Source organism: Tenacibaculum sp. UWU-22 (assembly GCF_041021355.1).
Lineage (GTDB): Bacteria > Bacteroidota > Bacteroidia > Flavobacteriales > Flavobacteriaceae > Polaribacter.
In genome coordinates this window covers 634,386-1,095,758 of record NZ_JBFNGP010000001.1, presented here as the reverse complement: position 1 = coordinate 1,095,758, position 461,373 = coordinate 634,386, and the positions used below count along the sequence as shown (strand labels likewise).

General features: G+C 31.3%; 420 protein-coding genes, 8 tRNA genes, 1 other RNA gene, 3 pseudogenes and 1 riboswitch (2 of these 433 running past the window's edge). Of the genes and pseudogenes, 242 read left to right on the top strand and 190 right to left on the bottom strand.

Annotated features, from left to right (window positions below; all coding sequences use genetic code 11):
- Positions 1-458, bottom strand: partial view of a GLPGLI family protein gene (locus AB2B44_RS04900; protein ID WP_369048425.1) — the 5' portion only. 400 nt of this gene lie to the left of the window's left edge; only the first 458 of its 858 coding nucleotides appear in the window; its start codon is at positions 456-458; its stop codon lies beyond the left edge, outside the window.
- Positions 459-704: 246 nt separating this feature from the next.
- Here AB2B44_RS04900 and AB2B44_RS04895 point away from each other — a divergent pair, with 246 nt between their 5' ends.
- Entirely contained in the window at positions 705-1,319 is a 615-nt protein-coding gene (locus AB2B44_RS04895; protein WP_369048424.1) for a deoxynucleoside kinase, read from the top strand.
- On the opposite strand, the gene AB2B44_RS04890 is transcribed toward AB2B44_RS04895, so the two are convergent.
- Positions 1,316-2,041, bottom strand: a complete 726-nt coding sequence (locus AB2B44_RS04890) for a TrmH family RNA methyltransferase (protein ID WP_369048423.1) — start codon at positions 2,039-2,041, stop codon at positions 1,316-1,318. The two genes, AB2B44_RS04895 and AB2B44_RS04890, sit on opposite strands and share 4 nt — an antisense overlap.
- Positions 2,042-2,112: 71 nt before the next feature.
- Between AB2B44_RS04890 and AB2B44_RS04885 the strand changes: the two genes are divergently transcribed.
- The 6 genes from AB2B44_RS04885 to AB2B44_RS04860 all read left to right on the top strand — a co-directional run bounded on the left by AB2B44_RS04885 (position 2,113) and on the right by AB2B44_RS04860 (position 8,870).
- Positions 2,113-4,602, top strand: coding sequence for a BamA/TamA family outer membrane protein (locus tag AB2B44_RS04885; RefSeq protein ID WP_369048422.1), 2,490 nt, complete (start codon positions 2,113-2,115; stop codon positions 4,600-4,602).
- Positions 4,603-4,712: 110 nt separating this feature from the next.
- Positions 4,713-5,771: a class II fructose-bisphosphate aldolase gene (gene fbaA, locus AB2B44_RS04880; protein ID WP_369048421.1), complete on the top strand. Its 1,059-nt coding sequence runs from the start codon at positions 4,713-4,715 to the stop codon at positions 5,769-5,771.
- A 177-nt stretch (positions 5,772-5,948) separates the two neighbouring features.
- Complete coding sequence (gene accD / locus AB2B44_RS04875) at positions 5,949-6,806, top strand: acetyl-CoA carboxylase, carboxyltransferase subunit beta (RefSeq protein WP_369048420.1); 858 nt, start codon at positions 5,949-5,951, stop codon at positions 6,804-6,806.
- A 58-nt stretch (positions 6,807-6,864) separates the two neighbouring features.
- On the top strand, positions 6,865-7,203 hold the full coding sequence (locus AB2B44_RS04870; protein ID WP_369048419.1) for a Bor family protein: 339 nt from the start codon (positions 6,865-6,867) through the stop codon (positions 7,201-7,203).
- A gap of 751 nt (positions 7,204-7,954) precedes the next feature.
- Entirely contained in the window at positions 7,955-8,374 is a 420-nt protein-coding gene (locus AB2B44_RS04865) for a DUF3995 domain-containing protein (RefSeq protein ID WP_369048418.1), read from the top strand.
- 145 nt (positions 8,375-8,519) lie between these two features.
- Positions 8,520-8,870: a tRNA-binding protein gene (locus AB2B44_RS04860; protein ID WP_369048417.1), complete on the top strand. Its 351-nt coding sequence runs from the start codon at positions 8,520-8,522 to the stop codon at positions 8,868-8,870.
- Positions 8,871-9,005: 135 nt separating this feature from the next.
- Here the strand turns inward: AB2B44_RS04860 and AB2B44_RS04855 are convergent, their stop codons facing one another.
- From AB2B44_RS04855 to AB2B44_RS04840, 4 genes are all read right to left on the bottom strand, one after another.
- A complete protein-coding gene (locus AB2B44_RS04855; protein WP_369048416.1) occupies positions 9,006-11,375 on the bottom strand; it encodes a TonB-dependent receptor in 2,370 nt (789 codons plus the stop codon).
- Between the two features lie 285 nt (positions 11,376-11,660).
- Positions 11,661-12,065, bottom strand: coding sequence for an alternative ribosome rescue aminoacyl-tRNA hydrolase ArfB (arfB, locus tag AB2B44_RS04850; protein WP_369048415.1), 405 nt, complete (start codon positions 12,063-12,065; stop codon positions 11,661-11,663).
- Between the two features lie 5 nt (positions 12,066-12,070).
- The gene (locus tag AB2B44_RS04845) at positions 12,071-13,276 is read right to left on the bottom strand and encodes an NAD(P)-dependent oxidoreductase (protein ID WP_369048414.1); all 1,206 of its coding nucleotides are present in this window, start codon (positions 13,274-13,276) and stop codon (positions 12,071-12,073) included.
- A gap of 131 nt (positions 13,277-13,407) precedes the next feature.
- Complete coding sequence (locus tag AB2B44_RS04840) at positions 13,408-14,364, bottom strand: NAD-dependent epimerase/dehydratase family protein (protein ID WP_369048413.1); 957 nt, start codon at positions 14,362-14,364, stop codon at positions 13,408-13,410.
- A 174-nt stretch (positions 14,365-14,538) separates the two neighbouring features.
- Here AB2B44_RS04840 and AB2B44_RS04835 point away from each other — a divergent pair, with 174 nt between their 5' ends.
- Together AB2B44_RS04835 and AB2B44_RS04830 are read left to right on the top strand one after the other, a co-directional pair.
- Positions 14,539-15,135, top strand: coding sequence for a hypothetical protein (locus AB2B44_RS04835; protein ID WP_369048412.1), 597 nt, complete (start codon positions 14,539-14,541; stop codon positions 15,133-15,135).
- A 22-nt stretch (positions 15,136-15,157) separates the two neighbouring features.
- Positions 15,158-15,664 (top strand): nuclear transport factor 2 family protein, encoded by a 507-nt coding sequence (locus AB2B44_RS04830; protein ID WP_369048411.1) that lies wholly within the window; start codon positions 15,158-15,160, stop codon positions 15,662-15,664.
- On the opposite strand, the gene AB2B44_RS04825 is transcribed toward AB2B44_RS04830, so the two are convergent.
- The 14 genes from AB2B44_RS04825 to atpD form a co-directional block, all read right to left on the bottom strand.
- Positions 15,665-16,135 carry a regulatory protein RecX gene (locus AB2B44_RS04825; RefSeq protein WP_369048410.1) on the bottom strand — a complete coding sequence of 157 codons (471 nt, stop codon included), beginning with the start codon at positions 16,133-16,135 and terminating at the stop codon, positions 15,665-15,667.
- A gap of 18 nt (positions 16,136-16,153) precedes the next feature.
- The gene (mgtE, locus tag AB2B44_RS04820) at positions 16,154-17,509 is read right to left on the bottom strand and encodes a magnesium transporter (RefSeq protein ID WP_369048409.1); all 1,356 of its coding nucleotides are present in this window, start codon (positions 17,507-17,509) and stop codon (positions 16,154-16,156) included.
- Entirely contained in the window at positions 17,499-18,302 is an 804-nt protein-coding gene (rsmA, locus tag AB2B44_RS04815) for a 16S rRNA (adenine(1518)-N(6)/adenine(1519)-N(6))-dimethyltransferase RsmA (RefSeq protein WP_369048408.1), read from the bottom strand. Before rsmA ends, mgtE begins: the two co-directional genes overlap by 11 nt.
- Before the next feature lie 112 nt (positions 18,303-18,414).
- Complete coding sequence (locus AB2B44_RS04810) at positions 18,415-18,795, bottom strand: VOC family protein (protein ID WP_369048407.1); 381 nt, start codon at positions 18,793-18,795, stop codon at positions 18,415-18,417.
- A gap of 195 nt (positions 18,796-18,990) precedes the next feature.
- Entirely contained in the window at positions 18,991-19,317 is a 327-nt protein-coding gene (locus AB2B44_RS04805; RefSeq protein ID WP_369048406.1) for a DUF4286 family protein, read from the bottom strand.
- Positions 19,318-19,350: 33 nt separating this feature from the next.
- Entirely contained in the window at positions 19,351-21,117 is a 1,767-nt protein-coding gene (locus AB2B44_RS04800) for a tetratricopeptide repeat protein (protein ID WP_369048405.1), read from the bottom strand.
- A 207-nt stretch (positions 21,118-21,324) separates the two neighbouring features.
- Positions 21,325-22,599 (bottom strand): serine--tRNA ligase, encoded by a 1,275-nt coding sequence (gene serS / locus AB2B44_RS04795; protein WP_369048404.1) that lies wholly within the window; start codon positions 22,597-22,599, stop codon positions 21,325-21,327.
- Between the two features lie 217 nt (positions 22,600-22,816).
- On the bottom strand, positions 22,817-23,866 hold the full coding sequence (queA, locus tag AB2B44_RS04790) for a tRNA preQ1(34) S-adenosylmethionine ribosyltransferase-isomerase QueA (protein WP_369048403.1): 1,050 nt from the start codon (positions 23,864-23,866) through the stop codon (positions 22,817-22,819).
- 97 nt (positions 23,867-23,963) lie between these two features.
- Positions 23,964-25,205 (bottom strand): 3-phosphoshikimate 1-carboxyvinyltransferase, encoded by a 1,242-nt coding sequence (locus AB2B44_RS04785; RefSeq protein WP_369048402.1) that lies wholly within the window; start codon positions 25,203-25,205, stop codon positions 23,964-23,966.
- A gap of 2 nt (positions 25,206-25,207) precedes the next feature.
- Positions 25,208-25,534 carry a nucleotide pyrophosphohydrolase gene (locus AB2B44_RS04780; protein ID WP_369048401.1) on the bottom strand — a complete coding sequence of 109 codons (327 nt, stop codon included), beginning with the start codon at positions 25,532-25,534 and terminating at the stop codon, positions 25,208-25,210.
- A gap of 57 nt (positions 25,535-25,591) precedes the next feature.
- Positions 25,592-26,230, bottom strand: a complete 639-nt coding sequence (aat, locus tag AB2B44_RS04775; protein WP_369048400.1) for a leucyl/phenylalanyl-tRNA--protein transferase — start codon at positions 26,228-26,230, stop codon at positions 25,592-25,594.
- 46 nt (positions 26,231-26,276) lie between these two features.
- The gene (locus AB2B44_RS04770; RefSeq protein ID WP_369048399.1) at positions 26,277-26,663 is read right to left on the bottom strand and encodes a hypothetical protein; all 387 of its coding nucleotides are present in this window, start codon (positions 26,661-26,663) and stop codon (positions 26,277-26,279) included.
- A gap of 427 nt (positions 26,664-27,090) precedes the next feature.
- Positions 27,091-27,384, bottom strand: coding sequence for a F0F1 ATP synthase subunit epsilon (locus AB2B44_RS04765; RefSeq protein WP_369048531.1), 294 nt, complete (start codon positions 27,382-27,384; stop codon positions 27,091-27,093).
- A 76-nt stretch (positions 27,385-27,460) separates the two neighbouring features.
- Entirely contained in the window at positions 27,461-28,969 is a 1,509-nt protein-coding gene (gene atpD, locus AB2B44_RS04760; RefSeq protein WP_369048398.1) for a F0F1 ATP synthase subunit beta, read from the bottom strand.
- A gap of 284 nt (positions 28,970-29,253) precedes the next feature.
- Between atpD and AB2B44_RS04755 the strand changes: the two genes are divergently transcribed.
- Both AB2B44_RS04755 and AB2B44_RS04750 read left to right on the top strand, forming a co-directional pair.
- Positions 29,254-29,724, top strand: coding sequence for a CBS domain-containing protein (locus tag AB2B44_RS04755; protein ID WP_369048397.1), 471 nt, complete (start codon positions 29,254-29,256; stop codon positions 29,722-29,724).
- 39 nt (positions 29,725-29,763) lie between these two features.
- A complete protein-coding gene (locus AB2B44_RS04750; RefSeq protein ID WP_369048396.1) occupies positions 29,764-30,318 on the top strand; it encodes a hypothetical protein in 555 nt (184 codons plus the stop codon).
- A 110-nt stretch (positions 30,319-30,428) separates the two neighbouring features.
- On the opposite strand, the gene AB2B44_RS04745 is transcribed toward AB2B44_RS04750, so the two are convergent.
- On the bottom strand, positions 30,429-30,779 hold the full coding sequence (locus AB2B44_RS04745) for a hypothetical protein (RefSeq protein WP_369048395.1): 351 nt from the start codon (positions 30,777-30,779) through the stop codon (positions 30,429-30,431).
- Positions 30,769-31,311 carry a GNAT family N-acetyltransferase gene (locus tag AB2B44_RS04740; RefSeq protein WP_369048394.1) on the bottom strand — a complete coding sequence of 181 codons (543 nt, stop codon included), beginning with the start codon at positions 31,309-31,311 and terminating at the stop codon, positions 30,769-30,771. The genes AB2B44_RS04745 and AB2B44_RS04740 overlap by 11 nt, the downstream gene beginning before the upstream one ends.
- A gap of 161 nt (positions 31,312-31,472) precedes the next feature.
- Between AB2B44_RS04740 and AB2B44_RS04735 the strand changes: the two genes are divergently transcribed.
- Positions 31,473-31,808: a single-stranded DNA-binding protein gene (locus AB2B44_RS04735; RefSeq protein ID WP_369048393.1), complete on the top strand. Its 336-nt coding sequence runs from the start codon at positions 31,473-31,475 to the stop codon at positions 31,806-31,808.
- Positions 31,809-31,945: 137 nt separating this feature from the next.
- Here the strand turns inward: AB2B44_RS04735 and infB are convergent, their stop codons facing one another.
- From infB to AB2B44_RS04715, 4 genes are all read right to left on the bottom strand, one after another.
- Complete coding sequence (infB, locus tag AB2B44_RS04730; RefSeq protein WP_369048392.1) at positions 31,946-34,681, bottom strand: translation initiation factor IF-2; 2,736 nt, start codon at positions 34,679-34,681, stop codon at positions 31,946-31,948.
- Between the two features lie 136 nt (positions 34,682-34,817).
- Positions 34,818-36,074: a transcription termination factor NusA gene (gene nusA / locus AB2B44_RS04725; RefSeq protein ID WP_369048391.1), complete on the bottom strand. Its 1,257-nt coding sequence runs from the start codon at positions 36,072-36,074 to the stop codon at positions 34,818-34,820.
- A gap of 6 nt (positions 36,075-36,080) precedes the next feature.
- On the bottom strand, positions 36,081-36,542 hold the full coding sequence (gene rimP / locus AB2B44_RS04720; protein WP_369048390.1) for a ribosome assembly cofactor RimP: 462 nt from the start codon (positions 36,540-36,542) through the stop codon (positions 36,081-36,083).
- Between the two features lie 209 nt (positions 36,543-36,751).
- Positions 36,752-37,525 (bottom strand): TerB family tellurite resistance protein, encoded by a 774-nt coding sequence (locus AB2B44_RS04715; protein WP_369048389.1) that lies wholly within the window; start codon positions 37,523-37,525, stop codon positions 36,752-36,754.
- A 236-nt stretch (positions 37,526-37,761) separates the two neighbouring features.
- Here AB2B44_RS04715 and AB2B44_RS04710 point away from each other — a divergent pair, with 236 nt between their 5' ends.
- Both AB2B44_RS04710 and AB2B44_RS04705 read left to right on the top strand, forming a co-directional pair.
- Positions 37,762-38,172 (top strand): BrxA/BrxB family bacilliredoxin, encoded by a 411-nt coding sequence (locus AB2B44_RS04710; protein ID WP_369048530.1) that lies wholly within the window; start codon positions 37,762-37,764, stop codon positions 38,170-38,172.
- Between the two features lie 101 nt (positions 38,173-38,273).
- Entirely contained in the window at positions 38,274-38,522 is a 249-nt protein-coding gene (locus tag AB2B44_RS04705; protein ID WP_369048388.1) for a hypothetical protein, read from the top strand.
- A gap of 60 nt (positions 38,523-38,582) precedes the next feature.
- Here AB2B44_RS04705 and AB2B44_RS04700 read toward each other — a convergent pair whose 3' ends face one another.
- From AB2B44_RS04700 to AB2B44_RS04680, 5 genes are all read right to left on the bottom strand, one after another.
- Positions 38,583-39,329 carry a succinate dehydrogenase/fumarate reductase iron-sulfur subunit gene (locus AB2B44_RS04700; RefSeq protein WP_369048387.1) on the bottom strand — a complete coding sequence of 249 codons (747 nt, stop codon included), beginning with the start codon at positions 39,327-39,329 and terminating at the stop codon, positions 38,583-38,585.
- A gap of 85 nt (positions 39,330-39,414) precedes the next feature.
- Positions 39,415-41,430 (bottom strand): fumarate reductase/succinate dehydrogenase flavoprotein subunit, encoded by a 2,016-nt coding sequence (locus tag AB2B44_RS04695; protein ID WP_369048386.1) that lies wholly within the window; start codon positions 41,428-41,430, stop codon positions 39,415-39,417.
- Positions 41,431-41,442: 12 nt separating this feature from the next.
- Positions 41,443-42,120 carry a succinate dehydrogenase cytochrome b subunit gene (locus tag AB2B44_RS04690; RefSeq protein WP_369048385.1) on the bottom strand — a complete coding sequence of 226 codons (678 nt, stop codon included), beginning with the start codon at positions 42,118-42,120 and terminating at the stop codon, positions 41,443-41,445.
- 192 nt (positions 42,121-42,312) lie between these two features.
- Positions 42,313-42,888, bottom strand: coding sequence for a hypothetical protein (locus AB2B44_RS04685; protein ID WP_369048384.1), 576 nt, complete (start codon positions 42,886-42,888; stop codon positions 42,313-42,315).
- 23 nt (positions 42,889-42,911) lie between these two features.
- The gene (locus tag AB2B44_RS04680; RefSeq protein ID WP_369048383.1) at positions 42,912-43,850 is read right to left on the bottom strand and encodes an OmpA family protein; all 939 of its coding nucleotides are present in this window, start codon (positions 43,848-43,850) and stop codon (positions 42,912-42,914) included.
- A gap of 250 nt (positions 43,851-44,100) precedes the next feature.
- On the opposite strand from AB2B44_RS04680, the gene AB2B44_RS04675 reads away from it, so the two are divergent.
- Positions 44,101-44,171 (top strand) — tRNA-Gln (locus AB2B44_RS04675).
- A gap of 93 nt (positions 44,172-44,264) precedes the next feature.
- On the opposite strand, the gene AB2B44_RS04670 is transcribed toward AB2B44_RS04675, so the two are convergent.
- On the bottom strand, positions 44,265-46,649 hold the full coding sequence (locus tag AB2B44_RS04670; protein ID WP_369048382.1) for a hypothetical protein: 2,385 nt from the start codon (positions 46,647-46,649) through the stop codon (positions 44,265-44,267).
- A gap of 222 nt (positions 46,650-46,871) precedes the next feature.
- Positions 46,872-47,266: a transfer-messenger RNA gene (gene ssrA / locus AB2B44_RS04665) on the bottom strand.
- Positions 47,267-47,729: 463 nt separating this feature from the next.
- Here ssrA and AB2B44_RS04660 point away from each other — a divergent pair.
- Entirely contained in the window at positions 47,730-48,155 is a 426-nt protein-coding gene (locus tag AB2B44_RS04660; protein ID WP_369048381.1) for an OsmC family protein, read from the top strand.
- Between the two features lie 53 nt (positions 48,156-48,208).
- Complete coding sequence (recJ, locus tag AB2B44_RS04655; protein WP_369048380.1) at positions 48,209-49,891, top strand: single-stranded-DNA-specific exonuclease RecJ; 1,683 nt, start codon at positions 48,209-48,211, stop codon at positions 49,889-49,891.
- 21 nt (positions 49,892-49,912) lie between these two features.
- Here the strand turns inward: recJ and AB2B44_RS04650 are convergent, their stop codons facing one another.
- The 11 genes from AB2B44_RS04650 to trpS form a co-directional block, all read right to left on the bottom strand.
- Positions 49,913-51,490: a DHA2 family efflux MFS transporter permease subunit gene (locus AB2B44_RS04650; RefSeq protein WP_369048379.1), complete on the bottom strand. Its 1,578-nt coding sequence runs from the start codon at positions 51,488-51,490 to the stop codon at positions 49,913-49,915.
- A gap of 3 nt (positions 51,491-51,493) precedes the next feature.
- The gene (locus AB2B44_RS04645) at positions 51,494-52,576 is read right to left on the bottom strand and encodes an HlyD family secretion protein (RefSeq protein ID WP_369048378.1); all 1,083 of its coding nucleotides are present in this window, start codon (positions 52,574-52,576) and stop codon (positions 51,494-51,496) included.
- A gap of 11 nt (positions 52,577-52,587) precedes the next feature.
- Positions 52,588-53,892, bottom strand: a complete 1,305-nt coding sequence (locus tag AB2B44_RS04640; RefSeq protein WP_369048377.1) for a TolC family protein — start codon at positions 53,890-53,892, stop codon at positions 52,588-52,590.
- Positions 53,893-53,956: 64 nt separating this feature from the next.
- Entirely contained in the window at positions 53,957-54,580 is a 624-nt protein-coding gene (locus AB2B44_RS04635) for a TetR family transcriptional regulator (RefSeq protein WP_369048376.1), read from the bottom strand.
- 165 nt (positions 54,581-54,745) lie between these two features.
- Positions 54,746-57,772, bottom strand: coding sequence for an efflux RND transporter permease subunit (locus AB2B44_RS04630; RefSeq protein ID WP_369048375.1), 3,027 nt, complete (start codon positions 57,770-57,772; stop codon positions 54,746-54,748).
- Positions 57,773-57,774: 2 nt separating this feature from the next.
- Entirely contained in the window at positions 57,775-58,680 is a 906-nt protein-coding gene (locus tag AB2B44_RS04625; RefSeq protein ID WP_369048374.1) for an efflux RND transporter periplasmic adaptor subunit, read from the bottom strand.
- 10 nt (positions 58,681-58,690) lie between these two features.
- Positions 58,691-59,971, bottom strand: a complete 1,281-nt coding sequence (locus tag AB2B44_RS04620) for a TolC family protein (RefSeq protein WP_369048373.1) — start codon at positions 59,969-59,971, stop codon at positions 58,691-58,693.
- 66 nt (positions 59,972-60,037) lie between these two features.
- Positions 60,038-60,487: a PepSY-like domain-containing protein gene (locus AB2B44_RS04615; RefSeq protein ID WP_369048372.1), complete on the bottom strand. Its 450-nt coding sequence runs from the start codon at positions 60,485-60,487 to the stop codon at positions 60,038-60,040.
- Between the two features lie 67 nt (positions 60,488-60,554).
- A complete protein-coding gene (locus AB2B44_RS04610) occupies positions 60,555-61,823 on the bottom strand; it encodes a sensor histidine kinase (RefSeq protein ID WP_369048371.1) in 1,269 nt (422 codons plus the stop codon).
- Entirely contained in the window at positions 61,816-62,493 is a 678-nt protein-coding gene (locus tag AB2B44_RS04605) for a response regulator transcription factor (RefSeq protein ID WP_369048370.1), read from the bottom strand. Before AB2B44_RS04605 ends, AB2B44_RS04610 begins: the two co-directional genes overlap by 8 nt.
- 144 nt (positions 62,494-62,637) lie before the next feature.
- The gene (gene trpS, locus AB2B44_RS04600) at positions 62,638-63,609 is read right to left on the bottom strand and encodes a tryptophan--tRNA ligase (protein WP_369048369.1); all 972 of its coding nucleotides are present in this window, start codon (positions 63,607-63,609) and stop codon (positions 62,638-62,640) included.
- A gap of 118 nt (positions 63,610-63,727) precedes the next feature.
- On the opposite strand from trpS, the gene AB2B44_RS04595 reads away from it, so the two are divergent.
- Together AB2B44_RS04595 and AB2B44_RS04590 are read left to right on the top strand one after the other, a co-directional pair.
- Positions 63,728-64,462, top strand: coding sequence for a lysophospholipid acyltransferase family protein (locus AB2B44_RS04595; RefSeq protein WP_369048368.1), 735 nt, complete (start codon positions 63,728-63,730; stop codon positions 64,460-64,462).
- Positions 64,434-65,072, top strand: a complete 639-nt coding sequence (locus AB2B44_RS04590) for a hemolysin III family protein (RefSeq protein ID WP_369048367.1) — start codon at positions 64,434-64,436, stop codon at positions 65,070-65,072. The genes AB2B44_RS04595 and AB2B44_RS04590 overlap by 29 nt, the downstream gene beginning before the upstream one ends.
- Here the strand turns inward: AB2B44_RS04590 and AB2B44_RS04585 are convergent.
- A complete protein-coding gene (locus AB2B44_RS04585) occupies positions 65,067-65,576 on the bottom strand; it encodes a CYTH domain-containing protein (protein WP_369048366.1) in 510 nt (169 codons plus the stop codon). The genes AB2B44_RS04590 and AB2B44_RS04585 overlap by 6 nt on opposite strands.
- A 39-nt stretch (positions 65,577-65,615) precedes the next feature.
- Here AB2B44_RS04585 and AB2B44_RS04580 point away from each other — a divergent pair, with 39 nt between their 5' ends.
- Genes AB2B44_RS04580 through AB2B44_RS04570 form a run of 3 tightly spaced genes read left to right on the top strand, consistent with a single transcriptional unit; the run spans position 65,616 to position 71,143 of the window.
- The gene (locus AB2B44_RS04580; protein ID WP_369048365.1) at positions 65,616-67,946 is read left to right on the top strand and encodes a two-component regulator propeller domain-containing protein; all 2,331 of its coding nucleotides are present in this window, start codon (positions 65,616-65,618) and stop codon (positions 67,944-67,946) included.
- Positions 67,947-68,669: a DNA repair protein RecO gene (gene recO / locus AB2B44_RS04575; protein WP_369048364.1), complete on the top strand. Its 723-nt coding sequence runs from the start codon at positions 67,947-67,949 to the stop codon at positions 68,667-68,669.
- Positions 68,666-71,143, top strand: a complete 2,478-nt coding sequence (locus tag AB2B44_RS04570) for a TonB-dependent receptor plug domain-containing protein (protein WP_369048363.1) — start codon at positions 68,666-68,668, stop codon at positions 71,141-71,143. The genes recO and AB2B44_RS04570 overlap by 4 nt, the downstream gene beginning before the upstream one ends.
- Positions 71,144-71,145: 2 nt before the next feature.
- Here the strand turns inward: AB2B44_RS04570 and AB2B44_RS04565 are convergent, their stop codons facing one another.
- The 6 genes from AB2B44_RS04565 to AB2B44_RS04540 all read right to left on the bottom strand — a co-directional run bounded on the left by AB2B44_RS04565 (position 71,146) and on the right by AB2B44_RS04540 (position 79,118).
- On the bottom strand, positions 71,146-71,487 hold the full coding sequence (locus AB2B44_RS04565) for an SdpI family protein (RefSeq protein ID WP_369048362.1): 342 nt from the start codon (positions 71,485-71,487) through the stop codon (positions 71,146-71,148).
- A gap of 18 nt (positions 71,488-71,505) precedes the next feature.
- Entirely contained in the window at positions 71,506-72,372 is an 867-nt protein-coding gene (locus tag AB2B44_RS04560; RefSeq protein ID WP_369048361.1) for an acyl-CoA thioesterase, read from the bottom strand.
- Between the two features lie 3 nt (positions 72,373-72,375).
- Positions 72,376-73,560 (bottom strand): GNAT family N-acetyltransferase, encoded by a 1,185-nt coding sequence (locus tag AB2B44_RS04555; protein WP_369048360.1) that lies wholly within the window; start codon positions 73,558-73,560, stop codon positions 72,376-72,378.
- A gap of 63 nt (positions 73,561-73,623) precedes the next feature.
- On the bottom strand, positions 73,624-76,440 hold the full coding sequence (leuS, locus tag AB2B44_RS04550; protein WP_369048359.1) for a leucine--tRNA ligase: 2,817 nt from the start codon (positions 76,438-76,440) through the stop codon (positions 73,624-73,626).
- 336 nt (positions 76,441-76,776) lie between these two features.
- Entirely contained in the window at positions 76,777-78,891 is a 2,115-nt protein-coding gene (feoB, locus tag AB2B44_RS04545; protein WP_369048358.1) for a ferrous iron transport protein B, read from the bottom strand.
- A complete protein-coding gene (locus tag AB2B44_RS04540) occupies positions 78,888-79,118 on the bottom strand; it encodes a ferrous iron transport protein A (protein ID WP_369048357.1) in 231 nt (76 codons plus the stop codon). Before AB2B44_RS04540 ends, feoB begins: the two co-directional genes overlap by 4 nt.
- A gap of 133 nt (positions 79,119-79,251) precedes the next feature.
- Between AB2B44_RS04540 and AB2B44_RS04535 the strand changes: the two genes are divergently transcribed.
- From AB2B44_RS04535 to bioB, 5 genes are all read left to right on the top strand, one after another.
- The gene (locus AB2B44_RS04535; protein ID WP_369048356.1) at positions 79,252-80,382 is read left to right on the top strand and encodes an aminotransferase class I/II-fold pyridoxal phosphate-dependent enzyme; all 1,131 of its coding nucleotides are present in this window, start codon (positions 79,252-79,254) and stop codon (positions 80,380-80,382) included.
- A 79-nt stretch (positions 80,383-80,461) separates the two neighbouring features.
- Complete coding sequence (gene bioD / locus AB2B44_RS04530) at positions 80,462-81,079, top strand: dethiobiotin synthase (protein ID WP_369048355.1); 618 nt, start codon at positions 80,462-80,464, stop codon at positions 81,077-81,079.
- Between the two features lie 35 nt (positions 81,080-81,114).
- Positions 81,115-82,380, top strand: coding sequence for an adenosylmethionine--8-amino-7-oxononanoate transaminase (bioA, locus tag AB2B44_RS04525; RefSeq protein WP_369048354.1), 1,266 nt, complete (start codon positions 81,115-81,117; stop codon positions 82,378-82,380).
- 152 nt (positions 82,381-82,532) lie between these two features.
- Positions 82,533-83,687 carry a beta-ketoacyl synthase N-terminal-like domain-containing protein gene (locus AB2B44_RS04520; protein ID WP_369048353.1) on the top strand — a complete coding sequence of 385 codons (1,155 nt, stop codon included), beginning with the start codon at positions 82,533-82,535 and terminating at the stop codon, positions 83,685-83,687.
- A gap of 55 nt (positions 83,688-83,742) precedes the next feature.
- A complete protein-coding gene (gene bioB, locus AB2B44_RS04515; RefSeq protein ID WP_369048352.1) occupies positions 83,743-84,840 on the top strand; it encodes a biotin synthase BioB in 1,098 nt (365 codons plus the stop codon).
- 138 nt (positions 84,841-84,978) lie between these two features.
- Here the strand turns inward: bioB and nadB are convergent, their stop codons facing one another.
- The 3 genes from nadB to AB2B44_RS04500 all read right to left on the bottom strand — a co-directional run bounded on the left by nadB (position 84,979) and on the right by AB2B44_RS04500 (position 88,242).
- A complete protein-coding gene (gene nadB, locus AB2B44_RS04510; RefSeq protein ID WP_369048351.1) occupies positions 84,979-86,544 on the bottom strand; it encodes an L-aspartate oxidase in 1,566 nt (521 codons plus the stop codon).
- Between the two features lie 3 nt (positions 86,545-86,547).
- Entirely contained in the window at positions 86,548-87,546 is a 999-nt protein-coding gene (nadA, locus tag AB2B44_RS04505) for a quinolinate synthase NadA (protein ID WP_369048350.1), read from the bottom strand.
- A 105-nt stretch (positions 87,547-87,651) separates the two neighbouring features.
- Positions 87,652-88,242 (bottom strand): methyltransferase domain-containing protein, encoded by a 591-nt coding sequence (locus AB2B44_RS04500; protein WP_369048349.1) that lies wholly within the window; start codon positions 88,240-88,242, stop codon positions 87,652-87,654.
- A gap of 164 nt (positions 88,243-88,406) precedes the next feature.
- On the opposite strand from AB2B44_RS04500, the gene AB2B44_RS04495 reads away from it, so the two are divergent.
- The gene (locus tag AB2B44_RS04495) at positions 88,407-89,276 is read left to right on the top strand and encodes a cupin-like domain-containing protein (RefSeq protein WP_369048348.1); all 870 of its coding nucleotides are present in this window, start codon (positions 88,407-88,409) and stop codon (positions 89,274-89,276) included.
- 103 nt (positions 89,277-89,379) lie between these two features.
- Here AB2B44_RS04495 and AB2B44_RS04490 read toward each other — a convergent pair whose 3' ends face one another.
- Positions 89,380-90,387: an aspartate-semialdehyde dehydrogenase gene (locus AB2B44_RS04490; RefSeq protein ID WP_369048347.1), complete on the bottom strand. Its 1,008-nt coding sequence runs from the start codon at positions 90,385-90,387 to the stop codon at positions 89,380-89,382.
- Between the two features lie 290 nt (positions 90,388-90,677).
- Here AB2B44_RS04490 and AB2B44_RS04485 point away from each other — a divergent pair, with 290 nt between their 5' ends.
- From AB2B44_RS04485 to arsB, 6 genes are all read left to right on the top strand, one after another.
- Positions 90,678-91,925: a peptidase U32 family protein gene (locus AB2B44_RS04485; protein ID WP_369048346.1), complete on the top strand. Its 1,248-nt coding sequence runs from the start codon at positions 90,678-90,680 to the stop codon at positions 91,923-91,925.
- Positions 91,925-92,155, top strand: a complete 231-nt coding sequence (locus tag AB2B44_RS04480; protein ID WP_369048345.1) for a ferredoxin — start codon at positions 91,925-91,927, stop codon at positions 92,153-92,155. Before AB2B44_RS04485 ends, AB2B44_RS04480 begins: the two co-directional genes overlap by 1 nt.
- Positions 92,156-92,228: 73 nt before the next feature.
- Positions 92,229-92,558 carry an ArsR/SmtB family transcription factor gene (locus tag AB2B44_RS04475; protein WP_369048344.1) on the top strand — a complete coding sequence of 110 codons (330 nt, stop codon included), beginning with the start codon at positions 92,229-92,231 and terminating at the stop codon, positions 92,556-92,558.
- A 32-nt stretch (positions 92,559-92,590) separates the two neighbouring features.
- Entirely contained in the window at positions 92,591-93,061 is a 471-nt protein-coding gene (locus AB2B44_RS04470) for a DUF6428 family protein (RefSeq protein WP_369048343.1), read from the top strand.
- A 16-nt stretch (positions 93,062-93,077) separates the two neighbouring features.
- Positions 93,078-93,695, top strand: coding sequence for a protein-tyrosine-phosphatase (locus AB2B44_RS04465; RefSeq protein WP_369048342.1), 618 nt, complete (start codon positions 93,078-93,080; stop codon positions 93,693-93,695).
- Between the two features lie 3 nt (positions 93,696-93,698).
- Complete coding sequence (gene arsB, locus AB2B44_RS04460) at positions 93,699-94,745, top strand: ACR3 family arsenite efflux transporter (protein ID WP_369048341.1); 1,047 nt, start codon at positions 93,699-93,701, stop codon at positions 94,743-94,745.
- Here arsB and rsmG read toward each other — a convergent pair.
- Positions 94,738-95,361 carry a 16S rRNA (guanine(527)-N(7))-methyltransferase RsmG gene (rsmG, locus tag AB2B44_RS04455; RefSeq protein ID WP_369048340.1) on the bottom strand — a complete coding sequence of 208 codons (624 nt, stop codon included), beginning with the start codon at positions 95,359-95,361 and terminating at the stop codon, positions 94,738-94,740. The genes arsB and rsmG overlap by 8 nt on opposite strands.
- A 147-nt stretch (positions 95,362-95,508) precedes the next feature.
- Here rsmG and AB2B44_RS04450 point away from each other — a divergent pair, with 147 nt between their 5' ends.
- Entirely contained in the window at positions 95,509-96,606 is a 1,098-nt protein-coding gene (locus tag AB2B44_RS04450; RefSeq protein WP_369048339.1) for a fatty acid desaturase, read from the top strand.
- Positions 96,607-96,630: 24 nt separating this feature from the next.
- The gene (locus AB2B44_RS04445; protein ID WP_369048338.1) at positions 96,631-97,818 is read left to right on the top strand and encodes a pyridoxal phosphate-dependent aminotransferase; all 1,188 of its coding nucleotides are present in this window, start codon (positions 96,631-96,633) and stop codon (positions 97,816-97,818) included.
- A 146-nt stretch (positions 97,819-97,964) separates the two neighbouring features.
- Here AB2B44_RS04445 and AB2B44_RS04440 read toward each other — a convergent pair whose 3' ends face one another.
- The gene (locus AB2B44_RS04440) at positions 97,965-98,438 is read right to left on the bottom strand and encodes a retropepsin-like aspartic protease (protein WP_369048337.1); all 474 of its coding nucleotides are present in this window, start codon (positions 98,436-98,438) and stop codon (positions 97,965-97,967) included.
- 36 nt (positions 98,439-98,474) lie between these two features.
- Here AB2B44_RS04440 and AB2B44_RS04435 point away from each other — a divergent pair, with 36 nt between their 5' ends.
- From AB2B44_RS04435 to AB2B44_RS04420, 4 genes are read left to right on the top strand one after another with little or no spacing between them, the layout of a single operon-like run.
- Positions 98,475-99,239, top strand: a complete 765-nt coding sequence (locus AB2B44_RS04435; RefSeq protein WP_369048336.1) for a TatD family hydrolase — start codon at positions 98,475-98,477, stop codon at positions 99,237-99,239.
- Position 99,240: 1 nt separating this feature from the next.
- Positions 99,241-99,714: a methylated-DNA--[protein]-cysteine S-methyltransferase gene (locus AB2B44_RS04430; protein ID WP_369048529.1), complete on the top strand. Its 474-nt coding sequence runs from the start codon at positions 99,241-99,243 to the stop codon at positions 99,712-99,714.
- Positions 99,715-99,745: 31 nt separating this feature from the next.
- Positions 99,746-103,120 (top strand): hypothetical protein, encoded by a 3,375-nt coding sequence (locus tag AB2B44_RS04425; protein WP_369048335.1) that lies wholly within the window; start codon positions 99,746-99,748, stop codon positions 103,118-103,120.
- A gap of 33 nt (positions 103,121-103,153) precedes the next feature.
- On the top strand, positions 103,154-103,651 hold the full coding sequence (locus tag AB2B44_RS04420; protein WP_369048334.1) for a hypothetical protein: 498 nt from the start codon (positions 103,154-103,156) through the stop codon (positions 103,649-103,651).
- A gap of 272 nt (positions 103,652-103,923) precedes the next feature.
- On the opposite strand, the gene AB2B44_RS04415 is transcribed toward AB2B44_RS04420, so the two are convergent.
- On the bottom strand, positions 103,924-104,124 hold the full coding sequence (locus AB2B44_RS04415; protein WP_369048333.1) for a dodecin family protein: 201 nt from the start codon (positions 104,122-104,124) through the stop codon (positions 103,924-103,926).
- Between the two features lie 180 nt (positions 104,125-104,304).
- Between AB2B44_RS04415 and AB2B44_RS04410 the strand changes: the two genes are divergently transcribed.
- Positions 104,305-104,652 (top strand): toxin-antitoxin system YwqK family antitoxin, encoded by a 348-nt coding sequence (locus tag AB2B44_RS04410; RefSeq protein WP_369048332.1) that lies wholly within the window; start codon positions 104,305-104,307, stop codon positions 104,650-104,652.
- Positions 104,653-104,753: 101 nt separating this feature from the next.
- Here AB2B44_RS04410 and AB2B44_RS04405 read toward each other — a convergent pair whose 3' ends face one another.
- Together AB2B44_RS04405 and AB2B44_RS04400 are read right to left on the bottom strand one after the other, a co-directional pair.
- The gene (locus AB2B44_RS04405) at positions 104,754-105,947 is read right to left on the bottom strand and encodes a hypothetical protein (protein WP_369048331.1); all 1,194 of its coding nucleotides are present in this window, start codon (positions 105,945-105,947) and stop codon (positions 104,754-104,756) included.
- Between the two features lie 40 nt (positions 105,948-105,987).
- Positions 105,988-108,714, bottom strand: a complete 2,727-nt coding sequence (locus AB2B44_RS04400; RefSeq protein WP_369048330.1) for a TonB-dependent receptor — start codon at positions 108,712-108,714, stop codon at positions 105,988-105,990.
- 256 nt (positions 108,715-108,970) lie between these two features.
- On the opposite strand from AB2B44_RS04400, the gene AB2B44_RS04395 reads away from it, so the two are divergent.
- Both AB2B44_RS04395 and AB2B44_RS04390 read left to right on the top strand, forming a co-directional pair.
- Positions 108,971-110,182 (top strand): porin, encoded by a 1,212-nt coding sequence (locus AB2B44_RS04395; protein WP_369048329.1) that lies wholly within the window; start codon positions 108,971-108,973, stop codon positions 110,180-110,182.
- A gap of 69 nt (positions 110,183-110,251) precedes the next feature.
- Positions 110,252-112,510 carry an inorganic phosphate transporter gene (locus AB2B44_RS04390; protein WP_369048328.1) on the top strand — a complete coding sequence of 753 codons (2,259 nt, stop codon included), beginning with the start codon at positions 110,252-110,254 and terminating at the stop codon, positions 112,508-112,510.
- Here the strand turns inward: AB2B44_RS04390 and AB2B44_RS04385 are convergent.
- Positions 112,507-112,968 (bottom strand): Na(+)-translocating NADH-quinone reductase subunit F, encoded by a 462-nt coding sequence (locus AB2B44_RS04385; RefSeq protein ID WP_369048327.1) that lies wholly within the window; start codon positions 112,966-112,968, stop codon positions 112,507-112,509. The genes AB2B44_RS04390 and AB2B44_RS04385 overlap by 4 nt on opposite strands.
- A gap of 63 nt (positions 112,969-113,031) precedes the next feature.
- On the opposite strand from AB2B44_RS04385, the gene AB2B44_RS04380 reads away from it, so the two are divergent.
- Positions 113,032-114,381, top strand: a complete 1,350-nt coding sequence (locus tag AB2B44_RS04380) for a DEAD/DEAH box helicase (protein ID WP_369048326.1) — start codon at positions 113,032-113,034, stop codon at positions 114,379-114,381.
- 109 nt (positions 114,382-114,490) lie between these two features.
- Here AB2B44_RS04380 and greA read toward each other — a convergent pair whose 3' ends face one another.
- Positions 114,491-114,964, bottom strand: coding sequence for a transcription elongation factor GreA (gene greA, locus AB2B44_RS04375; RefSeq protein ID WP_369048325.1), 474 nt, complete (start codon positions 114,962-114,964; stop codon positions 114,491-114,493).
- A 228-nt stretch (positions 114,965-115,192) separates the two neighbouring features.
- Here greA and AB2B44_RS04370 point away from each other — a divergent pair, with 228 nt between their 5' ends.
- The 10 genes from AB2B44_RS04370 (at position 115,193) to AB2B44_RS04325 (ending at position 125,235) form a co-directional block, all read left to right on the top strand.
- Positions 115,193-115,621 (top strand): hypothetical protein, encoded by a 429-nt coding sequence (locus tag AB2B44_RS04370; RefSeq protein WP_369048324.1) that lies wholly within the window; start codon positions 115,193-115,195, stop codon positions 115,619-115,621.
- A gap of 63 nt (positions 115,622-115,684) precedes the next feature.
- Positions 115,685-116,842, top strand: coding sequence for a 5-(carboxyamino)imidazole ribonucleotide synthase (locus AB2B44_RS04365; protein WP_369048323.1), 1,158 nt, complete (start codon positions 115,685-115,687; stop codon positions 116,840-116,842).
- 2 nt (positions 116,843-116,844) lie between these two features.
- Positions 116,845-117,324, top strand: coding sequence for a 5-(carboxyamino)imidazole ribonucleotide mutase (purE, locus tag AB2B44_RS04360; protein WP_369048322.1), 480 nt, complete (start codon positions 116,845-116,847; stop codon positions 117,322-117,324).
- Between the two features lie 122 nt (positions 117,325-117,446).
- Positions 117,447-119,465 (top strand): M3 family metallopeptidase, encoded by a 2,019-nt coding sequence (locus AB2B44_RS04355; protein WP_369048321.1) that lies wholly within the window; start codon positions 117,447-117,449, stop codon positions 119,463-119,465.
- Positions 119,466-119,594: 129 nt separating this feature from the next.
- Positions 119,595-119,930: an arsenosugar biosynthesis-associated peroxidase-like protein gene (locus AB2B44_RS04350; protein WP_369048320.1), complete on the top strand. Its 336-nt coding sequence runs from the start codon at positions 119,595-119,597 to the stop codon at positions 119,928-119,930.
- A gap of 34 nt (positions 119,931-119,964) precedes the next feature.
- Positions 119,965-121,020 (top strand): arsenosugar biosynthesis radical SAM (seleno)protein ArsS, encoded by a 1,056-nt coding sequence (gene arsS, locus AB2B44_RS04345; protein ID WP_369048528.1) that lies wholly within the window; start codon positions 119,965-119,967, stop codon positions 121,018-121,020.
- Positions 121,021-121,085: 65 nt separating this feature from the next.
- Positions 121,086-121,685: a TIGR04282 family arsenosugar biosynthesis glycosyltransferase gene (locus AB2B44_RS04340; RefSeq protein ID WP_369048319.1), complete on the top strand. Its 600-nt coding sequence runs from the start codon at positions 121,086-121,088 to the stop codon at positions 121,683-121,685.
- 29 nt (positions 121,686-121,714) lie between these two features.
- Positions 121,715-122,530, top strand: coding sequence for a purine-nucleoside phosphorylase (locus AB2B44_RS04335; RefSeq protein ID WP_369048318.1), 816 nt, complete (start codon positions 121,715-121,717; stop codon positions 122,528-122,530).
- Positions 122,531-122,801: 271 nt separating this feature from the next.
- Entirely contained in the window at positions 122,802-124,058 is a 1,257-nt protein-coding gene (gene metK / locus AB2B44_RS04330) for a methionine adenosyltransferase (RefSeq protein WP_369048317.1), read from the top strand.
- A gap of 202 nt (positions 124,059-124,260) precedes the next feature.
- Entirely contained in the window at positions 124,261-125,235 is a 975-nt protein-coding gene (locus AB2B44_RS04325) for an acyl transferase (protein WP_369048316.1), read from the top strand.
- 60 nt (positions 125,236-125,295) lie between these two features.
- Here AB2B44_RS04325 and AB2B44_RS04320 read toward each other — a convergent pair whose 3' ends face one another.
- Both AB2B44_RS04320 and AB2B44_RS04315 read right to left on the bottom strand, forming a co-directional pair.
- Positions 125,296-125,688 (bottom strand): DUF6165 family protein, encoded by a 393-nt coding sequence (locus tag AB2B44_RS04320; protein ID WP_369048315.1) that lies wholly within the window; start codon positions 125,686-125,688, stop codon positions 125,296-125,298.
- Positions 125,689-125,723: 35 nt separating this feature from the next.
- A complete protein-coding gene (locus AB2B44_RS04315) occupies positions 125,724-126,467 on the bottom strand; it encodes a hypothetical protein (RefSeq protein WP_369048314.1) in 744 nt (247 codons plus the stop codon).
- A gap of 109 nt (positions 126,468-126,576) precedes the next feature.
- On the opposite strand from AB2B44_RS04315, the gene AB2B44_RS04310 reads away from it, so the two are divergent.
- Genes AB2B44_RS04310 through mscL form a run of 3 tightly spaced genes read left to right on the top strand, consistent with a single transcriptional unit; the run spans position 126,577 to position 128,738 of the window.
- A complete protein-coding gene (locus tag AB2B44_RS04310) occupies positions 126,577-127,197 on the top strand; it encodes a thymidine kinase (RefSeq protein ID WP_369048313.1) in 621 nt (206 codons plus the stop codon).
- A complete protein-coding gene (gene alr, locus AB2B44_RS04305; RefSeq protein ID WP_369048312.1) occupies positions 127,190-128,290 on the top strand; it encodes an alanine racemase in 1,101 nt (366 codons plus the stop codon). Before AB2B44_RS04310 ends, alr begins: the two co-directional genes overlap by 8 nt.
- Positions 128,291-128,336: 46 nt before the next feature.
- The gene (gene mscL, locus AB2B44_RS04300) at positions 128,337-128,738 is read left to right on the top strand and encodes a large conductance mechanosensitive channel protein MscL (RefSeq protein WP_369048311.1); all 402 of its coding nucleotides are present in this window, start codon (positions 128,337-128,339) and stop codon (positions 128,736-128,738) included.
- A gap of 87 nt (positions 128,739-128,825) precedes the next feature.
- On the opposite strand, the gene dnaE is transcribed toward mscL, so the two are convergent.
- Entirely contained in the window at positions 128,826-133,163 is a 4,338-nt protein-coding gene (gene dnaE, locus AB2B44_RS04295) for a DNA polymerase III subunit alpha (RefSeq protein ID WP_369048310.1), read from the bottom strand.
- A gap of 309 nt (positions 133,164-133,472) precedes the next feature.
- Here dnaE and AB2B44_RS04290 point away from each other — a divergent pair, with 309 nt between their 5' ends.
- The 3 genes from AB2B44_RS04290 to AB2B44_RS04280 all read left to right on the top strand — a co-directional run bounded on the left by AB2B44_RS04290 (position 133,473) and on the right by AB2B44_RS04280 (position 135,392).
- Entirely contained in the window at positions 133,473-133,979 is a 507-nt protein-coding gene (locus AB2B44_RS04290; protein ID WP_369048309.1) for a 30S ribosomal protein S16, read from the top strand.
- 15 nt (positions 133,980-133,994) lie between these two features.
- Positions 133,995-134,522, top strand: a complete 528-nt coding sequence (rimM, locus tag AB2B44_RS04285) for a ribosome maturation factor RimM (RefSeq protein ID WP_369048308.1) — start codon at positions 133,995-133,997, stop codon at positions 134,520-134,522.
- A 147-nt stretch (positions 134,523-134,669) separates the two neighbouring features.
- A complete protein-coding gene (locus AB2B44_RS04280) occupies positions 134,670-135,392 on the top strand; it encodes a tRNA1(Val) (adenine(37)-N6)-methyltransferase (RefSeq protein ID WP_369048527.1) in 723 nt (240 codons plus the stop codon).
- A 14-nt stretch (positions 135,393-135,406) separates the two neighbouring features.
- Here AB2B44_RS04280 and AB2B44_RS04275 read toward each other — a convergent pair whose 3' ends face one another.
- Together AB2B44_RS04275 and nhaA are read right to left on the bottom strand one after the other, a co-directional pair.
- Entirely contained in the window at positions 135,407-135,922 is a 516-nt protein-coding gene (locus tag AB2B44_RS04275) for a CvpA family protein (protein ID WP_369048307.1), read from the bottom strand.
- A 95-nt stretch (positions 135,923-136,017) separates the two neighbouring features.
- The gene (gene nhaA / locus AB2B44_RS04270) at positions 136,018-137,322 is read right to left on the bottom strand and encodes a Na+/H+ antiporter NhaA (RefSeq protein WP_369048306.1); all 1,305 of its coding nucleotides are present in this window, start codon (positions 137,320-137,322) and stop codon (positions 136,018-136,020) included.
- A gap of 324 nt (positions 137,323-137,646) precedes the next feature.
- Here nhaA and AB2B44_RS04265 point away from each other — a divergent pair, with 324 nt between their 5' ends.
- The 6 genes from AB2B44_RS04265 (at position 137,647) to AB2B44_RS04240 (ending at position 146,158) form a co-directional block, all read left to right on the top strand.
- A complete protein-coding gene (locus AB2B44_RS04265; RefSeq protein WP_369048305.1) occupies positions 137,647-138,006 on the top strand; it encodes a hypothetical protein in 360 nt (119 codons plus the stop codon).
- A gap of 67 nt (positions 138,007-138,073) precedes the next feature.
- The gene (locus AB2B44_RS04260; protein WP_369048304.1) at positions 138,074-138,469 is read left to right on the top strand and encodes a hypothetical protein; all 396 of its coding nucleotides are present in this window, start codon (positions 138,074-138,076) and stop codon (positions 138,467-138,469) included.
- A gap of 80 nt (positions 138,470-138,549) precedes the next feature.
- On the top strand, positions 138,550-142,875 hold the full coding sequence (locus AB2B44_RS04255; RefSeq protein ID WP_369048303.1) for a CusA/CzcA family heavy metal efflux RND transporter: 4,326 nt from the start codon (positions 138,550-138,552) through the stop codon (positions 142,873-142,875).
- A gap of 3 nt (positions 142,876-142,878) precedes the next feature.
- Positions 142,879-143,994 (top strand): efflux RND transporter periplasmic adaptor subunit, encoded by a 1,116-nt coding sequence (locus AB2B44_RS04250; RefSeq protein WP_369048302.1) that lies wholly within the window; start codon positions 142,879-142,881, stop codon positions 143,992-143,994.
- A gap of 235 nt (positions 143,995-144,229) precedes the next feature.
- Positions 144,230-145,633: a TlpA family protein disulfide reductase gene (locus AB2B44_RS04245; RefSeq protein WP_369048301.1), complete on the top strand. Its 1,404-nt coding sequence runs from the start codon at positions 144,230-144,232 to the stop codon at positions 145,631-145,633.
- A gap of 27 nt (positions 145,634-145,660) precedes the next feature.
- Entirely contained in the window at positions 145,661-146,158 is a 498-nt protein-coding gene (locus tag AB2B44_RS04240) for a TlpA family protein disulfide reductase (protein ID WP_369048300.1), read from the top strand.
- Positions 146,159-146,165: 7 nt separating this feature from the next.
- Here the strand turns inward: AB2B44_RS04240 and AB2B44_RS04235 are convergent, their stop codons facing one another.
- Together AB2B44_RS04235 and AB2B44_RS04230 are read right to left on the bottom strand one after the other, a co-directional pair.
- Positions 146,166-146,525, bottom strand: coding sequence for a YraN family protein (locus AB2B44_RS04235; protein WP_369048299.1), 360 nt, complete (start codon positions 146,523-146,525; stop codon positions 146,166-146,168).
- Positions 146,526-146,579: 54 nt separating this feature from the next.
- Positions 146,580-147,500, bottom strand: coding sequence for an LD-carboxypeptidase (locus AB2B44_RS04230; RefSeq protein WP_369048298.1), 921 nt, complete (start codon positions 147,498-147,500; stop codon positions 146,580-146,582).
- Positions 147,501-147,693: 193 nt separating this feature from the next.
- On the opposite strand from AB2B44_RS04230, the gene metG reads away from it, so the two are divergent.
- Both metG and AB2B44_RS04220 read left to right on the top strand, forming a co-directional pair.
- The gene (gene metG, locus AB2B44_RS04225) at positions 147,694-149,748 is read left to right on the top strand and encodes a methionine--tRNA ligase (RefSeq protein WP_369048297.1); all 2,055 of its coding nucleotides are present in this window, start codon (positions 147,694-147,696) and stop codon (positions 149,746-149,748) included.
- Positions 149,749-149,851: 103 nt separating this feature from the next.
- Complete coding sequence (locus AB2B44_RS04220) at positions 149,852-150,853, top strand: NAD(P)H-dependent glycerol-3-phosphate dehydrogenase (RefSeq protein WP_369048296.1); 1,002 nt, start codon at positions 149,852-149,854, stop codon at positions 150,851-150,853.
- Between the two features lie 89 nt (positions 150,854-150,942).
- Here the strand turns inward: AB2B44_RS04220 and AB2B44_RS04215 are convergent, their stop codons facing one another.
- From AB2B44_RS04215 to AB2B44_RS04205, 3 genes are all read right to left on the bottom strand, one after another.
- The gene (locus tag AB2B44_RS04215; RefSeq protein WP_369048295.1) at positions 150,943-151,557 is read right to left on the bottom strand and encodes a porin family protein; all 615 of its coding nucleotides are present in this window, start codon (positions 151,555-151,557) and stop codon (positions 150,943-150,945) included.
- 33 nt (positions 151,558-151,590) lie between these two features.
- Positions 151,591-152,370, bottom strand: coding sequence for a membrane metalloprotease (locus tag AB2B44_RS04210; RefSeq protein WP_369048294.1), 780 nt, complete (start codon positions 152,368-152,370; stop codon positions 151,591-151,593).
- 110 nt (positions 152,371-152,480) lie between these two features.
- Positions 152,481-153,533 carry a hypothetical protein gene (locus tag AB2B44_RS04205; protein ID WP_369048293.1) on the bottom strand — a complete coding sequence of 351 codons (1,053 nt, stop codon included), beginning with the start codon at positions 153,531-153,533 and terminating at the stop codon, positions 152,481-152,483.
- 202 nt (positions 153,534-153,735) lie between these two features.
- Between AB2B44_RS04205 and AB2B44_RS04200 the strand changes: the two genes are divergently transcribed.
- Genes AB2B44_RS04200 through AB2B44_RS04180 form a run of 5 tightly spaced genes read left to right on the top strand, consistent with a single transcriptional unit; the run spans position 153,736 to position 159,515 of the window.
- On the top strand, positions 153,736-154,245 hold the full coding sequence (locus AB2B44_RS04200) for an RNA polymerase sigma factor (protein WP_369048292.1): 510 nt from the start codon (positions 153,736-153,738) through the stop codon (positions 154,243-154,245).
- 59 nt (positions 154,246-154,304) lie between these two features.
- On the top strand, positions 154,305-155,219 hold the full coding sequence (locus AB2B44_RS04195; RefSeq protein ID WP_369048291.1) for a FecR family protein: 915 nt from the start codon (positions 154,305-154,307) through the stop codon (positions 155,217-155,219).
- The gene (locus AB2B44_RS04190) at positions 155,206-157,752 is read left to right on the top strand and encodes a carboxypeptidase-like regulatory domain-containing protein (protein ID WP_369048290.1); all 2,547 of its coding nucleotides are present in this window, start codon (positions 155,206-155,208) and stop codon (positions 157,750-157,752) included. Before AB2B44_RS04195 ends, AB2B44_RS04190 begins: the two co-directional genes overlap by 14 nt.
- 37 nt (positions 157,753-157,789) lie before the next feature.
- Positions 157,790-158,806: a DUF6588 family protein gene (locus tag AB2B44_RS04185; protein WP_369048289.1), complete on the top strand. Its 1,017-nt coding sequence runs from the start codon at positions 157,790-157,792 to the stop codon at positions 158,804-158,806.
- Positions 158,807-158,816: 10 nt separating this feature from the next.
- Complete coding sequence (locus AB2B44_RS04180; RefSeq protein WP_369048288.1) at positions 158,817-159,515, top strand: hypothetical protein; 699 nt, start codon at positions 158,817-158,819, stop codon at positions 159,513-159,515.
- Between the two features lie 60 nt (positions 159,516-159,575).
- On the opposite strand, the gene AB2B44_RS04175 is transcribed toward AB2B44_RS04180, so the two are convergent.
- A tRNA-Asn gene (locus tag AB2B44_RS04175) sits at positions 159,576-159,649 on the bottom strand.
- 121 nt (positions 159,650-159,770) lie between these two features.
- Here AB2B44_RS04175 and dprA point away from each other — a divergent pair.
- Both dprA and AB2B44_RS04165 read left to right on the top strand, forming a co-directional pair.
- Positions 159,771-160,871 carry a DNA-processing protein DprA gene (dprA, locus tag AB2B44_RS04170; RefSeq protein WP_369048287.1) on the top strand — a complete coding sequence of 367 codons (1,101 nt, stop codon included), beginning with the start codon at positions 159,771-159,773 and terminating at the stop codon, positions 160,869-160,871.
- 39 nt (positions 160,872-160,910) lie between these two features.
- A complete protein-coding gene (locus AB2B44_RS04165) occupies positions 160,911-161,978 on the top strand; it encodes a hypothetical protein (RefSeq protein WP_369048526.1) in 1,068 nt (355 codons plus the stop codon).
- Positions 161,979-162,054: 76 nt separating this feature from the next.
- Here AB2B44_RS04165 and mfd read toward each other — a convergent pair whose 3' ends face one another.
- On the bottom strand, positions 162,055-165,450 hold the full coding sequence (mfd, locus tag AB2B44_RS04160) for a transcription-repair coupling factor (RefSeq protein ID WP_369048286.1): 3,396 nt from the start codon (positions 165,448-165,450) through the stop codon (positions 162,055-162,057).
- A gap of 127 nt (positions 165,451-165,577) precedes the next feature.
- Between mfd and AB2B44_RS04155 the strand changes: the two genes are divergently transcribed.
- Positions 165,578-166,012, top strand: a complete 435-nt coding sequence (locus AB2B44_RS04155; RefSeq protein WP_369048285.1) for a TerB family tellurite resistance protein — start codon at positions 165,578-165,580, stop codon at positions 166,010-166,012.
- A 74-nt stretch (positions 166,013-166,086) separates the two neighbouring features.
- Positions 166,087-166,650, top strand: a complete 564-nt coding sequence (locus tag AB2B44_RS04150) for a hypothetical protein (protein WP_369048284.1) — start codon at positions 166,087-166,089, stop codon at positions 166,648-166,650.
- Between the two features lie 10 nt (positions 166,651-166,660).
- On the opposite strand, the gene gltX is transcribed toward AB2B44_RS04150, so the two are convergent.
- A complete protein-coding gene (gltX, locus tag AB2B44_RS04145) occupies positions 166,661-168,175 on the bottom strand; it encodes a glutamate--tRNA ligase (RefSeq protein WP_369048283.1) in 1,515 nt (504 codons plus the stop codon).
- A 111-nt stretch (positions 168,176-168,286) separates the two neighbouring features.
- Here gltX and AB2B44_RS04140 point away from each other — a divergent pair, with 111 nt between their 5' ends.
- The 4 genes from AB2B44_RS04140 (at position 168,287) to AB2B44_RS04125 (ending at position 175,008) form a co-directional block, all read left to right on the top strand.
- On the top strand, positions 168,287-171,580 hold the full coding sequence (locus AB2B44_RS04140) for a DUF4175 family protein (RefSeq protein ID WP_369048282.1): 3,294 nt from the start codon (positions 168,287-168,289) through the stop codon (positions 171,578-171,580).
- The gene (gene ybeY / locus AB2B44_RS04135; protein ID WP_369048281.1) at positions 171,577-171,990 is read left to right on the top strand and encodes an rRNA maturation RNase YbeY; all 414 of its coding nucleotides are present in this window, start codon (positions 171,577-171,579) and stop codon (positions 171,988-171,990) included. Before AB2B44_RS04140 ends, ybeY begins: the two co-directional genes overlap by 4 nt.
- A gap of 72 nt (positions 171,991-172,062) precedes the next feature.
- Positions 172,063-173,940 (top strand): tRNA uridine-5-carboxymethylaminomethyl(34) synthesis enzyme MnmG, encoded by a 1,878-nt coding sequence (gene mnmG, locus AB2B44_RS04130; protein ID WP_369048280.1) that lies wholly within the window; start codon positions 172,063-172,065, stop codon positions 173,938-173,940.
- A gap of 213 nt (positions 173,941-174,153) precedes the next feature.
- Complete coding sequence (locus AB2B44_RS04125; protein ID WP_369048279.1) at positions 174,154-175,008, top strand: class I SAM-dependent methyltransferase; 855 nt, start codon at positions 174,154-174,156, stop codon at positions 175,006-175,008.
- A gap of 142 nt (positions 175,009-175,150) precedes the next feature.
- Here AB2B44_RS04125 and AB2B44_RS04120 read toward each other — a convergent pair whose 3' ends face one another.
- Together AB2B44_RS04120 and AB2B44_RS04115 are read right to left on the bottom strand one after the other, a co-directional pair.
- A complete protein-coding gene (locus AB2B44_RS04120) occupies positions 175,151-175,549 on the bottom strand; it encodes a DoxX family membrane protein (protein WP_369048278.1) in 399 nt (132 codons plus the stop codon).
- A 21-nt stretch (positions 175,550-175,570) separates the two neighbouring features.
- Positions 175,571-176,239, bottom strand: a complete 669-nt coding sequence (locus AB2B44_RS04115) for a DUF4377 domain-containing protein (protein ID WP_369048277.1) — start codon at positions 176,237-176,239, stop codon at positions 175,571-175,573.
- A 218-nt stretch (positions 176,240-176,457) separates the two neighbouring features.
- Between AB2B44_RS04115 and AB2B44_RS04110 the strand changes: the two genes are divergently transcribed.
- Positions 176,458-177,372: an SPFH domain-containing protein gene (locus AB2B44_RS04110; RefSeq protein ID WP_369048276.1), complete on the top strand. Its 915-nt coding sequence runs from the start codon at positions 176,458-176,460 to the stop codon at positions 177,370-177,372.
- Positions 177,373-177,494: 122 nt separating this feature from the next.
- On the opposite strand, the gene AB2B44_RS04105 is transcribed toward AB2B44_RS04110, so the two are convergent.
- From AB2B44_RS04105 to rnr, 3 genes are all read right to left on the bottom strand, one after another.
- On the bottom strand, positions 177,495-177,683 hold the full coding sequence (locus tag AB2B44_RS04105; RefSeq protein WP_369048275.1) for a twin-arginine translocase TatA/TatE family subunit: 189 nt from the start codon (positions 177,681-177,683) through the stop codon (positions 177,495-177,497).
- Positions 177,684-177,717: 34 nt separating this feature from the next.
- The gene (locus AB2B44_RS04100; RefSeq protein ID WP_369048274.1) at positions 177,718-178,395 is read right to left on the bottom strand and encodes a head GIN domain-containing protein; all 678 of its coding nucleotides are present in this window, start codon (positions 178,393-178,395) and stop codon (positions 177,718-177,720) included.
- Positions 178,396-178,487: 92 nt separating this feature from the next.
- Positions 178,488-180,722 (bottom strand): ribonuclease R, encoded by a 2,235-nt coding sequence (rnr, locus tag AB2B44_RS04095; RefSeq protein WP_369048273.1) that lies wholly within the window; start codon positions 180,720-180,722, stop codon positions 178,488-178,490.
- Between the two features lie 914 nt (positions 180,723-181,636).
- Here rnr and rpiB point away from each other — a divergent pair.
- The 7 genes from rpiB to AB2B44_RS04060 all read left to right on the top strand — a co-directional run bounded on the left by rpiB (position 181,637) and on the right by AB2B44_RS04060 (position 186,234).
- Complete coding sequence (gene rpiB, locus AB2B44_RS04090; RefSeq protein WP_369048272.1) at positions 181,637-182,071, top strand: ribose 5-phosphate isomerase B; 435 nt, start codon at positions 181,637-181,639, stop codon at positions 182,069-182,071.
- A 22-nt stretch (positions 182,072-182,093) separates the two neighbouring features.
- On the top strand, positions 182,094-182,846 hold the full coding sequence (locus tag AB2B44_RS04085) for an SDR family NAD(P)-dependent oxidoreductase (protein WP_369048271.1): 753 nt from the start codon (positions 182,094-182,096) through the stop codon (positions 182,844-182,846).
- Positions 182,843-183,982 carry an ATP-binding protein gene (locus tag AB2B44_RS04080; RefSeq protein ID WP_369048270.1) on the top strand — a complete coding sequence of 380 codons (1,140 nt, stop codon included), beginning with the start codon at positions 182,843-182,845 and terminating at the stop codon, positions 183,980-183,982. Before AB2B44_RS04085 ends, AB2B44_RS04080 begins: the two co-directional genes overlap by 4 nt.
- A gap of 21 nt (positions 183,983-184,003) precedes the next feature.
- Positions 184,004-184,666 (top strand): hypothetical protein, encoded by a 663-nt coding sequence (locus AB2B44_RS04075; protein WP_369048269.1) that lies wholly within the window; start codon positions 184,004-184,006, stop codon positions 184,664-184,666.
- Positions 184,667-184,748: 82 nt separating this feature from the next.
- Complete coding sequence (locus AB2B44_RS04070) at positions 184,749-185,258, top strand: Crp/Fnr family transcriptional regulator (RefSeq protein ID WP_369048525.1); 510 nt, start codon at positions 184,749-184,751, stop codon at positions 185,256-185,258.
- A 118-nt stretch (positions 185,259-185,376) separates the two neighbouring features.
- Positions 185,377-185,721 (top strand): DoxX family protein, encoded by a 345-nt coding sequence (locus tag AB2B44_RS04065; RefSeq protein ID WP_369048268.1) that lies wholly within the window; start codon positions 185,377-185,379, stop codon positions 185,719-185,721.
- Between the two features lie 3 nt (positions 185,722-185,724).
- Entirely contained in the window at positions 185,725-186,234 is a 510-nt protein-coding gene (locus AB2B44_RS04060; protein ID WP_369048267.1) for an NADPH-dependent FMN reductase, read from the top strand.
- 141 nt (positions 186,235-186,375) lie between these two features.
- Here the strand turns inward: AB2B44_RS04060 and AB2B44_RS04055 are convergent, their stop codons facing one another.
- The 6 genes from AB2B44_RS04055 to AB2B44_RS04030 all read right to left on the bottom strand — a co-directional run bounded on the left by AB2B44_RS04055 (position 186,376) and on the right by AB2B44_RS04030 (position 192,890).
- Positions 186,376-187,740 carry an alanine/glycine:cation symporter family protein gene (locus AB2B44_RS04055; protein WP_369048266.1) on the bottom strand — a complete coding sequence of 455 codons (1,365 nt, stop codon included), beginning with the start codon at positions 187,738-187,740 and terminating at the stop codon, positions 186,376-186,378.
- A gap of 114 nt (positions 187,741-187,854) precedes the next feature.
- Positions 187,855-188,901 carry an AI-2E family transporter gene (locus AB2B44_RS04050; RefSeq protein WP_369048265.1) on the bottom strand — a complete coding sequence of 349 codons (1,047 nt, stop codon included), beginning with the start codon at positions 188,899-188,901 and terminating at the stop codon, positions 187,855-187,857.
- Positions 188,902-188,931: 30 nt separating this feature from the next.
- Positions 188,932-190,149, bottom strand: coding sequence for a murein hydrolase activator EnvC (locus tag AB2B44_RS04045; RefSeq protein WP_369048264.1), 1,218 nt, complete (start codon positions 190,147-190,149; stop codon positions 188,932-188,934).
- Positions 190,149-190,919 (bottom strand): DUF4292 domain-containing protein, encoded by a 771-nt coding sequence (locus AB2B44_RS04040; RefSeq protein ID WP_369048263.1) that lies wholly within the window; start codon positions 190,917-190,919, stop codon positions 190,149-190,151. Before AB2B44_RS04040 ends, AB2B44_RS04045 begins: the two co-directional genes overlap by 1 nt.
- Positions 190,916-191,896 carry a tetratricopeptide repeat protein gene (locus AB2B44_RS04035; RefSeq protein WP_369048262.1) on the bottom strand — a complete coding sequence of 327 codons (981 nt, stop codon included), beginning with the start codon at positions 191,894-191,896 and terminating at the stop codon, positions 190,916-190,918. The genes AB2B44_RS04040 and AB2B44_RS04035 overlap by 4 nt, the downstream gene beginning before the upstream one ends.
- Complete coding sequence (locus AB2B44_RS04030; protein ID WP_369048261.1) at positions 191,874-192,890, bottom strand: sugar phosphate nucleotidyltransferase; 1,017 nt, start codon at positions 192,888-192,890, stop codon at positions 191,874-191,876. The genes AB2B44_RS04035 and AB2B44_RS04030 overlap by 23 nt, the downstream gene beginning before the upstream one ends.
- Before the next feature lie 136 nt (positions 192,891-193,026).
- Between AB2B44_RS04030 and AB2B44_RS04025 the strand changes: the two genes are divergently transcribed.
- On the top strand, positions 193,027-194,886 hold the full coding sequence (locus AB2B44_RS04025) for an ABC-F family ATP-binding cassette domain-containing protein (RefSeq protein ID WP_369048260.1): 1,860 nt from the start codon (positions 193,027-193,029) through the stop codon (positions 194,884-194,886).
- A gap of 27 nt (positions 194,887-194,913) precedes the next feature.
- Here AB2B44_RS04025 and AB2B44_RS04020 read toward each other — a convergent pair whose 3' ends face one another.
- From AB2B44_RS04020 to AB2B44_RS04010, 3 genes are all read right to left on the bottom strand, one after another.
- On the bottom strand, positions 194,914-195,630 hold the full coding sequence (locus AB2B44_RS04020; RefSeq protein ID WP_369048259.1) for a 3'-5' exonuclease: 717 nt from the start codon (positions 195,628-195,630) through the stop codon (positions 194,914-194,916).
- 165 nt (positions 195,631-195,795) lie between these two features.
- Positions 195,796-197,694, bottom strand: a complete 1,899-nt coding sequence (locus AB2B44_RS04015) for an amidophosphoribosyltransferase (RefSeq protein WP_369048258.1) — start codon at positions 197,692-197,694, stop codon at positions 195,796-195,798.
- A 46-nt stretch (positions 197,695-197,740) separates the two neighbouring features.
- Entirely contained in the window at positions 197,741-198,667 is a 927-nt protein-coding gene (locus AB2B44_RS04010; RefSeq protein ID WP_369048257.1) for a PfkB family carbohydrate kinase, read from the bottom strand.
- A gap of 76 nt (positions 198,668-198,743) precedes the next feature.
- Between AB2B44_RS04010 and AB2B44_RS04005 the strand changes: the two genes are divergently transcribed.
- The 5 genes from AB2B44_RS04005 to AB2B44_RS03985 all read left to right on the top strand — a co-directional run bounded on the left by AB2B44_RS04005 (position 198,744) and on the right by AB2B44_RS03985 (position 202,432).
- Positions 198,744-199,169, top strand: a complete 426-nt coding sequence (locus AB2B44_RS04005; RefSeq protein WP_369048256.1) for a SufE family protein — start codon at positions 198,744-198,746, stop codon at positions 199,167-199,169.
- Positions 199,170-199,180: 11 nt separating this feature from the next.
- The gene (locus tag AB2B44_RS04000; protein WP_369048255.1) at positions 199,181-199,501 is read left to right on the top strand and encodes an SUF system Fe-S cluster assembly protein; all 321 of its coding nucleotides are present in this window, start codon (positions 199,181-199,183) and stop codon (positions 199,499-199,501) included.
- Positions 199,502-199,541: 40 nt separating this feature from the next.
- A complete protein-coding gene (locus AB2B44_RS03995) occupies positions 199,542-200,054 on the top strand; it encodes a DUF2480 family protein (protein WP_369048254.1) in 513 nt (170 codons plus the stop codon).
- Between the two features lie 253 nt (positions 200,055-200,307).
- Positions 200,308-201,252 (top strand): DUF3078 domain-containing protein, encoded by a 945-nt coding sequence (locus tag AB2B44_RS03990; protein WP_369048253.1) that lies wholly within the window; start codon positions 200,308-200,310, stop codon positions 201,250-201,252.
- 91 nt (positions 201,253-201,343) lie between these two features.
- Positions 201,344-202,432: a CNNM domain-containing protein gene (locus AB2B44_RS03985; protein ID WP_369048252.1), complete on the top strand. Its 1,089-nt coding sequence runs from the start codon at positions 201,344-201,346 to the stop codon at positions 202,430-202,432.
- 182 nt (positions 202,433-202,614) lie between these two features.
- Here AB2B44_RS03985 and AB2B44_RS03980 read toward each other — a convergent pair.
- The 7 genes from AB2B44_RS03980 to AB2B44_RS03950 all read right to left on the bottom strand — a co-directional run bounded on the left by AB2B44_RS03980 (position 202,615) and on the right by AB2B44_RS03950 (position 210,017).
- Positions 202,615-202,700, bottom strand: a tRNA-Leu gene (locus AB2B44_RS03980).
- 24 nt (positions 202,701-202,724) lie between these two features.
- Positions 202,725-202,796: transfer RNA gene (locus tag AB2B44_RS03975), tRNA-Gly, on the bottom strand.
- A gap of 258 nt (positions 202,797-203,054) precedes the next feature.
- A tRNA-Leu gene (locus AB2B44_RS03970) sits at positions 203,055-203,140 on the bottom strand.
- Positions 203,141-203,167: 27 nt separating this feature from the next.
- On the bottom strand, positions 203,168-206,806 hold the full coding sequence (locus AB2B44_RS03965; protein WP_369048251.1) for an efflux RND transporter permease subunit: 3,639 nt from the start codon (positions 206,804-206,806) through the stop codon (positions 203,168-203,170).
- The gene (locus tag AB2B44_RS03960; RefSeq protein WP_369048249.1) at positions 206,807-207,979 is read right to left on the bottom strand and encodes an efflux RND transporter periplasmic adaptor subunit; all 1,173 of its coding nucleotides are present in this window, start codon (positions 207,977-207,979) and stop codon (positions 206,807-206,809) included. It lies immediately after the preceding gene.
- An 8-nt stretch (positions 207,980-207,987) separates the two neighbouring features.
- Positions 207,988-209,334: a TolC family protein gene (locus tag AB2B44_RS03955; RefSeq protein WP_369048248.1), complete on the bottom strand. Its 1,347-nt coding sequence runs from the start codon at positions 209,332-209,334 to the stop codon at positions 207,988-207,990.
- Between the two features lie 53 nt (positions 209,335-209,387).
- Complete coding sequence (locus tag AB2B44_RS03950) at positions 209,388-210,017, bottom strand: TetR/AcrR family transcriptional regulator (protein ID WP_369048524.1); 630 nt, start codon at positions 210,015-210,017, stop codon at positions 209,388-209,390.
- A 135-nt stretch (positions 210,018-210,152) separates the two neighbouring features.
- Here AB2B44_RS03950 and AB2B44_RS03945 point away from each other — a divergent pair, with 135 nt between their 5' ends.
- The 8 genes and pseudogenes from AB2B44_RS03945 to AB2B44_RS03910 all read left to right on the top strand — a co-directional run bounded on the left by AB2B44_RS03945 (position 210,153) and on the right by AB2B44_RS03910 (position 217,986).
- A complete protein-coding gene (locus AB2B44_RS03945; RefSeq protein WP_369048247.1) occupies positions 210,153-211,124 on the top strand; it encodes a polyprenyl synthetase family protein in 972 nt (323 codons plus the stop codon).
- Positions 211,125-211,196: 72 nt separating this feature from the next.
- Positions 211,197-211,270: transfer RNA gene (locus AB2B44_RS03940), tRNA-Ile, on the top strand.
- A gap of 232 nt (positions 211,271-211,502) precedes the next feature.
- Positions 211,503-212,066: pseudogene (locus AB2B44_RS03935) on the top strand (IS3 family transposase); the annotation flags it as partial.
- Between the two features lie 291 nt (positions 212,067-212,357).
- Positions 212,358-212,792: an Rrf2 family transcriptional regulator gene (locus AB2B44_RS03930; protein ID WP_369048246.1), complete on the top strand. Its 435-nt coding sequence runs from the start codon at positions 212,358-212,360 to the stop codon at positions 212,790-212,792.
- Positions 212,793-212,854: 62 nt separating this feature from the next.
- On the top strand, positions 212,855-215,101 hold the full coding sequence (locus tag AB2B44_RS03925) for a nitric-oxide reductase large subunit (RefSeq protein ID WP_369048245.1): 2,247 nt from the start codon (positions 212,855-212,857) through the stop codon (positions 215,099-215,101).
- 8 nt (positions 215,102-215,109) lie between these two features.
- Positions 215,110-215,832, top strand: a complete 723-nt coding sequence (ric, locus tag AB2B44_RS03920) for an iron-sulfur cluster repair di-iron protein (RefSeq protein ID WP_369048244.1) — start codon at positions 215,110-215,112, stop codon at positions 215,830-215,832.
- Between the two features lie 83 nt (positions 215,833-215,915).
- Positions 215,916-217,103, top strand: coding sequence for a hypothetical protein (locus AB2B44_RS03915; RefSeq protein WP_369048243.1), 1,188 nt, complete (start codon positions 215,916-215,918; stop codon positions 217,101-217,103).
- Between the two features lie 754 nt (positions 217,104-217,857).
- Positions 217,858-217,986: a hypothetical protein gene (locus AB2B44_RS03910; protein WP_369048242.1), complete on the top strand. Its 129-nt coding sequence runs from the start codon at positions 217,858-217,860 to the stop codon at positions 217,984-217,986.
- Between the two features lie 379 nt (positions 217,987-218,365).
- Here the strand turns inward: AB2B44_RS03910 and AB2B44_RS03905 are convergent.
- A pseudogene (locus AB2B44_RS03905) lies at positions 218,366-218,470 on the bottom strand (transposase); the annotation flags it as partial.
- 853 nt (positions 218,471-219,323) lie between these two features.
- Here AB2B44_RS03905 and AB2B44_RS03900 point away from each other — a divergent pair.
- From AB2B44_RS03900 to AB2B44_RS03865, 8 genes are all read left to right on the top strand, one after another.
- Entirely contained in the window at positions 219,324-219,470 is a 147-nt protein-coding gene (locus AB2B44_RS03900) for a hypothetical protein (protein WP_369048241.1), read from the top strand.
- Between the two features lie 6 nt (positions 219,471-219,476).
- Positions 219,477-220,034 (top strand): hypothetical protein, encoded by a 558-nt coding sequence (locus AB2B44_RS03895; protein ID WP_369048240.1) that lies wholly within the window; start codon positions 219,477-219,479, stop codon positions 220,032-220,034.
- The gene (locus AB2B44_RS03890) at positions 220,034-221,716 is read left to right on the top strand and encodes an ATP-binding protein (RefSeq protein ID WP_369048239.1); all 1,683 of its coding nucleotides are present in this window, start codon (positions 220,034-220,036) and stop codon (positions 221,714-221,716) included. The genes AB2B44_RS03895 and AB2B44_RS03890 overlap by 1 nt, the downstream gene beginning before the upstream one ends.
- A 2-nt stretch (positions 221,717-221,718) precedes the next feature.
- On the top strand, positions 221,719-222,459 hold the full coding sequence (locus tag AB2B44_RS03885; protein ID WP_369048238.1) for a LytR/AlgR family response regulator transcription factor: 741 nt from the start codon (positions 221,719-221,721) through the stop codon (positions 222,457-222,459).
- A gap of 490 nt (positions 222,460-222,949) precedes the next feature.
- On the top strand, positions 222,950-223,192 hold the full coding sequence (locus AB2B44_RS03880; protein WP_369048237.1) for a hypothetical protein: 243 nt from the start codon (positions 222,950-222,952) through the stop codon (positions 223,190-223,192).
- A 17-nt stretch (positions 223,193-223,209) separates the two neighbouring features.
- Entirely contained in the window at positions 223,210-224,703 is a 1,494-nt protein-coding gene (locus AB2B44_RS03875; RefSeq protein ID WP_369048236.1) for a hypothetical protein, read from the top strand.
- Positions 224,704-224,816: 113 nt separating this feature from the next.
- Positions 224,817-225,359 (top strand): hypothetical protein, encoded by a 543-nt coding sequence (locus AB2B44_RS03870; protein WP_369048235.1) that lies wholly within the window; start codon positions 224,817-224,819, stop codon positions 225,357-225,359.
- Positions 225,360-225,365: 6 nt separating this feature from the next.
- Entirely contained in the window at positions 225,366-226,742 is a 1,377-nt protein-coding gene (locus AB2B44_RS03865) for a glycoside hydrolase family 25 protein (protein WP_369048234.1), read from the top strand.
- Between the two features lie 388 nt (positions 226,743-227,130).
- On the opposite strand, the pseudogene AB2B44_RS03860 reads toward AB2B44_RS03865, so the two are convergent.
- A pseudogene (locus AB2B44_RS03860) lies at positions 227,131-227,770 on the bottom strand (transposase); the annotation flags it as partial.
- A 382-nt stretch (positions 227,771-228,152) separates the two neighbouring features.
- Between AB2B44_RS03860 and AB2B44_RS03855 the strand changes: the two are divergent.
- The 5 genes from AB2B44_RS03855 (at position 228,153) to AB2B44_RS03835 (ending at position 234,499) form a co-directional block, all read left to right on the top strand.
- Positions 228,153-229,694: an aldehyde dehydrogenase family protein gene (locus tag AB2B44_RS03855; protein ID WP_369048233.1), complete on the top strand. Its 1,542-nt coding sequence runs from the start codon at positions 228,153-228,155 to the stop codon at positions 229,692-229,694.
- A 76-nt stretch (positions 229,695-229,770) separates the two neighbouring features.
- Complete coding sequence (locus tag AB2B44_RS03850) at positions 229,771-230,385, top strand: hypothetical protein (protein WP_369048232.1); 615 nt, start codon at positions 229,771-229,773, stop codon at positions 230,383-230,385.
- Positions 230,386-230,661: 276 nt separating this feature from the next.
- On the top strand, positions 230,662-231,993 hold the full coding sequence (locus AB2B44_RS03845; protein WP_369048231.1) for an autotransporter outer membrane beta-barrel domain-containing protein: 1,332 nt from the start codon (positions 230,662-230,664) through the stop codon (positions 231,991-231,993).
- Positions 231,994-232,017: 24 nt separating this feature from the next.
- A complete protein-coding gene (locus AB2B44_RS03840; RefSeq protein ID WP_369048230.1) occupies positions 232,018-233,085 on the top strand; it encodes an imelysin family protein in 1,068 nt (355 codons plus the stop codon).
- Positions 233,086-233,134: 49 nt separating this feature from the next.
- Positions 233,135-234,499 (top strand): di-heme oxidoredictase family protein, encoded by a 1,365-nt coding sequence (locus tag AB2B44_RS03835; protein WP_369048229.1) that lies wholly within the window; start codon positions 233,135-233,137, stop codon positions 234,497-234,499.
- Positions 234,500-234,537: 38 nt separating this feature from the next.
- Here AB2B44_RS03835 and AB2B44_RS03830 read toward each other — a convergent pair whose 3' ends face one another.
- Together AB2B44_RS03830 and AB2B44_RS03825 are read right to left on the bottom strand one after the other, a co-directional pair.
- Positions 234,538-235,050, bottom strand: a complete 513-nt coding sequence (locus tag AB2B44_RS03830) for an acyl-CoA thioesterase (RefSeq protein ID WP_369048228.1) — start codon at positions 235,048-235,050, stop codon at positions 234,538-234,540.
- Between the two features lie 130 nt (positions 235,051-235,180).
- On the bottom strand, positions 235,181-236,083 hold the full coding sequence (locus AB2B44_RS03825; protein ID WP_369048227.1) for an SPOR domain-containing protein: 903 nt from the start codon (positions 236,081-236,083) through the stop codon (positions 235,181-235,183).
- Positions 236,084-236,307: 224 nt separating this feature from the next.
- Between AB2B44_RS03825 and AB2B44_RS03820 the strand changes: the two genes are divergently transcribed.
- Both AB2B44_RS03820 and AB2B44_RS03815 read left to right on the top strand, forming a co-directional pair.
- Entirely contained in the window at positions 236,308-237,132 is an 825-nt protein-coding gene (locus AB2B44_RS03820; protein WP_369048226.1) for a universal stress protein, read from the top strand.
- Between the two features lie 133 nt (positions 237,133-237,265).
- A complete protein-coding gene (locus AB2B44_RS03815) occupies positions 237,266-238,285 on the top strand; it encodes a phenylalanine--tRNA ligase subunit alpha (RefSeq protein ID WP_369048225.1) in 1,020 nt (339 codons plus the stop codon).
- Positions 238,286-238,358: 73 nt separating this feature from the next.
- On the opposite strand, the gene AB2B44_RS03810 is transcribed toward AB2B44_RS03815, so the two are convergent.
- Both AB2B44_RS03810 and AB2B44_RS03805 read right to left on the bottom strand, forming a co-directional pair.
- Positions 238,359-238,742, bottom strand: a complete 384-nt coding sequence (locus AB2B44_RS03810; protein WP_369048224.1) for an ankyrin repeat domain-containing protein — start codon at positions 238,740-238,742, stop codon at positions 238,359-238,361.
- Positions 238,743-238,997: 255 nt separating this feature from the next.
- A complete protein-coding gene (locus AB2B44_RS03805) occupies positions 238,998-240,176 on the bottom strand; it encodes an acyl-CoA dehydrogenase family protein (RefSeq protein WP_369048223.1) in 1,179 nt (392 codons plus the stop codon).
- 88 nt (positions 240,177-240,264) lie between these two features.
- On the opposite strand from AB2B44_RS03805, the gene rnpA reads away from it, so the two are divergent.
- From rnpA to purD, 15 genes are all read left to right on the top strand, one after another.
- Positions 240,265-240,654, top strand: coding sequence for a ribonuclease P protein component (gene rnpA / locus AB2B44_RS03800; RefSeq protein ID WP_369048222.1), 390 nt, complete (start codon positions 240,265-240,267; stop codon positions 240,652-240,654).
- 51 nt (positions 240,655-240,705) lie between these two features.
- Positions 240,706-242,331: a S41 family peptidase gene (locus AB2B44_RS03795; RefSeq protein WP_369048221.1), complete on the top strand. Its 1,626-nt coding sequence runs from the start codon at positions 240,706-240,708 to the stop codon at positions 242,329-242,331.
- Positions 242,332-242,368: 37 nt separating this feature from the next.
- A complete protein-coding gene (locus AB2B44_RS03790; protein WP_369048220.1) occupies positions 242,369-244,045 on the top strand; it encodes a hypothetical protein in 1,677 nt (558 codons plus the stop codon).
- Positions 244,046-244,060: 15 nt separating this feature from the next.
- On the top strand, positions 244,061-245,101 hold the full coding sequence (locus AB2B44_RS03785; RefSeq protein ID WP_369048219.1) for a hypothetical protein: 1,041 nt from the start codon (positions 244,061-244,063) through the stop codon (positions 245,099-245,101).
- Between the two features lie 57 nt (positions 245,102-245,158).
- Positions 245,159-245,902 (top strand): hypothetical protein, encoded by a 744-nt coding sequence (locus AB2B44_RS03780; protein ID WP_369048218.1) that lies wholly within the window; start codon positions 245,159-245,161, stop codon positions 245,900-245,902.
- Positions 245,899-246,933, top strand: coding sequence for an N-acetylneuraminate synthase family protein (locus AB2B44_RS03775; protein WP_369048217.1), 1,035 nt, complete (start codon positions 245,899-245,901; stop codon positions 246,931-246,933). The genes AB2B44_RS03780 and AB2B44_RS03775 overlap by 4 nt, the downstream gene beginning before the upstream one ends.
- A gap of 1 nt (position 246,934) precedes the next feature.
- Positions 246,935-247,462 carry a KdsC family phosphatase gene (locus tag AB2B44_RS03770; protein WP_369048216.1) on the top strand — a complete coding sequence of 176 codons (528 nt, stop codon included), beginning with the start codon at positions 246,935-246,937 and terminating at the stop codon, positions 247,460-247,462.
- Between the two features lie 349 nt (positions 247,463-247,811).
- On the top strand, positions 247,812-248,702 hold the full coding sequence (locus AB2B44_RS03765; protein WP_369048215.1) for a polysaccharide biosynthesis C-terminal domain-containing protein: 891 nt from the start codon (positions 247,812-247,814) through the stop codon (positions 248,700-248,702).
- Complete coding sequence (locus AB2B44_RS03760) at positions 248,695-249,696, top strand: hypothetical protein (protein WP_369048214.1); 1,002 nt, start codon at positions 248,695-248,697, stop codon at positions 249,694-249,696. The genes AB2B44_RS03765 and AB2B44_RS03760 overlap by 8 nt, the downstream gene beginning before the upstream one ends.
- On the top strand, positions 249,693-250,952 hold the full coding sequence (locus AB2B44_RS03755; RefSeq protein ID WP_369048213.1) for a DUF6418 domain-containing protein: 1,260 nt from the start codon (positions 249,693-249,695) through the stop codon (positions 250,950-250,952). The genes AB2B44_RS03760 and AB2B44_RS03755 overlap by 4 nt, the downstream gene beginning before the upstream one ends.
- Positions 250,949-252,118: an O-antigen ligase family protein gene (locus AB2B44_RS03750; protein ID WP_369048212.1), complete on the top strand. Its 1,170-nt coding sequence runs from the start codon at positions 250,949-250,951 to the stop codon at positions 252,116-252,118. The genes AB2B44_RS03755 and AB2B44_RS03750 overlap by 4 nt, the downstream gene beginning before the upstream one ends.
- Positions 252,111-253,220 (top strand): glycosyltransferase, encoded by a 1,110-nt coding sequence (locus AB2B44_RS03745; RefSeq protein WP_369048211.1) that lies wholly within the window; start codon positions 252,111-252,113, stop codon positions 253,218-253,220. Before AB2B44_RS03750 ends, AB2B44_RS03745 begins: the two co-directional genes overlap by 8 nt.
- A 12-nt stretch (positions 253,221-253,232) precedes the next feature.
- Positions 253,233-254,591, top strand: a complete 1,359-nt coding sequence (locus AB2B44_RS03740; RefSeq protein WP_369048210.1) for an exopolysaccharide biosynthesis polyprenyl glycosylphosphotransferase — start codon at positions 253,233-253,235, stop codon at positions 254,589-254,591.
- A complete protein-coding gene (locus AB2B44_RS03735) occupies positions 254,592-255,347 on the top strand; it encodes a glycosyltransferase (RefSeq protein ID WP_369048209.1) in 756 nt (251 codons plus the stop codon).
- A gap of 49 nt (positions 255,348-255,396) precedes the next feature.
- Positions 255,397-256,671 (top strand): phosphoribosylamine--glycine ligase, encoded by a 1,275-nt coding sequence (gene purD, locus AB2B44_RS03730; RefSeq protein ID WP_369048208.1) that lies wholly within the window; start codon positions 255,397-255,399, stop codon positions 256,669-256,671.
- Positions 256,672-256,681: 10 nt separating this feature from the next.
- Here purD and AB2B44_RS03725 read toward each other — a convergent pair whose 3' ends face one another.
- On the bottom strand, positions 256,682-257,719 hold the full coding sequence (locus AB2B44_RS03725; protein ID WP_369048207.1) for a sensor histidine kinase: 1,038 nt from the start codon (positions 257,717-257,719) through the stop codon (positions 256,682-256,684).
- Positions 257,720-257,751: 32 nt separating this feature from the next.
- Positions 257,752-258,438 carry a response regulator transcription factor gene (locus AB2B44_RS03720; RefSeq protein ID WP_369048206.1) on the bottom strand — a complete coding sequence of 229 codons (687 nt, stop codon included), beginning with the start codon at positions 258,436-258,438 and terminating at the stop codon, positions 257,752-257,754.
- A 279-nt stretch (positions 258,439-258,717) separates the two neighbouring features.
- On the opposite strand from AB2B44_RS03720, the gene AB2B44_RS03715 reads away from it, so the two are divergent.
- On the top strand, positions 258,718-259,941 hold the full coding sequence (locus AB2B44_RS03715) for a metallophosphoesterase (protein WP_369048205.1): 1,224 nt from the start codon (positions 258,718-258,720) through the stop codon (positions 259,939-259,941).
- A gap of 87 nt (positions 259,942-260,028) precedes the next feature.
- Complete coding sequence (locus tag AB2B44_RS03710; RefSeq protein WP_369048204.1) at positions 260,029-260,322, top strand: thioredoxin family protein; 294 nt, start codon at positions 260,029-260,031, stop codon at positions 260,320-260,322.
- A gap of 87 nt (positions 260,323-260,409) precedes the next feature.
- Here AB2B44_RS03710 and AB2B44_RS03705 read toward each other — a convergent pair whose 3' ends face one another.
- The gene (locus AB2B44_RS03705; protein ID WP_369048203.1) at positions 260,410-263,526 is read right to left on the bottom strand and encodes a DUF2723 domain-containing protein; all 3,117 of its coding nucleotides are present in this window, start codon (positions 263,524-263,526) and stop codon (positions 260,410-260,412) included.
- Between the two features lie 280 nt (positions 263,527-263,806).
- Here AB2B44_RS03705 and AB2B44_RS03700 point away from each other — a divergent pair, with 280 nt between their 5' ends.
- Positions 263,807-265,498 carry a glutamine--tRNA ligase/YqeY domain fusion protein gene (locus tag AB2B44_RS03700; protein WP_369048202.1) on the top strand — a complete coding sequence of 564 codons (1,692 nt, stop codon included), beginning with the start codon at positions 263,807-263,809 and terminating at the stop codon, positions 265,496-265,498.
- Here the strand turns inward: AB2B44_RS03700 and AB2B44_RS03695 are convergent.
- Both AB2B44_RS03695 and AB2B44_RS03690 read right to left on the bottom strand, forming a co-directional pair.
- Positions 265,495-267,099, bottom strand: coding sequence for an Ig-like domain-containing protein (locus AB2B44_RS03695; protein ID WP_369048201.1), 1,605 nt, complete (start codon positions 267,097-267,099; stop codon positions 265,495-265,497). The genes AB2B44_RS03700 and AB2B44_RS03695 overlap by 4 nt on opposite strands.
- A gap of 127 nt (positions 267,100-267,226) precedes the next feature.
- Positions 267,227-267,919 carry a ComF family protein gene (locus AB2B44_RS03690; protein WP_369048200.1) on the bottom strand — a complete coding sequence of 231 codons (693 nt, stop codon included), beginning with the start codon at positions 267,917-267,919 and terminating at the stop codon, positions 267,227-267,229.
- A 49-nt stretch (positions 267,920-267,968) separates the two neighbouring features.
- On the opposite strand from AB2B44_RS03690, the gene AB2B44_RS03685 reads away from it, so the two are divergent.
- Entirely contained in the window at positions 267,969-268,532 is a 564-nt protein-coding gene (locus tag AB2B44_RS03685; RefSeq protein ID WP_369048199.1) for a class I SAM-dependent methyltransferase, read from the top strand.
- Between the two features lie 125 nt (positions 268,533-268,657).
- On the top strand, positions 268,658-270,199 hold the full coding sequence (locus tag AB2B44_RS03680; RefSeq protein ID WP_369048198.1) for a glycine--tRNA ligase: 1,542 nt from the start codon (positions 268,658-268,660) through the stop codon (positions 270,197-270,199).
- A gap of 13 nt (positions 270,200-270,212) precedes the next feature.
- Here the strand turns inward: AB2B44_RS03680 and AB2B44_RS03675 are convergent, their stop codons facing one another.
- A complete protein-coding gene (locus AB2B44_RS03675) occupies positions 270,213-270,566 on the bottom strand; it encodes an arsenate reductase family protein (protein ID WP_369048197.1) in 354 nt (117 codons plus the stop codon).
- A 40-nt stretch (positions 270,567-270,606) separates the two neighbouring features.
- Here AB2B44_RS03675 and AB2B44_RS03670 point away from each other — a divergent pair, with 40 nt between their 5' ends.
- The 7 genes from AB2B44_RS03670 (at position 270,607) to AB2B44_RS03640 (ending at position 277,385) form a co-directional block, all read left to right on the top strand.
- Positions 270,607-271,065, top strand: a complete 459-nt coding sequence (locus AB2B44_RS03670; protein WP_369048196.1) for a DinB family protein — start codon at positions 270,607-270,609, stop codon at positions 271,063-271,065.
- A gap of 39 nt (positions 271,066-271,104) precedes the next feature.
- Positions 271,105-272,253, top strand: a complete 1,149-nt coding sequence (locus AB2B44_RS03665) for a cystathionine gamma-synthase (protein ID WP_369048195.1) — start codon at positions 271,105-271,107, stop codon at positions 272,251-272,253.
- 41 nt (positions 272,254-272,294) lie between these two features.
- Positions 272,295-273,281, top strand: a complete 987-nt coding sequence (locus tag AB2B44_RS03660; RefSeq protein ID WP_369048194.1) for a DUF4062 domain-containing protein — start codon at positions 272,295-272,297, stop codon at positions 273,279-273,281.
- A gap of 177 nt (positions 273,282-273,458) precedes the next feature.
- Positions 273,459-273,980, top strand: coding sequence for a hypothetical protein (locus AB2B44_RS03655; protein ID WP_369048193.1), 522 nt, complete (start codon positions 273,459-273,461; stop codon positions 273,978-273,980).
- Positions 273,981-274,138: 158 nt separating this feature from the next.
- Positions 274,139-276,178 carry a thioredoxin domain-containing protein gene (locus AB2B44_RS03650; protein ID WP_369048192.1) on the top strand — a complete coding sequence of 680 codons (2,040 nt, stop codon included), beginning with the start codon at positions 274,139-274,141 and terminating at the stop codon, positions 276,176-276,178.
- Positions 276,175-276,528 carry a DUF1304 domain-containing protein gene (locus AB2B44_RS03645; RefSeq protein ID WP_369048191.1) on the top strand — a complete coding sequence of 118 codons (354 nt, stop codon included), beginning with the start codon at positions 276,175-276,177 and terminating at the stop codon, positions 276,526-276,528. The genes AB2B44_RS03650 and AB2B44_RS03645 overlap by 4 nt, the downstream gene beginning before the upstream one ends.
- 50 nt (positions 276,529-276,578) lie before the next feature.
- Positions 276,579-277,385, top strand: a complete 807-nt coding sequence (locus tag AB2B44_RS03640; RefSeq protein ID WP_369048190.1) for a mechanosensitive ion channel family protein — start codon at positions 276,579-276,581, stop codon at positions 277,383-277,385.
- On the opposite strand, the gene tsaB is transcribed toward AB2B44_RS03640, so the two are convergent.
- The 6 genes from tsaB to AB2B44_RS03610 form a co-directional block, all read right to left on the bottom strand.
- Entirely contained in the window at positions 277,382-278,056 is a 675-nt protein-coding gene (gene tsaB / locus AB2B44_RS03635; protein WP_369048189.1) for a tRNA (adenosine(37)-N6)-threonylcarbamoyltransferase complex dimerization subunit type 1 TsaB, read from the bottom strand. The two genes, AB2B44_RS03640 and tsaB, sit on opposite strands and share 4 nt — an antisense overlap.
- Before the next feature lie 133 nt (positions 278,057-278,189).
- Entirely contained in the window at positions 278,190-278,960 is a 771-nt protein-coding gene (locus AB2B44_RS03630) for a class I SAM-dependent methyltransferase (RefSeq protein ID WP_369048188.1), read from the bottom strand.
- Between the two features lie 76 nt (positions 278,961-279,036).
- The gene (gene map, locus AB2B44_RS03625; protein ID WP_369048187.1) at positions 279,037-279,840 is read right to left on the bottom strand and encodes a type I methionyl aminopeptidase; all 804 of its coding nucleotides are present in this window, start codon (positions 279,838-279,840) and stop codon (positions 279,037-279,039) included.
- A 43-nt stretch (positions 279,841-279,883) separates the two neighbouring features.
- Positions 279,884-280,417, bottom strand: coding sequence for a thioredoxin family protein (locus AB2B44_RS03620; protein ID WP_369048186.1), 534 nt, complete (start codon positions 280,415-280,417; stop codon positions 279,884-279,886).
- 5 nt (positions 280,418-280,422) lie between these two features.
- A complete protein-coding gene (gene gpmI / locus AB2B44_RS03615) occupies positions 280,423-281,940 on the bottom strand; it encodes a 2,3-bisphosphoglycerate-independent phosphoglycerate mutase (protein ID WP_369048185.1) in 1,518 nt (505 codons plus the stop codon).
- Positions 281,941-282,034: 94 nt separating this feature from the next.
- Entirely contained in the window at positions 282,035-282,823 is a 789-nt protein-coding gene (locus AB2B44_RS03610; protein WP_369048184.1) for a M48 family metalloprotease, read from the bottom strand.
- A 119-nt stretch (positions 282,824-282,942) separates the two neighbouring features.
- Between AB2B44_RS03610 and AB2B44_RS03605 the strand changes: the two genes are divergently transcribed.
- From AB2B44_RS03605 to AB2B44_RS03580, 6 genes are all read left to right on the top strand, one after another.
- The gene (locus tag AB2B44_RS03605) at positions 282,943-284,691 is read left to right on the top strand and encodes an aromatic amino acid hydroxylase (protein ID WP_369048183.1); all 1,749 of its coding nucleotides are present in this window, start codon (positions 282,943-282,945) and stop codon (positions 284,689-284,691) included.
- A 17-nt stretch (positions 284,692-284,708) separates the two neighbouring features.
- On the top strand, positions 284,709-285,020 hold the full coding sequence (locus AB2B44_RS03600) for a rhodanese-like domain-containing protein (protein WP_369048182.1): 312 nt from the start codon (positions 284,709-284,711) through the stop codon (positions 285,018-285,020).
- A 239-nt stretch (positions 285,021-285,259) separates the two neighbouring features.
- Positions 285,260-286,615 carry an NADP-specific glutamate dehydrogenase gene (gene gdhA, locus AB2B44_RS03595; protein ID WP_369048181.1) on the top strand — a complete coding sequence of 452 codons (1,356 nt, stop codon included), beginning with the start codon at positions 285,260-285,262 and terminating at the stop codon, positions 286,613-286,615.
- 87 nt (positions 286,616-286,702) lie between these two features.
- On the top strand, positions 286,703-287,785 hold the full coding sequence (gene dinB, locus AB2B44_RS03590; protein ID WP_369048180.1) for a DNA polymerase IV: 1,083 nt from the start codon (positions 286,703-286,705) through the stop codon (positions 287,783-287,785).
- A gap of 298 nt (positions 287,786-288,083) precedes the next feature.
- On the top strand, positions 288,084-289,055 hold the full coding sequence (locus tag AB2B44_RS03585) for a ribonucleotide-diphosphate reductase subunit beta (RefSeq protein WP_369048179.1): 972 nt from the start codon (positions 288,084-288,086) through the stop codon (positions 289,053-289,055).
- A 128-nt stretch (positions 289,056-289,183) separates the two neighbouring features.
- Positions 289,184-291,568, top strand: a complete 2,385-nt coding sequence (locus AB2B44_RS03580; protein ID WP_369048178.1) for a ribonucleoside-diphosphate reductase subunit alpha — start codon at positions 289,184-289,186, stop codon at positions 291,566-291,568.
- A 95-nt stretch (positions 291,569-291,663) separates the two neighbouring features.
- Here the strand turns inward: AB2B44_RS03580 and polA are convergent, their stop codons facing one another.
- From polA to der, 4 genes are all read right to left on the bottom strand, one after another.
- Positions 291,664-294,507, bottom strand: a complete 2,844-nt coding sequence (polA, locus tag AB2B44_RS03575; RefSeq protein WP_369048177.1) for a DNA polymerase I — start codon at positions 294,505-294,507, stop codon at positions 291,664-291,666.
- A gap of 320 nt (positions 294,508-294,827) precedes the next feature.
- Positions 294,828-295,436, bottom strand: a complete 609-nt coding sequence (locus AB2B44_RS03570; protein ID WP_369048176.1) for a superoxide dismutase — start codon at positions 295,434-295,436, stop codon at positions 294,828-294,830.
- A gap of 183 nt (positions 295,437-295,619) precedes the next feature.
- Positions 295,620-298,358, bottom strand: a complete 2,739-nt coding sequence (locus tag AB2B44_RS03565; RefSeq protein WP_369048175.1) for an outer membrane beta-barrel protein — start codon at positions 298,356-298,358, stop codon at positions 295,620-295,622.
- 85 nt (positions 298,359-298,443) lie between these two features.
- Positions 298,444-299,751, bottom strand: coding sequence for a ribosome biogenesis GTPase Der (gene der, locus AB2B44_RS03560; RefSeq protein WP_369048174.1), 1,308 nt, complete (start codon positions 299,749-299,751; stop codon positions 298,444-298,446).
- Between the two features lie 217 nt (positions 299,752-299,968).
- Between der and AB2B44_RS03555 the strand changes: the two genes are divergently transcribed.
- Positions 299,969-300,484 carry a GTP-binding protein gene (locus AB2B44_RS03555; RefSeq protein WP_369048173.1) on the top strand — a complete coding sequence of 172 codons (516 nt, stop codon included), beginning with the start codon at positions 299,969-299,971 and terminating at the stop codon, positions 300,482-300,484.
- On the opposite strand, the gene era is transcribed toward AB2B44_RS03555, so the two are convergent.
- On the bottom strand, positions 300,481-301,362 hold the full coding sequence (gene era / locus AB2B44_RS03550; RefSeq protein ID WP_369048172.1) for a GTPase Era: 882 nt from the start codon (positions 301,360-301,362) through the stop codon (positions 300,481-300,483). The two genes, AB2B44_RS03555 and era, sit on opposite strands and share 4 nt — an antisense overlap.
- 122 nt (positions 301,363-301,484) lie before the next feature.
- Here era and AB2B44_RS03545 point away from each other — a divergent pair.
- A tRNA-Met gene (locus AB2B44_RS03545) sits at positions 301,485-301,557 on the top strand.
- Between the two features lie 97 nt (positions 301,558-301,654).
- Positions 301,655-302,269, top strand: a complete 615-nt coding sequence (locus AB2B44_RS03540) for a flavin reductase family protein (RefSeq protein WP_369048171.1) — start codon at positions 301,655-301,657, stop codon at positions 302,267-302,269.
- A 50-nt stretch (positions 302,270-302,319) separates the two neighbouring features.
- On the opposite strand, the gene AB2B44_RS03535 is transcribed toward AB2B44_RS03540, so the two are convergent.
- The 10 genes from AB2B44_RS03535 to AB2B44_RS03490 form a co-directional block, all read right to left on the bottom strand.
- The gene (locus AB2B44_RS03535; RefSeq protein ID WP_369048170.1) at positions 302,320-302,724 is read right to left on the bottom strand and encodes an acyl-CoA thioesterase; all 405 of its coding nucleotides are present in this window, start codon (positions 302,722-302,724) and stop codon (positions 302,320-302,322) included.
- A 26-nt stretch (positions 302,725-302,750) separates the two neighbouring features.
- The gene (locus AB2B44_RS03530; protein ID WP_369048169.1) at positions 302,751-304,322 is read right to left on the bottom strand and encodes a phytoene desaturase family protein; all 1,572 of its coding nucleotides are present in this window, start codon (positions 304,320-304,322) and stop codon (positions 302,751-302,753) included.
- An 11-nt stretch (positions 304,323-304,333) separates the two neighbouring features.
- Positions 304,334-305,869: an indolepyruvate oxidoreductase subunit beta family protein gene (locus AB2B44_RS03525; protein ID WP_369048168.1), complete on the bottom strand. Its 1,536-nt coding sequence runs from the start codon at positions 305,867-305,869 to the stop codon at positions 304,334-304,336.
- Positions 305,870-308,023: a thiamine pyrophosphate-dependent enzyme gene (locus AB2B44_RS03520; protein ID WP_369048167.1), complete on the bottom strand. Its 2,154-nt coding sequence runs from the start codon at positions 308,021-308,023 to the stop codon at positions 305,870-305,872.
- A 111-nt stretch (positions 308,024-308,134) separates the two neighbouring features.
- On the bottom strand, positions 308,135-308,896 hold the full coding sequence (locus AB2B44_RS03515) for a cyclase family protein (RefSeq protein WP_369048166.1): 762 nt from the start codon (positions 308,894-308,896) through the stop codon (positions 308,135-308,137).
- Between the two features lie 65 nt (positions 308,897-308,961).
- Positions 308,962-311,271 (bottom strand): FAD-dependent monooxygenase, encoded by a 2,310-nt coding sequence (locus AB2B44_RS03510; RefSeq protein WP_369048165.1) that lies wholly within the window; start codon positions 311,269-311,271, stop codon positions 308,962-308,964.
- Positions 311,268-311,744, bottom strand: a complete 477-nt coding sequence (locus AB2B44_RS03505) for a flavin reductase family protein (RefSeq protein ID WP_369048164.1) — start codon at positions 311,742-311,744, stop codon at positions 311,268-311,270. Before AB2B44_RS03505 ends, AB2B44_RS03510 begins: the two co-directional genes overlap by 4 nt.
- A 10-nt stretch (positions 311,745-311,754) precedes the next feature.
- Positions 311,755-312,999, bottom strand: coding sequence for a styrene monooxygenase/indole monooxygenase family protein (locus tag AB2B44_RS03500; protein WP_369048163.1), 1,245 nt, complete (start codon positions 312,997-312,999; stop codon positions 311,755-311,757).
- Between the two features lie 148 nt (positions 313,000-313,147).
- Complete coding sequence (locus AB2B44_RS03495) at positions 313,148-313,300, bottom strand: VOC family protein (RefSeq protein WP_369048162.1); 153 nt, start codon at positions 313,298-313,300, stop codon at positions 313,148-313,150.
- 8 nt (positions 313,301-313,308) lie between these two features.
- Positions 313,309-314,094 (bottom strand): SDR family oxidoreductase, encoded by a 786-nt coding sequence (locus AB2B44_RS03490; protein ID WP_369048161.1) that lies wholly within the window; start codon positions 314,092-314,094, stop codon positions 313,309-313,311.
- 287 nt (positions 314,095-314,381) lie between these two features.
- On the opposite strand from AB2B44_RS03490, the gene AB2B44_RS03485 reads away from it, so the two are divergent.
- From AB2B44_RS03485 to AB2B44_RS03465, 5 genes are read left to right on the top strand one after another with little or no spacing between them, the layout of a single operon-like run.
- Entirely contained in the window at positions 314,382-315,344 is a 963-nt protein-coding gene (locus tag AB2B44_RS03485) for a carbon-nitrogen hydrolase family protein (RefSeq protein ID WP_369048160.1), read from the top strand.
- A 20-nt stretch (positions 315,345-315,364) separates the two neighbouring features.
- Positions 315,365-316,477, top strand: coding sequence for a cupin domain-containing protein (locus AB2B44_RS03480; protein WP_369048159.1), 1,113 nt, complete (start codon positions 315,365-315,367; stop codon positions 316,475-316,477).
- 13 nt (positions 316,478-316,490) lie between these two features.
- A complete protein-coding gene (locus tag AB2B44_RS03475) occupies positions 316,491-317,402 on the top strand; it encodes a fumarylacetoacetate hydrolase family protein (RefSeq protein ID WP_369048158.1) in 912 nt (303 codons plus the stop codon).
- Between the two features lie 2 nt (positions 317,403-317,404).
- Positions 317,405-318,163 (top strand): Asp/Glu racemase, encoded by a 759-nt coding sequence (locus tag AB2B44_RS03470; RefSeq protein WP_369048157.1) that lies wholly within the window; start codon positions 317,405-317,407, stop codon positions 318,161-318,163.
- Positions 318,164-318,189: 26 nt separating this feature from the next.
- Positions 318,190-318,975, top strand: a complete 786-nt coding sequence (locus tag AB2B44_RS03465) for an IclR family transcriptional regulator (protein ID WP_369048156.1) — start codon at positions 318,190-318,192, stop codon at positions 318,973-318,975.
- 32 nt (positions 318,976-319,007) lie between these two features.
- Here AB2B44_RS03465 and AB2B44_RS03460 read toward each other — a convergent pair whose 3' ends face one another.
- Positions 319,008-319,601 (bottom strand): riboflavin synthase, encoded by a 594-nt coding sequence (locus tag AB2B44_RS03460; protein ID WP_369048155.1) that lies wholly within the window; start codon positions 319,599-319,601, stop codon positions 319,008-319,010.
- A 59-nt stretch (positions 319,602-319,660) separates the two neighbouring features.
- Here AB2B44_RS03460 and pdxA point away from each other — a divergent pair, with 59 nt between their 5' ends.
- The 26 genes from pdxA to AB2B44_RS03330 all read left to right on the top strand — a co-directional run bounded on the left by pdxA (position 319,661) and on the right by AB2B44_RS03330 (position 347,842).
- Positions 319,661-320,704: a 4-hydroxythreonine-4-phosphate dehydrogenase PdxA gene (gene pdxA, locus AB2B44_RS03455; RefSeq protein WP_369048154.1), complete on the top strand. Its 1,044-nt coding sequence runs from the start codon at positions 319,661-319,663 to the stop codon at positions 320,702-320,704.
- A 74-nt stretch (positions 320,705-320,778) separates the two neighbouring features.
- Positions 320,779-321,318, top strand: coding sequence for a DUF177 domain-containing protein (locus tag AB2B44_RS03450; RefSeq protein WP_369048153.1), 540 nt, complete (start codon positions 320,779-320,781; stop codon positions 321,316-321,318).
- 1 nt (position 321,319) lies between these two features.
- Positions 321,320-321,514, top strand: coding sequence for a 50S ribosomal protein L32 (gene rpmF / locus AB2B44_RS03445; protein ID WP_369048152.1), 195 nt, complete (start codon positions 321,320-321,322; stop codon positions 321,512-321,514).
- A gap of 141 nt (positions 321,515-321,655) precedes the next feature.
- Positions 321,656-322,651, top strand: coding sequence for a beta-ketoacyl-ACP synthase III (locus tag AB2B44_RS03440; RefSeq protein WP_369048151.1), 996 nt, complete (start codon positions 321,656-321,658; stop codon positions 322,649-322,651).
- A gap of 21 nt (positions 322,652-322,672) precedes the next feature.
- Entirely contained in the window at positions 322,673-323,155 is a 483-nt protein-coding gene (accB, locus tag AB2B44_RS03435) for an acetyl-CoA carboxylase biotin carboxyl carrier protein (protein WP_369048150.1), read from the top strand.
- A 78-nt stretch (positions 323,156-323,233) separates the two neighbouring features.
- Positions 323,234-324,574 carry an acetyl-CoA carboxylase biotin carboxylase subunit gene (gene accC / locus AB2B44_RS03430; RefSeq protein ID WP_369048149.1) on the top strand — a complete coding sequence of 447 codons (1,341 nt, stop codon included), beginning with the start codon at positions 323,234-323,236 and terminating at the stop codon, positions 324,572-324,574.
- Between the two features lie 178 nt (positions 324,575-324,752).
- Complete coding sequence (locus AB2B44_RS03425; RefSeq protein WP_369048523.1) at positions 324,753-325,202, top strand: Lrp/AsnC ligand binding domain-containing protein; 450 nt, start codon at positions 324,753-324,755, stop codon at positions 325,200-325,202.
- Between the two features lie 18 nt (positions 325,203-325,220).
- The gene (locus AB2B44_RS03420; protein ID WP_369048148.1) at positions 325,221-325,802 is read left to right on the top strand and encodes a HupE/UreJ family protein; all 582 of its coding nucleotides are present in this window, start codon (positions 325,221-325,223) and stop codon (positions 325,800-325,802) included.
- Between the two features lie 43 nt (positions 325,803-325,845).
- Positions 325,846-326,274, top strand: coding sequence for a cytidine/deoxycytidylate deaminase family protein (locus tag AB2B44_RS03415; protein ID WP_369048147.1), 429 nt, complete (start codon positions 325,846-325,848; stop codon positions 326,272-326,274).
- Positions 326,261-327,826: a S41 family peptidase gene (locus AB2B44_RS03410; protein WP_369048146.1), complete on the top strand. Its 1,566-nt coding sequence runs from the start codon at positions 326,261-326,263 to the stop codon at positions 327,824-327,826. Before AB2B44_RS03415 ends, AB2B44_RS03410 begins: the two co-directional genes overlap by 14 nt.
- 19 nt (positions 327,827-327,845) lie before the next feature.
- A complete protein-coding gene (locus AB2B44_RS03405) occupies positions 327,846-328,610 on the top strand; it encodes a UDP-2,3-diacylglucosamine diphosphatase (protein WP_369048145.1) in 765 nt (254 codons plus the stop codon).
- A gap of 244 nt (positions 328,611-328,854) precedes the next feature.
- Positions 328,855-329,844: an AAA family ATPase gene (locus tag AB2B44_RS03400; protein ID WP_369048144.1), complete on the top strand. Its 990-nt coding sequence runs from the start codon at positions 328,855-328,857 to the stop codon at positions 329,842-329,844.
- Positions 329,845-329,903: 59 nt separating this feature from the next.
- Positions 329,904-330,770, top strand: a complete 867-nt coding sequence (locus tag AB2B44_RS03395; protein WP_369048143.1) for a DUF58 domain-containing protein — start codon at positions 329,904-329,906, stop codon at positions 330,768-330,770.
- Between the two features lie 14 nt (positions 330,771-330,784).
- A complete protein-coding gene (locus tag AB2B44_RS03390) occupies positions 330,785-331,870 on the top strand; it encodes a hypothetical protein (protein WP_369048142.1) in 1,086 nt (361 codons plus the stop codon).
- Complete coding sequence (locus AB2B44_RS03385) at positions 331,860-332,864, top strand: VWA domain-containing protein (RefSeq protein ID WP_369048141.1); 1,005 nt, start codon at positions 331,860-331,862, stop codon at positions 332,862-332,864. The genes AB2B44_RS03390 and AB2B44_RS03385 overlap by 11 nt, the downstream gene beginning before the upstream one ends.
- Before the next feature lie 22 nt (positions 332,865-332,886).
- The gene (locus AB2B44_RS03380) at positions 332,887-333,924 is read left to right on the top strand and encodes a VWA domain-containing protein (protein WP_369048140.1); all 1,038 of its coding nucleotides are present in this window, start codon (positions 332,887-332,889) and stop codon (positions 333,922-333,924) included.
- Between the two features lie 6 nt (positions 333,925-333,930).
- Entirely contained in the window at positions 333,931-334,767 is an 837-nt protein-coding gene (locus tag AB2B44_RS03375; RefSeq protein ID WP_369048139.1) for a tetratricopeptide repeat protein, read from the top strand.
- A 46-nt stretch (positions 334,768-334,813) separates the two neighbouring features.
- A complete protein-coding gene (locus AB2B44_RS03370; protein WP_369048138.1) occupies positions 334,814-336,577 on the top strand; it encodes a BatD family protein in 1,764 nt (587 codons plus the stop codon).
- Between the two features lies 1 nt (position 336,578).
- The gene (locus tag AB2B44_RS03365) at positions 336,579-337,331 is read left to right on the top strand and encodes a tetratricopeptide repeat protein (protein WP_369048137.1); all 753 of its coding nucleotides are present in this window, start codon (positions 336,579-336,581) and stop codon (positions 337,329-337,331) included.
- Positions 337,332-337,424: 93 nt separating this feature from the next.
- Positions 337,425-340,088, top strand: coding sequence for a TonB-dependent receptor (locus tag AB2B44_RS03360; protein WP_369048136.1), 2,664 nt, complete (start codon positions 337,425-337,427; stop codon positions 340,086-340,088).
- Between the two features lie 14 nt (positions 340,089-340,102).
- On the top strand, positions 340,103-341,731 hold the full coding sequence (locus tag AB2B44_RS03355; protein WP_369048135.1) for a G-D-S-L family lipolytic protein: 1,629 nt from the start codon (positions 340,103-340,105) through the stop codon (positions 341,729-341,731).
- 261 nt (positions 341,732-341,992) lie between these two features.
- On the top strand, positions 341,993-345,397 hold the full coding sequence (gene ileS, locus AB2B44_RS03350) for an isoleucine--tRNA ligase (RefSeq protein WP_369048134.1): 3,405 nt from the start codon (positions 341,993-341,995) through the stop codon (positions 345,395-345,397).
- A 4-nt stretch (positions 345,398-345,401) separates the two neighbouring features.
- Positions 345,402-345,782 carry a TraR/DksA family transcriptional regulator gene (locus tag AB2B44_RS03345; protein WP_369048133.1) on the top strand — a complete coding sequence of 127 codons (381 nt, stop codon included), beginning with the start codon at positions 345,402-345,404 and terminating at the stop codon, positions 345,780-345,782.
- Positions 345,783-345,909: 127 nt separating this feature from the next.
- A complete protein-coding gene (locus tag AB2B44_RS03340) occupies positions 345,910-346,557 on the top strand; it encodes a hypothetical protein (RefSeq protein ID WP_369048132.1) in 648 nt (215 codons plus the stop codon).
- A 67-nt stretch (positions 346,558-346,624) separates the two neighbouring features.
- A complete protein-coding gene (locus tag AB2B44_RS03335) occupies positions 346,625-347,233 on the top strand; it encodes a lipoprotein signal peptidase (protein ID WP_369048131.1) in 609 nt (202 codons plus the stop codon).
- 3 nt (positions 347,234-347,236) lie between these two features.
- Positions 347,237-347,842 (top strand): DUF4230 domain-containing protein, encoded by a 606-nt coding sequence (locus tag AB2B44_RS03330; protein ID WP_369048130.1) that lies wholly within the window; start codon positions 347,237-347,239, stop codon positions 347,840-347,842.
- Between the two features lie 7 nt (positions 347,843-347,849).
- On the opposite strand, the gene AB2B44_RS03325 is transcribed toward AB2B44_RS03330, so the two are convergent.
- The 6 genes from AB2B44_RS03325 to fbp all read right to left on the bottom strand — a co-directional run bounded on the left by AB2B44_RS03325 (position 347,850) and on the right by fbp (position 352,423).
- The gene (locus AB2B44_RS03325) at positions 347,850-348,263 is read right to left on the bottom strand and encodes a DUF6691 family protein (protein ID WP_369048129.1); all 414 of its coding nucleotides are present in this window, start codon (positions 348,261-348,263) and stop codon (positions 347,850-347,852) included.
- A gap of 41 nt (positions 348,264-348,304) precedes the next feature.
- On the bottom strand, positions 348,305-348,865 hold the full coding sequence (locus tag AB2B44_RS03320; protein WP_369048128.1) for a YeeE/YedE family protein: 561 nt from the start codon (positions 348,863-348,865) through the stop codon (positions 348,305-348,307).
- A gap of 2 nt (positions 348,866-348,867) precedes the next feature.
- The gene (locus tag AB2B44_RS03315) at positions 348,868-350,118 is read right to left on the bottom strand and encodes a 3-deoxy-D-manno-octulosonic acid transferase (protein WP_369048127.1); all 1,251 of its coding nucleotides are present in this window, start codon (positions 350,116-350,118) and stop codon (positions 348,868-348,870) included.
- A gap of 148 nt (positions 350,119-350,266) precedes the next feature.
- Positions 350,267-350,527, bottom strand: a complete 261-nt coding sequence (rpmA, locus tag AB2B44_RS03310) for a 50S ribosomal protein L27 (RefSeq protein WP_369048126.1) — start codon at positions 350,525-350,527, stop codon at positions 350,267-350,269.
- Positions 350,528-350,560: 33 nt separating this feature from the next.
- Entirely contained in the window at positions 350,561-351,226 is a 666-nt protein-coding gene (gene rplU / locus AB2B44_RS03305; protein WP_369048125.1) for a 50S ribosomal protein L21, read from the bottom strand.
- A 183-nt stretch (positions 351,227-351,409) separates the two neighbouring features.
- On the bottom strand, positions 351,410-352,423 hold the full coding sequence (gene fbp / locus AB2B44_RS03300; protein WP_369048124.1) for a class 1 fructose-bisphosphatase: 1,014 nt from the start codon (positions 352,421-352,423) through the stop codon (positions 351,410-351,412).
- A gap of 171 nt (positions 352,424-352,594) precedes the next feature.
- On the opposite strand from fbp, the gene AB2B44_RS03295 reads away from it, so the two are divergent.
- From AB2B44_RS03295 to AB2B44_RS03270, 6 genes are read left to right on the top strand one after another with little or no spacing between them, the layout of a single operon-like run.
- A complete protein-coding gene (locus AB2B44_RS03295; RefSeq protein WP_369048123.1) occupies positions 352,595-353,074 on the top strand; it encodes an N-acetyltransferase family protein in 480 nt (159 codons plus the stop codon).
- 2 nt (positions 353,075-353,076) lie between these two features.
- Positions 353,077-354,321, top strand: coding sequence for an aspartate kinase (locus AB2B44_RS03290; RefSeq protein WP_369048122.1), 1,245 nt, complete (start codon positions 353,077-353,079; stop codon positions 354,319-354,321).
- A 54-nt stretch (positions 354,322-354,375) separates the two neighbouring features.
- Positions 354,376-356,187, top strand: a complete 1,812-nt coding sequence (locus AB2B44_RS03285) for a GNAT family N-acyltransferase (protein WP_369048121.1) — start codon at positions 354,376-354,378, stop codon at positions 356,185-356,187.
- A 34-nt stretch (positions 356,188-356,221) separates the two neighbouring features.
- On the top strand, positions 356,222-356,665 hold the full coding sequence (gene msrB / locus AB2B44_RS03280; RefSeq protein WP_369048120.1) for a peptide-methionine (R)-S-oxide reductase MsrB: 444 nt from the start codon (positions 356,222-356,224) through the stop codon (positions 356,663-356,665).
- A gap of 10 nt (positions 356,666-356,675) precedes the next feature.
- Positions 356,676-357,212: a peptide-methionine (S)-S-oxide reductase MsrA gene (msrA, locus tag AB2B44_RS03275; RefSeq protein ID WP_369048119.1), complete on the top strand. Its 537-nt coding sequence runs from the start codon at positions 356,676-356,678 to the stop codon at positions 357,210-357,212.
- Between the two features lie 21 nt (positions 357,213-357,233).
- On the top strand, positions 357,234-357,422 hold the full coding sequence (locus AB2B44_RS03270; RefSeq protein WP_369048118.1) for a hypothetical protein: 189 nt from the start codon (positions 357,234-357,236) through the stop codon (positions 357,420-357,422).
- Positions 357,423-357,472: 50 nt separating this feature from the next.
- Here AB2B44_RS03270 and apaG read toward each other — a convergent pair whose 3' ends face one another.
- The gene (gene apaG, locus AB2B44_RS03265; protein WP_369048117.1) at positions 357,473-357,859 is read right to left on the bottom strand and encodes a Co2+/Mg2+ efflux protein ApaG; all 387 of its coding nucleotides are present in this window, start codon (positions 357,857-357,859) and stop codon (positions 357,473-357,475) included.
- Positions 357,860-358,187: 328 nt separating this feature from the next.
- On the opposite strand from apaG, the gene AB2B44_RS03260 reads away from it, so the two are divergent.
- The 9 genes from AB2B44_RS03260 (at position 358,188) to ygiD (ending at position 368,150) form a co-directional block, all read left to right on the top strand.
- Positions 358,188-359,477, top strand: coding sequence for a stage 0 sporulation family protein (locus AB2B44_RS03260; RefSeq protein ID WP_369048116.1), 1,290 nt, complete (start codon positions 358,188-358,190; stop codon positions 359,475-359,477).
- The gene (locus tag AB2B44_RS03255; protein ID WP_369048115.1) at positions 359,452-359,958 is read left to right on the top strand and encodes a gliding motility lipoprotein GldH; all 507 of its coding nucleotides are present in this window, start codon (positions 359,452-359,454) and stop codon (positions 359,956-359,958) included. Before AB2B44_RS03260 ends, AB2B44_RS03255 begins: the two co-directional genes overlap by 26 nt.
- A complete protein-coding gene (locus AB2B44_RS03250; RefSeq protein ID WP_369048114.1) occupies positions 359,955-362,267 on the top strand; it encodes a penicillin-binding protein 1A in 2,313 nt (770 codons plus the stop codon). Before AB2B44_RS03255 ends, AB2B44_RS03250 begins: the two co-directional genes overlap by 4 nt.
- A gap of 23 nt (positions 362,268-362,290) precedes the next feature.
- Positions 362,291-362,992, top strand: a complete 702-nt coding sequence (locus AB2B44_RS03245; protein WP_369048113.1) for a CoA transferase subunit A — start codon at positions 362,291-362,293, stop codon at positions 362,990-362,992.
- 14 nt (positions 362,993-363,006) lie between these two features.
- The gene (locus AB2B44_RS03240; RefSeq protein WP_369048112.1) at positions 363,007-363,660 is read left to right on the top strand and encodes a CoA transferase subunit B; all 654 of its coding nucleotides are present in this window, start codon (positions 363,007-363,009) and stop codon (positions 363,658-363,660) included.
- A 212-nt stretch (positions 363,661-363,872) separates the two neighbouring features.
- Positions 363,873-364,634 carry an exodeoxyribonuclease III gene (locus tag AB2B44_RS03235; RefSeq protein WP_369048111.1) on the top strand — a complete coding sequence of 254 codons (762 nt, stop codon included), beginning with the start codon at positions 363,873-363,875 and terminating at the stop codon, positions 364,632-364,634.
- Between the two features lie 70 nt (positions 364,635-364,704).
- A complete protein-coding gene (locus AB2B44_RS03230) occupies positions 364,705-366,078 on the top strand; it encodes a transglycosylase SLT domain-containing protein (RefSeq protein WP_369048110.1) in 1,374 nt (457 codons plus the stop codon).
- A 58-nt stretch (positions 366,079-366,136) separates the two neighbouring features.
- A complete protein-coding gene (locus tag AB2B44_RS03225; RefSeq protein WP_369048109.1) occupies positions 366,137-367,123 on the top strand; it encodes a DUF4837 family protein in 987 nt (328 codons plus the stop codon).
- Positions 367,124-367,316: 193 nt separating this feature from the next.
- Entirely contained in the window at positions 367,317-368,150 is an 834-nt protein-coding gene (ygiD, locus tag AB2B44_RS03220) for a 4,5-DOPA dioxygenase extradiol (RefSeq protein WP_369048522.1), read from the top strand.
- 91 nt (positions 368,151-368,241) lie between these two features.
- Here ygiD and rlmB read toward each other — a convergent pair whose 3' ends face one another.
- From rlmB to AB2B44_RS03135, 17 genes are all read right to left on the bottom strand, one after another.
- On the bottom strand, positions 368,242-368,982 hold the full coding sequence (rlmB, locus tag AB2B44_RS03215; protein ID WP_369048108.1) for a 23S rRNA (guanosine(2251)-2'-O)-methyltransferase RlmB: 741 nt from the start codon (positions 368,980-368,982) through the stop codon (positions 368,242-368,244).
- Positions 368,983-369,001: 19 nt separating this feature from the next.
- Positions 369,002-369,985: an acyl-ACP desaturase gene (locus AB2B44_RS03210; protein ID WP_369048107.1), complete on the bottom strand. Its 984-nt coding sequence runs from the start codon at positions 369,983-369,985 to the stop codon at positions 369,002-369,004.
- An 11-nt stretch (positions 369,986-369,996) separates the two neighbouring features.
- Positions 369,997-370,725: a lysophospholipid acyltransferase family protein gene (locus tag AB2B44_RS03205; protein WP_369048106.1), complete on the bottom strand. Its 729-nt coding sequence runs from the start codon at positions 370,723-370,725 to the stop codon at positions 369,997-369,999.
- Positions 370,726-370,741: 16 nt separating this feature from the next.
- Positions 370,742-371,170, bottom strand: coding sequence for a hypothetical protein (locus AB2B44_RS03200; RefSeq protein ID WP_369048105.1), 429 nt, complete (start codon positions 371,168-371,170; stop codon positions 370,742-370,744).
- Between the two features lie 114 nt (positions 371,171-371,284).
- Complete coding sequence (gene pgi, locus AB2B44_RS03195; protein ID WP_369048104.1) at positions 371,285-372,853, bottom strand: glucose-6-phosphate isomerase; 1,569 nt, start codon at positions 372,851-372,853, stop codon at positions 371,285-371,287.
- 4 nt (positions 372,854-372,857) lie between these two features.
- Positions 372,858-374,150 carry a peptidoglycan DD-metalloendopeptidase family protein gene (locus AB2B44_RS03190; RefSeq protein ID WP_369048103.1) on the bottom strand — a complete coding sequence of 431 codons (1,293 nt, stop codon included), beginning with the start codon at positions 374,148-374,150 and terminating at the stop codon, positions 372,858-372,860.
- A gap of 88 nt (positions 374,151-374,238) precedes the next feature.
- Complete coding sequence (locus tag AB2B44_RS03185) at positions 374,239-375,012, bottom strand: DUF3108 domain-containing protein (protein ID WP_369048102.1); 774 nt, start codon at positions 375,010-375,012, stop codon at positions 374,239-374,241.
- A 67-nt stretch (positions 375,013-375,079) separates the two neighbouring features.
- The gene (locus tag AB2B44_RS03180; RefSeq protein WP_369048101.1) at positions 375,080-375,997 is read right to left on the bottom strand and encodes a tryptophan 2,3-dioxygenase family protein; all 918 of its coding nucleotides are present in this window, start codon (positions 375,995-375,997) and stop codon (positions 375,080-375,082) included.
- Positions 375,998-376,087: 90 nt separating this feature from the next.
- Complete coding sequence (hppD, locus tag AB2B44_RS03175; protein WP_369048100.1) at positions 376,088-377,248, bottom strand: 4-hydroxyphenylpyruvate dioxygenase; 1,161 nt, start codon at positions 377,246-377,248, stop codon at positions 376,088-376,090.
- Positions 377,249-377,409: 161 nt separating this feature from the next.
- Positions 377,410-378,564, bottom strand: a complete 1,155-nt coding sequence (locus tag AB2B44_RS03170; RefSeq protein ID WP_369048099.1) for a homogentisate 1,2-dioxygenase — start codon at positions 378,562-378,564, stop codon at positions 377,410-377,412.
- A 218-nt stretch (positions 378,565-378,782) separates the two neighbouring features.
- Positions 378,783-379,175, bottom strand: coding sequence for a VOC family protein (locus tag AB2B44_RS03165; RefSeq protein WP_369048098.1), 393 nt, complete (start codon positions 379,173-379,175; stop codon positions 378,783-378,785).
- A gap of 9 nt (positions 379,176-379,184) precedes the next feature.
- The gene (locus AB2B44_RS03160) at positions 379,185-380,240 is read right to left on the bottom strand and encodes an NAD(P)/FAD-dependent oxidoreductase (RefSeq protein WP_369048097.1); all 1,056 of its coding nucleotides are present in this window, start codon (positions 380,238-380,240) and stop codon (positions 379,185-379,187) included.
- Between the two features lie 134 nt (positions 380,241-380,374).
- On the bottom strand, positions 380,375-380,611 hold the full coding sequence (locus tag AB2B44_RS03155; protein ID WP_369048096.1) for a NifU family protein: 237 nt from the start codon (positions 380,609-380,611) through the stop codon (positions 380,375-380,377).
- Between the two features lie 3 nt (positions 380,612-380,614).
- Complete coding sequence (locus AB2B44_RS03150) at positions 380,615-381,748, bottom strand: P-loop NTPase (protein ID WP_369048095.1); 1,134 nt, start codon at positions 381,746-381,748, stop codon at positions 380,615-380,617.
- Between the two features lie 143 nt (positions 381,749-381,891).
- A complete protein-coding gene (locus tag AB2B44_RS03145; protein ID WP_369048094.1) occupies positions 381,892-382,227 on the bottom strand; it encodes an MGMT family protein in 336 nt (111 codons plus the stop codon).
- Between the two features lie 109 nt (positions 382,228-382,336).
- Positions 382,337-383,008: a tRNA (guanosine(46)-N7)-methyltransferase TrmB gene (trmB, locus tag AB2B44_RS03140; RefSeq protein WP_369048093.1), complete on the bottom strand. Its 672-nt coding sequence runs from the start codon at positions 383,006-383,008 to the stop codon at positions 382,337-382,339.
- Positions 383,009-383,023: 15 nt separating this feature from the next.
- Complete coding sequence (locus tag AB2B44_RS03135) at positions 383,024-383,245, bottom strand: hypothetical protein (RefSeq protein ID WP_369048092.1); 222 nt, start codon at positions 383,243-383,245, stop codon at positions 383,024-383,026.
- A 42-nt stretch (positions 383,246-383,287) separates the two neighbouring features.
- Here AB2B44_RS03135 and AB2B44_RS03130 point away from each other — a divergent pair, with 42 nt between their 5' ends.
- The 3 genes from AB2B44_RS03130 (at position 383,288) to AB2B44_RS03120 (ending at position 385,204) form a co-directional block, all read left to right on the top strand.
- Complete coding sequence (locus tag AB2B44_RS03130) at positions 383,288-384,202, top strand: DUF6427 family protein (RefSeq protein WP_369048091.1); 915 nt, start codon at positions 383,288-383,290, stop codon at positions 384,200-384,202.
- Between the two features lie 209 nt (positions 384,203-384,411).
- Complete coding sequence (gene lysM / locus AB2B44_RS03125; RefSeq protein ID WP_369048090.1) at positions 384,412-384,876, top strand: peptidoglycan-binding protein LysM; 465 nt, start codon at positions 384,412-384,414, stop codon at positions 384,874-384,876.
- Positions 384,877-384,955: 79 nt separating this feature from the next.
- Positions 384,956-385,204, top strand: coding sequence for a hypothetical protein (locus tag AB2B44_RS03120; protein WP_369048089.1), 249 nt, complete (start codon positions 384,956-384,958; stop codon positions 385,202-385,204).
- 137 nt (positions 385,205-385,341) lie between these two features.
- On the opposite strand, the gene AB2B44_RS03115 is transcribed toward AB2B44_RS03120, so the two are convergent.
- The 3 genes from AB2B44_RS03115 to AB2B44_RS03105 form a co-directional block, all read right to left on the bottom strand.
- The gene (locus tag AB2B44_RS03115; RefSeq protein ID WP_369048088.1) at positions 385,342-385,881 is read right to left on the bottom strand and encodes a heavy-metal-associated domain-containing protein; all 540 of its coding nucleotides are present in this window, start codon (positions 385,879-385,881) and stop codon (positions 385,342-385,344) included.
- Between the two features lie 159 nt (positions 385,882-386,040).
- Positions 386,041-387,576, bottom strand: coding sequence for an Rne/Rng family ribonuclease (locus AB2B44_RS03110; protein ID WP_369048087.1), 1,536 nt, complete (start codon positions 387,574-387,576; stop codon positions 386,041-386,043).
- 329 nt (positions 387,577-387,905) lie between these two features.
- Entirely contained in the window at positions 387,906-388,196 is a 291-nt protein-coding gene (locus AB2B44_RS03105; RefSeq protein WP_369048086.1) for an HU family DNA-binding protein, read from the bottom strand.
- A gap of 135 nt (positions 388,197-388,331) precedes the next feature.
- Here AB2B44_RS03105 and mutY point away from each other — a divergent pair, with 135 nt between their 5' ends.
- From mutY to gldD, 4 genes are all read left to right on the top strand, one after another.
- Complete coding sequence (gene mutY / locus AB2B44_RS03100; protein WP_369048085.1) at positions 388,332-389,369, top strand: A/G-specific adenine glycosylase; 1,038 nt, start codon at positions 388,332-388,334, stop codon at positions 389,367-389,369.
- Between the two features lie 70 nt (positions 389,370-389,439).
- Entirely contained in the window at positions 389,440-389,874 is a 435-nt protein-coding gene (locus tag AB2B44_RS03095; RefSeq protein WP_369048084.1) for a single-stranded DNA-binding protein, read from the top strand.
- A gap of 19 nt (positions 389,875-389,893) precedes the next feature.
- The gene (gene gldE / locus AB2B44_RS03090; RefSeq protein ID WP_369048083.1) at positions 389,894-391,222 is read left to right on the top strand and encodes a gliding motility-associated protein GldE; all 1,329 of its coding nucleotides are present in this window, start codon (positions 389,894-389,896) and stop codon (positions 391,220-391,222) included.
- On the top strand, positions 391,215-391,763 hold the full coding sequence (gene gldD / locus AB2B44_RS03085) for a gliding motility lipoprotein GldD (RefSeq protein ID WP_369048082.1): 549 nt from the start codon (positions 391,215-391,217) through the stop codon (positions 391,761-391,763). The genes gldE and gldD overlap by 8 nt, the downstream gene beginning before the upstream one ends.
- A 28-nt stretch (positions 391,764-391,791) precedes the next feature.
- Here the strand turns inward: gldD and AB2B44_RS03080 are convergent, their stop codons facing one another.
- On the bottom strand, positions 391,792-392,820 hold the full coding sequence (locus AB2B44_RS03080) for a heme A synthase (RefSeq protein WP_369048081.1): 1,029 nt from the start codon (positions 392,818-392,820) through the stop codon (positions 391,792-391,794).
- Positions 392,821-393,130: 310 nt separating this feature from the next.
- On the opposite strand from AB2B44_RS03080, the gene AB2B44_RS03075 reads away from it, so the two are divergent.
- From AB2B44_RS03075 to dnaG, 4 genes are all read left to right on the top strand, one after another.
- Positions 393,131-393,472: a phage holin family protein gene (locus AB2B44_RS03075; protein WP_369048080.1), complete on the top strand. Its 342-nt coding sequence runs from the start codon at positions 393,131-393,133 to the stop codon at positions 393,470-393,472.
- A gap of 111 nt (positions 393,473-393,583) precedes the next feature.
- Positions 393,584-394,243, top strand: coding sequence for an ATP-dependent Clp endopeptidase proteolytic subunit ClpP (gene clpP, locus AB2B44_RS03070; protein WP_369048079.1), 660 nt, complete (start codon positions 393,584-393,586; stop codon positions 394,241-394,243).
- A gap of 42 nt (positions 394,244-394,285) precedes the next feature.
- Positions 394,286-395,524, top strand: coding sequence for an ATP-dependent Clp protease ATP-binding subunit ClpX (gene clpX, locus AB2B44_RS03065; RefSeq protein WP_369048078.1), 1,239 nt, complete (start codon positions 394,286-394,288; stop codon positions 395,522-395,524).
- A 54-nt stretch (positions 395,525-395,578) separates the two neighbouring features.
- Positions 395,579-397,522 carry a DNA primase gene (gene dnaG, locus AB2B44_RS03060; RefSeq protein ID WP_369048077.1) on the top strand — a complete coding sequence of 648 codons (1,944 nt, stop codon included), beginning with the start codon at positions 395,579-395,581 and terminating at the stop codon, positions 397,520-397,522.
- 388 nt (positions 397,523-397,910) lie between these two features.
- Here dnaG and glmS read toward each other — a convergent pair whose 3' ends face one another.
- The 3 genes from glmS to AB2B44_RS03045 are packed head-to-tail and all read right to left on the bottom strand — an operon-like array spanning position 397,911 to position 402,122.
- Positions 397,911-399,767, bottom strand: a complete 1,857-nt coding sequence (glmS, locus tag AB2B44_RS03055; protein WP_369048076.1) for a glutamine--fructose-6-phosphate transaminase (isomerizing) — start codon at positions 399,765-399,767, stop codon at positions 397,911-397,913.
- 11 nt (positions 399,768-399,778) lie between these two features.
- A complete protein-coding gene (locus tag AB2B44_RS03050; RefSeq protein ID WP_369048075.1) occupies positions 399,779-401,290 on the bottom strand; it encodes a DUF4270 family protein in 1,512 nt (503 codons plus the stop codon).
- A gap of 22 nt (positions 401,291-401,312) precedes the next feature.
- Positions 401,313-402,122 (bottom strand): glycogen/starch synthase, encoded by an 810-nt coding sequence (locus tag AB2B44_RS03045; protein WP_369048074.1) that lies wholly within the window; start codon positions 402,120-402,122, stop codon positions 401,313-401,315.
- Between the two features lie 201 nt (positions 402,123-402,323).
- A riboswitch (SAM riboswitch) is annotated at positions 402,324-402,437 on the top strand.
- Positions 402,438-402,566: 129 nt separating this feature from the next.
- On the opposite strand from AB2B44_RS03045, the gene AB2B44_RS03040 reads away from it, so the two are divergent.
- From AB2B44_RS03040 to AB2B44_RS03005, 8 genes are all read left to right on the top strand, one after another.
- Positions 402,567-403,859, top strand: a complete 1,293-nt coding sequence (locus AB2B44_RS03040; protein ID WP_369048073.1) for an O-acetylhomoserine aminocarboxypropyltransferase/cysteine synthase family protein — start codon at positions 402,567-402,569, stop codon at positions 403,857-403,859.
- 11 nt (positions 403,860-403,870) lie between these two features.
- Positions 403,871-407,269 carry a bifunctional aspartate kinase/homoserine dehydrogenase I gene (gene thrA / locus AB2B44_RS03035; RefSeq protein WP_369048072.1) on the top strand — a complete coding sequence of 1,133 codons (3,399 nt, stop codon included), beginning with the start codon at positions 403,871-403,873 and terminating at the stop codon, positions 407,267-407,269.
- Positions 407,270-407,347: 78 nt separating this feature from the next.
- On the top strand, positions 407,348-408,517 hold the full coding sequence (locus AB2B44_RS03030; protein WP_369048071.1) for a PLP-dependent aspartate aminotransferase family protein: 1,170 nt from the start codon (positions 407,348-407,350) through the stop codon (positions 408,515-408,517).
- A 67-nt stretch (positions 408,518-408,584) separates the two neighbouring features.
- Entirely contained in the window at positions 408,585-410,255 is a 1,671-nt protein-coding gene (locus AB2B44_RS03025; RefSeq protein WP_369048070.1) for a POTRA domain-containing protein, read from the top strand.
- A gap of 88 nt (positions 410,256-410,343) precedes the next feature.
- Positions 410,344-413,517 carry a SusC/RagA family TonB-linked outer membrane protein gene (locus AB2B44_RS03020; protein WP_369048069.1) on the top strand — a complete coding sequence of 1,058 codons (3,174 nt, stop codon included), beginning with the start codon at positions 410,344-410,346 and terminating at the stop codon, positions 413,515-413,517.
- 10 nt (positions 413,518-413,527) lie between these two features.
- Positions 413,528-414,976, top strand: a complete 1,449-nt coding sequence (locus tag AB2B44_RS03015) for a SusD/RagB family nutrient-binding outer membrane lipoprotein (protein WP_369048068.1) — start codon at positions 413,528-413,530, stop codon at positions 414,974-414,976.
- Positions 414,977-415,003: 27 nt separating this feature from the next.
- A complete protein-coding gene (locus tag AB2B44_RS03010; RefSeq protein ID WP_369048067.1) occupies positions 415,004-415,738 on the top strand; it encodes a BT_2262 family domain-containing protein in 735 nt (244 codons plus the stop codon).
- Between the two features lie 67 nt (positions 415,739-415,805).
- Entirely contained in the window at positions 415,806-416,270 is a 465-nt protein-coding gene (locus AB2B44_RS03005; protein ID WP_369048066.1) for a lipid-binding protein, read from the top strand.
- Positions 416,271-416,436: 166 nt separating this feature from the next.
- On the opposite strand, the gene AB2B44_RS03000 is transcribed toward AB2B44_RS03005, so the two are convergent.
- Positions 416,437-417,138: a rhomboid family intramembrane serine protease gene (locus tag AB2B44_RS03000; RefSeq protein ID WP_369048065.1), complete on the bottom strand. Its 702-nt coding sequence runs from the start codon at positions 417,136-417,138 to the stop codon at positions 416,437-416,439.
- A 75-nt stretch (positions 417,139-417,213) separates the two neighbouring features.
- Between AB2B44_RS03000 and AB2B44_RS02995 the strand changes: the two genes are divergently transcribed.
- Entirely contained in the window at positions 417,214-418,485 is a 1,272-nt protein-coding gene (locus tag AB2B44_RS02995) for a replication-associated recombination protein A (protein WP_369048064.1), read from the top strand.
- A 10-nt stretch (positions 418,486-418,495) separates the two neighbouring features.
- Here the strand turns inward: AB2B44_RS02995 and AB2B44_RS02990 are convergent, their stop codons facing one another.
- A complete protein-coding gene (locus AB2B44_RS02990) occupies positions 418,496-419,698 on the bottom strand; it encodes an aminotransferase class I/II-fold pyridoxal phosphate-dependent enzyme (protein ID WP_369048063.1) in 1,203 nt (400 codons plus the stop codon).
- A 151-nt stretch (positions 419,699-419,849) separates the two neighbouring features.
- Between AB2B44_RS02990 and AB2B44_RS02985 the strand changes: the two genes are divergently transcribed.
- Positions 419,850-420,314 (top strand): Lrp/AsnC family transcriptional regulator, encoded by a 465-nt coding sequence (locus AB2B44_RS02985; RefSeq protein ID WP_369048062.1) that lies wholly within the window; start codon positions 419,850-419,852, stop codon positions 420,312-420,314.
- Positions 420,315-420,359: 45 nt separating this feature from the next.
- On the opposite strand, the gene AB2B44_RS02980 is transcribed toward AB2B44_RS02985, so the two are convergent.
- The gene (locus AB2B44_RS02980; protein ID WP_369048061.1) at positions 420,360-420,995 is read right to left on the bottom strand and encodes a YceI family protein; all 636 of its coding nucleotides are present in this window, start codon (positions 420,993-420,995) and stop codon (positions 420,360-420,362) included.
- Between the two features lie 58 nt (positions 420,996-421,053).
- Positions 421,054-421,506 (bottom strand): D-aminoacyl-tRNA deacylase, encoded by a 453-nt coding sequence (dtd, locus tag AB2B44_RS02975; protein WP_369048060.1) that lies wholly within the window; start codon positions 421,504-421,506, stop codon positions 421,054-421,056.
- Positions 421,507-421,608: 102 nt separating this feature from the next.
- On the opposite strand from dtd, the gene nhaC reads away from it, so the two are divergent.
- The gene (nhaC, locus tag AB2B44_RS02970) at positions 421,609-423,078 is read left to right on the top strand and encodes a Na+/H+ antiporter NhaC (protein WP_369048059.1); all 1,470 of its coding nucleotides are present in this window, start codon (positions 421,609-421,611) and stop codon (positions 423,076-423,078) included.
- Positions 423,079-423,121: 43 nt separating this feature from the next.
- Here nhaC and AB2B44_RS02965 read toward each other — a convergent pair whose 3' ends face one another.
- Positions 423,122-425,089, bottom strand: a complete 1,968-nt coding sequence (locus AB2B44_RS02965) for a putative porin (RefSeq protein ID WP_369048058.1) — start codon at positions 425,087-425,089, stop codon at positions 423,122-423,124.
- A 71-nt stretch (positions 425,090-425,160) separates the two neighbouring features.
- Between AB2B44_RS02965 and AB2B44_RS02960 the strand changes: the two genes are divergently transcribed.
- Positions 425,161-425,760 (top strand): ribonuclease HII, encoded by a 600-nt coding sequence (locus AB2B44_RS02960; RefSeq protein WP_369048057.1) that lies wholly within the window; start codon positions 425,161-425,163, stop codon positions 425,758-425,760.
- Between the two features lie 3 nt (positions 425,761-425,763).
- Here the strand turns inward: AB2B44_RS02960 and AB2B44_RS02955 are convergent, their stop codons facing one another.
- Positions 425,764-427,134 (bottom strand): saccharopine dehydrogenase family protein, encoded by a 1,371-nt coding sequence (locus tag AB2B44_RS02955; protein ID WP_369048056.1) that lies wholly within the window; start codon positions 427,132-427,134, stop codon positions 425,764-425,766.
- An 83-nt stretch (positions 427,135-427,217) separates the two neighbouring features.
- Between AB2B44_RS02955 and AB2B44_RS02950 the strand changes: the two genes are divergently transcribed.
- The 6 genes from AB2B44_RS02950 to AB2B44_RS02925 all read left to right on the top strand — a co-directional run bounded on the left by AB2B44_RS02950 (position 427,218) and on the right by AB2B44_RS02925 (position 432,802).
- Positions 427,218-427,610 (top strand): DUF423 domain-containing protein, encoded by a 393-nt coding sequence (locus tag AB2B44_RS02950; protein WP_369048055.1) that lies wholly within the window; start codon positions 427,218-427,220, stop codon positions 427,608-427,610.
- A 63-nt stretch (positions 427,611-427,673) separates the two neighbouring features.
- Complete coding sequence (pckA, locus tag AB2B44_RS02945) at positions 427,674-429,284, top strand: phosphoenolpyruvate carboxykinase (ATP) (protein WP_369048054.1); 1,611 nt, start codon at positions 427,674-427,676, stop codon at positions 429,282-429,284.
- 113 nt (positions 429,285-429,397) lie between these two features.
- On the top strand, positions 429,398-429,988 hold the full coding sequence (locus AB2B44_RS02940; protein WP_369048053.1) for a PhnA domain-containing protein: 591 nt from the start codon (positions 429,398-429,400) through the stop codon (positions 429,986-429,988).
- A gap of 48 nt (positions 429,989-430,036) precedes the next feature.
- Positions 430,037-431,227, top strand: coding sequence for a molybdopterin molybdotransferase MoeA (locus AB2B44_RS02935; protein ID WP_369048052.1), 1,191 nt, complete (start codon positions 430,037-430,039; stop codon positions 431,225-431,227).
- Positions 431,227-431,703: a cyclic pyranopterin monophosphate synthase MoaC gene (moaC, locus tag AB2B44_RS02930; RefSeq protein WP_369048051.1), complete on the top strand. Its 477-nt coding sequence runs from the start codon at positions 431,227-431,229 to the stop codon at positions 431,701-431,703. Before AB2B44_RS02935 ends, moaC begins: the two co-directional genes overlap by 1 nt.
- Positions 431,696-432,802 (top strand): NTP transferase domain-containing protein, encoded by a 1,107-nt coding sequence (locus AB2B44_RS02925; RefSeq protein WP_369048050.1) that lies wholly within the window; start codon positions 431,696-431,698, stop codon positions 432,800-432,802. Before moaC ends, AB2B44_RS02925 begins: the two co-directional genes overlap by 8 nt.
- An 86-nt stretch (positions 432,803-432,888) precedes the next feature.
- On the opposite strand, the gene AB2B44_RS02920 is transcribed toward AB2B44_RS02925, so the two are convergent.
- From AB2B44_RS02920 to AB2B44_RS02885, 8 genes are all read right to left on the bottom strand, one after another.
- Complete coding sequence (locus AB2B44_RS02920) at positions 432,889-433,311, bottom strand: molybdenum cofactor biosynthesis protein MoaE (protein WP_369048049.1); 423 nt, start codon at positions 433,309-433,311, stop codon at positions 432,889-432,891.
- Positions 433,312-433,333: 22 nt separating this feature from the next.
- Positions 433,334-433,576 (bottom strand): molybdopterin converting factor subunit 1, encoded by a 243-nt coding sequence (moaD, locus tag AB2B44_RS02915; protein ID WP_369048048.1) that lies wholly within the window; start codon positions 433,574-433,576, stop codon positions 433,334-433,336.
- A gap of 174 nt (positions 433,577-433,750) precedes the next feature.
- Positions 433,751-434,140, bottom strand: a complete 390-nt coding sequence (locus tag AB2B44_RS02910) for a DUF6168 family protein (RefSeq protein ID WP_369048047.1) — start codon at positions 434,138-434,140, stop codon at positions 433,751-433,753.
- Positions 434,141-434,347: an AtpZ/AtpI family protein gene (locus AB2B44_RS02905; RefSeq protein WP_369048046.1), complete on the bottom strand. Its 207-nt coding sequence runs from the start codon at positions 434,345-434,347 to the stop codon at positions 434,141-434,143.
- Entirely contained in the window at positions 434,331-434,753 is a 423-nt protein-coding gene (locus AB2B44_RS02900; protein ID WP_369048045.1) for a polymer-forming cytoskeletal protein, read from the bottom strand. The genes AB2B44_RS02905 and AB2B44_RS02900 overlap by 17 nt, the downstream gene beginning before the upstream one ends.
- 23 nt (positions 434,754-434,776) lie before the next feature.
- On the bottom strand, positions 434,777-436,972 hold the full coding sequence (locus tag AB2B44_RS02895; protein ID WP_369048044.1) for a tetratricopeptide repeat protein: 2,196 nt from the start codon (positions 436,970-436,972) through the stop codon (positions 434,777-434,779).
- A 222-nt stretch (positions 436,973-437,194) separates the two neighbouring features.
- Positions 437,195-437,878: a hypothetical protein gene (locus AB2B44_RS02890; protein WP_369048043.1), complete on the bottom strand. Its 684-nt coding sequence runs from the start codon at positions 437,876-437,878 to the stop codon at positions 437,195-437,197.
- A gap of 33 nt (positions 437,879-437,911) precedes the next feature.
- Positions 437,912-438,250: a PadR family transcriptional regulator gene (locus AB2B44_RS02885; RefSeq protein WP_369048042.1), complete on the bottom strand. Its 339-nt coding sequence runs from the start codon at positions 438,248-438,250 to the stop codon at positions 437,912-437,914.
- 144 nt (positions 438,251-438,394) lie between these two features.
- On the opposite strand from AB2B44_RS02885, the gene AB2B44_RS02880 reads away from it, so the two are divergent.
- Both AB2B44_RS02880 and AB2B44_RS02875 read left to right on the top strand, forming a co-directional pair.
- Positions 438,395-439,486, top strand: coding sequence for a 2Fe-2S iron-sulfur cluster-binding protein (locus AB2B44_RS02880; RefSeq protein WP_369048041.1), 1,092 nt, complete (start codon positions 438,395-438,397; stop codon positions 439,484-439,486).
- A 19-nt stretch (positions 439,487-439,505) separates the two neighbouring features.
- Positions 439,506-440,177 (top strand): LysE family translocator, encoded by a 672-nt coding sequence (locus AB2B44_RS02875; protein ID WP_369048040.1) that lies wholly within the window; start codon positions 439,506-439,508, stop codon positions 440,175-440,177.
- 107 nt (positions 440,178-440,284) lie between these two features.
- Here the strand turns inward: AB2B44_RS02875 and AB2B44_RS02870 are convergent, their stop codons facing one another.
- Together AB2B44_RS02870 and AB2B44_RS02865 are read right to left on the bottom strand one after the other, a co-directional pair.
- Positions 440,285-441,031 carry a uroporphyrinogen-III synthase gene (locus AB2B44_RS02870; RefSeq protein WP_369048039.1) on the bottom strand — a complete coding sequence of 249 codons (747 nt, stop codon included), beginning with the start codon at positions 441,029-441,031 and terminating at the stop codon, positions 440,285-440,287.
- 11 nt (positions 441,032-441,042) lie between these two features.
- A complete protein-coding gene (locus AB2B44_RS02865) occupies positions 441,043-441,681 on the bottom strand; it encodes a DUF4271 domain-containing protein (RefSeq protein ID WP_369048038.1) in 639 nt (212 codons plus the stop codon).
- 87 nt (positions 441,682-441,768) lie between these two features.
- Between AB2B44_RS02865 and AB2B44_RS02860 the strand changes: the two genes are divergently transcribed.
- Genes AB2B44_RS02860 through AB2B44_RS02850 form a run of 3 tightly spaced genes read left to right on the top strand, consistent with a single transcriptional unit; the run spans position 441,769 to position 444,313 of the window.
- Positions 441,769-442,494 (top strand): polyprenol monophosphomannose synthase, encoded by a 726-nt coding sequence (locus AB2B44_RS02860; RefSeq protein ID WP_369048037.1) that lies wholly within the window; start codon positions 441,769-441,771, stop codon positions 442,492-442,494.
- The gene (locus AB2B44_RS02855; RefSeq protein WP_369048036.1) at positions 442,491-443,831 is read left to right on the top strand and encodes a dihydroorotase; all 1,341 of its coding nucleotides are present in this window, start codon (positions 442,491-442,493) and stop codon (positions 443,829-443,831) included. Before AB2B44_RS02860 ends, AB2B44_RS02855 begins: the two co-directional genes overlap by 4 nt.
- A gap of 38 nt (positions 443,832-443,869) precedes the next feature.
- Positions 443,870-444,313, top strand: coding sequence for a DUF4296 domain-containing protein (locus AB2B44_RS02850; protein ID WP_369048035.1), 444 nt, complete (start codon positions 443,870-443,872; stop codon positions 444,311-444,313).
- 20 nt (positions 444,314-444,333) lie between these two features.
- On the opposite strand, the gene AB2B44_RS02845 is transcribed toward AB2B44_RS02850, so the two are convergent.
- A complete protein-coding gene (locus AB2B44_RS02845; RefSeq protein WP_369048034.1) occupies positions 444,334-444,864 on the bottom strand; it encodes a TrmH family RNA methyltransferase in 531 nt (176 codons plus the stop codon).
- A 90-nt stretch (positions 444,865-444,954) separates the two neighbouring features.
- Between AB2B44_RS02845 and mutS the strand changes: the two genes are divergently transcribed.
- A complete protein-coding gene (gene mutS, locus AB2B44_RS02840; RefSeq protein ID WP_369048033.1) occupies positions 444,955-447,564 on the top strand; it encodes a DNA mismatch repair protein MutS in 2,610 nt (869 codons plus the stop codon).
- A 20-nt stretch (positions 447,565-447,584) separates the two neighbouring features.
- Here mutS and AB2B44_RS02835 read toward each other — a convergent pair whose 3' ends face one another.
- Complete coding sequence (locus AB2B44_RS02835; protein WP_369048032.1) at positions 447,585-448,832, bottom strand: D-alanyl-D-alanine carboxypeptidase/D-alanyl-D-alanine-endopeptidase; 1,248 nt, start codon at positions 448,830-448,832, stop codon at positions 447,585-447,587.
- 114 nt (positions 448,833-448,946) lie between these two features.
- Here AB2B44_RS02835 and AB2B44_RS02830 point away from each other — a divergent pair, with 114 nt between their 5' ends.
- Together AB2B44_RS02830 and AB2B44_RS02825 are read left to right on the top strand one after the other, a co-directional pair.
- On the top strand, positions 448,947-449,228 hold the full coding sequence (locus AB2B44_RS02830) for a twin-arginine translocase TatA/TatE family subunit (protein ID WP_369048031.1): 282 nt from the start codon (positions 448,947-448,949) through the stop codon (positions 449,226-449,228).
- A gap of 7 nt (positions 449,229-449,235) precedes the next feature.
- Positions 449,236-449,790: a phosphatase PAP2 family protein gene (locus AB2B44_RS02825; RefSeq protein WP_369048030.1), complete on the top strand. Its 555-nt coding sequence runs from the start codon at positions 449,236-449,238 to the stop codon at positions 449,788-449,790.
- Here the strand turns inward: AB2B44_RS02825 and AB2B44_RS02820 are convergent, their stop codons facing one another.
- Positions 449,791-450,432, bottom strand: a complete 642-nt coding sequence (locus AB2B44_RS02820; protein WP_369048029.1) for an O-methyltransferase — start codon at positions 450,430-450,432, stop codon at positions 449,791-449,793. It abuts the gene before it with no gap.
- A gap of 318 nt (positions 450,433-450,750) precedes the next feature.
- On the opposite strand from AB2B44_RS02820, the gene panB reads away from it, so the two are divergent.
- The 3 genes from panB to AB2B44_RS02805 all read left to right on the top strand — a co-directional run bounded on the left by panB (position 450,751) and on the right by AB2B44_RS02805 (position 452,912).
- Positions 450,751-451,569, top strand: coding sequence for a 3-methyl-2-oxobutanoate hydroxymethyltransferase (panB, locus tag AB2B44_RS02815; RefSeq protein ID WP_369048028.1), 819 nt, complete (start codon positions 450,751-450,753; stop codon positions 451,567-451,569).
- 4 nt (positions 451,570-451,573) lie between these two features.
- Entirely contained in the window at positions 451,574-452,512 is a 939-nt protein-coding gene (locus AB2B44_RS02810; RefSeq protein WP_369048521.1) for a 2-hydroxyacid dehydrogenase, read from the top strand.
- A gap of 109 nt (positions 452,513-452,621) precedes the next feature.
- On the top strand, positions 452,622-452,912 hold the full coding sequence (locus AB2B44_RS02805) for a hypothetical protein (RefSeq protein ID WP_369048027.1): 291 nt from the start codon (positions 452,622-452,624) through the stop codon (positions 452,910-452,912).
- Positions 452,913-452,991: 79 nt separating this feature from the next.
- Here AB2B44_RS02805 and AB2B44_RS02800 read toward each other — a convergent pair whose 3' ends face one another.
- Positions 452,992-453,468 carry an Hsp20/alpha crystallin family protein gene (locus AB2B44_RS02800; protein WP_369048026.1) on the bottom strand — a complete coding sequence of 159 codons (477 nt, stop codon included), beginning with the start codon at positions 453,466-453,468 and terminating at the stop codon, positions 452,992-452,994.
- 307 nt (positions 453,469-453,775) lie between these two features.
- Here AB2B44_RS02800 and AB2B44_RS02795 point away from each other — a divergent pair, with 307 nt between their 5' ends.
- Positions 453,776-454,735: a type IX secretion system membrane protein PorP/SprF gene (locus AB2B44_RS02795; RefSeq protein ID WP_369048025.1), complete on the top strand. Its 960-nt coding sequence runs from the start codon at positions 453,776-453,778 to the stop codon at positions 454,733-454,735.
- Here AB2B44_RS02795 and murI read toward each other — a convergent pair.
- Positions 454,732-455,526: a glutamate racemase gene (murI, locus tag AB2B44_RS02790; protein ID WP_369048024.1), complete on the bottom strand. Its 795-nt coding sequence runs from the start codon at positions 455,524-455,526 to the stop codon at positions 454,732-454,734. The genes AB2B44_RS02795 and murI overlap by 4 nt on opposite strands.
- Before the next feature lie 39 nt (positions 455,527-455,565).
- Positions 455,566-456,246 (bottom strand): SCO family protein, encoded by a 681-nt coding sequence (locus AB2B44_RS02785; protein WP_369048023.1) that lies wholly within the window; start codon positions 456,244-456,246, stop codon positions 455,566-455,568.
- A 224-nt stretch (positions 456,247-456,470) separates the two neighbouring features.
- Here AB2B44_RS02785 and rseP point away from each other — a divergent pair, with 224 nt between their 5' ends.
- A complete protein-coding gene (gene rseP / locus AB2B44_RS02780) occupies positions 456,471-457,817 on the top strand; it encodes an RIP metalloprotease RseP (RefSeq protein ID WP_369048022.1) in 1,347 nt (448 codons plus the stop codon).
- Between the two features lie 73 nt (positions 457,818-457,890).
- Here the strand turns inward: rseP and AB2B44_RS02775 are convergent, their stop codons facing one another.
- The 7 genes from AB2B44_RS02775 to sprA all read right to left on the bottom strand — a co-directional run.
- Positions 457,891-458,364, bottom strand: a complete 474-nt coding sequence (locus AB2B44_RS02775; protein ID WP_369048021.1) for a hypothetical protein — start codon at positions 458,362-458,364, stop codon at positions 457,891-457,893.
- Positions 458,365-458,546: 182 nt separating this feature from the next.
- Positions 458,547-458,628, bottom strand: a tRNA-Leu gene (locus AB2B44_RS02770).
- Between the two features lie 251 nt (positions 458,629-458,879).
- A complete protein-coding gene (locus tag AB2B44_RS02765; RefSeq protein ID WP_369048020.1) occupies positions 458,880-459,449 on the bottom strand; it encodes a DapH/DapD/GlmU-related protein in 570 nt (189 codons plus the stop codon).
- 194 nt (positions 459,450-459,643) lie between these two features.
- A complete protein-coding gene (locus AB2B44_RS02760; protein ID WP_369048019.1) occupies positions 459,644-460,372 on the bottom strand; it encodes an energy transducer TonB in 729 nt (242 codons plus the stop codon).
- A gap of 65 nt (positions 460,373-460,437) precedes the next feature.
- A complete protein-coding gene (locus AB2B44_RS02755; protein ID WP_369048018.1) occupies positions 460,438-460,824 on the bottom strand; it encodes a VanZ family protein in 387 nt (128 codons plus the stop codon).
- Complete coding sequence (gene gcvH / locus AB2B44_RS02750) at positions 460,790-461,170, bottom strand: glycine cleavage system protein GcvH (RefSeq protein ID WP_369048017.1); 381 nt, start codon at positions 461,168-461,170, stop codon at positions 460,790-460,792. Before gcvH ends, AB2B44_RS02755 begins: the two co-directional genes overlap by 35 nt.
- Before the next feature lie 32 nt (positions 461,171-461,202).
- Positions 461,203-461,373 carry the end of a cell surface protein SprA gene (sprA, locus tag AB2B44_RS02745; protein WP_369048016.1) on the bottom strand. It continues 6,891 nt past the right edge of the window, so 171 of the gene's 7,062 nt are visible here — the last part of the coding sequence; its start codon lies beyond the right edge, outside the window; the stop codon is at positions 461,203-461,205.

The following is a 461,373-nucleotide window of genomic DNA, read 5'->3' as shown; positions in this document are numbered from 1 at the left end:
GTCATCGTTGCTTTGTAACAAGTATACTGCCCAATTTGTTTAGTTTCACTTGTCAATTCCCAGTGTGGGGGTTCTGCTGTTTCGGAGATTAAAAAATTTTTTCCAAAAAACTCGGTAGACTCTATTAACTTGTTTTCTGAAATATTTTTATACTCTACGCCACCACCCGAAAGACCTCGAAAACGAAAACCTCGTTGTTGTTGCCCTGGTGTTTCTAATTTTTCTTCCTCTTTATATAGTGATGTGGTTTTATCGAAGTTTAAAATATAGGTTTTTTCTAACATCGATTTCATACGCTCCATGATTTCCTTTTTACGCTGTTCACTCATATCACCTCTACCAAAATTTGCCAAATCAATACTGGTTTTAGACTTATAAGTGGCTCTACCTTGAAAATTTTTTTGAGCAAAAACAGTAATACTAATGCATAGTAAAAAACTGGTAAGTAAATGTTTCATTGTGTCTGTTTTAATTATGTAGCTTTAATGGTGTTTAGACACTTCAAAAGCACAAAGGTTTAATAACAAATCAAAGTTTTTTAATTAAAAAACAAACAACTGTAAACCCCAAAAAAAGAAGGTATTCTTTATTTTTATTATCATATTGAACTATTAAACCTCTTATAAATTCGTTTTTTTATGTAATTTTACCATTCTTAAACTGGCAATGTTGGTCGGTAATCCTAAAAATTATTACACAAAACTATGCACATAGCAATTGCAGGAAATATTGGAGCTGGAAAAACAACGTTAACTAAACTATTAGCAAAACATTATGCATGGAAACCTCATTTTGAATCGGTAGACAAAAACCCTTATTTAGATGATTTTTATGCTGAAATGGAACGTTGGTCATTTAATTTACAAGTCTATTTTTTAAATAGTAGGTTTCGTCAAATTTTAGAATTACATAAATCTGAAAAAAACAGTATTCAAGACAGAACCATTTACGAAGATGCCTATATTTTTGCACCTAATTTACATGCTATGGGGTTATTGACAAATCGTGATTTTAACAACTACTCTTCGTTATTTGAATTAATGGAAAACTTAATATCACCACCTGATTTATTAATTTACTTACGTGCTAATATTTCTACATTGGTAAATCAAATTCACAAACGCGGTAGGGAGTACGAAAACTCAATAAGCATTGACTATTTAAGCCGGTTAAACGAACGCTACGAAGCTTGGATTAGCCAATATACTAAAGGAAAATTACTGATTATTGATGTAGATAATTTAAATTTTGTAGATAATCAAGAAGATTTAGGCTATGTAATTGACAGAATAGACGCTCAATTACACGGATTATTTTAACGCCGAAATTCACTTAATAAAATAGCCGTAGCAGTAGCTACATTTAAACTTTCGGTTTGTTGGATTTTTCCATATCTAGGTATAGAAATTTTATTTTTAGCTCGTTTTTTTATTGCGTCCGAAATTCCATTAGCCTCATTTCCCATAATTAAAACCCCTTCTTTTGGAAGCTCCGTTTTAAATACATTTTCACCATCCATATCTGCTACAAATGTAGGTTGTTTGGTGTTAGACAAAAAATCAACTAAATCTACATAATTTATTTGCACCCTAGTTAACGACCCCATAGAGGCTTGTACTACTTTAAAATTATAACAATCTACCGTTTCTTTAGAACATACCAATTGGGTAACCCCAAACCAATCGCAAAGCCGAATAATAGTACCCATATTACCCGGGTCGTTTATGGTATCTAAAGCCAAAACCAGTCCGTCTTCTTTTATAGGAAGTGTTTCTGCAATTTCAAACAAACCCAAAACTTTGTTTGGCGTTTTTAATTGACTTATTTTTTTTAACTCTGCTTCTGAAATTGTAACCTTTTTATCTGCCTCAACCGTCGGGAAAAAAATTTCGGTAACAAAAAGAGTGTGCAAAATAAAATTAGAATTTAATAATTCAGAAACCACTTTAACCCCTTCTGCAATAAATAATTTATGTTTTTGACGATACTTTTTTTGACCTAAACTAGTTATAAATTTATGTTGAGATTTAGATAAACCCATTAAATAATTTTTAATATTATTAAACCGCTAAAAAATAGTATTTTTGGTATTTGTAGCGAGGCGTAAAGTTAATGAAAAAACTTTTTTTTTACTTATTGTTCTTAATTGTATTAGGCTCTTGTAACTCTATAAAAAGAGTTGCCGATGGAGAGCAACTACTTGCAAAAAATATAGTATATGTTGATGGTAAAAAAGATGCCGACCCAAGTGCTTACGATTATATTATTCAACGCTCAAACGCCAAAGCTTTAGGGGTACCCCTATCATTATATTTTTATAACCTTGGCAACCCAAATAGTTCTAAAACGCCTACAGAGTGGGGCACTCGACATAAAAACACATATAACTTTTTTAAATCTATTTTTTCTGAAAAACAAAGTATTGGTGTTGCTAGATCGTTTATTAATCTTAATAATTGGTTTTTAAATAGTGGAGAAGCTCCTGTAATTATTGATAATAAAAAAATTAAACGAACAGTTGACAACTTAAAAACCTATTATCAAACACAAGGATACTTTAAAACCAAAGTTACCTCGAAAAGAGATTCAATTAGCGCAAAAAAAGGTATTGTATCTTACTACATAACTAAGGGTAACCCTGTATTTTTAGACACTATTACCAAAAAAATAGCCTCTCCTATTTTAGATTCGATTTATAATACAAGTACTGAAAATACCTTTTTAAAATCGGGCGACCAATATCAAGACCATAATTTTGAAAACGAAGCTGACAGGCTTACTAAATTATTTAGAAATAACGGTGTATACCACTTTAATTTAAATTCGATTGGATTTTATAATATTGATACCGCCAATGTGAATAATAAAACAAATGTTAGCCTAGAAATTTCAGACAGAATTGTAGAAAAAAAAGGCGACTATTTTACCAAACCATATAAAATTCAAACCATAAAAAAAGTTAATGTTTTTACTGATTATAGCTACAGCAGTAGAAAAGAAATAACAAAAAGAGATTCTACAACATATCAGGGAGTTAATTATATTGCTTTTGATAAACTCAGATACAACCCTAAATACTTATCACAATCTATATTTTTACAACCTAACCAAGTGTATTCTGATTCGCTTCGCAATTTAACTCGTATGCATTTACGCGGATTAAAAAACTTTAAAACAACCACTATTAAATTTAACGAATTAAATGATAATGAACTTGAAACTAATATTTTTTTAGTTCCGCTTGAAAAACACAGTTTAGGGTTTAGCAGCGAGTTATCACGCTCTAACATTAGAAACTTTGATATTTCTACTAAATTTTCTATTTTAAATAGAAATATGTTTAAAGGAGCCGAAATTTTTAACATCTCTTTTTTAGGCTCATATTTTAACTCAAACAATGGTCCTGGTTGGGAAATAGGAAGTGATTTATCGCTCGAAGTTCCGCGTTTCATGGCGCCTTTTGGTATTAATAAATATGTGCCAAAAAGAATGTTTCCTCGTACTAAGTTTTATACCGGTATTTCTATTCAAAAAAACATAGGACTGGATAAACAAAATTACAATTTAGGTATCGATTATAAATGGCAATATAACCGACATAAAACTATTCAGCTAGAAATATTAAACACACAATATGTTCGAAATTTAAATGTTAGCAATTACTTTAATGTATACGCATCAGAATATACAAAATTAGAAAAAGTTGTAGCTGCATACGATCCCTCAATAACACTACCCGCACCTAATAGCCCAGAAAATGCCTCTGAAATAGTTAAAACGATGCAAGAAATTTCGTCAAGTTCAAGTTTTGCCGCATCCAATCCTGTAGAATATCAAAATAATTTAAACATAAACAATCGGTATAATATAATCTCCTCTGATTTTTTAATTCCTGTAATAGCCTACACTTTTACCTACAACAATCAAAACAACTTTAACAATCAAAACTTTTCGTATTTTAGAATACGTATTTCTAATTCAGGAAATATAATTGGGGCTCTTTCTAAACGCACCAATAGTAGAGGACAAAAAACAGCTTTTAAAATACCCATAGCTCAATACTTTAAAACAGATATTGAATATAAAAAATTTTGGGAAACCAGTAAAATATCTGTTTTAGGATTCCGTACCTTTTTAGGAACCATTTTTCCGTATAACAACTCTGACATTCCTTTTTCAAAAAGTTATTTTGCAGGAGGGTCTAATGATATTAGAGCGTGGAGAACTTACGATTTAGGACCTGGAACACAAAGCCCTGGATTAGAGTACAACATTGGTAACTTAAAATTTTTAACCTCTTTAGAGTATCGATTCGATTTAATAGGTAGTTTTAAAAGTGCTTTATTTGTTGATGCGGGAAATATCTGGAATATGACAAAATCTTCTTATGTAGACAGCCCTTCTAAATTTAAAGGTCTATCTTCTTTAAAAGATATGGCTATTGGCTCTGGTTTTGGTTTACGCTACGATTTTAAACTTCTTGTAGCTAGGCTAGATATTGGATTTAAAGTTTATGAGCCCTATTTAAAAGATGATGGATGGTTAAAAGATTTTAATTTTGGTAACGCGGTTTATAATATTGGTATTAACTACCCTTTTTAAAGTTTATAATTTACGATAACCTTTTAGTAATCTGTAAGATTAAAAGTTTTTTTGCGTTATAAAAAAACGTAGTTTTGTTGCTTTTAAATTTAACTATAAACTTTAATAAAATGATAAAACCAGGAGTTGCCACAGGGAAAGAAGTTCAAGAAATTTTTAAACTAGCCAAACAAAAAGGCTTTGCTATGCCTGCGGTAAACGTAGTAGGTTCTAATACCATAAATACTGTTTTAGAAACAGCTAAAGAACTTAATTCGCCTGTAATTATACAATTTTCTAACGGAGGAGCACAATTTAATGCAGGAAAAGGATTATCAAACGAAAACCAAAAAGCAGCTATTGCAGGTGCTGTTGCTGGGGCAAAACATATTCATTTATTAGCCGAAGCTTACGAAATTCCTGTAATTTTACATACTGACCATGCGGCTAAAAAATTATTACCTTGGATTGACGGAATGTTAACCGCTAGTGAACAATTTTATAAAGAAACTGGTAAGCCTTTATTTAGTTCGCACATGATAGACCTATCAGAAGAACCTATAGAAGAAAATATAGAAATCTGTAAAAAATACTTAGCTCGAATGAGTAAAATGGGTATGACTTTAGAAATTGAGTTAGGTATAACTGGTGGTGAAGAAGATGGTATAGATAATAGTGATGTTGACGACTCAAAACTATACACCCAACCAGAAGAAGTTGCCTTTGCTTATGAAGAATTACTAAAGGTTAGCCCTCAATTTACTATTGCTGCAGCTTTTGGTAATGTTCATGGTGTGTATAAACCTGGTAATATAAAATTAACGCCAAAAATTTTAAAAAATTCGCAAGAATATATCTCTAAAAAATACAACGTTGCACCAAATACTATTGATTTTGTATTTCATGGAGGTTCTGGTTCTACACTAGAAGAAATTAGAGAAGCTATTGGCTACGGCGTTGTAAAAATGAATATTGACACCGATTTACAATATGCTTTTACCGAAGGTATTCGTGATTATATGATTACTAAAAAAGATTATTTGTTGAGCCAAATTGGAAATCCGGAAGGAGCCGATTTACCTAACAAAAAATATTACGACCCTCGAAAATGGTTAAGAGAAGGTGAATTAACATTTAAGGCTAGACTTAAAAAAGCTTTCGAAGATTTAAACAACGTTAATACTTTATAAAATAACGTATATCATTTTTAAAAAAGCATTTTGATTAAAACCAAAATGCTTTTTTTATTTTACCTATTATATTTTTTTAAGATAACCTTTTTTTGAAAAAAGAAAGTTCGTAAAAAAGTTTACATTTGTACTTCTCTTATATAGCAAGTAACATAAACATATTATATAAAGAATATTATGGATTGGTTTAAACGAAAAGATAAAGGAATACAAACTCCTACAGAAAATAAAAAAGACACCCCTAAAGGTTTATGGTATAAAACCCCTAGTGGTAAAATTATAGATACCGACGAATTAAAGAGAAACTTATATGTAAGCCCTGAAGACGGATACCATGTTCGAATTGGAAGCAAACAGTATTTTGAATTATTTTTTGATGACAATATATTTAAAGAACTTAATCCAAAACTAAGCGCTAAAGACCCCTTAAAATTTGTTGATACCAAAAAATACCCTGACCGTATAAAAGCCGCTCAAGAAAAAACAGGACTAAAAGATGCTGTTCGTACTGCCGTTGGTAAATCAAAAGGAAAAGATCTTGTAATTGCCTGTATGGATTTTGCATTTATTGGAGGTTCTATGGGTAGTGTTGTAGGCGAAAAAATAGCCCGAGCAATTGACCATTCAATTAAAAACAAAATTCCCTTTTTAATGATTTCAAAATCGGGTGGTGCCCGTATGATGGAAGCTTCGCTCTCGTTAATGCAATTGGTAAAAACCTCGGCAAAATTAGCCCAATTAGCCGAAGCTAAAATTCCATACATTTCGTTATGTACCGACCCAACCACTGGAGGCACAACAGCTTCATTTGCTATGTTAGGCGACATTAATATTGCCGAACCCAATGCTCTTATTGCTTTTGCAGGACCTAGAGTTGTAAAAGACACTACGGGTAAAGATTTGCCTGCTGGTTTTCAACGCTCAGAATTTGTACTAGAACACGGATTTTTAGACGCTATTTACGAACGAAAAGAGTTAAAAGACAAAGTAAATTTATATATCGATTTAATACAAAATTTACCAGTTAGAGCATAATATTTACACTTTTAAACTGAAGTTACCTCTAGCCCTACTTCTGAAAAATCTTTATAAAATGAAAAAGATTATCCTATTTTTAGGAATTATCATTTCTTCCAATCTGTTCGCTCAAAAAATTGATGTGCTAAATTTTGGAACTTTTCATATGCGTTATACCCCTTGCTATTCCTATACTAGTGTAGTAGGCGAAGGTGCTCAAGGAAACAAACAAACAACCAAATGGAATCACTACGTTGTTTACGGATTGGCTCCTGTTGGAGTTTCTGACTCAAAAAAAATGGCTGATGGAGCTAAAAATTACACTGTCCACACAAGACAAACTTTTGTTAACGGACTAGTTTCAGCCTTAACTTGGGGGCTTTATACACCAACTACAACTACAGTAACAAAATAAAATTGTGAAAGAGAGTTTATCCAAATTAACAAACTCTCTTTCTTTTTTATATTATGAAAAAAATTATATTTTTCATTTCAGCTGGAATTGCAATTATATTACTAATAAATATTATAAGTATTTTATTGATAGACTTAAATAGACTAACTAATTACGGTTACGGATATTTAGTTGGAAAAATAATATTGTTTTTAATTTTCATTAAAATTGCTTTTTTGACAAAAAAATAAAAAACACTATACACAAAAATAGCTACACTTAATTTTTTATTCTCTCTTACTTCTGAAAACCCTTACGGATTTTCAATTTGACAAATATTCAACACATCATTCACAGGTTCTATAATAGCTTTTTTCTTTTGTAATGATAACCTTTTAGCATGGCGAAATCAATAAAAAAGATTTCTAAACACATCTCTAAACTATGACGTTTTAAATTACGATATGATTTTAGGTGGAAAACAACTATAATGATCAATACTTCACTTTTGCTCATTTTTGATTTTATATGATATATTTTAATTGTTGAAGTCATAGAAAAACTAAAAATTACTTACAATAAAAACACTGCAAACAACATATGTTTATAACAAGATTGGCAACCCAAATTACGATTGTCGAGCAATAAAAAGAAAATTCAAAAAATATCACACCTACTTATATTGTTTAAATTTATTATCTTTAGATTACGCAAACGTAGTGCTAAGTTTAGTGCTTTAATTAATAAACAATTTAAACAATCAACTAAAAAAATGATTTTATCAATTTTATTAAGTATAGTATTCATCATACTTGGAATTATCCATTTTAACTGGGTAATTGGAGGAAAATTTGGGTTTTCAGAATCACTGCCAACCAAAGAAACCGGAGAAAGAGTAATGAACCCTAAAAAAATAGATAGTGCAATTGTTGGATTTGGACTAACGGTGTTTGGCCTATTCTACTTTCTAAAATCTGGATTAATAAACTTTAATCTCCCTCAACAAGTAATGAAATATGGAGGTTGGATTATTCCAGCCATTTTCTTGTTACGTGCAATTGGCGAGTTTAAATATATCGGATTTTTTAAAAAAATAAAAGAAACAGACTTTGGAAAATGGGATACAAAACTCTTTTCTCCGCTATGTTTGGTTATCGGAATAATTGGAATAATTATTCAAGTAATAAAATAAAAATTCACGCAACGATTCACTCAAATTGCTAGCGCCAATTATAACCCAAAATTTTATACTTATAAAACCGTGACTAGACGAATTATATTCATTCATTAGTGAAACACTATAAAAAAGAGTTCAGTACAAAAACAGAAATTTATAAATGACAAAAAGAAACGAAAAAAAACTGACTTGGCGTGAGTTTATGAATGTTGAAATGAGAGTAGGAACTGTTATTGCCGCCGAAGAATTTAAAGAAGCTCAAAACCCTGCATATAAATTGATAATAGATTTTGGTGAATATGGAACCCAAAAAACTTCTGCGCAAATAACCAAACTTTACGATGCTGAAAAGTTAATAGGCAAACAAATAATTGCAGTAGTTAACTTTCCGCCTAAACAAATTGCGAATATGATGAGTGAATGTTTGGTATTAGGAGCCGTCGGAGAAAATAAAGAAGTTACCTTAATAGAACCTGAAAGAAACGTAAAAAACGGAACTAGAATTGGATAAAATACAGATTAAATATCCCTTTACTCCCTATCTAAAAACGGAAAACACCACTAATCTATAACCACTTCGAGAGGGTTTCGGCATAGCCGAAACCCTCTCGAATTATGAATTATATGTACAAAAAGGTAAGTCTGGTTAAAACTTTAACGTAAGCCCTAATAAAAAGTTTCTAGTAGCTTGTGGGTAATAACCTTGTACTTCAAATGATTTTCCAGGGGTATCCCATGTGTTTAAATAGGTATAACCTCTATCTACATATTCTCTATTAAATAAATTGTTAACTAACCCCGTAAATACAATAGAATCAAATATTTTATTCATTTTTAAGGTGTAAACAGCATTAAAATCACTAATAAAATAACCTGTTAAACTCGATGCTTCGGTATTGGTATTACTTAAATACTGCTTATCAACAAATTTAGATAGTAACGACAGCTGCAAGTTATCAATAGGCATATAATTTAAAGCATTAGCCGTAATTAAATTAGGTGAAAAAGCAATATTAGTGGTGCCTATATTTTTTTGAATTCCATCACGATCTAAGATAAAGTTTTTGATTTTATTACTACTTAACGTAATATTTTGGTTAATTGTAAACCTTTTTGACACAACAATATTCGCATCTATTTCTAAACCTAATCGATAGCTGTCTTTTACATTTTCACGTAAATATGCTCCCACATCATTTAACCCACCTGTTTGAATTAATTGGTTGTTATACAACATATAATAAACATTCGTATTAAGTTGTAATAGTTCATTTTTTAACCTCCACCCTAATTCAAAATCGTTTAACGATTCGGGGGTTACATCGTTACCATTTTCAAAATCGTTTCTATTAGGCTCTCTATTTGCTCGAGCATACGATACATAAATATTATTTTTAGTGTTAACCTTATACGTTAACCCAAGTTTAGGATTAAAAAAGTTATACGATTTATCAATTGACAAATTATTTCTATCCGAAGTTAACCCTTGAGTAGTATAGGTAACAAAACGTCCTTGCACATCTATAAAAGCTTTTAATTGGTTTATAATATTAAATGAGGCTTTCGAAAAAACACTAAAATCGTTTTTTGTAGCATCACTAAAATAATACCGATCTCGAATATTAGCATCATCTGCAAATTTCTTTGCCCAAATAACTTCTCCAAAGTGATTACCTGTATAATGACTGTACGATGCCCCAGAAATAACTTCAATCGCTTTATTTTTATACTTAGCATTAAAATTAGCCACATAAAAATCATTATCTAACCAAGGGCGAACAATTAAATCGGTTGCAGGGTTACCGTACCAATCTTCACCTGTAGCCTCTACAATTCCGTTATAGTTAGAAACTGGACTGTCTTTTTTATATTGCTCGTAGTAGCCTTTTCCTTTAGTATAATTCAAGCCTACATTGGTAGCCCATTGGTTATTTATTTTTTGATTCCAATGTAACTGGTAATGATCTTGCCAATAATTATCTGTTTCATTATCATAAGTATACGGGTTTTGACGTCTGTTTTCTTTTAATTCTTCAGATGACAAACCGTACCAAGATTGATAGGTTTTTTCTTTTCCTCCAAAGGTTAATGCTTTAATTAATGTATTTTTATCTACATAACTGGCTTGTAAAAAGTACGATTTTAAATCGGTATAAGCCCTGTCAACATATCCATCAGAATAAACCTTAGATAAACGTCCTGCTAGTTCAAAATGGTCATTAAGTTTTCCTGTCGAAAATTTCACCGTATGTTTTCTTGTATTATACGACCCATAAGAATTGGCTATTTCTGCATTCGGATTTTCAGCAATAGCATCGGTTAAAATATTTAAACTTGCACCAAAAGCTCCTGAACCATTAGTAGAAGTACCTACACCACGCTGTAATTGTATGCTCTCTGCCGACGAAGCAAAATCGCCCAAATCAACCCAATATGTTCCTTGACTTTCACTATCGTTATACGGTATGCCATTAATGGTAACATTAACTCTAGAATCATCAGAACCACGAACGCGATAATACGTATAGCCAACTCCTGCACCAGCATCTGATGATGTTGTTACCGAAGGCAAATAATTTAATAATATAGGAATATCTTGCCCTAAATTACGTTTTTCTATTTGTTTTTTAGTTACATTAGAATAGGTTACTGGGGCATCTTTTTCAACCCGAACAGCCGAAACCAAAACCTCATCTAAAACTGTTTTATCAGTATGCAACTGAAAAGTAATTTGTTGATTGTTAACCAAATTTAGCCGTTGTGTAATGGTTTTAAACCCTACGTAAGAAACTTCAATTACATACACCCCTTGGTTTAATTTTAATTTAAAATTACCATTAAAATTGGTAGAAGTTCCTTGATTTTGAGGCTTAACAGTAATATTAGCTCCCTCTAAAGGTTTTAAATTACTATCCGTTACTGTACCCGACAAGGTTAATGTTTGTGCATTTGCCATTAAGGTTGCAAATAATACCCATAAAAAAGCTACTCTCTTCGCTTTTTTAACAAGAAACATCGGTCTCATTTGTATAAAATAAAATCGAATAAAAGAGGTAATTATTCTTTAATTAAATAATTATGTTTTGCTATTACAATATAGATTTATGGCAATTATGCCTTCCCTAAACAGCATTACCTGTTCTAGGTTCGTTGGGTATGATCTCAGCCTTAAAGGTTAAAAAAATATCCGTTTAACTGAATACTGATAACCAAAAAGCACCCCTTTTTGAGAACGCTACAAAAGTATACTTTCTAATAGTAAAAACAAATAGAAAATATTTTTGATTATACGTTTAGTGGGTTACTCTAAACGAGGTTTTTTACGAAATGCCTTTTTAAATGCTTGTTTTCGCTTTTGCTCTTCATTTTTTAAAACAGATGCTTTACTTGGTTTTGTTTGCTTTCTATCTATCGGTTTAACAAGGCTTGAAAATATTAAATCTAAAAAACGTTTAATAACTGCCTCTTTGTTCTTGTGTTGCGATCGACTTTTATCTGAAGATAAAATAAGCACACTTTCTTTAGTTATTTTGGTTGAAAGGTTTTGTAATAATAATTCTTTTTCTTCTTCTGATAACACTAAAGAGTCGGTAATATTAAACATTAATATAACCTTTGAAGATACCTTGTTAACATGTTGACCACCCGCACCCGAACTTTTAGCCGTTTTAAATGTTAGCTCTTTAATAAGGTTTTCTTTGTTCAAACTTTTTATTCTTTACCATTAACATAATTTTGCAAATAGGCAAAACGTGCAGTTAATTTACCATTTTCAGTAATTTTAGCTCGTTGTAAAATATGCTCTTTATCATTGTTATAAAAAGCTGGAATTACATTTTTTAAAAACATTTCTCCAAAACCCTCACTAGCGTCTTTTGGTAATTCGCAAGGTAAGTTGTCTACTGCCATTACCGTAATAGCATTTTTATTTTTAAAATCTACTTCTTTTTCGGTTTGAGGGTCGTAACCATAAATAGGGTCTGCTATTGTAGAGGCACGAATAGTAGAGGCAACTGGACCATCAATATCGCAAGATATATCAGCAACTACTTTAATATTAAAATCGTTAGATTTAGCATCGTTTCGAGTATATAAATAAGGGGCGCCGTTACCATAAAAATGACCCGCAATAAAGTAGTCTGTTTCTTTAGCGTAAGGCATAAAATTACTTTCGTAACCTGTTGGGTCTTTGTAAAACTCCCATTTATCACCCACCTTACCATCTTTTCGTTTGCTATATTCCATAACATCTACCATACAATATACTGGTTCGGTAAATTTTGAAGTTAAATATAGCGCGTCGTTTACTTCTTTTATTTGTAAATAATCTAAAATTTCTTTCGCTCCACTAGCTACTTTGCCTGTTCCAGATAGTAGTATTTTTATTGTTGGAACTGTAATTTTATCAAGTTCTGCCTTTACAGCGTCTAAATCTGGAAGCGTGCTAACTTTAGGCAAAGTAAATTGTTCTGTTTTTAAACCGAGCGCTCTAAACCCGTTATAAGCCCCTACTAAACCCGCATAACGCCCAAAACCAATTAACCGCATTGCATTTTCATCAATAATTGTTTCATGGTCTATAAGGGTAATATTTTTTTCTAAAACCGCTTTTAACAGTTTACGGTTATAGGGTTGTTTTTTTATGGTATGACTGAAAAAAAAATAGGTTTTATTGGGTATTAAAGCATCTACAGGCACTTCTTTAACGCCAATTAACACATCACAATCCGACACATCTTTTGTAACCTCAAAGCCTACTTTTTTATAGGCTTCATCTGGAAATATTCGAATGTCTGAACTTTCTACTTTTACAACTGCTTCAGGAAATAATTTTACTAGTTTTTGAAGTTCTTTAGGAGAAAACACAACCCGTTTATCAGGTGGGTTTTTACGCTCTTTTATTATTCCGAATTTCATATAGGCTAAATGTATAAGTATAGATAGGCTAATTTACAAGATTTAAAAAATTTGTACAAGCAACTATCTAACCTATTTTTTATTAAAAAAAATTGGCTTTTAAAACGTTTTGGTTTTGAATGCTTAATTTTTTAGCCTACTACTTTTTGTGCTTCTAAACTCGTAATTATATCTTTAGTCATCGCCGACAAATCAAATGTATGTCGCCAATTCCAATCTTCTCTGGCACTAGAATCGTCTATAATTTGAGGCCAACTTTCGGCTATTTGCTGTCTAAAATCAGGTTTATAGGTAATTTTAAAATTAGGAAGGTATTTTTTTATTTCATTCGCCAATTCTTCAGGAGTAAAACTCATTGCCGCTAAATTGTACGAAGTTCTAATTTTAATATTCTTGGCATCCGTTTCCATAATTTCTACAGTAGCGTTTATAGCGTCATCCATATACATCATAGGTAGTCTTGTATCGGCTTTTAAAAAACACTCATAGCTGCCTTTTTTAACAGCTTCGAAAAAAATATCAACGGCATAATCAGTTGTGCCTCCTCCTGGTTTTGTTTTCCAACTAATAATACCTGGGTATCGAATACTTCTTACATCTACCCCGTATTTTTGGTAGTAATAATTGCACCAATGCTCACCTGAAACTTTACTAATTCCGTATACTGTAGAAGGCTCCATAATGGTTTTTTGTGGGGTGTTTATCTTTGGTGATGTTGCTCCAAAAACAGCCATAGAACTCGCCCAATATACTTTTTCAATATGCTTTTCTTTAGCTAAATCTAATACCGCTAGTAATGACGTCATATTTAAATCCCATGCTTTCATCGGGTGTTTTTCTGCTACTGCAGAAAGCATAGCCGCCATTAAATAAACTTGTGTTATGTTGTATTGTTTAACTACTTCTAGTATTCTTTCTTTATTAGTTGCATCTATTATTTCAAATGCTCCAGCAGCCATCATCTCTTGATCTCCTTCTCTAATATCTGAGGCAATTACATTATCGTTGCCATAAATAGCTCGTAGTTTTTTGGTAAGTTCTATCCCAATTTGCCCACAAGCACCAAGTATAAGAATTTTTTGGTTCATTTATTTTTTTAATTTTTTGCAAAGTTACTTTATTTTGAGTATTTGTATAACTTTTTTTTAATAACGCATAAAAAAAATAATTCCTCGTGCATTACTCAAAAAAGTTGATTTTTTTACACCAAACTCAACCATTAAAATTTATGTATTTTTACAGCTGTAAAATTCAATTTTTAAATGAAAAATAGCTTCTGCTTTTTTATCCTTTTTTTAGTTGTTTTGGGATGCAAAGAGAAACCACAACCTGCTAAAAACAAAACAGTTACTAAAACCACCCAATTTAAACTTGCAACTCGACATAACGAATATGTAACCTTAGACACACTCGTTGCAAAAAAAATGACAAATTGGAAAGAATATACTATTTTAAATAATTTTATAGCACAATATAAATACATATCGCCTAACCAAGCTTTAAATAATGCTATAGAATTGAAAAATTTAATTAAAAACGCAAAAGATAGTATACGTCCTAAAATATTACAAACACCTGCATTTAAAGCACGAATTGATGTGCTTGAAAATGAAGGCTTACGACTAGTAGATATGACCTATATTCCAGCAATTACAGCCGATGAAGTAAATAATGAAGTTAGTAAAATTTTAAAAGTTTATAGTAGTGTAAATAAAAAAATAAATACTGTTTTTTCGCAAAAAGAATTAGAAAATTCGGTGGGTGTTAATGGTGATTTTTTCGGTATCGACACAACTACTACTGAAATAAAACCGAAAAAATTACTTCATGAAAAAAAATCAATAATCAGAAAAAAATAAGGTTTTAACCAAAGTTATTCGTGTGAAAAAAACAATAACCCTTACTCTAATTGTTATTTTAGCATTAAGCTGTAAAAAGCATACTTTTAATAAGCAAAAAGAAAAAAATACAATTAACACACTACTTAATAATTGGCATAGCAATGCAGCAAATGCAGATTACGACAATTATTTTTCTAAAATGGATAGTGATGCCGTTTTTATTGGTACTGACGCTTCTGAAAACTGGTCAAAAACTGAATTTGAAAAATTTAGCAAACCCTATTTTGATAAAAAGAAAACATGGCATTTTAAACCCCTAGAAAGAAATATTTATTTTAATACCACTAAAAAAATAGCTTGGTTCGACGAGTTATTAAAAACACACATGGGTATTTCTAGAGGTTCAGGAGTTTTAGAAAAAACCCATGATGTTTGGAAAATTAAACATTATGTTTTGTCAATTACAATTCCTAATGATAACGTAAAAGAAATAACTCAAATAAACCGAAAAAAAGATTCAATATTTTTACAAAATTTTAAAAAATAGTTACAGAAAAAACGCGGTTACTTTTTCTAATACCAACCCGCTTTCATACCCCTTGTAAATAAGATAATTAATGAGCTTTTTTTTACGTTTATAAAAATCAGTTTCTGAAAGCTGTTTGTTTTTAGTTTCAATTAAACGCTGTAGGGTTAAAATATATTCTTGATCGTCAATTTCTTTTAAGGCTATTTTTATATTTGGAAGCGATATATTTCGTTGTTTTAACTCGCATATAATACGCTGCTTACCCCATTTTTTTATTCTAAATTTTCCCCTAGCAAAACTCTGAGCAAAACGTTCTTCGTTTAAAAACCCATCTTGAATTAAGTCTATTAAAATATTGTTTTTGGCTTCTGGAATTAAGTGATAGGTTGCTAATTTTTTTTCTACTTCTTGATAACACCTGTCTTGATAAGCACAAAAAAACTCTAACTTTTTTTTAATTTCTGCAATCGAAAAATAAGGTTTATTCATTACAAAAAGGGCTAAAGTTTAAATGCCTAAGATTAATTTAGCAACACTAAAATAAATTAAAATACCAAAAATATCATTGCTCGTTGTTATAAAAGGACCTGTTGCTAATGCGGGGTCAATATTTCGATTATATAATATTAAGGGTACAAAAGTACCTATTAATGAAGCAATAATAACCACAACGATTAAAGAAACAGAAACCGCAATACTAAAATTAAATGGATAGCCTGCAATTTTACTAAAAACAATAATAATTAATGATAAAACAATACTGTTAATTAAGCTAATAGAAACTTCTTTAACCATACGATTCCACAGACTTCCTTTAATAATATTATTAGCTAAACCCTGGACAATAATAGCAGATGATTGCACCCCTACATTACCCGCTATTGCTGCTATTAAGGGCGTAAAAAAGAAAAGTGCCTTATATTTTGGATTAGACATAATATTTTGAAAATTTTGCATAATCATAACCGCACATAAGCTACCAAACAAGCCTAAAATTAGCCAAGGCAAACGCCCTTTTATCAAATCAAAAATACTATCGTCTGCTTCTACATCTTCTGTTAAACCTGCCGCTAATTGATAATCTCTATCGGCTTCTTCTTTAATAACGTCTACAATATCATCAATGGTAATTCTACCGACCAAAACATCTAATTCGTTTACTACAGGTATTGCTTCTAAATCGTATTTACGCATAATGTTAGCAACGTCTTCTGCCGAGTCGTTTACTCTTACAAAATCTACTTTAGGTATATATACATCTGCTATTTTTGCTTTTGTAGAAGCCATTAACAGATCTTTTAACGATAAGCGTCCTTTAAGTTTTCCATTATCATCTACAACATAAATAGAGTGCACTCTGCTAACGTGTTCAGCTTGTTGTCGCATCTCTTTAACGCAATGTAAAACATTCCAATTTTGGTTAACTTTAACCAATTCTTTCGCCATTAATCCCCCAGCCGAGTTTTCGTCGTAACGAAGTAAATCTACAATATCTTTAGCATGCTCTTCATCTTCAATTTGTTGAATAACTTTTTCTTGCCTTTCTTCGGGTAATTCGGCAATAATATCGGCAGCATCATCGGTATCTAATTCTTCTATTTCTTCAGCAATTTCTTTAGCCGATAACCGCTGTAATATTTTTTCTCGAACATCGTCATCAACATCAAGTAGTACTTCTGATGTGGTTTCGCTATCTAATAATTTAATAATATAAACAGCTTCATCAAACGATAACTCATTCAACACTTCTGCAATATCTGCATGGTGCATGTCTGCAAACAACTCAGAGAGTGCTCTGTCGTTTTGTTCTTTAATATACTGAGTTACTGTTTCAAGTAAATCTTTTGTAATTTCAAATGCCATCGTTTGCAATTTTATTTGTCAATTCAATAAATTTTTGCACCGATAATTGCTCGGGACGCATGGCAAAGATAGAGTCTTCTCTTAATTTATCCGAAATATTAAAGGGTTTTAAACTGCTACGCAGCATTTTTCTTCGTTGATTAAACGCTGTTTTAACTACATTAAAAAACAATTTTTCGTCAACTGGCAAAGTGTAATTTTCTTTTCTAATAAGCCTAATAACTCCCGAATCGACTTTAGGAGGTGGATTAAAAACCGTTGGCGGCACGGTAAATAAATATTCTACATCATAAAATGCTTGAGTTAAAACCGATAAAATTCCGTAGGTTTTTGACCCCTCTTTTTCGGCTATTCTTTCAGCTACTTCTTTTTGAAACATACCTGAAAATTCAGGAACAAAGGCTCTGTTTTCAATTGCTTTAAACACTATTTGACTTGAAATATTATACGGAAAATTGCCAATTATAGCAACTTGTTGTTGTTTAATAAGCGAGACAAAATTTTGTTTTAAAAAATCTCCTTCAATAATGGTGAGTTTTTTTGAGGCAGTAAGGTGTTTTTTATGTACCGTTAAAAAAACATTTTGTAAGTAATCTACCGATTCGGTATCAATTTCTAATACGGTAACATTTAAATTTTTTTGTATTAAAAATTGCGTTAAAACACCCATTCCTGGTCCAATTTCTAAAACCGTATCGTATCCTTTTTCAGTTAACGAATTTGCAATGTTTTTTGCAATGTTTTTATCGGTCAAAAAATGTTGCCCCAAGTGTTTTTTTGCTTTTACAACCATAATTTAAATATAAATTAAAAAAATAAACCCTAAAAACGGTGAAGAATAAGTGTAACGCAAAATTATAAAACTACCCTTTAACTATGCTAATTATATCTCTTCGCTTTTATATTTAGTTTTTTATTTTCCAAGGCGGATTTAATCTGTTTTCTCCACCATAAAACAATATTAATTGATTTCCATCAACATCTTTCAATTTTGCCTCTCTCCATAGCCATTTTTGGTCTACCGGTTCTTGATCAAATACAATGCCTTTTTCTTTTAAATTAGAAACCTGTTCATCTAAATTTTCACATTCAAAGTAAATACTTATTCCTGCTCTTTTGGGTAATTTTTTTGTTTGATGAATTGAAAAGGTAGAACTACCATTTGGACATTCAAATCTTGCATAATGAGGAAGTGATTTTACAATCAATTTCAATCCTAATTTTTCATAAAACGGAATTGATTTAGTTAAATCTAAAGATGGAATAGTAACTTGATTTAAATCCATTTTAATTCGTTTACATTAACACAACAAACAAGTTTATATAAGAATAATGAGGTTTGTATTCGATATTTTTTTTGAGTAAATTAGAACATAAACTCTTAATTTACCCCTTCAATACACATCTGCATAGCATTAATCTGTAAATAGTATTACCTGCCATTGTGCTTTTTACAACTAACTATGTTATTTAACGGTTACTTAATTATTTACAGCAATGGGGTAAAACTCATTAATCACCTTTAGTTCTGTTCTAAAAGCAATCATTTTATCGGCAAATTTTTTCAATGCATCGTTTCGTAATTTTTCTGCATGAGTATTATAATATTCATCTAAATCTTCACGAGAGGCTGCAGTGTATTGAACCGAATAGGTAACCCCGTCTACATCATCTACTAACACTTGTGTTAATTTTGCCGATGTAAATTTACCTGTATTTAGCACATCTTGTATGTGGGTTTCTATCCAATTTAACCATTCTTTACGAATACTATGATCAATATTTATAGTTACATTATATATATACATTGTTTTATAATTTGAAATTTTAATATTATTAAATTAAATATTGTCTCCTCTTAATTTTCTATATTTTTTACGGGCATCAACTAAATAAATACTTGACGGGTAATTAAAAATAATTTTTTGGTAACATTCTTTTGCTTTTTCAAAATCGTTTGTTTCACTATACAATTGAGCCATTTCGTAATACGCATCATCGTTTAAAATGCCTTCTTTATCTATAGCTACAACTTTAGAAAAAGCGGCTATTGCTTGGTCAAACTTTTTAAGTTTTACCAGTAATTTCCCTTCTTTAAAAAGAGCCTCGTCTTCAATAGGTTGCCCTTTAAAATCGGTTACAATATTTTGTAAAACCGCCAATGCTTCTGTATTTTTATTTTGATAGGCTAGTAAATCTGCTTTAGCATACTGCTTTAACCCTGTTGGTAAAGAATCGGTTGGCTGATTATTAGAAATTGTTAAAAATAAAGCTACTGCATCATTAGCTATAAGTTGGCTTGCGGCACTTTTTAGTATTTTTAACTGTGTTTTTGCCCAATCAAAATCGCCTTTAAAATAACTTGTTTGTGCCACTTTAAATCGAGCTTCTTGGGCTAACGAATTATTTTTTAATGCGGTTTGCACCAAAGAATAGGTAATTAATGCCTTATTAAAATTACCCGTAAACACCATTACATCGGCTAATTTAATTTCTAACCGTGCTTTATCAAATTTAGATTTCGAAAAAGGTATTGCTTGTTCTAAAACTTCTTTAGCTTTTTCAGGATTATTTTTATTAAACGTTAAATAATCAGCATACATTACTTGTAAAGGTATAGTAGTGCCATTTTTACCATATTTTTCAAAAAGTGCTTCAAATTTTTGCGCTATATCAGGTTCTTCATTATTAATAGCAATACGAATAATATAATAATGAGCATTTATTTTTTGATCGAGAGTCGTTGTTTGCTTTAATACAAAATCAAAACATTTTTTTGCTGTTTCATAATCGTTATTATCAAATGCCATTTCACCTAAATTGGTAATGCCCGATAAATCTTGTTGATTTCGAGCATACAACGCTTTTTCTTGAATAAATGCTTTGTCAAAATCTTTTTGTTGAATAAATAACCAACTTAATAAAAGATTCCAAACAGCTTTAGGATTACTTGCCGATTTTTTTAAAAGCGTTTTTTTAAATAATAGATTAAGGCTATCTTGACTGTCATCCGTTATATACTTGCTGGTATATCGTTGTACCATTTCAAGATAACGGTCGTCTTTATCAACCATATCAATAAACGATTCAAACATACTCACAAAATCACCTTTTTCACCATAAACTTGAGCAATTAAAAACAACGTGTTTGCTTTCGGATTTACTTCCATTGTTATTTTATAGGCCTGTATAGCATTATCTAACAAATTGTAGTTTTTAAATGTTGTGCCTACAATATAACCCATACCTGGATTTTCTTTGATTAAAGAAATCGCTTTTTTATAATAGGTTTTTGCTGTTTGCTCTTGTTGTTGACACTCGTAATTATAGCCTAAATAAACATATAAATGAGCCAATTTATTATTTTTAGCCAACTGACTAGTTATCAACTTTTCTGCCTCTGAAAAATTTTTAGTTTCTTGATAACAGCTAAGTAATCGCGTTAAATAAGAGGTGTTGTATGGACTTTTTTGGTATAGAATTTTATATAACTGAGTTGCTTTTTCAAACTCATTTTGACGATAATAGTTTTCTGCTAATAAAAACTCATTTTGAGAAAAAACAAACTGACAAAAAAACAGCAATATGATTAATAAAAATTTTTTCATACGAATAAATTTAAGTTAAACATTTGTTTTTTTAGTTTTTAATTATCGTAACCCAGCTATCAAATATACCGTACTATTTTGTTAATTTACTTATTAAAAATAAATTTATCACAAAAAATCAATACAATTTAGCTATTAAACTGTTTTATTACAGATATCCGTAACAAAACAAAATCTAGACACAAAGAATTGAAAGTAATTAATGCTTTAATTTATAATATCAAACCCACAATAAGGCACTAATACTTCTGGAATTTTTATACCTTCATCGGTTTGGTAATTTTCTAAAATTCCAGCTAATACTCTTGGCAATGCCAACGAACTACCATTTAATGTATGTACTAGCTGACTTTTTCCTTCTTTGTTTTTAAAGCGTAATTTTAATCGATTAGCTTGAAAAGTTTCACAATTTGAAGCCGAACTAATTTCTAACCATCTGTTTTGTGCAGTAGAATACAATTCAAAATCAAATGTAAGTGCCGAGGTAAACCCTGTATCGCCACCACACAAACGCAAAATACGATACGGTAATTTTAATTCGCGTAAAATTTGTTTAATATGTTCTACCATACCGTCTAAAGCTTTATACGAATTTTCAGGATATTCAATCCGTACAATTTCTACTTTATCAAACTGATGTAAACGATTTAATCCTCTAACATGAGCCCCATAACTACCTGCTTCTCTACGAAAACAAGGAGTATACCCTGTAAGGCTTATTGGTAAATCTGTTACTTTTAACAGCTCGTCTCTAAACAAATTGGTAATTGGTACTTCTGCTGTAGGAATTAAATATAAATTATCTTCGGTAACATGATACATTTGTCCTTCTTTATCTGGAAGTTGTCCCGTACCAAGACCTGATGCTTCGTTTATTAAATGTGGCACTTGCACTTCGGTATAACCTGCAGCTGTATTTTTATCTAAAAAATAACTAATTAATGCTCGCTGTAATTTGGCTCCTTTACCTTTATAAACGGGAAAACCTGCTCCAGTAATTTTAGCGCCTAAATCAAAATCAATAATATCATATTTTTTAGCTAGTTCCCAATGTGGTAGTGCGTTTTTACCTAAATCTGGAACAGTACCTTCAGTAAAAATTTCTTCATTATCTTCTTCGTTTTTTCCTGCTTTTACAGAGGCGTGTGGAATATTAGGAATTTGATATAATAACTCTTGTAGCTTTGTATTTTCAAGAGTTAATTTTTCTGATAATTCTTTAGATTCAGCTTTTAATTGCCCCGTTTTTTCTTTTAAAATATTGGCTTTTTGTGTTTCGCCAGTTTTAAAAAGCTGTCCAATTTCTTTTGATAACTTATTCGATTCTGCCAACACATTATCTAACAAAACTTGTGTTGCTCTACGTGTTTCGTCTAATGTTATTACTTGATTAACTATTGACTCTGCATTTGCAAAATTACGTTTTGCTAATCCTGTTAAAACAGCTTCTTGGTTTTCTCTGATAAACTGAACTTGTAACATTTTTTATTTTTTAAAAAAACAAAGATACATATTGATGTTGGAAGATAGCGGTTGATGCAATTGATTTTTTTAGCTCATTTTATTTTAAGCCTAAATAAGCTAATTATCAAAATTAAAACCCGTGTAAAGAAAGAAGTTTAAAAATAAAAGAGGTTGTTAAAAGCAACGTATTAGCTATTTAGAATACTGCAATTTACAACCTCTTTTATTCGTGAATTTATAAAATTAACATGGCATCGCCATACGAATAAAACTTATATTTTTCTTTTATAGCCTCTTTATAAGCTCTCATAATAAAGTCATGCCCTGCAAAAGCAGCGGTCATCATCAATAACGTTGATTTTGGTGTATGAAAGTTAGTAATCATACAATTAGCAATACTAAAATCGTAAGGTGGAAAAATAAATTTATTGGTCCATCCTTCATAAGGATTTAAGTGTTTATCGGCTGAAACAGACGATTCAATCGAACGCATAACAGTTGTACCTACCGCACAAACCTTTTTTTTATGGTCTATCGCATTATTTACAATTTTTGCGCTTTCTTCTGGAATAATAATTTGTTCCGAATCCATTTTATGTTTCGATAAATCTTCTACTTCAACTGGATTAAAAGTACCTAACCCAACATGTAAAGTAATTTCGGCAAAATCAACCCCTTTTATTTCTAAACGCTTCATTAAATGTTTAGAAAAATGCAACCCAGCTGTAGGTGCAGCAACTGCCCCTTCATGTTTAGCAAAAATGGTTTGATAACGCTCTTCGTCTTCGGGCTCAACAGTTCGTTTTATGTATTTAGGTAACGGTGTTTCACCTAACTCTAATAATTTTTTACGAAACTCTTCATAGCTACCATCAAACAAAAATCGTAAAGTTCGTCCTCGAGAAGTTGTATTATCTATAACTTCTGCTACTAAGGTATCATCATCGCCAAAAAACAACTTATTACCTATTCTAATTTTACGCGCAGGATCTACCAACACATCCCATAATCGATTTTCAGCATTTAATTCGCGTAATAAAAAAACTTCTATACGAGCACCTGTTTTTTCTTTGTTCCCATACATACGAGCAGGAAACACCTTCGTATTATTGAGCATCATTACATCACCTTCGTCAAAATAATTGATTAGGTCTTTAAATAATTTATGTTCAATTGTTTGTGTATCTCGATGTAAAACCATTAATCGAGCCTCATCTCTGTATTCTGAAGGGTATTCTGCTAATAATTCTTGAGGTAAATTAAACCCAAAGTTAGATAATTTCATAAACTGTGTTGTTTTTCAAGAGGGCAAATATACAATATGCTATTAGGGCTTGTCAAGCGTTTTACTGTTTATTTTCTTATAAATTTATTCTAAAAAATCATTTTTTATAAACGGCTGTATAAATACCTACTTTTTCAAAATCAGACCAAAATTTTTGATACGATTTAGTTACCACCTCAGCATCTAAAATTATTAATGGAATTTTTAATGCTAATGGCGCAAATGCCATTGCCATTCGGTGATCGTTATAAGTTTCTATAGCAATATTTTTATTATACGTTGTTGCTGCTTTTAAGTCTAAGCTATCATTAGTAACAGAAATTTGCGCCCCTAGTTTGGTTAATTCGTTTTTAAGGGCTTCTAACCGATCTGTTTCTTTAATTTTTAGTGTGTGCAAACCTGTTAGTTCACAAGCAACACCTAAGCCAAAACAAGTTACTGCAATAGTTTGTGCAATATCTGGAGCATTGCTTAGGTTAACCGAAAAAGGTACCGTATTGTGTTTGGCAGTTTTTGTTAGTGTAATTGAATTATGTTCAAAAACTGTGGTTACACCAAAGTTTTGGTATATCTCTGATAAACAACTATCACCTTGTAAGCTATTTTTTTTATACGATGTTAGCGTTACGGCATACCCTATTTTATTTAAGGCTACTAACGAATAAAAATAACTAGCTGAACTCCAATCAGATTCTACCACAACGGTTTGCTTTGGTATTTCTTTTATCGGATTAACACTAATAAAGTTGTCTTTAAATTGGGTTTCAATACCCAATTGATTTAACAAGCTTAATGTCATTTTTATATACGGAATTGAAGTAATTTTACCAATAAGTTCAATAGTTAATCCGTTTGTTAATTTTGGTGCAATTAAAAGCAACGATGAAATATATTGACTACTTACATTACCATTTATTTTAACGGTATTTTTAGTGATAACACCTCCTTTAATGGTTATAGGCGGATAACCTATTTTGTTTTTATAGGTAATATTAGCCCCTAAGTCTTTTAGTGCATTTACTAAAATTTCGATAGGTCTATTTTGCATTCTTTCAGACCCTGTTAAAGTAACCGTTCTACCGTTTTTTGTTGCAAAAAAAGATGTTAAAAATCGCATTGCAGTACCTGCATGACCAATATCTATAACCTCATTATTTGTACTTAATGCGTGTTGTAAATGTTTGGTATCATCAGAATCTGATAAATTTTCGATATTTATGGTAGCATATAATTGTTGTAAAATTAACAGCCTATTCGATTCACTTTTTGATCCTGAAATAGTTATTTTAACTTCGTCTTTTGTATTTTTAGACGTACTTGAAGTAAGTTGTAAATCCAAAATTATTTTAATTTTTCGTTGTTATGATGACGGTTATGGTCGCGTTTGGTTTTTAGGGCTAATTTTTTATCAAAAGCAGTTTGTAAATCTACCCCTGTTTGATTGGCTAAACATAAAACCACAAAAACAACATCGGCCAATTCTTCGCCTAAATCTTTATGCTTATCACTTTCTTTTTCACTTTGTTCTCCATACCTACGGGCAATAATTCGAGCCACTTCACCTACTTCTTCGGTTAGCTGTGCCATATTGGTTAATTCGTTAAAATAACGAACCCCATGTGTTTTTATCCAATCGTCAACTTGTTGTTGGGCGTTTTGTAAGTTCATTTTAAAGTATAAATAAGATAGGTATTTAAATTAAAAAGGTCAAAGATAAGAGTTATTTTATAACCATTTTAAAAATGTTTCTCTGGCAATTTCTCTAGCTCCTAAACTAGCTAAATGACTATTATAAACCTGACAATCAATAAGCTTATACAACTCACTTTGTGCTAAATAAATAAATGCTAATTTAGAGGTGTTGGCCATTTTAGAAAACATGCTTTCGCCACAAAAAACGCCATTTCCTAAATCTACACCGTACAACCCGCCTACTAATGTTTTTTTTTCTTCGCCATCTAAAAACCATACTTCAATAGATTTTGCCCATCCTTTTTTATAAAGTTTTATATAGGCTTTTTGCATACTATCGGTTATCCAGGTACCTAATTCTCCTTTACGAGGTATATTTTTACAATTAGCAATCACCTTTTCAAATGCTGTATTTTCGGTAATTAAAAATTTATTTTTTTTTATAATTTGTTTCATTGATTTCGAAATTTTTAATTCATCAGGAAACAATACCATGCGTGTAGGAGGGCAATACCATACAATGGGTTCTCCTTGTGAAAACCAAGGAAAAATTCCTTTTTTATAAGCGTATACCAACCTTTTAACCGACAAATCGCCTCCTAATGCTATAATTCCTTCTTCTGTAGCGGTTTCATAAGGCGGAAACGAAATGTCATCTGTAAGCCAAAGCATAAAAAAAATTGAAGTAAAAAAATTAGAATAACATTGTTTACCGTTTTTAGTCTTCTAAAATCGCTTTAATATTAGGCTTAAAGTAATTTGGCCCTTTTAATACCTTGCCATCTTCTCGGTATATTGGCTTGCCGTCTTCACCTAGCTTACTCATATTACTACGCTGAATTTCTTGAAAAACAGCTTCTATTTTATCTTGAAAACCATGTTCTATAATGGTACCACATAAAATGTAAAGCATATCGCCCAAAGCGTCGGCTATCTCTACTAAATCATTTTGTTTAGCCGCTTCTAAATATTCTTCATTTTCTTCTTTCATCAAATTATAGCGTAATCTAATTTTGTCTTTACCAATATCGGCTATGGGTTTATTTTGTATTCCTAATTTAAAAGCCGTATGAAATTCTTGTACAGCAGCTATTTTATTTTTCATTTTAAACGTATATAATTTTAATTATGATGTGTTTTACCTATTTAAATTTTCTAATTTTGTTTTTTATTTGAAAAGATATACTAAAAATACTTTTTTATGTTTACAACAGGTCGAATTGTTTTTGCTATTTTTTTTGTACTAGCTTTTATAACTCTTATGGTATACAGTTATAAAAAAGATGCCAAAAACCACCAAAAGTATTATAAAAATTCGGCTATATATGTAGCAATAGCTTTGTTGGTTGCTATTCTAATATTATTTACTACCAAATATATTTTTAAAGGTTAAAAATATCAAAATTTTAGTAGCGCTAAAATTATTGTAAAAATAAAGCGGTTTAAAAATGCTTATTAAGTTTATGAGACAAAACCTCAACAACTTTCTAAACAACACTTTTAAACCGCTTTACGTGTATATTTTCCGAGCTTTAATCGGCTAATATTATTGCTTTATTATCTTTAAACTCTAGAGTACCTGATTGTATTGTTAATACCAATATTTTATCGTCATCTGCATGAGTAGAAATATGTCCATTCAACTCATCAAACACTAAATGTTGTTTTGTATGTGTGTGTATTTTTATATTTCCTTCTTTTAAAATTGAAACAATAGGGGCGTGGTTATTTAACATTTGGAATTCACCCTCTATGCCTGGTACTGAAATAGAATCAACTTCTGACGAAAATAAAACGGCTTCTGGCGTTACAATTTCTAAATACATATTTCTTTTAGTTTGCAGTTTATAGCTTACTTTTTTCAAACCATAAAGGTTGAAAAAAGTTTACCACGAACCAATTTTATGCTTCTGCTAACATTTTTTCTCCAGCATCAATAGCATCTTGAATAGAACCTCTTAAGTTAAATGCCGCTTCTGGATATTTATCTAACTCACCATCCATAATCATATTAAATCCTTTAATGGTGTCTTTAATATCTACTAACACTCCTGGTATACCTGTAAATTGCTCAGCTACATGGAATGGTTGAGATAAGAAACGTTGTACTCTACGTGCTCTATGTACTACTAATTTATCTTCTTCAGATAATTCTTCCATTCCTAAAATGGCGATTATATCTTGTAACTCTTTATATCGTTGTAAAATTTCTTTTACTCTTTGTGCACAATTATAGTGTTCGTCTCCTAAAATATCAGCTGTTAATATTCGAGATGTAGAATCTAATGGGTCTACAGCTGGGTAAATACCTAACTCAGCAATTTTACGAGATAATACGGTAGTTGCATCTAAGTGAGCAAAAGTAGTTGCAGGGGCAGGGTCTGTTAAATCATCTGCAGGCACGTAAACCGCTTGTACAGAAGTAATTGATCCTTTTTTAGTTGACGTAATACGTTCTTGCATCGCACCCATTTCAGTAGCTAATGTAGGTTGGTATCCTACGGCAGATGGCATACGACCTAATAAAGCCGACACCTCTGAACCTGCTTGAGTAAAACGGAAAATATTATCAACAAAGAACAGTACATCTTTTCCTTGTGCTTCTCCAGCTCCATCACGGAAATATTCAGCAATGGTTAACCCTGATAAAGCTACACGTGCACGTGCCCCAGGAGGTTCGTTCATTTGACCAAAAACAAAAGTTGCTTTAGAATCTTTCATTCCTGATTTATCAACCTTTGCTAAGTCCCAACCACCTTCTTCCATAGAATGCATAAAATCATCTCCATATTTGATAATTCCTGATTCTAACATTTCGCGCAATAAATCATTTCCTTCACGTGTTCTCTCTCCAACTCCAGCAAATACAGATAATCCTCCGTGTCCTTTTGCAATGTTATTAATTAATTCTTGAATTAATACAGTTTTTCCAACTCCAGCACCTCCAAACAAACCAATTTTACCTCCTTTTGCATAAGGCTCAATTAAATCAATAACTTTTATACCAGTAAACAAAACTTCTGTAGAAGTTGATAATTCCTCAAATTTTGGAGCTTGACGGTGTATTGGCAGCCCTGATTTTCCTGTTTTAGGCAAATCACCTAAACCATCGATAGCATCACCTGTTACATTAAATAAACGCCCGTAAATATCATCTCCTATGGGCATTTGAATCGGATTTCCAGTGGAAGTAACTTCTGTACCTCTGCTTAATCCATCAGTCGCATCCATAGAAATGGTTCGAACAGTATCTTCACCAATGTGTTGTTGAACTTCTAAAACGAGTGTAGAACCATCTGCTTTTTTAATTTCTAACGAATCGTAAATCTTTGGCAATTCGTTTTCTGTATTGAATTCTACGTCAATTACGGGACCAATAATTTGAGAAACTTTACCTGTTATTGTTGACATTACTTTATGTAATTAAGTTATACTAATTTAATAAGTGATAATTACCTCACTTTTTTCGAGGTGCAAAGGTATCTTTTTTAAAGTACTTTTAAAAGGTTTTTCTCTTGTTTTTTACAGCTCAAAAATATGCTTTCATTTATTTGAGCCAAAAGGTAATTTTTTGGTTTGCTATCAATTAGTTTATTTAGAGTTATAATTCACAGAATAAACTTAGGCATAAGTATTTTAAAAAAACTAATAAAATTTAAGAAAAAAAACGGTATATTGCATAAAAAGCAACGATTATGGGTTTTAAAAATTTTCAAGGAAAAAGAACTAGCAGTTCTCAAAACAAGCAAAACGAACAGATTTTAGTTTCAGACTACATGACTACGAAGTTAATTACATTTAAGCCTAACCAGCCTATTGAGGATGTAATTGAAACATTAATTAAAAATAAAATTTCAGGGGGGCCTGTTGTAAATGAAAAAAGTGAATTAATTGGTATTATTTCGGAAGGAGATTGTATAAAACAATTATCAGAAAGTCGGTATTACAATATGCCGCTAGACGCTAAAAATACGGTTGAAAAAGCCATGGTTAAAGATGTTGAAACCATTGATGGCAATATGAATATTTTTGATGCCGCAAATAAATTTTTAGAATCTAAAAGACGTAGGTTTCCAATTGTAGAAAACGGCAAGATAGTTGGGCAAATTAGCCAAAAAGATATATTAAAAGCGGCTATGAAGTTAAAGGCAAATTCTTGGAAATAGTTTAAAACATCCTTTAATTTTTATCGCTGTAACACGCTTATGAGAAAAACGCTTGCATTAATACTAATTGTATTAACTTCAAATTTTGTTAAAGCACAATTTATAAAAGAAAAATCAATTAATGCTCAAATTGGATATGGAATAAGTACTCCCTTCAATAGTGTTAACAAAATTGCAGATGGTGGGTTTTTCGCGCAAGGAGAGTTGGCTCTTAAAGCAGCTTCATGGATTGAGTTTATACCTTATGCTGGTTTCGTTTTGACAAATTCAAACGGAAAAGACTTAAATGACAATCCAACTGATGAAAAAGCCGAATCGAAGGCACTTTTGCTTGGCGGAAAAGTTCGAGTTAAAGCACCTATACCTTGGGTAGCACCTTACGTTGAAATTGGAGTTGGAACTTCTATTGGAAAATTTGAAACATCAACCGCATTTGACAACATAGATAAAAGTGGAGTTATTTATCACATTCCATTCTCTTTTGGAGCAGAATTGGGAAAAAATAATGATGTTGATTTAGGATTTGTATATTATTTTCAACCCTCTGTAAAACAGTTTGTTGGAGCATTTGCTATAGGTGTCACATTTCTATGAATAATTAAAAACACAACTATTAATCTGAAAAAATAATTACTGACCTTTATCGTAACTAACAATTATACACATCTGTTGACTAACCATTCACCTAAAAAACAAATAACCTTTTAATCTTGTTTTACCAACAAATACAACTCGTTTTCTAACGCTAAATACCCTTGATTGTATACATAAAAATAGGTGTTTCCCTTTTTTGTAATATATAGTGATGTTATAAGTTGAAAATCAAAACCTTTATCAAACAAGGTACGCCTAGTTACTTTTGTTTTACCAGAAGTATTGAGCTCTGAAAGTATTTTGTAGTTTTTTCGCAAACGGTTGTTTGTGTTTCTAATCAAATTTTTACTCTCTTTATCAACCTTATTGTTATATGCATTTCGACAATAATCAGAACAAAACTTTTTATCAATTCGCCCAACCACTTTATCACCACATTCTAAACATTTTTTATCGCTCATTTTCGGTTTTTTTTAATTCATACCAATTTACTTTCATATTTTTATAAGTAAACTCATTTATAAAATACAATCCTATTTTTTGTAAAACTTTGTTTGAGGCAATGTTCTGCGTTTCGGCAGCACCATAAATAATATCGTAATTCATTTTATTAAAACCAAAATTTAAACATGCTAAAGCAGACTCTGAAGCATACCGTTTACCCCAATATTTTGGAATTAATCGATACCCTATATCTATAAAATTAACAAAACCATTAAGCGCCTCATTTTTACCTTGGTTATATTTTAATCCAGACCACCCTATAAATTTACCCGAAAACTTTTCTATACAGGCTAATCTTCCAATCCCCCTTTCTTTATACTGCTTTTGCACAAAAGCAATATTATCTGCTGCCTCTTTATAGGTAGTAATAGGCTTATTACCTAAATATTTATGCACTTGGGGGTCAGAGTCTAACTCAAAAATTGCTTCTACATCACTTTCTTGAAGTTCTCTTAAAATTAAACGAGGGGTTTCTAAATAAAATTTCATGTCTTGAAAATTTAATTTCAAATATATAAACGATTACATTCATTTACAAACGAAAACAAACGATTAATAAACAATTGTAGTAAAAATACGTTCTGATATTTGCAATGTCAATTCATTTTGAATGACAACGTCTTAACTGTTTAATTTAAAAATATAATATTATGAACGCACTTAAAAACAAGGTACAGTTGATTGGTAATCTAGGTAATACCCCTGAAATTATTACTTTAGATAGTGGTAAAAAATTAGCTAAATTTTCTATAGCTACAAATGAAAGCTATAAAAATACTGAAGGTGAAAAAGTAACTGAAACTCAGTGGCATCAAGTTATTGCTTGGAATAAAACCGCAGAAATTATAGAAAATTACCTGCAAAAAGGAAGCGAAGTTGCGCTAGAAGGAAAAATTACGTATCGAAGCTATGAAACTAAAGAGGGCGAAAAAAGATATGTTACCGAAATAGTGTGTAATGAATTGTTAATGATTGGAAACAAATAACATATTAAAGGCACTATCTAAAAAAAAATTGGGATAGTGTCTTTTATTTTGACACTATCCCAATAAATATTGTAAACTTATTTATCAAGGGTTTAGCTTATTTAAAACTGAAACCCTTTTAAGGTAAAATATTACCTTTATTTAAGTTTTTTCTTAACTGCCACTTCTTGGTAAGCTTCTATGATATCATCTACTTGTATATCATTATAACCTTTAATTTGAAGCCCACAATCATATCCCTTAGCCACTTCTTTTACATCGTCTTTAAAACGTTTTAACGAAGCTAAAACACCGTCGTGAACAACAATTCCATCTCGTATAATACGCACTTTAGAATCTCTATAAATTTTACCACTAATTACCATACAACCAGCAATGTTACCAATTTTAGAGATTTTATATACCTCTCTAATTTCTACATTACCCGTAATTTCTTCTTTCATTTCAGGCGACAACAAGCCTTCCATAGCATCTTTTAGGTCATTAATAGCATTATAAATAATAGAATAAAATCTAATATCTACTTCTTCTCTATCGGCTACGGCGCGTGCATTACCTTGAGGGCGTACGTTAAATCCAATAATAATAGCATCAGAGGCAGAAGCTAATAAAACATCACTTTCGGTAATCGCTCCAACACCTTTATGAATAATATTAACTTGGATTTCATCGGTCGATAGCTTTTGGAATGAATCTGTTAATGCCTCAACAGAACCGTCTACGTCTCCTTTTAAAATAATATTTAACTCTTTAAAGTCGCCTAATGCTATACGACGTCCAATTTCGTCTAAAGTAAGTGTTTTTTGTGTTCGTACAGATTGCTCTCTTTGTAACTGCGAACGTTTAGAGGCAATTTGTTTTGCTTCACGTTCATCATCAAACACATTAAATTTATCACCCGCTTGTGGTGCCCCATCTAATCCTAAAATAGAAACTGGTGTTGATGGTCCTGCTTGTTTAACCTTTTTACTTCGCTCATCAAACATTGCTCTAACTTTACCGCTATGTTTTCCTGCTAACAAATAATCACCAATACGCAAGGTTCCTGCTTGTACTAAAATGGTAGAAACATATCCTCTACCTTTATCTAACTGCGCTTCTACAACGGTTCCTACAGCATTTTTATCTGGATTTGCCTTTAATTCTAACACCTCTGCTTCTAATAATACTTTTTCTAATAATTCACTAATTCCTTCTCCCGTTTTTGCAGAAATATCTTGCGATTGTATATTTCCACCCCAATCTTCTACTAATAAATTCATTGTAGATAATTGCGTTTTTATGTTATCAGGATTAGCATTAGGCTTATCAATCTTATTAATAGCAAAAACTATTGGAACACCTGCTGCTTGGGCATGCGAAATTGCTTCTTTGGTTTGTGGCATTACATCATCATCTGCAGCAACCACAATAATAACTAAATCGGTTACTTGCGCTCCACGAGCACGCATTGCGGTAAAGGCTTCGTGCCCAGGGGTATCTAAAAATGTAATTTTTTGTCCGCTTTCTAGCCTTACTTGATAAGCCCCAATATGTTGGGTAATTCCTCCGCTTTCACCTGCAATTACATTTGCTTTACGTATATAATCCAATAATGATGTTTTACCATGGTCTACGTGCCCCATTACGGTAACTATTGGAGGTCGTGATTTTAAATCTTCTGGTTTATCTTCAACTTCTTCAATCGATTCTTCAACTTCTGCCCCTACAAATTCAACCTTATAATTAAATTCTTCTGCAACAATAGAAAGGGTTTCGGCATCTAATCGTTGGTTCATTGTTACCATCATTCCTAACATCATACAAGCAGAAATAATATCGGTAACAGGTTTATCCATCATTGTTGCTACTTCTGAAACCGTAACAAACTCAGTAACTTTTAATATTTTGCTTTCTGCTGCTGCTGCTTCTAATTCTGCTTCGTTTTGTTGACGATGTGCATCTCTTTTATCTCTACGGTATTTAGCCCCTTTACCTTTCTTAGATTTTCCTTGTAATTTTTCTAGCGTTTCTCGTACTTGCTTTTGTACTTCTGCTTCTGTAAGTTCTTCTTTTTGAACTATTGTGCGTCTACCTTTTTGCCCTCTATTATTACCTCTATGCTGCTGATTTTGAGTACTACTCTTTTCAACAGAAGGTTTACTAATTCTTCTACGGCGTTTTTTATCAGTATTTGTTTCGTTAGTTTTTTTGGCTTCTGGTTTTTTCTTTTTCGGCTTTTCAAATTGTTTTAAGTCGATTGTTTTTCCAGTAATTTTCGGGCCATCTAACTTTTTATACTTTGTTTCAATTTTTTCAGCATTTTCAGGAGTAACCTCAACATTAGCCTGTTCTTTTTCTTCTTTTTTAGATTTTGTTTCTTGAACTTTTTTAACTTCTTGAACGGGCTTCTCTTTTGGTTTTACTTGAACTGGTTTTTCTACAATAGGCTTCTCTTTTGGTTTTTCTGCCTCAACAGGTTTTTTCTCTTCAACAGGTTTCTCTTTTGGTTTTTCTACAACCAATTCTTTTTTAGCAACGGGCTTGTCAACATCTATTTTGCCTACTGTTTTTATTTCTAATTTTTCAGCTTTTGCTTTTAGAACTTCTTGCTTTTTAGCTTCTTCTTCTAATCGTTTTTTAGCCTCTAATTCTAACCTAAGCGCCTCTTTTTCTTTTCTTTTTTCTTCACTTACTTCTTTAGACGCAGCTCTTTTGCTTGCATCAGTTTCAAAACCGTCTAATAAAATTTGGTATTCGGCATCTGAAATTTTTGTAGTAGGACGAGCCTCTACCTCATAACCTTTTTTAGCCAAGTGTTCTACGGCTCTATCTAAAGAGATATTTAACTCTTTTAAAACTTTATTTAGCCTTAATTTTTTAACTTCAGACATATATTACTTTTTAGTCTTTATTTACAAAAAACACACTTTATACGCTAATTTGGTATAGTTATGATTTTTTTCTGTTTTACCTAATTTTATTGAGCAGTAGGCAACTGCTATTTTTAATATAAAAGCTTTTATAAGCTTAATCTTCAAATTCTTCTCGTAAAATTCGTTGCACCTCTAAAATGGTTTCTTCTTCTAAATCGGTTCTTTGTAAAAGCATTGAAACGTCTTTTTCTAAAACACTTTTAGCAGTTTCTAATCCTATTTTTTGAAACTCATCAATAACCCATGCTTCTATTTCGTCAGAAAATTCTGTTAATTCTACATCTTCTTCTTCAATACCTTCTCTTTGAACATCAATTTCATAACGGGTTAATTGGCTTGCTAAACGAATATTTACTCCGCCACGTCCAATTGCTTTTGATACTTCTTCAGGTTTAAGCAATACATTTACACGTCCTTTTTTACCATCTTTTTCCTCTTCAAAGTGTTCTATTTCCATTGAAGTCACCTTTGCAGGACTTAAAGCACGAGCGATGTATAATTGTTCGTTTTTAGTGTAATTGATAACATCTATATTTTCATTACCTAATTCTCTAACAATTCCATGAATACGAGACCCTTTTACCCCTACACAGGCTCCTACAGGATCAATTCTATCATCGTAAGAGTCTACCGCTACTTTAGCTTTTTCTCCTGGTATTCTTGCTACACCTTCAATGGTTATAAGGCCGTCAAAAACTTCTGGTATTTCTTGCTCAAACAACTTAGTTAAAAAACTAGGAGCGGTTCTAGATAAAATAATAGCTGGCTTATTTCCTCTTAGTTCTACCGATTTAATTACACCACGAACAGAATCTCCTTTTCTAAAAAAATCTGAACGAATTTGCTCGCTTTTTGGCAGTACAATTTCATTACCTTCATCATCTAATAAAATAACCGCATTATGTCGAATATGGTGCACCTCTGCACTATATAATTCTCCTTCTAAATCTTTAAATTGTTTAAACACGTTGGTGCTATCGTGTTCGTGAATTTTAGAAATCAAATTTTGACGTAAAGCTAAAATTGCTCTTCTACCTAAATCAATTAGCTTTACTTCTTCTGACACTTCTTCTCCAATTTCAAAATCTGGCTCTATTTTACGAGCTTCTGACAACTCTATTTCTTCATTATCATCTTCAGACATTCCATCGGCAACGACCACTCTGTTTCTCCAAATTTCTAAATCTCCTTTATCAGGATTTATAATAATATCAAAGTTATCGTCTGAGCCAAATTTACGTTTTAAAGCTGAACGAAAAACTTCTTCTAAAATAGACATTAGAGTTACTCTATCTATACTCTTATTGTCTTTAAAGTCTGAAAATGACTCAATTAATGCAATATTCTCCATATTCTTTTAAAATATAATCTTCACGGTTGCTTCTTTAATATCGTTATAAGCAATGGTTGCTGTTTTTTCTACAGTGTGTTTACCTTTTCCTATTGGTTTGGGTTCTCTTGTTTTCCACTGTATAACAATATAGTCTTCTGTTACTTTTGTTAATGCACCCTCATACTCTTGAGTAGCTGTTTTTACTTTAAGAATTTTATTAATATTCTTATGATACTGTCTTTGAACTTTTAAAGGTTTTGTAATGTCTGGAGAGGTTACTTCTAATGAAAAATCTTCTTCTTCTCTATCTAAATTATGTTCAATTTTTCTGCTAATTCGAACACATTCACTTAACGGAACCCCATTATCACCATCAACTACCACTTTAATTTTGTTATCTGCCGAAAAGGCTAAATCAATTAAAAACAACGAATCATTTTCGTTTAAGGCTGCACTTACTAATTCTTTAACTTTATCTTGGTTCATTTTTGGTATAAAAAGAGGGGACTTACGTCCCCTGCCTTTTTCTCCTGTATTTATTTCGGTGCAAATATAGTAAGTTGTAAGAAAACAAACAAATAATTAATAGGTTAATTTTGAGCGCATCAAGTCGCTTTTAGCAGAATAATCAATTAACTATTTTAAACTTTTTGCCTTTTTGTAAAAATTACTATTTTTTTAAGCATACTATATTTTTAACTAAACCTTCTTTCTGCTTTAATTTTTTCGTAGGCTTCTTGAATTTTTTGAAACTTTTTTTCTGCTTCTTTTATATACTCTTTTCCTAAACCTTGCAGCCTATCTGGATGATGTTTTTTCGCCATTTTTCTATACGCTTTTTTTACCTCATCATTACTAACCGTTTTTGTAATTTCAAGTATTTTGTAGGCGTTATCTGTTACATCAAAAAACATGGCTTTAATAGATTGGTAACTAGCCATATTAATATACAAATAGCCTGCAATTTTTTTAATTTCCTCTTCTTCAGATGCTGTTACATTTCCATCAGATTTTGCAATATTAAACAAAAAATGAACCAATTGTAACCTCGAAGCGTGAGCCATATTTTCTCGTATTTGTATACATACCTGACGTACCGATATATTCTTTTTTATAATTCCATTGAAAAGCTTAAAGGCATTATTGGCTTTTTGTTTACCATACATTTGCACAAAATATTGGCGCACATAGTCTAGCTCTCGTTGATCTATTTTTCCGTCGGCTTTTATAACTACAGAAGCTAGCACTAACAAACTAATTTCAAAATCTCCTGCCTGTGCTTGACCATACTGGCTTTGCCTTCTTGCTTGTTGTTGTCGACTTTTTTCATACTCTATTTGCCCTTGATTAAAACCATCAATTTTAAATCCATCAACAAAATTACCAATAGTAAAGCCTATAATAGCTCCTATTGGACCTCCTAAAGTAAAACCTAACCCTGCCCCAAGCCAACTTGCAAATTTTCCCATTTAGTTGTATTTTTTTAAAAAGGTAAAGTTACAAACTTTACTCTTTTTTAAAGAGTGTAAAGCAATGTTGTTTTCATTACTTTTTAATTTTAACGGTTGTTATGTAGTGTTTTTACCGTAATTTATTTTTTACACAACTGTAAATAATTTTAAACTGGCAACTTACAATGTATAAAGTTATCGTTACTTATACTTTGCAAAAATATAAGTATATTTGCACTTTAAATTTTACAAAAATGTACCCAGAAGAATTAGTAAAACCAATGCGCGATGAGTTAATTAACGCTGGTTTCGACGCATTATATACGGCTGAAGATGTAGAAAATGCTTTAGCAAAAAAAGGAACTACTTTAGTAATGGTTAATTCGGTTTGTGGTTGTGCTGCTGGAACAGCAAGACCTGGAGCAATAGCCTCTTTAAATAGCGATAAAAAACCAACTTACTTAACTACTGTTTTTGCAGGAGTTGAAAAAGAATCAACCGCTAAGGCTCGTGAGCATATGATACCCTTTCCGCCATCTTCGCCAGCAATTGCTTTGTTTAAAGACGGCCAATTAGTACACATGCTAGAGCGTCACCATATTGAAGGGCGTTCTGCTGAAATGATTGCTCAAAATTTAGCAGAAGCTTATAATGAGTTTTGTTAATTACCTTGTTAGTTAATTAACAAAAAACAAATTCTAAAATCTGCTTTAATAGGCAGATTTTTTATTTTTACGCAATTAATTAATTCGAAAAATTAAACCGAATGCCTAAAAAAAAACTTGCTTACTTTACTTCTAAAGAGCTAACTCAAACACTAAAACGCACAAAAGTGTTAACCATTATACAAACCATAATTGTTTTGATTATGATTGTTATGGCAATATTACTAACTGGAGTAAAAGGAATTTCTGTTTTTACTTTTTTACCTCTTTTTTTTATTCCAATGGTTGTTTTAGGTTTTATACAAATAAAGTCGCTTAAAAAGGAAATACAAAAAAGGAAAATAAAATAGCCTATTTTTAACTTAACAGTTAAAAATAGGCTATCATAAAAAGTTATTTATATTATTTACCTATCCTTTAAAACTTGCTTTTAAGAACTCTGAGTTCATACGCGCAATATTTTCTAACGAAATCCCCTTAGGACACTCTACCTCACAAGCTCCTGTATTGGTACAATTACCAAATCCTTCAGCATCCATTTGAGCAACCATATTTAGTACTCGATCGGTAGCTTCTATTTCTCCTTGAGGTAATAAAGCATACTGGCTTACTTTTGCGCCAACAAACAGCATTGCAGAAGAGTTTTTACACGTAGCAACACAAGCACCACAGCCAATACAAGTGGCTGCATCCATAGCTTTATCTGCTGCTTCTTTAGCAATAGGAATAGCATTGGCGTCTTGTGTATTACCTGAGGTATTTACAGATATATATCCACCCGCTTGTTGTATACGCTCAAAAGCACTTCTATCTACTACTAAATCTTTAATTACAGGAAAAGCTGTCGCTCGCCAAGGTTCGATAGTAATCGTATCACCATCATTAAACATACGCATATGTAATTGGCAGGTAGTAACACCTCGGTCTGGACCATGAGCCTCTCCATTAATATACATAGAGCACATGCCACAAATGCCTTCACGACAATCATGGTCAAAAGCAACAGGCTCTTCTCCTTTGTTTATTAACTGTTCGTTTAAGACGTCCATCATCTCTAAAAACGACATGTGTTCAGAAATATTGGTTACTTTATATTCAACCATTTTTCCTTTATCACTTGCGTTTTTTTGACGCCAAATTTTAAGTGTTAAATTCATGTTTCTAGATTTTAAGTATTGAGTATTGAGTGTTGAGTAGCATTAAATTGAAAAAACTTAATATCTCATATCTCAATACTAACATCTATTTATAACTACGTTGTTTCAATTCAATATCGTTAAACTCTAATTGCTCTTTATGCAAAACTGCATCGGCTGGCTCGCCTTTGTATTCCCAAGCAGCTACGTATGCAAAATTTACATCATCTCGTTTTGCCTCTCCCTTTTGCGGACCATCTAATTCAACAGATTCTTCTCTAAAGTGACCTCCACAAGATTCCGTTCTATTTAAAGCATCTTTAGCAAACAACTCTCCTAATTCTAAAAAATCAGCTACTCTACCCGCTTTTTCTAACTCAGGATTCATTTCATTAGCCGACCCAGTAACTTTTACGTTTTTCCAAAAATCTTCGCGTAAAACCTTAATTTCAGCCATTGCTTCTTTTAAGCCTTTTTCGTTACGTGCCATTCCGCATTTATCCCACATAATTTTTCCTAATTTCTTATGGTAATAATCTACAGAATGTTCTCCTTCATTATTAATGAAAAAGTCAATACGGTCTCTAACGGCTTTTTCAGCTTCGTCAAACTCTTTGGTGTCTGTTGAAATTTTTCCTGTACGAATATCGTCTGCTAAATAATCGCCAATAGTATATGGCAACACAAAATATCCGTCAGCTAAACCTTGCATTAATGCAGATGCCCCTAATCGGTTAGCACCATGGTCAGAAAAATTAGCTTCACCAATAGCATAACAACCTGGAATAGTTGTCATTAAGTTATAATCTACCCAAACTCCCCCCATAGTATAGTGAGTTGCAGGGTATATCATCATTGGCGTTTTATATGGATTATCGTCAACTATTTTCTCATACATTTGAAATAAATTTCCATATTTAGCCTCTACAATTGCTTCGCCTAATTCGGTGATTTTTTCTTTCGTAGGATTACTTATATGATGTAATTTTGCTTGTTCTTTTCCGTAACGTTCAATAGCCGATTTAAAATCTAAATATACGGCTTCACCCGTAGCATTAACCCCATAACCTGCATCGCAACGTTCTTTTGCTGCACGTGATGCTACATCGCGAGGTACTAAGTTACCGAAAGCAGGATAACGTCTTTCTAAATAATAATCTCTATCTTCTTCTGCTATTTGAGTAGGTTTTAACTTTCCTTCTCTAATGGCTACAACATCTTCCATTTTTTTAGGTACCCAAATTCGTCCATCGTTACGTAACGATTCTGACATTAGGGTTAATTTAGACTGATAGTCTCCAGAACGTGGAATACATGTTGGATGAATTTGTGTATAACAAGGGTTTGCAAAAAAGGCTCCTTTTTTATGTATTTTCCATGCTGCTGTTGCATTAGACCCCATCGCATTTGTAGATAAGAAATATACATTTCCATATCCGCCTGAAGCAATTACTACTGCATGCGCTGAATGTCTTTCTATTTCGCCTGTAATTAAATTACGTGCAATAATACCGCGAGCTTTTCCATCAACAATAACAACATCTAACATTTCATGTCTGTTAAACATTTCAATTTTACCACGTGCTATTTGTCTATTCATGGCTGAATAAGCACCTAATAATAATTGTTGCCCTGTTTGTCCTTTTGCATAGAATGTTCTCGAAACTAAAACTCCTCCAAATGATCTGTTGTCTAATAATCCACCATAATCGCGTGCAAAAGGAACCCCTTGTGCCACACATTGATCGATAATATTTGCCGATACTTCTGCTAAACGATATACGTTGGCTTCTCGTGAACGGTAATCGCCTCCTTTTACCGTATCATAAAATAATCGATAAAAAGAATCACCATCACCTTGATAATTTTTAGCTGCATTGATACCGCCTTGAGCTGCAATCGAGTGCGCTCTACGAGGCGAATCTTGATAAGCAAAAGCTTTTACATTATACCCTAACTCCGCCAAAGTTGCCGAAGCAGAACCGCCTGCTAAACCTGTGCCAACAACAATAATATCTATTAATCGTTTATTTGCAGGGTTAACTAAATTTATATGATCTTTATAAGATGTCCATTTATCTTTTAATGGCCCTTTTGGAACTTTTGAATTTAAAATCGCCATACTTATTGCGTATTAATGATTAAAATAGTGAAACATTGCTATAATAATAAACCCTAACGGAATTATTATTGCGAATAATTTACCAAAGGTTTTCAAGCCTCTAGTGTATTTATTGTTTACACCTATTGATTGAAATGCTGAACTAAACCCATGTAATAGGTGTAAAGCTAAAAATACAAATGCCAGTATGTAGGCACCTACTCTAAGCGGATTTGCAAATTTATGTTGCAATTCAATAAAATATCGAAATTCTTTATCGTGCATACCACTCCAATCGCCCTGAATAAATTTAGTGTTGATTTCGGGTATCCAAAAATCAATAAAATGCAATAACAAAAAGGCTAGTATAACTGCCCCGCTAATAAGCATATTTCTACTCATCCAAGTAGAATTGGCATTACCTTTATTTTGGGCATAGCTTATTTTTCTTGCTTTCCCATTCTTATACTCTAGCACAAAACCCATAACAAAATGGTACACTACACCAAAAATTAAAATAGGCTGCATTAAGTATTGTATTGCTGGATTTGTTCCCATAAAATGAGACATTTTATTAAATGTTGCTCCATTGTCAGGAAAAATGGAAGTAATATTAATAATAAAATGTTGCAGTAAAAACAGCATTAAAAAAAATGCAGAAAGTGCCATAGCAAACTTTCTTCCAATAGAAGATTTTAGTAATCCACTCATTATTTTTAATAATTTATATATAGAAAGCGCAAATTTAAGGCGAATGAATAAGTTGTACAAGCAATACGATTCGTTTTACTTTATATTTAGAACCGGTATAAATAGAATGCGATGTAAATAAAAAGTAGGATAAAAAGTGAAAAACACTTTTTATCCTACTTTTTAATTATTTGTTTATAAATGCTTTAAAAACTATCTACCACCATCTAACTCGTCTTGCCATTTTTTAAGCTCTTGCCATTTTCCTTTCGCAGCAAAATCTGCTTGTTTAGGCCATGTTTTAGGATTGTGCATTTTAAAAGCAGCTCCTCCGCTATCTAATACTTCTTGGCATTTCGCAATAGAACAAGCAGCTAATTCAGCCCAAGTTTTTACGCCAAAATTATGGAAAAGTGATTGAATTTTAGGACCAATTCCTTCCACTACTGTTAAATCATTTTCTTTAATATTTTTGCCATACGCCGCTTTTGCCGCACTTGCATCGTACTTAACAGTGGTTGTTGTTTTAGCCGCTGTAGCTGATAACGATGAGGCAATACCAGATGCAGCACCTGTTGTACCTGTAACTATATTTTTTTTAGCTTTATCTATTTCTAATTTTTCCGATTTACAAGCTGCTAAATCAGCTTCTAATTTAGCTACTTTATCTTTCCAAATAGCAATATCATTATCTTGACCTTTACCTTTACCTAAAAGTCTACCCAATAAATACCCCAATATAGCAGAAATCAACCCTACTAATATCGGTATTAATAAACATTTAAACATATTATTTTATTTTTAGTTTGTTCTTAGTTAATTGTTATGACTGTTCTTCTATTTTTTGCTCTTCCTTCTTGAGTTGAATTATCTGCAATAGGACTGCTTTCACCTTTAGAGGAAGTTTCAATATTTTCGCTCAAAATACCATTTTTAACAAGGTAGTTTTTAACAAATTCTGCTCTTTTTTTACCTAGTCTCATATTACTTTCTTTACTGGCTGTGTCGTCAGTATGACCAATTACTTGTATTTTTGAACCTAATTTATCTACACATTGAGAAATTATTGCCAATTTTTTACGTTGTTCAGACGTTAAAGTAATACTCGAATGTGCTGGTTTAAAATACAATACTATCGGGTTTTCTTTTAATGCAGCACATGCACTTTTTAAAGCATTGTCTGCCGCAGAATCATCACTACTATTATGCGTAACAATATTAAATGCCAAAGGCCCATTAAAAATGCCATTTTCATCAGCAACAATTTCATCATTTAATTTACCAAAAGTATTTATTGCCTTTGCTGGCACATCTTTAGAAACAAAATAGTTTTTAACTGAATTTGCTCTTGCTAATCCTAAATTTGGAAAAGCCGAATTATTCGTTTCTTCATTAGTATAATAACCCGTAATGTCAACTGTTTTTTGACTATTGGCATTTAAATAATCTTTAATTTTTAAAACACCATCATTAACACCAGAAGACACCGAATCTAAAATAGCAAAATTAGATTTGTTAAATCTAAAATTATCATCAATAGTAAATGCTAAATTTCCATTCGCATCATTAACACTAAAAGAATTTAAAGCTGCCTTTTTTTCGTCAGGCACAGCAACTACCTTGTTTTTTGTGTTCTCTTCTATATGTTTATTTTGTTTGTGGCAAGCCGAACAACAAAATTTCCAATACAAAAAAGCACCAATAACAATGGTTAGTAGTATCCCTAATAAATAACTTGATTTTTTACTCATTGGTTAGTGATTTATATTGTTGAATGTGAAAGTATTAATTTTAACTGAAAAAACAAATTTTTTTCAATAGTTTCCTGTTTTTTTGAAACAAAATTCAAAAAAAAGTCACTCTTATTACTCTTAAATGTAAAATAGTATACTATGGTTAACAGCGTGTTTTTTTATTAATTAAAATTACTTTAAAATAAAATAGTTAATTTTATTTGCAAAATAAAAAGTTTACTTTAAATTTGCACCCGCTATAATGCATTGGCCCATGGTGTAATGGTAACACACCGGTTTTTGGTGCCGTTATTCAAGGTTCGAGTCCTTGTGGGCCAACTAAAACGCTTCTTAATCATTAGATTTTGAAGCGTTTTTTATTTTTGCTAAAAACCATGGTAAAATGAGTCATCTAAAAAGTAACCCTAAGTTTTATGGAACAACCCTATTTTTAACCCTATAGTCAAACTCTTTTCTGCCTAAAATTCCATCTTGCCCCAAACCTTCTATAACACCTAAAAAGTGGGTGCTGATATCTGAGCAATAAAAGGTTACGGTCGCTTTTCCTTTCATATCGGTTATAACCGAAGGTTTCCATAGTAACGTCGTTCTATAGTCTGGAAATTCGTCTTCTTTTTTATCATAATTAGGTTGATAAAATTCTTTTTTACCATAATAACCTTTTAATTGCTCTAAATGAAATTTTTCTAAAAGAAACGCCTTCGATAATTTTTTATGATGATAGGTTACCCTCATCATTCTTCCTGTATCTATAGCTACTTCGTTAACAGATTGGTTTATATCAAAATAAGAATCTATCTTAAAAAGAGAGTCTACATCAGGAAGAGAGTCTATATCAAAAGAATCAATAATAGGATGGGTTTCAGGCGGACTTTCGCCAACCCATATAGGGTATTGCTGCCCTTCAACAGGTTTTTCTCCTGTCCCACAAATAACACAATCTAAAACACCGCAAACCCCAACATAATCTTGATTAATTTTTTGAGCTTCAGCAATACTATCTAAACGCTTCATGTATTTATCTTTAAACCCATCATCTTTTTTAGCGTTTATTTGCACTTCGTTAAGCGTTATACTACCTGCTGCTTGCCATCGTTGAATAGTGTCTATTTTTATAGTTGTGTCTGCCGCCGTTTCTATTAATGGGTAAATACGCTGTTTGGCTTTCATTATCTCATTTATTTGTTTAAACGGATCGTTTAACCTCACAATATATCTATCTTTTTTTGTAGGAAAAGATTTTAGATATAATCGCCTACCAAGAGTAAAATAGGGTTCGTCTAACTCAAACTTTCTTTGATCATCTAACTTTATCATTTGTTTTTTATTATTGGTTGAATTAAAAAGCATAAGCATTTTTTGAGTTGAACTATTTCGACTCTTATTTTCAACCTGTAGGTAGCCTCTTATTTTAGTTGGAACCACGAGTGGTAATCGCTCTCTTTGTTTTAAACTTGCTTCATCCCAAGTATACTTTCGCCAACCTTGCGTAAGCAATAACAAGTCTAGCGCCTCTAATCGATTTTTATTTTTTGGATTAAAATAATAATCTGGATTATATATACTACCTCGTATTTCAGAAGACAAGTAATAATGCGTTAAAATATTTTTTTCTCCCTTGCGGTTATAAACCTCATCAAAAACACTAATCGCTAATTCTGCAGGAACGGGATTTCCTTCTTTATCACTTGTTTGTATGTTTAACTTTACTTTTCCCCTAATTGGATACGAATCGTCTAAACCTGTTACCTTAATTTGTAACCCTCTATCTAAATTAACATATGCCAATCGCTCTGCCAATGGTTTTGCTTGGTCATTAAACAAAGTAACTTCTGTAATACCTTGAGGAAAATTATTTAACGGAAAATCAACATACAAGCTGTCTTTCAAGTTTCCAGAAGCTATAAATTGAACCATGCCTCGGGTTTGCGACCGTAAATAAACAACTTGATTGGGCAAATTTGATGTTTGACTTATTTTAAAGCGCATTTTATTTTTAGTTTGATATACTAAATGAAGTTGAACGCCTTCTTTTTTTATTGAAGGTAATTGATATACCGTATCTTTTTGCTGATCTAGTACAACATGGTATTGATTGTTTGCCTTGGGTACAAAATCAAGTTTCCCCATTCCTGAATGCTCGGTTTTAAAAGTAGTAATAGCCTTATTGTTTTCATACAAAACTCCCGAAACCGCTACGGGCCTACCTTTTGTGTTTACCGCTTTAAATGCCAAAACATTTGCAAGTCCCGACACAAGTTCTCCTCCTTCAGGAAATAATCCAAACTGAATTTTTGAATTATCAGTCACAGGAGGGGGTGTTTGATTATGTATTATTTTTCGCAGATCTGAAACAATTTCTATATCTCGACTGTTGTAAAAAGGAATTTGATTTTTATATAACGAATGTGCTGTATAAGCAGATAAACGATAAGCTCCTTCTGGCCATGAATTAGCCACATGCAAATAACCATTTACACTACCATTAATTATTTGGTATTTTTCTTCAAAAACAATACTATCGTTAGATTTTTTAGTCAATGTTACATAAAGCGTACGATCTAACACACTAAACAAATGTTGTTGACTATCTAACACCCAAGCTTTAAACCAAAAATCTTCATCGTATTCATAAATTGATTTACTTGTTTGTAGATAAATATTATTTGATGGTTTTAATACCCGATCTTGAATTTTGTTTGCTAAAATATGACTTATCGATGTAGGCGTTTGAGCATAAAGTAGCGTACCCGTTGTTAGAAACAACAATAAAGGCACTATTAAATATCGTTTCATATATCTATAAAAAATATTTTATTCTTAATATCTCTTTATATAAAAGCTCCTTTTTTCACACAACCATCAATTGTAGTAAAACCAAAAGACTTAAATTTTACCAAATTTAGTAATTTGTTAGTTGCATATTCTTAATTTAGAATATTTTTTTGTTCGCCTAACATTAATTAATTTAATTACAAAAAACAAAACCCTTGTAAATCTCTATTTACAAGGGTTTTGTTGTGGAGACGCCGAGAATCGAACTCGGGTCCAAACAAGTAGCCAAAAAGCTTTCTACATACTTAGTTCTTAATTAATTTTCGACCAAAAGCTGGGTAAGAACACCCTACCTTTAGTTTATCTTCTTAAACTTCAAAAATTTATCGAAGCACTAAATTTTCTATGTTTACTTTTACGATGCCCAAAAATGAAACGCCGTAAACCAAGGCTTTTCGTGGACATTTAGCTTGTGCACCTTGTGCACCGAGGCTCTATCTTACTTTAAATTCAGATTAAGCAGCTAAAGCGTAGTTATTTTCGCCGTTTATATGTTTGAAATAAGTTTAACGAGTATTATTTCAGTCCTCGATATGCTTACATTTCAACCGATCTTGCTGTCAAAACCAGTCGTCCCCAATAAATTATAGACAGCTTATTTTTATCAAAAAACATGCCGTGTGTTTCTACACTATAATTTAAGGATTACAAAGGTAAAAATATTTCTTTAGGTGATTATCGTAAATTTGTTTTTTGAATATCATTAAATTAAAAAAAACCTGAACAAACAATATTTATTCAGAGGTCGAGTATAACTAATTCTCAAAAACACATAACCTTACTCAAGTTAGCAGAATATTTCTGATTAAAATAGATACTCATTTATTTTTAATTTCTTTTGCCAATAACACTTATATTAAAACATTCGTTTGAATTGTCAATTTCTTTCCCTCTAATAAAAAATTCTTATAAACATTTAATTGTAAAAGTAAAAATACCACAATTAAAAAAGTTAGTTTTTTTGCTAAAAAAGTTGCACTAACCAAGCGAATCTAATACCTTAGATAAAAAAATAGAAAACACATTACAAACACCTTAAAAATGAAAAAAAATACGGTTACAACTGTTTGGAAAAAAGACATGGTATTTGAATCTGATAATCCGAATGGACATAAAATACAAATTGATGCCTCAGAAGAAAATGGAGGTACAGATAATGGGCTTAGCCCCAAAGCATTAATGTTATCATCACTTGCTGGATGTTCTGGCTTAGATGTTGTTTCACTACTCAAAAAAATGAGAGTTGAAATAGATAACTTTACTATTGAAATTACAGGAGAGTTAACCGAAGAACACCCCAAATATTATCACGCTGTTAAAGTTGATTATCATTTTTATGGGCACGAACTAGACGAAAAAAAAGTAGAAAAAGCAGTAACTTTATCGGTTAATAAATATTGTGGTGTTATGGAAATGTTTAGAAAATTTGCAACAATCGAGACCAATATTCACTACCATAATGTTTAAATAGATTTTGTGCGCCTTATAAATTTTAACCTCGCCTAAACATAAGCATATTTATGCGTTGGACATTAAAACCAATACCAAATTCTAATACTATAAACTCACTAGCTAAGGAATTATCAATCGACAAAACATTAGCTAAAATTTTGGTTCAAAGAGGAGTTTCTACCTTTAAAGAAGCTAAGGATTTTTTTCGTCCTTCGTTAAGCAATTTACATTCTCCTTTTTTAATGAAAGATATGGATATTGCTATTAATCGGATTGAAAAAGCGATAAAAAACCAAGAAAAAATTTTAATTTATGGCGATTATGATGTTGATGGCACTACCGCCGTTTCTTTAGTTTATTCGTACTTAAAAACAGTCTATACTAATATAGCAACCTATATACCCGACCGATACAATGAAGGTTACGGAATTTCATATCAGGGTATTGATTTTGCTGAAAATAATAATTTTTCACTAATAATTGCCTTAGATTGTGGCATAAAAGCACTTGAAAAAGTTACCTACGCTACAGAAAAAGGAATAGATTTTATTATCTGTGACCACCATACCCCTGGAAAAGAAATTCCAAAGGCAGCAGCTGTTTTAAACCCTAAACAAAAAGACTGTTCATACCCATACAAAGAGCTATGTGGTTGCGGAATTGGGTTTAAACTCATACAAGCAATTGCTTTAAAAAATAACCAAACAATTGCCGACTTAGTACCTTATCTAGATTTGGTAGCAACTGCTATTGCTGCTGATATTGTTCCAATTGATGGAGAAAACAGAGTTTTAGCTCATTTCGGCTTAAAAGTAATCAACTCAACCCCGAGAAATGGAATCAAGGCAATTATTCATCAATTAAAAAAACCATTAACCATAACCGATGTGGTTTTTGTTATTGCCCCTAGAATTAATGCCGCAGGCAGAATTAAGCACGGCAATTATGCTGTAAAACTACTAACCGAAATTGACCTTAATACCGCAATATCATTTGCTGACAAAATTGAAAAATTTAATACTGACAGAAAAGAACTAGACCGTCAAATAACCGAAGAAGCTCTTTTACAAATTAAACAAAACAAAATAGAAAACAATTATACAACTGTTGTTTTTAATAAAAATTGGCACAAAGGGGTAATCGGTATTGTTGCTTCTCGGTTAATTGAAACTTTTTACAAACCTACTATTGTATTTACAAAAAGTGGCGACAAACTCACCGCTTCTGCCCGATCAATTAAGGGGTTTGATATTTATGTTGCTCTAGAGGAGTGTTCAGAATTTATCGAACAATTTGGCGGACATAAATATGCTGCAGGATTAACTATTTTACCCGAACAATACAATAATTTTAAACAAAAATTTGAAGAAGTGGTTTCTAAATCAATTTCTAAAGAATTATTAACTCCTGAAATTAGTATTGACAGTGAATTAGAGCTATCACAAATTACCCCAAAATTTTATAGAATAATTTCGCAAATGGCTCCTTTTGGCCCTAAAAACATGAAGCCTATTTTTACAACCTCATCTGTAAGAGATAGTGGATATGCTAAACAAGTAGGAGCAGACAAAAGCCATTTAAAAGCAACTATTATTTCAAATACCAATAAAAAAACTTTTGACGCTATTGGCTTTGGACTAGGAAATAAATTATCCGTTTCTCAAAACAGTTTTGATATTGTTTACACCTTAGACCAAAATACTTGGAATGGAAACACCTCTATTCAGCTTTTACTAAAAGACATCAAATAAAGATTCTACTTTACAAACAAATTAATGCGCAGCACCAGCAACGATTTTCCCCGCTCCCTTTTTAATTAATAAAACAAACGGAATACAGCATAAAAATAAAACGCCTAAATACAAAAAGATGTCCATGTAAGAAAGTATTGTAGCTTGTTTTGTTATTGATACATCTATTAATTTATAAGCTTTTTGCAAAGCTTCATTAGCAGAAAATCCTTTACTCATAAAAAGGTTTTGCAACCCCTTAACCCGTTGCTGTACCGCTAACTGAGTAGCATCGATATTCGGAATTAAATCTACTCGATGTTGTTGAATTAATCTCGAAATCATTGTGGTAATAATGGCAATTCCAAACGAACCGCCTAACTGCCTTGTCATACCTGTAAATGCAGCACCATCAGCAATATCTTTACCTCTAAGAGTTGATAACGATAAGGTGGTAATAGGTACAAAAAGTAATCCAAGCCCTACACCTCGAACCACTAACGCCCAAAAGAAATGCTCTACACCCGTATCAGGTGTAATTACTAAATACATCCATACACTATAGATGAAAAATATAGCAAAGCCTGCCGTAACTAAATATTTTTGAGGAACTCCCTTTTCTAATAATTTTCCTATAATGGGCATCATTAATCCCGTTGTAATTGAACTTGGTATTAACAATAAACCTGCATCTGTTGCTGTAAATCCTAAAACAGATTGGGTGTAAATAGGAATAATAAAGGTCGATCCATAAAGACCAAAACCTAGAATAAAGGTCATAATAGTACCTATGCGCAAATTACTATCTTTTAAAACAGCTAAATTTACAATAGGATGCCGATAGGTTAACTCTCGCCAAATAAATAAAATTAACCCAAATAAAGAAGCTACACTCAGCGTGGTAATTAAAGAATCTGCAAACCAATCGTCTTGCTGACCATGTTCTAAAACAAATTGTAACGAACCAATAAAAAGAGCTAGTAAAAAAATGCCTATCCAATCAACTTGATTTGCTTTTAGTTTATTACCATATTTTGGACTTCTAACAAACATAATAGTTAGTATCGCCGCTAATATACCTATGGGTATATTAATATAAAAAATATAAGGCCACGAAAAGTTATCTACTAAATACCCACCTAAAGGAGGGCCTAACGTAGGACCTACAATAACCCCCATACCATAAATAGCTTGCGCCATCCCTCTTTTTTCTACCGGATAGCTCTCTGTAATAATGGTTTGAGCAGTCACCAATAAAGCCCCCCCACCAAGCCCTTGAATGAAACGGAAAAATACCAACTCCCATATATTAGACGCATTTCCGCACAAAAAAGAAGCTGTTGTAAAAATAATAATAGAGGCTGCAAAGTAATTTCGTCTTCCAAATTGCTTTGAAAGCCAACTCGTCATTGGAATAATAATAACATTCGCTATAGCATAGGCGGTAATTACCCAGGCAACATCGGTTAAGGTAGCGCCAAGGCTTCCTTTCATATCATTAAGCGCAACATTTACAATTGTTGTGTCTATAATTTCAAGTAATGCGCACAAAATGGCGGTAATGGTTATTATTACCCGTCTAAAGCCATATTCTACTAAATCGTCTTGTTGTACTTGCATAGATTATTTTAAATGAACATCAACTTCTACATTCATTCCTGAACGTAATTGGTTTAATTGATTTGAATCATTATCTTGAGTAAAGGTTATTTTTACGGGTAATCGTTGAATGGTCTTAACAAAATTACCCGTTGCGTTATCTGGTGGCAATAACGAAAATTTTGATCCAGTGGCTGGAGAAAACGTATCTATAACACCATTAAACACTAAATCAGGAAAAGCATCTACTTTAATTTGAACCTTTTGCCCTACCTTCATTTTGGTAAGTTGTGTTTCTTTAAAATTGGCAACTACCCATTTTTTATTAGTGTCAACTAAATAAAATAACGATTGTCCTGGCTGAACAAATTGCCCTTCTTGTAATTTTACACTCGACAACTGTCCGTCTATCGAAGCCCTTACCACGGTATACGATAAATTTAATTTAGCGGCATCGTAAAGCGCTTGTGCGCTTTCTACTTTTGCTTTTGCTACATCAATTTGTTTTTTCGAAATCTGCGTTTGCGAATTTGCCGCCATGTTTTGACTACTAGAAGTATTAACTTTGTTTTTAGCAATTTCTAATTGTTTTTCTGCCTGTTCTTTTGTTGCTAACGCTTGCTCGTATTGTTGGGTTGTTATAGAATGATTTTTATATAAATTTTCATACCTATCAAAATCTTGACTAGCGCGCCATAATTGTATTTTTGCTACTTCTACGGCGTTATCGGCAGTTTGTACTTGCGAACCTATTACTTTTTCATTTGCTTTATACGAACTAATACTTGCCTCAGCTACAATTAAACCACTTTCTGCAGTTGCTAAATTAGCCGCTGCCTGTTCTAACGCCACTAAATAATCTTTTTTATCTAGTGTAAATAATGTATCACCTTTTTTTACCCGATTATTGTCTTTAACATAAACTTTAACCACATAGCCTCCAACATGAGGAATAATAGGGCTTAAATGAGTTTCTATTTGGGCATCATCCGTTTCTTCGTGCGATAAAGAATGGATTATCTTATAAGCACCATAACTGCCTCCAATCAATATTATTACTGTTAAAATGGCAATAAATTTTTTGTTTATTTTTTTCTTCTGTTCCATTTTTAAATACTTTATAGTATGTTAGTTGTTAATTTTCCTTCTGCTTTTAATATATTATAATAGCTTTCTACAATATTAGCATTGGCATAAGCCACATTTATTTTTGCCTGTAATTGTTCTACATCCGCATCTAATAAATCGTTAGTATCTAGTAAGCCATTATTAAATTTATCTTTTACAATTCGATAGTTTTCTGTAGCCTGTTCTACAGATTTTAGATATACCTGTTTTGTTTTAATCGCCAAGTTATAAGCCTTAATAGCTTTATCTATTTCTATTTTAATTTGATTAATGTTATTGTTAATTGTATAATCAATAACTTCTATTTTGCTTTTTGCAAGATTTACTGCTTTTTTATTTTTAAAAATATCTGACAAATCATAAGACACCCCGAGCCCAACATTCATTGCATTAGTTACGGTAAGTGCATTTTTAGCATCTAATGCTATGTAGCCTGCTGAAATAGACAACGATGGATAATAATTACTCTTCGCCACTTTTAGTTCATTCTTTGCTGCTTTTTTCTGATATCGTAACGCCTCTAAATCACCTCTGGTTATATCTTTACTACTTGTTATTGTTGGTAGTTTTGTAAAAACAGATAGGGTTGTGTTAATGTTAGTTGTTTCTGGTAGTTTTAAAAGAATCGCTAACTGGTAATTTAAATTAGCTCGATTATTTTCTGCTTTTTCTAACGACACTTCTATCGTAGAAGCTTGTAATTTTGCTTTTAACAAATCGTTTTTAGCCAGTAAGCCATTTTGTTCTTTAGATAAAAAGTCGGTTACCCGTTGTTGTGCACTTTTTAAATTTTCTTTAATTAGCCCAACGGTTTCTGTTGCTTTATATAAATTAACATATTCTGTAATGATTTGAAAAGCAAGCTCTTCTTTATCATTTTTCGCGTTTTCTTTAGTGGCTTCTAAATTATTTTGACTTTCTTTTACTAAATTTTTTATTTTAAACCCTACAAAAACAGGCATAGAAACCGATGCTTGCCCTAACAATATTTGATTTACTGATGGTTGGGTATTGTTAGAGTTATTCGCATTATTAAGTAATGGCGAATTAATTGTAGGCTGATTTAAAAACATATACTCACCAGAAATTTTTGCTGTTGGATACACGGTGTTTTTAGTAACCGCCAACGCATTTTCTGCTATAGTTACTTTGCTTTTGATTATTTTAGAAACATCACTTTGTTTTAAACCTATTTTTATAGCCTCTGTAAGGCTTAGGCTTTTACCATTCTGTGCACTAGCTATAAATGAATAGTAAAGAAATGTGATTGTAATAAGTAAATACTTATTTTTCATAACTAATAAAGGGTTAAATTAAATATTTTAATTGCTGTTCGTTTTTTATTTATTAAAAATTTCGCTACAAACTTTTACATGTTAATACCGATTTTATAATTTGCTTAACATGCGTTAACAGCGTGTTATTTACGTATTGATCTACTGCTGTTTTATTTTCTAGTTGTAAAAGTGATTCGAAAAAACCTTGGTTATAGTAAAAATGAAAATAGGTACCTAAAATTGTTGTAATTAACAACTCGATTGTTACATTTTTATTAAATTCTCCAGCTTCTTGTCCCTGTTTTATAAATTTTGTAAAGGCTTTAAAATTTTCTTCTTTTAACTTGGTATAATTTTTAAAGCTGAGTTTACGAGAAACGTTAGAAAATTCGAAACTTACTATTTTATGTATATGTCTATTTTTATGTAACCGCTTAACAATTACGGTTATAATTTCATCTAGTTTTTCTGTATACGAATTCTTTTTACTTAATATTGATGTAATCTGCATTTGAAAACCAGATATTCGATATATAAACAAAGTTTCTAAAAGTTTATGCTTAGAGCCAAAATAATATGAAATCATCGCGATATTTATATTCGCTTCTTTGGCAATTTGGCGCACCGAAGTTCCATCAAAGCCCTTTTTTGCAAAAAGTTCTTCAGCTACAACTAATATTTGAATTTGCTTTTCGTTTAAATCCATCTTTAAAACTTCTGAATTGACGATGCAAATTTAAACAATTGTTTAAATTAAACAAACGTTTAATTAATTTTTATTAAAAAGCTAGGTAATGAGCAAAACTTGGTTTTTTTTTAAATATTTGCTCTAGCGGATTAAAAAAAGACAAAAACAGCTGCTCGAAGTTTGTTATTCTATAGTGTTTTGAGAACCAATTTTTACAAAATTATACATTAGTGTTGGCAACACAATTAACAATAAAGGTAAGCCAAGAATAAAACCACCAATAACAGCAATAGCAAGGGGCTGATGCATCTGTGCTCCCGTTCCAATACCTAACGCTAACGGCGTTAATGCTACAATGGCACTAATAGCGGTCATTAATTTGGGGCGCAGTCTTGCTGAAATAGAATGAATAATTGCTGTTTTATATGGCATTTTTGTTACATCGTTCAAAAACAAGTAAACCGTAAAAATAGAAGCTTCTCCGAGAATTCCTATAATCATTATAATTCCAGTATAACTACCTACATTTAAAGGGGTTTGCGTTAGATAGAGTGCTAAGGCACTACCAAAAACACCTAATATAGCTATAAGTATTACAATTATAGAAAGTAATATATTTCGAAACATAAACAATACAACGGTAAATACAAGCATACCTCCAAAAATTAATATCATTAATAATTCATTAAATGATTTTTGCTGTTCTGCATACGACCCTCCATATTCTATTTGGTATGATTGAGGTAAATTAATTTTCGATAATTCGGCTTTAATATCTGTCATTACACTTCCTAAATCTCTTTGATTTAACCGAGCAGTAACCACGCCCATTGTTTGTAAATTCTCTCGTTCAATTTCCGAAACACCTTGTTCTATTTTAAAATCGGCAAAAGTGGTTAGCGGAAAAAATTCGCCAGAAGGCGTATAAATTTTTAAATCTTTTATTTTTTCAATAGGTGTTTTATAATTTTCTGGAGATAATAGATTAATATCGGTCAATTGTTCTTTTTCAAGAATAGACCCCACAATAGTACCTTGCAAATAGGTTTGAACCTGACTTTGCAAATCATTATCTGATAAACCGTATTGTTTTAAAATCGTTTCTTTAGGATGAATCGTAAACATAGGGCCTGCAATTACAATTCCATCAAACACATCTGCTGTACCATCAATATCTTCTACTTTAGAAGCTACTTCTTTTGCTATTTGATTTAGTTTATGGTGGTCTGTACCAAAAATTTTTATTTCAATGGGCTGCACACTACTCATTAAATCGCCTAGCATATCGGCTATTACCTGACCAAAATCGACCGTTAGAGCAGGAACTGCCGACTCTACTTTTTCTCTAATAACATCCGCAACCTCTTCTGTAGAAAGGGCTCTGTTATCTTTTAATTCAATTAAATAATCACCTCTGTTAGGTTCGGTAATAAAAAATCCCATTTGAGTACCTGTTCTACGAGAATAGCTTTTTACTTCAGGCACATTTTCTAAAATTTTATCTACCTCATTTAACATTCTATTGGTTTCTTCTAAAGAAGTTCCAGGGGGGCTATCGTAATCTAATACAATTGAGCCTTCATCCATTTCAGGCAAAAAGCCTGTTTGTAATTTTGGAAAAATGATATAGATACCTATTACTATAATCAAAATAAAAATATAACTGATATAGGGTTTTTCAATAAAAAAGCGTACCCATTTTCGTTCTTGAACCGAATGTGCTTGTTTTACCTTGTTTTTTTTACCCGAAAACAATAAATAAATTACGGGTAGCCCAATCCAGGTTACAAAAAAGGAAACAACAAGAGTAAGAATCATTGTTTCTGTTAATATTTTGAAATATGCCCCTGCTATACCTGTCATCAATACAAAAGGAAGAAAAATTACAATTGTACTTAATGATGAACTAACCATGGCTGGAAATAAAAATCGAATTGCTTTTCCTACCAGTTTATTTGGCGATTCTTCAGGGTATTCTTCATGTGTTCTATGAATCTGTTCTATTACAATTACGGCATCATCAATAATTAATCCAATAGCCGCGGCAATAGCACCTATGGTCATTATATTTAAATCGTACCCCAACACTTGTATTAAAATAAAGGTGAGTGCTAAGGTTATAGGAATCGTTACAAATAAAACACTACTAGCTTTAAACGATTTTAAAAACAGAATAATCACAATCATGGCTAGTAAAAGACCAATCCAAAGTACATCAACAATACTTTTTAAGCTTTTACTTGCAAAATCGGCTTGATTATAATATTGCTTAAGCGTAACGCCTTTTGGAAGTGTTTTATTAAGCTCCGCTACACGTTGAGTAACTTGGTTAGCAATGTTTATCAAATTACTATTGGGTTGCTTTAACACCGCTATTAACGGAACATTTTTGCCGTCTGCCTTGATTTTTACAAACTCAGTTTTTTGAGCAATTTGCACTTTGGCAATATCGCGAAGAGTAATTTTTCTTTTAGCATCATTAAAAATAACTAGGTTTTCTAATGCCTCTTTGTTTTTAATCGTAGCATCGGTAACGGTTAAATAAAGCCTTCTATAGTCAATTACATAACCGTTTGATTTTATAAAATCGGTTTGTCGAATGGCATCAACAATTTGCTGCGGATTTAACTTGAGTAAACCCAATTTTTTTTGATCGAGAACAATTTGATATTCTTTTGATTTTCCGCCGATAACTTCAACCGCCGACACCCCTTCGATTCTTGATAAATAAGGCTTTACAATATACTCACCTATCATTTTTAATTCTACTTGATTTTTGGTGTCTGATTGTAGTGAATACCCCATAATTGGAAGTATCGAAGGATTCATTTTTTCTACAGTAATATTTACGTCAGGCGGCAGATTATTTTTTATTTGTGATAACCTAGACTCTATCTGTTGCTGACCAATATCAATATTACTGCCCCAATCCATAAAAGCTGAAATTTCACAGCTACCCATACTGGTGGTACTGCGAATTAATTTTAAGTTTTCAACTCGCTTAATTGCATTTTCTATTGGTTTGGTAACAGTAACCATCATTTTATTAACGGGTTGTTGTCCGTTTTCAGCAATAATCTTAATTTTTGGAAATGTTACATTCGGAAAAAGCGACGTATTTAAATTTTTATACGTAAAAGCTCCTGCAATTAGCACCAGTAGTAAAACAACGGCTAATGAACTTTTATATTTAGAAAAAAAATTATTCATCTTTAGTTCATTTTTACCTTTGTGCTATCAGGAAGCTCATAACCTCCCGACACCACGATATTATCTGATTCTTTTAGTGTAGAATCTAATACTTCTACTTGTCCTTTATTTTCAATTCCTTTTACAATAGGTACTTTTATAGCTAAAGAATCTTGGGTAACTTTCATCACCCAATACCGATCTTGTGTTTCATTTGTTAATATTGCCTCTTTGGGCAACAATAGGCTTTGTTCTTTTTCATTAACTACTAAAGAAATTACGACATTTAAATTTTCAGGTAAAACGGTTTTTTGGCTTAGTTTAAATATAACCTCTTGGGTTTGTGAAACAGGATCAACTATTGGAAATTTTTTATAAAAAATACCTTCGTATACTTCGTTATTTGGAAATTCAATTTTAATTTTTTTATTGTATTGTAAAAGTTTAATATACTCAAACGGCACAGATGCTTGAATCACTAAATCTGCGTTGTTTACTATAACAGCCATTGTATCTCCTTCTGTTATAAAAACATTAGACTCGGTTGTATTTAGCAAACGAATAAACCCTGAAACACTTGAAAAGACAGGAATAACCCCAAATTGGTCTGAGCTATCAATATTAGCATTTTGTAACGCTCTACTTTCTTTAGTTTGTATTTTAAATAAAAGTTTATTCTTTTTAACCCAATCTCCTATACGTGTATTTACCTTAGCAACATACCCTGAAACTGGAGCTGTAATAGTCGTTTTATTTAAATAAACTACTTGTCCATTTATTTGAACTTTTTCTTCAATACCTCCCCTTACAGGATGAATGGTGTTAACACTTGGAAACGATAGTTTATTGCTTGTTTCTTCTTTTGGTTTACACGATACCATAAGAACTAAAATAAAAAGCGATAGTTTGTATTTTAATGATATATTCATTTTTGAATTTTTACAGATTCCAATAATTATACGAGTTAATCAATATTTCTTTAGTCATTAGGGTATCTGTTTTTATTTGTTGTTTTACAGAAATTTCCCTGATGAGTGTTTTTAGCTCTAAAATAGAAATTAAGCCTTCTTTTATTTCTACTTTATAGAGTTTAAGAAGTTGGTTATATGCTGCCAATTGCTTATCAATTAACAAAAGCTGGTCGTCTAAATTAGCTATTTGGCTTAGTATGTTTTTCTTTCTAATATTGTTTTGATTTTCAAAGTATTTTCGATCGGTTTCAATATTAGCTATTTGAATAATTGATTTTTTATCATTGATTTTTTGCTGATGTCCATCAAACAAATCCCAAGTAAAAGAGAGCCCAACACTAAACCCAAATCGTTTAAAACTAGGTTGATATGTTGCATTTAACCCCGCATCGCCAAATACCCCAACTTGAGGTAAATATTTTAGCTTATAATTTTCTTGTTCGGCTTTTACCAATAAACTATCAAGTTTAAACTGAGAAGCAAATAAAGAAGTTGTTTGTGATGGTGAATTTAAAAGAATGTTTACTTCTTCTAACGAACTTAACGTTGAATCGTTTATACCACAAAGTAACTTAAGTGCATTAAAATTATCGAGAAACAAACCACTAAGTCGTTTTTCTTCAATTTGGTTATTCTCTAGTTCTATTTCGAGTAATTTTAAATCGATAAGCTTGTAAACTCCTGAACGAACAAGGGGTTGCATTTGTTGCAACTGCTCTATTAATACCTCAATAACATGTTGAATGTTTTCTTTTTGTTTTTGCGATTGAACACAAAGAATATACTGGTGAGTTACTGCCTGTTTTAACTCGGCTTTGGTGAGTTGCGTAATATTTGAGTTTTTTTCGTGTAATACGCTCGCTTTATTTTGCTGTGTTGTGATGTATTTATTTGTAAACAAAGGTTGATTAACAGAAACCAATGCTTGAAACTGTCCTCCATTTGTAGCACCCAAATCGTACCCCCAATAATTAGAGCTTTCTCTAGAAACCCATTCTATTTTTTTTGTATTTCCGTCAAGAGAAATTATTGGTGCGAACAGCACATTACCGCTTAAGCTTATTTTTGGCGATTTATAAACCGCATTAAACTGTTTTAAATCTAATGCAATTATTTTTTCATTGTTTTGCTGCTTCTGTAGCAACGGGCTGTTTTGTTCTGCCTTTTCGATATAATATTGTAAGCTTTTTTGAGAAAAAGCTGTTGTATAACAACAAATTAGGGCAATTAAAATAATACCTATCTTCATTTAAAAACACATAAATTTTTATAAAAAGGAGACCTGTTTCAGTCTCCTTTTATTGAGTTTTAAAAATTAATCATTATCTTCTTTCAATGGCTCTTGTTTAACTACTTTACCATCAGTATTAATAACGGCTTCTATTTCACTTTTACCTTTTTCTAATTCAACCTCATATAATTTTCCCTTACTAGTTTGAGAAATTTCTGCTTTTTCAATCTTATATCCTGAAAATTCGCTATCTAACGTTTGTTTTATCAATTCAGGAATTTGTGATTTTTTAATTCTATATTCAAACTCCAACCATTCTCCTTCAGAAGAGAAATTTGAAGAATATCTTTTACCATTCATTTTAAATTCTGCTTCCCACTCTTTTTCATTTTCTTGGCTCCATTTAACCTTTTTTACACCTGGGTATTTTTGTTGAAAAGCAGCTTTTGCTTTTTCAGGAACAGTTCTTTTTTGTGCATAAGCAGAAAAACCGAAAACTACCAAAGTTAGTAGTGTACAAATTACATTTTTCATGACATCAATTATTTAATTATTAAAAATTTTACACAAAAATGTAACACGATTTTGAATAAATTTTGAATTATAAAAATGCTACACAAAAAATATGCTTATTATCAGAAAAAGAATACGAAATACTCCAATTGTATAGGTCGCCTATTTTTTTTACAATTGATAAACCTAGTCCATTACCTTTTGAAGATGGATTTGTTTTTGAAAAACGACTGAATAATTTATCAGAAGATAATTTTTGTTCTTTACTTGTATTTGAAATAACAAATTTGTTTTCAAATAATAAAATGCTTATTTCTCCTTCAGGTATATTATGACTGATAGAATTAAGCAATAAATTATTTATCATTATTTGAGTTAACCCTTTATTTGCTTTTACTGTAATATCATTTTTAAATGAGGTTTTTACATCAATCCGTTTTTCTTTTGCCTGTTCAATAAAAAAACTGAGTGCTTCATTAATACATTCTTTAACTGAAAAAGTTTCAGACTCTTCTAATGTATATTTATCTAGTTTTGATAGCAGTAGTAAATTTTTATGCAATCGGTTTAGTCTTGAAATAGCATCGTTTAACGAAGAAAGTACTTTAGACTGCCCTTTTGTAATATCAGATCGCTGAATTAAGTCGTCAATTTTTGCCTTAAAAACAGCTACAGGTGTTTGTAATTCATGTGCAGCGTTTTCAACAAATTCTTGCTGGTTTTTGTAAATAACACTGTTTTTTTCGATTAAGTTTTCAATACTTTTATTTAGCTGATTAAATTCTTCAATCTCTGAATTAGGAAAATTAGGAACGTAATTTTTATCAATTTCGAAAGTTTTTATTTGCTCAAGGGTTTGATAAAAAGGTTTCCATAATTGGGCAGACAAGAGTTTATTAATAAGTAAAATGGCTATAAACAAAAGAAAAAATGCCAATATAAAAAGAAAAATAACCCCCAAAATTAACTCATCGGTTTCTAACAAACTTGTTTTAATAGAAAGTGTATAAGGTTGCCCGTTAATAGTAATATTTGTATTTAACTCTCTATAGGGTTCGTTTTCTTTTTCTAAAGAATTATAATAAAATATATTAAATAACGTGTCTTTAGCATGGTTGGTAGGGTATTGTATTTTAACGTTATCGTTAAACTTATTCCAAAGTAAAATGTCTTTAGTGCTTAATTTTGAAATCGAATTATTTAAAAACTGATACTTTGAAAAAACTAGCGCTTCATCTATTTCTTTAACGTAAAGTTTTTTTATAAAAAAATAAAATAGTGGAGCCGTAATTACAAAAAGAACAATCAAAATATAAAGATATGCTCTTTGTGTTTTATGTTGTAGTTTTTTATTCATTTTGCCATTTATATCCTAATCCGTATACTGTTTGAATATAGTTTTTGGCTCCAGCATCTTTTATTTTCTTTTTAAGATTTTTAATGTGGGCATAAACAAAGTCGTGATTATCAAGCATATCTGCCATATCTCCAGAGAGGTGTTCTGCTATTGCTGCTTTAGATAAAACTTGGTTTTTGTTTCCGATTAAAAACAGCAACAAATCGATTTCTTTTTTGGTTATTTCAATTTTTAGGTTGTTAATTTTTACCTCTTTAGACAGTGTATTTATTTCTATTTCATTAAAAATAACTTTATTATTTCCATCAAATTGTTTTCGCCTAATTAAAGCTTGTATTCTTACCAATAATTCTGATAAATGAAAGGGTTTTATAAGGTAATCATCGGCCCCAAGATTAAATCCATCTATTCTTGTTTGCAATGTTTCTTTTGCAGAAATAATAATAACGCCTTCTTTTTTATTTGCTTTTTTTAGTGTTTTAAGCAGGTTAAACCCATTGCCATCAGGCAGCATTAAATCAAGCAAAATACAATCATAGCTATAATTAGATATTTTATCCATTGCCAACAAAATATTATCGACCCATTCGCAAACAAAATCGTTTTTATTTAAATAATTTTGAATGCTTTTAGCCAATTCAATTTCGTCTTCAATGAGTAATAACTTCATGGTATAATGTAAATTTACTTCTCAATTTTGAATTAATTCTGAATTGTTCAACTAAACGCTATTAAAATTAAACAAAGGGTTCTTTAAAAAAATCCTTTTTTCAAATATTAAGCAGTATTTAATGCATCAATTATCGAGAAAAAATTACATAAATCCTATTTTTTTTCGAGTTCTATCTAATACTTTTTTAGCCACTTCTCTAGCTTTATTTGCACCAATACTCAACGCTTTGTCAATTTCATGACGATTATTCATGTAATAATTATATTTTTCTCTTTCGGCAGCAAACTTGGTAATAATAAGTTCAAACAACTCTTGTTTTGCATGACCATAACCATAATTTCCTGCTTCATATTTAGCCCGCATTGTAGCAATTTGTTCTTCAGAAGCCAATAGTTTATATAGCGCAAATACATTATCGGTGTCTGGATTTTTAGGCTCTTCTAAAGGTGTACTATCGGTTTGAATACCCATAATTTGCTTGCGTAATTTTTTATCCGCTAAAAAAATATCAATAAAATTATTTTTACTACTACTCATTTTAGAACCGTCAGTTCCTGGTACAATCATTACATTTTTTTCAATTTTAGCTTCTGGCAAAACAAAAGTTTCTCCCATTAAATTATTAAACCGAGAAGCAACATCTCTTGTTATTTCGATGTGTTGTAACTGATCTTTTCCAACCGGAATAACCTCTGCATCGTATAATAATATATCAGCAGCCATTAACATGGGGTAAGTAAACAACCCTGCATTTACGTCTGACAAACGGTCGGCTTTATCTTTAAAACTATGTGCCAACGTTAATCGTTGGTATGGAAAAAAACAACTTAAATACCAAGTTAATTCAGTAGTTTCAGGTACATCGCTTTGACGATAAAAAACACTTTTTTCTACATCTAACCCAAAAGCTAACCAAGTAGCAGCTGTACTATAGGTGTTTTCTCGCAATAAATTACCATCTTTTATTTGTGTTAACGAATGCATATCGGCAATAAACAAAAAAGAAGGCTCTTTTGCAGTATTCGCCATTTTTACAGCAGGCATAATGGCTCCTAATATATTTCCTAAATGCGGCACTCCGGTGCTTTGTACACCTGTTAAAATTCTTGACATAACTTTGGTTTTAGACAGCAAAAATAATCAAACAAAAGAAATTACTACATTCGCATATATGATTAAATATTTACTTTTTCCGATTCGGCTCATTTGGCGTATTTGGTTTTATGTGCTCATGCTTATTTCAGTACTTGTTATGGCTCCTTTTATGCTCATACTTACCTCACGCGAGAAATATTACCCTATTCTTTGGAAAGTTGTTCGTGCTTGGTCATTTTACCTAATTTACGGAATGGGATTTCAATTAAAAATAACAAAAGAAGAAAAATTAGACCGTAAAAAAAGTTATATGTTTTGTGCCAATCACGCATCATTATTAGACCCTTGGGTGTTAATTGCATTAAGTAAAAATCCGATTGTTTTTGTAGGAAAACAAGAGTTAATAAAACTGCCCATTTTCGGTTTTTTTTATAAAAAAGCAGTTATAACTGTTGATAGAAGCAATGCCGAAAGCAGAAAAAAAGTATATGAACAAGCAAAAAAGAAATTAAAAAATGGCACTAGTGTAGCTATTTTTCCTGAAGGTTTTGTACCAACAGAAAATGTAGTGCTTGCACCGTTTAAAGATGGGGCATTTAATTTAGCTATTGAATACCAAATACCTATAGTACCTCAAATTTATTATGATGGAAAACGCTTGTTTTCATGGAATTTTTTTAAAGGACATCCTGGAACTTTTAGAATTAAACAAGCTAAATTTATTAAAACAGAAGGATTAACCGCTAAAGATAAAGAAACCCTAAAAGAAAAAACATTTACCACAATATACAATGAATTAATTAACGATAAGTTATATATGAAAGATACTAACAGACCTAATAATGAACGAGAAATTAAATCACCATTATAGCGAAAAAGAAGAAAAACTAAATGTGCTAACCCACGCATTTGGCTTGCTGTTAAGTATAATTGCTTTTCCTTTTTTAATACAAAAATCGCTAAACTATCAAGGGTTTTTAAATATTGCTAGCTTTTGGATTTATGGGCTTAGCTTAATAATACTATATGCCGCCTCTACATTTTATCACGCCGCCAAAAACCCAAAACGAAGAAGACTATTAAATATTTTTGATCATGCAGCTATATACATACTTATTGCTGGTACATACACCCCTATTTGTTTAATCGGGTTACAATCAAAAATGGGATGGTATTTATTCCTCTTTGTTTGGGTTATTGCCTTTATAGGCGTAATCTTAAAATTATTTTTTACAGGAAAATATAATACGCTTTCAACCCTATTATATTTATTAATGGGGTGGCAAATTATTTTTATGATAAAGCCATTAATTAAAAATTTATCTTCAGAAGCTTTAGCTTATATTTTTCTTGGCGGCATTTTTTACACCATAGGAGCAATACTATATTCTTTAAAAAAACTACGCTATAACCATGCTATTTTTCATGTATTTGTAGTTTTAGGAAGCGTGTGTCATTTTATAGCAATAGAACTATTATAACCAGTTTTTATAGGGTTTTTTACTCAAATTAGAGTTATAATATTTTTTTTTACCCGTAACCTCTTTACCCAACCAATGTGGTTTTTTAAATAATTCTTGTTCGTTTTGTAATTCAATTTCTGCAACTACTAAGCCCAAATTATCTCCTAAAAACTCATCAACTTCGAAAACATGATTTCCGCTTTTTACCAGATAGCGATTTTTCTCTATAAGCGATTTTTCACATAATGCCAATAAATTTTCAGCATCGTTACAGGTTATCTCTTTTTCCCACTCAAAACGAGTAGTTCCATTAGCATTTGATTTTCCTTTAACCGTTAAAAATCCTTTACCATTTTGTATTCTAACCCTAACCACACGATTTTTATTAGAGTTTAAAAAACCTTGTTTTAAATATGCTTTTTGATAGCTTTCTTTTTGATAGTCACGACAAACCACTAAAAATTTACGTTCAATTTCAACAGCCATGTAATTTGGTTTTTCTACTTTACACGAAAGTATCATTTTTTTTGTTATTATTATTAGATATATTTGGCTTTAAATATGAAAAACAGACTATTTTTTATAGCCCTTTTTGTTGTTTTCTGTACACAAGCACAAACCGATTATAGTAATCAGTGGGAAGATTTTTTTTCGTATAACAACGTAAAAGATTTTATAAAGGTTGACCAAACGGTATATGCAATTGCCGATAATGCTGTTTTTAGTTATAATACAACAACTCACGAAACACAAAAATTATCTTCAGTTCAAGGCTTATCGGGCAAAACCACTAGCGCCCTTTACTATAGCTCCTTATTAAAAAGGCTTGTAATTGGTTATCAAAACGGGCTTATAGAGGTTGTTGACAAAAATGGAAAAATTACTATTTCAAAAAGCATCACCGATTTTAATCAATCTGGATTAAAACAAATTAACCATATTTTCGGTTATCAAAATAAATTGTATTTATCTACCCCTTTTGCTATTATCGTATACGATTTAGAAAAATTAGAATTTGGAGACACCTATTTTATTGGCGCTGCATCTAGCGATGTGTTTATAAATGAAATTCTAGTTTTTAACAACCAAATTTATGCCGCTACCAATAACGGAATTTATGTAGCTGATATTAATAATACAAACTTAACCGATTTTAATAATTGGACGTTACGTTATACGGGGAGTTTTCAAAATATTGTTTTATTTAACAATAAAATTTACGCTGCCACTACTAAAAAATTAATGCAAATTAATGCAAACAGTATCAGTGAAGTGCACGATTATGGCGAAAATATTATCAGTTTAAAAAGTAGCACAAACCACCTTACAGTTGTATTACAAAAAAAGGCTCTTTTTTACAATACATCATTATTACAAATAGGTGAAAGTAACCCAACTACAACTTTTAATTTTACCTTACATACTGCACAAGTTATTGATAATACCCTTTTTTTAGCAACAAATCAATTTGGTATTTTATCATCTCCGTTGAGCAATCTAGAAGCATTTAAAGAAATACATCCTGATGGTCCATTAAACAACAGCCCTTTTTCGATAGCATCAGCAAACGATAATTTATGGGTAGTGTATGGCGGTTACAATCGTACTTTTACCCCTTTATCTATAAAACAAGGGTATAGCCATTATACAAATAAACACTGGAAAAACACTTATTTTAATCCAGATTTTCCAATTAAAGATTTAAATTACGTAACCATTAATCCCAACAACAATAACCATGTTTTCATAAGTTCTATGGGAGCTACTAATAACCCTAATTCAGTAGAAACAGGAGGCTTATTAGAAATAAAAGACGATAAAGTGGTTAACTTTTACAATCAATTAAATAGTGATTTAGAAAGTATAAACCTAGTTAGTTTACCCCCAAATTATGTAACAATTAGAATAACAGGAACTTTATTTGACGCTCAAGGCAACTTATGGGTAAATAATATTGGTGTAGACAAGCGATTAAAAAAATTAAGTCCTTCAGGGCAATGGATCAATTACGATTTAAGCCAACTATTTGTTAATTTTTATTTTGGCGTAAGTGAAATAGTACAAGATAAAACCAATACTTTTTGGATTGCTACCCGACAAAACGGAGCTTATATTTTTAACGAAAAAGGCGAACGAAAACGAGCCCTAACCTCTGAAGCAACAAAAGGCAGCTTGCCTAGTTTAAATGTACGTACTATTGCTGTAGATAAAAACAATAAAATATGGTTAGGCACACTTAACGGACTCGTAGTTTTTAACAATGCTGCTCATATTTTTGATCTTGATGTGTACGACGCTAAGCCTATAATTATTGAAGACGATGGAATTCCAAAAAAATTACTTGGCGACGAAACTATTAACAGCATTGCCGTTGATGGAGCTAATAATAAATGGTTTGGCACCGAAAATGCAGGGGTACTCTACACCAATTCAAACGGACAAAAAACCTTGGCTAATTTTAATGAAAACAACTCGCCACTACCGTCAAATAAAATTTTAAAAATAAGTGTAGATGATAGTACTGGAAAGGTATATTTTGCAACCGACAAAGGCATTGTTGCTTACCACAGTAAAGTTGCCCCATTTGGCACGTCTTTAAGTCAAGTATATGCATATCCAAACCCGGCTCTAAGCAATCATAGTACGGTTACTATTGATGGTAGAAATGGCTCTCATTTACCTAAAGGAACCAATGTGAAAATTTTAGATGCTTCGGGTAATTTAGTATATGAAACCAATGTGGTTGAAGAGCAAGAGTTGTTTGGCGGAAAAGTAGTTTGGAATAAAAAAAACCTTGCTGGAAATAAAGTAGCTTCAGGAGTATATATTGTATTACTTTCTAACAGTGACACCTCAGAAACTGCGACCACTAAAATTGCTATTGTAAATTAAATGCCTACTATTAAAACAAAAGCTATTGTTTTTTCGTCTCTAAAATATGGAGATAGTAACCTAATTGTAAAATGTTTTACAGAAAAAGAAGGTTTAAAATCTTATTTTTTACGTGGGGTTTTAAAAACAAAAAAGGGAAAGCTAAAACCTGCTTATTTTCAACCTTTAACACAATTACAAATTGTTGCCAACCACAACAATAAAGAAAATTTAAATAGCCTAAAAGAAGTACAGGTTATATCGAATTATGAAACAATACCTAACAATATTATTAAACAAACTATTATTTTGTTTTTATCAGAGGTTTTATCAAACATTATTCGCGAAGAAGAACAAAATATTCAATTATTCAACTACCTAGAAACTACCTTAATTTGGTTAGATACTCATGATTCTATTGCTAATTTTCATTTATTGTTTTTACTCAATTTAAGTCGTTTTTTAGGTTTTTACCCAAACACATCGCAAAGCGAAAAACCAGTATTTAACCTACTTGAAGGAAATTTTACCGATAATTTAGATAAAAACGCAACCATTTCAGGAGACCAATTACTACAATTTAAAAAACTATTAGGCATAAATTTTGATGCTATTGAAAAAGTGTCTTTTAGTAAAAATCAACGCCAACAAGTGTTACAAATAATTATTCGTTATTTTGAACTACATTTGGAGGGGTTTAGGCATCCAAAATCACTAACTATTTTAAAAACTATTTTTTCATGATAAAAAATATCATCGTTCTTTTTTTTTGTCTTTTAAATTTTAAAGCAATAGCACAAACCGTTACCGTATTAGATAAAAAAACAAAAAAGCCAATACCCGAAGTTGTTTTATTTAATCTTGCAAAAACAGGCTCTATAATAACAAATAATAAAGGAATTGCTGATATTTCAATGTTTAAAACCAATGAAGTTATTGTTTTTTCACACGTATCATACCAATTACGTCAAATAAAAAAAAGAAACCTTGTAAAACATCATTACACCATTTATTTATCAAAACAAAATGCATATTTAGATGAGGTAGTTATTTCGGTGTTTAAAAAGGAAGAAAAAAGTAATCGAATTGCAGAACAAATTGCTGTAGTAAACACACAAGAAATACAAGAAATATCACCACAAACCTCAGCAGATTTATTAGCTGCTATTCCTGGAATTAAAGTACAAAAATCACAATTTGGTGGTGGAAGCCCCGTACTTCGTGGTATGGAGAGTAATCGCGTTTTATTAGTGGTTGATGGCGTTAGAATGAATAATGCTATTTATAGAAAAGGCCATCTACAAAACGCCATTACCGTATCGCCTAATTTACTTGATCGAACCGAAGTTATATTTGGGCCTTCATCGGTTATGTATGGTTCAGATGCCTTAGGTGGAGTAATTCATTACTATACCAAAACACCAAAATTGTCAAATAAAACAGCTGTAAAAAGCAATTTATTTTCTCGTTTTTCTAGTATAAATAGAGAAATCACTACCAATGTTTCTGCTGAATTACGTTTAAAAAAATGGGCAAGTTTTACAAGTGTTTCGTATAGCGATTTTAATGACTTAACCATGGGGAAAAACCGCTCACATGGGTTTGAAAACTGGGGAAAAGTAGCGTATTATTCAAAAAATAATACTGATAACTATAACGAAAAACCCACTTTAAATTCAGACCCAAATATTCAAAGAAATACAGGGTATCGACAAACCGATGTTTTGCAAAAATTTTATGTGCCCTTGTCTAAAAAAACAGATTTAAAACTCAACTTTCAATATTCAACATCAACAAATATTCCTCGTTTTGATAAATTAACTGAATTGAAAGATGATACCGACGCTTCTTCTTTAAAGTTTGCCGAATGGTATTATGGCCCTCAACAACGTTTATTAATATCGCCTCAATTAGAAATTAACCCCAATAAAAAATGGATAGAAAAAGGAACATTTACCTTTGCCTATCAAAATATTAAAGAAAGTCGAATTCAAAGAAAATTTGGTAGTTTAAAACGATCGTATCGTAAAGAAGGGGTAAATGTATTTAATGTAAATGGTGATTTTTCAGTTCCACTAGCAAAAAGCAGAAACCTTAGTTATGGTTTTGAGTTCTCATATAATGATGTTTCTTCAAATGCTTTTGGCAAAAAGCTTAGTATAGAAAACAATAAAGTGGTTGGTTTTTCTGGTGATTTTGCTGTGCAATCTCGTTATCCTGATGGTGGCAGTAATTATAGTAGCTCTGCCATATATGGTGATTATAGACAAGATATTAATGAAAAATCAACCTTAAACACGGGAGTTCGATTAACCAATACACAATTAGCTGCCACATGGAATGATAATACTTTTATAACCTTACCCAACAGTCATATTAAACTAAAAAACACCGCTGTTACTGCAACAATAGGTTATGTATATCGCCCCACAAAAAACTGGCAATTAAACGCAGTTTTATCTTCTGGATTTCGATCGCCTAATATTGACGATGTTGGTAAAGTGCGCGAAAAAAATGGCAAAGTTACCGTACCCAATATTAATTTAAAACCCGAATACGCTTACAACAGTGAAATAGGAATTCAAAAACACTTTAACAACAATCGTTTTAGAATAGGTATTAGCGCTTATTATACCCTATTACGAAAGTATATTTATAGAGATTATTTTACGTTAAACGGTAGCTCTACAATTATATACGATGATGAAGAAGGCAAAATTGTTGCCAATCAAAACAAAGGAAATGCTTATATAACAGGGTTTACCGCTAGTTATCAAGGCAATTTATTTGAAAATTGGAAAACCACAGGGTTTATTACCTATACAAAAGGAAAAACTTATGACAGTAAAGAACCTATGTCTTCAATACCTCCACTATTTGGTGATTTTAATCTCAATTATTCAAAAAATAAAATTGAAACAGGTATTAATATTCGATTTAATGCCCGTAAAAAAGTAAACCAATATAACACCACTGAAGGAATTGACAATATAGAACAAACACCTATTATAAACGCAAATGCAACAGAAGACACTTTAAAATATTACGGCTCGCCTAGTTGGGTAAGTGTGGGGTTAAACGGAAAATATTCAATTAACGAAATTTGGGCGGTTCAAGCTCAGCTAACTAACTTATTTGATCAACATTACAAAGAGTTTGCCTCTGGCATATCAGCCCCTGGTCGTAATTTATCGGTAAGTCTTTTAGTTGGTTTTTAAGTTTATTTTCGATTTCCTTCGTTATCAAAAACTTTCGTAATTGTTTGTTCGGTTTTAATTATAGATACCGCTAACGACAATAACATTAATGCCATGGGTTGCCAACTAATTTTAGGGTTTAAATACACGATAAATAATGCAGCTACTAATGAAATTGCTGAGTAAATTAAAAATTGTTTAGCAAAAAACGAGTTTGTAAACTGCCAAATATCTTGATTTAACATTGATTTGTAGGTTCTATAACCATAAATTGCATTTATTTTTTTAGGAGGAAAAAAATAAAAAATAACACTTAACACAAAAAGTAATCCGTTAATAGATAGTACGTAATAAAAAGGGTTCATTTTTTTCTGTTTTTTATATTATCGTTTAGGGCGCATTAACCCTTCTTGGGCTACCGAAGCTACTAGCGTACCATTACGCGTAAAAATATTTCCTTGTGCAAAACCTCGAGCACCAAAAGTATTGGGGCTATTTATAGAATACAATAACCAATCGCTAAAATCAAAATCGCGATAAAACCACATTGAATGATCTAAACTTGCCATTTGGGTATTACCAAAATTAGCTTTACTTGCATGCGGATTTAATGCTGCGGTTAAAATATTATAATCAGAAATGTAGGTTAAAATTTGCTGTTTTAGAGGTAAATCTATTGTTTTAGGCACCTCTCCTTTTAATTTAAACCAAACGTCAACATTAGGTGGTAAATCTTTTCTCTCCGTTATATTAGGTACATAAGTTGGTTTAAATTCAACCGGTCGTTCAATAGCTAAAAAACTTTTTAATGCTTTAGGTAAAACAGCACCATATTTTTCGAGCATTTCTGTCCAAGACATTAACACCTCAGGAGAAGGTATATTTTTTTTCATAGGGATTTGAAAATCATACCCTTCTTCGTTTTTATGAAAAGAAGCTGCTAAAATAAAGATAACCTTATCATTTTGTTTCGCTGTAACTCTTCTGGTTGAAAAACTACCCCCATCGCGTAAATTTTCAACTTCAAAAAAAATATTTTTATGCAAATCACCTGCACGTAAAAAATAAGCATGTAATGAGTGTACAAACCTTTTTTTAGGCACTGTTTTATATGCCGCATTTAATGCTTGCGCTAACACCTGACCGCCAAAAACATTTGGGCTGCCGATAGTTTTACTAACGCCGCTAAAGGTAGTTGGCGTAAGCTGTTCTAAATTTAAAATGTTAAGTAAATCATTACTATTTTTCATTACCTAAATTGTGGCTTTAAATGGAAATTTTTGATTAAATGGTGTAGGAGCTATTCGTTTTAAAAAAAGACGTAATATACGATTAGGTATTGATTTTTTATGTCGTAAGTAAATAGTTAAATCTTGTGGAACTGCTCCAACAGAGCTTTTTATTTCACTAGCCGTTCTACCAAAATTAAGTGTGGGTAATTTATGACTTAGCGCAATTTTTATGTAATCGTATAACATGCGTTGGTAAATAGCATATTGTTTATTTTCGGCATAATCTATCCCTACATAATGTGCATCTAAACATTGTTGATTAATCATACCCGATAAAAAACCTACTAATTTGGTATTTATCGAATAGGTTTTTAAAATATAATCATCTCCTAAATTTTGTTTTAGTGTTCTATAGGTATTTAAATTAAAGTCACCCAAATTAAAACTCGCCTTAGCAGAAACTTTTTTATATAAAGCCGTCATTTTAGGTAATAATTGATCAATATTATCTAACGTAACATCTTCAACATATAAGTCAGCGCTACTTTTTAGCGCCTTTTTAGCCTTTACCCGAAATTTTGTTTTCATAGCCGCCAAATAATCGTCAAATGTTTTCCATTGTTTGTCTAGATGAAGTATCATATTAGGATCTACATTAAACGAAGAATAACTATAATTGAGCAATTCATCTGTAATAGAAATAAATTCATTACAAAAATCTTTAAACATATAACCATCTATTTCTTTTTGCAAAACGGTATTTGTATTTACAAAATCTAACATAGCTTTAGCTATTTCTCTTAATAGCTTTTTTTCATCTTGATTTTTTTTGATGAAAGCGCCATGCATTCCACTAACAAAAACATTACCACAAGTAAGTATTTTAAATGGTTTTTCTGAAGATAACATTCGAGATTTTCGTCCTATACATTTAATTGATTCGATAATTGATTGTAAATTGTTTTTAACACTATTTAAATAAAAATCAACTATTTGCACAACAGCAAAAGCAATGGCTTGATTGTCTTTATCTGTTAAAACAATATAGCCAAACTGTATTTGCAAATTATTTTTTTCTAAGGCATCTAAATACTTTGGATTAAAATAATAGTTATCACTGCAATTTAATTGCTGCCAAATTTTACTCGGTATTTCGTTTACCGAAGAAAAATATAAAGCGGTATTTATTTGCGTATCAAAACTCAAACTATAAATCGTTAGATAGAATAGGCAACAAATTAGTAAAACTTTATTGAAGTTACCTAAAAATTACCCAACAATATTTACAATTTTTCCAGGAACAACAATTACTTTTTTAGGAACTCTGCCTTGTAATTGTTGTTGTGTTTTTTCATTTGCCATTACTGCTTTTTCAATTTCTTGCTTGTCCATATCTAAAGGCAACTCTATAGTAAAACGCATTTTACCATTAAATGAAATGGGATAATTTTTAGAACTTTCTACCAAATATTTTTCTTCAAATTTTGGAAAAGCAGCCGTTGAAATTGATTCGTTATGCCCTAACTGATTCCATAATTCTTCTGCTATATGTGGTGCATATGGAGAAATTAACACCAACAATGGCTCTAAAATAGCACGTTTGTTACATTGTAAAGCTGTTAACTCGTTTACAGCAATCATAAAAGTAGAAACCGAAGTATTAAACGAAAAGTTCTCGATATCTTCTTCTACCTTTTTAATGGTTTTATGCAGTGTTTTAAACTCATCTTTGGTTGGTTCAACATCTGAAACATTAATTCCGTTTTTACCAATATATAACCTCCATAGTTTTTTTAAAAACGAATACACTCCTGAAATTCCAGAGGTTTTCCATGGCTTTGTTTGTTCTAATGGCCCTAAAAACATTTCAAATAACCGAAGACTATCTGCCCCAAATTCTTCACAAATTAAATCTGGATTCACAACATTATATTTCGATTTCGACATTTTTTCAACCTCTCGAGAAACTCTAAACACTCCGTCTTCTTGAGTAATAAATTGAGCATTATTAAACTCTGGTCGCCAGTTTTTAAACGCTTCTATATCTAATTCGTCAGAGGCATTTACAAACGATACATCTGCATGAATAGGTTGTACTTTTTTGTTTTCTATTAATTCTTTAGAAACAAAAGTATTTGTGCCTTCAACTCGATAAACAAACGCACTTGTGCCTAAAATCATTCCTTGATTAATTAACTTTTTAGCAAACTCATCTACAGGAATTAACCCTTTATCAAATAAAAATTTTTGCCAAAAACGTGCATACAATAAGTGCCCTGTAGCGTGTTCAGAACCGCCAATATATAAATCAACTTCTTTCCAATAATTAACCGCTTGTTTACTTACAAATTGAGTGTCATTATTAGAATCCATATAACGGTTAAAATACCATGAGCTTCCTGCCCACCCTGGCATCGTATTTAATTCAATAGGAAAAACTGTTTCATTATCAATTAAATCGTTATTTACCACTTTATTATCGGTACTACTCCATGCCCATACCTCAGCATTTCCTAAGGGTGGTTTACCATCTTCCGTAGGCAAATACTTCTCTACTTGTGGTAATACAATTGGCAAATACTTTTCTTGAATCATTTGAGGCATTCCGTCTTTATAATAAACGGGAAAAGGTTCTCCCCAATAACGTTGACGGCTAAATACTGCGTCTCGTAAACGATAATTTATTTTTCCATACCCAACACCGCGTTTTTCTAATTCGTAAATCACGGTTTTCATTCCTTTTTTATAATTTAAACCATTTAAAAAATCTGAATGGGCTAAAACTGTCTTTTCTTTATCTGCAAAGGCTTCTTCTGAAATATCAACATCTGCAAAAATATTTGGAATTTCTATTCCAAAGTATTTTGCAAAATCATAATCACGCTGATCGCCACAAGGCACTGCCATTACAGCACCTGTGCCATAGCCTGCTAATACATAATCGCCTATCCAAATAGGCACTTGTTTTCCTGTGAATGGATGTAGTGCGTATGCTCCGGTAAACACTCCTGAAATGGTTTTTACATCTGCCATACGATCGCGTTCTGAACGTTTTGCTGTTGCTTCAATATACGCTTGAACAACTTGCTTTTGTTCTGGAGTTGTAATTTTTGCTACTAGCTCATGTTCTGGAGCCAAGGTCATAAAAGACACTCCAAAAATAGTATCAGGGCGCGTGGTAAATACATCAATTTTAGCGTCGTGCGCAGCCACATCAAAAGACACCATTGCCCCTTGACTTCTTCCTATCCAATTAATTTGGCTGTCTTTTAACGGTTGTGGCCAGTCAATGGTTTGTAATCCGTCTAATAGGCGTTGTGCATACGCTGAAATTCGCATAGACCATTGGGTCATTTTTTTGCGAACTACTGGGTGTCCTCCTCGTTCTGAAACACCATTTACAATTTCATCGTTTGCTAATACCGTACCTAAGGCAGGACACCAGTTTACTTCAGTGTCTGATAAATAGGTTAAACGATATTGTAATACTATTTCTTGTTGTTTTTTGTCTGAAAAATTTTTCCACTCATCTGCAGAAAAAATAGTAACATCTTCATCACAAACTGCATTTACACCTGCATTTCCTTCTGTTTTAAATTTGTCCAAAAGCGTTGTAATATCTTCTGCTTTATCGGTGTCTTTATTATACCAAGAATTAAATAGTTGAATAAAAATCCACTGTGTCCATTTATAATAATTTGGGTCTGAGGTGCGCACTTCGCGAGACCAATCGAAAGAAAAACCAATTTTATCTAACTGCTTACGATATGTTTTTATGTTTTCTTCGGTAGTTTTTGCAGGGTGTTGACCCGTTTGAATAGCATATTGCTCTGCTGGCAGCCCAAAACTATCATAGCCTTGTGGATGCAATACATTAAACCCTTTGTGACGCTTATAACGCGCATAAATATCAGAAGCAATATACCCTAATGGATGCCCAACATGCAACCCTGCTCCTGAAGGATAAGGAAACATATCTAACACATAATATTTAGGTTTATCAGCATTATTTTCAGCTTTAAACGTAGCCTTATTAGCCCAGTATTCTTGCCATTTTTTTTCTATTTCTAGATGATTGTATTGCATAGTGTGTGTTTATTCATAATTATAACGAAAACAAAAAACCTTATAATCTATATATAGATTACAACAATATATTTATCTCGTGATAATTAAGATTTAAAAGTGCAAATTTACAATTCTAGTTTGGAAGTAGAAAGCCTAAAAACAATACTTCAAAAGCTCTTTAATAATAATTCTTTTTATAGACTTTTTCTTTTTAAATTAATCGAAAAAACTAAATAATTTAAGAGCACCCACAGTCTTTATTACATCCCTTTTTATTTTTGGGTTTAAAGAAAAATTTCTTTACTAATAAGCCAATGGCTAAAACAAAAAAAATGTATACTAAAATCTGTTGCATTAATTTAAAATTTGATAGGTTATAAATGCGGATACATAAGCTAGAATACCCATACCAAACACTTGAATTAAGGGCCATTTCCAACTTTTGGTTTCTCTTTTAACAATTGCTAATGTTGCCATACATTGCATTGCAAATGCATAAAAAATTAATAGTGACATACCCGTTGCTAAATTAAACCGCTTTTCACCTGTTTTAGAATTTATTTCGGCTGCCATACGCTGTTTAATGGTGGCTGTGTTTTGCTGGTTGCTTTCAACACTGTAAATGGTAGCAACAGTACCTACAAATACTTCTCTAGCGGCAAAAGAGGCTATTAATCCAATACCAATTTTCCAGTCATAACCTAATGGTTTAACAATAGGTTCTACAAATTTTCCTGCAATTCCTATATAAGAATTTTCTAATTTTTTTGAGGCTATTTTTTGTTGCATTTCTTTTTCTGACAAATGCTTGTTTTCTATATTTTGTGTTACCGATTTTTCAACTTCTTTAAAAGATGCTGGCCCGTTAGAAGCTAAAAACCACAGTATTATTGAAATAGCAAAAATAATTTTACCCGCCTCATAAACAAAAGCTCTTGTTTTTTCCCATACCTGAATAAACACATTTTTTAACGAAGGCATTTTGTAATTAGGCATTTCTACCACAAAAAATGAATTCTTTTTTATTTTTAGTGTTTTATTTAAAATATAGGCTGCTCCAATCGCTGCTGTAAAACCTATAGTATATAAGGCTAACAAGGTTAATCCTTGTAAATTTAAAAATCCTAAAATTCTTTTATCAGGAATAACTAGTGCAATTAAAATAGCATAAACGGGTAATCGAGCAGAACAAGTGGTTAAAGGTGTTACTAAAATGGTTATTAAACGTTCTCGCCAACTCGAAATGGTTCTTGTTGCCATAATTGCAGGAATAGCACATGCGGTTCCTGAAATTAACGGAATAACACTTTTACCACTCATACCAAACCGTCGCATAATTTTATCCATTAAAAAAACCACCCGATTCATATAACCTGTTTCTTCTAAAATGGCAATAAACAAAAACAAAACAGTAATTTGAGGAATAAAAATAATTACACCTCCAATGCCTGGAATAATGCCATCTGTCAATAAATCGGTAAAAACACCTGGAGGTAATTGCGCTCTTGTTTGTTTAGAAAAATTTGCAAAAAAGCCATCAATTAAATCCATGGGTAACGAAGCCCAATCAAAAATAGATTGAAAAATTAACAGTAAAATGCCAAAAAAAATCACGTAGCCAAAAATTTTATGAGTGAAAATTTTGTCAAGCTTACTACGTATATCTTTAGCTTCTGCACTGTTAACTTTATACGTTTTTTTTAAAATTTCATTTATTTTTTGATATCTATATATGGTTTCTTTATGTTGATATCTTTTTAGCTTAGAAGTGTCTTGTTGAAAATCGAGTAATTTTTCTTTTTCTTCTTTAGTAATTGAATCTGGAAAATTATTTTGAGTAATCATCAACCACAATTCGTATAAAGAATATTTAGAGCTTACTTGTTTCAGTTTTTCAAAATAATCTGCGTCTACTTTATGATTTGCATTACACGACGATATATGCTTTGCTTGATTATAACAACGTATTATTGCTTCTTTTAGCTCTTTAATACCTTCGTTTTTTCTAGCACTAACCAAAACAACCTCGGTGTCTAATTCTTTTTTTAACGTTGGTAAATCTATCGAAATGCCTTTTTTTTCCATTTCATCTACCATGTTAATAACCAAAACCGTTGGAATATCTAAATCTTGTACCTGTGTAAAAAGTAATAAATTGCGTTTTAAATTTTCAACATCTGCTACTACTACTAATACATTTGGATAGTTTTCGTTTTGTTTGTCTTGAAGTGTTTTAAGTACAATACTTTCATCTATTGACGTAGCATTTATACTATAAGTTCCAGGCAAATCAGTAATTAAGGCTGCTTTTTTATTTGATAATTTACACGTTCCTTGTTTTTTATCAACAGTAACACCTGGGTAATTTCCTACTTTTTGATTCAATCCAGTGAGTTGATTAAATAAAGATGTTTTTCCTGTATTCGGATTACCAATTAATGAAACTTTTATGTGCGTACCTTCGTTCATTTACACATTTTATCTATCTTTATTTTTGATGCCGTTTCTTTACGAATTGCTAAATGACTACCGTTAACACAAATATAAAGAGGGTCTTTAAGCGGAGCCAGTTGTATTAATTCTACCTCTGCACCAGGATAACAGCCCATTTCTAATAATTTTAAAGGTATATTATCTAAGCTTTCTTCTAAAATAATACCTTTTTCGCCAATTTGTAATGATGTAATTGTATTCAATTGTTTTATTATATAAAAAGACATCTCCTCGAAATGGGAAAACAACTCTCGACAAAGATACTAAATTAGAACCATTCTAAAGAAGTGTTTTTTATATATATTTTAAGCGTTAATTTTTATTATTTTTGTTTTGATGAATTTTCCTGAAAAACTAGAACAAAAATTAACCCAGAGAAAAGAAACGCAAGCCTTACGAGAGCTTGGTGTTCAAAGCAATTGGGTTGATTTTTCATCAAACGACTACTTAGGTTTTGCAAAAATGGAAATTATTTTTGACAAAACACACCAATTTTTACTTGAAAATAAGTTAAAATTTAATGGCGCAACGGGCTCTCGATTACTAACAGGAAATAATCAACTATACACCAACATTGAAAAGCAATTAGCAACACTTCATCGTACAGAAGCCGCCCTTATTTTTAATTCTGGCTACGATGCTAATATTGGTTTTTTTGCCACTGTACCTCAACGAGGAGACGTTATTTTATACGACGAATTGATTCATGCTTCTATACGAGACGGCATTCAGCTTACCCATGCAAAATCGTTTAAATTTAAACACAACAACATACACGATTTAGAGGAAAAAATAATTCATTTTACCAAAGATAAAAATCAAGAAATATACGTAGTAACCGAATCTGTATTTTCTATGGATGGCGACTCACCTGATTTAGTTACTATGGCAAAAATATGCAAAAAAAACAATGCCTATTTTGTTGTTGATGAGGCACATGCCTTGGGTGTTTTTAATTTAGGATTAATACAAAAATTACAATTAGAAAACGCTGTTTTTGCCCGAATTATTACCTTTGGAAAAGCATTAGGTTGCCACGGAGCAGCTATTTTAACCAGCAAAAAACTACAGCAGTATTTAATTAATTTTGCTCGTAGTTTTATTTACACCACTGGGTTATCACCACATGCTTTAGCTACTATAAAAATTGCTTACAACGAATTGTTAACTCATAAAAACAAAGAAAAATTACAACAAAACATTCAACATTTTATAGCCGAATCAGCCCAATTACCACTCCCTTTTATTAAAAGTAATTCAGCTATTCATTGTTGTATTATTTCTGGTAACCAACAGGTAAAGCAAATAGCCTCAAAACTTCAACAAAAAGGATTTGACGTAAGAGCTATTTTATCACCAACGGTTCCTAAAAATCAAGAACGATTGCGCTTTTGTTTACACGCCTATAATTCTAAACAAGAAATTACTAATGTTTTAGCGCTTCTTACTACTTTTGTAACCTCGTAAAGGTTATAAACTAAGTAACCTTACTATATAAATCGGTATACTTTACAAATAACACAACGTTATAACAACAATTAAATAAATGAAACAACAAAAGTTTTTTATCACGGGTATTTCTACCGAAGTGGGTAAAACAATAGCTTCTTCAATTATAACTGAAGCCTTACAAGCCGATTATTGGAAACCTATTCAAGCAGGTGATTTAGACTATTCTGACACACATAAGGTTAAAAAACTCATTTCAAATTCAAAATCTGTTTTTCACCCAAATGCATATGCGCTACAAACACCTATGAGCCCACATGCATCGGCCGAAATTGATAAAATTACTATTGATATCAATAAAATTAAAGAACCCGCAACCAAAAATAATTTAGTAATTGAAGGAGCTGGCGGATTATTAGTCCCTCTAAACAACCAACACACTATTTTAGATATAATAAAACATGATTATAAAGTTATCGTGGTTTCGCGACATTATCTAGGAAGCATTAACCACACACTATTAACTGTAAATCTTCTAAAAGAAAAAGGGTATAATGTGTCATTAATTTTTTCTGGAAACGAACATAAAACCACTGAAACAATTATTAAAACAATGACTAACGTTCCTGTAATTGGACGTATTGAAGAAGAGCCTTATTTTGACGAAAACGTAATTAAAGAATATGCTGAAATGTTTAAAAAAAATATTTTATAAAAACATAAACGGCATCAACCCACAAACAATTTAGTATGACACTTCAACAACGCGATAAAAAGCACTTATGGCATCCATTAAAACAACACCAAACACATCCTGATAGTTTAGGAATTGTAAAAGCTAAAGGGTGCATACTAACCGATGAAAATGGTAATGAATACATCGACGCCATTTCTTCGTGGTACACTTGTGTTTTTGGGCATTGTAACGATTTTATCACTAGCCGCGTATACCATCAAATGCAAACACTAGACCAAATAATGTTTAGCGATTTTACACACGAACCAGCAGTAACGTTATCAGAAGAATTAATTAAAATTCTTCCAAAAAATCAAAATAGAATTTTTTTTAACGACAATGGCTCTACGGCTGTTGAAGCAGGTATTAAAATGGCTTTGCAATACTATTTTAATAAAGGCGAAAAACGCAATACGTTTATTGCTTTTGAAAACGGATTTCATGGTGATACTTTTGGAGCCATGTCTGTTTCTGGATTATCTGTTTATAATGGTCCTTTTGAAGATTTTTTAATGGACATTAAACGAATTCCTGTTCCGAATGGAAAAAACAACGATGCCATTTTAATTCAATTACAAGAAATTATAGCTAACAATAAAGTTGCTGGATTTATCTATGAGCCTTTAATACAAGGAGCCGCAGGAATGAAAATCTACAAAGCAGAAGACTTAGATATTATTTTACAAACTTGCAAAAACAATGCTATTTTAACCATTGCTGATGAGGTAATGACTGGGTTTGGAAAAACGGGCAATTATTTTGCTTCTGATGAAATATCTATTAAACCCGATATTATGTGTTTAAGTAAAGCCTTAACTGCTGGTTTAGTACCTATGTCAATTACTTCGTGTACTGAAGAAATTTATACCGCCTTTTTAAGTAACGATATTGCTAAAGGCTTTTTTCATTGCCATACCTATTCTGCTAACCCAATAGCATGTAGTGCCGCTCTAGCAAGTATTGAATTATTACAAACCCATAAAATTCAAGAAAATATTCAATTTATTGAAAATGCCAATAAATTATTTGCTCAAAAAATAGAAAGCCATCCAAAAGTGAGCTCAACAAGATATAAAGGGGTTGTTTTAGCCATCGATTTAAACACAAAATCGAATCGATACGGCACATTACGCGACCAACTTTTACAATCATTTATGAGTCAAGGTGTATTTTTACGCCCACTAGGAAACACCATTTACATTCAACCGCCTTATATTATTACGCAAGAACAACTTGATAAAATATACACGAGCATACAAAAGGTTCTCGACTCACTCTAAAATATTTTTATTGTCTAAATTTTATGAGAAGATAAACACTTTATTTTCTTCTAAATACCTAATTTACCTTTACTTTTGCCCTGTCAATCTTGAGTATATTTTAAGCTGTTCAACTAGCTAAAAAAGGCATCTCTATATAACGCGATCAAAAAATGCAACAACCTGTTTCTATAACCGCTTTTGCTTCTGTTTCTGCCTTAGGAAACAATTCAGAAAATAGTTGGAAAAACTACCTAAACAATTCTCATTTTTTAACCTTAAAACAGGTTAACAGCAATAAAGTGTGGGTTGGCGAATTAACAGAATATGATAAACAAGCCATTGAAAAAATTAAAAATTCAGATACTAAATACAAAAATTTAGACCCCACTGTTTTATATGCTCTTTATGTTGCCAGAAAAGCCATTAAACACACCCAATGGCAACCAACCGATAATTTTGGAATTAATATTGGTTCTTCTCGTGGAGCAACCACGTTATTCGAAAAATTTTACAAAGAATTTTTAAAAACAGGTAAATCGTCTACTTTAAGCTCTCCAACAACTACGTTAGGTAATATTTCATCTTGGATAGCACATGACTTGCAAACTAACGGGCCTGAAATTTCGCATTCTATTACCTGTTCAACAGGCTTACATTCATTATTAAACGGTGTTGCTTGGTTACAATCAGGAATGGCAAAAAAATTTATGGTTGGTGCTAGTGAAGCCCCATTAACCGATTTTACTATAGCTCAAATGCAAGCTTTGAAAGTGTATTCGAATGAAACGGATACCTATCCCTGTAAAGCATTTGATTTGAATAAAACCAAAAATACGATGGTTTTAGGTGAAGGTGCTGCCGTTTTTTGCTTAGAGCTTGGAAATCAAAAAAATGCTTTAGCTCTGATAAAAGGAATAGGATATGCTACCGAAGTATTAAAACACAACACCTCTGTAACTACAGATGCAGAATGTTTTCAAAAATCAATGAAAATGGCGTTAGGCTCTATTAATCCTGATGAAATTGATGCTGTTGTAATGCATGCTCCGGGCACGATTAAAGGTGATGAGTCAGAAATAAATGCAATTAACAAAGTTTTTAATAACAACCCTCCATTTTTAACAACTAATAAATGGAAACTGGGGCATACATTTGCCACCTCTGGCTTATTAAGCCTAGAGTTAGCAATCTATATGTTACAACATCAACAAGTAATTGAAGTGCCTTTTGCTAACAAACAACCTCATCCTAAACAATTAAAAAAAATCTTAGTAAATGCCGTTGGATTTGGCGGAAATGCCGTTTCTGTTTTAATAACAAAATAATTCGCAAATTACAATTGATTATTTTATTTTTACACCCGCAAACAAACACAAAATTATGGATGCCATTAGACACGATTGGACGAAAGAAGAAATTCTAGCAATACATAATAAACCTTTTATGGAGCTTCTATATGAGGCTGCTACAATGCATAGAAAATACCACGACCCTAATACAGTGCAAGTAAGCACCCTTATTTCTATAAAAACAGGTGGGTGTTCAGAAGATTGCGGTTATTGCCCGCAGGCAGCACGTTACCACACCAAAATTGAAGGAAATGATTTAATGACTGTAAATCAAGTAAAAGCGCATGCCTTACGAGCTAAAGAAGGTGGTTCGTCGAGAATTTGCATGGGTGCTGCTTGGAGAAATGTAAAAGATGGCGCTGATTTTGACCAAGTATTAGAAATGGTACGTACCATTAATAAGCTAGACATGGAGGTTTGCTGTACTTTAGGAATGGTTACCGAAAATCAAGCAAAACGCTTAGCTGAAGCTGGTTTGTATGCTTATAATCATAATATTGACACATCAGAAGATTATTACGACGATGTTATTTCAACACGTGCCTTTAAAGATAGAATTGACACTATTGAAAATGTGCGAAAAACCAATGTAACAGTTTGTTCTGGCGGAATTATTGGTATGGGAGAAACATTAGAAGACAGAGCTGGAATGCTAGAAACCTTAACGCGTTTTTCTCCACATCCAGAGTCAGTACCTATTAATGCATTAGTAGCTGTAGAAGGTACGCCTTTAGAAGACCAACCGCCCGTAAACATTTTTGAAATGGTACGTATGGTTGCCACAGCACGTATTGTACTTCCTGATTCGCAAGTGCGTTTATCGGCTGGTAGAACCCAAATGAGTAAAGAAGGGCAAGCTATGTGTTTCTTTGCTGGTGCAAATTCTATTTTTGCAGGCGATAAGTTATTAACCACTCCAAATCCTGATATTAATGAAGATATGGCGCTGTTTAAAAGCCTAGGGTTAAATACTCAAAAACCATTTTTTAAACACGAGCAAAGAGAGTCGGTTGAAGCTGAAAACTCTAAATACCAAGCTTTAGGCGAAAAACCAAAATGGACTCGACCTGATCATACAATTGAGCGTAACGAACAAAAAAAGCAAGAGGCTAAAGAGTTAGAATCTTAAAATAGTTATACTTTATTTTAATTGCATAGTAGTACGTTTATACTCAATTTTAATCTTACTACTAAGCTCTATTGGTATTGTTTTTATATATCTTTTGCCTGTAGTATCTTTATATTAAAATAAAAACCAAGTATGTTTTTAGTGGTTATCAACATTAAAAAAACCTCCAGCATTCTCTTTTCTTTTTATCGAAAATTGAGTTATTAAATATGCCACTGTAATTAAATTTCTAAGCTCACACAGGTTTTTAGAAATATTATAATTTTTATATAAAGACATACACTCTTCGTACAACACTTTAAGTTTTTTTTCGGCCCGTATTAAGCAATCATCAGATCTAACAATACCTACATAATCACTCATAATATTTTTAACATCTACTATTTCGTGAGTTATTAAAATATTTCTTTTATTTTTAAATGTATTTAAATCATCCCATTCTGGTATGCCCGTAACAGGTTTCAAATTATTAAATATATTTTTTATGTGTAAAAAACTTTTATGCGAGTAAACGATGGCTTCTAGTAGCGAATTAGATGCTAATCTATTAGCCCCATGTAATCCTGTGCTTGAGCACTCTCCGCAAGCATATAAATTATTTATTGAGGTTCTTCCTTTTTTATCTACCTTAATTCCTCCACACAAATAATGTGCGGCAGGTGTAACAGGAATTAAATCGTGCCTAACATCGATACCTACACTTAAACACTTTTCTAAAATATTTGGAAAGTGCTCGCGAAAACTTTTATATTCTAAGTGTCTACAATCTAAAAAAACATACGATTCTCCACTTAATTTAAGTTCTGCATCTATTGCTCTTGCAACAATATCTCTTGGGGCTAATTCTAAACGAGAATCGTATTTCGACATAAACCGAACCCCATCTTTATTTTTTAGATACGCACCAAAACCTCTAACGGCTTCAGAAATTAAAAAGGCGGGAGATTTTGGAGGCAATTCGTACAACGCTGTTGGATGAAACTGAATAAACTCCATATTTTCTAACTCTGCTTTTGCTCTATAAGCCATTGCTACGCCATCTCCAGTAGCAACCTCAGGGTTAGTTGTTGTTCTATATACTTGACCAATACCTCCTGCAGCAAGCATTGTTACTTTTGAGGTTATTGTTTTAATCTGTTTGTTTTTTTCATCAATGGCATATACTCCAAAACAATTTATTTTAGATTGTCTTTCAACTTTTTCGCCTTTATGATGTTCTGTAATTAGATCTATCGCAAAATGATTTTCTAATATTTCTAGATTAGAAAACTCTTTTGCTTTTTTTAATAGCGCTCTAATTATCTCATAGCCTGTAATATCTTTATAATGTAAAATTCTATTTTGGCTGTGCCCTCCTTCTTTTCCAAGATCAAATCTACCTTTTTCAGACTCGTCAAAACGAACGCCCCAATCAATCAATTCATCTAATAAAGCTGGCCCTTCTTTTATAACCATTTCAACAACCGCTTCATCACAAAGTCCATCACCTGCTATTAGGGTATCTTTTATATGTTGATCAAACGAATCTGTATCTAAATTATTAACTATTGCTATACCGCCTTGAGCATATTTAGTGTTTGATTCAAATTTATCTTCTTTTGTTATTATTGTAATTTTTGAATCTTTAAAATGCTCAGCAATTTTAAGAGAAAAAGAGAGGGCTGCTATTCCTGATCCAATTACCAAAAAATCTGTTTCATACATAATTTAAGAAGATAGGTTTAACATTTTTTCAATAGGCAATAATGCTTTTTTACTCAATTCTTCTTCAACTTCTATGTTTGGTATTTCGTGTTTAAGACACAGATATAGTTTTTTTAAAGTATTTAACTTCATATAGTGGCATTCACTACACGCACAAGTATTATCTTCTTTTGCAGGTGCTGGCAATAAAACTTTCTTTGGCACCTGTTGTTGCATTTTGTGTAAAATACCCGCTTCAGTTGCTACGATAAATTTATTTTTAGGACTATTTTTTACATAGTTTAACAATCCAGATGTAGAGCCGATATATGTAGCTGCTTTTAATATATGTCGAGGAGATTCAGGATGTGCTATAATTTCTGCATCAGGATGTTCTTTATATAAATCGATTAATTTTTCAATAGAAAAAGCCTCGTGTACCATACAAGCACCATCCCAAAGCAACATATCTCTTCCTGTTTGTTGATTTAAATACTCTCCTAAATTTTTATCTGGAGCAAATATTATTTTTTGATCTTTTGGAAAAGAGTTAATTATTTTTAAAGCATTTGATGACGTACAAACAACATCACTCAATGCTTTTATTTCTGCTGAACAATTGATATACGTTACCACCTTATGATCTGGATGCGACTCAACAAACTCTTTAAACTCTTGTGGAGGGCATGAGTCTGCCAATGAACAACCCGCATTTAAATCAGGTAATAATACTTTTTTATTCGGATTTAATATTTTTGCTGTTTCTGCCATAAAATGAACACCCGCAAATACAATAACATCAGCATCCGTTTTTGCTGCTTGCTGAGCTAATGCCAAACTATCTCCTACAAAATCTGCTATATCTTGAATAGCATCTTCTTGATAATAATGCGCAAGAATAATTGCATTCTTTTCTTTTCTAAGCTTTTGAATGCTTTCTAGTATATCTATGTTATCAGGAACATTTATATCCAAAAAACCATTTTTAAGTATTTCTTTTTTTGAAAATTCTGTCGAGTCCATGATCTATTTTAAAATAAAATACAAAAGTATACAATATTGCATTAACTCGTTTAGTTATAGGTGGTATTTTATAAAAACTCACGCTAGAAAAACAATATAAATTTTTTAAAATTCCTTTTTTATGAGTTTAATAAACAATTCTATTTCTTTTCTAGACTCTTCAGAATTATATGCACGTTCCATTTTTTCAATAGTAAAAAAGGGCGTAAACAATTCACGGTAAATCATGCTATTTCCTCCAAAAGGTGGGTGGTCATCATTTAATTTCGAATCAAAAAGAAGCCCCACTATTTTTCCTTTTTCAGCCAATAAATCATGTGCTTTTTTAACATATTGCAAGCGTAGTTTTGGATTAATTGCACAAAAAAAAGTTTGTTCAATAATTAAATCAAAAGAATTAGTTATGTCAAAAAAATTAGTGTGTAATAAATTTTTTGAAGGAAATTTAGGAACCCTTTTTTTTAAATTCTTAAGGGGCTCTTCGGCAATATCTGCGACAAAAACATTTTTAAATGCTTTATTGAATAAATATTCTGCCTCGTAAGAATTACCTCCTCCAGGAATTAAAATACGTAAATCTTTATTTGTAAGCTGGTCTATATATTCTTTAATCGGAGTAGAAACACTGCCTAAATCCCAACCTATATTTTTATTTTTATATCTATCGCTCCAAAACTCTTGGTTTAAGTCTATCATAATGGTGTGTTTTTGTGTTAATAAAATTAAGTTAATTTTTAATTCATTAAAAATTTTTGAAAGATTATTTCAATTTATCTAATACGTATAACAAAGAGGTTTTTCTGTATTAAATCCTATAAATTTTATTTTACAAATTCTTAACTTTGCCAAAAAAAATAGATATGGAATTAAATTTAACCAAAGTAGATCGGGTTGAAACAATTACCAAAAAAGATTTTATAAAAAATTATCTTAAACCACAAAAACCGGTGGTTATTGAACGTTTTATCGAAGATTGGCCTGCTTATTCTAAATGGTCGTTAGATTATATGAAAGAAATTGCTGGCGATAAAACAGTACCTTTATACGACGATAGACCTGTAGACTATAAAGATGGATTTAATGAGCCACATGCCTCTATGAAAATGAGTGAATATGTTGATTTATTAAAAAGTAAGCCAACAAAATATCGAATTTTTTTATGGAATATCTTAAAAGAAATTCCGCAATTACAAAACGATTTTACGTTTCCTGATTTTGGTATACGATTAATGAAAGGGTTACCTATGCTGTTTTTTGGAGGACGCGACTCATACACCTTTATGCATTACGATATTGATTTAGCTAATATTTTTCATTTTCATTTTGAAGGAAAAAAGAAGTGTATTTTATTTGATCAAAAACAAAATAAACATCTATATAAAATTCCACATTCACTAATTACTCGTGAAGATATTGATTTTAACAATCCTGATTTTAAAAAATGGCCTGCGCTTAAAAATGCCAAAGGTTATGTTGCCGATTTAGAACATGGCAATGTATTGTATATGCCTGAAGGATGGTGGCATTACATGCGATACGTAACCCCTGGTTTTTCAATGAGTTTAAGAGCTGTTGCCCGTAACCCTAAAAATTTAGGAAAAGCCATATACAATGTATTTATTATGCGTACCATAGATAACACCATGAGGCGCATTAAAGGGCAAAAATGGATAGATTGGAAAAATAACCAAGCTATTACTAGAACAAACAAAGCAAACCCTATATCATAACCAAATACGATTAAGTTTACTCAAAAGATAGTTTTACAAATAAAAAAGCCCGTAATAAAATCTCTCACAAGTTTATTACGGGCTTTTTATATGATGAAAAAAGTTAAATTGCTATTGATGTATTTACTAAATTATTAGCTACTAAATACTCTGCAATTTGTATGGTGTTTGTAGCAGCTCCTTTACGTAAGTTATCTGATACAATCCACATATTTAATGTATTTGGTTGTGATAAATCTCTACGAATTCTACCAACAAATACAGAATCTTTTCCTTCAGCATAAAAAGGCATTGGATAAATATTGTTATCAATATCGTCTTGAACAACAACACCGTCTGTTTCTGCTAAAATAGCACGAACATCATCTAATTCAAAGTTGTTTTCTAGCTCAATATTTACGGCCTCACTATGCCCGCCAACTACGGGAATTCTAACCGATGTAGCCGTAATACCAATACCTGGATCATTTAAAATTTTGTGTGTTTCACGCACTAATTTAAGCTCTTCTTTTGTATAACCTGCTTCTTCAAAAACATCGCAATGAGGTAAGGCATTTTTATGAATTTGATACGGATACGCTTTTTCGCCGTCAACACCATTCGATTCGTTTTCTAATTGCTTAACCGCTTTTACTCCTGTTCCTGTTATTGATTGATACGTTGAAATTACCAAACGTTTAATACCATATTTTTTATGTAATGGTGCTATTGCTAAAACCATTTGAATAGTAGAACAGTTTGGGTTTGCAATAATTTTATCTTCTTCTGTTAATACAGACGCATTAATTTCTGGTACAATCAATTTTTTTGTAGAATCCATTCTCCAAGCAGAAGAATTATCAATTACTGTAGTACCTACTTCTGCAAATTTTGGAGCCCACTCTAATGAAGTATCTCCTCCTGCCGAAAACAAAGCAATATCAGGATGCATTGACACTGCTGTTTGTAAATCAACTACCGAATAGTTAGTTCCTTTAAATTCAACTTGGTTTCCTACCGAACGTTCTGAAGCTACTGGAATTAATTCTGTAACTGGAAAATTACGTTCTGCTAATACTTGTAACATTACGTTACCTACCATTCCAGTTGCGCCTACTACTGCTACTCTCATTTTTTTCTATCTCTATTTTAAATTATTAATAATCAGCATTAAAAACGTTGCAAATATTTAAAAAAATAAATAAACTCTATTCTTTTTCGTTCAAAAAAGTAGTGTAAAGTTTAAAATATATCAAAAAAACAAAAAAAGATGTATTTTTAAACAGCCTAACTTAAAAAAAAGTTGATTTTTCATCTTTATATTTTATTAAAAAAAGCCCGTACTAAATATTCTGTAAAACAATAACATTTAAAAATCAGTACCTTTGCAAAAATTTTTTAGACGGTAAATTTTAAAGAATAATGCAAAAAATAGAGTTAATGGCGCCTGCAGGTAACTTCGAGTCGTTACAAGCAGCTTTAGATAATGGATGTGATTCGGTATATTTTGGTGTAGAACAACTAAATATGCGAGCTCGGGCATCTATTAATTTTACTTTAGATGATTTAAAAGAAATTTCTCGCCGATGTAGTGCTAAAAATGTTCGTACCTACCTTACTTTAAATACAATTATTTACGATCATGATTTATCTATTGTAAAAACACTAATTAAAAAAGCTAAAGAAGCTAATATTAGTGCCGTAATTGCTATGGATCAAGCCGTAATTAGTATGGCACGAGCTGAAGGAATGGAAGTGCATATTTCTACTCAAATTAATATAACCAATATCGAAACGGTGAAATTTTATGCCCTTTTTGCCGATACTATTGTATTAAGTAGAGAATTAAGTTTGCGTCAAGTAAAAAAAATTACTGAACAAATTGAAAAAGAAGAAATAAAAGGGCCCTCAGGACGTTTATTAGAAATTGAAATTTTTGGTCACGGTGCCTTATGTATGGCTGTTTCTGGCAAATGCTATATGAGTTTACATTCTCATAATTCTTCTGCAAACCGAGGCGCATGTAAACAAAATTGCAGAAAAAAATATACCGTAATTGATCAAGAATCTGGATTTGAAATGGAACTCGATAATGAGTATATTATGTCTCCTAAAGATTTGTGTACAATCGATTTTTTAGATCAAGTTGCCGATGCAGGTATTAAAGTATTAAAAATTGAAGGTCGAGGACGTGCGCCAGAATACGTTGCCAAGGTAATTAAATGTTATCGTAATGCAATTGATAGCTTGCATAACGGAACGTATGATAAAGAAAAAGTTATTTCTTGGATGCAAGAATTAGAAAAAGTATACAATAGAGGTTTTTGGAATGGCTATTATTTAGGTCAAAAATTAGGTGAATGGAGTAACGATCCTGGCTCGCATGCTACTCAAAAGAAAATATACTTGGGCAAAGGTGTGCATTACTTTCCGAAAGCAGCAATTGGTGAATTTAAAATTGAAGCCTACGATTTAGCTATTGGAGACACCATTTTAATAACAGGTCCAACAACAGGTGCACAACAAATGGAATTAAAAAGCATGTTTGTAAACGATAAAGTAGCACAAACAGCAACAAAGGGTGATGAGGTAACCATAAAATTAGACTTTAGAATTCGCCCATCAGACAAATTATACAAAATTGTTAAAACTGAATTTGCCAAAAACTGATGGTCGTAATTACTTTACAAAGAAAAAAATGTATTGGGTGTAATTATTGTGTCGAGTTGGCTCCGGCACAATTTCAAATGTCAAAAAAAGACGGAAAATCTGTTTTGTTACATGCCGTCGAAAAAAAAGGATTTTACACTTTAAAATCTAACGACGATACTATTTTTGACAACTCTTTGGAAGCCAAAAAAGCATGTCCTGTAAAAATTATTGATGTAAAACAAGTATAAAATATACCCTTATTTTAATTTAAAATTTTGTTAGCAACTATATTAATCGTAATATTGCAATTAAACAATAAAGATGGGTTTAGCTAAAACTGAAATATTTACCGATTTACAAAATGAAATAGCCCTTTTTGCTAAGGTTTTTTCACACCCTGCAAGAGTTGCTATTATTCAACATTTATTTAACCTTAATGCTTGTGTTTGTGGCGACTTGGTAAACGAAATTGGACTAGCACAACCAACTATTTCTCAACATTTAAAAGAATTAAAAAACTTAGGGTTAATTAAAGGAAACGTAGAAGGCACAAGTGTTTGCTACTGTATTGATGAAAATAATTGGATAAAAATGAAAACTTTGATGGGTAAATTTTTAAATCAAAACATTTCCAAAACTAATTGTTGTTAACGCTTTTAATAACAGCATATAACTACAATAATATGAAACTTTCAGAGATAAAAAATAAATTAAGCACATTAGAAACCATTTGTTTCGAATTACCAAACGGAAAATTAGTTCCCAGTCACTTTCACGTAACAGAAATTGGCAAAATCACAAAACATTTTATTGATTGTGGCGGAACCGTAAGAAATGAAGAAGTTGTGAGTTTTCAACTTTGGAATGCCAACGACTATAACCACAAACTATATCCTGAAAAATTACTCAAAATTATTGAGCTTTCTGAAAAAACCTTAAACATCAATGATAATTTAATTGTTGAAGTTGAATACCAAGGTAAAAGTATTGAAAAATACGGTATTGATTTTGACGAAAAAAAGTTTATTCTAACAACAAAACAAACCGACTGCTTAGCGAAAGACAAATGTGGTATTACAACAGAAAAACCAAAGGTTAAGCTATCTGATTTACAAAAGCAACCTTGCTGTTTACCTAATGAAAACTGTTGTTAAAACTTAATTATAATTAATGCCACTATACACAAACATCCAACACTTTATTTCTTTAATTGATATAACCTCAATTTCTGAAGAGCGAAAACAAATACTTCAACCTTTAATTGATTATATTCAAGAAAAAGTAAATTTGAAAAAAGAAATTCGTTTAAATTTTATTTGCACGCACAATTCTCGAAGAAGCCATTTAGCACAAGTTTGGGCACAAACCATGGCGTATTATTTTAAAATTGAAAACGTATTTTGCTATTCGGGTGGAACACAAGAAACAGCTTTGTTTTTTATGGTTGCCGAAACTTTAAAAAACACAGGCTTTAAAGTAAAAACACTTTCTAAAGAAAACAACCCTATTTATAGCATTAAGTACGCAGAAAACGAATATCCTATTATTGGATTTTCAAAAAAATTAGACGATGATTTTAATCCAAAATCAGAATTTTGTGCAATAATGACCTGTGATCAAGCAGATGAAGGGTGTCCGTTTATTGCAGGTACAAAAAAACGCGTTTCTATTACTTTTAAAGACCCAAAAGTATTTGACAACACACCTCAACAAACCCAAAAATACGAAGAGCGAAGTTTTCAAATTGCTACCGAAATGTTTTATATATTCTCAAAAATTGAATTGTAAACTATGACAACAAAAAAATTAAGTTTTTTAGATAAAAACCTAACTTTATGGATTTTTATAGCAATGGTATTAGGTGTTGCACTTGGCTATTTTTTTCCAAAATTTCCTAATTTTATTAACTCGCTTAACAAAGGAACAACAAATATTCCTATCGCAATAGGGCTTATTTTAATGATGTACCCACCTTTGGCAAAAGTAAAATATTCGTTGCTGCCAAAAGTTTTTAAAAACACCAAAATACTTTCTATTTCACTTGTTTTAAATTGGATAATTGGCCCTATTTTAATGTTTATATTGGCAATTACTTTTTTACGCGATTATCCAGAATATATGGTTGGGCTCATTTTAATTGGATTGGCTCGCTGCATTGCAATGGTTTTGGTTTGGAACGACCTTGCCGAGGGCAACAGCGAATACGGAGCTGGTTTAGTAGCATTAAACAGTATATTTCAAGTATTTGCATATAGCTTTTATGCTTGGCTATTTATTACAAAATTACCTCCTCTTTTTGGTTTTGAAGGTGCCATTGTAGCTATTTCAATTACAACTATTGCTGAAAGTGTTGCCATTTATCTTGGTATTCCATTTTTAATGGGAATTTTAAGCCGATTTATTTTAGTAAAACTAAAAGGCGAAGAATGGTATACTAAAACATTTATCCCTGCTATTTCACCAATAACCTTAATTGCATTGTTATTTACCATTGTAATAATGTTTTCTTTAAAAGGAAAATTAATTGTTCAAATACCCATGGATGTACTAATTATTGCTATTCCACTATTAATTTATTTTGCTTTAATGTTTTTTGTCGGATTTTTTGTAACCAAAGCCACAGGGGCAACTTATGACAAAACAACTTCGGTTGCTTTTACAGCCGCTGGTAATAATTTTGAATTGGCAATTGCCGTAGCTATTGCTATTTTCGGATTAAATTCTGGACAAGCTTTTGCAGGAGTTATCGGGCCATTAGTAGAAGTACCTGCTTTAATAATATTAGTTCGAGTAGCCTTTTGGTTAAAGAAAAAATATTTTACAATTATACCTAATTAATTACAGGTAAGTGAACTACTTTTTTAGTTTCAAAAAAATCTTCGGTAAAAAAATTAGATAACGGATAAAGTTTTGCTGTAGAAAAATCAGCAAGTTCTTCGGTTAAATCACCCCCTTTTAAATATAAAATTCCGTTTTTTAATTCATGGTTTTGCTTTGTGCTAACCTTATTTTTTACCCAACGATGAAACGTTTCCATTTGAGCTACAGCCCTACTTACAATAAAGTCGTATGTGTCATTTACTTCTTCTACTCGTCCGTGTGTAGCTTTAACATTGGTTAAACCCAAACCTGCCACTACTTCATTTACTACTTTTATTTTTTTTCCGATAGAATCAACTAAATGAAATTGCGTTTCTGGAAATAAGATTGCGAGCGGAATACCTGGAAACCCGCCACCAGTACCAACATCCATAACTTTTGCTCCCGAATTAAAGGATAATACTTTTGCTATTGCTAACGAATGTAAAACATGCCGTAAATACAACTCGTCAATATCTTTACGAGAAACCACATTAATTTTTAAATTCCAATCTTTATATAGCTCTGCTAGTTTAGCATACTGCATTTTTTGTTTTGCTGATATGTTGGTAAAATATTTAAAAACAATTTCCATAAACTATATTTTAGAAGTGCAAAAGTAAAAACAAATCATTAAAAATTATATTCTTAAACAATTCAAGAATTATTGTTAAAAAGTTTGATTATCAAAAACAAATGTAAGTTAAAAACCGTATTTTTGCGGCTTAATTTGTTACTTCTGATGAAAACAATACATTTTCGCAATATTGATAAGACTAAGTTTTTAAAAACGTTAAACAAACGAGTAAACGATTATTTTAAAGAAAATAACATAAAACGTACTGGAAATTGGAAATTATATTTAAAAGCCATTATAATGTTTACCCTATATATTGTGCCTTTTTTATTAATCTTAACCGTTGACATTTCTATTTGGGTGAAATTAATACTTACCGTTATTATTGGTATTGGCATGGCAGGGGTAGGAATGAATGTAATGCATGATGCAAACCACGAATCATTTTCGAAAAGAAAATGGGTTAATCAATTAATGGGGGGCAGTATGTATATTCTTGCTGGAAACGTTTATAATTGGAAAGTACAGCATAACGTGTTACACCACACCTATACCAACATAAAAAATTACGATGAAGATATTGATGCGGGTAGAATTATACGTTTTTCAGAACATACAAAATGGTTACGAATACATAAATTTCAAAAATATTATTCTATTTTCTTATACGGTTTGCTTACCATAAACTGGGCGATTACTACCGATATAAAACAAATGCGAAGTTATTTAAAACGTAAACTTTCGTATGGTAAATTTCCAAACCCTGCTGCTGAGTGGACTAAACTTGTAATTTCGAAAATAATCTATTATTTAATCTGGATTGCATTGCCTATGGCTGTTTTAGATATTCCTTGGTGGGGTATATTAATCGGTTTTTTTATTATGCATTATACTGCTGGAATTATTTTAAGCGTTGTTTTTCAGCTTGCACACGTAGTGCCGTCTACAGAAATGCCCGAACCCGATGAAAGCGGAAATATGGAGTATACTTGGGCAATACATCAATTACACACCACTGCTAATTTTGCCCCAAAAAACAAACTTGTAAAATTTTATACTGGAGGTTTAAATTACCAAGTAGAACATCATATTTTTCCACATATTTCGCATATTCATTATGATAAATTAGCTCAAATAGTTAAAAAAACCGCAAGCGAGTTTAATTTACCTTATAACGAATATAAAACTATGAGACGTGCTATTAAAGAACATTTTAAACAAATAGCAAAACTTGGCGAAAAACCTCAACCTCAATTAGCATAGAATATAAAAATTAAAAACACAACAATGTCGCACCCATTATCTAACAGAATTAAAAGTTTACCTACCTCACAAACATTAGCCATGGCTGCAAAAGCACGTGAGTTAAAAACCCAAGGTAAAGATATTATTAGCTTAAGTTTAGGTGAACCAGATTTTAATACCCCTGATTTTATTAAAGATGCAGCAATTGAAGCCATTAATCAAAATTATAATTCATACACTCCTGTTGATGGTTATGTAGAATTAAAAGAGGCTATTTGCACAAAATTTAAGCGCGATAATAACGTAGTATATAACCCAAACCAAATTGTAGTTTCTACAGGAGCAAAACAATCTATTGCCAACGTAGCTCAAGTACTTTTAAATCCTGGTGACGAAGTTATATTACCTGCACCGTATTGGGTTAGTTATTCGGCAATAGCTACATTATGCGAAGCAAAATTTATAGAAATTCCATCGTCTATAGATACCGATTTTAAAATTACTGCCGATCAATTAGAAGCTGCCATTACACCTAAAACAAAAATGGTTTTTTTTAATTCGCCGAATAACCCTAGTGGAAGTGTTTATAGCGAAGAAGAGTATAGAGCATTGGCAAAAGTATTAGAAAAACATCCAAATATATTTATTTTATCTGACGAGATATATGAACATATTAATTATGGCGTTACTCCTTTCAGCTTTGCCGCTATAGAAAGCATGTATGATAGAACCATTACCGTAAACGGACTTGCAAAAGCTTTTGCAATGACTGGGTGGCGAATTGGTTACATTGGCGCCCCTGAATGGATTGCTAAGGCCTGTACTAAAATGCAAGGACAAATTACCTCAGGCACAAACTGTATTGCACAACGAGCTGCTATTACTGCTGTATTGGCTTCTCCTAAAAAAATACAATACATGGTTGACGAATTTAAATCTCGTAGAGATATTGTGTTAGATTTATTAAGCACTATCGACGGATTTAAAATAAATATTCCTGAAGGTGCTTTTTACGTTTTTCCTGATATAAGTGCTTTTTTCGGAAAAACTATTCAAGGAGTAAAAATCAACAATGCTAACGACTTTTCTATGTTTTTACTAGAAAAAGCAAATGTGGCTACCGTTACTGGTGAAGCTTTTGGTGCTCCTGACTGTATCAGAATGTCTTATGCTGCTTCTGAATTACAATTGCGTGAGGCAATTAAAAGAATTAAAGAAGCATTGCAATAAGCCGTTTTTAAAAAAGAAACTCAAAATATGTTAAAAGGGGTTTTGTAATATTAATTACAAAACCCCTTTTTATTTAGTAAAACAATTCTTTTTCGGGTAAATCTAAAAAACAATTAACCCTAAGTTTATTGAAACTTTTTCAATCCCTAAACAACTATTTTTTTAAACTTCTTTTTTTTAACTTTTTTAAGGTATAATAATTTTTTATCATAATCAATAAATGCCTTACCACTTTGTAATATATCGGCACCTATAATACCTTGAACTTCTTTTGCATTATGTTGTAATAAAGCAGTGTTTACGTGTGTTAAATTAAATAAAACCAAATGACATTTAGTTGTTTTCCATTTACCTATTTCAAGAGTATTATTTTTTGATGTTTTTGTTTCCATATCAATAGCACCAGCCCCTGCAGCTTTAATTTCGCTTTCTTCAGAAATCAATTTAAACTGCTCTATCAAATCTATACCAACACACGAATTAGAGGCTCCTGTATCTAAAATAAATTTTCCTTTTATACCATTTATTTTAGCATTAAGCTCTAAATGGTTGGTTACCATTTTCTTTAATTTTATTTTAACGTATTTCTTTTTTTGTAATACTTTTTTCAAACTAGTCATTTCTTGTACTTTTGTGCTGTAAATATACTGTATTAAATGATTATCGACACCCATACCCATTTATATTCTAGTCAATTTAATAACGATAGAGATGAGGTAATACAACGAGCGAAAAACGTTGGTATTTCTCATTTTTTTCTTCCTGCAATTGATAGTTCGTACACGCAAAAAATGTTTGATTTAGAAAAAAAACATCCTGACAGTATGTTTTTAATGATGGGGTTACACCCTACCTCAGTAAAAGAAAATTACCAAGAAGAACTTGCTCATGTTAAAAAATGGATAGACAACCGAAAGTTTTATGCAATTGGAGAAATTGGTATTGATTTATATTGGGACAAAACTTTTTTAGTTCAACAACAAGAAGCTTTTCGTACACAAATACAATGGGCTAAAGAAAAAAAATTACCCATTGTAATTCATTGTCGCGATGCCTTTGATGAAATTTTTGAAATATTAGAAACTGAAAAAAGTGCTGACTTATATGGTATTTTTCATTGTTTTACTGGAAATTTAGAACAGGCTAAACGTGCTATTTCGTACAATATGAAGTTAGGTATTGGAGGTGTAGTAACATTTAAAAATGGTAAAATTGATCAATTTTTAAACCAAATAGATATAAAACATCTTGTTTTAGAAACCGATTCGCCTTATTTAGCACCAACCCCTTATCGAGGTAAACGAAACGAAAGTTCGTATCTTGTAAAGGTTATTGAAAAACTCGTTGATATTTATGGTATTTCATTTGAAAAAATTTCAGAAATAACAACACAAAATGCTTTAGCCGTTTTTAATGTATAGTATACAAACCACATACTATAACACCCCTATAGGAACCGTTAAAATTAGTGGAAGCGAAAAAGGTGTTCGGTCAGTTACTTTTTTAGAAAAAACCATTCAACCATCAAGTGTCATACCCGATTGTTTAAAAAATTGTGTCATACAATTAAACGAATATTTCACCAAACATCGAACAACTTTTAATCTAAAACTTGATTTACAAGGAACCGAATTTCAACAAAAAGTTTGGGGCGAATTATTACACATCTCCTACGGAAAAACAAAAACATATTTAGAACAAGCAAAAGCTCTTAAAAACGTTAAAGCTATTAGAGCAATTGCTTCTGCAAATGGTAAAAACCCTTTAGCAATAATTATTCCTTGTCATAGAGTTATTGGCTCTAATGGCTCATTAACTGGTTACGCTGGGGGCATTTGGCGTAAAAAATGGTTGTTAGAACACGAAAAAGCTTTAAATCAACAAACGTTATTTTAAACTAATTTTGTTTTCAATACGTTTATAAGGTATGATCAAAAAAACACTTTTCTTTTTCTGTTTATTTGCTGTATTATGTAGTAATGCACAAAAAAAATCAAGTGATTTTAGATCGAAAAAAATAGTAGTTACTAAAGATACCCTACAAATAGACAGCGTAAGTATCAACCCCAAAAATTTTAAGGTAATTATTGCAAATGGCGAAACACTTCCGCCAAAAAATTATGACATAAACTTTAGTAAAGCACAATTAATTGTTAACTCAAAAAAATACAATGTGCTTACTGTTGAATATTATCGCTACCCCAATTTTATAACAAAAACATACACCCCTTACAACAAAAACATAATTGCCCCAAATACAAATAACACGAAACAGTTATATAGTTTTACCTCTAATAAAAAAAGTGGCGAAAAAAAGCTTTTCGAAGGGTTAAAAACCCAAGGTTTTATTGCACGTAGAGTTACGGCTGGTAATAATCAAAATGCTGTAACCAATGCTTCGTTAGATTTAACCATATCTGGTAAATTATCAGATAACGTAAGTATTCGAGGAAATATTTTTGATACAAATATTCCGCTACAACAAAATGGTTATTCTCAAAATATTACTGATTTTAATCGTGTTTTTTTAGAATTATATACTAAAAATTGGCGTGTAAAGGCTGGAGATATTTCACTGACAAATAATGAAAGTTATTTTTTAAAATTCGACAAGCAAATTACAGGTTTATTAGCCTCTGCCAACATAAATAAAAAAACCAATGTAGCCGCCAGTGGTGCTATTGTTAGAGGGCGTTTTACAGCTAATGATTTTATCGGACTAGAGGGCAATCAAGGCCCCTATAAATTGCACGGACCGAATAATGAACCTGCTATAGTTATTGTGGCTGAAAGTGATAAGGTTTTTGTTAATGGTATGCTTCTTAAACGTGGTGAAACAAAAGATTATGTAATTGATTATAATTTAGGCGAAATTCGCTTTAATACAACTTACCCGATAACAAATGACATGCGAATTCGGGTAGAATTTCAATATGCCAATCAAAATTACACCCGATTTATTACCTATGAAAAAGCACACTATGCCTCTGATAATTTTTCTATATCTGGCTATTTTTATAACGAAAACGATGCTAAAAACCAGCCTTTACAACAAAGCTTAACAACTCAACAAAAACAAATCTTAGCCAATGCTGGTAACGATGCCTCTAAAATGGTTTCGCCTAGTGCTTATTTAGATACTTATAACCCTAATCGTATTCAATATAAAAAAAGCACTGTTAACGGAGTAACCATTTTTGAATATTCTACTGATGAAAACGACGAATTATATTCGGTAACTTTTACCAATGTTGGCACTAATCAAGGTGATTATGTAATTGATAAATCAACAACTATAGGAACTATTTTTAAATACGCTGGTAACCATACTGGAAATTATAGCCCAATTGTTCGGTTGGCTGCTCCATCGAGTCTACAAATAATGGATGTAAAAACACATTACCAACCCTCGAAAAAAACAATTGTTAATGCTGAATTAGCCCATAGTAACAATGATTTAAATTTATTTTCTGCTATTGACAACAACAAAAACAAACGTATTGCTACAAAAATAAATTGGCAACAAACCTTATTAGATGCCCATTGGAAATTAAAAAGTACGGTTGATTATAAATTTATTCAAAATAATTTCACAGCTGTACAGCGTTTTCAAAATGTTGAATTTAATAGAGATTGGAACTTAACAAATCCAACTGGAAATCAAAATCAAGTAGCAACAGGTCTTACGCTTAAAAACGAAAAAAACGACTGGATTATGTATCGTTACAATCATTTAAATTTTAACGATAATAATGGTAACAAACACCAGTTAACATCTAAATTAAACTTCAAGAACACTTATTTTTCGCTAAATAGCAGCTTACTTAACAACAGTTCTAATTCAGAAAAAGATGCTTTTTTTAGGCTACAATCTAAAGCTGAACATAGTTTTGGAAAATCGTGGATAGGTGCTTTAATAAATTTTGAAACAAACAAAAAGAAAGATAAGGTTACCGACCTATACCTCATTTCAAGCCACAAATTTAAAGATTACAAAACCTATTTTGGTATAGGAGACTCGAGTAAAGTTTTTGCAAAAATAGGTGTAAACTATAGGATTAACGACAGCATAAAAAGCAACTCTTTTACCCAAATTAACAACAGAAAAACAATATATGCTTCAAGTAAACTTATTCAAAATAAAACCACAAATTTATCGCTTTTTGCAAATTATAGGTTAACAAATAACAGCTTTACCGAAAATGAAAAATCGCTTAACTCAAAGGTATTATACAACCAACAATTTTTTAGCAACTTTTTAATTATAAACACATTATACGAAACCTCTTCAGGTAATCTAGCACAACAAGATTATGTTTATGTAGAAACTGAACCAGGGCATGGTTATTATACTTGGATAGATTATAACAACGACGGAGAAAAACAATTTAACGAATTTGAAGTAGCACAATTTCAAGATCAAGCTGATTATTTACGTGTTGCATTACCTAACCTACATTATTTACCTACACAAGAAGCAAAATTAAAACAAGCCGTAACTTTAAACCCTTCGCAATGGCAAACTAAAAGTGGGTTTAAAAAATTTATTTCACACTTTTACAACCAAACTTATTTACTAACAGAAAATGTGCAACAGCGATTAAAAAACTCGTTTCTTTTTAATCCTTTTAACTTTGACAAAAACAACGCATTAGAACTAATCTTTAACTTTAGAAACAGCCTTTATTTTAATCGAAATTTAAAAAACTATAGCCTTGTATATACATACGGTAAAACACGCGCCAAACAACAATACAGTATCGGTAGTCAAGAAAATAATTCGTTTATTCATCAATTAGAATTAACACATAAGCTTTCAAAATTTTGGGTTTTTGATCTTAAAACCATCTATTCTACAAATAACTTAAATACTGAAAATTTTACCAATAGAAACTATAAAATAACTTCAAACGAAATTAATCCTAAATTAACCTTTCTATACAATGAAAATCAATGGTTTTCTATTTTTTATCATTTTAAAAATAAAAAAAATAAGCTTCAAAATTTCGAGTCTTTACAGCAACAAAAAGTAGGGCTATCCTACTTTTTTATTAGCAAAAAACAAAACCAAATTAATGCCAATTTTAATATGTTTTTAAATAACTTTTCAGGAAATGCTAATTCGCCCATTGGTTATCAATTATTAGAAGGGTTACAAGCTGGAAATAATTATACTTGGGATATATTGTTTACACAAAAGTTAAATTCGTTTTTAAATTTAAACCTTAGCTATATGGGTAGAAAAAGTGAAAATTCAAAAATAATTCATACGGGTAGCATTCAAATAAAAGCAATTTTTTAAGTATGTTTGTAGCGTTAAAAAAAACATTTTTTTATGAAAAAAATTCTAGTAGCTTTTGCCTTATGTATTACCTCTTTTTTATATGCGCAAAATGAATTAAGTCTTGATTTAGGTGATGCATTAGTAATGAAAACATTAGAAGTATCTTACGAACGATATATAGAGAGTCAATCGTCTGTAGGAATTTCTGCCCTTTTTAATTTTGAAAAAACAACCGCCGATTTTAGGTACAACGAAAAAAGAATGTTTACCCCATTTTTTCGTCAATATTTTACCTCTGATAAAACTTTTAATTATTTTGGCGAATTATTTTTAGGATTTAATTCAGGCGAAAAAAAACAGACTGTAGATAACGTAACCAATTATATTAAGTATAACGATGGAATGTTAGGTATTTCTGCTGGAGCTAAATACACCTCTAACGGAGGATTTACAGCTAATATTTTGGCAGGCGCTGCACGCAATATGTTTAATTCTGACTCGCCCGCTATTGTACCTCGAGTTGGTATAAATGTTGGTTATCGATTTTAGATTAAAAAGAAATTCTTTGCAATAAACCTTTTATATGGCTGTGTTTTAATAAAACACAGTCTAAATTGGCGTTAACAAATTTAATAATACTACTTTCTTTTGCTTTTGATAATTTTGAAGAAATTTTAGGATTGGAAAAGCAGATAAAATCTCAATACAATTGCTTATAAAGCCTAGTGTTTTTTTTTAATTATTTAAACTAAAAAACCTCATAAATTTTTTGACATTAAAAAAGTAAAAAATCTATGAGGTATACCTTAATCTTTACAAAGTTATTCTACTTCAAAAGTTAGTTTTAGGTTTACTCTAAATTCGGTAACATCACTATCATCAACCACAGCACTTTGCGACTGAACAAAAACTGATCGAATATTTTTTACCGTTTTTGAAGCTTGTTTAACTGCTTTTTTAGTAGCATCTTCCCAACTTTTTTCAGAATTTGCCATTACTTCGATAACTTTTAAAATTGCCATATTATTTTTAGATTTTTTAATTAATATACAGGTAAATATACAACTTAATTTTTGTCTACTAAAAAGCACAAACACGATAAAAAACATCCTTCAATGTTAATTTAACGTTAAGTAATTGTTTTTTTATTGTAAATTTTATCTTATATTTGTGTATATCGCAGTAACTATAAACATTTTATTATGAAAAAATTATTCGGTTTAATCTGTATTTTATCCATTTCGTTTGTACAAGCTCAAAAGATTGAACCTACTTACGAGAAATCGCAAGATTTAGTAAAAGCAACTTATTATTATTCTAATAGAAATATAAGAGAGCAAGGTTTTTTCAAAAACAAAAAATTAACAGGCACATGGACATCTTTTGATGAAAAAGGAAATAAAACCGCTATTGCACACTATAAAGATGGCAAAAAAACAGGAAAATGGTTTCTTTGGCAAGGAAAAATGTTAAACGAAATTAACTATAAAAACAATACTATTGCTAGCGTGCAAATTTGGAAAGAAGGCTCAAAAATAACCCTTAAATAATTTTCTTACAAAAACAAAAAGCTTACCCAATTCGGTAAGCTTTTTGACTTTAAAAACCTTGTTATAAAATTTATATTTTAAAAGTTTGTTTGACCTTAAAATTAGTTACTCGCATTAACTATATCCCAAGAGGTAAGCCCAGTCCATCCTTTTGCCCAATCTGGAAGAGCTGTTCCATTTCCAGCCCCTGTTGCCGATGAATTTTCAGAGTACCAAGTAACCGAAGAACCGCTATAAGCCTTTAACTTTAAAGATGTGTTAACCTCTACAAAATTAACATTGGTAATTTTGTCGCCTGTGCCAAACCACTCGAATGACCTTGCCGTCTCTATATTAATTCCAACATCGAAATTGGCTAAAACTACATTGTCAAAAAATCCTTCTGTACCTGCCCTTAGTTTTAAGGCTTGCGACTCAGACCCTGCCTTATTTCCAATAACAGTTATATTAGAAATATGAGGTGTAGAAGCTCCATTTCCGTTTGTTGTTTCTGGGTCTGTATCTTGAGTATCACATTCAAAACCTCTGTTTCCTGGGTCAGAAGTGTCTTGGTATTGTTTATCTCTAGAGGCATAAACATAACTTGCTGTTCCACTAAAGCCTTCTGTCCAATCAAAAGAATCATCTTGATTGCCAATTAATACTAAATGATCGTATTTTGGTGAACCGCCAAATGATTCTATTGCGTCATCCGCTCCGTTAGCTACATACACATAAGATATCGTTGTTCCACTACCACAACCAAATAAAGAGAGTCCGTTAAATTCTTTTTCAGGGTTGTATTTAAACCCTGTATCTTTTATAACACAATATTTAATACTACCAGAACTATCGGCGCTATTTGTTCCGCCATAAGTTAAGTCGCCTAATTCAGAAGTAGACGTTCCGTTAGCACTTCGATTAGACGGCGCATTTCCTAAAATAACGATGCCCCCCCAGTACCCTTGCGTATGACTAGCGCCATCAAAAATAACAGGATTAGAAGCGGTTCCGTTTATATAAATTTTTGCATCTCGGTCTACAATAATATAGGTTGCTCCTTTTTCTCCAACAATATGCGTTCCTTCAGGAATATTAAGTGTTGCTCCTGCTTCAACTAACAACTTACCTGTTAAGTGATAGGTTTTAGAAGCATCTAGCGTAACGGTTCTTCCTGATTCGATAGTTCCTTGAAAATTAGCAGGGTCAATTGATGAAATTGTGCTATCATTACTGCTGTCGTCATTAGTACAAGACGTAGTTAATGCAATAATAATGCTTAAACAAGCGGCTATTTTTAAAACATTTTTTTTCATTTTTTAATTTTATTTTAATTGTTAAACTTGTTGATTTATCTTAAAATTTATAAGAAAGGCTAACGCCAATTTTTTCTCCTTTTTTATAGTTTTTGTATATAAAAGAACCTGCTTTGTTCTTTTGATTAATTTTAAATGCAGGATTAAGAAGATTCTTAGCAAAAACACCAATGCCAATATTGTTGAGTTTAAAATTTAAGTTTGCATCTAAAATGTTAATGGGTTGCTGATAAAAGTTTCCTGTATTATTGGTTCCAATAGCAAATAGCGTTTTTCCTGTATATGTATAAGAAACTACAAAATCGATTTGATTGTTTTGGCTATCGCCCCATTTGGCATTGTACCCTAAGTTAATATTGGCAAGAAAATCAGCAGCACCTTGTAGTTTTTCATAGGTTTGCCCACTAAATTCAATCGATTTATTATTTTCTTTAGACACTTTTTCTGGATTTAACTTTTGCTTGGTATTCATATATGTTCCGTTTAAAAAAGTGTATATTTTATGATTATCTACTTTATAAATATCTTTTCTAATTTCTGCCTCAACACCAAAAACAGTTCCATAATCGGCAATATTAAAGTAGGTCATATCGCTAGAAGAAGCCGAAGAAAAAGTAGATCTAGCAATAGGGTTTTTAATATATTTAGCAAACCCTGTTATTGAAAATACTTCTCCTCTTTTAGGGAAAAGTTCCCATTTTAAATCACCATTATAATTATCAGAAGGGTAAACATTTGAGTTTCCGTATGTGTTATTAGTTAAATCGTAATAAGAAACAGGGACTAGCTCTTTTGCTTGTGGCAGAGTATATGTTTTAGAAGCTGAAAACCGTATGTTCTGCTGACTATTAATTTCGTACTTTACATTAAGGGCAGGTAATATTTTATTGTATTTTTTATTACTTCTATCTATACCAAATTCAGCAGAATACCAATTGTTTTGAATGGATATGTTATCATATCTTGCGCCTATTTGTGCTATAAACTGCTCACTAATTTTATAATCTACATTTAAAAATGCAGCGTTGATAAGCTGTGTAAAGTTATAATAGAAAGGATCAAAAATACCATGCCCATACCCCTGCAATGTGTTGTAACTCCACATTGAATTGTTTGACGAATTAATTATTGCATCAATATCATCTGGATTAATGGTACTTGGGTTTTGTTTAAATTCTAGGCCAATAATGTTATAATTAAAATTTCTTTTTTTGTAATTACCATCGTATCCAAAATCAAATTTAAACTCTTTCCAATTTTTAGTTACTTTAAAATTTGCCACAAAATTATTATCCTTCATGTCGTCAAAATAGCGGCTGTTAAGAATAGAGCTTCCTGTTAAAAAATAGCGATGATTGGGGTCTGCATTATCAATGGTGTTTTGTAAAACATCTGGTCTTTTACTATTAAGGTAATTATATCCTACAGCCCAATTGGTTTGCCAATCAGAACCTAATTTGTGATTACCAAACAACTGATTTATCCAAGTGTCAGTTATTTTGTTATCGGTTTTTCTAACAACAACATCATCATAATTACCTACTTCTCTATAGTTTCCATTCACCATTCGTATAGCTTGCGAACTAGAATGAATATAATTTGACGTAAAATTTATTTTGTTATCGGCATTTTTCTTATAGGTTAAATTTAAAAACCCTGTAGTATTTGTTTTATACTCGTATCGATCAATATCATGCGAATTTTTTATCATCCCTCCAGTTGCATCATAAAACCCTTCTTCACCATTACTATATAAATAATCATTATCAAACCCTACATAGGCAAATAGATATAGGTTTTTATCCTTTTCAAAAGTAAACTTAGTAGCACTTTCTATATTAATGTTAAAATTAAATGTGTTAGCTGCGTTTTTAAAATTCCACCTTGTGGTAAAAGGATAGGTTTGGTAGGGGTTAACCTTGTTTTTAAAAGTACTGGTTTTAAAACCCAAAAAACCTGGCGCTCCATCTTGAAGCTTAAATTTATCTTTGGCAATGGTTTGTAGGTTTGCACTATTTCCTAAACCAACCTTTACATAAGGTTTTCCAATATATTCTTTAGAAACAATGTTAATGTGTGCCCCTCCAAAATCACCTGTATATAAAGGCGAATACACTTTGTCTAACGAAAGGTATTCAATCATAGAGGTTTTAAATATTCCTAAATCAATATTTTTATTTTCTGGATTATCGGACGGAATAGAGAGCCCATTTAATGTTGTTGTATTAAACCGATCGCCCAAACCTCTTACAAATATTACGCTAGAACCTTCTTGTTTTTGAGTTCCTGTTGCTTTAGTAACCGCTGTAGCAATATCTCCAATACCTTGATTTTTTAATTGTTCAGAGCCTACCCTTTCAACAACCTGCACCGATTTTTTTTGCGTACTTATAATACTGCTTGTCGATGCCTTACTCGCACTTCCTTTTATTTCAATTTCTTTTAACGCAACACCTTCATTAGCACTAATAATAACATTTAGTGTTGTTGTTGTTCCTGTTTTAATTTCTATCGGTTTTTCAATAGTTTGATAGCCTACAAAACTAAATACTATAATATGGTTACCCGGAGTAACAGATAAAGTATAGTTCCCATCCATATCGGTTGTTGTACCAATAGTTGTGTTTTTTATAAATACATTAGCAAAAGGTAAAGGAGCATTATCCATTTCTTTATCAGAAAGCAGTCCACTCACAATCCCTTTACCTTGTGAAAACATAAGTTCACAAACACTTAGTAAAATAAATAATACTATTTTTTTCATCATTACATTTAAGTCTTTTAAAAAATCACTGCAAAATTGCAATGATTTTACAAACCTTTTGTTACTGTTAAATTATGTTTGTTTTACTAAAATGTTACTTGAATAAAGAAAAGAGTGTTTTTCTTAACAATTCGATAAAGAACGTATTACATTAAAATTACATTAAAAAAATTCGTATTATTACACCTCTTAAATGTGTTTACCTTAAAAAAAACCTATTTTATTACCATTTTTTACCTATACCCAAAAAACAACACCATTGACAACAAAATTTAAAAAACTACTGTTAGTAATCTGTTTAATCGTATTTTACAAAACAAATGCACAAGAAATACATTCGCCAAAATTTGGAAAAGGAATTATTAATATTGTTGCTAAAGACAGTACCTTTTCTATGAAAGTTGGTGCGCGAATGCAATTATTAACTACCGCAAAATGGAACTACGACAACAACAGTTTGTTAAACAGCACATCATCAATGCTCGTAAGAAGAGCTCGTTTAAAATTTGATGGTTTTGCTTATTCTCCTAAATTAACCTACAAAATAGAACTAGGGCTTTCTAATAATGATATTGGAGGAAGTTCTGAGTACACAAATAATGCACCTAGAATAATTTTAGATGCTGTTTTAAAATGGAACTTTTATAAAAATTTATCGATTTGGTTTGGTCAGACTAAATTACCTGGTAATAGAGAACGCCTAATTTCATCTGCAAATTTAGAATTAGTAGATAGATCGCTTTTAAACAAAAATTTTAATATTGATAGAGATTTGGGGCTTCAACTTCATCACCATTTTAAATTGTTTGATGAATTTATTGTAAAAGAAGCCTTTTCTGTCGCGCAAGGAGAGGGTAGAAATATTACTAGTGAAAACCTTGGAGGATATCAATATACTGGTAAAATAGAATTTTTACCTTTCGGCAAATTTTTAGGTAAAGGCGATTATAGTGGCGGAGATTTAGAAAGACAAAAAAAGCATAAACTAGCCGTGGCAATAAGTTGTGATTTTAACAACAATGCTGTAAAAACGAAAAGCAATCAAGGTTCTTATATGACGACAACAGATGACGGATTTTACAAAACCAATATAACAACGTGGTTTATAGATGGTATGTATAAATACGACGGATTTTCTTTAATGGGCGAGTATGCCCATAGAAATGCTAAAGACCCTATAGCAAAAAATTCTGACGGAACATTAACAGGGCAAGTCGTACAAGTAGGTAGCGGTCTTAACCTACAAAGCGGTTATTTATTTTCTAAAAACTGGGAACTCACTGGGCGTTATACAAACATTATGTTTGATAAAAAGATTGTTAACAAAAGCTCTGAAAATCAATATACTTTAGGCATCTCTAAATATATTAATGGCCATAGCCTTAAAGTTCAAACCGACATAAGCTATCTAGATGCACAAAGTGCTAAAAATCAACTTATGACTCGTTTACAAGTAGAAATTCATTTTTAAAATGATAACGTAAACCTAACATTGGCATAAATTTATGTATGTAAATTTGCTTAAAATTTTTAAACTAAAATGGGAGATCCATATATTTTAATGCTCATCGCTTTAGCTGTATTAGCGGTAGTTGATTTAGTTGTAGGTGTTAGTAACGATGCGGTTAACTTTTTAAACTCAGCCATTGGCTCAAAAGCTATATCAATAAGAAATATTATGATAATAGCTAGTATCGGTGTATTTTTTGGTGCAGTTACATCAAGTGGTATGATGGAAGTTGCTCGAAAAGGTATTTTTAACCCAGGCATGTTTATGTTTCAAGACATCATGTTTATTTTTATGGCGGTTATGATTACTGATATTTTATTGTTAGATATCTTTAATTCTCTAGGAATGCCAACGTCTACCACCGTGTCTATTGTATTTGAATTATTAGGTGCTGCTGTTTGTATTTCATTAATTAAAATAGCCGACAATAATGCACAATCTATTGCAGACTTGTCAGGGTATATAAATCATAAAAAAGCTTTTGAAATTATTAGAGGTATATTGCTCTCGGTAGTCGTGGCTTTTTCAGTAGGGGCTATCGTCCAATTTTTTTCTAGATTAATTTATTCATTTAATTTTCAAAAAAGAGCAACTTATATAAATGCTTTATTTGGTGGTTTTGCTATCACAGCTATTACGTATTTTATTATTGTTAAAGGGTTAAAAGGAACCCCTTTTTACAGTAATATAAAACATCTTATAGAAGGTAATACACTATTAATAATTACAGGAAGTTTTCTGTTTTGGACCTCAATTGCATACCTGTTAATACGATTTTTTAAAGTTAATATCTTAAAAGTAATTATTGGTATCGGAACCTTTTCATTAGCCATTGCTTTTTCGGGTAATGATTTAGTGAATTTTATTGGTGTGCCAATAGCTGCGTGGAACTCATATGAAGCTTGGGTAGCCTCTGGTGTAACTGCTGATAAATTTTCAATGGAAATATTAAGCCAAAAAGTACCTTCAAATGTATGGTTTCTATTGATAGCTGGTACAATTATGGTTATTACCTTATGGACTTCAAGTAAGGCAAGAAATGTAATAAAAACAGGAATTGATTTATCGCGACAAGGCGACGGACACGAAAAGTTTAAACCAAATTTTTTATCGCGATTTGTTGTAAGAACATCAATGGTTATTAATCAAGGTATTAGCAGTGTTATTCCGAAAAAAACATTAACCTATATCGATTCAAGATTTCAAAAACCCGTTATAAAATTACCGAAAGATAAAACTTACGAATTACCCGCATTTGACCAAGTAAGAGCTTCTGTAAATTTAGTTGTAGCAGGTATTTTAATTTCAATAGGTACCTCTATGAAACTACCATTATCAACTACTTATGTAACTTTTATGGTGGCAATGGGTACTTCGTTGGCAGATAGAGCTTGGGGGCGCGAAAGTGCGGTATACCGAGTAGCAGGGGTTATTAACGTAATTGGAGGATGGTTTTTAACCGCTATTGTAGCCTTTTCTGCCGCTGCTGTAGTAGCATACCTAATTAGTTGGGACATGGTTATGATTCCTATTTTATTAGCTTCCGTTGCCTTTTTAATAGCAAGAAACACCCTGCTTTACAGAAAAAAAAGCAAAGAAGTAAAAAAACAACTATTTATAGAACGTTCAGAATTAATTACCATTAATGGGGTAATAGAAGAAAGTGCCGACCATATTGCAGAAGTAGCTTCACGAGTAAATAAATTATACACTTCTGTGGTAAACGACCTAGCAAAACACGATTTAAATAAATTGCGAAAAACCGAAAAATACGTTGCTAAACTTAATAACGAAATTGAAGAGTTAAAAGATAGTGTGTTTTATTTTATCAAATCGTTAGATGAAACATCTGTAGAAGCTAGTAGATTTTATATAATGGTGATTGGTTATTTACAAGATGTGGCACAATCTATTAGTTATATTTCTAAAGCAACATACAAACACGTTAACAATAATCATAAAACCCTAAAAAAAGGACAACTAAAAGACCTAAAAAAAATAGACAATCAATTGTCTACCTTGCTTAATGGTATCAGCCATATTTTTGAAACTCGCTCGTTTGATGATTTAACAACACTTATTAGTGATAAAAAGCGACTATTAAAAGACGTATCATCTTCTATCGAAAACCAAGTATCACGTATTCGTACAGACGAAACCAGCGCAAAAAACACCACGTTATACTTTAGTATTTTATTAGAAACGCAAGATTTAGTTACTGCATTAATGAACTTATTAGAAACTTACGAAGAGTTTCATATAAGCACTAAAAATGCACAATTAAGTTAGTTGTAAATAACATCAAATTTATAAACTGGATTGTGTTGTTCGTATTCAAAAATACGAGAATAGTTCATCACATCAGGTATATTATCTAATGCACATAGGTAGGTTACTACCGCACACAAACCGTTAAACAAAGCCTCTTTATTTCTAGGGTTTTGTGGTTTTGAATTGTAATGACAAAGAGGGGTTATAAAACCACAGGCCTCTAAAAATATTTTCTCTATGGTTAGTAACTCTAAAGGGGCATAGCCGTTAAATTTTCGCCCCATATTTTGGTGTATTTCACCAATGTAATTAAGCTGTAGAGAGCCGTGGTCATTTGATAAATATTTCCAACTATCTTTATTGTCTAAAATATTTCCAACAGCACATGCCGAACAACATTCAGGGTTTAATTCATCATTATGAAATGCATTGTACAACTTAATTAATGCCTGTTCTAATCTCTCTGGAATATTCATTTTAAAAAAATTAGTTTCCTAAATATACAAAATTTTGGTTGTATCTTTACATAAATTATTTCAATGGCAACTTTTCAAGAGCTAGATTTACAAAATCCGTTACTAAATGCAATTACCGATTTAGGTTTTGCACAATTAACTCCTATACAAGAAGAAGCTTTTCCAATTGTTCGATCTGGTAAAGATGTGGTTGGAATATCACAAACTGGAACAGGAAAAACTTTCGCTTACCTTTTGCCTATTCTTCGCGATTTAAAATTTTCAAAACAACAACATCCTAGAGTTTTAATTCTTGTTCCTACCCGAGAATTAGTGCTACAAATTGTTCAAGAAATAGAAAAATTAACCACTTATATAACCATACGTGTTTTGGGCGTTTTTGGTGGGGTAAATATTAACACTCATAAACAACAAGTGGTACAAGGGTTAGACATTATAGTAGCCACTCCTGGGCGCTTATACGACTTAAGTGTCAGTAACGTTTTAAAACTTAAGTCTATTCAAAAATTAGTAATCGACGAAGTTGATGTAATGTTAGATTTAGGTTTTCGTTTTCAACTGTTAAATATTTTTGATTTACTGCCTAAAAGTCGACAAAACATTATGTTTTCTGCTACAATGACCGAAGAAATTGCCACCTTAATTGATGAATTTTTTATTGCTCCTAAAAAAATATCAATTGCAGTAAGTGGTACGCCTTTAGAAAATATTGAACAAACTAGTTATAATGTTCCAAACTTTTACACTAAAGTAAATTTACTAAATCATTTATTAGACGATATAAATACATACAGTAAGGTATTAATTTTTACAGCCAATAAAAGAGAAGCCGATCGGTTATTAGATTGTTTAGAAGAAACATTTCCATCGCAAGTAGCTGTTATTCATTCAAACAAAACCCAAAACTACCGAATCCGTTCTATAGAAGAATTTAACACCAACAAAAAGCGAATTTTGATTGCTACTGATGTTATTGCTCGTGGACTAGATTTAAACGAAATTACCCAAGTTATAAATTTTAACACCCCTTATTTTCCTGAAAATTATATACACCGAATAGGTAGAACTGGTCGTGCTGAATATCATGGAAAATCAATTTTATTAACTACTGAAAAAGAACAAGAAGCTAAAAAGCGTATTGAAACGCTGATGCAATATACTATTCCAATAACCACACTGCCTATAGCGGTTGAAATAAGCAAGCAATTAACCGAAGAAGAACGCCCCAAAGAACGTCAAGAGAAGTCTAAAAACCGAACATCAAAAGATGTTCGCGGACCTGCTTTTCACGAAAAAAAAGAAAAAAATAAAAAAACCAATCAAGGAGGTTCTTACCGCAGAGAATTAGCAAAAAAATACAAAAAACCTAAAACAAGAGGAGATAAAAATTATAACAAAAAAAATAAAAAGTAGCTTTTTGGAACTTATTATTTTTATACTAATAAAAACTCAAATACTTTTTCAGTTAAGAAGTAATAACTATAAAAAATTTACTCAAGCCTACTTTAAATCTGTTTTTATTTTAGCGCGAAATATCTATAATTTCAAACTTCATAATACCATTAGGCACTTGTATTTCAGCAACTTCACCTACTTTTTTACCCAACAGCCCTTTTCCTATAGGAGAATTTACCGACAATTTACCATTTCTAACATCACTCTCGCTATCGGCAACTAAAGTATAGGTAAATTCCATATTATTGGTTGCGTTTTTTAATTTCACTACCGAATGGATAAGAATTTTAGACGTATCTAATTGACTTTCATCAATAATACGAGCATTTGCTACTACATTTTTAAGTTTTGCTATTTTTGTTTCCAAAAGCGATTGCTCTTCTTTAGCGGCATGATATTCTGCATTTTCACTTAAATCTCCTTTATCACGAGCATCTGCAATTTCTTGTGAAACACGAGGGCGCTCAACCTGTTCTAAATAAGCTAATTCATCTTTTAGCTTTTTAAGTCCTTCTCGTGAATAATATGATATTTTAGCCATTGTTTCTATGTTTAAAATTCTATTCCCTTTAATGCATTTTCTATTTAAACATAAGGGAGATAACCAATATAATTATAAATAAACTAAGGTTAATTAAATTAAAAATCTCATTACTGTTAGTAACAGAATGAGATTATATAGCAAATATACAAAATATTTATAACTTGCTGTCGTTTTACATTTATAGTAAATAAACACCCATAAACCGATAAAAATAAAATTATTTACGTGAAAAAAGTATTTGTTAGCTTATTGTTTTTTATGTTTTTAAGTTGTGGTAAAGAAGTTATTGAAAACAATTGTTTTCGAGGTATTACCTTAACCGAAACCATTTATTTAAAGAATGCTGAATTTATTAATCTTGAAACACCTGGTAGATCTGCCACTACCAATTTAGGCAACAGAAATATTGTTATTATTAATACGGGGTCTACCCCAAAATACAAGGCTTTCGATTTACAATGTCCTCAAAAAGATTGTTCTTCGCCCATGACCATTAATTATCCACGGTTAGAATGCCCTTGTAGCGACAAAAAATATAGTATGCTTTCTGGCTGCCCCATAAACAACAACGGAAACTGTATTAGAGATGGTTCGTGCTTTGCTCTCGAATATAATGTAATACAAACAGGTAATACCTTACAAATAAGTATATAAAACCCCGTAATAATTAAACTAGATTGTTATTTTTGTAGTAATCTTTACAATCGTATACAACTCGTGAAAAATTATTTTTCTTCAAACTTTAAATTAGGCGTTTTAGGAGGAGGTCAATTAGGAAGAATGTTACTTGCCGAAACGCAAAAGTTTGACATTTACACACTTATACTAGATGCTAATGCTAATGCCCCTTGCGCAAAAATCTGTGACGAATTTCATCAAGGAGATTTATTAGATTTTGATACTGTTTATAACTTTGGAAAGCAAGTAGATGTATTAACCATTGAAATAGAAAATATAAACATTGATGCCCTTGATAAACTACAAAAAGAAGGGGTAACCATTTACCCTAAACCAGCCAATTTAAGAATTATTCAAAACAAGGCGCATCAAAAAGTGTTTTATCATGACAATGAAATTCCAACTGCTGATTTTTCAAGATTTACTTCTTTAGAAGAACTAAAACATGCCATTAGCAACGATGCTGTTACCTATCCTTTTGTATGGAAATCGGCAAGGTTTGGTTACGACGGAAATGGGGTAAAAATAGTTCGTTCAGCAGCCGATTTAGAAAATTTACCTTTCGGAGAGTGTATTACCGAAAAACTAATTCCGTTTAAAAACGAATTAGCCGTTATTGTTGCCCGAAACACCAATAAAGAAACAAAAACCTATCCGGTTGTTGAGATGGAATTTCATCCAGAAGCCAATCAAGTAGAATACGTAATTTGCCCTGCTAGAATAGACCCTTCAGTAGCTAAAAAAGCCCAAGAAATAGCTTTAAAAGTAGCCAATACTTTTGACTTTGTTGGCTTACTAGCTGTAGAAATGTTTCAAACAGAAAACGATGAAATTTTAGTAAACGAGGTTGCTCCAAGAACTCATAATTCGGGTCATTATTCTATCGAAGCTAGCTATACCAATCAATTTGAGCAACATATCCGTAGCATTTTAAATCTTCCGTTAGGAAACACTAAAAGTAAAGTTGCTGGAATTATGGTAAATTTAGTCGGCGCTGAAGGATATACAGGTGATGTGATATATGAAAACATAGAAGAAATTTTAAAAATTGACGGGGTTACACCACACATTTACGGAAAAAAAATAACCAAACCTTTTCGTAAAATGGGTCATGTAACTATTGTTAATGAAGATATTAATAAAGCTCGAGAAATAGCTCAACAAGTAAAAGAAACAATTCGAGTAATAAGTAAATAATTATGGTAGGAATTATTATGGGAAGCGATTCAGATCTTCCAATTATGCAAGAAGCAATTGACATTTTAGAAAGTTTTGACATCGCTGTTGAAGTAGATATTGTTTCGGCACACCGAACACCCGAAAAATTATTTGATTATGCCAACAATGCTCACAAACGTGGCATTCAGGTAATTATTGCAGGGGCAGGCGGAGCAGCACACTTGCCTGGAATGGTAGCCAGCATGAGCCCATTACCCGTAATTGGGGTGCCTGTAAAAAGTAGAAACTCTATAGATGGTTGGGATTCTGTTTTATCAATTCTTCAAATGCCTGGAGGCGTCCCTGTAGCCACCGTAGCTTTAGATGGGGCAAAGAATGCCGGTATTTTAGCTGCTCAAATTATAGGCGCCTCAGATAAATGTGTCTTAGATAAAATTATTGCCTACAAACAAGGCTTAAAGCTAAAGGTTGAAAAAGCATCAGAAAAAGTGCGTAAATAAAATTTTACCAAATTCAAAATCAATAGCTCACCATATAAAACTATGATTTTGAAACAAAACCCTTTGCTTTTTCTAAAATTTACCGCTTCCAACAAAACTAGTTATTAAACTTACTAAAAAAAATGAATCCATTATTACAAGATTTTAATACGCCTCCTTTTTCTAAAATAACCGAGAACGATTATAAACCCGCCATAAAAAAAGCTATTGAATTAGCTAAAGAAGAAATTAATGCAATTGTAAAAAATACTGAATCGCCAACCTTTCAAAACACCACTGAAGCTTTAGATTATACTGGTGAAAAATTAGATCGTATTACCGCTATATTCTTTAACTTAAATAGTGCAGAAACCAATGCCGAAATTCAAAAAATTGCTCAAGAAGTTTCTCCTTGGCTAAGTGAATTTAAAAACGATATGATTTTAAATGAAGCATTGTTTAAAAAAGTACAGGCCGTTTACAATCAAAAAAAAGATTTAAAATTAACTCCTGAGCAGACAATGCTGCTAGACAAGCAATACAAAGGTTTTGTGCGTAACGGAGCAAATTTAAATGACAAAGAAAAAACAGAATTACGTAAAATTGACAGCGAATTAGCAAAATTATCATTACAATTTGGCGAACATGTATTGGCAGAAACCAATGCATTTGAAATGCATTTAACCAACGAAAAAGACCTCTCTGGCTTACCCGAAAGTGCCAAAGAAGCTGCCAAAGAAATAGCTAAATTAAAAGGAAAAGAGGGCTGGGTAATCACCTTAGACTACCCTAGCTATATACCTTTTGTAACATATGCTGACAACCGAGAATTACGCAAAAAACTCGTGATTGCTATGGGCAAAAAAGGGTTTCAAAAAAACGAGTTTAACAACGAACAGATTGTAAAAAACATTGTAACCCTACGCCATAAACGTGCCAATTTATTAGGCTACAAAACACATGCGCATTTTGTGTTAGAAGAGCGCATGGCAGAAACCCCAAAAAAAGTACTAGATTTTTTACATGATTTATTAGAAAAAGCAAAACCTGCTGCAGAACGTGAATTTAAAAATTTAGAAGATTACGCTAAAAAATTAGATGGTATTGACCAACTACAAAAATGGGATAGTGCTTATTATTCAGAAAAACTAAAAAAAGAGTTGTTTAACTTAGACCAAGAGTTATTAAAACCCTATTTTAAATTAGAAAATGTAATTGATGGTGTTTTTGAGGTAGCAAATAAATTATACGATTTAAATTTTAAAGAAGTATTTGATATTGACACCTATCACAAAGATGTTAAAGTATACCGTGTTACCGATTCGGAAAAAAATTTTATTTCGTATTTGTATACCGATTTTCATCCAAGAGCAGGAAAACGAGGTGGTGCTTGGATGACTTCATACAAGTCGCAACAAATTAAAAATGGCGTAAACGAACGCCCACAAGTTTCTATTGTTTGTAACTTTACTAAGCCTACCCAAACAAAGCCTTCTTTGTTGTCTTTTAACGAGGTTACTACACTTTTTCACGAATTTGGTCATGCACTACACGGAATGCTAGCCAATACCACATATAGCAGTTTATCAGGCACCTCCGTTTCTTGGGATTTTGTAGAACTGCCTAGTCAAGTTTTAGAAAACTGGTGTTACGAACAAGATGCTTTAGCATTATTTGCTAAACATTATAAAACAGATGCATTTATTCCAATGGAATATGTGCAAAAAATAAAAGAATCAGCAAGTTTTCACGAAGGCATGCAAACCTTACGTCAATTAAGCTTTGGTTTATTAGATATGTCTTGGCATTCAAACGAACTGCCTGAAAACATTTCTTCTGTAAAAGATTTTGAAAACAATGCTTTTCAAAGCACTCAATTATTTCCTGATGTAACAGAAAACTGTATGAGCACTGCTTTTTCTCATATTTTTCAAGGTGGATATTCAGCAGGGTATTACTCTTATAAATGGGCAGAAGTACTAGATGCAGATGCTTTTGAATATTTTAAAGAAAACGGTATTTTTAATAAAAATGTAGCTGATAAATTTAAAAACAACGTCTTATCAAAAGGAGGCACCGAAAAACCTATGGATTTATACATACGATTTAGAGGTAAAAAACCCAATTCAGATGCGTTGTTAAAACGAGCAGGACTTATTTAAACAACACGGCTTTATAAATAAAACGATTTTAATATATCCTAAGCATCAATACCTAAGTTTTCGTAATTTTAACTCGTATTATAGAAATACTGTTTTATTTAAAACTATGTTAACCTATTAAAATAAATCATGTCTAAAACATATTACGATTCAACCGATTTAAAAAAATTTGGAGACATAACTCAGTGGAGTGAAGAACTTGGCAACAAATTTTTTGACTATTATAAAAGTGTTTTTGAAGAGGGCGCACTTACCGCTCGTGAAAAAAGTTTAATTGCCTTAGCCGTTGCACACACCGAACAATGCCCTTATTGTATCGATGCTTATACAACAGATGGGTTACAACGCGGAATTACAAAACAAGAAATGATGGAAGCCATACATGTTGGAGCCGCAATAAAAAGTGGTGCAACCCTAGTACATGGAGTACAAATGATGAATAAAGTAAATAAGCTAGAAATGTAGGTTTTATAATCCAATACTACCCATAATTTATTTCATCATGAAAAAATCTCTTATTGCTAGAAATAACGACTTAGCAAATACCCAACGGCAATTAGAAATTTTATCGAACGGAATTTTCAATAACGGCAAACTACCCACTTTTGCCCAAAAAATAAAAGAAACAAATCAATTTCCTATTCGCCCTAAAAAACTAGAAGTTTTACAACTCAATTTAGGGTATATGTGTAATCAGGTTTGTGCACATTGTCATGTTGATGCTGGCCCAGACAGAAAAGAAATAATGACAAAACAAACCCTGTTACAATGTTTAGAGGTTATAAAAAAAACAAAACCCAACACGCTTGATTTAACAGGTGGAGCACCAGAATTAAACCCTAATTTTAGATGGTTTGTTCAAGAGGCTGCTAAAATAGGTATTAACGATTTTATTGTTCGGTCTAACCTAACTATTATTGTATCAAATAAAAAATATTACGATTTACCCCAGTTTTTTAAAAAATACAATATTCATGTGGTATCATCAATGCCTCATTACACAGAACAAAAAACAAACAAACAACGAGGCAATGGTGTTTTTAATAAATCTATACAAGCATTAAAAATGCTAAATGCTGTAGGATACGGAAAAGCGCAAACCAATTTAAAATTAGATTTAGTATACAATCCTTCAGGAGCTTTTTTGCCAGGAAACCAAAAAGCCTTAGAAAACGACTTTAAAAAAGCGCTAGAAAACAATTTTTCTATTTATTTTAATAATTTGCTTACCATTACCAATTTACCTATTAGTCGATTTTTAGATTATTTAATTGTTTCAGAAAATTATGAAGATTATATGTATACTTTAGTTGAAGCATATAATGCTAATACATTAAAAAATGTAATGTGTACAAACTCTATTTCGGTTAGTTGGAACGGGTATTTATACGATTGCGATTTTAACCAAATGCTAAACTTAAAAGTAGCAAGTACAGTGCAACATATTACTGATTATAATGAAAATTTGTTGCAAAATAGATCTATAAATATTCATCAACACTGCTACGGATGCACTGCTGGTTCTGGCAGCAGCTGTCAAGGAGCCGTAATTTAAACAATATGATTTTTACTGCTACTTAATACGTAAACTCTAGAGTGTTTGATAAAAGAAACCGATAAATGACCAAAAATTTTGTAATTATATTTGTTAGAAATCCAAAACTAGGAAAAGTAAAAACACGATTAGCAGCCTCTATAGGTGATCAAAAGGCTTTAGAGGTGTATCAAATTTTATTACATAAAACCAAAACTATTACCCAAAATTTAACCTGTGACAAAGCCGTTTATTATTCAAATAAAACTATAAAAAATGATATTTGGGACAATACTATTTACCAAAAACACCAACAAAAAGGTTCAAATTTAGGCATGCGAATGCAAAGTGCTTTTAAAAAAGCCTTTGATATGGGGTATAAAAAAGTATTGATAATTGGTAGTGATTTGTACGATTTAACACAAAGCCACATAAACAAAGCTTTTGAAAAATTAAACTCAAATGATGTAGTAATGGGGCCCGCAAAAGATGGTGGATATTACCTTTTAGCAATGAAAAAACTACATGCTAATATTTTTGAAAACAAAGCATGGGGCACAGCAACTGTTAAAACAGAAACGTTAAACGATTTAAAAGATAATCGCGTTTATTTACTAGACGAATTAAATGACATAGATGTCATTGAAGACCTTGAAAATCACGCTGCTTTTAAGTCATTTTTATAAAAATAAATCACGAACGTAAACTTATTTGTGTGAAACAAAAACAACTACTCGAAACAGCTGAATTATTAAAAAAATCAGGCTTTTTAAATCCTGAAATAGGAATTGTATTAGGTACTGGATTAGGAAAATTAGTAGACGAAATACTTATTGAAAAAGAAATTCTGTATACTGAAATTCCTCATTTTCCAGAAGCAACGGTACAATTTCATTCTGGCAAATTAATTTACGGCACCTTATCTGGAAAAAAAGTAGTGGTTATGTCAGGTCGGTTTCACCTCTATGAAGGATACAACTTATGGGAAGTTACCTACGGCATTAGAACAATGCATGCCCTAGGCATCAAAACATTACTTATTTCTAACGCTGCTGGAGCAATAAATTTAAATTATAAAAAAGGAGATGTAATGTTAATAAACGACCATTTAAATCTACAAGGCAACTCTCCTCTAGCTTTTAAAGAAGCGGCTAATTTTGGAAATATTTTTGTAGATATGTTTGAGCCTTATTCAGAAAAAATTAATTCAAAATTAAAAGAAATTGCAAAACATAATAATATACAATTACACCAAGGTGTATATGCTTGTGTTTTAGGCCCTCAATTAGAAACTAAAGCAGAATATAGAATACTACAAATTTTAGAAGCAGATGCCGTAGGCATGAGTACGGTACCTGAAGTTATTGTTGCTAAACAATTAAATATAGCTTGTGCAGCAATTTCTATACTAACTGACGAATGTAATCCATCAAACCTAAAACCTATAAATATTAAAGAAATTATTGAAATTGCTAGCAAAGCCGAACCTAAAATAATTACCCTTTTTAAAAGCTTAATTGCTGATTTGTAAAACCAATATATTGAGTATAAATACGGTTTTCTATAATTTTATCTAATTCAAAGCTATCTTGGGCTCTTTTTAACAAAAAGTTTTTTTAAAATATAAATTTAATCTATAACTTTGCCCCAGTTTTTGAGGAAAAATTTGAACTGATTGCGACCTCAATGAACATTTTGTTCAAAATAAAAATGCTAAAGCAGTACGTATCTACTTCTTTTAGCCGTTTAGCAATTTTTAAATTTTTTCTTTAAAGCACACTTAATTTAAAAAAAGAAAAAATATGTCGTATTTATTTACTTCAGAGAGTGTTTCAGAAGGGCATCCTGATAAAGTAGCCGATCAAATTTCAGATGCTTTAATTGATAATTTTTTAGCATTCGATTCTACTTCTAAGGTGGCATGCGAAACATTAGTTACTACAGGTCAAGTGGTTTTGGCTGGTGAAGTAAAATCTAAAACTTATTTAGATGTTCAAAAAATTGCACGCGATGTAATTAACAAAATTGGTTATACCAAAAGCGAATACATGTTCGAAGGCAACTCTTGTGGTGTTTTTTCGGCTATACACGAGCAATCACCCGATATTAACCAAGGGGTAGAAAAAACAAACCCTGAAGAACAAGGGGCTGGTGACCAAGGTATGATGTTTGGATATGCTACTGATGAAACCGAAAACTTTATGCCTTTAGCTTTAGAACTGTCGCATCGCTTGTTAAAAGAGTTGGCACTATTGCGTAAAGAAAATAAAGAAATTACCTATTTACGCCCCGATGCAAAAAGTCAAGTAACTATTGAATATTCTGACGATAATATACCGCAACGAATAGATGCAATTGTTATTTCTACACAACATGATGCTTTTGATAAAACCGATGAAGCCATGTTGGCAAAAATAAAATCAGACATCATCAATATATTAATTCCAAGAGTAGTAAATAAATTACCTGATAGTATTAAAGCTTTATTTAATGCCGATATTAAATACCATATTAATCCTACAGGTGTGTTTGTTATTGGTGGCCCTCATGGAGATACGGGCTTAACAGGCCGTAAAATTATTGTAGATACCTATGGCGGAAAGGGAGCTCACGGTGGTGGTGCTTTTTCAGGTAAAGACCCCTCAAAGGTAGACCGATCAGGAGCATATGCTACACGACACATTGCCAAAAACTTAGTTGCCGCTGGTGTTTGTAAAGAAGTATTGGTGCAAGTTTCATATGCTATTGGTGTAGCAAAACCTACTAGCATTAATGTTGAAACATTTGGCACATCAAATGTTAATTTAACCGATGGAGAAATCAGTAAAATTGTAGAGACAATTTTTGATATGCGCCCCTATTTTATTGAACAACGCTTAAAGCTACGCAATCCTATTTATTCTGACACAGCTGCCTATGGACACATGGGAAGAACGCCTATAAAAAAGACCGTGGTGTTTACCAGCCCTTATGGTGAAACGGTAACTAAAGAAGTAGAAACCTTTACTTGGGAAAAACTGGATTATGTAGACAAGGTAAAAGAAGCTTTTAGCTTGTAATATTCTTCTTAAAACAAAATCTCACAGAGTTATTTTATATGTAACTCTGTGAGAAAAAATAAACAACCCTTAATCATTAATTAAGGTTGCTTTCTTTTCAAACAACCAAATTGTTCGATTAATTTGTTAAGCAATTAATTTATTTTTTAAAGATTAAAAAAGGTAAAAGGTTGCGTTAAATACTCTTATTTTTGTAAAAATTATGTACAAGAAAATATTTAACATACAAACCGAAAATCAATTTAACGAAGTTGCCTTAGCTGTTTTTAAACATCAATTTACAAATAACAAAGTATATCGTTCTTTTTGTGATTTGTTGTATGTTCATCCTTCTAGTGTAAAATCTATCAAAGAAATTCCATTTTTACCTATCGAGTTTTTTAAAACTAAAAAAATACTTTCTTCAACAAATAGCGTTCAAAAAACATTTACAAGTTCGGGCACAACTGGAAATAAAACTAGCAAACACTACGTAACCGATACTAATTTATATAAAGAAAGTTTTACCAAAGGGTTTGACTATTTTTATAAAGATATTGAGCAATATACAATATTGGCATTACTACCTAATTACCTAGAACGTCAAGGCTCTTCATTAGTGTATATGGTTAACGATTTAATTGTAAAAACGAAAAACCTCGAAAGTGGTTTTTTTCTTAATAATATAGATGAATTAATAGAAAAGCTTAGTTATCTAGACCAAAACGGACAAAAAGTAATTTTAATTGGAGTTTCGTTTGCCCTATTAGATTTGGTTGAAAAACACTCGTTTAAACTAAAAAATACCATTATAATGGAAACGGGGGGTATGAAAGGGCAAAGAAAAGAACTGGTGCGCGATGAATTACATCAACGTCTTTGTAAAGGATTTGGGGTAACTAAAATTCATTCAGAATATGGTATGACAGAACTCTTAAGTCAAGCATATTCAAAAGGAAATGGCATTTTTAATTGTCCGCCATGGATGAAAGTTCTAATACGTGATACCGAAGACGCACTAACTATTCTAAGCTCGAAAAAAACAGGCGGTATTAATGTTATCGATTTAGCTAATTATAATTCATGTTCATTTATTGCTACGCAAGACCTAGGAAAAGTACAACCAGATAACTGTTTTGAAATTATTGGCCGCTTTGATAATTCTGATATTCGAGGTTGTAATTTAATGGTTTTGTAATCCGCTTATATATTTAGCCTATATTATATTCAAAATAAAATAACTTCTTTAGTGAACTGTTTATTTATAATCTTCGTACGATTTTTCTTCTACCAAGTCTGATCCTGTAAATACATTTATTTGTTTTTTAATATCTGCTCTAACATCATTTGTAAAATACACTGCTCTTGCCAACTCTATAAAAGTCTTTTCAAAATTTTTAGTGCGTTCACACATTCTAATATCATCTTCTATCTTCCATAGTTTTTTATTCACTTGTAGCAATGCTTCATGAAGTTTTTTTAATTCTTTTTTACTCTTCGCTTTTTCGTAAATATAATCTACAACAGGAGTTAAAACGCTATATTCATGTTCAACATTTACACGTTTAGTAGCATCTTTTATTTCTGTTCGTTTAATTTCTAAAATGGTGTATTTATCTATTATTTCTCCGTTCGATACTTCTATTTTCATTCAAATAAATTTAGTTTTTTAATTCTTTAATTTTTTTATAAAAATCTTCGTTCAATTATTTCTAAAAAACGATTTTCATACGTTTCTTTTTCACTCCAATTATAATCGGGCTTAATTATTTTAGTAATAAATTTTTTAGCCTCTTTTGCTGTTTTAAAGGTGTTTAATTGCGAAAGAACACGATTAAAATCTTCTTGACTATCGTCAAATAAATGTTTTACAAATGCAATTCTATCATTTAACCCTATTTCAATGGTGTTTTGTAATCGGTTATTCAAACTTGTTTGTGAGTTTTTCTTTTCAAATAAATCAACCATAGAATCGACCGAAATAGTACCTTGCAGTTCGTCTTCTAACGTTTGTGTTTTACGTTCACCAACGTCTCTAGCATCATTTTTTACATCATCATTTATCTCAAATAATTGCTGTATTTCATTCAAAGGCTGTTCAGTAAAATCATTTTTTAGAGTATCGTCTGGTTGCTTTATGTCTTTAGCTGAAGTATTTAATGCTTCTTTTTCAACCTCATCTAACAACTCCTTATTTTTTTCAACCACTTGTTCATTTTCAGACACTGCCGCTATCTTAGCCATTATATCTTCCTTAGAAATGGTTGTATTCGAAGTTGTGTTTATATACTCTTCAACAAATGCTAAAACCGATAGTTTTTCATAAACTTTATAAGCCATGTTTTTTAAAGCAAACACATCTTCTTTGTTTTTCATCTGTAAAATGCTATGGGCTAAACTGGTTAAATCTCCTGCTAATTTTTTGTGCATAAGTTGTCGGTTGAAATTTATATTTGCGCTAAAATTTTAATAAATTTGTTTTTACCTTATCTTCTTATTAAAGATAAAACATTAACATTTCAAGCCTTAAAATTACAAAATGTTTCTCGAAAATACCGTAAATCATACAGAACAATTTGGTTGGATTGAAGTAATTTGTGGCTCAATGTTTTCTGGAAAAACCGAAGAACTTATTCGCCGGTTAAAACGTGCGCAATTTGCCAAACAACGAGTAGAAATTTTTAAACCCGCTATTGACACGCGATATAATGACCATCAAGTGGTTTCGCATGACGACACTCGCATTCGATCAACTCCAGTACCTGCCTCTTCAAATATTCGATTATTAGCCAATAATGTAGATGTTGTAGGGATAGACGAAGCGCAATTTTTTGACAACGAAATTGTAGCCGTTTGTAACGATTTAGCAAATCGTGGAATTCGAGTAATTGTAGCGGGGTTAGACATGGATTTTAAAGGAAATCCTTTTGGTCCTATGCCTGCACTTATGGCAACTGCCGAATATGTAACTAAAGTACACGCCGTATGTACCCGTACAGGTAATTTAGCAAACTATAGTTTTAGAAAAGTAAAAAACGATAACTTAGTATTATTGGGCGAAGTAGAAGAATATGAACCGCTAAGCAGAGCCGCCTACTATAAAGCGATGCAAAAACAACAAAACGAAATAGACAATTCTGAAAAAAAAGACCATGAATAATCACGTTAGTGTTTTAGAAATTGATGCCAAAGCTGTAAAGCACAATTTAAATTTTTTTAAACAAAAATTACAACCCAACACTAAAATTTTAGTGGTTGTAAAAGCTTTTGGCTATGGAAGTGATGCCGTAGATATTGCTAAAATTGTTGAAAACGAAGTCGATTATTTTGCTGTTGCATACGCAAATGAAGGCATTACACTTCGAAAAGCAGGTATTAAAAAACCAATACTCGTATTACATCCTCAACTACCCAATATAGAGAGTCTTATTGACCACAGATTAGAACCAAATCTATACAACTTTAAAATTTTAGACGCCTTTCTTGCTTTAGCTGATAAAAAAGTTACTATGAATTACCCTATTCATATTAGTTTTAATACGGGTTTAAATCGATTAGGTTTTTGGCACACTGATATTGGTAATATTTTATCAGAAATAAAAAAATCGAACAACGTAAAAATAGCTTCTCTTTTTTCGCATCTCGCTGCAAGTGAAGACCCAGAAGAAGAAGAATTTACGGTAAATCAAATTAATAACTTTGCTTACATTGTTAAAGAAATTTATGAACATCTAGATTATGACCCTATTGTTCATATTTTAAACACTTCGGGTATTATAAACTATGAAGAAGCACAATTTGATATGGTTCGATTAGGCATTGGGTTATATGGTTTTGGCAATGATGATGCAATTACGGCGCAACTACAAAACACGCACAATTTAAAATCAATTATTTCACAAATAAACCTTATTAATCCTGGAGAAACGGTTGGTTACAATCGGGCATTTGTTGCAAAAGAGGTTACTAAAAGTGCAACCATACCTATTGGGCATGCCGATGGTATTTCTAGAAAATTAGGAAACGAAAACGGATTTGTTATTATTAACGGTCAAAAAGCCCCAATTATTGGTAATGTATGTATGGATATGCTTATGGTTGATGTAACAAAAATTGATTGTAAAGAAGGTGATGAAGTAATTATTTTTAACCATCAAAAATTAATTGAATATATGGCTTATAAAACCGAAACGATACCTTACGAAATAATTACTGCAATAAGTCAACGGATAAAGAGATTTGTAAAACAGTAATTTTTTATTACATTGCGTAAGATTTAATTATAAAAAACAATCAATCATGTTAAAAGAATTTAAAGAATTTATTACTGGCGGTAATGTAATTGAATTTGCTGTCGCTGTAATTATGGCTGGTGCTATTGGGCTTGTAGTTACCGGATTTGTTAACTTTATTGTAATGCCTTTTGTTGGGCACTTTACAGGAGGAATGGATTTTAAAGACATGAAGTATGTCTTAGATGCAGCTACTCTTGATGCTGCTGGAAAAGTTGTTTCTCCAGAAAACGCCATCATGTATGGTGAATGGATTAATACCATTATTAACTTATTGATCGTAGGATTTGTAATGTTTTTAATTGTAAAAGCTTATAACAAAGTAAAAAAGAAAGCTGATGAAGCTCCTGCTGGACCAACTCAAGAAGAGTTATTGTCTCAAATTAGAGATTTATTAGCTAAAAAATAATTTCACTATCGTAACGAATTAAAAAGCACTTCTTTAAAAAAGAAGTGCTTTTTTTATTTCCCCTATTTAAATTTACCTTATGCGTATTTAATTTAATTTGTAATCTATTTGTTGTTTTTCTAACGCATCTAAAAATTCATTATTAATAACTACCTTCGTGTTTCTACTAGGTATGTTTAGTTCTATTTCTTCTTCAATATCGTAAATTGTAAAATTGAGTGCTTGTTTTCCTTTATTAGACGCTAATAATTTTTTTAAATCTTTAATTGTATCATCAGTAATCAATTGTAACGGAATTTTTAATGTAATTTTTTTACACTCATTATCCATCACATCGTGTAATAATTTAAAATCGGCAAATTGAATTCTAGGTTCAGATTTAACCCCTTCACGATTAGTCCAACCCTCTTTAACAAAAACTTTTATATAAAGAAACGAGTTTAAAACTAAAAAATGTTTAAATTTTAAATACTCTTCTCCAAAAATTCTAAACTCATAACTATCGTTATAATCTTCAATAACAAAAGTAGCCCACCCTTTTCCTGTTTTAGAAACTCGATGTTGTACATTAGTTACGATACCACCAAAAACGCAATTTTTACCCACAAGCTCGTTTAAATCTGACTTAAATATGGCTAACGAACAATTGCAAAAACGTAACTGATACTTAAAATCGTCTAGCGGATGTGCAGAAATATACATCCCTATTACCTCTTTTTCTTTAGCTAGCAACTCCATAGTTCCCCAAGGGTCACAATCTGGAATTTTAGGTTCTTCAAACGATACTTCAGAAGCTTCTCCAAATAAAGATACTTGTGACGAATTTTGATTTTCTTGATATTTATTCCCAAATCGTAAAATACGCTCTATAAAAGTTTGTCCTTTATCATCTAATTTATAATACTGCGCTCTATGTGTATTTTTTAATGAATCAAACCCACCTGCTAAAATTAATCCTTCAAAAGCTTTTTTATTTGCAACGCGCAAGTCTACACGCTTGGCTACATCAAAAATAGATGAATAATTGCCGTTCTCTTTTCGCTCACTAATAATAGCCTTAACAGCCGTATTACCTACTCCTTTAATAGCCGCCATTCCAAAACGAATAGCCCCTTGTTTATTTACCGAAAATTTTAAATACGATTCGTTAATATCTGGTCCTAAAACCTGTAGCCCCATTCGGCGACATTCTTCTATAAAAAATGATACCGTTTTAATATCATTCATATTGTTAGATAAAACCGAAGCCATATATTCAGCAGGGTAATGTGCTTTTAAATATGCTGTTTGATAAGCAATCCACGCATAACAAGTAGAATGGCTTTTATTAAACGCATAACTAGCAAAGGCTTCCCAATCTTTCCATATTTTTTCTAACTTTTCTATTTCGTGCCCATTTGCCGATGCTTGTTCTATAAATTTAGGCTTCATTTTTTCCAAAACAGCAGCTTGTTTTTTACCCATTGCTTTTCGTAAAACATCTGCTTCTCCCTTAGTAAAATCGGCTAATTTTTGCGAGAGTAACATTACTTGCTCTTGGTATACTGTAATACCATAGGTTTCTGCCAAATACTCTTCCATTGCTGGCAAATCGTAAGTTATTTTTTCATCACCATGTTTACGATTAATAAAAGAAGGTATATATTCCATCGGTCCTGGGCGATATAATGCATTCATAGCAATTAAATCGCCAAAAACAGTAGGTTTTAACGAGCGCATATGTTTTTGCATACCGGGAGATTCGTATTGAAATATCCCTATGGTTTCACCTCTTTGAAACAATTCATATGTTTTTTGATCATCTAAAGGAAAATTTTCAGGATCAAGTTCAACCCCATGACGCGCCTTTACAATTTTTACAGTATCTTTAATAAGCGTTAATGTTTTTAACCCTAAAAAGTCCATTTTTAGTAATCCTGCGCTTTCTACCACCGAATTGTCAAATTGAGTGACATACATATCGGAATCTTTTGCGGTAGCAACAGGTACAAAGTTGGTAATATCATCAGGCGTAATAATTACACCACAGGCATGAATACCTGTGTTTCTTAAAGAACCCTCTAGTACCATTGCCTTATTAACCGTTTCAGAATCAACCCCATTGCCATTAGCAATTGAACGCAGCTCTTCAACCATTGCTTTTTCTTCGGTACGTAAGCCTGCTATTTTACTTTTGCTTTTATCATCGTTGCCAAAAATATTTTTTAACTTAACATTGGGAATTAGTTTTGCTATTCTATCGGCTTCAAATAATGGCAAATCAAGTACACGAGCCGTATCTCGAATAGATGATTTAGCCGCCATAGTACCATACGTTATAATTTGCGCTACTTGGTTTGACCCGTATTTGTTAATCACATAATCCATAACCTTTGCTCTTCCCTCATCATCAAAATCAATGTCTATATCAGGCATCGAAACACGTTCTGGATTTAAAAACCGCTCAAAAAGTAAGTCATATTTTATCGGATCAATATTGGTAATCCATAAACAGTAAGCCACTACTGAGCCCGCAGCAGAACCTCGACCAGGGCCTACAGAAACACCCATTTTTCTAGCCTCTCGAATAAAGTCTTCAACGATTAAAAAATACCCTGGATAACCTGTTTTAGCAATTACATCTAACTCAAAATCTAATCGTTCTTTTATGCTTTGATCAATCTCTCCATACCGCTTTTTAGCCCCTTGATAGGTTAAATGTTGTAAGTAATTGTTTTCTCCCCTTTTACCACCATCGGCAAGATCTTTTTCATCTTGAAATTCTTTAGGAATCTTAAATGCTGGTAGCAATACATTTCTCGCTAAATCAAATGGGGTTATTTTATCTACAATTTCTTGAATATTAAAAATGGCTTCGGGCAAATCAGCAAAAAGCGCTTTCATTTCTTGAGACGATTTAAAATAGTATTCATCATTAGGTAACCCATATCGGTAACCTCGTCCTCGTCCTTTAGGTGTTGCTTGCTTTTCGCCATCTTTTACACACAATAAAATATCGTGAGCATTAGCATCGTCTTTGTTTAAATAAAAGGTATTATTTGTAGCTACAACCTTTATCTGATGCTTTTTTGAAAATTTTAATAAGGTTTTATTTACTACCTTTTCATCTTCTTGGTTGTGCCGCATCAACTCAATATATAAATCGTCTTTGAATTGTTGTTTCCACCAAAGCAATGCTTCTTCTGCTTGCTTTTCTCCACTATTTAAAATTTTATTGGGTACTTCGCCATATAAATTACCCGTTAAAACAATAATATCTTCTTTATATTTTTCTACTATTTTTTTGTCAATTCGAGGCACATAGTAAAACCCATCAACAAAAGCAATTGACGACATTTTTGCTAAATTATGATAGCCTTTTTTATTTTTTGCCAAAAAAACGACCTGATAACCATTATCTTTTTTTGTTTTATCTAAATGGTTATCACAAACATATAATTCGCAACCAACAATAGGTTTTATTTTGTCTTCAGAGGTTTTGTTGTGCATTAACACTTCTTTTACAAAATGAAAAGAAGCCATCATATTACCCGTATCGGTAATGGCTACAGCCGACATATTGTTTTTAGCGGCAGCACTAACAATATTCGCTATTTGGGTGGTAGATTGTAATACCGAAAATTGGGTGTGATTGTGTAAATGCGCAAATTTAGCATTTGCCAGTTTTGCTAATTCTTCTGAAGTTGCTTGAGTAGTTTGAACTTCTTCGCTTTTTTGTAATGCTTTGCGAATTTTTTCACTTTCTTCTTTTAAATTAACATGTTTTAACCCAATTACAGGTATGGGGTCTGGATTTGCTTTTATAAAATTTGTAAAATAATCCGCTTCTACTTTTAGCTGTTTTTTCGTAAATTCTTTTCGTCTAATAAGCTCTAAAAAACAACGAGAAGTTGCTTCTACATCGGCAGTAGCATTATGTGCTTCGTTAAATGACGTGTTAAACAAATATTGATGTAGTTCGGTAAGTGTAGGCAGTTTAAATTTACCGCCACGACCGCCTGGAATTTGACAAAGCTGTGCCGTTTCTTCTGTACACGTATCTAACACAGGTAATTCTGTTAGGTTCGTTGTAACCCCCATACGATGAAATTCACAGCCCATAATATTGATATCAAAACCAACATTTTGCCCCACTACAAATTGTGTTTTTTGTAATGCTTCATTAAACAACGTTAACCCTTCTGTTAACGGAATACCTTGCTTTTCTGCTAATGCTGTAGAAATGCCATGAATACGTTCTGCGTCGTAAGGAATATTAAACTCCTTTGGCTGAATTAAAAAGTTGTTATGATCAACCAAATTACCCATTTCGTCGTGCAATTGCCATGCAATTTGAACGGCTCTTGGCCAGTTATCCGTATCGGTAATAGGTGCGTTCCAACTTTTAGGCAACCCCGTTGTTTCTGTGTCAAATATTAAATACATCAAATAAATTTAAGCGGTGTGTAAATTTACAATTTTAAACCGAATTTATTGTGTTCTGACACCCACAATTGTTACTTAAAAAACGAAGTGTTTCAGCAATTTTTAATAGTATTTGTACACTTTTACTTACCTTTTTTTTGTACAAAAAAAAGCAAATAATTAAAACCCTTACAAACACATAAAATATCCATTTAAAAATATTGAAAATTAAACAATTAGTTACAAATAATTTTGTAGATTTGCGCCCACTTTATCACGAGATGATAAAATTTTTAATAACCAAGGTCGCGAACCTTAAAAATTAACATTATGCCTGTAAAAATTAGATTACAAAGACATGGTAAAAAAGGGAAACCTTTTTATTGGGTAGTTGCTGCGGATAGTCGCGCAAAAAGAGATGGTCGTTTTTTAGAAAAACTAGGTACCTATAACCCAAACACAAATCCTGCAACTATTGATATCGATGTAGATGCTTCGGTAAAATGGTTACAAAATGGAGCACAGCCTACCGATACCGCTAAAGCAATATTATCGTACAAAGGTGCGTTATTAAAAAATCATTTAGCTGGAGGTGTGCGTAAAGGCGCTTTAACCGAAGAACAAGCTGAAGCTAAATTTACAGCTTGGTTAGAAGAAAAAGCTGGCAAAGTTTCTAATAAAGAAGCAAACTTAGCAAAAGTACAAGCCGAAGCAAAAGCAAAAGCTTTAGAAGCTGAAAAAGCGGTAAACGAAGCTAGAATAGCTGCTGCTGCACCAGCTGTAGAAAATGATAGTGAAGAAGTAGCTGCTACAGCTAGTGGTGATAGCGAAGAATAAAACAGCGTAGCGATAATGCGTAAAGAAGATTGTTTTTATTTAGGCAAAATCGTTAAAAAGCATAGTTTTAAAGGTGAGGTGGTAATTAAATTAGATACCGACGAGCCAGAGCTATATAAAAATATGGAATCAGTTTTTGTCGACATAGGCAATAACTTGATTCCTTTTTTTATTATAAAATCATCGCTTAGCAGAGACACTATGCTACGGGTAAAATTTCAAGATGTATCTTCAGAAGAAGATGCTGACAGCATTTTAGGTTCTGGTATTTATTTACCTTTAAATTTATTACCCAAACTTACGGGTAACAAATTTTATTATCATGAAGTAATTGGCTTTACTGTAATTGATAAAAATTACGGTACAGTAGGTTCTATTGTTGATATTAATGACAAAGCTGCACAACCTTTATTTGAAATTGAAAATGATGGAAAAACAATTTTTATTCCATTAATTGATGACTTTATCAATACCGTTGACAGGGCTAACAAAACCGTTGAAGTAGAAGTTCCTGAAGGGCTAATTGAATTATATTTAGGCTAATTTTTTAAATTTATAAATCCTAAGAAGAGGAAACGTCTAACTAGAACACATTATATAGCAACTGCGCCAAAGGTTCAAATGCCTTTCGCCTCTTCGAAATACCATAAAAAAGCCATAATAACCTTATTAATTTCTATTTTTTTTACGTTGTCTTATCCTTTTAAATTTAAAGCGTTTACCATACATCAAGATAAAACCGCTATGAAAGTAGGCACTGATGCTGTTTTATTAGGTGCCTGGTGTGCTATAAACAATGCTCAAGACACTATTTTAGATGTGGGATCGGGCACAGGAATTATTGCCCTAATGCTTGCACAACGGAGTAATGCAACAACTATTGATGCTGTAGAAATTGATAAAAATGCTTATGAACAAACCGTAGAAAATTTTGAACAATCGGACTGGGGCGATCGTTTATTTTGCTATCATGCTTCTTTTGAAGCATTTGCCAATGAATTTGCACAAGAAAATGAAACCTACGATTTAATTATTTCTAATCCGCCTTTTTATACCGATAATTTTGAAACCGAAAATCAGGCTAGAAATAAAGCTCGATTTACCTCATCGCTATCTTTTGACCATCTAATTACTGGAGTTTGTAAAATACTAGCTAAAAACGGCACTTTTTCAGTTATTATTCCAAAAAAGGAAGAAGAAAATTTTGTGGCTATTGCCGCTAAAAACAACTTATATGTTAATCGGGTTTGCCACGTAAAAGGAACGCCAAACTCAGAAATTAAACGTAGTTTACTCACTTTTTCTTTTCAAAAAAATACCATTAAAAAAGAAACCTTAACAATAGAAATATCTCGACATAATTATACAGAAGCGTATAAAGCCTTAACAAAAGATTTTTACTTAAAAATGTAATCTGTTACGAACTCTTAAACAGCTTGCTCTGTTGAAGTGTTTTCGGCTTCTCTCTTTAATATTGACGGAAAAATAATAGGTGCTATTTCTTTTACAGGTTTATATAAAACAGATTGTTCTAAAGTTTCTTGCTTAATAAAAGGAATCGTGTCATTCATTTTTCCAAAAAAAATAAAAATAACACTGAGTATTAATCCGATTTTTAAAACTCCAAAAACACCCCCAAGAAGTTTATTTAAAATACCTAATGAAGCAAAGTTTGCTAACTTGGTAAACAATTTTCCTAAAACAACAATTACCACCAAAATAACTACAAAAGTAATAGCAAAAGCTGCCAAAGCAATATACCTTTCGTCCCAAGAAACACTGTTTTTAAGCCAATTTCCAGCAAAATGCGAAAACCGAATTGCGCCAAAAACACCTGCAATTAAAGCAGCTAAAGAAGCAACTTCTACAAACAGCCCTTTCATTAAACCTCGTATAAACCCAAAAAGTAATAAAGCTGCAATTATAATATCAAAAGTATTCATTTTATTCTGTCAAATTTATCTAGTGCTGAAATATAGCTAAAACATTTATAAAAACACAATAGCAACCATAATATAAAAAATGTTAATCCCTTTCTTTATGAGTCTTCTAAAGTTGCTGCTTTTTGGCTTTTCGCAGTACTTAACAACACGAAATATCCTAAAACGCCACAAATAAAAGAAGCTAACAATATGGCAATTTTTGATTCTTCAATAATCATCGTGTCTGTAAAAGAAAGCGTTGTAACAAATAACGACATGGTAAAACCCATACCGCAAAGTAACCCAATACCCAACATTAACTTCCAAAGGTATTTACTCCTTGGCATATCTTTATAGAAAAAGGTTGTCAAAATCCATATTGCTAATAAAATACCTAAGGGCTTCCCTATTAATACTCCAAATATAATTCCCCAGGTTAATGGGGTATGAAAAATCTGACTCATAATTTGACTTTGAAACACAATCCCTGCATTTACAAATGCAAAAAGCGGCATAATAAAATGGTAAACTGGCCCATGAAGCTTACGTTCTAATCGTTTTAATGGAGATTCGATTTCAAGTAATGTTTTTTCAAGAAAATAACTCACCTTATCGGAATTATCAGCATCGTTTTTTTCAAGATATTCTAACCCTTTACGACCATAACGTTGAATTTTAGCTATTGACCATGTTCTGCGCAACGGTATTGTAAATGCTAAAATAACTCCTGCAATGGTAGCGTGTATACCTGATGCCAATATGCTCCACCATAAAATGAAACCAATTACAAGATAAGGTGTTAGTTTATTTACATTTTTATAATTCAAAATTAATAGAATTAATAACGATATACCAGCAATACCCAAAGCACTCCAAGTAATAGTATCTGTGTAAAAAAAAGCGATAACTAATATTGCAATAAGATCATCAACTACTGCAATTGTAGTAACAAATACCTTAACCCAAGTTGGAATTCTAGACCCTAAAATCGCAACAATACCTAAAACAAATGCAATATCTGTAGACATCGGTATCGCCCAACCGTGTATATATTTTGTATTATAATTTAAGGCAAAATAAATAATTGCTGGAAACAATGCCCCAAAAAGAGAGGATACACTAGGAAATATGGCTGACCTAAACGATTTTAACCTACCAAAACGTAGTTCGCTTTTTATTTCTAAACCTACCAAAAGAAAGAACAAAGCCATCAAACCATCATTAACCCAATGGTGAAGTGAAAATGTCAGGTTCAAATTTGGAAATCCAATGGTAAACGGAAATTTCATAAATTCAATATAATACTTATTTAAAAACGTATTAGCAACGATAAGAGCTAAAAGAGTAGCCATAACTAACAAAATACCTGTTGCCGATTCCTTTTTGAGAAATTTTCTGTATTTATTTAATAATTTTACCATATTCGTTGTGATGATAAATAATTGATAGTCTTATAGTAAACGATTTGCTTGACATACTACGTTAGCAATACAAACCAACATTTGTCTTTGGCGAATTGTCAACACCACAATTAAGTATAAGTCATAGCAAAAAGGGGGAGATTTAAATTATTTTTTAGCTCAAAATGCTATTGTAACCCTTCATGTGCTAATTTACGAAAAGGTAATGAATTTACCCTAGCTAATTTTAACGTTTGTAGAAAGCTTGCCTCGTATTTTTCTTAATTTAGATTAACAATTAGATATAAAAACTCATTTGTATATTTGTCATTTATAAAATTAAGAATGAATAAATCTGCTGAGTTAAAACAAAAATGGGAGTTCGTTGTTGATAAATTGTCGCAACAGTTTGCTGATGGAGAAAAACTAACTATCGATGGAATTATTTATTTGATTGGTGTACAAGAATTAGGTCAAGGTCATCGAAAATTTAAAAAAGATGAGAAAATAAATTTAATGCATATTGCTATTTGTAAGCTTTTAGAACCTTATGGATATTATGAATTTGATTTTTTTGATAATGACGGGTGGCCTCACTATAAAATACAAACCCAATTACCCAATCTAAAACCAGGAGAACAATCGGTTTTAATAAAAGAAGCTATTGTTTCATATTTTGAAACACTCGACTTTTTTAACCCATAAATGTCTTTAGCTATCTTGTTTTATGACCATACTCTTTATTTTAAAAAAAGCTATATTTGTAGGCTAAATGAAGATTTCAGCAATCATATTATCTTTTGTAATACTTGTTCAAAGTTTAGATATAACCTATAACGATATTTTAAACTTAAATGAGTTAGTAAAGCATGCTCAGTACCACAAGAAGATGTATGGCGATAATTTTATTACTTTTTTATCTAAACATTATGGCAAGTTAAAAAAAGAGCATCAAGAAAAGCATCAAGAAGAAAAAAAAGAGCATGAAAAACTTCCATGTCTATTTCATTATCAATTAGTCCCTTTTTACAAAGCTCCTTTTAATAACTTAGCTTCACTTTTACCTTCAACAATAAATTTTATACAAAAAAATTCTTTTTTTCATTACCAAAAACGCTATAATTCACCTGATACATTAGGTATATTTCAACCTCCTAGATATATATAATTCACAACCGTTACAAATTAAAATAACAACTTTTTTAAGTAGAAAAACAAAGAAATCTGTAATACTTAAATAAATGAATTATGCTATCAAAAATTATACAATTTTCTATAAAAAATAAATTTATAGTCCTCTTATTTACCGTTTTTTTAATCGGATTTGGCGTTTATTCTTTATCACAAATTCCAATTGGAGCAGTACCCGATGTAACGAATAATCAGGTACAAGTGATTACCACATCACGAAATCTTTCAACACAAGATATAGAACAATTTATTACCTATCCTGTAGAGCTAGAAATGGCAAATTTACCTGGGGTAAAAGAAATAAGATCTATCTCAAAATTTGGGTTATCAGTAGTAACCATTGTTTTTGAAGAATCTTTAGGCACCTACTTGCCCAGACAGCTTATCGCAGAAAAAATAAAAGCAGCCTCAGAAAAAATACCCGAAGGTTTTGGAACCCCCGAAATGGGGCCAATTACTACAGGTCTTGGTGAAATTTATCAATATATTTTAGATGTAAAACCCGAATACAAAAATAAATATACCGCTACTGATTTACGAACCATTCAAGACTGGATTGTAAAAAGACAACTTTCAGGTATTCCTGGAGTTGTTGAAGTAAACACTTGGGGCGGATATTTAAAACAATACGAAGTTGCTATTAACTCTCATAAATTAAATGCAATGAATATTTCTGCTAAAGAAGTATTTACCGCATTAGAAAACAACAACAATGTAGCAGGAGGTGGATATATAGAAAAAATAAATCAATCTTATTTTATACGAGGTGAAGGGTTGGTTAAAAACCTCGAAGACATTGAAGACATTGTGGTTGCTAATAAAAATGGCATGCCTATTTACATTAAAGATATTGCAAAAGTAGGTTATGGTAGTGCAACGCGATTTGGGGCTATTACCGCTAATGGAGAAGGCGAAAAAGTATTGGGGCAAGTAATGATGTTAAAAAATGCCAGCTCTAAAGATGTTATTGAAGCCGTAAAAAAACGAGTGGCAAGCATAGAAAAAACATTACCTGAAGGGGTCTTTATAAATCCTTTTTTAGAGCGGAGTGAACTTATTGGCAAAACCACATTTACCATTTCAGAAAACTTATTATTAGGTTGTTTAATTGTAATTTTTGTAGTGGTATTACTACTCGGCAACATCCGTTCTGGATTGGTTGTCGCTTCGGTAATTCCTCTATGTCTGTTATTTGCTTTATCGCTCATGTATATTTTTGGTATTGATGCTAATTTAATGAGTTTAGGTGCCATTGATTTTGGAATTATTATTGACGGGGCTGTAATAATTGTTGAATACATAACCTTTAAAATTACGCAACAAAAAGATACGTTTATTACACTAAACAAAAAAGAACAACAAGAGGCTAAAGACACGATTAGTAATAAAGGCGCATCAAAAATGATGGGGTCTGCGGTATTTGGTCAATTAATTATTCTCATCGTATTTATTCCTATTTTGTCTTTAAGTGGTGTTGAAGGAAAAATGTTTAAACCAATGGCCTTGGTGTTTAGTTTCGCACTCATTGGTGCCATTTTACTTTGTTTAACCTACGTTCCGGTAATGGCATCTATATTTTTAAAACCAACAAACATTACGGATAAAAATATTTCTGTAAAGCTGATAAAAAAGTTAAACCAATGGTATACGCCAGTAATTGATTGGGCTCTACATCGAAAAAAAGCAGTGTTAAGTATTGCTTTTTTAATGTTATTACTTTCTGTGTTTATTTACACAAAAATGGGAGGAGAGTTTGTGCCTACATTAGATGAAGGTGATTTTGTAATTCAACCTGTTTTAAAAACAGGAACAACATTAAGTAACACCATTGAAACAACCACTAAGATTGAAAAAATTTTAAAAGATAATTTCCCTGAAGTTAAACAAGTTGTTTCTCGTATTGGAGCTGCAGAAGTACCAACCGACCCAATGAGCATGGAAGAGAGTGATGTAATAATAACTTTACGTCCGAAAAGCGAATGGACCTCTGCCCAAAGTAAAGATGAGCTAGCGGATAAATTTAAAGAAGCGCTGGCTGTAATACCTGGAATGGAAGTAGAATTTACCCAACCTATCGAAATGCGCTTTAATGAATTAATTACAGGTGTAAGAGCCGATATTGCTATTAAAATTTTTGGAGAAGATTTATCTGTTTTAGCCAAAAAAGGAAATGAGATAAAAAAATTAGTTGAAAATGTAGAAGGGGCTTCTGACATTACCGTTGAAAAAATAGAAGGGCTACCTCAAATGAATGTAACCTATAACAGAGCAAAAATAGCACGATATGGCTTAAACATCAAAGAGGTAAACGAAATGGTATCTATGGCTTTTGGAGGAAGAACTGTAGGAAATGTTTTTGAAGGAGAAAAACGTTTCGACCTAGTCGTTAGACTTGATAAACTTAATCGAAAAGATATTAGCGATTTAAAACAATTATATATAGATGTACCCGACGGAGGTAAAGTTCCGCTAGATGAATTAGCAACCATTAGCTATCAAAAAGGAGCCGCTAAAATTTCTAGAGACGATACCAAACGCAGGTTGGTCGTAGGAATAAATGTTCGTAATAGAGATTTACAATCGGTAGTAGATGATGTTCAACAATTAATAAACAAAAACATTAAACTTCCAACAGGATATTCAATTACCTACGGAGGGCAATTTGAAAACTTACAAAGTGCCTCAAAACGGTTAATGATAGCTGTTCCTATTGCGCTAATTTTAATCTTCATTATGTTATATTTTGCCTTTAACTCGGTAAAAGAAGCCTTAATTATTTATTCAGCAATACCTTTTGCCGCTATTGGAGGTGTATTATTATTATGGATACGTGATTTGCCTTTTAGCATATCGGCAGGTGTTGGATTTATTGCTCTTTTTGGAATAGCCGTACTAAACGGAATTGTATTGATTGAACATTTTAAAGAATTAAAACAAAGCAATTTTTCTAGTACTGAAGAATTAGTAAAACAAGGAACTATAGATCGTTTAAGGGCAGTATTGTTAACAGCAGCAGCAGCGGCATTAGGTTTTTTACCAATGGCTATTTCAACCAATGCAGGCGCTGAAGTTCAACGCCCATTAGCAACAGTTGTTATTGGAGGGCTTGTAACCTCTACCCTATTAACATTAATTGTGTTACCCGTATTATATTCAATTTTTCACAAAATGAACCCATTAAAAATTAAGAAAAAAAGTACTCTTTTAAGTATTGTTATTCTTTTGGGTAGTCTTTCGGCAACCCAAGCTCAACAAACACCACAAGATTTACAAAACTTAATCGATTTAGCTCTGACAAATAATAAAGGGTTACAAGCTCAGCAATTACAAGTAAAAAAAGCAAAAACGGCTATAGGTGAAGCTTATACTTTTGATAAAACTGAGGTATACTATGGTCAAGATGAAACCAATACTGCAGCAGAACATCCTTTAAATATTTTTGGCATTCAACAAACCTTTGCCTTTCCAACAGTTTATAGAGCAAATAAAAACGTGCAAAAATCAGCCTATAAACTCGAGAGCAATCAATATGAAACTGCCAAAAAAAGATTAACAAAATCAGTTGTTAATGCATATTACACTTATCAATATACAAAAGCAAAAGAGCTTATTTACAAAAGTTTAGATAGCCTATATAATACGTTCTCATATGCAGCTAAACGACGTTTTGAGCTAGGAGAAACTAATTATTTAGAAAAAATAACGGCTCAAGCTAAGCAAAAGCAAATAAAAAACGATTATCGAAAAATAACTGTAGACTCTCGTATTGCTCTTGAAAAAATACAAGCCTTAGTTCAAACAAAAGACAGCTTAATTATTTTACAAAAAGCGGTTATTAAACCTTTACAGGTACAAAATATTAACCTAAATGAAATTACTGAAATTCAAGAATTTTACGAAAAAGAACAGTTGGCAAAAAAACAACTATCTCAAGAAAAGCAACAATTATTGCCCGATTTATCTCTAGAAGTATTTAGAGGAAGTAACCCGTATATCAATGAGCGATTTTACGGATATCAAGTAGGCATTACAATTCCGTTGTTTTTTCGAGGGGAGACCTCAAGAATAAAACAATCGAAAATAGCAAAAGATATTGCCGAATACGAAACCTTAAACTATAAAAAACAAGTAAAAACATACTACATAAATCTAAAAAATAAATTAGAAGAACAAAAAGCCTCTCTAGCGTATTATTTAGAAGAAGGTTTACCCTTAGCAAACGAAATTTTAAAAACAGCAAACGAAAGTTTTAAACACGGAGAAATAGATTTTTTTCAATACATACAAAGTGTTGAAAATGCTTATCAACTAAAATTAGCCTATGTTAATAGCACAGAGGCATATAACAATACCATAATAGACATCAACTATTTAACTTATTAAAAAATGAAATATTTACTATATAGTTTCCTATTTATAATCATAGGATGTAAATCGAACGAAACCAAAACAACCAAAAAAGATTCTGTTACCGACAATAGAATTTTTATAAGTAAAGAACAATGGAAAAAAAATACTATGAAATTAATTTCTCTAGAAAAAAAGGATTTTCCATCAACAATTAAAGTGGTAGGAAAAATAGATGTACCACCTGCAAATAAAGTGGTTGTAACTGCAAAAATGGGCGGGTTTATAAAAAACATTCCGCTATTGGTAGGAGATAACGTTACCAAAGGTCAGCGTTTAGTAACGATAGAAAATCAAGAGTTTATAGCAATGCAACAACAATACATAGAAACCAAACAACAAGTTGCCTTTTTAAAATCAGAATTTGAGCGACAAAAAGCATTGTTTGATGAAAAAATAACATCAGAAAAAAATTACTTAAAAGCAAAAATAGATTTTGATGTAGCACAAACAACCCTTGTAAGTTTGCAAAAACAATTGCAAATAATTAATATTCCAACAAACACGTTAAACAGTAGCTCAATAACCTCTATAATAGGTGTTTATGCTCCTATTTCTGGAAATATTACTAAAATAAAAGCCGTTACAGGTTCTCATATTTCTCCTTCTGATGAAATTTTAGAAATCATAAACAATAGCCACTTACATTTAGAGCTTTCTGTTTTTGAAAAAGATGCCCTAAAATTAAAAATAGGACAAGAAATTACCTTTACCATTCCTGAACTATCATCAAAAAAATATAAAGCACAAATTCATTTAATAGGTAAAAGTATTAACGAAAATAGAACCGTAGATGTTCATGCTCATATTGAAAACGAAGAGCAACAACAGTTTTTAGCAGGTATGTTTATCGGCGCCACAATACAAACAAATACTAAAAAAGCAAACTGTTTGCCCGAAACAGCCGTTTCAGAAGTAGACGGAGAAAACTTTGCATTACAATTAAATGAAAAAACAAACGAAGGTTACTTTTTTAAAAAAGAAAAAGTAACTTTAGGAAATACTTTTGAACATTTTGTTGAAATAAAAGATTCTGTACCTAACAAAGAAAAACAGTTCTTAGAAAAAGGAGTGTTTAATTTATTAGCCGAATAAAGCAAAATAAATAAACGGTTTGTTTTTTCGTTTAAATACCCCCTAAACAAGGTTTTCTATACATAACAATAGTCTAAAAAAGACATGTTTGTAATAAAATTAGCGGTAATACTTTTAATTTAATTAAGAAATAGTAATTTTGGTACACTTATTGAAAAAGCAATACTGTCTTACTTTTTTTAATTGAAAAAACTTGAAAAAGTATTTAAAATTAAGTTTAATAAAATTACATATAATGAAAAAACTATTTGTTTTATTTGTATTAACAACATCAATTATTCAAGCTCAATATACAATTAAGGGAATCATGAACCCTCCCGAAAAAAACGATTGGGTAATTTTATATAAAATTGAAGGTGCTGTACAACGTTTTATTGGTAACACAAACACAAAACATGACACTATTGATGTTGACGGTAAAAAACAAATTGTTGGCAGTTTTGAATTTACACTTCCTGCCGATGCAAAAGCGGGTCAATATCGAGCAATGTATCGATTAAAAGGTAGTGGATTTGTTGACTTTTTATTTAACAAAGAAGATGTTGAATTTACTTTTAATCCTGATTTTCCTGTAAAATCAATTACCTATACCAAATCAAAAGAAAACAAGCTGTATAACGAATACGAACAAGCTTTAGCATTAACCCAAAAAAAGCTCGATTCTTTACAGTTAATTTACATAAAAGATTCTTCTATTGTAGCCGCTAAAAAAGAATATACGAAAGCTTATAAAAGCTTAGTCGATGCACAAAAAATTTATACCGATAAATCTAAAGGAATGCTTGTTAGCAATTTTGTAAAAGCTTCTAAACGCTATAATGCACCTGAAATTACAGCAAACCCACAAAAATATTTTAACTCGGTTGTTAGTAAATTTTTTGACAATATTGATTTTAACAATAGTGTACTATATAATTCTTCTTTTTTAATTGATAGAATAACCGACTATGTGTTTTTACTTAACTACTCTTCTGATTATCAATATCAACAAAAGTTATATAAAACTTCGGTTGATACTGTTATGAATAAAATTTCAGACGACACTTTTAAAAAAGAAACCCTAGAGTACTTAATTACACAATTTACGAAAATGCAAAATGCAGAAATTGTTGATATGCTTTTTAATAAATACTACCTTCGTTTACCCGTTAATTTACAAAAATCAGATTTTAGAAATAAAACGCTAAGTAAACTACAAGCGGCTATTGGCAGGGTAGCACCTGATTTTACATGGAAAGAGAACGGAAAAACCAAAAGCCTTTCAAGTTTAAAAGATGGTGAAAATTACCTATTAGTTTTTTGGAGCACGAGCTGCTCTCACTGTATAAAAGAAATTCCGGAGCTTTATAAGTTTATGAAAACGCAACCCAAAACAAAAGTGGTTGCTTATGCTCTTGAAAAAGATGAGTTTGGGTGGAACGAATTTATCAAAAACCTTCACGGGTGGCATCATGCAGTTGGCATAAATGCAAAAAATAAATGGGACAATAAATTGGTAACAGATACCTACCGCGTATATGCAACACCATCGTACTTTATATTAGATGCTAATAAAAAAATTGTTGCAAAACCGTACGAGCTAAAAGATATTAAAAAGTATTTTGAAGAAAATAAATCGGTTGATAAGCAAAAAAAATAAAAAAGCGGTTAACTTAAATTTATTCGTGTGAAACGACTGTTTATTTTGGTTTGTTTCTTAGCATTTTCTTTTGCTATGAACAGTCAACAAAAAACCATTACAGTTGGCGATTCAGTGCCTAATTTTAAATTATGGTTTGTTGATGGTACAACCCTAACCCAAAACGATATTAAAAATAAAGTTGTTGTTCTTAAATTTTGGTTTACCTCGTGTTTGCCCTGTGTTTCTGATATTTCAACTTTAAATAAACTAGTAAATGAACTAAAAAACAGAAATGACATTTTGTTTATAGCACCCGCTTTAGACAGAAAAGATGTCATAAAAAAGTTTTTATATAATCATAAATTCGATTTTAAAATTGCCTATTCTGCTATAGAGGCAAGTCTAATTTTTAATGCAAAACAAATATACCCCTCATATTATGTAATCGATAAAAATGGCAGGTTTGTGTACGTAGATAACCAATCTAAAAAATCGCACTTTAGCCCCTTAAAAGAAGCTATTTTAACCTCTTTAAAAGAGTAAATTTAGATTAAAAATGCAAAAAAGCATCTTCGATATGTTCAATTTTATAATTATCTATTTGCTTTATAATAGCAATAATATCAAACCGAACAGATACGTCTAACTTTTTTTCAACAACATACTTATCTACTGCGGTAAGCAATAATTTTATTTTCTTGTTGTTTACAAAATCTTGCGGATTTCCAAAATAATTAGTAGAACGGGTTTTTACTTCAATTACAGCCAAAATATCATCTTTTTTAGCAATAATATCAACCTCGGCTTTTAAATAACGATAGTTTTTTTCAACAATTACATATCCCTTTTTTTGTAGGTATGCTATTGCCAATTGTTCTCCTTTTTTACCTAAATCGTTATGCTGTGCCATATTTTTTAACCATTAACTACTAGGTAACTATTAAAAATAGTTTGAACTACAAAATTACTCTTGTTTAAAGGTAATTGTGGCTTCTTTATTATCTACTTTTAATTTAATTTTTCGCCCTAATATTAACGCTCTATTATCATCTTCATGACCTGCTGGGAAATGAAATACAACGGGAATATTTTTTGGAACAATTGCTAAAATAAGCTCTTCAATAGTGCTTCCCCAAGGCGTAGAATTTTTCTTAATTCTAGAAATATCACCCACAATAATCCCTTTTACGTTATCAAAATATCCAGCGCGTTTTAAGCTATATAACATTCGATCGATACTATATTTATATTCGCCTACATCTTCAATAAACAAAATTTTACTATCCGTAGAAATTTGACTTCTAGACCCTAACATAGAAGCTAAAAGAGCTATGTTACCTCCAACTAACTCTCCTTTGGCTTTTCCCATTCTATTATACTTCGACGACGGTATTGTATAGCACAAATTTTCGCCAAATAATGCTTTTTTAAAAGAAGCAATTGTTTCTACAATTTTTTCAGGTTCTGCCGCCATACTCGTTCCCATCATTGCATGTAGTGTTTCTACATGTAACGTATTCATGTGGCAGTGAAATGCGGTAATATCAGAATAACCAATTATCCACTTAGGGTGTTTTAAAAATTTTGAATAATCTAATTTATCTAAAATTCTAACCGAGCCATAACCTCCTCTACCTGCCCATATCGCTTTTATGTTTGGGTTGTCTAATGCCTCTTGAAAATCATGAGCTCGCTGCTCGTCAGTACCAGCAAAATGGTAATTTTGACTAAACAAATTTTTACCATACACCACATGTAAACCCCAACTTTCTGCCAATTCTTTAGCCTTGTCTATCACTGGTTTTTTGTTTTTTAAAATCCCTGCAGGAGCAACAATAGCAATAGTATCTCCTTTTTGTAAATACGGTGGCGTAATTAATTTCATCGGTTTTGTTTGAGCTTGCAAACATAATGTTGCTAATAAAAAAAAGAGTATGGTATACTTGAAAGTTTTTAAATTAAAAACTTGATTTTTAAATAAGTACATCTTAAAATATATTTTAGGTAAATGTATTTATTTTTACTGAGTTTAAAAAATTGCTTTTTTGTACTTTTGCCTTTCAAAAAGTATAAACGCAATGAGTACCACTAAAAAATATACAATTACGGCTGCATTACCCTATACCAATGGACCCATTCATATAGGGCATTTAGCTGGGGTTTATGTTCCTGCTGATATTTACGCTCGTTTTTTGCGTTTAACGGGTAACGATGTTGCTTATATTTGTGGAAGCGACGAGCATGGTGTTGCCATTTCTATGCGAGCAAAAAAAGAAGGGGTATCACCCGAAGATATTATTAATAAATACCACAATATTATTAAAAAATCATTTCAAGATTTTGGTATTTCGTTTGATAATTATTCGCGTACTTCTGCAAAAATTCATTACAAAACAGCTTCTGATTTTTTTCTAAAACTATATAACAATAACAAATTTATAGAACAGGTTAGTGAACAGTTATATGATGAAAAAGCGCATCAATTCTTAGCCGACCGTTTTGTAATAGGTACTTGCCCAAAATGTGGTTACGAAGAAAGTTATGGTGATCAGTGTGAAAATTGTGGCACAAGCCATAACGCTACTGATTTAATTAATCCTAAATCGGCAATTACAGGAAATAGCCCTACCTTAAAAAAAACAAAACATTGGTTTTTACCACTAGAAAATTACGAAGGTTTTTTAAAAGAATGGATTTTAAAAGGACATAAAAATGATTGGAAGCCAAATGTATATGGACAAGTAAAATCTTGGATTGATGATGGCTTACGACCTAGAGCTGTAACTCGTGATTTAGATTGGGGAATTCCTGTGCCACTGAAAGATGCTAAAGGCAAAGTACTTTACGTATGGTTTGATGCGCCTATAGGTTATATTTCATCGACCAAAGAATGGGCTGCTAGAGAAGGAAAAGATTGGGAACCGTATTGGAAAGATGAAAACACAAAATTAGTGCATTTTATAGGAAAAGATAATATTGTCTTTCACTGTATTATTTTTCCTAGTATGCTAAAAGCGTATGGCGATTTTATTTTGCCCGATAACGTACCTGCAAACGAATTTTTAAATTTAGAAGGAAAAAAATTATCAACCTCTAAAAATTGGGCTGTTTGGTTACACGAATATTTAGAAGAATTTCCAAACCAGCAAGATGTATTGCGTTATACCCTTACTGCTAACGCACCCGAAACAAAAGATAACGACTTTACTTGGAAAGATTTTCAGGCAAGAAATAATAATGAACTCGTTGCCATTTTTGGTAATTTTATAAATAGGGTTGTTGTTTTAACAAACAAATATTATGGTGGTTGTGTGCCCAAACCTCATGATTTTTCTCAAACAGATCAAGATGTTTTAAATCAACTAAAAGAATTTCCAGATATAATTGCAAAATCTATTAACCGCTATCGTTTTAGAGAAGCCTTACAAGAGCTTATGAATTTAGCACGTTTAGGCAATAAATATCTTGCCGATGAAGAGCCTTGGAAAGTTATTAAAGTTGATGAAGAGCGCGTAAAAACGATTATGTATGTTTCATTGCAAATTGCCACGGCATTATCTGTTTTATGCGAACCCTTTTTACCTTTTACAGCTACCAAATTAAAATCAAATTTAAATTTAGATAATCCGTTATCTTGGCTTGATGTATCAACAAAAAAAGTTTTGCTGCCTGTAAGCCATCAAATTAATAAAGCAGAGTTGTTATTTAGTAAAATAGAAGACAAAGCTATTGACGAGCAATTAGCTAAATTAGAAGCTACTAAATTGGCAAATAAAGAAGCGTTAAATGTATTAGAGCCTCAAAAAAAGACTATTGATTTTGAAGATTTTACAAAACTTGATATTCGCATAGGCACCATTTTAGAAGCTCAAAAAATAGCTAAAACCAAAAAACTTTTACAACTAAAAGTCGATGTGGGAATTGATGTTAGAACCATTGTTTCAGGAATTGCCGAAAGTTACACTCCTGAAGAAATAATTGGGCAACAAGTAACAGTATTATGCAATTTAGCTCCTAAAAAAATAAAAGGCGTAGAAAGCAAAGGAATGATTTTAATGGTTAACAATACCCAAGAAAGTTTAGCTTTTGTAGAGCCTCAAAAACAGGCAAAAAACGGCGAACAAGTTTGTTAACCCAAATCATATTATTTAAAGTTTTAAAAATTACTTACCTTGCGGTGAATCTGATTAAAATTCTTTTTTAAAACCATAAATTTTAAAAAAATAGTGTATTCATATGAAACTTAAAGTAGGTGTAATAGGCGGTGGTTCGTGGGGAACTACTGTTGCCTCTATAATTGCAAAAAATACCGATACCATTTTATGGGCGCGTAGTCTAAAAACCGCCATTGAAATTAACGAACACCATACGAACCAACAATACTTACCCAACACCAAATTAACCCGTTCTTTAAAAGCATCGAATTCAATTAAAGAAACGGTAGAAAATTCAGATGTTGTTGTTATGGGTATTCCCGCCCAAAACTTTAGAGAGGTATTAAAAGAAGTAAAACCCCATATTCGCCCTTGGATACCTATTGTAAGTTTAGCCAAAGGATTAGAAATGGGAACTAAAATGCGAATGACCGAAGTAATTGAGCAAGAATTACCTGGACATCCTGCAGGTGTTTTAACCGGTCCAAATTTAGCTAAAGAAATTCATTCCGGTAAAGCTGCTGCTGCTGTAATTGCTATGGTTGATGATACAATTGCCGAAAAGCTACAAACTATTTTTAGTTCGGGCTTGTTTAGGGTTTATACCAATACCGATGTTATTGGCTGTGAGCTAGGTGGCGCATTAAAAAATGTTATGGCAATAGCAACAGGTATGGGCGACGGCGCAAATGCAGGAGACAATACCCGTGCTGCATTAATTACTCGTGGTTTGGCAGAATTAACTCGATTAGGCGTTGCTATGGGCGGTAAACGTAGAACTTTTGCTGGGTTAGCTGGTATGGGCGATTTGGTTGCCACTTGCTCTAGTACAAAAAGTAGAAACCACTATGTAGGTTTTCAACTTGGAAAAGGAAGAAAATTAGACGACATTGTTGAAGAAATGGATGAAGTTGCCGAAGGCGTAAAAACAACCAAAGTTGTAGTAGAATTAGCCAAAGATTATGGTGTAGAAATGCCTATAACTGAAGAGGTTTATAAGGTTTTATACGAAGGAAATACCTTACAAGATGCTTTTAAAGGATTGCTTAGAATTGAAATTGGTTCTGAAAAAGAACCTGGATAAAAAGAGAAGCTGCTTGAAAAACATTTTTTTCAAACAGCTTCTTAAATACTTCTTCTCTTTACTTTTTTATTTTCCTTTATTTTCTTCTTCTATAAATCAAAACCTAAATAGAATTGCCAAACTCTATTTTTAGGGCTGTTTTCATCATAAATATCGCCAAAACCTAAATGATAACGAGCCCCAATACTAACTCCCGAATTTGTTTTAAATCCTGCACCAAGGTCAAGTCCCCAATCAAATTTTTGAGGGTTAAATTCTCTTGATGTGTCAAAAAGGTTAAAATTGCTATCATATTCTTCTTTATGAGAAACCACCAACCCAACTTGAGGGCCAACTTCTAAAAAGAAATTTTCACTAGGGTACATTTTAAAAACCAAAGGCATATTAATATAATCTAATTTTTGGGTATATGTACCTCCGTCATCATGCAATTGATAGCCTTGTTGTGAGTATAATAATTCTATTTGTAACGCAACACTTTCTGTAAAAAAAGACTCGCCATAAAACCCTGCATGAAATCCGTTTCTTTGGTCTGTTTCGGCATCTCCATCAAAACTTACGGCTGATAAATTATACCCTACTTTTACCCCTACATTCGATTTTTCTGTTTTAAGATTATCTGATTTAGACGTATTTTTTTCTTGAGCATAAAAACTAGAAATAATACTTAGAGATAGTAATACTGAAAGAAATATTGTTTTCATTTTTTTTTATTTATTTTAATTATTATTTACTATTTATTTTCCACCATTAGCCTTTAAATCGGCAATACAATTTGCATCTAAATTAGGGGCACTACCCATTCCTACTAAATTTGAAATATTAGCCCCCGATTCTGAAGCCCAATACATTAAACAATCTTTATTATTACAATGCTTTGGATGATCTGTATCTTCATGATTTTGGTGCATGGTTGTTCCTAGGTTAGTAAGGCCTAAAAGATGCCCAAATTCATGGTTAATAACTGTAGTTTCTAATACCGCCCTTTTAGGCTCAAAAGAACTATCACTAAAACCTTGTACCGTTTTTTCAAAAACTACAAAAGACGTACTCCAATACGCGGTACCTAATACCGCAGTATTATCGCTTTCTGAATCTTTATCAGATTTACCATCAGAAAAATAAACCCAAAGAGCAATTTGATTATCTGTGTTATAATATCTTCTTTGTTTTTTTTCTATTTCGGCTATCTCATTAATAGTATACACTGTTTTTCCTGGAGACGAAATAGCCCTCTTTTTAAGAATAATTCCTTCTGGTTTATAGGTTCTTTCTTTAATAAATGAAATGAAATTATCAACAGCTTCTTTAGATGGTTCAAAGCCATCAACATAAACCAATTCAACAACCATACTAGTATAGGTGTTATCTGATAACAAATCATTTGCTGCAGCCCCTGTTGTTTGTCTATTAGCAAAGTTGGTTGGGTTTTGGTTTATTATAATTTGTTGATCTTGAGTACATGACCCAAATAACACAACTAACAAAAAAGCTATTATGATTTTAATATGTTTCACGAGAATTTAAACTTAAGTTATACTTGTTTTAAACCACTTTAATTCTATTTACAAACAGCTGCCTTTTTACAACAGCTGTTTGTTTGCATCAAAGAGTGTTCCAAATTATATTATATCTGAGTTAAAACTAGCTTTGTTGCTGCATCTGTTTTACTTTGTAAATATATTGTATTTTTAGAATAACTGGTTATTTGCCAATTGTTATTTAATAATTCAAATTTAGCATTTCCAGAAAAAGTTAAGTTAACAAACACTTCATATTCTGAGGTTACTGCAAACACACCCTTAACATCATCAATTGTAGTATCTACTGTGTTTTTTGCTGTAATTGTTAAATCATTAGCAAAATCTACCGTATAGTTAGCAAAATCGTTCGCCGTTTCTACCCCTGCTTTAACAAATGATTTTACTTTAAAAGTTCCCTCTACCAAAATGTTTGTTACTTCGTTCGCATTTTCTTCTGCTTGATCTTTTGTGTCTTCATCTTCTGTACACTGCGCTATTTGTTCTTGTAAATCTGCATCACTCGTAATTTCTATTTTAGAAGCACTTTCTCCGTTTGCTGTAGCACTTATTGGGTATTTAACAGCAAATAATTGATCGTTACCAAAATTAGTAATGTAAGCATATAAATCTTCTTTTGATTTAATCGAAACACTACCCGTTTGTTGTTGACTTAAGTCAAAGGTTAAAATAGTGATTGGAAAATCGATATTAAAACAGCTTACAGCGTCATCTGCTTCTGATTCACCTTTTTCACAAGCCTCAACCAAAGTGTCATATTCAGCTTGATTAGCAACCTTAACTTCTGTATAATCACTTAATTTAACGGTAAGCGGAAAGTGAAGTTGAATCGTGTCATCATCATCTGTATATTTTGCTAAAACATCTAAAACAGCTTGGTAATCAGCTTTAGTAATTATGTTAATATCTGTTCCATTAACTGTTGCTGTTACGGGTAATAAAATAGATGAACAAGAAATTCCGTCTAAAAAGTCATCAAAACTACCATCATACATTGATGTGCGTTTTAAATTTTCAGCAGTTTCTGAATTTTTTGAATTTGGATTTTGTCCATTTTCAATATTCTCTTCTTTTTGACAAGAAGTTAGGGTTAATAACGAAACAACTAAAATTGTAGTTATAAGTTTTAAAGTTTTCATAATTTTCATTTTTAAATTATAATCTGTTATTTTTTATAAGCGGTTTTTTTCGCCTTTCTGCATATAAGACTCTCACGATTAAGTTTACCCTACAAAAAAAAACAACTTTTTTTAAAATTTTAATTACCTTACTCATTTACAGTGGTTTAAAAATAATATTTTTTATTCTATTTTTGTTGCATAGTTATATATTCAAAAATTTATGAATAAACTTTGTGAAGAATCTTATTTTAATTCTTTTTATTTAGAGCACATACAGTCTGCCAGTAATTTTGCTTTTTATAAATGTGGTAATCAAGAAGCATCATTAGATTATGTACAAGAGGCTTTTAAAAAAATATGGGAAAACTGTGCTAAAATAGATTATAAAAAAGCAAAAACATATTTATTTACTACCATCACAAATTTGTTTTTAAATACCATTCGTCATGAAAAGGTTATTTTAAGTTACGCTAAAGAATCTCCTTATATTGATAAAACAAATTTAGACCCAGAATATTTATTAGAAGAAGAAGAATTTAAACAAAAATTATTATTTGTTATTAAAGATTTAACTCCCGAACAACGCGAGGTTTTTTTATTAAATAGAATAGAAGACAAAAAATATAGAGAAATTGCCGAAATACTTAATGTTTCGCAAAAAACAGTAGAAAAACGAATGTCAGCAGCATTAAAAATTTTACGCGAAAAAATAACAGAAATAAAAATTTAATTTTTTTTGTAGGGTAAACACCTTATAAAGTGTCTAATAAATAACAGAGGAATTTTGTAATGAATAAAGAACACGACATATTAAAATGGTTTGAAGGAGAGCTATCTTTGTCAGAGATAAAAAAACGATATCCGACAGAAGATTTTTCTACTTTAGAAAAACTACATTTTTATTCTAAACAAATAAATGTTCCTAAAATTAATGCCGAACAAGCACTAGAAAACTTTAAAAAACAGTCTTTAAAAAAGCAACCTACAAAAGTTATTTCGTTACGCTACAAAGCTATTTTAAAAGTTGCTGCAGTAGTGGCTATTTTATTAACCTCAGCATATTGGTTATTTTTTAACAATACCCAATCATATACCACGCATATAGCACAAAACCAAACGCTTACCCTGCCTGATAATTCTGAAGTTATTTTAAATGCCGAGTCAGAGTTAACCTATAACAAAAAGAAGTGGAATAAAAGTCGAAATTTAAACCTTGCTGGAGAGGCCTTTTTTAAGGTTACTAAAGGGAAAAAATTTACGGTACATACCCCTGCAGGAAATATTCAAGTTTTAGGAACACAATTTAATGTAAAACAACGAAATAATTATTTTGAAGTACAGTGTTATAAAGGTCGTGTTCAAGTTACCTATAAAGACCAAAAAGAGGTGTTAACTCCTGGTAAATTATTTAGAATGATAAATAATAAAGACGGAGTTGTTACCAGCTTTAAAGCAAAAAATCCGTCGTGGTTGTTTAACGAATCGAGTTTCAACAACGTGCCCTTATGGCAAGTTATAAACGAACTTGAAATTCAATACGATATTAAAATTGATGCCTCTAAAGTAGATACCGAACAGTTGTTTTCAGGAGCATTTACCCATGCAAATAAAAATATGGCGTTAGAATCGGTAACCATTCCTTTAAAGTTAAGTTATAAAATAAAAGGAAAAAGCGTAACGTTTTACAACTATGGCTCGAACTAATTATTTTTTATTGATTAGCCTATTGTGTTATTGTTATTCTTTTGGTTTTCAATCTAAAGATAAAACGCCCTTAACCCAAGTTATAACAGAGCTTGAAGCAAAATTTGAAGTTAAATTTTCTTATGCCGTAGAAGATGTAAAAAATGTATGGGTAAACTCTATAGACCAATCTGCATCTCTTAAACAAATTATAGCAACTTTAAACAACACAACCGCCTTACAATTTACATTTCTTAATAGTCGCTACATTACCATTTCTACCCTAAACAAAACAATTACTATTTGTGGTGTTTTAATTGATTATAAAAATAAAGAGCCTTTAGTAAATGCTTCAATTGTAATAGCCAATTCAATACAAGGCACGGTTACCGATAATCAAGGTAAATTTAAACTATCAAATGTGCCCGCAAACAAACGGGTAACCATTTCGTTTTTAGGATACAAGCCTGAACAATTTAAAGCTCGTTATTTTAAAGCTCGTGAAGGCTTATGTAAAACGGTAGAAATGACCGAACAAACCGAAGAACTTAATACAATTTTAATAACAAAATATTTAACTACTGGCTTACAAAAACGAATTGATGGAAGTACAACATTAAATACTGAAGAGTTTGGTATTTTACCGGGGCTTACCCAGCCTGATATATTACAATCTATACAAGCATTACCCGGTATTGAAAGTGTTAACGAAAGTGTTGCCAACATTAATGTAAGAGGCGGAACAAATGATCAAAATTTAATGCTTTGGGATGGAATTAAAATGTACCATTCTGGTCATTTTTTTGGTTTAATTTCTGCATACAACCCTTATTTAACAGACAAAGTTATTGTAACTAAAAATGGTACATCTAGTGAGTTTAGTGATGGCGTTTCAAGTACGATTAACATGAGCACCAAAAATAAAATAAACAAAAAAATTTCAGGAGGCGCTGTTGCCAATTTAATTTCTGCCAATGGTTTTTTAGAAATTCCTTTAAATAAAAAGCTTGCATTACATATTTCTGGAAGACGTTCTTTTACCGATTTGTTTGATACCCCAACATATAACCGTTACTTCGAGCGCAGTTTTCAAGATAGCGAACTTACCTCTGACAATAAAGATATTACCGAAAGTATTAAATCATCAAAATTTTTGTTTTACGATTACACTGCCAAATTACTTTATAACCTAAATAAAAATCATAAATTCAGAGCTACTGTAATTGGTATAAATAATCATCTAGAATACACCCAAACAAAACAAAATAAAGAAGGTATTACAGAATCTAAAACAAACAATTTACAACAAAAAAACCTTGGTTTAGGTGCCAATTGGAATGCTGTTTGGAATAAAAAATTAACAACCTCGGTAAACACTTTTTATTCGCATTATACAGTAGATGCTACTAATTATAAAATTGAAACCGATCAAGAACTTAAACAAGGTAATGAAGTATTAGAAACGGGTATTAAATTAACCGCAAAATATAAAGTTAACCCAACTATAAATCTTTTAAATGGGTACGAATTTAATGAAACAGGTATCTTAAATAAAACTATTGTTAACTCGCCATCGTATGAAAAAAGAAAAAAAGATGTACTGTTAAATCACGCCATTTTTAGCGAAATCGAGTACCATAAATTCAATACTTATATACGGTTAGGTGTTCGTGGTAATTATTTTCAAAAGTTTAATACTTTTATTATTGAACCTCGTTTATCGTTTAGACAAAAAATATCTAATCAATTTTCAGTAAATATACAAGGCGAATTTAAAAACCAATCGGCTAATCAAAAGATTGATTTTGAAAACAACTTTTTAGGTGTTGAAAACAGACGTTGGGTTTTGGCAAATAACAAAGACATTCCCATTTCTAAAAGCAAACAAATTTCTTTCGGTGTAGCATACAATCAAAATAATTGGCTAATAACCGTAACTCCTTTTTACAAATTAGTTAATGGTATAACAACCTCTAATCAAGGGTTTTACAACAACTTTCAATATACCGCAGCCATTGGAGATTATACGGCTAAAGGAACGGAATTATTACTAAATAAAACAGCAACCAATTATAGTGGTTGGTTAAGTTATACCTACAGCACTAACAATTATACCTTTAAAAGCTTTACTCCTTCTATATTTCCAAACAATGTAGATATACGACATTCGGTCTCTTTAGCCTTTAATTATAATATTGCCGATAATGTAAAAGTTTCTTTTGGCGGTATTTGGCGATCTGGGCAACCGTATACTCGACCTGTTAAAGGCAACGAAACTGTAAAAGACGGCACCACCATCAAAGTAAATTACGACACCCCAAACAATGAACGTTTAGCTAACTTTATTCGTTTAGACACCTCTTTAAATTATAATTTTAACGTTACAAAATCTGTTAAAGGAATGGTTAGAGCGGGAGTGTTAAATGTTTTAAATAAAAGAAACACAATTAATCGATATTATAAAGTAAACTCAGAAGATACTAATACTACTGTTCAAATAGACAATAAATCACTTGGCTTAACCCCAAACCTAAGTGTAAGAATAAAGTTTTAAAATCAATTAATTAAAATATTAACTTAAATTTATTTCCGTGAAAAAATTAATTTTATTTATAATATGCTGTATTTCAGCAATTTCATTACAAGCTCAAAATGATGTAGATGCACTTTTAGCCGCTGGTGTAAAAGATGCCCAACGTTTCACCAACGATTATTTAAAACCAGGAACAAATGGATTAATGCATAGCATAAATGCCAACTGGTTTAACACTGCCGAAGTAAAACCCTTAGGCGGTTTTGAAGTTTCTATTGTTGCCAATGCCTCGATAATAAACAACAAAAAGAAACAATTTTTGCTAAATACTAACGATTACAATAATGTAAAGTTTGTAGAAGGTTCCGATTCACAAATGGTTGCCACTGCCTTAGGAAAAAATGACCCAGACATACTCGTAGAAATTACCTACGACGACCCTATTTTTGGTAAACAAACCGAACAAATTACATTACCTTCTGGAATTGGTTCAAGTAGCGGTAATTTATTACCTACTGCATTTATTCAAGGAGGGGTAGGTGTTAGCAAAGGCATTGAATTAAAAGCCCGCTTTGTTCCTAAAATTAAAACCGATGAGGTTTCTATAGGTATGTATGGTGCGGGATTACAGGTTGAAATTACCAAATGGTTGCCAGTCGATAAACTATTACCCATTTCTATTGCTGGTTTAGTAGCCTATACGCATTTAGATGCTAGTTACGATTTAACAAAATCTTCAGGAATTAGTGGCGAAAATCAACATTTAAAAAACAATACAAATACATGGTTGGTTCAATTAATTGCTTCAACAAAATTACCCGTTATAAATTTCTATGGTGGTATTGGTTACATTAGCGGAAAATCAGGATCTGATTTATTAGGTACTTATCGCGTTTCTAACGGAGTCTTAACTTCTGAAACTATTAAAGACCCTTTTTCCGTTTCAAGTGAAGTATCTGCTATAAGAGGAACTTTAGGCGCTAAATTAAAATTAGGTTTTTTTAGATTAAATGCTGAATATCACATGTCTGATTTTGACGCTTTCTCTCTAGGACTTGCTTTTGGGTTTAAATAAAAAATAATTTATGAAAAGATTTATACTAAAAACAATCTTGATACTATTTGTTGTATTGTTATTTCAAAATTGTGCCACAGGCAATAAGTATTTAAGTTCAGAAACATCAATTAGTGACGTCTCAAATTTAGACTATTTTGAACCTTACTCGTATATTCAATTGATAAAAAAAGGAAACAAAGCTCAATTAAATGATAGCTTATCAATAGAAACAAAAAACAAATTAGATTCTATAATTACATTCAATAAAAACTTATACAAAATAAAAAAGAAACTTAATATTAACGACGCATTAGTAAATAAAAAAATTGAAAATGAATTATCTTCATTAATTCAAACAGCTATTCAAAAAAGAAAGTTGAAAGGAATAAAATTAACTCCCGTAATTGATTCAGTGCTTGAATCAAAAAATCAAAGGTTTGCTCTAGGAATTGTTGCTACTGGGTTTGGTAGAAGAAAAGGCAATTATACAGGGCAAAGTGCTAAAGCAGTAGCTGTTGGAGTGTTAACTTTAGGATTGTTTGCACCAATTCCTATAAAATCAAATCTTTCGCTATACTCAATAATTGTTGATTCAGAAAAAAATGAAATCACATTTTATAAAAACACATTGCCCGTCGAAAAATCACCAGACGACCCCAATGTGATAAAAAAACAACTCGATAAACTTTTTCAAGGGTATTTGACACAAAAAAATAAGGGTCAATAAAATACTATTTTAACCATAAAAAAAGACTTCATATTTCTATGAAGTCTTTTTTCAAATTTGCTCCCCCTCTTGGGCTCGAACCAAGGACCCTCTGATTAACAGTCAGATGCTCTAACCAACTGAGCTAAGGAGGAATCTAACTAAAAAATTAATTAGCGAGTGCAAATATATAACGGATTTTTAACTTTGCAAATATTTTTTTTAAAAAATAAAGATATATCTTGATGTTCTATTTTTAAATTTAATTTCTTTATCGTGCAAAAGGAAGAACTGCTTGCTGTACTACGGTTACAAAAATCTAAGACCATTGGAGATGTTATTGCTAAAAAATTAATTACCGCAATTGGTAGCGCAGCACAAATATTTAAAGAAAAACCTACCGTTTTAGAAAAAATTAATGGTATAGGCACCCACACGATAAAACATCTTTTAAATACTAAAAACATTGATTTAGCCGAACAAGAACTCAACTATATTACGCAACAAAACATTAAATATTCTTATTTTTTTTCTGAAGATTATCCTGCTAATTTAAAACATTGTATCGATGCGCCTATTTTATTTTTTAAAGATGGTGCTATTGATTTTACAAACTCAAAAATTATCTCAATTGTAGGCACAAGAAATAGCACCCCATACGGACGAGATTTTTGCAATGAATTTGTGCATAATTTAAAACCCCATAATCCTATTATTGTAAGTGGTTTTGCCTATGGCATTGATATTTGTGCCCATAAAGCAGCTCTAGAAAACAACTTACAAACTGTTGCCGTTTTAGCACATGGTTTTGAACATATTTACCCTAAAGTACATAAAAAATACGTACATCAAATTAATAAAAACGGCGGATTTATTACCGAGTTTTGGTATAATGAAGCCCCTTTGAGAGAAAATTTTTTAAAACGAAATAGAATTGTAGCAGGCATTTCACAAGCTACTATAATTATTGAAAGTGGAGAAAAAGGAGGGGCCTTAGTTACTGCCGATATCGCAAACTCATATAACCGAGAAGTATTTGCTCTTGCAGGAAGAAGTACAGATCTTTATAGCAAAGGTTGCAATAACTTAATAAAAAACAATCAAGCCCATTTATTAACCTCTGCTAACGATTTGGTAAATATGTTAAATTGGGATATCACAAAAAAAACAATAGCTAAACAACAAAAATTAACAATAAACCTAAATTCTACCGAACAAAAAATATATTCTTTTTTACAACAGCAGGGCAAACAATTACACGATGTTATAGCATTGCATTGTAACATACCCAGTTATCAACTATCTGCTGTTTTATTAGAAATGGAATTAAAAGGGGTGGTAAAACCGCTTCCAGGAAAACAATTTGAAATTGTATAATTATAATTCTTATTTTTGATTAAAACATTACAACTCACCATGTCTTCTGAAGAAAAATTAATGTCGAAAAAAAAACCTGCGTTTCCTGTTAGTGCGCAGTTAAATGATTATTTAATCGAATATAGCCGAAATATAAAAATTCCTATTTTTTACGAAGACTTACTTCGCTTTCAAGGGTCTGTTGTAGTGTATGATAAAAACGATAAAGACACACTTTGGATACGAACCTATTATTCTGAATACGACCGTGCTGATATTGACCTATGCTTAAAAAAAGTTTATACCATTTTACATTCTGACGGAAATGAAGAATCCATTCCTTTTTTAAGTATCGATGCTATTGACTACTGTACCTTTGGCAATTCAAAACCATTTCGAATAAAAGTTCGTAATGTTTTAAATGACAACTACACCTACTTTTACATTAAAAAAACCGATGCTTCTCGTATATATGGTCTAGAACTAGAACACATTTTATCGCCTTATAACCTTAACTTTTTAGTATATAAAGACACCTTAATTGAAGAGCATATTGCAGGCATACCCGGAGATGTTTTTATCAAAGAAAAATTACACGATTGCAACGAATCAGAAAAATCGCAAATAGCTAAAGAATTTGTAAAATTTAACGAGCGATGTATGATTCGTTTATTAGGCGATATGCGCTCGTATAATTATGTAATTGTTCCTGTACACGATTTTGACCATGTTGTGTATAAAATTAGAGCTATTGATTTTGATCAACAATCTTACGAAGGAAAATTTAAAGTGTATTATCCTCAGTTTTTTAAAGAAAATAACCCAATGGTATCTTTGGTAGGTAAAAAACTACAAAAAAGCTCTATAGAGCAGTATAAATTAGAAGAACGATCTATTGTAGCAAAACGTATTTTAAGTTCTTTAGACAGAATTACAGAGCTTATCGACTGTATGAAAAACGACACATTATCAATACCAGAAAACATAACGCTTTTAAAACATCAAATTTACGATTTTACTCGTGATGTTGAATTTAAAAGATGCCAAAATATGGGTGAAATTGTAGCTACAGCACTAGATTTTGTAAAACGAAATTACGAAACCGTAAACACCAAAAAACTTGCCTAACGGGTAACTTTTACAAAAGTACTTTAGTTAGTTATAGACTGCTTTTTAAATAATAAATCGAAAAAAGACGGTCTATTTATATACTTTGCAAGGTTTGTAAAGCCGTTTCTACCGAATCTATTTTTATAAATGTTATTAATAATCGCAATCCTTTTTTAGTTTGCTTTTCTTTTAACACACATGTTTTGGGGTGCTGTTGTACAAATTGTAGTACATTAGAAAACGCATTTGTCTGATAAAAATCACTTTGTTGGTCAGCGATAAAATAACCAATCATTCGTTTTCGTTTTAAAACCACTTTTTCTAAACCAAACTTTTTTGCTAACCATTTTATACGTACACTGTTTAAAAGATCTGTAACTTGAATGGGCAAATCTCCAAACCTATCAATAAGCTCATTTTTATACGTAACAAGTTCTTCTTCTGTATTTAAATCGGCTAATTTACTATACAATCGCAACCTTTCGGTTATTGAAGACACATACTGATCTGGAAAAAGAATTTCAAAATCAGTATCAATTTGAACATCTTTTACATATACTTTAGTAGTCGATTTTTGATTGGTATTATACAGCTCTTTAAACTCGTTTTCTTTTAATTCTTCAATGGTTTCTTGTAATATTTTTTGATACGTTTCAAACCCCATATCATTAATAAATCCACTTTGTTCACCTCCTAATAAATCTCCAGCTCCTCTAATTTCTAAATCTTTCATCGCAATGTTTAATCCACTACCTAAATCTGAAAACAACTCTAAAGCCTGTATGCGTTTTCGAGCATCTTCTGTCATCATATGGTAAGGAGGGGTAATAAAATAGCAAAAAGCTTTTTTATTAGAGCGTCCTACCCGCCCGCGTATTTGATGTAAATCAGACAAGCCAAAATTATTAGCATGGTTTACAAAAATAGTATTTGCATTAGGCACATCTAATCCACTTTCTACAATCGTGGTAGAAACCAACACATCAAATTCATTATTCATAAAGGCAAGCATTAATTTTTCTAGCTTTTTACCTTCCATTTGTCCATGACCAATTGCTATTTTTGCCGATGGAAGCAATCGTTGTAACAAGCCAGCAACCTCTTTTATATTTTCAATTCTGTTATGTATAAAAAACACTTGCCCGCCACGAGAAATTTCGTATGAAATAGCATCTCTAATAATTTCTTCAGAAAAACGAATTACATTTGTTTCAATTGGATGACGATTTGGCGGAGGGGTTTTTATAACTGATAAATCTCGAGCCGCCATTAAACTAAATTGTAACGTTCTTGGAATCGGTGTAGCGGTTAAGGTTAAAGTATCTACACTTTCTTTTATCGTTTTTAATTTATCTTTTACAGCTACGCCAAATTTTTGTTCTTCATCAATAATTAACAAGCCTAAATCTTTAAATGCAATGTTTTTATTGGTTAATTGATGCGTGCCTATTACAATATCGACTGTTCCGTTATCTAACCCTTCTAAAACCAATTTTCGCTCTTTTGCGGTTCTAAATCTATTTAGATAATCAACCGTTACCGGAAACTGTTTTAACCGCTCTGTAAAGGTTTTAAAGTGTTGAAAAGCCAAAATTGTAGTCGGCACTAAAACAGCAACCTGTTTACCATTTTCAACAGCTTTAAATGCGGCACGAATGGCTACCTCGGTTTTACCAAACCCCACATCGCCACATACCAAACGATCCATGGGTTGTTCTTTTTCCATGTCTGCTTTTACCTCTTGCGTGGCCGTAGATTGATCGGGAGTATCTTCGTATAAAAAACTAGCCTCTAACTCATATTGCATATAAGTATCTGGCGCAAATGAAAACCCTTTTTGCAGCTTTCTTTTTGCATATAATTGAATTAAGTCAAAAGCTATTTGTTTTACACGTGCTTTTGTTTTTTGTTTAATTTTTTTCCAAGCTCCTGAGCCTAATTTGTATATTTTAGGTGGTTTACCATCTTTATCATTATACTTAGAAATTTTATGTAACGAGTATATACTTACATATAAAATATCTCTATCGCCATATATTAATTTAATAGCCTCTTGTTTTTTTCCTTCAACAGCTATTTTTTGAAGCCCTCCAAATTTTCCAATCCCATGGTCTATATGTGTAACGTAATCGCCAATTTTTAGGGTGTTAAGCTCTTTTAAAGTAATGGCTTGTTTTTTAGCGTATCCGTTTTTTAATCGAAATTTATAATATCGCTCAAATATTTGATGATCTGTATAACAAACTATTTGTTGGTCTAAATCTATAAACCCTTGGTATAAAGGAAAAACAATTGTTTCGTAACAAACTGTAGCAGCAATATCATTAAATATATCGTGAAAGCGTTGTGCTTGTTGGTCGTTTGAACAAAAAATATAATTTTTATACCCGTTTTGATAATGTGTTTTTAAATCGTCTATTAATAAATCAAATTGTTTATTAAAAGAGGGTTGGGGTTTTATATTATACGAAATAACAGACTGTACAGGTTTTTCCTCTTGTATTTCTTGGTTTTGTTTGCTGCTAGATTTTTTGTTATCAAGATAAGCTAATGTAAAATTTTGTAACTGATTTTTAATAAGCTCTCCATTACAAAACAACGAAGAAGGTGTTGCGTGTTTTATTTCGGATGATAATTTGCTAAACGCTTCTTCAGCCTTGTTAAATAACTTATCTAAAATGTCTGTTAAAACATCTACATTTCTCATAAAAATAACCGTTTTAGAAGAAATATAGTTTAAAAAGTTTTCTCGATTTTTATCTTGTGTAAAAACAAAAGACTCTTGCTGCATTTTATTTTCCACATTCGGCATAATGGTTGCCTTTTTTAGCTTAGAAACTGAAAGTTGTGTTTCTACATCGAAAGTTCGAATACTATCAATTTCATCGCCAAAAAAATCTATTCGATAGGGTTCTTCATTAGAAAAAGAAAAAACATCAATAATACCTCCTCTAACTGAAAATTCGCCAGGTTCACTTACAAAATCTACTCGGTTAAATTGATAATCGAAAAGTGTTTTGTTAACAACATCAAGCGATAAATGCTCGCCTACAGCTAGTTTTAAAGTGCTTTTTTCAAGTTCTTTCTTAGTAACCACTTTTTCAAATAAAGCCGCGGCATAGGTTACAATAATGGCTGGTTTTTTTCTAGAATTTATTCGGTTTAAAACCTCTGAACGCAATAAAACATTTGCATTGTCTATTTCTTCTATTTGATAAGGTCTACGATACGACCCAGGATAAAAAAGCACATTATCTTGACCCAACAATTGTTCTAAATCATTTAAGTAATAGGCCGCTTGTTCTTTTTCATTAAAAATTAATAAATATGGCTTATCTGCTTTTTTAAAAGTTTCAGCAATAACAAAAGACAATGAAGACCCAACCAAATTTTCAATTTGAAAATGGTTTTTCTCTAATTGTAATTGCGCTAAAATTTGTTTAGTTTTATTTGATTTTTGGTAGTGGTCTACAATTGTTTGTTTACTCAACTTTACGGCTTTTCAGCAAAAGTAAAACAATAATTATTATCGTGTAAATTTTGTGACTTTTTTTAAAATTTTGCTTCAAAATATCGTAACTAATTTTATATTTACATTTCAACAAAACATAAAAACTATGTCAATATCAGATTTATATTCAAGCGGAAAACACAAACAAGAAATTGGTCATTTTGCCAGTATTGTAAAAATTGCTAAAAGCGATAATGTTATTACAGATGGAGAACAAAAATTATTAGAGAAAGCTGCAAAAAGATTAAATATAGGTCAAGAAGAGTATTCTAAAATTTTAGAAAAACCCGAAAATTTTCCTGTAAACCCTCCTGTAAGCTACGACGAAAGAATTGAGCGTTTATACTTGCTAACAAAAATGGTTTTTGCCGATGATAGTGTTACTAAAGAAGAGGTTGCTTTGTTAAGAAAAATAGCCATTGGCTTACATTTTTCTAACGATAATGTAGAAAAAGTTTGTGATGAGGCTATCCATTTAGTAATGAACGACAATGATTTAGATAGTTTTATTTCTGCAATAAAAAAAGTAGATAGTATATAAATTTTTGTATCATTATATAATAAAAAAACTAAATTTTAGTTATTTAGTACAAACCGTTTGTTAACGTATTATTTATGCAAAAAGCATTTTTAACCATCGGCATTCTCTTTATATCTTATTTTGTAAGTGCACAAAACAATAAAAATGTTTGGCAAATAGGAATGGGTATGGCTGCGGTTAAATTTGCTAAAAGTGATGTTTCATATATTGGCGACCAATACCTATTTCAAATACCACGATTTAATCTTACCGTACCTATTAATGAGCGTTTATCAGCAGATGCCGCGTTGTCTTTTAATACCATTAAAGATATTTTTTTAATAAGTAATAGTATTCGGTATTTTTCTGTGGACGCTTCTGTTCGTTATAATTTTAATGAGTTGAGCATGCAAAGTGGTTTTTTTCCTTTTGCATTTGTAGGGGGAAGTATTGTTGGTTCTGAACGAAAAATGAGCCCTACAATTAATTTTGGAGGGGGAATAACCTATTGGTTTAAAGAAAATTGGGGTGTTAGCTCTCAATTATATTATAAATATTCCCTAGAAAGCTATGAAAGTATGCGCTCGCATATTCAAGGTACTTTAGGGATTGTTTATAATTTAGATTTTGGAAGATCTAATCTTCCGTGCGACCATTAATCTTGCCTTTTTATAACGTCGCTATTGCTTGCTGTATTCTTTTAATGGTTTCTGGTTTACCTATCTGCTCCATAATATCAAATAAATGAGGTCCTTTCATGGCGCCTACTAAACTTAATCGAAGCGGCTGCATAACTTTACCAAAACCTATTTCTTTGTCATTAATCCACTGTTTTATAAGTGTTTCGGTATTACTAGATGAAAAATCTTGAATCGGTGTAATTACGTTTATCAATTCGGTCATCAATACACTCGTTTCTGGTTTCCAATTTTTACGCGCGGCTTTTTCATCGTAAGTATTCGGAGCTATGAAGAAAAAACTAGATAAATCCCAAAAATCAGCAACAAAAACAGCCCGTTCTTTAATTAACGACACCACTTTTTCAACATATGCTTTGTTGGTTAACACTTTTTTTTCTTCTAAAATAGGCAAATATAAATCCGCCAATTCATCATTTGGTTTCCGTTGTAAATACTGTTGATTAAACCATTTGGTTTTATCAGGACTAAATTTTGCACCCGATTTACTAACTCTTTTTAAGCTAAATGCTTGTATTAACTCTTCTAATGAAAAAAGCTCTTGCTCGGTTCCTGGATTCCACCCCAATAAGGCTAGCATATTTATAAATGCTTCAGGAAAATAACCGTCTTCTCGATAGCCTCTAGAAACCTCTCCCGTAACTTCATTGGTATATGACAACGGAAAAACAGGAAATCCTAATTTATCACCATCGCGTTTGCTTAATTTCCCTTTTCCAGCAGGTTTTAAAATTAAAGGAAGGTGGGCAAATTTGGGCGCTTGCCATTCAAAAGCACGATAGAGTAAAAGATGCAATGGCATTGAGGGCAACCACTCTTCGCCACGAATTACATGAGTAATTTTCATTAAATAATCGTCAACAATATTAGCTAAGTGGTAGGTAGGCATTCCGTCTGACTTAAATAATACTTTATCATCTAAAATATTTGTATCAATTTTAATTTCGCCTCTGATTTCATCGTGCATAAGCAAGGTTTCATTTTGAGGCGTTTTAAAACGAACTACATATTTTTCACCAGCATCAATTTTAGCCTGTACTTCATTTGCCGAAAGAGATAATGAATTGTTTAATTTTTCTCTATTATGCCAATTATAGATAAATGTTTTGCCTTTTTCTTCGTGGTTTTTTCTGTGTAAATCTAACGATTCGGCTGTATCAAAGGCATAATATGCCCAACCGCTTTTAATTAATTTATCGGCATATTTTTTATATAGTTCTTTACGTTCTGATTGTTTATACGGGCCATATTTTTCGTTTTTACCTGGACCTTCATCAAATAAAATGTTACACCATTGTAAAGCGTCAATAATATACTGTTCAGCATTAGCAACATAACGAGTTTGATCGGTATCTTCTATCCGAAGAATAAAGGTTCCTTTATGTTTTTTAGCAAATAAATAATTAAATAAAGCCGTTCTAACCCCACCGATGTGCAAAGGGCCTGTTGGGCTAGGAGCAAAACGAACGCGAACTGTATCTTCCATTATTTTAATTTTGAAGTGGCAAAGATAGTTTTTATCTATAAAAAGACCTTATCAATTTTTATGGTTCACTGTATTCTATTAATATGTTTTTGTATTTTTATTGTTTTATATATGGAACAATATCAAAAAATAAACGAAAAACTACATCAGTTTACGCGTAAATATTATACCAACGAACTAATAAAAGGCAGCATTTTATTTCTTTCATTAGGGTTGCTATATTTATTTTTTACCTTGTTTATCGAATATTTTTTATGGTTAAAACCAACGGCTAGAACCATACTTTTTTGGCTATTTATACTAACTGAACTTGGTTTATTAATTCGGTTTATTTGTTTTCCTATTTTTAAATTAATGGGTTTGCAAAAAGGAATTTCTTTAGAAGAATCTTCAAAAATTATTGGCAATCATTTTCCAGAGGTAAAAGACAAATTGTTAAATGTACTTCAACTAAAAAAAAATGCCAGTCAATCAGATTTATTATTGGCAAGTATTGCACAAAAATCAAGAGAGTTACAACCTATCCCTTTTACAAAAGCTGTTGATTTTAGTAAAAACAAAAAATATATTCCGTATATTCTAGTCCCTATTTTTATTTGGTTGCTCACCTTTTTTACTGGTAAAAATACAGCCCTAACTAAAAGTTTAGACCGTGTGGTACATTATCGAACCGCTTATACGCCTCCAGCTCCTTTTTCTTTTTTTTTAAAAGATGAAAATTTAACGGTTATTCAAGGTAAACCACTTACTGTTTTTATAGAAACTAAAGGAAACGTAATACCCGAAGAAGCAAAAATTTATTTTAATAATCAACACTACTATTTAAAAAATAACGGCGGCGGTTTGTTTTCATACACATTTGCCGAAGTAAACAACCCCATTAATTTTTATGTAGAAGCAAACGGAATTCAATCAAAAAATTATTTAGTAAACGTAATTAAAACACCAACTATTCAAGAGGTAAAAATGCGGTTACTATACCCCAAATATATTAACAAACCAAATGATTTAATACTTAGTACAGGCAATACAACCATTCCGCAAGGAACAAATATTGAATGGATTGTAAAAACAAAACAAACCGATTCGGTTGCATTTATTAATAAAGAAAAACGCTCTTTTTTTAATAAAAAAGAAGAAAACATATTTAATTACAGAAAAAAAATACTTCAAAACACAAACTATACTATTGCCTCATCGAACAAAAAGATAAAAGATTTTGAACAATTACAATACTCCATAAATGTAATACCCGATGAATACCCTAGTATTACCGTAAAATCTAATATAGATAGCATTTCTAGAGGGCCTGCACAATTTGCAGGGCAAATCGCTGATGATTATGGTATTGAAAAATTAGAGCTGGTATATTACAACGAAAATAGCCCACAGCTACAACAAACGTATAATTTACCTATACACAAAAAAAATATTCAATCTTTCTTTTATCAATTTCCAGACGGATTAAACTTACAAGAGGGTATTAATTACCAATTGTTTTTTCAAGTATATGATAACGATCGGGTTAATGGCAGTAAAAAAACAACAAGCAAAAAGTTTTCTTATCGCCAAAAAACAACACAAGAAATAGATGAAGAATTATTAAAAGAACAAAAAAATGTTATTAATGATTTGCAAAACTCACTTGAACAACAACAACAAAATAAAGAAAAATTAGAGAAAATTCAGTTTGATTTACAAAATAAAAAGAATGCTAATTGGACCGATCAAAAAAAAATTGAAAGCTTTATAAAACGTCAAGAACAATATAAAAACATGATGGAGCGTCAAACCGAAAAATTAAAAGAAAATTTTGACAAAAAAGACGACCCTACCGAAAAGTTAACGCAAAAAAAAGACGAGCTGAAAAACAGAATAGATGAACTTAAAAAAATTGAAAAACAAGAAAAGTTGTTAGACGAACTGCGTAAAATGGCTGAAAAATTAGACAAAGAAAATTTAATAAAAAAAGCCAAAGAGCTATCGCAACAAAACAAACAACAAGAACGAAGTTTAGAGCGAATATTAGAACTCACCAAGCGCTTTTACGTAGAGCAAAAAATGAACCAACTCGCCAATAAATTAGACGAATTGGCTAAAAAACAAGATGAGCTTGCCAAAAAAAACACCTCGTCTGAAGAGCAAGAAAAACTAAACAAAGAATTTGAAAAAACTAAAGAAGATTTTGAAAAATTAAAACAAGATAACGAAAAATTAAAAGAGCCTATGAATATTCCAGAAATGGAAGATTTACAAAAAGAAACGGAAGATGAGCTTAATAAAGCACAAGAAAATTTAGATCAACAAAACCAATCGCAAGCAAAAGAAAATCAAAAAAATGCTTCGAAAAAAATGAAGCAAATGAAGGGTAAAATGCAAATGGCAATGCAAATGATGAGCGCCCAAGAACAAGAAGAAAACATAGACGATTTAAGACAAATTTTAGAAAACCTTGTTACTTTTTCTTTTGATCAAGAAAATTTAATGACTGTTTTTAGCCACCTATCTGCATCTCATCCTAATTATGGTAAAAGCTTACAACAACAGCATATTTTAAAAACCTATTTTGAACACATCGATGATAGTTTGTTTGTTCTTTCGATGCGCTTGCCAAAAATTACCTCTAAAATTCAAGATCAATTAGCTATTGCGCATTATAATTTAGACCAATCGTTAGATAATTTTTCAGAAAATCTTTTCCCTAGTGGCATTTCTAACCAACGTTATGTAATGACTGCTGCCAATACACTTGCCAATATGTTAAGTAATACCTTAGATCAAATGCAAAATATGACAATGTCTAATTCGGGAAGTGGAAAAAAAGGGGAAAAAAAAGAGTTTAGTTTGCCTGATATTATTGAAAAACAAGGCGATTTGTTAAAACAAATGGAACAAGACCTAAAAAAAGGTAATGACGGTAAACCTAAAGAAGGAGAAGATGGTAAAAAAGAAGGAAAAAAAGGAGATAATAGCGAACAATCAAACGAAAAAACATACGAAATCTATAAAAAACAAGCCCAATTACGACAACAATTAGAAGATATTATAAAGCAAAATGAAGGAGGTACAAAAGAAGCTATAAAGGCTATAAAAGAGATGGAAGAATTGGAAAACCAAATCTTAGAAAAAGGACTTACCAAACAAATTGTTGAAAAAATGAAAAGGCTCAATTATCAATTATTAAAATTAGATAAAGCAGCCTTTGAACAAGGAGAAGAACAAAAGCGAAAATCGAATACCAATACCAAAAAATATCAAAAAAATACGGCTAAAGAGCTAATATTTAAAAAGTTGTTTTATAATGAAACAGAAATTTTAAACAGACAATCATTACCTTTGCGCCAAAATTATAAAAAAAAGGTGCAAGAATATTTTTCTGTACCTGAAGAACATAAAAAACAATGATACATTTTAATTACGAAATAGACTTTACGCTTTCTAATGAAGAAAACACTAAAACTTGGATTTCAAATTGTATCAAAAACAACCAATTCGAAATTGGTGAGATTAATTATATTTTTTGTGATGATGCTTATTTACACAAATTAAATGTTGAGTTTTTACAACACGATACCCTTACCGATATTATTAGTTTTGATTACACAATGGGTAAGCTTATTAGTGGTGATATTTATATTTCTGTTGAAAGGGTAGAAGAAAATGCTAGCCTTTTTAATGTTTCTTTTACCAATGAATTACACCGAGTAATCATTCATGGAATTTTACATTATATGGGTTTAAAAGACAAAACTGAAGCAGAAAAAAAGCAAATGAGAAATAAAGAAAACGAATGTTTAAGTTTTTTAAACATTTGATTTTCAACTACTTAAATAAAAGTTTCACGTGAAACATAAAATGCATTAATTATTTTTTAAAACCGTAGAAGAATGAGTTTGTTTACAACAATCTATGATGTTATAGTCGTTGGTGGCGGTCATGCAGGAAGTGAAGCTGCTGCTGCAAGTGCCAACATGGGGGCACAAACCTTATTAATTACAATGAATTTGCAAAATATTGCGCAAATGAGTTGTAATCCCGCTATGGGCGGAATAGCAAAAGGACAAATTGTTAGAGAAATTGATGCTCTTGGTGGTTATAGCGGTATAGTAACCGACAAAACAGCGATACAGTTTAAAATGCTTAATAAATCTAAAGGGCCTGCCATGTGGAGTCCAAGAGCGCAATCGGACAGAATGCAATTTGCCGAAACTTGGAGAAACCTATTAGAACAAACACCTAATTTAGACTTTTATCAAGACTCCGTAAACGGACTTCTTTTTGAAAAAAACAAAATAATTGGTGTAAAAACAAGCTTAGGATTAGAAATAAAAGCAAAAGCTGTAATTGTTACCGCAGGTACTTTTTTAAATGGATTAATACATATTGGCGAAAAAACATTTGGTGGGGGTAGAGCTGGTGAAAGAGCTTCAACAGGTATTACCGAAGATTTGGTTGCTAAAGGTTTTGAACATGGTCGAATGAAAACAGGTACACCACCAAGAGTAGATGGTAGATCGTTAGATTATAGTAAAATGACCGAACAGCCTGGAGATTCAAATCCAGAAAAATTTTCATATCTGCCGATAACTCAGCCGTTAGAAAAGCAACGCTCTTGTTATTTAACCTATACTAATAACGAAGTACACCGTTTACTACGCGAAGGTTTTGATAGATCGCCTATGTTTAACGGTAGAATACAATCTACCGGGCCTAGATATTGCCCTTCTATAGAAGATAAAATAGATCGTTTTGCCACTAAAGAACGCCATCAAATATTTGTAGAGCCAGAAGGTTGGAATACTGTAGAAACCTATGTAAACGGATTTTCAACGTCTTTACCTGAAGACATTCAAGACAAAGCTATTCGATTAATACCTGGTTTTGAAAACGTAAAATTCTTTAGATATGGTTATGCTATAGAATATGATTATTTTCCTCCCACTCAATTAAAACATAACTTAGAAACGAAATTAATTAATAACTTATTTTTTGCAGGACAAATAAATGGCACAACAGGTTATGAAGAAGCTGCTGCACAAGGATTAATGGCTGGTATAAATGCCGCATTAAAAGTTAACGAAAAAGATCCGTTTATATTAAAAAGAAGTGAAGCTTATATTGGTGTTTTAATAGATGATTTAATTACAAAAGGCACAGAAGAGCCTTATAGAATGTTTACCTCAAGGGCAGAATATAGAACGCTCTTACGTCAAGACAATGCCGATTTACGGTTAACTAAAAAAGCTTTTGCCCTTGGATTAGCATCAAAAGAACGTATGGATCTTGTTTTAGAAAAACAAGAAAAAACAGAAAAACTACTATCGTTTATTAAAAATTTAAGTGTAAGTAAAGAAGAGGTAAACCCTATTTTAGAAGCTAAAAATTTAGCCACAATAAACCAATCTATGAAGCTTATAAAAATTGCTTCAAGACCTCAATTAGCATTTATAGATTTTAGAGCAATTGACAAACTAGAGCAATTTATTTCTGAACACAAAATAAATAATGAAGTTATTGAACAGGCTGAAATTTATATAAAATATGCAGGATATATAGAAAAAGAAAAAAACAATGCCGATAAATTAAATCGCTTAGAAAACGTTCCAATACCATCAAATTTCAACTATTCAAAAGTAAAATCATTATCATATGAGGCTCGAGAAAAACTAAGCAAAATACAACCTGTGTCCATATCACAAGCAAGTAGAATAAGTGGTGTATCACCTAGTGATATTTCGGTTCTTTTAGTATATATGGGTAGATAAAGCAAAAATGTTCCTCGTGGAACACTGTTGTAAAAACATAAAAAACAAACAGTGTTCCACGAGGAACATTTTTATAAAAAAGAAACCACAACATAATAATACAGGTAAACTGTAAATATTTTTTTGAATTTATGCCTTCATAAAAAGTAAAATAAAAAATAAAAAACATTTATAAAAACGAATGTGTTTAATGTTTAAACCAACTATAAAAAAATGAATCACCCTAATTTTTATAAAAATCTTGAGCCCTATTTAAACATAAAAGATTACTCGGTTTCAAATGAAAATTTTGAGCTAAAAAAAAATACAGACATGGACATGTTGGTTACCTTGCCTGTACCTAAAAATTTAGCATCTTATTACGAAAGTGAAAATTATATTTCACATACTGACGGTAAAAAAAATTGGTTTGAAAAAATATACCAACTCGTAAAAAAATATACCCTACAAAAAAAACTAACGCTAATAAACTCATTAAAACCAAACACTAAAACTATTTTGGACATCGGTGCCGGAACAGGTGATTTTTTATTAACCTGTAAAAATAATAACTGGAATGTATCTGGGGTTGAACCTAACTTAAAAGCTCAAAAAGTTGCTTTGAAAAAAGGCATAGATTTAAAAGAATCGATAACAGAAATAACAGATCAAAAATTTGATGTTATAACAATGTGGCACGTACTAGAACACGTTGAAAATTTAGTAGAATATATTGAAAATTTAAAATTACTATTAAAAGAAAATGGTTGGCTAATTATTGCTGTACCCAATTACAAAAGTTACGATGCAAAATATTACAAAAATTTTTGGGCGGCATATGATGTACCCAGACATTTATGGCATTTTTCTAAAACCAGTATTAAAAAACTATTTTCTAATGAAACGATAAAACTGGTAAAAATAGTACCTATGAAATTTGATGCTTATTATGTTTCTCTTTTATCTGAAAAATATAAAACTGGCAAAATGAATATAATAAAAGGTTTTTGGATAGGTTTTTTTTCAAATTTAAAAGCAAACCACTCAAAAGAGTTTTCATCTCATATATATATATTAAAAAATAGCTAAAAAGCTTTTTTAAAAGCCTCTGTTTTAAAAATAAAAAGAAGTTAAAGCTTTGTGGTTATAAAAAATAAAAGTCGCTTAAAAACGGTGTTTTAAAGCAATTTGTAATAACAAATTTTTATTGTTTTAAATATTTATATCAATTTTATTTATTTAAAAGATATAAGCAAAAAATGGTAAGGATAAAATATACTGTCAAACTCATTGCGCCTACATAATCTTTTGCTAAGCGTTGACCTATTAATAAAAAAATTAAACATAACGCTGCCAATTCAACTCCCAACAAAGCATTATCTTTATTTCCAGTAATTGCTAAATTAAAAATTCCAACAAACATTAAAGCTCCTGCTAAAATTTCTATCACTAAAATAACAGCTAATAACAAAGACGTAAAATTTTTAATCGATGTATGTTTAAAATGATCTTTAACAAAAGATACGTTTCCTTTCCAATCTGTAACTTTATCAATACCTGATTGAAAAAAAGTAACAACTAAAAAAAGAAGCATTAAAATTTCAGTTATATGTGTTTGTAATAAAGGCATATTGTTTAAAGTTATATTAAATTAATCAACTTTTTTAAAACGTAAAACTTCCGTATTGTTTTCATCAAATAAATATAAGTTGTTATTTTCAATCTTATACGTTCTTACAACTCGAAAAGCATTATAAAATGCTATTTCAACATGCATATCTTTACACATCATTTTAGTAGAGCCAATTTGATCACTAAAAACTAATTGGGTGTCCGTAATTTTTTTAACCTTACCAAAAAATGAATTACATGAGGCCATACCAGATACATAGTTTTCTGCTATATTAATTTCTAAACGGGGTTGTCCATTTTTATTATTTAATTGAATTTTTTCTCCTTTAATATGCGTTAAAATCCAATTATCATTTAATCTAAATTTTAAATCTGATTTTTTAGACATCACTTTTATTAATTTATATTTTTTTGAAGAAGCATCGGCGGGCAACGTTTTAGTATCTAAATCTTCAACACTAACTTTTAACTTATAAATAATACCAGGAATATATGTAAACCCTTCTATATTGCCATTAAAAAGTTGCCATTTAGAGTCATCTAAATAATCTCCTTTTTGTACTAATAAACATTTAGTAGAGCCAACACCAGTACAAGGAGCTTTACTACTATTTACCCATAATATTTTTTGATTTGTTGCACATGAGCTTACAACTAATACCATTACTAAATAAGCTAACTTTTTCATAAAAATAAATGTATATAAGTTTAAATAAATAATAATTATTTATACAATTAGCATGCCTTTTTTATTAAAACATGAAATTATAACAAAAATACTAAGATTATAATAGTACATATAAATAATGAGAAAAAAAAAGAAAATAAACAAATTATATCTTCGAGCTCTTGTAAATCAGAACTCAATTAGTATCTTTAACAAATTAACTTTATAATTAAATTTCTATGGTCGTGTTTTTTCCAATCATTTTTTTAGCACTCGTTATTCTTTTAGCCTCTTTTTTTATAGTAAAACAGCAAACAGCTGCAATAGTAGAACGTTTTGGTCGCTTTCAAAGTATTCGTCATTCAGGGTTACAGCTTAAAATACCTGTAGCAGATAGAATAGCGGGAAAATTAAGTTTAAAAATACAACAATTAGATGTAATTGTAGAAACTAAAACTTTAGATGATGTTTTTGTAAAACTAAAAGTATCTGTACAATATAAGGTAATTAGAGACAAAGTATATGATGCTTTTTATAAATTAGATTATCCACACGAACAAATTACAAGTTATGTTTTTGATGTGGTTCGTGCTGAGGTTCCAAAAATGAAATTAGATGATGTTTTTGTTAAAAAAGATGATATTGCTATCGCTGTAAAATCAGAGCTAAATGATGCCATGATAGATTATGGTTACGATATTATTAAAACTTTAGTAACCGATATTGATCCTGATTCGCAAGTAAAAGCGGCTATGAACCGTATAAATGCTGCTGAACGAGAAAAGGTTGCTGCACAGTATGAGGGTGATGCACAACGTATTTTAATTGTTGAAAAAGCAAAAGCTGAAGCAGAAAGTAAACGTTTACAAGGTCAAGGTATTGCCGATCAACGTCGCGAAATTGCACGTGGATTAGAAGAAAGTGTAGAAGTATTAAACAAAGTAGGTATTAATAGCCAAGAAGCATCTGCTTTAATTGTAGTAACACAACATTACGATACATTACAATCTATTGGACAAGAAACCAACAGTAATTTAATACTATTGCCTAACTCACCTCAAGCTGGTAGTAATATGTTAAACGATATGGTGGCTAGTTTTACTGCTAGTAATCAAATAGGAGAGGCAATGAAAAAAAGAGGTAGTAAATCTTAATTTTTTAAAATTTAAGCTAAAAATAAAAAAGCCAAAAACAATTAAAATATTGTTTTTGGCTTTTTTACCAAGAATAACTAAGTATTTAAATAATACTTAATTAACTGCTTAATTAAGAAAAACTACTTGGTTTCGTCTTCTTTCGATTCTTTGTCTGATTTAGTGGCATCTTTAAATTCTTTGATACCAGTACCTAAACCACGCATCAATTCAGGAATTTTACGACCACCAAACATTAATAAAATCAAAGCTACAATTACAACAACCTGTGTTGGTCCTACAATTCCTAAAAATATTGTATTTGAAATCATTTTAATTTATTTTTACGCTACAAAGATATGAAATTTAACTACGCTGTTCTATAATACCTCCAATAACTTTTTTATTTTTTAACGATTTAGGTTCTCCTTTGTAATAAATTGAACCTCCAAAGGTTACCTTTAAATCTAATATATCACCTGCATTAATTTCTGCTTTGGCACCAGAACCAGCATTAACTATAGAGAGATCACGAGCTAAAAGTTTATACCCATGATAAACACCACCTAAATCTACATTAACTTCTTGATTTTTAGTTGTTCCTGAAAGTTTTAAAACACCTCCAGAAGATGCTTTAACTTTTAAATAATTGGTATTTACAACTAAGTTTATAAAGGCGCCTTCTTGTACTTTTACCTCTAGTTCTGGCTGATTCAAATCTTTACCCGTAATTGTAGCCCCTTCATTTCCATCAATAATAGCAATATTTTTATTATAATATAACCTTACCATTGCTTTATCACTAGCTAATGTTTCAGGTAATTTTAAAAGAATTTTTAATGTTTTTCCGTCATTTTTTATGGTAACTTTATCTGCTTTAGCACCAGAAATTTCAGCTTTTTGAACCGTTGATTTTATAAGTTCTACCTCAATACCATTGTAAACTTTAATTTCATTAAAGTCTCCTAAATTTTGACTAATAGTTGTTTGTCCTAACGTTTTTAAAACTATTAGAAACAAACATAAAAATGCTAATTTTTTCATAATAAAATCCATTAGTTAATTAAATCATAGTCAATAACTATACCAATTATAATAATAAATATCGATATTTAGTGTATAAAATACAAAATTATTTAGTGAGAAATTAAATCAAAATCTAAGTGTTTTCGCTCTAAATCGGTATGTTTTACCTTTACCATTACTTCATCACCTAACTGAATAATACTTTTAGTTGATTGACCAACAACAGCATATTGTTTTTCATCAAAAATATAATAATCGTCTTTTATATCTTTAATACGAACCATACCTTCGCACTTATTTGATTTAATTTCAACGTAAATTCCCCACTCAGTAACACCAGAAATCACCCCTTCAAATACTTCATCTTTATGGTTTTCCATATATTTTACTTGCATGTATTTTATAGAATCTCTTTCGGCTTTAGCTGCTAATTCTTCCATTTTTGAAGCATGCTTACATTTTACTTCATATTCTTCAGCTTTTGGTGATTTTCCACCATCTAAATAGTGTTGTAGTAACCGATGTGTCATTACATCTGGATATCTACGTATAGGTGAAGTAAAATGGCTATAATAATCAAAAGCTAATCCGTAATGACCAATATTTTGTGTAGTATATGCTGCTTTACTCATCGAACGAATAGCTAAGGTTTCTACCATATTAGCCTCTCCTTTACCATGTACATCAGCTAACAATTTATTTAAACTATTAGACGTTGTTTGACGCGTTTCGGTATTAATTTTATAACCAAATTTACTAATAACATTTTGCAATGATGCTAATTTTTCTACATCAGGTTCGTCATGTATACGATATATAAATGTTTTATTAGTAGGTCTACCTTTAAACAACCCTACAAATTCTGCTACTTTTTTATTAGCTAGTAACATAAACTCTTCTATAAGTTTATTAGCATCTTTAGCTTCTTTAAAATATACTCCTGTAGGATTAGCATTATTATCTAAATGAAATTTTACTTCAACCCTATCAAATGAAATAGCTCCTGATTGCATTCGTTTTTTACGCATCATTTTAGCTAATTCGTTTAATTTTAATGTAGCTTGTACAATATTTTTATCTACTTGATATTCTTTACCTGTTAACGAAACATTGGCAGGAACTACACATTTAAGTTTATTAACATCTTTTAAAGCAACATTTGTATCTTTATTTTGTTCTATTAACGCCTGAGCTTCTTCATAAGCAAAGCGTTTATCAGAATAAGTTACTGTTCTACCAAACCATTGGTTTATAACCTGTGCTTTTTCATTAATTTCGAATACTGCAGAAAAGGTAAGTTTTTCTTCATTAGGTCGTAATGAACATACTCCGTTACTTAACATTTCTGGTAGCATAGGTACTACTCTATCAACTAAATATACCGATGTGGCTCTATCGTAAGCTTCATTATCTAAAATAGTTTTAGGTTGTACATAATGCGATACATCGGCAATATGAATACCTATTTCATAGTTTCCGTTTTCTAATTGGGTAAATGATAATGCATCGTCAAAATCTTTTGCGTCTTTTGGATCGATAGTAAAAGTTAAATCACCTCTCATATCTCTACGTTTAGCTATTTCATCTTTAGTAATTTCAATAGGAAGTTTTTTTGCTTCTTTTTCTACTTCAGTAGGAAACTCATATGGCAAACCATATTCTAATAAAATAGAATGAATTTCAGTATTATGATCACCTGGTTTACCAAGAACCTGAGTTATTTTTCCAAATGGATTTTTAGAGTTTTCTGGCCAATCGGTAATTTTAACAACAACTTTATCTCCATGCTGTGCATTGTTTAATTTACTTTGCGAAACAAAGATATCTGCATACATTTTATTACTATCAGGTAATACAAATCCAAAATTTTTATGCATTTGTAATACACCTACAAACTCAGTTTTGGCTCTTTCTATTATTTCAACAACATCGGCTTCTAATTTATCACTTCTACGCTTTTTATATACATAAACACGTACAGTATCATCGTGTAACGCTTTTCCTAAATTAACAGACGGGACAAAAATATCATGCTCAAAATCATCAGAAATAAAATATGCATTTCCATTAGAAGTAACATCTAAAGTACCGATGTGATACTTTTTATTTTCATTTATTTGAAATTTACCTCTTTCAACTTCTTTTATTTTTTTATTAACCGCTAATTCTGTTAACTTATGTAGTATTTGTGTTTTTCCGTCAGTATCAGAAACACCCATTTTAACCGCTAATTGCTTATAATTGTATTGTTTATTGCTATCTTGATGAAGTATTTTTAAAATATTTTGGGTAAGATTTTTTATTACTTTTCCCTTTTTTTTATAGATTTTTTTCTTTCTAGACATTAATCTTTCAACTTATATTTTTTGCCAAAGTACAAATAAAATTAAAGCTAAAAGAATTAAATAAATGTTATGTTTTTTTAAAACGTTAAAAAAAACTTAATAAAAGTGTAACATTTGTTAAAATTATTCGTTTTTAATATACTAAGTTTAGTATATTGATGTGAAAAGTTTACGTAACATAATAGCTTTATTTATTTCTATTTTTATAGGTGGTATTATAATTACAGTAATACTAATAAATGCTACTTTAAAAACAAAAGATTTATCTGTTAAAAACCTAAACAAACAACAAGATTCTGTAGTATTGGTTAAAAATCAAAAAAAAGAATAAGCATATTAATTTATATGAATATTCTAAATTAATATTTCACATATTTATTTTTCAATTTTACTTATCAACAATATAAATTATAATCAAAATATTTAAATTTAAATTTTAAAAAATATGATGGTTATAATAGTGTGTGAATAACTACTATAAATTTTTTTATTTTTTGTTGTTTAATAGATTTATTAAAAATCATTAACAGTTTATTTGTTTTTTAAAGTGTTATAAATGAAACTTTAAATAGAGATATTAACAATTTTAAAAACAATAATTAACCTCGTTTTATTAATAAATAAATAGTTAATTTATGTAAATAAATAGTTGATTAAATATTGATAATTTTTTATCAAAAATCAATAAAAAAATTTGCATAAGTTATTTACAGTTTTGTATTGTTATTAATTTTAAAACTACCAAAAAAACTTTTATATTTTTTATAATAACTTCTTAACATTAAGATAAATCACTTAAAAACGTAATAATTAAAGAGTTATTAAAAATGTATAAATTTTAATTGTTTATAACTGTTGATAATGGTTAATTTCTATATTTTTGTGGTATATAAGTAAATAAAAATCAATTTAATATGACAATTGCTATAGGTAATGATCACGCAGGAACCGAATACAAATTTGAAATTATAAAACAATTAGAAAAAGACGGGCATACGGTTATAAATTTTGGTACTAATGATACCAATAGTATGGATTATCCAGACACAATACACCCAACAGCAGAAGCTGTAGAAACAGGGCAAGCAGATATGGGTATTATTTTATGTGGAAGTGGTAATGGAGCTCAAATGACAGCGAATAAACATCAAGGAATACGAGCGGCTTTGTGTTGGAATAATGAGTTGGTTCAACTCACTCGTCAGCATAATAATGCAAATGTGTTATCTATTCCTGCTCGTTTTGTATCGTTACAACAAGCCTTAGGTTTTGTAAAAATATTTTTAAATACTCCATTTGAGGGTGGACGCCATGCAAACCGAGTAGAAAAAATTGCTTGTTGTTTATAATTTTCAATTAAAAAATTAAGTTATGCAACAAACAGCTTTTATAACAGGGGCAACTTCTGGAATAGGCAAGGCTACTGCAGAAATATTTGCTGAAAATAACATAAACTTGGTGCTTTGTGGTAGGCGTGTTGATAAACTTAAAGCATTAGAACAACAACTGTCAAAAAAAACAAAAGTAACGACTTTACAATTTGATATTCGTTATAAAGAACAGGTTGAAAATGCAATTAACAGTTTACCTGAAAATTTTAAAAACATTGATATTTTAATTAACAATGCAGGTAATGCTCATGGATTGAGTTCTATACAAGACGGAAGTATTGATGATTGGGATGCAATGATAGATGGTAATGTTAAAGGACTATTGTATGTTTCAAAAGCCATTATTTCGAAAATGGTTAAAAATAATAGTGGATTTATTGTAAATATTGGTTCAATTGCTGCTAAACAAGTGTACCCCAATGGTAATGTATATTGTGCTTCTAAATATGCTGTTGATGCTTTAAATAAAGCTATGCGAATTGATTTAAACAAACACAATATACGGGTAAGTGCCATTCATCCAGGAGCTGTTGAAACCGAATTTTCTGAAGTCCGTTTTAAAGGTGATAAAGAACGAGCAAAACAAGTTTATGCCGGTTATAAACCCTTACAAGCAAAAGATATTGCAGATATAATTTATTTTGTAATTACACGACCTTATCATGTAAATATAGAAGATTTGGTTGTATACCCCACAGCACAAGCCAGTGCAACGATATTAAATAAACAATGATTAATAAACGCCTTTTGATTAAAAACTTATTATCTCATAATGATGAGAATAGTTTTTATGATAAAAAGCAACGGATATCACTCGATTCTAAAGAAGGAAAAGCAAAATTTTTAAAACATATTTGTGCTCTTTCTAATTCAAACCCAGTTAATAACTCGTATATAGTAATTGGTGTAGAAGATGAAGAAAATAAAATTATAGGAGTTGATTTTTTTGACGATAGTAAAATTCAAAATTTAGTAAATGCGTATTTAGAAAATCCTCCAAAAATAGAATACGAAAATGTACCTTTTCCGCGATTACCTCGTCATAAAGTGGTGGGTTTAGTAACCATATATCCAAACAATACTGTTACATCGTTGAAAAAGAATATATGGAAATATAAACAAAAAACAATTTTTTATCGTAGAGGAAGTAACTCTATGTCGGTTAATGGACCTTTTGAGCTTAAAAATACCAATCAAGCTATTGTTGAAGCAATTGAAAAAAATGCGAGTAGCAATATAAAATTAACATTAGATGGTGTTTTTGATTTTATTAATAGGCACAAACCAGAATACCACCCACAATACAAGGTTTTTAACGAACAATTTGTATTGTGTTGGGCAGGTAAAAAATCGATAATTAATAATAAAACATTTTATTCGCGAGTTGATATTGAATTAATAAACGAGCAAGTTCGTTTATTTTTTTCTTCATTAGATGAGGTACAAATAAAGTATAACGAGCAATCGTTTATAATTACCGAATATATTTTATTAGGTATTGATAAAAAAGAAATTCATCATCCGTTAGAAAAAACCATTATTAATTTTAAAGAAAATGGCAAACATGATATAAGTACCGAGTTTTTATTTGAACCGCCAAAATACAACCCAGTTATTATTGAACATATTTATAAAAATAACAATCGTATAATTTATAAAATTGAAAAAAAAGTGCCGCTTTCGGTAACAGAGCACGAAGATGTTTATCGTTTACCAAACACGTATTTAATTTGTTATCTTAATGGTTTTTTAGATGCCAAAAAAAAATTAGAAAAAGCAAAAGAATACATACGAAATTTAGAAGATAAAATAACCTATATAAAATATAAAGAAGCTATGCGGGTTATACGAAAAGTTAAGTATAGTTAAATGTTGGCTACAATTTAAAAAATGAGTGCTAAAATTACATTAGGAAAAATAATTGGAACTGAAAAAATTACTCATATTTCAATAGTTGAAAACGGATTGAAATGTAATTGTGAATGTGTCGAATGTGGAGAAAAATTAATTGCTGTTAATAATAAAAATAACAAAATAGAGATTCACTTCAGACACGAAATTGAATCTGATTGTAAAGGCGGAATTGAAACGGCTCTTCATCTTTTAGCAAAACAAATAGTTGCAGAAAACAATTCAATTAGACTATTTGATAATACATTTTTCAACTATTCCAAATCTGAAATTGAAGTTTCACTGACTGATTACAAACCTGATGTAATAATTGAAAATATTGAATTAAATCAAAAATGGCTAATTGAATTGGCTGTTACGAGTTTCATTGGAAACGAAAAATTAGAAAAAATTCAAAGAGATAATTTAAATTGCTTGGAAATCGACTTAAAGAAGGTAGATAGAAAAATTAGTCCAAATGAATTAAAAAATATAATTCTAAATGACCTTGAAGTTAGGTCTATAATAAATCGAGAAAATATAGGAATTGCAAAAGAAAAAAGGGAGGAAAACTATATAATGTACATAATTGGATTTATAGCCTTATTCTTTGGATTAAGAAAAATATTTAGAAGAAAAAAAACTATAGCCAACAATGTATAACTGCAATTCCGAGTGGATTTGGACGTAGTCAAATCCACTCGGAATTGCAAAAACCAGTTCTTAATCTAAAAAACAAACTAAAATCGAGAAACAAACTAGATATATTAAAAAAGGAACGGTTTTACAGGTTCAAGGGCAACAAAATTTAAATATTTATTTTGTAAAAAAGGGGTTATTACGTAGTTATACTATAGACTCAAAAGGTAAAGAACATATTTTTATGTTTGCTCCTGAAAAGTGGACAATTAACGATAATGTAGCTTTTATACAAAATAAGCCTGCCGAATTGTTTATCGACACGTTAGAAGACTCTGAAATTGAAATTATTAATTCCAATTTTTTTGATACTACCGAAAGTTGTTCGGTTGAATTTTATAAGACCGAATTTTATCGCTTATTAAAACGAACAAGTGTTTTACAAGAGCGAGTAATTATGTTAATGAGTACATCAGCTTTAACACGATATCAACACTTTATAAATACATATCCTCAATTGTTACAGCGTATTCCACAAAAAATGATTGCCTCTTATTTAGGTATAACTCCAGAAGCATTAAGTAAAATACGTAGTAATTGGACTAAAAAACAATAACTCAACTTTTTAAATAATTACAATTGTTTTATTTGTAAGCTTTTCTTAATCTACATTATTTATTGGGTAAAAATTCTAATGTAAATTTGTAGTATAATTAACTAAAAAAGTTTAAAAAATGACACGAAAAGTTCACATAATTACAAAAATATTATTGAGTTTACTAATGCTGTTTTCGGCAGGAATGTATATTTTTAACTATGCAGAAATTAGTCAATCAGTTCAAAATTTAGGTTATCCTACCTATATTATTTATCCGTTGGCAATATTAAAATTAGCAGGGGTAGCAACGATTTGGTTTTCAACAAATAAATCGTTAACAGAATGGGCTTATGCGGGATTTTTCTTTAATTTCATATTAGCAGTATCTGCTCATATCGTTGCTAATGATGGTGAATTTGCGCCAGCAGTTCTAGCTATTATTTTATGGGCAATAACCTATTATACTTATAAAAAACAATAATATATGAAAACAATAGCATTTGCTGGAAGTAATAGCTCTACCTCAATAAATCAACAACTAATAGAATATGCTGTAGAGCTAATTAACAATGTAGAGCTAATTAAATTAACCGATTACAAAACGGTAATATATAGTGAAGATACCGAAAAAGAAAGCGGTATTCCTGAAGCGATAAAACAATTAAATACCAAATTATCAGAGGCTGATAAATTGATTATTTCGGTAAACGAACACAATGGAAATATAAGTGCTTTTTTTAAAAATATATTAGATTGGTTATCAAGAAACAAAAGAAGTTTTTTAGCGGATAAAAAAGTATTGTTATTAAGCACTTCGCCAGGAGCTAATGGAGCAAAATCGGCATTAGCCATTGCCGAAAAAACGTTACCTTATTTTGGAGCAACCATTCTAAACACATTTAGTTTACCTAGTTTTTATGATAATTTTAAAGATGGAAAAATTGTTAATGAAGAAGCCAATCAACAACTTTTAAAAATGATTAAAAAATTTTAAAATAAACAAAAAATAGAGCCAAACAAAGACAAGAATTTGGTTGTTCAGATTTTCATATAAAACCAACTTTTCCAGGTATTAATTTAAACAAACCTATCATTATATTTTTCAACGTATTTTTAATGTATTTATTAATAAAAGTTAAAACGAGTTTGATTTTAGCTTATTAAAATAAATTTGAGCTGCTTTTTTAACCTTTGGGGCTAAAATTAAGGTAGAAACAATGGTAGGAATTGCCATTAATGCGTAAGCTCCATCAATTAAATTAATAACAAAATCTAATTTTATAATGGCAGCTAAAACAATTGAAATTACATATACATAATTGTATAGTTTACCTGTTTTAGAGTTGGTTAAAAAGCTTAAACACGTGTATCCATAAAACGAATAAGAAAACAGAGTAGAGAAAGCAAAAATTAAAACAGCGATACATAAAACAATACTTCCTAATTTATAAGGTAAAACGGCGTTAAAAGCAGCTAAAGTCATTGAAATACCATTTCCTTCAAACCCTTTCCAAACACCTGAAACTAAAATAGCTAAAGCCGTTAACGAACAAACTAATAGGGTGTCAATAGCGGGGCCTAACATGGCTACTAGCCCTTCTCTAATAGGTTCTTTTGTTTTTGCGGTTCCATGCATTATTGGGGCTGTACCTAATCCTGCTTCATTAGAAAAGGCAGCACGTTTTACCCCTGTAATAATTAAGGCACCTAAAGCGCCCCCTAAAACAGAGTTTCCTGTAAAAGCATCGGAAAAAATTAATGAAAAAACACTGGGAACACGATCTATTTTTACAATTAAAATGGTAAGCACGGTTAGTAAATAAATAAATACCATTACGGGAACCAATTTTCCAGCAACTTTTCCAATTCGTTTAATTCCACCAAAAATTACTAAAGAAACCATAATGGCAATAGCTATACCTAACAATAGCTTAGCCGTAAAAACGTTGTTTTGGTTTACTTCAAAAACATCAATTAATGTTTGGGTTAATTGGTTTGCTTGAAAAGCAGGTAAGGTACCTATTAAGCCAGCAGAGGCAAAAAATATAGCTAAGGGTTTCCATCGTTTTCCTAAGCCTTCTGTGATAACGTACATAGGCCCACCTTTTACATTTCCATCTTCATCTTTATCTCGATACATAATCGATAAGCTACAGGTAAAAAATTTAGTAGCCATACCCACAAAGGCACTAACCCACATCCAAAAAAGAGCTCCAGGACCACCTGTTGCAATAGCAATAGCAACCCCACTAATATTTCCCATACCAACAGTAGCTGCAACGGCAGATGATAAGGCTTCGTAATGCGATAATTCTCCTGGTGAATCGGGGTTGTCGTATTTTCCTCTTAAAACAGCAATGGCATGACCAAAATATCTAAACGGAACCAAACCTGAATAGATAAATAAATACAATCCGCCACCAATTAAAAGAATTAATAAAGGTATTCCCCAAATCCAAGAAGAAAATTCGGCAACTAAATTTTGAAGAGAAGAAAACATAAAATATTTTTTAACGAATGTACTAAAGTTTTTCGAAATCAATTTTTTGTACACTTATTAAGGAGCGTTAAACAAAAAATAACTTAACTAAAATTAGTAAACAAGCCGTTTTATTTATAGCTCTTTATTGGTAATTTCATTAATTTCTCCATTTTCTGAGAGCATAATAGCTATAGATTGGGTGTTTTTTATTTGTGAAAAAACAATCATCATAATCACGGTAATAGGCACAGATAAAATCATACCTGTAATACCCCATATTTTACCCCAAATAGCAAGTGATAAAATAGTTACTAAAGGGCTTAAATTTAACGATTTACCAAATAAACGGGGTTCAATAATGTTACCTACAATTATCTGTACAAAGCCAACAGCAATAAGTACAATTAAAAAGGGGGTAAACGCGCCAAATTGTATTAAACAAAACACAGCAGGGAAAATGGTAGCAACAAGCGAACCGATAGTGGGTATGTAGTTTAATAAAAAAATTAGAAAAGCCCAAAAAGGAGCTGCATCTACACCAACAAAGCGTAAAACAAAATAACTTAAAATACCTGTTAATAAGCTTACGTATGTTTTTAAGCGTAAATAATTAGAAATAGAAAATTCAATTTTTTTTAATGTGTTTTGTATGTTTTGGTAGTTTGCTTTTTCTGTAAAAATTTTATGGAGCTTTGAAATAAAACTATTTTCTTCAAGAAAAATAAACAAAGCGTATATTATAATCATAAATGTATTGCTTAGTAAAGCACTAATGCTATTCGCAATATTACCTAACCATAAACCGTAATTAAAATTACCAGCAATTGATTTTATCGATTTAGTAATATCAACATGAAAAAACGTACTAAATTCGCTAATAATTTTTTCAATATTGGGTTCGTATTTACTGTATGAGTTGGTTAAATTTGTAATACTTGAAGCAAGTATTTCTGAAATAAACCCAAAGGTTAGAATAACGATAGTAAATACTAATAAATTACTTAACCATTTTGGAATGTATTTTTTTGCAAAGGGTAGTTTATAAATGGCTTTTCGTATTTCACGAGTTAAAAACCAAAAAATAAGAGCAAAAACAAACGGAATTAAAATTCCTTTACCAATTACCAAAGTAGTAATAATAGCAACGGTTACAATACAAAAATTTGCAGCATTTTTCACATAGGTAAATTTACGTTAAAAATATAATTTTTACTGTTTTAAAATCCAGTCACTAGGGTTTAGTTTTTTGGTGTTTTTGTAAAGAGCAAAAATTAGGGTTGTTTTACCCGTTACTTTATCGGTAAAAATTTGACCAAGATCTTGTCCAGTACTAATTTTATCTCCTTTTTTCACATATATTTTTTCTAAATTATTATAAGCAGAAACATAACTACCATGTTGTACTAACACCGATTTTTTTCCTTCGGATAATAATTGTACACCCAATACTTTACCATTAAAAATACTTTGTGCATTTGATCCTTTTTCGGTAGCAATGTGCAAACCAGTACTGTTTATGGTAATTCCTCTAATCGTCGGGTGTTTTTGTATGCCAAATTTACGCGTTATTAATCCCTTTTTTACAGGCCAAGGAAGTTTTCCTTTATTCGATTCAAATTTAGTAGCTAATAATTTTGCTTCTGGGCTTAAAATAAAACCACTCGATTCTTTAACGCCTTTTTTTCTGTTTTTATTAGAGCTAGCAATAGCATCACGAATAATTTTATCAATTTTAGCAGTAATTATTTTTTCTTGATGTTGTTTTTTCTGAAGCTCTTGTTTGTACTTTTGTTCTTTTTTCTTTATCGAAGAAACTAAATTTTTCTGTTTTTTTTGATCAGCTTCTATTTTCTCTTTTTGTTCTTTTTCTATTAAAATTAAAGTATCTTTTGCCTGCTTTTTTAAAAATAAAGAGTCGTTTAAATGCTGTATTTTTTTTGTTTTTTCACCAATTTCTTCACCTTGTTTTTTTCTAAAAGCCGTGTATTGGTTCATATATTGTAAGCGCTTATAGGCTTGGTAAAAGTTACTAGAAGACAATAAAAACATTGTTTTACTTTGTTGCGATTTGCTTTTATACGATTTAAAAATCATATCAGCATAATCAGCCTTTAGCTTAGTAAGTTGTTTTTGTAATAAATCAAGTTGCTTTTTATTTGTGTTAATTTCTTTTTGTAAAGCGTTAGTTTCTAAGTTTATTGTTTTTATAAATTGTTCTCTAACAGATATTTTTTTGTTAAGATCATTTAAATCGTCTAAGGCATTACTTTTTTTCTTTTTAGTTTCAAAAAGTAGTTTATTAACTTTTGTTATTTCTGTTTTTAATTCTTTTCGTTTTTTTTCTAACTCTTTTCGCGTTTGTGTAAAGGCAGAAAACCCAACAAATAAAAAAATAAAAGTATAGGCTATGTGTGCTTTAAGTTTCATTAAAAGGTTAACTTTTTATATCCTGTCGGAATAGTAAAAGGCATGTTTAAATCAGTATCAAAAATAACCGATCGTACCGACATTTCAATATGGGTAAATTTTTCGCCTTTTTGTGCATTAATAACAATGTTTTTTGGAAATAATTCGTGTTCTTTTTCTAGATATTCAGGATATAAAATATCTAATTTTTGATTTTTTTCTAAACGGGTAAACGATTGTTTACTAAGTTTAAAATGCAAAGGATTTATATAGAAAAGAGACGTAAGCAAAGGGCTTTCAATTTTAGGTGTTAGCTCGTATAAATTATCTATTATTTTTGCGGGTTGTTTTTCTTGGTCTAGCTCAGCCATTGCTTGACCTAAAAGTAAATTTTGTAATTGATTAAAGTTAATGTCTACCCCTAATAAATTTTTTAACATCGAAAAATCACCTTCAAAATAATTTTTAGCATAGGGCGAATAATATTGCACACTATTGGGGGTTATTTTTGCTTTAAAAATAGAAATTACTTTAGAGCCTTTTAACCAAATTGTTTTGTCTTTTTCTATTTTTAATTGCAAAGAAAAAGATTGATTTTCTCGATTATTTTTAAAAACTACATTAAGCTTTGCATCGACTGTTTTTTTATTAAAATCAGCAGCAATGTGTTTTCTAGAAACTTTATTTGCATTCATTTTTTTTGCAATTACAGGGGCATTGATTTGATATTTTTTTGTTTTACAAGATGATATAACGACTGTTATAAACAAGAGATATTTTAAATATTTCATTTTTTTACTTTTCGTCTATATTTTTCGGCTTCTTTTGGGTTTCCGAGACCTTCATATGCATTTGCCATTTCAACATAAAAAAGATTTTGCATTTGCGGGTTTTCAATTACAAAATCGATACCGTTTTGTAATGCTTCGATAGCTTTTTTATATTGTTTTTGGTTATTTAAGGCTTTACCATTCATTAAATATACCAAGGGTTGTGCAGGAAACAAGTTTACCCCTTGTTGGCTATATTTTAATAAATCAGGCGATTTTTCGGTGTCTAATTTTGTTAGTAATTTTTGTAAGACAACAAATGATTTATCGTTTTCAAATTGCTTAACTAAATCAGTATGATTTTGTTTAAGGGGTTCTTTTATAACAAGTGCTTTAGCAGGTTTTGTTAACTTGTTTTTTATATTGCGTAGCCTTGGGGTTAACAATTTAGCATTTTCTAACTCTTGCAATGTTTTTTTTGCCGAGATATAATCTTCATTTTGTAGGTATAATAATACTAACTCTTGTTTTTTCTTTGGATGTTTTGCTGCAATTTTTTGTTGAATTTTTATGGCATCAGTATAGTTTTTATCATCTTTATAAATGGCAACTAAATGGGTTAAAATCCAAAGATTATCAGGGTCTTTCTCTAGAGCTTGATTGGCAAATAATATCGCTTCAAAATTTTTATGTAGGTAAAAGTAATTTTTTGATAGTTCAAAAAGTACGGCTTTATTGTTAGGTATTAATAGGTTACACTCTTCTAAATTTTCTATTGCTTTTTGATAATGATTAATTCCTTTTTCGGCCAAAGCTTTAAAAAAGTATTCTTGAAAAGCAGTATTATTTTTTTCTGAAAGAGAAACAGTATGCGGAATACTATCTTGCGCTAGATTGGTATATACAACGCAAAATAGTAGTAAAACAAAACAGATGGTTTTGTTACTATTTTTTAGCTTAAAGCTTTTTAAAGAGTTATATAAGTTCTGTATAATCACCTATGCTTACCGATGTATATTTACCATTATATTTAACATGATTGCCAATCATTGCATTATCTAGAGAGGCATTAGATATTTGCGTGTTTGTTTGAATTAATGAGTTGGTTATGGTAGTGTTTTTTACCACACTATTTTCACCAATCGAAACAAAAGGACCTATTGTAGTATTTTCGAGCACTACATTTTCACCAATATAACAAGGCGGTATAATTTTTGAATTTTCTAATACAACATCGTCTGACACTAAATTATTTCCTTTCGCATATTCAAACCCTAAAATTTGTTTATTTGTATCGATTGTTGGGTCTTTTTTTCCGCAATCCATCCAAACATCAACTTTACCAGGAACAAATTTTGTTCCTTTTTCTTTTAAAAACTCTAAAACATTTGTTAGTTGGTATTCGCCTTTTTCTTTAATGTTGTTGTTAAGTAAAAATTCAATTTCGTTACGAAGAGCATCTCCATTTTTGAAATAATAAATTCCTATAATAGCCAAGTTAGAAACAAATTCGGCAGGTTTTTCTACAAAATCAGTTATAATACCATCGTTTAATTTTACGACACCAAAAGCACTTGGGTCATCAACCTGTTTTACCCAAATGGTTCCATCTACATTAGGGTCTAAAGTAAAACTTGCTTTAAATAGGGTGTCAGCAAAAGCAACAATACAAGGACCAGTTAATGACTCTTTTGCACAATAAATAGCGTGTGCCGTACCTAAGGCTTCCTTTTGTACATATACTGAGCCTTTTGTACCTAAGTTTTTGGCAATACGTTCTAATTTTTCTTTCGTGTTTTCAGGAAACCCTTTAGAAGCAGGTCCAATAATAAAAGCAATTTCTTCTATAGGTTCATTTATTCCCACAGCAATATCTTCTACTAATCTTTGCGCTATTGATTTTCCAGCAATAACGGTTAAAGGTTTAGGAATTGTAAGCGTATGTGGGCGTAAACGTGAGCCTATACCAGCCATTGGTATAATTATTTTCATAAACTATCTTTGTTGTTTTTGATGATGCAATATACCACTTATTCTACGATAGAAAAAAAAGTAAAAATTCTTTAGAAATAGTAATAAAACGGTTTGATTTGTGAATTCAAAAAAATTCTTTAATTAACTTTGCTTTATGAATTACTTATCAGTAGAAAATATTGTAAAATCTTACGGAGAAAGGGTGTTGTTTGACCCCATTTCTTTTGGAATAAATAAAGATCAAAAAATAGCATTTGTAGCTAAAAACGGTAGTGGTAAAACCTCTATTTTAAACATTCTTGCGGGAAAAGATGTGCCTGATGAAGGTCAAGTTATTAGCCGAAAAGGAATTAATATTGCTTATTTAGCGCAAGAGAACATCTTAGATTCACACCTAACCATAGAAGAAACTATTTTTTCTACAGAAAATACAATTCTTCCTATTATTCGACAATATGAAGAGGCTTTGCAAAAACCCGAAGATGCTGAAGCGTATCAAAAAGCATTTGAATTGATGGAGCAACACAATGCTTGGGATTTTGAAACGCAGTACAAGCAAATATTATCAAAATTAAAATTAGATGATTTATCGCAAAAAGTAGCAACTCTTTCTGGAGGACAAAAAAAGCGATTATCATTGGCAATTATATTGATTAATAAGCCCGACTTATTAATTTTAGATGAGCCTACCAACCATTTAGATTTAGAAATGATTGAGTGGTTAGAGGCCTTTTTTGCTAAAGAAAAAATTACCTTGTTTATGGTAACACACGACCGTTATTTTTTAGAGCGTGTGTGTAATGAAATTATTGAATTAGATAACGGAAAACTATATAAATACAAAGGAAATTATTCTTATTATCTTCAAAATAAAGAAGAACGATTAGCCTTGGAAGCAACCAATTTAAGCAAAGCAAAAAGTTTATTTAAAAAAGAGCTAGACTGGATGCGCCGTCAACCCAAAGCGCGAACAACAAAGTCTAAATCGCGGATTGATGATTTTTTTGAAATTAAACAAAAGGCCCATCAACGAAGAAAAGAACACGAAGTTCAGTTAGAAATTAATATGGAACGGTTAGGCAGTAAAATAGTTGAGTTGCACAAGCTGAAAAAAAGCTTTAAAAACACAGTTGTTTTAGACGGTTTTGATTATGTTTTTAAGCGAGGAGAGCGTATTGGTATTATAGGAAAAAACGGCACAGGAAAATCGTCGTTTTTAAACATGTTAACAGGTAAAATAGACGTTGATGGAGGTAAAATTGTGGTTGGAGAAACTGTAAAGTTTGGCTATTATACTCAAAAAGGAATTCATGTAAAAGAAGGACAAAAAGTAATTGAAGTTATTAAAGAATATGGCGAATATATTCCGCTTACCAAAGGCAGAAAAATATCAGCAGCACAATTGTTAGAACGATTTTTATTTGATCGGAAAAAACAACATGATTTTGTTGAAAAATTAAGTGGTGGTGAGCAAAAACGGTTGTATTTATGTGCGGTTTTAATTCAAAATCCTAATTTTTTAATTTTAGACGAGCCCACCAACGATTTAGATGTGATTACTTTAAACGTACTCGAAAACTTTTTATTAGATTATCCAGGAAATTTATTAGTTGTATCGCATGACCGTTACTTTATGGATAAAATTGTAGACAGTCTATTTGTTTTTAAAGGAAATGGCATAGTTGAAAACTTTCCAGGAAACTATTCTGATTATCGTGTTTACGAAAACTCATTACCTACCGAGCCTAAAGACGAGAAAAAAACAGTTGTAAAAAAAGAAAAAACTTCGCAAAAACGAAAGCTGAGCTATCAAGAAAACAGAGAGTATGGGTTGCTTGAAAAAGATATTGAGAATCTTCAAAAGAAAAAAGAACAAATAGAGGCTCAATTTATTAATAACGAAGTTGCTATTGATGAGATTAACGAAAAATCACTCGAATTACAGCAAATTATAGAGCACTTAGAACAAAAAGAAGAACGGTGGTTTGAGCTTTCTATGAAGTTAGAAGAATAAGTGTTATATTGCTTTTAAGCACTGAAATTATACTTTAACAATATTAATTTCTTGAATTAACGGTTTATTTAAAAAACGCAGTAATAATTGGGCAACGGCTACGGTATCGCGTTCGCAATAACTAACTATACGAGGTAGATTTTTTTCTTGATAATATACTTTAGCAACTTCGCTACCATCAATGTCTTGTTTTGGCGAAGGAATGCCTAAAATAGCGGTTAGTAATTTTAACGAAGTGTAGTGTTTATAATCGCCAAATTTCCATAGTTCTAAAGTATCTAAATGAGGAACTTCCCATGGTTTTTTGCCAAATAAGTTAAGTTTATTAGGTAACTCAATTTGGTTAATAATCATTCGGCGAGCAATGTATGGAAAGTCAAATTCTTTACCATTATGGGCACATAGCAGGTGCTTTTTTTCGTTAAAATGAGTATTTAACAAGGTTTTAAAATGGCTTAACAGCGTGGCTTCATTATCATTGTAAAAAGAGGTTATTCGTAATTGATTTGTGCCTTCACGTTCTACAAAATAACCTACAGAAATACAGATAATTTTTCCGAATTCAGCCCAAATACCTGCTCGATGATAAAATTGTTCTACCGTAAACTCGTCTTTTCGTTGATATTGCGTTTTTTTAGCAAACATTTCTTGCATTTCAGGCGATAAATCGTCAAATAATGCTACCTCTGGCACCGTTTCAATATCTAAAAACAAGATGTTTTTTAGATGGAGTTTATCTAGCATTTTTATTTAATTAAAAAAGTATCTGTTGATATAACATGGTTTTTTTACAAGGCTGTTTTTTAACCTCGTTTTCACAATTTTGAAATATAATTTTCAAAATGAGTTCTTTTTTATAAAAATAGAAACATTTTATAAAAAAATCAAACAAAATTAAACCAAGAATATTTAGTAGGCTCTTTTGTTATTTCCTTCGTAAAAATTAATAAAGGCATCATTTACCACACGATGTCCGCCATCTGTAGGATAATCGCCTGTAAAGTACCAATCGCCTAAGTTATTTGGACAAGCTTTATGCAGGTTTTCAACAGATTGAAAAATTACTTCTACTTCTGCATTAATTTCATCTGTTTTTAGCATTGTTGCAATTTTAGCTGAAATTTCTTCATCTGTAAAAGGAGCATAAATTTCTTTTACAAAATTTACTAGATTTTTTTGATCGCCATTTTTTTGATTCTTACATTTTTCGTAAACTTGGTCAACAATATGGTATTGATCGGTGTCTTTTAATAAGGCTAAAGCCGCTTTAAAAGCAATAAAATCGCCAATTTTTGCCATATCTATTCCGTAGCAATCAGGATAACGAATTTGGGGTGCTGATGATACTACAACAATTTTACGGGGGTGTAATCGATCTAAAATTTTAATAATACTCTTTTTTAGGGTAGTACCTCGTACAATACTATCGTCTATAATTACTAAATTGTCGGTTGGTTTTACAACGCCATAAGTTACATCGTACACGTGAGCAACTAAATCGTCGCGAGAATTATCGTCTGCAATAAAAGTTCTAAGCTTAGCATCTTTAATTGCAATTTTTTCAAAACGAGGTCGTTCGGATAAAATTTCGGTTACCTTTTCAGTTGATAGTTTATTACCGCCATTTAAAATTTTTGCTGTTTTTTGGTTGTTTAACACATCTTCGGCAGCTTCTGTCATTCCGTAAAAAGAAGTTTCAGCGGTATTGGGTATATATGAAAAAACGGTGTTAGAAATATCGTTATTAATCGATTTTAACACTTTTGGGAAAACATATTTTCCTAAATTTTTTCGCTCTTTGTAAATATCAGCATCACTACCTCTAGAAAAATAAATACGTTCGAAAGAACAAGCCTTATTTTCTCTAGGTTCTAGCACTTTTTTAACGGCAGCAACGCCATTTTTTTTAATTATTAAAGCGTGTCCTCTTTCTAATTCTTGTATTTGGTCTATTGGGGCATTAAATACAGTTTGAATTGCGGGTCTTTCTGAAGCAACCACAACAACTTCTTCATCTTCATAAAAAAAGGCGGGTCTAATACCATTAGGGTCTCTTAAAACAAAGGCGTCTCCATGGCCAATTAAACCAGCCATAGCATAACCTCCATCCCAGTTTTTAGAAGATCGCTTTAATACCTTTTTAATATTTAAATGTTCTTCTATATAAGGGGATGCATCTTTTTTATTATATCCTTTCTTTTTTGCTTTTTGGTATAATTTAGACACTTCATCTTCTAAAAAGTGTCCTATTTTTTCCATAACAGTAACGGTGTCGGTAAATTCTTTTGGATGCTGACCTAATTCAACCAATTCGTCTAGTAGTTGTTTAGAATTGGTCATGTTAAAGTTACCCGCAACAATTAAATTTTGGTGTTTCCAATTACTTTGACGTAAAAAGGGGTGTACACTTTCTATCGAATTTTTTCCGAAAGTACCGTAACGAACATGCCCTAAAAAAACATTACCAACATAGGGCATATTTTGTTCTTGCCAAGCAACATCATCTTTTTTATCAGGGTTTTCTTTTAAAACACCATTTAATCGATCATTAATCTGCGCAAAAACATCTTGTATGGGTTGTGTTTTGTTAGAACGAATTCTGCTAATGTATCTTGTTCCAGGTTCTACGTTAAATTTTACGCTAGCAAAGCCAGCACCGTCTTGACCTCGATTATGTTGTTTTTCTAATAATAAATACATTTTATTTATTCCGTAAAAAACAGAACCGTATTTATCTTTATAAAACGATAAAGGTTTTTTTAATCTAATTAGTGCAATACCGCATTCGTGTTTAATGGCGTCACTCATTATATATTTTTTTATTTAAAAGCCCGTACTAAAAGCGGACTAAATTTTAGGTCAATTCTATATCAAACTGGGTTAATTCTTTAAACGCTTGCAAACGATTTTTTATTTCTTCTTGCTCAATTTGCTCCATACGTTGAGTACCAAACTTTTCTACACAAAAAGAAGCTAAACAAGAACCGTAAATAATGGCGCTTTTCATGTTTTTGAACGAAATGTCTTCCGATTGGGTTAAATACCCACAAAAACCACCAGCAAAAGTATCACCCGCACCTGTTGGGTCAAAAACAGAAGCTAAAGGCAATGCGGGGGCATAAAACATTTTTTCTTCGTTAAACAATAACGCTCCGTGTTCACCTTTTTTTATAACCACATATTTGGGGCCCATTTCGTGAATTTTTTTAGCGGCATTAACCAAAGCATATTCACCACTTAATTGTCGCGCTTCTTCATCGTTAATAGTAATAACATCGACACGTTTTAAAACGTTATGTAAATCGTTTAAGGCACTATCCATCCAAAAATTCATAGTATCCAATACTACTAATTTTGGTCTTTGGTTCATTTGATCTAAAACAGATGCTTGAGTTAGTGGATGTAAATTACCCAACATTACAATTGACGCATCTTTAAAAGAATCAGGAACAACAGGTTCAAAATCGGCTAATACATTTAGTTCAGTTACCAATGTATCTCGGGTATTCATATCATTATGATATTTACCGCTCCAAAAAAATGTTTTTCCTTTTTTTACGACTTCTATACCGTCAGTATTAATTCCCTTAGTATTCATTAAATCTAAGTAATCTTGCGGAAAATCGCCACCAACAACAGAAACAATACCTGTTTCTATATTAAATTGGTTTGCCGCTAACCCAACAAAAGTTCCAGACCCTCCTAAAATTTTACCTGTTTTTCCAAAAGGAGTTTCAATAGAATCAAAGGCAACTGTACCAACAACTAAAAGTTTGTTCATTTTTTAATAATTATACCTAATTTTGCACAATATTTGTAGAACATGTGCTTTGAAAGTGCAAAAATAAGTTTAAAAAATGACTATCAAAGAAATACAGGAAGAAATTATAGATGAGTTTTCGATGTTTGACGACTGGATGGAACGCTATGAGTATATTATTGAATTAGGAAAATCGTTGCCATTGATTACTGAGCAATATAAAAAAGACGAAAATTTGATAAAAGGATGCCAGTCAAAAGTATGGTTACATTCTGATTTAAAAGGAGATACTATCGAGTTTACTGCCGATAGTGATGCTATTTTAACAAAAGGAATTGTAGCTTTGTTATTAAGGGTGTTTTCAAATCAAACGCCAAAAGCAATTATTGATGCGGATACCAATTTTATTGATAAAATAGGATTAAAAGAACATTTAAGCCCTACTCGAGCAAACGGATTGGTTTCTATGATAAAACAAATAAAAATGGATGCTATTGCTCAACAAACCAAATTAGCAAATTAAAAAAAATAGAAATGACGGAGAACGAAATAGAAGTATTGGGAGATAAAATTGTAGCGGTATTAAAAACGATATACGACCCAGAAATTCCTGTAGACATATATGAATTGGGGTTAATATATGATGTGTTTGTTTCTGACCAAAGCGAAGCAAAAATTTTAATGACACTTACTTCACCTAATTGCCCCGTTGCAGAAAGCTTGCCTGTAGAGGTAGAAGAAAAAGTAAAAACATTAAAAGAAATTAATACTTGTGAGGTAGAAATTACATTCGACCCTCCTTGGTCACAAGATATGATGAGTGAAGAGGCAAAGTTAGAGTTGGGTATGCTTTAGTTGTTTGTGTTGGGTGTAGTATAATTTTTAAGCTAAAAAGATGTCAGACGAAATAATTAATAGAGTAGCTAACAGTAAGTTAGTTACTATTGACCTTGAAGATTTTTATGCTGATGGCAATCGGGTGATTGTTGATATAAAAGATTGGCTTTATCAGGCATTAATTTTAAAAGAAAAAGATTTTAGAGAGCAGGTAAACAATCACGATTGGTCTCAATATCAAAACAGTTATGTTGCGCTAAGCTGTTCTTCAGAAGCGATTATTCCTTCTTGGGCATATTTACTAATAACCACCAAACTTGCTAATTATGCTAAAAAAGTGGTGGTAGGAGATTTAACTTTGTTAGAAACGGTAATTTATCAAGAAATTATTGAGCAGTTAGATATGACTAATTACAAAAACAAATCGGTAATTATAAAAGGTTGCTCTAACAAACCAATTCCGATATCGGCATCTGTAATGTTGACTAAAAAATTGTTGCCTGTTGCTAAAGCAATATTGTATGGTGAAGCCTGTTCTACGGTGCCTCTTTTTAAGAAAAAAGAAGGATAAAATTAGCCAATATTTTCATTTTTTATACCACTAGTTTATTCTGATTAAATAAATCATTTTAGAGATTCGTTATTTCTCATTTTGCACAACAAAAAAACTCATAACACATTTTAAATCAGCATATTAAATTAAAAATAAAGACTTTCTTTTTTAGAAAAAGAGGCGAGTTTTTTATTTTAATAAAAATTTGTTGTCTCATAAAAAAGTGTACATTTGCAAGTACACAAAACAAAATAAACAAAAGATACAAAAAATGAAAAAATTAATTTTAACGTTTGCTTTGCTTTTTACAATTGTTGTGTTAAAAGCGCAAACAGTAGAACAACTTAAAAAAGAATTAGACACAAAAAAAGGAGAAATTACTAAATTACAAGGAGAAGCGGATGCCTTACAATCTCAAATAGATAAATTTCCAGGATGGAAATTTGGAGCATTTGGTACTTTAGGAGCAAATATTTCTGGTTTTAACAACTGGTATTCTAAAGGAGCGCCTAATACCTCTGCAGGTAACATTGGTATTATTGGTAATGGTTTTGCTAACTTAGATAGAGAAAAATATTTTTGGAAAAATTCAGCAAATGTTAACTTATCTTGGGTAAAAAACGATAATACTGATATTAGTACAGATAGTGATAAATTTGACGGAACAAATGATGTTTTTACTTTAAGCTCTTTATACGGATATAAATTATCTGACAAATTAGCTGTTTCTGCTTTAGGAGAGTATAGAACAACGCTTATCGACAATTTTAACAATCCAGGATACTTAGACTTAGGTACTGGTATTACATGGACACCAATACAAAATTTAGTAGTAGTGGTACACCCATTAAACTACAACTTTGTTTTTGCTGATAATGGCGATGCTTTTCAATCTTCTTTAGGGGCTAAAATTTATGCTGACTATACAAGAAATATTGGAGCAGTTAACTTTAAAACGAACTTATCTGCATTTCAAAGTTATAAAACAGGAGATTTATCTAACTGGACTTGGATTAACTCATTTGGTTATTCTTTCTGGAAAGGTGTTGGTTTAGGGTTTGAATTTGGTTTAAGACAAAACAAGCAAGAAGCGTTAAACAATGCTATTGAAGCAAATAATGCTTTAGCAACTCCAGTGTCACCTGGGCCAACTTTTTCAACTGTTGATAATAAATTACAATCATATTGGTTATTTGGTCTTAACTATTCTTTATAAGGCTATAAATAATTTAATTTTTATAAAACCTCAAACGTTATTCGTTTGAGGTTTTATTTTTTCCGTATTTTCGTCAAAAAAACAAATAGAAATGACCCTTTTATTACTTTACGCAACTCTTTCTATCTTTTTTTCGTTTTTATGTTCAATTTTAGAGGCGGTATTGTTGAGTGTAACCCCTACATTTATCAATATAAAAAAAGCAGAAGGTAAAGTTTATGCAAATGATTTAGAAAACCTTAAAAAAGATGTTGATAAACCGTTAATAGCCATTTTAACCTTAAATACTATAGCTCATACTGTGGGAGCAATTCTAGTGGGGGTTCAAGCCGAAAAATTGCCGTATAAATTTGAGTTTTTAGGCGTTAATATTGTTGGTGTTGTTTCGGCTATTATGACTATTTTAATATTGGTGGTTTCAGAAATTATACCCAAAACTATTGGGGCAACCTATTGGAAAAAACTAGCAAATTTTACCACAAAAGCATTAAAAGTTTTAATTTTTCCGTTACAATGGACAGGTATTTTATGGCTTTTACAACTAACAACAAAACTTATTGGGGGTAAAGGAGCTCATGGTAAAAGCGTTTTAAGTAGAGAAGATTTTTCTGCAATGACCGATATTGCCCATAAAGAAGGCGTTTTTCAAGAATCGGAAAGTACGGTTATAAAAAACTTATTAAATTTTAAAGACATAGAAGTCAAAGATATAATGACGCCTCGTACGGTTTTAAAAACAGCTAATGAAACACAGACGATTCAAGAGTTTTTTGATGAAAACCCAACCATTCGTTTTTCAAGAATACCTCTTTTTACAGACAATCCAGATACGATTACAGGATATTTTTTAAAAGATAATTTGTTGGAGTCAATTATAAAAGGAGATGGAAAAAAGCCGCTTACAACGATTAAACGAGCCATATTAATAACACAACCTAATTTACCCATTCCTAACTTATTCGAAAACCTAATAGAGAAACGCGAGCATATTGCTCTTGTTGTTGATCAATATGGGTCTGTAAATGGATTGGTTTCTCAAGAAGATGTTATAGAAACACTATTGGGTTTAGAAATTATGGATGAAAGTGATAGTGTTGCTGATTTACAGCAATTAGCTCGTAAATCTTGGGAACGACGCGCAAAAGAAATGGGTATTATTAAACAAGACCCAAAAGAATAATACGGAGTTTTTGGCTCGTATTATCGTCTTTTTTGAAAACTTTAGTATTTTCTACATATCCCAAAATTTACCAATATTAAACAATAAAGGTTTACATCGCTTTCAGATAAGTTAATTTGTGTTTTACAAAGCCTGTTTAAACAAAAAAAACCGCTGAAAATCAATGATTAACAACGGTTTTGTACTGAAGGCGGGACTTGAACCCGCACGAGCATTACGGCTCATTGGATTTTAAGTCCAACGTGTCTACCAATTCCACCACTTCAGCATAGTGTTTTTAGTATAGTAGTAGAGCGAAAGACGGGATTTGAACCCGCGACCCTCACCTTGGCAAGGTGATGCTCTACCCCTGAGCTACTTTCGCGTAGTTTTTTTTAAGAACTTTTGCTCAAAAAAATTACCGTTTATAAGTAAAAACTTGCTTTGAGCGGTGCAAATATATAAAGATTTAAATATTCTACAATAGTTTTTTTTAAATTTTATGTTTAATGCTTCTGTTGTGCTTAATTACAGGGTATATTATCATCTAAATAAACAAGGAATGTATAGAAGATATCGTTTTGCGAAGTTTGTTTTTAAAAACAAAAAACCATTGAAAATCGGATGATTAACAATGGTTTTGTACTGAAGGCGGGACTTGAACCCGCACGAGCATTACGGCTCATTGGATTTTAAGTCCAACGTGTCTACCAATTCCACCACTTCAGCAACGTGTTTTTGGTTATAATATAGTATTTAAACACTTCTAAAACGAATTTTCATTCGGTTTAATAAATAAAACATTACGGGTACAATTACTAGGGTTAAAAAGGTAGCAAATGTTAAACCATAAATAATGGTCCATGACATGGGCTCCCAAAAAACAGTATTATCGCCACCAAAATAAATTTTTGGATCAAATTGGGTAAATAAGCTAAAGAAATCGATGTTAAAACCTATAGCAAGCGGAATTAACCCAAAAACAGTTGTAATTGCTGTTAATAGCACAGGGCGTAGACGCGATTTACCGCCATCTACAATTGCTTGCATATAATCTTCTCTACTAAGCAGGTCTTGTTCGCTTAAACCTAATTCTTCTTTTTTTCGGTCTATTAGTAATTGGGTATAGTCAATAAGTACAATTGCGTTGTTTACTACAATTCCTGCCAGCGAAATAATACCCATCATAGTCATCATTACCACAAAATCATCACCAAAAATTACCATTCCAAATAAAACGCCAATAAAACTTAATAAAATGGCAACGAGTATAATTAGAGGCTTAGGAATAGAGTTAAATTGAGCTACAATAATTAATAAAATTAAAGCCATTGCAATAACTAATGCTTTTGATAAAAAAGCCATTTGTTTTGCTTGTTCTTCTTGTTCGCCAGTAAATTTAAAACTAACGTCTTTAGGCATTTTATAGCTTTTCATTGTTTTTTGAATTTTATTGACAATTTCGGTGCCATTGTACCCTTGTAATACATTAGAATATATTGTTATTACTCGTTTTAAGTTTTTTCTTTTTATAGCACTAAACGAAGCTTTATTTTTTTTAGAAACTACGGCAGAAATAGGTACGGTTACGAGTTTTCCTTGGTTATTTCTAAATGTAATTTTTTGATTAAATAAATCATTTTCGTTATATCGGTATGCGTTATCAAAACGCACATAAATGTCATAATCATCACCATCTTTTTTGTAGGTAGAAGCATCGATACCATAAATTGCTTGTCGTAATGCACTTCCTACCATTTGGGTACTTACCCCTAGCTCTCCAGCTTTTTTTCTATCTACATAAACTTCTAATTCTGGACGATTTTGATTGATATCAATTTTTAACCCTTCTATTCCAGGAATATTTTTAGCATTAATAAACGCTTTTATTTTTTCAGCTTGATTTAAAATTTCTTTATAATCGTCACCTTTTAATTCAATATTAATTGCATAACCTGCAGGAGGACCATTTTGATCTTTATCAACAATAACACTTACTCCAGGGTATCCTTGCACTTTTTTACGTAAATGCGAAAGCACCATATTACTACTAACTTTGTTTCCGTTAGCATCTACACGATATTTAAACTCTCTAAATAATACGGTAACTTTTCCTTTATGAGGCATTTCGTTTTGGCTACCGCCATCGGTTTGTGGGTTTCCAGCGCCTTCACCAACTTGTGAAACAATACTTTCTGCCATATAGTTATATGGCTTGCCATCTTTTTTATAAGTGTATTGAGAAAGCTCTTCAATAACTTTTTGTTCTATCTTTTTAGTAATATCATTGGTTTTTTCTATGTCGGTACCTTCAGGATATTCGATATATACAATAGCCTGGTTAGGTTCGTTATCAGGAAAAAACAAAACATTGGGCTTAGAAAAAGCAAATACAATAATTGATAAGATTAATAAAGCAAAAGTGCCAAAAACAAACTTATAAGCATTACTGCCTTTTAAAGCATAAATTAAAAATTGCTTGTATTTATTTTCTAAAGCGGGCAGCCATTTATTTTGAAAAGTATCGGATGCAGGAACTAAAAAATATTTTTGAATCCATAATAAAACAGCAAATAAAATAAATAAATTACCAAAACCAAATAGCGTTTTTGGATTGCCAACAAATCCAATAAATGAAAATAATGTTCCGATTGCTAATACACCTAAGCCTTGTTTTAGAAGAAGGGTTTTAGAGCGATTTTTCCATCCTATAAAAGACATAATTAAACCCGCTAATAAAACAATTAAGCCTAATATTTTAAAAATAATATGAGTTTTAAAAACACCAGATATTAACAGTAAAACACCTAATAAAGCAAGAGCAACACTAATTTTTATTAATGCTTTTCTGCTAATTTTATTTTCCTCTGTTTTCATAAAAACAGAGGTAAGCATTGAATTGATAATAAGAGCAATAAATAGCGAAGAGCCTAAAACAGTTGCTAGTGTTAGCGGAAAATAAATCATAAATTTACCCATCATTCCTGGCCAAAAACCAAGAGGTAAAAAGGCAGCTAAAGTGGTTGCTGTAGAGGCAATAATAGGCCATGCAATTTCGCCAACCCCTTGTTTTGCAGCTTCGATTCTAGATACTCCTTGATCCATTAAACGATATACGTTTTCGACGACAACTATTCCGTTGTCGACCAGCATTCCTAACCCCATAACGGTAGCAAATAATACCATTGTATTTAGGGTGATGTTCATGCCCAACAAATTACCAAAAAAGGGTAATATTAAAAAAGACATCATAATGGATAAAGGAATAGCAACCCCAACAAAAAGGGCGTTTCTAAATCCTAAGAAAAACATTAATACCGAAACAACGAGTAGTACCCCAAAAATAATACTGTTTTCTAATTCGGCAACTTGGGCTTCTGTTCGTACAGATTGATCACTAGTTATAGAGATATTTAATGAAGATGGTAAGTAGCTTTGTTGTGCTTTTTTAATTACTTCTCTAGTTTTATTTAAAGCACTAATCATGTTTTTACCTCCTTTTTTTAAGAGGTTAATCATTACTACAGGCTTTCCATATTCTCGAGCGTATGTAGTTTTGTCTTTTTCTCTGAATTTTACTTTAGCAACATCACGTAATAAAACCACGCCATTTTCTTTTTTAACAACAATGGTTTCTAGGTCTTTTGGATCGTTAATTTCACCGATAACTCTTACGTTTCTACGCATTCCGTTTTGAACAATATTACCTCCTGAAATAGTTAGGTTTTCGCTTTTTATAGCATTAATAATATTGCCAATACTCATATTAGCAGCAGCAAGTTTATATAAATCTACCGCCACTTCAACTTCTTTATCTTGAACGCCTAAAATTTTTGCTTCTTTAATTTCAGGGAGTTCTTCTATGTCGTCTTGTAAATCTTCGGCAAAACTTTTGAGCTGTTGTGAGGTAAAGTTTCCTGTTAAATTAATATTGGCTATGGGTTGTAGCTCAGAAATATTTAATTCGAAGGCATTGGGTTCTACAGAAGAACCATTATCTAAAGTGGGCCAATCGGGTTGAGCTTTTACTTCATCAACCTTGTCTTTTACTTTAATTTTTGCTTCTTCGGGTAATACATCATCTTCAAATTCTACTTGAATAGAAGAATATCCTTGTACGGTTGTCGAGGTAATTTTACTAACACCTGAAATATCATCGAATGATTCTTCTAGTGGTTTGGTTACTAATTTTTCAACATCTTCAGCAGAGTTGCCAGGGTAAAAAGTACTTACATAAATTTTGGAGTCTATAATTTCTGGAAAAGATTCTCTAGGTAAATTAATATATGACATTAATCCGCCAATAATAATAATCGCCATTATAACGAAAACGGTTTGTTTGTTTTCGATAGACCATGACGAAATGCCAAAATATTTTATTTTCTTATTTTCCATTTATTTGCTAATTTTTACTGTTAATCCGTCTCGTAAGGTAATTGCGCCATCTTTTACAATGGTTGTATTTGGCAGTAATCCGCTAACTACTTCAATATTGTTTTTATAGCTTAAGCCTGTTTGTATTAAGGTTTTGACTACAGTAGCTTCGTTTTCTTTTGTAGGATTAACAACATAAACAAATTTTTCTCCCTGTGCGTTTTCTTGAATAATATCGCTTGGAATTAATAGTGCATTTTCTTTATGATAATCTAAAATCTCTAGATTGGCAATTAAGTTTGGTTTTATAGTTTGGTCTTTATTAGGTACTGAAATTTCAATGCTAAAGGTTCTATTGTTGGGGTTTATAATATTTGATACTTGTCTAATTTTTCCTTTAATATTTTTACCTATTGAGGGGAGCGCTATTTTTACAGAGGCCCCTTTTTTGATACTGGGTAAATAGTTTTCAGGCACATCGGCTTTTACATACATGTTGCTTAGGTTTACAATACGAAATAATTGATTTTGTCCAGGAGCAACAATTTGTCCTTGCTCAGAAATTACATCGTCGATTATACCTGAAAAAGGTGCTGTTACTTCAGTTTTGTCTAGTTGTTTTTTTAATTGATTAACAGCATTGCTTTGTGCTTCGTAATTTGTTTTTGCTTGTAAAAATTGTATTTCAGAGCCAATTTTTTGATCCCATAATCTTTTTTGGCGCTCGTAAGTAGTTTTTGCTAAATTGGCTTGTACTTCTACTTGTGCCAATTGGTTGGCTAAGCCGCCATCGTCTATTTTTGCTAGTATTTGTCCTTTTTTTACATGTTGCCCCTCTTTTACATAAACTTTTGATAATAAGCCAGAAAACTCTGGGAAGATGACAATATTTTCTTTGGTAGCAACATCGCCTTGTAAATCAACAAAATGTTCAAAATTGGTTTGTTGGGTTTTTAAAACGGTAACAAGAGGTAATTTTTTATCTGGATTTAAATCGTTTAAGGCCGTTTCTATTTTACCTAAAATGGCAGCAACGCTATCATACGATTTTAAAACGGTTTCTCTTTTGGCTTTTATACCATTGATGTCTTTATTATTAATTAGGGTGTCTAAAGAATCATTAGTTGTTGATTGTTTTTTTTGACACGAAAAAAAGACAAAGGCTGCAATTAAAAAGATATATATGTTTTTCATAATTGGTGTTATTGTATTGGAATGTTTAGGGCGGTTTCTAGTTTGGCTTTATTTGCAATTACATTAAGGATTGCGTTAATATAGTTGTTTTGTTGTGTATATAGTTGATTTTGAGCTTGTGATAATTCGAAACTTGAAGAAACACCTTCAAAAAATTTTATTTGTTGTTTTTTTTCTATTCGTTCAGCAAGGTTTAGGTTTTTTTCGGCTGTTTGGTAATTTTCTATACTTAATTGATAATTGCTTCTAGCTGTTTGGGCGGCTAAATTTAAGCGTTCTACAGTTTCTTCTAATCTAACGTTTGCCGATTCTAATGCAATTTTAGCTTGTGCTGTTCGAGCGCTTCTACCCAAACTACTAAAAATGGGAACTTGTAAACTAACACCTAAAATAGATGATTGAAACCAATCTTGTTTATGATTAAAAAAATAAAATGAATTAGCATTGGCAGCAGTACCATAATTTAAAAAAGCACTTAATCTTGGTAGAGCTTTGCTTTTTTCTACTAACATTAATAATCGTTTACTTTCTAGGTCATTTTCGGCAATTTTAAAATCGATATGATTTTCTATTTTAAAAGGTTTTGTTAATAAACTTAAATTGGTATACTCATTTTTTAAACCATCTAATGTGTCGGTTAAATGTAATTTTGTGTTTATGGGGTTACCTAATGCTAAGTTTAGCATTTGATAAGCAATGTCTTTTAACCTAATGGTGTTTCTTAGTGCATTTTCAATGGTGCCTAATGTTACTTTTAATTGCTCTACATCTTCTTCTTCATTTAATCCATTTTCATAGATTTTTTCGGTGTCATTTAAATTTTTTTCTAAAACTTTTTTGTTGTTTTCTAATATTTCTACCGATTTTTCGCTTACCAATACATTGCCATAGGCATTTATGATTGCTTCTCGAGTAGCAATCTCGGTTTTTTCTTTTGATTGCTCAGAGATTTTTAAATAGGTTTTAGCTGCTTGTAAACCAACCAAATAAGACCCATCAAATAATAATTGACTTAAGGTAGCAGAAGCATTTATTGTTTGTTTTGTACCAAAAGTTACAGGTGTAAATGTACCAGGCTCACCTCCGGTAATTTCTGCGGGGAGTAATGAAACGGGTTGTTTTAGGCTATTGTTATAATCTATACTTCCATTAATTTGTGGTAGTCCAGTAGCTGTAGTTTCCCATTTTCGTTTTTTTGCAGCTTTAATGTCGTTTAATGCTACTTTATTGTTGTAGTTGTTTTTTATGGCATAATTAATTGCTTCTTGCATAGACAAACTCATTTCTTTTTGTTGTTGTGCCTTAACAAGTGTAACACTTAATAAAATACAAGTAATATATATTGCTTTTTTCACACGGATAAATTTAAATTTTATATCTCATACTTCTTAAAGTACTTTTTAGCACCTTAAATCTTTACAGAAGTAATGGGTTTTTCATTTTTATTTTTTAATTGATTTTTTAATTCGAGTATTCCTTTTTCCGAACAAATACCACGTAAATGATATTCTAAGTATAAGTCCATTAAAGTATTTATAGAAAATTGTTCAGGAGGAAATAAAGAACAATCTTTGATGCCTATCATTCCATTAAAATAAATATTTGTAATAAAATCGACATTAATATTATCTCTATAAAGCCCTAAATGAACGCCCCTGTGTAAATTTTTTTTTACACAGTTTTGCATATAATTAAATTGTTTGTTTTTAATGGTTTCGTATATTTTCGGATAATATTTTTGTAATTGATATTGCGACGAAGATTTTTCGTCATTTAAACACATTGATACATGTCGTTTTATGTCAAATATCTCTTTAATTGGGTTTTCTTGAGCTGTTAAAATGGTATTAATACCTTCTGTTATATTACAAAATACCCAGTCGGTTACTTGTAATATCAAGTCAGATTTATTTTTAAAAAGAGAGTATATCGTTTTTTTTGAAGCGCCTACCTCATTCGCAATATCATCCATTGTAACACTTTTAAAACCTAAGTTTAAAAATAATTCAGCCGATTTTTCTAAAATTTTATCTCTCATAATATTTCGCGCAAAGATAAGAACGGAAACTAAAAAAACAAATAAAGTTTCCATGGTTTTTGCGTTTTTAAAAAAGTTATTAAATAATCTGTTATAAAATAATGGCATTTATATCTTTGCTTAAAAATAAATACATTGGATATTCTACATTACCAGAAAACATTTTTAGATTATTTAAAACAGCAAAACTTTGTAAAAGAGCCTGTTAATCTATACGAGCCAATAGATTATATTTTACAGTTAGGCGGAAAAAGAATTCGACCCGTTTTAACCTTAATGGCATCTGATATTTTTTCTGATAGTTACCAAAAGGCTTTGCCCGCAGCATTAGCTATAGAGGTTTTTCATAATTTTACATTAGTACATGATGATATTATGGATGATGCGCCTTTGCGTAGAGGAAATAAAACAGTGCACGAAAAATGGAATATAAATACAGGAATACTTTCTGGAGATGCCATGTTAATTTTAGCGTATCAATATTTTGAAAATTATGAGCCTAAAATATTTCAAAAATTAGCACAATTATTTAGCAAAACAGCTTTAGAGGTGTGTGATGGACAACAATTAGATGTTGATTTTGAAACTAGAAATAATGTTACGCTTGCTGAGTATATAAAAATGATTTCATTAAAAACATCCGTTTTAATAGCGGCAGCGTTAAAAATGGGAGCCATTGTAGCAGAAGCAAGTGATCAACAGGCGTCTTATTTATATGATTACGGATTAAATTTAGGTATTGCTTTTCAGCTTCAAGATGATTATTTAGACACATTTGGAAACCCTGAAACTTTTGGTAAACAAGTGGGGGGCGATATTATTGAAAACAAAAAAACCTATTTGTTTTTAAAAGCTTTAGAGGTTGCTAACACAGAAGATACCGAAAAACTACAATTTTTATACTCTAATAAAGCTACCGAAAATGCAACTAAAATACGTGAAGTTACAACTATTTTTGAGCGATATAATATTCAAAAGCATGTTGAAGACCAAATAAAGTTTTATACCGATAAAGCATTTGATAATCTAACCGTTTTGTCTATATCAGAAGAAAATAAAGAAAAATTAAAACAATTTGGTTTGGGCTTAATGCATAGAAAAATTTAGAATTAGAAAATTTTCGCGCTTTTCTATTGATTATATAAAAAAAATAGTATTAAATTTGCAGTCGCAATAGCGGGTCCTATAGCTCAGTTGGTTAGAGCACCTGACTCATAATCAGGGGGTCCATGGTTCGAGCCCATGTGGGACCACTTTAAATAAAGTATAAAGCGTTGTAAATCAGTAAGATTTACAACGCTTTTTTTATATAAGCTCAAACATATGCTAAAACTTTTCTGAATTAATTGCATCTTAATTTTCTGTTCTATTGATGATTTTTGTTTAGAATTTGTCCCTTTTTGGTAAAAAAGCATTGGGTCATAGTTTGTTTACAGATTTGATAAAATAAGAATTTAACAGAAGTAAGCAGAGCAATTAAGACACAATTATTATTGTATATCCAGACGAAGAGTCTCTAAAATCATGAAAGAGAACAATTGGATTAGTAAGCACAAGAAGAAATTTAAGGTTACTACAAACTCGAACCATAAATATCCTATTTACAGGAATTTATTGGATAGAGACTTTAACCCTAGTAGATTAAATCAAATTTGGGTATCTGATATCTCTTATATCAAAGCTCAAAAAGGTTGGTTGTATTTAACCATAATTATTGATTTATATGACAGACAGGTAATAGGTTGGTCATTAAGTACAAGTTTACATGCAAACCAAACTATTATCACTATTTTGAAAATGGCAATATCAAAAAGAAAAATAACACAACCTTTACTTTTTCATTCTGACAGAGGCATACAATATGCTTCAAAAGAATTTAGAAAACTGTTAAAGTCTCATACTTTAATTACTCAAAGTATGAGTAGAAAAGCTAATTGTTGGGATAATGCGGTGGCAGAGTCATTCTTTAAAACATTAAGGATAGAACTCGTTTATGACAATTTATTTAAAACTGTTGAACAGGCTAAAACCAGTATTTTGAGTATATAAAATATGGTACATATAGAAAACGATTACCTTCTTCTTTGAAATATAAAAACGCCCTATGAAGTAGAACAAGAATTTTATCAAATTAAAAACGTGGCATAGGTCTTAGAAAAATTGTCTAACTTTTTGTTGCAAGTCCATTTTTTTGCTAATAACAAAAAATGTACAGATATGGAAGTTTGGTTTAATGATTTTGGGAATTCTGATGTTGAGAAAGCCAAAACTAAAATTTAAATAAGACTTTTTTGTCCTTAAAAGAAAAATCTTCTTATATTTGCACTAAAAATAGAAATCATGTTTTCAAAGGCTTGTGAATACGGTATTAGAGCCTCCATTTTTATAGCATTGTCTTCTTTCGAAGGTATGCGTGTAAGCACTAAAGAAATTGCTGCGAAAATTGACTCACCTACGGCCTTTACAGCTAAAATTTTGCAGTCTCTTGTGAAGCATAATGTTATAAACTCTGTAAAAGGTGTTTCTGGTGGGTTTGAGATTGATAAGAATAGAATTAAGGATGTTAAACTGTCTGATATCGTTGATGCTATTGATGGAGATAGCATTTACAAAGGTTGTGGCCTGGGGTTTAATGCCTGCGATGAGTACCGCCCCTGCCCAATGCATGATAGATTTAAGGTAGTAAGAGAAGAACTTAAAACAATGCTGGAATGTACAAATCTTGAAACCTTGGCCTTAGACATTAAGGAGGGAGACACATTTTTAAAGCGGTAAAAAAAATTATTTATAAAAAAGACAAATTTATCCTATTTAAAATTTAATTAAACAAATTATCCATGAAAAGAGAGAGGAAATTATGGCTGCTCTTCACAGTTGTTATTATTAGTTCGTTTAGCGTACTAGGTTATTATGGTTTCGAAATTTACCAGCAATCCCCGCCAATTCCAAAAGCCATAGTGAGTTCGAATGGCGATGTTATTTTTACAGAAGCAGATATAAAAGATGGTCAAAATATTTGGCAAAGTATAGGAGGACAGGAAATAGGCTCTATTTGGGGCCATGGTTCTTATGTGGCGCCAGATTGGACTGCCGATTGGTTGCATAAGGAAGCCGTTTATATTTTAAATATTTATGCCCAAAATGATTATGGTAAAAATTACGATGCAATTACAGAAGAACAGCAGGCATCTTTAAAGGTAAGGCTGCAAAACGATTTAAGGCCAAACACTTACAATGAGACAACCCAAATCATAACTATTTCAGAGAATAGAGTTGGGGCTATTAAGTATTTAAGCAACTATTATAGAGGGTTGTTTACCAATAGTCCAAAATTCGATAAGCTTAGGGCAGATTATGCGATTCCTAAAAACACCATTAAAGATGAGGCTAAAATGCATAAAATGAACGCCTTTTTCTTTTGGGCTACTTGGGCAACGGTAACCGAACGCCCCAAAAGTAACGTGAGTTATACCCATAACTGGCCTGCCGACGATTTAGTAGGCAACGTCCCCACAATGGATTTAATGGTTTGGTCTGGGATAAGCATCATTTTACTTATTTTATGTATTGGAGTTTTGGTATTTTACCATGTAAAATCTGGTGAAGACGACTCTCTTCCACCACCAGCTCAAGATCCCTTGTTAAAACAAGGCGTAACCCCAAGTATGCGCCTTGTGAAAAAATACTTTTGGATTGTAACTTTATTAATGGTTTTACAAATGCTTTTAGGTATTGTAACAGCGCATTATGGGGTAGAGGGCAATGGGTTTTATGGTTTTCCATTAGATCAAATATTACCATATTCTGTTAGTCGAACTTGGCATACCCAACTTGCTATTTTTTGGATAGCTACGGCTTGGTTAGCAACAGGACTTTATATAGCTCCAGCCGTTTCAGGAAAAGACCCTAAGTTTCAGAAATTTGGGGTAAACTTTTTGTTTATAGCACTTTTGATTATTGTGTTGGGATCAATGACTGGACAATGGTTTGGGGTAATGCAAAAATTAAATCTTGTTAATAATTTTTGGTTTGGGCACCAAGGGTACGAATATGTAGATCTTGGAAGATTTTGGCAGATTTTCTTATTGGTTGGCTTGTTTTTATGGTTGGCTTTAATGGTTAGACCGCTTCTACCTGTGTTAAAGCGTAAAACTGAGGAGAAAAACCTCATCATCATGTTTTTAATATCATGTAGTGCTATTGCTCTTTTTTATGCCTCTGGGTTAATGTGGGGCAGGCACACAAATTTAGCTATAGCAGAGTATTGGAGATGGTGGGTGGTACATTTATGGGTAGAAGGCTTCTTTGAAGTGTTTGCAACCGTAGTGATAGCCTTTTTGTTTGTGCGTTTGGGGTTGTTAAAAACAAAAACAGCGACTTTAAATGTGCTATTGGCTACTATTATTTTTATGTCTGGTGGTATTTTAGGAACGTTCCATCACTTATATTTTACAGGAACACCAAAGGCTGTAATGGCCTTAGGAGCTACTTTTAGTGCTCTAGAAATAGTACCGTTAACCTTGATAGGCTACGAAGCATACCATAATTACAAGCTATCTAAGGCTACAAAATGGTTAGAAGATTATAAATGGCCAATTTTCTTTATGATAGCAGTTGCTTTTTGGAATTTTTTAGGAGCAGGAATCTTTGGCTTTGTTATTAATCCACCAATAGCTTTATATTATGTTCAAGGCTTAAATACCACGCCATTGCATGGCCATACAGCATTATTTGGGGTATATGGTATGCTGGGTATAGGGTTGATGCTATTTGTTTTAAGAAGCATGTACCGAAATGTACAGTGGAACGATAAACTTTTAAAAATTTCATTTTGGTCGTTAAATTTAGGATTGTTGGGGATGGCTTTGTTAAGCTTATTGCCTATGGGGGTATGGCAGGCCATAGAAAGCATAGAGCATGGTATGTGGTATGCAAGATCATCAGAATTATTGCAGGATCCAACCATGATAACCCTTAAATGGCTAAGAACCATAGGAGATATCATTTTTGCAGTAGGCGTTGTGACCACCTGTTGGTTTGTATTCGATTTAACTTTAAAAAATAAAATAACAACAAATAAATAACAGATATTATGGATACAATAGCACAAAAACAAGTAGGTGCCTTCGTTGCTGAAGATTTTAGAACAGCAGCAGTTTTTACCCAATACGGCATCGATTTTTGTTGTAGAGGAAATAGAACGTTGGAGGAGGTCTGCGAAAAAAATGGCATAGAAACCAGTGAGCTGGTAGATAGTTTAGAGCGTGTTTTAGGCACCCAGTCTAACCAATCCATCGATTATAGATCTTGGCCCTTAGATTTACTTATAGACTATATAGAGAAGAAACATCATCGTTATGTTGAGGAGAAAACTCCAGTGATCAAACAATTTCTAGACAAATTATGTAAGGTCCATGGGGAAAGGCACCCCGAACTTTTTGAAGTGAATGAATTATTTACGGCATCGGCAGGAGAACTTGCCCAACACATGAAAAAAGAAGAGTTGGTTTTGTTCCCTTTCATAAAACAATTAGTGAAAGCAGAATTAACCAATACAGTAGTGGAAGCTCCAGGTTTTGGAACTGTTAAAAACCCTATAGCCATGATGATGCAGGAACACGACAACGAAGGGGTAAGATTTAGAAAGATAGCTGAAATAACAGCTAATTATACACCGCCAGCAGATGCTTGCAATACCTATAGGGTAACATTCGCAATGCTAGAGGAGTTTGAACAAGATTTGCATTTGCATATTCATTTGGAAAACAATATTCTTTTTCCAGCTGCAGAAAAATTGGAAAGTAAGTTTTGTTAAGAGTTGACCTTTAGTTACATATGTTATAATCCCATGGTGTTTATAAAAAAACACTATGGGATTTCTTATTTTCATTGAATTATATGAGAAGCATACCCAAAGAATATATTATTGTTTCCCTAACAAATTTTTTGATAGCGGCCATAATGGGGTTAACATTGCGTTTTTCTTTTGTGGGCCCTATAGGTTTAAATTATAGATTCTTAACCCACGCACATTCTCATATAGCTATGTTGGGATGGGTGTATTTAATGATATACGCCCTTATGGTACATTATTTTGTGCCCCAAAAAAAACCCATATACAGGCGTTTATTTTGGATGACCGAAATAGCCGTGATAGGTATGGCGTTAAGTTTTCCTTTTCAGGGGTATGCAATATTTTCAATCATCTTTTCAACGTTGCATATTTTCTGTTCGTATTATTTTGTGTACTTAATATGGAAAAACCACAGGATTCCTTTGTTAACAACTAGGTACTTACTAAAAGCCGCTTTGGTGTTTATGCTCTTCTCTACAGTAGGTGTTTGGTGTTTGGGGCCAGCGGTTGGGTTATTAGGCCAAGCATCTGCTTTCTACCAAATCGCAATTCAGTTTTTTCTTCATTTTCAGTTCAATGGATGGTTTTTAATGGCTGTTCTAGCAATATTTTTTTATGTTCTAAAAATCGAAAATTCTAAATTATTCCAGCGGTTTTACAAAGTTCTGGTAGTCTCAACGTTATTAACTTTTGCCTTACCAGTACAGTGGTTTTTGCCATATTCGGTTTTGGTTTATATAAATGTTTTGGGCATTATTTTTCAATTGATAGCATTATATATGTTTTTTAAACTGATAGGTGACAAGCTTAAAATCCAATTAAGAATACAACCTAAACTGGTAGGTTACATATACCATTTTAGTATTTCTTGTTTTGTCTTAAAAATTCTCTTGCAAACGTTTACCATAGTTCCCAAATTTTCTGAAGTGGTTTTCTTAAATAGAAATTTTGTTATCGGGTTTATTCATTTAGTTATGTTGGGCTTTATCACGGGTTTTCTGTTTGCGTTTTTAATGAGCAACAAAAAGACAAACGATTGGTTGTTGCGTTTCGGGATTTACAGTTTTCTTTCTGGTTTTATTTTAACAGAAATAATACTTCTGATTCAAGGATGTAGGTTTTACTTAGGACATGGTTTAATTACAAACTATTACCTATGGCTGTTTATTTTTAGTGTCTTATTGCCTTTAGGGGTTTTATCTATTTTGATTCATTTTTTGAAATCGAAATAGCGATGCTTTTTCTGTCAAACAACTTTTGATTATAAGCTGTTCAGTGTGAATATTGTTATGGCTGTTGAAATAATAGATGTGTTCATTTTGTTGGGGAATGTATTAAATTTGTGTTTGTAGACATTGTATGTAGAGTTTGTAATGGAAATATAAAGAAAAACGGATATTCATCAACAGGAAAACAGCATGGTCGCTGTACTAATTGTGGGAAATCTTCCCAAAAAATATATTTATAAAGCCTACTTACCTACGACAAATAATTTCGCCAGAAGTCTCAAAAAAAATGCGAGATATATTGAGAAACGTTTAAAGCAGAATGAAAAAACAGGGGTTAAATACAAGAAGAAAAGAATACAACTAGAACAAAAGCTAAAAAACAACGGTTAAAAAACGAATTTTGATTTACCAAAAAGAAAGCCGAAAAACGCTCTAAAAACAATAATGAACCTATACATCATAATTCTTTCTATCTGCATATTTAGGATATGCTCAAAAATATGTTGAAGGCACATTAGTATATGCTAACGGAACAGAAAAGGTAGCTCTAATTCATAAAAAGATAGAAGACTCAAGTGCTAAAATAAAAAATGAACAAGGTAAAACCACTAAAATTCCTAGTTCCCATTTAAAAAGAATCATTATTCCCACAGAAGATGAAAGCGGAGAAGTTTGGTATGAATATTTACGCACTATAAATCATAAAGGTAAAGTAAGTAAAAAACCTTTATGGCTTAACAAGATTGTAGATGGAGAAATGTCTCCCTATATTGAAAGCTTTGTATTTATTGGAAATCCTGCGGATAGTGGTAGTAGTTATTATTTTAAACACACCAATGAGAAAGAGGCTTTTTTATTAAGCCCATTACGTTTAAAAAACAACTAGGAGAATACTTTAAAGACAATCCTAAATTAGTAAAAAATACATCAAGAGAAGTTTACGACCCAAGAGAAATAGTGATACTATATAATCAGGAACTATAAGAGTTAATCTTAGTGTGGAAATTGTAATATTAATTGATGCTCAAACCTTTATACATCTTTATGAGCATATATTACTATTTGTAAAGAAAAACAAAATACTGAAACACGCTTTATTAGTGTATAGTACTCCACAATACTGTAACAAAAAACAAAACATGTGGGACCACTTTAAAAATCAAGCACTTACATATTATTTGTAGGTGCTTTTTTATTTTGGGTCAACCATAGGTCAACCATTTTTATAATTTATGATTAATTTGTATTATTCCTAAAAGTTGTTGTTAGGCAAAAATTTGAGTTAATCTATACAGGAAAAACTCTACATTTCTTATACCTCTAAATTGTGTTCTAAAAGCTTTTATCTTGGCGTTGAAAGATTCTGCTGCTGCATTTGTAAGAAACTAAATCTGGAAAATAATCCACTAAGTGTTTAGATACATAACCAATATAAAATTCCTTAAAAAATTCTATAGCCTGATAAATGAAACAGCACTTGAGTAGTCATCAATTCAGATAGACTCATTTTTGATACTCGAATGCGTTTTTTACCGTTAGATAACAGACTTTTTTGCCAAAAAGAGACAAATTCTAAACAAAAATCATTAATAGAACAGAAAATTTGTGTAATTTTAGAGGAAGAAAGTATAAGCAAAATAATTAGTTAAACAATTAAAAATAAGCACTTTAATTTTCTAAATATTTTGCTTTTTTCCTATGTAAAATCCATATCTCTTACGTCGAACTCACGTTAAATAATAATTAGTTTTTCATAATTACGACGAATAATTAGTTTTACTCATTCCGCCGTAAGTGAAGATTATCAATTTAAAAGAAGAAGGTGCGAAACTTAACCTATTCACTATAGAGGCATCGCTAAACACTTTGCACAAAAATAGGGAAGCCCACACCAGTATTGATGTGAGCGTTTCGCTATTACTTTTTGTGCTTGAAATTGGCGATTTCCTATACTAAAGCAACAAGCTAAACGCTTCTTTTATTTTCTTATGTCTGCGACAAATATTATGAAATAGTATTGACCCAGTTGTAATAAAAACAATTATATTTGAAAACGTAATGTCAAGAATTTAAAATTCTAATAATGGAATTGAGCACTATAATTAAAAATGCAAGAAAATCTAAGGGTTTATTGATGCGTGAATTAGCTACAAAAATTGAAATTGATATTACTCAGTAAGTAAGTTTAAAAAAGGAGATAGAAACCCTGCTATACCTTAAACATTGAAGTTAGCTAAAGTTTTAGATGTTAAACAACTATTAACACTATGGTTAAGAAATAGAATTGTGAATGAAGCTGAAGGAGAAGAGGTAGGTTTAAAAACCCTTAAGATGGCTGAAAAGAAAATCATAAACTTTAACCAAAACTAAATTCTTATGAAGGCAAACAAACAGATAGGAGGAATTATAATAAATTCAGCCTCAATCGAAATTTTAAGAAAAATCCCTTTTACAGAAAGGATTTTAGAACCAGTAGCTAATATTATTGAGGGTGATGGATATAATCAATATTGGGTTAATATATTTACAAATATCCCTACTCCTAATTCGTTGATAAAAATACAACCAGATAGTTCAATATTATTGCCTTATAGACCCCCTGAACCTGAAAATGACATAGCTTCAGAAGAAAAAACCAAAAAAAAAGAAATTGAAATAGTAGACTCTGTGTATCTAAAATATAATGGATTAATCGGAATTCCTACTTGGATCAATTCGAACAGAGGTAACCAAAGGGTTTATTGCAGAGATTTTGAAGTTCTTTTTAAAGCTGAAAACAATATTGAGGATTTTAATCTAGTCAGAATCTCATTTGATTACTCACTAAAAAATCCTGATTATAATGTTGAAGCTGAAGCAATTTTGGTAAGAAATGAAAATATAGATCCTAGAACATCAAGAGGAACGGTTACGACTGTCAGGAAAGAAAAATAATGAAATGTTTTTTTGTAATATTAGTTTCACTATCACTTTGTGCACAAAACAATATTAATGATAAGAAGCTGAAACATTCAATTGAACAGATATGCCAAGGTAAGTACCCTAATTTTCATAAGACACATTCATTTTATTTTAAGAAAGTAACAGATTCAGCTTATCTATATTGCAGTGAAGCTTCTTTATCTGATAATTCAAAAGATATAAATGATTATATAGATTTCATTTACGGAGTAACTGCTTATAAAAAAGGATTTTATTCCATTGCCAAAAAGAAGTTTAATAAAATAAGCACTGATTTTCCATATATGCATTTAGTATATTATAATCTTGGTGGTATTGCTTTAGAAACAAATAACTTTAATGAAGCTTTGTACTTTTATGATAAGGCAACTGAATCTCAAAAAATAAAAAGCAACACAAAACTTAAAATAATTTATCATAATAGAGGAGTGATTTATTTACATTTAGAACAATTCGACAAGGCTGAAGAATTTTTAAAAAAAGAGAAAGAAATCAACATACAAGAAAAAGATACAATAGGTATTATATACTCTAAACTTGATATTGGAAACATATATTACGAGCAATATAAAGATGATATTGCTATTAGTTATTTTAAGGATGCATATAATTTAGCTCAATTAATTTCTGACTTTAATGTTAAACAAACTACTTCAGAAAATTTGGCCATTGTTGAAAAAAATAGAAGAAATTTTGAGAGTAGTATGGCTTATTTTGAGGAGAGTATGATGTGGAAAGACTCTATTTGGAACAGAGACAAAGTTTCTCTTTTAGTTGAAAGAGATAAACAAAACATAATTACATTAAAGCAAAAAGAAGTTGAGCTAGAAAAACTTAAAACAGAAACTCAAAGAGAACAGCGAAATTGGTTTATAATTGGAACAGCAATTTTTCTATTGCTATCTGGAGTTTTATTTTTTGTTTACAGAATTTCTATAAAACAGAAAAAACAACTCATTAAGCTTAACCACCTAAAAGATTTTTTGTTTTCAGTAGTTTCTCATGATTTAAGGTCTCCACTAAATCTTTTAGAAGTTAAAAACAAAGAAATAATAGATGATTTGGAAAACAATAACTTGGAGTCAGCAATTTTGCGTTCAAAAGAAAATAAGAAGATTTCTGAGAATACAATTCATCTATTAAATAATGTACTTAATTGGACATTACAAGAAAATAATCAACTTCAATTTTACCCTGAAAGTCACACTTTAAAAATTTTAATAAGCAGCTGGCTTATAGATTTTAAATCTCGTAGTCAAAACAAAAAAATTATAATAAATAATTCGGTTAATGAGAATTGTTTTGTCCTTATAGATAAAGAGTTAATAAAAATTGCTTTCAGAAATCTAATAGATAACGCCATAAAATATATTCCTAATCAAGGGGTAATTGATATTAATAGTAAAGAATACGATTCATATTGTGAAATTATTATAAGTGATAATGGACCAGGTATTTCTGAAAATATTCTGAAAGAATTAAAAGAAAATGAAGATTTATCTATAGAAAAGGTTAATCGTTCCAAAGGAATTGGACTAGGGCTTATACTATGCAAAAAACTTGTTAAACTAAATAAGGGTTCAATAACTTTTATGAACAAACCCAATAATTCAGGGTTAAAAACAATTATTAAATTACCAATTGCTAAAGTTTAGTTATGCAAACTCTTAATATTTTACTTCTTGAAGATAATAAAGAAGATGCTCAAAAAGTTCAAGAAGCTCTTAAAGATGATTATAGTGTTTTTATATCCTATGATGTTAAGAGTGCTAAAGAAATGATTAGTGAAATTATATTTGATGTTGCAATAATAGATATTAGTTTAGAAGAAAAAACCAGTGGTATTGAATTTGCAAAATTTTTAGATAAAAATAAACTTTCATTTCCCTTTATCTTTCTTACCGCAATGCATGGAAGGGCTATTTTTGAAAAAGCTAAACTAACTAATCCATATACATATTTATTAAAACCTTTTAATAATTTTGAATTACAATACACCATAGAACTTATTATTAAAAAATATCATCATCAAGAAGACGCTTTTTTACCTAAAAAATCTGAAGCGATCCTTAATACTAATTATTTCTTTGTTAAAAACCAAAGTAGAATCTTAAAAATAAATATAGATGATATTGAATACTTCTCTGTAGATGATATATACAGTACAATACAGACCAATTCTAAAAAACACCTGATACGTTTATCGCTAAAAAAGATTAAAGAGATTCTTAACTCCAAAGATTTTGAACATATACACAGGAAATATCTGGTAAATAGTAATAAGATTAAAGAATTTAATCTAACAGAGAATACACTATATCTTGAATCTGGGAAGCAACTCCCTATAAGCGATCGTTATAAAAGGGCATTATCTAATTGGCGACATATACTTAAATAAAAGAGCACCCGTTGTGTATTTTAATACTAACTGTAAATGACTGATAATAAACATTTTAAGTTTTTACTTAAATATTGAATTTAATGCTTTTCACAAATTTAAAAAGAAGTCAAGCTGAAATTTGATTCATATTCTCATATGCCAAAAACAATATTATTTATAAAGTGTTGATTTTTAATATCAAATAAAAAATAAAAATGCACAATGGGTAAAAGAGTTTCTTTTATTACTTCTCAAACTTCTCTTTGGTGAATTGTACGTTTACTATACTCTAATGTACGCTTACCTACTTTTCTGATTTTTCCTTCAATTATTTCTTCAACTTTGTTTCATAATTAATCTAATCAAAATAAGAAATAATGATTTCAGAAAACACTATAAACAATCTTATAACCCTTGTTCAATCATATATCAATCAACATTCTTAAAAAGAAAAAGCGGAATCCGAAAAGCTTAAAATAGAGTAGGAATAATTATAAATTTTAATTAATTGATTTTTAATATTTTAAAAGCATCGTATGGCTCAGAAGACAGAGCTAAACATATAGATGTTACAAGCATTGTGCAACAACTAGTAAATAAGTCGCCTGTTATTACCGTAACTAATCAAACCATGGATGGCGACCCAAATTTTGGAACACACAAATATTTCTCTGCAATAGTATCTATCAATGGTGGAATGCCAAAAACATTTGAATGCCATGAAGGAGAAACAATAGACTTTTCTAAATAACTTTTAAATTTAATATTATGCCTTCTACAATTCCTTACGATCCATCGTTAATACTTGGGAATATTGTCCCAATGGAAAAACTGCAAAATGCGATTCAAATATCAAATTTGCAAGCTCCTGCAGATGCTGCAGAAAGTAACTTAAATTCATTAATTACACTCAAAAGAAGCATGGATATGACAATCCAAGAGATGATTAATATGGGCGTTGACACTACAGACCTCATTAAAGAGTCTCAAGATATAAACAGTCAAATTCAGCAAGCTGCAGTAGATTATGGAAAAGCAAAAATTGCTGCTCAAAAAGCTATTCAACCTTTAAAGAGCAAGGTAAGTACTGTAAATGATTCTTTTGAGAGCCCAATAGATTATAACAAAAGTAAAATTACACAAATGCCAATTTCGTCAGATTCATTGCAAATGAATTGCCAGTATTTTTCTTTTGACCAAAATTCACAAAGCTCCCAAAGCCATGCTTCAACTGTAGCTTCTTACGTTAGTGAATCTCTAAGTATATTTGGAGAAGGACAATCCTCACAAGCAAGTGCAAGTGCACAGGCGCAAATGAACAGCCAACATTCACGTCATAGCATTGCAGGAACTTTGGTGGTTGCAATAACTTGTACACATAAGAATGCACAAGTATTTGCACCCTATATTCTAGATGTCGATAAAGCAGTAAGAACATGGAATGCTATGTTTCCCGATGATATGATAAAAACAAATAGTCCTGAAAACATTGCAAAAATTGAAGCTAATTTAGACACTAAAAACGATAAGTCTTTCAATATCCTCTCTGGAGCTACTTATGGTTCAGCATTTGTGGGTATGGTACATATACTCAATACTACTGAAAGTCAATCTAGCCAAAGTATCGAGTCTATTGCTGCCTCAATGCAAGCAACCTTTGATATTGGGGGTTGGTTTGCTTCAGGTACTGGTGGATTTGGAGTAAGTGAGTCATTCTCTAATAGTGCTAAAAATTTGCTTAGTACCCAGAATGTAACATCACACTGTTCATTAATCACCATGGGCATTATTCCTTCTATTAAATCCAATCAGGTAAAAATGGCAGTAGACAGTTTTACGGACTTTAGCCCAGATAAGGCAATGGAAGAACTGGCTACATTGCAAGGTGCTACTGCTAGTGAAAATAATACGATAGGAGAAGCCGCTAGTGCAGCCCGAACAGGACAACAAATGATAAGTTTGAAAAACGCTACTATCCAGTCTACTCTTAGTGGCGTCTCTACGATTGATGATGCTCAGAATCAGATTATTGATACTAACTCTATGATGACTGCCCTCGAAGATTATGTAAACAGATGTGTAGAAGGTGGTCAAAACTTGGGAGTACCTATTAATTATTATCTTAAACCTATAACACAGGCCGAGATTGCCCGTGCTTGGATGTCCAAATACTACCCTAACAAATTCAACAAGGCGGGAAGTGCCGATGATACTAGTTCTGGTAGTACAAGTGGGGATAGCTCAGATGGAGGGGATTCTTAAAAATTGAATAACAAATCATTAAATAAGGAGTGGCAACTAAAGTCACTCCTTAAAAAAGGTGTATCCCGAAAAGCCTAATTTTAAATAGAGTAGGGGAATTTAAAATATATAAAATGAATTATACACTAAAAACAAATCAAAATTTTTTAGCAAATAATACATTCTACACATTTAGCTTTGAAAGGTATTCATTGGGAGCTACTGCTCATGATGCAATTAGAGCATTCAATACAAGTGCTAACCTTTCTTATCAAATTGACATCTATAAAGGAGATGGAAGAACTACAAATCCCTCTCAAGAATCGTCTTCTGCAATAATCACAGGTGGAGTTCATCTCAAAATGATTGATAGAAATAGACAAAATTTTATAAATAGATATGGTCAACCAACTGCTATTAATCAAACCGCCCATGTCTCACAAAATTTATTGTGGAAGAGCTCAGCATGTGTCTTTGCAAGATACTTAGATAGATATTGGGGGCATTATGATTTATTGTTTAATAATTGTAAAAATTTCTGTAATGAATTAATTCAAGTTCTTCAAGAAGGAGAAATTTCAATACCAGAAGGATTTATATTAAATGAAAATCCAATATCTATAGAAAATGACCCTCAAAGAGGAATGACGTATAATTGGAGTTTGTCTAAAAGCTAAAACCTAATGAATAGATTATTAGCACAGCATAATGATATTATTCAAAAAATTTCAAAGCAAAACAGAAGTTTTGAAATACAAACTATTTTGGAAGAAACATTTTTTACGAGTGCTAAAAATTGCGCTTTAATAATTCAAAATATAAATCGTTATGCTGTACTTTTTTGTGAAGATACTACCTACAATGAAGTAGAAAGGCATAACGCCTTTACAAGTAGTTTTTGGAGACTTGTTGCCTTAATAAAATATTTAAAGGATAATGAATATATATACTCTTTAGGCGGAACCCTAACCAATGAGAAATTGTGCGCTATCCATCCAGACTTTCATTATCCAAGAATACAAGGCGACCGAATAATTCTAAATGATAGAGGATGGTACTCTATGCATCCCGATTCTATTTTTGATAAAAATGGAGCTTTAGTTTTAAAAGGTGTTGTTTATAAAGATAGTTATTATGAATCAGCCTTGCAAAATCTTACAGGTGCATATATTTTATCTGAAAAGTTTAATGATTTATTAGCTGAAAATAAAGAAAAGCTAACGAATAGTAATATTGGAAATTCAAAAAATGAAAAAAATACTAGTAAGGTAAGCGATTATATTACAATTATTCACTTTTTATTGACTAGTCTGCTATTCATTATTCATTTGTGGCTTAATAGGCAAGCACAAAACTATATTGAAAAAAGAGACACTTATATATCTTCAACTGTAGAAAAACCAAAAAATGAAACTATAAACACAGATACGAATGAGGTGCACTATGGTATTGATCTATCTCATTATCAAGGAAGTTTATTAGATAAAGATTTCCCTGACTACATATCTTTTGTTATTTGTAAAGCAACTGAAGGAATAGGTTTTACAGACCCTGATTTTAGTACTAATTGGAAATATCTAAAGCAAAAGAAAATAGCTCGTGGAGCTTATCATTTTTACATAGTAGATGATAACCCAATAAGGCAAGCTAATTATTTTCTGCAGGCCTTAAAGGAGAATAACTACTTGAGTGATGATATACTTCCAGTTGTTGACATCGAAAAATTAAGTTTGCCAGAGGACTCTAATATTGATAAAGAAATCTTAAATAAAAACTTACTTATTTTCTTAAACCACATTGAAAATGAAATTTCAAAAAAACCTATTATATACACCAATACGAGTTTTGCTAATAAATATCTAATAGATAAAAAAATATCTGATTATTCCCTTTGGGTAGCCGATTATACAAAACTTAAACAACCAAACTTACCCATACTATGGAAAGATAAAGGCTATAAAATATGGCAAAAAACAAATAGGTATCATATAAAATCGAAAAGGATAGATTTAGATGAATATCATGGTTCTCTTAAAAGTTTAAAGCAGCTTCCTAACTAATATCATGTTAAATTATAGAGTGATTAATAACCATGAATAATTAATTGCTGTTTGACATAAGTTTAAACCTCTATATTTATGAAACTATTAAATGATGATATCATATTTTGATAACTACTATAAAATAACTGATAATGTAAGCTCCCCAAAAAATTTAATACAAACATAAAACGTAAGTTCAAGTTACAAGTACAACATTTGGGCTACTATCCTAATTTAACGCGAGTTCGACGTAAGAGCTATAGGTTTTATATAGGAAAGACATTATCCTAAAAAGTGTGTAAGTTAAAATAACTTGGGTTAGATTTTATTGACACTATCCAAAATTTTGTGTAAACGTATTAAGGCGGGTTTAACTTTTTTAGAGTTTCACCCGTTTTTCAAATATGGTTAATACAGGCATCCAAAAGGCTGCGGATTCATTTTTTCCTAACCGACGAACCTAACACTTCTTTTTTACCGTCTCTACGCAAGTCTACAGCAATGTAGATTGTCTTATTTATCACTTTAGAGTTCTCTTGAACTTTAAACACAATGCTATCCCTCCAAACAATTAAATAAACAGGTTCTAAAGGTCTGTTCTGCCACGTTACAATATCGTTTGTTATAGTATCCGTAATTCTTGATATGGTACTGCTAGACACATCAAAATTATAGACTTCGCGTATTTGTTGTTCAATATCACCATTACTTATTCCTTTTGCATAGAGCGATACTATGACATTCTCAATGCCATCTACCATACTCTTACGTTTTGGTACTAACATGGGGTTAAAACTAGCGTCTCTATCTAGGGGAACTTGTATATCTGATTCGCCAAAACTAGTTTTCACTTTCTTTTTAGTAAAACCATTACGTGTGTTATTAAAACTAGTTTGTTCGTGTTTAGAATAACCTAAATAGCTATCTAACTCGCCTTCTAGCATCTTTTCAATGCCTCGTTTTTGAAGTTGCTTCAAAAAATCTGTGAGTTCCTCGCCAGTTTTAAACTGCTTTAAAAACTCGTTGGTAAATAATTCGTCTTTTTTCCTATATAAAACCTATATCTCTTACGTCGAACTCACGTTATTTATAATACTAAAAGACCGCATATCTCTTGCCAATTATTAACGCCAGAGCAAATGCATAACCAACCTAAAATCAAAAGAAAAAACCTATAAAAAGAAAATCTCTCAACAAACGGCCGTTTGTTGAGAGATTTTTATAACTTTAATCCTAATTAAAACTGTAACGGTTTTTTAGGACTAGTCATTTATTTTATCAACATATTACCAGCGCTTTTTTTTGTAGTCTAAAAAATAAAATAAGCTTTAATTTTAAATAAAAACTCAAAAATTGTTTAACTTTTAATGTGTGATTTTATTTGTAGCTTTGTTTTTTAAGTTAAATAACTTTAAAGAATTCAGCAAAATGTCAAATTTTGAAATACAAGAAGTTTTACAGCAATTAGGAATACAAGACAATAATTTAGGCACATCAACAGGGGCTGATTGGTTTTCTAACGGAGCCGTAATTAAGAGCATTTCGCCAGTAGATGGCAATTTAATAGCAAGTGTAAAAACATCTACAAAAGACGATTATGAAAAGGTTGTAAACCAGGCAAGTGAAGCATTTTTATTTTGGAGAAAAGTTCCTGCGCCTAGACGTGGTGAAATAGTACGTCAGTTTGGTGAAAAATTAAGAGAAAAAAAAGAAGCTCTTGGTAAATTGGTTTCGTATGAAATGGGTAAAAGTTATCAAGAAGGATTAGGCGAAGTGCAAGAAATGATAGACATCTGTGACTTTGCTGTAGGCTTATCGCGGCAATTACATGGGTTTACCATGCATTCTGAACGACCTGGACATAGAATGTACGAGCAATATCACCCTTTAGGGATTGTAGGGATTATTTCGGCATTTAATTTTCCAGTTGCTGTTTGGTCTTGGAACATTGCTTTAGCTTGGGTTTGTGGTGATGTTTGTATTTGGAAGCCCTCAGAAAAAGTACCTTTATGTGGTATCGCTTGTCAAAATATAATTATCGAAGTACTCCAGAAAAATAATTTACCAGAAGGAATTTCGTGTTTAATAAATGGCGATTATAAGGTTGGCGAATACCTATCAAAAGACACACGCATCCCTTTAATATCTGCTACGGGATCAACTCGAATGGGAAAAATTGTAGGAAAAGAAGTGGCTGCTCGATTAGGAAAATCATTATTAGAGTTAGGGGGTAATAATGCTATTATTGTAACGCCAGAAGCGAATATAAAAATGACTGTAATAGGAGCTGTTTTTGGGGCAGTTGGCACCGCTGGTCAACGCTGCACCTCTACGCGACGTTTAATTATTCACGAGTCGGTTTATGAAACGGTTAAAGCATCACTAATAGATGCGTATAAGCAATTACGTATTGGCAACCCATTAGATGAAAATAATCATGTAGGGCCCTTAATTGATACGGAAGCTGTAAAAATGTATACAGCAGCTTTAACCCAAGCCGTTAATCAGGGAGGTAAAATTGTGGTTAAAGGAGCTGTTTTAGAAGGAAAAGGATACGAAAGCGGATGTTATGTAAAACCATCGATTGTTGAAGCAGAAAACCACTACGAAATTGTACAACATGAAACATTTGCTCCGATACTATACTTATTAAAATATTCAGGAAATATAGAAAATGCGATTACAATACAAAATAGTGTCGCACAAGGATTATCGTCTGCTATTATGACTAATAATTTACAAGAAGCAGAATTGTTTTTATCTCAATCGGGTTCCGATTGTGGTATTGCTAATGTAAATATTGGTACATCTGGAGCTGAAATTGGAGGGGCTTTTGGGGGTGAAAAAGAAACAGGTGGAGGTCGTGAAAGTGGTTCTGATGCTTGGAAAATTTATATGAGAAGGCAAACCAATACTATTAATTATACAAAAAGTTTACCTTTAGCACAAGGCATTAAATTTGATTTATAAATCTAAAAATTAGATAATAAATTATTATTAACGAATGCTTAGTGTCAATTAAAACAATTGATTCAAATTTATTTGAATGAAAAAAACATTTTTTACTTTTTGTTTATTAGTGTCTTTCTGCTGTTTTTCTCAAACCAATTGGCAACGATTTAAAAAACAGTCGTTCTCTACAAAAAAGTGGGTTATTTTTCATCCATTTAAAACAAAAAAAGCACTTATTATTTCAAATGAAGCAAATCGTGTTTCTGATTCTATAGCAAAAACATCATTATTAGATGGAGATAAAAATGGAGGGCAAGTAGATGCTTTTCGCCATGCTTATTGGATGGCTCGTTTGCGACAAGAAATTGGTAAAAATGCCGCTCAATCTTTAGGTAAAGCACATGAAAAAGATAATTATAGAACCTTTAAAAAGAAACGATTAGAAGAAGGAACAATTCCTGATAAAATTTCTTCGGATATGGATTTATATAATAATGAACAAGGATTAAAATTAACCGTTAAAGGTTCTAAATCACCCAAAAAAGGGCTTATTTTTAAAGTAATAAACAGCATTTTAGGCGGAAATATGAAAATTATTAAAAAAGATAACAAAAAGCGTTTCTTAACTTGTGATAATAAGATTATTCTGGCTAAAGATTTACAAGGAAAGTGGGAAAATAATAAATGCTTAATACAATCTAACAAATAAATTACTTTTTAAAACCCATTTTTTACAAACTCAAATAATTTTCAAAACAGTTATTTAATTAAAAAAATATTTTTTAGTTAAACATTTCATTATCTGATTGTTATTGGTTAAATGTAGTTTTTAATTCTCTAATTTTTATAATAATTATATCGTTTTTCGATTACGATTCTTATCAACGATAAATCGGTCTGCTAGAAAAATTAGCAAGAATATATTTGCTAATATTAAATAATTTTAGATTTTTGCACTTATTTTAAATAAATCTAAATAAGAATAATGATAAAGCATAGCATACTGTTTATTTTACTTTTTTTAGCGAGTATTTTATCCGCTCAAAACATAAATATAGATAGTTTAAAAACGGTTATAGTAAAAGAACTAACCCAACAAAAATTACATAAAGAACAACAACCATCGCAAAACCCTTTCTCTAAAATGAGACTTAATGGGTATGGGGTGGTTAATTATTACAATTATGGACAGTTCGATACAGACCCTGATATTAGAAATAAAATTGATGCAGAACGGTTAAACCTTTATTTTGATTACCTTTTTAATAATCGTATCACATTACATACCGAAATTGAATTTGAGCATGGCGGCACAGGTACCAACTTAGAATTAGACGTGCAAGAAGAGTTTGGAGAGTTTGAACAAGAAGTTGAGCAAGGAGGAGAAATAAATCTTGAGCAAATATACTTAGAGTATAACTACAGAGATTATTTAAATATAAAAGCAGGTAAGTTTAAACTGTATTTCAATTTAGCTCAAATTTTAGACGAACCCGACGAGTATTTTACCATACAACGACCTGAAATGGAAAATATAATACTTCCTTTAGGTTGGTACGAAACAGGGATAGAATTAAACGGTAAATTTTTAAATAAAAAACTCTCGTATCATTTAGCATTAGTAAATGCATTAGAATCTAGTGGTTTTAATTCTGCTAATTGGATTAAATTAGGCTATCAAACAAAGTTTGAAATGGTAAATGCCCAAAGTTTTGCGGTTTTTGCCAACCTTAATTACTTTTTTGGAAAAAGTAAACATACTATGGCTGGGCTATCATATTATTTTGGCGATACCAATAATAATAGACCCAAACCTGATATAAATGTAAACGGAAACTTAAATCTAATTGGAGCATATATTTCTGTTTTTGAAAAACCCATACGTTTTGCTTCTCAATTTATTTATGGTAATCTTCAAAATTCTGAACAAATTTCACTCCGTAATGCAAATCTCCCTGCTGCTCTAGGTATTAAAAAAACACCTGTTGGTAAAAATGCACTTGGATTTTCGGCTGAATTAGGATATGATATATTAACCCTTATAGATTCTAAAACTTCGATGAAATTATACCCCTTTGCTCGATATGATTTTTATAACACCATGCATAAAACATCAGGTAGCATTACTGCCAATAAACGATGGAAACGAAGCGTGGTTACTGCAGGATTAAATTGGTTTCCTTACAAACATATCGCAGTTAAGGCGCAATATACTGCTAGAACCTTAGGTTCAGATAAAATTAACACTACAACAGGAGCTGTAGAAGGAAAAGAAAAAGAACAGTTCTTGGGTTGTGGTATTGGCTTTCAATTTTAACATAAACAATAAACCATATATAAAATGAAAAAAATAAAAAACATAGCAATAGTCGTATTTATAATATCAATACTTTTTACCTCTTGTTCAGATGATGACGCTCCTGTAATACAAACAGATTACAGTAAATACTTATCAAGTATAACTTTAAACGTAATTTTAAAAAACTATGAAAACTTAGCCTTGGCTTCTACTAATATGGTAGTAAAAAGTGATGCCCTTACCATAGGAGATGATACTGCTCTAAAAGAAGCTCAAGATGCTTGGAGAAAAATGCGAGTGTATTGGGAAAATTCAGAGGCTGTTCTTTTTGGCCCTGCTGGTGATGAAGGCTTAGGAGTTGATGGTAATACTGATGCATGGCCGATAGATTTAGCCTTTGTAAATAATGTTTTAGGCGGAAGTGATCAAATTACAATTAATTTTATAGCACAACAAGATGCCAATGCTAAAGGATACCACGCCTTAGAATATTTACTTTGGGGTATAGAAGGCAACAAAAAAGCATCTGATTTAACAGCTAGAGAAATAGAATATGTTAAAGCAGCATCGGGTTATTTAAATCAACAAACAAAGGCTTTATACGACGCTTGGAACCCTTCTAAAACAAATTTTGCGGCAAATTTTACTAATGCTGAAAACGGACTTTACAGGTCGCAAATTGCTGCGTTAATACAACTTGTAGATGGTATGATAACCATTGCTGATGAAGTAGGTAACGGAAAGTTAAACGAACCCATGTATGGTAATAATGGAAGCTTTGCTTTAGAAAGTGAAGAATCGAGATTTAGCCATAACTCTAAAGCTGATTTTGCCGATAATATAAGAGGAATAAAATATATGTATTCTGGTGATTATCTAACTAATTTGGGAGTTGGTTTTTCTGAATTAGTAGCGATTAATAATTCAGCGTTAGATACTAAAATAAAAAACCAAATAGACCAAGCCATACAAAGTATAGAAGCTATTCCAGGAACCTTTACTTCGGCAGTACAAAACCATAGATCCGAAGTAGAAAAAGCAATTAAAGAAGTGTTAGATGTTTTTAATGTGTTATCATCTGAATTAAAACCCTACATACAAAATTTATAAAAATAAAAAGAGCTCTTTATCAAGGGGCTTTTTTCAACAAAAAGTACTTATGAGTAAAAAAACGGTATATTATTGTTTGTTAAGCATATTGTTGATTTTAACAGCCTGTTCAAAAGAAACTTCTTACACAAGTCTTATAAACACTGATAGAGCAAAATCTGGAGGTGAAACTACGATTTTTACAATGTCTAATATTGCGTACAGTTCTCCAGCTGAAAATTTAAGTCAAGAAACACTTGAAAAACATTTAAATGGCGATTTAGATTTTGAACGTATTTTTGTTACTGCTCCAGCAACACTTAACCCAGGCTTAGGAAGCGTGTATAATAATTCATCATGTATAAAGTGTCATCCATCTGATGGAAGAGGAAAGCTATTACCCAAAAACATTAATGGTTTTACAAGCTTATTATTACGAATAAGTACTCCTGGAAACGACAAACATAATGCCCCACTAGCAGCTCCAGGATATGGCACACAATTACAAAACCATGCACTTTCTGGTTTTTTACCTGAAGTAACGTATCAACTTTCTTTACAAGAACAAATAGAACTTTTAGCAGACGGAACCCAAGTAGTACTTAGAAAACCCATATTTAGTGTAACAGATTGGTATAAAGAAAAGCCGACTAATTACATGCTTTCGCCACGTATTGCTCCTCCTATATTTGGGTCAGGACTTTTAGAAGCTATACCAGAAGCAGATATTTTAAAGGCTACTGATGAAAATGATAGTGATAAAAACGGAATAAGCGGAAAAGCAAATTATGTGTGGAACCCTGTTACACAACAAACAGAATTAGGAAGATTTGGGTGGAAAGCCAATGTTTCAACATTGCAAGTTCAAGTTGCAGGGGCATATCATGGCGATATGGGTATTACTAACCCTGTTTTTACGAAAGAAGAATATGATGACGGTTTAGCAGATGACCCAGAAATTAGTGCTGAAATTTTAAACAATGTAGTTGTTTATTGCCAAACATTAGGTGTTCCTGCGGCAAGAGATGTAGATAATGAACAAGTAGATAATGGATACCAAATATTTCAAAATATACAATGTGCGGCTTGTCATACACCTCAACAGCGTACTTTACAAGCATCTGTAGAGGCACTTAGTAACCAAACTTTTTATCCGTTTACAGACATGTTATTGCACGATATGGGAGAAGGGCTAGCAGATAATCGCCCTGATTTTTTAGCTTCTGGTAAAGAGTGGCAAACACGACCACTTTGGGGTATTGGACTTCAAAAAATTGTGAATGGACATACTCAATTTTTACATGACGGACGTGCTAGAAACCTAACCGAAGCTATTTTATGGCATGGAGGCGAGGCAGAAGCAGCTAAAAATAATTTTAAAAAATTATCAACCAAAGAAAGAGAAGATCTTTTAGCATTTTTAAATTCTTTATAAAAACACAAAGGGTTAAATTTTGTTTTGCAATAAAAACCTTAGTTCATAAATAAAGATTTTAACTCTGTAGCCTCTTTAGGGTCTAATTTTTCGGCTAAAACTAAACTTAATTGTTTTCTGCGCAAAGCACCGTCGTATCGTTTTTTTTCCAGTGCCGTTTCAGGTTTAATAGGTGGAATTGGAACTGGTTTTCCAAATTCATCAACAGCAACAAAGGTATAAATGCCCTCATTTACCTTAGTTCTTTCTCCTGACTTTCGATCTTCTATCCAAACATCAACATAAGTTTCCATTGAAGATTTAAATGCACGTGAAACCTTTGCTTCAACCGTAACCACACTACCTACAGGAACCGATTTGGTAAAAGCAACATGATTTACCGAGGCGGTTACTACAATTTTTCGCGAATGCCGACGAGCAGCTATACTACAAGCTCTATCCATTCGGGCTAATAATTCGCCTCCGAAAAGATTATCTAAATAGTTGGTTTCTCCAGGCAATACTAAATCCGTAAGTACAGTTAACGATTGGCTAGGTGTTTTTGCTTCCATTAATGTGATTTTTTACAAAGATAGGCAAATCGCTAAAAAATAGACTTGCAAGAAATATATCAACTCTAGTTAAAGAGTCTGATATATACCCTACAACTTTAAGTATTTAAAACGTGCTGTTAGCAAATAATTATTTTTGTTGATTAACAAACAACCAAGCATCTTTAGAAGTTGTTTGTTTAATAATGCGCAATTGTTTTAATGCTTCTGCCTTATTTTCATAACAATTAAAAGCAACAGGAAACAAGCCCCATTTATTTTTATCTAAAACAATAGCATTATAGCCTTTATTTGTTAATTGGCGAGCTTTTTTATTTGCATTTTCGGCAAATTGAAAAGCCCCAGCAATAATTGCGTATTTTTTGGGAGTTTCAGTTTCTTTAGCTACATTTAAATTAATTGTAGGTAAAGGATTGTCAATTACGAAAGTAGCAGACTGTATTTTTTTTTCTATATGTTGTTGTTTCGCTAAAACTTGCTGTTGTTGATTATACTGATAACCTTTCCAACCAGCAACACCTAAGGTTAATAAAATAGCAGCGGTAGCCGCATATTTTATAAACAAAGGAATCACTTTTTTGTTTTCAGTTTTTGTTTGTATGTCAACAACAGTTTCTCTATTGATTGCTAATGAAGAAAACGAAGCTAAACCAAACGATTCTGTTAAAAAGTTAACTTGGTTATTCGGCTCAAAAACAATTTGTTTTTCACTGTTTAAAAATAAGTTGCCAACCGAAGAAATAGTAACCGATTTCGATTGCATTTGTTGTTGCCACAAAGCCACGGTATTTAAAATATTTTCTGTAGCTTTTTCAAATGAAATATTTTCTGTTTTAGCAATATAATTTGCCAACAACCCATCGTTATGCTTTAAATGCGAATTAAAACTAATTTGTTTGGTTGGCGCATAAAAAGTATGTGTATTACCATCAATTTGGGCACTAATGGTATTGGTTATAAATCCGCCAAGTTCTGGCACAATAACACAATTGTATCGGTATAGTAAATCGGAAATGTAGTCTGCTAAAATCATATAAACAAAGATATAAATTTCAAGGTTTTTTGTACTTTTAATATTTAAATTTTATTAACATATAATATTTAAGTATCTTTATATTGTTATAGGTCTTGCGTAAGAGTAAAAATTTTATTTTTATTAAACAGATTATGTGATAATTAAAAAAATATTGTTTTTCAAAGCAAGTAGAATTTTTTAAATTCTCACCTTTTTTATATAGGTGTAAAAAATTTAAGATTATGAAAAAAATTTTGGTTCCTGTAGATTTTTCTACTCCGTCTGAATATGCTGCAAAAACGGCAGCTAAAATTGCTAAAAAACTAAACAGTGAAGTGCATTTACTGCATATGATTGAATTGCCTAAAGGAATTATTGATATGGGGGCAGGAAGTAATTTTAGTATTCCAGAAAGCATGATTTATGTACAAAAAGTGCGAGATAAACTATTAGACTTTAAGCAAGAGTTTTTTTCTGAAAAAACGGTAGTTAAACATGCCATTCGATTTCAAAGACCTTATCAAGGTATTTTAGATTATGGAAAAAAGATAAAAGTAGATTTAATTGTTATGGGTTCTAGGGGGCATTCTGAATTTGAAGAAATGTTGATTGGTTCAAATACCGAAAAGGTTGTTCGTTCTTCAAAAACACCCGTTTTAGTAGTGAAAAGAGAAGATAAGTTTAAGACTAAAAATTTTGTTTTTGCTTCTAGCTTTAAAAGTAACAAAAAAGCTGCGTTCGAAAAATTTTTAGTTTTTGCCAACTTTTTTGATGTAAAAATTCATTTATTAAAGGTAAACACACCTCATAAATTTGAAAATACACATAGCTCTATCGAAAAAATTAAAGAGTTTATTAAAGATTATGATTTACCCAAATATACTATTGATGTGTATAACGACTCTTCTGTAGAAAGAGGTATTCTTAATTTTTCTAAAGATGTTGATGCCGATTTAATTGCGTTGAGAACACATGGACGAAGCGGATTATCACATATTTTTAATGGAAGTATTACCAAACACGTATCAAAAAAAGCACAAAAACCAATGCTAACCATTAATGTGTAATTTAATAGCAGGGTTAAATTTAATAAACAGGTTAAGTTAATTATAAATTGCACCTCGCCAAGCGATATTAAAAACTATAAAACTTAAAACTCTGTAAAAAAATAGTAAATTTGCGGTCTAATTTTTAGATAAAATGTTAGATAAAGTAAATGAATTGATTGATGAAGTAAATGCATTTTCTGCAGATACTAAAGAAGAAATAGAATTATTTAGAATTAAATATTTAGGTAGTAAAGGCTTTTTAAAACAGTTGTTTAGCGAATTTAAAAATGTTCCAAACAATCAAAAAAAAGAATTTGGACAAGCGATAAATAACCTTAAACAAGTAGCAGAAGAAAAAGTAGATTCATTAAAAGTAGCTCTTGATAATACTACTGAACAAAAGCGCATTTATGGTGATTTAACACGACCTTCTGAACCAATTGAGCTAGGTTCACGACATCCTATTTCATTGGTAAAAAATCAGATTATAGAAGTGTTTAATCGTATTGGGTTTACCGTTTCTGAAGGTCCAGAAATAGAAGATGATTGGCACAATTTTACAGCGTTAAATTTACCCGAATATCACCCTGCACGTGATATGCAGGATACTTTTTTTATTGAAAAAAATCCAGATATTTTATTAAGAACGCATACCTCTTCTGTACAAGTACGATATATGGAAAATCATCAACCACCCATACGTACTATTTCTCCAGGTAGAGTATATCGAAACGAAGATATTTCTGCTCGCTCACATTGTATTTTTCATCAGGTAGAAGGGTTGTATATCGACACAAATGTTTCTTTTGCTGATTTAAAACAAACCTTACTGTATTTTACAAAAGAAATGTTTGGTAAATCTAAGATACGGCTTCGACCATCATATTTTCCTTTTACTGAGCCAAGTGCTGAAGTAGATATTTATTGGGGATTAAAAACAGAAACCGATTATAAAATTACTAAAGGAACGGGGTGGTTAGAAATTATGGGATGTGGTATGGTAGACCCTAATGTGCTTACAAACTGTAATATCGATCCTACAAAATACTCTGGGTATGCCTTTGGAATGGGTATTGAGCGTATTGCTATGCTGTTATATCAAATACCTGATATTAGAATGTTTTACGAAAACGATAAACGTTTTTTAGAGCAGTTTAAATCGGTAATTTAATTTTTAGTTGAAAAAATTATAATAAACAACCCCAAGCTTTTAATGCTTGGGGTTGTTTATTTTTAGAAAATATTTATTTTTTCAATGCCTTTTTTAAAACAGCAAGAGCATCGTTGGCTTTAGACATTTTTGCATATTCAATGGCGGTATAACCATTATCTGATTTCACAGTTAATTTAGCGCCATTATCAATTAATAATTGTGCAATTTTTGCTCGGTTATATCTTGCAGCAAACATTAATGGGGTTAGTCCGGTTGATTTTTTATTAATATCAGTTCCGTTTTCAATCATTACTTTTACAACAGCGTAGTTTCCTGTAGTAATTAATTTACAAAAAACACTTACTCCTGATTTTTTTAGAGAGGTTGTTGCTTTAGTTAAATGCGGTTGGGTTGAAGCAGAAATACTTTCAAAAGACAATACAATAAGTAGAGTGGTAATAATCAATTTTTTCATAAAGTTAGGTTTATAGTTAGAAAAATAAGTTTGTATTTAAAAGACGCACCTAAGAAAAAATCGTTTCACTAAAAAGTTATTTTAACATTTATTTATATTTTTTAACAGATTAAAAAGTTAAAAAATAACTCGTAAATAGCTTATTATGAATGTGTAATGATTGAAAATTAAAATATCAGTGCTTATTATAAAACAAAAAAGCACACCCAATTAAGGGTAATTGATAAATTTGAATAAAAGATTTAGGCGTTGAATTTATTTAAAAGCATTTAGCCCTGTAATATCTAACCCAGTTATTAGTAAATGAATATCGTGAGTGCCCTCGTAAGTAATTACACTTTCTAAATTCATAGAATGACGCATAATAGAGTATTCCCCCGTAATCCCCATGCCGCCTAAAATTTGTCGTGCTTCACGAGCAATAGCTATTGCCATCGCTACATTATTTCGTTTTGCCATTGATATTTGAGCAGATGTAGCTCTACCTTCGTTACGTAAAACACCTAATCGCCAAGTTAAAAGTTGTGCTTTAGTAATTTCGGTAATCATTTCAGCTAATTTTTTTTGTTGTAATTGAAATTGTCCAATTGGTTTTCCAAACTGTGTTCTTTCTTTTGAGTATCGAAGAGCAATATCATAACAATCCATAGCAGCACCAATTGCACCCCAAGCAATTCCGTATCGAGCAGAATCTAAGCAGCCTAAGGGGGCTCCTAAACCTGATTTGTTGGGTAATAGATTTTCTTTAGGCACTTTTACATTATCAAAAATTAATTCGCCAGTTGCTGAGGCGCGTAAAGACCATTTGTTATGTGTTTCGGGTGTCGAAAACCCATCCATGCCTCGTTCTACTATTAAGCCATGAATTCTGCCTTCTTCATTTTTTGCCCAAACCACGGCTATTTGAGCAAAAGGAGCATTAGAAATCCACATTTTTGCACCATTTAACAAATAGTGGTCGCCCATGTCTTTATATTTGGTTTCCATACCACTTGGGTTTGAGCCATGGTTGGGTTCGGTTAAACCAAAGCACCCTATCCATTCACCCGAAGCTAATTTAGGCAGGTATTTTTTGCGCTGTTCTTCAGTGCCATATTTCCATATAGGGTACATCACAAGCGAAGATTGTACAGAGGCTGTTGAACGTATTCCGCTGTCGCCCCGTTCAATTTCTTGCATAATTAATCCATACGAAATTTGATCTAATCCTGCACCGCCATACTTTTCTGGAATATACGGACCAAAAGCACCAATTTCTGCTAAGCCATCAATAATTTGCATAGGAAATTCAGCTCGTTGAGCATGTTCTTCAATAATTGGTGAAACGCATCTTTTTACCCAATCTCTTGTTGCGTTACGAACAAGTTTGTGTTCATCGGTTAATAAATCGTCTATTTGGTAATAATCGGGTGCTTGAAATAAATCTTGTTTCATCAGAATGCCATTTTTGTAATGTAAAAATAGTAATTAAAATGAGTTTTTCTGTATGTTTGTAGTTAATGCAATATACTTTTTGTAATTAATGCGATATACTTTAGGAAAACAAGAGCGACTAAAAAGCCAAAAAATAATTGAAAAACTCTACCTCGAGGGTAAATCGATAAAAGTTTTTCCGTTACGAATGGTGTATTTACAAACCAGTCATACATCTGTTTTTCCTGCCCAAGTTGGGTTTTCGGTTCCAAAACGAAATTTTAAACGTGCAGTAGATAGAAATAGAATAAAACGGTTGCTAAGAGAAAGCTATAGAAAAGAAAAATATATTATTTATGATAACATTGATAAACCATATGTGTTTATGATTTCTTATCTTGCTAAAGAAGAATCAGAATACGTAGATGTTAAGTCTGCAATGAGTAAATTATTGTTGACATTCATGACGAAAATTAAAAAAGACGAATATTCTTGTTAATAGTTTTCTGGTTAGGTTAATTATGTTAAAAACAAATAAATAGATACACTTATGAAAAACAAAAAATATTTGCTTATTTTTTTTGTTGTAATAATTGCTGTTTCGTTTGCATTTAAACAATCTCCTTTTTTTGAAATTGCTAAACAGATAGAGATTTACAACAATTTGTTTAAAGAGCTTAACATTAATTATATAAACGAAATTAATCCAGGAGATTTAATGGATTTATCCATTAAAAACACCTTAAAAAACCTAGACCCATACACTAATTTTTATAACGAACAAGATGTTGAAGATGCTAAAATAAAAAGAGCAGGTGAATATGGTGGAATAGGAGTTTCAACCTATTACGATACTGGACAAATAACTATTGCTGAAGTTTATCAAGGGTTTGCCGCAGATAAGGCGGGGATAAAAGCAGGAGATGTTATTACAACAATTAATGGGCAAGATTTAAAAGGTTTAGAAAAAGAACAACTGTCTAGCTTGTTAAAAGGACTACCCAATAAATCGCTTTCACTAACAGTAAACCGCGGAAATCAGACATTAAATTTTAGTCTTAATTTAGATAAAGTTATTATAAACCCTGTTCCTTTTTTTGATATGATTGATGCAGAAACGGGTTATGTAGTATTAACTCGATTTAACGAAAAAGCCTCTTTTGAAGTTAAAGAAGCCATACAAGCGTTAAAAGAAAAAGGAATGAAAAAAATGGTGTTTGACTTAAGAGGAAACCCAGGAGGATCGTTATTTGAAAGTATAAATATTGTTAATTTTTTTGTGCCTGAAGGAAGTAAAATCGTTGAAACTCGAGGAAAAACAAACAATAATAGTCGTACTTATACAGGAAACAACCCTGCTTTAGATTTAGAAATGCCTATTGCCGTTTTAATTAATGGTCGTTCTGCCTCGGCATCTGAAATTGTTTCGGGTTCGTTACAAGATTATGATAGAGCCGTTATTATAGGTCAACGTTCTTTTGGTAAAGGTTTGGTGCAACGTTATTTTAAATTAAATTATGGCACACAATTAAAAGCAACAATTTCTAAATATTATACCCCTAGTGGTCGATGTATTCAAGAGTTAGATTATGCAAATCGTGACTCGAAAACAGGTAAAGTTCCTAAATTTTCTGATGGAAATATAAATTCGTTTACAACAAAAAACAATAGAGCGGTTTATGATGGAGGAGGCATTACTCCAGATGTAGAAATGGATTATAGCAAACCTACTGACGAAACTAAAGAATTATTGCAAACGAGAGCTATTTTTAATTTTGCAACTGATTTCTTGCGCAAGAAAAAGTCAATAGATCAAGATTTTGTGGTAAGTGATAATGTTTTTAATGAGTTTAAAAATTATTTGCAAACACAAGACACTTCTTTTGTGAGTAATCAAGAAAAAATGTTTAAAAAAGCCTACAAAGAAGTTAAAAGCAACAACAACATTGTAAAAGATTATCAAAATATAATGCGTCAGTTAAAAGTTGAAAAAATTAAAGATATAAGTAAAAATGAAGATATTTTAAAAGAAATGCTTCAAAACGAAATAGTTAAACAACAATATTATAAAAAGGGAATGTATAAAAATCATTTAAAGAATGATAAAACCATACAAAAAGCCGTTGAAATTTTGGCAGATACTCAAAAGTATAAGCAAATTTTAGCTCAAAAATAATGTTTTCAAGGTAAGGGTATTAGAAGTAAAAAAAGGTATGGCAAAAACTAAAAAAAGAACACGAGCTCAAGAGTCTACCAATGCTATTGAACGGTTATATATTTCGATGCGACATTTGTTTAGTCGCGGGTTTTATAAACCTATGGGGGTTTCGGGTGAAACGTTGCGTGAATCATTATTATTACTGCGTCCCGAAATTTATGGTTCCATAGCCGAAAACCGTATCGAATTAAACGGGTTAAATTATGTTATAGAGCGGTTACCTGAAGGTATTGAAGAGTGTCAATTTATTAATTTAACAGCAGATGAGGGGTATAAAAACTCACATTTTAAAGTAATTATTCCGCCTAAAAGAAGACGTAATTGCTATCGAATTGATAAAGATCAAATGAATATCGAAATTACCAGAGGGCGTTCAGAGATATATGATATTCTTACCCACCTTACTTTTTTATTTATTGAATCGCATAAAATAAAAAATAGGGTTTTGTTAGGCGAAGATGAAATTTGTATTCGTGAATGGAACAAATTAGAAGAAGTTGTACTATACAATAAAAAAATTACAGAAGAAGAAAGAGAAGTAACGATTGTACATTTAGGTAATATTTTAGGGCGAACATATCAAGAAGTTGTTGAATCATACAATAAATTTGCAACCGAAGAAAATCCAGAACGATTTTTTCAATTAATTTATTGGATGGGTAAGTTAGCCATTAATGAAACACTTGAAAATAAAAAATGTACAGTTACTTTTAGTTCGTTATTAATTCAAGAAATTGGTCACCATATTTATGGCGAAATATGGGCAGATAATATTAAAAAAACCTTGCATAAAAATAATTTATTGCGCAGACCCATTCATATTATTAGTGCAAATATGCATAGTGTTTTAAATGCTATTTATGCCAAAAATGCATTGCCAAAAGAAGCGAAAGAAAATAGTGGTTTTAAACTTTACGAACTATTAAGCAATAAAAATAGTAAACCGTTACAAAAAAAGGTAAAAAAATATGCCTCTGAAAACGGGTTGATTTATTTAGAAGATCAATCGGGAACGAATATTAATGTGCAAATTATTGACACCGATAAAATAGATTTTAATAATACGTCGTTTATAAAAAACCAAACAAAACCCAATCCAATTATACTAGTTATGGATTATGCCTTTGGAGAGCAGGCTTATGAAACAATGGACGAATTGTTAAAACCATACAAAATAAAAGGGAAAAATATTCACCTAGATGTGCAATCTATTTCTATTATGGGTAAAGCAGGAATTTTAGAAGGAGGCAAGGGCGATATTATGATACCTTCAGCACATATATTTGAAGGAACTGCTGATAATTACCCATTTAAAAATGAACTATCTAAAAGAGATTTAGAAGGTTTTGGTGTGCAGGTTTTTGACGGCTCTATGATTAGTGTGTTAGGAACCTCGCTTCAAAATAAAGATTTATTAACGTTTTTTCATAACTCAACATGGAATGTTATTGGGTTAGAAATGGAAGGAGCCCACTATCAAAAGGCTATTCAGGCAGCTTCAAAAATACGAGGTAATATTGCTGAAAATGTTAAGGTTCGTTATGCATATTATGCATCTGATAATCCTTTAGAAACAGGCGCAACCTTGGCTTCAGGAGGGTTAGGTATGAGTGGTGTAACCCCAACCTATGCAATTACTCAAAAAATATTAGAACAAATTTTTAAAAAATAAACCAATTATATAAAAATGGATAAAGAATCAACACCTAAAGATGAAGAAATAGAATTAGGATCACTATTTATTATTATAGGAAAAGGATTCTCAAATTTATTTCGATTTATTCAGAATATTTTTAGACAGATCTATCATCTTTTTATCACGTTATTATTGTTTTTAAAAAGAAATGCTGTTAAACTTATTATTGCAGCAATTGTTGGAGGTGTAATAGGTGCTTTTTTTGAGCTAAAAAAAGATGTAGTTTATGGTGCAGATATGTTGGTGTACCCCAATTTTAAAAGTACAAGACAATTATATAGTGATATAAATTATTACAATGACTTGGTAAAACAAAAAGACACAGTGGCTTTAGCAGAGACATTTCACATTTCAAAAGAAGATGCAGCAGCACTTAAAAAATTTGAAATTTACCCAATTAAAAATAACAATGATATTTTGAATTCGTACAATGAATTAGTTTTATCAGATACTCTGGTGGCAAAAAACTATTCTTTTAATGAGTTTAAAAATGAATTTACACAATACGATTATAAAGTTCATAACATTCATGTGATAGCTAAAAAGAATAATGTTTTTTCAAAATTAGATAAGCCTATTATATCATCTGTTGTAGAAAATAAATATTTTAATACAATAAAAAGCCTTTTTAATGCTAATTTAAATTTAACGGATTCGTTATTACGTAAAAACCTACATCAAATAGATTCTTTACGAAAAGTGTATATGAAAGTTTTATTAGAAGAGGCAAAAAAAAATAACTCAGGAACAAATATTGATTTGGGGAGTACAAAAAAAACAGTTAAAGAACTTGAACTTTTTAAAACTAATAGAGAAATAAGTAGAGAATTAAAAGATATTTCAGAGAGTAAATCAAAAAAAACAGAAGTACTTAATGTAATCTCAAAATTTCAACCTATAGGATATAAAATTAAAGGATTTAATCATAATTATATTTTTTTATTTGCAATATCTGGAGTTATAATAGTGTTATTATTTTTAATGGTTAAACATTTAAATAATTATTTAAATAACTACAAAAACAGTTTATAAAACATTTTTAACACATTAGGGTTTTAAAATTATATATTTACAAATAAGGAAAGATTAATGGAAAAGGGAGTGGGAATTATTATTCAGGCGAGATTGTCTTCTACAAGATTACCCAATAAAATAATTTTAGAAGTAGAAAAAGATAAAATCTCTTTTTTAGATGTTTTACTCCAAAGAATAATTCGATTACGAAACCTTTTCCCGATTATTTTGGCAACATCTACCGCAGAAAAAGATGATTTATTAGTGTCGTATGCAAAAAAATATAAAATAGGGTTTTTTAGGGGAGATGAAAATAATGTTTTAGAAAGGTTTATAAAATGTGCAGAAAAAAATAATATTAAGACAATTATAAGAATATGTTCTGATAATCCCTTTATAGATATAGATTCTATTATAGCTCTTTATACAGAATATAAGGGTGAAGATTATTTTTCTTATAAAGTGAATAATTTGCCGTCTATACTTACCCATTATGGTTTTTTCTCAGAAATAGTAAGTTTAAAAGGATTAAAAACTGTAAGCCAGCAAATGGGAGATGAATGTATAGAGCATGTAACTAACTGCATTTATAAATTTCCAAATAAGTTTACAGTTCGTTTTTTAGAGAATAATATTGTTAATACTGATATTAGATGTACATTAGATACGATAGAAGATTTTAATTTGTTAAAATATATATACACCTGTTTTGTAAAGCAAAACCCTGAGCTAGGTTATAAAGAGGTTATAAAATTTATTGAAACTCAGCCCAATCTTTTAAATCAAATGAAAAAATTAATTAGAAAAAATAAAAAATGACTTATATAATAGGTGAAATAGGTCAAAATCATAATGGCTCGGTAGATTTATGTAAATTGTTGGTTGATGTTGCTTCAAGACCAGTAAAAGATAAATTGTTTAACCAAAATCTACAATCAATAAATGCAATTAAACTAACTAAAAGAGATTTGAGTCAAGAGCTTTCTTCCAGTCAAATGAATGCTATTTATAATTCTCCAAATTCTTTTGGAAAAACCTATGGTGAACATAGGGCTTTTTTAGAATTAAATAACGAGCAACATTATGAGGTTTATAAGTATACAAAAGCTAAAGAGTTAGATTTTATTGAAACTTTTTGTGCTATAGGGTGTTTAAGTATGTTAAAATTATTTTCTCCTGACAAATTAAAAGTTGCATCAAGAGATTTAACCAACTTACCACTATTACATGCATTGGCAGAAACTAAAATTCCAATAATTTTATCTACAGGGATGTCAGGTAAAAAAGAATTAGATATTGCTATAGAAATAGTAAGTAAACAGCATAGTAATATTTCAATATTACATTGTGTGTCAGAATATCCAACGAAGTATCAAAATGTTAATTTAAAAACAATTAGCTATTTAAAAAAGATGTATCCAAAGTACACTATTGGATATTCAGATCATACAATAGGTATTTCTATTCCTGTTTCAGCTGTTGTTTTGGGAGCAGAAATTATTGAAAAACACATTACTTTAGATCGTGATATGAAAGGAACAGACCAAAAAGGTTCTTTAGCCATAGATGGTATATATAGGATGGTTAGAGATATAAGAAATGTAGAATTAGCTTTGGGAAAAGAAGAGATGCAAATTGTAAAGGCAGTAAAAACAACCAAAAATAAATTAGAAAGGTCAATAGCTTCAAACAAAGACATAAAAAAAGGTTCTGTTTTAACAGAAAAAGATATTCATTTACTTAGTCCAGGCGATGGCGTAAAATGGATAAACAAAAGTCTTATTTTAGGAAAAAAAGCAAAAAAAGATATTCCTGAAAATGAAATAATATACTTACAAGATATTGAATAATATGTTACCAAAATTAATTTTAACAGATATTGATGGAGTTTGGACAGATGGAGGTATGTACTATGATGAAACAAATGTTGAATTTAAAAAATTTAACACTTATGATAGTGCGGGACTTTTGTTTTGTAAATTGCTTGACATTCCTGTAGGAATTATTACGGGTGAAAATTCTAAATCTGTAGAAAGGAGAGCAAAAAAATTAAAGGTTGATTATTTGTTTTTAGGAGCTACTGATAAATTGCAAATAGTAAAAAAAATAACTCAAGAATTAAGTATTACTCTCAAACAGATAGCCTATATAGGTGATGATATTAATGATTATGAAGTTTTAAAAAATGTTGGTATAAGTGCAGTTCCTTCAAGTGCGCCAAAGTATATAAAAAAAATAGCGGGTATTCAATTAGAAAAAAAAGGCGGAGAAGGGGTTTTTAGAGAGTTTGTAGAGTATATTTTAGAATTAAATGAAATAGACATTGTTACTCTTCTTAAAAAAAATAATTTGATTAGAGGTTTTAACCAAAAAAAATAAAATAAGAGTGTTTAAATCTTTACCATTTTTAAAAGTTATAAATGTTTTTTTAAGAATTGGGGGTATTGGAAGTAAATTTGTAATAATTACTTTAATGTCTAAATATTTTAAGGCAGAGATATTTGGTGATTTTGGTTTAATAACATCTCTAATTACTATTTTAATTTTTGTCTTGGGTTTAGATTTTTATAATTTTAGTATAAGAAATATAATAACCCAGAATAGTAATCAAGAAATAGTTAATAAAGTATTTTCGTCTTTTGTTCTTTATATAGTAATCTATCTTTTTTTTATTACTGTTGGATATTTTTTTTTGAGAAATGTTTCATATATAAAACCATATGTTTTTTTGGTTATTGGATTGGGGATAACTGAGCATTTTTCTCAAGAAACATACAGATTATTAATTGGTTTTCAAAAAGTTTTACTAGCCAATGTTTTATTATTTATAAGAACTTTTGGTTGGAGTATTGTAATAATTTACAATTACTATAATAACATAGAAATTACAATAAGAAGCGTTTTAGAGGTCTGGTTGTTTTTTAATTCTATAACAATATTATACCTTATTTTATACACTTTTATAAAAAAACATAAAAATATAATTAAAATAAATGTCGATGTTAAGTGGATAAAACAAGGTGTGCAAATCGGGTTGATTTTTTTTGTGGCAACAATTTCTTTAAAACTAATTGAATATGCCAATAGGTTTATTGTAGATTATTTTATGGGGAAAAAATTGGCAGGTATTTTTTTGTTTTATTCTAATATTTCTATTTTAATAACGGTATATATTAACACAGTTGTTATTTCTTTTGAATTACCAGCGTTAATAACGTCAGCGAAATCACCCGCTGTTTTTCCTCTTTTAAAAAAATTCAAAAAATCGTTGGTTATTCATATTTTAATTTCTGCAGGGGTTATAATTTTAGCGATAGAGCCTTTATTAATTTGGCAAGGAAAAATAATGTTTAAACAATATTTATCGCTAATTTATTTTATGGTCGTTAGTATGGCTTTAATGAATTTTTCTTTGTTGTATCACTTTAAATTATATATCTTTCATAAAGATAAAACCCTGTTAAAAGTAATGGTTGTGTCTGCCTTTCTTAGTTTGATTTTAAGTATTTTGTTTACTTATTTCTTCGGGATTTATGGTACGGCATCTGCTTTTGTAATTTCTAGTTTAATATTGTGTTATTTCAGATTTATAGAAGCTAAAAGAATAAACTATGATTAATATTTATATTGGACTTTCTAAAAATCAAATATCTTCATATGAAAGAATTATTGAGATAAATAAAAGTTCAAAAAATATACTTATTTCTAATAAAACATTAAAAATAAACACGTTAAGTTGGGATGAGGTAATTTATGCAAATAATACTTTTAATAATCAATCAAACAATACCCTTTCTGCAATAAAAAACATTATTTTAAAAATAAAGCAGTATAAAAAAATTATAAAAAAACTTTCTAAATATAAAAATTGTAAGAAAGTAACGCTTTATTTTACTTATGTAGAAGATATTCTTACAAATTATTTATTATTGACGTTTAATAAAAATGTAAAAGGAATTGTTGTAGAAGATGGAACATTGAACTATTACTCACATACAATTAAATCGCTCTCAAAAAAGAAAGTTTTTTTAAAGTGGTTTTTAAGCAACTTTTATGGAGTTAGATTTAAGTTTTATAAAGGACATTCAAGCGGAATTGAATTATCAAATGTTACGAAACAGTATGTAAGAATGCCAAAGCTATCTTTATTTCCTGAAAAGTCAGAAAAACTACCTTTCCCTTCAAAATCAGTAAGGTTAACCAATTCTGCATTAATTATAGGGCAAGAAGGATACATAAATCAATATGGAGAAAAAAGATACTATAAAAGTTTAGAAGAGATGATTGATTTAATTAATTTTCATGCAACTAAAAAACCATTTGATAAAATTTATTATAAACCTCACAGAAATGGTAAAAGGGTTAATCTTGAGTGGCTAAATAAAAAAATACAAAACATAATTTATTTAGAATCAGATGTTAGTTTAGAGGATTTGTATTTTGACACATTAGGTTCAAAAGCCATTTATTCATTTGACTCTAGTGCTTTATTGAATATTTTTTTAGAATTAGAAGAAAAACAAAGAAACAAACTAACGTTTAATATTCTTTTAAGATATAATATTTTATTAGAACCTGTTTTTAGAAAATTTAAATTTAATATTTATCAATGACAATAGTATTTAATATACTAATAACACTAATAGTTATAATTATTTTGTTATACCTTGCAGAAAAAGACTTATCTCTTTTTCTACTTTCGTTATTGATATTTATCCAATATGTTTGGATGTTTTTTTCTATAATTGTTATAGAATCAGGAGTTTATATTGTAGAGCAAGGAAGAAATGGTTATTTTGTTTATAGTAGCTTTGTTCTTCTTCTGTTTTTTATTACAACAATTGTTTCTTTGGTTTTTTTTAAAAAAGTATTTAGCTATTTATTTAGAAATTTAAAGGCCACAAAAATTAAAATTGGAGGGGTTAAAGAAAAAAAATTGACACTTTACTTTCTGAGCTTCATTTTATTTACAGCCTTTTTTAATTTGTTTTCTTCAACAATTCCTCTTTTTTCAGATACAGTAACGAAATTTAATTTTTGGGAGTATGCTAAATACCCATTTTTAAAATCAATTATAGGAAATGTAATTGCTTATTGTGCTTTTGGTATAGCTCTTGTTTATAGTTATAATAAAAAAGCTTCAAAAATTTTATTTTTTCTTTATATCTCCTATTTAATTTTAATTGGTCAAAAATTTACTGGTTTTTTTATTGGAATAATTGGCGTTTTAATAGGAGCGTATTTTATTTCTGATAAAAAAATAAGATTTAAATTAAAATGGTTGTTTAATAAATATGTTTTGCTTTTTGTTGCAATGGTATTTAGTTTAGTTTTATACAAGTATACTACTAACCCTCCTTTTAAAAATCTAGGATTGACCCCTTTAGAATCTATTTTTTATAGAGCTTTCGGCTTACAAGCCCATGTGTTTTGGGGGGTAACAGAGCAGTATGTATATTTAAACAAACCCAATACATGGGATATAACAGAATTGTGGAAAGGGATGCATCATTTAATGTTCCAATTTTGGCCATGGAAATACCAAGATTTTGTGTCGGTAACATCAAGAGGGGTTAGTTGGACAAACGCTTATCCAGCAATTTTGTTGCGAATTTTTCCTCTGCCTTTAGCTTTGTTAGTTAATTTTTGTTTAATTTCTTTTCTTTCTTTAATACAAACTCTTTTGAGTGTTTTTATAGAAAGAAAATCATTACTAATAAGTATTGTTTTTTTTCAGCTTTTAATTTGGACAAGCTACTCATTCACTATGGCATATTTTAATAAACTACTCATTCCTATTTTGTTTATCTTAGGCTACTTTATTTATAAATACCTAGTTTTTTTAAATAAGAAAAAAGCAAAAGAATGAATCAGTTAATTATTAAAAAAGTATCAGCATATTCTTATTATTTTTTAATGCTGTTCTTACCAACATCTATGCTTTTTGCCAATATTTCTTTGGTAATATTATTTTTAAGTATTTTATTAAAAAAAGAAAAAAAGACATCATATAATTTAGTTGTTTTATCATTATTAATTTTCTTTATATATCTTGTTGCTAATAGTGTTTTTAATGCTTCTTTTTATGTTGAAAAACCACATTTTATAAAAGTAATACCATTAATAATAATTCCATATTCTATAATTAATATAGATAATCGTACTAAGAAAATAGGGCTTATGTTTCTTTTGGCAGGAATTTTAATTATTCAATTAAAAGCAATGTACGGTATTATAGACTATTATTATTTCTCTGACGCAAAAAAGTATTCGTTAAAAAATTATGCTAACGTTAATGCTATATTAAGATATGAAAGGCCTTATTTAGGCTATTTTTCGGCAATTAGTATTGCTATAGACTATTATTTTTTTAAACAAAAAAAAGCAAAATTTGTATTTATTTTCTTATCTATTTTCTCTTTTATAGTAACGGTAATAATAGGTGCTAGGTTGGCAATAATTATTATTTTGCTTGTAATATTAATTTTTGAATTAAAATATTTTAGAAAAAAAACCCTGATATTGTTATTAAGTATAATGGGGCTAATATTTTTTTTTAGTGCGCCAAATTTAAAAGATCGTTTTTTTGAAATTAAAAATGATGCAAGATTAATTATTTGGAAAGGGGCGTATAATATATTTGGAAAAGAAAAAAATTATTGGTTTGGGTCTGGTAGTTTAACAAAAACGAGAGAAAAACTTTATATCTATTATAAAGAATATAATAAATATCAAAGTATAGATGAAAAAAATAGATTTGTGTCAAAAAATTATAACACGCACAATCAATATATTAATGAACTATTAAGGGGTGGTTTTTTTGGACTATTATTATTTATTGTGCCGCAATTTATCCTGCTATTTTTTAGTATAAAACAACAAAACACGCTTTATTTTATTTTTTTAATTTCTATCTTTTGTTTTTGTTTTGTAGAAAATATTTTGGAAAGACAAATAGGTGTTTATTTATATGCTATATTATTAAGTTTTGCTGGCTTACAAGAAAATCAATATCTAAAAAATAGTTATGATTAAAATTTTACATATAGCCAGACCTATTGCTGGTGTTGGAACATATATTTCGTTATTAACTAGGCATATAGATAATAATAAATTTACAAACGTAATTATTTGTAATAAAAAAGATAATAATATTGAATTATTAGATGCGAATAAAGATAAAATAAAGTGTTATTATACCAATTTAGAGAGAGAAATAAACCTTTTAAAAGACTTATCTTGTTTAATAAAAATTATAAAAATCATAAAAAAAGAGAAACCAAATATTATACATTGTCATAGTGCAAAAGCTGGAATTTTAGGAAGAATTTCAGGGTTTTTTTTACAAATTTCAACATTTTATACACCGCATGCCTATTCTTATTTAAGTACAACATCAAAAACAAAAAAAATTACTTTTAAGATGATTGAATACTTTTTTGGTTTTTTACCAGCCACCACACTAGCATGCTCATTATCCGAACAACAAACGGCAATAAATGATTTAAAAATAAAAAAGACAAAAGTAAAAGTATGGACTAATTCGATAGAAAAAAACATACAATTTAAAAATAGTTTAGAACTAAAAAAACTACCCAATAAATTTCTTTGTTCAATAGGTAGATTGTCTTATCAAAAAAACCCCGAGTTGTTAATTCATACTGTTTCAGAAATAAAAAAGCAGATTCAAGAAATTCATCTAGTTATTTTAGGAGTAGGTTTTTTTTCGCCATTGCAAAAAAAAATAAAAAAGCAGATTCAAGAGCAATCGTTAGAAAAAAATATTACTTTAATTCCGTGGATTGATAGGTCGAAAGCAATGATGATATTAAAAAAGAGTCAGTTATATATTTCTACCTCTAGGTATGAAGGGTTGCCTTACTCTATTATAGAAGCTTTAAATTTGTCAAAACCATGTGTTGTAACAAATATTTCTGGAAATAATGATTTAATAAGTAGTAATTTTAATGGGTATTTAGTGTCAAATAATGCTAAAGAAATAGCAAAAAAAGTAGTCTATCTATTAGAAAACAACGAATTATATAAAAAATTGTCTTTTAATGCAAGAGTAGAATTTCTAAAAAAATATGATATGAAAAAGAATATTAAAAAATTAGAAAGAATTTATTTAAAATAACACGCTTTTGTAGTGAACAATAAACGATATTCACATTTAATAAGGCCTTTATCGGTATTAATCGATTTAATTTGCATTAATAGCGTTATTTTTTTTATTGCAGACAAAGAATATTTAGATGTTAGATTTTTAATCTATATTAATTTATTTTGGGTTATATCTTCTTTTCTAATCGGGTTTTACAATAGCTATCGGGGATCTAAGTATTTTAGACTTTTTACGTTACTTGTCACACAGTTTGCCGTTTTCTTTTTTGGATTTTTTGCTTATTTTACCTTGTTTAGAGAAGGTGTTGTTGTAAATAATCAAACTCTTGTTTTTGCGATTATTTTTTTAGTAGTAACAATTGTTAAATTGTTGTTTTTATATGCTTTAGAAAAATACAGATCTTCGGGTAAAAATTTTAGAAAAGTAGTTGTATTAGGTTCAGATGCTTCAACACAAAACCTTATAGAGTTATTTACTATAAAAAAAGAATTTGGATATGTTTTTGAAGGTTTTTTTTCTGATAAAATATCTAGAGACAAAAACTATAAAGGCATAATTAACGATTGTTTTAATTATGTTTTAACCCATAAAATTGATGAAATTTATTGCTCGTTGTCAGAATTATCAAAAAAAGAATTAAAACACATAACAATATTTGCTAGTCAACATAGTATTGTTTTAAAACTCATTCCAAATCCAAATCACATATACAGTAAAGACACAACAATAGAATATTATAACAGTTCGTTATTACTCTTAAAAGTAAAACCATTACCTTTCGAATCAAAATACAATCATTTTGTCAAGCGTTTGTTTGATGTGTTTTTTTCAATTTTTGTGTTGTTTTTTATACTTTCTTGGGTGGTGCCTATTTTATGGATTTTTATAAAGTTAGAAAGTAAAGGCCCTGTATTATTTAAGCAAATAAGAGAAGGTATTAACGGCAAGCCATTTATGTGTTATAAATTTAGGTCAATGCGATTAGATGCTGCGTCTAATAAAAATCATACTAAAAAAAATGACGATAGAGTTACTAAAGTTGGAGCCTTTTTAAGACGAACAAGTTTAGACGAGTTACCCCAATTTTATAATGTATTAAAAGGAGATATGAGTGTAGTAGGGCCTAGGCCACATGTAAAAAGTTTTTCGTTAATGTATCAAAAAACAGTTGATAATTATTTAGAAAGGCACATTATAAAACCAGGCATTACGGGTTTAGCTCAAGTTAACGGGTATCGAGGTGAAGTAAAATGTAAAGCAGATATTAAAAATAGAATTCGATTAGATATTTTTTATATCGAAAATTGGTCTATTTTTTTAGATATTAAAATAATTATACAAACCATTGTCAATATTATTAAAGGAGACGAAAAAGCCTATTAATTGACTACAAAAAACCACATAACTGCAAGTATTGTTTTATACAAAGAGCCTATTGATGCATTAAAAAAAGCGATTAATAGCTTTTTAAACACCCCCCTTAAAAAAAAGTTATATTTAATAGATAATTCGCCTACAAACACCTTAAAAGCAGTAGCTGTACACCCAGATATTGAATATATTTTTGTGGGTAAAAATATTGGCTTTAGTAAAGCGCATAACAGGATTATAAAATGGATTGAATCAGATTATCATTTAATTTTAAATCCAGATGTTGAGTTTGCACCCCAAGTAATTCCTAATTTAATTAGTCAATTAGAAACGAAAAATAATGTAGCAATGATAGCTCCAAAAGTTGTTTTTCCTAACGGATTGCTTCAGTATTCTTGTAGAAAATATCCTAGCCCCAGTGATTTAATTATAAGAAGACTCGGTATTTTTAAATCAAAAATTTACGACAAAGAGTATCGAAATCAAGATTTATCAAAACCTTTTTATCCTGATTCTATTTTAGGGTGTTTTATGCTTTTTAAAACCAAAGATTTTTTAGCTATAAAAGGTTTTGATGAACGGTATTTTTTATATTTAGAAGATATTGATATTTGTAAAAAAATAGACGCTCTACAAAAGAAAAAATATTACTATCCTCAAGAACAAATAACACACATATATCGACGTAATTCAGCAAAAGAAATATATTTGTTTATGGTCCATTTAATTTCTGCAGTAAAATATTTTAATAAGTGGCTGTTTTTATAAAAAAAATCAGTTACACAACGTATATTTGCAATCCAATAATTGAATTACAATGAATATTCTTATTTTAGGTTCTGGCGGAAGAGAACATGCCTTTGCTAAAAAATTAGCTGAAAGTAATAAAGTAACGCAACTTTTTGTAGCTCCAGGAAATGCAGGTACAGCAACAGTTGCAACTAATATTCCAGTAGACCTAGCCGATTTTAATGCCGTAAAAGAAATGGTGTTAAAAAACGATATTAAAATGGTAGTTGTGGGGCCAGAAGCACCTTTAGTAGATGGGGTGCATGATTTTTTTCTAGCAGATTCAATCTTAAAAAATATTCCTGTTATTGGACCTCAAAAACAAGGAGCTTTGTTAGAGGGAAGTAAAGATTTTTCTAAACAATTTATGGAAAAACATAACATTCCTACAGCAAAATACCAATCATTTACTAGCAAAACATTATCTCAAGGAAAAGCGTTTTTAGAAACGCTTGAGCCTCCTTATGTATTAAAAGCAGATGGTTTAGCGGCAGGTAAAGGCGTTTTAATATTAAATTCGTTAGCAGAAGCTAAATCTGAATTAGAAGACATGTTGTCGAACCAAAAGTTTGGTAGTGCTTCTTCAACGGTAGTTATTGAAGAGTTTTTACACGGTATAGAATTGTCTGTTTTTGTTTTAACGGATGGTAAAAACTATAAAATTTTACCTTCAGCAAAAGATTATAAACGTATTGGAGAGGGCGATAAAGGATTAAATACGGGAGGAATGGGTGCTATTTCTCCAGTTCCATTTGCTACAGAAGCCTTTTTGCAAAAAGTAGAAGAGCGCGTTGTAAAACCGACTATAGAAGGTCTGCAAGAAGATAAAATTGATTATCGTGGTTTTATTTTTGTGGGATTGATGAATGTTAATGGAAATCCATATGTAATTGAGTATAATGTGCGTATGGGAGACCCTGAAACAGAAGTAGTATTACACAGAATACAATCTGACTTGGTAGATTTATTTCAAGGGGTGGCTACACAAACACTTAACGAAAAATCGTTTCAAGTAACAAATCAAACAGCGGCTACAGTGATGCTAGTTTCTGGTGGATATCCAGAGGCATACGAAAAAAATAAAGTGATTACAGGATTAGATCAAGTAACAGCATCAACCGTTTATCACGCAGGAACTAAATTAGAAAATGGAGAGGTGCTTACAAACGGGGGGCGCGTTATGGCAATTACCTCATTAGGAAATACAATACCAGAAGCCTTAGAAAAAACGTATCAAAGTATTGATAAAATTAACTTTGATAAGATGAACTATCGTAGAGATATTGGATTTGATTTGGTGTAACCTTTGTTAATTAAATTGTTTTTTCGAGCGTAAACGAAAATTCAGAGCCTTTGCCAAAGGTACTTTTAAGTAAAATAGTTTCGTTGTGTGCTTCAATAATGTGTTTTACAATTGACAACCCAAGACCTGAACCACCTTGTTCTCTAGAGCGACTTTGGTCTACTCGATAAAAACGTTCAAACAATCGAGAAATGTGTTCTTTTTTAATTCCTTCACCATCATCAGCAATTTTTACAATAAATTTATTTTCATTATAGGTGTCTATTGAAACAGTTGTACACCCTCCTACTTTGCCATATTTAATAGAGTTTACGATTAAATTAATTAAAACTTGCTCTATTCGTTCTATATCGCCTTTAACATAAATAGGATATTCATATACCTTATCAAAACGCAGGGTAATGTTTCTTTTTTTTGCTTTTATTTCAAACAAATCAAATACATTTTGTACTAATTCTAGAATATTAAACACTTCAATATTCATTTTCATCCCGTCAATTTCTAGTCGGGCAATCATATCCAAATCATTAATAATAGAAGCGAGTCGTTCAACGCCTTTATTAGCTCTTTTTAAATATTTTTTTCGTATTTCTTTATCTGTTGCAGCGCCCTCTAATAAAGTTAAAATATAGCCTTGAACGGTAAATAAAGGTGTTTTTAGTTCATGGGCAACGTTTCCTAAAAAATCGCGACGAAATGAGTCTCTCTCGGTTAAATTTTTAATTTCTATTTGTTTTCCTTCAACAAATTCTTGTACGCTTTTGGTAAGGGTTTCCATATTGGTTGTTATCGATTTTCGCTGTAGTTTATCAGAGTCTAATAAAGAAAAATCAGCGTAAATTTTTTTCACCCTTCGGTAAATAAAATGTTCTACCCGATATTGAATAATAAAAAAAGAGATTATAAAAACAGAAAAACCAAGTATAAAAATAATGTAGAAATCGATACTTTTAAATAAGTAATAAGCTAAAAAAGCAATTATTAGTGAAAAAAGAGTAATGTAAATAGATGATTTAAAAGCAAAGATGTATGTTTTTTTTAAACTCATATTGATGAGAAAATAAAGTTATTTAACACTTGTTATAAAACAAATTTATAGCCCACTCCTTTAACCGTTTTAAAATAACTGTCTCCAATTTTTTCACGGAGTTTTCTAATATGTACATCTATAGTTCTACCGCCCACAACAACTTCATTGCCCCAAACTGTATCTAAAATGGTTTCACGCTTAAATACTTTGCCCGGTTTAGAAGTTAATAATGAAAGCAGTTCAAACTCTTTACGAGGAAGGGTTATTTTTTTATTGCCTTTGTACACTACGTATTCATCTCTATTAATAACAATATTACCTATTTTGGTAGTAGAGTTTGTTGTTTCTTCAGCCGTTTTTATTCTACGTAATAACGATTTTATTTTGCTAACTAAAACTTTTGGTTTTATCGGCTTAGTAATATAATCATCTGCACCCGCATCAAAACCAGCCACTTGTGAATAATCTTCACCACGAGCGGTTAAAAAAGCAATAAGTACATCTTCTAAAGGTTTAATTTTTCTTATTTTTTCGCAGGCTTCAATACCATCCATCTCAGGCATCATAATGTCTAATAAAATTAAATGAGGACGTATTTTTTTTGCTGCTTTTACTCCTTCTTCACCATTTGAAGCGGTGAAAATTTGATAGCCTTCTTTTTTTAAATTGTATCCTACTATTTCTAAAATATCAGGTTCGTCATCTACCAATAAAATTTTTATATCGCTTGTGTTCATAAAATCGCTATCATTTAAGCAATCAAAAATAATGATTTATTGTTTAATAATTAACAAACAGACAATTACTTAACGTATATTTAATGTTGTTTTTACATAACGGTAGCATATTTATTTAGCTTAATTAGTTGTAAAATTAAAAATGAAAACTAGTTTTATATTAATTTTTTTTGCAGTTAAAAACATAGATTTATAACTAAACATGTAGTAATTAAATTTTATGTAGAATAATATGTAATATTTATCTATCTTTAAGAGATAAATTTTTAACAACAAAATATGCCTCGTCGAATTATTATAATTTTTTCAATTATAGGTGTATTAATTTTAGTTTCAGAATATTACACTTTTCAAGCACTTAAAATAGCTACAAAATTTAAATTTTTAAAGTGGGCTGTGTTGTTTGTAAGTGTACTGATGTATGCTAACTTTTTTTATACCGTGCTTTCTATGGATAGAGGGGGTGGGCAAACTATTCAATTTCAATGGGCTTTTGCTTGGTTGTTAATTGCGCTTGTACCTAAACTTGTTGTATTTGTTTTACTTTTTGGAGAAGATGTTGTTAGGGGAGTACAAAAAGGAGTGTCTTTTTTTTCTGCTAATAATATCCCGTTGAGGGGTAGGCGTAAATTTTTATCACAACTAGCATTAGTATTATCATCTATTCCTTTTTCGGGGTTGTTATATGGTATTATAAAAGGCCGGTACAATTATAAAGTAATTAAGTATAATGTAACGTTTGCCGATTTACCAGAAGCTTTTGATGGTTTTACAATTACGCATATTTCAGATATACATTCAGGAAGTTTTACCAATAAAAATAAAATTCAGTACGGAGTAGATTTAATTAATCAACAAAAGTCAGATGTAATATTATTTACGGGAGATGTTGTAAATAATTTTGCAAAAGAAATGGATTCTTGGATAACTGTTTTTAAACAATTAGAGGCGCCAATGGGTAAATTTTCTGTTTTAGGGAATCACGATTATGGAGATTATTCTGAGTGGAAATCACCTGAAGAAAAAGCGGCAAACTTTCAAGAGATAAAAAATATTCATCCTAAGATTGGATTTGATTTACTATTAAATGAACACCGATATCTTGAAAAAGACGGACAAAAAATAGCCCTTATAGGTGTTGAAAATTGGGGAAAAGGATTTAATAAAGCGGGCAATTTACAAAAAGCTTCGCAAGGTGTTGCTAAAGCAGACTTTAAAATTTTAATGACTCACGACCCTAGCCATTGGGAGTATAAAGTAAAAAAAGATGATTTTAATTACCACCTTTCTTTATGTGGGCATACACATGGCTTACAATTTGGTATAGAAATTCCAGGGTATATTAAATGGAGTCCAGCACAATATATTTATAAACAATGGGCTGGTTTATACGAACATTTAGGAAGATACGTTAATGTTAATAGAGGTTTTGGTTATCATGCGTTTCCTGGGCGTGTGGGTATTTGGCCAGAAATAACGGTTATAAAGCTTAAAAAAGCTTGATAATCAGCTTTTTTTTAAAAAGTATTATATTTGTAATTATAAAACTTTAAAAATACGTTAGGTATCTCTATAAAAATTTGAGAAAAAATGACAAAGTTTGGAGAATTAATTAGTATCGAAAAACCTGTTTTAATCGATTTTTTTGCCGATTGGGATGATGATACAAACAGCTTAGATATTTTACGTGATGTTGCGGCAGCTTTAGGCGATAAAGCGAAAGTAATAAAAATAGATATTGAAAAAAACGAAATACTTGCAGAGGCTTTGCGCGTAAAGGGAAATCCTACTTTTATGATTTATAAAAATGGGGAAATGAAATGGCGTCAAACTGGTGAGCAAGACGCCAATACACTTATTGGTTTAGTACAACAATATTTATAATTGTTACTTAATATTTAAAATCTTTGAGGGGTTAAGCCTCAAAGAAACACGTTTTAACTTTTAAAAACGGATGTGAGTGGTGCCGTTTTATTCTGGTTTTAGTTCTTTAATAGAATCCGTTTTTTCATCTTCAGGCACCAGTTGTTTAAACATTTCTACATTTTTTATAAAATCATCCTGTAATTTGGCAAGATAAACTTTGTCAGAATCGTATTTTTCAACTTGACGAACAACGTTTCGGTACATGTATAAATCGGTGTCTAAATCGTCAAAAACAATATTTATGTCTTTATCTGAAAAAGTATTATAATAGCGTAAATGTTGCTGAAAAATATCAATTAACGTTTCGGCTGTTTTACGCGCATTAGTAGTATCGCCAACTTTATAATATAACTCAGGATAACCTAAAGACATAGAGTAATGTTCAAAACTTCGAATAGGCATTTTTTCAATGGATAAATCTAATACTTCTTTAGCTTTTGCAGTATCACCTTCTTTTAAAAAGGCTTCTGATAAACGGATTAAACTATTTCGCATAGAAATAGAATTCTTTTTAGTTAGTTCGTCTAAATAGATTTTACCGTCGTTAATGTTTCTAAAATCCCATTTTTTTACGTTAGCATACATTTTTTCTGGGTCTATACGCCCCATATCAAACATTGTTTTATCTCCAATAGGTGTTTTTATCGGCACTAATTTAAATGCCATTCCATCTAATTGTAAATAATCTTTCATCCATATATATTCTTCGTCTGAATTTGACCCACCAGTAAAGTAAATAGGGCGTTTCCAATCAAAATTATTTAAAATATCAAGCATTAAAATACTATTTTTTCCAATAGCCCTATCAATTTTAATATCAATATGGTCTACCATTTTATCAGCATCTTTTTGAGCTACAATACCATATTTTAACGCATTTTCTTTATTTACAGGGATGCGAATAATTTGAGCAGGAAGTATTTTTTCTGGCACTCCATCATCTTCTAAATCATAGTAGGTACGGTTGTTTTTACTTTGAACCCAACGCATAAAATTATTTAAACTAATAACGGAATCTTTAGGTATGGCTGCTAATTCATTAAAATAGTAAGCAGCATCTAAGGTGCCATATTTATATTCGTCGTGCGTTAATTTTGAAGGTATTGGGGCAGCCTTATAGGTTTCTTTTTTCATTTGGTCGATATACCAATCGGTTTGAAAAAGACTTGTGTTAATTGTTTTTATATCGGTTCTAACCCCTTCAACTTCTTGCATATACCAAAGCGGAAAAGTGTCGTTATCACCAACGGTAAATAAAATAGCATTAGGGTCGCAACTTTCTAGGTAAGCCTGTGCATTTAAGCGAGTTGTGTATCGGTTAGAGCGATCATGATCATCCCAGTTTTGAAATCCCATTAATATCGGTACAGCAATAAGTGAAATTACCGAAACGGTTGCGGCAACTACTTTTTTATTCGCGTATTTTTTTAAATAATCATATAGTGCAAGTACTCCAAAACCAATCCAAATAGCAAAAACGTAAAAAGATCCTACTACAGCATAATCGCGCTCTCGAGGTTCAAAAGGTTTAGGGTTGGTGTAAAAAATAATAGCAAACCCAGTAAAAAGGAAGAAAATGCTTAAGGTATAAAAGTTTTTTTTGTCTTGTTTTAATTGGTATAACAAGCCAATAATTCCTAGAAGTAAGGGCAAAAAGAAATAGGTGTTTCTCCCTTTATTGTGCAGCATATCATCTGGCAATTGTTTTTGCGAACCTAATCGAAGTTCGTCTATAAAATTAATGCCACTAAGCCAATTTCCGTTTTCAGCATCTAAATGTCCTTGATTATCGTTTTGGCGCCCTACAAAATTCCACATAAAATAACGCCCGTACATATAGCCAAATTGATAATCAATCATAAACTTTATGTTTTCTAAAAAAGTAGGTCTTCGCTTGCTGTTTGCCGGGATACCTGCAATAGCTTTATACATTTTGTCAGAACCAGGGTCAACCATTCTTGGTATAAATCCTTTGTGCTTGCTCGACCAATTTGGCAGTGCATTTTTGTAATTATTTACAATTACATATTTGCCATTTTTTTTCTCATATTTGGGTTTATCATCTTTGTAAGGCTTCTCGGCATCTTGCTCTCTGTTATAACTAAACGAGTAATATTTGTCGTAAAAAACATTTGAGTCACCATATTGTTCACGATTGTAATAAGCTAATAATTCACGAGCACTAGACGGATTGTTTTCGTTAATCGTAGTATTTGCATTTGCACGAATAGGCAACATTAGCCATGAAGAAAAACCAATCATTATAAATAATATAGATAATATAAGGGTGTTGGCTGTAACAAGCTGTTTTTTACGGGTATATTTTAAGGCAAAGTAGAATGATAAAATTAAAACAATACCCGCAATAATAGTTCCCGAATTGTAGGGCAACCCTATTGAATTGATAAAAAATAATTCAGAAACGCTAAAAAACTTAAGGGTAAACGGAAATAAAAATTTAAATACAAACGCTAATATTAGCACAGAAATTACGGTTGCTATAGCAGTTGTTTTTACATTGATATTTTTATATGTTTTAAAAAAATAAATTAATACAATAGAAGGGATAACTAATAAAGATAGTATGTGTACCCCAAAAGATAATCCAGCTACAAAACTAATTAAAACAAGCCATTTGTTACCTCTAGGCTCGTTAATTTCACTTTCCCATTTAAGACCAAGCCAAAAAAGTATTGCCATTAAAAAAGATGATGTAGCGTATACTTCACCTTCTACAGCACTAAACCAAAAACTATCTGAAAAGGTATAGGCTAAAGCACCTACAAAACCGCTTCCTAAAACAGCAATCATTTCACTTTTACTAAACTTACCATTTCGAACAGCTACTCTTTTTGCTAAATTAGTTATCGTCCAAAATAAAAATAAAATAGTAAATGCGCTTGCTAAAGCAGACATAAAGTTAACCATTTTAGCTATTTCAGAGCTGTTGGTTGTAAACATTGCAAAAAAAGCACCAAGCATTTGAAAAAGAGGAGCCCCTGGTGGATGACCAACCTCTAATTTTATCGAAGTAGGAATATACTCGCCACAATCCCAAGCACTAACTGTTGGCTCTCTTGTTAAAGTGTAAGTAATTAAAGCAATGATAAACGCAACCCAGCCTAAGATAAGATTGTACTTTTTATAGTGTTCTTTTTTCACACGAATCAATTTAAGTTAACTATTTTATTAATTTACCTACCTTGGTTGATAGCTATACGATTTCTTAATACTCACTATAACCTTTTAGGTTAAATTTAATAACGTTGCGAATTTAGTAATTTTAACTAAATGGATAGAAATCATTTAGTTAAAAAGAGCTTAATTAAAATAAAAACAAATGTTACGTTTAGTAATTGAAAATAAGATATTAGCGAACACTTAAAAAAAGTGATTAACCTATTTATTTTCTGTAATTTTGTGGTTTCAATTTTATACGAAAATGACTGAAGAAAAGAAATCTCTTAATTTTATTGAACAAATTGTTGAAGAAGATTTAGCAAATGGTATAACGCAAAACAATTTACGGTTTCGTTTTCCGCCAGAACCTAACGGATATTTGCATATAGGGCATACTAAAGCTATTGGTATAAGCTTTGGTCTGGGCGAAAAATATAAGGCTCCAGTAAATTTGCGTTTTGACGATACAAACCCTGTTAAAGAAGAGCAAGAGTATGTAGATGCTATTAAACGCGATATACAATGGTTAGGGTATAAGTGGGATAAAGAACTTTATTCTTCAGATTATTTTCAACAATTATACGATTGGGCAGTTTTATTAATTAAAGATGGTAAAGCCTATGTAGATAGTCAAACCTCAGAAGAAATTGCAATACAAAAAGGCACACCAACTCAACCAGGAACAAATAGTCCGTACCGAAGTCGTTCAGTAGCTGAAAACATGACATTGTTTGAAAAAATGAAAAATGGCGAGTTTGCCGAAGGCGAACATGTTTTACGAGCAAAAATTGATATGCAATCACCCAATATGTTAATGCGTGATCCTATTATGTATCGTATATTATATAAAACACACCATCGAACAGGCGATTCTTGGAATATTTATCCGATGTACGACTGGACACATGGTGAGAGTGATTATATAGAACAAGTATCACATTCGTTATGTTCGTTAGAGTTTAAACCTCACCGAGAGTTATACAATTGGTTTCGTGATAATGTATATGAGTTTGGTAAAAAAGAATACCCGTTATTACCCAAACAACGAGAGTTTTCGCGCTTAAATTTAAGCTATACCATAATGAGTAAACGCAAATTGCTTAAGTTGGTAGATGAAAAAATTGTATCGGGGTGGGATGATCCTAGAATGCCTACTATTTCAGGCTTACGACGCAGAGGATATACGCCGCAATCGATTCGAAATTTTATCGAAACAGTAGGGGTATCTAAACGTGAAAATGTAATTGATGTAGCGTTGTTAGAGTTTAAAATAAGAGAAGATTTAAACAAAACAGCGAACCGTGTAATGGCCGTTTTAGATCCTGTAAAAGTTGTTATTACAAATTATCCAGAAGGCAAAGAAGAAATATTGGTTGCAGAGAATAATCCAGAAGATGAAAATGCAGGCAATCGAACGGTTCCGTTTTCGAGAGAATTATATATTGAAAGAGAAGATTTTAGAGAAGAAGCTAACAAAAAGTTTTTTAGATTAAAATTGGGTAAAGAGGTACGACTTAAAAATGCTTATATAATTAAGGCTGAAAGTTGTACTAAAGATGAAAATGGAGTAATTACCGAAATTCAATGTACGTATGACCCATTGAGTAAATCAGGTAGCGGAACACCTGAAAGTGTACGAAAAGTAAAAGGAACGTTACATTGGGTATCTATTAATCATGCGGTAAAAGCCGAGGTAAGAGTTTATGATCGGTTGTTTTTAGATGAAGCTCCAGATAGTCATAAAGACAAAGATTTTATGGAATTTTTAAATCCAAATTCTTTACAAGTAGTTACCGCTTTTGTTGAACCAAGTTTGCAAACAGCCAAAGTGGGTGACCGTTTTCAATTTCAACGATTAGGATATTTTAATGTTGATGATGATTCAACATCAGAAAAAATGGTGTACAACAAAACCGTAGGTTTACGCGACACATGGGCTAAAAAAGCGATTTAATTTATTAAAAAGTTTTCGGTTACAAACCAGTTAGCCCGAACATTTAATTCTTTTTCAAGATAAATGATTTCTTCGGGTTGTGTTTTGGTTAAAAAATTACCAGTATCCCATTTGTTGTTTTTGTTGCTATCAATAATAGCCCTAACCGTATATTTATTAGGTTCTAATAACGAAAAAGTTACTTTTTTAGAAGTATTTATAAATTGTTTTCTAAGCACTTCATTTCCCGTTGTTATTAACTCAATAATTAAAGGGTAGTTTTTTTGATTTTGAACATTTAAAATAACACTTCCGTAGTCATCAATATTTTTTGTGTTTAAACGATACGTAAGCGTATCATTACTGGTGTTATACAAATCGGTAATGGCTTTTGGTAATATTTTAAGTTCGTACTTTTCATTTGGGTTTTTATCAAATAAAACGGCAAGTTTATTAAACGATTTTTTTTGTAATTGGTGTAAAACAGGTAAGGTATCTTTTTTGTTGATTAGCAAAAACTTGCTAGAATCTATTTTTACAATCGGATTATTTGTAGTTAAAAATAATGTGTCGTTTAAAAGTAATGTTGAATTTCCGACCGATGAAATCATTAACGAATCTATTTTTTTCTTACGAAGAAAAACAGTTGTTGTATCTGTAAAATTTTGAGTTGTAATTTTAAAATTTAGCGAATCTGTCTCAAAAGGGGTAAACCAATATACTAAAGTGTCGCGGTCTTTTTGTAATTGAAAAAACGATTTAAAATTAGCAGGGGTTTTTGATAAAACCGATACTTTCATCGGGTTTTTTTCGCCTTCAAAACCAAATAGTATTTTTCCTTTGGCAATTTCTTTACCACTTCTAAATTTATAGGGTAAAATTTCTTTAAAAATTGTAATAGGTTTGGTAAGTACACTGTCGGCAGGTAAGGCAATAGTATCTGAATAAAAACCTATTTTATCGGTATTTGGCCGAAAAATATAATCGCTATTTTCTTCTTTTAAGGCAACTAATAAATATTTTCCTTTTTCAAGATTGCTAAACACAAAATTTGACGAATCTAATGTGCTAGTAACATATTTAGGTTTTTGTTTATAAACGATAGAGTCGTTATAAGTTGAATCTATTTTGTATAGTAATACATTAACATTTTTTTCAATTTCTTTTTTCAAGGCATTTTTGGTGGTCCCTTTTAAGGTTAACGAATCAATGTAAGAACCTGTTGAAAAAACATACTTAAAACTTTCTAATTTATTGTTTTCGTTATTGTCTTGTATGGCGCTACCAAAATTTAAAGTATAAGTTGTATTGGGTTTTAAGGTGTCTAAAATTTTTATAGAAAAACGTTTAGTGGGGGTACCTTGAGGGGTAATTAAAAGAGGTGTTTTTAAGGGAGGGGAAACAACAAGTTGTTTGTATAAATCTTTAAAAACAATATATTCATCAAAATAAATTTTTATCTCTTTTTTATTAAAATGAATGGTTTTATAAGGGGGGGTTGCAGTAACCATTATAGGTGCATCTTTATCCTTTGGCCCTCCTTCAGGGTTGCCTCTTCGAGCACAACTAGTTAATAAATAGGTGCTTATTGCAATAAAAAAAAGTCTAAAAAAAAGCTTCACTAAGAGTTGTTTTTACTAAAAAATTATAAAGTGCTAAAATACTTACTATCTGCAAGTTTAAAAAGTATATTGTAAAACATTCTTATTTTTTTATAAAAATACAACAACATTATTTGGGTGTCTTTATTTATAATTTCTCAGTATAAGCCATTGTTGCAATACTTATTTTAATGTTTGGTGTTTTTAAGAGCTCTTTGCAGCAAGCTTCTATAGTTGCCCCAGTAGTAATAACATCGTCGATTAATAATATGTGTTTATTATTAAAAACAGTGGTATTGGTAAGCGAAAATTTAGTGTTAGCATTTAAAAAACGCTCAAAACGATGCTTGTATGTTTGTGTTTGGGTATCTGAAACCCGAAATAAAACAGAAGGCATGTAAGTTACTTCAAGTTCATTGCTTAAGCATTCTCCAAATTTTGTAAGTTGATTATACCCTCTTTTTTTTAATTTTTTTGGATGTAATGGAACAGGCACTATATAGTCAATATCGTTAAATTGGTTACTATTTTTAAGTATTTTTCCGAACCAATTACCTATAAAAACCCCAATTTCTTCATTGTTTTTATATTTTAGTTCGTGTATTAGTGTTTTAGTTTTACTTATTTTTCTGAAAATTAAAAAAGCGGTAGCTTTTTCAACAGGTACTCGACCTTTAAAAATATTGATAATTTCATTTTCATATACATTTTTGTAACAAAGTATTGGTAGGTCATGTCTACAAAATGTACAGATTGTTTTTTCGTTTTCTAAAAGATTATTTTTACAAGTAACACATATTTTTGGGTAAAATAAATAGAGTATGTCTTTTAAAAATTGCATATTTGTGTAGCTATTTCACAAAAAATAAGATACAAAAAATTAAAACCTTTTGGGTAAAAAATTCAATTTTTTTAAAGAGGCCGTAAAAAATTATAAAACTTTGGGTACGGTTGTGCCTAGTTCTCGATATTTAGCAGAAAGAATGCTAAAAAGCATTGATTTTTCAAATGAAATTGTAATTGTAGAACTAGGACCAGGAAACGGAGCAATTACCCATAAAATTTTAAAAAACCTATCACCAAAATCAACTTTGATTTGTTTTGAAATTAATGATGTTTTTTATAATGAATTAGTAAAAATAAAAAACGAGCAACTCATTGTATTAAAAGCATCTGCAGAAAAAATTACTACAGAATTACAAAAATTAGGTATTGCCAAAACAAACTATGTTATATCTAGTTTACCATTAACCATTTTACCAAAAGAGCTTTCAACAACTATTTTAGAACAATGTTATAAAAGCTTAAAAGCAGATGGGTTATTTATACAATATCAATATAATTTAAGTTATTACCGTCGATTAAAATCGGTTTTTAAAACTGTTTTGCTAGATTTTGAACCCCTTAATTTTCCGCCTGCTTTTGTGTATCGATGTAAAAAACAAACAGATTAAATAGGTGTTGTATTTGTTTATTTTATAAAATTTATGCGACAATAGTATTTCTGTTTTTTATAGATAAACTCTTCGTTAATTTTCTGCTTGAAAACTTTTAGAATTCCTGTATATTTGCTCTCATTATGGCAAAACAAGAAGATCAGTTTAAAAAAGTAATTTCACACGCTAAAGAATACGGATATATTTTTCAATCATCTGAAATTTATGACGGATTAAGTGCGGTATACGATTATGCTCAAAATGGTGTTGAGTTAAAAAGAAATATTCGTGAATATTGGTGGAAAGCTATGGTGCAAATGCACGAAAATATTGTAGGCATAGATGCAGCTATACTAATGCATCCTACTACATGGAAAGCTTCAGGTCATGTTGATGCGTTTAACGACCCGTTAATTGACAATAAAGATTCGAAAAAACGATATCGTGCAGACGTATTAATTGAAGATTACTGTGCCAAAATTGAAGCTAAAATTGAAAAAGAAGTAGAAAAAGCGGCAAAACGTTTTGGCGAAGCTTTTGATAAAGAACAATTTTTAGCAACCAACCCAAGAGTTAAAGCAAATCAAGAAAAAATAAACACAATATTATCGCGTATGGGTAAATCTTTAGAAAAAGAAGATTTAGCCGATATAAAAGCGTTAATAGAAGAGTTAGAAATTGCTGACCCACTTACAGGAAGTAAAAATTGGACAGATGTAAAACAGTTTAATTTAATGTTTGGCACTCAAATAGGGGCTTCTGCCGAAAATGCTACCCAAGTATATTTACGTCCTGAAACAGCGCAAGGTATTTTTGTTAATTTTTTAAATGTGCAAAAAACAGGGCGAATGAAAATTCCGTTTGGTATTGCACAAATAGGAAAAGCTTTTAGAAATGAAATTGTTGCTCGTCAGTTTATTTTTAGAATGCGTGAGTTTGAACAAATGGAAATGCAATTTTTTATTAAACCCGGTACTCAAAAAAAATGGTATGAGCAGTGGAAGCAAACACGCTTACAATGGCATTTATCATTGGGTATGGGTAGAGATAATTATCGTTTTCATGACCATGAAAAACTAGCCCATTATGCTGATGCTGCTGCTGATATTGAATTTAAATTTCCGTTCGGATTTAAAGAATTAGAAGGAATTCATTCACGTACCGATTTTGATTTAAGTCAACACGAACAATTTTCAGGTAAAAAATTACAATATTTTGATGCTGAAGAGCAAAAAAGTTATGTGCCTTATGTGGTAGAAACATCGATAGGTTTAGATCGAATGTTTTTAGCTGTTTTTGCTAATTCGTTACAAGAAGAAACATTAGAAAACGGAAATACCCGAACAGTGTTAAAAATACCAGCGGTATTAGCACCTACTAAAGCTGCAGTTTTACCGTTAGTTAAAAAAGATGGATTGCCTGATATTGCTCGTAAAATTGTTGATGAATTAAAGTGGAATTTTTCAGTTACTTATGATGAAAAAGACGCTGTTGGACGACGGTATCGCCGTCAAGACGCAGCAGGCACACCGTTTTGTATTACTGTTGATCACGATACGTTAACCGATAATACGGTAACAATTCGTTACAGAGATACAATGGAACAAAAACGGGTAAAAATAGAAGACTTAAATAGTATTATTGAACAAGAAGTGGCAATGAAAAATTGGCTAAAAGACCAGTAAAACTAAAATTTTTTTAGATTGTTTTCATGGTTTCTTTTAACTGAGATATTACTTTTTTACTGTTTCCAATAAAAATTTTGTCATCAATAATAATTACAGGACGTTTTAAAAAAGTATATTCATCTAAAATTAATTGGCGATAATCTGCTTCAGAAACAGCCTGATTTTTTAAATCCATTGCTGTATACAATTTAGCTCTTTTGTTAAATAAACTCTCATAACTATCAGTCAAGTTTCGCATTTCTGTTAGTTGAGAAACCGTAATAGCATTTGTTTTTATTTCTTGTAGTTCAAAACCACGAGTATCTATTTCTTTTAAAATTTTTCTACAGGTACTACAGGTTTGTAAAAAATAGATTTTCTTCATTGTTATTATCAGTATATTTGATGCTAAAATAAACAGAAAAATGACAACAGAAATCTCGGTTTTAAAAAAATCTCGCGAACTTATTTTAAACGCAATTGATGGTTTAACCCTAGAACAAATACATAAAATACCAAGCTCATTTAATAATAATATTGCGTGGAATGTGGGTCATATAGTAGTAACCCAACAATTATTGCATTATAAGCTATCAAATTTATCTTGTTTAATACCAGATAACTTAATTGAAAAATATAAAAAAGGAACGAAGCCTAATAACGAAACTTTTACACAAGTTGAGTTTGACGAAATTAAAGAGCTATTAATAGGTTTACCCGATACGTTAGAAGAAGATTATAATGCGCAAATATTTAAAGAATATGATGAATATAAAACCAGTACAGGGTTTGTTTTAGACTCAATTGAATCGGCAATTGCGTTTAATAATTTTCATGAAGGCATTCATTACGGAGCTATATTAGCCTTAAAAAAAGTGGTTTAACAACTACCATTTTTTAAACCGTTATAAACAGATAAAAAAATGAAATTTAATACCAAAACCATACACGGGGGTCAAGAACATGAAAAAGCCACAGGAGCCGTTATGCCTCCTATTTTTCAAACCTCTACTTACGCACAATCAAGTCCGGGAGTTCATAAAGGATACGAATATTCTAGAGGCGCAAACCCTACTAGAACAGCATTAGAAAACAGTTTAGCGGCTATAGAAAACGGCACTCATGGTTTTGCTTTTTCGTCAGGCTTATCAGCAATAGATTGTGTTTTAAGGCTATTAAAACCAGGTGATGAGGTAATTACGGGCGATGATTTATACGGGGGGTCGTATAGAATGTTTACAAAATTATTTGAAAAATATGGCTTGAAATTTCATTTTGTAAATATGGATTTGGTTACAAATATTACCCAAAAAATAAATAAAAACACCAAGTTAGTTTGGTTAGAAACCCCTACCAATCCGTTAATGAAAATAGCGGATATACAAGCCATTTCTACGGCGGTAAAAAATAATAATTCATCTATTTTAGTTGCGGTAGATAATACTTTTGCCACCCCTTATATACAACAGCCACTAGATTTAGGTGCCGATATAGTTATGCATTCAGCTACTAAATATATTGGAGGTCATTCTGATTTGGTAATGGGTGCCTTAGTGGTAAAAGACAAAAAATTAGCAGAAGCACTTCATTTTATTCAGTTTGCAGCAGGGGCTATTGCAGGACCGATGGATTCTTTTTTAGCTCTTAGAGGAATTAAAACATTACACATAAGAATGCAGCGTCATTGCGAAAACGGAAAAGCTATTGCTGAGTTTTTAAATAACCATTCTAAAGTTGATCAAGTCTATTATCCAGGGTTAAAAAATCATCCAAATTATGCAATTGCTAAAACGCAAATGAAAGATTTTGGAGGAATGGTTTCTTTTAGATTAAAAGATAAAAGTAAAAAAGCGGCATTTACCGTTTTAGAAAACACTAAAATTTTTACGTTGGCAGAATCTTTAGGTGGCGTAGAGAGCTTGGCAAATCACCCTGTAACTATGACCCACGCTTCGATACCCGAAAAAGAACGGTTAAAAAATGGAATTACCGACTCATTAATTCGATTAAGCGTAGGTATTGAAGATATTACCGATTTAATAGCAGATTTAGAACAGGCATTGTCGGTTTAATTAAAAGTTTTGGGTATAATTGAAATAGGTATATATAATTAATGGAAAAAAGATTTCAAGTTTTTATTAGTTCTACATATGCAGATTTAAAAGATGAAAGAGCTAAAGTAATTCAAACGATAATGGAAATGGATTGTATTCCTGCAGTAATGGAAATTTTTCCTGCAATAGATGAAGAACAATTTAATTTTATTAAAAGAGTAATCGATGACTGTGATTATTATATATTAATTATTGGAGGCAGATACGGTTCTTTATCAGATGATGGTTTAAGTTATACGGAAAAAGAATTTGATTATGCCAATAAAAAGGGAATTAAAATTATAGTATTTATTCATTCAAACCCTAACAAACTATCTGTTGAAAAATCTGACATAGCCCCAGCTATAAAAGAAAAATTAGATGCTTTTAGAAAAAAAGCTTCGACAGGAAGATTAGTTAAGTATTGGGAAAAACCAGAGGAGTTGCCAAGTTTAGTTGCTTTAAGTTTACAAAAAACAATAAAAATTTATCCCGCAGTTGGATGGGTAAGGTCTAATAAAATTGGAAATTCAGAATTATTAATTGAACTAAATGATTTAAGAAAAGAAAACTCAATTCTCAAAGAAAAAATACAAGAAGAAACATCGAGAGATAAACCTATAACAGAGGAAGAATTAGCTGGATTAAACGACAAATATATTTTTAAGGGTTCTTATAGTGATAGACACTATGTTTTTCAAAATTGGAAAATAGAAATAACTTGGAAAGAACTATTCTATATTCTATCGCCTTTTTTAATGAAAACACCTTCTGATGATAAGGTAAATAAGTATTTAGCCCTACAACTTATCAAAAAGCTTAATCTTTCTGGAACTTTTCCGATAATGGAAGAAGAAGTTTATCAAACATTAAAAATTCATCTAGAAGTTATGAATTTAATTCAAGTTACTCATAACAAATCAATTAACGGAGGAATAGCTCTGTTTTGGAAGTTGACTGATGAAGGTAGAAGAATTATGAAAAAAATTAGAAGTGTAAAAAAATAATTATGTCTGACAATGGTTATAAGTAATAGCTTCTACTTGCCTACTTCTAAAAAATCTCATGTGCTTTCAGTTTGGTATGTACTTGTATATTTTGTATCTTAACCACACATGGTCGAAACCGTATAGATATTGACGGGGTTTCCTTTACATATCCCAGAATTAGTTAAAAAAACAAAAATGAATAGATTACAATTAATAGTAATAGTATTTTTTATTACTAGTTTTACTGCTTTTGGGCAAACCAATATTTGGAATTTGTTAAACGAAAAAGACTATTCTATTCAATATCCTAAAAAGTGGCAATTGAATAAATCGGGTATAATGGGCAGTCGTTTTATTTTATTGAGCCAATTAACTTCTGATACAGATAAATTTAAAGAAAATGTAAATTTGATTATTCAAGATTTGACAGGATATAATATTGATTTAGATAAGTATGTCGAAATATCTGAAGGTCAAATAAAAACAATGATAATTGACGGAAATATTATCTCGAGTAACCGAATTAAGAATGAAAAAACCGAATTTCAGAGAGTAATATATACCGGAAAACAAGGAGCATTTAATTTAAAATTTGAACAATACTATTGGGTTCAAAATAACAAAGCATATGTGTTGACGTTGACTTGTGAGGCAAATCAATTCAATGATTTTAAAGACACAGGAGAAAAGATATTGAACAGTTTTAAAATAAAATAAAAACGAAGCGCAATAAAGATATAAAATTCATAAAAATATCTTTTCCTAAAATAGTTAGAAAATAATAAAAACATTGTACGTAACGTTTTGTGTATAATGTATATCTTTCGAAATACGTGCCAATTAAGAGACGTTTTTTTTAAAGCTCATAAATCTAAATGCAGAATTATACCAACGATTTAATACACGAAACAAGTCCGTATTTATTACAACATGCTCATAATCCTGTTCATTGGAAACCTTGGAATAAAACAACGTTAGCATTAGCAAAAAAAGAAAATAAATTACTTCTTATTTCGGTAGGCTATTCGGCTTGTCATTGGTGTCATGTTATGGAGCATGAAAGCTTTGAAGATACAGCTGTGGCGGCTATTATGAATAAAAATTTTATTTCCATTAAAGTAGATAGAGAAGAACGACCTGATGTTGATGGGGTGTATATGGAAGCGGTGCAGTTAATAACAGGTCAAGGCGGTTGGCCTTTAAATGTTATTGCGCTACCAGATGGTAGGCCTGTTTGGGGGGGCACTTATTTTACAAAAACCGCTTGGACAAATGCACTTCAAAAAATAGCAGAACTTTATCAAAAGAAACCGCAAAAAATAGAAGAATATGCTATTCATTTATCTCAAGGAATTCAAGGAGCCAATCAAATTCAAAAAAATAATAACGTTAAACAATTTACCAAACAACATTTAGATCAGGCTGTTTTAACTTGGCAAAAAAAGATAGATTTTGAGTTTGGAGGCACTCATCGCCCTCCAAAATTTCCATTGCCTAATAATTATGAATTTCTATGGCGTTACGCAGTACAAACTAATAATGTCGAAATGCTAAATTATGTAAACACAACCTTAACAAAAATGGCATTAGGTGGCATATTTGACCAAATTGGAGGAGGTTTTTCACGATATAGTGTAGATAAAAAATGGCATATTCCGCATTTTGAAAAAATGTTATATGATAATGGTCAGCTTGTAAGCCTATATAGTAATGTATACTCAGCTACTAAAAATATACTGTATAAAGAAACGGTTGAAAACATACTGCAATTTGTTGAACGTGAGTTAACAACAACTGAAGGGGCTTTTTATGCAGCTTTAGATGCCGACAGTAAAAATGAGCATAATCACTTAAAAGAGGGGGCTTTTTATGTGTGGCATATTACAACGTTAAAAGCATGCTTAAAAGACGAGTTTAATTTATTTTCTAAATACTACAATGTAAATGATTATGGTTACTGGGAAAACGATATGTATCATTTAATTCGTAAAGTAACCGATGCAACATTTGCCGCCCAAGAAAAAATATCAGAAAAAAAATTACGAGAAAAAGTAAAACTTTGGAAAGATATTCTTTTTAAAGAACGTTTAAAACGTAAACCGCCACGATTAGACGATAAGGTTTTAACAAGCTGGAATGCACTTATGCTTAAAGGATATATAGATGCATATCGCGTATTTAATAACTCACAGTATTTAGAAATAGCACTTAAAAATGCAACATTTATTAAACAAAAAATGCTTCAAAAAGAAGGCAATTTACTACACACGTATAAAAATGGCAAAAGTACTATTAATGCATATTTAGAAGATTATGCAACAACTATTGATGCTTTTATATCGCTATACGAGGTTACTTTAGATGAAAGTTGGCTAACAACCGCTAAAAAATTAGTAGAGTATGTATATCAGTATTTTTTTGATAAAAACAGTGGGTTATTCTTTTTTACTTCGAGCATAGATGATGCATTAATTACTAGAAAAATAGATGTTGATGATAATGTTATTCCATCATCAAACTCAATTATGGCTAGAAATTTATTTAAATTAAGCCATTATTATGCAAACCAAGAGTATTTGGCAACAGCCCAACAAATGTTACACACAGTTAAACCGAATATAAGTTTATACCCTTCAGCGTATTCTAATTGGTTACAATTAGAAGCAGATTTGGTAGGCACTTATTATGAAATAGCAATTTCGGGTAAAGATGCATTAACAAAAACAAAAGAAATTAATGCGCATTACCTACCTAATAAACTAATTGCTGGGAGTATTAAAAAAAGTACAATACCGTTAATGAAAGGTAGAGAAGCAGGTAATAAAACGCTTATTTATGTTTGTGTAAACAATACGTGTCAGTTACCTGAAAGTAATATCGATAAAGCATTACAATTTATAAATTTAAAGTTATGAGTACATTTCAACTTTTTTTTATCACAGTAGTTTTACTAATTCACGTATATATACTGCTATTAGAAATGTTTTTTTGGACGAAACCCAAAGGCATTAAAACATTTGGATTAGCATCTAAAGAATTTGCCGAAAAAACAAAAGTACTTGCAGCCAATCAAGGGTTGTATAATGGGTTTTTAGTTGCAGGTTTTGTTTGGGCAATTATTTCTGAAAAAAACGAAATTGCATTTTTTTTCTTGTCTTGTGTTTGTGTTGCAGGTATTTACGGGGCATATTCTACTAAAAAAACACGAATCTTTTTTATTCAATCTGTTCCAGCAATTTTAGGTTTAATTTCGTTTTGTTTTTAGCATAATTTTGATAATCTAATCCTATTTTTGCAACAGATTATACAATTTTTATGAAAGAATATATTAGTACATATAAAGAATTAGTGATTGATTATTTTCCTAAAATTATAATGGCATTAGTTATTTTAATTGTAGGCTTATATTTTATAAATCTTATAAGTAGAACGATTAAAAAACTTATGCAAAAACGAGGTTTAGATGTTACCTTACAAAGTTTTTTAGGCAGTTTAATTAATTGGACGTTAAAGATATTATTATTCGTAAGTGTAATTAGTAAACTGGGTATTCCAACCACTTCTTTTGCAACCATTATTGGGGCGGCTGGTTTAGCAATAGGTTTAGCATTACAGGGGTCGTTATCTAATTTTGCAGGAGGCACTTTAATTATAATTTTTAAACCGTTTAAAGTAGGTGATTATATAGAGGCTCAAGGCATTAAAGGAATTGTAAAAAGAATAGATATTTTTACAACTAAAGTTAGTACCCCTGAAAATAGATTAGCTATATTACCAAACGGAGCTTTATCTAACGGAAACATTATTAATTATTCTACAGAAGGCAAGTTACGTGTCGATTTAACTTTTGGCGTTTCGTACCATGCCGATATAAAACAAACCAAAGAAATACTTTTAAACGTTTTAAGCTCAAATGCTAAGGTTTTAAAAAATCCTGCTCCTACAGTAATGGTGTGCGAACTGGCTGATAGTTCGGTAAATTTTGCTGTTAGACCGTGGTGTAAAACTGATAATTATTGGGATGTGTATTTTGAAACTACTGAAAATGTAAAATTAGCTTTAGATAAAGCAGGTATTGAAATTCCTTATCCACATTCTGTAGAGATACAAAAAAAAGGTTAGCGTTTTTTTTCTGGAACAGCAACAAAATCTTTTAAATAAAAAGGCTCAAAATAGGCGACATCTTCGATGTCGTTTTTTTTATATTTTTCAAAACTTAATTTTGCCATTTCTTTAGCAGAGGGGTATTTATTAGAAACAAAAATAGCATTGTTGTGTGTAATGACATCTTTACATTTTTCGGCACCATCACCTAGAAAATATACTTTTTGATTGGGCAGGTATTCTTTGTACGAATTCTCGGTAATTATTTCTGCTTTAATTTCTCTTATTTGATTGTATTTGCAATCGTATATTGCTGAATATACTTCCATACGGCGGGCGTCTATCATAGGAATAATTATTCCGTCATCGGGTATAATTTTATGGGCTAAAGCGGTTAATGTTTCAATAGAAATTAAAGGAACCCCAAAAGCAAAACAGAGCCCTTTTGCTGCCGAAACACCAATACGTAATCCAGTATACGACCCAGGCCCCTTGCTTACCGCTACAGCGGTTATGTCACTAGGGTTAACGTTTGCTTCTTTTAATACCGCTACCATAAAAGGATGTAGCATTTCTGCATGCGAATAATTACCATTATTTAACTCTTTTAAAGCTAAAATGGTTCCGTTTTTTGCAAGGCTAACCGAACAGTTTTTAGTAGCCGTTTCTATATTTAAAATATATGCCAAAACACTGTATTTTTATGCAAAGATAAAAAAGAGTAATTAGAGATTCTTTACATATTTATTCTATTTATGTTAATAGAATTTTAGCGATGATTACAATTGATAAAAAGGGAGGTAGATTATAAAAAATATCAAGTTAACGTTTATGAGCTACAGGAATAATTTCGCCTTTAGTTAAACAATATTTTTGAATTTTATCTTCGGTAAGTTGTTGTGTGTAATTTACTTCATCTACTTTAAACCCAATAGAACGTAATTTATCGAAATAGTCACGCCCATATATCCGTACATGGTCGTACTGACCAAATATTTTTGTGCGTTTTTTGGGGTCGGTAATTGAGTTATCTTCAAAAGTGGTTTCTCGATTTAAATCTTGCGGAATTTGAAAAACACCAAATCCACCGACTTTCATTACGCGATATAATTCTTGCATTGCTTTGGTGTCATCAGTAATATGTTCTAATACATGATTGCAAAATACCACGTCGAAAGAATTATCTTTAAAAGGTAAATCACAAATATCAGCTTTTACATCAGCTATGGGCGATTCTAAGTCAGAGGTTATATAGTCTAAATTTTTTTGCTTTTTAAATCGATTTAAAAAACATTGTTCTGGCGCAATATGCAATACCTTTAATTTTTTGTTTGAGGTAAAAAAAGAGGTTTCATTTTGTAAAAAAAGCCAAAGTAAACGATGTCTTTCTAATGATAGTGTAGAAGGAGAAAGTACATTTTCTCGCTGTACATTATATCCGTAAGGTAAAAATTTCCGAAATGATTTTCCATCGATAGGGTCGGTAAAGGTATTGCCTTTTAACCACCAAGCAATAGCAGGACGAACCATATAACTAGCCTTAATTAAAACGGGTCTTGGAAGCGTGTTTAATATTTGTGATATTAATTTCACAGAGATTGTTTAATGGTTTTTTATGCTGTATGTTAAAATAAGTTGATTTTTAAAACACTATTATTTAGATTGGCAATTAGCGTCTAAATTCATCTTCTTCATTGCTTTCAATACCTAAAGCATCATAAATATACTTAAAGGTAGATAACAATTCAGGTTTACCATCAACAATAGCTACATCATGTTCAAAGTGGGCAGATGGTTTTTCATCTAATGTGGTAATGGTCCAACCATCGTTATGTTGACGAATTTTGTGTGTGCCCATATTGGTCATTGGCTCTATGGCAACAACCATGCCTTCGGCAAATTTTTTACCACGACCTCTGCGTCCGTAGTTTGGCATTTCAGGTTCTTCATGCATTTCGCGTCCTAAACCATGCCCTACGAGTTCACGTACTACTCCATATCCGTGTTTTTCGGTAAAATTTTGAATAGCAAAGCCTACGTCGCCTACGCGATTACCTACTTTAAATTCTCGAATACCCACGTATAAACTTTCTTTGGTAATATCTAATAATTTTTGCGTTTCAGCAGCAATTTCTCCTACAGGAAAAGTATAGGCGTGGTCACCATAAAAGCCATTTTTTAAAGCCCCGCAATCAATTGAAATAATATCACCCTCTTGTAAAGGGGTTTTGTTTGGAATACCGTGTACTACTTGTGAGTTCGGACTCATACATAACGTGTTAGGAAAGTTGTATAAACCCAAAAAACCAGGAATAGCTTGTTGGTCTCTAATAAATTCTTCTGCCAATGAATCTAGGTACAATGTAGTTACCCCAGGTTTTATTTCACTAGCTAGCATTCCTAAGGTTTTAGAAACGATTAAAGCACTTTCGCGCATTAACTCTATTTCTTCTCGTGTTTTTATCTTAATCATTCTAAAAAATTAAAATGCAAAGATACCGCATTTATACTAAAAATTATTTTTCGTACGAATGTTTATAGAGTTTGCCAGAAACTATTTTTAAAAAGTCTTTTTCAACTGTTTCACGAGGGTGTTCAACAAAACGACCAATTTCTTTTCCGTGTCTATAAAAAATAAAGGTAGGTACTCGTATAATATTTAAGCCTTCTTGTAGGTTGTCGGGTGTTTTTTTAGCGTAGTCTACGGCTACTAGTTCTATATTTTTTTCATTAAAATTAGCGTCTTCTAAAATTTTATAAAAAACAGGAACCTGTCTTTTGCTATCACCACACCAAGTGCCCATAAAGCCTTTTATCTTTACGCCTTTTAAATAGGGTTTTAATTCAGCGATTACTGAGGCATTAGGTTTGTAGGTTTCATAACCTTTGTTAAACCAAAGGCTGTAAGGTTTTTCGGTAAAAGAAGCTTTGTCGGTAATGCCAATTAGGTTACCAGAGTTGTCTTTTTTAGCTGTAGCAACTACGTTTTTTTGTGTGCTGCAAGAAAATGCAATTAGTATAAATGCGAACAAAACAATGTGTTTTTTCATTTTTATTAAATAAGTGAGTGTTGTGTCATTTCTTTAGGTTGCTCAAGCCCTATTAGTTTTATAATTGTAGGGGCAATATCGCCTAAAATACCATTTTTTATTGATTTTAAATCATGGTCAATTAAAATAACAGGTACAGGGTTAGTGGTATGTGATGTATGAGGGCTTCCGTCAGGGTTTATCATAATTTCACAGTTTCCGTGATCAGCAATTAAAATAGTTGTATAGTTGTTGTCTAAAGCCGTAGTTATTACGTCTTTTACGCAATCATCAACAGCTTCACATGCTTTTACTGCCGCATCAAAAACACCTGTGTGACCGACCATGTCTCCGTTAGCAAAGTTTAAGCATACAAAATCTACCTCTCCTTTTTTTAGTTCAGGTATAATTGCATCACGTATGTCGTAGGCACTCATTTCGGGTTTTAAATCGTAAGTAGCCACTTTTGGCGATGGGCATAACAACCGTTTTTCACCTTTAAACTCTTTTTCTCTTCCGCCAGAAAAGAAAAAAGTTACGTGTGGGTATTTTTCGGTTTCGGCAATTCTAATTTGTGTTTTTCCACTTTTTTCTAAAACTTCGCCTAATGTATTTTCAATATTTTTATTATCGTAAACTACATGAATATGCTTAAACGTGTCGTCGTAATTTGTTAGTGTAACAAAATATAATGACAGCTTTTTCATATTAAATTCTGGAAAATCTTTTTGACTTAAAGCCTCTGTTAATTGACGGCCTCTATCGGTTCTAAAGTTAAAAAAGATAACTACATCGTCGTTTTTTATGGTTGTTTTTGGGTTGTTATGTTCATCAACCATAATAATTGGTTTAATAAACTCATCAGTAACCCCTGCTTCATAGCTTTGTTTTATGCTAGCTGTAGCATTTGAAGAAATACTACCTTTTCCGTTCACTAATGCATCATAGGCAAGTTGTACGCGTTCCCAGCGATTGTCTCTATCCATAGCATAATACCGTCCTGTAATGGTAGCTAGTTCTCCTGTGGTTCGGTGCATATAATGTTCAATATCTTTTATAAAAGATTTACCTGATTTAGGATCGCAGTCGCGACCATCGGTAAAAGCATGTAGATAAACGTTTTTTACATTATTTTTGTTTGCCGCATCTAATAATCCTTTTAAGTGATTAATGTGCGAGTGTATTCCGCCATCAGAAACCAGTCCTAAAAAATGCACATTTTTGTTATTTTCTTTAGCATATGCAAAAGCATCTAGCAATGCTTGTTCTTGAGCTAAGGTGCCTTCTGCTACAGCTTTATTAATTCTTGCTAAATTTTGATAAACCACTCTACCAGCACCTAAGTTCATGTGGCCTACTTCTGAATTTCCCATTTGTCCTTCGGGTAACCCAACGTATTTACCATCGGTTCTTAATTCGGCGTGAGGAAAATCATCATATAACGAATCTATAAAAGGAGTATAAGCATTATATACAGCCGACACTTTTGGATTTAGGGTAACGCCCCAACCATCCAATATCATGAGTATAACTTTCTTGTTCATTTGTGCTAAAAATTAAGCAGTAAAGGTAAAAAACATTTTAAGGTTAATTGTACTTTTTAACGAAACCGTTTTCTAAAGAAACAAAACGGTTAAACTATTTTCGATATTTTCGAATGGCTTCTTTAATTTTTGCCATTCTATTTTCTGGGTTTGGGTGTGTACTTTGAAACTCAGGCACTCGGTTAGGGCCCGCCGCTTGTTTTAGAATTTCCATTACCCCAATCAAGGCTTCGGGGTTATAACCTGCGTCAATCATTAATTTTACGCCTAATTCATCACTTTCTAGTTCGTCTTCTCTACCATATTTCATGTTAATTACATTGGCAATGGCTGCAGCACCTTGTGCTGTGCTGGGGTCAAAACCAACTGCAGCACCAGATAATAACCCTTGGGTTAAATCTTGTTTAGCCATACGAGCGGCAGAATGACGACCAATTACATGCCCAATTTCGTGCCCTAATACCCCTGCTAACATATCTTGATTTAAGGTTCCGTCAGGGTTTGTTAACCTTGAAAACAAGGCATATGTAATAAAAACTTGTCCGCCAGGTAAGGCAAAAGCATTGATAACTCTATCATCTCGTAATAAATGAAATTCAAACGGATATCCTGATTGTTTTGCAATACTATTGTCTACTAATTTTTTTCCAATTAAATCGACTACCTGTTGGTAACGTGTGTCAGGGTATAAGCCTCCATGTTGTTGAGCCATAGCAGGCGCAGAACTTAAGCCTATAGCAACTTCTTCTTTTGGCGATATAGAAATATGTTGTTTTTTTCCAGTATATGGATTTGTAGTTGCACTAGAACAATATTTAGCAACTGCAAATAAGGCAATAGCTGCCCCAATAATTAATTTTATAGGTAACCCCCTGCGTCTCATATTTTTATATTTTTAGTATAACTCGGTTAAATATACAAAATAAGTATATTTTTATAATCAAAAGAGATTGTAAATTTTAAAATCCGTAATTTTAGGGCTATTAAAAATTCACTATTTTTATGAATACCCTCTTTGAGTTAAATGAAGTAACTAAAAAGTTGCCAAAACATTTACACAAGTTTGTGGTAAAGCAACCTTATGGTGAGTATACGGCTCAAAACCAGGCTGTTTGGCGTTATGTAATGCGCGCAAATGTTGATTATTTAAGTCGGGTGGCACATGAATCATATTTACAAGGATTAGAAAAAACAGGAATTTCTATTGATTCTATTCCAAAGATGGAAGGTATGAACCGTATTTTAAAAGAAATTGGTTGGGCTGCCGTTTCAGTAGATGGTTTTATTCCTCCGAATGCGTTTATGGAATTTCAGGCGTATAATGTACTTGTTATTGCTTCAGATATTCGCACAATAAATCACATACAATATACCCCAGCACCCGATATTATTCATGAAGCGGCAGGGCATGCGCCCATTATTGCTAATCCTGAATATGCCGAATATTTACGACGCTTTGGCGAAATAGGGAGCAAAGCAATATCGTCTGCAAAAGATTACGAATTGTATGAAGCCATTCGTTTGTTATCTATTTTAAAAGAAGACCCAAATTCGACCCCCAAAAACATTAATCAAGCCCAAGAAAGGGTAGAATGGCTGCAAAATAATATGGGAGAACTTTCTGAAATGGCTAAAATTCGTAATTTGCATTGGTGGACTGTTGAGTATGGATTAATTGGCGCTATCGATAATCCTAAAATTTACGGAGCAGGGTTATTATCTTCGATAGGCGAAAGTAAATGGTGTATGAAAAATACCGTACAAAAAGTACCTTACACTATTGAGGCGGCTAATGTGAGTTTTGATATTACCAAACCACAACCCCAACTGTTTGTAACGCCAGATTTTGCGCATTTAAGCATGGTTTTAGAAGAGTTTGCTAATAAAATGGCATTACGAAGAGGAGGAATAAAAGGAGTGCAAAAATTAATAGCATCTAAAAATTTAGGAACAATTGAATTGAGTACTGGAATTCAAATTTCAGGTGTTTTTACCAAAGTAATAACCGATGAAAAAAATAAGCCTATTTATGTGCAAACGACAGGTAATACGGCATTGGCAAATAGAGATAAAGAATTAATAGGTCATGGAGTTGAATATCATGCTGAAGGGTTTGGTAGCCCTATTGGAAAATTAAAAGGGATTAATATACCAATAGAAAACATGAGCCCGAGAGATTTAGAGGCTTATCAAATTTATGAAGGTAAAAGAACCGCGCTTGAGTTTGAAGGTGGTATAAAAGTTGATGGAGAGGTAATTACAGGAACAAGAGATTTGAGAGGTAGAATACAATTAATATCATTTAAAAACTGTACGGTTACGTATAGAAATACGGTATTGTTTCACCCTGATTGGGGAGTGTATGATATGGCAGTAGGTAAAGAAATTACAGCAGCCTATACGGGGCCAGCAGATGTTTTGTCGTTTGGTAACATTCAAAAAGTTTCTAAAACAAAAACACATAAATTAACATATTCTAACACCGAAAAAGAATTACATAAATTATATGATCAGGTTAGAGAAATGAGAGAAAATAGTACAATGACAGAAAAAAAAATACACACTATATTTGCTCTTTTAAAAACTAACTTTGCTAACGATTGGTTGTTGCCATTAGAATTATATGAACTTTCGTTAAAAAACAATTATAAAGTTCAATCAGAAATTCTAGCTTATTTAGAAACGTTAGAAAAAAATGAAACCTATAAAAATTTAATTAAAACAGGGTTAGATTTATTAAAAACAAATTAATTTAAAAATAAAATATAATGGGATTATTTGACATGTTTAGTAACAAAAATAAAGAAAACGAAATTAAAACGTATTTAGACAAAGGAGCACTTATTTTAGACGTTAGAACACTAGAAGAGTGGAACGAAGGGCACAGTAAAGGCGCCAAAAACATTGTGTTAACAACAATACCGTTAAACTTAGACGAAATAAAATCTTGGGGTAAACCTATTATAACAGTTTGTAGAAGTGGAGGTAGAAGTGGACAAGCAGCTCAGTTTTTAGCTAATAATGGGGTTGATGTAATTAACGGAGGTCCATGGCAAAATGTTGACCAGTACCTAAAATAAGGGTTTTTCCTAGAGATTTAAAAAATAAATTAAATAAAACCTATTTAAGTAATATTGCTTAAGTAGGTTTTTATTTTTTTATTAGGCTATTTTAGCGTTAATAGATTAGGTGAAATTTCAGCTATTTTATAGTTTAAAAATAAAATTAAAAAACATAAAATCATTTGATTGTTCGATAAAAAAGTAGTCCAAATTAGTTATCTTTGTCGAATTATTTTTTATTAAATTCATAAAAAAACATGACACAAATTGCAAAGTCAGAAATAAAAGAATTTATGGACGTGGTTAAAAAGAGAAATAATCACGAACCAGAATTTTTACAAGCCGTTCAAGAAGTTGCAGAAACGGTTATTCCATATGTCTTAGAAAATGACATATATAAAGGAAAAAAAATTCTATTAAGAATAGTAGAGCCAGAGCGTTTAATTTCGTTTCGCGTTTCTTGGGTAGACGATAATGGAGAAATTCAAGTAAACCGAGGTTATAGAATTCAAATGAATTCGGCAATTGGTCCTTACAAAGGCGGTTTGCGTTTTCATCCTACGGTAAACGCTAGTATTTTAAAATTTTTAGCTTTTGAGCAGGTTTTTAAAAATTCGTTAACCACTTTGCCAATGGGAGGTGGAAAAGGAGGTTCTGATTTTGATCCTAAAGGAAAATCGGATAATGAAATTATGCGTTTTTGCCATGCCTTTATGAGTGAATTGTTTAGACATATTGGAGCAAATACTGATGTTCCTGCTGGAGATATAGGTGTTGGTGGTCGTGAAATAGGATTTTTATTTGGCATGTATAAAAAGCTTAGAAATGAATTTACAGGAGTTTTAACAGGTAAAGGAATTTCTTGGGGAGGGTCGTTAATTAGACCTGAAGCAACGGGTTATGGTAATGTGTATTTTGCAGAAAATATGCTAAAACTTAAAAAAGATTCTTTCGCAGGAAAAACCGTAGTAATTTCTGGGTCGGGTAATGTAGCGCAATATGCTGCTGAAAAAGCAATTGAGCTAGGAGCTAAAGTAGTAACGCTTTCAGATTCTAGTGGTTATATATATGATGCTGACGGTATTGACGCAGAAAAGTTAAAACACGTTATGTATATTAAAAATGAAAAACGTGGTCGAATAGGTGAATATGTAAATAAATATTCATCAGCTAAATTTGTAGAAGGTGCTAGACCTTGGGCTGAAAAATGTGATATTGCTTTACCTTGTGCAACGCAAAATGAGTTAAATGGAGAAGAGGCAAAAACCTTAATTAAAAATGGTTGTGTTTGTGTTTCTGAAGGAGCCAATATGCCTTCTACTCCTGAGGCTATTCACGAGTTTCAAAAAGCTAAAATATTATTTGCGCCTGGTAAAGCAAGTAATGCTGGCGGGGTGGCAACTTCAGGCTTAGAGATGAGTCAAAACTCATTACGTTTAAGTTGGTCTCGTAAAGAAGTAGATAATCGTTTAAAAGATATTATGAAAGGCATTCATGATGCTTGTGTAGCATATGGAAAAAATAGCGATGGATCTATAGACTATATTAAAGGAGCTAATATTGCAGGCTTTGTAAAAGTTGCAGATGCTATGTTATCACAAGGAGTGGTATAATATATTTTTAAGAGTATAAAAGTAAAGCGCATCAATTTTTTTTGATGCGCTTTTTTTATTTTTGAACGATTACAAAGATTTTGTAAAATGGAATTACAACCTCCTTTTCGGAAAATTATTCATGTAGATATGGATGCATTTTACGCGTCGATAGAACAATTGGATAACCCTGAGTTAAAAGGTAAGCCTATTGCGGTAGGTGGAGGCGAAAAAAGAGGTGTAATTGCAGCAGCAAGTTACGAAGCCAGAGAATATGGAGTGTTTTCTGCCATGAGTGGCGTTTTAGCTAAAAAAAAATGCCCACAATTACTTTTTATAAAACCGCGGTTTGAACGCTACAAAGAAATTTCGCAAAAAATTAGGCATATATTTTATCAATATACCGATTTGGTTGAACCTCTTTCTTTAGACGAAGCCTATTTAGATGTTACTCAAAATAAAAAAGGAAACCCGTCAGCAAGTTTAATTGCGCAAGAAATACGACAACAAATTTGGAATGAATTACACTTGCGAGCTTCGGCGGGGATATCAATTAATAAATTTTTGGCAAAAGTAGCTTCTGATATTAACAAGCCCAATGGGCAAAAAACCATTAACCCAGAAGAGGTAATATCGTTTTTAGAAACACTTCCAGTAAATAAATTTTATGGTGTAGGTAAGGTAACGGCTGCAAAAATGCACAAATTAGGTATTTTTACAGGTTTAGATTTAAAGCAAAAACCGTTAGCAGAACTCACTAATCTTTTTGGCAAAAGCGGTGCTCACTATTACAATATTGTAAGAGGTGTTCATCATAGCGAAGTAAAGCCCAATCGAATACGTAAATCTATTGCAGCAGAGCGTACCTTTGTTGAAAATATAGCGTCAGAAGTTTTTATGTTGCAGCGGTTAGATAAAATTGCAGACGAACTAGAACAACGAATGGTAAAAGCCAACACTAAAGGAAAAACAATTACCTTAAAAATAAAATATAGTGATTTTACCCAACAAACCCGTAGTAAAACAGGGCATGAGTTTATGCAAAAAAAAGAAGAATTTATGTCTATTGTTAAAGGGTTGCTTTATCAAGAGAAATTAAAAAACTCGGTTCGTTTATTAGGTCTTTCTTTCACCAATTTAAATACTGAAAAAGAAACATTAGTTTGGGTACAATTGCAATTTAATTTTTAAGTCAAAGCAAAAAGAAAACAACTCAACTTTTTAATAGTAAAAACCAAAATTTGACGTTTTTTAAAAACCCTTTAAATACACTTGCTTGCTAAAATTATAGTTTTTATTTAGCTGTTTGTCAATAAATTATAATCACAAAAAAATAAATTTAAAAGACATAAAATTAGATTTTTGTTAAAAACTTCAAGGGATTTGTGAATAAAAATAGCTTCCTATTTCTATCTTTTTTTTTAATCTTTGTTTACGTTGTTTCTTAACAATATCTTAACATAAAAACTCTCTCTAAAACCTGTAACGAATGTCTGCTATAGAACCTATTTTACAACCAAATGAAAACCGTTTTGTTATTTTTCCAATTCAACATAATGATTTGTGGGAATGGTATAAAAAACAACAAGCTTGTTTTTGGACCGCTGAAGAAATTGATTTACATTCTGATTTAATTGATTGGAACACGAAGTTAACAGATGATGAAAGGTATTTTATTAAGCATATTTTAGCTTTTTTTGCAGCATCTGATGGTATTGTAAACGAAAATTTAGCAGAAAACTTTGTAAATGAAGTTCAGTATTCAGAGGCTAAGTTTTTTTATGGTTTTCAAATTATGATGGAAAACGTCCATTCTGAAACCTATTCGTTGTTAATAGACACCTATGTAAAAGACGAAGTTGAAAAAGACAGGCTTTTTAGAGCTATCGAAATATTTCCAGCGATAAGAAAAAAAGCTGAGTGGGCATTAAAATGGATAGAATCAGATTCGTTTTCAGAACGGTTAATTGCTTTTGCTGCTGTTGAAGGAATTTTCTTTTCTGGGGCTTTTTGTTCTATTTTTTGGTTAAAAAAACGAGGGTTGTTACCTGGGTTAACATTTTCTAACGAATTAATTTCTAGAGATGAAGGCATGCACTGCGATTTTGCCGTACATTTGCATAATAATCATTTGATAAATAAAGTGCCTAAAGAGCGAATTAGAGAAATAATTATTTCGGCATTAGATATAGAAAGAGAATTTATAACAGAATCGTTACCAGTTAGTCTTATTGGTATGAATTCTACTTTAATGACACAATACCTAGAATACGTTACAGATCGGTTATTAACCGAATTTGAATGTGAAAAAGAATATGGTTCTGAAAACCCGTTTGATTTTATGGAAATGATTTCATTGGAAGGAAAAACTAACTTTTTTGAAAAGCGAGTATCTGAATATCAAAAAGCGGGAGTAAAGTCTGGCGGAACAGGAAGCATTAGCTTTGACGCAGAATTTTAAATTTATTTCTTCTTCTCGTCTGTACTTAAAAGAATAGACTAAAGAACTCAAATAAAAATATTTTTTAATAAATGCATTTTCTATCTTTTTAAAAAAAAGGAGAAACGGCGTGTAAAATTACAATAGTTATGTATGTAGTAAAAAGAGACGGCAAAAAACAGCCGGTGATGTTCGATAAAATCACCGCTAGAGTAAAAAAAATGTGTTATGGACTAAACAACATTGTAGACCCAGTAAAGGTTGCAATGCGTGTAATAGAGGGGTTGTATGATGGCGTTACTACATCAGAATTAGATAATTTAGCCGCAGAAGTATCAGCAACAATGACTACTGCGCACCCAGATTATGCAAAATTGGCGGCTCGAATAGCCGTGTCTAATTTACATAAAAACACCAAAAAATCGTTTTCTGAAACGATGACCGATTTATACCAATACATTAATCCGCGAACAGGTAAAAAAGCACCTTTACTGGCAGATGATGTTTATAAAATTATTATGGATAATGCAGAAAAATTAGATTCTACCATTATCTATAGCCGTGATTTTAATTACGATTATTTTGGATTTAAAACCTTAGAGCGGTCTTACCTATTAAAATTAAACGGAAATATTGTTGAACGACCACAACAAATGTTAATGCGTGTTTCTATAGGAATTCATAAAGAAAATATAGAAGAAGCCCTTACTACATACGAATTAATGAGTAAAAAATATTTTACTCATGCCACCCCTACTTTATTTAATTCGGGTACACCTAAGCCACAAATGTCATCTTGTTTTTTATTACAAATGAAAGATGATAGTATTGATGGTATATATGACACGTTAAAACAAACTGCAAAAATTTCTCAATCTGCTGGCGGAATAGGTTTGTCTATTCATAATGTTCGTGCAACGGGTTCGTATATTCGAGGTACTAATGGTACATCAAACGGTATTGTGCCGATGTTACGTGTGTATAACGATACTGCACGTTATGTAGATCAAGGAGGCGGAAAAAGAAAAGGCTCGTTTGCTGTATATCTAGAACCGTGGCATGCCGATGTTTTTGAATTTTTAGATCTAAAGAAAAATCACGGAAAAGAAGAAATGCGTGCGCGTGATTTATTTTACGCAATGTGGATTCCAGATTTATTTATGAAACGGGTACAAGAAGATGGAAATTGGACATTAATGTGCCCCAACGAGTGCCCACATTTATACGATACTTACGGTGAAGAATTTGAGCGTTTATATGAAGGGTATGAGCAAGCGGATAAAGGTAGAAAAACCGTTAAGGCACGTGAATTATGGGAGAAAATTTTAGAATCGCAAATAGAAACAGGTACTCCTTATATGTTGTATAAAGATGCTGTAAACAGAAAATCTAATCACCAAAATTTAGGTACGATACGTTCGTCTAACTTGTGTACTGAGATTATGGAATATACTGCTGAAGACGAAGTAGCGGTGTGTAACTTAGCCTCGATAGCGATACCTATGTTTATAACTTTAGACGAAAATGGAAACAAATTTTTTGATCATAAAAAACTATTTACAGTTACTAAAAAGGTAATTAAAAATTTAGATACAGTAATTGATAGAAATTACTACCCAGTTAAAGAAGCCGAAAATTCGAATTTCCGCCACCGCCCTGTAGGACTAGGTATTCAAGGGCTTGCTGATGCTTTTATAATGTTGCGTTTACCTTTTACATCTGAAAAAGCCAAAAAACTAAATCAAGATATATTTGAAACATTATATTATGCAGCAGTAACTTCATCGATGGAAATTGCTAAAGCAAAAGAACCGTATTCTACATACAAAGGTTCTCCAATGTCAAAAGGAGAATTTCAATTTAATATGTGGGGGGTTTCAGAAGATGAGTTAAGTGGTAATTGGGATTGGAAAAAATTACGTAAAAGCGTACTAAAACACGGTGTTAGAAACTCGTTGTTATTAGCGCCTATGCCCACCGCTTCTACTTCTCAAATTTTAGGAAACAATGAAGCTTTTGAACCGTATACTTCAAATATTTATACGCGTAGAGTATTATCTGGAGAGTTTATTGTAGTGAACAAACATTTATTAGAAGATTTAGTAGAATTAAACCTTTGGGACAATAATATGAAAGAAGATATTATGCGTGCAAATGGGTCTATTCAACATATCGAAAGTATTCCGCAAGAGCTAAAAGAATTATATAAAACGGTTTGGGAAATGAGCATGAAAGATATTATAGACATGGCTCGTCATAGAGGTTATTTTATTGATCAATCACAATCGTTAAATTTATTTATGCAAGACCCTGATTTTGCTAAATTAACTTCAATGCATTTTTATGCGTGGAAATCGGGCTTAAAAACAGGAATGTATTATTTAAGAACCAAATCAGCAGTAAATGCCAAACAATTTACATTAAATGTAGAAAAGAAAGAGCAAGAAAAACCAATGACTGCTGAAGAGTTTAAAGCAATGGTTGAGGCCTCTAAAAATGCTGGCCCTGATGATTGTTTAATGTGCGGTTCTTAAATTAAAAAAATGTTTTTATAAGTGAATAAAAACAAGCATACTCATTAAAATTAGATAGTGTTTTCCCTTACATGTTTTTAGTTTGTAGTACATAACTAATGTGCTTCTAGCCAGTTGTTACCAACACCTAAATCAACATCTAAGGGAACACTTAATTTATAAGCGTTTTCCATTTCAAATTTAATGATTGGTTTTACAATTTCTAGTTCGGTTTTATGTACATCAAAAACCAATTCGTCATGAACCTGTAAAAGCATTTTCGATTTAAAATTTTGTTTTTCAAAATGCTTGTAAATATTAATCATGGCGAGTTTAATAATATCTGCTGCCGAACCTTGAATAGGTGCATTTACGGCATTTCGTTCTGCCCCTCCACGTACTACAGCGTTACGAGAATTAATATCTTTTAAATAACGGCGTCGTTTTAGTACAGTTTCTACATAACCATGTTCACGAGCAAAATCTATTTGTTTGCTTATATACGATTTTAAATTAGGGTAGGTTTGGTAATAGGTGTCTATCAGTTCTTTGGCCTCACTTCTTGTTAAATTAGTTTGATTGCTTAAACCAAAAGCAGAAACCCCATATATAATTCCAAAATTTACTGTTTTAGCGTTACTACGTTGTTCACGAGTAACGTTTTCAATAGACACATTAAATACTTTAGATGCTGTTGAGGCATGAATATCTTCTCCATTTTTAAAGGCATTAATCATATTTTTTTCTTCGCTTAACGCAGCTATAATACGTAGTTCAATTTGCGAATAATCTGCTGCAAGCAACACATAATTTTCATTACGAGGAATAAAGGCTTTTCGTACTTCTTGACCCCGTTTTGTACGGATAGGGATGTTTTGTAAATTCGGGTTATTAGAACTTAATCTACCCGTAGCGGCTACGGCTTGAGCATATACTGTATGCACTCTGCCTGTTTTAGGATTTATTTCGCTAGGTAAGGCATCTACATAAGTAGATTGTAATTTTTTGTACTGACGATATTCTTGAATATCTCGTATAATTTGATGGTCTTTAGCTAAGTAAGACAATACATCTTCTGCGGTTGAATATTGTCCTGTTTTTGTTTTTTTAGGTTTGTTAACTAGCTTCATTTTGTCAAACAAGATAACACCTAATTGTTTGGGTGATGAAATGTTAAACTCTTCTCCTGCTTGTTGATAGATGTCTTTTTCAAGGCGATTAATATCGTTGGTTAAAGCGACAGAAAGTTCTTTTAAAAAGGGGATATCAATATTAATTCCTTCAATTTCCATAGCGGTTAAAACCGATACTAAAGGTAACTCTACATCATTAAATAATTTAGTAAGGTTGCCGCTTTCTAGTTCCTTTTTAAAATGTTCTTTTAATTGTAGGGTAATATCGGCATCTTCTACGGCATATTCTGTTTGCTCTTCTATCGAAACTTCTCGCATTGATAATTGATTTTTTCCTTTTTTACCAATTAACTCGGTAATAGAAACAGGTTGGTAGTTTAAATAGGTTTCTGCCAACACATCCATATTATGACGCATATCTGGGTTTATAAGGTAATGGGCAATCATAGTATCAAATAATTTACCTTTTACAGGCATCTGATAGTTTGATAATACCTTGATGTCATACTTTATATTATGGCCTATTTTTTCAATGGTTTGCGATTCAAAAAAGGGTCGAAATTCTTCTAAAATAGCTTGTGTTTCTTTTTGGTTTTCAGGAAAAGAAACATAATATCCCTTATTTTTTTCAAACGAAAAAGCAATACCGACCAACTCAACTTCAAGAGCTTTTAAACCTGTAGTTTCGGTGTCAAAACAAACCGAATTTTGTTGCATTAATTTGCTTAATAATAACTTTCTGGCTAAAGGGCTATTAGCATGTTGATAAAAATGATTTGTATTAGCAATGGTTTTAAATTCAGAGGAGGCTTCGTTTTCAGATACATTACCACTACCAGGCGTAGCAAATAGATTAAATTGATTGCTATCAGCATCTATTTTTTTTGGTTTAGACTTCGGTTTTTGGTTACTACTATCTGTATTGATAGAAATATTTTCTTCGGATGGTGTAAATGTTTTTATAAAGTTGGTTAGTAAATTTCTAAATTCTAATTCGTTAAAAATATGGGTTACCTTGGCTATATTAGGTTGGTTTAATTCAAAATCTTTTTCGTCAAAGGTTACGGGAACATCTAACATTATAGTTGCTAGTTTTTTAGAAAGTAAACCTAGGTCTTTGTTTGTTTCTATTTTTTCTTTCATTTTTCCTTTTAACTGATCGGTATTTGCTAATAAGCCTTCCATTGAACCAAATTCAGCAATAAATTTTTTAGCTGTTTTTTCTCCAACACCAGGTAATCCAGGGATATTGTCGGCTGAATCGCCCATCATTCCTAAAAAGTCAATTACTTGTTTGGGTTGTTCAACAGCAAATTTTTCTTGCACTTCTTTAATTCCCCAAATATCATACCCCCCTCCAAAACGAGGTTTGTACATAAAAATATTGTCAGAAACCAATTGAGCAAAATCTTTATCGGGTGTAACCATATAGGTTTTATAACCTTGTTTTTCAGCTTGTTTAGAAAGTGTTCCAATAACGTCATCTGCCTCGTAACCTTCTTTTAGCATAATAGGAATATGCATTGCCTTTAAAATTTCTTCAATATAGGGCACGGCTACTTTTATGGCTTCAGGAGTTTCATCTCTATTGGCTTTATAAGCTTCAAAAATTTCTGTTCTATCGACACTACCACCTTTGTCAAAACAAACCGCTAAATGGTCGGGTCTTTCGCGTTTTATAACATCTAAAAGAGAATTCATAAACCCCATAATAGCAGAGGTATCTAACCCTTTAGAGTTGATTCTAGGGTTTTTTATAAAAGCATAATATCCTCTAAAAATTAATGCATAAGCATCTACTAAAAAAAGTTTTTTTGGTTCTGACATTGTAATTTATATTGTAGCATATAAAACTACAAAACTTAATTTGTCTGTTAAAATAGTATTGTAGTTTTTGGGGTTAAAAATGGGCTAATTAACATAACCGTGTATTATAAAGTACTTAATAAAGAAGCTATGTTTTTTAATATGAAAAAATAGAATAATTAAAAAAGCTGTTTAAAAAGAGTTTTTATGTTATTTGGCATAACTCTTTTTAAACAGCTTTTTATGTTTTTATAAACACGATTAGCTCTTAGTATAATTTAGAGTAAGGTAAGTTTATAAAATAAAAGTTGAACACTATAAAAAAGATAAGAACGTAATTCTTATTTATTTTGTGCGTAACGACGTTCTACTTCGTTCCAGTTAATTACATTAAAAAATGCTTCAATATAATCGGGTCTTCTATTTTGGTAGTTTAGGTAATAGGCATGTTCCCAAACATCGATTCCTAAAATAGGGGTTCCACCACAACCAATACCAGGCATTAAAGGGTTGTCTTGATTAGGTGTTGCGCAAATATCAACTTTGCCTCCTTTATGTACACATAACCATGCCCAACCTGAACCAAATTGAGTTGCAGCTGCTTTAGAAAAGGCTTGTTTAAAAGCATCAAAAGAACCAAAAGCTTCATCAATGGCATTTTTTAACTCTCCAGATAAACGCCCTTTATCTTCTGGACTTATTACTTTCCAGAATAAAGAGTGATTGTAAAAACCACCTCCGTTATTTCGTACAGCACCATTGCTCATATCTAAGTTTGTTAAAATATCTTCAATAGTTTTGTTTTCTAAAGCGGTTCCGGCAATAGCCTTGTTTAAGTTTGTAGTATAGCCATTATGGTGCTTACTATGATGTATTTCCATAGTTTTAGCGTCTATATAAGGTTCTAAAGCATCGTAAGCATATCCTAATTTTGGTAATTCAAAAGCCATAAATTTTATTTTTTTATTATTATGTAGTTTTTTATGCTTGTAAATTTACTATAAAAAAACAAGGCAACCAACTGGCTACTGTATTCAAAATTTATTCAGGTATAAATATTTTTTATTATTAAAATACAAGCGGTGTTTTTTATATTTGGGTTAACCGTTAAGGTTTTATAGTTAATAAGGGGTTTAAAAATGAAAACGATGTTTTCTAATTTCTCCTTTTTCACCTAGGGTGTTAAATTTCCAGCTAAAACCTAACATAAAATATTGTTGTAAAACTGTACTTTCAGAATCTTCAATATATGTTGAAGTAGCTCTACGTTGTGCATTGGTGTTTTGATTTAATAAATCGTATGCTTTTAAAGAAACAATACCTCTGTCTTTAAATAATGAATAAGTGAAGGATGCGTTCCAAAACCAAGACGATTTATTAAAGCCAATAATATTTGGGTTAAATGTATATTGTATATCATTTCTCCACTCTAACTTTTTTGGAAAAGTAGTTCTTGTGCGTATGCTTAATGAGTGTCTAGTAAAATCTTTATTTTGATTGGCATTAACATCGTACTTTGTTTTTGAAAACGATACTCTATAACGAGTTTCTAAAAAAGCGAGGTTATTCCAATCAAAAGTAATACCAATATCAGGAGATAAAGAGGTGGTTTTAGTTCCTTCTTTAACATCATTTAATATATTAAAATCTTTGTTGGTGTTTGCTCTAGCTCCTAACCTAAAGGTAATATTGGCAATAGAGTCTAATTTTACTTTTTTACCGTAGCCACCACCTCCTCGGTACGAGTAGCCTCCATCGATGTTTTCGTAAGTGTTTTTTCTAACTAAGTCGTCACCAATAGTGGTTTTAGATACAATTTGATTGTTATATAAAGAACTACTAATATAAAACCAAAATCCACTGCCTGCTTGCCAATTGTATTTATTAAAATTTGCGTATAAATGATGTTGTTGAGTTGGTTTTAAATCTGGATTACCTGTTTTTATATTTGAAGGATTGGTAACGTCTGTAAAAGGTTGTAGTTGATTTATACTAGGAACACTATTGTCTAAAGAATAATCAAAGTAAACAGAGGCTTTAGAATCAAATTGATAGCGAAAATCAGCATCTAAACCTAAATTATTGTATTCTTTTTTTAAGCTCGATTCAGGACGTAATTTGTCGTTATTTTCTAAGGTTCTATTTATAAGGGCAGATTCTAAACCTATTCGTGTTTTTTTAGTTCGATAACTAAGCTCTAATGAAGGTATTTTATTAATATTATTATACGTAAAATCTGAACTTAAATCGGTGTTAAAACCGTCGTATTGTTGTGTGGTTTTATTAAAATCGTAGGTGTTTTTTTTATTTTTTTGTTTTTGGCTATTGTACGAATATTTAGTATCTAAAAACATTTTTCCACTAATTAACGGATAACGATACATAATTCGGGTATAAAAATTAGTTGAGTTGTTATCTGTAAAGCTTTTTTGATCTCTAATTTCTTCGCTCGGGTTATCTCCAAATATTTCAATAGTTGATTTATTAAAACCATCGGCATTAGACGTATTAAACTGATTGGTTATCGATGCTTTAATAAATGCGCCTTTGCTATTTAGTTTTTTGGTAATATATAACCGATTTCTAAAATTATTAGCTTCTGATTTAGTACGTGAACTGCTATTATAACTATTGGTTAATTCTTTATTTTCGTTAAATGATTCTTGATTATTATCATTAACTCTTTCTCTTTTATTAAACGTAAAAGAGGGTCTTACATTAATTAATAAAGTAGAATCTATTTCGATGTCAAAATCGGCATTAATTTGATTGTTGTCGTTGTTACTGTCTGATTTAGAGGTAGAGGTAGTAAAATATTTTTTATTGGGTAAATTATATTCTCGATTGCTTTTTGAGGCGTTAGTGGTATTACTGCCAGAGAAAAAATAATTACCATTTACATCAAAACCTTTACCGTATTTATCGGCGTAAGTAACACCTGCTGTTTTAGATTTTACAATTCCTTGGTCGCTACTATTAAAAGAAACACCTCTAGAGCCACCAAACATTTTTTCAATTTCTCCAAAACTAAATCCTGGAGAATTAATATTATTGGCACTAGCTAATACGGTTATTCGTTGGTCATTGTCAAATCGATTTATCATTGTAGCACCTTCGTAATGTTTGTCTGTTCCAACCCCTGCAGACACCCTACCAAACCAGCCTTTATTGTTTTCTTTTTTTATGGTTAAGTTAATGGTTTTGTTGTTAACATCTCCCTTTTCACCAGTAAATGCTTCTGATTTTGTTTTGGTATCGGTTACTTGTATTTTTTCTATAATTTCTTTTGGTAAGTTTTTAGTAGTAATTGTTGGGTCATCTCCAAAAAAAGGTTTGCCATTTACTAAAACTTTGTTTACGGGTTTACCATTAATGGTTATATTACCATCTTTATCTACTTCTACCCCAGGTAATTTTTTTAATAAATCTTCAACACTTGCCTCTTTTTTTGTTTTAAATGATTTTACATTAAATTCTAAAGTGTCTTTTTTAATGGTAATAGGTGCTCTAGATTTAATAACTACCTCGTTAAGAACATTGTTTTCTTTTAAATGAATTTCGTTTAAATTAAAAACTGATTTTTCACCCAATGTTATAGGTTTAGAATAATCTGCCATTCCGACAAACGAAACAAATAATTTTAGGTCTTTAAAAAACGATTTTCCTTCTAATGAAAAATTTCCTTTTTCATTAGAAATGGTATATGAAACTACAGAACTGTCTTTAACTCTTTCTATGTGTATAGTGGCAGACTCTATGGGTTGTTTTTCGCTATCAGAAATAATTTTTCCTGTTATTTTAAATGGGTAAGATTGTGAAAAAATAAAGTTTGTAAATAGTAATACACTTGTGAGTAGAAGTTTTTTAATCATTGAGTTATTTGTTTCTTGGAAGCAACAAATAAAATCAAAAAAGAGAATTAAATGGTTAAGAAAATTGTTAAAGAGACTGTTAAATTTACTTTTGTCTAAAATAAATGGTAATGGGTACTCCTGTAAAATTATAGTGTTGTCGAAGTTGATTTTCTGTATAACGTTTGTAGGGGTCTTTTACATATTGTGGTAAATTAGCAAAAAAAACAAATTGAGGGGTTGGTGTAGGTAACTGCATACAGTATTTTATTTTGATAAATTTACCTTTGGTTGCCGGAGGTGGGTTTTGTTTAATTATTTCTAGCATGGTTTCGTTTAACTTGCTAGTTTGTACTTTTCGTTTTCGGTTTTCAAAAACTTCAACAGCAGTTTCTATAGCTTTAAAAATACGTTGTTTGGTTAATGCCGAAATAAAAATGATTGGCACATCTGTAAATGGAGCTATTTGTTGACGAATTTTTGCTTCAAAATCGCGCATAGTATTGGTTTGTTTTTCAACCAAATCCCACTTATTAATTAAAATAACAATTCCTTTTCTATTTTTTTCGGCTAACCAAAATATTTTTTCGTCTTGTCCTTCAAAACCACGAGTAGCATCGATTACCAAAACGGCTACGTCACAATTTTCAATGGTTCTAACAGCTCGCATTACCGAATAAAATTCTAAATCTTCTTTAACTTTTGATTTTTTTCGGATTCCAGCAGTATCTACTAAATTAAATTCAAAACCAAAGCGATTGTATTTTGTGTCGATAGCATCTCGAGTGGTACCCGCAATATCTGTTACAATATTTCTGTCTTCGCCAATTAACGCATTTATAAATGATGATTTGCCAGCATTAGGGCGCCCAACAATAGCAAAACGAGGTAATTCGTTTTCTTGTTCTTCATCGTCAAAAGGTTCGGGTATTTCGTTTGTAATGGCGTCTAACAATTCGCCTGTTCCGCTTCCGTTAATTGATGAAATGGTAAAATATTCGCCTAAACCAAGGTTAAAAAAATCTACAGCATCGGCAACCCTCATTGCATTGTCAACTTTGTTAACCGTTAAAAAAATAGGTTTTTTTACTTTTCTTAAAAGTTTTGCTACTTCGATATCTAAAGGTGTTACACCTTGTTCAACATCAACAACGAAAACAATAATATCGGCTTCTTCTAAAGCAAGTTGCACTTGTTTTCTAATTTCATCTTCAAAAACATCATCAGACCCAACAACATACCCTCCGGTATCAATTACCGAAAACTCTTTTCCATTCCAATCCGATTTTCCATAATGTCTATCACGAGTAACCCCACTAACACTATCTACAATTGCCTCACGACGTTTTACTAACCGATTAAAAAAAGTAGATTTTCCTACGTTTGGTCTACCAACTATTGCAACAATACTCATTTTAAAAAAATTTGTGGCAAAGATACAATTTACCTTAGTATTTTAGATGATTTCATGTTTTTTCGGTAAAACATAAAGTATTTTATTTTTTTTGTGTTGAGAAGGAAAGCTTTTTTAAGAGTTAAAAAATATTTTTTTAAGTTTACAACAGAAGTAGAAACATAAATAGCACCCTGTTTTTTACTACCTTTAAGTTTTATGATTTATTATTATAAATATGGATGACGCATTATATAATCAAATTTTTTTAAAGCCGAGATTTCAGTTTGACTTTGATATGAATTCTAAAATGCTTTTAAGCCGTATTAAAGAATATGGAACTCGTACAGCTACTTATTATAAAATAAAAGGAGTAGGTAATCATATTATAATTGATATTCCTGAAAAGGATTCACACTTTTGGTCTCCTCAATTACAAATAGAGATAGAAGAAATTTCTGAAAAAAAATCAAAAATAAAGGGGTTGTTTGGGCCTAAACCTCAGGTTTGGACCTTTTTTATGTTTCTACACTTTGTGGTAGGAACAGCTTTTGTAATTTTTGCAATATTAGCCTATAGCAATTGGTCGTTAAAAAACGCTCAAGCATTGCCTCTAATTATGGTGGCTGTTTTGCCAATAGTATGGGTTATTCTTTATTTTGTAGGTAGCTTAGGAAAGTTAACTGGGCAAAAACAAATGGACGGGCTAAAAAAATTTATGAAACAAACTTTACAAGAAATTAAAGGTTCTTAATCTTTATAGCCAAAACGTTTTAGTTGACGTTCGTTAGAGCGCCAATTTTTATTAACTTTTACATGTAAATCTAAAAACACTTTTTTATCAAAAAATTGTTGTAAATCTTTTCTAGCTTCTGTTCCTAATCGTTTTATAGCATTTCCTTTATGCCCAATAATAATTCCTTTTTGGGTGTCTCGTTCAACCATAATTACAGAGCGGATTTTAATAATGTTATTTTCTTCAATAAAACTTTCGGTTTCTACTTCTACTGAGTAGGGTATTTCTTTTTTATAGTGTTGTAGAATTTTTTCGCGAATTTTTTCGTTAACAAAAAACCGTTCAGGTTTATCGGTTAACTGATCTTTTGGGTAAAAAGGAGGCGCATCGGGTAACAGCTCTATAATTTTGTAAAAAACGGTTTCGACATTAAATTTTTCAAGAGCTGAAATAACATATACAAATGAGTTAGGCACTTTTTTTCGCCAATAGTTAATTTTAGTATCGACCTCTTCTTGAGATGATAAGTCTATTTTATTTAACAATAAAATTATAGGAATTTTACTGTGAATAATTTTATTAAAAAAAGTGTCGTCTTTAAGTTCTTTTTCGCCAACCTCTACCATATATATGAGCACATCAGCATCTTCAAAAGCTGATTTTACAAAATCCATCATCGATTCTTGTAATGCATAAGCGGGTTTAATAATTCCAGGAGTATCAGAAAAAATAATTTGATAATCTTCACCATTAACAATTCCTAAAATTCGGTGTCGAGTGGTTTGCGCTTTTGAGGTTACAATCGATAATTTTTCACCGACTAGCGCATTCATTAGTGTTGATTTTCCTACGTTCGGATTACCAATAATATTTACAAAGCCTGCTTTATGTGTCATATAAACAAAAGTAACTTTTTATTTGATGTTGCTATAAAAAAGTAACAAATAGTTTTTAAATAAAAAAAGTAGTTTAAAATTTGGTGTAAACTAATAAAATGCTGTATATTTGCAGTCCAAATCGCGAGGTAGAGCAGTAGGTAGCTCGTCGGGCTCATAACCCGAAGGTCACTGGTTCGAGTCCAGTCCTCGCTACAACGAAAAAACCGTAACTTTATACTTCGTGTAATAGTTGCGGTTTTTTGTTTTTGCTTATTCTCGAATAAGTAAGGTGTAAAATTAAATTAAAAGAATGTATTCATTAGATCCAAAAGAAATTAGCGAAAAAAAAACCTATGGTTACTTAACTTCGGCTATTGCACCAAGACCAATTGCATTAGCAAGTACAGTAGATGAAAATGGGAACCCGAATTTAGCACCGTTTAGTTTTTTTAATGTTTTTAGCGCAAACCCACCAATTCTAATTTTATCTCCTGTTTTAAATGTCGATGGTTCACAAAAACATACATTAGAAAACGCTATAGCAACTAAAGAAATAGTAATCAATGTTGTTGATTATAATATTACTCAAAAAACTTCAGACGCTAGTTTTAGTTTTGAAAAAGGGGTTAGTGAATTTGATGAAGTAGGTTTTACAAAACTAGCATCTGATATAGTAAAACCTTTTAGAGTTAAAGAGTCACCCGTACATTTTGAATGTAAAGTAAAAGAAGTTGTTCATTTAGGATATGGGAGTATTGCAGGAAATCTTATTATATGTGAAGTGATTAAAATGCATTTTTCTGAAACTGTTTTAGATGATAAAAGCAGAATAGACCAAACAAAAATAGATTTAGTAGCGAGAGCAGGAGGAGACTATTATACTAGAATGAAAGATGGTTTTTTTAAAGTTGAACGACCTAAATAATATTTTTAGAGTATAATTTATTAAGTATTTAGGTATTATAAAGATATTTTTTATCTCAAAAAAGGTTCCATTTTACTACGTAATTCACCCCAGTTTTTAGGCTTAATTCCTTTTGCTGTTAGATTTACAAAAACAATTGTTCCTTCTCCTTCTAACACAATACGCTCATCAACTTTAAAGTGATATTCATAAGTGCATGATGAGTCTCCTAATTTTTTAATCCATAATGATTTAGTTAGTATCTGTCCCATTTTTGCAGGAGACTTAAATTGTGTTTTAATATCTACTGTAGGTATACCGCTATTATTGTGCATTTCTTCAAACGGAAAGTTTAAAGATTCTCTAAACCAATCCTCGACCAAACCATTTAACATTGTAAAAAAACGAGGATAAAATACAATGCCAGCAGCATCGCAGTGTTCAAAACGTACTAATTGTTCTTTTGTGAAAAGCATTATTTATTTTTTATAAAATATAGTGTTTATTTTAAATGTTGTGCAATTAAAAAACCAGCACCTCCTCCTAGACCGGGTCCTGGATGCGTAGAAGCACCGCTGTGATATAGGTTTTTAATAGGTGTTGTATGATTTTTAGTTGATTTTAAAGGTCTAAATACAAGATATTGTTCTATTTCGCATAGTCCTCCATAAGGGTCACCATTTACTAAATTGATGTTTAACTGACTCAAATCTTTCGGTGAAATTACTTTACGGGCAATGGTTGCTGATTTTATATTACTAATATAGTCACTAATTCTATGAATGATTTTATCAGCGTAGGCTTCTCTTAATTCTTCAGTCCATTCACCTTTACACAAGTGCGATAACTCACCTGATGAATCTGCTTTTGGGAAATTTGGACATTCAGGTAATTGAATCCAAAGTACATGCTTGCCATCTGTAGCCCTGCTTGGGTCGGTTGCTGTAGGCTGCCCAATGGCAATAGTACATTTTGCTGGCAATTCTTGGTTTTTTGCTTGTGTGCAAGCTTCAGCAACATCGTTAATTCCGTCAGATAAATGTGCATAAGTTACTTTTGATAAATTTTTATCATACCATTTAGGAGCTTCATTCATTATTATATGAATTTGCATGTTTCCCATGCCATACTTGTAGTTATTGGCGTCTTCACTTACTTTTTTAGGAATCTTGGTTGAAAACTTTAACAATCGCCCATATAACTGTGTTGGGGTAATACTTGCGACTACATTTTTAGCATTGTATGTTTTTATACCTGTTTTTACACCAGAAACAGTTGCGTTTGTGTTGACTAATATTTCCTCTACATCTTGTTCAAGTTGTATTTCTCCTCCATTTTTTTCAATGATATTTTTAAAAGCCTCCACAATTTTATAACTTCCGCCTTTTACCATTGGCAAACCAACCAACTCTATAGTAAATGCTACAATTTTTGCCATTGTTGCCGAAAACGGACTATCAGGTGATAACCCTGTATGTAATACCCAAGGAGCTAAAGTAGCTTGTAATTCTTTTCCATTAAAGTGTTTTGGCAAATCGTTTCTAACATTTGATGTAAATGCACCCACTTTGTCAAGAGTGTCTTTTATACCTGTTTTCCAGACGTATTTAACTATGTATTTAGCCATTGAAAATGTTACTAGTTCTTTACCTAGAAATGAAAATAAAAAATCAGCATTTTGCTCAATAAATCCTATTTCATCTCTAAATTTATCACCATCTTTACTGCTTAAATTATTATAGTCTGCTCTATTTTTTTCTCTGTCTGTTTTTATGAGAGCATAACTTTTGTCTGATAAAATAGTACCAGTTGGTGTTTCTGTTGTGCAAAATTCAATACCTTCGGCATCTAGGTCTACTTTTAATTCGTTATAGGCAGGTGAGGTTACAAATAACGGATACGCAGTAGACAGGGTGTCGATTATACAGCCCTCAATTTCTTCACTACGAATACATCCTCCTAAAAATTTACTTCGTTCTATAATCAATACTTTTTTGCCAGATTTTGCTAATATAGTAGCGCAAACCAAATTATTGATTCCTCCCCCTATAAATATAGTGTGATATGTATTCATGTTTATTATTTTTAACCTAGTTCTTCTATCAGTTTTTTTGTTTCTGCGGTGTTGTGATTTTGCAAAGCATACGAAATAATATGACTTATATTTTCATCAATATTAGGTATGTTACTATTTTCAATAGCATATTTATTAATCATTGCAAATTTTGAATGTCCGCGTTCATAAGTATCACCATATCCTTTTTTAAGCCTATATGAATTTGCCAACTCAACAGCTAAATTATAATTTATAGTTACAACTTGTTTCATTCTTTCAATCCAACTATTTATGTTTTCCATTTCTTCATGATGGCGTAATGTTTTTAAACGCCAGCCGCGTAATCCTCCCATAGTATAGAGCATAATAAAGTTGAAAAAACGTGTTGAGTGCATTCGTCTATCTTTATCGAGATATTTGTTGTAACGGTTCCTCCATTTTTCGCTTTTTGCAAGTCGTTTTCCTAGTTTAACGGGTAAAAAGCCTGTTACTTCTTCAAAACCAGGATGCAAATAATCTAAGGTATTAACAATCTCATCATCTTTTGCTCCTACTTGCTGGTAAACTTCTTTTTGGCGAGATTTTCTAGTTTTTTCATCAGCTACAAATATTAAATCATCATAAGCCATACCAGTGGCTAAATATCTTGCTACTTGCTGACTTAATTTGTACCCTTTTTCAGGGGAGTCTACCTTAATAAAATCTTTTACTTTTTCTAGATAGTCTTTAGCGTATTTTAAACTCTGAAAATCGATTAAGTGATTTGCACCATACCAAGCAATATCTTGTACTTCTTTAGGGATCGTTTTTTTAATATCGAATATTATTTCATTTAATTTTTCTGATTCAGAGCTGTAGGGTATTTTCTCAAATTGAGCAGGCTGTAAATCGGCATTATAAGGTTTAGGTTGCGCAATAAAATCTGTTACATATTGATAGGCCTCATTAAAAGAATTAACGCTTTGTTTAATTCCTTTTCCTCCAGATTGAATAACTTTTATATAATCTTCTTTTTTAAACGGAAGGGTATTACTTGCTGCTAATGCTCCAAACAAACTTGAAGAAATAATACTACCATTTTTGGTGGCAATTAATTTTAGGTTTCCAAAAAGGCTCTTTTTAGCATATTTATCGGTCATTTCAAAGATTTTTTCACCATCGGCAATACCATCTCCTGCATTTTCTTTTTCACGAATAGCTAAATTTCTATTGGTAGAAAAAATCATAGTTGTTTTTTTAGAAACAAAGCCTCTTTGTATAGACCGACCTGCTTCCATTAATTCTGTGGCCATTAAAATATCAACATCTTGTGGCGCGGGCATTTGAGAAAGTATGGGTGTAGTTAATTTGCCATCTTTTTGTAGTTTTTTTAACGGAAATAATTCAATATAATAAACTGTTGCGCCAGTACGTTGTGCAACGCCTGCAATGTAAGTATATTGTGCCCAGTATCCATTATCTTCTGCTAGTTTGGTAATCCATCCGGTTAATACACCTCCACCATCACCGCCAACTGCTAGTAATGCTATTTTTATAGGTTCAGTTGGTTTATAAGTAATTTTCATTTATGCTAATTGTCTTTTGTGTTCTCTACGATTTTGTAAAAATGTAAATATTCTTTTTTTAATTTTATGTTTTATCTTTTCATAACTAGAAGGGTTTTTAACCACTTGCGCTTTGTAAAATGAAGGGCATAGTACAGCGGCTTCTGCTACTTCACCACAATTGCCACATGCAACACATGATTGATCAATGGTAGCAATTGGGTCTTCCCGCAAAGGGTTTTTACTATAGGTTAGAGTTAAAGAGGGACAGCCCGATAAGCGCATGCAGGCATGGTCGCCGGTACAAACTTTAGAATCAACCCCAAACTTCTCATTAACAACACGCTTTTTAGCTTCTAAATTTTTCTTTTTTTCTTTCTTATCTCTACGTTGCTTATTAAGCATACATTCTGATTGAGCAATAATAACCTTTGGGCCTTCTTCTTTTTTGGTTAATGCTTTGGTAATTGTTTTTACCATTTTATCGACATTATAGGTATTGTCAATAAAATCAATATGTTTTACTCCAACACCTCTTACAGCTGTTTCTATTGGGTTGTTAATTTTTCGTAAAATATTGTTGAATCGAGATGAAGGAACGTCTTGACCTCCTGTAGCAGCAGCATAGTTATTATCAACAATAATAGTTAATCCATCACTTTTATTAAATACAGCATTTGAAATACCAGAATTTAATCCGTTATGCCAAAAACCACCATCGCCCATAATTGAGATAACACGTTTTTGATCTTTATCGTTATTGTTGTTCATGTTAAATGCAGATGCAGATGCCGCACCTAAACCATATCCCATAGTAGTTGCACCTACGTTAAACGGAGGTAAAATGGAAAATAAATGACAACCAATGTCAGCTGAAATATGATAGTCTCCTAAATTTTCTTGAACCAATTTTAATGCAGCAAAAATAGGCCTTTCAGGACATCCTGTACAGAATCCAGCGGGACGAACAGGAACAGATTCAGCTAATTGCTTAGTATCTTCCTTTGTAATAGGAATTATTCCTTCGGGAGGTTGAAACTCAACTTTATTGTCGTATAAATTGAAGAATTTAGTTAAACCTTCTTCAATTTTTCCAATAGTATAGTCACCAGCTATTGGTAGTATATCTTTGCCGTGTAATTCAGTATTTGATTTGTTTTTAAATAATTGTAAACCAATGCTTTGTTCTATATAGTTTGGTTGTCCTTCTTCAATCATTAAAACAGCTCGTTTTCCAGAGCAAAACTTAATAACTTCATCTTCTACCACAGGGTAAGTAACATTCATTACATATATCGGTACTTTTACATTTCCTAAATGGTCAGATAACCCAAAACGTACTAACGCTCTGTTTAAATTATTAAATAATGCACCTTGTACAATAATGCCAATATCTTCACGCTCACCATTTAAAAATTCATTCATTTTATTGTCTTTAATGAATTTTATGGCGTTAGGCAAACGGCGATTTATTTTGTCTTGTTCTTGTTTAAATGACGCAGGTGGTAGTACAATTCTATCTACATCTCTAATAGGGTTGTTAAGTGCATCCGCTAAGGTGTATTTAGGTTTTTTATTGTCTTTTGCTACAAATTGACCATACATGTGGCAAGAACGTACACGTAATTCTAAAAATACGGGTGTATTACTAGCTTCAGAAAGCTCAAAAGCTAATTCGGTAAATTTTGCAATATTCTCTAAACTTGGTCGTGGGTCAATTAACCACATTTGTGATTTCATAGCAAATGCATGTGTACGCTCTTGCATAATACTAGAGCCTTCACCATAATCTTCACCAATAATAATAACCGTTCCACCTGTTACTCCAGATGAAGATAGGTTTGATAAAGCGTCTGAAGCTACATTTGTACCTACTGTTGATTTCCACGTTACAGCACCGCGAACAGGGTACATTACCGATGCTGATAACATTGCGGCTGCACCTGCTTCGGATGCACTATTTTCAAAATACACACCTAGTTCTTTTAAAAGGGGATCGGCATCTGCAAATACATCCATTAAATGAGAAATAGGAGAGCCTTGATAGCCACCAACATAACCAACACCACATTCTAATAGAGCTTTGGTAACGGCTAAAATACCTTCGCCATAAAATATTTCGCCTTTACCTATTCTTAATTTTTCTACTTCGTGTTTAAAACTTCTTTCTGCCATGATTTACTAAAAATAATATATTTTTATTTTTTTTCTAAGATTTTATTTTTTTGCCTTTTGAGAAAAATTGTGTTTTTACTCGGTAATTTTTTTACCTGTTTATTATTATGCTTAAGGTATCATTGCTAATACCCTAAGTGGGCTGCCAGAACCATGTTCAATCTTTAAGGGTGCTGCTATTATTACAGCTCCTTTGGCAGGTAATTTATCTAAATTCTTTAAACATTGTAGACCATATTTGCCAGCACCGTGCATTAGTGTATGGCAAGGTAATGGCATTTCCCATGTAAACGACATTCCAGAGTCGGTATTGATAGTCTCCACTCCAAATCCCATCACGTCTTTAGAAATTAGATATTCTACGGCTTCTTTAGAGGGTCCCGGGGTATGTGCTAATCCATCTTCTTGAATATTCATAAATTCAGAACCTAAGCCTCTTTTATACCAATCAGTTCGGAATAAAACCCATGAACCAGATTCAATCTCGCCATTTTCTTTTTCCCATTTTTGAATAAATTCGGGGGTTAAAACAAACTCAGGAGTCTTTGCTACTTCTTTAGAACAATCAATTACACATGCGGGTGCAATAAAATTGTCGACAGGTATAGTGTCTACTGAATTATTAGGATAATCTTTGCCCGTAACCCAGTGGGCAGGGGCATCAAAATGCGTACCTGTATGTTCGCAACAAGAGAAATTATTCCAATACCAAGCATTGCCCCCCGCTTCATCATATTCTGATATTTTAGTGATCTTAAATGGCGCACCTTGTCCAAATTCGGGAGGTAGCTGTAAGGTTGGGAATGATTCATTCAAGGTATGAGATAAATCAACGATTTTACTGCCTTTTAAGGCTTCTTGTATATTTACCATGATAATATAATTTTAAAATTAATTCTTCAACTTATCTACATTCATTATAGAATACTGCCTTTATGTTATTTATTTTGATGCGACTTTGGTTTTAGCTTTCGTTTCATATCTTCAAACTCCTCTCTATCCTTGCGCGATTTGATATAGTATAATTCAGCACCAGCCCAATAAGGTTGAGGAATTCCTGCCTGCTCCCAATTGCCAGTATTGTATTGTTCGTATGCCTTACTTTGCAACACAAAGTATGGGTTGATTAACAATGTTCTACCCAAGGCTACCAAATCAGCGCGGTGATTGAGAAGCACTGTATTTACTTGGTCTATGGTTTCTATTCTACCTGTGGTTATTACAGGTATATCTATACTATTTTTAATCCATTCAGAATAGGGTGTTTGCCACATTCTACCCATGCGAGGATTTTGATTAGGAACCGTGTTGCCTGTGTTGACATCAATCATGGCGACGCCTAATGCTTTTAATTGAAGGGATACATACTCTACATCTTCTTTGGTAATGCCGCCTTCGCTCCAGTCTTCAACATTCAGTTTAACAATCAGCGGTGTCTCTCCAATATTTTTAATAATATCGGTAACTACTTCTAATGGGTACTTAGCTCTATTTTCTATAGCTCCACCAAAATCATCTTTGCGTTGGTTGGTTAAAGGAGATAAGAACGATGCCAATAAAAATCCATTGTGCATTTGTAACTCAATCACATCAAAACCTGCCTTAACACCACGTTTGGCAGCATCTACAAATTGTGTTTTAATATTCTCCATATCCTTGACATCCATGGCTTTTGGTGTAGGAAAACCAGTCTTAAATGGAATGGCATCCGCCGATATTAGGTCCCATCCGCCAGATGTCAGGGGTTCATTAAATTGATAAGGCTTAACTGCACCCTTTCTACCTGCGTGACCAATTTCAATACCTATTTTTGAATCGGTATTGGCATGGATAAAATCAGTGATTTTCTTCCATTCTGCCACTTGGGCATCATTCCAAATACCATAATCTTTTGGGGTAAGGCGAGCTTCGGGCGATATGGCTGCCATACCTGTAAATAACAACCCTACACCGCCAACTGCTCGTGAAGAATAGTGTACCAAATCCCAATCGGATGGCATACCGTCTTCAGAATTGTATTGCCCCATTGAGCTCATTACAACTCTGTTTGGTAATGCTACATTTCCAATAGAATAAGGTGTAAATGCTGGTGGTGTGTTTAAATCTTTAGAACCTGCTTTTTTGTTGAAGTTTTTAATAATTCTATCGGCATAAGCTTTATCTCTACGGGCTTGATTTTCAATAGTAATTTTCTTACTACGCGACATAGTACTGAAACTGAAAGTGTCGAAATCTAATTTCATATGTCTATCTATGTTTTCAAACCATTGTAACGAAACATCGGCAGCATGTTGAATCATGTCAACAATATTTCGGCGTGTGTTTACATATTTATCAAATGCTTTTTGAATATTGTTTGGGTTTTCTACAACAGCGTCTGATAAGCCAATAGCACAATCCATGGCTAATTTTGTACCAGAACCAATAGAATAATGTGCTGTTGCTTTTGCATCACCTAATATAACAATATTTTTATAATGCCAATTTTTATTATAAACATGAGGAAAACTTCTCCACCAAGAACGATTGGTAATTAAATCGTGACCATCTAATTCTTCTTTAAAAAGTTCTTTCAATATTGCAACAGATGTTTCTTCGTTTTTTTCTTCAAAACCTGCTTTTTCGTAAGTTTCAGGAGAGCACTCAAAAATCCATGTGCTTTTACCTTTTTCATACTGATAAGTATGGGCGCAGAATGCACCGTATTTAGTATTCTTAAAAAAGTAAGTAAAAGCATCTAAAGGTCTTGTTGAGCCACACCAGATAAAACGATTTTTCATCATAGTGACTTCTGTGCCAAGCTCTTTTTCGTATTGTTTGCGTATACCTGAATTAATACCATCTGCAGCAACAATAATATCACTATTTGAAAATTGAGAGAGGTCATCAATTCGTGTTTCAAAATGAAGGTTAATGCCTTCTTCTTTGCAACGTTGTTGCAGTAATAATAATAGTGTTTTTCTTGAGCATCCACAGAAGCCATTACCTTCAATTCTAACTGCTTCGCCGTCTCTTACAACGTCTAAATCGTCCCAATATGCAAAACTATTTCTTATTAGTTCATAAGAGCGTTCATCGTATGATAAAAACTCACTTAATGTTTCGTCAGAAAACACCACGCCAAAACCAAAAGCATCATCGGGTTTGTTTTGCTCATAGATATCAATTTGAGCATTTGGTATTCGTTTTTTAGTTAGAATGGAAAAATATAAACCTCCAGGACCACCACCTATAACTGTAATTTTCATTGTTTATGATTGATTTTTTTATAATTTCCTTTATAAAATAATAAAGGGGTATTTTTATCATTAGTACCGTGCTCTAGCACTTCTCCTATAAAAATGGTGTGATCACCTTCTTTGTGTTTTGAAACCACTTTTGCCAAAAAATAGGCATGATTGTCAGTTAGGTATGGTATTCCGTTACTTTCACTAAATTCAATTTGAAGATCAGGATTATGTTTACCAGCAAAATGGTTACTAATATTTTCTTGGTTATGATCTAAAATACTCACTCCAAAAACATTTGACCGCATTATCGTTTCATGCATATTCTGTTTTAGACCTATAGAAACGGCAATGAGTGGTGGTTCTAATGATACTGACATAAAGCCATTTGCAGTCATACCCGAAATATTATCATTAAACTTTGAAGTTATTACTGTAATACCAGTTGCAAAGGCACCGCATGAATTTCTAAATTTTATTTTTTCTTCAGACATATTTATATATTTAACTAACTTGAGCTTTTTCTTTTATTAAATTATTAGCCTTTTCTTCATCTAACCACCAAGGGAAAAACTTAGTGGGGTCACTAAAGTTATCTGCGATGGTGTCAGCTAAAGAAGGTATCTGACCTGCAGCTCCTAACACATTTAATACGTATGGTGGTGGTGGACCTAATAGCGTATTGGTCCATAGCGTTACTAACTCGGCATACTTCCAATATTCATCAAATGTTTTTTGCATCCAAGTCTCGTCATATTCTTTGTCTTTGTTGGCGATGATAGAATCTAGGTATATTTTAGAACATTTTGATGCATTGTTAGATCCTTGTCCTGTGATAGGATCATTTACCACTACTACATCGGCTATACCTAATACTTTTCTTCCTGAAGGTAGTGTAGCTACAGGCTTTCTTACCGTAGGAGGAAATCTGCCTGCTAGTATACCGTTGTCGTCCGTAAGTTGAATATCTTTGATTCTATGAGCTTCCCATGGAGCAAAAGTTTCTACTATCCATTTACTTTTTGCAAGGTGTTCTTCAGGTGTTTTTACGTCTCCCCAACAATCCATTGGTCCACCTGGCACTCCTTCAAATACCATTATTTCACAATATCCTGTTGTAGTTAATGCTGGAAACACAAAGTATTCGCCTACGGTAGGTATCAGATTAAAACGCACCCCTGGGTTTTTGTTTGGTTTCATACCAGTTACATAGGTAAGTCCTAATGCACGCATAGGCTTATCATACATGCATTTTTCATCATCTCTTTCAAACATTCTTACAATATCTCCTTTACCTGCAGCAACGATGGTAAGATCATAATCTGCCGATAACTTATCTATATATTGAACATCAGCGTCATGAATGATAAGATTTCCGCCTAATTTTTCAAATTCTTTCATCCATCTTGGAAACTTCACACGTTGGTCTATCGATAGACCAATAGCTTTACCAGAGGTTAAATTACCTACCCAGTTTATAGCTGTCTCTGAGGGGTTTTCAGGATTGGCTACAGCTAATCCAACCGAATGACCTTGTAAATTTTCATCATCTCCCCAAAACTCAATACCTAAGTCACGCTCATTTTGTAAAGCCATATCAAACATATATTGACTAGATGAAATTCTGCCTTTTTCAACCTCTTCGGCAGTTCTATTTGTTACTATGGTTACATCAAAGCCAGCTTTGACTAAACCTATACCTGTTTGAAGGCCCGATTGTCCAGCCCCAATAATTAGTATTTTTTTCATTACTGTTATTTTAAATTATTAACTATTTTTTATTTAAGATTTAAACTATTATATCCATTTGGATAATGATCTGTTGGTTTTAGGCTTTTCTAAAACTTTCTGCCTCATCTATTCTTTTTCTATATTTATAAATTGAGGAAACCCTGAATTAAAGAATTGACCACCATGGGCTCAATCCATATAATTCTTCGGCACCAAATGCTTCACAATAGAATCTGCTTGCTTCATTTAAATTAGGAACGATTAATCCAGTGTGATCAATGTGCAGAAATATTGGTAACTCTGTTTGTGTTTTTTTCATGATCCTAATTATTTAGCTAATAATGGAAATAATGGGGTGTGCCCTTCGGGTCCCATTGCGCTATAACCTCCATCAACAACTGTTTCGCAGCCAGTCATGTAAGATGCAGCACTAGAAGCTACAAATGCTACAGTATTAGCTACCTCTTCGCCATCCGCAACTCTATTCATTAAATTATAAGGTTCAGATACTTTATTTGCGTGAGCTCTGTCGTCTCCTGTCAATCCTTCAAACGGATCAGACCAAATATGTCCTAAGCGTATCATGTTGACACGAATCTTATCTTGGGCATATTCTACAGCTTGTGTCTTGGTTAAATGCAGCATAGCTGCTTTAGAAACGGGATAGGCCCAGCGTTCTATATGTGGGAATACCCCTGATACAGAACCTATATTAATTATATTGCCTTTTGAAGCTTTTAGGTGTGGTCTTGCCATTTCACCTAATATAGCAACAGATACAGCATTTATATTTAAGGTTTGCAACCAAACTTCGCGTGTGGTTTTAGCACCCTCGTCTCCATATGAACATGCATTGTTTATAAGTACATCTATTTTGCCAAACGCTTCAATCGTTTTCTCGATTAAGTTTTTGCAATCTTCGTCTACACCAATGTCGGTTTTAATATATAGTGCATTTTTACCTAGTGATGCTTCTGCTTTTTTGCCTTTTTCGGGAGATCTAGCTGCAATTGCAACTTTACAGCCTAAATCGATTAGTTTTTTACTAATCTCCAAGCCAATAGAGGCTGCGCCACCTGTAATAATGCATACTTTATCTTTTAAGTGTATCATAGGTATAAAAGTTTTTAAGATTTTTAAATTGTATCTCTAATATTAATAAATATGACACGAATATATATATTATTTCAGTAATATTAAAATAAATTCATCAATAATGTAAAAAAAATATTTTTTATAACAGATAATTTATCACCTAAAAGCCATTTAAATATCTAATAAACAAGTAGTTATGTTTTTTAAAATAAAACTTATAATATTTTTAGAAAAATAATAAAAAATTAAAATTCGTAAATATTGAATTATTTTTCATATTTTTGAACTGTAAAATAATTTATGATATGCGAGAAATGAAAAAATTTAAAGTAGCTGCAGTACAAACTAGTCCTGTTTTTTTTAATGTTGAGGCTACTGTAGAAAAAGCCTGTAAAATTATAAGAGAAGTGTCTTCAAATGGTGCGAAGTTAGTTGCTTTTCCAGAAGTTTTTGTGTGTGCATATCCGTATTGGAATTGGATTCTTAACCCAGTACAAGGTAGTAAGTGGTTTAAAGAGTTGTATTTGAACTCTGTGTTTGTTGATGATAAAGAATTAAGACCTTTGTTTGAAACGGCTAGAGAGTGTGGTTGTAATGTTGTTATAGGAGTGAATGAAAAAGACCCTATAAAAGCGGGGGTTTTGTATAATACTAACCTAATTATTTCTGATAAAGGAGAGTTGATGGGTAAACACAGAAAATTAGTTCCCACTTGGGCAGAGAAGTTAACATGGACGGGAGGTGATGGTTCTTCTTTAAAAGTGTATGATACTTCAGTGGGGCCGTTAGGAACTTTAGCATGTGGTGAAAATACGAATACATTAGCAAGATTTACGCTTTTAGCGCAAGGTGAATTAGTTCATATAGCTAATTATATAGGGTTGCCGGTAGCACCAACTACTTATAATATGTCTGAGGCTATTAAAATTAGAGCAGCAGCACATTCTTTTGAAGGAAAGCTTTTTACAATTGTGTCGTGCTCGACAATTTCAGAAGAAATTATACAATTTTTTGAAAAGGAGGCTCCAGATTGTAGGGAGTTGTTTGAAAGGAAGAATAGTACATTTACAGGTTTTTTAGATCCAAATGGGCAAGTTATAGGAGATTCATTAATTGATGATGACGGAATAGTATATGCAGATATTGATTTAACAGAATGTATTCAGCCAAAGCAAATGCATGATATTATTGGGCATTATAATCGTTTCGATATTTTTGATTTAAGAGTAAATAACAAACCTATTAAAGCAATAAATTTTAAAGAATAATTTAAACAAATATATTTATTATGGAAAATAAAAGCAATGATATATACGGAAGATCTCGTGTAAAAAATACTGATGAGCTGGATAAATATTATTCAGATTTACAATCTATGGATACAGGTGCTTTATGGACAGTAGCTAATGATATAGAGCCTTGGGAGCCACACACTATCTCTGCACCTATGTTTTGGGATTATGAGAAGTTAAGACCATATGTTTTAGAAGCAGCACGATTAGTAACCCCTGGCGAGGCTGGTAGACGTGTTGTGTATCTTCAGAATAAGAATAGAATTAAGGAAAAAGCGGCTGTAGGTTGGTTGTATGCAGGGGTTCAAATAACGCAGCCAGGTGAGTTTACACCAGCACATAGACACGTTGCCGCAGCTTTACGTTTTATAATGGAGGGGTCAAAAGGCTATACTATTGTAGATGGTAATAAAATTGATTTAGAAGCTAGAGATTTTGTAATTACTCCCAATGGAGTGTGGCATGAACATGGGGTTGCTAAAGATGGAGAAACATGTATTTGGATGGACGGTTTAGACATACCACTTGCTAATGCTCTGGAGGCAAATGATTATGGCGTTTTAGCTGAAGAAACGGGAGGGCAAGAAGAGGTAGTGCCAAGAAATTATTCGCCTAATAGGTATTCTGAAGCAGGTGTAATTCCAATGGATAAAAAATGGGATAAACCGTATTCTCCGATGTTTCGTTATCCTTGGAAAACAACACAAAAAGCTTTACAAAACATGGCAAAGGTTAGTGAGCCTTGTGAGTTTGATGGTTATTTAATGCGTTATTCAAACCCTTTAACAGGAGGTCACCCAATGCAAACAATGGGAGCAAGTATGCAAATGTTGCCACCTAAAATGCATACTAAAGCTCACAAACATACAGGTTCATTTATGTTTCAAGTAGCTATGGGGAAAGGTGCTGTAATTATTAATGGGAAAAGATATGATTTCAAAGAAAAAGATATGTTTTGTATCCCTTCTTGGTTGTATCATGAGTTTGTTAACACATCTGAAACAGAAGAGTTATACCTATTCAATTTTAATGATTTGCCAACCATTGAAAAATTAGATTATTATCAAGAAAAAGAACATCCTGAAGGACATCAAAAAATAACATCATAAATAAAATTAGACAATGAAATTAGTAAGTTATAGAGAGAATATAGAAGCTGAAATTAGACTAGGAATCGTTCATCAAAACCTAATTATTGATATGGAATTATTAGGTGAAAGTATTAAGTTAGATTTGCCTTCTACAATGTTAGAGTTTATTGATATGGGATCAATTGCTGTAAAGGCTGTAGCAGAAAAATTAAAAACAATTGAAACATATTTATTAGCAGGAATTAGTATTCCGTATGCAAATGCAATTATTACTGCTCCAATTCCAAGACCAAGAAAGAATATCTTTGGGATAGGTTTAAATTATACCGAACATGTAGCTGAATCAGCTCGCTCGTTAGACACCTCTAAAGAATTACCTCAAAAATGTGTAATTTTTGCAAAACCACCTACTGCTGTAATTGGTCCAAACGATTCGATTAAACATATTGCTAATATAACTCAACAGATGGATTGGGAAGGTGAGTTAGCTGTTGTTATGGGCAAAAGAGCACAGCAGGTTGATAAAAAAGATGCATTAGATTATGTTTTTGGTTACACAATTATTAATGATATTAGTGCTAGAGATTGTCGCCGTTCTGGGCAATGGATTGTTTCTAAAGGGCAAGATACTTATGCGCCAATGGGACCCTGTGTTATTACTGCAGATGAACTTACAAATCCGCATGACTTACAAATAATAACAAAAGTAAATGGTGTCGAAAAGCAAAATGGAAATACAAAGTATATGCTATTTAATGTAAATGCTATTATTGAAGATATTAGTGAAGGAATGACTTTAGAGCCAGGAGATATTATAGCTACAGGAACTCCTGCAGGTGTTGGTGCGGGTAGAGAGCCACAAGAATGGATGATTCCAGGAGATACTGTTGAAGTTTCAATCGAAAAAATAGGGACTTTACGTAATTATATTGTTAAAGGGTAGTTATGAGTAAGAAAAAACTATACAGAATAGGTCAAATAGTACCGAGTTCTAACGTAACGATGGAAACAGAAATTCCTGCAATGTTTAGAAATCGAGAAGATATTTTGCCAGAACGATTTACGTTTCATTCTGCTAGAATGAGAATGAAAAAAGTAACGAAAGAAGAATTAGCAGCTATGGATGCTGCTTCTGATGTTTGTGCTACTGAGCTTTCAGATGCACAAGTTGATGTGATGGGATACGCTTGTTTAGTAGCAATTATGGCTATGGGTAAGGGATATCATTGCGTTTCACAAGATAGATTACATCAAAAAACAGTTGAAAATGGTTTTCCTACACCTATAGTAACTAGTGCAGGAGCTTTAGTTGAAGGTTTAACAGCATTAGGGGTTAAAAATATTGCTGTAATAGCTCCATATATGAAGCCTCTTACAAAAATGGTAGTTGATTATATTGAAGATCAAGATTTTGTAGTTAAAGATTATATTGCTTTAGAGGTTGCAGATAATTTAGAAGTGGCAGCATTAAACCCAGAAAATTTAAAATCAATTTATAAAGATTTAAATCTTGATGGTGTTGAAGCTATTGTTTTGTCTGCTTGTGTGCAAATGCCTTCATTACCTTCGGTTCAAGCCGTTCAAGATGAAGTAGGAATACCAGTAATTACAGCAGCAATTTGTACAACTTATAAAATGTTAAAAGAGCTTAATCTAGAGGCAAAAGTTCCAAATGCAGGAGCTTTGCTGTCTGGTAAGTACTAAATCTGTATATTTGCCAACATATTTTTATGGAAAAAGTGAAGAAAAAAAACGGAATACAATCCATTAATGTTGGTTTTTCAATTTTAGATGTGCTTCTAAAATCACCTAAACCACTACCTTTAAAAGAGATTTCAGAAAGTAGTGGTTTGTCTCCGAGTAAGATACACTCTTATTTAGTGAGTTTTTTAAACTTAGGTATTGTAGAACAAAACACAAGTACTGGGTTTTATAGTTTAGGTAATTATTGCTTAAAATTAGGGTTAGGATATTTAGACCAGGTAAGATTAATGGCTGTTTGTAAGCCAGTAATGGAAGAATTAGCACATGATTTAGGTCATACCGTTTTTTTAGGGGTTTGGGGTAATAGAGGTCCTACAATTATTAATAGAGTTGATGGAGCTTTTAGTCAAACTATTTTTGATTTGCGTATTGGTAGCGTATTACCGTTGTTAACTTCTGCTTTAGGTAAAAATTTTTCAGCTTATTTACCAGAAACTATTATAAACCCTATGTTAATTGAAGAGATTCAATTAAATGGAAACAACTCTAATTTTCCTAATGGTTTAGCTGATATTCAAGAAATGTTAAAGAACATAAGGGAAAAAGGAATAAGTCAAAGTCGCGGAGGTATTTTGTCTGATTATACAGCTATTTCAGTACCTATCTTTGATTTTTCTAGCACAATAATTGCTGGGTTAACGATTATGGGGAGAATAAATAGATTAGATGATAGAGATGATGGAAATGCTTCAAAACTATTAAAAGAAGCAGGTAGAAAAATATCTATAGACAGGGGTTTTACTGAAGACTAAAGTTGTTGTTTTACGTCAAATTTAAAAATTGTTTAAAACAACTCAGGTTTTGTTAATCGTGCCACATATTTTCCGATTACATCAAATTCTAAATTTACCCGAGTATTCATTTTTACATGTTTAAAAGTTGTATGTGCTAAAGTAAAAGGAATAATAGCAACGCTAAATTCATTTTTTTTCGATTCTACCACCGTTAAACTCACACCATTTATTGTAATTGAACCTTTTTCAATCGTTATATTGTTTTTTGTGGGTAAATAGCTAAAAGTAAAAACCGTACTTCCTTTTTCAAATGTAATATTTGTACACACGCCTACTTGATCTACATGCCCTTGAACAATGTGCCCATCTAATCGGTCACCTAATGCCATTGCTCGCTCAAGATTTACCTCATCTTCTACTTGCCAATCACCAATAGCTGTTTTTGCAATAGTTTCTTTAATTGCGGTAACAATATATTCGTCGTTTTCGATAGAAACTACAGATAAACAAATACCATTATGAGCAACACTTTGATTAATTTTTAATGATGGAGCGATTGTGCTTTTAATAGTAAGGTGTAAATTTTCTTTATCTTTATCTATATTTGTTATAACCCCAAGGGTTTCAATAATTCCCGTAAACATATCATTAAATTTTAGTTACTTTTGTAGTATTCAAAAGTAAGAATAATACAAATGTAATAATGGATAAATCAGATAAAATTATTGTAGGTATTTCTTTAGGCGACTTAAACGGAATAGGTATTGAAATTATTTTAAAAACATTTCAAGATAAACGAATGTTAGAATTTTGTACCCCTGTATTATTTGGTTCAAGCAAAGTGGTTTCGTATCATAAAAAAATTCTCGGAATAGAAACACCTATTAATGGAGTTACAAATATTGCACAACTAAGTAATAATAAGGTTAATTTATTAAATATTTGGAAAGAAGAAGTGCCTATTGAGCTAGGTAAGGCTACTAAAATTGCTGGTGAATATGCGGCTAAGTCGCTAATTTCATCTGTTACCCATTTAAAAGAAAATAAAATTGACGTATTACTTACCGCACCAATTAATAAAGAAACTATTCAATCTAAAAATTTTAATTTCCCCGGGCATACCGAATTTTTAAAAGCAAATTTAGAAGGAGATAGTTTAATGATTTTGATGGCAAATAAATTACGAGTTGGTTTAATAACAGGGCATATTCCTATTGCTAAGGTAGCAACAACGATAACGCCTAAACTAATTAAAGAAAAAGTGGCAATTATGCATACAGCTTTGGTTCAAGATTTTGGAATAAATAAACCCAAAATTGCAATTTTAGGGCTAAACCCTCATAACGGAGATAACGGTGTAATAGGTAACGAAGAAAATGAAATGATAACCCCAACGATTAATCAAATTAAAGAAACTGGTAAATTAGTTTTTGGCCCTTACGCTGCAGATGGGTTTTTTGGGTCTGAAACCTACAAACAATTCGACGGAATTTTAGCAATGTATCACGATCAAGGTTTAGCTCCATTTAAAAGTTTGGCTTTTGGAAATGGTGTAAATTACACAGCTGGTTTAACTGAAATTAGAACCTCTCCTGATCATGGTACAGGGTTTGATATTGCGGGTAAAAATCTTGCAAACCCAACTTCGTTTAAAGAAGCTTTGTTTGCAGCAATAAATATTTTTAAAACAAGAAAAGAATACAAAGAGCTAACAAAAAAACCATTAGTTGCTAAAAAAGTTGTATAAAACACTTTTTTAAAGTAAAAAGTTGTATAAAAACATTTTTTTGTATCTTTGCGCCCTCAATTTGATAATTGGTAATGAAAGACTTAAAACAATTCAACATCCCTTTTGTAGGATTAAAAGAAAAGGATTATACATTTCAATATCAAATTGACCTTACGTTCTTTAAAGCATTTGATTACACCGAATTCGAAAATTCAGACGTAAATGTTACACTAACGCTAACAAAAAAAAGCACTTTAATGGAGCTTTATTTTGTAGCTGATGGAACCGTTACCCTTCCATGTGACCTTACCAATGAGCTTTACGACCAAAAAATAGAGGCAACGTTATCTTTGGTGGTAAAATTTGGACCTGAATTTAATGATGATAATGAAGAAATTTTAATACTTCCTTATGACGCTTATCAAATTAATGTGGCGCAATACATTTATGAAATGATTGTGCTAGCAGTACCAGCAAAAAGGATAAGCCCTAAAATAGCAGAAGGTAAAACAGATTCGGTTGCTTTAGAAAAATTAAAAGAATTAGAAGTAAACAACAAAAAAAAGGGAGCAAAACAACCCGACCCAAGATGGGATAAATTAAAGGATTTATTAACAGATAAAAAGACATAAAATGGCACATCCTAAAAGAAAAATATCTAAAACTAGAAGAGATAAGAGAAGAACACATTATAAGGCTTCTACACCACAAATAGCTAAAGATCCAACTACAGGAGAAGCTCATTTATACCATAGAGCTCACTGGCACGAAGGAAAATTATATTACAGAGGTCAAGTCGTATTAGAGACTGAAGGTGCAAAAGCCTAAAAACTTTGTTAAACACAAAAAATCCCTCTATTTGAGGGATTTTTTGTGTTTTTATATCAAAAGTTTAAAATAATTTTCATTAATTTGAACGCCCAAATTCTACAAGACACACAAGAATTGACAAACAAATAAACAACAACTATGACCAAAACAACTGCAGCTATTACGGCAGTAGGAAAATATGTTCCTGAATATGTTTTAACCAATAAAGAGTTAGAAACAATGGTAGACACCAATGATGAATGGATTACTACCAGAACAGGAATAAAAGAACGAAGAATTTTAAAAGAAGAAGGCAAAGGAACTTCGTATATGGCTATTAAAGCGGCTGAGGAACTAATAAAAAAATCAAATACCAATCCTGAAGAGATTGATTTAGTTATTGTTGCTACTGCAACACCCGATTTACTTGTGGCCTCAACAGCAGCTTACACGGCTTCAGAAATTGGGGCAATAAACGCTTTCTCGTACGATTTACAAGCGGCTTGTTCTAGCTTTTTATATGGAATGTCAACCGCTGCAAGTTATATCGAGTCTGGACGATACAAAAAAGTATTGTTAATTGGAGCAGATAAAATGTCGTCTATTATTGATTATACAGATAGAACTACCTGTATTATTTTTGGTGACGGAGCAGCAGCAGCTTTATTTGAACCTAATACAGAAGGCTTAGGACTTCAAGATGAGTACCTGCGTAGTGATGGTATAGGTCGCGAATTTTTAAAAATAGCAGCAGGTGGTTCATTATTACCTGCCTCTGAAGAAACCATAAAAAGTGGGCAACATTTTGTGCGACAAGAAGGAAGAACAGTTTTTAAATTTGCAGTTTCTAACATGTCAGATGTTTCAGAAAAAATATTAACGAGAAATCATTTAACAAAAGAAGATGTTGATTGGTTAGTGCCACACCAAGCAAACAATAGAATTATCGAAGCTACCGCAAATAGAATAGGCTTAGAGCCATCTAAGGTAATGGTGAACATCGAAAAATATGGCAACACAACTTCGGCAACATTACCATTATTACTTGCCGATTACGAAACATCCTTAAAAAAAGGAGATAACTTAATTTTTGCCGCTTTTGGTGGTGGTTTCACTTGGGGAGCCATTTATTTAAAATGGGCATACAACTCATAATAACTAATAAATTTAATATTTATGGACATTAAAGAAATTCAAAGTTTAATAAAATTTGTAGCAAAATCCGGAGCAAGTGAGGTGAAATTAGAAACGGAAGATGTGAAAATTACCATAAAAACAGGTAGTGCAACTCCAGAAACTACTATTATTCAGGCGGCTAGTCCTATTGCCACATCACCTATGGCACAGCCTATAGCTCCAGCTCAGCCCGTTGCAACTACGCCTATCAATACTGAATCTGCTACTGACGATGAATCTAAATACATAACCATAAAGTCACCTATAATCGGAACTTTTTATCGCAAGCCATCACCTGACAAACCTAATTTTGTAGAGGTAGATAGCCAAGTTAATGTAGGTGATACAGTATGTATTATAGAAGCCATGAAATTATTCAATGAAATAGAGTCAGAGGTATCTGGTAAAATAGTAAAAATTTTAGTAGACGATTCTTCTCCTGTTGAATTTGATCAACCATTATTTTTAGTAGACCCATCATAATTAATAGATAGATTTTAGATTTTAGTAGTTCGCTAACGTAATGCTAAAACTGATAATTCTAAGTTAAACTAAAAAATTATGTTTAAAAAAATATTGATAGCCAATAGAGGTGAAATTGCACTACGTGTAATTAGAACCTGTAAAGAAATGGGTATTAAAACTGTTGCTGTATATTCAAAAGCAGATAGCGAAAGTTTGCATGTTCGTTTTGCAGACGAGGCCGTATGTATAGGCCCAGCGCCAAGTAGCGAATCGTATTTAAAAATGCCAAATATTATTGCAGCAGCAGAAATTACGAATGCCGATGCTATTCACCCAGGATATGGGTTTTTAGCAGAAAACGCTAAGTTTTCTAAACTGTGCGAAGAGCATAGTATTAAATTTATTGGAGCAACTGCTGAAATGATTGACCGTATGGGAGATAAGGCCAACGCCAAAGCAACGATGAAAGCAGCAGGGGTGCCTTGTGTGCCTGGTAGTGAGGGGGTAATAGAAAGCTTTGAAGAGTGTGAAAAATTAGCAGAAGAAACAGGTTATCCAGTAATGTTAAAAGCCTCTGCAGGAGGTGGAGGTAAAGGAATGCGTGCGGTTTGGAAACCCGAAGAATTAAAAAATGCTTGGGAGTCTGCTAAACAAGAATCTAAGGCAGCCTTTGGTAATGACGATATGTACATGGAAAAATTAATTGAAGAGCCTCGTCATATCGAAATTCAAATTGTGGGCGATTCTTACGGTAAAGCCTGTCATTTGTCAGAAAGAGATTGTTCTGTACAACGCCGTCATCAAAAATTAACCGAAGAAACACCTTCTCCGTTTATGACTGACGAGTTGCGTAATGCAATGGGTAAAGCTGCTGTTTCCGCTGCAGAATATATACAATATGAAGGAGCTGGTACGGTAGAATTTTTAGTAGATAAGCACCGTAATTTCTACTTTATGGAAATGAATACTCGTATTCAAGTAGAACATCCAATTACTGAAGAAGTAGTAGATTACGATTTAATTCGTGAGCAAATATTAGTGGCTGCTGGTGTACCTATTTCGGGTAGAAATTATTTTCCGCAATTACACTCTATAGAATGTAGAATTAATGCAGAAGATCCATTTAATAACTTTAGACCCGCTCCTGGAAAAATAACTACATTTCATGCTCCAGGTGGTCATGGAGTGCGTATGGACACACATGTTTACGCAGGTTATATGATTCCGCCAAATTACGATTCTATGATTGCCAAATTAATTGTTACAGCTCAAACTCGAGAAGAAGCAATTAATAAAATGAAACGAGCTTTAGATGAATTTATCATTGAAGGGGTAAAAACAACCATTCCGTTTCATAGACAATTAATGGATCATCCAGATTATGTTGCCGGAAACTATACGACTAAATTTATGGAAGACTTTGAAATAAAAGCATAATCTATAAATTTTGTTTAAAAAATAAATTAAAATAGCGTATACGAATTGTATATGCTATTTTTTTTATCTTTATCCCTTTCAAACTTCAAATTCTCACAAAAAATTATATGTTTCTCGATTTTTAAAATCGAGCAACCTAGATTTATGGTTAAATTATAAAAACTACAGAGTGAAAAAAATAAAAATAGACGGAATTGATAAAATTATTATCAAGCGATTAGTTAATGACGCACGTACACCAGTTTTAAGTATTGCTAGAGAAGTAGGAATTTCAGGTGCTGCCATCCACCAACGTTTACGAAAGTTAGAAGAATCTGATTTAATAGATGGCTTTAAAATGATATTAAACCCTAAGGCACTAGGGTATACTACTACCGCTTTTGTAGGTGTTTTTTTAGATTCATCTAGTTTATATTCATCGGCAATTAAACGGTTAAAAGAGATTCCTGAAGTTGTTGAAAGTCACTATACTACTGGTAATTATGCTATTTTTATTAAAATTATGTGTAAAAATAACGAAGACCTAATGCATTTGCTTAATAAAGATATTCAAACAATTAAAGGGGTTTCGCGTACCGAAACATTTATTTCTTTAGATCAACAAATAAATCGACAAATAAAAATATAAATAAAATAACTATAACAGATGAACGATTTTATTCTCTATTTAAAAATGGGTTTGTTTCATGTATTAGATATTTTAGCATACGACCATATTTTATTTTTAATTGTGTTAGCTTGTGTATATACATATAAGCAATGGCGTAAAGTTATTTGGCTTATTACCCTTTTTACGATTGGGCATTCTATTACATTAGCTTTATCTGCTTATAAAATTATTAATGTTCGAGTAGATTTAGTCGAATTTTTAATTCCTGTTACCATTTTTATAACAGGGGTTATAAATATTATAACAGCAAAAAAAGCATCGCAAGGAAAAGATAACCAAAATTTGCTTTTTGCACTTTTTTTTGGGTTAATACACGGATTAGGGTTTTCCAATTATTTTAAAATGATGGTGGGCAGAAATGAAAATAAGCTTTTCCCATTATTAGAATTTGCATTAGGTGTAGAAATGGCACAAGTTATTATTGTGTTATTTATTTTATTATTGGGTATTTTTATTCAAAAAACCTTTAATGTAAGTCGTAGAGATTGGATTTTAGTAACCTCTGCCATAGTAGTTGGCTTTGCCACACAAATGATGATTGACCGTATTTTTTGGTAAAAATTTAACGATAAATTACACAAAACACCCTACTTTCGCCCTTATGACTAATAAAAATTTGAAATATGCCAAAGCCTATCTACAAATGGCAAACGAATGGTCAAAGCTATCGCATTGCAAACGCAAAAAGGTAGGTGCTATTATTGTAAAAGATAGGATGATTATCTCTGATGGATATAACGGAACGCCTAGTGGATTTGAAAACTGTTGCGAAGATGAAGAGGGGTATACAAAATGGTATGTTTTACATGCCGAAGCAAATGCTATTTTAAAAGTAGCTAACTCAACCCAGTCTTGTAAAGGAGCAACCTTATATATTACCCTTTCGCCATGTAAAGAATGTAGTAAGTTAATTCATCAATCAGGGATTAAAAAAGTAGTATATTCAAAAGAATATAAAGACGATTCAGGGTTAAACTTTTTAAAAAAAGCAGGTGTAGAACTTATTTATTTGCCTAATGAACAAGAATAATCTTCCTATATATTTAGCCTTAGCAGTAATTTTTGGAATTCTTATAGGTGCATTTTTTAGTACAGGAAAAAATGGAAATTTTTTACTGAGCAAAAAATCAGACGAAGAGCTTAAAATGGAGCGGCTAATAAATTACATCGAACAAGATTATGTAGACCATGTAGATACCGATAGTCTATTAAATAGTGCCATAACTAATATATTAGGAAAGTTAGATCCTCATTCGATATATATTCCGAAAGAAAATTTACAAGCCGTTACCGAAAATATGCAAGGTGATTTTGTGGGTATAGGCGTACAATTTAAAATCGTTAAAGATTCGATAACCGTTATGCGTCCTATTGAAGATGGCCCTTCTATTAAAGCAGGTATTAAAGCGGGTGACAGAATTTTAATAGCTAATAACGACACATTGTATGGTAAAAACTATCAAAGTTCAGATATTTTTAAATTTTTAAAAGGGAAACCCGACACTAAAATTACGCTAGAAGTATATCGAAAAAGCAACGATAGTTTGTTTACAATAGATATAAAAAGACAGCACATTAACATTAAAAGCGTAGATGTTGCTTATATGGTAAATGACTCTTTAGGGTACATAAAAATAGACCGATTTGCTCGAAATACCTATAAAGAATTTAAAAGCTCTTTAGATAAGCTGTTGGTAAAAGGAATGAAAGGTTTAATTTTAGATTTACGAGATAATGGAGGAGGATTTGTTGATATTGCTAATAAAATTGCTGATGAATTTTTAGAAGACAAAAAGCTTATTGTTTCTACTAAAAATAATAAAGGTATTACAACCAAATCGTACGCTACTGAAAAAGGAGATTTTGAAAAAGGAAACCTTTATGTATTAATTGATGAAAATACCGCCTCAGCATCTGAAATTGTAGCAGGAGCATTACAAGACAATGATAAAGGAATTATTATTGGGCGACGTTCGTTTGGAAAAGGATTGGTACAAGAAGAGATGGGCTTAGGTGATGGTTCTGCTATTCGCTTAACTATTGCACGATATTATACCCCAACAGGTAGGTCTATTCAAAAACCATACAATCCTAATAACGAAAGTTCGTATAAAAATGATATTTTTAACCGATATAAACATGGTGAACTTTTTACTAAAGATAGTATTAAAATAGTAGATAGCTTGCAGTTTAAAACGCCTAAAGGAAAAATTGTATATGGTGGTGGTGGTATAATACCTGATGTTTTTGTTCCTATAGATACCACAAATTATTTGCCAGCCTATTACTATAAAGAAATAAATAATTTTGCATTTCAATATGTAGATACAAATCGTAAAAAACTAGCTACATTAACAGCCGACGAGTTTATAAACAACCCCAATAAAATTAACGAAATAGTTGATATTTTTCTTTCTAAAACAAAACATTTCGAAACCAACAAAAAAACAAAGAACCTCATAAAAAAATATATAAAAACTATTGTTGCCTCAGAATTGTATAACGATGAAATAATATATCGTGTTAACCAAGATGATGACAAAATGATTCAGAAGGTTTTAGAATTAGAAAGCGCAAATTAAAAGCTTACTTTATAAAATAATGATATCAATAAATTTACCAGAAAATAAAAAAGCCTATTTCTCTTCTGACTTGCATTTAGGTGCGCCTACTATTGATGAGAGTTTGCCTAGAGAAAAAAAGTTTGTTTCTTGGTTAGATACCATAAAGAAAGATGCAGGAGTTATTTTTTTGTTAGGCGATTTATTTGATTTTTGGTTTGAATATAAAAAAGTTGTTCCTAAAGGATTTGTAAGAACCTTAGGTAAACTCGCCGAAATTAGAGATAGCGGAATTTCTATATACTTTTTTGTAGGAAACCATGATTTATGGATGCATGATTATTTCGAAAAAGAATTAAATATACCCGTATACCATTCGCCGCAAGAGTTTACTATAAATAAAAAAACTTTTTTAATAGGGCATGGCGATGGGTTAGGCCCTGGAGACCACGGGTTTAAACTCATGAAAAAAGTATTTCTTTTTCGCCCCTTTAAATGGTTGTTTCGTTGGCTACATCCCGATTTAGGGGTTCGTATAGGGCAATATATGTCTGTTAAAAACAAAGTTGTTTCTGGTAATGAAGATACAAATTTTTTAGGTGAAGAAAACGAATGGTTGGTACAGTACAGCAAACAACAACTCGAAACCAAACATTACGATTATTTTATTTTTGGGCATAGACACTTACCTTTAGAAATTCAACTTTCAAAAAATAGCACCTATTTTAATCTTGGCGATTGGATAAAGTATTTTACCTATGGTGTATTTTCTGATAATGCCTTTGAATTAAAAGAATACAAGTAGCTGTTACATATATTTTTTAGCTAAATCACTCTTTATAAACAAAACCATTTCGTTAAAAAAAAAGCAAAACCCCAAGGAGTTAATCGTATACTTATTTTTAAATAATAACAACACTATAAAATAACGGTTTAACTTTTATAGAATAAGCTAAAAACACACTTTTTAACCTTTAACCAACTTTTAACAACTATAACGTATTTATTATTATAGCTTTGTTTTCTAAAAACAAAACAAACACAATAAAATGGATGTAGATGTAAGAACCATTAACGAAAAAATAGAAAAAGAAAGTGCCTTTGTAGATTTACTAACTGCCGAAATGAACAAGGTTATCGTAGGTCAAAAAATAATGATTGAACGCTTATTAATTGGTTTGTTGGGTAATGGGCATATTTTATTAGAAGGTGTTCCAGGTTTAGCAAAAACATTAGCAATTAATACCTTGTCAAAGGCTGTACAGGGTAGTTTTAGTCGAATTCAATTTACACCAGATTTATTACCTGCCGATGTAATTGGTACGATGATTTACAATGTAAAAGAAAACGATTTTTCAATAAAAAAAGGTCCCATTTTTGCCAACTTTGTTTTAGCTGACGAAATTAACCGTGCACCTGCAAAAGTGCAATCGGCTTTATTAGAAGCTATGCAAGAACGTCAAATTACAATTGGTGATGAAACGTTTAAGTTAGATGAGCCTTTTTTGGTAATGGCTACTCAAAACCCTGTAGAACAAGAAGGTACCTATCCATTACCTGAGGCACAAGTTGACCGTTTTATGTTAAAAACAGTTATTGATTATCCAAAATTAATTGACGAGCAGCTTATAATGCGTCAAAATTTAAATGGAGGGTTTGCAACGATAAATCCAGTTATTTCAATCGATCAAATTATAAAGGCACGCCAATCGGTTAACGAAGTGTATATGGATGAAAAAATTGAAAAATATATACTTGATATTATCTTTGCTACTCGTTATCCTGAAAAATATAACCTATCAAAATTACAACCCTTAATTAGTTTTGGAGCATCGCCTCGTGGTAGTATCAATTTAGCAAAAGCGGCTAAATGTTATGCGTTTATTAAGCGTAGAGGTTATGTAATACCTGAAGATGTTCGAGCAGTTGTATACGATGTACTGCGCCACCGAATTGGAATTACTTACGAAGCCGAAGCCGAAAATATATCATCTATAGACATTATTAATTCTATTGTAAACGAAATAGAAGTACCATAGTCAGTTAAAGTAAGCCTATACCAATAGTATAATTATTGAAAGCAGAGAATACTGAATAAATGGAAACTAAAGAATTACTTAAAAAAGTTCGCAAAATAGAAATTAAGACACGTCGGTTGTCTAATCATATTTTTGGAGGCGAATATCACTCTACTTTTAAAGGTCGCGGTATGACTTTTTCTGAAGTTCGTCAATACCAATATGGCGATGATATTCGTGCTATAGATTGGAATGTTACGGCACGCTACAGCGAACCCTATGTAAAAGTTTTTGAAGAAGAACGAGAACTTACCTTAATGCTAGTTGTTGATGTTTCTGGATCAGAATTTTTTGGAACCACTACCCAATTTAAAAAAGATACCGTTACCGAAATTGCAGCAACCCTTGCTTTTTCAGCAATTCAAAACAATGATAAAGTAGGGTTAATTTTATTTTCAGACCAAATTGAGTTATACATTCCTCCTAAAAAAGGGAAAAGCCATGTGTTAAGAATTATTCGTGAATTAATTGAATTTACCCCAAAAAGTAAACAAACCGATATTGATAAAGCCTTAAAATTTTTATCAAACGTAATGAAGAAAAAAGCAATTGTTTTTATGCTTTCTGATTTTATGGACGATAATTATGAACGCACTTTAAAAATAGCAAGTAACAAACACGACTTAACCGGTATTCGAGTATATGATGTACATGATGTAGAAATACCAAATCTGGGTATGGTGCCGATGCGTGATGCCGAAACAGGCGATGTTAGCTTGGTAAATACCGCATCAAAATCGGTAAGAAATCAATACAAAGCCAATGCACTTCGACTAACCGATTATTTTCAAAATACGTTTAGAAAAAGTGGTGCAGGTAGTATTAACACGCGAGTTGATGAAAGTTATGTAAAAAAATTATTAGGGTATTTTAAACAAAAAGGATAAAATTTTTTTATAAAGTGAATAAGCTTATAGTTTACATATTATTATTAGTTACTACGGTATGTTTTTCACAAAATGCACTAGTAAAAGCAGAAATAGATACTACGCATATTCGTATTGGAGAACAATTTCAGTATAAAATATCGGTAGCAGAAACAAATAATGTTATTATTCCTAAATTAGAAAACTTAAAGGGGTTCGAAGTTGTATCTGAAAGTAAAATAGACACCTTAAAAAATCAACTTATTAAAAAATATATTTTAACAGGGTTTGATAGTGGTGCTTTTTACATACCCCAACAACAAATATTTATTAAAAACGAAGCTCATTTAACCGATAGTTTATTAATTAATGTTGCAACTGTAGCTATAGATACCACTAAAATTAAAAAATTTCCGATTAAAGGTATCAAAGGAGAGCCTATACAATTTCAAGATTACAAAAATATTTTATTTTGGATTATTGCAATTTTACTAGTGGTTATAATAGTGCTATATTTTGCGCTTAAACGAACCCCTGAACAAAATGCTAAAACAGGTAAATCATTATTAACACCTTACCAAGAAGCCTTAAGAAATTTGCATATACTAGATGAAAAGTTACTGTGGCAAAATAATAAGGTTAAACAATATTATTCTGAGTTAACCGAAATTTTACGGTATTATATTGAACGTGAATTACATATATCTGCCTTAGAACAAACCACCAATAATTTGGTAGAAACACTTTTAGCCTCAAGCGATAGTAAAACTATTATTACAGATAAAGACACGATTAAACAATTAGAAAAACTTTTACAACAGGCCGATTTGGTTAAGTTTGCAAAATCGAAACCTATTGCTCATGAAATTGAGGGCGATAGAAAAACTGCCGAAGTTATTTTAAACCATTTAAAACCTAATTTGGTTGAAAATGAACAAAATATAAAAAATATTCAACCTGTTATAATTGTTGAAAAACCAACCATAAAAAAGCCTTCAATTTTTAAACGCATTATTATAATTTTATTGATTTTAATTCTGGTAGGCTTGCTTTCTTTTGCGGTAACAAAGCAAATACAAATGTCTAACGCTATAAAACCTACGAAAGCTTATGTTAAATAATTTTGAGTTTCATAGTCCAGAGTTTTTATGGCTTTTAGTTTTAATTCCACTATTAGCAGTATGGTACTTTTTTAGCAGAAAAAAAGATAGCGCGCAACTTACAATACCAAGTATAAAAGGTTTTAAAACCAAAAACAGCATTTTGCCAAAATTAAAACCACTTTTATATGTTTTTAGACTTCTTGCTTTATCGGCATTAATAGTTGCCTTAGCGCGTCCTAGAAATGTTGCTGTTAGCAAAAAAACAAAAACCAATCGCGGTATTGATATTGTTATGGCTATCGATGTTTCGGCAAGTATGTTAGCTAAAGATTTAAAACCTAACCGATTAGAGGCGCTAAAAAAAGTAGCAATTAATTTTGTAAACGAACGACCAAATGATAGAATTGGCATTGTAGTTTATGCAGGTGAAAGCTTTACACAAACACCTATTACCAGTGATAAAACTATAGTAAAGCGTACTATTTCTCAAATAAAATGGGGGCAGCTCGATGGCGGAACGGCTATTGGTATGGGGTTAGGTTCTGCTGTTAACAGGTTAAAAGAAAGCAAAGCAAAAAGTAAAGTTATAATTTTATTAACAGACGGGGTAAACAACTCTGGTTTTGTAGATCCAAAAACAGCTACTGAACTAGCAAAAGAATTAGGTATTAAGGTATATACTATAGGTATTGGAACAAATGGAATGGCACCCTTTCCGTGGGCAAAAGATCCTAGAACAGGTAAACTTTCATTTAGAAACCAACAAGTAGAAATTGATGAAGCTTTGTTAAAACATATTGCAGAAGAAACTCAAGGGCGTTATTTTAGAGCAACAGATAACACAAAATTAAAACAAATTTATGACGAGATTAACAAGTTAGAAAAAACAAAAATAGAAGAGTTTAAATATTACAATTACACCGAACAATACAGGTATTTAGTGTTTTTAGCAGGTATATTTTTATTACTTGAATTTTTATTACGAAATACCATTTTTAAGAGTTTTATATAATTAGCCTACCTAAGAATTAAAAATGTATAAACTAGAAGAACCTACATATTTTTATTTATTTGCAATCCTTCCTGTACTGGTTGTGGTGTTTTTATTAGTTTTTTGGTGGAAAAAACGCACGCAAAAAAAGTTTGCAAATACCACTCTATTGTCAAAATTAGCCCCTAACACCTCTACTTTTAAATCGGTTTTAAAATTAGTTTTTCTATTAATAGCATTGTCTTTTTTAATTGTGTCATTGGTAAACCCTAAAATGGGTACACAATTAAAAACAGTAAAACGAGAAGGCGTTGATGTGGTTTTTGCTTTAGACGTTTCGAAAAGTATGTTGGCAGAAGATATTGCTCCGAACCGATTAGAAAAAGCAAAACAAATTATTTCTAAAATAATTGATAAACTAGGCAGTGACCGAGTAGGTATTATAATTTATGCGGGTAGTGCATATCCGTTATTACCCATTACTACCGATTTGGCATCGGCAAAGATGTTTTTACAAAATGCAAGTCCAGACATGGTTTCTAGCCAAGGTACAGCTATTAGTGAAGCACTTAATTTAGCGAAAACCTATTATAACGATGAACAAACCAATCGTTTTTTAATTATGATTTCTGATGGTGAAGATCATCAAGAAGAAACTAAACAAGTAGCACAAAACATATCAAATGAAGGAATAAAAGTATATACAATTGGTGTAGGTACCGAAAAAGGAGGACCAATACCCATAAAACTAAATGGGTCTCTTATAGGCTATAAAAAAGACAGAAAGGGCGAAACCGTAATCACTCAGCGTAAACCTGATATTTTACAAGATATTGCTAAGGCTGCTAATGGAACTTATATAGACGGTAATAAAACCGAAACCCCTGTAAAGGCAATAGAAAAAATAATTTCAACCGCACAAAAAAGTGAGTTTGAAACCAAGCAATTTTCTGATTATAAAGACCAGTTTCAATGGTTTATCGGATTTGCATTATTATTTTTAGTTCTAGATATTTTTCTATTTGATAAAAAAACAAAGTGGTTGCGTAAGGTAGATTTGTTTAATGAAGAAAAGTCGTAATTAACTATGAAATACATTCAAAATATATTTTGGTTACTTCTAACCTTGAATGTTGGTATTGTATCGGCACAACAAGATACAGTAAAATTAAAGCGTGAAGCCCGTTCTTTACTAAGAGACGGAAACAAGTTATATAACAAACAAAAGTTTATTGACGCATCGGTTGCTTATAAAAAAGCATTAGGCAAAAATAGTAATTATGACAAAGCAAGTTATAATTTAGGAAACGCCCTATATCAAGAAAAAAACTATAAAGAAGCTGTTCCTCAATACGAGTTAACCGCAAAATCAACTCATGATAAAGTTACTAAGGCAGAAGCCTATCATAATATTGGTAATGCAATGATGGAGCAAAAACAATATCAACAAGCTGTTGAAGCGTATAAAAATTCGTTGCGTAATAACCCAAACGATGACGAAACCCGTTATAACTTAGCTGTTGCACAAAAACTAGCTAAAAAAGAAAATAATAAAAACAAGAATAAGAATAAGAACGACAAAAACAACAAGAATAATAAAGACAATAAAAATAAAGACAACAAGAACGATAAAAATAACAAGGATAATAAAGACAACAAGAATAAAGACAATAAAAACGACCAAAATAAAAATCAAGATAAAGACAAAAAAGATAAGGGAGACAATCAAAAAAACGATAATCAAAATCCACAACAACCCAATCAAAATAAACAGCAAAACCCTAAGCCGCAACAAGGTCAAATGTCGCCACAACAAATAAAGCAACTTTTAGAAAGTTTAAATAATGAAGAGAAAAAGACCCAAAAGAAAATGAATATTAAAAAAACACAGGGAAGAAAAATAAATCAAGAAAAAGATTGGTAAACACTAAAAATTCTCAAATATTATTTTACTCATTTTTAAAATAATTATGAAGTTAAAAATTTACATACTACTATTTAGTTTACTTAGTATTTCGATTACTGCTCAAGAAGCTAAACTAACGGCAACAGTTAGTAAAAACAAACTTGGTATAAACCAAAGATTACGTATTGAGTTTTCAATTAACAAGCAAGGAGGAGATAATTTTGCCCCCCCTAATTTTACCGATTTTAAGGTAGTAGGTGGGCCAAGTCAATCCGTTAGTCAATCTTGGATAAATGGTAAATCGAGTTATTCATTATCATATACCTATGTTATTCAGCCTAAAAGAATAGGAGAGCTGGTTATACAGCCAGGAAGTATTGAAATGGGCAATAAAATTTTAAAATCAGAACCCATAAAAATTGTTGTTACCAAAGCAGTTGATATTCCTAAAAACCCGAATGATCCAAACTTTATTGCTGAGCAAAATATTCATCTAGTTGCCGAAGTATCAAAATCAAATCCATATGTAGGGGAAGGTATTTATGTAGAATATCGATTGTATTTTAGTGAAAATGTTGGCATTTACGATAATGCCATTACAGAAGCGCCACAATATAATGGCTTTTGGAACCAAGAAATTAAAGGTAATGGAACAATGCCTATAAAAATGGGAACATATAATGGTGAGCGCTATCGATATGCAGTATTACATAAAGCACTGTTAATACCTACTAAATCAGGTAAATTAACCATTGATCCTATGAAAATGGATATTGTGGTGGCTGTACCCACTGGGCGAGGCGATTTTTTTGGAAACGCTATTACGCGTCAAGTTCGGCAAGAATTTTCTTCGGCTAAAAAAATTATCATGGCAAAAGAACTTCCATTAGCCAACAAACCTGATAATTTTACTGGAGCTGTTGGTCAGTTTTCATTTAGTATAACCTCTGATAAAGACGCCTTAAAATCTAACGAATCATCGCAAATAAAAGTAGCGGTTACGGGTAAAGGGAATTTAAAATTATTTGAACTACCAAAAATTAAAACGCCTAAAGAATTAGAAGTTTATGAGCCTGAACATAAAGAAAATGTAACGGTAACCAGTACGGGTATAAAAGGTACGGTATCTGATCAATATACGGTTGTGCCAGAGTATAAAGGAAAGTATAAAATACCTAACGTGTCGTTTTCATATTTTAATCCAGTAAATAAAACATACCAAACTATTAATACGGATGATTTATATGTTAATGTTATAGAAGGAAAAGAATTAAACACCAGTGCCGATTCTAATTATGTAAACAAGCAAGCTATAGTTACTAAGGGCAATAACTTTCGTTATATACAAACCGAAAGCAGTTTTAAACCTTTACAAACTAATCATTTTTTTAAATCGAGTTGGTTCTATATTTTGTTGCTTTTACCTTTAATAAGTATTCCTATAGCTATTTTTATTGGTAAGAAAAAAGAAGAAAAAGCGGGTGACATTGCTGGTAATAAGGCTAGAAAAGCAGATAAGTTGGCAAAAAAATATTTATCAGAAGCACAAAAGCAATTGGGTAATAAAGAAGCATTTTACGAAGCTTTAGAGCGAGCTTTACACAATTATTTAAAAGCAAAATTAGGTGTAGAAACAGCGGATATTAGTCGTGAAAAAATAAACGAAATTTTAAGTGATAAAAAAGTAGAAAAAACAACAATAACACAACTTATCGAAGTTTTAAGCGCAAGTGATTATGCACGTTATACACCTACAACAAATGTGCAAATGAAAGAAGAATATAATAAAGCTAAAAAAGTAATAACCTTATTAGATAAACAATTGTAAGATGAAAAAGCTATTCTTTTTATTACTATTATTTCCTGTTTTTTTATCAGCTCAAACAGTTGATGAATTGTTTGTTAACGCCAATAATTTGTATAAAGAAGGACAATACGAAAAGGCTATTGAGTTGTATAAAAAAATAGAAACCACAAAAAAAGTTTCATCTGAACTATATTACAATTTAGCCAATTGTTATTACAAGCTAAATCAAGTGGCTCCTTCTATTTATAATTACGAAAAAGCATTACAGTTAAATCCATTAAATGCCGATGCGCAAAATAATTTAGCTTTTGCTAAACGATTAACTTTAGATAGAATAGAAGAAGTACCAAAGTCGTTTCTACAAAAAATTCACGAAAAATATATTCAAAAACTCACCTATAATCAGTGGGCAATAGTTGCTGTAGTATTTTCATTTATGGCGGCTTTATTGTTTTTACTTTTTTATTTTACAAATACCCCTAATAAAAAACGATTATTTTTTGTTAGTAGCATATTAAGCTTTTTGTTTTTATTAGTATCATTAACGATTTCTTACAACGAATACCACAATAGTAAAACCAACAAATTTGCTATTATTTTTAACCAACAAGTTTCGATAAAAAATGCACCAACCTTAAATTCTAATGAAGTATTTATTTTACACGAAGGTGCTAAAGTAAAGGTGCTTGATACGGTAGACGATTGGAAAAAAATTAAATTAGCTGACGGAAAAATAGGTTGGGTAAAAGCATCTGAAATAAAAATAATAAGCTAGTTGCATAAATAAAATATAATTAGCAATTGTTAAAGTCTTCATAAAATCAAAAAAAAATTGTATTTTGCATTATGCTTAATACAATATAATATTATGAAGAAAAAAATTATGCTTACAGGATTTATGCTGTTAAGTAGTTTTTTTATTTTTAGTCAAACTACTATTTCTGGAACAGTAACCGATGCTTCTCAAGGTGATCCTTTACCAAATGTAAACATTAAAATTTCTAGAAAAGCCGTAGGAACCACTACTGATTTTAATGGAAAATTTAACTTAGAGGTAACAGAAACCCCTCCTTTTACTTTAGAAATTTCTTCGTTGGGCTACCATATGCAAACCGTTGAGGTAACGAAAAACAATCAAACTATTAATGTTGCGTTAAAAGAAAATGAGACCTCGTTAGATGAGGTTGTTGTCTCTGCTTCTAGAACACCTGAGCGTATTATGGAGTCGCCAGTAACTATTGAGCGATTTGATTCGAGAGCAATTAAAAACACCTCTTCAGCCTCATTTTATGATGGGTTAGAAAATTTAAAAGGAGTTGACATAAACACCAATAGTTTAACTTTTAAGTCGGTTAACACACGTGGTTTTGCAACTTTTGCCAACACTCGGTTTATGCAATTGGTTGATGGAATGGATAACTCTTCGCCAGCGCTAAACTTTCCGTTAGGCAACTTGTTAGGCATGTCTGAGTTAGATGTAAAAACAGTTGAAATTTTACCAGGAGCCTCTTCTGCTCTATATGGAGCAAATGCGTTTAATGGCATTATGTTTATGACCAGTAAAAGCCCTTTCGATGATCAAGGTATTAGTTTTGTGTATAAGCAAGGTATTACTAGTCAAGATGCTGCTGGTAATAATAATTTTTACGATGTAGGTATTCGAATGGCATATGCTTTTTCTGATAAATTTGCGGGTAAAGCTACGTTATCTTATCTTGAAGGAACCGAATGGTACGCTACTGATTATAGAAATACATTAAACGGAAAATACATTCCCGGCGATAGAGATAGCGACCCCAATTACAATGGGGTAAATATATATGGCGATGTAGCTTCGTACAATTTTGGAGGTGCTATCGGAAAAGTTAGTAGAACAGGTTATCGAGATATTGATTTAATAGATAACAAGGCTAAAAGCATGAAATTCGGAGGATCTTTAAATTACCGTCCTTTTGGCGATGATCGCTTAGAAATTATATGGAACTCTAAATTTGGTGCTGGAAATACCATTTATCAAGGTGGGCAAAAATACAGTATCAAAAACTTTTTTATGGAACAGCATAAACTAGAGTTTAAAGGTAAAAATTTCTTTGTTAGAGGGTATTATACTGGTGAAGATGCTGGAGACTCATACAACTCTCTCTTTGCGGCATTAAATATAAATAGAGAGTGGAGTTCTGATCAAAACTGGTTTCAAGAATATGCAGCAGCCTATTTTGGGGCTGTGCCAGGAGTAGTGGCAAGTTCGCACCAAGCAGCAAGAGCCTTTGCCGACAGAAACAGATTAGTTCCAGGAACGTCTGAATTTCAAAGCGCTTTTGATAAAGTAACTAGCGACCCTAATCTAATAACAGGGGCAAAATTTAGAGATAATACCAGTTTATATCATGCAGATGCAAACTACAATTTTAGAGATATTATAAATTGGGCAGAAATTCAAATAGGAGGGTCGTACAGACAGTATTCATTAAATTCGTACGGAAATATTTTTACCGATACGGATGGACCAATAAATTACGACGAGTATGGTGTTTATACACAACTACAAAAGAAGTTTTTAGAAGATGATCGTTTAAAGCTTACCGCCTCAATACGGTATGATAAAGCTAAGAATTTCGATGGTGATTTTTCACCAAGAATTTCATTAGCCTATGCTGCTGGAGAAACCAAAAACAATAATTTCAGAGTTTCTTATCAAACAGGTTTTAGAAACCCAACTACACAAGATCAATACATAGGGTTAGATGTAGGAGCTTCTATATTAGTAGGTTCAGCGCCCGATAATTTAGACCGATATAGCACTACTTTTCAAGATGTAAATGGTAATACGTACACTTTAACAGGTAGAGATGCTTATGAAAATTCATATACCGTTTCTAGTGGAGGTACCGAAAAAGCCAATGTTAAATTGGTAAAACCAGAAAAAGTGTCTGCTTACGAAATAGGATATCGAGGTTTAATAGATCCTGATAAATCAAAAATATCAGTAGATTTAAGTGCATATTATAATGATTATAAAGATTTTATTTCGCAAAAAAATGTGATTGTACCTTACAATACCAACGGCGATTATAAAGTTTTTACGGTATATACCAATTCTGCCGCAGCAATTAGTTCTTATGGAGCAAGTGTTGGATTAAGCACTAAAATATTTAATGGGTTTAATGTAGGCTTAAATTACACCTTTGCTAAGTTTGATTTTGACCAAAGTACAGACCCAGATTTTGAGGCTGGATTTAATACTCCAGAACACAAGGTTAAACTGCAATTTGGTCACCCAAATGTATTTAAAAACTTTGGGTTTAATGTAAATCTAAGATGGCAAGACGAGTTTTTTTGGGAATCTACCTTTGTTGATGGCACCATAGAAAAAAGAACCGTATTAGATGCACAAATCAATTATAATGTGCCTTCTATCAAATCAGTATTTAAATTAGGAGGAGCAAATTTAACCGGTCAAGAATACTATAGTGCGCCTGGGGTTGGTGCTGTAGGCTCACAATATTTTATTTCTTGGACAATTAATAATTAAATACAATTTTAACAATGAAAAAATTTAATAACTATTTAACAAGTTTATTAATCGTATCATTGGCATTTATTTCGTGTGATACGAACAATATATATCCGCCTATTACAGGGCCCTCAATGGATAAAGTTGACCTAAAAACAGATGGGTTAGATTTTTCTAATTACATTGCTGTAGGAGCATCTTTTACGGCTGGGTTTACCGATGGAGCGTTGTTTATCGAAGCTCAAAAAAATTCATTCCCAAATATTTTAGCGTCTAAGTTCGCTATGGCTGGGGGAGGCAGTTTTGAACAACCTTTAATGAATGATAATGTTGGAGGATTTGTTACTTCATCAGGCACGGTAGTGCAATCACCTAGGCTTTATTTTAATGGTAAAACTCCCGCAGTTTTAAATGCAACGCCTACAACCATTATTGGCATGCCTGTTAGTAATGCTGCTAGCTTAAATAATTATGGTATTCCTGGAGCAAAAAGTTTTCATTTTTTAGCCCCTGGTTATGGCGATGCTGCAGGGCTAGTGGCAAGCCCGCCAACAGCTAACCCATACTATGTAAGAATGGCACCGACGAAATCAACTCTTTTAGCAGAAATAGCGTCTAAAAAACCTACTTTTTTTACCTTATCTGAAATAGGGGGTAACGATGTGTTAGGGTATGCAACTACTGGCGGTGATGGTAGTAACCCTATAACACCAACAGCAACTTTTAATGCGGCTTTTGAGGCTATTGTTAATACATTAACGGCTAATGGTGCAAAAGGAGTTGTGGGTAATGTGCCTTATATTACCTCATTAGCACATTTTACAACAGTACCTTATAACCCTTTAGACCCTAGTAATGCCGATTTTTCTAATCAAATACCAATGCTAAACACTATTTATGGTGCGTTAAACCAAATATTTAGTGCGATAGGGCAAGAAAATAGAATAATCACATTTTCTGAATCTGCTGCTAGCGCGGTAGTTATTAAAGACGAAAATTTAACCGATTTATCAGCTACTATTGCTGGAGCATTACAAACAAGTGCTACTTTTACTGCTTTTGTAACCTCTTTAGGGTTGCCCGAAGCAGCGGTTCCATTAGTTGCTCAATTAATGGGGCAACAATATGGGCAAGCAAGGCAAGCCACATCAGATGATTTATTGTTGCTAACAAGTAGCGGTGTAATAGGAAAAGTTGATACCGATGCTGTTGCAGCACTAATAACACAAAGTGGCGGCATGTTATCTTCAACATTGGCTGCACAATTTTCTGTACAAGGCATCACGCTTCCTTTGTCTGATAAATGGGTGCTTACTCCAGAAGAACAAACCGAAATTAAAACGGCTATAGATGCGTATAATAGTGAAATTGAAATCGTAGTTAATGCAAATGAAAATATAACTCTAATTGATTTAAATGCTATTTTACAAGAAGCGAGTACCAGTGGTGTTGCATTTGATAATTATAATATGAATACGAGCCTAGTTTTTGGAGGCTTAATTAGTTTAGATGGCGTTCATTTAACGGCTAGAGGATATGCTTTAATGGCAAATAAAATGCTTGAAGCTATTGATGCAGGTTTTGGTTCTAATTTCGCTCAAGCTACCGATGGTTTAGCAAAAGCAGATGATTACCCAACCAATTACTCTCCAACATTGTAAATAATAAAAACATATAAATTTAAAAGAATTAAAAACTTTTGAGCTAAGCTCTTTTGTTTTATAAACCCTCGCTAAAAGTGAGGGTTTATGTTTGTATATATCTTGTTTAGCAAATACAAGAAACATTGTTGTATAGTTTTTAAAACCAAGCTTTTTTGCTGATTTAATTTAATGCATTAATTAGCTTGGTTTTACACAATCTCTCTATGAGAATTTCAATAAAATATGTAATTTCGCAAATTCAAAATAGAGCAAGAGAAAATGAGTGCCAAATTTACAGAGTATAAAGGACTTGACTTAGCAAAAGTAGCTGATGAAATTTTAACTTTTTGGGAAGAAAATAATATCTTCGAAAAAAGTATTTCTTCAAGAGAAGATAGCAAACCATTTGTGTTTTTTGAAGGGCCTCCTTCAGCAAATGGATTACCAGGTATCCATCATGTTATGGCACGTGCCATTAAAGATATTTTTTGTCGATATAAAACGCAAAAAGGATATCAGGTAAAGCGTAAAGCAGGATGGGATACACATGGGCTTCCTGTAGAGTTAGGTGTTGAAAAAGAATTAGGAATTACGAAGGAAGATATTGGTACAAAAATTACTGTAGAAGAATATAATAGAGCTTGTAAAAAAGCGGTAATGCGCTATACTGATGTATGGAATGAAATGACCCGAAAAGTAGGATATTGGGTAGATATGGAAAATCCATACATCACTTACAAATCAAAATATATAGAAAGTGTTTGGTGGTTATTAAAACAAATTTATAATAAAAACCTGCTTTATAAAGGTTATACCATTCAACCGTATTCTCCAAAAGCAGGGACTGGTTTAAGCTCGCACGAGCTAAACCAACCAGGAACCTATCAAGACGTTACCGATACAACAGTAGTAGCACAATTTGAAGCAAAAAAAGAAACGCTTCCAAGTTTTTTACAAAATGAAGGAACAATATACTTTTTGGCTTGGACAACCACTCCATGGACACTCCCATCAAATACAGCACTAACCGTAGGTCCTAAAATTGATTATGTATTGGTTGAAACCTATAATCAATATACCTTTAAACCAATGAATGTAATATTGGCTAAAAATTTGGTAGCCAAACAGTTTAGTGGTAAATACTATCAAGTTGAAGAAAAACCAGCTTTATTAGACTATAATGATGGCGATAAAAAAATTCCGTTTCATATCGAAAAAGAATTTAAAGGCGCCGATTTAGTAGGCATTAAATACGAACAATTGTTGCCTTATGCCCTACCGTATAAAAATGCAGAAAATGCGTTTAGGGTAATTTCGGGTGATTTTGTTACTATCGAAGATGGTACAGGTATTGTGCATACAGCCCCTACCTTTGGTGCCGATGATGCCTTGGTTGCAAAACAAGCAACACCAGAAGTGCCACCAATGTTGGTATTAGACGAAAACAACAACCCTGTTCCGCTAGTAGATTTACAAGGTAAATTTAGACCTGAAATGAAAGAGTTTGCAGGCAAATATGTAAAAAATGAATATTACGATGATGGCAAAGCTCCTGATAAATCAGTTGACGTAGAACTTGCTATTAAATTAAAAACCGAAAACAAGGCTTTTAAGGTTGAAAAATACGTGCATAGTTACCCTAACTGCTGGCGTACCGATAAGCCTATTTTATACTATCCTTTAGATTCGTGGTTTATTAAAGTTACAGAGGTTAAAGACCGTATGTTTGAGCTTAATAAAACCATTAATTGGAAACCAAAATCTACTGGTGAAGGGCGCTTTGGTAACTGGTTAAAAAATGCAAACGATTGGAATTTATCGCGTTCGCGTTTTTGGGGAATTCCTTTACCTATTTGGCGTACAGAAGATGGGGTAGAACATATTTGTATTGGGTCTGTAGCCGAATTAAAAAAAGAAATTAAAAAATCGATAGATGCAGGAGTAATGCAACAAGACATATTTTCAAACTTTGAAGTTGATAATATGTCTGAAGAAAATTATGAAAAAATAGACCTGCATAAAAACATAGTAGATCAAATTATTTTAGTGTCTAGTTCTGGCAAACCAATGAAGCGCGAAAGCGATTTAATAGACGTTTGGTTTGATTCGGGTTCTATGCCCTATGCACAATGGCATTATCCGTTTGAAAATAAAGAATTAATCGATAAGAGAAAAAGTTATCCTGCCAATTTTATTGCTGAAGGAGTTGATCAAACTCGAGGTTGGTTTTATACCTTACATGCCATAAGCACTATTGTTTTTGATTCAGTAGCGTATAAAAATGTAGTTTCAAATGGTTTGGTATTAGATAAAAACGGACAAAAAATGTCAAAACGTTTGGGTAACGCTGTTGACCCATTTGAAACTCTAGCGGCATATGGGCCTGATGCTACCCGATGGTATATGATTTCAAATGCAAATCCGTGGGATAATTTAAAATTTGATATTGGAGGAATAGAAGAAGTAAAACGTAAGTTTTTCGGTACATTATACAATACCTATTCTTTCTTTAGTTTATATGCTAATATAGACGGATTTAATTATTCAGAACAAGACATTCCGTTAACCGAAAGACCTGAAATTGACCGTTGGATTTTATCGGAATTACATACTCTTATTAAAAAAGTTGACGAGGCATATAACGATTACGAACCCACTCGAGCTACAAGACTTATTAACACTTTTGTGCTAGATCATTTAAGTAACTGGTATGTGCGTTTATGTAGAAGACGTTTTTGGAAAGGAGATTATCAACAAGATAAAATTTCGGCATACCAAACCCTATATACCTGTATGGTTACTGTAGCTAAATTAGCTGCTCCAGTAGCTCCTTTTTTTATGGATAGGTTATATAAAGATTTAACAGCAGTAACTAAAAAAGATGCTTTTGAAAGTGTGCATATAGCTAATTTTCCAGTCTATGACAATAATTTTATAGACACCTCGTTAGAGCGTAAAATGGAAAATGCGCAAACCATATCGTCACTAGTATTATCACTGCGGGCAAAAGAAAAAATAAAAGTACGCCAACCGCTGCAAAAAATTATGATTCCTGTTTTAGATCAAAACCAGAAAAAAGAAATTTTAGCAGTATCAGATTTAATAAAATCAGAAGTAAATGTAAAAGAAATTGAGTTGTTAGACGATGCTTCCGATATCTTGGTAAAACAAATTAAACCTAATTTTAAAGCTTTAGGTCCCAAATATGGTAAAGATATGAAGGGCATTGCAAATGCCATCCAAAACTTTACCCAAGACGATATTCTTAAAATTGAAAAAGAAGGAAATATTTCAATTGAGATTAATGAAAAAATGATTACTTTGGACACCAATGATGTAGAAATTTCGTCGAAAGATATTGAAGGATGGTTAGTAGCAAATACGGCAAAAATAACAGTGGCATTAGACATTACGATTTCTGATAAGCTACGAAGAGAAGGAACTGCCAGAGAGCTTGTAAACCGTATTCAAAATGGGCGTAAAGAGGTTGGTTTAGAAGTAACGGATAAAATTAAATTAACAATTTTAAAATTCGCAGATTTACAAGAATCAATAAACGAAAACAAAAATTATATTATGAGTGAAACATTAACCGATGAGTTGGTTTTTGTTGATCAATTAAAAAATGGTATAGATATTGAATTTGATACCATAAAGAGTAAAATGGCAATACAAAAAATGTAAGATTATGGCAGATAAAGAAACAGCTAGATATTCTGATAAAGATTTACAAGAATTCAAGGAAATTATTTTAAAAAAAATAGCAAGAGCCGAAGAAGATTTGGTTTTACTGCAAAGCGCTTATAAAAACGATAGTAATAATGGTACCGACGATACCTCTCCAACCTTTAAATCATTTGATGACGGGGCTGATACTATGGCGAAAGAAGCAAACGTACAATTAGCTATTCGCCAAGAAAAATTTATTCGCGATTTAAAAAATGCGTTACTTCGTATAGAAAATAAAACGTACGGTATTTGTAGAGTTACAGGTAAACTAATTCAAAAAGAGCGTTTAAAATTAGTGCCACATGCTACCTTAAGCATTGAGGCTAAAAAACGTCAATAACCTTAAAAAGGTTATATAAAATGTTTTTGATGTTATTTTAGGCGTAATTTAAAAATAACTTTTAGCACAAATGGTTAAAAGTTAACAGATAAAATAACCAAACACAACTAATGCAAAATCTAAATAAATGAAATATTGTTTTCTTATACTATTTTGCATTAGTTGCGTTTGCTTTTCACAACAAACTGTTGTTAGATCGTTTACTTCTGATAAAAAAGAAATTGAAATTACAACCGACGGTTTAGATCAAATAATTATTGCAAATTCAGATAGCGATAAAGTAGTTATACAGTTGTTTGATGAAAATCCAAATTCGCACTATATTGATATTAATGAAGAAAGTTCTTTTTTAAAAATAGAATTTAAATCTCAATTTATTCAAGAAGAGGGCGTTTTTAAAAAATTTATTACCAAACGGCTAAATAGAGTATGGGCAGTTATTGAACTTCCAAAAAACAAAAAAATAGAAATTTTAGGCACGAATGTTAATGTTGTTTCAAAAAGTTATAACGGCAGTTTAAAAATTTTTATTGATAAAGGAAACGTTCGGTTAAATAAAGTACAGAACAATGCAGAAGTGTCTCTTTTTCAGGGCAATGTTTTTGCCCAAATACTTTCTAACACCAATCAAGACATAAAAACAAATAACGGAATTATTGAAGTTGACAAGCAAAAAAAGAATTCGCCCTACAAAACAAAAAAATTGTACTCTGTCAATAGCTTTACGGTAAACTCGATAAATGCCAATGTTTTTCTTACAGAAACACCCAATTAAAAGAACAATATAAACCCTTATTAATCACAAGAATATTCTTACTTTTGACAGATAATTAACATAGAATATGTCTAAAAAAAACATCGCCATTTTAACCGTTTGTGTCGCTATTTTAATTGATCAAATAAGTAAAATTTATATTAAAACACATTTTTATTTGGGTGAAGAAGTAGTTGTTTTTAATAATTGGTTTAAAATTCATTTTACAGAAAACAACGGAATGGCTTGGGGGTTTGAGTTTGGCGGAAAAGCTGGAAAATTGTTTCTTACCCTTTTTAGGTTGGTTGCCGTAACAGGTATTGTATATTGGCTTAGGAGTGCTATAAAAAAGAATTTTCATTCAGGGGTTATTGTAGCAATTTCTTTAATTTTAGCAGGGGCAGTAGGTAATATTATTGATTCTGTTTTTTATGGGGTAATTTTCGACTCTTCTGAAAACAAAATAGCCACTCTGTTTTCAGATACACCATACGGAGAGCTATTTCATGGTAAAGTTGTAGATATGCTTTATTTTCCTATTTGGCAAGGAAATTTGCCAAGTTGGATACCTATTTGGGGTGGTAATTACTTTACTTTTTTTAATGCTATTTTTAATGCAGCCGATTCTTTTATAACCATTGGTGTTATTTTACTACTTCTACTTAATAAATATGCTTTTCAAAAAGAAAATTCATAAAAAATGCAGTTTATAAAATATATAGCCATTTTTTTATTAGGATTTTTAGTGGCTAAATTTTGGTATCAAAAAACGATTCCAAATTATACAAAAGAAGACACACAAGTTATCGTTAATGAAATTAAAAATATACGTAAGCTTGTGGTTTCAACGGGTTCTTTTTCTGAAATGTATAACTATTCTGATAGTAAAAAATATTTTTACGATTTTTTATCGTTTGATAAAAAAGCTATTGTTGTGGTAAATGCTAAAGTAGAGGTTGGTTATGATTTGTCTAAAATGGATATACAAATAGATTCAGTAGCAAAAAAAATTATTATCAATAAAATACCTGAAGAGGAAATTACAGTTTCTCCTAACATTAAATATTTTGATATACAGCAGAGTCAATTTAATACTTTTTCTAAAGAAGAGTTAAATAAAATTAATAAAAAAAGTATTGAAAAGATTAAAGAAACAATGAATATGAAGGCGTTAAAAAAAGAGGCTAAAACTCAGCTGTTTAAAGAGCTCTCTAAAATATATCAATTATCATCAGTATTTGGTTGGCAGGTAGTAAACAACACGCCTATACAGGCTGTAAAAACGACCTCTGAAATTAAAAATTGAGTTAAGTTTATTTAGGTAGTTTTTCGCTTGCTAAACCATAAACAAAAGCCCCTAATAGAGCGCCAAAAATTATAACAACAGCGCTTATAGCACCTTGCCCTAATAAAACAAATATGGGGCCAGTACAAGCACCTACTAAGGCCCAGCCTAAACCAAAAATAATACCGCCAACAATGGTTCTAATATTTCCTTTTTCTTTTGGTGTAATATCAATTTTTTCACCCAAATAATTTTTAATAACTCCCCTTTTAAAAAGTCGAGTTAATACAATTCCAATTAGTACAGCACTACCTATAATTCCGTACATATGAAATGATTGAAACTTAAACATTTCGTATATTCTGTACCAAGAAACGACTTCTGACTTACTCAATACTATGCCAAATAGTATTCCTATAATTAAAAATTTTATATTTTTCATAAAAATAATGTCAGGTTAAAATTTATTTTGTTAAAATTAGATTAGCCAAATATTAGTGGAATAAATATCCAAGTCATTAATAATCCACCAATGAAAAAGCCAATTACGGCGATTAAAGAGGGCAATTCTAAATTACTTAATCCTGTAATTGCATGACCAGAAGTACATCCACCAGCATATCGAGCACCGAAACCAAGAAAAAATCCAGCAATAATAAGTATAGAAAATCCTTTTATAGAAAGCAAAGCGTCAAGTCCATAAATTTGAGGAGGTAAATACGTTTTTCCAGCATTAGAAAAACCAATATCTGATAAATTTTTAACGGTTTCTGGATTTAAATTAATCATTTTTGAAGGCATTAAATAATGCGATGAAATATAGCCGCCGATAACCATGCCGAGAAGTAAAATTAAGCTCCATTTTTGTTCTTTCCAATTAACTTTAAAATAGCTAGATACCTTATCTGCTCCCATAATGGTACAGATTATTTCAAGGTTTCTAGAAACGCCAAAACTTCTGCCAAAATAAAATGTTAGAAAAAACACTAAAGCTATCATTGGGCCGCCAATATACCAGGGCCATGGCTGTAAAATAAATTCCATAATTAGTATAAATTTTTAGATATATATTTTAAAATTAAATCGGTAGCTCCAATATGGGTTTCAATATAATTTTTATTAATTCTACCTGTTTCTATTCTAAAATTAGTATTGTTTTTTAATTTAGTTAACACTTCTGAAAATTCTTGTTGGTTTGTAATACGAAAGCATCCTTTAAGCTTTAATAAGTCGATAGCTTCTTGAAATTTTTGAAATTTATTTCCACCAAAAACAACAGGAATACCAAAGGTTGCGGGTTCTAAAATATTATGAAGCTCTGTTTTAAATCCGCCTCCAACATAAGCGGTGTTTGCATACGCATAAATTTTGGTAAGTATACCAATAGTATCTACTATAAAAACTTGATAGTCTTTTAAATCAACATTATTTTTTTCAGAATATAAAATGGTTTTTGTATTTAGTTTTTCTCTTAAATCGGTAATATATTTTTGTTTTATATTATGCGGAGCAATAATAAATTTTTCGTTTTTTGTGGCTTTATTATTAATGTAATTGACAAATAATTCATCATCTTCTGGCCACGTGCTACCAGCTACAAGGGTATATTTTTTATCTATAAAATCGGCGATAAAATGGAGTGTGTTATTTTGTTGTAAAATTTGATACACTCTATCAAAACGAGTGTCTCCAGAAACAGTAACATTTTGATAATTATATTGGTTTAATAATGTTTTAGATTCTGTGTTTTGCACAAAAAAATGGTCGAATGTTTTTAAATATTTTTGCATCCAAGTGCCATACCATTTAAAAAAAACTTGATTTTTTCTAAAAATTCCAGAAACTAAAATAGTTTTGGTATTGTTTTTTTTTAGTTCGGATAATAAATTAGGCCAAAATTCATATTTAATTATAACGGCTAAAGTAGGGTGTAGTTGTTGTATAAATTTACGAACATTTTTTTTTCTGTCAAAAGGTAAATAACAAACTACATTAGCTAAAGGGTAGTTTTTTTGAATTTCGTATCCCGAAGGCGAAAAAAAGGTAACTACAATTTTGTAGTTGGGGTGGGTTTTATTTATAGCCTCTATAAGAGGTTTGCCTTGTTCAAATTCGCCTAAAGAGGCTGCATGAAACCAAACAGTTTTATCTTCTTTTTTTATACTAGAAAGATTGTTTAAAGTTTCTTTTCTACCGTTAATAAATAGCTTAATTTTTGAATTAAATAGGGCTATTATTTGAAGAAAAAAATAGGCAATAGAAACAACAATATTGTAAATAAAATTTATAAAACCCATAGTATTAATTTTAAAATTTACTTGTTGAGAGTATTACTTTTTAATAGTAGCGTATAGTTTAAAAACAAAAATACAATTAGGAAATATTAAAAACAGAAAAACGCGCAAATGTTGTTTGCGCGTTTATAATATACTAATCAATAGTTTTCTAAGCCTCGAAAGGAATTATAGAAACGTATGATTTGTTGTCTCTTTTCTTTCTAAACTCAACAACACCATCAACTTTAGCGTGTAAAGTATGGTCTTTACCCATGTAAACATTTTCACCTGGGTTGTGTTGTGTTCCTCTTTGGCGAACAATAATGTTTCCTGCAATAGCAGCTTGTCCTCCAAAAATTTTTACACCAAGTCGTTTCGATTCTGATTCTCTACCATTCTTCGAACTACCTACACCTTTTTTATGTGCCATTTTATTAAGTTTTTATAGGTTAAACTTACGGATTTATTTTTCAACGCCTCCGTCTAACTTATCTTGTAATTCTTTTAATTCATCCCACTTACCATCTGCAGCTAATTTAGCTTGTTTTGGCCAAGTGTCTGTTACGTGATTTCCACGAATTTCTGCAATAATTTCAGAAATTTTAGCGGGTTTTGTTTTTGCTAAATCAGCAAATGTTGTAATACCTGCTTCTACTAAAGTAGCAGCTATTTTTGGGCCAATACCTTCAATCTTCTTTAAATCATCTGCTTTAGAAGCTGATTTTTTAGTAGCAGTTACTTTTGTTTCTTCTTTTTTAGAAGAATCTTTGCTAGTTTTTGCTACAGCCTCTTTTTTAGTACTTGCTTTTTTAGCACCTGAAGCAGCGATAGATTCAATTTGAATTTCGCTTAAAAATTGTCGGTGTCCATTTTTCTTTTTGTAACCTTTTCTTCTTTTTTTCTTAAAAACGATTACTTTGTCACCTTTTAAATGACCTAAAATTTTGGCCGTTACTGCGGCTCCTTCTATAGCTGGGGCGCCAATAGTTACGTTACCTTTGTCTTCAATAAGCATTACGTTATCAAAAGTTACTTTTGATCCTTCTGCTTCTTGTAAACGATGAACGTATACTTTTTGGTCTTTTGCTACTTTAAATTGCTGCCCTGCTATCTCTACGATTGCGTACATACTCTTTGTTTTGCGTTTATCAATTAATTTACTTTGCCTTTACGGCAAAAGTGGGTGCAAATGTAAGTGTTTTTTGTTATATATCAATAAATTTTTGCGTGTTTTTGTGTAATTGCACTCTTATATTTATTGATTAAAATATTTTCACGTTCTTTTTTATTGTAAAGAATCAGCTTAATTAATTTAATTTTCCAAAAAATCGCTCATAAATGCCTCACATTTTTCTACCATGTTTTTGCTGCCACAAATAAAAGGAACGCGTTGGTGAAGCTCTGTGGGTTTAATGTCTAAAATCCTGGTATATCCATCCGATGCTTTTCCGTTAGCTTGTTCGGCTAAAAAAGCGATTGGATTACATTCGTATAATAATCGTAATTTACCATTAGAATTTTTAGAGCTTTTGGGGTATAGGTAAATACCGCCTTTAATCATGTTTCTATGGAAATCTGAAACTAAAGATCCTATATATCTGCTAGTATAAGGTCTGTCTCCGTCTTCTTCTTGACAATATTTGATATATTTTTTTATACCTGTCGGAAAATGAATATAATTACCTTCATTTACCGAGTAAATTTTTCCGTTTTCAGGAAATTGCATATTTGGATGCGACAAATAAAATGTACCAATTGCAGGGTTTAAGGTAAATCCGTTTACGCCATCGCCAGTAGTGTAAACCAACATGGTTGAAGTACCATAAACAACATAACCTGCCGCGACTTGTTTACTGCCCTCTTGTAAAAAATCTTTTAATTCTACAGGGGTTCCAATAGGAGTTATTCGACGATAAATAGAAAAAATGGTGCCCACAGAAACGTTAACATCAATATTAGACGAACCGTCTAGCGGGTCAATTAAAACCACATATTTATTTTGATTGTTTTTGTCTTGACTATTAATGGTAATAAAATCGTCTTCTTCTTCACTTGCAATACCACAAACAATATTTCTATTTTTTAATGTTTTAATAAACTTTTCATTAGCATATACATCTAATTTTTGTTGATCTTCTCCCTGAATATTTGTTTCTCCTGCAGCACCAATAATATCAACTAACCCAGCTTTATTTACCTCGTGATTTACCACTTTAGCAGCCAGTCGAATAGAGTTTATTAAACGCGATAGCTCACCTGAACTGTATTTAAACGAATTTTGATTTTCTATAATAAATTCACCTAGTGTTTGATTTTTATTGGCCATAAATATGTTATAAACATTTTCTATACAAAGAACGTAACTTTTTTGGGTAACTACCGTTTTTAAAGCAAAAAATATTTTAAAAAATAAACAAAATAAGTTGAACTGTTAGATTTTTTATCATTATTTCTTATTGTATTCAAAACAAGTATATTTGGCGCAAATTTAAAAAAAATGAGTGTTCTAATTAGAGAAGGGAAACAACAAGACATGCAAGCGGTTTTAAATTTAATAACCGAATTAGCGGTGTTTGAAAAAGAGCCCTCAGCTGTAGAAATTACGGTAAACGATTTAATAGAAGACGGATTTTCTGAAAACCCAAAGTTTAAAATATTTGTTGCAGAAGAAAACAATAATATTATTGGTATGGCATTGTTTTACGAGCGTTATTCTACTTGGAAAGGAAAAGCTATTCACCTTGAAGATTTAATTGTAACAAAAAACAAAAGAGGTATTGGTGTTGGTAAAGCTTTATATGTGGCTGTTTTAAAGTTTGCTCATGCAAATGGGTTTAACAGGGTGGCTTGGGAAGTTTTAAATTGGAATACAAACGCCATTGATTTTTATAAAAATACTGGGGCAGTTGTTTTAGACGATTGGCAGGTAGTACATATGACTAAAAAAAGATTAACCGAATTTATAGAGAAAAATTAAAAATGAGAATATTTAAGTTTGGAGGAGCATCGGTTCAAAATGCTGCTGGAGTTAAAAATGTAGCACATGTTTTACAACATGAAAAAACTGAAAATGGCATTGTGGTAATTTCTGCCATGGGAAAAATGACAAATGCCTTTGAAGAAGTAATAAGTGCTTATTATTATAAAAAAGAAACATTAGCCGAAAAAATTGATTCGATTGTAAAATTTCATCAAAATATATTAGGCGATTTGTTTGATAAAGATGCCTCAATTTACCATGAGGTAAATTTATTATTTGGTGAGTTAAGTGGTTTTATGGCAACCAATATTATACAAGATTATAATTTTGTGTACGATCAAATTGTAGGTTTTGGTGAATTGCTTTCAACTAAAATTGTAAGTGCTTATTTACAAAAAATAGGCATACAAAATACTTGGGTTGATGTTCGTGATTTTATTAAAACGGACGACAATTATCGTGATGCTAAAGTAAATTGGGAAGAAACAGAAATAGCAATTACCAACGATATAGACCCCTCTAAATTAGTTATTACACAAGGGTTTTTAGGTAGTAGTAACCATGCTACCACTACACTAGGGCGTGAAGGGTCTGATTATACAGCAGGTATTTTTGCGTATTGCTTAAATGCTAAAAGTGTAACTATTTGGAAAGATGTTGAAGGTGTTTTAAATGCAGACCCTCGTGTTTTTGAAAACACACAATTACTCAACCAAATATCATATACAGAGGCTATAGAAATGGCTTTTTATGGAGCGTCGGTAATTCACCCAAAAACCATACAACCATTAGAGAAAAAGAGAATTCCGTTGTTGGTGCGATCGTTTAAAGACCCAAGTAAAAAAGGAACAAAAGTAAGTAAAGGTGTAGCTATAGAGCCTTTAGTGCCTTGTTTTATTGTAAAGAAAAATCAAATTTTAGTAGCTATTTCTGCCAAAGATTTTTCGTTCATGGTAGAAAACAATATCAGCCACATCTTTAAAAAACTGCATGAATATAAATTAAAAGTAAACTTAATTCAAAACTCGGCAATCAGTTTTTCAGTTTGTATAGATGATAAATTTGGAAATTTTAACAGCTTTTATAACGATTTAAAAAAACCATTTAAAATAGAATATAATCAAAATGTTACTTTGTTTACCATTCGTCATTTTACAAAAGATGCGATACAATCGATTGAAGATAAGGGGACTGTTTTATTAAAGCAAATTAATAAAAAAACAACCCAGTTGATTATAAAATAGCTATCGATTATATTAGATTTTATTCTATATTTGCCTTTACATCAAACTTAAAAAATGGCATTAGTTACCTCTAAAGAAATTTCAAAAGTTATTGGAGTAGACAAATTTGGTGTTTTCGGAACTTTTATAGGTTGGGTATTGATAAAAATTTTACGAATATCTGCTATTAATAAGGTATATAATGAAAACAAAGATAAGCAAGGGTTAGATTTTTTAAACGGGGTTATAAAAGATTGCAATATAGAATTTGAAATACCCGAAGAAGATTTAAAAAGAATACCAAAAGAAGGTGCTTTTATAACTGTTTCTAATCATCCGTTGGGTGGTATAGATGGTATTTTATTGTTAAAATTATTAATAGAAAAGCGACCCGATTATAAAATAATCGCCAATTTTTTATTACACCGCATAGCCCCATTAAAACCTTATATAATGCCTGTAAATCCTTTTGAAAACCATAAGGATGCGAAATCGAGTGTTATGGGAATTAAAGGCGCATTGACTCATATACATGACGGAAAACCATTGGGTATTTTCCCGGCGGGAGAGGTTTCAACCTATAAAGATGGTAAGTTAAAAGTAGATAAACCGTGGGAGCAAGGAGCTATTAAGTTTATAAAAAAAGCAAAAGTGCCTGTTATTCCGATATATTTTCATGCAAAAAACAGTCCTCTTTTTTATTTTTTATCAAGTATTAGCGATACGCTTCGAACAGCTAAACTACCCTCTGAAGTAGTTTCTAAAAACAAACGAGTAATTAAAGTACGTATAGGTAAACCAATTTCGGTTAAAGATCAAGAAGAGTATAGCGACGTTACTTCTTTTTACAAGTTTATTCGTAAAAAAACCTATATGTTGGCAAATCCGTTTGCAAAAGCACCTCAAAATATTTTATCACCTCAAAACTTAAAAATTCCGAAGAAAGCAAAGAAAATTACCCCTCAAAAATCTACAGAATTGTTTGTAAAAGAAATCGATAGTTTAAGGGCTAATGGCAAGCGATTATTGGTTAGTAAAGGGTATGAAGTATTTTTTGTTAAAGCTAAAGAAATACCTAATATTTTACACGAAATAGGTAGGCTAAGAGAAATTACTTTTAGAGATGCTGGTGAGGGTACTAATAAATCAATAGATTTAGATAAATATGATAAATATTATTATCATCTATTTTTATGGGATAATGCGGATAAAAAATTAGTTGGTGCCTATCGTATGGGGCTCGGAAAAGATATTTTTAATCGATATGGTATAAATGGGTTTTACATACAATCATTATTTAAAATTGAGCCCGAATTACACCCTATGATGCAACGAACCATAGAAATGGGGCGTGCTTTTATTACAAAAGATTACCAACAAAAACCCATGCCTCTTTTTTTACTTTGGAAAGGGATAGTGCATGTTACTTTGCGTTATCCTGAATATAAATATTTAATGGGCGGGGTAAGTATTAGCAATAAGTTTTCAGAGTTTTCTAAATCGTTAATGATTGAGTTTATGAAATCACATTATTATGATCCATATATAGCTCAATACATTTATCCGAAGAAAGAGTTTAAAGTAAAATTAAAAGACAGAGATAAAGATTTTGTATTCGACGCTACAAAAGCAGATTTACAAAAATTTGATAAAATTATTGATGAAATTGAACCAGGAGCCTTACGAATTCCTATACTGATAAAAAAATACGTGAAGCAAAACGCTCGATTAGTAGCTTTTAATGTAGATCCTAAATTTAATAATGCCATTGACGGATTAATGTATATTAAAGTTGCTGATATTCCTGAAAGCACTGTAAAGCCAGTTATGGAAGAATTTCAAGCCGAATTAGAACAAAAAGCAGCTGAAGAAATAACAAACAAATAATTTTCCTTTTTTAGTAATTACAAAATAAAAAGCAATGTTAACATGGAAAAATATTGTTCATTTTACCTTAGAGGGAAATCCGATTCCAGATAAAAGAGTTGAAAAAACAAATGAGCAATGGCAAAAAATAATAACGCCAGCTCAATATAAAATTACTCGATTAAAACAAACCGAACCGCCCTTTTCGGGTGAATTGTGTTCTTCTTTTGAAGACGGAAAATATATTTGTGTTTGCTGTAATAGCCCTTTGTTTAATTCTACTATAAAATTTGATTCATCTTCAGGATGGCCAAGTTTTACTCAACCCATTACAAAAAATGCAGTTAAGTATTATAAAGACACTTCGTATGGTATGATTCGGGTAGAAGTGCTTTGTAATGTTTGCGATGCCCATTTAGGGCATGTTTTTCCTGATGGGCCAGAGCCAAGTGGGTTGCGTTACTGTATTAATTCAGAAGCTATTAAATTAGAAAAATAAAATAATCGAAATGGGCGAAAATATACAAATTGCCACCTTAGGAAGTGGATGTTTTTGGTGTACTCAGGCTGTTTTTCAAGAATTAAAAGGAGTTATAACCGTAGTTTCTGGTTATGCTGGTGGAAACACCACAGAAAAGCCAACATATAAAGAAGTGTGCTCTGGATTAACTGGGCATGCCGAAGTGGTACAAATAACCTTTGATGCTACTATAATTTCTTACCAAGATATTTTAACTATTTTTTTTACCACTCATGATCCAACGAGTTTAAATCGGCAGGGTGCAGATGTTGGTACACAATACCGTTCAATAATTTTTTATCACGATAACAATCAAAAAGAAATAGCAAAAAAAGTTATTGAAAAGTTACAGCCTTATTTTAAAACCCCTATTGTTACTTCTATTGAAGTGTATACAACGTTTTATGAGGCAGAGCCTTACCATCAAAATTATTTTAAGAATAACCCTAATGAGCAATATTGTAATTTTGTTATTAACCCAAAAATTTCTAAATTTAGAAAAATGTATGCAGAGAAGCTAAAATAAAAAGCCTCATTTTTCAAATAGATGTACCCATATCATAACAAAATAAAACAACGTATTAAAAATGGTGAATTAATAAAATTCGAATTTGTAGATAAATACAAAACCATTTCGCCTTGTTTATTATTGTATTTTAATACCGAACCCTATATAAGACCGATTAGAGAACATCGGTTTGAAGAGTATAAGCCCATTTTAGAATCGATATTTTAAAAATCACAATAAAATCCTGTTAGATAAATAAACGGGTTATGTTGAAATATTTAGTTTTCCGAAGCATTTGTTGAAAACTGAAATGTGGGTATAGTAACTAAAAATTCTTTTTGGTTGTCAAGGTTTATCATTTTATAATTTCCTCGCATAGCACCAATTTGAGAAATTAAAAAACAATTTGATTTGTAGTGATATTCATCATTTGGTTTAAGTATTGGTTTTTGACCAACAACACCCTCACCATCAACAAATTCAACGTCATTAAGCGCGTCGAAAACGGTCCAATAGCGCTCTAATAATTGTACGGTATTTTTTGATTTATTTTCAATAGAGATAAAATAACTAAACGAATAGCATAATTGCTCGCCTCTAAACATCGTTCCGTTGTACGTTGTTTTTACTGATATTTTTATGCCTTTTGTTATTTGTTCAAACATATGGAGTAAATATAACGTTTTTAAATAACTTTTGGTTTATTGCTGGTTTTTATTATTTAATAGAAATTTTCGCTTAATTTTTCAGCATAATGTGTATATTTACTGATTGGTATTAAGGTAACTGCTTCGGGATGAGTTTGCTAAATTTTTAAAGCAAAATATGGTAAATTTCAAAACAAGCTTTGAAATATTTACCCCTCAATTATCGAGTAAATTGTAGTACTTTGGTCGCCTAAAAATAAATAGTTAAGAACATAAAATTACTTTTTAATCAAGGTTAACCATTATAAAGCAGATTAAAAAGTTAACTTTAAAATATAGCACAAAAATGAGTTGTAGCACTTGCTCAACTAACAAAAACGGAGTCCCCAATGGATGTAAAAGCAATGGAAATTGTGCAACAGGAACTTGTAGTAGTGGAAACAAATTAGCCGTTTTTGATTGGTTATCAAATATGACTTTGCCTAGCGGTGAAGCCCCCTTTAACATTTATGAAGTTCGTTTTAAAAACGGGCGCAAGCACTTTTATAAAAACACCGAAAACATATCGCTTTCGATGGGTGATGCTATTGCTGTTGAGGCAAACCCAGGGCATGATATAGGTGTTATTTCGCTAAGTGGTGAACTGGTAAAGGTTCAAATGAAAAAACGAAAGGTGACCGCCGACGATGAAGAGATTAAAAAAATTTTTAGAAAAGCAACACAAAAAGATATCGACATTTGGCATGCCTCGAGAGAAAAAGAGTTAGAAACACAGCGTAAAGGTCGAGAAATTATTAGTCGATTAGCTCTTAAAATGAAGCTGTCAGATGTAGAATATCAAGGTGACGGCAAAAAAGCTACGTTTTATTATACAGCAGATAGTCGAGTAGATTTCCGTCAGTTAATTCGAGATTTAGCAAGTACTTTTTCTATTCGGGTAGAAATGAAACAAGTAGGTATGAGGCAAGAAGCAGCTCGTTTAGGCGGCGTGGGTTCTTGTGGGCGTGAACTGTGTTGTTCTACTTGGTTAACCGACTTTAGAAAGGTAAATACTGCCGCAGCTCGCTATCAACAACTATCTTTAAATCCATTAAAATTAGCTGGTCAATGCGGAAAATTAAAATGCTGCCTTAATTTTGAGTTAGATACCTATTTAGATGCTTTACAAGATTTTCCCAAGCAAAGTGTTACTTTAAAAACAGAAAAAGGTGAAGCCACCTTTATAAAGATGGATATTTTTAAAAAGCTATTGTGGTATACATATAAAGAAGATAGCTTTAAGTGGTTTAAACTGTCGTTAAATCAGGTTCAAGAAATTATTGAGTTAAATAAAAATAACGAGCTAGCTTCTCCGTTAGAAGAATATGAATCTGAAATTATTGATGAGCCTGAAATAAATTTTGAAAATGTGGTAGGGCAAGATAGCTTAACAAGGTTTGATGTGCCCAAAAAATCGCGTAATAAAAACAGGCGTAACAAGAAAAATAAAAAAGCAGTAAAAGCAAAAGTGACGGTAACAACACCTGAACAAAAACAGCAAAAAAACACAAATAACCCCCCAAATACTAAAAAAAATAATCGAAAAAAACAGCGAAATAATCGTAACAAAAATGTACGAAATAATCAAAAAAAATAAATTTTTTACTGTTTTTATAGTCGTTATTTGTTTAGTTTCTTGTGATGCTAAACAAGTATTTGACCAATATAAATCAATACCTAATAGCGCTTGGAAAAAAAACCAAACAATAACGTTTGATTTTTTTATAAAAGACACGATATCTCCCAGAAATTTATTTTTTAATATTAGAAATAATAACGATTACCCTTTTAGTAATTTATTTGTAATTTCAAAAATGATTTTTCCAGATAAACAGCAGATTATAGATACTTTAGAATATGATATGGCAGATGCATCGGGTAAATTTTTAGGAAGCGGTTTTTCTGAAATTAAAGAAAATAAACTTTTATATAAAGAAAATATTGTCTTTCCAAAAAAAGGAAACTACTCTTTAGAAATAAAACAAGCAATGCGAAAAGGGAATAGTGTTGAAGGTGTAGACGCATTAAAAGGTATTACAGAAGTAGGTTTTAGAATAGAAAAAATTAACACAAAATGACAAAAAACACAAACACAACCAGTTTTAGGAAATACACCAAATGGTTTTGGAAAATTGTAATTGGCGGATTTTTATTTGTTTTCTTATTATTCTTATTAGCATCTTGGGGTGTTTTTGGCGCTTTACCTACTTTTGAAGAACTAGAAAATCCGAAAAGTAACTTGGCTACCGAAGTTATTTCATCTGATGGAAAAATATTAGGCACCTATGCTATAGAAAATAGAACACCAGTTCGTTTTAAAGATTTACCTGATAATTTAATAAAGGCTTTAATAGCAACAGAAGATGAACGTTTTTATGACCATTCGGGGATAGATTTTAAAGGTACTGCTAGAGCAGTACTTAAATTAGGAACAGGAGGAGGAGCAAGTACTATTACACAACAGTTAGCAAAAAATTTATTTACTAAAAGAGCATCTTCAAACCCGATAAAAAGAATTGTTCAAAAAATAAAAGAATGGGTAGTAGCTATTAAACTTGAACGCCAATATACAAAGCAAGAAATAATAACGATGTATTTAAATACACAAGATTTTATTTTTAATGCAGTAGGTATTCGATCAGCAGCACGTATTTACTTTGGAAAAGAACCTAAAGATTTAGATTTACAAGAATCGGCTATTTTAGTTGCTATGCTAAAAAATCCGCGTCAATTTAACCCAAATAGAGAACGCTCTAAAGGCAAATCATTAGAGCGTAGAAATGTGGTATTTGCTCAAATGGCAAAAAATGATTTTATTTCTGAACAACAAAAAGATTCGCTTCAAAAATTACCGTTAAAAATAAATTTCACTCCTGAAAGTCATAGTGATGGTTCAGCAACATATTTTAGAGAACACTTACGAGGTGTGTTAACAGATTGGGCTAAAAAAACACTAAAACCAGACGGAAAACCCTATAATATTTATCGCGATGGGTTAAAAGTTTACGTTACTATTGACTCTCGTATGCAAAAATATGCAGAAGAAGCTGTAAAAGAGCACATTTCAAATTTACAAACCTATTTTGATAAAGAACAGAAAAGTAATAAAACAGCTCCTTTTTACGACATAGATAAAAGTGTAATAACAGGTATTTTAACTCGTTCAAAAAAGAATTCAGATCGTTATAAACGAATGAAAGCCAATGGCAAATCTGATAAAGAAATAGATAAGGTATTTAATACTAAAACCGAAATGCGCGTTTTTTCATGGAAAGGTGATATAGATACTTTAATGACTCCTAACGATTCTATACGATATTACAAACAATTTTTACGCTCGGGCTTAGTTTCTATTGAGCCCCAAACAGGGCACATAAAAGCATGGGTAGGAGGTATTAATAATAAACATTTTAAATACGATGCAGTAGAGCAACAAAAACGTCAGGTAGGGTCTACTTTTAAACCTTTTGTATATGCTACAGCAATTAATCAATTAAAAATGTCGCCTTGCGATAAGTTGCCAAATATTAAATATACCATTCCAAAAGAAAAATACGGAATGGATGAAGATTGGACACCTAAAAATGCGACCGATAAATATGGTGGAGAGTTAACGTTAAAAGAAGCTTTAGCAAAATCGGTTAACGTAATTACAGCCCAGTTAATTGATAAAGTGGGGCCAGTAAATGTGGCCCGTTTAGCAAATTCGGCAGGTATAGAAACCAAAATACAAGCCAATCCCTCAATAGCATTGGGTGCGGTAGAATTGAGCTTGTTAGAAATGGTAAATGCGTATGCAACATTTGCTAATAAAGGGTTACGTGTAAAACCTATGATAATTACCAAGATTGAAGATAAAAATGGCACAGTATTATCAGAATTTGTACCCGAAACACAAGAAGTTTTAAGTGAAGAATCTGCCTATGTAATTTTAGACCTACTAAAAGGGGTTACAGAGTCTGGTTCAGGTGTTAGGTTACGTTCAACATATACCTCTGCAGGAAAAGCAACAACGGGTTTTCCTTATAAATTTACCAATCCTATTGCGGGTAAAACAGGTACTACGCAAAATCAATCAGACGGTTGGTTTATGGGTATTGTACCTAATTTAGTAACAGGTGTTTGGACCGGTGGTGAAGACAGAGCAACTCATTTTGCAGGTATTCGATATGGTCAAGGCGCAACAATGTCTTTACCTTCTTGGGCGTTATATATGAAAAAATGCTATGCCGATACAACCTTACACATTAGTAAAAAAGACTTTATTAGGCCTGAAAATATTTCGATAAATCTCGATTGTTCAAAAGCCGATTCGGCTACAGGTGATCAAGAAAATAGTAAAGATAAAAACGAAAAAAATAAGGAGGAAGACGATACCGATTTTTAAAGCTATCCACAAATCAATAAGTAATGATACATAAAAAAGTAAATACCGTACAAGATGCTATTGCAGGAGTAAAAGATGGGATGACGTTGATGTTAGGTGGTTTTGGTTTGTGTGGAATACCTGAAAATGCGATAGCAGAATTGGTAAAAATAGGAGTGAAAGAACTTACGTGTATTTCTAACAATGCGGGGGTTGATGATTTTGGGCTAGGATTATTATTACAAAACCGACAAATAAAAAAAATGGTTTCTTCGTATGTTGGAGAAAACGACGAGTTTGAACGCCAAATGCTATCAGGTGAGTTAGAAGTAGAACTAACCCCGCAAGGAACTTTAGCCGAAAAATGTAGAGCAGCACAAGCAGGTTTTCCTGCATTTTATACTCCTGCAGGATATGGAACAGAAGTTGCCGAAGGTAAAGAAACGCGTGAGTTTAACGGAAAAATGTATGTATTAGAGCCTGCGTTTAAAGCTGATTTTGCCTTTGTAAAAGCATGGAAAGGTGATGCTGTAGGAAACTTAATTTTTAAAGGAACTTCAAGAAATTTTAACCCCAACATGTGTGGTGCTGCAACAATTACAGTTGCTGAAGTAGAAGAGTTAGTTTCTGTTGGTGAGTTAGACCCCAATCAAATTCACATACCCGGTATTTTTGTTCAACGTATTTTTAAAGGAGAAAAATATGAAAAGAGAATTGAACAACGAACCGTACGTAAACGAAATTAATTTACGGATATCAAATGTTAGATAAAAACGGAATAGCAAAAAGAATTGCAAAAGAAGTACAAAACGGATATTATGTAAATTTAGGCATAGGTATTCCTACCTTGGTTGCCAATTATGTTCGTAATGATATTGAGGTAGAATTTCAATCAGAAAATGGCGTATTAGGTATGGGACCTTTTCCTTATGAAGGTGAAGAAGATGCCGACATTATCAATGCAGGAAAACAAACCATAACCACTTTGCCTGGAGCTAGTTTTTTTGATTCAGCAATGAGTTTTTCTATGATTCGCGGTAAACATGTAGATTTAACCATTTTAGGAGCTATGGAAGTGGCTGAAAATGGGGATATTGCCAACTGGAAAATTCCAGGTAAAATGGTAAAAGGCATGGGAGGTGCAATGGATTTAGTTGCTTCGGCAGATAACATTATTGTTGCCATGATGCACACCAATAAACATGGAGAATCGAAACTACTAAAAAAATGTTCATTACCATTAACAGGCGTGGGCTGTGTTACTAAAATAGTAACTAATTTAGCCGTGTTAGAAATTAAAAATAGTGCTTTTCATTTATTAGAAAGAGCTCCAGGGGTAACCGTCAAAGAAATTCAAGAGGCAACCGAAGGAAAATTAATAATTGATGGTGAAATTCCTGAAATGGAATTATAAAATTCAAGACTAAATAGCGTAAGACTAAAGTTAAAAGACCAAAAATAGTTTTTTTAATGTAAAATCAGTATTCTATAAGAGAATACTAATTTGCTAGTAAACTCAGCTATATAGTAAAAAAATTAAAAAACACTTAAAAAAGCATTAAAACCTTAAATTACTAAGCAAAAGATATTATCTCTATTTTAAGAGAAACAAAAAAAGGAAGTTTAATGAAAATAATCTCATATAACGTAAACGGAATTAGAGCGGCATTAAAAAAAGGATTTTTAGACTGGTTACAAGCAGCAAATCCAGATGTAATTTGTATTCAAGAAACCAAAGCACACAAAGAACAACTTGATTTAAACGAATTTGAAAAAGCAGGTTACCCCTATCAATATTGGTTTTCTGCTGAAAAAAAAGGCTATTCTTCGGTAGCTATTTTTTGTAAAAAAGAGCCTAATCGAGTAGTGTATGGAACAGGAATAGAATCGATGGATATAGAAGGTAGAAATCTACGAGTAGATTTTGACCAAGTATCTATTATGAGTATGTATTTACCTTCTGGAACTAACGATGCTCGTTTAGGGTATAAATTTAATTATATGGATGAAATTCTTAGCTATGCAACTGCGTTAAGAAAAGAGATTCCAAACTTAGTTATTTGTGGCGATTATAATATTTGTCATGAAGAAATTGATATTCACAATCCAAAAATGAAAGGTGTTTCAGGGTTTTTGCCTGAAGAACGTGAGTGGTTAAGTAAGTTTATAGATAGTGGGTTTATTGATAGTTTTCGATATTTACATCCAAACAAACAAGAATACTCGTGGTGGAGTTACCGTGCCAATGCTCGAGCTAACAATAAAGGTTGGCGTATAGATTATTGTATGGTTGCTAATTTGTTAAAAAGCAAAATTTCAAGAGCTTATATTTTACCAGAAGCCAAACATTCTGATCACTGTCCAGTAGCAGTAGAACTTAATTTATAAATACCATTTAAATTAACGGTGTAAAATATTTGAAAACTAAAAAATGAGAACTAAACTAAAATTTATTTGTGTGAAAAAACAACTTATTTTATTTCTTTTTACCACCACTATTTTTGCTCAACAGCCAGTAGTTGATTCAACATTTATAGCTAAAGACACGCTTATTCAAGCTTCTGAAGTTTTAAAAGAAATAGATACTTTAAATACTACTAATACTCAAGTTGTTCAAGAAGTAGACAGTTTATCGGTAGCAACTGAACAGGTTGACGAGCGATATTCTAACGATGATTTAAAATTAATGGATAGTTTGCTGGTAGAAGCAAAGTTTAAATCGCCTTTATATGATAGCCTTCAATATGTAATTAATGATAAAGATATTATTGGTAATGTAGAGGCGCTAGTTTCACCTGAATTATTAAAATCGCGTTTAGCAGAAATTAATGCCACAACTCCTTTTCATTTAGCTTATAATCCAGCATTAGAAAAAATTATAAATAATTATGTAAAATATCGTAAAAAATATTATCCAGCAATGATGGCGCGTGCAAAATATTATTTTCCGCTATTTGAGCAATATTTAGATCAGTTTAACTTACCCTTAGAAATTAAATATTTAGCCATTGTAGAGTCGGCACTACATCCAAAAGCAAAATCTCGAGTAGGGGCAACAGGTTTATGGCAATTTATGTACCAAACCGCCAAACAATATAAATTAAGTATAAACTCATATGTAGATGAACGGCAAAGTCCAATAAAAGCAACCATTGCAGCCTGTAAATATTTAAGTAATTTATTCGATATTTTTGGTGATTGGGATTTGGCCTTGGCAGCTTATAACTCTGGGCCAGGAAATGTATTAAAAGCTATAAAACGATCAGGAGGCTATCGAAATTATTGGAATATTCGTCCTTTTTTACCTGCTGAAACAGCAGGTTACTTACCCGCATTTTATGCAACACTATATATTTTTAATTATGCTGAAGAATTAGGTATATATCCTGAAATACCGCAGGTTTTTAATTTTCAAACAGATACCATTCAAGTGAAAAGAACCATATCGTTTGATCAAATTTCAGAAAAAACAGGTATTGATAATGAGTTGCTTTCGTTTTTAAACCCTGAATACAAGATGGAAATTATTCCGTTTGTAAAAAACAAAACCTTTTCGGTTCGTTTGCCTAGAAATAAAGTAATCGATTTTCTCGATAAAGAACAAGAAATTTATGATTTGGCTACATCTGATGATGCTAAAAGAGAAAAACCATTGCCTAAGTATTTTGAAATGGATAGGCGAACGGTATATCACGTAAAAAAAGGCGATTATTTAGGAAAAATAGCAAAAAAATTCGGGGTAAGTGTTAGTAAAATAAAACAATGGAATAATATGCGTAGTAGCAGATTAAAAATTGGTCAACGATTATATATTTATCCCAAAAGAATATAAAAATGGAATGATTTTTGTAGCCGCTAAACAACTACTTATTACCAAATAACTAACTATTATGAAAAAACTAATAACACTATATAGTGCATTAGCTGTTTTATACGCTTGTAAACAAAAAAACAGCACTGTTATATTACCTTCTTCTATAGGAAAAACAAACCATATCGAGGTGGTTATGAAAAGTGCGGATTGGGATGGCATTTCTGGCGATAAAATTAGAACTGTTTTTGGCGAACATCAAGTTGGGTTGCCTCAGCCCGAAACACTGCTTTCGGTTAGCCAAATAGACCCTAAGGGGTTCGCTAATTTTATGCGGAATAATAAAAGCGTTTTAATAGTTAACCAAGGAGATGATGAAGGAATTAAAGTGGTTAAAGATAAATATGCAGTACCTCAAACATTGGTGTATCTTACGGCTAAAAACGAAAAAAACTTTGTAAATTTAGTACAAGAAAATGGTAAAAAGATTATTAAAATTTTTAAAGATTTTGATATTAAAATTTTAGAAACCCAATTTGCTAAAGATAAATGGGATGATAAGGCCTTTAAAACATTAGATAAATTAGGTATCTCTTTAACAATTCCTAAAAGTTTTAAGGTTGTAGAAGATAATGGTGAATTTTTGTGGTTGCGTCAGCATTTAAAAAGTGGTATTGCTCGTGGTGATGGTAGTAATAATATTTTGGTCTATACGTCACCTTTAACAGACCCAAATGAAATAGCTGATAATATTACTACTGTTCGAGATTCTATAGGTAAAAAATACATTCCTGGTAGCGATAAAGGTATGTATATGATTACCGAACAAGCATATACTCCTTTTACATATGATGCTGTTATTGATGGATTAAAAGCCTATGAAACTAGAGGAAAATGGGAAGTTAAAAACGATTTTATGGCTGGGCCTTTTTTAAATTACACTATTATCGATAAAAAGAATAATCGGTTGGTAGTTTTTGAAGGTTTTACATATGCTCCGTCTGTAAATAAACGCGATTTTATTTTTGAATTAGAAGCCATTGCAAAATCAATAAAAATAAAATAAGGAAGGTGTTTTTTAATTGATGCTGAATGAGGCAGTTTTGTGTTTATAGTAGATAAACAAATTAAAAACCATCTTATAGGTTTTTGCGAGGTAATGCATTAGTTACAGGGTACAGTTATACATTTTACACCTGTTTAGAAAAATAAAAATCATCTTTTTTAGTAGGTAATAAAATCAATTGGCAGTTTTGAGTATGAGTTTAAAAGAGCTAAATAAAACAACTTTTCAATTAAGCAATACAAATCAAATGCCTGTGTTGTTTTTGGGGCATGGGAGCCCAATGAATGCAATAGAAGAAAACGAGTTTGTTGCGGGGTTTAGAAAAGTAGGTGAAGAGATTAAAAAACCTAATGCCATACTTTGTATTTCGGCACATTGGGAAACCCGAGGCACTTATGTAACAGCGATGCAAAACCCACCTACAATTCATGATTTTGGTGGTTTTCCTCAAGCATTATTTGAAGTTCAATATCCTGCCTCTGGAAGTCCCGAATTAGCAAAAGAAACTCAGAAGTTAATCACAACAATGCCTGTAGGCTTAGATGAAAAATGGGGGCTTGATCATGGGGCATGGAGTGTAATAAAACATCTATATCCTAAAGCAGATGTGCCTGTAATTCAAATGAGTATTGATTATACTAAGCCAGCACGTTATCATTATGAGTTGGCAAAAGAAATTAGCAGTCTTCGAAAAAAAGGAGTTTTAATTATTGGCAGTGGTAATATGGTTCATAATTTACAAATGATTGCTTGGAATAAACTCAATGAAGCCTTTGCCTTTGATTGGGCTATAGAGGCTAATCAAAAAATGAAAAGTTATATTATTAACGAAGACTATAAAAAACTCATCGATTTTCAGTCGCAAGGCAAAGCTTTTGAATTGGCTATTCCAACACCCGAACATTATTTACCATTATTATATACGTTAGCATTAAAAGAAAAAAATGAAACAATATCATTTTTTAACGACAAACCTGTAGGCGGTTCGCTAACGATGACATCGGTAAAAATAGAACCTAATAAATAAGAGGCAATACGAGCTTAATTAACAAAACAGAAGACTTCTATTTTTTGCTTTAAGCCTAAGACTACTTTGTTGTATCTGTTTAGCTAAAAAACTATGTTCGTTGCCGTACCGCTTCATATAAAAATGCCCCACAAGCTACCGATACATTTAGCGATTCAATTTTACCCAGTAGAGGTAGTTTTGCTTTATAATCTGTTAGTTTTAAAACAGATGGATTTATGCCTTTATGTTCAGACCCCATAATAATGGCAACAGGTTGCTTAAAATCTATATCATAAATTAAATGGTCTGTTTTTTCAGTAGCAGCTACTAATTTTATAGCTGCGGCTTGTAATTGAAAAATAGCATCTTTTATGTGGTCTACCTTGCAAATAGGCATGTTAAATGCAGCTCCTGCAGAGGTTTTAATGGTTTCTGCATTTACAGGGGCACTACCATTTTTTTGAATAATAATTCCGTTTACACCCGTACATTCTGCCGTTCTAATAATGGCACCAAAGTTTCGAACATCTGAAATTTGATCTAAAACTAAAAATAACGGAACGGTATTTTCAGTAATTGTTTTTTCAATTAAGTTTTCTAAATCATAAAAAGCAATTGGAGAAATTTTAGCAACAGCCCCTTGATGATTGTTATTTTTAGATAACCGATTTAATTTTTCTACAGGCACAAAACTTATAGCAATTTTATTTTTTTTGATAAGTTTATCTAATTGAAAAAATAAATCGCCTCGTAACCCTTTTTGTAAGTATATTTTATTAATAGCTGAATCGCTTTCTATAGCTTCTATAATAGCTCTTAGCCCAAAAATAGTAGTTGTGTCTGTATTCAAATTTTATTTTTTAAAATTGTTATGATGCGGGTATCATCCATTTAAAATTAAACTGTGTATCTGGGATAACCATTCGTTCGGTAATGCGATACATTCTATCAGGTAAATTCATTAAAAAATCACGAGCTTTTTCTGCTTCTGAATTTAAATTAGTTAGAGTATCTATTTGCCAAATGGTATTTAATTTTCTAACAATATCAACATAATCAAAACCTGTGTACACACCTATTCTTTGAGCTACAGTAGAAAAATCATCAAAAAAACTGCCTTTAGCACCAAAAGACTCTCTTAAGTTCATTGCAGGCATTATTATTTTATGTTTCATCATGTATTGGTAGGCTAACATCATTTCATTAGGGTCTATTTTAAAAATTTCTTTTACAAAATCGGAATAGGCTAAGTGATGTCGCATTTCGTCTCCTGCAATAATTCGAGACATTTTGGCTAAGGCTTTATGTCCTTTTTTCTTTGCAATTTTTGCAACGTTATTATGCGAAATATAAGTTGCTAGTTCTTGAAAACTTGTGTATACAAAATTTTTATAGGGGTCAGTTGCTGTACCTATGTCAAATCCATCAGCAATTAAATGCTGAGTAGACATTTCTACTTCACGCATATTTACTCTTCCTGAAAGGTATAGGTATTTGTTTAAAACATCTCCATGTCGGTTTTCTTCAGCAGTCCAAGCACGTATCCATTTAGCCCAACCATTATCAGGGTCTTGAGTAACACCATCTAAATCTAACAACCAAGATTCATAGGTTGGTAAGGCTTCTTCAGTTATGGTATCTCCTATTAAAACCACCCAAAAATCATCGTGTAAATCTTTAGAAATTTCTTGAATTTCTTTTACTTGGTCTAAAAAAGAGTCGTGTTGAGAATTTGGTAAGAAATCGGTAGGTTGCCAAATTTCTTCAATCGGAATTAAATATTTTTCTACAAAGCCATCAATTTTTTTTTCTAGCGTTTGCATTACTTCTTTTCTAATATTTTCTACAGACATATTGTAATATTTTATTTAATAGCTTCTTTAATAGTTGTTTCTACTTTTGTAAATAATTCATCAAAAGGCAAACTATCTATTTTTAGAGGTTTATGTGTTATTATTTCTATTGGGCTTCCTATACCTAGCGGAAATTTGCCGTACTTATACGCTTTCCAAGAATTATTAATTGTTATAGGTACTACGTATGCGTCAGGGTTATACTTAGCTAAGGTTTTTAATCCATTAATAGAAAATGATTTTGGTTTTCCGGTTCTGCTTCTAGTTCCTTCAGGAAAAATAACAGCAGACCACTTATTTTTATTGATGCGTTTTGCAAATTTGCTAAGTGCTACTATGGCTTGTTTAGGGTCTTTTCTATCAATTAAAACAGCTCCTCCATGGCGTAAATTAAAAGAGATACTAGGTATGCCTTTACCCAGCTCTATTTTAGATACAAATTTTGGATGGTGTTTACGAAGATACCATATTATTGGAGAAATATCAAACATACTTTGGTGATTTGACACAAAAATAATGGTTTGATTTTCTGGAATTTTGTATTCACTTTTAAAATGAACTCTAATACCTAGAATAAGTAACGACTTCATTACACACCAATTCATTATATCCACTACTTTTTTATGCCCAGAATAGCCAAAAATTTTTAACGCTAACCATTGTATAGGGTGAAAAATAAGTAGTATTATAAAAAATACTAATCCAAAAATAGGAGTTATGATATAGCTTATGAGCTTCATTTAAAAAAGATATGTGTTATCCTAACCAATTATGCCAAGGAATCATTGCTAAAATAACTAGTAAAGCCAATCCATAAAAAATAGCAAACGATTTAAATTTAGACTCGCTTTTTACTTGTTTTTTATGTTTAGACCAACCAATGGTTATTAAAGTAATTGCAATTATCATTGCTAAAGGATGTTCTACACTTAATAACCTAACCATAGGTTCTTTCATGGCTTGTCCTCCGTTTGCTTTTAACATTTTATACCAAGGACTCATAAAATACCAAGCCAATCCAATTAATAATTGAATGTGTGCGGTTATTAAACTGAATAATCCTAAACGAAAATCTTTATGGGTAAATTCTTTTTTTTGAACTAAGCCTATAATGGCATTAATAACAGTATAAATTAAAATGGCTAAAACAATGTATGCCCAATAAGAGTGTATGTTTTTAATCATTACGTTCGTATTTAGTATGCAAAGGTACAGAATTTTCTGCATAAAAGAGCCACGCCTTTTAAGGTGTTTTTAAGCTCTAAAAACTATGGTTAATAAATTTTTAGGGGTCTATTTTTATTTTTTTTCTAGTAATTTTTTGGCTAATTCTTTACCCAATTCAACACCAAATTGATCATAACTAAAAATATTCCAGATAATGCCTTGAACAAATATTTTATGTTCATACAGGGCAATTAATTTACCTAGTGATTTTGGTGTTAGTTCATTAAATAAAATGGTATTGCTTGGTCTATTTCCTTCAAAAACTTTATAGGGTAATAATTGATTAATTTGCGATTCGTTACCTGAAAATTTTAGTTCTAAGTGTACTTCTTGTTTTGTTTTTCCAAACGCTAAAGCATCCATTTGGGCATAATAATTAGCCATAAGTTTATTGTGGTGGTCAGTTAACCCGTATAATGATTTTTGGTAACCAATAAAATCGGTAGGAATTAACTTAGTACCTTGATGTACCAATTGCATAAAGGCGTGTTGCATATTAGTACCTGTGCTACCCCAAACAATAGTACCTGTTTGATAGTTTACGGGTTTTCCGCCTCGGTCAACACTTTTACCATTACTTTCCATAATGGCTTGTTGTAAATAAGAAGGTAGTTTTGATAAATATTGTGAGTAGGGTAATACCGCTTCGGTTTCGCAAGTAAAGAAATTGTTATACCAAACACTCAGCAATGCTAGTATTACAGGGATATTTTGTTCAAACTTTTCATTTTTAAAATGGAGATCCATTTCTTCGGCACCATCTAATAAGTCTTTAAAATTGTCAAATCCTACAGAGAGCGCAATAGATAAGCCTACAGCAGACCAAAGAGAAAAACGTCCTCCAACCCAATCCCACATAGGGAAAATATTATTTTTATCAATGCCAAAATCAGCAACAGCTTCTAAATTAGTAGATACTGCTACAAAGTGTTTAGAAATATCAAATAGGGTTGCCGATTGTAAAAACCAATCTCTAATAGTATTAGCATTGGTAATGGTTTCTTGGGTGGTAAAAGTTTTAGAAACAATTACAAATAGTGTGGTTTCAGGGTTTATTTTTTTTAGTATTTCTGAAACATGGTCGCCATCTACATTCGAAACAAAATGTGTAGTTAGTTGGTTTTTGTAAAATTGTAAGGCTTCGACTACCATATCTGGCCCTAAATCAGACCCGCCAATACCGATATTAACGATATCGGTAATTGATTTGCCAGTATAACCTTTCCACTTACCTGTAATTATTTTGTTGGTAAAGCTTTTTATTTTTCGTAAGGTTGTTTTAATTTGTGGTTTAATATTTTTGCCATCAACCAAAATAGGGTCTTCTGAATTGCTTCGCAAAGCAGTATGTAAAACGGCTCTGTTTTCGGTAGCATTGATTTTTTCTCCAGCAAAATATTGATTAATTGCATCAGATAAATTTACCTCATTTGCCAAATTAACTAATAAAGGTATTGTTTTTTCTGTAATTCTATTTTTAGAAAAATCAACTAATAAATCATTAAAAGTGATAGAAAATTTCTCTTTTCTGTTTTTATCTTCAGTAAAAAGTTCTTTTAAATGAAGTTTTTTAACATCTTGATAATGTTCCGCTAATTTTTTCCACGTATTAGTGGTAGTTGGGTTAATATTTTGTAACATATGGCTAGTAGTTATTAGCGACAAACTCATCATTTTTAACAATAACCGTATTAGGATTAGGTAGGTTATTTACAGGTATACTATCGAGTTGTTGCTTTAAAGGTTTAATAAATTCTAAATAAATAGGTTTAAGCTCTTTTTTGAGAGGTGCAGCAGAAGGTAATTTTTGTTTAAAAGGATCTACTTGTTTTCCGTTTTTCCAAAAACGATAACAAACGTGAGGGCCAGTAGTGTTTCCTGTCATTCCTACCCATCCAATAATGTCTCCTTGTTTAACATAATCGCCTACGCGAACATTTCTTCGTTTCATGTGTAGGTATTGAGTGGTATAGGTGCTATTGTGTTTAATTTTTACATAATTGCCATTTCCGCCTCTACGTGTAGATTCTATTACGGTTCCGCTAGCAGTAGTCATGATTGGTGTTCCGTATTTAGCGGCAAAATCAGTTCCCTTATGGGGTCGAACACGGTTACCATAAAGGCGGATGCGACGGGTTAAATTGTATCGTGAAGAAATTCTATATTGAAATTTAATAGGCGATTTTAAAAATGCACTTCGAAGCATTTTTCCATCTTCGTCGTAATAATCGTATTCTTTTTTAATAGAGTCGGCCATAAACCGGTATGCATATAGGTTTTTGCCTTTGTGATTAAATACAGCAGCTTTTACTTTGCCATATCCTGCAAAAACGGTATCGTTTATAAATTTTTCTTCATAAATAATTTTAAAAGAATCGCCTTTTTGAAGCCGTTCAAAATCGAGAGTCCAGGCATAAATATCGTCTGCAATGGTATTGGTTAACGATGGCTGTAAATGTAAACTATCCATTGTTACAGATAGGTTATCATTAATAATTCCAGCGACTTTTTTTTCTACTACTTTAATAGGTTTTTGGTATTTGTAAGCAGTAATAATAGAGTCTTTAAAGTTTACTATAGTGGCTGCGATTTTACTGTTTTTATAGATAAAAACTTGTGCTTTTTCTGTAGAATCTTTAGAAACAAGAACGGTATATGGTTTTCCAGTACGTACGTGTCGAACATCAAAAGTGTCTTTAATTTTAGAAACTATCGTATTTATTTTAGGATAGTCTATATGATATCGATCTAAAATAATTCCAAAACTTTCGCCTGATTTAATGGTGTCGTTAACTACTTTGTAGTTGTTTAATTTAAATCCATATTCGTAAACATTTTTCGGAGTTTTAACATCTTGTGTAGATGCTAATTGTCTTTTGTTTTCTTTACAAGAAAAGAAAAGACAAACAAAGATAAAGGCGTAAATAAAAGTTTTCAAAAAAAATGATTTTCGGCTTGCGCGCAAAAATACAAATAATTTTTTTGTGGTTTAGGTTTTTAACAAAACCTAAACACTTAAAATGCTATTAAAAAATAATTTCAAATGGATTTGCTAATCCTTTATACGCTTCTAATTCTGCACGAAGAGAACCTACTGCCAATGATGCTTTTATTTTTATAGGTATTTTATTGCCGTCGGCTGTTATCCAAATCGTTACGCTTTCATTTTCTTTAAAAACTCTACCAGCTTGTACAAAGGGTTTAAAAACCATTGTTTTTATTTTTCCGTAACTTGTTTTAAGTATTTCTGTTTTTAAAAATTTAAGTCTAAAAGGAAAGGTCTTGCCATCAAAAAACATGTTTACTTGTAGCTCATCACCAGCTTTTAATATATCAAGGTTTTGATTTCGTAGATAATAAAATGCCGAAATCATGTCTTGTATATCACCTATAGGTACAATGGTGTCTGTTTTTTTTATAATGTCTTTTATATTGGCTTTGTTTGTTTGGTAATTAAATATAGTTTGGCGGTTTATTTTATACCCTCCTTCGTCAATTTTTCTTTTAAAAAGATAGGGTTTTATGGTTTCTTTATCAAAATATGATTGATAATTGTCATTAACTTTAAAAAACCAACTGATAGGGCCAGATGTCCACCCTTTACCAATGGTATGATAAACTTTTTTACCGTTTAATGTTTCTTCTTTTACCTGTAGAGTTGCTGAGCCAGCTCTTAAAAAACCACTATAACTCATTTTATACCGCAACCACTCACCTTCTTTAAAAGCAGGTTGTTTTTCTTGGCTATATGCTAAGGCAAATAAGAAAAAAACTAGAATTAATGTGGTATATTTTTTCATAAAAAAACAAAATATATAAAACCGTAGGCAATTATTGTTCCAAAAAAGAAAAATGAGGAGCTGTTACTTAAAAGGTTCCCCAATTTTTTAATTCGTCTTCATTCCATAAATAAGGAAAGAAAATTCTTCGTTGATACTTTGGGTGTAAATATTTACGCCAATTACTACCGCCGGTAGCTTTTAAATCACCATCATCACCTCCCAAATATTTGCCTGCAGCATTGTAATGAGCCATTACCCATTTTACATTTACGGTATAGTCGTAATGACGCATTGCTTTGATTAATTCTGAATTTTCTTGAATTTCTTTTGGTAGTTGGTTAAATTTTTTTGACAAGTTACAATCGTTATAATCTTCCATAAAATCAATAAACTCACCCATATATTTTTTTTCAAATAATTTTAAAAGCGTTGTTTTTTGCCCAGTAGTATAGTTTTTCCCTGCGGCTTGCCAGTATAAATGATCATAAGCATTTTTAAATGATGAATTTCTGTCTATAGAATCTCGATAACGAGTATCAATTAAGTTTATAAGATCGGTTGAAGCAAACTCTATTTTACGATATTGTGCACTTTGAAACCCGCTGGCAGGGGTTAAAGTGTTTCTGAATTTTAGATATTGTTTCACATCCATTCCGTCTCCCATTACGTTAAATGAACTGCATAACATATCAAAATACCTGCTGATGCGCATTAAATGTTTCGAAAATTTTTCGGCAGAAATTTCTAAAGATTTGGCTACTTGATCAATTTCCCAAAGTACCATTTTAAAGAGCAATTCGTTTACTTGGTGATACATAATAAACACCATTTCATCAGGCAATGTTGTTCTTGGTATTTGTAAACCCAACAGTGCATCAGTTTGTATGTAATCCCAATAGGTTATGGGTTTGCCCCATAACAAACCTTCTAGCATAACTTCTTCGGATACACCTAATTTTTCGTATTTTTCTGCTATTAATTTTAGTATTTCTTGTTTGCTCATTTTATTGTTTTTTGAGAAAAAAGAGATGTAAAGAAAAGGATAAAAAAAGAAAAAGGCTAAAAAAAGACTTTTTCTTTTTTATCTGTTGTTTTATAAGGTGCCTCTAAGTTGTTGTTCTCTTTCGATTGATTCAAATAGCGCCTTGAAGTTTCCTGCCCCAAATCCGCGAGCCCCCATACGTTGAATAATTTCAAAAAACAAAGTTGGGCGGTCTTCTACAGGTTTGGTAAATATTTGTAATAAGTAGCCTTCTTCATCAGCATCTACCAAAATAGATAGTTCTTGTAGTTTAGAAATATCTTCTTTCATAATTTTCATGTGTTGTCCTAATCGTTCTGGAATCATGTCGTAATACGATTGTGGTGGTGGGGGTAAAAATTCTACTCCGTTCGCTTTTAATTGCGCTACTGTTTTTATAATATCGTCGGTAGCTACTGCTATATGCTGTACTCCTTCGCCTTCATAAAAATCTAAATATTCTTCTATTTGAGAACGTTTTGCTGCTTTTGCAGGTTCGTTAATTGGAAATTTTACACGACCATTGCCATTACTCATTACTTTACTCATTAAAGCAGAATATTCGGTGTGTATTTGAGTGTCGTCAAAAGATAAAAAGTTTTCAAAACCCATGATGTCTTCGTACCATTTTACCCATTTATTCATTTGTCCCCAGCCTACATTGCCTACCATGTGATCTATGTATTTTAATCCTGCATTAGGCGGGATGTAATGAGGCTTCCAAGGAATAAAACCAGGTAAAAACGTTCCTGTATAATTTTTACGTTCTACAAATATGTGTACTGTTTCTCCGTAGGTATAAATTCCTGAGCGTACCACTTGCCCATGTTCATCTGTTTCAACAGTGGGCTCCATATACGATTTGGCTCCTCTTTTGGTAGTTTCTTCCCACGATTTTCGAGCATCATCAACCCACAAAGCAATTACTTTAACACCGTCGCCATGTTTTACTAGGTGTTGGTTAATAGGTGATTTACTGTTTAAAGGAGTGGTTAACACCAATCTAATTTTATCTTGTGCCAATACATAACTTACTTGATCTTTTGATCCTGTTTCGAGCCCTTTGTAAGCTAAAGATTGAAAACCAAAGGCTGTTTTATAATAATGTGCTGCCTGTTTTGCATTGCCGACATAAAATTCGACATAATCTGTTCCTAAAAGGGGTAAAAAGTCTTGCGCTCCTTCAAATATTTTTTCTAAACCGTAGTTTACTGATTTTATTTCTTTACTCATGATGTGATAATTTGTTGGTTAGCGAATTAGCCAATATGTTAAGTAACCCAATTGGTAATAGGTTTTGAGGGGCTAATTATTTTATTTAAAAATTTAATAATTATATTTAATTTTTCTAGACTCGAGTTTGGGTCTAGATTTTCACATAAAAACAACTCCTTTTAGAGCCACGATTTGTAATAGTCTTCATCGGCTATTTTTAGGGCTTCGTCGGTTATTTTTAGAGGTTTAAAAGTATCTACCATAACGGCTAATTCATTAGTTGCTTTTTTGCCAATACTTCTTTCAACGGCTCCTGGGTGTGGTCCGTGCGGAATACCTGCTGGATGTAGCGAAATATGCCCCGAAGCAATATCATTTCTACTCATAAAATCACCGTCTACATAATACAATACTTCATCAGAATCAATATTACTATGATTGTAGGGTGCAGGAATTGCTTGTGGATGATAATCGTATAACCTAGGAACAAAGCTGCAAATTACAAAGGCATCTGTTTCAAAGGTTTGATGAATTGGTGGCGGTAAATGTATGCGTCCAGTTATGGGTTCAAAATCGTGAATTGATAAAGCATATGGGTAGTTATAGCCATCATACCCAACCACATCAAAAGGATGTGTTGCGTATACCATTTCGATAATTTCATTTTGTTTTTTTACATTGATAACAAAATTTCCTTTTTCGTTATGGGTTTCTAATTCTTCGGGTCTACGAATATCACGTTCGCAAAATGGCGAATGTTCTAACAATTGCCCAAACCAGTTTCGATAACGTTTAGGGGTGTATACAGGGTTGTATGATTCGACAATAAATAACCGATTATCTTCGGTGTTAAAATCGAGTTTATAAATAATTCCACGAGGAATTACTAGGTAGTCACCATATTTAAAGTTTAAATTACCCAACATGGTACGTAATTTTCCGGTTCCTTTATGAACAAATATTACCTCGTCGGCATCGGCATTTTTATAAAAATAACTTTTGGTAGATTGCTTAGGCGCGGCTAAAATAATGTTACAATCGGTATTGGTAAGCACTATTTTTCGGCTTTGTAAATAGTCGTTTTCTGGTGAAACTTGAAATCCTCTAAACCGATATGATTGAACATTGTTTTGTTTTACCACTTTTGGTGCAACCGAATATTGTTTTCGAATTTCTTTAACCATTGTGGGTCTGTGCTCGTGGTAGCTGTTGGTTGACATTCCGTCAAAACCAATTGTGCCAAACAACTGCTCATGATATAAACTTCCGTCTTTTTTACGAAATTGAGTGTGTCGTTTATGTGGAATTTTTCCTAACTTATGATAAAAAGGCATTTTAAACGGGTTTAATTTATTAACATAACAATCAATAGCTGTTGATTGTACATTTGTAATTATTTAACGCAAAATGATGCCTTATTCAGGATTCCGTTTTATCATAAATTTTAAATACGATAAAAGGTCTAACCAGTACATTTATAGATTTTTATTTGTTGTTCTACAAATATACAGAAAGTTTTAATGATTTTGAATAGTTGCTGGTTTGTGGTATTTTACTTTTTTGCTAGATTATATGCAGTGAGTTGTTTCTCAAATTTGTCGGAGTCTTTAAAAGCACAGAGGTTTTTGTCTGGGTCAAAAAATTTAGCTACTGTACCCCAAGAGTGTTCTTGATAATCAACTTTAATGCCTTTTGAAACCAGTTTTTGTGCGTATGTTTTTACATCAGAAACATTTATTCTTAAACAGGTTTTAATTCTTTGATGATGATTAACAGTTGCTTCTTTATGATCTTTTTCTACCATTAAATAACTGCCTCCAAACTCAAAACAAGTTAGTGTTTTCGTTGTAAACAGTATTTTTAATTCAAGAATATTACTATAAAAATCGATGCATTTTTTGTAGTTAATGGTATATAGTATAATCCCTGTTCTATCAAATGTCATTTTTAAAAATTACTCAATTTTTTTAATCACTGCTTTAGGAGCTTCTTTACGAGTTCCGTCAAACCCATCAACCCCACCAACAGTTGTATATTTCATCACGTATTTTTTATCAGGATGAATTCGTTTATACGCGCTTTGACACATTAAAGTAGCCTCGTGAAATCCACATAAAATCAACTTTAGTTTTCCAGGATAGGTATTTACATCGCCAATGGCATAAATACCTTCAGTGTTAGTTTGGTAATCTAAAGCATTGTTTACTTTAATGGCATTTTTTTCAATTTCTAATCCCCAATTAGCTATAGGGCCTAATTTAGGCGATAACCCGAAAAGGGGTATAAAATGATCGGTATCAATAATAAAAGGAGTTTCGCCTACTTTTTCTACGGCAACTCCTGTAACTTTATCGCTGCCCAAAATTCCTTTTACTTCGGCAGGGGTAATCAAATTAATTTTTCCTAAATTTTTTAATTCTTGTACTTTATCAACCGAGTCTAAAGCACCTCTAAATTCATTTCTTCGGTGAATTAAGGTAACTGATTTAGCGACATCGGTTAAAAAGATAGACCAATCTAAAGCAGAATCGCCTCCACCAGCAATTACTACATTTTTATTTCGATACATCTCAGGGTCTTTAATCATATATTCAACCCCTTTATTTTCAAAATGGCTAATATTATCAATAGGTGGTTTTCTAGGTTCAAAACTACCTAATCCACCAGCAATTGCTACTACAGGGGCTTGGTGTTTTGTACCTTTATTAGTGGTTACAATAAACGTTCCGTCATCTTGCTTTTCAATGGTATCAGCACGTTCGCCTAGTGTAAAACCGGGTTCAAATTGTTTAATTTGTTCTAGTAATTTATGGGTTAAGTCACCTGCTAAAATTTCTGGATAGGCAGGGATGTCATAGATTGGTTTTTTGGGATAAATTTCTGAACACTGCCCTCCAGGTTGTGGTAAAGCATCAATTAAATGACAACGAAGTTTTAATAACCCTGCTTCAAAAACGGTAAATAGTCCTGTAGGACCTGCGCCAATAATTAGTATATCGGTCTGTATCATTATTTTTATTTTTTAAACCAATCTAGTTTTAAAACTAGAAGAGGTCTTTTTTTTTTAGTAAATTAGTTATGTAAAATGATATAATTGTTTTACTATCATTTTAAAAAAGAAATTAAAAAAAAACGGATTTTTAATTATTCAATATTAATAACTCTTTGTATTTCTGGCGCATATTTTTTAATAGTAGCTTCTACACCATTTTTAAGCGTCATTTGATTTACCGAACAACCTGTACAAGCCCCTTCTAATTGTACTTCTACGGTATTGTCTTTTATTGAGACTAACTTTATGTTGCCTCCGTCGTTTAGTAAAAATGGACGAATTTCATCCAGCGCTTTTTTTACATTAGTTAGTGTTTTTTGTGCTGTCATTTTTTAACTTTTTACAGTGCTACAACCGCTCATTGTTGTAATTCGTACGATTTCTGTTGGGGGTAAATTGGCATTTCTTTTTAATAATTCAGACACCATTTCTTTAGTTATTTCAGAAAATGCTTTTTCTAAAGGAGTATTTTCTTGTAAAGCTACAGGATGCCCTACATCGCTAGCTTCACGAATACTTTCTACTAAAGGTATTTCTCCTAAAAAACGAGTTTCGATGTCTTGAGCTAAATTTTTAGCTCCATTTTTACCAAAAATATAATATTTGTTTTCAGGTAATTCAGCAGGGGTAAAGTAGGCCATGTTTTCTACTATTCCTAGCACAGGCACATTAATACTTTCTTGTTTAAACATAGCTACACCTTTCTTAGCATCAGCAAGGGCAATATTTTGTGGGGTGCTTACTACAACGGCACCGTTAATAGGTAATGCTTGTACGATAGATAAATGTACATCTCCTGTGCCTGGAGGCAAGTCAATCAATAAAAAATCGAGTTCTCCCCAATCAGCATCAAAAATTAATTGGTTTAAAGCTTTTGAGGCCATAGGGCCACGCCAAATTACAGCTTGATTTGGGTTGGTGAAAAAACCTAATGATAGCAGTTTTACGCCATAATTTTCTATGGGCTTCATTTTAGAACGTCCATCTACTTTAACAGCTAATGGTTTTTCGTTTTCTACATCAAACATTAAATGTTGAGAAGGCCCATATACGTCGGCATCTAAAACCCCTACATTAAATCCCATTTTAGTTAAAGAAATTGCCATATTAGCTGTGATAGTTGATTTTCCTACGCCTCCTTTTCCAGAAGCTACAGCAATAATATTTTTAATATTTGGAATTTCTTTTCCTCGAATCTGATTTGGGTTTTCTTTTTCTGAAACTTCTACTTTCACATTTACTTTTACATTAATTTTTTGATCAACGTGTTGGTGAATGGCTTTCATAATTTCAACCTCAACTTTCTTTTTTGCTTGTAACGAAGGGTTTGTAATACTTACATCTACAATTGCCTCATTATCAAAAATTACTACATTGGTTATGTTTTTGTTTTCTACTAAACTTTTACCTTCTCCCGGGGCTGTTATGGTTTCTAAAGCCTTATATATTTGTTGTTTTTTTGTCATTGTAGTTGTTTGCTTTATACGACTAAGTAATAGAAGTTATTTTTAATTAAAATAAACCTTGCAAAGATACACTATAGAATGCAGATAATAAAGAGTTTAAAAGTGAATGTTAATAGCCTTTTGAGGCGGGTTATAAACGTGTTTTAAATTATTTGGGATAACTCTTGACTTGGATTCCAAAAAACATTTTCAAAATCTTGAATTTGATTGTCAATTACTTTAATGCCTTCACTTTCTAGAAGCTGTTGCATTAGGTTGGTTCCGTTAAAATGATGTTTGCCTGTTAATAGCCCTTTTCTATTTACCACACGATGAGCTGGCATATCTTTTTTTGACGAGTTGTTCATTGCCCAGCCAACCATACGTGCTGAACGAGCGGTTCCTAAATAGGTGGCAATAGCCCCGTAACTCGTTACTCTTCCATAGGGAATTAACTGTACTACTTCATATACTTTTTCGTAAAAGTTTTTATTTGTCATAAAAGTGTAAATGTAATATTCTTTTTAAAAAAAGAGAAACAATCGATACTTTATGGTTTTGAAACTGTTTTAAGTACCTTTTACGGTGTAAAGGAGTATAAAAACGGAATTAATAATTCAGTTTAAACTTGATATAGGTAATTGGTTTTCCTTTTTCTAGGTATTGTTTTTCGTAAAAAGTTTGTGTGGCTGTTACTTCTTCAGGGCTGTATACATTTTTATATACATCGTGATTGGCATGTAAAATTTTATGCCCTTCGCCATGTAGTAAACCTAAAGTATAGCCATGCATAAACTCGCTATCTGTTTTTAGATTAACAACGCCATCGGAATTTAAAATGCGGTGGTATTTTTTTAAAAAATCAGTATTGGTTAAGCGGTGTTTGGTTCGCTTATATTTAATCTGTGGGTCGGGGAAAGTTATCCAAATTTCAGAAACTTCATTTTCGCCAAAAATAAAATCAACCAATTCTATTTGAGTTCTAATAAAGGCTACATTTTTTAACTCTTTTTCTATTGCGGTTTTTGCTCCACGCCAAAATCGAGCTCCTTTAATATCAATTCCAATAAAATTTTTGTCTGGATTTTTTTTAGCTAAGGCAATTGTATATTCGCCTTTTCCACAGCCTAGTTCTAAAACTATTGGATGGTTGTTTTTAAAAAAAGTATGCCATTTGCCTTGATGCGAAAAGTTGTTAATAACTTCTTCTCGAGTTGGTTGAATAACATTTGCAAACGTTTCGTTTTCTTTAAAACGTTTTAGCTTGTTTTTACTTCCCAAAATTTATCAAGTAAATTAAGCTTTGTCTTCTTTTCCTTCTCTTTTAAAGCGAGCAGAAGTTTTCATCCAATATGCAAATAGCACGAATAAGATTATTAAAAAAATCCAATTAACTAAATTAGAAATCCACCAACCTTTATCTGCTTTTGCTAAAGTTAAGCGTATCCATTCAAATGGTAAGAATAAAAAATTGGTAAATAAGTCACCAATCCATTTAAAAATATTGCCTGCTATCATAACTTAAGTATATTTACGGTGCAAAAATATAAAAAAGAAACAATGTTAGGTAATTTTTTTAGCAAATCTAAACCAATAACATTTGTAGCCCTTTTGGGGTTGTTTATGGTGTTTTTTACAATTGCCTTAATAAACAAGGTTTCAGTTTCTTTTTTATTTGAAAATACGTGGCTTAATGTTTTTAGTTATGGTGTTCTTTTAGTATTAAATTTTGCCTTTTTTCTTTTTATTGATAAAAAAAATAAACTGTCACCTGACAATGCCTATGCTTTTCTTTTTTTTATTTTATGTATAACTGCTATTCCAGAGAGTTTTTTAAACGAAAAAACGCTTTTAGTTAATGCTTTATTGTTTCTTTTTTTTAGAAAAATATATAGTCTGCAAAATTCAAAACAGAGTATTCAAAAATTATTTGACGGTGTTTTTTGGTTAAGTATTACTTTTATTATAGAACCGAATACTTTGGTTTTTATTATTTTACTATATGCAAGTATTTTTATGTATAAAAAGCCAACCATTCAAATATTAATAGTGCCTCTGGTTACTTTTTTAATTCCTGTTTTTTTATATTTTACATATTGTTTTTGGTATAATGAAACAGAAAATTTTTATAATCTTTTTAATTGGAAAGTTAGTTTAAATTATGATTATTCTCATATAGAAATGTTATTGTTTATAGGCTTTTTTACTCTTATATCGTTGTTTTATAAAACGCCAAAAGCAATAGCGATAAGCAATAGATTCAAAAAAAATTGGATTTTAATTTCAACACACTTTTTAGTCGCTGTTTTTTTTGCTTTATTTCTAAGTCAGGGTAATAAAAGTGAGTGGTTATATGCTTTTTTTTCTATAGCGATTATACTTGCTAACGGATTACAACTCATTAATAAAGAATGGATTAAAGACTTTATAATTGTCTTATTTTTACTTAATGCCCTTTTAGGTAATTTTTTGTAAAACGGTTGTATGTAATAAGTATAGTTGTTTTTTGAAAAAAATAACTCATTTTAAATAGCAGACATTACTAAAAAATGCTTTTACAAAAGGGAGTATTATAAAATGTATTTTTTCGATTGTATTTTACAACTCATAATTTATATTGTAGTATAAAAGTTGTATATTGTGCAGTAAAATATTTTATATTAATCAATAAAAAAACAAGTAAAATGGGATTATTTTCGTTTATTAAAAATGCTGGTGCTAAGGTGTTTGGCATAGGAAAAACAACAGAAGAAGAAGCTGCAGAAAAAGCTGCAAAATTAGCAGATGCGGTAAAATCATTAGAATTACCAGTTGAAAACTTATCAATAGAGGTAGATGATGATACTGCAACTGTTTATGGTGAAGCGGCTGATTTAGCAACTAAAGAAAAAGTGGTTTTAGTAGTTGGAAATACTGAGGGTATTGCTTCAGTAGATGATAAAATGACGGTTGCTGAAGCTGTAAATGAAGCCGCAATGGCTCAATTTCATACTGTTGAGAAAGGAGACACTTTAGGTAAGATAGCTAAAGAATATTATGGTAATGCAATGAAGTACCCTGTAATTTTTGAGGCAAATAAACCGATGCTTAAAGATCCAGATAAAATTTATCCTGGTCAAGTACTAAGAATACCTCCTTTAGTAGACTAATTAAGCATATTCAAAAGATAGTAAAACTGCCTAAAAAGTATTTTTAGGCAGTTTTGTTTTATCATTTAATTTTATGGGTATGAAAGTAGTGTTAAAAATATTGTTCATCGTTTTTTTAGTTTGGATGGCAACAGGTATTTATTTATTAAAAACGAATCATAAAAATGCACAAATAGTAATTGGTTTAGCGGTATTATATATGACTTTTGTTTTAATGCCATTGTTTATTTATTATCGGTATAAAAACGGGAAGTATAAAAAATATATATTAAATGATACTAAAATTAAAGAGTGGATAAATGACGAAGAAGGTTCTTCTAAAAACTAACGTTTAATGGCTTGTGGCTATTGGCAACTATTTATGCTTTGTTTAGCGTTAAAAAAATAAGTCATTAACAAATTTAAATTTGTTAATGACTTATCAAAATATAGTAGTAGTCTAGTATGCTACTTAAATATTAAGGTTTATGCTTTTGTTTCGGTATTGCAACAAGCTTTTTTGCAATCGCCTTTACATTCTTTTTTGTCTTTCGCTGTGCAATTCATCTTCTTGCAATCGCCATTACATTCTTTCTTGTCTTTTGACGTGCAATTCATCTTCATAGAATCACCTTTACACTCTTTTTTGTCTTTTGATTTGCAGCTAGCGTTTGAGGCTTTATAGTTAGTAGCTTTTGAAGCCTTGTACAATTTACCATCACCAATATTATCAATAAAAGCAATTAAAGAGGCATCGTTAAGTTTTGAGGCATCATATTGTATGGTGGCAATACTGTCGGCAAAAACTACTTTTGCATCAACAACGCCTTCTTTTTTTGATAGTTTAGATTGAATTGTTCTGGCGCAACCAATTTCACAAGTCATTCCAGAAATATTTAAAACTGTTTTTTTGATGTTGTTGGTAGCAACTTCTTTAGTGGTCTCTGTTTTTTTGTCAGTATTTTTACAGGCTGTTAAAGCTAAAAAAGCAAAAACAAAAACAGATATAATTTTGTGTGTTTTCATTTAAATATATTTTATTGTTTAATAATCGAATAAACCTTTGCAAAGGTACTAAATATATGACTTTAATTAATAAAGGTTTCTGATTTTTACTTAGTTAAGCAAAAAAAAAAAGAGACTGTCTAAATAAGACAGTCTCTTTGATTTGATATATAAAATGCCTTACTTATTTTTATAATAAAATTTATAGTGTAAGTATGTGTAAGCATCTCTAGGTAAAATTTTAATCCACTTTTTATATTTTAAAAACCAATTAAATCGAATAGAATTTACTCCTTTAGTTAAATAGGCAGCAATAAAAGGGTGTACATTTAGCGTAATTTCTTTATATTTTTTTGTACCGTTTAAAAGACGGTCTAAATCTGCTTCTATTTTGTCTATTAATACAATAGGAGCTTCTACTTCTCCATTTTTATTAGGGTTCGATTCTGTTGTTTTTATATGCATTTCTGGGCGAACGCGTTGACGAGTAATTTGTACCAATCCAAATTTACTAGGGGGTAAAATTTTATGTTTTGTGCGGTCAAAAGACATTTCGTCTTTTAAAAATTGATATAGTCGTTGTCGGTTTTCTGTAGATTTCATATCAATAAAATCAACCACAATAATACCTCCCATATCACGTAATTGTAATTGGCGAGCAATTTCACTAGCGGCAATTAAATTTACTTCTAAAGCCGTTTCTTCTTGATTATTTGCTTTATTAGATCGATTGCCACTGTTAACATCGATAACATGTAGTGCTTCGGTATGTTCTATTACCAAATAAGCACCTTTGCTCATTGAAACGGTTTTGCCAAACGATGTTTTTATTTGTCGCTCTATTCCATATTTTTCAAAAATAGGTGTTTTAGAGCGGTGTAGTTTTACAATGTTTTCTTTTTCGGGATAAATTTCTTGTAAATACTCTTTAATTTCAACCTTTAAGGTCTCATCATTTGTAATAATACTCGTAAAAGAATCGTTCATCACATCTCTTAAAATAGAAGATGCTCTATTTAACTCACTTAAAATTTTTGTAGGTGTATTTGTGTTTGCAATTCGTTTACACATGGTTTTCCAACGCTCAAGCGAGTTTTGTAAGTCTTTGTCTAATTCGGCTACCTTTTTGCCTTCGGCTACCGTTCGTAAAATTACACCAAACCCTTTAGGTCTAATGCTTTTTGCTAATTTTTTTAAGCGTTCTTTTTCATTTGGGTCTGCTATTTTTTGTGACACCGAAATTCTGTTAGAAAAAGGAACTAAAACTAAAAATCTACCAGCTATAGAGAGCTCTGAACTTATACGTGGCCCCTTGGTAGAAATAGGTTCTTTTACAATTTGTACTAATAAATTTTGCCCAGTTTTTAGTACGTCGTTAATACTTCCGTTTTTATCTATATCTTCTTCGAAACGAAAGTTTTTTAAAGTGAATTCTTTATATTTACCTGTACTTACTTTTTTTATAAATTTACTTAAAGATAGTACTTGTGGCCCTAAATCGTGATAATGTAAAAACCCATCTTTTGGGTATCCTACATTTACAAAAGCGGCATTTAATCCGGTAAGTATTTTTCCAATTTTTGCTAAAAAAATATCACCTACCGAAAATTTGCTGTCGTTTGTTTCTTTATTTAGTTCAATAAGTTTGCCATCTCTTAATAAGGCAAAATCAATATCAGATGAATTGGAACGAATAATTAATTCTGTTTTTTTCATTCTGAAATGTTTTGTGCCAACACGCTAGATTTATAAATCTACAGTGCAGGCGAGATTAATTTTTGTGTACAGATATATTGTTTTTTTAAATTAAAAAAACAATAGTAAATACCAAACGAAGTTTATTAAAATTAATAAAACTTCTATGTCAAAGAACTTTGCAAAATACAAAACTGAAAAAGTAAGCTATTGCTTACTTTTTCTTATGACGGTTTGCTCTTGCTCTTTTTTTACGTTTGTGTGTAGAGATTTTTGCTCTTTTTCGTTTTTTACCACTTGGCATAATTAAAAATGTTGTTTTAAAACCCTTTAAAGGGCAAGTTAATACTTTATTTTACAGCTACCTTTGCTTTAACGCTATTTGTAAATACTTTAGCAGGTTTAAAGGCAGGGATGTTGTGTGCGGGTATTTTAATAGTTGTGTTTTTAGAAATATTTCTACCCTTTTTTTCTGCTCTAGTTTTAATTATAAAACTACCAAAACCTCTTAGGTAAACGTTATTTCCATTTTCTAATGCTCCTTTTACCTCATTCATAAACGCTTCAACGGTTGTTAAAACGTCTGCTTTTTCAATTCCTGATTTTTCCGAAATCTTCGATATGATATCTGCTTTTGTCATTGTGGATATTTCGTTGTGTTAAGTTTTAATTTTTGAGGATGCAAATATATGATAATTAATCTATTCCGAAAAAAATTAATCTTTAAAATTATCTAACTATTTTATAGTAATATTGCGCAACGCTTTTTAATAGTTATGATTTTTTCTAACACATTAATTTTTTGGTATTTGCAAAATCAACGCGATTTACCTTGGCGAAAAACAAAAGAACCTTATTATGTTTGGCTTAGCGAAATTATTTTGCAGCAAACAAGGGTGGCGCAGGGCACACCTTATTTTTTAAAATTTACAGAGGCTTTTCCAACTGTTTTCGATCTTGCTAAGGCAAACGAACACACGGTTTTAAAACTATGGCAAGGTTTAGGTTATTATTCTCGGGCAAGAAATTTGCATTTTTCAGCAAAATATATTGTAGATAAATTAGATGGAAAATTTCCAGATAGTTATAATGATTTGCTACAATTAAAAGGAGTTGGTGATTATACTGCTGCAGCAATAGCTTCGATATGTTTTGATGAACCTACGGCTGTTGTTGATGGAAATGTATATCGCGTATTAGCACGTTATTTTGGAATAAAAACGCCTATAAATTCAACAGCAGGTAAAAAAGAATTTAAAGCATTAGCACAAAAACTTATTAATTTGAAACAACCTGGGTTATATAATCAGGCAATTATGGAGTTTGGTGCGTTGCACTGTAAACCTAAAAACCCTTTTTGTGCCGACTGCGTATTGGCTTCGAGTTGTGTGGCTTTAAATGAAAAGCAAATTCAAAATCTTCCAGTAAAAGAAAAAAAAGCGACAATAAAGCATCGTTATTTTAACTATTTAGTTGTTGTTACAGCTGATAATAAAACAGTGTTTGAAAAGCGAAAAAACAAAGATGTTTGGCAGGGGTTATATCAGTTTCCTTTAATTGAAACTTCAAAATATATTAACGAAGAAGAACTAATTTTCACCAATACATTTTCTGATTTGTTTTCTTCGAAAACAAGCGTTTCGTTATTTAATCAAAATAAAATTGTTCATAAGCTCTCTCATCAACATATTCATACTCGCTTTTGGATTGTAGAAACCAAACAGGGATTAAAAAATGCAATTTCTTGGAAAAACGTTAAAAAATATCCTGTTTCTATTTTAATTGCTAATTTTTTAAAAGAATTCATAAATTAATTTCTATCTTTGGTACGTTTAGTAGACAATTGGTTTTAACGACTGATAAAGAAAAAGAATCTTGTAAATTATGGCAGGAACCGTTAACAAAGTAATATTGATTGGGCATTTAGGTGACGAAGTAAAAATGCATTATTTCGATGGAGGTAACTCTATTGGGCGTTTTCCTTTGGCAACTAATGAAACCTATACAAACCGACAAACAGGTGAACGAGTTACCAATACCGATTGGCACAATATTGTGGTACGTAATAAGTTGGCAGAGATTTGTGAAAAATACCTTACTAAAGGAGATAGAATTTATGTTGAAGGTCGTATAAAAAACCGACAATATGAGGTAGATGGGCAAAAGCGATATACTACTGAAATTCATGTACAAGACATGACAATGCTAGCGACAAAGAAAGATTCTAATGCTGTTATTTCTGCTACACCCAGTCAGCCTAAAATAGACGAGCCGAATAAGAAAAATGACGCTTTTGAAGACGACGATTTGCCTTTTTAGTTTAACCAAAATGTAATTATTGGATCCTGATTCCGACTTTTTTTTATCTATTTTTTTAGCTATTCCTTTTATGGCAATAGTTAATGGTGTTTTATTAATAATATTATTGATTTTGTCGGCTTTAATCTCTGGAGCCGAAGTGTCTTTTTTTTCGCTTTCACAAAGTCAGTTAGATTCGCTTTCAAACAATTCAAAGCAACAAAATTTAGTTGTTAAACTATTAGAAAGACCTAAAAAATTACTAGCAACTATACTTATTACCAATAACTTTATAAATATTTTAATTGTACTGTTATTTGCTACCTTAACCGATAAATTTTTTGGCAATTTTAATTACACCATCAATTTTTATTTTTTTAAAATTTCAGTACGTTTTTTATTAGAAGTGGTGTTGGTTACATTTCTTATTTTATTGTTTGGAGAAGTGTTGCCTAAAGTTTATGCGAGTAGAAAATCGTTGCAATTTTCGGCTATTATGGCGAAACCTATTAATTTTTTAAACACGCTTTTAACCCCCTTAAGTTACCCTTTAATAAACTTAACAAGTGTAATAGAAAATCGATTGGGAGGTAAAAACACTAATTTATCGGTAGAAAAACTTTCGCAGGCTCTTGAGTTAACCGTTTCTGACGAAACCACTAGAGATGAGCAAAAAATTTTAGAAGGCATTGTAAGTTTTGGAAATACCGAAACGGTGCAAATTATGAAGCCGCGAACCGATGTTTTTGCTATTCCAGATAATGAATTGTACGAAAATGTTTTAAAAAAAATATTAAAAAAAGGCTATTCTAGAAATCCTGTTTACCATGAATCTATTGATAATGTTGTCGGTGTTTTATATGCTAAAGATTTGTTAGAGCACTTAAATAAAAAGGGTTTTAAATGGCAAAAATTGTTGCGAGAACCTATTTTTGTGCCAGAAAATAAAAAGTTAGATGATTTGTTAATTGAATTTCAAGAGAAAAAAAATCACTTAGCTATCGTGGTTGATGAGTATGGTGGCACCAGCGGTATTGTAACTTTAGATGATGTTATTAAAGAAATTGTAGGCGATATAAATGATGAGTTTGACGATGATAATTTAATGTATTCTAAATTAGATAATAATACGTATATTTTTGAAGGAAAAACTACGATAAAAGATTTTTGTCGAGTGTTAGATGATGAAGATGAAGAAAAATTTGAACAAGAAAAGGGAGAAAGTGAAACCCTAGCAGGTTTTATTTTAGAAATATCGGGTAAATTTCCGAAAAAAGGAGAAAAAATAAACTTTGCTGACTATACGTTTATTATTGAAGTTGTAGATAGAAAAAGGATAAAACAACTTAAGGTAACTAAAAATGCGTAGTTTAATTATTTTTTTTGCAATTGCTGTTTTGTTTTCTTGTAACGACGAAACTTTACCTAAGCCTAAAGGATATTTAAGTTTACAGTATCCTGAAAATACGTATGTAAAATTACCGATAAAAAGACCGTATACTTTTGAAATACCGAGTGATTCAAAAGTAAAAGATTTACCAAAAAACTGGATAAATATTGAGTATCCAAAATTAAAAGCATCAATTGATATTACTTATCGCCCTGTAAAAAACAATTTAAAAGAACTGTTTATGGAGGCTGAAAAATTGGTGTTTGAACACACAATAAAGGCAGATCAAATTTCTTCAGTTAATTACGCTAACAAAAAAAATAAAGTGTACGGAAAGCTATTTGATATTACAGGAAATTCAGCATCACAAGTGCAATTTCACGTAACTGATAGCACAAAACATTTTTTAAAAGCCTCTCTTTTTTTTAATGCTAAACCTAATTACGATTCTATTTTACCTGCTGTTGCATATATTAAAAAAGATATGGTTAGAATGATGGAAACCTTAAAGTGGCAATAATATAGGTAGTGATTTACAATTCAGAAAATTACTTCGTTATTAAGTTTGCTTTTCGTGATTGTAACCATAAGTAAAACTGTAATCCAAATAAAATAGACCCTGTAAGCAAGTGAACAGCTTGTGTGCCTATTGGAAATTCGGCATAATACATTATAATACCTGTTATTGTTTCTAAAAAAATTAGCCCTACAATCCAGTTTACAAGTTTATAGCCTAGATTTTTAACCTGATTTAAATAAAAAAGTGCAATGTTTACCAGTATAATTGCAATGGTAAATGACCTATGAAAATAAAATTTAAAACTGGGGTTTAATAAGCTATATTGTTTGTTTTCAAAGCCATATAATTTTACTTGTTCGTCAATAAATTGCCTAACCTGTGTTCCAAAAGCAATTTGAATTAACGAAAAAATTACCGAAACAATTAATAGCTTGTTAAATAACGAGTTGTATTTAAACGTCATTTTTTTATTAGATACAATAAATAATAATTTTAATAGTATCATAATAACAACTAACCCAGCTATCATATGAAGAGTAATAATTGTTGGTTTTAAATTAGAATCAACCACTGTTTTACCCAACCACGCTTCAAATAAAATTAAAAAGAAGGCGCTAAAAGCAAGTAAGGGAATAGTTTTGTTTTCTTTTCGAAATTGAATAGAAAAAATAAGTAATAATAAAAACGGAATTCCAGCTAAAGCCGAGGTTAAGCGGTTAACATACTCTGTCCAAGTATGGTATTTATTAAATTTAGCGTAATTATGTTTTGTGTATTTTTTCCAGTTTTCAGAATTAAATTCAGCATTCGTTTTTACCGTATGTTGCGCTACAAAAAGAGATTCGTTTTTAATAATAATCATTCCTTTTTTAAATTCGGTATTGGGTTTCCACATAATTTGCTCTACCGAAGTAGGCGGAATATATTGTCCAAAACATTTAGGCCAATCAGGGCATCCCATGCCTGCCCCTGTCATACGAACCACAGCTCCTGCTAAAAAAATTAAATATATAGCGGCGATAGTAATTTTAATAAGTAGTGGAAACTTTTTTTTCATTTAAGAAAATTATTTTTGATGAGTCGATATTCAGTATTTAGCTTTATTAAAAACTAAAAAAAAGAGATTGATAAATTTTTTACAAAGGTAAGTTTAAAATCATAAAAAACTTTTTATTGAAATAAGTTTTATCGCCATTTAATCTAATGTGTATAAAACATTGTTTCTGTAATTTTTTTATGTTATTCTTGATTTTTTAATTTAGGTTTATATTTGAAAAAATAATTCATCGTTTTAAACGGCATAAAATTTTTAATTACCTGAATATGATTGTTTTAGTGTAAGCCAACAAAATGCCGCATTTGATAAAATGACTACTTTTATAAAACTTTTACTAACGACTTTAGCCGTAATTATATTGGCAAATATTTTACCAGGCATTACAGTTGATAATTATGGTACGGCAGTTATAGTAGCGTTTGTAATTTCGCTACTTAATATGTTTGTACGCCCATTACTAGTGTTTTTTACGTTTCCAGTAACTATAGTAACCCTTGGTCTGTTTTTATTTGTTATTAATGCTGTAATTATTTTATTGGCGGGTAATTTAGTTACAGGGTTTAACGTTAATGGGTTTTTAACTGCTCTTTTATTTAGTATATTATTATCAATTTTTAGGTCAGTTTTGTTTTCGTTTTTAAAAGAAGAATAATGTAGCAAATACCAAACTCAAATAGTTAAAATAGCAGAAGTAACATTAGGGTTAAAACAGAAAAAATCTTTGTATCTTTACTCCTTTAATTTAAAAAACATAAAAGTAACAATGGACTACGGAAAAGAGTTTCAAAAATATGCTGTCAAACATTTAGGAATTAACAGTACACATTTGGGTAAGATAACGAGTAGTTTAACGCCGTATATTATGGAAGAGCGTCAAATGAATATTACTCAAATGGATGTTTTTTCTCGTTTGATGATGGATAGAATTATATTTTTAGGAACTGGAATTGATGATCAAGTGGCTAATATAGTACAAGCACAATTGCTATTTTTAGAAAGCCTAGATGCATCGAAAGACATTTCAATATATATTAATTCACCAGGTGGTGGTGTGTATGCGGGCTTAGGAATTTATGATACCATGCAATTTATTAAGCCAGATATAGCTACTATTTGTACTGGAATGGCAGCTTCTATGGGGGCAGTATTAATGTGTGCAGGAGAGAAAGGAAAACGTTCGGCATTACCCCATTCGCGAATTATGATTCACCAACCTCTTGGGGGTGCGCAAGGGCAAGCTTCAGACATTGAAATAACCGCTCGTGAAATTTTAAAGTTAAAAGACGAATTATACACGATTATTGCAAAACATTCTGGACAAAAGATGGATAAGGTTAGTGCAGATTCTGACCGCGACTATTGGATGACAGCAGCTGAGGCAAAAAAATACGGAATGGTTGATGAAATCTTAACAAGAGGGTAAGATTAAAACCATTACGGGTTTATTATTTTAAAGCGGGAAATTATGTCGAAAGAAGAAAATTTACAATGTTCGTTTTGTGGACGAAAAAAAGCAGAAACAGATTTGTTAATTGCGGGTATCGATGCGCATATTTGTGACAAATGTATTGAGCAAGCATATGGTATCGTTCAAGAAGAAGTTGCCGAAGCAAAAACGAGCAATCTGCCAAAAGATTTAATCTTAAAAAAACCCAAAGAAATTAAGGCTTTTTTAGATGAGTATATTATTGGGCAAGAAGAAACAAAAAAAGCGATGTCAGTAGCGGTATATAATCACTATAAAAGATTATTACAGGCTAAAGACGAATCTGACGAGGTAGAAATTGAAAAATCAAACATTATCTTAGTTGGTGATACTGGCACAGGAAAAACGCTTTTAGCACGTACCATAGCTAAAATGTTAAATGTACCTTTTTCTATTGTTGATGCCACTGTTTTAACACAAGCAGGATATGTTGGTGAAGATGTAGAAAGTATTTTAAGTCGTTTATTACAAGCTGCTGATTACGATGTTTCAAAAGCAGAAAGAGGTATTGTTTTTATTGATGAAATAGATAAAATAGCTCGAAAAGGAGATAACCCTTCTATTACTAGAGATGTTTCGGGTGAAGGGGTACAGCAAGCATTGCTAAAATTATTAGAAGGTACTGTAGTAAATGTTGCTCCTAAAGGAGGTAGAAAACACCCTGAACAAAAATTTATAGAAGTAGACACCAAAGACATTTTATTTATTGCTGGAGGTGCATTTTCTGGAATTGATAGGGTTATTAGTAAACGCTTAAATATGCAAGCTGTTGGTTTTGGTGCTTCAATAGAAGAAGATCAAATAGACGAAGATAATTTATTGCAGTATATCATTCCGTCCGACTTAAAAGAATATGGGTTAATACCTGAAATAATCGGTCGTTTACCTGTATTAAGTTACATGAATCCGTTAGATGCTAAAACCTTACGAGCAATACTAACAGAACCCAAAAACTCTATTATTAAACAATATACAAAGCTGTTTGCTATGGATGGGGTAACATTTTCTATAAAAGAAGAAGCTTTGCAATATATTGTTAATAAAGCTATTGAATACAAGTTAGGAGCTCGTGGATTACGATCGCTTTGCGAAGCTATATTAACTGATGCAATGTTTGAATTACCTGGTACAGATACTAAAGAATTTGTAGTAGATAAGGCTTATGCAGAAAATAAATTAACTAAAACAACCCTTAAAAAATTAAGTGTTGCTTCGTAATACGCTTTAACTGTTACAAAAATAAGTTAAAGTTAGTTTGTAAAGAACAAATTAATGATAACCCAACAAACCATAGAAAAAGTTTTTGAAACTGCTCGAGTAGAAGAGGTTGTTGGAGAATTTGTTCAATTAAAAAAATCAGGAAGTAATTTTAAAGGATTGAGTCCGTTTACAGAAGAACGGACTCCATCTTTTATGGTCTCACCCGTAAAACAAATATGGAAAGATTTTAGTAGCGGTAAAGGAGGAAATGCTATTTCTTTTTTAATGGAACACGAACATTACTCGTACCCTGAGGCTATTCGTTGGTTAGCAAAAAAATATAATATTGAGATTGAAGAAACAGAACAATCCGACGAAGAAAAAGAACAAGTAAGCGAAAGAGAAAGTATGTTTTTAGTTACCAATTTCGCTAAAGAATACTTTTATGATGTGCTGTACAACACTCCAGAAGGTAAAGCCATAGGGTTAACCTACTTTAAAGAAAGAGGTTTTAGAGAACAAACAATTAAAAAATTTGAATTAGGATACGCCATAGATCAATGGGATAATTTCACGAAAACAGCTTTAGAAAAAGGATACAATTTAAAATATCTTGAAAAAACAGGTTTAACCGTTGTTAAAGAAAACAAACAATTTGATCGTTTTAAAGCCCGCGTGTTATTTCCTATTCATTCTATATCGGGTAGAGTATTAGGGTTTGGGGGTAGAATTTTAACAAATAATAAAAAAGTTGCTAAGTATATAAATTCTCCTGAAAGTGAAATTTACCATAAAAGCAAAGTTCTTTATGGTATTTATCAAGCAAAAAAGGAAATTGCAAAACAAGATAATTGCTTTTTAGTAGAAGGATATACCGATGTAATTTCTTTTCATCAGTCGGGAATAGAAAATGTGGTAGCCTCATCAGGAACAGCCTTAACGCCAGACCAAATTAGGTTAATTAATAGACTAACAAAAAATATTACCGTTCTATTTGATGGTGATGACGCAGGTATTAGAGCATCTATTCGAGGTATTGATTTAATTTTAGAGCAAGGCATGAATGTTAAAGTTGTTTCATTTCCAGAAGGAGAAGATCCAGATAGCTTTGCAAAACTTAATTCAAGTGATGAATTAAAAACATATTTAAAAGAAAATGCACTCGATTTTATAGCTTTTAAAGTCTCATTATTGTTAAAAGATGCCGCTGACGACCCTATAAAAAAAGCTAGTTTAATTCGAGATATTGTTGTAAGTATATCTAAAATTCCTGATACCATTAAACGAGAGGTTTATGTGCAAGAATGTGCTCGTGTTATGGGGGTTTCAGAACGTGTGTTGTTTAGTGAATTAGCTCAAATACTAAAAAAAAATAGTAAAGAAGCGATAAAGCATTATCAAAAAGAACAATCTTTAGAAGTAGTAAAACAAGTTACTCAGCCTAAAATAGATAGTTTATATTTATTAGAAAAAGAGATTATTCGTATTTTGTTATTATATGGTAATCAAGAGGTTGATTTTACCGATTGGGTAGAAGTTGAAGATGAAGAAGGAAAAATTACTTTAGAAAAAGAACAACATACAAATATAGTTGCCAAAGAACTTTATTTGCATTTACAAGAAGATGAAATTGAGTTTACAAACGATGTGTTTAAACAAGTATATTATAGTTTAATACACCAATTAAATCAAAATGAAAAAATAGCAATAGAACAACTGGTGCATCATAAAAATAATAATATTGCTCAATTAGTAACGAGTGTTTTAATGGATGAAGAAAGGTATATTTTAAGCGATTGGCAACGAAAAGAAATATTTGTTACAGAAACAAAAAAAGTGCTTCCTAAATTAGTTACCGATGCCATATTAAATATTCGTCGAATTTTAATTGAAAAGAAAATCAATGAAATTTTAAATGATATAAAAACACAAAAAGCATCTGCTGATTTAGAAGAAGTAAACAATTATACTAGTCTAAAAAAACGATTGTTTGAAAAATTAAATAGAGTAGTTTAATAAATTTTAAATTTCTACTGTTGCTTAAGAGTTAATTTGTAATTACAATCTTTATTTTCTACAACATAGGTATTCGTGTTTTTATAGGGTTGTATTTAGTTTTTTTATACCTTTGTGTACTTTGAAAAAGAAAAGCTAGCTATGAAAAAATTATTCGGAATATTAAAACTACTGAAATTAGTTGTCTACCTACCTTTTGAAATTTTAAAAGGATACAAGAAGAGAGCCTATAAAAAAATAAAATTAGCCGCGTTAAATTTATTTTAATTCGCCTCGCGTTTTTTAAAACCAATGCGGGCTATTTTAAGTTACCTTACCTTTGCTTTAAGGTACTTGTTTAGCAATGATTTGGGAGAAAAAAGCGCTGTTAGTATTTTTTAAAAAAGCATTACTCAACAGTAACCGCTTTAGCTAAATTTCTAGGTTGGTCTACATTTTTATTTAGCATTACGGCAATATAATACGATAATAATTGTAACGGAATAGTGGTTAATAGAGGGCTTAATGCTTCTTCCGTTTCAGGAATTTCGATAATATGGTCTGCAATTCTTTTAACCTCTACATCTCCTTGAGTAACAATAGCAATAATTTTACCACTTCGAGCCTTAATTTCTTGAATGTTACTAACTATTTTTTCGTAATGCCCTTTATTTATGGCAATTACAAAAACAGGCATATTTTCGTCTATTAATGCAATAGGACCATGTTTCATTTCTGCAGCAGGATATCCTTCTGCATGGATGTAAGAAATTTCTTTTAATTTTAGGGCACCTTCTAAAGCTACGGGGAAGTTAAATCCTCTACCTAAGTATAAGCAATTGTAGGCGTCTTTATAAATATGCGCAATTTCTTTAATTTGATTATCTATTTTTAATAATTCTTCTACCTTGCTAGGAATCAGTTCCATTCGGCGTAGATAATTTTGAAAATTGGCCTTGGCGTATGTTCCTTTTTCGCTGCCTAATTTTAAGGCAATAAGCGATAATACGGTTATTTGTGTTGTAAAAGCTTTAGTAGAAGCAACACCAATTTCTGGACCAGCATGGGTGTATGCACCCGCATGCGTTTCTCTAGCAATCGAAGAACCTACAACATTACAAACACCAAAAACAAAAGCTCCTTTTGATTTAGCTAGTTTAATGGCGGCTAATGTATCAGCCGTTTCTCCAGATTGAGAAATAGCAATAACCACATCTTTTGGCGTAATAATTGGGTCTCGATATCTAAATTCTGATGCATATTCAACTTCTACAGGAATTCGGGCTAAGTGTTCAAATAAATATTCGCCCACTAAACCAGCGTGCCAAGAAGTACCACAACCAACAATAATAATTCTATTTGCAGTTAAAAATTTTTCAAGATTATTGTCTACTCCAGCCATTTTAATAATTCCCTCATCGGCTAGTATTCTTCCTCTATAGGTATCTGTGATTGCTTTGGGTTGTTCGTGAATTTCTTTAAGCATAAAGTGGTCGTATCCCCCTTTTTCTATTTGCTCTAAATTCATTTGTAATTCTTCAATTTTAGCATCAACTAAAGAATCATCATTAATTTTTCGAACTTTAACCCCTTTATCAAGTTTTATAATAGCAAGCTCATGCTCATCTAAATAAATAACTTCTTTAGTGTATTCTATAAAAGGTGAGGCGTCAGAGGCAATAAAAAATTCAGTAAAATCTTTTCCAACTCCAATAGCAATAGGGCTTCCTAGGCGAGCTACTATAATTTCGTTAGGTTTTGTTTTGTCAAAAACAGCAATTGCATAGGCTCCTATAACTTGGGTTAAAGCTAGTTGAACTGCTTTTCCAAGTTTGCATCCTTCGTTTTTTTTAACTTCGTCAATTAAGTTTACTAAAACTTCGGTGTCGGTATCACTTTTAAAAGAATATCCACGGGCTATTAGTTCTTTTTTAAGGGTGTCGTAATTTTCGATAATACCGTTGTGTACGATTGCTAAGTTACCTGACTGAGAAAAATGGGGGTGCGAATTTACATCATTAGGCACTCCGTGTGTAGCCCAACGTGTGTGTCCTATTCCTATTTTTCCTTTTTTCCTTTTTTCGTTAGTGTTGGTAATTTCCTCTAAATCACAAACTTTTCCTTTGGTTTTCGATAGGTGCATCGTTTCGCCATCGTATAACATAATACCAGCGCTATCATAACCACGATACTCTAATCGTTTTAAACCATTAATAACTATTGGATAGGCATCTCGATAGCCTATGTAGCCTGTAATTCCGCACATAATAATTTAGCTTATTTTTTAATAGAATACGATATTTTTAGTTGAGCTTTTTTAATAGAATTGGTGCTAGTATTACTGTATAAGGTAATAGCCTTAGGATTCCAGTTATACGATTTAACAATGGTGTCAACAGTTGTTGTGCTAGGCGTATCTGTGCTATTGTAAACTTTTAGTCCTAAAGGAGGATTGTAGCTAGATTTTCCAGTTAATAAATCAGAAATATAATCGGTTATTCTAAAATGGTATCTATCAGCTTTGTTATTGTCGTCTCTAACTAGGTAACCGCCAAAAGTACTTTCTCCTTCTACAATTATGTCTTTTATTTGACTTGGATTATTTGTTCCGTTTTTATATAGTAACAAACGTGAAGGTAGGTTGCTTGTGTCTTTGTTTTTATTGATATAAAATATTAATGAGGCATCATTTATTAGCCAATTTTTTGCTTTTAATTGCGCTAATTGTGTTCCTTGTAAAATATCAATATTAGCCATCGTTCCTGCAGTTCCTTGAATAACAAAATCGCCGCTATCAGGTGTGGGACCAGCAGTTGGTTTGTAGATGCTGTTTCGTAAACGCCATAAAGGGAATGAGTCGTTTTTAGTAATGGTATCTATAACCGCCCCCCCTTTCAAAATAGTGTTGGTGTAATAAATTTCGAGTGTTGGTTGGTTGTTGGCAAAATCAAAAGGAATTAAGGCTCCGTTATCACCAGAAGCTTCAATTTTTAATCCTCTAAAATAATTATTAAAAGCTTCTTTTGATTCGAATTCAGAGCTTTCGTATTTGTCTAAAAATAAATTTTTAATTTTCTCTTTATCTAAAGGAATAGTCATGAAAGGCTGTGCGTTTGCTAACTTAACGGTAGTAGGAAAAACTTCATCGGTGCTTAAATGTCTTTCAACAATAAAAATAGTGTCTTGTGAGCTCTCATTTTGAGGAACCGTGTATGTGAAATTAGCGTCTTCGTTTAATAAATCGCCATCAACATAATTATAGTTTGATTCGTATGAGTTTGGCTGTGAAGGATTAGATGGGTCTAGGCTATTTAAATACGTTTCGTTTTGGTATACTTTTATTGATGCAGGAGTTGAAGGGTCTCCAAGTACATCAATATTATATTTTTTTTCAGAAGTAGAGCTTGTATCTGTTGCCGTATAAGGTAACATTATAAAAGCTTTATCCATTTTAGTAACTACTGTTGTGTCTGAGCCGTAGGTTTTGTCTACTACTTTTAAATCAGGTAGGTAGCTTAGTTGCGAAACAACAGAAGCTTCAATTTTTTTATATTGAGGTCTGTTAAATATGCCTAATAAATATTTTCCTAAACTAGCGTTGGTAATTCCACCATCAGCTTTTACCGAAGCAAGGTCAACAGGGGTTATGTTTATATCTAAAAGAGTGTCTTTTGTTTCAAAAGCTCCGTTTTTAATAACAGAGGTTCCAATATCTTTAAAATCTTTTTCACATGAAACTACTAATCCTAAAAGTAATAGGATTACACTGATAAAAGCAGTTTTTTTCATTTAATTTAATAAATTCGTTAGATTATACTAAAACTTTATTTTCGTAAAAATTTAAATATGCCTCAGTTAATTCTTCTTCTGTTTGAAATGCTAAAATAGGAGTTTCAGTAGCTTCAATAAATGCTTTTATTTCGTCAGAAAGTTCTTCACTAGCGATAATAACTGCATCCGAATTTTCAATGGCACTTTTTAAAATATTTGTGTGTGTGGGTGTTGCTAAGGTTTTTAGCTTCTCTTCATTTATGTTATCATATTTTACTTTATCCGTTAATTTGTTATTTAAAGAGTTGCTAAACCCATCGTTATAAAGCGAAGTTACAATTTTGCTTTCGGCAAACAATGGTTCATCATTATAAAATTCTCTTAAATATAACGGAAGTAATGATGCCATCCATCCGTGAACATGAATAATGTCGGGTACCCAATTTAATTTTTTTACCGTTTCTACAACTCCTTTGGTAAAGAAAATCATTCGCTCATCATTATCGCTAAATAGCATATCGTCTTCATCGGTATACATCGCTTTACGCTTAAAGTACTCGTCGTTATCAATAAAATAAACTTGCATTCTTTCTTTTGGTATAGATGCAACTTTAATAATTAAAGGCATATCCATATCATCGATAATTAAATTCATCCCTGATAAACGAATTACTTCGTGCAGCTGATGCCTCCTTTCATTGATTACCCCAAAACGAGGCATAAAAATACGTGTTTGAACTCCTTTAGCATGTGCTTTTTTAGCAACATTAAACGCGGTTGATGACAACTCTGTTTCGGGTAAGTATGGAACTACCTCTGATGAAACATACAATATTCTCTTATCCTTCATTAATCTAATCTCTTAATAGTAAGGGTGCAAAGGTACGAAATTTTATTAAAAATTAGTGTTAAATTGTCATTTTGAGCATATAATTGGTTAAGTTACGAGCCTGAAACGGGTTAAAAATTGAAAAAAAAATGAAAAAAATTTGCATATTAAAATTTTCTAAACATATATTTGCACCAATAAAGTTCAAACACTTATTTAATAATGTTATCAAGAAAGGTGGAGGGATTAGACCCATTGAAGCCTTGGCAACCCTTTGTTCTGTCAAAGAAGGTGCTAAATTCTACCAAAAGCGTTAGCTAAAAGGATAGATAACCAGCGGAATTGCTTATACTGTAATGCCCCTTGAATTCTTATAACATTTTTCTTGTAAGTACATCAATAGTAATTATTTGATGCATTTGGCTTTTGTTTTAATTAATTATTAACTCAAAAAATAGTAGAAAAATGAGTACACAAAAATTAGCAACCCAAGCGTTGCACGCCGGACACGATGTAAAACAAAACGCAGGTACTAGAGCAGTGCCTATTTATCAAACCACATCGTATGTTTTTAATGATGCAGATCATGCAGCCAACCTATTTTCGTTAAAAGAATTAGGTTTTATTTACACACGTTTAAATAACCCTACAAACCAAATTTTACAAGACCGTTTAGCGGCTATAGAAGGTGGGGTTGGTGCCGTAGTTTTTGCTTCAGGAACGGGTGCTATTGCTACAGGGTTATTAACCCTTTTAAAAGCAGGTGATCATATTGTTGCATCTAGTAGTTTATACGGTGGAACCTATAATTTATTAAATGTTACTTTGCCAAGGCTAGGTATAACCACTACTTTTGTTGATGCTGATAATCCTGCTAATTTTGGAGATGCTGTTCAAGAAAATACAAGAGCCTTTTTTGTAGAGTCTTTAGGAAATCCAAAATTAGATGTATTAGATTTAGAAGAAATTTCTAAACATGCTAAAGCAGCAAAAGTGCCTTTTATTGTAGATAATACAGTGGCTACCCCAGCGTTATTAAACCCTATTAAACATGGGGCAAACATTGTAATTCATTCATTAACAAAATATATTGGAGGGCAAGGAACCTCTCTGGGAGGAGCTATTATTGATGCCGGTAATTTTGATTGGTCTAACGGAAAATTTCCTGAATTTACAGAGCCTTCATTAGGTTATCATGGGTTAAAATATTATGAAACCTTAGGAGCTGCTTCATATACTTTTAAATTGATTTTAGAAGGCTTGCGTGATTTTGGAGGAGCATTAAGCCCCACTAATGCATTTCAAATTATACAAGGGTTAGAAACATTATCTGTTCGAATAAAAAAACATTCTGAAAACGCCTTAGCATTGGCAAAATGGTTAGCTGAACAAGATGAAGTAGCTTGGGTAAATTACCCCGGGTTAGAAAATAATAAATATAAACCGTTAGCAGATAAATACTTGCCAAACGGGCAAAGTGGAGTAGTTACTTTTGGGGCTAAAGGGGGCTTTGAAGCGGCTAAAGCAATAGCAAACGAAACCAAAATATTTTCGTTATTAGCCAATATTGGCGATACAAAATCTTTAATTATTCATCCGTCAAGTACTACACACCAACAATTAAATACAGAACAACAAGCTAGTGCAGGAGTTACGGAAGATTTAATACGATTATCAGTTGGTATTGAAGATTTAGATGATTTGAAAAACGATTTAAAAAGTGCTTTTGCTAAAATTAAGAAAACCGTTTTAACATAGTATTTATAGTCTTGAAAAATCCATTATTACATATAAATATAGCAAATTATACTACAGAAAGCGGTGTTAAGTTTGATAACATTCCGTTAAGTTATCAAGTTTTCGGAAAAAAACTAGGTACTGCTCCTGTAGTTTTAGTAAATCATGCATTAACAGGAAATAGTAATGTAGCGGGTGAAAATGGTTGGTGGAAAGAAATTATAGGTGAAAATAATGTTATAAACACTAAGGTGTATACCATTCTTTCTTTTAATATTCCAGGTAATGGTTATGACGGTTTTGTTTTTGACGACTACAAGAGTTTTATTGCAAGAGATATTGCAGCTATTTTTTTGTTGGGGTTAAAGCAACTAAACATAACAAAATTATTTGCCCTAATAGGTGGTTCATTAGGTGGCGGAATTGCTTGGGAAATGGCAGTTTTAAACCCGAATATAACTCAGCATTTAATACCTGTTGCTACGGATTGGAAATCAACAGATTGGTTAATTGCTAATTGTCAAATACAAGAGCAGTTATTAACCAACTCTAGCAACCCTGTACACGATGCTCGTATGCATGCAATGTTATGTTATCGAACGCCCGAATCGTTTAAAAAGCGCTTTCAACGATCTAAAAATGAAGACTTACAAATTTTTAATATCGAAAGTTGGTTATTGCATCATGGAGAAAAATTACAAGAGCGATTTCAATTAGCATCGTATAAGTTAATGAATCAATTATTAAAAACCATTGATGTTACCAAAGGAAAATCGAATGCTGAAATTTTAGAAACTATAAAAGCAGATATTCATATTGTTGGGGTAGATTCTGATTTGTTTTTTACTGCCGAAGAAAATAGAGAAACCCAAAAAGAATTAGCTTTAGTACACGATAATGTAACGTATAATGAGATAAACTCAGTGCATGGGCATGATGCTTTTTTAATTGAATATGAGCAACTTGAAAAAATAATTGAACCTATTTTTAATCCAGATTCAATAAATAAAAAAATGAAAATATTAAAGTTTGGAGGCAAGTCGTTATCAAATGAAGGAATACAGCAGGTAATTAGTATTGTTGAGAATAAAATTCAACAAAAAGAAAAAATTGCGGTAGTGGTTTCGGCAAGAGGTAATGCTACTAATGAGTTAGAATCAATTTTACAAAAAGCTTCTAAAAATGAAACGTATCACGAAGCTTTTGAAGCCTTTAAAAAATACCAAACAAGCGTTACGCCTTCTGTTGATTTTTCTTCTGAATTTTCACGTTTAGAAAATTTGTTTGAAGGGGTGAGTTTATTAAAAGACTATAGTCAAAAAATAAAAGACGAAGTGTTGGCTCAAGGCGAATTATTGGCAGCAAAAACTGTTGCTGAGTTGTTGAGAGAAAAAGGGATTAAAGCCAATGCAACTGATGCTAGAGATTTGTTAAAAACAGATGAAAATTATGGTAATGCGCAACCTATTACGGCACTGTCTAAAGAAAATGTTACAGCCTATTTTAAAAAGCATAACGGAAATTCGGTAAACATTGTAACGGGTTTTATTGCTTCTACTACTAAAAATGAAACAACTACTTTAGGTAGAAATGGCAGTAATTATACTGCTTCTTTATTTGCTAATTATTTAGATGCTGAAGAATTGCAAAATTATACCCATGTAGATGGTATTTATACGGCAAATCCTGATTTGGTTGCTGATGCTAAAAAAATTGAACAATTGTCGTTTTCTGAGGCTAATGAATTGGCTAATTTTGGCGCGACTATTTTGCATGCAAAAACTATTGTTCCGCTATTAGAAAAAAACATTAATCTTAGAATTTTAAATACGTTTAAACCTAACGATAAAGGTACTTTAATCACCTCTAAGTCAAATACAAAAGGTATAAAATCTTTATCTGTTTTAGATGATGTGGCTTTGATTAATTTTGAGGGAAGAGGGTTGTTAGGTAAAGTAGGGGTTGATGCTAGGGTTTTTAGGGCGCTTAGCAGTCGAAATATTAACGTTAGTATTATTTCTCAAGGTTCGTCTGAAAGAGGTCTTGGGTTAGTGGTTAGTGCTAGTAAAGCACAAGAAGCTGTCGTAGCTTTAGAGCAAGAATTTGAAAACGATTTTTACACCAAAGATGTTAATCAAATTTCGATTATCGATGATGTTTCTGTAATTTCTATTGTTGGTCAAGATTTAAGTGAATTTCACCACCCATATAATGCACTGATAAAAAATCAAGTTGTTCCGCTGTTGTTTAACAATGCTGTTTCTGGTAAAAATGTGAGTTTAGTAATTAAAAAAGCACAACTTCACAAAGCACTTAATGTAATTCACGGGCAAGTCTTTGGAGTAGCAAAAAAAGTAAATATTGCTGTTTTTGGTAAGGGGTTAGTTGGAGGAACTTTAATTGACCAAATTTTGCAAAACGCACAATCTATTTTAGAAAGAAAAAAAATACAGCTAAATATTTTTGCAATTACAAGCTCTAAAAAAACAGTTTTAAAGGCAAAAGGCATCACTAAAAATTGGCGCGATTTGTTAACGCAAAATTCTGAAGAAAAAAACCTTGTTCAAACGGTAATAAATTTTGCAAAAAAGCATCACTTAGAAAATTTAATTGCGGTTGATAATACCGCTAGTACAGCATTTGTAGATAATTATATTTCGCTTGTAGAAGCAGGTTTTGATTTGGTTTCATCAAATAAAATTGCCAATACTATATCGTATGCATTTTATAAAAATTTACGAGAGGTTTTAGAAAACAACAATAAATCGTATTTGTATGAAACGAATGTAGGTGCGGGTTTACCGTTAATCGATACCATTAAATTATTGCACGATTCAGGTGAAAATATTACCCGAATTAGAGGCGTTTTTTCGGGTTCGTTAAGTTATATTTTTAATCGATTTTCTTCTAATGATGTGCCGTTTCACAAAGTACTACAAGAAGCTATTAACAAAGGATTTACAGAGCCTGATCCGCGTGAAGATTTATGCGGAAACGATGTGGCACGCAAACTGCTAATTTTAGCTCGCGAGTTAGATTTAGAAAATGAATTTGAAGATATTGAAATTGAAAATTTAATTCCAGAACAATACAGGACAATTTCTTCCAAAGAATTTTTATCGAACTTAACGGTTTTAGACGATTATTTTCAACAGAAAAAAAATGCTCAAAAACAAAACCATGTGTTGCGTTATGTGGGTGATTTGTATGGAGACCTTTCAAAAAACAAAGGAAATTTAGCGGTAAAATTAACCTCAGTGCCTGCAAACGCTACTTTAGGTGGTTTGCAAGGATCGGATGTGATTTTTGAAATTTATACCGAATCGTATGGTGAGCAACCTATTGTAATACAAGGTGCTGGTGCTGGAGCCCAAGTAACTGCAAGAGGCGTTTTTGGTGATATCTTGCGATTGGCAAAAAATAATAATTAGGCTGTTAAAAGAATAAAAAAGGAGAAGTAATTTTTTTATTCTTTTAACTTTTTAATCTTTCAATAAACAATAAAAAATATGAGTAACCATTTTGAAACCCAAGCTATTCGAATGCAAACTGAACGTTCGCAATTTTCAGAACATTCTACACCATTATATTTAACATCAAGTTTTACATTTGATGATGCCGAAGATATGAGAGCTTCTTTTGCAGAAGAGAAAGAAAAAAATTTATATAGCCGGTTTTCAAATCCTAACACGACAGAATTTATTAATAAAGTAGTAGCTATGGAAGGTGCTGAAGCGGGTTATGCATTTGCTACGGGTATGGCAGCAGTGTTTTCTACTTTTGGCGCTCTGTTAAAGGCGGGTGATCATATAGTTTCGTGTCGTTCCATTTTTGGCTCAACACATAGTTTGTTTACTAAATTTTTACCCAAATGGAATATTGAAACTAGTTATTTTAAAGTTAATGAAACGGATAAAATTGAAAGCTTAATACAGCCAAACACTAAAATTTTATATGCAGAAACTCCTACTAACCCAGCAGTAGATATTTTAGATTTAAAAGTTTTAGGTGATTTAGCTAAAAAACATAATTTATTGTTAGTTATTGATAATTGTTTTGCTACACCATATTTACAAAAACCAATAAAATTTGGTGCTGATATTGTAATTCATTCGGCTACTAAATTAATGGATGGTCAAGGTAGAGTTTTAGGAGGTATTGCTGTTGGAAAAACCGATTTAATACGTGAAATTTATTTGTTTTCGCGCAATACAGGGCCTGCTATGTCGCCTTTTAATGCATGGGTGCTGTCAAAGAGTTTAGAAACATTAGCTGTTCGTGTAGAAAAGCATTGCGAAAATGCCTTAGCAGTAGCTGAGTTTTTAGAAAATCATCCAAAAGTAAAATTAGTAAAATATCCATTTTTAACTTCGCATCCACAATATGAAATAGCTAAAAAACAAATGTTATTGGGCGGTAATATTGTAGCTTTTGAAGTTAAAGGGGGTGTAAAAGAGGGGCGTGCTTTTTTAAATGCCATTACCATGTGCTCGTTATCTGCTAACTTGGGAGACACCCGTACCATTGTTACTCATCCAGCTTCTACCACTCATAGTAAATTAAGTGTCGAAGATAGATTAGAGGTGGGTATTACAGATGGCTTAGTACGTTGTTCAGTTGGGCTAGAAAATGTGCAAGATATTATTAGTGATTTAAAACAAGCCTTATCAGTTATATAATGTAGGTGTTTTTTTTAAGCTGAATATGATTAATTTTAATGTATTTTAGCTTAAATTTTATATAATTTTGGCTCGGTTTAATACATTATGCGCATATCTTGTTTTTTTTATAGTACTTTCTAACAATGCTTTTGCTCAAAAATTAACACTTACCATTACGTCAAAAGATAGTTTAGATGCTATTTTTTTGAAAAAAATAAATTTTAAAAAAACACACTGGTCTGAAAAAAGTATCTATAGTGAACTAGATTCTGTTTCTGAAAATTTAAAACACTACGGATATTTTTTAAACGTGGTAGATAGCGTTAAAAAAAAAGATTCGGTATATTATTCTTATTTTACTTTAAATAAGAAAGTAGAAAAAGTAATTCTTTCAATTCCTTTCAATCAAGAAAAAATTATTGATTATCCAGTTAAAAATGGAATAATTGAGCTTGATATTGCAAACCTTAGTAATTTTTTAAAAACCACGTCAAATAAGTTAGAAAATCAAGGAAAATCTTTTTCAGAAGTAAAGTTAAAAAATATTAGGCTGAAACAGAATGTTCTTTTTGCAGACCTTAATATTAAACCGTCAAAAAAAAGAACTATTGATAGAATTATTGTAAAGGGGTATTCAAAGTTTTCTAAGTCGTATTTGTATCATTTTTTAAATATTAAAAAAGGTGTTACTTTTAATAAAGAAAAGTTAATTGAAATTTCGAAAAGTATTGAGTCGTTACCTTTTGTGTCAGAAATAAAATCGCCAGAAATACTTTTTAGTAAAGATTCTACCATATTATATCTTTATATTAAAAAAAAGAGAGCTAGTAGTTTTGATGGACTAATAAATTTTGCTTCAAAAGAAAATAGTAAAGGATTACTTTTTAATGGTTATATAAATCTACAGCTTAATAATAGTATTGATACTGGAGAGCAGTTTGAGTTGTTTTGGAAAGCAAACGGAGAAGAAAGACAGCAATTTAAAGTTTTAACAGATATCCCTTATATTTTTAACACTTCTTTTTCTCCAAATTTTTCCTTTACCATATATAAACAAGATTCTACTTTTTTAAATACAAAATTTCATTCTGCGATTGGCTATAATGTTAACGCTAAAACAACAATCTCATTAACTTACGATGCTGAGTCGTCAAATAGTACATTAAAAAATAATACTAATAATTTAATACAAGATTTTGACAATTCTTTTTTAGGGATTCAATTTAAATACCAATACGCGGCTAATGATACTTTTTTAAATAATAGGTTATATGTTAAAATAAATCCCTCATTTGGTAGTAGAACAGATAATAGTGTTAAAAATAATCAGTTTAAAATTGATTTTGAAGCCTCTTATTTATGGTTGCTTAATCAGAGAAATGCTATTTATGTTAGAAACGAAACGGGCTATTTAAATTCTGACAGTTATTTAACAAATGAATTATATAGAATTGGAGGGGTAAATTCTATACGAGGGTTTAACGAGCAAGCTATTGTTACGCCGCAATTTAGTTATTTAAACTTCGAATATCGTTATTTAACGTCGCAAAACTCATATGTATACTCGATTACTGATGTTGGAAATATAAAAACAATTAATGCTGAAAATAAAACGATTTACGGGTTGGGATTTGGGTATTTATTTTATCTAAAAAAATCCCAAATTAGTTTGGGATATGCGTTAGGTAAGGTGTCAGATTCAGATTTTAATTTAAATCAGTCTAAGCTTTTAATAAAGATTATTAGTTTTTTTTAAGTTAAAGCAAGCTATTTTTTTGTTAAAAAATTGTATATTTAAGATAATTTTAAGATTTTAGCGACTAATTAATTCAAATAATTATACAATGAAGACAAAGTTTAATGGAATTTTAACGCTATTACTGGCGTTGCTAGTGCAAATAACTTTTGCGCAAGAAAAGACGATTTCAGGTACTGTTGCTGACCAATCAGGTCCTCTACCTGGAGTTAATATCTTAAAAAAAGGCACTAACCAAGGGGTTAATACCGATTTTGATGGTAAATATACTATTAAAGCTAAAACGGGCGATGTGTTAGTGTTTAGTTTTGTTGGAATGAAAACCGTTGAAAAAACGGTTGGTGCATCTAATACTATTAATGTTGCTATGGTTAATGATGATGTTCTTGATGAGGTTGTGGTAACAGCGTTTGGGAATAAGCGTCAAGCTAAATCGTTAGGTTATGCAACAACAAAAGTGTCAAGCAAAGAATTAACAGAAGTTGCAAATTCAAACCCTTTAGAGTCTTTGTCTGGTAAAATTGCTGGGGTCGATATCTCATCTCCAGCTCAGCCAGGAGCTTCTACAAAAATTATTTTTAGAGGTTTTAGCTCTATTACTGGATCAAATAGACCTTTGTATGTCGTTGATGGGTCTCCTATTTTAGATCGGTCTTCTAGTAGTGTTGGGAGTACTAGTTCTTTTGATGCAGGAAGCGGTGTGAACGATATTGATCCTAATAGTATTGAGTCTATAAATTTTTTAAAAGGTGCAGCAGCAGCTTCGTTATATGGTTCGAGAGGCTCTAATGGTGTTGTAATAATAACGACTAAGAGGGGGAGGGATAAGTTAAAAGTAAGTATAGATTCTTCTGTTGATTTTTCTCAATTGTCAAGGGTAGTTCATGTTCAAGACTCTTTTGGTACGGGATGGTCAGCTAAATCATACTCTAATGTTGTAGGAGAAGGTTCTATGGCAGCTAGTAATGAAAATGGTTCTTGGGGGCCTAAATTTAATGGTCAAATTAGGCCGTGGAGTAGAATTGTTGATAATCAACAATTGATTAAACCGTATGTTTTTTTAAAAGATAATATCCGTGAATTTTATGATATTGGAAATTCTTTCAATAACTCTATTAACATAAGTGGCGGTAATGATAAGATAGATGCTTCTCTCACTTATTCTAGGTTTGATATTGATGGAATTATCCCAACCGATAGAGATAGTTATTTAAAAAATAATATAGGGGTTAATGCAGGTTTTGGTTCTGATAAATTTAAAATAAGAGTTAGTGGTAATTACTCTAATAAAGAACAAAAAGCTGTTCCAACTGGGCAAGGAGATGATGCAGGTTTTGGTAAATCGCTAGTTCAAGAAATGCTTCAAATACCAAACAATCTTAGTATTGTTGATATGCGGGATAGAAGTTTAGTGTTTAATAAACCTAGTTATTTTTATACACCTTATGCGGCAAATCCCTATGAAACATTAGAAAATAACAATGTTGCAATTGCAAAAGATCGTTTTTTTGGTAATGTTAATTTAAAATATCAATTAATGTCTAATTTGTCTGCGACACTTCAGATGGCGACGGATATCGATAATGAAGCAGTAAAAAGATGGGGGGCAATTGTAGAATACGACCCAGGTTCTCCGCAAGATAATGCGGCTGCTAATGGAGTAGTAGGGGCAGTAAATGAATCAAAATATACTAGTAAAGAATTTGATACATATTTAAATATTAATTATGATACTGAACTTAATGACAATTTAACTTTAGGTGCCCTAGCGGGATTAAATTATAATCAAAGAAAAGGAAATAGTTTGGCTGTAACTGTAAAAGATTTAGACTTGCCTAATTATTATGAGTTGTCTAACTCAGCATCTACTCCTACAGTTGAACAAAGCAATTATTTAAGGAGAGTTATTGGGGTATATGGACAAATTGAATTAGGATATTTAGACAGGTATTTTTTAACTTTGACAGCTAGAAATGATTTTTCTTCTACTTTACCATCTAATAATAATTCTTATTTTTATCCTTCTGCTACTCTTGCAGCAATTGTTTTAGATGATGGCAATCAATTTATAAAATTAAGAGGAAGTTGGGCTAGAATAGGTAATGATACTAATCAATACGAAGTTTTTTCAACGGCAGGGCAAGCAGTAAATGCAGCTTATTTTGGTGAGATATCATACCCTTTTGGGAATGTAAATTCGTATGAGATTTTTGGTAGGATTGAAAATCAAAATTTAAAACCTGAAATAACAGATGAAATTGAATTGGGTTTAGAAGGAAGGTTTTTTATGAATCGTATAGGTGTAGATTTATCACTATATCAAAGAAAAACAAAAGACCTAATAGTGCAATTGCCTGTTGCTAGATCTACGGGGTATTCTAATATTACGGGAAATTTTGTAGATTTAACAAATAAAGGGGTTGAACTAGCTCTTTCATTAACCCCGGTAAAAGTAAATAATTTTACGTGGGACTTGAATTATACATTTACGAAAAATTTAAGTAATGTAGACAAAGTTAAGAATGATGATCATAAGATTTCTATTTATTCAGCATATAATATAAGTTTTTATGCTGAAGAAGGTAAGCCTTTGGGAACTTTTTATGGTCCTGCTCCAGCTAAAACTGACGATGGAAAATATATTGCTAATGCCAATACAGGATATTATACTTATGACGGTGATGAGCAAGAATTAGGAAATTCTCAAAGAGATTTTGTTATGGGGTTAAAAAATACATTTACGTATAAAGATTTTAAGTTAGGAATGAGTTTAGATTGGAAACAGGGAGGAGAAATGTATTCTTATACAAAAAGGTTAAGTTATTTTGTTGGTAATGGGCAAGAAACGACGTATAATGACCGTAATCCTTGGATTATACCAAACTCTGTGGTTTCTGATGGTAAAGGGGGATATGTAGAAAATACGACTCCTGTTGCTTTTGAAGATGTTACAGCATTTTATAATGCTTCTCAAAATGAGGCAATTGAAGGCGACCATATAATTAGTAAAACTTTTGTAAGATTTAGAGATTTGTCTTTATCTTATAAGTTGCCTTCTAGATTTTTTAACGTTAAAAATAGTTTGGAATCTATTACGTTTTCTTTATATGGCAAAAACCTAGCTTTATGGACGCCTGGAGGCAATACATATGTTGATCCTGAAACGACAAGCTATGGTAGAGGAATTAGAAGTGAATTTGGTGAATTTGCGACTAATCCTTCTCAAAGATCCTATGGTGCTAGTGTTAAATTAACATTTTAAAAATTAAAACATGAAATTTTATAAAACAATATTAGGTTTAGTATTCTCAACAGTTTTTATACTTACTGCTTGTGATACAGATTTAGACATTAACAAAGATCCAGATTTATTAAACCCTAATCAAATACCTATGAATTCAGAGTTGCCTACGGCTATAACAGGTATTGCTGCTAGTTCTGGTTCGTATTACGCTTTAGCTGGTGGTTTTTGGAGTCAGTTTTGGTCTCAGAGTGCTGTGGCTAATCAGTATAAGTCGCTTGATGATTATTCCTTAAATGGAAGTAGTTCTATTGTTGAAGGAGGATGGTCGTCTATGTACGATGCTTTAACAGATATTAGAAATATTAAAAAGAATGCTTTGGCAGAAAACAACTGGAATTTTTATTTGGCAGCAACTACTTTAGAAGTTTATGCTTCTCAAATTCTAGTAGATTTTTTTGGAACCATTCCTTACTCAGAGGCTAATAATCCTGAAATATTAAACCCTAAATTTCAGTCTGGTGAAGATGTGTATGATATAATGGTGGCTGATTTAAAAGGAGCGTTAAGTAAAGATTTATCAACATCTGAAGGTAGTTTAATTGGTTCTGGAGATTTACTTTTTAGTGGTGATATGGATAATTGGGTAAAATTTGCTAATACTCTGTTACTAAAATTATATATGAGGCAATCTAAAGCAAGACCTGTTGTTGCTCAAGACGGAATTACTACTTTGATTAATTCTGGAGCAAAGTTTTTAGATGTTGATGTAGCTGTAACTCAATTTGTTGATGAAGATAGTAAGAGTAATCCTCTATATGAAACCGACAGAAGACAGTTAAATGTAGGAACAAATCTAAGGGCTAGTAGAACTTTAGGTAGTTTTTTACAAAATAATAATGACACTAGATTGTCTGATTTTTACGATGGTACTACTTTTCAGAATCAGGGTGATTATGATGATGGTTCTGCTACAGCTTCGGTAGTTATATTATCACCTACATCTCCTGTATATCTTCTGTCGGCTGCTGAGAGTTATTTTTTGCAAGCTGAAGCGGATGTTAGGTATTTTGGAGGTACAAATGCGAAGAGTTTTTATGACATGGGTGTTACAGCAGCTTTTAACCAATGGGGTAAATCTGTTGATGCGACAGGTTTTTTAACTACTGTATACGCATATCCAGGAGGAACAGATGAAGATAATATTAATGCTATTATTACTCAAAAATGGATAGCATCATTCCCGGGTAATGGGTATGAATCTTTCATTGAGCAAAACAGAACAGGGTATCCTAAAATTTCTAGTGTATCTCAAACAGATCCTACTTATGTTCCTGGTGAGTTTGCATATTCAGTTGAAGGAAAAACTGGAGGTAAATTTCCAAAAAGATTTGAGTACCCTCAAACAGAAAGACAAAGAAATACAAACGCTCCTAATGAGATAATTAAGATTACTGAGCCCGTTTGGTATGCTAAGTAAATTTATTAATTTAAAATTAAAGTAAAAATGAAAAAAATATTTGTAATATTGTTATCTGTCATAGGTTTGATTTCTTGTAAAGATAATTCAACAGAAGGTATTTCAACAATAACCAACTATCCAGTGATAACAATTAATGGAGATCAAGAGGTGTTTGTAACTCAGGGCTCAGTATATAATGATGCTGGGGCAGTATCAACGGAAGGAGAAACTGAAATAACTACAAACACATCATTTTCTAGTGGAGTTTATTGGGGTGCTGAAGGAATTGATACTGACAGCCCTGATTCTTACGTTGTAAACTATAGTGCTGAAAATAAAGACGGTTTTTATGGGAATGCTATGAGACACGTTTGGGTAGGCACTACAGGTGATTTGGTTAGTAGTATTGAAGGGATATATCTCTCTAGTATACAACGCGCCCCATCATTTGCATCATTATCACAGTATGATAATAAAAAATATGTAATTATAAAAAAATTGGGAGTAAATAAGTTTGAAATTTCTCATGCTGCAGGAGGGTACTATGATTATGGTCGAGGTTATGGACCAGATTACGCTGCTAGAGGAGCTGTTATTACTGTAAATTCTATGCTTACCAATGATTTTTCTATTAGTCAAGCAAAATTTCCTGTTTGGGGTAATACAGTTGATATTACTGATTTCAAGGTTGATTCTACTAATAAAACCATCACATTTACAGGAAATGCTAATTTTGGCAATGGAACCTTTAAAGTTCAATTAAAACAAGTTAATTTTTAAAAAAGTTATTATGTTATACAAATTAAAATATATAATATTATTTAGTTTATTTCTTTCATTCAGTGCCATGTTTTTTTCTTGTGATAAGACTGGAGATCCTGAAGTTGGAGGAACTGTATTACAAGAATTTTCAGGCGATTGGTGGGTTGTAGCTTTAAAGCCAGATGGGGTTACACCAGCCTATGGAGGGGATTATGTTCATTTTACGACATACAATACAGCTGCAAATGATAACACGTTATGGCTAGACGATAATAATCAATTTATGCAGATAAAATCTAAAGTATCAGTTGATATTAATAAAGAAACTTTTAATGGTCAAACTAATGCAGATGAAATTTATACGAAAGGTAAAGTTACTGTTACAGAGGGTAGTTTTTCTAGAAAGTCATATACAACAGCCAGTAAAACTGTTGTAGATGAAATAACTTTTAAAGCAGAATTTGACTGGGATCCAGGTACGGTTTATGTTTTTAAAGGACATAGAAGAACTGGTTTTGCTGAGGATGAAAACCCTCATTATAGTAATTAAAAATTTTTAAGTTATTTTACTAGTCACATTTAGAAAGCAAAAAGCCCTTGTAAATCAAGGGCTTTTTTGTGTATTTTAGTAGAAAAAAAACAAAATTAGGCAAAATAGTAAAAGTAGATTTAAAGTAAGAAAAGGTTATTTTTTAACGAAATAAGGGCGTAAAAATCTATTCCTTTTCTTTATAAAAATATTGGTAGTTTAAACTTTGTTGTTTTTCTTTTTCTTCAATATTAGGTGTGAAGTTTCCGTTTTCATCAAATAAATCATCGAAATCTGTTTTAACAAATTCAATATCTTTTTTTACAATACCTTCTTTTTTGTATAAAAAAGCAAAAAATAATCCCGTTAAAAAACCTGATAAATGTCCTTCCCAAGATAACTCTTCTTTAATAGGTAAAACATACCAAATCATGCTTCCGTAAAGAAAAATAACAATAAGCGATAAAGCAATTAATCGATAGTGTTTTTTTATAATGCCACTAAAAAAAATAAAGCTAAAAAGCAGGTATATAATTCCGCTTGCCCCTATGTGATAAGATGGTCTTCCTATCAACCAAGTAGTTATACCTGTTAAAAAAGTACCATAAAGTAGCACTTTCCAAGCAACTTTTTTGTAAAATAAAAAAAGACTGATTAATAAAACAATTAAGGGTGCCGAATTGTTAAATAAATGACGTGTGTCGCTATGAATAAATGGGGCAAAAATAACACCTTTTAATCCGCTAAAAGTTCTAGGGTAAATGCCAAACGTATTAAAATTCCATCCAAATTTAATTTCTAGCCAATACACGAACCAGCATATAAAAACTAGTAAAAAAGGAATACTAATAGTTTGATTTGTAAAACGAAGTTGTTTGTTTTCTTCCACTATATAAAAATAGCAAAAATACAACCAAAATAAAATGCCCGAACTTCTGTCAGAAATCTTTATTATTTTTACAAAATGAATGAACCTTTGGCAGAACGTATACGACCCAAAACTCTTGAAGACTATATTAGTCAACAACACTTGGTGGGTAAAAACGGCATTTTAACGAACCATATTAAACAAGGTATTATTCCGTCTTTAATTTTATGGGGGCCTCCGGGTATTGGTAAAACTACTTTGGCAAATATTATTGCGGTTGAATCTAATCGGCCTTTTTATACTTTAAGTGCTATTAACTCTGGGGTAAAAGATATTAGAGAGGTAATTGAAAAAGCCAAAAAAAGCGATGGTTTATTTACCCAAAAAAATCCTATTTTATTTATTGATGAAATTCATCGATTTAGTAAATCGCAACAAGACTCGTTGCTTGGAGCTGTAGAAAAAGGATGGGTTACGTTAATTGGCGCTACAACCGAAAACCCTAGTTTTGAGGTAATACCGGCATTACTTTCTCGTTGTCAAGTATATATTTTAAATGCTTTTGATAAAGATGATTTGATTGCACTTTTATACAGGGCAATGAAAAAAGATGAGGTTATTTCTCAAAAAAAAATTAAATTAAAAGAAACGGATGCGCTGTTGCAAGTTTCTAGTGGTGATGCTCGAAAGCTGTTGAATATTTTTGAGCTATTAGTTGCCTCTGAAGATAAGGTAACGATAACCAACAAAATGGTTTTAGAAAAGGTTCAAAAAAACACGGTGCGATATGATAAAACAGGAGAACAGCATTACGATATTATTTCGGCATTTATAAAATCGATACGAGGAAGTGATCCTAATGCAGCCGTATATTATTTAGCTCGTATGATTGAAGGAGGCGAAGATGTAAAATTTATTGCTCGACGTATGCTTATTTTGGCCTCTGAAGATATTGGTAATGCCAACCCAACCGCATTAATATTGGCTAATAACACTTTTCAAGCAGTGTCGGTAATTGGTTATCCTGAAGCACGTATTATTTTAAGTCAATGCGCTATTTATTTAGCCAATTCAGCAAAAAGTAATGCTTCTTATACAGCAATTGGTAAAGCGCAGCAAATGGTTCGAGAAACAGGAGATTTGTCTATTCCATTACATTTACGAAATGCGCCCACTAAATTGATGAAAGACTTAAATTACGGAGAAAATTACCAATATGCGCACAACTATTCTAATAACTTTGTTACACAAGAATTTTTACCTAAAGAAATTAATAATACTGTTTTTTATGAGCCTGGAGATAATCCGAGAGAAAATCAGTTTAGAGAGCTTTTAAAAAAACGTTGGAAAAATAAATATGGGTACTAAATAGTGTTTGTTATTTTAGTACGCCTGTTTTTATCATACATTCTTTAATTAACATATAAGTGCGCTTAATATCATTGTCTAATCCGATAGAGAAACGAATTAAACCGTCTGTTAATCCCATTTCTTTTTGTTCTTTTTCAGGAATTTCTGAAGATGTTGATGTTCCTGGAGCTGAAAATAATGTTTTATAAAATCCTAAACTTACGGCTAAATACCCAAGGTTTTCATGTTGCATGAGTTCCATTAACGCATTGGCTTTTGTTAACGAACCTACATCAATTGTAAGCATGCCTCCAAAGCCATATTCTTTATTCATCATCATTTTGTAAACCTCATGAGATGGATGCGATGTTAACCCAGGGTATACTGTTTTTAAACCATCAGCTTCAAATTTTTCAGCTAAAAAAGCAGCATTTTTACTATGTTGTTTCATGCGAATGTGTAGGGTTCGCATATTTTTTAAAATAGAAGAAGCACGAAAACTATCCATGGTAGCTCCTAAAAGCATACAAGCTCCGTCATTAACGTTTCGTAACGAATCGATAAACTCTTGAGAGCTGCAAATTACCCCTCCTACAGTATCAGAAGAACCATTAATAAACTTGGTTAAACTATGTATAACTACATCGGCGCCTAATGTTATGGGTGAAATAGATAAAGGTGAAAAAGTGTTGTCAATTACTAGTTTTAAACCGTATTTTTTTGCTAAAGCAGCTAAGCTTTTAATATCTGAAACTTCTAATAGTGGGTTACTAACCGATTCACAATAAATTACTTTTGTGTTTTTGTTGATTGCTTTTTCTACAATGTCAAGTTTGGTAATGTCTACAAAAGAAGTTTCGATATTTATTTTTGGGGTAAAGTTTTTTAAAAAGGCATACGTACCGCCATAAATTGTTCTACTTGATACAATATGGTCACCAGCACCACAAATTTGCAATAAGGTTGAAGTTATTGCTCCCATACCTGAAGCTGAAACATTGGCAGTTTCTGTGCCTTCCATGGCAGCTAATGCTTCGCCTAAATATAAATTTGAGGGAGATGAATGGCGAGAATATAGGTAGCACCCATCGGCATTGCCTTCAAAAGTATCAAACATTGTTTTTGCTGATAAAAAGGTATAGGTAGAAGAGTCAGAAATAGAAGGGTTAACTCCTCCAAATTCTCCAAAATATTGTAAATCTTGTATGTTGTTTGCTGGTTTAAATTCCATAATAGATATTTTTAATGCAAAAAAATTGTTTTTACGATTAAAAATCAATCATATATTATTTAAATAGATTTATTTTTTATAATTTAGTATTTATTTAGAATATAAAACTAATAAATTATTAATTTGTTAGTTTTAATAGAAAAAGAATCAGATGCCTTTATATTTAGATGCAATAGATAAAAAGCTTTTAAATCTGTTACAAAAAAACAGTAAACAAACAACCAAACAGTTGTCTTTAGAGTTAAATCTATCGGTAACAGCGGTATATGAGCGTATAAAAAAATTAGAAAAAAATAAGGTTGTTAAACAGTATGTGGCTTTGTTAGATAAAAATAAAATTAACAAATCGCTGCTGGTTTTTTGTCATATTAAGTTGTTGCAACACTCGAGAGAATATTTGTATGTTTTTGAAAAAGAAGTGCTAGAACTTGAAGAGGTTTCAGAATGCTTTCATGTTAGTGGAGACTATGATTATATTTTAAAAGTATATGTAAATGATATGAAAGCGTATCGAGATTTTATGGTAAATAAAATCACTACCCTAAAACATATTGGTAGCACACACAGTATTTTTACCATAAATGAAATAAAAAATTCTACTGCTATTTCGGTGTAAAAACAAGTTTAACAGTACTGTTAAACTTGTTTTGTGTCGTTAACTTTATTTTTTTGTTTTAACGGTAAAAGAAAGCTCTATTAAATCGTCAATAAACTTATCTTTTAAATTGTCGAAAAACGACTTAGAGCCATATTTAACGTTAAAATCTGCTCTGTTAATAGTAAAAATGTCACTGGCAAAAGTAGTTATACCATTATCTTCGCTTATGGTTGCGGGTATTGTAATACTTTTGGTAATGTTTTTAATAGTTAGGTTTCCAGTAACTTGTAGTTTATTGTTTTTAATTTCAGTAGAAGCAATTACAAATTTAACTGTTGGGTATTTTTCAACATCAAAAAAATCGGCAGATTTTAGGTGATTCACTAGCTTTTGATTGTATTTTTCATCTTCGATATCTAAACATTTAATTGTAGTTAAATCAATTACAAAATCACCCCCTTTTACCATGCCATCTTTTGTTACTAATGCTCCTTCTTTTAAGGCTACAGAGCCGTTATGTGAGCCTGTAGGCTTGGTTCCTTTCCAAGTTATAATAGAGTTTGTTGTGTCTACATTATTTGGTACGGTTACTTCTTTAATTGCCACCTTTTCTTTTGCCGCTATTTTTTCTTTTTTTTCTGTTTTACAAGCGCCAAAAGCTAGTGTTACAATACTTATTAAAAAAAATATTTTTCTCATTTTTTATTTCTATTTTTAGATTTGATAAATGTAAATATATAAAATATTTATTAGGTTTTTATTTTTTGTCTTTGGTGTCTATTATTATGGTTATAGGGCCATCATTAAGTAGTTCAACTTTCATGTCTGCTCCAAATTTTCCTGTTTGTACTTTTTTATTCGTATTTTTTTCTAGGTTAGTTATAAAAGCTTCATATAAAGGAATTGCAACATCAGGTTTAGCGGCTTTAATATAACTAGGTCTGTTGCCTTTTTTGGTAGAGGCGTGTAAAGTAAATTGACTAACCACAATAATTTCTCCGTTAGTATCTAATAATGATTTATTCATTATCTGTTGTTCATCATTAAAAATACGTAGATTAATAATTTTTTTAACTAACCATTGAATATCATCATGAGTATCTTCGTTAACAATACCTAAAAAAATTAATAATCCATTTTTAATATCTGCTATTTTTTTCTTTTCAACGGTAACATTTGCTTTTGATACTCTTTGTAATGCGACTTTCATATTAAATTTCTTTTAATAGTAACAAATACAACAAAAGTAATAAAGAGTTTTGATTTGCGTAACTGTTGGTAAAATCGTAACATTACGCCAAATAAGTATAGTATGCAAGACGATAAAACCCTACTAGAGTCAAATTCAAAAATAAAAATAACTTTTTTTCAAGCCCTTATTCCAATTATTGTTTTGGTCGCTTTTTTAGGCTATAATGTGTTTATTTATGGCGATAGTGCTACATCAGGACCTAATCAATTTGCGTTAATATTGGCTGGTTGTGTGGCTGCTGTAATAGGATTTTCAAAAAGGATACCGTATAACGATTTACTAGAAGCGGTAATAGAAAATGTAAAATCTACGGGGTCGGCAATTTTTATTTTATTAATGGTTGGCGCTTTGGCAGGCACATGGTTAATAAGCGGTATAATTCCTACGATGATATATTATGGATTAGAAATTTTGCATCCTACTTTCTTTTTAGCGGCAGCATTAATTATTTGTTGTGTTATTTCGTTAGCAACAGGTAGTTCTTGGACTACAACCGCAACCATTGGTATTGCATTAATGGGTATAGGAAAAGCTTTAGGGCTACCAGCAGGAATGATTGCTGGAGCCATTTTATCGGGAGCTTATTTTGGTGATAAAATGTCTCCTTTAAGTGATACTACAAACTTAGCACCAGCTATGGCAGGAACTGATATTTTTACCCATATAAAATATATGGCTTATACAACCATTCCTTCAATTATACTAACATTGTTAATTTTTATTGTTTTGGGCTTTCAGTTTAATACCACTAATATTCAAGATTCGATGGTTTTAAAAGATAGTATACAAAATACGTTTAATGTAACCCCAATGCTATTTATTGTTCCAATTATTGTAATTATAATGATTATTAAAAAAGCAAAACCGTTAGTGGCACTTTTTATAGGAACTGTTTTAGCAGGAATTTTTGCAATTATTTTTCAACCTGAAATTATTATGAAAATAACAGGAGCAACCGAGTTTAATGTAAATGTTGCCTATAAAGCAGTAATGAATGCAATGACTGACAGTGTTTATATTCCTTCAGGAAATGAGTTGTTAGATAAAAACGAATTATTTTCTTCGGGTGGAATGGGCGGAATGTTACCCACCATTTGGCTTATTTTATGTGCTATGTTTTTTGGAGGTATTATGCAAGAAATAGGGGCTTTACAAAAAATAAGCGATTCGTTATTAAAAGTTGCTAAAAGTACATTTGGGCTGTTTGCCAGTACTACATTTACCTGTATTTTCTTTAACGGAACCGCAAGTGATCAATATTTAGCTATTGTGGTACCTGGTAAAATGTATCAAAAGGCTTTTAAAGATAGAGGGTTGGCACCAGAAAATTTAAGTAGAACACTTGAAGATTCTGGAACAGTAACTTCTATTTTATTTCCATGGAATACCGGCGGGGCTTATCAATCTAAAACCTTAGGTGTAGGTACTGGAGAATATATTGGATATGCTTTTTTTAATATCATTAGCCCTTTAATGACACTTATTTTTGCCTATTTTAATATTAAAATACGACGATTGGTAAAAAAATAAAGCGGTATTATTTTTCTGCTTGACAAAAGTTAAAATTCACAGGTTAAATAAACCAGTTCCAAACAACACCAAAACGAATGGTGAAATCACGATAAGGATAATTAGGTGCCGAAAAATAATTTTTCTTACTAATATCTGAAGTAACGTTATCAATTTTAAAATAAATACGCGTTCGTCTAACACGAGCATTAAAAAAGGCATCAAAAACGGGGTAGCCAATATTTGTGTCGTTTTGTAGCTGAAATTCGGCTAATAGGGGGTTATAAGCATTTGCTTTATATTTAGTAAAGTATTTAAAGGTAACGCCTATATTTACAAATAGGGGGGCGCCTTTAAACCACGAGTCGTTATAATAAAAAGTATTTCTAGTTACAAATTCAGGAACTCTAAAAACGTTATTCCCGCTAGTTACATTTTGATACATTAACGTATTATCTAAAGCAAATTTGCCAAATCTAAACTCTTTTGAAATTTTAGCTTTTAGGTAATTGATGTTTTTTGAATATTGCTCGGGTTTTCCTTCAGTATTAAAATACACATAATCATCAATATTAGTAACATCTAAAGAGGCGTTTCCCCATTTAGACTCAAATACACCGCCTAAATTTTGTGTATTTACTTTGCTAAAATTATTTTGCCAATTAAAATTGTTATAGTTGCTTTGGTATAATAGGGTGTTAAAATTAGGTGATTTAGAGTTGATAATTAATCTTCCTTTTAACATAAATAAACTATCTTTTTTATAGAAAGCTTCACCACGAAAATCACTGCCCGATAAACGAGCACTTCCTGGGGTAAGCGTAGCACTTGCATTTAGATAAAATTGATTAATCTTTGCATTCCAATTTGCGCCAAAACCAATAGCATTTCCTTTTAATTTATTTTTATCAACATCTGGGTAAGCATTAATATTTATCAATTCATTATACCCGTATGAGTAATTGGTATAATTGGTTTTTACTTTAAATCTACCTAGAATGTATTTTGAATTAAATTCTAAAAAAAATGCATTATTAAATAATTGATAATTTACAGTGTTTTCAATGCCGCTTGATTTATTTGTATCTCCAAAAAAATCGGTAGTAGCAGTGGTTTGTTTAAATTTATAAAATTGATTATCGAGCAAAACGCTTTGACCTAATTTTAGATTAGAAAATTCTTTCTGTTGTAAACTGTCTTTGGTTGAAAATAATTTAAAAGTATGTTCAAAATAGTATCGTTTATCGTCTAATAAATTTTCAGCATTATCTAGATTTACATCTAACCTACCCCTATTTTTTGAAAATACAGGGTCGTTTTCGGTAAAAGCTTTTAAAGAGGTTTCGGTTAATCCGCCATTTTCTTGATTGGTTAAATCTTGCATTACCACTTGCCCTTTTATAGTGTATTGTTTTTTAGGAGTGGTATAATGAAACGAAGACCTAAAATTGCCTTGGCTAGCTAATGAACGACGATACTGCCCCAACGACCGAATACCTTTGTAGGCTAATGATACGTTAAATCGTCGCGAAAAATTTAGCGTGAAAAGGGCATCGAGTACTTGCCCTTGTTGAAGCCCTGTTTTATATAAAATTTCAGTTGTAGGAGTCGGAACTTGATAATAATTTATATCTTCTAGATTGTAATAGTTAAAGCGTTTTGCTCTAAAACCAGCAAGAGGCAATTGTTTGATGTTTGAAAAATCGTACCCTAAATTATTAAACGTTTGTCCTTGGTTATTAAAAGGAATTAACTCAAAATCATCTTTTCTTAAAAAATTAAATTTGTATTCTTTTTGTATTGTAAGAGTGGTATCAACAACAGTTGTATCGCCTTTAAAAGAGATAATTTTATAATCGGTATATTTTGTTTTTCCGCTAAGTTTTACATCAATTTCATTATCGGGTAAAGAATCGGTGTTTCTATTTATAGAGTTATCTAAATTTTGAAAACCATCATCAATTTGTCTTATTTGACTAAATAAAACTTGAGAAATGGTTAAATAAAAAACTATAAAAAGAATTTTCTTCATAACAGCAAATGTAAAATAATTAAACGAAAAAAAAATCAGTCAGTTTTTATTGAAAATTGTTAATTTGTATTATGTTAAAATTAAATTACAGCGGATTTTTTTTAGAGGCGGGTACCGATGAGGCAGGTAGAGGTTGTTTGTCGGGACCTGTTGTTGCGGCAGCGGTTATTTTGCCTAAAAATTTTGAAAACGAGCTACTTAACGATTCTAAACAACTTACCGAAAAAGAACGTGAAAAATTACGTTTGTTTATAGAAAAAACGGCTTTAGCTTATGCTGTTTCGTTTGTGTATCAGCAAGAAGTTGATCAAGTTAATGTTTTACAAGCGTCTATTATGGGAATGCACCGCTCTATAGATGAGCTAAGTATAACTCCAGAATTTATAATTGTTGATGGTAATAAGTTTAAACCGTATAAAAATGTTCCGTATCAAACCATTGTAAAAGGCGATGCTAAATTTATGAGTATTGCGGCAGCATCAATACTAGCGAAAACATATCGAGATGAATATATGAAAAAAATTCATCAAGAATTTCCACAGTATAATTGGCAACAAAATAAAGGTTACCCAACTAAACAACATCGAGAGGCAATTAAACAATTTGGGGTTACACCCCATCACAGAAAAACGTTTAAGCTATTGCCAGATCAGTTAAAATTTAATTTTTAAAATTTATCCAACTACATTTTCTGGATTATATCCTAAATAAGGAACTTTTTTTTCTTTAAAAATTATTCCGTGTTCTTCTAATTCTTTTAAAATGGGTTCGTACACCTCTTTTCGAATGGGCAATTGAACTCCTGGGGTTGTAATTTTACCATTTAAAATACGTAAGGTTGCTATGGCTACAGGTAGCCCTACTGTTTTAGCCATTGCGGTGTATGTTTGGTCTTCACCTAAAATAACCATACTGCTTTCTATCTGGTTTTTTTTGTTGTTATGTAGGTAGCCAAATTTATGATGCATAACAATCATATCTTTATCGTGGGGTTGTAACGACCACTTGTCGGTTAGTATTTTTTGAAGAATTTGTGCAGGCGTAGCATTTTTTATGCCTACTTTTTTATGGCGATTAAAAATATCGAGCTCTAAAAATTTATCCCACATAATATCATCTTGGTCAATTTTTAGGTATAATCTAAATTTTAACTCAACAGAATCTGTAGGGCTGTATGCCAAAAACAAATTGGTAAAATCGCGATAACTCATGTTTTCAGAATTTTCTATAGTATAACTATCATCGGTCATGCCAAGTTGCACAAAAATATTCCATGCTTTAGAAAACCCTACCTTTCTAATGGTACCTCTGTACATAGTAGGTATATTATCTAAACCATACACACTACGGTATTTTAGAGAGTCACGATTTGCATAGGCTTCAAACTTACCGTATTCTTCTATAGTTAAAAATTCGGTTCTTCTAAATAATTTCTGATAGGGTATGTATTTATAAGTACCTTCTTGAATAAACTTGGCGGCGCCTCCATGACCAGCTAAAACTACATTTCTTGGGTTCCAAGTAAATTTGTAATTCCATAAATTGGTGTCACTTTCAGGAGCTACTAATCCGCCAGTAAACGATTCAAATAAAAGCATTTCACCGCCTTTTTTTCTTATATTATCTATAACTTGCATTGCGCTCATGTGGTCAATTCCTGGGTCAAGACCAATTTCGTTCATAAAAACTAAACCTTTAGCAATTACTTGCTTTTGCAAAGCTTCCATTTCTTTAGAAATATAAGAGGCGGTTACCAAGTGTTTATTGTAAGTAACACAATCTTTTGCAACTTCTATATGAAATTGAGCCGGTAGCATTGATACAACAATATCTGCATTTTGTATTTCGGTGTGCCGTTGTTTTTGGTTAAAAACATCAAATAAAATAGCTTTACCGTTTGGGTGATTATTAATTTTTTCTTCTGCGTTTTCTATAGAGATATCACCGAGGGTAATAAATAATTCTTCTTTTTTAGACTTGTTTAATAGATATTGTATTAGAGAAGAACTAGATCTTCCTGCTCCAATTACTAAAATATTTCTCATAATTTAAAAAACACTATTTTTGTTGTCGTTTAATGATTAGCAATATCGGTAAAAAAGTTTATTTTTAAATAAAAACTCAAAAAATGCATAAAAACCTAACAATCACTTCCTTACTAGGGGCTTTAGCTGTTGTTTTAGGGGCTTTTGGAGCTCATGTTTTAAAAGCTAAATTGTCATCAGAGGCATTGCAAAGCTTTGAAACGGGTGTAAGGTATCAAATATATCATGTGTTTGCCTTATTGATTGTAAATATTTATAATGGTTTTAGTCAAAAACAAAAAAATAAAATAAGCTATTTTTTCTTTGCAGGAATAGCGTGTTTTTCGGGGTCGATTTATGCAATTTATTTATTAAATATTCCTGCTAAAAAAATATGGTTTGTAACTCCTTTAGGAGGTGTTTTATTTATAATAGGATGGTTATTATTGGCTTTTAGCTTTTATAAAAACAGTTCTAAAAATAGTAGAATAAACTAAAAATAGATTTTTTTGTTTAAAAATTATACTACTTTTGTACTCTAAACAATTAAATTTATAGGAATGACACATCTAAATACGAAAACGATTTCGTTAAACGATTTAGGTATTAAAAATGCGACTATACGCTACCAATTAACTCCAGATCAATTACAACAAATAACTATTGAAAAAAACCAAGGTGTAACTACTGATTCAGAAGTATTAGCGATTAATACAGGTGAATTTACAGGGCGTTCGCCTAAAGATAGGTTTATTGTAAAAGATAATGTTACAAAAGATAAGGTTTGGTGGAGTGATATTAACATACCATTTGAGCCAGAAAAATTTGATAAACTGTACGATAAGGTTGTTGCTTATTTATCAGATAAAGAAATTTTTGTAAGAGATAGTTATGCTTGTGCAGATGAAAATTATAGATTAACAATTCGGGTGGTAAACGAATATCCTTGGAGCAATATGTTTGCCTATAATATGTTTTTGCGCCCTACAGAAGAAGAGTTAAATAACTTTACGCCAGAATGGACTGTAATTAATGCGCCAGGTTTTATGGCAAATCCAAGTGAAGACGGAACACGCCAACACAATTTTGCTATCTTAAATTTTGAAAAGAAAATTGCCTTAATTGGCGGAACAGGTTATACAGGAGAAATTAAAAAAGGAATTTTTTCTGCGTTAAACTTTATTCTTCCAGTATATAAAAATACGTTACCTATGCATTGCTCAGCTAATGTTGGTAAAGAAGGAGATACCGCTATTTTTTTCGGTTTATCAGGTACAGGAAAAACAACCTTATCTACCGACCCAAATAGAAGTTTAATAGGTGATGATGAACATGGGTGGACTGCCGAAAACACTGTTTTTAACTTTGAAGGCGGGTGTTATGCAAAAGTTATTAATTTATCTCAGGAAAAAGAACCGGAAATTTATAATGCTATAAAAAAAGGAGCTATTCTTGAAAATGTAATTATAGATGCAAATGGGCATGTAGATTATCAAGATACATCAATAACTCAAAATACACGAGTAAGTTATCCTATTTACCATATCGAAAATATTAAAATTCCGTCGATAGGTAAAAACCCTAAAAACATCTTTTTTTTAACTGCTGATGCATTTGGGGTACTGCCTCCAATTTCAAAACTAACGCCTAGTCAAGCGGCTTACCATTTTATATCGGGTTATACTGCAAAAGTTGCAGGAACCGAAGCGGGTATTACAGAGCCAACGCCTAATTTTTCAGCCTGTTTTGGCGCTCCTTTTATGCCGTTGCATCCAACCAAATATGCTGAAATGTTGAGTAAAAAAATGAAAGAAGCTAAAGTAAATGTATGGTTAATAAATACAGGCTGGTCTGGTGGCAAGTATGGTGTAGGTAGAAGAATGCCTTTAAAATATACACGAGCAATGATTTCTGCTGTGCTTGATGGGCATTTGGGTGATTATACCTATGAAGATTACCATATTCATTCTGTTTTTGGTGTAGCACAACCTAGAAGTTGCCCAGGGGTTCCTACAGAGTTATTAAGCCCCAGAGCAACTTGGAATAACGATGAAGCTTATTACGAAACAGCGTTTAAATTATCTAATGCATTTCGAGTTAATTTTAAACAATATGAAGCATATGCTAACGAAGAAATTCGTAGAGGAGGACCACAACGTTACGCATTTTAAAAAAAACGAAAAGCAAAATAATTTTTAACAGATTACAATCTGTTCGTTTTTGAGATTTGTATTATTCTAAAGATAGAATTTAATCTGTATTTTTACAGCTTAAAAATTACAAGATGAGTTTACAAGAAGATTTGCAAAAACGAAGCGGAAATGTATGTGAATTATGTACTTCGAATGCTGATTTATCAATTTATGAAATAAAACCTGTTTCGGCTACAGGTGTAGATAATACTGTTTTAGCTTGTAAAACATGTATAGATCAAATAGAAAATTCGACAGAAACAGATGCCAACCACTGGCGTTGTTTAAATGATGCAATGTGGAGTGAGTTTAGCCCTGTGAAAGTAGTTGCGTGGAGAATGTTGCATCGACTTAAAAATCAGGGCTGGCCACAAGATTTATTAGATATGATGTATTTGAACGATGACGAATTGCGTTTTGCTGAAGCAACAGGAGAGCATTTAGACGATAGTGAAAAAATTATTCATAAAGATTGTAATGGAACCGTTTTACAATCTGGAGATAATGTGGTGTTAATTAAAGACCTAAAGGTTAAAGGCTCTAGTATGGTAGCCAAACAAGGTACTGCGGTTCGTAAAATTTCTCTTGATCATGAAAATGCTAAATATATTGAAGGTAAAGTAGGGGGTACTCAAATAGTAATTATTACCGATTATGTAAAAAAGATGTCAGAAAAAGAGTAGGTGGATAAGAAAATATAGACGATATTAGAAAAAATCTATAGAAAAAAAATGATTTCTGTAAAAGAAGCTAGACATATTATTTTACAAAACATACAAGATTTTGGTACAGAAACCATCCCTTTTGTAGAAGCTACAGGTCGAATTTTAAAAGAAGACGTTGTTGCTGATAGAGATTTTCCACCATTTAACAGAGTGGCTATGGATGGAATAGCTATTAATTACCAGTTTTTTAAACAAGGTATTCGTGATTTTAAAATTGAAGGAATTCAGCCTGCAGGAAGCCAACAAAAAACAATGGTAAATATCGAAAACTGTTATGAAGTGATGACGGGGGCTGTTTTGCCTAATAATTGTGATACAGTTATTCGATACGAAGATGTTGAAATTAGTAATAATAAAGCTACCATATTAATTGATAAAATTACTAAAGGGCAAAACATACACATTCAAGGAAGTGATAAAGCAAAGGGGGCTCTTTTAATACCTAAAAACGCTGTTATTTCTGCTGCTGAAATAGGAGTGATAGCTACCGTTGGCAAATCAAAGATTACAGTAGCAAAACAACCTAAAGTTATCGTTATTTCTACCGGAGACGAGCTAGTTAATGTAGCTAGTGTGCCAGCTGCTCATCAAATTAGAAGAAGTAACGTGCATACTTTGGTTTCGCTTTTAGAACAGTTAAAGATTTCATGTAATAATAGGCATATTGTTGATAATGAAACAATTTTAAAAAACACTATTGAACAATATTTACAACATTACGATGTGTTGCTTTTTAGTGGGGCAGTCAGTAAAGGGAAGTTTGATTTTTTACCCAAAGTATTAGAAGAACTAGGGGTAGAAAAGCAATTTCATAAAGTAGCTCAAAGACCAGGAAAACCATTTTGGTTTGGGCAAACTAAAAATTGTAAAGTATTTGCTTTTCCAGGAAATCCAATTTCTACTTTTGTAAATTGTTTAGCATATTTTTATCCTTGGTACTATCAATCTGTTGGGTTAAAAAGAAGTGAGCAAACAGCAATTTTAAAAGAAGAGGTAACCTTTAAGCCTAACTTAACCTGTTTTTTACAGGTTAAACTCGAAAACGAGAATGGTTCGCTACTAGCAACTCCTATACAAACAAATGGATCGGGCGATTTAGCCAGTTTAGTTAAAGCTGATGGATTTATAGAATTACCTCAAGCCGAAAAAATTAAATTTGAAAAAGGCACTGTATATACGGTTATAACTTATAGATAATGAATACGTTTTCACATATAAACAAAGAAAATCAACCAAAAATGGTTAATGTTTCTGACAAAAAAATAACGAAACGAACCGCAATTGCCAAAGCAACAATGTTTTTAGGTACAGAAATTATTTCTCACTTCACCAACAATGAGCTTATTACAAAAAAAGGGCCTGTTTTTCAAACAGCTATTATAGCAGGTATTCAGGCGGTTAAAAAAACATCCGAAATTATTCCAATGTGTCATCCTTTGTTAATTAATGGGGTAGATATTGCTATAAAAGTTAGTAATTCAGAAGAAATTGAAACTACTTGTAAAGTAACTATTGAGGGTAAAACAGGGGTAGAAATGGAAGCGCTTACAGGGGTGTCTGCAACCTGTTTAACCATTTACGATATGTGTAAGGCAATGAGTCAAAAAATGGTGATAAAAGAAATTAAGTTGGTAGAAAAAACAGGAGGTAAATCGGATATTAAAAATGAATAAGCATCAAAAGCATACTGCTATAGCGAAAAGAGATAATGATAATTTTGCCCCTAATGAGGTAGCGTTTTTAGGTGCTAATTGTAGTGTAATTTCTAATTTAGTACATCAAATATCTCAAAAATTAACCAATTATAAATTGGCTTATATAGATGCTTCACATGCAAAAGATGTTAATCAACATAAATTAACTACGTTTACTTTTCATGTTAACGGTAATTTGCAAACCACTACGGTATTACCTTTAAATAAATATGAACAACGTATACGGTTTTCTGAGTTCGATTATCTGTTTATTAATGGAAATCATTTTGAAGGAGCAAAGCAAATTTTGATTTTAGACCCAGAAAAAGAAGCTTCTGTTTTAAAGAGGTTAAATCAATTAACCAAAATTCAGTTTATAATAAAACTAAAAGAAGACACTGCTTTTTTCCCTTTTTTAGAAGAAAAATATCCACATATTAAAAACATTACAACCTACACGATTGATCAAATAGATAAAATTAGTAGTCATGTTTATAATTTAATTCAAGAAAAAATAGCTCCAGTAAAAGGGTTAGTGTTGGTTGGGGGTAAAAGTACTCGAATGGGAACAAACAAATCAGCCCTTCAATATTATGATAAACCTCAAAAAGAGGTTGTAAAGAAATTGTTAGAAAACAATTTGTTAGACACGTATTTTTCGGTAGCAAATTCTTCTACAGACGAAAAAGATATTAATGATACTTTTTTAAATTTAGGTCCTTTTGGGGGTATTTGTTCTGCATTTCAAAAAGACCCTAATGCCGCTTGGTTGGTTTTGCCAATCGATGTTCCGTTTGTAGATGAAAAACTGATTAAACTTTTATTAGAAAAAAGAAATCCTTCAAAAATAGCTACCGCAATTAAAGCGAAAAACAAAGATTTTCCAGAGCCTTTAATTGCTATTTATGAGCCTAAAGCCTATTCTCGATTATTACAGTATTTAGCACAAGGATATTCTTGTCCTCGTAAGATGCTGATTAACGCTGATGTAGAAATTGTAGAGGTTGCCGATCAATTAGTTAGAAATGTTAATACGTTCGAAGAATATAAAGCGGCTAAAAAAGAAATTAATTTATAAGTATTCGTGTTAATAATCTAAATTGATTTTGTTTTAGAAAAAAACAAATACAGTTACAATTCTGTACAAAAGAGAATTCGAGTTATTTACGGATGTGCATTTACCCAAACTTCGCCGTCTTTGAAATACTCTTTTTTCCAAATAGGAACCGTCTTTTTTAAGGTGTCTATAGCAAATTGGCAAGCTTCAAAAGCGGCTTTTCTGTGTTTTGAGGCAACGGTAATTATTACAGCAATGTCGCCAATTTGTAACATTCCATGAGCATGGTGTATGGCAATTTTTTCGATATCAAATTTTGCTAAAGCGAGATTAGCAATTTTTTCCATTTCTTTAATAGCCATTGATTCATAAGTGGAAAAATCTAGTTGTAGAACTTCTTTTTCTTTAGTGTTATTTCTTACGGTACCAATAAAAGCAGCGATACCGCCACAATTTGGATTGGCAACAAAATTATAACACTTGTTTATATCGAGTTTTTCGGTGGTTATTTTAATAGATAGGTTTGACATAATTTGATAAAAACATAAAAAATTAACCTCCGCTTACGGGGGGTATAATAGCTATTACATCGTTTTCTTGTAATGAAAATTCATTATTTACATATTGTTCGTTTACCGCAATAGCATATTGATCTATATTTTGTAACTGAGGGTATTTTTTTTTAATCACCGATTTAAAAAAGGCGATAGTTGTTTTTTTTTCAACGTCTAGCGCCAAATCAGAACAGCCCATTAAATCGGTTGTAATGCCAAAAAATAATATTTTTATTTTCACGTTAACAAGTTTAAAGTAATCATGTTTGTTATAACAATGTTAGTAATAAATATGCTAATAGTAAGCAAATTTTGTTTTGACTCGAAGGTACACAATCTATTGTATACAATCTTAAATTTTAATCAATATTCATAATCTCTAGAGCAGTATATTTTTGTGCGACAGACTATATTTTTATGAATCGAGTTTTTGAAGCCATTTGCTTAAATTATAAGTTTCTAATAATAAACCTACGATATAGGGGGTAAAAAAAGCGAAAAATTCAGGTCTGCTAATGTTATTGTCTTGGGTGTAAGCAGGATAAAAAAAGATAAAAAATACAGTAAGTTTTAATAAGCTACCGATAAGAAATATAAATCCTAATTGATTTTTAAATTTATTTTTCAAAAGGTATAAAATTGCAAAAATTATAATTACTAAAAGGGTATTTAAAACATAAGATAATATAATTTTGTTTTCAAATAGTGGCAAGTTTAATGCCTTAAGAATAAGTATATGAATGCCAAAAACAATAGTGATTACACTGAGTATTTTAACGGTGAAATTTAAAAAAGGATTTTGCATTTAATTATTAATACGATTTACTTGTTTTATTACTAAATATAATGATATGGCAACCCCCAATAAGGTGGTAATAATAATATAAAGTTTTTTGCCATCATTATAAGTAGTGTCTAACCAATTACCTAGCAGTGAAAACAAATAGATAGTAACACCCATTTGAATTGCTATTCCAGAAAGTACAGCTACTTGTTTAAGAGGTTTTTTCAAATTTTTCTGGTTTTTTAGTGTCATTAATATTGATTTGTTTTCCTGATCCTTTCATGTTACACTCTGCGTTAAAAATAGCACCAGGTTCTACCGATAATTTACCAATTGTTATATTACCAGAAATATTTGCAGTAGATTTTATAGTAAGTACTTCTTCAACAATTAATTCGCCTATAAATTTACCTTCAATATCAGCATTGGTACAAGTTACATTTCCGTTTATCGAGCCATCTACACCAATTACTACACGTCCGTTTATTTTTAAATTTCCTTCAAGACTTCCATCTATTCTAAAATCACCATCTGATTTAATCTCTCCTAGAATACTGGTATTTTTCGCAACATTATTTCTTTCCATTGTTTTTTTTGAATTTTGTATAGCGTTGGTTGTTTCTTTTTTAAACATTTTTACTGTTAATTTTTGTAATATTATTCTAGTTGTTTTGCTATTTCTCGTGCCTTTTCTCCTTCAACAGTATTTGCGTAAGTTAACGCAACAAATTCCATTGCTTTTTTAAACTCTTCTTTGCTTTTATATTTGCCAAGAGCATAAGCTTTTAAAAGTTCAAATTTAGGAATTAATTCTGAACCTTGAATAGAGGGAATAGTTTCGTTAACTTTTAATACAACTTCTTCAAACCTATCCTTTTTATATAAATAATATATTTTTTCATAGGTTTTAGCAATATCATCTTCTAATGTGGCGGTAGTTACATCTTTATTTGGGTTTAAAATAATTTGCGCAAATTTAGACTTGGGATATTTTGTTAGGATTACATTTTTATACTGATTAGCTTTTGGATTGTTGATTTCAGAATAAATTTGATACAAGTGATAATTAATAGGTAAATCAAGATTTTTATCGGTATTAACCTGTGCCAATCGTTCTAAATTTTGGATGGCTAATGAGGTGTTTTTAAATTGCTCTTTATAAATTAACCCTAATTGATATAGGGCTTCATTTCTTTCGGTGGTTAGGCTGTCGATTACTTTTTTACTTTTTGGAACAGCATTTAAATAATTAGCTAATTCATCTTTTTTGTTACCGCTAGCAACTGTATTTGTATTGTTTAACGTTGTGTTGTTTAATATTTTGTCGGACCAACGCCAATTATCCTCTAAAGGGCGATTACCCCATATTTTTGCAAACTTTGCTTGCCCAATAGTTTTGGCTTGGTCATTGTAAAAATACCATTTACCTTGTTTATTGGTGTTTTTTATAGTGTTATTACTAAAAGAATTACCGCTAAAATTTGGGTTCGATTTTAGTTGAGTATCTTGGTTTTTAATTTCAGCAATATACTTTTCAAAATATTGTTTTTGCTCTTCTTTTGATAGGTTTGCTATATGTAAAATACTATCGTTGGTTTTTAATTGTGTTTCGTATTTGCTTAATAAAATTAAGCTTTTATGCTTTCTTTCAATTCGTCTAATTCGTTTTTCATTTTTATATTCATCACTAGTAACTTTCATTACGCTGTCGTAATACGAATTAGCTAAAATAAAGTTCGCTTTTTTAAAATAAGCATTTCCTAATTTTTCGTAGGTATATGTTTTTTGATAGTCGCTACCATTTTTAGCCTGTAATGATTTTTTATAATACGAAATCGCTTTTTTAACGCTATCTCTATTTTCTTCTAAAACACCTATTTGATAGTATAGTTCATCTAAATAAGGGCGGTTATCTCTGTTTTTAATGAGTTTTTCAAATGGTCTTATTAAGGTTGATGAAGAGTCTTTAGGGGTGTTTTTCGCCAATTCAATATTTGCATGAATATGATATTTAGAAGGTGCTCTTCTAAAATCGACTAATTTTTGAAATTCTATTCTTGCCGAATCTTTTAGGTTTAGTTCGCTATATATTTGCCCTAGAATAAACATATTTCGAGCAGTTTGCTCTTTATTATAGTGGGTTTGAGTTGCAAGTTTTAAATAGTCGATTACTTTTTTAATGGTGTCTGTTTTTTCATATGCCATCGCCATGGCTGTATATGCTTCTTCTTTTGTACGGCTATTAATTTTTTCTTTAGCATCTAAAACATCAAGTAATAAGCGTAGGGTTTCGATGGCTCGTTTTTCATTGGCTATTCGAATATTTGTTTTTGCTCTCCAAATTTTTGTTTCGTAAATTAAATCGGCTTGTGGATAGTTGGCAATAACATAGTTAAAGGCCTCTAAAGCAGGCACAAAACGTTGTGTGTAATAGCGCGCTTTACCTAGTAATAAATAAGCATCATCTATTTGTCCATTACGTTCAAAACCACCAATATACATAGAATGCTTTTGAATGGCTTTAACGGCTTTTTCTTCTGCTTTTTCAAAAGGAGTTAAATTTTTACTACTTTCTTCTTCTTTGTTTGTGGTTGGTGTAAATTTTGGAGTTTCAATACTATTTTCATCAAAGGTTATAGGTTCTATTTGAAGGCGTTTCCAAAAATTATCTTCATGTTTATTACGAATTTCTTCTAATCCTTTTTCATAAGCTTGTTCACCATTAAATAACACATTATATTTGGTGGTTACCGAATGAAAACTTCTATTTACAAAAGAATTTTTTTGCGTACTACACGCAAACATTATAGCAATAACAACTATAAAATAAACATAATTTTTTACCTGCTTCAAAATACCTAATATCTAAAATAAAAAAACTCTTATTTTTATAAATTATTGTCGATAAGAGACGTAAAAATAATGAAAGTTTTTATTTATGAAGAAAAATAACTTTCGAATTCTTTAAAGCCCGTAAAATTTGATTATGTTTTTTGGGTTTAATGTCTAATTTGTTAGTAAACACCCAGCATTGCCATAAAATTATAATTAAATACGTACTGTTATTTTTACAACTTAAATTAAGTTGTATTCGGGGTAGGTTTCTTGTAAAAGTTTTTTTGAGTTTTCTGGAATTACTTTGTTTATTATATAAAATGTTATAGTAAATAAAGTTGCTAAAGCAGCTATAAATATAATCCAATGTTCAGGTAATTTATTAAACTCTGTAATAATATTACTAAGATCGTAAGAATATATGAGAAACATAAATGACGAAAAACCATTTGCTCGGTTTATTATGGCTTCTAATAAAAATAATTTTTCTTTTTTTTGCTTTTCTTTCTTGTGTTTTACGAATTTATATAGTTGATATAGAATAGTTAATAATATAAAACCAGGTAAAATTTCTTTTGAAAAAGGCGTGTGTATAACAGTGTAAAAAAACATAAAAATAACAATTGTTAATATTACTTTGGGTAAGGCGAACCATTGTTTAACAAACTGCCAAATAATTTTTATATACTTTTTATTCATTTGGTTTTCTTTTGCGGCGATTATATCCATAAAACCAAAAACACCAAATTTTTTAAACGATTTATCTCTAGCTTGTTCAAACGATAAGTTTGGATTTTTCGCCCATATACTTTCTATGTCATTAGCCAAATGGTCAACTAGCTCAGTTTGCACATCATAATACTCTACAAAATGTTGGTGGGTAAAATGGTATAAATCTTGTATGTTTTGATTAGTGAGTTTCATGGGTTTGTTTTATGTGTTTTTGTCAATTCTATCTTACTCTATACTAAATTTAGGGTTTACCAATTGTTGCATTGTTTTTAAAAATAGTTGCATTTCAGCAAGTCTATTTTTGGTTTCTTTTGCTCCGTTTTCGGTAAGTTTATAATATTTGCGTAATCGGTTACCGATATTAATCACTTCAACATCTAATAGCCCTTGTGATTCTAGTTTGTGCAGGGCAGGGTATAGAGCCCCTTCGGTAATTTTTAATTCGCCTTGGGTTAGCTCTTTAACCTTTTGAGTAATTTCATACCCGTACATTTTATCATTTTGGGCGAGTAATTTTAAGATAATAGTTTGTAGTGAACCTTTATATAATTTTTGATTTGTCATTAAAAATAATGAATTATAGATGCATAACAAATATATGCATAATTTTCTTATGTATTTTGTTTTTGGCTGTTTTTTATGATATTCTGCTCTTTTTTTACATACAATTTAGCTAGTTTTGCAACTCTAAAAAATATTTTTTAAAAAATGAGCTCATTTCATCAACTTACAATTAAAGAAATAATAAAAGAAACAGAAAATGCGGTTTCTATTAGTTTTATTATTCCTGAAAGTTTAAAAGAAACTTTTTCTTATAAACCAGGTCAATATATTACCATAAAAAAAGAACTAGAAGGTAAAAAATTGCGAAGAGCTTACTCTATATGCAGTTCGCCAAAAAGTGGCGAATTAAAAGTAACAGTTAAAAAAGTTGAAAAAGGGTTATTTTCGGTGTTTGCAGCTACTCAGTTGCAAAAAGGTGATGTGTTAGAAGTGCATCCGCCTGAGGGTAAGTTTGTTATGCAGCTAGAACCTAATAAAAATTATATAGCCTTTGCTGCGGGTAGTGGAATTACACCTGTTTTATCTATGGTTAAAACAGTTTTAGAAAGTGAGCCTTCTGCTACTTTTACCTTGGTATATGGTAACAAAAATGCTGAGGATACTATTTTTTATAATGAGTTAAACCAATTAGCAGCAACGTATCCAACCCAATTTAATTTAGATTATGTTTTTAGTAGATCAAACAAAAAACCTAATTTATTTAAAACATTTTTTGGCAAAAAAAGTGATGCCAAAACATTATTTGGACGAATTGATAAAAGCATTGTAAACTTTATTGTAAAAAATAAATATAAAAATATAACTTTTGATAAAGCTTTTTTATGTGGTCCGGAAGGAATGATAAAAACTGTATCAAAAACTTTAGAAGGTAACGGATTTTCATCAGAAGATATTCTTTTTGAACTATTTACTACTGCTACTTCTAAAGAAGCGAACCCTGTTCAAGGCGGTGGAGGTGAAACGCAGGTTACTTTTTTACTAGATGGAGAAACTACTTCAGTAAAAATGCAGCAAACCGATTCTCTTTTAGACGTAGCTTTAAATAATAATTTAGATGCACCATATTCTTGCCAAGGTGGTATATGCAGTTCGTGTATGGCAAAAATTAAAGATGGTGAGGCAGTGATGGCAAAAAATTCTATTTTATCAGATGCAGAAATTAAAAAAGGATATATTTTAACCTGTCAAGCACATCCTACTACGCCTCAGTTAACAGTTGACTATGATGATGTTTAAAAAATAGTATTTTTCAATAATGGATTTTTCTACTTTAAAAAACGCGTTTTTAGTGGGTATATTTATGTCTTTTATGATAGGCCCAGTATTTTTTATGCTTATAAAAACGAGTATTTTAAAGGGGGCAAGAGCCGCTATTGCTTTTGATTTTGGGGTAATTTTAGGCGATATTTCTTTTATGCTTATTGCTTATTTTGGTAGTAGAGATTTGCTAGAAGAAATAAAAGACGATCCACGTTTGTTTTTAATTGGTGGACTTGTACTCATTATATATGGTCTAATTACCTACCTAGATAAAAACATAAAAAAAGAAATAGACCAAGAAGATATTAAAGTGCCCGAAGAAAACAATTACTTTAAATTAATATTAAAAGGATTTTTTTTAAACTTCATAAATATTGGGGTACTTGCTTTTTGGTTGGGGTTAATCGTGGTGGTAGGGCCTACCTTGCACATGAATTCTAATTACATATTTTGGTATTTAGCTACTGTAGTTTTAGCGTATTTTTTAACTGATTTAGGTAAAATAATCTTAGCCAAACAACTTAAAAACAGGTTAACACCATTGGTTATTTATCGTATAAAAAGAGCTATGGGTATAGTGCTAATTGTTTTTGGAGTTTTGTTAATGTTGAAAGGAATTATTCCGAGAGATAAAATAGATAACTTAATAGAAAAGGTTGAAAAGTAAGAATATCAACAAATAAAAAAGACACAAATCTCTTAAAGTAGTTTGTGTCTTTTTGTTTATCTTTAAATGAAGCTTTCTTGCGCCTAATTTCAGTGTATTGAGTGTTTTTAGCGCTTATTCACTTCTTTTATATATTTTTCTAAAGCCATTGTCATTGATGGTGTTTCAGGCGTTGGCGCAGCAATATCTACTCGTAAACCTTTGTTTTCTACGGCTTGAATAGTTGAGTTTCCAAATACTGCAATACGGGTGTTGTTTTGTTTAAAGTTTGGAAAGTTTTTAAATAATGAGTCAATACCTGAAGGGCTAAAAAACACTAAAACATCATAAAAAACATTTTCTAAATCAGATAAATCGCTTACCACAGTTCTGTACAAGTTAGCACGTTTCCAATTAACACCTAGTTTGTCAAGTTCTTCAGGAATTAATGGTTTTAATTTATCAGAACAAGGTAGTAAAAACGCTTCGTCTTTATGTTTTTTTATTTGTGGAATTAATTCAGGAAAAGTTCTTGAACCTACATAAATTTTACGTTTTCTATATACCACATACTTTTGCAAATAATAAGCAACAGCTTCTGATTGACAGAAATATTTCATGTCGTCAGGAACAGTAAATCGCATTTCTTCAGCAATTCTAAAAAAATGGTCTACGGCATTTCTGCTTGTTAAAATAATAGCTGTAAAGTTTTTTAAATCAATTTTTTGAGCTCTAACTTCTTTTACAGGAATACCTTCTACATGAATAAAAGAACGAAAATCTACTTTAACTTTTTGTTTTTCTGCTAAATCAAAATAAGGAGAAGTTTCTGTTTTTGGAGCTGGTTGCGAAACCAGTATAGTTTTCACTTTCATACAAATTTTATTTACTTATAAGCCACTTTATAAATAATTAGTAACGGAGCTATTTCAAGTGCACAAAGGTACAAAATAAAATAAAAAAAGTAATTTAATATCATTTTTTTATTATTACTAAAAACTAAAAAAAACCGTATCAAAAATAAAATAACAAAGGCGCTAGCTAGAAAAATGCGGTTTTTAAACCCATAAACATAAACAATAATAAAAGGGAAAAGTAATAAACTTAAGGTGTATACGTAATTGTATTTTGAAAATAAAAAATAACGAAAGTTGTTAAAAACGCCATATAGCTTTGCAAGTGAAAAATCAATAATTCCTCGTAATAAAAAGTAAGTGAAAAATAATAACGAAAATATTAGAAAAGAAACAAAACTAAGAGATTCATTTATTGGGTTTGTCATTAAAAATAAAAATAAAGACAAGCAAATCGCACTAAAAAGAAGCTGTAAAACAGAAAGAGGCGAAAAAATCGAAGGTTTTTCTTCCATTCTTTTTTCAATAAACCCAGTTAAAAAAAAAGAAAACATATACCTGTAAAATTTCGACGGTTGAAGGGCTTTTGTGTAAGCTAATAATAATAAGGCAAATAGCAACAGTAAAGTAATCCAGTTATTTGAAATAATTTCACGTTCGATAGCTTGCATAAGATGCATTAATAATAATTAAAACAAATTTAGAAAGAAATTAACGTATCTTTGTTAATTATTGTCGAAATATCGAAAAATTAAGTAATGTTTGACACTTTAGTTATTATTCCTACATACAATGAAAAGGAAAATGTAGAGGCTATTATAAGAGCTGTTTTTAGTCAAGAAAAAGAGTTTGATGTTTTAATTGTTGATGATAATTCTCCCGATAAAACAGCCGATATTGTAACACAACTTCAATCAGAATTTGCCAATAGATTATTTTTAGAAAAAAGAAAAGGGAAAAACGGCTTAGGTACTGCTTATATTCACGGATTTAAGTGGGCAATTGAAAAAAAATACGATTATATTATAGAAATGGATGCCGATTTTTCGCATAATCCTAAAGACTTAATACGATTGTATAATGCTTGTACCATAGAGGGTGCCGATGTTTCTATAGGCTCTCGTTATTCGAAAGGAGTTAATGTAGTTAATTGGCCTATGCAACGCGTATTATTATCTTATTTTGCCTCTAAATATGTGCGAATTGTTACAGGAATGCCTTTGCACGATACTACAGCTGGTTTTGTTTGTTGGAAACGACAAGTTTTAGAAGCCATTAACCTTGATAAAATTAAGTTTGTTGGGTATGCTTTTCAAATAGAAATGAAATATAAGGCTTGGAGACTTGGTTTTAATATTAAAGAAGTATCTGTAGTTTTTACAGATAGAACCTTAGGGGAATCTAAAATGAGTGGAGGTATAGTGTATGAAGCACTTTTTGGTGTTATAAAAATGCGATTTAGTAAATTACCAAATAAAAAATGAAAGAAAAAACACTTATAAAGAACGCAAAAATTGTTAATGAAGGAGCTATTTTTGAAGGCGATTTACTAATTGAAGGCGAGTTTATAAAACAGTTAGCAAAAAAAATAGCGCCAACAGAAGATGTAAATATTATCGATGCCAAAGGCAGCTATTTGCTTCCTGGAATGATTGATGATCAAGTTCATTTTAGAGAGCCAGGGCTAACCCATAAAGCGAATATTGCTACTGAGAGTAAAGCGGCTGTTGCAGGAGGCATTACTTCATTTATAGAAATGCCCAATACCGTTCCGCAGGCAACTACCCAAGTATTATTAGAAGAAAAATTTGCTATTGCTAGCAAAACATCGTATGCTAATTATTCGTTTATGTTTGGTGGTACTAATGATAATTTAGAAGAATTATTGAAAACCAATTCTAAAACTGTCGCAGGAATAAAATTATTTTTAGGCTCGTCTACTGGAAATATGTTGGTAGATAATGAAGCGGTTCTTGAAAAAATATTTTCTTCTACCGATATGTTAATTGCCGTGCACTGCGAAGACGAACAAACCATTAAAAAAAACACGCAAATATTCAAAGATAAATACGGAGATGATATTCCAGTAAAATATCACCCTATTATTAGAAGTGAACAAGCGTGTTATTTATCATCATCTAAAGCCGTTGCTTTAGCAAAAAAAACGGGTGCTAGATTGCATATTTTTCATTTATCAACCGAAAAAGAAACACATTTGTTTCGAAATGATATTCCGTTAGAAAAAAAACAAATTACAGCCGAGGTTTGTGTGCATCATTTATGGTTTACGGATGCGGATTATGATGAAAAGAAAACATATATTAAATGGAACCCTGCTGTAAAAACCCTAAAAGATAAAGAAGGGTTGTGGAAAGCCTTACTGGACGATAGAATTGATGTTATCGCTACAGACCATGCACCACATACAATACAAGAAAAAGATAATGTATATACTAAAGCTCCAAGCGGAGGGCCGTTAGTACAACATGCGGTGGTTGCTATATTAGAAAAAGTTAAAGAGGGGGTTATTTCTATTGAAAAAGCCGTGGAGAAAATGAGCCATAATCCTGCAAAAATTTTTAAGATAGATAAACGTGGGTTTATAAAAGAAGGGTATTATGCAGATTTATTTTTGGTTGATACCAATAACCCTTGGAAAGTTTCTAAAGAAAATATTTTATATAAATGCGGTTGGTCTCCGTTTGAAGGAACAACTTTTTCTTCTAAAATCACACATACCTTTGTTAACGGAAAGCTAATGTATAATCAAGGTGAATTTAACGAGAAAGACAAGGGTGAACGATTAATTTTTAACAGATAATTTTATAGGTTCTGAAAAAAATAGCCGATTCAAACAACATGAAACAAATTTCATATATTTTTTTATTCGTTTTTTTAAGTGCATGTACTAGCAATACAATTTATAAAAAACCTAAAAACTTAATTCCGAAAGACACGATGGAATTTCTTTTAGAAGATATGTTTATTGCTTCATCTGCTAAGTACGTAAATAATAAAAATTTTCAAAAAAACATAAATTATATGCCTTTTGTGTACGAAAAATATAAAATTGATAGTACGCGGTTTAATGAAAGTAATGTATACTACACTTCTAAAATTGAAGAATACTACGAAATATTAAAAAAAGTAACAGAAAATTTAGAAAAAAGGTATAAAACAGCAGCTGCAAAACGAGATTCTTTACAAGATAACAAAAACAGGATTAAAGACACAATTAAAAAAGAAAAGAGCGAGTTAATTGAACCTGTAAGCACTAAAAAAATAGATACTGTTTTTAAATAATAAGACTCTAAATTTTACTATTATTTTGTCATTTTCGAAAATAAATCCCACAGAACAATTCCGCAACTTACTGAAATATTTAACGAATGTTTAGTGCCTAACTGCGGAATTTCGATACATTTATCTGAAGCTGAAACTACTTTTTGTTGTACGCCTTTTACTTCATTACCAAATATTATTGCATATTTTTCATTGGGTTTAGGTATAAACGTATTTAACATTGTGCTTTGTTCTACTTGTTCAATGCTGATTACCTTAATTTTTAAGTCTTTCAGTTTTTTAACTAATAAAAAAGTGTCTTCTACATACTCCCAATCAACCGACTCAGTAGCGCCTAAAGCTGTTTTGTGAATATCTTTATTAGGCGGCGTAGCAGTAATACCACACAAATAAATTTTTTCAATCAAAAAAGCATCTGAAGTACGAAAAACAGAACCGATGTTTTGTAAACTTCTAATGTTATCTAATATTACAATTATGGGTGTTTTTTGGGTGTTTTTAAACACATCAACACTAATTCTGCCTAACTCATTATTTTTAAGTTTTCTCATACTTTTACAAATAAATTCACTAACAACTAAAAACCGAAAAACTAAACACTTTTCATATCTTCGCAAAACTAATTTAAAATTTCTGAAAAATTGGCTAAATCTAGCGGCAAAAAAATTACTCCTTTAATGAAGCAGTATAACAGCATCAAGGCAAAATACCCAGATGCAATGTTGTTATTTCGTGTGGGAGATTTTTATGAAACCTTTGGAGAAGATGCTAGAAAAGCTGCTGAAATTTTAGGTATTGTTTTAACTAAAAGAGGTTCTGGTAGTGAAAGCGAAACAGCTTTAGCGGGGTTTCCACACCATTCGTTAAACACATATTTACCCAAATTGGTAAAAGCTGGGTTGCGAGTAGCAATTTGTGATCAACTTGAAGACCCTAAATTAACGAAGCAAATTGTAAAACGAGGAGTTACTGAGTTAGTGACCCCTGGAGTATCGTTAAACGATGAAGTGTTACAAACCAAAACCAATAATTTTTTAGCATCGGTACACTTTGATAAAAAACAAATTGGAGTTTCTTTTTTAGATATTTCTACAGGAGAATTTTTAGTGGCGCAAGGTAATGAAGAATACATTGATAAATTATTGCAAAATTTTTCGCCTAGTGAAGTTTTAGTTCAAAAACAAAACAAACAACGTTTTTTTGAATTATTTACCAATCGATTTCATACTTTTTTTCTTGAAGATTGGGTTTTTCAAAAAGAATATGGAGAAGAAACATTAATCAATCATTTTAACGTTAAAAATCTTAAAGGTTTTGGTGTTCAAGATTTAACATTTGGGTTAATTGCTGCTGGGGCTATCATGTATTACCTGTCTGAAACGCAACACAATAAACTTTCGCATATACAATCGCTTAGTAGAATTGTTGAAGATGCCTATGTGTGGATGGATCGATTTACTGTGCGCAACTTAGAATTGTATAATCCAAATTCGGTAAATGCTGTTACCCTTATAGATATTATTGATAAAACCATTTCACCGATGGGTGGGCGGTTGTTAAAACGTTGGTTAGCTTTACCTTTAAAAAATATAGAGCAAATTCAAAATCGTCAAGAACTAGTTAAGTTTTTTATAAATTCTGACGATTTTTTTAAAACAGTAGCTTATCAATTAAAACAGATTTCTGATATAGAACGATTAATTTCTAAGGTTGCTACAGGTAAAGTTTCTCCAAGAGAAGTAGTGTTGTTAAAAAACTCGCTCAAGGCTATATTACCTATAAAAATAGCAGCTGAAAAAAGCAATAATAAAGCGGTAAATCAGATGGGTAAACGCTTACACGATTGTAATGAGTTAATCGGTAAAATAACAAATACCCTTTTTGAAGATGCTCCTGTACACATTAACAAAGGAAATAGTATTGCGCTTGGGGTTAATCAAGAATTAGATGATTTACGAGTTATGGCAAACTCGGGTAAAGAATATCTTAATAGTTTATTGGCTCGAGAAACCGAACGAACAGGTATTACTAGTTTAAAAATAGCTTTTAATAATGTTTTTGGCTACTATATAGAGGTTAGAAATACGCATAAAGATAAAGTGCCTGAAGAGTGGGTTAGAAAGCAAACTTTAGTGAATGCCGAACGGTATATTACCGAAGAACTTAAAGAGTACGAAACGAAGATTTTAGGAGCAGAAGAAAAAATACAAATTTTAGAAGAAGAAATTTTTCTAAAACTAATTCAATACATTATTCAATTTGTGCAACCTGTACAGCAAAATGCTCAAGGTATAGCTCAAATAGACTGTTTGCTTTCGTATGCTAAATTGGCAATGGAAAATAGTTATGTGTGCCCTAAAATAGATGAAAGCACCGATATTGAAATTAAAAATGGACGACATCCAGTTATTGAAAAACAATTACCTATAGGTGAAGAATATATTGCTAATGATGTAGTTTTAAATCAAAATCAACAGCAAATAATTATGATTACGGGGCCTAATATGTCGGGTAAGTCAGCTATTTTACGTCAAACCGCTTTAATTGTTTTGTTAGCGCAAATGGGAAGCTATGTGCCAGCACAAAATGCTCGTATTGGTGTGGTTGATAAAATTTTTACTCGTGTAGGCGCAAGTGATAATATTTCAATGGGCGAATCTACTTTTATGGTAGAAATGAATGAAACAGCATCTATTTTAAATAATATTTCTCAACGTAGTTTAGTGTTATTAGACGAAATTGGACGAGGCACTTCTACCTATGATGGTATTTCAATTGCTTGGGCAATTGCAGAATATTTACACGAACATTCATCGAAGCCCAAAACTTTGTTTGCTACTCATTATCACGAGTTAAATGAAATGACTACCACTTTTGAACGAATTAAAAATTTTAATGTTTCTGTTAAAGAATTACAAGATTCTATTATTTTTTTAAGAAAATTAGTAGCTGGAGGAAGTAATCATAGTTTCGGAATTCATGTGGCTAAATTAGCAGGGATGCCTAATATGGTAATACATAGGGCTACTAAGATATTAAAACAACTAGAAGAAAACCACTCGCATAACGAAGTAAAAGACACTTTGAAAGAAGTGCAAAACCAAGATATGCAGATGAGTTTTTTTCAGTTAGACGACCCGCTTTTAGAAGAAATTAGAGAAGAAATTTTAACTACAAATATTGATACGTTAACACCTATTGAAGCTTTAATGAAGCTTAATGAAATTAAACGCATGTTAACTAAAAAGTAAAAAGGGATTAATTTTAGCGTTTAATACGTGTCTCTTAACCATTCAAAAGTAGCTTGCATCTGTTTTTTAACGTCTTTTGTTTGGTGTAGAAAATGATTATTCATGTAACTAAAAACTAACACTTTGCCGCTATTGGTAACGAGGTATCCGCTTAAATTGTAATTGTTGCCTAAGGTTCCTGATTTTGCATAGATATAAGGTGAGGGGTTGCCTTTATACCAGCTTTTTAAAGTGCCCGATTTGCCACCAATAGGAAACAAATTAAAAACCCTTTTTTTAGAAAACTGTTTGTACATTTTAGTTAAAACGGTTACGAATGATTTAGGGGTAAATAAGTTATACCTACTTAAACCCGAACCATCAACCCAACGTGGTTTTTGTTCTAAGGTTTTTAATTGATTTGCTAACATAAATTGTATTGCTTTTTTTGAGCTTAATGTGTCAGAAAGCGTAGAAGAGGCTAAAATCAAAATTTGTTCTGCTAAAAAATTATCGCTTAACTCCATCATTCGTTTACATAATGAGTCTCTAGGTATGCTGTAGGCAATTTTAGAAAGAGGTTGTTTGTGATTGTTGATAATTGAAACTTTATTAGGAGCTATATTATTCCATAAATTAGCAATTAAAGCACTGTCAATAAGTATTGGAATCTCAGTTTCTTTTGTGCGATTTTTAGCATAATAAAAGTTGTTTTTATATTCATCTCTACCATAAAAATTATCGGTAAGCGTTACCTTATTTTTAAAATAGGAAGGGTAAATTTTTAACGAATCATTTTTTTTACTTATTGTTATAACGTCTCCGTACATAGGAAAAGCACTTCTTTCGGCACTAAAATAGGCGTCAAAATCTTCCCAAGCCCAACCAGGACCATAACGCTTATCAGAAATATTATTAATAATTAAATGAACATTTTTAAACTTTTTAGTCTTTTTTAAAGCTGTACTATCGTTAAAATAAGGGTGAAGAAAGCTAGGGTCTCCAGTACCTTGAATAGTAATGGTATCTTTATTTACCGCATATTTAAAAGCGGGTATAGAATCGGACAGCATTTCTAAAGCTGTAAAAAGGGTAAAAATTTTAGTGTTACTTGCAGGAGTAAAATATTTGTTACCATTGTAATTATACAGTGTTTTATTTGCAACAATATCATATATGTATAGCCCTGTAAACTGGTTGTTAAAAAAAGAAGTGTTTGTTTTTTGGTTGAGTGCTTTATGTAGTTTTATTGATTTGCAACTAGTAATTATTGCGATGAATAAAAGCATTAAAATTACCTTTTTAAAAAACATTTTTTTAGGCGTTTCATAATTGAATTCTAAAATACAATTATTTTAGAATAAAAAGCATTGTATTTAAAAAATAATTACCTTTGCAGAGGTATGGAAACACATTTTTTATTTATAGGTGGGCCAGAAATTTTCGTAGTATTACTCGTTGTGGTAATGGTGTTTGGCGCAGATAAAATTCCAGAAATTGCTCGAGGATTAGGGCAAGGAATGCGACAAATTAAAGATGCTACAAACGAAATTAAGAAAGAAATTAACGAGAGTGCAGAGATAAAAGATATTGGCTCTGATGTTATTGGCGATATCAACAAGGAAGTTAAAAAAGTAAAAGACAATATTGACGATTTTACGGGGTCTATAAAACGTAATATGTAACGACGTTGTGCTAAATCAACTTCAATATTACGACAATCAAATAATTCTTTTTCTAAACTCTTTAGGCGGTTCTAATTCAGATTCTTTCTGGTTGTTTATAACTCAAGCTCTAAATTGGGTGTGGTTATTATTTTTAGCTATTTATTTGTTGTTAAAACTATATGGTTTTAAGAAGGGGCTTCAGCTTTTTTTAAGTGTGCTATTTGTAGGGTTAGCTGCATTAATCATTGTTCATTTTATAAAAATTGGTATAGGCAGAATAAGACCTAATAATAATTTAGAAATAGTACATTTATTACGATTACCCATAAAACCCCAAACCTATAGTTTTGTGTCGGGTCACGCCACTTTTTCTACGGCAGTAGCTATACAGCTTTATAAAATACTAAAAAATAAAATACGCTATACGTGGTTAATTTTTATTTTTCCAATATTGTTTTCGTATAGTCGATTGCATTTGGGGGTGCATTATTTATCTGATATCTTATTTGGTGTTTTACTAGGATTGCTTATAGGTAATCTAGGGTGGTTAATTACAAAAAAAGTAGTATTTAAAGATTAGTTATTTTACTCGGCTAATTGTTAATCCGTCACGAATAGGTAGTAATACTGTTTCTATTCTTTCATCGGTATTTAATAGCGTGTTATATGCTAAAAGTGTTTGGGTGTCTATATCTTTTACCGCTACTTCTTCAACTACTTTGCCACTCCATAACACATTGTCTGATAAAATAACCCCGCCTTTATTCATTTTGTCAATAATTAAATGAAAGTAGTTAATGTAGTTTGATTTATCAGCGTCGATAAAAACTAAATCAAACTTTTGTTTTATTGTTGGTATAATTTCTATGGCATTACCCACATGTTGTTGTATTTGATTTTTATAAATTGATTGCTCAAAGTATTTCTTCTGTAGCTCTTCAAGTTCTTCATTTTTATCAATGGTGTGTAATTTACCATTTTTTTGTAGTCCTTCGGCTAAGCAGAGGGCTGAATAGCCTGTATATGTGCCAATTTCTAAAATTACTTCAGGGTTAATTAGTTTTGAAATCATAGCGAGTACACGCCCTTGAAAAGCGCCGCTTAACATACGCGGATTTAAGACCTTTTGCCAAGTTTCTCTTGTTAATTCTTTTAACAAATCAGGTTCTGGCTGCGAATGGTTTATAATATAATTATTTATTTTTTCTGGTAAAAAATCCATATAATAGGTGTTAAGGGTAAGTGTAAAGAATAGGAAGCAAAAATAAAAAAATGGAGTCTATATTTTATAATAAACTCCATTCCAATCTATCAAAAAAAATCAAAAAATTTCGAATTTCCGAAACATCAATCACTATTTTTTGTTTTGTTTGCGTTTTATATATGGTTATAAATCTTTTTTATAATTAGATGACTATTTCTGCGTAAGTAACTAAAAAAATAACAATTTTAGGTAATTTAATAACTAAGATTAACAAAAGATTAACGTGTATATAGTCAAATAAAAATGCCTATTTTTACCAGAATTTAAACAAATAAAATGTCAGTAGCAAAAAAAGAATATAAACGAATTACAGTAAAATCGTTAGTAGAAATGAAAGCAAACAACGAAAAAATTTCGATGCTTACTGCGTACGATTTTACCATGGCAAAAATAATAGACCGTGCAGGTGTAGATGTAATATTGGTAGGTGATTCAGCATCTAATGTTATGGCAGGTCATGAAACCACACTACCCATTACGCTAGATCAAATGATTTACCATGCAAGTTCAGTTGTTCGTGGTATTGAGCGTTGTTTGGTTGTTGTTGATTTGCCTTTTGGTAGTTATCAATCTGACCCTAAAGAAGCGCTTCGATCGGCGATTAGAATTATGAAAGAAAGTGGCGGACATTCTATAAAGCTCGAAGGAGGTAAAGAGGTAAAAGAATCTATAAAACGAATTTTAAATGCAGGTATTCCTGTAATGGGACACCTAGGGTTAACACCACAATCTATCTATAAATTTGGTACGTATGCTGTGAGAGCTAAAGAAGAAGAAGAAGCAGAAAAATTAATGGCAGATGCTTTAATGTTAGAAAGAATAGGGTGTTTTGCACTTGTTTTAGAGAAAGTGCCAGCCAAATTAGCTCAAAAAGTTGCTGAAAGCTTAACGATACCTGTAATTGGTATTGGTGCGGGTGGTAAGGTCGACGGGCAAGTTTTAGTAACACACGATATGTTAGGTATGACACACGAATTTAATCCTCGTTTTTTAAGACGTTATCTAGATTTGTATTCAGAGATGACCAATGCTTTTGAGCAATATAATGCAGATATAAAAACGCAAGATTTTCCTAATGAAAAAGAGCAATATTAAGCCAATGAAAATACTGCATTTAGATAGTAACCATCCTCTTTTAATTAATCAATTAAATGATTTGGGGTTTATTAATGATGAAGATTCTACCTCTACTAAAGAAGAGGTAGAAGCTAAAATTCATTTGTATGATGGTGTAATTATTAGAAGTAGATTTACTATTGATAGCTCTTTTTTAGACAAGGCTATTAGGTTAAAATTTATTGGGCGTGTAGGTGCAGGATTAGAGAACATTGATTGTGAATATGCAAAAAAGAAAGGTATTGAATTAATTGCGGCTCCAGAAGGAAATAGAAATGCTGTAGGAGAACATACCTTAGCAATGTTATTATCTTTGTTTAATAAATTAAATAAGGCAGATCAAGAGGTTAGAAATGGAATGTGGCTTAGAGAAGAAAATCGAGGTATTGAACTTGATGGTAAAACGGTAGGGTTAATTGGTTATGGTAATATGGGTAAGTCGTTTGCAAAAAAACTACGTGGTTTTGATGTGACGGTGTTGTGTTATGATATAAAACCTGATGTGGGTAATGAAAATTGCCGGCAAGTTTCGCTTAAAGAGTTACAAGATAAAGCGGATGTGTTAAGCCTACATACACCAGAAACCCCACAAACCATTAACATGGTGGATACTGATTTTATTAATAAATTTTCAAAACCTTTTTGGTTAATAAATACCGCTCGTGGAAAATCAGTTGTTACTAGTGATTTAGTAAAAGCAATGCAAAAAGGTAAAATTTTAGGAGCAGGGTTAGATGTGTTAGAGTACGAAAAAAAGTCGTTTGAAAATTTGTTTTTAAATAACAAAATGCCAGAAGCATTTCAATACCTTGTAAAAGCAGAAAATGTAATTTTATCTCCGCATGTAGCAGGGTGGACTGTTGAAAGTAAGCAAAAGTTAGCGCAAACTATTGTAGATAAAGTTAAGGCTAAATTTTATTAGCTTTCTATATTTAGACTGAAATAAAATAGATTTTTTACAATTAATCTGATAGCAATTTTTTATAGGTTTTTTGTACCTTTGAAAGGAGTTAACTTAAAAAATAACAAAAATGGATGAAAATAAAAAAAACATAGAACAAAGTTTAGAAGAAGGTGTTGATAAGGCTAAAGAAATGGCAAATAATATAGGTGAAGATGCTAAAGAGGCAATCAATAGTGCAAAAGAAAAGATTTCTGAGGTTTTATCAAGCGAAAATGTTGAAAATATAAAAGAAAAAGCTAGTGAAATTGTTGGTGAAGCAAGCGAGCAATTAGCTGATTTAGCAGAAGATGCTAAAGAAGGTGTTGAAGAAGCGGTAAAAAAAGGAAAGAATTTTTTTCAACGATTGTTTGGTAAGTAATTTACAAGAGTTGTTTAAATAAAAAAGCTGTTTAGAATTAATTCTAAACAGCTTTTTTATTGGAAACCAAAATAATCGATTAAGAAACCGCTATTGTTCTTGTAGGCTTTTCTTTAGCTTCTTCTTTTTTAGGTAAAGAAATGTGTAAAATACCATTATCGTAATTTGCATTAATTTTATCGCCATTTACACTTTCAGGTAATGTAAAAGTTCTTTTGAATGACGAATATCCAAATTCGCGGCGCGTGTAATTTTCTTTTTTATCTTCGGTTTCTTCTTTAATTTCTGTTTCGATGGCAAGTATTTTGTTGTCAAGATTTATTTTAAAATCAGATTTTTTTAACCCTGGAACCGCCATTTCTACAATAAAAGCTTCAGGGGTTTCTTTAATGTTTACCTTGGGTAAACTAATGCCTTTATTAAAATTTGATGTAAATACAGATGGTAAATCGGTATTAAAAATATCACCAAACAAATTAGCCCAACTCGATAAACTATCATTTGAATTTTTGTGTGCTAAACTTCCATTTTTAGAGGTGTTAACTATATTACTCATAACTAAATTTTTTTAAATTAAACATTTTTTAGATTAAAGTCTTTATAAACTTCGAGTAGTAATTCGACAATTAAAATGCCAAAATTGTAAAAGCTCTAATTTTACTTTTTTTGTTGTAAAAAATGCATTAAATAACAATAAAAAAGACAAAATGGCGTTTATAAGTGACTTTTTGACTGTTTTTAATGCTGAGGTGAGGGGGTAAAATAAAAAATATAATGGTGGTATTTAAATTTAAAGGAAGATTAATCTTTAACTAAAATATGATATATTTGGGTTTTATTTATTGTTTATGCGGCGGTTTTTTTTGAAGTTTTTATTTTTTGTATACTTATCCTTTTTTGGTTATACAACTGCTATAACTGCTCAAGAAACGTTGCCTATATTTTCTGATTATTTATCGGATAATATTTTTTTAATTCACCCTGCTGCGGCTGGAGTAGGAACTTGTGGTAAATTACGATTAACCGCAGGAAGATATTGGAAAGATAACGAATTACAAACCTTAAGTTTTCATAGTAGTTTGGGAAATGAATCAAAAGCAGCTGCAGGATTAATTGTTTTTAACGATAAAAATGGTTATCATGCTCAAAAAGGCTTTCAAGGTACTTTTGCTTATCATTTAGATTTTTATAATGGAAATAAATTTAATCAATTATCATTTGGTTTATCGTTAGCCGCTGTGCAAAATGAGGTAGATCAGCGCACTTTTGCTGGCGACCCAACTGTACGCCAAATAATAGAAAGTAATTTTTATTACAATGCCGATGTAGGAGTAGCTTATCACTATGGTGGTTTATCATCATATTTTACAGTAAAAAATGTGCTTTTATCAATAAAAGATGGATTAAATAACGACCTTGAATATTTAAATGTACGCAATTTTGTATTGCATCTGAGTTATTTTTTTGGAGATGAAGAAAAAATACAGTACGAGCCTTCTTTGATGCTTCAATATAGAGATGCTACTTCAGAAATGTATGCTGATATTAACTTTAAAGCGTACAAAAAATTTGAAAAAGCACAATTGTGGTTTGCTCTTTCATATAGAACTAATTTAGAACAAAATAACATACAAAATTTACAACAATTTACCCCAATAATTGGTGCAAATATGGGGCGATGGATGGCTTCTTATACTTATGCAAAACAAACAGGAAGCGTTGTTTATTCAAATTCGGCATTTCACCAAATAACCTTAGGGGTAAATCTATTTTGTAAAAGGCCAAGGGCTACAGCTTGTCCAAATATTAATGGTAGTTTTTAAAAATCTAAGTATTTAACGCTTGCTTTTTTGTAATCAGCTAATATATTTTTTAAAACAGTAGTATTTTTATTGCTAAAGAACTGATAGTTAGGGTTGTTGTTTTCGATTTGAATCAAATGGTTCTTTTCTAAAATAGCTTTTGTTTGTCGAGCTACAGCTTCGCCAGAGTCAATGATTTTTACAGTATTACCTACTATTTTTTTTAGTTTAGGTATTAAATAAGGGTAATGTGTACAGCCTAAAACTAAACAATCTATTCCTTTTTTTAGCATAGGGTCGGTATATTTTTTTAAAAGAATATCCATTTTTTTTGAATCGATTTTTCCCTCTTCTATTAGTTCAACTAATCCTTCTCCTACTTGCTCTACAATTTCTATATTACTTCCTATTTTACTCGATGTTTTTTCAAATAAATCACTATTTAAAGTTCCTTTAGTTGCTAAAATTCCGATACAATTAGATTGGGTGGTAAGTGAGGCAGGTTTAATAGCTGGTTCAATTCCTATAAACGGAACAGTATAGTTTTTTCTTAAATAACCAATAGCATTAGTAGTCGCTGTGTTACAGGCTACTACAATAATTTTACAATTTTTTTTTAAAAGAAACTCAGTGTTTTTTATGCATAACTCAATTATTTCACTTTTTGTTTTTTCACCATAAGGAGCATTAATGCTATCTGCTAAATAAATGGTGTTTTCATTAGGTAGAAGTGCGTGTATTTCTTTCCAAATAGAAGTTCCTCCGATACCCGAATCAAAAATACCAATAGCATGTTGAGTTTTTATAGTCATTATAAATAATAAGCAGCGAAACAAAGATAGCTTAAAATCTTATTTTTTAGCGTACTCTTGTTTTAGCAAACTAATATCTTTAATAATTTTTTGCATGTCTTCTTTTTTGGTTCCGTCATACATGCCTCGAATTCGGCGATCTTTATCTACTAAAATAAAGTTTTCGGTATGAATAAAATCGTTTTCATCGCCATTTCCATCATCTAAAACCGCAAAATAACTTTTACGAGCTAAGTTGTAAATTTCTTTTTTATTACCAGTAGTAACATTCCATTTTCCATCAATTACGCCTTTACTTTCTGCATATTTTTTTAATACAGAAACACTATCTATAACTGGGGTAACCGAGTGTGATAAAAACATTATATCATCGTCGTTTTTATAATATTCTTGTAACTCACTCATGTTATAAGCCATAGCAACACAAATAGTTTTACAACGTGTAAAAAAGAAATCGGCGATATAAATTTTACCATCATAATCAGTATTGGTAATGGTATCGCCATTTTGGTTAATTAGTTTAAAATTGGCAATGGTATGATTCTTTTTTTGATTTCTAATCGATACATCAACTAACTGGGGGTTAACATCTGCTGGATTATATATCGGTAATCGTTCATCCGTTTTTTGTAAGTGATATATAACAGGGATACTTATTGCTGAAAAAAGAATAATAAAAAATAAGGTATATTTAGATTTGCTAAAAAAATTAGATTTCATTTAAAAGTATTGTCTTTATATAAAAATAAGTGCAAATTTAATTGATAATAAAATACATTGCACTATGTATTTTGTTTTTTAACGTTTACTTTTTTGTGTAAAATAGACACTTGTTATAGTGTAATTTTAAATCTATGTTAAAAGACCAATAACCTTTGCTTGCTTTCTTTTTCTGCTTTATATAAAAGTGTACATTTGTAGCTTAATTTTTTGATACATAATTAATGGAAATAGTTATTAAGGCATTGCAATTTATTTTAAGTTTATCATTACTTATTGTGTTGCACGAATTGGGGCATTTTATTCCTGCAAAATTATTTAAAACAAGAGTTGAAAAGTTTTATTTATTTTTTGATTATAAATTTTCTTTATTTAAAAAGAAAATAGGAGAAACGGTCTATGGTATTGGTTGGATTCCGTTAGGTGGTTATGTTAAAATTTCGGGAATGGTTGATGAAAGTATGGACACCGAACAATTGAAAGAGCCGGTTAAACCATGGGAATTTCGAGCCAAACCAGCATGGCAACGTTTAATAATTATGTTAGGTGGGGTTATTGTAAATTTTATTTTAGGATGGTTTATCTATGTGATGTTGATGTTTACTTACGGAGAAAAATATTTGCCCAATCAAAGTATTAAAGATGGTGTTTGGGTACAAGACCAGTTAGCTAAAGATTTAGGACTACAAACAGGGGATAAAATTATTACTATAGACGGTAAAAAAATAGAAAAATTTGGTTCGCTTTCGATGGAGTTTATTAACGGGAACAAATACACTATCGAACGTAATGGCGAAATAATTAAAAAAGATATTCCTGTTAATTTTATTTCTAAATTAGTTGATAGAGGTAAAGATGCAGGACCTTTTATAACTCCTCGTTATCCTTTTGTTATTGGAGGAGTAGTGAAAGATTCATTAAATGGTAGTTCAGATATACATCCAAAAGATATTATAACGGCTATTAATGGGCAACCAATTACGTATTTTGATCAGGTAAAACCAGTATTACAAACCTTAAAAGGACAAGACGTTACCTTAACTTTAAAACGGCAAGGTCAAATTAAAAACATACCTGCTAAAGTTTCTAATAGTGGAAACTTAGGTGTTGTTTTAGGGGCGTTGTCGTTAACAGATTTAGAAAAATTAGGATACCTTTCTTTAGCAGAAAAAAAATATTCATTTATAGAAGCAATTCCTGCAGGAACTCATAAAGCGTGGAATACATTGACAGGTTATGTAAAACAATTAAAAAAGATTTTTAATCCGAGTACGGGAGCTTATAAAGGATTAGGTGGTTTTATCTCAATCGGTAGTATATTTCCATCAGAATTTAGCTGGCAATCTTTTTGGAGCATTACGGCATTTTTATCAATCATGTTAGGTTTTATGAATTTATTACCTATTCCGGCTTTAGATGGCGGACACGTAATGTTTACCCTTTGGGAGATGGTTACAGGTAAAAAACCAAGTGATAAATTTTTAGAATATGCACAAATTGTAGGGTTTTTATTGTTGGTTTCTCTGTTGCTTTATGCTAATGGAAACGACATTTTTAAATTGTTTAAGTAAACAATACTATAAAAACGTTTTTATAAAGAGTCATAATTATAATAGGTGATAAAAGTTAATTTTATCAATATATTTATTTGTAAAGCTTTGTATCTGTTTCTTGTACATTTTTTATTTTAATATATTTAGTTTTTCCATTTTCAGTATAGCTTATAACGGCTTCGTTTTTTGCTAATTTAAAGCGAGGTTTTTTCTTTATTTCAGGTAGTTTATTGCCGTATTCTTTTTTGCCATTATTATGCAAAATTAAATTGTTTTTAAAGCTGTTGGTGTTGAAATGACCGCTTACGTAATTTGTACCCTTAATAGTTTGTAATTCTACTTTTGTTTGTTTGTCTCTAAAATAGATACTATCAAATTTTATTTTTTGATTGCTTTGGTATGCTAATCTAATCCAAGTACCACTAGTTCCAGGTATACCACCAACGTAATTACTATACGTTGCTTGATTAATTGTAAACGGAGGTTTTTTTTCAAATAATAAGCTTTTACATTCAAAAAAACTAATCGTAATAATAATCCACCCAATAATTTTTGTTTTGTTCATTTTAAAAGATTTGTTAAAAAAAATCAAGTATGATGCCAAAGTACAAATTTTAGAATTGGTTATGTAATTTTATAAGAATTAAGGTGTGTTGTATTTTATGTAGGCACACAAAATCACGGGATAAGCAAGTGTTAAAAATAAAAAAAAACTATTGAAAATCAATTGATTAACAATAGTTTTTGTACTCGAGGTGGGAATCGAACCCACACTCCCGAAAGAACTGGATTTTGAATCCAGCGCGTCTACCAATTCCGCCACTCGAGCCTAGATGGTAACAGACTGCAAATCTATAAAATAATTTTTTATAGTCTTTACTGAAATTGCATTTTGTTTTATAAAAAAACAAACCCACTCATGGAAAATGAGTGGGAAAATTGCTATGAAAAAGAAAAAGAAAGTGGTTTAAAAAACCACTTCTCAAATATAAAACTTTTTTAGAAAATAAAAATATTTTTTTTTCATTATTTTATATAAAAGCTACTTCGGTTATTTAATCGAAATAATAGGGTTAGATATTACAATTTAAAAACACGATTGTTTTTTAATTGGTATTTTTCGTTGCTTTCAGGGCAGATAGCTATATTTTCATTGTTAAATATTAATCGATGTCCGTATTGGCTGACCCAGCCTATTTGTTTTGAAGGGTTTCCAACAACTAAGGCATAAGGTAAAACTTCTTTTACAACTACAGCACCTGCGCCAACTAAAGCATATTCGCCAATTGTATTACCACAAACTATGGTTGCATTAGCACCTATACTAGCTCCTTTTTTTACAAGAGTGGTTTTGTATTGATTGCGCCTGTTTATTGCACTTCTTGGGTTTGTTATATTGGTAAACACCATTGAAGGTCCTAGAAAAACATCGTCTTCACAAATAACACCTGTATAAATAGAAACGTTATTTTGTATTTTTACATTATTGCCTAAAATAACTTGTGGTGATACCACTACATTTTGACCAATATTGCAATTTTGACCAATTATAGCCTCAGGCATTATATGGCTAAAGTGCCAAATTTTGGTTTGTTTTCCAATGGTGCATCCGTGATCTATTACTGCAGTTTCGTGAGCAAAATATTCCATGATAAAGTAGTTGTTATTTTAAGGTAAAAATACAATATAAATCTTTTAGGGTTTGATTTATTTGTCTTTAATAATAAAAATTCAAAAGTTGCGTTTGTTTAAATGTTTTAGAACTTAGGATGTTAAAATTGTAATATTACCCAATAAAAAATGCAGCCGAATAGCTGCATTTTTTATTGGTTTATTTAGGTTTCTTATTCCACATTAAAAGTAATTGGAAGTGTATAACCAACTCTTACGGGTTTGCCTCTTTGCTTACCAGGTTGCATTTTAGGTAATTTTTTACCAAGCCTTATAGCCTCTTCTTTTAATCTAGGGTGAGGCGCTCTTGCATTGATGTCAGTAATACTACCATCTTTATCAATTTTAAAAATTAAATATATTCGCTTTCTACCTGGTGACAACCCTAACTCATTTGCTAAGTCTGCATTAAAGTTTCTACGAATAAATTTTTGTAACTCTTTATTTAAACACTCTGTTTTTTGCTGTTTCGTACCTTTACATCCAGGGTAAACAGGAACCTCTTCGATAATAGCAAAAGGAACATCTTCTACTATTTCAGGTTCATCATCACCAGCCTCTTGAATTTCTTCTACTTCAACAGCTTCAGATTCGTCAGTTTCGGTAGTTTCTATTACCGTTTCTTCTACTTCTTTATCATCTTCTACCTTTTCTATTTTTACAGGTGGTGGTGGTGGTGGTGCTTTAGCGGGTGGTGGTGGTGGTGCTGTTTTTTGAATAACTAGCGTTTCTTCATCAATGTCATTCGACATATTTGCTGCTCCTAATTGAGCTGCTTTTTTTTGGTATGTTTTATTTTCCATAGCAACATATGTTATAAATAGGGCTAAAACTAACCCGATTAACATAAATAACTTGCTATAGTTTTCTAAATTTGATTTTGGATTTTTTTTAATTTCCATCCTAAAAAGTTTTTATACAGTTCGCTAATTTACTTATTTTTTTTTCACTTATACAAGTATAAATATTAAATACCTTGTTTTTTATTGAAAAAAATTAAAAAAATAGTTAAGGCTATCAAAACTCCAGCCGAATTTGCTATCATATCAAAATAGTCAAAAGTTCGGTAAGAAGTGAGAACACCTTGTAAAATCTCAATAATTATGCCATAAATAATACATGCGAATGCAACTATAAATACGGTCTTTTTACGAGAAAGCTGTTTTTTTAAAGCAATTAACCATGTTAAGGTTAAAACGGAATAGGCAATAGTATGTTCAACTTTATCTATATTAGAAAAGTTTATGGGCAATTTACCTATTCTTATTAAACTTAAAAACAAGATTAATAAGGTAATAAATAAGGCTATGTAAAAGTTTTTATTGGTTAATAAGTTCTTCGTATGCTTTAGCATCTAGTAATTCTTCTAGCTCGTTAGTATCGTTAATTTTTGCTTTAATCATCCAGCCTTCACCATAAGGGTCTTTATTTACTAGTTCGGGTTCGTCTTCTAAAGCTTCGTTAAATTCAATAATTTCTCCTGTTACAGGCATAAATAAGTCTGATACTGTTTTTACCGCTTCTACTGAGCCAAAAACTTCATTTTTTTCAACGGTTTCATCTAAGATGTCAATATCGACATAAACAATATCGCCTAATTCGTTTTGAGCAAAAGCTGTAATACCTATGGTTACGATGTCTCCTTCAATTTTAACCCATTCGTGGTCTTTTGTGTATTTTAATTCAGATGGAATGTTCATTGTAATTGTTTTTATTTATAAATTTATGTTTGTTAATTTCCTAAGTTATATGTTAAATTAATTCCGGCATTAATAGCTTGTCTCGGAAAAGTGGTTGAAATAGCGTAATTAAAGGTTTGATGGTTGTAATAAAAAGAAGCGGTTAAGTTTTTATTTAAATTATAGTCTGCTGAAAATTTAAAACCAAATAACTTTTCACCTCC

Bases quoted from the DNA above. Each gene is read 5' to 3' on its own strand.
- AB2B44_RS04710 (WP_369048530.1), top strand. From the start codon at position 37,762: ATGTACCCAGAAGAATTAGTAAAACCAATGCGCGATGAGTTAATTAAC.
- AB2B44_RS04615 (WP_369048372.1), bottom strand. From the start codon at position 60,487: ATGAAAAATGTAATTTGTACACTACTAACTTTGGTAGTTTTCGGTTTT.
- AB2B44_RS04470 (WP_369048343.1), top strand. From the start codon at position 92,591: ATGAAACTTTCAGAGATAAAAAATAAATTAAGCACATTAGAAACCATT.
- AB2B44_RS03205 (WP_369048106.1), bottom strand. From the start codon at position 370,725: ATGAAGCTCATAAGCTATATCATAACTCCTATTTTTGGATTAGTATTT.
- AB2B44_RS03510 (WP_369048165.1), bottom strand. From the start codon at position 311,271: ATGAAAATTACAGTTATAGGTGGTGGTCCTGGAGGTTTATATTTTTCC.
- AB2B44_RS04220 (WP_369048296.1), top strand. From the start codon at position 149,852: ATGAAACTTAAAGTAGGTGTAATAGGCGGTGGTTCGTGGGGAACTACT.
- AB2B44_RS04415 (WP_369048333.1), bottom strand. From the start codon at position 104,124: ATGGCAATTTTAAAAGTTATCGAAGTAATGGCAAATTCTGAAAAAAGT.
- dnaE (WP_369048310.1), bottom strand. From the start codon at position 133,163: ATGTATTTAATATTTGACACAGAAACAACGGGGTTGCCTAAAAGTTGG.
- AB2B44_RS03385 (WP_369048141.1), top strand. From the start codon at position 331,860: ATGTTAAATAATTTTGAGTTTCATAGTCCAGAGTTTTTATGGCTTTTA.
- AB2B44_RS03290 (WP_369048122.1), top strand. From the start codon at position 353,077: ATGAGAATATTTAAGTTTGGAGGAGCATCGGTTCAAAATGCTGCTGGA.
- AB2B44_RS04355 (WP_369048321.1), top strand. From the start codon at position 117,447: ATGAATCCATTATTACAAGATTTTAATACGCCTCCTTTTTCTAAAATA.
- AB2B44_RS02920 (WP_369048049.1), bottom strand. From the start codon at position 433,311: ATGTCAAACCTATCTATTAAAATAACCACCGAAAAACTCGATATAAAC.
- AB2B44_RS02850 (WP_369048035.1), top strand. From the start codon at position 443,870: ATGAAACAAATTTCATATATTTTTTTATTCGTTTTTTTAAGTGCATGT.
- AB2B44_RS03405 (WP_369048145.1), top strand. From the start codon at position 327,846: ATGATATCAATAAATTTACCAGAAAATAAAAAAGCCTATTTCTCTTCT.
- AB2B44_RS03870 (WP_369048235.1), top strand. From the start codon at position 224,817: ATGAATTATACACTAAAAACAAATCAAAATTTTTTAGCAAATAATACA.
- AB2B44_RS03675 (WP_369048197.1), bottom strand. From the start codon at position 270,566: ATGAAGAAAATCTATTTTTTACAAACCTGTAGTACCTGTAGAAAAATT.
- AB2B44_RS03015 (WP_369048068.1), top strand. From the start codon at position 413,528: ATGAAATTTTATAAAACAATATTAGGTTTAGTATTCTCAACAGTTTTT.
- AB2B44_RS04255 (WP_369048303.1), top strand. From the start codon at position 138,550: ATGCTATCAAAAATTATACAATTTTCTATAAAAAATAAATTTATAGTC.
- AB2B44_RS02925 (WP_369048050.1), top strand. From the start codon at position 431,696: ATGAATAAGCATCAAAAGCATACTGCTATAGCGAAAAGAGATAATGAT.
- AB2B44_RS03660 (WP_369048194.1), top strand. From the start codon at position 272,295: ATGGAAAAAAGATTTCAAGTTTTTATTAGTTCTACATATGCAGATTTA.
- AB2B44_RS02860 (WP_369048037.1), top strand. From the start codon at position 441,769: ATGTTTGACACTTTAGTTATTATTCCTACATACAATGAAAAGGAAAAT.
- leuS (WP_369048359.1), bottom strand. From the start codon at position 76,440: ATGCAATACAATCATCTAGAAATAGAAAAAAAATGGCAAGAATACTGG.
- AB2B44_RS03770 (WP_369048216.1), top strand. From the start codon at position 246,935: ATGTTACCAAAATTAATTTTAACAGATATTGATGGAGTTTGGACAGAT.
- AB2B44_RS03810 (WP_369048224.1), bottom strand. From the start codon at position 238,742: ATGAAAAAATTGATTATTACCACTCTACTTATTGTATTGTCTTTTGAA.
- ybeY (WP_369048281.1), top strand. From the start codon at position 171,577: ATGATACATTTTAATTACGAAATAGACTTTACGCTTTCTAATGAAGAA.
- AB2B44_RS03655 (WP_369048193.1), top strand. From the start codon at position 273,459: ATGAATAGATTACAATTAATAGTAATAGTATTTTTTATTACTAGTTTT.
- gltX (WP_369048283.1), bottom strand. From the start codon at position 168,175: ATGGAAGATACAGTTCGCGTTCGTTTTGCTCCTAGCCCAACAGGCCCT.
- AB2B44_RS04840 (WP_369048413.1), bottom strand. From the start codon at position 14,364: ATGAACCAAAAAATTCTTATACTTGGTGCTTGTGGGCAAATTGGGATA.
- AB2B44_RS04010 (WP_369048257.1), bottom strand. From the start codon at position 198,667: ATGAACAAACTTTTAGTTGTTGGTACAGTTGCCTTTGATTCTATTGAA.
- AB2B44_RS03030 (WP_369048071.1), top strand. From the start codon at position 407,348: ATGAGTAACCATTTTGAAACCCAAGCTATTCGAATGCAAACTGAACGT.
- AB2B44_RS04885 (WP_369048422.1), top strand. From the start codon at position 2,113: ATGAAAAAACTTTTTTTTTACTTATTGTTCTTAATTGTATTAGGCTCT.
- der (WP_369048174.1), bottom strand. From the start codon at position 299,751: ATGAGTATTGTTGCAATAGTTGGTAGACCAAACGTAGGAAAATCTACT.
- AB2B44_RS04475 (WP_369048344.1), top strand. From the start codon at position 92,229: ATGGGTTTAGCTAAAACTGAAATATTTACCGATTTACAAAATGAAATA.
- AB2B44_RS04030 (WP_369048261.1), bottom strand. From the start codon at position 192,890: ATGAAAATAATTATACCAATGGCTGGTATAGGCTCACGTTTACGCCCA.
- AB2B44_RS04265 (WP_369048305.1), top strand. From the start codon at position 137,647: ATGAATAAATCTGCTGAGTTAAAACAAAAATGGGAGTTCGTTGTTGAT.
- AB2B44_RS03715 (WP_369048205.1), top strand. From the start codon at position 258,718: ATGCCTCGTCGAATTATTATAATTTTTTCAATTATAGGTGTATTAATT.
- AB2B44_RS04610 (WP_369048371.1), bottom strand. From the start codon at position 61,823: ATGAATAAAAAACTACAACATAAAACACAAAGAGCATATCTTTATATT.
- AB2B44_RS04585 (WP_369048366.1), bottom strand. From the start codon at position 65,576: ATGATACTTTCGTGTAAAGTAGAAAAACCAAATTACATGGCTGTTGAA.
- rseP (WP_369048022.1), top strand. From the start codon at position 456,471: ATGGAAATAGTTATTAAGGCATTGCAATTTATTTTAAGTTTATCATTA.
- murI (WP_369048024.1), bottom strand. From the start codon at position 455,526: ATGACTATAAAAACTCAACATGCTATTGGTATTTTTGATTCGGGTATC.
- infB (WP_369048392.1), bottom strand. From the start codon at position 34,681: ATGTCTGAAGTTAAAAAATTAAGGCTAAATAAAGTTTTAAAAGAGTTA.
- AB2B44_RS02830 (WP_369048031.1), top strand. From the start codon at position 448,947: ATGGAAACACATTTTTTATTTATAGGTGGGCCAGAAATTTTCGTAGTA.
- polA (WP_369048177.1), bottom strand. From the start codon at position 294,507: ATGTCAGAACCAAAAAAACTTTTTTTAGTAGATGCTTATGCATTAATT.
- AB2B44_RS02900 (WP_369048045.1), bottom strand. From the start codon at position 434,753: ATGTTTAAAAAAGAAACAACCAACGCTATACAAAATTCAAAAAAAACA.
- fbaA (WP_369048421.1), top strand. From the start codon at position 4,713: ATGATAAAACCAGGAGTTGCCACAGGGAAAGAAGTTCAAGAAATTTTT.
- AB2B44_RS03745 (WP_369048211.1), top strand. From the start codon at position 252,111: ATGATTAAAATTTTACATATAGCCAGACCTATTGCTGGTGTTGGAACA.
- msrB (WP_369048120.1), top strand. From the start codon at position 356,222: ATGTTAACATGGAAAAATATTGTTCATTTTACCTTAGAGGGAAATCCG.
- gldD (WP_369048082.1), top strand. From the start codon at position 391,215: ATGCGTAGTTTAATTATTTTTTTTGCAATTGCTGTTTTGTTTTCTTGT.
- AB2B44_RS02800 (WP_369048026.1), bottom strand. From the start codon at position 453,468: ATGAGTAATATAGTTAACACCTCTAAAAATGGAAGTTTAGCACACAAA.
- rpmF (WP_369048152.1), top strand. From the start codon at position 321,320: ATGGCACATCCTAAAAGAAAAATATCTAAAACTAGAAGAGATAAGAGA.
- AB2B44_RS03785 (WP_369048219.1), top strand. From the start codon at position 244,061: ATGGATAAAGAATCAACACCTAAAGATGAAGAAATAGAATTAGGATCA.
- dtd (WP_369048060.1), bottom strand. From the start codon at position 421,506: ATGAAAGTCGCATTACAAAGAGTATCAAAAGCAAATGTTACCGTTGAA.
- AB2B44_RS03400 (WP_369048144.1), top strand. From the start codon at position 328,855: ATGGATGTAGATGTAAGAACCATTAACGAAAAAATAGAAAAAGAAAGT.
- AB2B44_RS03610 (WP_369048184.1), bottom strand. From the start codon at position 282,823: ATGAGACGCAGGGGGTTACCTATAAAATTAATTATTGGGGCAGCTATT.
- AB2B44_RS04350 (WP_369048320.1), top strand. From the start codon at position 119,595: ATGTCTAAAACATATTACGATTCAACCGATTTAAAAAAATTTGGAGAC.
- AB2B44_RS03260 (WP_369048116.1), top strand. From the start codon at position 358,188: ATGAGTTGTAGCACTTGCTCAACTAACAAAAACGGAGTCCCCAATGGA.
- AB2B44_RS04005 (WP_369048256.1), top strand. From the start codon at position 198,744: ATGACTATCAAAGAAATACAGGAAGAAATTATAGATGAGTTTTCGATG.
- AB2B44_RS04045 (WP_369048264.1), bottom strand. From the start codon at position 190,149: ATGAAACTTAAAGCACACATAGCCTATACTTTTATTTTTTTATTTGTT.
- ric (WP_369048244.1), top strand. From the start codon at position 215,110: ATGGATACAATAGCACAAAAACAAGTAGGTGCCTTCGTTGCTGAAGAT.
- AB2B44_RS04020 (WP_369048259.1), bottom strand. From the start codon at position 195,630: ATGCTAGATAAACTCCATCTAAAAAACATCTTGTTTTTAGATATTGAA.
- AB2B44_RS03410 (WP_369048146.1), top strand. From the start codon at position 326,261: ATGAACAAGAATAATCTTCCTATATATTTAGCCTTAGCAGTAATTTTT.
- AB2B44_RS03895 (WP_369048240.1), top strand. From the start codon at position 219,477: ATGAAGGCAAACAAACAGATAGGAGGAATTATAATAAATTCAGCCTCA.
- AB2B44_RS03930 (WP_369048246.1), top strand. From the start codon at position 212,358: ATGTTTTCAAAGGCTTGTGAATACGGTATTAGAGCCTCCATTTTTATA.
- AB2B44_RS04425 (WP_369048335.1), top strand. From the start codon at position 99,746: ATGATCAAAAAAACACTTTTCTTTTTCTGTTTATTTGCTGTATTATGT.
- AB2B44_RS04870 (WP_369048419.1), top strand. From the start codon at position 6,865: ATGAAAAAGATTATCCTATTTTTAGGAATTATCATTTCTTCCAATCTG.
- nadB (WP_369048351.1), bottom strand. From the start codon at position 86,544: ATGTATGAAACAGATTTTTTGGTAATTGGATCAGGAATAGCAGCCCTC.
- AB2B44_RS04595 (WP_369048368.1), top strand. From the start codon at position 63,728: ATGCTTATTTCAGTACTTGTTATGGCTCCTTTTATGCTCATACTTACC.
- AB2B44_RS03775 (WP_369048217.1), top strand. From the start codon at position 245,899: ATGACTTATATAATAGGTGAAATAGGTCAAAATCATAATGGCTCGGTA.
- AB2B44_RS03420 (WP_369048148.1), top strand. From the start codon at position 325,221: ATGAACGATTTTATTCTCTATTTAAAAATGGGTTTGTTTCATGTATTA.
- AB2B44_RS04115 (WP_369048277.1), bottom strand. From the start codon at position 176,239: ATGAAAAAGTTAGCTTATTTAGTAATGGTATTAGTTGTAAGCTCATGT.
- AB2B44_RS04700 (WP_369048387.1), bottom strand. From the start codon at position 39,329: ATGAATTTAACACTTAAAATTTGGCGTCAAAAAAACGCAAGTGATAAA.
- mutY (WP_369048085.1), top strand. From the start codon at position 388,332: ATGATTTTTTCTAACACATTAATTTTTTGGTATTTGCAAAATCAACGC.
- AB2B44_RS03320 (WP_369048128.1), bottom strand. From the start codon at position 348,865: ATGGAATTTATTTTACAGCCATGGCCCTGGTATATTGGCGGCCCAATG.
- rsmG (WP_369048340.1), bottom strand. From the start codon at position 95,361: ATGGAAATTGTTTTTAAATATTTTACCAACATATCAGCAAAACAAAAA.
- AB2B44_RS03750 (WP_369048212.1), top strand. From the start codon at position 250,949: ATGAATCAGTTAATTATTAAAAAAGTATCAGCATATTCTTATTATTTT.
- AB2B44_RS03170 (WP_369048099.1), bottom strand. From the start codon at position 378,564: ATGCCTTTTTATCATAAGTTAGGAAAAATTCCACATAAACGACACACT.
- feoB (WP_369048358.1), bottom strand. From the start codon at position 78,891: ATGAACGAAGGTACGCACATAAAAGTTTCATTAATTGGTAATCCGAAT.
- gpmI (WP_369048185.1), bottom strand. From the start codon at position 281,940: ATGAACAAGAAAGTTATACTCATGATATTGGATGGTTGGGGCGTTACC.
- nhaA (WP_369048306.1), bottom strand. From the start codon at position 137,322: ATGGTAAAATTATTAAATAAATACAGAAAATTTCTCAAAAAGGAATCG.
- rpiB (WP_369048272.1), top strand. From the start codon at position 181,637: ATGACAATTGCTATAGGTAATGATCACGCAGGAACCGAATACAAATTT.
- AB2B44_RS03335 (WP_369048131.1), top strand. From the start codon at position 346,625: ATGTCTAAAAAAAACATCGCCATTTTAACCGTTTGTGTCGCTATTTTA.
- rnr (WP_369048273.1), bottom strand. From the start codon at position 180,722: ATGTCTAGAAAGAAAAAAATCTATAAAAAAAAGGGAAAAGTAATAAAA.
- AB2B44_RS04250 (WP_369048302.1), top strand. From the start codon at position 142,879: ATGAAATATTTACTATATAGTTTCCTATTTATAATCATAGGATGTAAA.
- AB2B44_RS03465 (WP_369048156.1), top strand. From the start codon at position 318,190: ATGGAAAAAGTGAAGAAAAAAAACGGAATACAATCCATTAATGTTGGT.
- AB2B44_RS04075 (WP_369048269.1), top strand. From the start codon at position 184,004: ATGAGTGCTAAAATTACATTAGGAAAAATAATTGGAACTGAAAAAATT.
- rimP (WP_369048390.1), bottom strand. From the start codon at position 36,542: ATGAACCAAGATAAAGTTAAAGAATTAGTAAGTGCAGCCTTAAACGAA.
- AB2B44_RS04890 (WP_369048423.1), bottom strand. From the start codon at position 2,041: ATGGGTTTATCTAAATCTCAACATAAATTTATAACTAGTTTAGGTCAA.
- recJ (WP_369048380.1), top strand. From the start codon at position 48,209: ATGCGTTGGACATTAAAACCAATACCAAATTCTAATACTATAAACTCA.
- AB2B44_RS03985 (WP_369048252.1), top strand. From the start codon at position 201,344: ATGACCCTTTTATTACTTTACGCAACTCTTTCTATCTTTTTTTCGTTT.
- ileS (WP_369048134.1), top strand. From the start codon at position 341,993: ATGAGTGCCAAATTTACAGAGTATAAAGGACTTGACTTAGCAAAAGTA.
- AB2B44_RS04410 (WP_369048332.1), top strand. From the start codon at position 104,305: ATGAAAAAATTATTCGGTTTAATCTGTATTTTATCCATTTCGTTTGTA.
- AB2B44_RS04520 (WP_369048353.1), top strand. From the start codon at position 82,533: ATGCAACAACCTGTTTCTATAACCGCTTTTGCTTCTGTTTCTGCCTTA.
- nadA (WP_369048350.1), bottom strand. From the start codon at position 87,546: ATGGACTCGACAGAATTTTCAAAAAAAGAAATACTTAAAAATGGTTTT.
- AB2B44_RS03580 (WP_369048178.1), top strand. From the start codon at position 289,184: ATGTATGTAGTAAAAAGAGACGGCAAAAAACAGCCGGTGATGTTCGAT.
- AB2B44_RS03245 (WP_369048113.1), top strand. From the start codon at position 362,291: ATGATACATAAAAAAGTAAATACCGTACAAGATGCTATTGCAGGAGTA.
- AB2B44_RS02785 (WP_369048023.1), bottom strand. From the start codon at position 456,246: ATGAAATCTAATTTTTTTAGCAAATCTAAATATACCTTATTTTTTATT.
- AB2B44_RS03490 (WP_369048161.1), bottom strand. From the start codon at position 314,094: ATGATACACTTAAAAGATAAAGTATGCATTATTACAGGTGGCGCAGCC.
- AB2B44_RS02985 (WP_369048062.1), top strand. From the start codon at position 419,850: ATGCCTTTATATTTAGATGCAATAGATAAAAAGCTTTTAAATCTGTTA.
- AB2B44_RS03835 (WP_369048229.1), top strand. From the start codon at position 233,135: ATGAGTAAAAAAACGGTATATTATTGTTTGTTAAGCATATTGTTGATT.
- AB2B44_RS04465 (WP_369048342.1), top strand. From the start codon at position 93,078: ATGCCACTATACACAAACATCCAACACTTTATTTCTTTAATTGATATA.
- AB2B44_RS04805 (WP_369048406.1), bottom strand. From the start codon at position 19,317: ATGTATATATATAATGTAACTATAAATATTGATCATAGTATTCGTAAA.
- AB2B44_RS03485 (WP_369048160.1), top strand. From the start codon at position 314,382: ATGCGAGAAATGAAAAAATTTAAAGTAGCTGCAGTACAAACTAGTCCT.
- AB2B44_RS04765 (WP_369048531.1), bottom strand. From the start codon at position 27,384: ATGTATTTAGAAATTGTAACGCCAGAAGCCGTTTTATTTTCGTCAGAA.
- AB2B44_RS03555 (WP_369048173.1), top strand. From the start codon at position 299,969: ATGGATGACGCATTATATAATCAAATTTTTTTAAAGCCGAGATTTCAG.
- AB2B44_RS03840 (WP_369048230.1), top strand. From the start codon at position 232,018: ATGAAAAAAATAAAAAACATAGCAATAGTCGTATTTATAATATCAATA.
- AB2B44_RS03365 (WP_369048137.1), top strand. From the start codon at position 336,579: ATGAAAAAGCTATTCTTTTTATTACTATTATTTCCTGTTTTTTTATCA.
- nhaC (WP_369048059.1), top strand. From the start codon at position 421,609: ATGCAAGACGATAAAACCCTACTAGAGTCAAATTCAAAAATAAAAATA.
- AB2B44_RS04385 (WP_369048327.1), bottom strand. From the start codon at position 112,968: ATGAATATTCCAGAGAGATTAGAACAGGCATTAATTAAGTTGTACAAT.
- AB2B44_RS03185 (WP_369048102.1), bottom strand. From the start codon at position 375,012: ATGAAAAAATATACCACATTAATTCTAGTTTTTTTCTTATTTGCCTTA.
- AB2B44_RS03570 (WP_369048176.1), bottom strand. From the start codon at position 295,436: ATGGCTTTTGAATTACCAAAATTAGGATATGCTTACGATGCTTTAGAA.
- AB2B44_RS04800 (WP_369048405.1), bottom strand. From the start codon at position 21,117: ATGAAAAAATTTTTATTAATCATATTGCTGTTTTTTTGTCAGTTTGTT.
- AB2B44_RS04780 (WP_369048401.1), bottom strand. From the start codon at position 25,534: ATGAACTTACAAAACGCCCAACAACAAGTTGACGATTGGATAAAAACA.
- dinB (WP_369048180.1), top strand. From the start codon at position 286,703: ATGGAATTACAACCTCCTTTTCGGAAAATTATTCATGTAGATATGGAT.
- AB2B44_RS02775 (WP_369048021.1), bottom strand. From the start codon at position 458,364: ATGAACAAAACAAAAATTATTGGGTGGATTATTATTACGATTAGTTTT.
- AB2B44_RS03525 (WP_369048168.1), bottom strand. From the start codon at position 305,869: ATGAAAATTACTTATAAACCAACTGAACCTATAAAAATAGCATTACTA.
- AB2B44_RS04290 (WP_369048309.1), top strand. From the start codon at position 133,473: ATGCCTGTAAAAATTAGATTACAAAGACATGGTAAAAAAGGGAAACCT.
- AB2B44_RS03040 (WP_369048073.1), top strand. From the start codon at position 402,567: ATGAGTACACAAAAATTAGCAACCCAAGCGTTGCACGCCGGACACGAT.
- era (WP_369048172.1), bottom strand. From the start codon at position 301,362: ATGACACATAAAGCAGGCTTTGTAAATATTATTGGTAATCCGAACGTA.
- msrA (WP_369048119.1), top strand. From the start codon at position 356,676: ATGGGCGAAAATATACAAATTGCCACCTTAGGAAGTGGATGTTTTTGG.
- AB2B44_RS04855 (WP_369048416.1), bottom strand. From the start codon at position 11,375: ATGTTTCTTGTTAAAAAAGCGAAGAGAGTAGCTTTTTTATGGGTATTA.
- AB2B44_RS03370 (WP_369048138.1), top strand. From the start codon at position 334,814: ATGAAGTTAAAAATTTACATACTACTATTTAGTTTACTTAGTATTTCG.
- map (WP_369048187.1), bottom strand. From the start codon at position 279,840: ATGATTAAGATAAAAACACGAGAAGAAATAGAGTTAATGCGCGAAAGT.
- AB2B44_RS03080 (WP_369048081.1), bottom strand. From the start codon at position 392,820: ATGAAAAAAAAGTTTCCACTACTTATTAAAATTACTATCGCCGCTATA.
- AB2B44_RS03585 (WP_369048179.1), top strand. From the start codon at position 288,084: ATGTCTGCTATAGAACCTATTTTACAACCAAATGAAAACCGTTTTGTT.
- AB2B44_RS02885 (WP_369048042.1), bottom strand. From the start codon at position 438,250: ATGACAAATCAAAAATTATATAAAGGTTCACTACAAACTATTATCTTA.
- AB2B44_RS04235 (WP_369048299.1), bottom strand. From the start codon at position 146,525: ATGGCACAGCATAACGATTTAGGTAAAAAAGGAGAACAATTGGCAATA.
- AB2B44_RS04750 (WP_369048396.1), top strand. From the start codon at position 29,764: ATGAGAAAAACGCTTGCATTAATACTAATTGTATTAACTTCAAATTTT.
- AB2B44_RS04535 (WP_369048356.1), top strand. From the start codon at position 79,252: ATGAATTTTCCTGAAAAACTAGAACAAAAATTAACCCAGAGAAAAGAA.
- AB2B44_RS03395 (WP_369048143.1), top strand. From the start codon at position 329,904: ATGGAAACTAAAGAATTACTTAAAAAAGTTCGCAAAATAGAAATTAAG.
- AB2B44_RS04835 (WP_369048412.1), top strand. From the start codon at position 14,539: ATGAAAAATAGCTTCTGCTTTTTTATCCTTTTTTTAGTTGTTTTGGGA.
- AB2B44_RS03155 (WP_369048096.1), bottom strand. From the start codon at position 380,611: ATGACAGCACAAAAAACACTAACTAATGTAAAAAAAGCGCTGGATGAA.
- AB2B44_RS03845 (WP_369048231.1), top strand. From the start codon at position 230,662: ATGATAAAGCATAGCATACTGTTTATTTTACTTTTTTTAGCGAGTATT.
- AB2B44_RS04670 (WP_369048382.1), bottom strand. From the start codon at position 46,649: ATGAAACGATATTTAATAGTGCCTTTATTGTTGTTTCTAACAACGGGT.
- purE (WP_369048322.1), top strand. From the start codon at position 116,845: ATGGTAGGAATTATTATGGGAAGCGATTCAGATCTTCCAATTATGCAA.
- AB2B44_RS03120 (WP_369048089.1), top strand. From the start codon at position 384,956: ATGAAAGTAGTGTTAAAAATATTGTTCATCGTTTTTTTAGTTTGGATG.
- AB2B44_RS03680 (WP_369048198.1), top strand. From the start codon at position 268,658: ATGGCAAAACAAGAAGATCAGTTTAAAAAAGTAATTTCACACGCTAAA.
- AB2B44_RS03725 (WP_369048207.1), bottom strand. From the start codon at position 257,719: ATGAGTTTAAAAAAAACATACATCTTTGCTTTTAAATCATCTATTTAC.
- AB2B44_RS03105 (WP_369048086.1), bottom strand. From the start codon at position 388,196: ATGACAAAAGCAGATATCATATCGAAGATTTCGGAAAAATCAGGAATT.
- ygiD (WP_369048522.1), top strand. From the start codon at position 367,317: ATGAGTTTAAAAGAGCTAAATAAAACAACTTTTCAATTAAGCAATACA.
- AB2B44_RS03050 (WP_369048075.1), bottom strand. From the start codon at position 401,290: ATGAAAAAAACTGCTTTTATCAGTGTAATCCTATTACTTTTAGGATTA.
- AB2B44_RS03700 (WP_369048202.1), top strand. From the start codon at position 263,807: ATGACTGAAGAAAAGAAATCTCTTAATTTTATTGAACAAATTGTTGAA.
- AB2B44_RS03885 (WP_369048238.1), top strand. From the start codon at position 221,719: ATGCAAACTCTTAATATTTTACTTCTTGAAGATAATAAAGAAGATGCT.
- AB2B44_RS04110 (WP_369048276.1), top strand. From the start codon at position 176,458: ATGGTCGTGTTTTTTCCAATCATTTTTTTAGCACTCGTTATTCTTTTA.
- AB2B44_RS04420 (WP_369048334.1), top strand. From the start codon at position 103,154: ATGAAAAAAATTCTAGTAGCTTTTGCCTTATGTATTACCTCTTTTTTA.
- AB2B44_RS03095 (WP_369048084.1), top strand. From the start codon at position 389,440: ATGGCAGGAACCGTTAACAAAGTAATATTGATTGGGCATTTAGGTGAC.
- AB2B44_RS03910 (WP_369048242.1), top strand. From the start codon at position 217,858: ATGTCTCCCTATATTGAAAGCTTTGTATTTATTGGAAATCCTGCGGAT.
- moaC (WP_369048051.1), top strand. From the start codon at position 431,227: ATGAATACGTTTTCACATATAAACAAAGAAAATCAACCAAAAATGGTT.
- AB2B44_RS04480 (WP_369048345.1), top strand. From the start codon at position 91,925: ATGGTCGTAATTACTTTACAAAGAAAAAAATGTATTGGGTGTAATTAT.
- AB2B44_RS04390 (WP_369048328.1), top strand. From the start codon at position 110,252: ATGGGAGATCCATATATTTTAATGCTCATCGCTTTAGCTGTATTAGCG.
- trpS (WP_369048369.1), bottom strand. From the start codon at position 63,609: ATGTCAAGAATTTTAACAGGTGTACAAAGCACCGGAGTGCCGCATTTA.
- AB2B44_RS04565 (WP_369048362.1), bottom strand. From the start codon at position 71,487: ATGAACCCTTTTTATTACGTACTATCTATTAACGGATTACTTTTTGTG.
- AB2B44_RS04215 (WP_369048295.1), bottom strand. From the start codon at position 151,557: ATGAAAACAATATTTCTTTCAGTATTACTATCTCTAAGTATTATTTCT.
- AB2B44_RS04315 (WP_369048314.1), bottom strand. From the start codon at position 126,467: ATGCACAAAAAATTAGCAGGAGATTTAACCAGTTTAGCCCATAGCATT.
- AB2B44_RS03440 (WP_369048151.1), top strand. From the start codon at position 321,656: ATGACCAAAACAACTGCAGCTATTACGGCAGTAGGAAAATATGTTCCT.
- pckA (WP_369048054.1), top strand. From the start codon at position 427,674: ATGACACATCTAAATACGAAAACGATTTCGTTAAACGATTTAGGTATT.
- AB2B44_RS04680 (WP_369048383.1), bottom strand. From the start codon at position 43,850: ATGAGTAAAAAATCAAGTTATTTATTAGGGATACTACTAACCATTGTT.
- AB2B44_RS04230 (WP_369048298.1), bottom strand. From the start codon at position 147,500: ATGAAATTAATTACGCCACCGTATTTACAAAAAGGAGATACTATTGCT.
- AB2B44_RS02760 (WP_369048019.1), bottom strand. From the start codon at position 460,372: ATGGAAATTAAAAAAAATCCAAAATCAAATTTAGAAAACTATAGCAAG.
- AB2B44_RS03340 (WP_369048132.1), top strand. From the start codon at position 345,910: ATGAAATATTGTTTTCTTATACTATTTTGCATTAGTTGCGTTTGCTTT.
- metG (WP_369048297.1), top strand. From the start codon at position 147,694: ATGAGTACCACTAAAAAATATACAATTACGGCTGCATTACCCTATACC.
- AB2B44_RS04380 (WP_369048326.1), top strand. From the start codon at position 113,032: ATGGCAACTTTTCAAGAGCTAGATTTACAAAATCCGTTACTAAATGCA.
- AB2B44_RS04845 (WP_369048414.1), bottom strand. From the start codon at position 13,276: ATGAAATTCGGAATAATAAAAGAGCGTAAAAACCCACCTGATAAACGG.
- AB2B44_RS03890 (WP_369048239.1), top strand. From the start codon at position 220,034: ATGAAATGTTTTTTTGTAATATTAGTTTCACTATCACTTTGTGCACAA.
- AB2B44_RS03805 (WP_369048223.1), bottom strand. From the start codon at position 240,176: ATGAAACAAGATTTATTTCAAGCACCCGATTATTACCAAATAGACGAT.
- AB2B44_RS03540 (WP_369048171.1), top strand. From the start codon at position 301,655: ATGTATTCATTAGATCCAAAAGAAATTAGCGAAAAAAAAACCTATGGT.
- AB2B44_RS04435 (WP_369048336.1), top strand. From the start codon at position 98,475: ATGATTATCGACACCCATACCCATTTATATTCTAGTCAATTTAATAAC.
- AB2B44_RS02940 (WP_369048053.1), top strand. From the start codon at position 429,398: ATGAGTTTACAAGAAGATTTGCAAAAACGAAGCGGAAATGTATGTGAA.
- AB2B44_RS02935 (WP_369048052.1), top strand. From the start codon at position 430,037: ATGATTTCTGTAAAAGAAGCTAGACATATTATTTTACAAAACATACAA.
- AB2B44_RS03850 (WP_369048232.1), top strand. From the start codon at position 229,771: ATGAAAAAAACATTTTTTACTTTTTGTTTATTAGTGTCTTTCTGCTGT.
- AB2B44_RS02805 (WP_369048027.1), top strand. From the start codon at position 452,622: ATGGATGAAAATAAAAAAAACATAGAACAAAGTTTAGAAGAAGGTGTT.
- metK (WP_369048317.1), top strand. From the start codon at position 122,802: ATGTCGTATTTATTTACTTCAGAGAGTGTTTCAGAAGGGCATCCTGAT.
- AB2B44_RS04495 (WP_369048348.1), top strand. From the start codon at position 88,407: ATGGAATTAAATTTAACCAAAGTAGATCGGGTTGAAACAATTACCAAA.
- AB2B44_RS03520 (WP_369048167.1), bottom strand. From the start codon at position 308,023: ATGGCAGAAAGAAGTTTTAAACACGAAGTAGAAAAATTAAGAATAGGT.
- AB2B44_RS03360 (WP_369048136.1), top strand. From the start codon at position 337,425: ATGAAGAAAAAAATTATGCTTACAGGATTTATGCTGTTAAGTAGTTTT.
- AB2B44_RS04055 (WP_369048266.1), bottom strand. From the start codon at position 187,740: ATGTTTTCTTCTCTTCAAAATTTAGTTGCCGAATTTTCTTCTTGGATT.
- AB2B44_RS02835 (WP_369048032.1), bottom strand. From the start codon at position 448,832: ATGCTTTTATTCATCGCAATAATTACTAGTTGCAAATCAATAAAACTA.
- AB2B44_RS02855 (WP_369048036.1), top strand. From the start codon at position 442,491: ATGAAAGAAAAAACACTTATAAAGAACGCAAAAATTGTTAATGAAGGA.
- AB2B44_RS02950 (WP_369048055.1), top strand. From the start codon at position 427,218: ATGCATAAAAACCTAACAATCACTTCCTTACTAGGGGCTTTAGCTGTT.
- AB2B44_RS04715 (WP_369048389.1), bottom strand. From the start codon at position 37,525: ATGGGAAAATTTGCAAGTTGGCTTGGGGCAGGGTTAGGTTTTACTTTA.
- AB2B44_RS04440 (WP_369048337.1), bottom strand. From the start codon at position 98,438: ATGACTAGTTTGAAAAAAGTATTACAAAAAAAGAAATACGTTAAAATA.
- AB2B44_RS04860 (WP_369048417.1), top strand. From the start codon at position 8,520: ATGACAAAAAGAAACGAAAAAAAACTGACTTGGCGTGAGTTTATGAAT.
- AB2B44_RS04685 (WP_369048384.1), bottom strand. From the start codon at position 42,888: ATGTTTAAATGTTTATTAATACCGATATTAGTAGGGTTGATTTCTGCT.
- AB2B44_RS04640 (WP_369048377.1), bottom strand. From the start codon at position 53,892: ATGAAAAATAAGTATTTACTTATTACAATCACATTTCTTTACTATTCA.
- AB2B44_RS03640 (WP_369048190.1), top strand. From the start codon at position 276,579: ATGAAAGAATATATTAGTACATATAAAGAATTAGTGATTGATTATTTT.
- accD (WP_369048420.1), top strand. From the start codon at position 5,949: ATGGATTGGTTTAAACGAAAAGATAAAGGAATACAAACTCCTACAGAA.
- AB2B44_RS03820 (WP_369048226.1), top strand. From the start codon at position 236,308: ATGAAAAAAATTTTGGTTCCTGTAGATTTTTCTACTCCGTCTGAATAT.
- AB2B44_RS04445 (WP_369048338.1), top strand. From the start codon at position 96,631: ATGTCGCACCCATTATCTAACAGAATTAAAAGTTTACCTACCTCACAA.
- AB2B44_RS03415 (WP_369048147.1), top strand. From the start codon at position 325,846: ATGACTAATAAAAATTTGAAATATGCCAAAGCCTATCTACAAATGGCA.
- AB2B44_RS04825 (WP_369048410.1), bottom strand. From the start codon at position 16,135: ATGAATAAACCTTATTTTTCGATTGCAGAAATTAAAAAAAAGTTAGAG.
- AB2B44_RS03995 (WP_369048254.1), top strand. From the start codon at position 199,542: ATGTCAGACGAAATAATTAATAGAGTAGCTAACAGTAAGTTAGTTACT.
- AB2B44_RS04245 (WP_369048301.1), top strand. From the start codon at position 144,230: ATGAAAAAACTATTTGTTTTATTTGTATTAACAACATCAATTATTCAA.
- AB2B44_RS04275 (WP_369048307.1), bottom strand. From the start codon at position 135,922: ATGAATACTTTTGATATTATAATTGCAGCTTTATTACTTTTTGGGTTT.
- pgi (WP_369048104.1), bottom strand. From the start codon at position 372,853: ATGTTACAAAATATTAACCCAACTACCACTAATACGTGGAAAAAATTA.
- atpD (WP_369048398.1), bottom strand. From the start codon at position 28,969: ATGTCAACAATAACAGGTAAAGTTTCTCAAATTATTGGTCCCGTAATT.
- AB2B44_RS03135 (WP_369048092.1), bottom strand. From the start codon at position 383,245: ATGATAGCAGGCAATATTTTTAAATGGATTGGTGACTTATTTACCAAT.
- AB2B44_RS04735 (WP_369048393.1), top strand. From the start codon at position 31,473: ATGAACGCACTTAAAAACAAGGTACAGTTGATTGGTAATCTAGGTAAT.
- AB2B44_RS03600 (WP_369048182.1), top strand. From the start codon at position 284,709: ATGGGATTATTTGACATGTTTAGTAACAAAAATAAAGAAAACGAAATT.
- AB2B44_RS02845 (WP_369048034.1), bottom strand. From the start codon at position 444,864: ATGAGAAAACTTAAAAATAATGAGTTAGGCAGAATTAGTGTTGATGTG.
- rnpA (WP_369048222.1), top strand. From the start codon at position 240,265: ATGCGATATACTTTAGGAAAACAAGAGCGACTAAAAAGCCAAAAAATA.
- AB2B44_RS03790 (WP_369048220.1), top strand. From the start codon at position 242,369: ATGGCAAAAACTAAAAAAAGAACACGAGCTCAAGAGTCTACCAATGCT.
- greA (WP_369048325.1), bottom strand. From the start codon at position 114,964: ATGGCTAAAATATCATATTATTCACGAGAAGGACTTAAAAAGCTAAAA.
- glmS (WP_369048076.1), bottom strand. From the start codon at position 399,767: ATGTGCGGAATTACAGGCTACATAGGCTATCGAGATGCCTATCCAATA.
- AB2B44_RS04810 (WP_369048407.1), bottom strand. From the start codon at position 18,795: ATGGATTTAAATCAAGTTACTATTCCATCTTTAGATTTAACTAAATCA.
- AB2B44_RS03110 (WP_369048087.1), bottom strand. From the start codon at position 387,576: ATGAAAAAAACAGAATTAATTATTCGTTCCAATTCATCTGATATTGAT.
- AB2B44_RS04500 (WP_369048349.1), bottom strand. From the start codon at position 88,242: ATGATAGACTTAAACCAAGAGTTTTGGAGCGATAGATATAAAAATAAA.
- AB2B44_RS03325 (WP_369048129.1), bottom strand. From the start codon at position 348,263: ATGAAAAATATAAAATTTTTAATTATAGGAATACTATTTGGCATAGTA.
- AB2B44_RS04590 (WP_369048367.1), top strand. From the start codon at position 64,434: ATGAACGAGAAATTAAATCACCATTATAGCGAAAAAGAAGAAAAACTA.
- mnmG (WP_369048280.1), top strand. From the start codon at position 172,063: ATGAGTTTGTTTACAACAATCTATGATGTTATAGTCGTTGGTGGCGGT.
- apaG (WP_369048117.1), bottom strand. From the start codon at position 357,859: ATGTTTGAACAAATAACAAAAGGCATAAAAATATCAGTAAAAACAACG.
- AB2B44_RS04105 (WP_369048275.1), bottom strand. From the start codon at position 177,683: ATGATTTCAAATACAATATTTTTAGGAATTGTAGGACCAACACAGGTT.
- AB2B44_RS03690 (WP_369048200.1), bottom strand. From the start codon at position 267,919: ATGCAATTTTTAAAAGACATACTCTATTTATTTTACCCAAAAATATGT.
- AB2B44_RS03720 (WP_369048206.1), bottom strand. From the start codon at position 258,438: ATGAACACAAGCGATATAAAAATTTTATTGGTAGATGACGAACCTGAT.
- AB2B44_RS02880 (WP_369048041.1), top strand. From the start codon at position 438,395: ATGAGCTCATTTCATCAACTTACAATTAAAGAAATAATAAAAGAAACA.
- AB2B44_RS03235 (WP_369048111.1), top strand. From the start codon at position 363,873: ATGAAAATAATCTCATATAACGTAAACGGAATTAGAGCGGCATTAAAA.
- AB2B44_RS03115 (WP_369048088.1), bottom strand. From the start codon at position 385,881: ATGAAAACACACAAAATTATATCTGTTTTTGTTTTTGCTTTTTTAGCT.
- AB2B44_RS03200 (WP_369048105.1), bottom strand. From the start codon at position 371,170: ATGATTAAAAACATACACTCTTATTGGGCATACATTGTTTTAGCCATT.
- purD (WP_369048208.1), top strand. From the start codon at position 255,397: ATGAATATTCTTATTTTAGGTTCTGGCGGAAGAGAACATGCCTTTGCT.
- mscL (WP_369048311.1), top strand. From the start codon at position 128,337: ATGTTAAAAGAATTTAAAGAATTTATTACTGGCGGTAATGTAATTGAA.
- AB2B44_RS03330 (WP_369048130.1), top strand. From the start codon at position 347,237: ATGCAGTTTATAAAATATATAGCCATTTTTTTATTAGGATTTTTAGTG.
- AB2B44_RS04740 (WP_369048394.1), bottom strand. From the start codon at position 31,311: ATGAAATTTTATTTAGAAACCCCTCGTTTAATTTTAAGAGAACTTCAA.
- AB2B44_RS03875 (WP_369048236.1), top strand. From the start codon at position 223,210: ATGCCTTCTACAATTCCTTACGATCCATCGTTAATACTTGGGAATATT.
- AB2B44_RS04490 (WP_369048347.1), bottom strand. From the start codon at position 90,387: ATGAGAGTAGCAGTAGTAGGCGCAACTGGAATGGTAGGTAACGTAATG.
- AB2B44_RS03815 (WP_369048225.1), top strand. From the start codon at position 237,266: ATGTTAGATAAAGTAAATGAATTGATTGATGAAGTAAATGCATTTTCT.
- AB2B44_RS03605 (WP_369048183.1), top strand. From the start codon at position 282,943: ATGAATACCCTCTTTGAGTTAAATGAAGTAACTAAAAAGTTGCCAAAA.
- serS (WP_369048404.1), bottom strand. From the start codon at position 22,599: ATGTTACAAGTTCAGTTTATCAGAGAAAACCAAGAAGCTGTTTTAACA.
- AB2B44_RS03150 (WP_369048095.1), bottom strand. From the start codon at position 381,748: ATGACAAAAAAACAACAAATATATAAGGCTTTAGAAACCATAACAGCC.
- AB2B44_RS04690 (WP_369048385.1), bottom strand. From the start codon at position 42,120: ATGAGTGGATTACTAAAATCTTCTATTGGAAGAAAGTTTGCTATGGCA.
- AB2B44_RS03760 (WP_369048214.1), top strand. From the start codon at position 248,695: ATGATTAATATTTATATTGGACTTTCTAAAAATCAAATATCTTCATAT.
- gcvH (WP_369048017.1), bottom strand. From the start codon at position 461,170: ATGAACATTCCATCTGAATTAAAATACACAAAAGACCACGAATGGGTT.
- clpP (WP_369048079.1), top strand. From the start codon at position 393,584: ATGGACTACGGAAAAGAGTTTCAAAAATATGCTGTCAAACATTTAGGA.
- aat (WP_369048400.1), bottom strand. From the start codon at position 26,230: ATGCTTTGGCTTACAGATGACATTTCGTTTCCGCCTTATGAAACCGCT.
- AB2B44_RS04080 (WP_369048270.1), top strand. From the start codon at position 182,843: ATGATTAATAAACGCCTTTTGATTAAAAACTTATTATCTCATAATGAT.
- AB2B44_RS03130 (WP_369048091.1), top strand. From the start codon at position 383,288: ATGTTAGGTAATTTTTTTAGCAAATCTAAACCAATAACATTTGTAGCC.
- AB2B44_RS03830 (WP_369048228.1), bottom strand. From the start codon at position 235,050: ATGGAAGCAAAAACACCTAGCCAATCGTTAACTGTACTTACGGATTTA.
- AB2B44_RS04605 (WP_369048370.1), bottom strand. From the start codon at position 62,493: ATGAAGTTATTACTCATTGAAGACGAAATTGAATTGGCTAAAAGCATT.
- AB2B44_RS03925 (WP_369048245.1), top strand. From the start codon at position 212,855: ATGAAAAGAGAGAGGAAATTATGGCTGCTCTTCACAGTTGTTATTATT.
- AB2B44_RS03145 (WP_369048094.1), bottom strand. From the start codon at position 382,227: ATGACAAATAAAAACTTTTACGAAAAAGTATATGAAGTAGTACAGTTA.
- AB2B44_RS03710 (WP_369048204.1), top strand. From the start codon at position 260,029: ATGACAAAGTTTGGAGAATTAATTAGTATCGAAAAACCTGTTTTAATC.
- AB2B44_RS02870 (WP_369048039.1), bottom strand. From the start codon at position 441,031: ATGAAAGTGAAAACTATACTGGTTTCGCAACCAGCTCCAAAAACAGAA.
- AB2B44_RS03250 (WP_369048114.1), top strand. From the start codon at position 359,955: ATGACAAAAAACACAAACACAACCAGTTTTAGGAAATACACCAAATGG.
- AB2B44_RS03225 (WP_369048109.1), top strand. From the start codon at position 366,137: ATGAAAAAACTAATAACACTATATAGTGCATTAGCTGTTTTATACGCT.
- AB2B44_RS04000 (WP_369048255.1), top strand. From the start codon at position 199,181: ATGACGGAGAACGAAATAGAAGTATTGGGAGATAAAATTGTAGCGGTA.
- AB2B44_RS03990 (WP_369048253.1), top strand. From the start codon at position 200,308: ATGAAAAAATTAATTTTAACGTTTGCTTTGCTTTTTACAATTGTTGTG.
- AB2B44_RS04065 (WP_369048268.1), top strand. From the start codon at position 185,377: ATGACACGAAAAGTTCACATAATTACAAAAATATTATTGAGTTTACTA.
- gdhA (WP_369048181.1), top strand. From the start codon at position 285,260: ATGACACAAATTGCAAAGTCAGAAATAAAAGAATTTATGGACGTGGTT.
- AB2B44_RS03650 (WP_369048192.1), top strand. From the start codon at position 274,139: ATGCAGAATTATACCAACGATTTAATACACGAAACAAGTCCGTATTTA.
- AB2B44_RS04705 (WP_369048388.1), top strand. From the start codon at position 38,274: ATGCCTAAAAAAAAACTTGCTTACTTTACTTCTAAAGAGCTAACTCAA.
- nusA (WP_369048391.1), bottom strand. From the start codon at position 36,074: ATGGAGAATATTGCATTAATTGAGTCATTTTCAGACTTTAAAGACAAT.
- AB2B44_RS04620 (WP_369048373.1), bottom strand. From the start codon at position 59,971: ATGAAGATAGGTATTATTTTAATTGCCCTAATTTGTTGTTATACAACA.
- AB2B44_RS04260 (WP_369048304.1), top strand. From the start codon at position 138,074: ATGAAGATTTCAGCAATCATATTATCTTTTGTAATACTTGTTCAAAGT.
- AB2B44_RS03865 (WP_369048234.1), top strand. From the start codon at position 225,366: ATGAATAGATTATTAGCACAGCATAATGATATTATTCAAAAAATTTCA.
- hppD (WP_369048100.1), bottom strand. From the start codon at position 377,248: ATGAGTAAAGAAATAAAATCAGTAAACTACGGTTTAGAAAAAATATTT.
- rsmA (WP_369048408.1), bottom strand. From the start codon at position 18,302: ATGGTTGTAAAAGCAAAAAAACACTTGGGGCAACATTTTTTGACCGAT.
- AB2B44_RS04630 (WP_369048375.1), bottom strand. From the start codon at position 57,772: ATGAATAATTTTTTTTCTAAATATAAAAGTTCATTAGCCGTTGTTTTA.
- AB2B44_RS04085 (WP_369048271.1), top strand. From the start codon at position 182,094: ATGCAACAAACAGCTTTTATAACAGGGGCAACTTCTGGAATAGGCAAG.
- AB2B44_RS03505 (WP_369048164.1), bottom strand. From the start codon at position 311,744: ATGTCTGAAGAAAAAATAAAATTTAGAAATTCATGCGGTGCCTTTGCA.
- AB2B44_RS04120 (WP_369048278.1), bottom strand. From the start codon at position 175,549: ATGCCTTTATTACAAACACATATAACTGAAATTTTAATGCTTCTTTTT.
- AB2B44_RS04025 (WP_369048260.1), top strand. From the start codon at position 193,027: ATGAATTACTTATCAGTAGAAAATATTGTAAAATCTTACGGAGAAAGG.
- AB2B44_RS04660 (WP_369048381.1), top strand. From the start codon at position 47,730: ATGAAAAAAAATACGGTTACAACTGTTTGGAAAAAAGACATGGTATTT.
- AB2B44_RS03255 (WP_369048115.1), top strand. From the start codon at position 359,452: ATGTACGAAATAATCAAAAAAAATAAATTTTTTACTGTTTTTATAGTC.
- fbp (WP_369048124.1), bottom strand. From the start codon at position 352,423: ATGGCCAATAAAAATCAAACACTAGGTGAATTTATTATAGAAAATCAA.
- AB2B44_RS03075 (WP_369048080.1), top strand. From the start codon at position 393,131: ATGACTACTTTTATAAAACTTTTACTAACGACTTTAGCCGTAATTATA.
- AB2B44_RS03460 (WP_369048155.1), bottom strand. From the start codon at position 319,601: ATGTTTACGGGAATTATTGAAACCCTTGGGGTTATAACAAATATAGAT.
- bioD (WP_369048355.1), top strand. From the start codon at position 80,462: ATGAAACAACAAAAGTTTTTTATCACGGGTATTTCTACCGAAGTGGGT.
- AB2B44_RS03645 (WP_369048191.1), top strand. From the start codon at position 276,175: ATGAGTACATTTCAACTTTTTTTTATCACAGTAGTTTTACTAATTCAC.
- AB2B44_RS04570 (WP_369048363.1), top strand. From the start codon at position 68,666: ATGATAAAAAATATCATCGTTCTTTTTTTTTGTCTTTTAAATTTTAAA.
- AB2B44_RS03045 (WP_369048074.1), bottom strand. From the start codon at position 402,122: ATGAAGGATAAGAGAATATTGTATGTTTCATCAGAGGTAGTTCCATAC.
- AB2B44_RS03470 (WP_369048157.1), top strand. From the start codon at position 317,405: ATGAGTAAGAAAAAACTATACAGAATAGGTCAAATAGTACCGAGTTCT.
- bioA (WP_369048354.1), top strand. From the start codon at position 81,115: ATGACACTTCAACAACGCGATAAAAAGCACTTATGGCATCCATTAAAA.
- AB2B44_RS03755 (WP_369048213.1), top strand. From the start codon at position 249,693: ATGACAATAGTATTTAATATACTAATAACACTAATAGTTATAATTATT.
- AB2B44_RS04695 (WP_369048386.1), bottom strand. From the start codon at position 41,430: ATGGCGATTTTAAATTCAAAAGTTCCAAAAGGGCCATTAAAAGATAAA.
- AB2B44_RS04190 (WP_369048290.1), top strand. From the start codon at position 155,206: ATGGCTCGAACTAATTATTTTTTATTGATTAGCCTATTGTGTTATTGT.
- AB2B44_RS04560 (WP_369048361.1), bottom strand. From the start codon at position 72,372: ATGAAAAATAGTAATGATTTACTTAACATTTTAAATTTAGAACAGCTT.
- AB2B44_RS04150 (WP_369048284.1), top strand. From the start codon at position 166,087: ATGCAAAAAGCATTTTTAACCATCGGCATTCTCTTTATATCTTATTTT.
- AB2B44_RS04200 (WP_369048292.1), top strand. From the start codon at position 153,736: ATGAATAAACTTTGTGAAGAATCTTATTTTAATTCTTTTTATTTAGAG.
- AB2B44_RS02820 (WP_369048029.1), bottom strand. From the start codon at position 450,432: ATGGATTTTTTACCAGAAAAAATAAATAATTATATTATAAACCATTCG.
- bioB (WP_369048352.1), top strand. From the start codon at position 83,743: ATGGATGCCATTAGACACGATTGGACGAAAGAAGAAATTCTAGCAATA.
- AB2B44_RS04125 (WP_369048279.1), top strand. From the start codon at position 174,154: ATGAATCACCCTAATTTTTATAAAAATCTTGAGCCCTATTTAAACATA.
- AB2B44_RS03665 (WP_369048195.1), top strand. From the start codon at position 271,105: ATGAAATTTAATACCAAAACCATACACGGGGGTCAAGAACATGAAAAA.
- AB2B44_RS03855 (WP_369048233.1), top strand. From the start codon at position 228,153: ATGTCAAATTTTGAAATACAAGAAGTTTTACAGCAATTAGGAATACAA.
- AB2B44_RS03795 (WP_369048221.1), top strand. From the start codon at position 240,706: ATGAAAAACAAAAAATATTTGCTTATTTTTTTTGTTGTAATAATTGCT.
- AB2B44_RS03960 (WP_369048249.1), bottom strand. From the start codon at position 207,979: ATGAAAAACATATATATCTTTTTAATTGCAGCCTTTGTCTTTTTTTCG.
- AB2B44_RS03240 (WP_369048112.1), top strand. From the start codon at position 363,007: ATGTTAGATAAAAACGGAATAGCAAAAAGAATTGCAAAAGAAGTACAA.
- AB2B44_RS04400 (WP_369048330.1), bottom strand. From the start codon at position 108,714: ATGATGAAAAAAATAGTATTATTTATTTTACTAAGTGTTTGTGAACTT.
- AB2B44_RS03530 (WP_369048169.1), bottom strand. From the start codon at position 304,322: ATGAATACATATCACACTATATTTATAGGGGGAGGAATCAATAATTTG.
- rplU (WP_369048125.1), bottom strand. From the start codon at position 351,226: ATGTACGCAATCGTAGAGATAGCAGGGCAGCAATTTAAAGTAGCAAAA.
- AB2B44_RS03620 (WP_369048186.1), bottom strand. From the start codon at position 280,417: ATGAAAAAACACATTGTTTTGTTCGCATTTATACTAATTGCATTTTCT.
- AB2B44_RS03180 (WP_369048101.1), bottom strand. From the start codon at position 375,997: ATGAGCAAACAAGAAATACTAAAATTAATAGCAGAAAAATACGAAAAA.
- mgtE (WP_369048409.1), bottom strand. From the start codon at position 17,509: ATGGCATTTGAAATTACAAAAGATTTACTTGAAACAGTAACTCAGTAT.
- AB2B44_RS04340 (WP_369048319.1), top strand. From the start codon at position 121,086: ATGACCAAAAATTTTGTAATTATATTTGTTAGAAATCCAAAACTAGGA.
- AB2B44_RS03450 (WP_369048153.1), top strand. From the start codon at position 320,779: ATGAAAGACTTAAAACAATTCAACATCCCTTTTGTAGGATTAAAAGAA.
- AB2B44_RS03565 (WP_369048175.1), bottom strand. From the start codon at position 298,358: ATGATTAAAAAACTTCTACTCACAAGTGTATTACTATTTACAAACTTT.
- AB2B44_RS02995 (WP_369048064.1), top strand. From the start codon at position 417,214: ATGAATGAACCTTTGGCAGAACGTATACGACCCAAAACTCTTGAAGAC.
- AB2B44_RS04325 (WP_369048316.1), top strand. From the start codon at position 124,261: ATGTACAAGAAAATATTTAACATACAAACCGAAAATCAATTTAACGAA.
- AB2B44_RS02965 (WP_369048058.1), bottom strand. From the start codon at position 425,089: ATGAAGAAAATTCTTTTTATAGTTTTTTATTTAACCATTTCTCAAGTT.
- clpX (WP_369048078.1), top strand. From the start codon at position 394,286: ATGTCGAAAGAAGAAAATTTACAATGTTCGTTTTGTGGACGAAAAAAA.
- AB2B44_RS02765 (WP_369048020.1), bottom strand. From the start codon at position 459,449: ATGGAATATTTTGCTCACGAAACTGCAGTAATAGATCACGGATGCACC.
- AB2B44_RS04755 (WP_369048397.1), top strand. From the start codon at position 29,254: ATGGGTTTTAAAAATTTTCAAGGAAAAAGAACTAGCAGTTCTCAAAAC.
- AB2B44_RS04645 (WP_369048378.1), bottom strand. From the start codon at position 52,576: ATGGAACAGAAGAAAAAAATAAACAAAAAATTTATTGCCATTTTAACA.
- AB2B44_RS03500 (WP_369048163.1), bottom strand. From the start codon at position 312,999: ATGAAAAAAATACTAATTATTGGGGCTGGACAATCGGGCCTTCAAACA.
- AB2B44_RS04580 (WP_369048365.1), top strand. From the start codon at position 65,616: ATGAAAAACAGACTATTTTTTATAGCCCTTTTTGTTGTTTTCTGTACA.
- AB2B44_RS03355 (WP_369048135.1), top strand. From the start codon at position 340,103: ATGAAAAAATTTAATAACTATTTAACAAGTTTATTAATCGTATCATTG.
- AB2B44_RS03160 (WP_369048097.1), bottom strand. From the start codon at position 380,240: ATGATACAGACCGATATACTAATTATTGGCGCAGGTCCTACAGGACTA.
- AB2B44_RS04895 (WP_369048424.1), top strand. From the start codon at position 705: ATGCACATAGCAATTGCAGGAAATATTGGAGCTGGAAAAACAACGTTA.
- panB (WP_369048028.1), top strand. From the start codon at position 450,751: ATGTCAGTAGCAAAAAAAGAATATAAACGAATTACAGTAAAATCGTTA.
- AB2B44_RS04015 (WP_369048258.1), bottom strand. From the start codon at position 197,694: ATGAGTGACGCCATTAAACACGAATGCGGTATTGCACTAATTAGATTA.
- AB2B44_RS03315 (WP_369048127.1), bottom strand. From the start codon at position 350,118: ATGGGTTTTATAAATTTTATTTACAATATTGTTGTTTCTATTGCCTAT.
- AB2B44_RS03670 (WP_369048196.1), top strand. From the start codon at position 270,607: ATGACAACAGAAATCTCGGTTTTAAAAAAATCTCGCGAACTTATTTTA.
- AB2B44_RS03915 (WP_369048243.1), top strand. From the start codon at position 215,916: ATGAGAAGCATACCCAAAGAATATATTATTGTTTCCCTAACAAATTTT.
- AB2B44_RS02865 (WP_369048038.1), bottom strand. From the start codon at position 441,681: ATGCAAGCTATCGAACGTGAAATTATTTCAAATAACTGGATTACTTTA.
- AB2B44_RS04040 (WP_369048263.1), bottom strand. From the start codon at position 190,919: ATGAAATATTTAAAATATCTCTTGTTTATAACAGTCGTTATATCATCT.
- dnaG (WP_369048077.1), top strand. From the start codon at position 395,579: ATGATAACCCAACAAACCATAGAAAAAGTTTTTGAAACTGCTCGAGTA.
- AB2B44_RS02990 (WP_369048063.1), bottom strand. From the start codon at position 419,698: ATGGAATTTAAACCAGCAAACAACATACAAGATTTACAATATTTTGGA.
- alr (WP_369048312.1), top strand. From the start codon at position 127,190: ATGAATAATCACGTTAGTGTTTTAGAAATTGATGCCAAAGCTGTAAAG.
- AB2B44_RS03210 (WP_369048107.1), bottom strand. From the start codon at position 369,985: ATGTCTGTAGAAAATATTAGAAAAGAAGTAATGCAAACGCTAGAAAAA.
- AB2B44_RS02890 (WP_369048043.1), bottom strand. From the start codon at position 437,878: ATGAAACTCACTAATCAAAACATACAAGATTTATACCATTTTACCCAC.
- AB2B44_RS03475 (WP_369048158.1), top strand. From the start codon at position 316,491: ATGAAATTAGTAAGTTATAGAGAGAATATAGAAGCTGAAATTAGACTA.
- AB2B44_RS04310 (WP_369048313.1), top strand. From the start codon at position 126,577: ATGTTTCTCGAAAATACCGTAAATCATACAGAACAATTTGGTTGGATT.
- AB2B44_RS03515 (WP_369048166.1), bottom strand. From the start codon at position 308,896: ATGGTAAATATACAAGAAGCCTTAAAAGGCAGTAAAATCGTTGATTTA.
- AB2B44_RS02755 (WP_369048018.1), bottom strand. From the start codon at position 460,824: ATGCTAAAGCATACGAAGAACTTATTAACCAATAAAAACTTTTACATA.
- AB2B44_RS04180 (WP_369048288.1), top strand. From the start codon at position 158,817: ATGAAAAGATTTATACTAAAAACAATCTTGATACTATTTGTTGTATTG.
- AB2B44_RS03950 (WP_369048524.1), bottom strand. From the start codon at position 210,017: ATGAGAGATAAAATTTTAGAAAAATCGGCTGAATTATTTTTAAACTTA.
- AB2B44_RS03375 (WP_369048139.1), top strand. From the start codon at position 333,931: ATGAAATACATTCAAAATATATTTTGGTTACTTCTAACCTTGAATGTT.
- AB2B44_RS02910 (WP_369048047.1), bottom strand. From the start codon at position 434,140: ATGCAAAATCCTTTTTTAAATTTCACCGTTAAAATACTCAGTGTAATC.
- AB2B44_RS03825 (WP_369048227.1), bottom strand. From the start codon at position 236,083: ATGATTTTAGCAGACTACATTTCCGATTTACTATACCGATACAATTGT.
- AB2B44_RS02955 (WP_369048056.1), bottom strand. From the start codon at position 427,134: ATGAGAAATATTTTAGTAATTGGAGCAGGAAGATCTAGTTCTTCTCTA.
- AB2B44_RS04405 (WP_369048331.1), bottom strand. From the start codon at position 105,947: ATGAAAAAAAATGTTTTAAAAATAGCCGCTTGTTTAAGCATTATTATT.
- AB2B44_RS04100 (WP_369048274.1), bottom strand. From the start codon at position 178,395: ATGAAAAAATTAGCATTTTTATGTTTGTTTCTAATAGTTTTAAAAACG.
- AB2B44_RS04770 (WP_369048399.1), bottom strand. From the start codon at position 26,663: ATGAAAAATAAAATAGCTGCTGTACAAGAATTTCATACGGCTTTTAAA.
- AB2B44_RS03495 (WP_369048162.1), bottom strand. From the start codon at position 313,300: ATGAAAAAAACACAAACAGAGTTACCAATATTTCTGCACATTGATCAC.
- AB2B44_RS03270 (WP_369048118.1), top strand. From the start codon at position 357,234: ATGTACCCATATCATAACAAAATAAAACAACGTATTAAAAATGGTGAA.
- AB2B44_RS03965 (WP_369048251.1), bottom strand. From the start codon at position 206,806: ATGGAAAATAAGAAAATAAAATATTTTGGCATTTCGTCATGGTCTATC.
- AB2B44_RS04060 (WP_369048267.1), top strand. From the start codon at position 185,725: ATGAAAACAATAGCATTTGCTGGAAGTAATAGCTCTACCTCAATAAAT.
- recO (WP_369048364.1), top strand. From the start codon at position 67,947: ATGCCTACTATTAAAACAAAAGCTATTGTTTTTTCGTCTCTAAAATAT.
- AB2B44_RS03535 (WP_369048170.1), bottom strand. From the start codon at position 302,724: ATGCTTTTCACAAAAGAACAATTAGTACGTTTTGAACACTGCGATGCT.
- AB2B44_RS03780 (WP_369048218.1), top strand. From the start codon at position 245,159: ATGGAAAAGGGAGTGGGAATTATTATTCAGGCGAGATTGTCTTCTACA.
- AB2B44_RS03480 (WP_369048159.1), top strand. From the start codon at position 315,365: ATGGAAAATAAAAGCAATGATATATACGGAAGATCTCGTGTAAAAAAT.
- rpmA (WP_369048126.1), bottom strand. From the start codon at position 350,527: ATGGCACATAAAAAAGGTGTAGGTAGTTCGAAGAATGGTAGAGAATCA.
- AB2B44_RS03165 (WP_369048098.1), bottom strand. From the start codon at position 379,175: ATGACATTTGATAGAACAGGGATTATACTATATACCATTAACTACAAA.
- AB2B44_RS02875 (WP_369048040.1), top strand. From the start codon at position 439,506: ATGGATTTTTCTACTTTAAAAAACGCGTTTTTAGTGGGTATATTTATG.
- AB2B44_RS04650 (WP_369048379.1), bottom strand. From the start codon at position 51,490: ATGCAAGTACAACAAGACGATTTAGTAGAATATGGCTTTAGACGGGTA.
- accB (WP_369048150.1), top strand. From the start codon at position 322,673: ATGGACATTAAAGAAATTCAAAGTTTAATAAAATTTGTAGCAAAATCC.
- AB2B44_RS04865 (WP_369048418.1), top strand. From the start codon at position 7,955: ATGATTTTATCAATTTTATTAAGTATAGTATTCATCATACTTGGAATT.
- AB2B44_RS04450 (WP_369048339.1), top strand. From the start codon at position 95,509: ATGAAAACAATACATTTTCGCAATATTGATAAGACTAAGTTTTTAAAA.
- AB2B44_RS03380 (WP_369048140.1), top strand. From the start codon at position 332,887: ATGTATAAACTAGAAGAACCTACATATTTTTATTTATTTGCAATCCTT.
- AB2B44_RS04205 (WP_369048293.1), bottom strand. From the start codon at position 153,533: ATGAAAACTTTAAAACTTATAACTACAATTTTAGTTGTTTCGTTATTA.
- AB2B44_RS02960 (WP_369048057.1), top strand. From the start codon at position 425,161: ATGTTAAAATTAAATTACAGCGGATTTTTTTTAGAGGCGGGTACCGAT.
- AB2B44_RS04165 (WP_369048526.1), top strand. From the start codon at position 160,911: ATGTCTTCTGAAGAAAAATTAATGTCGAAAAAAAAACCTGCGTTTCCT.
- AB2B44_RS04485 (WP_369048346.1), top strand. From the start codon at position 90,678: ATGCAAAAAATAGAGTTAATGGCGCCTGCAGGTAACTTCGAGTCGTTA.
- arsB (WP_369048341.1), top strand. From the start codon at position 93,699: ATGACAACAAAAAAATTAAGTTTTTTAGATAAAAACCTAACTTTATGG.
- AB2B44_RS03285 (WP_369048121.1), top strand. From the start codon at position 354,376: ATGGCATTAGTTACCTCTAAAGAAATTTCAAAAGTTATTGGAGTAGAC.
- AB2B44_RS04625 (WP_369048374.1), bottom strand. From the start codon at position 58,680: ATGAATATATCATTAAAATACAAACTATCGCTTTTTATTTTAGTTCTT.
- AB2B44_RS03345 (WP_369048133.1), top strand. From the start codon at position 345,402: ATGGCAGATAAAGAAACAGCTAGATATTCTGATAAAGATTTACAAGAA.
- AB2B44_RS04155 (WP_369048285.1), top strand. From the start codon at position 165,578: ATGTCAATATCAGATTTATATTCAAGCGGAAAACACAAACAAGAAATT.
- accC (WP_369048149.1), top strand. From the start codon at position 323,234: ATGTTTAAAAAAATATTGATAGCCAATAGAGGTGAAATTGCACTACGT.
- AB2B44_RS02980 (WP_369048061.1), bottom strand. From the start codon at position 420,995: ATGAGAAAAATATTTTTTTTAATAAGTATTGTAACACTAGCTTTTGGC.
- lysM (WP_369048090.1), top strand. From the start codon at position 384,412: ATGGGATTATTTTCGTTTATTAAAAATGCTGGTGCTAAGGTGTTTGGC.
- AB2B44_RS03010 (WP_369048067.1), top strand. From the start codon at position 415,004: ATGAAAAAAATATTTGTAATATTGTTATCTGTCATAGGTTTGATTTCT.
- rimM (WP_369048308.1), top strand. From the start codon at position 133,995: ATGCGTAAAGAAGATTGTTTTTATTTAGGCAAAATCGTTAAAAAGCAT.
- AB2B44_RS04140 (WP_369048282.1), top strand. From the start codon at position 168,287: ATGGAACAATATCAAAAAATAAACGAAAAACTACATCAGTTTACGCGT.
- AB2B44_RS04635 (WP_369048376.1), bottom strand. From the start codon at position 54,580: ATGGATTTAAACGAAAAGCAAATTCAAATATTAGTTGTAGCTGAAGAA.
- queA (WP_369048403.1), bottom strand. From the start codon at position 23,866: ATGAAATTATCTAACTTTGGGTTTAATTTACCTCAAGAATTATTAGCA.
- AB2B44_RS04745 (WP_369048395.1), bottom strand. From the start codon at position 30,779: ATGAGCGATAAAAAATGTTTAGAATGTGGTGATAAAGTGGTTGGGCGA.
- AB2B44_RS02810 (WP_369048521.1), top strand. From the start codon at position 451,574: ATGAAAATACTGCATTTAGATAGTAACCATCCTCTTTTAATTAATCAA.
- pdxA (WP_369048154.1), top strand. From the start codon at position 319,661: ATGGATAAATCAGATAAAATTATTGTAGGTATTTCTTTAGGCGACTTA.
- AB2B44_RS03005 (WP_369048066.1), top strand. From the start codon at position 415,806: ATGTTTTTTTCTTGTGATAAGACTGGAGATCCTGAAGTTGGAGGAACT.
- AB2B44_RS03020 (WP_369048069.1), top strand. From the start codon at position 410,344: ATGAAGACAAAGTTTAATGGAATTTTAACGCTATTACTGGCGTTGCTA.
- AB2B44_RS04320 (WP_369048315.1), bottom strand. From the start codon at position 125,688: ATGAAAATAGAAGTATCGAACGGAGAAATAATAGATAAATACACCATT.
- AB2B44_RS04195 (WP_369048291.1), top strand. From the start codon at position 154,305: ATGAATAAAGAACACGACATATTAAAATGGTTTGAAGGAGAGCTATCT.
- AB2B44_RS03295 (WP_369048123.1), top strand. From the start codon at position 352,595: ATGAGTGTTCTAATTAGAGAAGGGAAACAACAAGACATGCAAGCGGTT.